The 461,373-nt window shown below is 49.6% G+C and carries 383 protein-coding genes and 5 pseudogenes (1 of these 388 only partly in view); 231 read left to right on the forward strand and 157 right to left on the reverse strand.

Translation table 11 applies throughout. The annotated features are described in order from the left end of the window. Positions 1–272: 272 nt before the first annotated feature. Positions 273–944: a hypothetical protein gene (locus D6M16_RS14485; RefSeq protein WP_162941047.1), complete on the forward strand. Its 672-nt coding sequence runs from the start codon at positions 273–275 to the stop codon at positions 942–944. 568 nt (positions 945–1,512) lie between these two features. Here the strand turns inward: D6M16_RS14485 and D6M16_RS14490 are convergent. After that, complete coding sequence (locus D6M16_RS14490; RefSeq protein ID WP_120512564.1) at positions 1,513–1,971, reverse strand: SMI1/KNR4 family protein; 459 nt, start codon at positions 1,969–1,971, stop codon at positions 1,513–1,515. A 4-nt stretch (positions 1,972–1,975) separates the two neighbouring features. Next, positions 1,976–3,658, reverse strand: coding sequence for an HNH endonuclease (locus D6M16_RS22410; protein ID WP_205576901.1), 1,683 nt, complete (start codon positions 3,656–3,658; stop codon positions 1,976–1,978). Between D6M16_RS22410 and D6M16_RS22285 the strand changes: the two genes are divergently transcribed. Next, entirely contained in the window at positions 3,584–4,234 is a 651-nt protein-coding gene (locus tag D6M16_RS22285; protein WP_162941048.1) for a hypothetical protein, read from the forward strand. The two genes, D6M16_RS22410 and D6M16_RS22285, sit on opposite strands and share 75 nt — an antisense overlap. A gap of 111 nt (positions 4,235–4,345) precedes the next feature. On the opposite strand, the gene D6M16_RS14505 is transcribed toward D6M16_RS22285, so the two are convergent. From D6M16_RS14505 to D6M16_RS14545, 10 genes and pseudogenes are all read right to left on the reverse strand, one after another. Further along, complete coding sequence (locus D6M16_RS14505; protein WP_120512566.1) at positions 4,346–4,588, reverse strand: hypothetical protein; 243 nt, start codon at positions 4,586–4,588, stop codon at positions 4,346–4,348. A gap of 29 nt (positions 4,589–4,617) precedes the next feature. Further along, positions 4,618–4,746, reverse strand: a complete 129-nt coding sequence (locus D6M16_RS22605; RefSeq protein WP_276131405.1) for a hypothetical protein — start codon at positions 4,744–4,746, stop codon at positions 4,618–4,620. Between the two features lie 192 nt (positions 4,747–4,938). Next, positions 4,939–5,193: a hypothetical protein gene (locus tag D6M16_RS14510; RefSeq protein WP_120512567.1), complete on the reverse strand. Its 255-nt coding sequence runs from the start codon at positions 5,191–5,193 to the stop codon at positions 4,939–4,941. A 720-nt stretch (positions 5,194–5,913) separates the two neighbouring features. Continuing rightward, positions 5,914–6,330, reverse strand: coding sequence for an immunity 70 family protein (locus D6M16_RS14515; RefSeq protein ID WP_120512568.1), 417 nt, complete (start codon positions 6,328–6,330; stop codon positions 5,914–5,916). A 991-nt stretch (positions 6,331–7,321) separates the two neighbouring features. Further along, positions 7,322–7,621: a hypothetical protein gene (locus D6M16_RS22290; protein WP_162941049.1), complete on the reverse strand. Its 300-nt coding sequence runs from the start codon at positions 7,619–7,621 to the stop codon at positions 7,322–7,324. Next, a complete protein-coding gene (locus D6M16_RS22700) occupies positions 7,614–7,763 on the reverse strand; it encodes an RES family NAD+ phosphorylase (RefSeq protein ID WP_120513194.1) in 150 nt (49 codons plus the stop codon). Before D6M16_RS22700 ends, D6M16_RS22290 begins: the two co-directional genes overlap by 8 nt. Positions 7,764–7,816: 53 nt before the next feature. Further along, a pseudogene (locus D6M16_RS22640) lies at positions 7,817–8,005 on the reverse strand (IS256 family transposase); the annotation flags it as partial. Positions 8,006–8,204: 199 nt separating this feature from the next. Further along, positions 8,205–8,645, reverse strand: coding sequence for an immunity protein YezG family protein (locus D6M16_RS14535; protein ID WP_120512570.1), 441 nt, complete (start codon positions 8,643–8,645; stop codon positions 8,205–8,207). Further along, positions 8,646–17,645, reverse strand: coding sequence for a two-partner secretion domain-containing protein (locus D6M16_RS14540; RefSeq protein WP_120512571.1), 9,000 nt, complete (start codon positions 17,643–17,645; stop codon positions 8,646–8,648). A 16-nt stretch (positions 17,646–17,661) separates the two neighbouring features. Then, a complete protein-coding gene (locus tag D6M16_RS14545; protein WP_120512572.1) occupies positions 17,662–19,305 on the reverse strand; it encodes a ShlB/FhaC/HecB family hemolysin secretion/activation protein in 1,644 nt (547 codons plus the stop codon). Between the two features lie 27 nt (positions 19,306–19,332). On the opposite strand from D6M16_RS14545, the gene D6M16_RS14550 reads away from it, so the two are divergent. Then, positions 19,333–19,701 carry a hypothetical protein gene (locus tag D6M16_RS14550; RefSeq protein ID WP_162941050.1) on the forward strand — a complete coding sequence of 123 codons (369 nt, stop codon included), beginning with the start codon at positions 19,333–19,335 and terminating at the stop codon, positions 19,699–19,701. Here D6M16_RS14550 and D6M16_RS14555 read toward each other — a convergent pair. The 4 genes from D6M16_RS14555 to D6M16_RS14570 form a co-directional block, all read right to left on the reverse strand. Beyond that, a complete protein-coding gene (locus D6M16_RS14555) occupies positions 19,690–20,883 on the reverse strand; it encodes an acetate/propionate family kinase (RefSeq protein WP_120512574.1) in 1,194 nt (397 codons plus the stop codon). The two genes, D6M16_RS14550 and D6M16_RS14555, sit on opposite strands and share 12 nt — an antisense overlap. 272 nt (positions 20,884–21,155) lie before the next feature. Continuing rightward, complete coding sequence (locus tag D6M16_RS14560) at positions 21,156–21,821, reverse strand: CatB-related O-acetyltransferase (protein WP_420812257.1); 666 nt, start codon at positions 21,819–21,821, stop codon at positions 21,156–21,158. 140 nt (positions 21,822–21,961) lie between these two features. Further along, positions 21,962–23,155 (reverse strand): tetratricopeptide repeat protein, encoded by a 1,194-nt coding sequence (locus tag D6M16_RS14565; RefSeq protein ID WP_120512576.1) that lies wholly within the window; start codon positions 23,153–23,155, stop codon positions 21,962–21,964. A gap of 181 nt (positions 23,156–23,336) precedes the next feature. After that, a complete protein-coding gene (locus tag D6M16_RS14570) occupies positions 23,337–23,762 on the reverse strand; it encodes an organic hydroperoxide resistance protein (RefSeq protein ID WP_120512577.1) in 426 nt (141 codons plus the stop codon). Between the two features lie 126 nt (positions 23,763–23,888). On the opposite strand from D6M16_RS14570, the gene ohrR reads away from it, so the two are divergent. Continuing rightward, complete coding sequence (ohrR, locus tag D6M16_RS14575; RefSeq protein ID WP_120512578.1) at positions 23,889–24,350, forward strand: transcriptional regulator OhrR; 462 nt, start codon at positions 23,889–23,891, stop codon at positions 24,348–24,350. Positions 24,351–24,402: 52 nt separating this feature from the next. On the opposite strand, the gene putP is transcribed toward ohrR, so the two are convergent. From putP to D6M16_RS14595, 4 genes are all read right to left on the reverse strand, one after another. After that, positions 24,403–25,899: a sodium/proline symporter PutP gene (gene putP, locus D6M16_RS14580; protein ID WP_120512579.1), complete on the reverse strand. Its 1,497-nt coding sequence runs from the start codon at positions 25,897–25,899 to the stop codon at positions 24,403–24,405. Between the two features lie 192 nt (positions 25,900–26,091). After that, the gene (locus tag D6M16_RS14585; protein WP_120512580.1) at positions 26,092–26,793 is read right to left on the reverse strand and encodes an aldehyde dehydrogenase family protein; all 702 of its coding nucleotides are present in this window, start codon (positions 26,791–26,793) and stop codon (positions 26,092–26,094) included. A 29-nt stretch (positions 26,794–26,822) separates the two neighbouring features. After that, positions 26,823–29,933 carry a bifunctional proline dehydrogenase/L-glutamate gamma-semialdehyde dehydrogenase PutA gene (gene putA, locus D6M16_RS14590; RefSeq protein ID WP_120512581.1) on the reverse strand — a complete coding sequence of 1,037 codons (3,111 nt, stop codon included), beginning with the start codon at positions 29,931–29,933 and terminating at the stop codon, positions 26,823–26,825. Between the two features lie 372 nt (positions 29,934–30,305). Beyond that, entirely contained in the window at positions 30,306–31,091 is a 786-nt protein-coding gene (locus tag D6M16_RS14595) for an AraC family transcriptional regulator (RefSeq protein ID WP_120512582.1), read from the reverse strand. Positions 31,092–31,822: 731 nt separating this feature from the next. On the opposite strand from D6M16_RS14595, the gene D6M16_RS14605 reads away from it, so the two are divergent. The 3 genes from D6M16_RS14605 (at position 31,823) to D6M16_RS14615 (ending at position 35,328) form a co-directional block, all read left to right on the forward strand. Continuing rightward, a complete protein-coding gene (locus D6M16_RS14605) occupies positions 31,823–32,779 on the forward strand; it encodes an AEC family transporter (protein ID WP_120512584.1) in 957 nt (318 codons plus the stop codon). Positions 32,780–32,864: 85 nt separating this feature from the next. Further along, positions 32,865–34,055, forward strand: a complete 1,191-nt coding sequence (locus tag D6M16_RS14610; protein WP_120512585.1) for a putative manganese transporter — start codon at positions 32,865–32,867, stop codon at positions 34,053–34,055. A 562-nt stretch (positions 34,056–34,617) separates the two neighbouring features. Beyond that, complete coding sequence (locus tag D6M16_RS14615; RefSeq protein ID WP_240435627.1) at positions 34,618–35,328, forward strand: helix-turn-helix transcriptional regulator; 711 nt, start codon at positions 34,618–34,620, stop codon at positions 35,326–35,328. 44 nt (positions 35,329–35,372) lie between these two features. Here D6M16_RS14615 and pdxH read toward each other — a convergent pair whose 3' ends face one another. Next, positions 35,373–36,008 carry a pyridoxamine 5'-phosphate oxidase gene (gene pdxH / locus D6M16_RS14620; RefSeq protein WP_120512587.1) on the reverse strand — a complete coding sequence of 212 codons (636 nt, stop codon included), beginning with the start codon at positions 36,006–36,008 and terminating at the stop codon, positions 35,373–35,375. A gap of 256 nt (positions 36,009–36,264) precedes the next feature. On the opposite strand from pdxH, the gene D6M16_RS14625 reads away from it, so the two are divergent. Next, positions 36,265–38,106 carry a sensor histidine kinase gene (locus D6M16_RS14625; protein WP_120512588.1) on the forward strand — a complete coding sequence of 614 codons (1,842 nt, stop codon included), beginning with the start codon at positions 36,265–36,267 and terminating at the stop codon, positions 38,104–38,106. After that, a complete protein-coding gene (locus D6M16_RS14630) occupies positions 38,078–39,373 on the forward strand; it encodes a sigma-54-dependent transcriptional regulator (protein WP_120512589.1) in 1,296 nt (431 codons plus the stop codon). Before D6M16_RS14625 ends, D6M16_RS14630 begins: the two co-directional genes overlap by 29 nt. A gap of 98 nt (positions 39,374–39,471) precedes the next feature. On the opposite strand, the gene D6M16_RS14635 is transcribed toward D6M16_RS14630, so the two are convergent. From D6M16_RS14635 to D6M16_RS14660, 5 genes are all read right to left on the reverse strand, one after another. Next, positions 39,472–41,142 (reverse strand): DUF342 domain-containing protein, encoded by a 1,671-nt coding sequence (locus D6M16_RS14635; RefSeq protein ID WP_120512590.1) that lies wholly within the window; start codon positions 41,140–41,142, stop codon positions 39,472–39,474. A gap of 301 nt (positions 41,143–41,443) precedes the next feature. After that, a complete protein-coding gene (locus D6M16_RS14645) occupies positions 41,444–41,848 on the reverse strand; it encodes a hypothetical protein (protein ID WP_120512592.1) in 405 nt (134 codons plus the stop codon). Between the two features lie 289 nt (positions 41,849–42,137). After that, on the reverse strand, positions 42,138–44,237 hold the full coding sequence (locus D6M16_RS14650; RefSeq protein WP_120512593.1) for a tRNA(Met) cytidine acetyltransferase TmcA: 2,100 nt from the start codon (positions 44,235–44,237) through the stop codon (positions 42,138–42,140). Between the two features lie 115 nt (positions 44,238–44,352). Further along, the gene (locus D6M16_RS14655) at positions 44,353–45,330 is read right to left on the reverse strand and encodes a ParB/RepB/Spo0J family partition protein (RefSeq protein ID WP_120512594.1); all 978 of its coding nucleotides are present in this window, start codon (positions 45,328–45,330) and stop codon (positions 44,353–44,355) included. 3 nt (positions 45,331–45,333) lie between these two features. Then, positions 45,334–46,551 carry an AAA family ATPase gene (locus D6M16_RS14660; RefSeq protein ID WP_120512595.1) on the reverse strand — a complete coding sequence of 406 codons (1,218 nt, stop codon included), beginning with the start codon at positions 46,549–46,551 and terminating at the stop codon, positions 45,334–45,336. A gap of 1,289 nt (positions 46,552–47,840) precedes the next feature. Between D6M16_RS14660 and D6M16_RS14665 the strand changes: the two genes are divergently transcribed. The 4 genes from D6M16_RS14665 to D6M16_RS14680 all read left to right on the forward strand — a co-directional run bounded on the left by D6M16_RS14665 (position 47,841) and on the right by D6M16_RS14680 (position 55,432). Continuing rightward, positions 47,841–49,844: a replication initiator protein RctB domain-containing protein gene (locus D6M16_RS14665; protein ID WP_120512596.1), complete on the forward strand. Its 2,004-nt coding sequence runs from the start codon at positions 47,841–47,843 to the stop codon at positions 49,842–49,844. Positions 49,845–50,429: 585 nt separating this feature from the next. Further along, entirely contained in the window at positions 50,430–51,518 is a 1,089-nt protein-coding gene (locus D6M16_RS14670; protein WP_120512597.1) for an efflux RND transporter periplasmic adaptor subunit, read from the forward strand. Then, a complete protein-coding gene (locus tag D6M16_RS14675) occupies positions 51,505–54,633 on the forward strand; it encodes an efflux RND transporter permease subunit (RefSeq protein ID WP_120512598.1) in 3,129 nt (1,042 codons plus the stop codon). Before D6M16_RS14670 ends, D6M16_RS14675 begins: the two co-directional genes overlap by 14 nt. Positions 54,634–54,964: 331 nt before the next feature. After that, positions 54,965–55,432, forward strand: a complete 468-nt coding sequence (locus tag D6M16_RS14680) for a fasciclin domain-containing protein (RefSeq protein WP_420812258.1) — start codon at positions 54,965–54,967, stop codon at positions 55,430–55,432. A gap of 205 nt (positions 55,433–55,637) precedes the next feature. Here the strand turns inward: D6M16_RS14680 and D6M16_RS14685 are convergent, their stop codons facing one another. Beyond that, on the reverse strand, positions 55,638–56,681 hold the full coding sequence (locus D6M16_RS14685) for a hypothetical protein (protein WP_120512600.1): 1,044 nt from the start codon (positions 56,679–56,681) through the stop codon (positions 55,638–55,640). A 397-nt stretch (positions 56,682–57,078) separates the two neighbouring features. Here D6M16_RS14685 and D6M16_RS14695 point away from each other — a divergent pair, with 397 nt between their 5' ends. The 3 genes from D6M16_RS14695 (at position 57,079) to D6M16_RS14705 (ending at position 60,577) form a co-directional block, all read left to right on the forward strand. Continuing rightward, entirely contained in the window at positions 57,079–57,576 is a 498-nt protein-coding gene (locus D6M16_RS14695) for a copper resistance protein NlpE (protein WP_120512602.1), read from the forward strand. Positions 57,577–57,897: 321 nt separating this feature from the next. Next, positions 57,898–58,647, forward strand: coding sequence for a PEP-CTERM sorting domain-containing protein (locus D6M16_RS14700; protein ID WP_205576902.1), 750 nt, complete (start codon positions 57,898–57,900; stop codon positions 58,645–58,647). A 328-nt stretch (positions 58,648–58,975) separates the two neighbouring features. Further along, positions 58,976–60,577: a putative bifunctional diguanylate cyclase/phosphodiesterase gene (locus D6M16_RS14705; RefSeq protein ID WP_120512604.1), complete on the forward strand. Its 1,602-nt coding sequence runs from the start codon at positions 58,976–58,978 to the stop codon at positions 60,575–60,577. A gap of 16 nt (positions 60,578–60,593) precedes the next feature. On the opposite strand, the gene D6M16_RS14710 is transcribed toward D6M16_RS14705, so the two are convergent. Then, a complete protein-coding gene (locus tag D6M16_RS14710) occupies positions 60,594–61,382 on the reverse strand; it encodes an AraC family transcriptional regulator (protein ID WP_120513195.1) in 789 nt (262 codons plus the stop codon). A 205-nt stretch (positions 61,383–61,587) separates the two neighbouring features. Between D6M16_RS14710 and D6M16_RS14715 the strand changes: the two genes are divergently transcribed. The 17 genes from D6M16_RS14715 (at position 61,588) to D6M16_RS14795 (ending at position 78,348) form a co-directional block, all read left to right on the forward strand. Further along, positions 61,588–62,130 carry a 3'-5' exonuclease gene (locus tag D6M16_RS14715; RefSeq protein WP_120512605.1) on the forward strand — a complete coding sequence of 181 codons (543 nt, stop codon included), beginning with the start codon at positions 61,588–61,590 and terminating at the stop codon, positions 62,128–62,130. 248 nt (positions 62,131–62,378) lie between these two features. Next, on the forward strand, positions 62,379–64,142 hold the full coding sequence (locus D6M16_RS14720) for a sulfatase-like hydrolase/transferase (protein WP_120512606.1): 1,764 nt from the start codon (positions 62,379–62,381) through the stop codon (positions 64,140–64,142). A 102-nt stretch (positions 64,143–64,244) separates the two neighbouring features. Next, positions 64,245–64,598: a RidA family protein gene (locus tag D6M16_RS14725; RefSeq protein WP_120512607.1), complete on the forward strand. Its 354-nt coding sequence runs from the start codon at positions 64,245–64,247 to the stop codon at positions 64,596–64,598. A 328-nt stretch (positions 64,599–64,926) separates the two neighbouring features. Beyond that, the gene (locus D6M16_RS14730) at positions 64,927–65,892 is read left to right on the forward strand and encodes a LysR family transcriptional regulator (RefSeq protein WP_240435628.1); all 966 of its coding nucleotides are present in this window, start codon (positions 64,927–64,929) and stop codon (positions 65,890–65,892) included. Between the two features lie 242 nt (positions 65,893–66,134). Beyond that, positions 66,135–67,409 carry a GGDEF domain-containing protein gene (locus D6M16_RS14735; RefSeq protein WP_120512608.1) on the forward strand — a complete coding sequence of 425 codons (1,275 nt, stop codon included), beginning with the start codon at positions 66,135–66,137 and terminating at the stop codon, positions 67,407–67,409. A gap of 192 nt (positions 67,410–67,601) precedes the next feature. Then, complete coding sequence (locus tag D6M16_RS14740; RefSeq protein WP_120512609.1) at positions 67,602–67,799, forward strand: Flp family type IVb pilin; 198 nt, start codon at positions 67,602–67,604, stop codon at positions 67,797–67,799. A gap of 11 nt (positions 67,800–67,810) precedes the next feature. Further along, the gene (locus D6M16_RS14745; protein WP_120512610.1) at positions 67,811–68,224 is read left to right on the forward strand and encodes a prepilin peptidase; all 414 of its coding nucleotides are present in this window, start codon (positions 67,811–67,813) and stop codon (positions 68,222–68,224) included. Beyond that, complete coding sequence (locus D6M16_RS14750; protein WP_120512611.1) at positions 68,212–68,691, forward strand: TadE family protein; 480 nt, start codon at positions 68,212–68,214, stop codon at positions 68,689–68,691. The genes D6M16_RS14745 and D6M16_RS14750 overlap by 13 nt, the downstream gene beginning before the upstream one ends. Positions 68,692–68,752: 61 nt before the next feature. Next, the gene (cpaB, locus tag D6M16_RS14755) at positions 68,753–69,805 is read left to right on the forward strand and encodes a Flp pilus assembly protein CpaB (protein ID WP_120512612.1); all 1,053 of its coding nucleotides are present in this window, start codon (positions 68,753–68,755) and stop codon (positions 69,803–69,805) included. A gap of 14 nt (positions 69,806–69,819) precedes the next feature. Continuing rightward, positions 69,820–70,977: a type II and III secretion system protein family protein gene (locus D6M16_RS14760; RefSeq protein WP_120512613.1), complete on the forward strand. Its 1,158-nt coding sequence runs from the start codon at positions 69,820–69,822 to the stop codon at positions 70,975–70,977. Position 70,978: 1 nt separating this feature from the next. Continuing rightward, the gene (locus tag D6M16_RS14765) at positions 70,979–72,082 is read left to right on the forward strand and encodes a CpaE/TadZ family protein (RefSeq protein ID WP_120512614.1); all 1,104 of its coding nucleotides are present in this window, start codon (positions 70,979–70,981) and stop codon (positions 72,080–72,082) included. A gap of 36 nt (positions 72,083–72,118) precedes the next feature. Beyond that, positions 72,119–73,378, forward strand: a complete 1,260-nt coding sequence (locus D6M16_RS14770; RefSeq protein WP_240435629.1) for a TadA family conjugal transfer-associated ATPase — start codon at positions 72,119–72,121, stop codon at positions 73,376–73,378. Beyond that, on the forward strand, positions 73,375–74,256 hold the full coding sequence (locus tag D6M16_RS14775) for a type II secretion system F family protein (protein ID WP_120512615.1): 882 nt from the start codon (positions 73,375–73,377) through the stop codon (positions 74,254–74,256). The genes D6M16_RS14770 and D6M16_RS14775 overlap by 4 nt, the downstream gene beginning before the upstream one ends. A gap of 63 nt (positions 74,257–74,319) precedes the next feature. Continuing rightward, positions 74,320–75,216, forward strand: a complete 897-nt coding sequence (locus D6M16_RS14780) for a type II secretion system F family protein (RefSeq protein ID WP_120512616.1) — start codon at positions 74,320–74,322, stop codon at positions 75,214–75,216. 59 nt (positions 75,217–75,275) lie between these two features. Continuing rightward, positions 75,276–76,031, forward strand: coding sequence for a tetratricopeptide repeat protein (locus D6M16_RS14785; protein ID WP_120512617.1), 756 nt, complete (start codon positions 75,276–75,278; stop codon positions 76,029–76,031). After that, positions 76,031–76,390, forward strand: coding sequence for a DUF3613 domain-containing protein (locus D6M16_RS14790; protein ID WP_120512618.1), 360 nt, complete (start codon positions 76,031–76,033; stop codon positions 76,388–76,390). The genes D6M16_RS14785 and D6M16_RS14790 overlap by 1 nt, the downstream gene beginning before the upstream one ends. 149 nt (positions 76,391–76,539) lie before the next feature. Continuing rightward, positions 76,540–78,348 carry a pilus assembly protein TadG-related protein gene (locus tag D6M16_RS14795; RefSeq protein ID WP_120512619.1) on the forward strand — a complete coding sequence of 603 codons (1,809 nt, stop codon included), beginning with the start codon at positions 76,540–76,542 and terminating at the stop codon, positions 78,346–78,348. Between the two features lie 32 nt (positions 78,349–78,380). On the opposite strand, the gene D6M16_RS14800 is transcribed toward D6M16_RS14795, so the two are convergent. Both D6M16_RS14800 and D6M16_RS14805 read right to left on the reverse strand, forming a co-directional pair. Beyond that, complete coding sequence (locus D6M16_RS14800; RefSeq protein WP_162941052.1) at positions 78,381–79,376, reverse strand: helix-turn-helix transcriptional regulator; 996 nt, start codon at positions 79,374–79,376, stop codon at positions 78,381–78,383. Positions 79,377–79,437: 61 nt separating this feature from the next. Further along, the gene (locus D6M16_RS14805) at positions 79,438–80,487 is read right to left on the reverse strand and encodes an alpha/beta hydrolase family protein (RefSeq protein WP_120512621.1); all 1,050 of its coding nucleotides are present in this window, start codon (positions 80,485–80,487) and stop codon (positions 79,438–79,440) included. Between the two features lie 388 nt (positions 80,488–80,875). Here D6M16_RS14805 and D6M16_RS14810 point away from each other — a divergent pair, with 388 nt between their 5' ends. The 6 genes from D6M16_RS14810 to D6M16_RS14835 all read left to right on the forward strand — a co-directional run bounded on the left by D6M16_RS14810 (position 80,876) and on the right by D6M16_RS14835 (position 89,034). Then, on the forward strand, positions 80,876–82,417 hold the full coding sequence (locus D6M16_RS14810) for a methyl-accepting chemotaxis protein (RefSeq protein ID WP_205576934.1): 1,542 nt from the start codon (positions 80,876–80,878) through the stop codon (positions 82,415–82,417). Between the two features lie 389 nt (positions 82,418–82,806). Next, positions 82,807–84,240 (forward strand): ethanolamine permease, encoded by a 1,434-nt coding sequence (gene eat, locus D6M16_RS14815; RefSeq protein WP_120512623.1) that lies wholly within the window; start codon positions 82,807–82,809, stop codon positions 84,238–84,240. 96 nt (positions 84,241–84,336) lie between these two features. Continuing rightward, the gene (locus D6M16_RS14820; protein WP_120513198.1) at positions 84,337–85,704 is read left to right on the forward strand and encodes a glutamine synthetase family protein; all 1,368 of its coding nucleotides are present in this window, start codon (positions 84,337–84,339) and stop codon (positions 85,702–85,704) included. A gap of 12 nt (positions 85,705–85,716) precedes the next feature. Continuing rightward, positions 85,717–87,108 (forward strand): aldehyde dehydrogenase family protein, encoded by a 1,392-nt coding sequence (locus D6M16_RS14825; RefSeq protein WP_120512624.1) that lies wholly within the window; start codon positions 85,717–85,719, stop codon positions 87,106–87,108. Between the two features lie 22 nt (positions 87,109–87,130). Then, positions 87,131–88,300, forward strand: coding sequence for an iron-containing alcohol dehydrogenase (locus tag D6M16_RS14830; RefSeq protein ID WP_120512625.1), 1,170 nt, complete (start codon positions 87,131–87,133; stop codon positions 88,298–88,300). Between the two features lie 14 nt (positions 88,301–88,314). Then, positions 88,315–89,034, forward strand: a complete 720-nt coding sequence (locus tag D6M16_RS14835) for a glutamine amidotransferase-related protein (protein WP_120512626.1) — start codon at positions 88,315–88,317, stop codon at positions 89,032–89,034. A 64-nt stretch (positions 89,035–89,098) separates the two neighbouring features. Here the strand turns inward: D6M16_RS14835 and D6M16_RS14840 are convergent, their stop codons facing one another. The 4 genes from D6M16_RS14840 to D6M16_RS14855 form a co-directional block, all read right to left on the reverse strand. Continuing rightward, positions 89,099–90,253, reverse strand: a complete 1,155-nt coding sequence (locus D6M16_RS14840) for a multidrug effflux MFS transporter (protein WP_240435630.1) — start codon at positions 90,251–90,253, stop codon at positions 89,099–89,101. Positions 90,254–90,308: 55 nt separating this feature from the next. Beyond that, complete coding sequence (locus D6M16_RS14845) at positions 90,309–91,133, reverse strand: siderophore-interacting protein (RefSeq protein ID WP_120512627.1); 825 nt, start codon at positions 91,131–91,133, stop codon at positions 90,309–90,311. A gap of 26 nt (positions 91,134–91,159) precedes the next feature. Next, positions 91,160–91,762: a recombinase family protein gene (locus tag D6M16_RS14850; RefSeq protein ID WP_120512628.1), complete on the reverse strand. Its 603-nt coding sequence runs from the start codon at positions 91,760–91,762 to the stop codon at positions 91,160–91,162. A gap of 184 nt (positions 91,763–91,946) precedes the next feature. Then, positions 91,947–92,867, reverse strand: coding sequence for a LysR substrate-binding domain-containing protein (locus D6M16_RS14855; RefSeq protein WP_120512629.1), 921 nt, complete (start codon positions 92,865–92,867; stop codon positions 91,947–91,949). A gap of 96 nt (positions 92,868–92,963) precedes the next feature. Here D6M16_RS14855 and D6M16_RS14860 point away from each other — a divergent pair, with 96 nt between their 5' ends. Next, positions 92,964–93,149 (forward strand): hypothetical protein, encoded by a 186-nt coding sequence (locus tag D6M16_RS14860; RefSeq protein WP_120512630.1) that lies wholly within the window; start codon positions 92,964–92,966, stop codon positions 93,147–93,149. Between the two features lie 656 nt (positions 93,150–93,805). Here D6M16_RS14860 and D6M16_RS14865 read toward each other — a convergent pair. After that, complete coding sequence (locus D6M16_RS14865) at positions 93,806–95,245, reverse strand: sucrose-specific PTS transporter subunit IIBC (protein ID WP_120512631.1); 1,440 nt, start codon at positions 95,243–95,245, stop codon at positions 93,806–93,808. A gap of 242 nt (positions 95,246–95,487) precedes the next feature. Here D6M16_RS14865 and D6M16_RS14870 point away from each other — a divergent pair, with 242 nt between their 5' ends. Both D6M16_RS14870 and D6M16_RS14875 read left to right on the forward strand, forming a co-directional pair. Continuing rightward, a complete protein-coding gene (locus D6M16_RS14870) occupies positions 95,488–96,477 on the forward strand; it encodes a LacI family DNA-binding transcriptional regulator (RefSeq protein ID WP_120512632.1) in 990 nt (329 codons plus the stop codon). Positions 96,478–96,621: 144 nt separating this feature from the next. Next, positions 96,622–98,250 carry a glycoside hydrolase family 32 protein gene (locus D6M16_RS14875; protein ID WP_120512633.1) on the forward strand — a complete coding sequence of 543 codons (1,629 nt, stop codon included), beginning with the start codon at positions 96,622–96,624 and terminating at the stop codon, positions 98,248–98,250. Positions 98,251–98,327: 77 nt separating this feature from the next. Here the strand turns inward: D6M16_RS14875 and D6M16_RS14880 are convergent, their stop codons facing one another. After that, positions 98,328–99,248: an aminoimidazole riboside kinase gene (locus D6M16_RS14880; RefSeq protein WP_120512634.1), complete on the reverse strand. Its 921-nt coding sequence runs from the start codon at positions 99,246–99,248 to the stop codon at positions 98,328–98,330. 196 nt (positions 99,249–99,444) lie between these two features. Here D6M16_RS14880 and D6M16_RS14885 point away from each other — a divergent pair, with 196 nt between their 5' ends. Beyond that, positions 99,445–99,915, forward strand: a complete 471-nt coding sequence (locus D6M16_RS14885) for a GNAT family N-acetyltransferase (protein ID WP_120512635.1) — start codon at positions 99,445–99,447, stop codon at positions 99,913–99,915. After that, the gene (locus D6M16_RS14890; protein ID WP_120512636.1) at positions 99,912–100,397 is read left to right on the forward strand and encodes a GNAT family N-acetyltransferase; all 486 of its coding nucleotides are present in this window, start codon (positions 99,912–99,914) and stop codon (positions 100,395–100,397) included. The genes D6M16_RS14885 and D6M16_RS14890 overlap by 4 nt, the downstream gene beginning before the upstream one ends. Before the next feature lie 727 nt (positions 100,398–101,124). Here the strand turns inward: D6M16_RS14890 and D6M16_RS14900 are convergent. The 4 genes from D6M16_RS14900 to D6M16_RS14925 form a co-directional block, all read right to left on the reverse strand. Next, positions 101,125–102,129: a S66 family peptidase gene (locus tag D6M16_RS14900; RefSeq protein ID WP_120512637.1), complete on the reverse strand. Its 1,005-nt coding sequence runs from the start codon at positions 102,127–102,129 to the stop codon at positions 101,125–101,127. A 557-nt stretch (positions 102,130–102,686) separates the two neighbouring features. After that, positions 102,687–103,112: a hypothetical protein gene (locus tag D6M16_RS14915; protein WP_120512640.1), complete on the reverse strand. Its 426-nt coding sequence runs from the start codon at positions 103,110–103,112 to the stop codon at positions 102,687–102,689. A 336-nt stretch (positions 103,113–103,448) separates the two neighbouring features. After that, positions 103,449–104,381, reverse strand: coding sequence for an SEC-C metal-binding domain-containing protein (locus tag D6M16_RS22545; RefSeq protein WP_240435631.1), 933 nt, complete (start codon positions 104,379–104,381; stop codon positions 103,449–103,451). A 96-nt stretch (positions 104,382–104,477) separates the two neighbouring features. Beyond that, positions 104,478–104,888, reverse strand: a complete 411-nt coding sequence (locus D6M16_RS14925; protein ID WP_120512641.1) for a hypothetical protein — start codon at positions 104,886–104,888, stop codon at positions 104,478–104,480. 244 nt (positions 104,889–105,132) lie between these two features. Here D6M16_RS14925 and D6M16_RS14930 point away from each other — a divergent pair, with 244 nt between their 5' ends. Next, positions 105,133–105,558: a hypothetical protein gene (locus D6M16_RS14930; RefSeq protein WP_162941053.1), complete on the forward strand. Its 426-nt coding sequence runs from the start codon at positions 105,133–105,135 to the stop codon at positions 105,556–105,558. A 671-nt stretch (positions 105,559–106,229) separates the two neighbouring features. Here the strand turns inward: D6M16_RS14930 and D6M16_RS14935 are convergent. Then, complete coding sequence (locus D6M16_RS14935; protein ID WP_120512643.1) at positions 106,230–106,868, reverse strand: lytic polysaccharide monooxygenase auxiliary activity family 9 protein; 639 nt, start codon at positions 106,866–106,868, stop codon at positions 106,230–106,232. 347 nt (positions 106,869–107,215) lie between these two features. Here D6M16_RS14935 and D6M16_RS14940 point away from each other — a divergent pair, with 347 nt between their 5' ends. The 4 genes from D6M16_RS14940 to aspA all read left to right on the forward strand — a co-directional run bounded on the left by D6M16_RS14940 (position 107,216) and on the right by aspA (position 113,897). Continuing rightward, on the forward strand, positions 107,216–108,925 hold the full coding sequence (locus D6M16_RS14940; protein WP_205576903.1) for a transporter substrate-binding domain-containing protein: 1,710 nt from the start codon (positions 107,216–107,218) through the stop codon (positions 108,923–108,925). Further along, positions 108,925–110,337: a sigma-54-dependent transcriptional regulator gene (locus tag D6M16_RS14945; protein WP_120512644.1), complete on the forward strand. Its 1,413-nt coding sequence runs from the start codon at positions 108,925–108,927 to the stop codon at positions 110,335–110,337. Before D6M16_RS14940 ends, D6M16_RS14945 begins: the two co-directional genes overlap by 1 nt. Before the next feature lie 344 nt (positions 110,338–110,681). After that, on the forward strand, positions 110,682–111,974 hold the full coding sequence (locus tag D6M16_RS14950) for a dicarboxylate/amino acid:cation symporter (protein WP_120512645.1): 1,293 nt from the start codon (positions 110,682–110,684) through the stop codon (positions 111,972–111,974). A gap of 492 nt (positions 111,975–112,466) precedes the next feature. After that, complete coding sequence (aspA, locus tag D6M16_RS14955) at positions 112,467–113,897, forward strand: aspartate ammonia-lyase (protein ID WP_120512646.1); 1,431 nt, start codon at positions 112,467–112,469, stop codon at positions 113,895–113,897. 116 nt (positions 113,898–114,013) lie between these two features. On the opposite strand, the gene D6M16_RS14960 is transcribed toward aspA, so the two are convergent. Beyond that, positions 114,014–114,919 (reverse strand): LysR substrate-binding domain-containing protein, encoded by a 906-nt coding sequence (locus tag D6M16_RS14960; RefSeq protein ID WP_120512647.1) that lies wholly within the window; start codon positions 114,917–114,919, stop codon positions 114,014–114,016. Between the two features lie 294 nt (positions 114,920–115,213). Here D6M16_RS14960 and D6M16_RS14965 point away from each other — a divergent pair, with 294 nt between their 5' ends. Together D6M16_RS14965 and D6M16_RS14970 are read left to right on the forward strand one after the other, a co-directional pair. Next, positions 115,214–116,140: an alpha/beta hydrolase gene (locus tag D6M16_RS14965; RefSeq protein ID WP_162941054.1), complete on the forward strand. Its 927-nt coding sequence runs from the start codon at positions 115,214–115,216 to the stop codon at positions 116,138–116,140. 139 nt (positions 116,141–116,279) lie between these two features. Continuing rightward, positions 116,280–116,735, forward strand: a complete 456-nt coding sequence (locus tag D6M16_RS14970; protein ID WP_120512649.1) for a GNAT family N-acetyltransferase — start codon at positions 116,280–116,282, stop codon at positions 116,733–116,735. Between the two features lie 47 nt (positions 116,736–116,782). Here D6M16_RS14970 and D6M16_RS14975 read toward each other — a convergent pair whose 3' ends face one another. After that, entirely contained in the window at positions 116,783–117,256 is a 474-nt protein-coding gene (locus D6M16_RS14975) for a peroxiredoxin (RefSeq protein WP_027250722.1), read from the reverse strand. Between the two features lie 315 nt (positions 117,257–117,571). Continuing rightward, entirely contained in the window at positions 117,572–117,808 is a 237-nt protein-coding gene (locus tag D6M16_RS14980; protein WP_120513201.1) for an RNA recognition motif domain-containing protein, read from the reverse strand. Between the two features lie 155 nt (positions 117,809–117,963). On the opposite strand from D6M16_RS14980, the gene D6M16_RS14985 reads away from it, so the two are divergent. Next, positions 117,964–118,182: a VF530 family protein gene (locus D6M16_RS14985; RefSeq protein WP_027250724.1), complete on the forward strand. Its 219-nt coding sequence runs from the start codon at positions 117,964–117,966 to the stop codon at positions 118,180–118,182. Between the two features lie 53 nt (positions 118,183–118,235). On the opposite strand, the gene D6M16_RS14990 is transcribed toward D6M16_RS14985, so the two are convergent. From D6M16_RS14990 to D6M16_RS15015, 6 genes are read right to left on the reverse strand one after another with little or no spacing between them, the layout of a single operon-like run. Next, positions 118,236–119,963, reverse strand: coding sequence for an ABC transporter substrate-binding protein (locus D6M16_RS14990; RefSeq protein WP_120512650.1), 1,728 nt, complete (start codon positions 119,961–119,963; stop codon positions 118,236–118,238). 22 nt (positions 119,964–119,985) lie between these two features. Further along, complete coding sequence (locus D6M16_RS14995) at positions 119,986–120,258, reverse strand: DUF2160 domain-containing protein (RefSeq protein ID WP_120512651.1); 273 nt, start codon at positions 120,256–120,258, stop codon at positions 119,986–119,988. A gap of 24 nt (positions 120,259–120,282) precedes the next feature. Beyond that, on the reverse strand, positions 120,283–121,083 hold the full coding sequence (locus D6M16_RS15000; protein ID WP_046221671.1) for a carbohydrate ABC transporter permease: 801 nt from the start codon (positions 121,081–121,083) through the stop codon (positions 120,283–120,285). Between the two features lie 2 nt (positions 121,084–121,085). Next, entirely contained in the window at positions 121,086–121,955 is an 870-nt protein-coding gene (locus D6M16_RS15005; protein ID WP_120512652.1) for a carbohydrate ABC transporter permease, read from the reverse strand. After that, positions 121,945–123,093: an ABC transporter ATP-binding protein gene (locus D6M16_RS15010; RefSeq protein ID WP_120512653.1), complete on the reverse strand. Its 1,149-nt coding sequence runs from the start codon at positions 123,091–123,093 to the stop codon at positions 121,945–121,947. Before D6M16_RS15010 ends, D6M16_RS15005 begins: the two co-directional genes overlap by 11 nt. Further along, positions 123,093–124,184: an ABC transporter ATP-binding protein gene (locus D6M16_RS15015; protein WP_120512654.1), complete on the reverse strand. Its 1,092-nt coding sequence runs from the start codon at positions 124,182–124,184 to the stop codon at positions 123,093–123,095. Before D6M16_RS15015 ends, D6M16_RS15010 begins: the two co-directional genes overlap by 1 nt. A gap of 252 nt (positions 124,185–124,436) precedes the next feature. On the opposite strand from D6M16_RS15015, the gene D6M16_RS15020 reads away from it, so the two are divergent. The 3 genes from D6M16_RS15020 (at position 124,437) to D6M16_RS15030 (ending at position 127,350) form a co-directional block, all read left to right on the forward strand. Continuing rightward, positions 124,437–126,299, forward strand: coding sequence for a sigma-54-dependent Fis family transcriptional regulator (locus tag D6M16_RS15020; protein WP_120512655.1), 1,863 nt, complete (start codon positions 124,437–124,439; stop codon positions 126,297–126,299). Positions 126,300–126,361: 62 nt separating this feature from the next. After that, positions 126,362–126,715: a MerR family transcriptional regulator gene (locus tag D6M16_RS15025; protein ID WP_120512656.1), complete on the forward strand. Its 354-nt coding sequence runs from the start codon at positions 126,362–126,364 to the stop codon at positions 126,713–126,715. Positions 126,716–126,774: 59 nt separating this feature from the next. Further along, positions 126,775–127,350, forward strand: coding sequence for an NAD(P)H-dependent oxidoreductase (locus D6M16_RS15030; RefSeq protein WP_120512657.1), 576 nt, complete (start codon positions 126,775–126,777; stop codon positions 127,348–127,350). A 26-nt stretch (positions 127,351–127,376) separates the two neighbouring features. Here D6M16_RS15030 and D6M16_RS15035 read toward each other — a convergent pair whose 3' ends face one another. Beyond that, the gene (locus D6M16_RS15035) at positions 127,377–128,279 is read right to left on the reverse strand and encodes a LysR family transcriptional regulator (RefSeq protein ID WP_120512658.1); all 903 of its coding nucleotides are present in this window, start codon (positions 128,277–128,279) and stop codon (positions 127,377–127,379) included. Between the two features lie 111 nt (positions 128,280–128,390). On the opposite strand from D6M16_RS15035, the gene D6M16_RS15040 reads away from it, so the two are divergent. The 3 genes from D6M16_RS15040 to D6M16_RS15050 all read left to right on the forward strand — a co-directional run bounded on the left by D6M16_RS15040 (position 128,391) and on the right by D6M16_RS15050 (position 130,666). Continuing rightward, complete coding sequence (locus D6M16_RS15040; protein ID WP_120513202.1) at positions 128,391–129,032, forward strand: NAD(P)-dependent oxidoreductase; 642 nt, start codon at positions 128,391–128,393, stop codon at positions 129,030–129,032. Positions 129,033–129,182: 150 nt separating this feature from the next. Then, complete coding sequence (locus D6M16_RS15045; protein ID WP_120512659.1) at positions 129,183–129,905, forward strand: SIMPL domain-containing protein; 723 nt, start codon at positions 129,183–129,185, stop codon at positions 129,903–129,905. A 23-nt stretch (positions 129,906–129,928) separates the two neighbouring features. Then, positions 129,929–130,666, forward strand: a complete 738-nt coding sequence (locus D6M16_RS15050; RefSeq protein ID WP_120512660.1) for an SDR family NAD(P)-dependent oxidoreductase — start codon at positions 129,929–129,931, stop codon at positions 130,664–130,666. A 171-nt stretch (positions 130,667–130,837) separates the two neighbouring features. Here the strand turns inward: D6M16_RS15050 and D6M16_RS15055 are convergent, their stop codons facing one another. Further along, a complete protein-coding gene (locus D6M16_RS15055; protein ID WP_120512661.1) occupies positions 130,838–131,725 on the reverse strand; it encodes a LysR substrate-binding domain-containing protein in 888 nt (295 codons plus the stop codon). 105 nt (positions 131,726–131,830) lie between these two features. Between D6M16_RS15055 and D6M16_RS15060 the strand changes: the two genes are divergently transcribed. Continuing rightward, entirely contained in the window at positions 131,831–132,139 is a 309-nt protein-coding gene (locus tag D6M16_RS15060; RefSeq protein ID WP_120512662.1) for a carboxymuconolactone decarboxylase family protein, read from the forward strand. Between the two features lies 1 nt (position 132,140). Then, positions 132,141–132,542 (forward strand): tautomerase family protein, encoded by a 402-nt coding sequence (locus D6M16_RS15065; protein ID WP_120512663.1) that lies wholly within the window; start codon positions 132,141–132,143, stop codon positions 132,540–132,542. A gap of 52 nt (positions 132,543–132,594) precedes the next feature. Here D6M16_RS15065 and D6M16_RS15070 read toward each other — a convergent pair whose 3' ends face one another. Further along, positions 132,595–133,182 (reverse strand): TetR/AcrR family transcriptional regulator, encoded by a 588-nt coding sequence (locus tag D6M16_RS15070; RefSeq protein WP_120512664.1) that lies wholly within the window; start codon positions 133,180–133,182, stop codon positions 132,595–132,597. 106 nt (positions 133,183–133,288) lie between these two features. On the opposite strand from D6M16_RS15070, the gene D6M16_RS15075 reads away from it, so the two are divergent. The 5 genes from D6M16_RS15075 to D6M16_RS15095 all read left to right on the forward strand — a co-directional run bounded on the left by D6M16_RS15075 (position 133,289) and on the right by D6M16_RS15095 (position 138,547). After that, entirely contained in the window at positions 133,289–133,744 is a 456-nt protein-coding gene (locus D6M16_RS15075; RefSeq protein WP_120512665.1) for an HPP family protein, read from the forward strand. Positions 133,745–133,873: 129 nt separating this feature from the next. Further along, entirely contained in the window at positions 133,874–135,211 is a 1,338-nt protein-coding gene (locus D6M16_RS22415) for an iron-containing redox enzyme family protein (protein WP_205576905.1), read from the forward strand. After that, positions 135,211–136,458, forward strand: a complete 1,248-nt coding sequence (locus D6M16_RS15085) for an MFS transporter (RefSeq protein WP_120512666.1) — start codon at positions 135,211–135,213, stop codon at positions 136,456–136,458. The genes D6M16_RS22415 and D6M16_RS15085 overlap by 1 nt, the downstream gene beginning before the upstream one ends. 32 nt (positions 136,459–136,490) lie before the next feature. Continuing rightward, on the forward strand, positions 136,491–137,690 hold the full coding sequence (locus D6M16_RS15090) for a trans-sulfuration enzyme family protein (protein ID WP_120512667.1): 1,200 nt from the start codon (positions 136,491–136,493) through the stop codon (positions 137,688–137,690). Next, positions 137,687–138,547, forward strand: a complete 861-nt coding sequence (locus D6M16_RS15095) for a dienelactone hydrolase family protein (protein ID WP_120512668.1) — start codon at positions 137,687–137,689, stop codon at positions 138,545–138,547. The genes D6M16_RS15090 and D6M16_RS15095 overlap by 4 nt, the downstream gene beginning before the upstream one ends. On the opposite strand, the gene D6M16_RS15100 is transcribed toward D6M16_RS15095, so the two are convergent. Further along, positions 138,528–139,556, reverse strand: coding sequence for a GlxA family transcriptional regulator (locus tag D6M16_RS15100; RefSeq protein ID WP_120512669.1), 1,029 nt, complete (start codon positions 139,554–139,556; stop codon positions 138,528–138,530). The genes D6M16_RS15095 and D6M16_RS15100 overlap by 20 nt on opposite strands. Positions 139,557–139,906: 350 nt before the next feature. On the opposite strand from D6M16_RS15100, the gene D6M16_RS15105 reads away from it, so the two are divergent. Next, complete coding sequence (locus tag D6M16_RS15105) at positions 139,907–140,794, forward strand: DMT family transporter (protein WP_120512670.1); 888 nt, start codon at positions 139,907–139,909, stop codon at positions 140,792–140,794. 672 nt (positions 140,795–141,466) lie between these two features. Here D6M16_RS15105 and D6M16_RS15110 read toward each other — a convergent pair. Both D6M16_RS15110 and D6M16_RS15115 read right to left on the reverse strand, forming a co-directional pair. Next, complete coding sequence (locus D6M16_RS15110) at positions 141,467–142,246, reverse strand: phosphotransferase (protein ID WP_120512671.1); 780 nt, start codon at positions 142,244–142,246, stop codon at positions 141,467–141,469. 4 nt (positions 142,247–142,250) lie between these two features. Next, positions 142,251–142,862, reverse strand: coding sequence for a LysE family translocator (locus D6M16_RS15115; protein WP_120512672.1), 612 nt, complete (start codon positions 142,860–142,862; stop codon positions 142,251–142,253). A gap of 139 nt (positions 142,863–143,001) precedes the next feature. On the opposite strand from D6M16_RS15115, the gene D6M16_RS22550 reads away from it, so the two are divergent. Beyond that, a complete protein-coding gene (locus D6M16_RS22550; RefSeq protein ID WP_240435632.1) occupies positions 143,002–143,235 on the forward strand; it encodes a hypothetical protein in 234 nt (77 codons plus the stop codon). A gap of 40 nt (positions 143,236–143,275) precedes the next feature. On the opposite strand, the gene D6M16_RS22705 is transcribed toward D6M16_RS22550, so the two are convergent. Together D6M16_RS22705 and D6M16_RS15130 are read right to left on the reverse strand one after the other, a co-directional pair. Then, on the reverse strand, positions 143,276–143,347 hold the full coding sequence (locus D6M16_RS22705) for a phosphotransferase-like protein (protein ID WP_120513204.1): 72 nt from the start codon (positions 143,345–143,347) through the stop codon (positions 143,276–143,278). A 33-nt stretch (positions 143,348–143,380) separates the two neighbouring features. Then, the gene (locus D6M16_RS15130; RefSeq protein ID WP_120512674.1) at positions 143,381–143,785 is read right to left on the reverse strand and encodes a GFA family protein; all 405 of its coding nucleotides are present in this window, start codon (positions 143,783–143,785) and stop codon (positions 143,381–143,383) included. Between the two features lie 285 nt (positions 143,786–144,070). On the opposite strand from D6M16_RS15130, the gene D6M16_RS22555 reads away from it, so the two are divergent. Together D6M16_RS22555 and D6M16_RS22710 are read left to right on the forward strand one after the other, a co-directional pair. Next, the gene (locus D6M16_RS22555) at positions 144,071–144,514 is read left to right on the forward strand and encodes a hypothetical protein (protein WP_240435633.1); all 444 of its coding nucleotides are present in this window, start codon (positions 144,071–144,073) and stop codon (positions 144,512–144,514) included. Next, on the forward strand, positions 144,396–144,710 hold the full coding sequence (locus D6M16_RS22710) for an EamA family transporter (protein WP_476704098.1): 315 nt from the start codon (positions 144,396–144,398) through the stop codon (positions 144,708–144,710). The genes D6M16_RS22555 and D6M16_RS22710 overlap by 119 nt, the downstream gene beginning before the upstream one ends. Before the next feature lie 102 nt (positions 144,711–144,812). Here the strand turns inward: D6M16_RS22710 and D6M16_RS15145 are convergent, their stop codons facing one another. The 3 genes from D6M16_RS15145 to hchA form a co-directional block, all read right to left on the reverse strand. Beyond that, positions 144,813–145,814, reverse strand: a complete 1,002-nt coding sequence (locus D6M16_RS15145) for an NAD(P)H-quinone oxidoreductase (protein WP_120512677.1) — start codon at positions 145,812–145,814, stop codon at positions 144,813–144,815. Between the two features lie 182 nt (positions 145,815–145,996). After that, entirely contained in the window at positions 145,997–146,707 is a 711-nt protein-coding gene (locus D6M16_RS15150) for a PA1136 family autoinducer-binding transcriptional regulator (RefSeq protein ID WP_120512678.1), read from the reverse strand. Between the two features lie 5 nt (positions 146,708–146,712). Beyond that, positions 146,713–147,576, reverse strand: coding sequence for a glyoxalase III HchA (hchA, locus tag D6M16_RS15155; protein ID WP_120512679.1), 864 nt, complete (start codon positions 147,574–147,576; stop codon positions 146,713–146,715). Between the two features lie 255 nt (positions 147,577–147,831). Between hchA and D6M16_RS15160 the strand changes: the two genes are divergently transcribed. From D6M16_RS15160 to D6M16_RS15180, 5 genes are all read left to right on the forward strand, one after another. Continuing rightward, positions 147,832–148,335 (forward strand): Mpo1 family 2-hydroxy fatty acid dioxygenase, encoded by a 504-nt coding sequence (locus D6M16_RS15160; RefSeq protein WP_120512680.1) that lies wholly within the window; start codon positions 147,832–147,834, stop codon positions 148,333–148,335. Positions 148,336–148,668: 333 nt separating this feature from the next. Further along, the gene (locus D6M16_RS15165) at positions 148,669–149,364 is read left to right on the forward strand and encodes a GntR family transcriptional regulator (RefSeq protein WP_420812260.1); all 696 of its coding nucleotides are present in this window, start codon (positions 148,669–148,671) and stop codon (positions 149,362–149,364) included. A 54-nt stretch (positions 149,365–149,418) separates the two neighbouring features. After that, positions 149,419–150,288, forward strand: coding sequence for a methylisocitrate lyase (gene prpB / locus D6M16_RS15170; protein WP_120512681.1), 870 nt, complete (start codon positions 149,419–149,421; stop codon positions 150,286–150,288). A gap of 134 nt (positions 150,289–150,422) precedes the next feature. After that, entirely contained in the window at positions 150,423–151,610 is a 1,188-nt protein-coding gene (gene prpC / locus D6M16_RS15175; protein WP_120512682.1) for a bifunctional 2-methylcitrate synthase/citrate synthase, read from the forward strand. 117 nt (positions 151,611–151,727) lie between these two features. After that, entirely contained in the window at positions 151,728–153,179 is a 1,452-nt protein-coding gene (locus D6M16_RS15180) for a bifunctional 2-methylcitrate dehydratase/aconitate hydratase (protein ID WP_120512683.1), read from the forward strand. A 101-nt stretch (positions 153,180–153,280) separates the two neighbouring features. Here D6M16_RS15180 and D6M16_RS15185 read toward each other — a convergent pair whose 3' ends face one another. Then, on the reverse strand, positions 153,281–153,517 hold the full coding sequence (locus tag D6M16_RS15185; RefSeq protein ID WP_120512684.1) for a hypothetical protein: 237 nt from the start codon (positions 153,515–153,517) through the stop codon (positions 153,281–153,283). Between the two features lie 331 nt (positions 153,518–153,848). Here D6M16_RS15185 and menD point away from each other — a divergent pair, with 331 nt between their 5' ends. The 10 genes from menD to D6M16_RS15235 all read left to right on the forward strand — a co-directional run bounded on the left by menD (position 153,849) and on the right by D6M16_RS15235 (position 163,720). After that, positions 153,849–155,615 (forward strand): 2-succinyl-5-enolpyruvyl-6-hydroxy-3-cyclohexene-1-carboxylic-acid synthase, encoded by a 1,767-nt coding sequence (gene menD / locus D6M16_RS15190; RefSeq protein ID WP_120512685.1) that lies wholly within the window; start codon positions 153,849–153,851, stop codon positions 155,613–155,615. Positions 155,616–155,711: 96 nt separating this feature from the next. Beyond that, positions 155,712–156,398, forward strand: coding sequence for an alpha/beta fold hydrolase (locus D6M16_RS15195; RefSeq protein ID WP_240435634.1), 687 nt, complete (start codon positions 155,712–155,714; stop codon positions 156,396–156,398). Between the two features lie 18 nt (positions 156,399–156,416). Beyond that, positions 156,417–157,283, forward strand: coding sequence for a 1,4-dihydroxy-2-naphthoyl-CoA synthase (gene menB, locus D6M16_RS15200; RefSeq protein ID WP_120512686.1), 867 nt, complete (start codon positions 156,417–156,419; stop codon positions 157,281–157,283). A gap of 29 nt (positions 157,284–157,312) precedes the next feature. Further along, complete coding sequence (gene menC / locus D6M16_RS15205; protein ID WP_120512687.1) at positions 157,313–158,302, forward strand: o-succinylbenzoate synthase; 990 nt, start codon at positions 157,313–157,315, stop codon at positions 158,300–158,302. Continuing rightward, positions 158,299–159,780 (forward strand): o-succinylbenzoate--CoA ligase, encoded by a 1,482-nt coding sequence (gene menE / locus D6M16_RS15210; protein ID WP_120513206.1) that lies wholly within the window; start codon positions 158,299–158,301, stop codon positions 159,778–159,780. The genes menC and menE overlap by 4 nt, the downstream gene beginning before the upstream one ends. Positions 159,781–159,945: 165 nt before the next feature. Continuing rightward, positions 159,946–160,542: a class I SAM-dependent methyltransferase gene (locus D6M16_RS15215; RefSeq protein ID WP_120513207.1), complete on the forward strand. Its 597-nt coding sequence runs from the start codon at positions 159,946–159,948 to the stop codon at positions 160,540–160,542. A gap of 93 nt (positions 160,543–160,635) precedes the next feature. Next, positions 160,636–161,178 carry a DinB family protein gene (locus D6M16_RS15220; RefSeq protein WP_120512688.1) on the forward strand — a complete coding sequence of 181 codons (543 nt, stop codon included), beginning with the start codon at positions 160,636–160,638 and terminating at the stop codon, positions 161,176–161,178. A 303-nt stretch (positions 161,179–161,481) separates the two neighbouring features. Beyond that, on the forward strand, positions 161,482–162,012 hold the full coding sequence (locus D6M16_RS15225) for a GNAT family N-acetyltransferase (RefSeq protein ID WP_120512689.1): 531 nt from the start codon (positions 161,482–161,484) through the stop codon (positions 162,010–162,012). Positions 162,013–162,473: 461 nt separating this feature from the next. Continuing rightward, positions 162,474–163,022: a YdeI/OmpD-associated family protein gene (locus D6M16_RS15230; protein ID WP_120512690.1), complete on the forward strand. Its 549-nt coding sequence runs from the start codon at positions 162,474–162,476 to the stop codon at positions 163,020–163,022. 326 nt (positions 163,023–163,348) lie between these two features. Beyond that, the gene (locus tag D6M16_RS15235; RefSeq protein WP_120512691.1) at positions 163,349–163,720 is read left to right on the forward strand and encodes a PRC-barrel domain-containing protein; all 372 of its coding nucleotides are present in this window, start codon (positions 163,349–163,351) and stop codon (positions 163,718–163,720) included. Between the two features lie 447 nt (positions 163,721–164,167). Here the strand turns inward: D6M16_RS15235 and D6M16_RS15240 are convergent, their stop codons facing one another. From D6M16_RS15240 to D6M16_RS15250, 3 genes are all read right to left on the reverse strand, one after another. Beyond that, a complete protein-coding gene (locus tag D6M16_RS15240) occupies positions 164,168–164,578 on the reverse strand; it encodes a VF530 family protein (protein WP_205576936.1) in 411 nt (136 codons plus the stop codon). A 239-nt stretch (positions 164,579–164,817) separates the two neighbouring features. Next, positions 164,818–165,144 (reverse strand): hypothetical protein, encoded by a 327-nt coding sequence (locus tag D6M16_RS15245; RefSeq protein ID WP_120512693.1) that lies wholly within the window; start codon positions 165,142–165,144, stop codon positions 164,818–164,820. Between the two features lies 1 nt (position 165,145). Beyond that, positions 165,146–166,144, reverse strand: a complete 999-nt coding sequence (locus D6M16_RS15250; protein ID WP_120512694.1) for a hypothetical protein — start codon at positions 166,142–166,144, stop codon at positions 165,146–165,148. A gap of 720 nt (positions 166,145–166,864) precedes the next feature. Between D6M16_RS15250 and D6M16_RS15255 the strand changes: the two genes are divergently transcribed. Both D6M16_RS15255 and D6M16_RS15260 read left to right on the forward strand, forming a co-directional pair. After that, positions 166,865–168,424, forward strand: a complete 1,560-nt coding sequence (locus D6M16_RS15255) for an ABC-F family ATP-binding cassette domain-containing protein (protein ID WP_120512695.1) — start codon at positions 166,865–166,867, stop codon at positions 168,422–168,424. Between the two features lie 15 nt (positions 168,425–168,439). Next, positions 168,440–169,585: an MFS transporter gene (locus D6M16_RS15260; protein ID WP_338048223.1), complete on the forward strand. Its 1,146-nt coding sequence runs from the start codon at positions 168,440–168,442 to the stop codon at positions 169,583–169,585. An 81-nt stretch (positions 169,586–169,666) separates the two neighbouring features. Here the strand turns inward: D6M16_RS15260 and D6M16_RS15265 are convergent, their stop codons facing one another. Both D6M16_RS15265 and D6M16_RS15270 read right to left on the reverse strand, forming a co-directional pair. Continuing rightward, positions 169,667–170,689 (reverse strand): zinc-binding alcohol dehydrogenase family protein, encoded by a 1,023-nt coding sequence (locus D6M16_RS15265; RefSeq protein WP_120512697.1) that lies wholly within the window; start codon positions 170,687–170,689, stop codon positions 169,667–169,669. A 10-nt stretch (positions 170,690–170,699) separates the two neighbouring features. Then, positions 170,700–171,806, reverse strand: coding sequence for an alkene reductase (locus tag D6M16_RS15270; RefSeq protein WP_120512698.1), 1,107 nt, complete (start codon positions 171,804–171,806; stop codon positions 170,700–170,702). Positions 171,807–171,951: 145 nt separating this feature from the next. On the opposite strand from D6M16_RS15270, the gene D6M16_RS15275 reads away from it, so the two are divergent. Beyond that, positions 171,952–172,860 (forward strand): LysR family transcriptional regulator, encoded by a 909-nt coding sequence (locus tag D6M16_RS15275; protein ID WP_120512699.1) that lies wholly within the window; start codon positions 171,952–171,954, stop codon positions 172,858–172,860. Positions 172,861–172,913: 53 nt separating this feature from the next. Here D6M16_RS15275 and D6M16_RS15280 read toward each other — a convergent pair whose 3' ends face one another. Continuing rightward, entirely contained in the window at positions 172,914–174,104 is a 1,191-nt protein-coding gene (locus D6M16_RS15280; protein WP_120512700.1) for an MFS transporter, read from the reverse strand. A gap of 510 nt (positions 174,105–174,614) precedes the next feature. Here D6M16_RS15280 and D6M16_RS15285 point away from each other — a divergent pair. Further along, on the forward strand, positions 174,615–175,334 hold the full coding sequence (locus tag D6M16_RS15285) for a Crp/Fnr family transcriptional regulator (protein ID WP_120512701.1): 720 nt from the start codon (positions 174,615–174,617) through the stop codon (positions 175,332–175,334). Between the two features lie 251 nt (positions 175,335–175,585). On the opposite strand, the gene D6M16_RS22295 is transcribed toward D6M16_RS15285, so the two are convergent. Further along, a complete protein-coding gene (locus tag D6M16_RS22295; RefSeq protein ID WP_162941057.1) occupies positions 175,586–175,771 on the reverse strand; it encodes a hypothetical protein in 186 nt (61 codons plus the stop codon). A 362-nt stretch (positions 175,772–176,133) separates the two neighbouring features. Between D6M16_RS22295 and soxR the strand changes: the two genes are divergently transcribed. Together soxR and D6M16_RS15295 are read left to right on the forward strand one after the other, a co-directional pair. Further along, positions 176,134–176,556, forward strand: a complete 423-nt coding sequence (gene soxR, locus D6M16_RS15290; protein WP_120512702.1) for a redox-sensitive transcriptional activator SoxR — start codon at positions 176,134–176,136, stop codon at positions 176,554–176,556. 122 nt (positions 176,557–176,678) lie between these two features. Continuing rightward, positions 176,679–177,032, forward strand: a complete 354-nt coding sequence (locus D6M16_RS15295) for a DMT family protein (RefSeq protein ID WP_120512703.1) — start codon at positions 176,679–176,681, stop codon at positions 177,030–177,032. Between the two features lie 63 nt (positions 177,033–177,095). Here the strand turns inward: D6M16_RS15295 and D6M16_RS15300 are convergent, their stop codons facing one another. After that, positions 177,096–177,998, reverse strand: coding sequence for a LysR family transcriptional regulator (locus D6M16_RS15300; RefSeq protein WP_162941058.1), 903 nt, complete (start codon positions 177,996–177,998; stop codon positions 177,096–177,098). A 105-nt stretch (positions 177,999–178,103) separates the two neighbouring features. On the opposite strand from D6M16_RS15300, the gene D6M16_RS15305 reads away from it, so the two are divergent. Continuing rightward, positions 178,104–179,093: an NADP-dependent oxidoreductase gene (locus D6M16_RS15305; protein ID WP_120512705.1), complete on the forward strand. Its 990-nt coding sequence runs from the start codon at positions 178,104–178,106 to the stop codon at positions 179,091–179,093. Positions 179,094–179,205: 112 nt separating this feature from the next. Here D6M16_RS15305 and D6M16_RS15310 read toward each other — a convergent pair whose 3' ends face one another. Beyond that, positions 179,206–180,141 (reverse strand): LysR family transcriptional regulator, encoded by a 936-nt coding sequence (locus D6M16_RS15310; RefSeq protein WP_120512706.1) that lies wholly within the window; start codon positions 180,139–180,141, stop codon positions 179,206–179,208. Positions 180,142–180,281: 140 nt separating this feature from the next. Between D6M16_RS15310 and D6M16_RS15315 the strand changes: the two genes are divergently transcribed. Both D6M16_RS15315 and D6M16_RS15320 read left to right on the forward strand, forming a co-directional pair. Beyond that, a complete protein-coding gene (locus tag D6M16_RS15315; RefSeq protein WP_120512707.1) occupies positions 180,282–181,406 on the forward strand; it encodes an alanine/ornithine racemase family PLP-dependent enzyme in 1,125 nt (374 codons plus the stop codon). A gap of 89 nt (positions 181,407–181,495) precedes the next feature. Beyond that, complete coding sequence (locus D6M16_RS15320; RefSeq protein ID WP_240435635.1) at positions 181,496–182,869, forward strand: YjiH family protein; 1,374 nt, start codon at positions 181,496–181,498, stop codon at positions 182,867–182,869. Positions 182,870–182,985: 116 nt separating this feature from the next. On the opposite strand, the gene D6M16_RS15325 is transcribed toward D6M16_RS15320, so the two are convergent. Then, positions 182,986–183,510 carry a GNAT family N-acetyltransferase gene (locus tag D6M16_RS15325; protein ID WP_120512708.1) on the reverse strand — a complete coding sequence of 175 codons (525 nt, stop codon included), beginning with the start codon at positions 183,508–183,510 and terminating at the stop codon, positions 182,986–182,988. 280 nt (positions 183,511–183,790) lie between these two features. Between D6M16_RS15325 and D6M16_RS15330 the strand changes: the two genes are divergently transcribed. From D6M16_RS15330 to D6M16_RS15365, 9 genes are all read left to right on the forward strand, one after another. Further along, positions 183,791–184,522 (forward strand): response regulator, encoded by a 732-nt coding sequence (locus D6M16_RS15330; protein WP_120513209.1) that lies wholly within the window; start codon positions 183,791–183,793, stop codon positions 184,520–184,522. Positions 184,523–184,611: 89 nt separating this feature from the next. Continuing rightward, positions 184,612–185,124: a peptide deformylase gene (gene def, locus D6M16_RS15335; RefSeq protein ID WP_120512709.1), complete on the forward strand. Its 513-nt coding sequence runs from the start codon at positions 184,612–184,614 to the stop codon at positions 185,122–185,124. A gap of 33 nt (positions 185,125–185,157) precedes the next feature. Beyond that, entirely contained in the window at positions 185,158–185,550 is a 393-nt protein-coding gene (locus D6M16_RS15340) for a hypothetical protein (RefSeq protein WP_162941059.1), read from the forward strand. Positions 185,551–185,709: 159 nt separating this feature from the next. Continuing rightward, complete coding sequence (locus D6M16_RS15345) at positions 185,710–186,216, forward strand: GNAT family N-acetyltransferase (RefSeq protein WP_205576907.1); 507 nt, start codon at positions 185,710–185,712, stop codon at positions 186,214–186,216. Positions 186,217–186,310: 94 nt separating this feature from the next. Next, positions 186,311–186,433 (forward strand): hypothetical protein, encoded by a 123-nt coding sequence (locus D6M16_RS22610; protein WP_276131417.1) that lies wholly within the window; start codon positions 186,311–186,313, stop codon positions 186,431–186,433. Between the two features lie 292 nt (positions 186,434–186,725). Next, entirely contained in the window at positions 186,726–187,448 is a 723-nt protein-coding gene (locus D6M16_RS15350; protein WP_120512711.1) for an ABC transporter ATP-binding protein, read from the forward strand. A gap of 6 nt (positions 187,449–187,454) precedes the next feature. Beyond that, complete coding sequence (locus tag D6M16_RS15355; protein WP_120512712.1) at positions 187,455–189,815, forward strand: FtsX-like permease family protein; 2,361 nt, start codon at positions 187,455–187,457, stop codon at positions 189,813–189,815. Between the two features lie 3 nt (positions 189,816–189,818). Continuing rightward, complete coding sequence (locus D6M16_RS15360; RefSeq protein WP_120512713.1) at positions 189,819–191,021, forward strand: efflux RND transporter periplasmic adaptor subunit; 1,203 nt, start codon at positions 189,819–189,821, stop codon at positions 191,019–191,021. 244 nt (positions 191,022–191,265) lie between these two features. Further along, entirely contained in the window at positions 191,266–191,694 is a 429-nt protein-coding gene (locus D6M16_RS15365; RefSeq protein ID WP_120512714.1) for an N-acetyltransferase, read from the forward strand. Between the two features lie 43 nt (positions 191,695–191,737). Here the strand turns inward: D6M16_RS15365 and D6M16_RS15370 are convergent, their stop codons facing one another. Together D6M16_RS15370 and D6M16_RS15375 are read right to left on the reverse strand one after the other, a co-directional pair. After that, positions 191,738–192,046 (reverse strand): AzlD family protein, encoded by a 309-nt coding sequence (locus D6M16_RS15370; RefSeq protein WP_120512715.1) that lies wholly within the window; start codon positions 192,044–192,046, stop codon positions 191,738–191,740. Further along, positions 192,036–192,749, reverse strand: coding sequence for an AzlC family ABC transporter permease (locus D6M16_RS15375; protein WP_120512716.1), 714 nt, complete (start codon positions 192,747–192,749; stop codon positions 192,036–192,038). The genes D6M16_RS15370 and D6M16_RS15375 overlap by 11 nt, the downstream gene beginning before the upstream one ends. A 129-nt stretch (positions 192,750–192,878) precedes the next feature. On the opposite strand from D6M16_RS15375, the gene D6M16_RS15380 reads away from it, so the two are divergent. After that, positions 192,879–193,013 (forward strand): LysR family transcriptional regulator, encoded by a 135-nt coding sequence (locus tag D6M16_RS15380; RefSeq protein WP_276131414.1) that lies wholly within the window; start codon positions 192,879–192,881, stop codon positions 193,011–193,013. Between the two features lie 83 nt (positions 193,014–193,096). On the opposite strand, the gene D6M16_RS15385 is transcribed toward D6M16_RS15380, so the two are convergent. The 5 genes from D6M16_RS15385 to D6M16_RS15405 all read right to left on the reverse strand — a co-directional run bounded on the left by D6M16_RS15385 (position 193,097) and on the right by D6M16_RS15405 (position 198,528). Next, on the reverse strand, positions 193,097–193,528 hold the full coding sequence (locus D6M16_RS15385) for a hypothetical protein (RefSeq protein ID WP_205576908.1): 432 nt from the start codon (positions 193,526–193,528) through the stop codon (positions 193,097–193,099). A gap of 274 nt (positions 193,529–193,802) precedes the next feature. Continuing rightward, entirely contained in the window at positions 193,803–194,213 is a 411-nt protein-coding gene (locus tag D6M16_RS15390; protein ID WP_120512717.1) for a hypothetical protein, read from the reverse strand. Between the two features lie 276 nt (positions 194,214–194,489). Next, the gene (locus D6M16_RS15395; protein WP_120512718.1) at positions 194,490–195,674 is read right to left on the reverse strand and encodes an acyltransferase family protein; all 1,185 of its coding nucleotides are present in this window, start codon (positions 195,672–195,674) and stop codon (positions 194,490–194,492) included. A gap of 329 nt (positions 195,675–196,003) precedes the next feature. Then, a complete protein-coding gene (locus D6M16_RS15400; protein WP_240435636.1) occupies positions 196,004–197,071 on the reverse strand; it encodes an extracellular catalytic domain type 2 short-chain-length polyhydroxyalkanoate depolymerase in 1,068 nt (355 codons plus the stop codon). A 224-nt stretch (positions 197,072–197,295) separates the two neighbouring features. Then, the gene (locus D6M16_RS15405; RefSeq protein ID WP_120512719.1) at positions 197,296–198,528 is read right to left on the reverse strand and encodes an MFS transporter; all 1,233 of its coding nucleotides are present in this window, start codon (positions 198,526–198,528) and stop codon (positions 197,296–197,298) included. Between the two features lie 118 nt (positions 198,529–198,646). Here D6M16_RS15405 and D6M16_RS15410 point away from each other — a divergent pair, with 118 nt between their 5' ends. Next, a complete protein-coding gene (locus D6M16_RS15410) occupies positions 198,647–199,543 on the forward strand; it encodes a LysR family transcriptional regulator (protein ID WP_120512720.1) in 897 nt (298 codons plus the stop codon). Between the two features lie 45 nt (positions 199,544–199,588). Here the strand turns inward: D6M16_RS15410 and D6M16_RS15415 are convergent, their stop codons facing one another. Next, on the reverse strand, positions 199,589–200,473 hold the full coding sequence (locus tag D6M16_RS15415) for a LysR family transcriptional regulator (RefSeq protein ID WP_120512721.1): 885 nt from the start codon (positions 200,471–200,473) through the stop codon (positions 199,589–199,591). 116 nt (positions 200,474–200,589) lie between these two features. Between D6M16_RS15415 and D6M16_RS15420 the strand changes: the two genes are divergently transcribed. After that, positions 200,590–201,090: a lactoylglutathione lyase family protein gene (locus tag D6M16_RS15420; RefSeq protein WP_120513212.1), complete on the forward strand. Its 501-nt coding sequence runs from the start codon at positions 200,590–200,592 to the stop codon at positions 201,088–201,090. A gap of 90 nt (positions 201,091–201,180) precedes the next feature. On the opposite strand, the gene D6M16_RS15425 is transcribed toward D6M16_RS15420, so the two are convergent. The 7 genes from D6M16_RS15425 to D6M16_RS15455 all read right to left on the reverse strand — a co-directional run bounded on the left by D6M16_RS15425 (position 201,181) and on the right by D6M16_RS15455 (position 207,468). Then, a complete protein-coding gene (locus D6M16_RS15425; RefSeq protein ID WP_120512722.1) occupies positions 201,181–203,157 on the reverse strand; it encodes a BCCT family transporter in 1,977 nt (658 codons plus the stop codon). Positions 203,158–203,553: 396 nt separating this feature from the next. Then, a complete protein-coding gene (locus D6M16_RS15430) occupies positions 203,554–204,165 on the reverse strand; it encodes a DUF1190 family protein (protein ID WP_120512723.1) in 612 nt (203 codons plus the stop codon). Positions 204,166–204,176: 11 nt separating this feature from the next. After that, positions 204,177–204,593, reverse strand: coding sequence for a DUF350 domain-containing protein (locus D6M16_RS15435; protein ID WP_120512724.1), 417 nt, complete (start codon positions 204,591–204,593; stop codon positions 204,177–204,179). Positions 204,594–204,636: 43 nt separating this feature from the next. Continuing rightward, a complete protein-coding gene (locus D6M16_RS15440) occupies positions 204,637–205,272 on the reverse strand; it encodes a YjfK family protein (protein WP_120512725.1) in 636 nt (211 codons plus the stop codon). A 17-nt stretch (positions 205,273–205,289) separates the two neighbouring features. After that, a complete protein-coding gene (locus D6M16_RS15445) occupies positions 205,290–206,318 on the reverse strand; it encodes a potassium channel family protein (RefSeq protein WP_120512726.1) in 1,029 nt (342 codons plus the stop codon). A 65-nt stretch (positions 206,319–206,383) separates the two neighbouring features. After that, positions 206,384–207,073, reverse strand: a complete 690-nt coding sequence (locus tag D6M16_RS15450; protein ID WP_120512727.1) for a PspA/IM30 family protein — start codon at positions 207,071–207,073, stop codon at positions 206,384–206,386. Next, positions 207,070–207,468, reverse strand: coding sequence for a DUF2170 family protein (locus tag D6M16_RS15455; RefSeq protein ID WP_162941060.1), 399 nt, complete (start codon positions 207,466–207,468; stop codon positions 207,070–207,072). The genes D6M16_RS15450 and D6M16_RS15455 overlap by 4 nt, the downstream gene beginning before the upstream one ends. Before the next feature lie 368 nt (positions 207,469–207,836). Between D6M16_RS15455 and D6M16_RS15460 the strand changes: the two genes are divergently transcribed. Further along, positions 207,837–208,829 (forward strand): hypothetical protein, encoded by a 993-nt coding sequence (locus tag D6M16_RS15460; RefSeq protein WP_120512729.1) that lies wholly within the window; start codon positions 207,837–207,839, stop codon positions 208,827–208,829. A gap of 15 nt (positions 208,830–208,844) precedes the next feature. On the opposite strand, the gene D6M16_RS15465 is transcribed toward D6M16_RS15460, so the two are convergent. Continuing rightward, positions 208,845–209,744, reverse strand: a complete 900-nt coding sequence (locus tag D6M16_RS15465; RefSeq protein WP_120512730.1) for a LysR substrate-binding domain-containing protein — start codon at positions 209,742–209,744, stop codon at positions 208,845–208,847. Between the two features lie 91 nt (positions 209,745–209,835). On the opposite strand from D6M16_RS15465, the gene D6M16_RS15470 reads away from it, so the two are divergent. The 14 genes and pseudogenes from D6M16_RS15470 to D6M16_RS15535 all read left to right on the forward strand — a co-directional run bounded on the left by D6M16_RS15470 (position 209,836) and on the right by D6M16_RS15535 (position 227,620). Then, positions 209,836–210,756 carry a DMT family transporter gene (locus tag D6M16_RS15470; protein ID WP_120512731.1) on the forward strand — a complete coding sequence of 307 codons (921 nt, stop codon included), beginning with the start codon at positions 209,836–209,838 and terminating at the stop codon, positions 210,754–210,756. A gap of 274 nt (positions 210,757–211,030) precedes the next feature. Continuing rightward, positions 211,031–213,703: a nitrate reductase gene (locus D6M16_RS15475; protein WP_120512732.1), complete on the forward strand. Its 2,673-nt coding sequence runs from the start codon at positions 211,031–211,033 to the stop codon at positions 213,701–213,703. Then, positions 213,700–214,551: a uroporphyrinogen-III C-methyltransferase gene (gene cobA, locus D6M16_RS15480; RefSeq protein ID WP_120512733.1), complete on the forward strand. Its 852-nt coding sequence runs from the start codon at positions 213,700–213,702 to the stop codon at positions 214,549–214,551. Before D6M16_RS15475 ends, cobA begins: the two co-directional genes overlap by 4 nt. Before the next feature lie 78 nt (positions 214,552–214,629). Continuing rightward, entirely contained in the window at positions 214,630–215,244 is a 615-nt protein-coding gene (locus tag D6M16_RS15485; protein ID WP_120512734.1) for an ANTAR domain-containing response regulator, read from the forward strand. Between the two features lie 145 nt (positions 215,245–215,389). Further along, complete coding sequence (locus D6M16_RS15490; protein ID WP_240435652.1) at positions 215,390–216,733, forward strand: CmpA/NrtA family ABC transporter substrate-binding protein; 1,344 nt, start codon at positions 215,390–215,392, stop codon at positions 216,731–216,733. A 12-nt stretch (positions 216,734–216,745) separates the two neighbouring features. Continuing rightward, positions 216,746–217,717 carry an ABC transporter permease gene (locus D6M16_RS15495; RefSeq protein ID WP_162941061.1) on the forward strand — a complete coding sequence of 324 codons (972 nt, stop codon included), beginning with the start codon at positions 216,746–216,748 and terminating at the stop codon, positions 217,715–217,717. A gap of 25 nt (positions 217,718–217,742) precedes the next feature. Then, positions 217,743–218,567, forward strand: a complete 825-nt coding sequence (locus D6M16_RS15500) for an ABC transporter ATP-binding protein (protein WP_120512736.1) — start codon at positions 217,743–217,745, stop codon at positions 218,565–218,567. Positions 218,568–218,613: 46 nt separating this feature from the next. Further along, positions 218,614–221,142 (forward strand): nitrite reductase large subunit NirB, encoded by a 2,529-nt coding sequence (nirB, locus tag D6M16_RS15505; protein ID WP_120513214.1) that lies wholly within the window; start codon positions 218,614–218,616, stop codon positions 221,140–221,142. Continuing rightward, a complete protein-coding gene (nirD, locus tag D6M16_RS15510; RefSeq protein ID WP_120512737.1) occupies positions 221,139–221,471 on the forward strand; it encodes a nitrite reductase small subunit NirD in 333 nt (110 codons plus the stop codon). The genes nirB and nirD overlap by 4 nt, the downstream gene beginning before the upstream one ends. A gap of 424 nt (positions 221,472–221,895) precedes the next feature. Then, complete coding sequence (locus D6M16_RS15515; protein WP_120512738.1) at positions 221,896–222,156, forward strand: hypothetical protein; 261 nt, start codon at positions 221,896–221,898, stop codon at positions 222,154–222,156. A 23-nt stretch (positions 222,157–222,179) separates the two neighbouring features. Further along, on the forward strand, positions 222,180–223,814 hold the full coding sequence (locus D6M16_RS15520; protein ID WP_120512739.1) for a methyl-accepting chemotaxis protein: 1,635 nt from the start codon (positions 222,180–222,182) through the stop codon (positions 223,812–223,814). 680 nt (positions 223,815–224,494) lie between these two features. Then, positions 224,495–224,680, forward strand: a pseudogene (locus D6M16_RS15525) (integrase core domain-containing protein); the annotation flags it as partial. Between the two features lie 360 nt (positions 224,681–225,040). Next, on the forward strand, positions 225,041–225,934 hold the full coding sequence (locus tag D6M16_RS15530; RefSeq protein ID WP_120512741.1) for an AbiTii domain-containing protein: 894 nt from the start codon (positions 225,041–225,043) through the stop codon (positions 225,932–225,934). A 96-nt stretch (positions 225,935–226,030) separates the two neighbouring features. Next, a complete protein-coding gene (locus tag D6M16_RS15535) occupies positions 226,031–227,620 on the forward strand; it encodes an LA2681 family HEPN domain-containing protein (protein ID WP_120512742.1) in 1,590 nt (529 codons plus the stop codon). Positions 227,621–227,955: 335 nt separating this feature from the next. Here the strand turns inward: D6M16_RS15535 and D6M16_RS15540 are convergent. Continuing rightward, positions 227,956–228,774 (reverse strand): annotated as a pseudogene (locus tag D6M16_RS15540) (IS110 family RNA-guided transposase); the annotation flags it as partial. Positions 228,775–229,233: 459 nt separating this feature from the next. Between D6M16_RS15540 and D6M16_RS15545 the strand changes: the two are divergent. The 3 genes and pseudogenes from D6M16_RS15545 to D6M16_RS15555 all read left to right on the forward strand — a co-directional run bounded on the left by D6M16_RS15545 (position 229,234) and on the right by D6M16_RS15555 (position 231,950). Beyond that, positions 229,234–229,725, forward strand: a pseudogene (locus tag D6M16_RS15545) (AAC(3)-I family aminoglycoside N-acetyltransferase). 381 nt (positions 229,726–230,106) lie between these two features. After that, a complete protein-coding gene (locus tag D6M16_RS15550; protein ID WP_162941063.1) occupies positions 230,107–230,796 on the forward strand; it encodes a DUF1007 family protein in 690 nt (229 codons plus the stop codon). Positions 230,797–230,879: 83 nt separating this feature from the next. Further along, entirely contained in the window at positions 230,880–231,950 is a 1,071-nt protein-coding gene (locus tag D6M16_RS15555; RefSeq protein ID WP_420812261.1) for a nickel/cobalt transporter, read from the forward strand. Positions 231,951–231,977: 27 nt separating this feature from the next. On the opposite strand, the gene D6M16_RS15560 is transcribed toward D6M16_RS15555, so the two are convergent. Next, positions 231,978–232,862 carry a LysR family transcriptional regulator gene (locus D6M16_RS15560; protein ID WP_120512745.1) on the reverse strand — a complete coding sequence of 295 codons (885 nt, stop codon included), beginning with the start codon at positions 232,860–232,862 and terminating at the stop codon, positions 231,978–231,980. A gap of 184 nt (positions 232,863–233,046) precedes the next feature. Between D6M16_RS15560 and D6M16_RS15565 the strand changes: the two genes are divergently transcribed. After that, positions 233,047–235,026 carry an alkyl/aryl-sulfatase gene (locus D6M16_RS15565; protein ID WP_120512746.1) on the forward strand — a complete coding sequence of 660 codons (1,980 nt, stop codon included), beginning with the start codon at positions 233,047–233,049 and terminating at the stop codon, positions 235,024–235,026. Between the two features lie 179 nt (positions 235,027–235,205). On the opposite strand, the gene D6M16_RS15570 is transcribed toward D6M16_RS15565, so the two are convergent. Next, positions 235,206–235,694, reverse strand: coding sequence for a DUF2938 domain-containing protein (locus tag D6M16_RS15570; RefSeq protein WP_120512747.1), 489 nt, complete (start codon positions 235,692–235,694; stop codon positions 235,206–235,208). Between the two features lie 141 nt (positions 235,695–235,835). Between D6M16_RS15570 and D6M16_RS15575 the strand changes: the two genes are divergently transcribed. From D6M16_RS15575 to D6M16_RS15620, 10 genes are all read left to right on the forward strand, one after another. After that, positions 235,836–236,498, forward strand: a complete 663-nt coding sequence (locus D6M16_RS15575; protein WP_120512748.1) for an ArsR/SmtB family transcription factor — start codon at positions 235,836–235,838, stop codon at positions 236,496–236,498. Positions 236,499–236,708: 210 nt separating this feature from the next. After that, a complete protein-coding gene (locus D6M16_RS15580; protein ID WP_205576909.1) occupies positions 236,709–238,154 on the forward strand; it encodes an MFS transporter in 1,446 nt (481 codons plus the stop codon). Positions 238,155–238,406: 252 nt separating this feature from the next. After that, positions 238,407–241,808, forward strand: coding sequence for a non-ribosomal peptide synthetase (locus D6M16_RS15585; RefSeq protein ID WP_205576910.1), 3,402 nt, complete (start codon positions 238,407–238,409; stop codon positions 241,806–241,808). Beyond that, complete coding sequence (locus D6M16_RS15590; RefSeq protein WP_120512750.1) at positions 241,805–243,451, forward strand: GMC family oxidoreductase; 1,647 nt, start codon at positions 241,805–241,807, stop codon at positions 243,449–243,451. Before D6M16_RS15585 ends, D6M16_RS15590 begins: the two co-directional genes overlap by 4 nt. Then, entirely contained in the window at positions 243,438–244,214 is a 777-nt protein-coding gene (locus D6M16_RS15595; RefSeq protein WP_120512751.1) for a thioesterase II family protein, read from the forward strand. The genes D6M16_RS15590 and D6M16_RS15595 overlap by 14 nt, the downstream gene beginning before the upstream one ends. Continuing rightward, positions 244,211–245,347, forward strand: a complete 1,137-nt coding sequence (locus D6M16_RS15600; protein WP_120512752.1) for an acyl-CoA dehydrogenase family protein — start codon at positions 244,211–244,213, stop codon at positions 245,345–245,347. Before D6M16_RS15595 ends, D6M16_RS15600 begins: the two co-directional genes overlap by 4 nt. Before the next feature lie 10 nt (positions 245,348–245,357). Continuing rightward, positions 245,358–246,239 (forward strand): GNAT family N-acetyltransferase, encoded by an 882-nt coding sequence (locus D6M16_RS15605; protein WP_120512753.1) that lies wholly within the window; start codon positions 245,358–245,360, stop codon positions 246,237–246,239. 2 nt (positions 246,240–246,241) lie between these two features. Next, the gene (locus tag D6M16_RS15610; RefSeq protein WP_205576911.1) at positions 246,242–246,772 is read left to right on the forward strand and encodes a group II truncated hemoglobin; all 531 of its coding nucleotides are present in this window, start codon (positions 246,242–246,244) and stop codon (positions 246,770–246,772) included. 10 nt (positions 246,773–246,782) lie between these two features. Next, positions 246,783–247,607, forward strand: coding sequence for a metallophosphoesterase family protein (locus D6M16_RS15615; RefSeq protein ID WP_120512754.1), 825 nt, complete (start codon positions 246,783–246,785; stop codon positions 247,605–247,607). Between the two features lie 78 nt (positions 247,608–247,685). Next, entirely contained in the window at positions 247,686–248,261 is a 576-nt protein-coding gene (locus tag D6M16_RS15620) for a flavoprotein (protein WP_120512755.1), read from the forward strand. 68 nt (positions 248,262–248,329) lie between these two features. On the opposite strand, the gene D6M16_RS15625 is transcribed toward D6M16_RS15620, so the two are convergent. Further along, positions 248,330–249,268, reverse strand: coding sequence for a LysR substrate-binding domain-containing protein (locus D6M16_RS15625; RefSeq protein WP_240435637.1), 939 nt, complete (start codon positions 249,266–249,268; stop codon positions 248,330–248,332). A 96-nt stretch (positions 249,269–249,364) separates the two neighbouring features. Here D6M16_RS15625 and D6M16_RS15630 point away from each other — a divergent pair, with 96 nt between their 5' ends. After that, a complete protein-coding gene (locus D6M16_RS15630) occupies positions 249,365–249,592 on the forward strand; it encodes a DUF1127 domain-containing protein (RefSeq protein WP_120512756.1) in 228 nt (75 codons plus the stop codon). A 118-nt stretch (positions 249,593–249,710) separates the two neighbouring features. On the opposite strand, the gene tkt (D6M16_RS15635) is transcribed toward D6M16_RS15630, so the two are convergent. The 9 genes from tkt (D6M16_RS15635) to D6M16_RS15680 all read right to left on the reverse strand — a co-directional run bounded on the left by tkt (D6M16_RS15635) (position 249,711) and on the right by D6M16_RS15680 (position 263,302). Then, positions 249,711–251,702 (reverse strand): transketolase, encoded by a 1,992-nt coding sequence (gene tkt / locus D6M16_RS15635; RefSeq protein WP_120512757.1) that lies wholly within the window; start codon positions 251,700–251,702, stop codon positions 249,711–249,713. An 82-nt stretch (positions 251,703–251,784) separates the two neighbouring features. Beyond that, positions 251,785–252,735 (reverse strand): transaldolase, encoded by a 951-nt coding sequence (tal, locus tag D6M16_RS15640; RefSeq protein ID WP_120512758.1) that lies wholly within the window; start codon positions 252,733–252,735, stop codon positions 251,785–251,787. Positions 252,736–253,189: 454 nt separating this feature from the next. Further along, positions 253,190–254,176, reverse strand: coding sequence for a sugar-binding transcriptional regulator (locus D6M16_RS15645; protein WP_120512759.1), 987 nt, complete (start codon positions 254,174–254,176; stop codon positions 253,190–253,192). A 241-nt stretch (positions 254,177–254,417) separates the two neighbouring features. Continuing rightward, positions 254,418–256,406: a transketolase gene (gene tkt / locus D6M16_RS15650; protein ID WP_120512760.1), complete on the reverse strand. Its 1,989-nt coding sequence runs from the start codon at positions 256,404–256,406 to the stop codon at positions 254,418–254,420. Between the two features lie 82 nt (positions 256,407–256,488). Beyond that, positions 256,489–257,439: a transaldolase gene (tal, locus tag D6M16_RS15655; protein ID WP_120512758.1), complete on the reverse strand. Its 951-nt coding sequence runs from the start codon at positions 257,437–257,439 to the stop codon at positions 256,489–256,491. A gap of 276 nt (positions 257,440–257,715) precedes the next feature. Continuing rightward, on the reverse strand, positions 257,716–260,460 hold the full coding sequence (locus tag D6M16_RS15665) for an ATP-binding protein (protein WP_240435638.1): 2,745 nt from the start codon (positions 260,458–260,460) through the stop codon (positions 257,716–257,718). Positions 260,461–260,611: 151 nt separating this feature from the next. Continuing rightward, on the reverse strand, positions 260,612–262,093 hold the full coding sequence (locus D6M16_RS15670) for an IS1 family transposase (protein ID WP_120512762.1): 1,482 nt from the start codon (positions 262,091–262,093) through the stop codon (positions 260,612–260,614). A 293-nt stretch (positions 262,094–262,386) separates the two neighbouring features. Next, entirely contained in the window at positions 262,387–263,097 is a 711-nt protein-coding gene (gene deoD / locus D6M16_RS15675) for a purine-nucleoside phosphorylase (protein WP_027254273.1), read from the reverse strand. A gap of 34 nt (positions 263,098–263,131) precedes the next feature. Further along, positions 263,132–263,302 carry a XapX domain-containing protein gene (locus tag D6M16_RS15680; RefSeq protein ID WP_036760236.1) on the reverse strand — a complete coding sequence of 57 codons (171 nt, stop codon included), beginning with the start codon at positions 263,300–263,302 and terminating at the stop codon, positions 263,132–263,134. Positions 263,303–263,874: 572 nt separating this feature from the next. On the opposite strand from D6M16_RS15680, the gene D6M16_RS15685 reads away from it, so the two are divergent. The 3 genes from D6M16_RS15685 (at position 263,875) to D6M16_RS15695 (ending at position 265,519) form a co-directional block, all read left to right on the forward strand. Then, complete coding sequence (locus D6M16_RS15685) at positions 263,875–264,390, forward strand: outer membrane beta-barrel protein (protein WP_120512763.1); 516 nt, start codon at positions 263,875–263,877, stop codon at positions 264,388–264,390. Between the two features lie 144 nt (positions 264,391–264,534). Next, entirely contained in the window at positions 264,535–265,179 is a 645-nt protein-coding gene (locus tag D6M16_RS15690; RefSeq protein WP_162941065.1) for a hypothetical protein, read from the forward strand. A 133-nt stretch (positions 265,180–265,312) separates the two neighbouring features. Next, on the forward strand, positions 265,313–265,519 hold the full coding sequence (locus tag D6M16_RS15695; protein ID WP_120512765.1) for a DUF3283 family protein: 207 nt from the start codon (positions 265,313–265,315) through the stop codon (positions 265,517–265,519). 12 nt (positions 265,520–265,531) lie between these two features. On the opposite strand, the gene D6M16_RS15700 is transcribed toward D6M16_RS15695, so the two are convergent. Continuing rightward, positions 265,532–266,461, reverse strand: coding sequence for a DMT family transporter (locus D6M16_RS15700; RefSeq protein WP_120512766.1), 930 nt, complete (start codon positions 266,459–266,461; stop codon positions 265,532–265,534). A 181-nt stretch (positions 266,462–266,642) separates the two neighbouring features. On the opposite strand from D6M16_RS15700, the gene D6M16_RS15705 reads away from it, so the two are divergent. The 4 genes from D6M16_RS15705 to D6M16_RS15720 all read left to right on the forward strand — a co-directional run bounded on the left by D6M16_RS15705 (position 266,643) and on the right by D6M16_RS15720 (position 270,097). Beyond that, on the forward strand, positions 266,643–267,092 hold the full coding sequence (locus D6M16_RS15705; protein ID WP_120512767.1) for an Lrp/AsnC family transcriptional regulator: 450 nt from the start codon (positions 266,643–266,645) through the stop codon (positions 267,090–267,092). Positions 267,093–267,353: 261 nt separating this feature from the next. Continuing rightward, positions 267,354–267,722: a diacylglycerol kinase gene (locus D6M16_RS15710; protein ID WP_120512768.1), complete on the forward strand. Its 369-nt coding sequence runs from the start codon at positions 267,354–267,356 to the stop codon at positions 267,720–267,722. Between the two features lie 36 nt (positions 267,723–267,758). Beyond that, a complete protein-coding gene (locus D6M16_RS15715) occupies positions 267,759–269,729 on the forward strand; it encodes an LTA synthase family protein (RefSeq protein WP_120512769.1) in 1,971 nt (656 codons plus the stop codon). 146 nt (positions 269,730–269,875) lie between these two features. Then, on the forward strand, positions 269,876–270,097 hold the full coding sequence (locus D6M16_RS15720; protein ID WP_120512770.1) for a hypothetical protein: 222 nt from the start codon (positions 269,876–269,878) through the stop codon (positions 270,095–270,097). Between the two features lie 4 nt (positions 270,098–270,101). Here the strand turns inward: D6M16_RS15720 and D6M16_RS15725 are convergent, their stop codons facing one another. The 3 genes from D6M16_RS15725 to D6M16_RS15735 form a co-directional block, all read right to left on the reverse strand. After that, complete coding sequence (locus tag D6M16_RS15725; RefSeq protein ID WP_120512771.1) at positions 270,102–270,665, reverse strand: DUF4145 domain-containing protein; 564 nt, start codon at positions 270,663–270,665, stop codon at positions 270,102–270,104. Between the two features lie 123 nt (positions 270,666–270,788). Then, complete coding sequence (locus D6M16_RS15730) at positions 270,789–271,613, reverse strand: helix-turn-helix transcriptional regulator (RefSeq protein WP_120512772.1); 825 nt, start codon at positions 271,611–271,613, stop codon at positions 270,789–270,791. A gap of 109 nt (positions 271,614–271,722) precedes the next feature. Further along, entirely contained in the window at positions 271,723–272,481 is a 759-nt protein-coding gene (locus D6M16_RS15735; protein ID WP_120512773.1) for a DeoR/GlpR family DNA-binding transcription regulator, read from the reverse strand. Between the two features lie 282 nt (positions 272,482–272,763). On the opposite strand from D6M16_RS15735, the gene ltnD reads away from it, so the two are divergent. The 13 genes from ltnD to D6M16_RS15800 all read left to right on the forward strand — a co-directional run bounded on the left by ltnD (position 272,764) and on the right by D6M16_RS15800 (position 287,894). Continuing rightward, on the forward strand, positions 272,764–273,663 hold the full coding sequence (gene ltnD, locus D6M16_RS15740) for an L-threonate dehydrogenase (protein WP_120512774.1): 900 nt from the start codon (positions 272,764–272,766) through the stop codon (positions 273,661–273,663). 2 nt (positions 273,664–273,665) lie between these two features. Then, on the forward strand, positions 273,666–274,925 hold the full coding sequence (gene otnK, locus D6M16_RS15745) for a 3-oxo-tetronate kinase (protein WP_120512775.1): 1,260 nt from the start codon (positions 273,666–273,668) through the stop codon (positions 274,923–274,925). Then, entirely contained in the window at positions 274,918–275,550 is a 633-nt protein-coding gene (gene otnC, locus D6M16_RS15750; RefSeq protein WP_046222448.1) for a 3-oxo-tetronate 4-phosphate decarboxylase, read from the forward strand. The genes otnK and otnC overlap by 8 nt, the downstream gene beginning before the upstream one ends. Then, entirely contained in the window at positions 275,550–276,326 is a 777-nt protein-coding gene (gene otnI / locus D6M16_RS15755; RefSeq protein ID WP_120512776.1) for a 2-oxo-tetronate isomerase, read from the forward strand. The genes otnC and otnI overlap by 1 nt, the downstream gene beginning before the upstream one ends. A gap of 101 nt (positions 276,327–276,427) precedes the next feature. Next, positions 276,428–277,393: a D-erythronate dehydrogenase gene (gene denD, locus D6M16_RS15760; RefSeq protein WP_120512777.1), complete on the forward strand. Its 966-nt coding sequence runs from the start codon at positions 276,428–276,430 to the stop codon at positions 277,391–277,393. Continuing rightward, positions 277,393–278,889, forward strand: a complete 1,497-nt coding sequence (locus tag D6M16_RS15765; RefSeq protein WP_120512778.1) for a GntP family permease — start codon at positions 277,393–277,395, stop codon at positions 278,887–278,889. Before denD ends, D6M16_RS15765 begins: the two co-directional genes overlap by 1 nt. 400 nt (positions 278,890–279,289) lie before the next feature. Beyond that, positions 279,290–279,958, forward strand: coding sequence for a response regulator transcription factor (locus D6M16_RS15770; RefSeq protein ID WP_046222465.1), 669 nt, complete (start codon positions 279,290–279,292; stop codon positions 279,956–279,958). Continuing rightward, complete coding sequence (locus tag D6M16_RS15775; protein WP_120512779.1) at positions 279,955–281,388, forward strand: sensor histidine kinase; 1,434 nt, start codon at positions 279,955–279,957, stop codon at positions 281,386–281,388. Before D6M16_RS15770 ends, D6M16_RS15775 begins: the two co-directional genes overlap by 4 nt. Next, a complete protein-coding gene (locus tag D6M16_RS15780; RefSeq protein ID WP_052730078.1) occupies positions 281,385–282,449 on the forward strand; it encodes an ABC transporter substrate-binding protein in 1,065 nt (354 codons plus the stop codon). Before D6M16_RS15775 ends, D6M16_RS15780 begins: the two co-directional genes overlap by 4 nt. Positions 282,450–282,566: 117 nt before the next feature. Then, complete coding sequence (locus D6M16_RS15785) at positions 282,567–283,634, forward strand: 4-oxalomesaconate tautomerase (RefSeq protein ID WP_120512780.1); 1,068 nt, start codon at positions 282,567–282,569, stop codon at positions 283,632–283,634. A 175-nt stretch (positions 283,635–283,809) separates the two neighbouring features. Then, positions 283,810–284,925 carry a Bug family tripartite tricarboxylate transporter substrate binding protein gene (locus D6M16_RS15790; RefSeq protein WP_120512781.1) on the forward strand — a complete coding sequence of 372 codons (1,116 nt, stop codon included), beginning with the start codon at positions 283,810–283,812 and terminating at the stop codon, positions 284,923–284,925. 130 nt (positions 284,926–285,055) lie between these two features. Next, positions 285,056–287,029: a tripartite tricarboxylate transporter permease gene (locus D6M16_RS15795; RefSeq protein ID WP_120512782.1), complete on the forward strand. Its 1,974-nt coding sequence runs from the start codon at positions 285,056–285,058 to the stop codon at positions 287,027–287,029. Positions 287,030–287,042: 13 nt separating this feature from the next. Further along, on the forward strand, positions 287,043–287,894 hold the full coding sequence (locus D6M16_RS15800) for a universal stress protein (protein WP_120512783.1): 852 nt from the start codon (positions 287,043–287,045) through the stop codon (positions 287,892–287,894). A 216-nt stretch (positions 287,895–288,110) separates the two neighbouring features. On the opposite strand, the gene D6M16_RS15805 is transcribed toward D6M16_RS15800, so the two are convergent. After that, positions 288,111–288,329, reverse strand: coding sequence for a DUF6500 family protein (locus tag D6M16_RS15805; RefSeq protein ID WP_046222439.1), 219 nt, complete (start codon positions 288,327–288,329; stop codon positions 288,111–288,113). 10 nt (positions 288,330–288,339) lie between these two features. Beyond that, positions 288,340–289,218 (reverse strand): AraC family transcriptional regulator, encoded by an 879-nt coding sequence (locus D6M16_RS15810; protein WP_120512784.1) that lies wholly within the window; start codon positions 289,216–289,218, stop codon positions 288,340–288,342. A 95-nt stretch (positions 289,219–289,313) separates the two neighbouring features. Here D6M16_RS15810 and D6M16_RS15815 point away from each other — a divergent pair, with 95 nt between their 5' ends. Both D6M16_RS15815 and D6M16_RS15820 read left to right on the forward strand, forming a co-directional pair. Further along, positions 289,314–290,696 (forward strand): MATE family efflux transporter, encoded by a 1,383-nt coding sequence (locus D6M16_RS15815; RefSeq protein ID WP_120512785.1) that lies wholly within the window; start codon positions 289,314–289,316, stop codon positions 290,694–290,696. Between the two features lie 485 nt (positions 290,697–291,181). After that, positions 291,182–298,942, forward strand: coding sequence for a carboxypeptidase-like regulatory domain-containing protein (locus D6M16_RS15820; protein WP_120512786.1), 7,761 nt, complete (start codon positions 291,182–291,184; stop codon positions 298,940–298,942). A gap of 558 nt (positions 298,943–299,500) precedes the next feature. On the opposite strand, the gene D6M16_RS15825 is transcribed toward D6M16_RS15820, so the two are convergent. Next, the gene (locus D6M16_RS15825) at positions 299,501–301,093 is read right to left on the reverse strand and encodes a sigma 54-interacting transcriptional regulator (protein ID WP_120512787.1); all 1,593 of its coding nucleotides are present in this window, start codon (positions 301,091–301,093) and stop codon (positions 299,501–299,503) included. Beyond that, the gene (gene tssH / locus D6M16_RS15830; protein WP_120512788.1) at positions 301,080–303,755 is read right to left on the reverse strand and encodes a type VI secretion system ATPase TssH; all 2,676 of its coding nucleotides are present in this window, start codon (positions 303,753–303,755) and stop codon (positions 301,080–301,082) included. The genes D6M16_RS15825 and tssH overlap by 14 nt, the downstream gene beginning before the upstream one ends. 534 nt (positions 303,756–304,289) lie before the next feature. Between tssH and D6M16_RS15835 the strand changes: the two genes are divergently transcribed. From D6M16_RS15835 to D6M16_RS15925, 19 genes are all read left to right on the forward strand, one after another. Further along, entirely contained in the window at positions 304,290–304,808 is a 519-nt protein-coding gene (locus D6M16_RS15835) for an Hcp family type VI secretion system effector (protein ID WP_046222587.1), read from the forward strand. A 61-nt stretch (positions 304,809–304,869) separates the two neighbouring features. Then, positions 304,870–306,972 carry a type VI secretion system Vgr family protein gene (locus tag D6M16_RS15840; protein ID WP_120512789.1) on the forward strand — a complete coding sequence of 701 codons (2,103 nt, stop codon included), beginning with the start codon at positions 304,870–304,872 and terminating at the stop codon, positions 306,970–306,972. Further along, positions 306,972–307,454: a hypothetical protein gene (locus tag D6M16_RS15845; protein ID WP_120512790.1), complete on the forward strand. Its 483-nt coding sequence runs from the start codon at positions 306,972–306,974 to the stop codon at positions 307,452–307,454. Before D6M16_RS15840 ends, D6M16_RS15845 begins: the two co-directional genes overlap by 1 nt. Positions 307,455–307,465: 11 nt before the next feature. Next, positions 307,466–308,800: a hypothetical protein gene (locus D6M16_RS15850; RefSeq protein ID WP_162941066.1), complete on the forward strand. Its 1,335-nt coding sequence runs from the start codon at positions 307,466–307,468 to the stop codon at positions 308,798–308,800. Continuing rightward, positions 308,781–309,770, forward strand: a complete 990-nt coding sequence (locus D6M16_RS15855; RefSeq protein WP_120512792.1) for a DUF2169 family type VI secretion system accessory protein — start codon at positions 308,781–308,783, stop codon at positions 309,768–309,770. The genes D6M16_RS15850 and D6M16_RS15855 overlap by 20 nt, the downstream gene beginning before the upstream one ends. Beyond that, on the forward strand, positions 309,767–310,744 hold the full coding sequence (locus D6M16_RS15860) for a hypothetical protein (RefSeq protein WP_120512793.1): 978 nt from the start codon (positions 309,767–309,769) through the stop codon (positions 310,742–310,744). Before D6M16_RS15855 ends, D6M16_RS15860 begins: the two co-directional genes overlap by 4 nt. 473 nt (positions 310,745–311,217) lie before the next feature. Then, positions 311,218–312,561 (forward strand): hypothetical protein, encoded by a 1,344-nt coding sequence (locus D6M16_RS15865; protein ID WP_120512794.1) that lies wholly within the window; start codon positions 311,218–311,220, stop codon positions 312,559–312,561. 9 nt (positions 312,562–312,570) lie between these two features. After that, positions 312,571–313,755 carry a TolB-like translocation protein gene (locus D6M16_RS15870; RefSeq protein ID WP_120512795.1) on the forward strand — a complete coding sequence of 395 codons (1,185 nt, stop codon included), beginning with the start codon at positions 312,571–312,573 and terminating at the stop codon, positions 313,753–313,755. Positions 313,756–313,769: 14 nt separating this feature from the next. Next, a complete protein-coding gene (locus D6M16_RS15875) occupies positions 313,770–318,485 on the forward strand; it encodes an OmpA family protein (protein WP_162941067.1) in 4,716 nt (1,571 codons plus the stop codon). A 168-nt stretch (positions 318,486–318,653) separates the two neighbouring features. Continuing rightward, entirely contained in the window at positions 318,654–319,148 is a 495-nt protein-coding gene (locus tag D6M16_RS15880; protein ID WP_120512797.1) for a GNAT family N-acetyltransferase, read from the forward strand. An 87-nt stretch (positions 319,149–319,235) separates the two neighbouring features. After that, the gene (locus D6M16_RS15885; protein ID WP_420812251.1) at positions 319,236–319,586 is read left to right on the forward strand and encodes a GFA family protein; all 351 of its coding nucleotides are present in this window, start codon (positions 319,236–319,238) and stop codon (positions 319,584–319,586) included. 74 nt (positions 319,587–319,660) lie between these two features. Then, the gene (locus D6M16_RS15890; protein ID WP_120512798.1) at positions 319,661–320,482 is read left to right on the forward strand and encodes an AraC family transcriptional regulator; all 822 of its coding nucleotides are present in this window, start codon (positions 319,661–319,663) and stop codon (positions 320,480–320,482) included. A 106-nt stretch (positions 320,483–320,588) separates the two neighbouring features. Further along, the gene (locus tag D6M16_RS15895) at positions 320,589–321,209 is read left to right on the forward strand and encodes a LysE family translocator (RefSeq protein WP_120512799.1); all 621 of its coding nucleotides are present in this window, start codon (positions 320,589–320,591) and stop codon (positions 321,207–321,209) included. A 122-nt stretch (positions 321,210–321,331) separates the two neighbouring features. Then, complete coding sequence (leuE, locus tag D6M16_RS15900) at positions 321,332–321,970, forward strand: leucine efflux protein LeuE (protein WP_120512800.1); 639 nt, start codon at positions 321,332–321,334, stop codon at positions 321,968–321,970. A gap of 186 nt (positions 321,971–322,156) precedes the next feature. Next, the gene (locus D6M16_RS15905; RefSeq protein WP_120512801.1) at positions 322,157–322,924 is read left to right on the forward strand and encodes a DeoR/GlpR family DNA-binding transcription regulator; all 768 of its coding nucleotides are present in this window, start codon (positions 322,157–322,159) and stop codon (positions 322,922–322,924) included. Position 322,925: 1 nt separating this feature from the next. Continuing rightward, positions 322,926–323,966 (forward strand): oxidoreductase, encoded by a 1,041-nt coding sequence (locus D6M16_RS15910; RefSeq protein ID WP_120512802.1) that lies wholly within the window; start codon positions 322,926–322,928, stop codon positions 323,964–323,966. Then, positions 323,963–324,436 (forward strand): heme-degrading domain-containing protein, encoded by a 474-nt coding sequence (locus D6M16_RS15915; protein ID WP_120512803.1) that lies wholly within the window; start codon positions 323,963–323,965, stop codon positions 324,434–324,436. The genes D6M16_RS15910 and D6M16_RS15915 overlap by 4 nt, the downstream gene beginning before the upstream one ends. Positions 324,437–324,632: 196 nt before the next feature. Then, positions 324,633–325,004 (forward strand): zf-TFIIB domain-containing protein, encoded by a 372-nt coding sequence (locus D6M16_RS15920; RefSeq protein WP_120512804.1) that lies wholly within the window; start codon positions 324,633–324,635, stop codon positions 325,002–325,004. A gap of 256 nt (positions 325,005–325,260) precedes the next feature. Then, positions 325,261–326,379, forward strand: a complete 1,119-nt coding sequence (locus D6M16_RS15925) for a M23 family metallopeptidase (RefSeq protein ID WP_120512805.1) — start codon at positions 325,261–325,263, stop codon at positions 326,377–326,379. Between the two features lie 458 nt (positions 326,380–326,837). Here D6M16_RS15925 and D6M16_RS15935 read toward each other — a convergent pair whose 3' ends face one another. The 6 genes from D6M16_RS15935 to D6M16_RS15955 all read right to left on the reverse strand — a co-directional run bounded on the left by D6M16_RS15935 (position 326,838) and on the right by D6M16_RS15955 (position 334,912). Then, complete coding sequence (locus D6M16_RS15935) at positions 326,838–328,964, reverse strand: type I secretion system permease/ATPase (protein ID WP_120512807.1); 2,127 nt, start codon at positions 328,962–328,964, stop codon at positions 326,838–326,840. Further along, positions 328,961–330,895 carry an EAL domain-containing protein gene (locus D6M16_RS15940; protein ID WP_120512808.1) on the reverse strand — a complete coding sequence of 645 codons (1,935 nt, stop codon included), beginning with the start codon at positions 330,893–330,895 and terminating at the stop codon, positions 328,961–328,963. The genes D6M16_RS15935 and D6M16_RS15940 overlap by 4 nt, the downstream gene beginning before the upstream one ends. A gap of 13 nt (positions 330,896–330,908) precedes the next feature. Beyond that, complete coding sequence (locus tag D6M16_RS22420; RefSeq protein WP_205576938.1) at positions 330,909–331,556, reverse strand: transglutaminase-like cysteine peptidase; 648 nt, start codon at positions 331,554–331,556, stop codon at positions 330,909–330,911. Between the two features lie 63 nt (positions 331,557–331,619). Continuing rightward, on the reverse strand, positions 331,620–332,213 hold the full coding sequence (locus D6M16_RS22425; RefSeq protein ID WP_205576912.1) for an OmpA family protein: 594 nt from the start codon (positions 332,211–332,213) through the stop codon (positions 331,620–331,622). A gap of 16 nt (positions 332,214–332,229) precedes the next feature. Further along, positions 332,230–333,537 (reverse strand): TolC family outer membrane protein, encoded by a 1,308-nt coding sequence (locus D6M16_RS15950; RefSeq protein ID WP_120512809.1) that lies wholly within the window; start codon positions 333,535–333,537, stop codon positions 332,230–332,232. Between the two features lie 4 nt (positions 333,538–333,541). Beyond that, on the reverse strand, positions 333,542–334,912 hold the full coding sequence (locus tag D6M16_RS15955; protein ID WP_120512810.1) for an HlyD family type I secretion periplasmic adaptor subunit: 1,371 nt from the start codon (positions 334,910–334,912) through the stop codon (positions 333,542–333,544). Between the two features lie 322 nt (positions 334,913–335,234). On the opposite strand from D6M16_RS15955, the gene D6M16_RS22300 reads away from it, so the two are divergent. Further along, positions 335,235–349,622 (forward strand): retention module-containing protein, encoded by a 14,388-nt coding sequence (locus D6M16_RS22300; protein ID WP_162941068.1) that lies wholly within the window; start codon positions 335,235–335,237, stop codon positions 349,620–349,622. Between the two features lie 43 nt (positions 349,623–349,665). On the opposite strand, the gene yidD is transcribed toward D6M16_RS22300, so the two are convergent. After that, positions 349,666–349,968, reverse strand: a complete 303-nt coding sequence (gene yidD, locus D6M16_RS22715) for a membrane protein insertion efficiency factor YidD (protein ID WP_120512811.1) — start codon at positions 349,966–349,968, stop codon at positions 349,666–349,668. Between the two features lie 128 nt (positions 349,969–350,096). After that, on the reverse strand, positions 350,097–351,737 hold the full coding sequence (locus tag D6M16_RS15990) for a tetratricopeptide repeat-containing response regulator (RefSeq protein ID WP_120512812.1): 1,641 nt from the start codon (positions 351,735–351,737) through the stop codon (positions 350,097–350,099). Positions 351,738–352,104: 367 nt separating this feature from the next. Here D6M16_RS15990 and D6M16_RS15995 point away from each other — a divergent pair, with 367 nt between their 5' ends. From D6M16_RS15995 to pbpC, 20 genes are all read left to right on the forward strand, one after another. Further along, a complete protein-coding gene (locus tag D6M16_RS15995; RefSeq protein WP_120512813.1) occupies positions 352,105–353,559 on the forward strand; it encodes a DUF4150 domain-containing protein in 1,455 nt (484 codons plus the stop codon). 12 nt (positions 353,560–353,571) lie between these two features. Beyond that, on the forward strand, positions 353,572–355,746 hold the full coding sequence (locus D6M16_RS16000; protein ID WP_120512814.1) for a M23 family metallopeptidase: 2,175 nt from the start codon (positions 353,572–353,574) through the stop codon (positions 355,744–355,746). Between the two features lie 30 nt (positions 355,747–355,776). After that, positions 355,777–356,280 carry a hypothetical protein gene (locus D6M16_RS16005; protein ID WP_120512815.1) on the forward strand — a complete coding sequence of 168 codons (504 nt, stop codon included), beginning with the start codon at positions 355,777–355,779 and terminating at the stop codon, positions 356,278–356,280. Positions 356,281–356,337: 57 nt separating this feature from the next. Further along, positions 356,338–356,670, forward strand: coding sequence for a hypothetical protein (locus D6M16_RS16010; RefSeq protein WP_162941069.1), 333 nt, complete (start codon positions 356,338–356,340; stop codon positions 356,668–356,670). 264 nt (positions 356,671–356,934) lie between these two features. Next, positions 356,935–357,135 carry a hypothetical protein gene (locus D6M16_RS16015; protein ID WP_120512817.1) on the forward strand — a complete coding sequence of 67 codons (201 nt, stop codon included), beginning with the start codon at positions 356,935–356,937 and terminating at the stop codon, positions 357,133–357,135. Positions 357,136–357,495: 360 nt separating this feature from the next. Continuing rightward, positions 357,496–358,143, forward strand: coding sequence for a PA3715 family protein (locus tag D6M16_RS16020; protein ID WP_120512818.1), 648 nt, complete (start codon positions 357,496–357,498; stop codon positions 358,141–358,143). Between the two features lie 145 nt (positions 358,144–358,288). Next, positions 358,289–358,825: a hypothetical protein gene (locus tag D6M16_RS16025; RefSeq protein ID WP_162941070.1), complete on the forward strand. Its 537-nt coding sequence runs from the start codon at positions 358,289–358,291 to the stop codon at positions 358,823–358,825. A 136-nt stretch (positions 358,826–358,961) separates the two neighbouring features. After that, a complete protein-coding gene (locus tag D6M16_RS16030; protein WP_120512820.1) occupies positions 358,962–359,474 on the forward strand; it encodes a hypothetical protein in 513 nt (170 codons plus the stop codon). Positions 359,475–359,585: 111 nt separating this feature from the next. After that, on the forward strand, positions 359,586–360,971 hold the full coding sequence (locus D6M16_RS16035) for a PA3715 family protein (protein ID WP_120512821.1): 1,386 nt from the start codon (positions 359,586–359,588) through the stop codon (positions 360,969–360,971). A 23-nt stretch (positions 360,972–360,994) separates the two neighbouring features. Beyond that, positions 360,995–361,252, forward strand: a complete 258-nt coding sequence (locus D6M16_RS16040) for a hypothetical protein (protein ID WP_162941071.1) — start codon at positions 360,995–360,997, stop codon at positions 361,250–361,252. 4 nt (positions 361,253–361,256) lie between these two features. Then, a complete protein-coding gene (locus tag D6M16_RS16045) occupies positions 361,257–361,736 on the forward strand; it encodes a hypothetical protein (RefSeq protein ID WP_162941072.1) in 480 nt (159 codons plus the stop codon). Beyond that, entirely contained in the window at positions 361,733–362,518 is a 786-nt protein-coding gene (locus tag D6M16_RS16050; RefSeq protein WP_120512824.1) for a PA3715 family protein, read from the forward strand. The genes D6M16_RS16045 and D6M16_RS16050 overlap by 4 nt, the downstream gene beginning before the upstream one ends. Positions 362,519–362,591: 73 nt before the next feature. Continuing rightward, on the forward strand, positions 362,592–363,386 hold the full coding sequence (locus D6M16_RS16055; protein ID WP_162941073.1) for a hypothetical protein: 795 nt from the start codon (positions 362,592–362,594) through the stop codon (positions 363,384–363,386). Between the two features lie 6 nt (positions 363,387–363,392). After that, the gene (locus D6M16_RS16060; protein WP_120512826.1) at positions 363,393–363,941 is read left to right on the forward strand and encodes a hypothetical protein; all 549 of its coding nucleotides are present in this window, start codon (positions 363,393–363,395) and stop codon (positions 363,939–363,941) included. A 127-nt stretch (positions 363,942–364,068) separates the two neighbouring features. Next, positions 364,069–364,647, forward strand: coding sequence for a hypothetical protein (locus D6M16_RS16065; RefSeq protein WP_120512827.1), 579 nt, complete (start codon positions 364,069–364,071; stop codon positions 364,645–364,647). Between the two features lie 190 nt (positions 364,648–364,837). Further along, the gene (locus D6M16_RS16070) at positions 364,838–365,245 is read left to right on the forward strand and encodes a hypothetical protein (protein WP_120512828.1); all 408 of its coding nucleotides are present in this window, start codon (positions 364,838–364,840) and stop codon (positions 365,243–365,245) included. 180 nt (positions 365,246–365,425) lie between these two features. Then, positions 365,426–366,616, forward strand: a complete 1,191-nt coding sequence (locus D6M16_RS16075) for a tetratricopeptide repeat protein (RefSeq protein WP_205576913.1) — start codon at positions 365,426–365,428, stop codon at positions 366,614–366,616. A gap of 57 nt (positions 366,617–366,673) precedes the next feature. Then, positions 366,674–367,732, forward strand: a complete 1,059-nt coding sequence (locus D6M16_RS16080) for a polysaccharide deacetylase family protein (protein ID WP_120512829.1) — start codon at positions 366,674–366,676, stop codon at positions 367,730–367,732. Positions 367,733–367,936: 204 nt separating this feature from the next. Beyond that, entirely contained in the window at positions 367,937–372,487 is a 4,551-nt protein-coding gene (locus D6M16_RS16085) for an alpha-2-macroglobulin family protein (RefSeq protein WP_120512830.1), read from the forward strand. A gap of 28 nt (positions 372,488–372,515) precedes the next feature. Beyond that, the gene (gene pbpC, locus D6M16_RS16090; protein ID WP_120512831.1) at positions 372,516–374,711 is read left to right on the forward strand and encodes a penicillin-binding protein 1C; all 2,196 of its coding nucleotides are present in this window, start codon (positions 372,516–372,518) and stop codon (positions 374,709–374,711) included. Between the two features lie 59 nt (positions 374,712–374,770). Here pbpC and D6M16_RS16095 read toward each other — a convergent pair whose 3' ends face one another. The 4 genes from D6M16_RS16095 to D6M16_RS16110 all read right to left on the reverse strand — a co-directional run bounded on the left by D6M16_RS16095 (position 374,771) and on the right by D6M16_RS16110 (position 379,189). Beyond that, positions 374,771–375,667 carry a glycosyltransferase family A protein gene (locus D6M16_RS16095; protein WP_162941074.1) on the reverse strand — a complete coding sequence of 299 codons (897 nt, stop codon included), beginning with the start codon at positions 375,665–375,667 and terminating at the stop codon, positions 374,771–374,773. A gap of 98 nt (positions 375,668–375,765) precedes the next feature. Then, positions 375,766–377,037, reverse strand: a complete 1,272-nt coding sequence (locus D6M16_RS16100) for an ABC transporter substrate-binding protein (RefSeq protein ID WP_120512833.1) — start codon at positions 377,035–377,037, stop codon at positions 375,766–375,768. Next, the gene (locus D6M16_RS16105) at positions 377,034–378,497 is read right to left on the reverse strand and encodes an ATP-binding protein (RefSeq protein WP_120512834.1); all 1,464 of its coding nucleotides are present in this window, start codon (positions 378,495–378,497) and stop codon (positions 377,034–377,036) included. The genes D6M16_RS16100 and D6M16_RS16105 overlap by 4 nt, the downstream gene beginning before the upstream one ends. Beyond that, entirely contained in the window at positions 378,494–379,189 is a 696-nt protein-coding gene (locus D6M16_RS16110) for a response regulator transcription factor (protein WP_240435640.1), read from the reverse strand. Before D6M16_RS16110 ends, D6M16_RS16105 begins: the two co-directional genes overlap by 4 nt. Before the next feature lie 225 nt (positions 379,190–379,414). Between D6M16_RS16110 and ptsG the strand changes: the two genes are divergently transcribed. After that, on the forward strand, positions 379,415–380,857 hold the full coding sequence (gene ptsG, locus D6M16_RS16115) for a glucose-specific PTS transporter subunit IIBC (protein WP_120512836.1): 1,443 nt from the start codon (positions 379,415–379,417) through the stop codon (positions 380,855–380,857). A gap of 63 nt (positions 380,858–380,920) precedes the next feature. Continuing rightward, the gene (locus tag D6M16_RS16120) at positions 380,921–381,838 is read left to right on the forward strand and encodes a PIG-L family deacetylase (RefSeq protein ID WP_120512837.1); all 918 of its coding nucleotides are present in this window, start codon (positions 380,921–380,923) and stop codon (positions 381,836–381,838) included. Positions 381,839–381,974: 136 nt separating this feature from the next. Here D6M16_RS16120 and D6M16_RS16125 read toward each other — a convergent pair whose 3' ends face one another. Beyond that, complete coding sequence (locus tag D6M16_RS16125; RefSeq protein WP_120512838.1) at positions 381,975–384,290, reverse strand: FdhF/YdeP family oxidoreductase; 2,316 nt, start codon at positions 384,288–384,290, stop codon at positions 381,975–381,977. Between the two features lie 540 nt (positions 384,291–384,830). Here D6M16_RS16125 and D6M16_RS16130 point away from each other — a divergent pair. The 4 genes from D6M16_RS16130 to D6M16_RS16145 all read left to right on the forward strand — a co-directional run bounded on the left by D6M16_RS16130 (position 384,831) and on the right by D6M16_RS16145 (position 388,980). Next, positions 384,831–385,568 carry a response regulator gene (locus D6M16_RS16130; RefSeq protein ID WP_120512839.1) on the forward strand — a complete coding sequence of 246 codons (738 nt, stop codon included), beginning with the start codon at positions 384,831–384,833 and terminating at the stop codon, positions 385,566–385,568. A gap of 19 nt (positions 385,569–385,587) precedes the next feature. Beyond that, positions 385,588–387,027 (forward strand): ATP-binding protein, encoded by a 1,440-nt coding sequence (locus D6M16_RS16135; protein ID WP_120513222.1) that lies wholly within the window; start codon positions 385,588–385,590, stop codon positions 387,025–387,027. A 147-nt stretch (positions 387,028–387,174) separates the two neighbouring features. Then, a complete protein-coding gene (locus D6M16_RS16140; RefSeq protein WP_420812262.1) occupies positions 387,175–388,392 on the forward strand; it encodes an ABC transporter substrate-binding protein in 1,218 nt (405 codons plus the stop codon). 93 nt (positions 388,393–388,485) lie between these two features. Continuing rightward, complete coding sequence (locus D6M16_RS16145) at positions 388,486–388,980, forward strand: SixA phosphatase family protein (protein ID WP_120512840.1); 495 nt, start codon at positions 388,486–388,488, stop codon at positions 388,978–388,980. Between the two features lie 118 nt (positions 388,981–389,098). Here D6M16_RS16145 and D6M16_RS16150 read toward each other — a convergent pair whose 3' ends face one another. The 6 genes from D6M16_RS16150 to D6M16_RS16175 all read right to left on the reverse strand — a co-directional run bounded on the left by D6M16_RS16150 (position 389,099) and on the right by D6M16_RS16175 (position 397,787). Continuing rightward, positions 389,099–390,415 (reverse strand): methyl-accepting chemotaxis protein, encoded by a 1,317-nt coding sequence (locus D6M16_RS16150; protein ID WP_120512841.1) that lies wholly within the window; start codon positions 390,413–390,415, stop codon positions 389,099–389,101. Between the two features lie 528 nt (positions 390,416–390,943). After that, entirely contained in the window at positions 390,944–392,095 is a 1,152-nt protein-coding gene (locus D6M16_RS16155; RefSeq protein ID WP_120512842.1) for a hypothetical protein, read from the reverse strand. Between the two features lie 18 nt (positions 392,096–392,113). Continuing rightward, positions 392,114–392,878: an outer membrane lipoprotein-sorting protein gene (locus tag D6M16_RS16160; protein ID WP_120513224.1), complete on the reverse strand. Its 765-nt coding sequence runs from the start codon at positions 392,876–392,878 to the stop codon at positions 392,114–392,116. Between the two features lie 78 nt (positions 392,879–392,956). Further along, on the reverse strand, positions 392,957–395,311 hold the full coding sequence (locus tag D6M16_RS16165) for an efflux RND transporter permease subunit (RefSeq protein ID WP_240435641.1): 2,355 nt from the start codon (positions 395,309–395,311) through the stop codon (positions 392,957–392,959). 219 nt (positions 395,312–395,530) lie between these two features. Then, positions 395,531–396,319: a TetR/AcrR family transcriptional regulator gene (locus D6M16_RS16170; RefSeq protein ID WP_120512844.1), complete on the reverse strand. Its 789-nt coding sequence runs from the start codon at positions 396,317–396,319 to the stop codon at positions 395,531–395,533. A gap of 316 nt (positions 396,320–396,635) precedes the next feature. Further along, positions 396,636–397,787 (reverse strand): iron-containing alcohol dehydrogenase, encoded by a 1,152-nt coding sequence (locus tag D6M16_RS16175; protein ID WP_120512845.1) that lies wholly within the window; start codon positions 397,785–397,787, stop codon positions 396,636–396,638. 170 nt (positions 397,788–397,957) lie between these two features. Here D6M16_RS16175 and D6M16_RS16180 point away from each other — a divergent pair, with 170 nt between their 5' ends. Beyond that, positions 397,958–398,839: an AraC family transcriptional regulator gene (locus D6M16_RS16180; protein ID WP_120512846.1), complete on the forward strand. Its 882-nt coding sequence runs from the start codon at positions 397,958–397,960 to the stop codon at positions 398,837–398,839. A gap of 12 nt (positions 398,840–398,851) precedes the next feature. Here the strand turns inward: D6M16_RS16180 and murQ are convergent, their stop codons facing one another. After that, positions 398,852–399,760: an N-acetylmuramic acid 6-phosphate etherase gene (gene murQ, locus D6M16_RS16185; RefSeq protein WP_205576914.1), complete on the reverse strand. Its 909-nt coding sequence runs from the start codon at positions 399,758–399,760 to the stop codon at positions 398,852–398,854. A gap of 238 nt (positions 399,761–399,998) precedes the next feature. Between murQ and D6M16_RS16190 the strand changes: the two genes are divergently transcribed. From D6M16_RS16190 to D6M16_RS16205, 4 genes are all read left to right on the forward strand, one after another. Next, positions 399,999–400,367 carry a hypothetical protein gene (locus D6M16_RS16190; RefSeq protein WP_240435642.1) on the forward strand — a complete coding sequence of 123 codons (369 nt, stop codon included), beginning with the start codon at positions 399,999–400,001 and terminating at the stop codon, positions 400,365–400,367. An 88-nt stretch (positions 400,368–400,455) separates the two neighbouring features. Continuing rightward, the gene (locus D6M16_RS16195) at positions 400,456–401,112 is read left to right on the forward strand and encodes a DsbA family oxidoreductase (protein WP_120512848.1); all 657 of its coding nucleotides are present in this window, start codon (positions 400,456–400,458) and stop codon (positions 401,110–401,112) included. Between the two features lie 276 nt (positions 401,113–401,388). Beyond that, the gene (locus D6M16_RS16200) at positions 401,389–402,135 is read left to right on the forward strand and encodes a metallophosphoesterase family protein (RefSeq protein ID WP_120512849.1); all 747 of its coding nucleotides are present in this window, start codon (positions 401,389–401,391) and stop codon (positions 402,133–402,135) included. A gap of 100 nt (positions 402,136–402,235) precedes the next feature. Continuing rightward, positions 402,236–402,718, forward strand: coding sequence for a VOC family protein (locus D6M16_RS16205; RefSeq protein WP_120512850.1), 483 nt, complete (start codon positions 402,236–402,238; stop codon positions 402,716–402,718). An 85-nt stretch (positions 402,719–402,803) separates the two neighbouring features. Here the strand turns inward: D6M16_RS16205 and D6M16_RS16210 are convergent, their stop codons facing one another. Further along, positions 402,804–403,718: a DMT family transporter gene (locus D6M16_RS16210; protein WP_120512851.1), complete on the reverse strand. Its 915-nt coding sequence runs from the start codon at positions 403,716–403,718 to the stop codon at positions 402,804–402,806. Between the two features lie 127 nt (positions 403,719–403,845). Between D6M16_RS16210 and D6M16_RS16215 the strand changes: the two genes are divergently transcribed. After that, positions 403,846–404,766: a LysR substrate-binding domain-containing protein gene (locus D6M16_RS16215; RefSeq protein WP_120512852.1), complete on the forward strand. Its 921-nt coding sequence runs from the start codon at positions 403,846–403,848 to the stop codon at positions 404,764–404,766. Here D6M16_RS16215 and D6M16_RS16220 read toward each other — a convergent pair. From D6M16_RS16220 to D6M16_RS16230, 3 genes are all read right to left on the reverse strand, one after another. Continuing rightward, entirely contained in the window at positions 404,757–406,316 is a 1,560-nt protein-coding gene (locus D6M16_RS16220; protein WP_120512853.1) for a cryptochrome/photolyase family protein, read from the reverse strand. The two genes, D6M16_RS16215 and D6M16_RS16220, sit on opposite strands and share 10 nt — an antisense overlap. Then, positions 406,297–407,607 (reverse strand): DASH family cryptochrome, encoded by a 1,311-nt coding sequence (locus tag D6M16_RS16225; RefSeq protein WP_120512854.1) that lies wholly within the window; start codon positions 407,605–407,607, stop codon positions 406,297–406,299. The genes D6M16_RS16220 and D6M16_RS16225 overlap by 20 nt, the downstream gene beginning before the upstream one ends. Positions 407,608–407,861: 254 nt before the next feature. Next, on the reverse strand, positions 407,862–408,842 hold the full coding sequence (locus D6M16_RS16230) for a LysR family transcriptional regulator (RefSeq protein ID WP_205576915.1): 981 nt from the start codon (positions 408,840–408,842) through the stop codon (positions 407,862–407,864). 102 nt (positions 408,843–408,944) lie between these two features. Between D6M16_RS16230 and D6M16_RS16235 the strand changes: the two genes are divergently transcribed. From D6M16_RS16235 to D6M16_RS16255, 4 genes are all read left to right on the forward strand, one after another. Then, complete coding sequence (locus tag D6M16_RS16235) at positions 408,945–410,189, forward strand: MFS transporter (protein WP_120512856.1); 1,245 nt, start codon at positions 408,945–408,947, stop codon at positions 410,187–410,189. Positions 410,190–410,496: 307 nt separating this feature from the next. Continuing rightward, on the forward strand, positions 410,497–410,709 hold the full coding sequence (gene cspE, locus D6M16_RS16240) for a transcription antiterminator/RNA stability regulator CspE (protein ID WP_120512857.1): 213 nt from the start codon (positions 410,497–410,499) through the stop codon (positions 410,707–410,709). A 957-nt stretch (positions 410,710–411,666) separates the two neighbouring features. Next, positions 411,667–412,128, forward strand: a complete 462-nt coding sequence (locus tag D6M16_RS16250) for a carboxymuconolactone decarboxylase family protein (protein WP_120512859.1) — start codon at positions 411,667–411,669, stop codon at positions 412,126–412,128. 15 nt (positions 412,129–412,143) lie between these two features. Continuing rightward, the gene (locus D6M16_RS16255; RefSeq protein WP_120512860.1) at positions 412,144–412,914 is read left to right on the forward strand and encodes a helix-turn-helix domain-containing protein; all 771 of its coding nucleotides are present in this window, start codon (positions 412,144–412,146) and stop codon (positions 412,912–412,914) included. A gap of 115 nt (positions 412,915–413,029) precedes the next feature. Here the strand turns inward: D6M16_RS16255 and D6M16_RS16260 are convergent, their stop codons facing one another. The 3 genes from D6M16_RS16260 to D6M16_RS16270 form a co-directional block, all read right to left on the reverse strand. Further along, positions 413,030–413,944 (reverse strand): pirin family protein, encoded by a 915-nt coding sequence (locus D6M16_RS16260; RefSeq protein ID WP_120512861.1) that lies wholly within the window; start codon positions 413,942–413,944, stop codon positions 413,030–413,032. Positions 413,945–414,211: 267 nt separating this feature from the next. Beyond that, the gene (locus tag D6M16_RS16265; RefSeq protein ID WP_240435643.1) at positions 414,212–416,641 is read right to left on the reverse strand and encodes a M9 family metallopeptidase; all 2,430 of its coding nucleotides are present in this window, start codon (positions 416,639–416,641) and stop codon (positions 414,212–414,214) included. A gap of 270 nt (positions 416,642–416,911) precedes the next feature. Next, a complete protein-coding gene (locus D6M16_RS16270; RefSeq protein ID WP_120512863.1) occupies positions 416,912–417,229 on the reverse strand; it encodes a hypothetical protein in 318 nt (105 codons plus the stop codon). A 796-nt stretch (positions 417,230–418,025) separates the two neighbouring features. Here D6M16_RS16270 and D6M16_RS16275 point away from each other — a divergent pair. The 10 genes from D6M16_RS16275 to D6M16_RS16320 are packed head-to-tail and all read left to right on the forward strand — an operon-like array spanning position 418,026 to position 430,179. After that, the gene (locus D6M16_RS16275; protein ID WP_120512864.1) at positions 418,026–419,945 is read left to right on the forward strand and encodes a 3-dehydroquinate synthase; all 1,920 of its coding nucleotides are present in this window, start codon (positions 418,026–418,028) and stop codon (positions 419,943–419,945) included. Next, the gene (locus D6M16_RS16280; RefSeq protein WP_120512865.1) at positions 419,945–420,895 is read left to right on the forward strand and encodes a UbiA family prenyltransferase; all 951 of its coding nucleotides are present in this window, start codon (positions 419,945–419,947) and stop codon (positions 420,893–420,895) included. The genes D6M16_RS16275 and D6M16_RS16280 overlap by 1 nt, the downstream gene beginning before the upstream one ends. 17 nt (positions 420,896–420,912) lie before the next feature. Beyond that, the gene (locus tag D6M16_RS16285) at positions 420,913–421,857 is read left to right on the forward strand and encodes an EboA domain-containing protein (RefSeq protein WP_120512866.1); all 945 of its coding nucleotides are present in this window, start codon (positions 420,913–420,915) and stop codon (positions 421,855–421,857) included. Further along, a complete protein-coding gene (locus D6M16_RS16290; protein WP_205576916.1) occupies positions 421,844–422,740 on the forward strand; it encodes a TatD family hydrolase in 897 nt (298 codons plus the stop codon). The genes D6M16_RS16285 and D6M16_RS16290 overlap by 14 nt, the downstream gene beginning before the upstream one ends. Positions 422,741–422,788: 48 nt before the next feature. Then, positions 422,789–423,991, forward strand: coding sequence for a metabolite traffic protein EboE (gene eboE / locus D6M16_RS16295; RefSeq protein ID WP_120512867.1), 1,203 nt, complete (start codon positions 422,789–422,791; stop codon positions 423,989–423,991). Continuing rightward, complete coding sequence (locus D6M16_RS16300; RefSeq protein ID WP_120512868.1) at positions 423,984–425,369, forward strand: alkaline phosphatase family protein; 1,386 nt, start codon at positions 423,984–423,986, stop codon at positions 425,367–425,369. Before eboE ends, D6M16_RS16300 begins: the two co-directional genes overlap by 8 nt. 9 nt (positions 425,370–425,378) lie before the next feature. After that, entirely contained in the window at positions 425,379–427,307 is a 1,929-nt protein-coding gene (locus D6M16_RS16305) for a hypothetical protein (protein WP_162941077.1), read from the forward strand. Between the two features lie 14 nt (positions 427,308–427,321). Continuing rightward, on the forward strand, positions 427,322–428,368 hold the full coding sequence (locus D6M16_RS16310) for a ferritin-like domain-containing protein (RefSeq protein WP_120512870.1): 1,047 nt from the start codon (positions 427,322–427,324) through the stop codon (positions 428,366–428,368). Positions 428,369–428,377: 9 nt separating this feature from the next. Beyond that, positions 428,378–429,169: a VOC family protein gene (locus D6M16_RS16315; protein ID WP_120512871.1), complete on the forward strand. Its 792-nt coding sequence runs from the start codon at positions 428,378–428,380 to the stop codon at positions 429,167–429,169. After that, positions 429,166–430,179 carry a hypothetical protein gene (locus D6M16_RS16320; RefSeq protein ID WP_120512872.1) on the forward strand — a complete coding sequence of 338 codons (1,014 nt, stop codon included), beginning with the start codon at positions 429,166–429,168 and terminating at the stop codon, positions 430,177–430,179. Before D6M16_RS16315 ends, D6M16_RS16320 begins: the two co-directional genes overlap by 4 nt. Before the next feature lie 109 nt (positions 430,180–430,288). On the opposite strand, the gene D6M16_RS16325 is transcribed toward D6M16_RS16320, so the two are convergent. The 4 genes from D6M16_RS16325 to D6M16_RS16340 form a co-directional block, all read right to left on the reverse strand. Beyond that, positions 430,289–431,077: a hypothetical protein gene (locus D6M16_RS16325; protein ID WP_205576917.1), complete on the reverse strand. Its 789-nt coding sequence runs from the start codon at positions 431,075–431,077 to the stop codon at positions 430,289–430,291. Between the two features lie 324 nt (positions 431,078–431,401). After that, positions 431,402–431,740: a PEGA domain-containing protein gene (locus D6M16_RS16330; protein ID WP_120513227.1), complete on the reverse strand. Its 339-nt coding sequence runs from the start codon at positions 431,738–431,740 to the stop codon at positions 431,402–431,404. Between the two features lie 494 nt (positions 431,741–432,234). Then, positions 432,235–433,542 (reverse strand): mechanosensitive ion channel family protein, encoded by a 1,308-nt coding sequence (locus D6M16_RS16335; RefSeq protein ID WP_120512874.1) that lies wholly within the window; start codon positions 433,540–433,542, stop codon positions 432,235–432,237. Positions 433,543–433,949: 407 nt separating this feature from the next. Then, positions 433,950–434,993, reverse strand: coding sequence for a GMP reductase (locus D6M16_RS16340; protein ID WP_120512875.1), 1,044 nt, complete (start codon positions 434,991–434,993; stop codon positions 433,950–433,952). 309 nt (positions 434,994–435,302) lie between these two features. On the opposite strand from D6M16_RS16340, the gene D6M16_RS16345 reads away from it, so the two are divergent. Together D6M16_RS16345 and D6M16_RS16350 are read left to right on the forward strand one after the other, a co-directional pair. After that, positions 435,303–435,782, forward strand: coding sequence for a hypothetical protein (locus D6M16_RS16345; protein ID WP_240435644.1), 480 nt, complete (start codon positions 435,303–435,305; stop codon positions 435,780–435,782). A 151-nt stretch (positions 435,783–435,933) separates the two neighbouring features. Then, on the forward strand, positions 435,934–436,446 hold the full coding sequence (locus D6M16_RS16350) for a hypothetical protein (protein ID WP_120513228.1): 513 nt from the start codon (positions 435,934–435,936) through the stop codon (positions 436,444–436,446). A 7-nt stretch (positions 436,447–436,453) separates the two neighbouring features. Here D6M16_RS16350 and D6M16_RS16355 read toward each other — a convergent pair whose 3' ends face one another. Together D6M16_RS16355 and D6M16_RS16360 are read right to left on the reverse strand one after the other, a co-directional pair. After that, complete coding sequence (locus D6M16_RS16355) at positions 436,454–437,620, reverse strand: cation:proton antiporter (protein ID WP_120512877.1); 1,167 nt, start codon at positions 437,618–437,620, stop codon at positions 436,454–436,456. A gap of 140 nt (positions 437,621–437,760) precedes the next feature. Further along, the gene (locus D6M16_RS16360) at positions 437,761–438,339 is read right to left on the reverse strand and encodes a DUF6942 family protein (RefSeq protein ID WP_120512878.1); all 579 of its coding nucleotides are present in this window, start codon (positions 438,337–438,339) and stop codon (positions 437,761–437,763) included. 136 nt (positions 438,340–438,475) lie between these two features. Here D6M16_RS16360 and D6M16_RS16365 point away from each other — a divergent pair, with 136 nt between their 5' ends. The 3 genes from D6M16_RS16365 (at position 438,476) to D6M16_RS16375 (ending at position 441,228) form a co-directional block, all read left to right on the forward strand. Continuing rightward, positions 438,476–438,829, forward strand: coding sequence for a hypothetical protein (locus tag D6M16_RS16365; protein ID WP_120512879.1), 354 nt, complete (start codon positions 438,476–438,478; stop codon positions 438,827–438,829). A 511-nt stretch (positions 438,830–439,340) separates the two neighbouring features. Next, positions 439,341–439,991, forward strand: a complete 651-nt coding sequence (locus D6M16_RS16370; protein ID WP_120512880.1) for a 2OG-Fe dioxygenase family protein — start codon at positions 439,341–439,343, stop codon at positions 439,989–439,991. Continuing rightward, complete coding sequence (locus tag D6M16_RS16375) at positions 439,981–441,228, forward strand: cysteine desulfurase-like protein (protein ID WP_120512881.1); 1,248 nt, start codon at positions 439,981–439,983, stop codon at positions 441,226–441,228. The genes D6M16_RS16370 and D6M16_RS16375 overlap by 11 nt, the downstream gene beginning before the upstream one ends. A 119-nt stretch (positions 441,229–441,347) precedes the next feature. Here the strand turns inward: D6M16_RS16375 and D6M16_RS16380 are convergent, their stop codons facing one another. After that, positions 441,348–441,800: a DMT family transporter gene (locus D6M16_RS16380; protein WP_120512882.1), complete on the reverse strand. Its 453-nt coding sequence runs from the start codon at positions 441,798–441,800 to the stop codon at positions 441,348–441,350. 34 nt (positions 441,801–441,834) lie between these two features. Continuing rightward, complete coding sequence (locus tag D6M16_RS16385; RefSeq protein WP_120512883.1) at positions 441,835–442,290, reverse strand: DMT family transporter; 456 nt, start codon at positions 442,288–442,290, stop codon at positions 441,835–441,837. A 105-nt stretch (positions 442,291–442,395) separates the two neighbouring features. Here D6M16_RS16385 and D6M16_RS16390 point away from each other — a divergent pair, with 105 nt between their 5' ends. Beyond that, entirely contained in the window at positions 442,396–443,313 is a 918-nt protein-coding gene (locus tag D6M16_RS16390) for a LysR family transcriptional regulator (RefSeq protein ID WP_120512884.1), read from the forward strand. Positions 443,314–443,559: 246 nt separating this feature from the next. Here the strand turns inward: D6M16_RS16390 and D6M16_RS16400 are convergent, their stop codons facing one another. From D6M16_RS16400 to urtA, 6 genes and pseudogenes are all read right to left on the reverse strand, one after another. Next, positions 443,560–444,519, reverse strand: a complete 960-nt coding sequence (locus D6M16_RS16400; RefSeq protein ID WP_120513229.1) for a transposase — start codon at positions 444,517–444,519, stop codon at positions 443,560–443,562. Positions 444,520–444,782: 263 nt separating this feature from the next. Continuing rightward, positions 444,783–445,478 (reverse strand): urea ABC transporter ATP-binding subunit UrtE, encoded by a 696-nt coding sequence (gene urtE, locus D6M16_RS16405; protein WP_120512886.1) that lies wholly within the window; start codon positions 445,476–445,478, stop codon positions 444,783–444,785. Between the two features lie 30 nt (positions 445,479–445,508). After that, positions 445,509–446,393, reverse strand: a complete 885-nt coding sequence (gene urtD / locus D6M16_RS16410; RefSeq protein WP_120512887.1) for an urea ABC transporter ATP-binding protein UrtD — start codon at positions 446,391–446,393, stop codon at positions 445,509–445,511. Further along, positions 446,390–447,475, reverse strand: coding sequence for an urea ABC transporter permease subunit UrtC (urtC, locus tag D6M16_RS16415; protein ID WP_120512888.1), 1,086 nt, complete (start codon positions 447,473–447,475; stop codon positions 446,390–446,392). The genes urtD and urtC overlap by 4 nt, the downstream gene beginning before the upstream one ends. Positions 447,476–447,489: 14 nt before the next feature. Continuing rightward, positions 447,490–448,380: pseudogene (urtB, locus tag D6M16_RS22720) on the reverse strand (urea ABC transporter permease subunit UrtB); the annotation flags it as partial. Between the two features lie 890 nt (positions 448,381–449,270). Further along, positions 449,271–450,557, reverse strand: a complete 1,287-nt coding sequence (gene urtA / locus D6M16_RS16425) for an urea ABC transporter substrate-binding protein (RefSeq protein ID WP_120512890.1) — start codon at positions 450,555–450,557, stop codon at positions 449,271–449,273. 401 nt (positions 450,558–450,958) lie between these two features. Here urtA and D6M16_RS16430 point away from each other — a divergent pair, with 401 nt between their 5' ends. Beyond that, positions 450,959–451,150, forward strand: a complete 192-nt coding sequence (locus D6M16_RS16430; RefSeq protein WP_120512891.1) for a YtxH domain-containing protein — start codon at positions 450,959–450,961, stop codon at positions 451,148–451,150. A gap of 98 nt (positions 451,151–451,248) precedes the next feature. On the opposite strand, the gene sstT is transcribed toward D6M16_RS16430, so the two are convergent. The 7 genes from sstT to D6M16_RS16465 all read right to left on the reverse strand — a co-directional run bounded on the left by sstT (position 451,249) and on the right by D6M16_RS16465 (position 459,994). Then, the gene (sstT, locus tag D6M16_RS16435; protein WP_120512892.1) at positions 451,249–452,490 is read right to left on the reverse strand and encodes a serine/threonine transporter SstT; all 1,242 of its coding nucleotides are present in this window, start codon (positions 452,488–452,490) and stop codon (positions 451,249–451,251) included. 378 nt (positions 452,491–452,868) lie between these two features. Then, the gene (locus tag D6M16_RS16440) at positions 452,869–454,587 is read right to left on the reverse strand and encodes a BatD family protein (protein WP_120512893.1); all 1,719 of its coding nucleotides are present in this window, start codon (positions 454,585–454,587) and stop codon (positions 452,869–452,871) included. 31 nt (positions 454,588–454,618) lie between these two features. Continuing rightward, positions 454,619–456,571, reverse strand: coding sequence for a VWA domain-containing protein (locus D6M16_RS16445; RefSeq protein ID WP_120512894.1), 1,953 nt, complete (start codon positions 456,569–456,571; stop codon positions 454,619–454,621). Further along, positions 456,564–457,526, reverse strand: coding sequence for a vWA domain-containing protein (locus D6M16_RS16450; protein ID WP_120512895.1), 963 nt, complete (start codon positions 457,524–457,526; stop codon positions 456,564–456,566). Before D6M16_RS16450 ends, D6M16_RS16445 begins: the two co-directional genes overlap by 8 nt. Then, complete coding sequence (locus D6M16_RS16455; RefSeq protein ID WP_120512896.1) at positions 457,519–458,043, reverse strand: DUF4381 domain-containing protein; 525 nt, start codon at positions 458,041–458,043, stop codon at positions 457,519–457,521. The genes D6M16_RS16450 and D6M16_RS16455 overlap by 8 nt, the downstream gene beginning before the upstream one ends. 5 nt (positions 458,044–458,048) lie before the next feature. After that, on the reverse strand, positions 458,049–459,032 hold the full coding sequence (locus tag D6M16_RS16460) for a DUF58 domain-containing protein (RefSeq protein WP_120512897.1): 984 nt from the start codon (positions 459,030–459,032) through the stop codon (positions 458,049–458,051). After that, positions 459,029–459,994: an AAA family ATPase gene (locus D6M16_RS16465; RefSeq protein WP_120512898.1), complete on the reverse strand. Its 966-nt coding sequence runs from the start codon at positions 459,992–459,994 to the stop codon at positions 459,029–459,031. Before D6M16_RS16465 ends, D6M16_RS16460 begins: the two co-directional genes overlap by 4 nt. A gap of 780 nt (positions 459,995–460,774) precedes the next feature. Here D6M16_RS16465 and D6M16_RS16470 point away from each other — a divergent pair. Further along, on the forward strand, positions 460,775–461,373 hold the 5' portion of the coding sequence (locus tag D6M16_RS16470) for an SDR family oxidoreductase (protein WP_120512899.1). 142 nt of this gene lie beyond the right edge of the window; 599 of the gene's 741 nt are visible here — the first part of the coding sequence; it begins with the start codon at positions 460,775–460,777; the stop codon falls past the right edge of the window.

The raw sequence follows: 461,373 nt of genomic DNA on the forward strand, positions 1-461,373 counted from the left end.
GCCCGCGACAGATATACTGATTATGACAATGGCCGTGACAGTAAATATGCTTCCCAGAAAAATAGATGGACACAGGAAGACGGTTTACAGGCATCAGGAAGGTGATACTCTAAACCTGTTGCGGGTGAAAAATATAATGGGAAAATAACCGCAGTTTTTCATAAACCTGCCAGAGCAGCATCGGAGAAAATTTAGTTTTCCTGGTTGGCTTTTGAGGGAGAAAATGCCCAGAAAAACTTCTTCCTTTAGTAACTTTCATTGAGAGAATCAAATTGAAAAATAATAGCAAGCACTCCCTAGTTTTGTTCGCTTGGTTTGGGTTGGCTTTTTCCTCTGCCACTCTGGCTTTGGAGGAACCGCTTCATCCGAAAATACAGAAAATTACAGAACAGCAATTTCTGCAGTTTACTCAAGAAGCCCCGGTATATCAGCAGCCAGCACTTGAGATGATCACCAGTTATCAGGAAGCGAAGGAACGGCTGGGGGAGCGGTTTACCTCCAATGACAAGGTGGAAATCAGAAATGATCAGGGAAAAATCTTGTTTCAGCTCATCAATCATCAGGGTGATGACTGCGGTTTTAAAGCTTATTTCCCCGCTGATAATGTTATCGGGCTTGAATGTATTGTTGACGCTGACTATTTCCTGTCACTGAAAACGGGTGAATCTGTGGAAGGAAACCCTGAAAGTGCGGTCTACTCTCCCGATAGGCAATTTAGACTGATTACCCATTACAATGGGCAGGAAATCGGTCGTTTTATTCAGCAGAAAGTGAATAACACTTGGTTTTTTGTTTACGGAAACGACCCTGATGAATATCAAATCCTGTTTTCTGTACAAAACATTACATGGTTGAATAACAAAAAGTTTGTTTTTAAAAGCCAGGATAAGTGGTCAGTTCCCGCAGAACAACCGGAGTATCAGTACTATCTTGGTGCATTTTAGACACAATGTTTAGATTTATCGCTGACCCGTATGTTTTTGTTGAAAACAATGTGTCCGTCAATCGAATAGCTGAGGCTGTTCATAGATCTGTAACTAAGGCTGACACAGAACTATGAACAGCCTCACATAGAACAATAAACAACCTTAACTATCCTCCATTAACTCCAATTACATAATAACTTTTCAATCATTTTTTCAGCCTCTGTAAATGGAGTATATGAACCTTATTTCTTTCTATAAGCCATTATTTTTTGATGAATTCCCCGAATAGGAACTGTTTGGCGCACTCTAGCATGACTAATAGTAGACATCAGTTCATTTTTTTCATTTTCATGTAATACAATTTTTTTCAATAAGCTCCTCCAAATCATCTAGATCTTTACCACAAGAATCATCACCTGCATCATCCATATATTTATTCCTATGGAAAAACTACCGAATTATCATATTTTAGCACTTTACCATCAGAATGAAGATATACATCACCACCTTTTCCAAATTCAAGATATGCTTCTTTTATAGGTTCATGGGTACTCGATCTATCATTAATATTAATTAAAATTCGAGACTAATCAGCATAGAGAGACTCTATAAACAGCTCAAAATTATCAGCAACAGGACAAATAAGCATTTTATTGTTTTCATCAGTAGAATCATGAAGCATTACAATCACAGGCGGATTGTTTGAATTTGGATTTCCTCGGTAATCGAAACAAATATAATCCCCATTTGCAGCACCTCCGATAACAACAATATGCTCATAGCAATATGAGCCCTCTTGCTGGAATTCTTCTATATCTTCGTATTCATTGACAGATTCACCATAACCGAAAAAACTTACATCACGAGAATCCAATTCACCATTACAATTAAAATCAAAACATTCACTTGATGGTCTAAGAGCATTATGTTTCGATATCAAATATTTGTATTCAGATGGAAACTCATAGCCTATTTTATTTTCGAAACGCTCTATTTCGCTGATATCAACAATGCCAGAGTCCCGATAAACACTTATTTTTTTCATATTCTTATCTACCTTTACTTAATGCACTTTGACCAATATGTTTAACAGCATCATGTACTTTGGTGGGAACAAGCTGCATATTTCCTGAATCACCATTATGATGCCAAGTAAATCCAGTTACCTTTCGCTCTAGATTTTGAATATCTTGCAATTGAATATCTGTAAATAGACTAGAATCAATGCGTCCACTATTAATTGCATCTCGCAGGTTTTCAGTAGCTCGTTTCATTTGTGTATTATAACTAACAGAATGATCAATACTGGTAGTGTATTTCGCATGATCATCAAAAATTGGCAAGTCACGCCCATTGTATGGGATATTTGCTACTGATAATTGACCTGTCACGGGATCATTATACTGTACACGAACTGCTTTGCCACCATCAGTACCTCGGATAACCTCAATACCTCTGTTTAAATTGGAGTTTACAGTTTGTATCGGATTCTTCGGATTCGTTGTTGATGTAACGTTATCCGCTCCATACATAGCTTCTAAATCTGCTCTTGTGCTATTCGGGTTATAAGGCCCAGCGTACTCATCACGCGTACCTGCATCAACCTGTCCCTGAATCGAGCTCGAAGTCGATGTATGCTTTGGCAACTTCGGCTGCTTTATCTTGCCGCTTTTACCATCGATAACAGCCGCTGCGACGCCACCTAGCGCCAGAATGACTCCAGCTTGTTCCGGTGTCAGACCTTGTCTTTCCAACCAGGCCATTCTGTCAAAAGTCTGGTGATTGTAAACTAGCTGCTCTGCATCGGATATCCGGTCTTGCTCTGTGTACTGGTATAAATCTTCGTAGGTTTCCCACTTAACTGCCGGATAAGTATCCCCTTGGGTTAAAACCTTGTCGCTGTAATTCGCAAGAACTGCCTGAGCATCCTGATGATTCGCACCTTCATCCTCCAGCGCCCGGTAATACTCATACTCATCACTCCCAAAAGCAAACTCTGCCGAACACTTGATCATCGCGCAGGCGGCGCTCAGCAGTTCCCGTTGTTTCGCCGGATCATCCCCGGCCAGTTTGTTCAGGGCATGCTGCTCTTTTTCATTCGGCAAGCGGAAATCCATCTGTCCGCTTTGCCTGTCGTGGTCAAAACGGCTTTGGTTTTGCGAAATCAGCTCGCTGCCCTGGGTGCCGTTCTGGGTATTCCAGCCGCCAAACTCGCCATGACCGGCATTGCTGTAGTTGAAGCTCAGGTAATCTTCTGTGGCTTCTCCCATCACTTCGGCATACTGCTCGCGGTTCTGTTCGTAAGTCTCACCGTCACCCTGATGCCCGCGCTGCGCGTCTATATGGTGCTGGGTTTCGTGGCCGACTGTGTTAACCGCATCTTCAAGGCGATAGTGTTCACTATCGTTGATGTACAGGGTACCGTTGGCGTAAGCCCCTCTGGTGGCTTGGTCGCCATAGGTTTCAACCACGGCCAGCAGGGCTTCTGCCGGGGTGATGCCCAGTTCATCTGAGATGTATCCCGACAACGCGCCGTAGGCGGCCTGCTTTTGCGCCGGGGTAGCGTGGCTGTCGTTCAGCACAGCGACCAGTGCCGCATTCTCTGGCCCGGTGACAAAGTTTTTGGTGGCGGTGAAGAATTTCTGCTTGTTGTCCTGATGGGCAAAGAAATTCTCTACGCCGTTTTCGGCATCACCCAGCAGGCCGATGCTTTCTTTCTGTGCCGCATCCATGACGGCATCAACAAAGATGCCATTCCGCTTCACATCCTCGGCAATGTTATTGCGGCCTTCTTCCGTCAGCAGGCGGTGGTCGAGGGTGACATCCACATTGCCCTGCTGGCGGTCGGCTTCGAACAGATCCCGGCTGGTAGTACTGGTATCGCGGTTCAGCGCCGTGAGGTCGCTGTCATCGCTCAGGGTGATCTCGCCCTGCCCCAAGGTTGCGAGGGTCTTGTCTTTGCTGTAGGACGAGGTGTTGGTGTACTTCAGGTTGCTGCTGTTATAGGTGGAATCGATCCCCCCTTGCTGCACCCCGACACTGGTGGTGAGGCCTGCCGACTGAACCTGACGGTAGTCGGTGTTATTGAGATCGCTGAAGCTCAGGCTGCCGGTGTTGAGCGTCAGGTTGCCGAGGTCGTTGCCGTTTTCATCGACAGTGGCAATGAGCGCGCCGGTAATGTCGGTGTTCCCGGCGACTTTGATATCCGCCGTACCGCCCGAGGTGAGCGTGGTGAGCTGAGTTTAGGTTTTGAGGGATGCAGGGATGTTGAAGGCTCCGAGAAGTGGACGCATCAGCTACAGAACTAGAATCTGGCGTTATTCCAGTTGAGCATCCGCTTCCCGAACAGAGTCGATCAATATGTGGTTCTGTGACTTACGCTGACACAGAACTATGAACACCCTCACAGCCTCTAACACTCAGTGCACACCTAACTTTCGACAAATCTCATCAAAGCTCATACTGCTACACTTAATGCAGTAGAAATCATCTTCTGATATTTCTACTTCATCGCTATGCCCCTGAAGCTGGCCAGATATGTAACTAAAATAAAACTTATCGCCTTGTTTTCTTACACTCCATCCCGATCCAAAATATTCTTCATCACTAGATGTAGGTGAAGGCGGATACTCAAATTGATTTATATCATAGAACTTACTCATATTAATTTTCTTTATTATTTAAAATTAATTTATTCAACTGGTGGATTATGAGAAAAATCCATAACTGCTTCTGGAACACCACCACTAGTATAACCGCCATGAACCCATTGACCTTTAGCCCCACCTTCATTACCTGATGGCATACGAATTTTTTTCATCTCTTACGGTTTAATAAATACAGCCATTGTGTCTCTATCACCCAGGTAACCCATATCTAAGCCGAGTTTTTTCTATAATTCTCAGATCACCTTTAGACTCAGATAGCACTCTATCAAATTCAGATTTTGGCAGTACAAAACCACCATCAGGCCCAAAATAACCATTTTTCGTCGCGCTATAAACAGATCATATTAACTCCAAAAACATAATAATTTTTCAATCATTTTTTCCTCAGTCGCTGTAAATGGATTATATAAACTATACTTCCTCCTATAATCCATTATTTTTTGATGAATACCTCGAATAGGGACTGTTTGACGAACCCTAGCATCACTTATAATAGACATCAGTTCATTTTTTTCATTTTCATGCAATACAATTCTTTCAATTAACCTTTCCAAATCATCTAGATATTTTCCACAAAAATCATCACCTGAATCACCCATATTCTTATATCTCTATAAAAACCAAAACTGTTATATTCCATGACTTAACCATCAGTTTGAATATTTACAATATCCTCTTGATAAACTTCAGAACATCACCCCTACCCCCAGGCATAATCGAATAATATATGAATATTAGATCCATACAACCATTATAATCAACATATATAATTCACTCCAAACAATAACTAAATTGAAATATCATTTTCATCCATAATTCTCCTGATTTTTTTAGAGAGTTCCTAAATTTCAGATGCATTGAAGTTTGTATAAGTTGATAATGATTCTTTTGGAATGTTCAACAATAATCCATAGCCTGAAGCTAAAAGATATCGCAACTCAGATTCGGAAAGCTCAACCATAATTTTTTTCTCTTCGCTTGGCACTTTTATCGAGCACATTAATACCTCCCATTAGGAACTAAATCACAAGCCGGTTGATTTTTAAAACTATTAGTTTGCTTGGAACTTGCTGTTCCAAAAAACTATCCCATCCTATTCCATTCGGACCGTAATCTAGCCGAAATGCTTTTGCTCCACATACAAACTTTTAAGCTCACAGAAGCCAAGGTCGATAGCATCAATGAAACCTTTTGCTGAAAACGCACTAAGCCGGAATGCTGGAGGCCTCCGAGAAGTGGGCACATTTGGTACAAAACTGGAATCTGACTTTATCCCAGCGGAGTATCCACTTCTCGTGCAGGGTCACCAACAATGCCCATCACATTAATACAATCTCTATCAAACCTCCTTCATCTCGCAATTCTTCAAGACATTCTTTTAGTACACTAATCAGATCACGACCGGTGCTAGTAACAAAATAGTTTGATAAATCCGTTATATCGCTACTAATATTGCTGCCCCAAGGCGGACTAGCATCTAAATTTTCAATATCCCAGATCACCTTATTTAGAGATAGATTACGAAACTCAGAGGTAATCACATCTATTTCTTCTAATGCTTGATTTGCATCACCTTGCTCCAGCCTTCCTTGATAAAGCTTTTTAAGCAAGCATGGAAAGCGTGAGCCCCAACCATTTTTTTCTAGCCTATAGCTAACTGTTGAAAAAAAGGCATGGAACAAATCCTGCCCTCCAATTTCATCCGTAATACTTCCTAACTTTAAACCTACAGTCATGCCATCACCTTATTATATTAATGTCTTCTACTCGTAGAGCTCCATTTGAAATTTCTACCATGCGCGCAATCATTTGATTTAACTGTGTATGTGATACTGTCCATTTCCCAAATAGGGTCGATCATATGTGAATCTGTGACTTACCCTGACACAAAACTATGAACAGCATCAAGAGATGGTTCTTAATCTGGATATTCGAATTTAGTTGTCACAGTTCCGTCTTCGTTGATGAACAACGTAAATGCATTCCAATCTCCCCCAGCATGCGCCTTCATCTTCGCATGAAGCTGAGGGACCAAATCCATAACCGGAAGTGTCAACTCATGCCTCAAAGCTGCCGAAACACTCTCGCCATTTTTTTATAGTAGAAAGTTTCTCCAACGCTCTCACTACCATCCTCATAACCATGATCGTATTCGAACCGACACTTAGCTGACGTGGCATCAACTGGACAACTCCCCTTCACAATTCGGTAAAGCTGTTCGATCAATTTTCGTTGTTCTTCAATTAGATTATCCATTATTTAAAACCTAGTAACCATTTAAGGTAATAAACGGAAATAAAGTCTTATATTCATCTATAAGGTCGGTATATTTATAAACCCTATTAACAGCTAATTATCTACTAATCTGGCAATCATAAATTTCGATATCCCTTGCATATGCAATGCTATATAAAGCCTCTCTATCTCTTCTAAATATGGCCGATAAAGGAAAGATATTACGACACTAAATATAGTGAGCTATTGAACTATCAGAGTAAATAATTGAACCTGGATAACATTCGTTATCTTTAACAACCTAATAATACCATACCTTCAACTCATCCAAGTCAATAGCCTAGTTAAACAAAAATGATAGGACAAACCAATTTTATCACTATTTTCTCTAGTAAACCCTTTCATTAATGCCCCCCTGAATTGCACTGAAGGTCTCACTATTATCTAAAAGACCGTATCGGTTGAATGTTCACAACCAAATCAATCATTCTATCAGGGCATTCTCATTAAAACGGTACGAAGTATTACTTCTCCTTCCTTATAATTTCTTATAATGTCAATGGGTTTATAATATGACAGAGCTGGTACAGGTGAAAAAAGCCACCGTTTAGTATGTTCAATTGGTCCCACCTTATATATAAGAACCTTTTCAATATCACTTGGAACACCTAAGTTAGATAATCCATTTAAATTCGCATCAGCCAGACATAAACTACGCACAAATAACTCCCATGCATGTTCACCCAAATAAGAATTGCATAAATCCATTAAATATTCAGGAATTCTATTCATTTTTTAATATCACTAAATTTGAACCTTGAGGGTTTCGAGCTGACGGTGCTAAAATACCGTCATATCCGTGTTCTCTAACCCACCTTCCAATTGCTTGAAGTTCTGAACGAAGCTCAAACTCACGTTTAGAAAATCTGACAATTTATTCCGAATTTTTAGGAAGTGTAGGAAAATACACAAAACTTTGAACACTACCGAATAGCCGTTGCAACTATTAGCACTTAGCTTTGGTGCATTTTTTCGTAACCAAGGCGCTCGTCTAACTCGACATTAAGCGCAGTTTCAACGGTCACCTTGGTTAACATTTTACGAAATGTCCTCAAGATCAGATTGAGACTTGATGGATTTCTCGGCTTCACGAGCATCAAGTGCTTTCTTGTCCATGTTGTCTATCCTTAAGCCTTTAAGGCTGAAGCTTAGACAATTACACAGAATTCAGGACAGTCACGCTCCAAAAAATTTATTGAACTATCAGTGCACTCTCTCAGTTGTATCAAAAATATCAAGCACCTACCTACCCAGTAACTTTAACCTTAAAACCCTAAGAAAAACTTAAACCCAAGAAACCATTCAAGGTGAAATCTCATTTTCCTTTATACTTTTCTATACATTTTATCCATTCATCTTCGGGAATATAGTACTTCTTCGCTTCTTCTAAAGTTAATTCACTTACACGATTCATTAATAAACCTGGCCAGGAATCATCTTGAGGAATGTAACAAAACTCCACTTTTATCTTTCCTGATTCAGTTAAAATTACTTTAAAGTGAGTCCACACTTCTCTTTCAAATGGAGCTTGTTTTTGTAACTTGCAAGCTAGCTCATAAATATCTTCGCACACTTTATGTGGGTAATTATCAAAACCGAAACGCCCAATAGATAAATCCTTTTGTAGCCACTCAAGACAGAGCTCGTAAGTATCGGGGTAAATCTTACCAATCAAATACATTTCTTGTGCACTTTCAGGCATAATAGACCATAGTATCTCCCCAATTTTCCGATATATTTTTTGATCCTCAGTCATTTATTTACCTTTCGAAGTGTTTGTTAAATTTTTAATCGGTTGCTGAACACCGTCAATTGAGTAATAGACCGAGAAACTATCTGGTCTTTTGCTATCCCCCGAGTACTTAGGTGTTATTTTCACTTTCACTTCACCGCCATTATTTAAAACTTCGCGCCATCTGGTTTCAAGCCTATACCACTCTCCGCCAGAGCCATTAAGTTTAGCATTCATTGGCACTAAGTTAATGCCTTCACCGGGTCCACCAAACATTGATGCAATCAAGTGACCTCCACAGTCACTCGTTTCTCTACAATCGCGACCAGACACTTTTTGCTGATAGTTATTCCTGTCCCACGGCTCAAGCTGCAGTTCAGCCTCAACCTCGTTTACTCGACCATTTGCGTCTGTCTTATAACTATAACCGTTTTCAAATTCATAGCGTGTATTTGGCTCAGGATTATTTGCTAACTTATTCCAGTCGCCTGTTGTTCCTCGCTGAAGACTAACATCGTTGCCCCCAACATCACCAGCATGTCCCTCAACATCCTGCTTCGTCAGCGAGCTGTCCATTTCCGGTGATCCCAAGCGTGTCCCCGAAACATCCAAATCCGTAGTCGGGGCTTTATCCAAATGGGGGGCGGGGGCCGGCAGAGCCAGATCTGGCAGGTCAAAATCCGCATCCACATGCTGGAGGTGCTCCTGCGCTTTACTCAGGAGTTTCTGTGCTTCGTCGACTTTACCCGCCTTCAATGCATCGGCTGCCATTTTCACTAAGTCACCAGCAACAGGAACGAGTCCGACCGTTGCCAGCAAGTAGTCCAGCTTCGTCTCCGCCTCTGCGAACCCTTTGGCATCGCCTACACCAGGCGAAAAGTCTGCCAATACGTTGAACGCTAAGTCGATATTCTCTTGCTGTTCCTGACGCTCCCTGCCCGATGGGTCATTCAACACCACCCGAATGCTTTCTTGCTCCTGCCCAAGGCGAGTGTCGTCCCAGGGTGATGCCCCTTCATCAAACGAATCCAGCGCGGCCTGTGCCTTCGCTATCTGTGCCCGGCAACCAGGGCTGCTCATGTCCTGGCAAGCCGCCTGAAGCTCTGCATCCCGCATGTGGTCAAGCTGATTGGTCTGATTCAGCTGCTGACAAGCCGCAGAGCCTGCACCCTGTTGGTTACAACTGACAAGCAAAGACAGTTTCTTCTGTACTTCTTCCTGATTCAGGTAGTACTCGATACTGCCTGCGGGCAATACCGCTTCATCCGCCAGATAGTTGGAACTGTTACGACTGATGAGCGCTGACTGATTCCCAAGATGGCGGTTGATATCTCCTTCTCTTAGCGTTCCCAGCCCGCTGTTTTCCAATACAAAGGCGTAGTTGTCCGCTGAATATCCGCCCATCAGGCTGGCGTATTCTTCATTCAGCGTTTTATTTCCCCGGCTGTCTAATCCGCCCTGCGCAACCTGACCATGCGTGACTTCATGACCTAACGTTGTCATGTAGTCCTTCGCATTCTTCATGGTTTCGTCACTGATAACGATTTTGCTGGCACCATTACCGTTCATGTAATGTGCCCCGTGCGTCATCCTGGTGATAGCGACAACCAAGGCCGAATCAATATTGACGCCATACACTTCGGCATAGGCGGCGGCATACGCGTTAATTGCAGCCTGCTTCTCTGAAGCTGTTGCTGTATCCAGATTATTTAAGATGACCGCAAACTTGCCCTCTGCCTGCGATGCAACCAGCTTCTGAACATCCAGGTTTTTCTGAACGTTATCAACATGCTCAAAAGTATCATCGAGAGAGACGGACTCTTTGGTGACCACATCAGCAAGCGAGGACAAGCCAAGCTCATTCCGCTTCACATCCTCGGCAATATTATTGCGGCCTTCTTCCGTCAGCAGGCGGTGGTCGAGGGTGACATCCACATTGCCCTGCTGGCGGTCGGCTTCGAACAGATCCCGGCTGGTAGTACTGGTATCGCGGTTCAGCGCCGTGAGGTCGCTGTCATCGCTCAGGGTGATCTCGCCCTGCCCCAAGGTTGCGAGGGTCTTGTCTTTGCTGTAAGACGAGGTGTTGGTGTACTGCAGGTTGCTGCTGTTATAGGTGGAATCGATTCCTCCTTGCTGCACCCCGACACTGGTGGTGAGGCCTGCCGACTGATCCTGACGGTAGTCGGTGTTGTTGAGATCGCTGTAACTCAGGCTGCCGGTGTTGAGCGTCAGGTTGCCGAGATCGTTACCCTCTTCATCGACGGTGGCAATGAGCGCGCCGGTGATATCAGTGTTGCCCGCAACCTTGATCTCGGCCTTGCCGCCGGAGGTGAGTGTGGTGAGCTGGGTTTCCGAGCTGATAACACGGCCGCTGCTGGCGTTCAGGCCGCCATTACTGCCGGTGACATCACCGCCTGCATCGCCTGTGGCTTCATTCCTGCCGCTCAGGCTGACACCGCCGCTGATACCGGCCCCCTGATGGCTTGAGCTGTGGCGATTCTGTACTGAGGCGACATTGAGGTCGCCGCCGATATCCAGGTTCAGTGACTCAGCAGCATCGACATTGGCACCTTGAATATGGGTATCACCACGGGAATTGATGGTGATGTGATTCCCCGACACCCCGCTGTTGACATACGTGGTCGACTGGCTGCGCTGCTCCGACTGATTCAGGCTGGCGTTGAGACTGCCGCCGGTGCTGCTGCCGTGCACCGTCATCGACGCGCTGATGGTCCCGCTTTCCATCTGAGACTGGCTTTGCTGTGTTTGCTCAGCGGCCAGTACATTGACCGTACCGCCCTCCAGCGTCACCCCCTCTTTGGCGGTGAGCGAGCTGCCCTGCACCAGAATCTGCTGATCGGTCTGGGTCCCGGACTTCACAACAATATTCTGGCCCGCGAGCGACGAGCCGCGTGCGGTTGAGCTGCTGCTCTTGCTGTCGGTCTGGGTGACTGACATGTCTAGTTGAAGGCCGGCATTCACGCCCAGAGTAGAGAATGAAGAGTAAGTCGTTGCCCCTTGCTTGTATAACAAGGTGGTTTTCGACGCCAGATCCACTGTCGCCAATGTAATGCTGGCGAGATAGAACGCCTCATCGCTTTTGACATCACTGATGATGCCTTTCAGCTCGGCAATATCCGCCGCGCTTACACCCGGTTCATTGTTCGCCAGTGCCCGTTCCAGCTCAGACAGCGTATTCTCAAGGCTGTCGACTTGTTTCTGGTACTGACGGTAATCTTTTTCTGCCTGCTTGAGCTTGTCCGCAGACTCTTTCAGTGCGATCGCCGCTTTGCCCATTTCCACGGCCTGATGCTGCACCACCAGGCTCAGCTCGGCTTCACCTTGCATGCTGGAAGAGGTGGTCGATTCCGTGTCGAGCACTTCGCGGATCAGCACGTTCTCTGCTGCAGTCAGTTCGATATTGCCCTGACCGTCTTCGTCTGCGTCGGCCAGCACATCTGATCCTTGGATCACAATGTCTTCAGCGGCGTCCATCAGAACCGTGCCTTTCCCCGTAATGGATGAGCCCAGATGCGTTGTCGCCTCTGTCTTGTTTTCCGCTTTTTCGTACTCGGCTTTCGCCAGTGTCACTTTGGCCTGACCGCCGTCAAAATCTGTGGCACCAAACGGATTGACCAGCGATTTCAGGGTGTCACCCAGCCCGACCGACAGGGATTCGGATTCCGACCAGCGGGTGTGGGTTTCCTGCGCCGCCAGCACGTCAATATTGCCGGTATCGGCCGTCAGATTCACATCGGCGTCGGCATCAATACCGGAGCCAATCACGCTCACACTGCCGCCATTGACGTTCACTGTGCCGTCGGAGGTCAGGGTGCTGCCTCTGGCGGTGTTGTGGATTTCACCCTGACGTTCTGAATCCATCGAATACAGGTCGCCGCCGCTGAAGGCGCCGTATTCCTGCTCGAATGTTTCGTGCTGACGACTTTCCTGCCCGGCCGCAATAATGACCTCATCGACGGCGGTGGCAGTAATATCGCCGTCCGCGTCGACATCACTGGCCACCAGCCTGATTGACTGGCCTGAGGTGATATCAATGTTGTCGCTGCTCATCATGCCGCTGGCATCAAGCAGATTGGCGGAATCCACCTCAGATTTGTGCGAACCCGACAGGCCACCAAAGCCTTGTTTGATGGTCTCGTCGCGGCTGTAACTCTGGTACTGCTGCGCGGTGACGGTCACATCACCATCGGCCGAGGCTTCAATGCCCCCGCCCGCGGTAAAGTTAGAACCGACAATGGTGATATCGCTGTCCCCACCCGCGGTCTGAACACTGTCAATCTTCTGGGCTTTGACAATGATTTTGCCGCCCGCCGACACATCGGCACCGACCACAGTTTCGGTCAGCGATTCCTGAATGGCCGTTTCTTTGCGGCCAAAAGATTTCTTATTAGTGGTTTGGTCGTAATGGTATTCGCTGTCGTTGACGGCTTGAAAAGTGATATCGCCCTTCGCCAGCGCAACCACGTCACCTTGCGTGGAAATGTGGCTGCCGGTTGCCGTGATATCGTTGCCGGACTGAATAAACACGCCATCATTGGCCGCCAGCTGCGTCCCCTGATGCTGCCTGATGTGGCTGACCGACTGACTGTTGTGCGTTTCCTCACGGCTGAAGACTTCATTCACCAGGGTATTGAGCGCAACGTCCCACCCAGCGACCATCGCCAGCTCACCCTCTGCATACATTTCCGATGCGGTCACGGCAATATTTTCCCCGGCATCAAAGCTCAGGTTGCCGCCGGAAGATAAACCGGATCCCAGCACAGCCACGTTCAGTTGTTCCTGATCACGGGTTTTGATGACATCGCGCTGGGTTTCCGCGGTCACTATGATATCTTTTTCGGCAGTGAAACTGAGATCGCCACCGGCAGTGACATTGGCAGCGGTATTTTCAATTGAACCACCGGCATTCATGGTAACCGTACCGCGTCCATTAATGCTGGCCGTATCACCCACTCGGGTATCGGTGTATACCACACCGCTGGCCTCATCGGCCGTGGTTACTGCGCCGTTCTGAGTGATGCTGACGCGCTCAACCTCAGTGCGGTTGATGATGTCGCCTTTTTCCGTGCTGAGTGCGATGTTTTCACCGGTGATCTGGCCGCTGATGTTCTGAATATCATTCACGCCATTCATCTCAATATCGCCACCCGCGGTTATGCTGCCGCCCAGGTTGCTGATACTGTCGTCACTGACCAGATGCAGTTTGCCCTGACTGTCCATCTGGCCGCTGTTGACGATATTGCCGGCTTCAACATAGACCTCGCTGCCGCTGATCAACGCGCCGCCGCTGAGGTTGTCCTGCGTCACTTTCGACAGATAGAGCTTGGGTGCCAGCACCTGCTGGCCGTTCACTTTAACCGGTTCCCACCAGACAATATCCTGCGTCAGTCCGGCGACCTGCTCCGGCGTCAGTGCCACCCCGGCCTGCAGATTCAGGCTGTCTTTCTGCTGGCCTGCACTGTCAAGCAGTTGCTGCATCTGCTCGAGATCCGTGCCGACATCATCATTGAGGTAACGCTGGCCCGTTTGCTCGAAAATGGCGGAGGTGATGGTGCGGGTGTCATAAAACGCATCCCCCAGTACCTTGAGATCTTTTTGCGGATCGAAACCGATGCTGTCGAAGAAGTAATCCGATCCCAGAAACTGATCCAGATGGGTCAGCGCCGGATTGGTTTCAATCAGATACTGACTGTCCGGGCCATTGTTATACACAAACAGGCCGTTCGGGCTGGTTGGCAAGCGGAAATCGGGGAAAGCGACAGCATTGGCAGCCGAGGAAATAGCGGTGATGCCTTCTACATCGCCCGCCTCTATTTCGCTGATCTCTGTGTTCTGGGCAGTGTGCTGATTACCGGAAACACTATAGCCACTGCCGTGAGCTTTCTGGGTAGAATTATTAATGTTTTGCGCAACATTCAGGTTTAATGCCCCTTTTGCGCTGATGGTTGAAGCGTATTTTTGTCCTTTCGTGATGGTTTCCCTGACGTCGATTAAATCGACATCGACAGTGAAAACATCAGACCTTTCAGACACATCGCTGATTGAAACACCGTCTTGCTGATAAACATGGTACCTTTCAACCACCTCATTACTGTAAGCCTGATTTATCAATCGATTCGCCTTGATATTGATGGCTTCATTCGATGAAATCAGCGAGACAACGTTTTCGACTGTCCCGGCATCAAGCGTCATCATTCCCTGAGACAACAAACGCCCCGGCTGCCCTGTAACCTGCACCGTATTGACCGATTTGCTGGCATGCTCTTCAAATGTACGGCTGCTTGCAGAATAACTACATAAAGTCGGAATTCCGCCACCTTGCTGACCGACTTGTATGTCACGGCAAGTTTCATCGGCAGTGACCTGCGTAGTGTAATGCGCAGGCGGTGCAGAATAGTTTTCCGTACTGCTATTCACATTGATGGCTTTGACCGTATTTTTAATGAGCGATGAAGTGATCTTCAGATCACCACCCGACTCGATCACCCCCGACTGATTCTGCACTGAGGCTGCCATGGCCCCGCTGGCATCTCCGGCGATCACCATGTTGCCGCCAGTTAAGATGTCGGCCTCGGTATTGATCAGGTGGCCTTTAACATAGAAATAACCCTGATCACCGGCATACATCAGGCCGGTGTTAGTCAGGTTACCAGCCACATTCAAGGTGGTGTCCTGCATCCCCAGTGTCGCGCCCTGATTGGTGAACTGTGTCAGGGTAGCCATCAGGTTGGTCAGTGCTTGTATCGTTCCCTGATTCGTCAGTACACCGGCATTCAGTACGGTGGTATTACCTGAAATCAGGCCGGTGGCCAGATTGGTGAAGGTGCCGGCAACGCTGACGGTCGTCAGTCCCTGAGCCACCAGCTTGCCTTTGTTAGAAAGCTTGCCGCCGGCAGAGATACTGGCATCCCCGCCGGCACTCAGGTTGTGGTTGAAAGTAATATCGCCCGCTGCATCGACATCAAGATCACCATTTGCCGATGCCGCCTGATTCAGCGTCAGGGTATCCACACTGATACTCATATCGCCAAGCGATGTCAGATCACCATCGTTAATCAGGGTGCCCGCGGTCAGTTGGCTATTGGCATCGCTGGATACAATTCCCTTCTGAGCAAACCCGTCAGCCTCAATAAACTGATCCCCCATGGCCTGGATCTGTCCCGTATTAGTCAGCTGACCCGATACGATCAGACGCTGCGCTCCGCCAGCCGCCAGCGTGCCGGCATTATTGATCTGTTCAGCCACAATCTGCTGATCGGCCTGCGATGTCGTCGCACCTGTGCTTTGCTGGTGAAAGCTGCCAGCTGTGATGGATTGTTCGCTGGCAGACTGAATCGCGCCCTGATTAGACAGCTGGCCAGTGACATGCAAAGTTTGCGTGCCAGCCGATACCAGCTTGCCACTATTGTCGATTGTCTCTGCCTGAACAGACATGTCCGTCTGCGCCACCAGTTCACCGGAAGTGCTCTGTGTCAGCGTGTCTGCTTCAGCGTTCAGCTGATTGGCGATGAGCTGGGAGTGGTTTTGGATCGCACCCGCCTGGAGTTCCAGCGTACCGGCATGGGTTGTCCCTGCGCCCTGCAGCGTCAGCGACTGCGGGTTTGCAATCGTCAGTGTCTGCTGAACGGCGATCTGACCCTCATTGGTTAACTGGCTGATCTCCGCCAGACGGGCGTGCTCTGCTGCAATCAGGCTCGATGCATCCAGACTGAGGGTTTGAACCTTGGTATTCAGCTCGCCAGACACCTGTATCCGGCTGTCACTCACGCTGACATCAGCGCCTGTCAAATCCACCCGTCCGTTGTGGCTCTCTGAGCCATCTGCGGCCAAACCGGCAGTTAACGTACTGTTTTGCAATCGGATGGCATCCGCCTGAACCCTGATTGTTTGGCTGACGGTCTCTGAATCCTGAAAATCCACTGCAGCCGCCGAGAACGACGCGCTTTCTGTGGCAGTCACCAGATGGGTCTGAAGAATCTGATCACCGGCCGTTGCCTGAAACTGTGCGGCTGAGTTTTCACTGTTCAGAAACAGATCGCCGGTCGCGACATACTCAATGCTCTTTCCGGCCTGCTGCGTGCCTGTGGTCGTCAACGACTGGTTCGACTGCACCGTAAGTGACTGCTTACTGCTGACATCTCCCAAGGTAATCTGGCCGTCAGCGGAGAGCTGAATATCACCCACAGTACTGAACAGCTTGCCGGTGTTGACGCCGACACCCTGCTCGGTCGCCACCAAAGTGATACGACCGGCATACATGCCACCCAGCGCCGAAGAATCAATCGCCAGTGCAGGTTGATCACTGGTGGCTGACGTAGCGGTGATCTGGTTGGTCTGATAATCAATCTGATTGGGGCCGGTGATCACAGACAAAGTGTTGGCATGGATCTCGGCATTGATTTTTGCCGTGCGGGCCAGAATATCGAAATAGTCCTGAGCGGTGCCATCCAGCCCCTGCCCGGTGACAGTGACATCGCCCTGGCGAATATCAAAGCCGCTCAGCAAGCCGTTCTGAAACTGCGGTACACCTGTGGTTAATGTGGCTCGCGGGGTATTAAGAAAACCACAGCCGTTACAGGTAATGCCATAAGGGTTGGCAACGATGACGTTTGCTTGCTGGCCAAACACTTCGGTATAGCCATTCAACTGGCTGCGGTTGGCCCCGGTGACTTCATTGAGAATGACAGAGGCAGCCTGCCCGTTCAGCTGACTGTTCCCCTGCAAATAACCGCCCAGCTGAGATTGCGCCAGTTTTTCAGTCGAGTTATTGAGGATCAGCCCTTCTTTGCCGACGTTGTATTGCTGGAACTGGTTATGGGATAAACCACTGGCATTGGGGGCGGCAATATTCACCACTGGCACGCCGTTCGCCGCGGCAGAGAGCGTGGTGTGATGCTTGCCGCTGCTATCGACCTGAATGGTTGCCCAGACAGGCTGAGTCGCCAGCATCCAGCACATCACGTAAGTCAGTACTTGTGTAAATTTGTGATTGTGATGACGCATGCCGACCTCGGAAAATTCAGAATCTCAGTGAAAAACGGTAATTCAGGCTGTAATCATCCGCCGACATCCAGGAAGGATGTTCGATGGGCCAGCCCGCTAAAACAGTGCTCTGGTAAACGCCCGACTGCGCTCGCAGCCCTACAGCCCCGCCAGTTAAGTGACCCCGCTCAAAGGGATCGTTGCGGTCGGGATGTATCGCCCCGGTATCGAGCGCAATATTCAGATCCAGTTGCCCCACATCAGGCCGTTGCCCCAGGTGGTAATTCAGGTCGTTGCGCCAGTAGTAGCCGGCATCACCCGACAGCGATTGCCCCTGAAAACCACGCACCGAATATTCGCCGCCTATGCTCAGCCGCTCGCTGCCGGGTAATGACTTGGCGGCAATTTGGGTAAACAGCGTGGTCGAGAACGACCAATCCGGCGACAGGGGATAGGTATAATTCACCGTGACTGTGCCCTTATTAAATTCCTCATCCGGACTGCCGGGCACTGCGCGATAACCGGGAATGGCCAGTCCGCGCTCATATAAGGGCGACATCGTCAGAAATCCGCCCGCCAGCCGCGTGCTGTGTTCGGCGGCAAGGGTCACCGACGCACGTTCATTGCTGCTGCCGTTCAGTAAGGTCTTGTCGATAAAGTTTTTCTCGTGGTCATAACCAAGCACCAGCCGAAGTGAAGACTTACTGATACTGTCGCGGTGAAATAACCATTGGGTATCCAGCGCATGCCTTTGAGTTTCACCGCTGGATGCAAACGAGAAATTCTGGCTGTTTACTGTGGTCAGGTAATCGCTGTAGGCGTACTGGTAGTTCAGGGTCCAGTAACCCAGTGGCACTCCCCATCCCAGCTGCAGGCTCTGGCTGTCCCGGCTATCGACAAATTCAGCACTTTTGGCACCGGACAGGCTCCAGCTCTCGTAGAGTCCCAAAAGATCTTCAGCCACCAGGGTGACGGAGAGTTGCTCCTTGCCTGTGCTATCCTGCCCCGAATTGCTGTAACCCAGCTCACCCCGCCACCATGCGCCCGCTTTGGTGTCGATATTGACCAGACTGAAACCGGGCCGGGTGCCGGGCAACATTTGCACCGTCGCGTTATAGCGGGACAAACGGTTGATTTGATCCAGCGTCTGCTCGACATCCCGCAAATTGACAATACGGCCACTTTCCCCGGGAAAAAGATGCTGCAAACCGGATGACGGCCTGCCGTTTTCCTGCAGGCTTTCCAGCTTGCCTTCCAGCACGTCGACAACTAACTCACCACTCGACAAATTCTGCGGTAACAGCACAGCTCTGGACGTCACATAAGCCTTGTCGATATAGGTATTAGTGACGGTTTTCAGAATATTGTTGATGGCTTCAATGCCGATGCAATCTCCGGCTCTGAAATCAACCGCCGCTAGTAAAATGTCTGTCGCTATGTGCTGATTGCCGCGCAGCGTCAGCTTTTGAATCACAAAGCATTGTGCATCCTGCACCGGCAGGACAGGCGCTGGCGTTGGCAAGGTCTGTAACTGCTCTATCGCCTGCTGGGAAGCCTCAAGCGATTGCAGACGTTTTGCCTGCTCTGTTTCAATATCGCTTTTTACCGCAGGCGAAAGCAGGGCGGCATAAGAAGAGAAAGCGCTCAGTAAGAGACAGATCGAAACAAAACGAATCAGCATAGCACCCACATAAATAACGATATAAATATGCGATCCAGCCTTCAACAAGCCGCTGATGCTAACGAAAAATACAAATCATCTGCCTTTTTACGTCCGTGTATTTGTACCCGCTTCCTTACGCATACAACATCCGACAAGCAATCACAGGACAAGCCAATGCACACGCTGAGAGTCAAGCGCACATATTTATTTAAAAATGTGCACCACCCACGTCAGAAAATCGCTTTCAATAGTGGCGACAATTTATTCAGCGACATTAAATTGACACCTAATAAACAAAGGATAAAAGCTCTGAACAGAAAACATGCAATAACAAATAAACGGAATAAAAAAACGGCCCTGAGCAAAACTCAGGGCCGTTTTTACAAAAGAAAGGCTGTTCAATCAGGCATGTAATAGCGCCATGGATTCTCTGGCGATCACCCATTCTTCATTGGTCGGAATCACCATGGCCATTGGGGTATTGGGTTTCGTAATCACACCTTTTTCGCCGAAACGGGCGCTGGCATTACCGGTGGCATCTTCACGGTAGCCGAAAATTTTCAGGTACTTGAGGACTTCACTGCGCACCGGCAGGGAATTTTCGCCAATGCCGCCAGTAAATACGATGGCATCCAGTTCGTCCAGCGCCACCATGTAAGAGGCAATGTATTTCGCCACCCGGTAAGTAAAGATTTCAAAAGCCAGTTTCGCCCCGGCATGACCGGCTTCCATGGCTTCAACAATGCCGCGGCAGTCGCTGGTTAAACCGGAAACGCCCAGAAAACCCGCTTCTTTGTTCAGGGTTTGCTGCACCTCAGCCTGACTCCAGCCTTTGTTGATCAGGAAATCCACGATACCCGGGTCTAAATCGCCGCAACGAGTGCCCATCATCAGACCGGCTGTTGGGGTAAAACCCATGCTGGTATCAACACTCTGGCCATTGCGCACCGCACAAATCGAGGCGCCGTTGCCTAAATGCACTGTGATCACATTGGTTTTTTCTGCTGGCTTGCCCAACTGCTTAGCCGCTTCCTGGCTGACAAAGAAATGGCTGGTGCCGTGAAAGCCGTAGCGACGGATGCCAAAGTCCTGATAAAGCTTCTCAGGCAACGCATAGCGATACGCTTTGGCAGGCATACTTTGATGAAACGCGGTGTCGAACACGGCGTACTGGGGCAGATAGGGGAAAGCACTGATGGCCGCACGGATGCCAATAACATGCGCCGGGTTATGCAGGGGCGCCAGTTCGCTCAGCGCTTCAATCTCAGCCAGAACCTGGTCATCAATTTTCACGGTTTCGCTGAAGCGCTCGCCGCCATGAACCACTCGGTGCCCGACCGCAATAATGTCCTGCTTCAGGCCCAGTTCATCCAGCAATAACACCAGACGATCAATCGCCTGCTGATGGTGATTACCTGTCGCTTCCAGCGCGAAGCTGGATTTCTCTCCGTCATATTTCCAACTGACGGACGCATCGCTGAGACCAAAGCACTCCCCCAGCCCTGTCAGTCTTGCATCGCCGCTAACGGCATCGATCAAAGCAAATTTAAGCGAAGAGCTTCCGGAATTAATAACGAGTACAAGTGAATGGCGCATGGGGATTCCACCAGAAGATTGTCGGCTGATTTGGCACTTAGTGCCCCCTGACAACAGATGTTGTCGGCACAGATGCTAAGAAATTGATGTGGAGCAACAGATTCATAGCATCTTGTGCTGCACCATAATACTCAATTTTTTTTGAATAATTCAATACAATGTTCAAATTTAATGTAAAAACACAAAATTTTTTTGCAATGAATCAAAAATTTGAGCGATAGTTCAACAAAGAGAAGAGGTATACACCCGCTTAACCGCCGCTGGCGAAGCATTTAGTTTGCTTCAGACGAAGCCAGGAACCTTTGGTACATAGCCTCAACGTCATTACTGCACATTACGTCCATATTGGCTTTCAGCATGGATAATGGCCAGTCCCACCATTTCATTTCCAGCAGCTTTGCCACTTCACTTTCATTAAAGCGTGACTTGACGACTCTGCCAGGGTTGCCGACCACAATACTGTAGGGAGGAACATCTTTGGTGACCACAGCCCGCGCGCCGATCACTGAACCATCGCCTATGTGTACACCCGGCATAATGACGCACTCAGTGCCGATCCAGACATCATTACCAATAACCGTATCACCCGCCCGGGCAAAACCTGTTTTGACTTTGTCACCAAACTCACTGGCCTCAAACGGATAAGAGGATATCCAATCGTGTCTGTGACCCTGATTTCCTGCCAGCATGAAAATGGCGCCAGAAGCGATCGAGCAGAATTTACCTATAATCAGTTTATCCACCTCGCCGAAAATACCGGATTCCCATACCGCTTTTGTGGAGTGATCGCCCATCAGGTAACGTACGCAATGATCCTCAAAATGCTTATCGTGATAATAGCCAGAGTAGTAAGTAAAATCCCCGACGATAATATTCGGGTTAGTCACTTGTTTATTCAGCTCGTAGCCGCCAAGCCAGGAAGGGAAAATCGTCGCCATCATTACCTCTTACTTAAACATGCGCAAAAAAATGCGACTTTTTATGTCAGTATACTGTAACTGTCTGGAAGCAGCCGCGCTATGCTGTCAACCAACTAAGACAACAACACAGCAACGGCTGGAAATGGCAGAAATATCGCTTATGAGGATGACACAGACTCAGCAGCGATCATTTCACCGCCCCAGTCTTTTTTTGCGCTGTTTTGTGCACTGCTTCCCTGTTCGGTTACAGAAGGAACAGGATTCGTTTGCACCACTGAATCAACATCAATGTCTTCATTGATACGGCCCAACGCCGCATCCAATTCAGCATCGGTAGGACGGTACTTAGATCTGTCGTACATTTTGTCCAGCAGATCCATAGTGGAATGAACCGGTACTGGTGGATTGTGCAGAAATTTATAGATCTGCTTGGCGACTTTCTGAACATTCAGAATCGACTCAATCCCCACATGCTGAACGGCCAGATCCCGCTCTTTCTTGGCATCCAGATACCCCGAGGCAAAAGCCACCGAAAACCAGATATACGCCACGGCAGCATCGGTCACATTGGTGACAGGCTGATCATTGTTCAGATGCATTTTACCGGCCAGGTACTGTGCTTCCAGATTCCCGAGCTCGGCCGCTTTTTCCAGCCAGTAGATAGCTCGACGGCGATCTCTCGTCGCACCAACGCCGGTCTGGAAACAATAGGCGACTTTGATACAGCCCATTGCATCGTTATTTACTGCTGACTTTAAACGCCAGAAAAAGGCGCGACGCGGCGAAGGAGTGGGATTCGAATCCACCACGTACCAGTCACCCAGAAACAATTGCGCCGGCACATATTCCATTTCGGCGGCTTTGATCAGGTGGCTGACACCCGAGGCAGTATTAATCGCAGTGCCATAGCCTCGGATCTCATAGCGACCGAGTTCAAACAAAGCTTCGGGTTCATTGTTGTTTGCTTTGACCAGGCACTCCCAATAACGCGACTTGGCTTCGCCGTGAGGATCATCGACATCCTGACGACTTAACCGTGCCAGCGCATTCTGTCCGATTTCATTCCCTAGTTCAGCAGCTTTCTGGTACCAGCTTAATGCCACACGGAGATTGCCAATTTCATTTTCCTTCGCTAACGACAAAATGCTGGGAATATGACCTGACTGCGCCTTTTTGACTTTTTCTTCGTGTTCAACAGCCTTTGCCTGTTCTAATACCTGTCGGTATTTTTCATCCTTGAGTGCCTGCTCTCTGGCAGCCTCACGAACGTCTTTCATCAGTGCAAAATACCGGGAAACCGCCACAATCAGCAATACAATGCCCAGGCAAACGCCTAAACCGAGTTGTGACATAACCCCTCTTAAAACAAATCTGTATTCTTTGTAATAACGGCATTTTGAGATAAATCTAAAGTTAAATTTTCTCTGATTTTGATGCTGGTCAGATCAGGGGGCCTGAAACCGTACAAAAATCCCGGTTTCAGCAGACATTCTGCGAAAACCGGGACAGAAAAAATAACCGCTTCAGTAACGCTTAGTCGAGCGAAATGCCGTTCACGCTCAGGCTGACGTCCACATTTCCGCGTACAGCATTGGAGTATGGACACACCTGATGGGCTGACTTGACCAATTCAATGGCAGCATCATTATCCATTGCCAGTTCAACCGACAAATCAACTGCTAACGCAAAAGCGCCGTTTTCTTTAGCCAGTAACCGAACCTTTGCTTCTGTCGGTGCTTCACGCAAGCCCAGTTTCTGAAGGCCTGCAATGTGCAGCACAGCATTTGAGAAACAGGCCGAGTAACCTGCCGCAAAAAGCTGCTCTGGATTCGTCGCTTCCCCGCTACCACCCAATGCTTTGGGATAGCTCAGTGAAACATCCAGCAAACCATCATCACTTTTCACCTGACCATTGCGACCAGCGCTGGCTTTTGCAGAAGTGGTATAAATTGTTTTCATCAGATTCCCCTTGTCTATTTAAGTTGTGCACAATTTAATTTCACGCAATCTTAGATCGCTTTTCAGGTAGAACGCAAGTATATTGTGCACAATTTAAATTAATCACTTCCAATCAGGACCGTGCTCATGTCCAACGCTCCCGCCATACCTTCCAACGTCACCCTGGATGACATGATCTGTTTTTCGCTCTACAGCGCCTCTAACGCCATGATCCGGGCTTATCGCCCGCTCCTGGATGCGCTAAACCTCACGTATTCACAATACATAGTGATGCTGGTGATGTGGGAAAAGGAATGTCTGAGTGTCAAAGCGTTGGGCGAGAAAGTTCATCTCGATTCAGGCACACTGACACCTCTGCTCAAGCGCCTTGAAGGAAAAGGACTGGTCAGCCGCAGGCGCAGTGAAACAGATGAAAGAGTCCGTGAGATCAGCCTGACAGAGGCAGGCAAAGCCCTTCAGACACAAGCTGCGCAGGTTCCGGCATCACTGCTTTGTCAGGTTGATATGCCACTGGAGTCGCTTAAAGCCCTGAAAGCCAGTTGTGACGCTTTATATACGCAGCTGAGCGCCATAGAATCCAAGGCATAAAAAATGCGCAGCCGGAGCTGCGCATTCAGTTAATCAGGGTTTGAAAAAGAAATTAATCAAACTCTCTCAGATTTTTCTCATACGTATCAAACTGTGCGTGCAGTTCGGACGGTGCACCGCCTGTCATTTTGCTGACCACAATAATGGCAATGGTCGCAAAGACAAATCCGGGAACAATTTCATACATATCGAAGATCCCGCCAGTCAGCTGCTTCCAGATAACTACAGTCAGCGCACCAATAACAATACCCGCCAATGCGCCGTTACGGTTCATGTCTTTCCAGTACAGGCTCAGTAGCAGAGCAGGACCGAATGCAGCACCAAAGCCAGCCCAGGCATAAGACACCAGACCCAGAACTGTACTGTCAGGATTCATTGCCAGCATGAGTGCAATAATCGACAGTGCGATAACCGCAACACGACCGACAATCACGATTTCTTCTGAAGAGGCGTTTTTACGGATCACTTGCTTGTAGAAATCTTCTGCCAGCGCAGAAGACGACACCAGCAACTGGGAGTCAGCCGTACTCATGATCGCCGCCAGAATCGCCGCCAGCAGGATGCCGGCCATCACTGGATGGAAAATCGCATTCACCAGCAGCATGAAGATTTTTTCGCCATCTTCCAGGTTACCGCCCAGCTGGTTATCGGCATACAGAATACCAACCAGACCCACCAGGATCGCACCGGTCATAGACAGAGCAGACCAAATCACAGCGATGCGACGTGCCGTAGTGATATCACGGTTAGAGCGGGTGGCGTTAAAACGCGCCAGGATATGGGGCTGACCAAAGTAACCCAGTCCCCAGGCAGCCAGAGAAATAATACTGATGGCCGTCAGCGGCTCACCTTTTACGTCGTTAAACAAGGTCATCAATTCCGGATTCTTGGCTTCCAGAGACGCCGCCAGATCACCAAAACCACCCTGCATTGCCGCGATAGGTACAATCATCAGTGCCGCTGCCATCAGCAGGCCTTGTACCAGGTCAGTCCAGGATACCGCCAGAAAGCCACCAAACAGGGTGTAAGACACCACGCAGAGCGTACCGACCACAACAGCAATTTTGTAATCCATACCGAAGACAGTTTCAAACAACTTACCGCCTGCCACTAAGCCTGAACTGGTATAGAAGAGGAAAAACAACAAAATGAAGAAGGCTGAAATTGTCTGAATTAACTTAGAGGTATCTTTAAAACGGTTCGACAGATACTCAGGGATGGTGATCGCATTATTCGCGGTAATGGTATAGGTACGCAGGCGTTTGGCACAAATCAGCCAGTTCAGATAAGTACCTAACAGCAGGCCACCGGCCAGCCACAGTGATTCTATACCTGCAGCAAAGGCATAACCCGGCAGTCCGAGTAACAGCCAGCCACTCATGTCCGATGCACCGGCAGACAGTGCTGCTGGCCAAGGACCTAACGAACGGCCACCAAGAAAGTAATCAGATGAGTTTGCAGTACGCTTATAGGCGTAATAACCGATTGCAAGCATAGCAATCAGATACACGATAAACGTGCCTGTGATAGCAAAGCTATTTTCTATCATGTTTGAGTTCCCTCATTATTGTTGCTCCCGTCATTGCAAGAGCTTATTGAATGATGCTGATTTATTCAGCCTCTGTGCTGACTGGGTTCTGCTCCACCTCGTACAACGTACCTGAGAGTCCTTGTTAAAAAACCGCCAATCCATCGATTGACGGTTCAGGTTACGAGTCACTGGTAACAGTCACCATCAACATTAATGTGCTTCTTCGCCACTCCCCAATTCCAACAGCGTCGCGTTTCCGCCCACCGCTGTGATATTGATGGTACGTGTTCTTTCTGTTACGAAACGCAGCGAATAAGTCGGGCTGCCAATCACAGGATAAGATTCAAAATCCGACTCTGCAATTAACTGGCCCAGCAGCCCGTCACGGGCGGCTAAATCACGGGACAGCGACAAAGCTGTCTCGCGCTTTCCTGCAAACACCACGCCGGCTACACCGGCATGACGGACTAACACGTCAAGTTCGTCAGTGCTTACTGACTGTACAACACCTTTAGGCAGTTCAGCCTTTTCCAGTTCAGTAACAATTTGCTGAGCTGATTTCTCGTACCCTTCCGGCAGAGACAAGATCACTGTGTTACCTGTAACCAGCGCAGCCGTCAGTTGGCCGGCAACCGCCACCAGAGGTGCAGAGGCTTCAGCTGTGACCACAAAAATACCGCGGCCGGCGCAATACAGTTCATTGGTTTCACCGGTTGGTCCCGGCATTAATTCCGTTTCTGCCACATGATCGTTGGCATTGCGGCACTGAAACGCCACCATGGCTGCCACATCTGCATCGAGCGTACTGCTCCACTGAGTCAGCCTGGTAATACGTTTTTCATAACCCTGGCTGTTCCAGTTTTCCCAGGCTGCATTGCTCTGATCGACGAGCGCTTGAATACTTGTTGTCATCTTTCTTTCCTTCCCAATTCCGGCAGCCATTACGCAGTAAACACATCTTTAGTGAAGCGATACAGGTAGTGCGGTCCCCCTGCTTTCGGGCCTGTACCAGACAGCCCCTGGCCACCAAATGGCTGAACACCAACTACAGCACCAACCTGATCGCGGTTGATATAGCAGTTACCCACGCGGGCACGGCGCTCGATGTGGCTGTAAGTCCGCTCATTACGGCTGTGTACGCCCATAGTGAGACCGAAACCCGTCTGGTTAATCTGATCTATCACCTGATCCAGCTCATTGGCTTTAAAACGCACAATATGCAGAATCGGGCCGAAGTTTTCATTTTGCAGTACATTGATACCGCGGATTTCAAACGCCGTTGGCAGGACAAAATCGCCATGAGTGCAGTCTGGGCTCAGTGTGGCCTGGGCTACCATTTTGGCCTGATTTTTCAGCGCGCCAATATGGGTCAGCAATTTCTGCTTGGCGGTTTTGTCAATGACAGGGCCAACATCCGTGCTGTGCAGTTCAGGACGACCCACCGACAGTTCGGCCATCGCGCCTTTGATCAGCGTAATAATCCGATCTGCCACATCTTCCTGCACAAACAGGACACGCAGCGCGGAACAGCGCTGACCGGCAGATGCAAATGCCGAGCGGACGACATCGCGCACCACCTGCTCAGGCAGAGCCGTACTGTCGACAATCATGGCATTCTGGCCGCCGGTTTCCGCGATGAAAGGCACAGGATCGCAGTCACGCGCCGCCAGAGTACGGTTGATCCGCTGTGCGGTCTCGGTTGAACCGGTAAAGGCGACACCCGCAATACGTTCATCTGAAGTCAGCACAGAGCCCACTTCCGCGCCACGACCGGGTACAAACTGAATGATACCCGCAGGAACGCCGGCTTCCAGCATCATCTGGATAGCACGGAAAGCAATCAGCGAGGTTTGTTCAGCCGGTTTACACACGACTGTGTTACCCGCAGCCAGTGCCGCCGATACCTGACCCAGGAAAATCGCCAGAGGGAAATTCCACGGACTGATACAGGCAAAGACACCGCGTCCCTGATATGACAAGGTTCGCGACTGGCCATCAAAAGCAACCACTGATTTGCCTTGTGCAAATTCCGTGGCGGCCTGATGGGAGTAGAAGCGCAGGAAATCTACCGCTTCACGGATTTCGTCAATACTGTCCTGAATGGTTTTACCCGCTTCGCGATGACACAGCGCAACCAGCTCACCGGTATTGGCTTCCAGCAAATCAGCCAGGCGCTGCAGGCATGCACCGCGCTCTGCGGCAGGGGTAGCGGACCAGGCAGGAAACGCTTGCGCGGCAACATCAATGGCTTTAGCGACCAGATCGCTTGAGGCAAACGCCACTTCACCAACTGATTCACGACGGTCGTAAGGGGCCGTAACGTGGAAGATGTCGCCTGACTGCACTTCGCCGTTAACTATAGGGCCAGCCGTCCAGTGATGGGTTTTAAATGCCTCGACTGAATCACGGAAAGGCGTCCATTCCGATTCGATCTCAATGTTAATGCCGGCCGAGTTCTTGCGGTCAGCACCAAAAATATCTTTGGGTAACGGAATAAGATGGTTATGCAGCGTCGGGCGCGAGCGCAGCACATCAACCGGATGCTGCACCAGCGAGTCTATCGGACAACGCGCATCCACCAGGCGGTGTACAAAAGAGCTGTTGGCGCCATTTTCCAGCAAGCGGCGTACCAGATACGGTAGCAGGTCTTTGTGGCTGCCAACCGGTGCGTAGATGCGCACATTCACACCATAAATGTCCATGACATGGTTATACAGTGCATCGCCCATCCCATGCAGGCGCTGGAATTCGAAGTCGCGGTGCGTGGCCATCGCCAGAATCGCCGTCACTGTGTGGGCATTATGACTCGCAAACTGCGGGAAAATCAGGCCACGAACATGGGAAGACAGCAGGAAGCGGGCACAGGCCAGATAAGAGGTATCCGTCGCTTCTTTGCGGGTATAAACCGGATAACCGGCATAGCCGCTTTGCTGGCACATTTTCAGTTCGCTGTCCCAGTATGCGCCTTTTACCAGACGCAGCGGGATCACATCGCCCTGCTCTTTACTCAATGCTGCCAGCCAGGCCAGCACAGGCAGAGCACGTTTAGAATAGGCCTGAACGACCAGACCAAAACGGCCCCAGCCTTTCACTTCCTCAGAGCGGTACAGTTTCTCAAACAGTTTCAGCGACAGTTCCAGACGATCGGCTTCTTCGGCATCAATGGTGATACCGACGTTCAGCGCACGGGCGCGCTTGAGTAATTCCAGCACAGTGTCGTACATTTCTGTCAGTACACGGCCTTCATTAGACACATCGTAACGCGGATGCAATGCCGACAGTTTAATGGACACAGTCGGACAAGGTGATTTGGAATGCTTTTTGTTATCCAGGCCCACAGCGTCGATAGCTTCAATGTAATCGTTGAAGTATTTCTTGGCATCGTCCTGAGTCAGTGCCGCTTCGCCCAGCATGTCAAAGGAATAGGTAAAGCCTTTATCACGCTTGGCCTGACCGTTCTTCATCGCTTCGCCGATGGTCCGTCCCAGCACGAACTGGTGACCCATGATTTTCATGGCCTGATGCATCGCCTTGCGGATCACAGGTTCAGACATCTTATTGGTCAGGCGGTTGATCACCCGAGCCGGGCTGCCATCTTCCTTAGATTCCATGCTGACCACTTTGCCGGTCAGCATCAGACCCCAGGTTGACGCGTTCACAAACAGGGAATCAGAGTTTTTCAGGTGAGACTTCCAGTCCGCCACGCTCAGCTTATCGCGGATCAGTGCGTCAGCAGTGGCTGCATCCGGAATACGCATCAGGGCTTCGGCCAGACACATCAGCAGGATGCCTTCTTTGGTGTCCAGGCTGTATTCCAGCAGCAGGGCATCGATCATCTGGATCGCGGTACGATCTGCGCGCACCTGTTCGATCAGGCGTGTCGCCTTGTCGACAGTGAACTGGCGTTCTTGCTCAGAAGGCTCAGCCAGGGGCAACAGTTGTTCCAGCCAGGCAGATTCTTCGACCGAGTATAACGGTGAAATCTGCTGCCATAGTGCATCTAAAGGTTGCTCAATAAAAGATGGCTGAAGGGCATCTGCCGCATTGAACATAGTCATTCCCTCAATATAGTGGACCTGAATAACCATCAACACAGTTTGTCATGTGATTCAGGATAAATGTTACACCAGTGTTACTTTAGCGGGGGATTTTATTTCGTACCTGTCGCTGAGTCTTACCAAAAACTCCGATAATTTATCGAAAAAGTCCGCTTTATAACAAAATCAGACCCAAGTATTTAGCAAAAAATGCTGTTTTCTATTTAATTGATGTAAGAAACAGCAAACAGCCAATCATGACGGCCGATAACCTGATCAATTAACAGGGAAAGTCATAAAAACTGTGGTAGAAAATAGTGAGATAAGCAACTATCGGCTCAGAGGGCTGCCAGCTGTCCGGTGCTGACGGCTGCAGATATCTGTCGCTCAGATCCACTGACGGCGGAATTTAGCGGGCGACACCCCAAAATGGCGGGAAAAGGCCTGGGTGAAATTACTCTGGCTCGAAAAGCCGCACGACTGAGCAATCTGGGCCAGGCTAAGACGCGATTCTTCCATCAGGTGTCGGGTCAGCTCAAGACGCTTTTGCAGCACATACTGGTGCGGCGTCACGCCCGTCTGCTCTTTAAAGACAACATGAAACTGACTTTCGCCGAGAAAAACCAGCCCGGCCAGCTGAGCAACAGTGATCTTGCGCGAAAGATGCTGGTGGATGTAATGATCAATAACATCCATGTTAAGGCGGGGCAGATAGCGCTCGGAGGCCAGCGGCTTAAAATGACGCTGCAACACACACATCAGGGTATCAGTACAGGCTTTACTCAACAGCCAGTCGTCCGGGTTAGCCTGCATTTCTGCTGAGAGTGCACGAATCAGTGTCTGCGCCTGATTATCAAGATGAAAGTAGGAGGATTGTTCGAACAGCCTGTGCATACGTTCAACGCCATAGTCGGGTTCGGCGTCACTGACAGACACATTCAGCACCAGAATCTCATTGTTACCCACACCGGAAAAACCATGTTCAGATTCCGCCGTCACCAGGCACCCCTGCCCCGGACAGACCAGACTGCCGTAACCTTCTATTTCGAACTCAGTTTGCCCGGACAGCGCAATCACCACCTGGTTATAACCATGGTTGTGATGATCCATCTGTTCTGGCAACTTCATGATTTCCGCCGGTTTGAACCCTGACGGATGGGTACTATCCTTCATCTGTTCTCCCTGCGTAAGTGATTACGGCTGGCCATCTGGCGTGAAATATAAAGGCGAATCATAATAGATAAGCCCCGGCAATGAAAAGAGGCTGGCTGATTTCTGTTGATCTTGCGTCTGCTCTCCTTGATCATCTTTCCTCAGATCCAGCCTTATTTCGATCAAAAACAACTCGGAAGCGTGATCAAGACTCAACTTTTTACGGTCGGTGTCATTTCAATTTTATCCCGCTGAATTTTCAGGCACTGCAGCTTCTGGCATCTAACCTGTAAGGCACAAAGGCAAGAAATCTGTCTTCTTCATTAAACTATCTAAAATTCATTTATATATTAATGACTTAAAATAATTCCATTTGAGTATTCATCCGCTGTGGCTGCTTTGCCTCATACCAAACTGACCAACGCATCTGTTTTTGACACCAACCACCTTGATCATACTTCCAGTGTTTTCCATATAGACGGCATCCCGGACGCTCAAATCATCAAGGATCCAGCTTGATCATCTTTCCAGTTGAAATGACAAAGGCCGTTATCTATCCCTGCTTGATCATCTTTCCTGTATAAACAGCCCGCGTATACCGGCTCGACACACACATTTTCCCATCCTTGTGCTGGTTGGCAGAAGAAGAGGATGGAAAGAAAATATGTTACAGATAAATCGGTTAGTTGCTGTTGCCTGAAACTCTTTGTGATAAAACGTAGGGCTGTTTACCCGAGCGGAAAGGACACACAATGGGCGAATTTCTCACGCAGCTTTCATTTTCATTTACCGTCACAGGCCCTATTTTTATCATGCTGGCGTTGGGGATAGCTTTAAAACGCTGGGGAATCATCAATGATGCTTTTACTCAGGCAGGTTCAAGGCTGGTGTTTACTGTTACCCTGCCGACACTATTGTTCCTTAACCTGGTCAATGCCGATGTCCATCAACTGGGTAGCGGAGAGCTTTTTGTCTTTGCCGCGTTAGCTAACATTGCGGTATTCCTCTTATTTGAAGTGATCGCCGGAAAGATGATCAAGGAACCAAGTGAGCGTGGGGTTGTTGTTCAGGGCGCTTTTCGAGCCAATACGGGTATCATCGGCCTGGCTTATGTGGCAAATGCGTACGGCGAGCCAGGCATAGTGGTCGGTGCCCTCTATGTTGCCGTGATCACTGTGCTTTATAACATCATGGCCGTGATCACGCTCAGCCGTTCCAGTGCCGCCAATGCTTCCCTTGATCATCGTTTCGTATTGAAGTCGATCATCACCAATCCTTTGATCATCAGTATCTGCAGCGCCCTTCCTTTTACTTTTCTGGATCTCCACCTGCCAGATGTTGTGATGCAGTCGGGCCGGTACTTTGCCGACATGACACTACCGCTGGCGCTCCTGTGCACCGGTGCCAGCCTGGATCTGCGACAGTTGAAACAGGAATCGGGCAATGCCAACCTCTCAACCAGTGCCCGCTTGATCATCACTCCGTTGCTGATCACCATCGCTGGCTATTGCTACGGTTTCCGTGACACAGAATTGGGCATAATCTTTTTGATGAGTGCGGCTCCTACTGCCGCTGCAAGCTATGTCATGGCGCGTGCAATGGGGGCAAATGCGAGTCTGGCGGCCAATATCATTGCTATGACCACACTGGGTTCTATGTTCACCTGCAGCCTGGGCCTGACGTTGCTAAAAACATTCGGCATTATCTGACTGATGATTCAAAAATAGAATTGATAATCACTCTCAACTGATATTAGATAAGAATAGTTCTTATTTGTAGTTGTTGAGAGTGACCATGACATCTCAGGTTAAATCCGCCCCATTGCAAAAACTGGGTTATCGCTGGCGTCTCGCCAATAAACGTCTTGTGCTTCCCGTCCTGCTGATAGCCATGCTGGCAGCGCCTGCGACTCGTGAACTGACAGTCAGTGTGCTGGCGGATGCGTTCTGGCAAGTCGCCGCCTATGTCGCTATCACTCTCGCACTGTATCATTGGCTGTCACAGAAGCTGAGCCATCAGTCCGCTTTAACCTTAGAGCTAAAAAGCAGCCGGCGATATCAGGTTATTTTTGCTTCTGTCATGGGTGCATTGCCGGGTTGTGGCGGCGCCATCATAGTGATCACGCAATTTGTCCGTGGTCAGATGAGCTTTGGCTCTGTTGTTGCTGTACTGACAGCCACTATGGGGGATGCCGCTTTTCTTTTACTTGCGGCGAAACCGGCAACCGGACTTTTCATTGTTTCGATCGGTTTAATCGTTGGCATGCTTAGTGGATGGCTGGTCGATACGCTTCATAGCGGCGCCTTTTTACAACCCCAGAGTCCCGAAACCACAGTATCTTGTTGTCGCGCAACGTCATCTCGTTTACAGGCCCCCGCAGTTCGCTGGCAGGGCACCTTCTGGCAATGGCTGCTGATTCCCAGTGCCGTTATCGCTGTGATGGGATCGTTTCAGCTCAACACAGATGCGTTTTTTCATTTACCCGAGGGTAGCATCACTGTCATGGGTGCATTGTTTGCGTTGGTCGCCATGCTGCTCTGGTCACTCAGTCGCGATATCCAGGGTTATCGCGATGCCGTTTCTGAAGATCCGAAACCTGACAAAGCCAGCTTGTTTGAGCGTGTGGCGCAGGATACGAATTTTGTCACTACCTGGGTGATTAGCGCTTTCCTCTGTTTTGAAGTCACCATGAAGCTGACAGGCTGGGATATAGCAGAGTCACTTAGCCACTGGAGTGCGACACTGCCATTAGCCGGGGTATTGATCGGTCTTATTCCTGGCTGCGGACCGCAAATTCTCATCACTAGCTTTTATCTTCACGGCGCCGTTCCCATGTCGGCACAATTAGGCAATGCACTAAGCAATGATGGCGATGCGCTCTTTCCCGCCATCGCACTCGCTCCAAAAGCGGCTTTAATCGCTTCTGTGTATTCGAGCCTGCCCGCCTTATTTGTTGCTTATAGTTATTATTATTTTTTTGAGTAGTATCACTGTTTACCTTTGTACTTACTGTTTTATTGCATATTTATGAGTTAAATGCGTAATTATTCGAGATAATACACAAAAAAAATCGACCTCTTGTCGATTTTTTATTATCTTATGCGCACATTTCTTATCGTTTAATAGCACTCAGTATCATATTGAAAACGGTAATCACTCTCAAACCACACCTATCTATCATTGTCAATAGGTGATTTCCCCCCTTAACGAAAAGAGACCGCTTCACTATAGTTGCAACTGTAGGCGGTTGAAGAAACCCTTTCTAAACCGTCTGCAGTATCCTAACCGGATACATCCCAATGAGGTTCTTTGATATACACCCTCTTATCAAAGATGCAAACTTGATTGGATACCTCTTCTACACGTCGTACAGGATTGAACTCTTCGGAGTTAAACTCTTGTCTTTGCCGGCCAGTTTGGCCGGCATTTTTTTCTATTTTATTCCATACTTGTCTAATTTTTCAGTCAGCTAATATTGTAACATTCTGCACTTCCATTAAACTCAGACCTAATCCGCCCACCAAAATAATAAACTCTGGCTTAAAGCGTGAAAGATTCACTCGATCCCAATCTGTTACATATGTTTAATCAGCTTCCTGGATGTTGGGGTTGTAAAGATACAGACTCTGTCTTTGTTTATGCCAATCATGAATATGGCAAGATTATAGGTGTAGAACATCATTTAGACTGTATCGGACGTACTGATTTCGATATGCCATGCCCCACCATTGAGTGTGCCCAAAACTTCAGAGATCAGGACAATCAAGTCATTCTCAGCGAAAAACGCATGCGGGTGCTGGATATTCACCCTTACTCTGATGGTAACTGGCGGGCACACTTGTTCACGAAAATGCCATGGCGTAATGAAGAGGACGAGGTTGTCGGCACCATCTTTTCAGGAATAGAACTGAAAGATACCGCGATTCTGGAAGTCGGTCATTGGATTTGCAGGGCTGCGGGTCTGAATGATCAACACCAAAAATCCTTCAGCCTGGATCTTCACCGTCAAAAGGTTCAGCTCAATACGCGGGAATCTGAAGTCCTGTTCTTATTGCTCTATGGCAAAAAACCACAGTACATTGCGAAAGTGCTCAATGTTTCAGTGAAAACAGTTGAAAATTATGTGATTAAGCTTCGTGAAAAGTTTAATGCGAATTCAAAAAATGAACTGATCGATTTAGCGTTAGATCTCGGTTTTGGCTCACACATTCCTGAAAGCATGCTTACCAGCCAGTTATCCATCATTTTGAAAGAATAACCTTCTATAGCAGGCCACCTTATCGGTGGCCTTTCTTTCTTTATTTACGGCGCTAAGCGGTCAATATGCCAATGCTCATCTTCACGCTCGTACAAGAAACGATCATGCAGGCGATGCTCGCCGCCTTGCCAGAATTCCATTGATGTCACTTTCACCCGATAGCCACCCCAGAAAGTAGGAAAGGGAACTTCACCAGCGGAGAACTTCTTTTTCAATTCCATAAATTTTCCTTCCAGCGCCTGACGTGCGGTTAGCCTGCTGCTTTGCTTGCTGGCCCAGGCTGCAATCTGGCTCTCTTTGGGTCTGGATGAAAAGTACTTCATCACTTCCAGCGTGGTCAGTTTCTCTGCTACCCCGGTAATATGAACTTGGCGTTCCAGCGGATGCCAGGGAAAGTGCAGACTGATTTTATTATTATGCTCGATCTGAGATGCCTTTCGGCTGCCTAGATTGGTATAAAAAACAAAACCTTGCTGATCAAAATGTTTCAGCAATACAATGCGCTGAAAAGGTTGACCCGTTGCATCGACTGTTGCCACCGTCATTGCTGTAGGATCAGTCAGGCCAGCTTCAATAGCCTGCTGCAGCCAGTGATTGAAAAGCTCAATCGGTTGTTCCGGCAGATCGTGGCGGCGTAACCCACCCCGAGTGTACTCGCGACGAATATCAGACAGCTCCATTGTATTCTCCGTTAACTTACTGCCAGGGTTCACCAACACTATGGTTCAGTGACCTCAGGCTTGGACTGGTTAATGCATTAAATTGTCCGTCTTAGTGTGTGGAAAAACAAGCACCTCCTGCAAAGTATGCGGTTTTTATTGAGCGTTAATAACGATACAAGGATCACGATCAATTTGATAAACATAAGCTTTAGGGCCTGACAGCGAAAGATGCTAATTTTGCACATTCCACTTTGACTTAGACAGGGCGCCAATTTTGCCAAAATCACGTACCTTGGGCCTGATTGCCGGACTGGGCATACTGCTTTCTGTCCTTATTGGTTTCCTCACCCAACAGCACTTTACGCGAACGCTTTCAGAACAGATTCGATCTGATATCCGCTTACTCGGCGAGAAACTCGACCAGCGACTTACCCGCTACCAGCAGCTGCCCCAGTTACTGGCTCATGATCCCAGGCTATTAGATTCGCTGCATGCACAGTCAAGTCCACAGCCCGAGCGCGAAGCAAAAATGCTGCAAACCAATCTGTTACTGGCATATTGGGCAAAAACATTAAGTGCAGACACTATTTATTTACTCAATGCCAGGGGCGATACCCTGGCTGCCAGCAACTGGCGGCAAACCGACAGTTTTGTCGGTAACAACTACGCCTACCGCCCCTATTTCAGTGATGCTATCCAGGGTTCGCTCGGGCAGTTTTTTGCTCTTGGCGTCAGCTCGGGTAAACGAGGGTATTTCTTTTCAGCCCCCGTTTTTAATAGTCAAAAGCAGATCGAGGGCGTCATTGTCATCAAAATAGATCTCAATCTGGTCGATGAAATCTGGCAATATCAGGAACTGGAGTATGTGATCAGCGATCCGCAAGGTGTCGTTTTTTACAGCTCAATTGACGCCTGGCTTTACCACAGCCTGGTGCCTTTATCAGCCGAACAGCAACAACAAGTAAGAGAGAGCCGCCAGTACGGCGATGCATCGCTGAGCCCTCTGACTCCGTTTACGACCCTGGCGACACTCAATACCAACCAACAGGCAGAAATGTACCTGCCGCATCGCCAACGCAGCCAATCCTTTTTACTGGCTCACCATGACATGGCCACGGCAGGCTGGGTGATTTACGGTTTCACTCCCAGTATGCATATCTATACCAATGTATTTGAAAGCATACTTCTGTTTATCGCTTTTTACGTGCTGCTGATTCTTGTCATGATTTACTGGTGGCAGACGGTCAGTGCCAAGCAGGCACTATCGGAACTGAACGATACACTGGAGCATCAGGTTGCCGACAGAACCCAGCATTTACATCTGGCAAACCAAGAACTGTGGCATACGATTGAGCAATACGAACTGACTCAGGTGCAACTGAAAGAAACACAAACCGAATTGATCCAGGCCGCCAAGCTCGCCATGCTGGGCGAACTTTCAGCCAGCATCAATCATGAAATTAATCAGCCACTGTCGGCAATGCGCACGTATTGTGAAAACGGCCTGAAACTGCTAAAGAAAGAACGTTATCAGGCGGTAGCCAGTAATCTTGAGCAGGTCATCGATTTAAATGAACGTATTTCCACCATTATTGCTCGCTTCAAGATCTTTGCCCGTAAAGGACAATCACTCAACAGCAGTACCGATGCCGCCCAATCGATTCAAAATGCCATCCAGCTGATGCAGGCACCGCTGACCAGACATCAAGTCGCTCTGCAACTCAATCTCACCGAAAATGTTTTTGTCCGTATTGACGCGGTGCAGTTTGAACAAGTGATAGTTAATCTGCTTCAAAATGCCATTCAGGCACAGGAGCTTGTCGCTGATAAGAAAATTGGTATTAGCCTCCAAGCTGGCCGCCAGCGTGCTGTCATCACCGTTTGGGATAATGGTCCAGGTATGGATGACACGCAAAAACAACGGATATTTACGCCCTTTTTCAGTACCAAGCATGATGGATTAGGACTGGGGCTGACCATATGTCGGCGTATCCTTGATATGTTTTCCGGCAGTTTAACCGTACATAACCACACAGGTGGTGGCGCCGAGTTTCAAATCAGTTTGCCACTGGCAAAGAGGAACAAGCATGAAACCTCCAGTCATCTTTATCGATGATGAAAAAGCAATCCGGGATTCGCTCGGACAAACCCTCGAACTGGAAGATTACCAGGTCCAGTTATTCTCCAGTGCCCGTCAGGCGCTAAGCGTTTTCGACAGTCAATTCCCGGGTGTCATCATCACAGATATTAATATGCCAGGTATGGACGGTATGACGTTTCTGCAACAAGCATTGACGATTGACGCAGAACTGCCGGTAATCATGCTGACGGGGCACGGTGATATTTCTACCGCTGTCGATGCCATGCGGATCGGCGCTTACGATTTTCTGGAAAAGCCATTCTCTACCGAGCATCTGCTCGATGTGGTAAAGCGAGCTTGCGACAAACGGGAACTGGTACTGGAGAACCGGGAACTGAAAAGAGAACTGGCATCACAAAGTAGTCCTGGCCCTCGAATTTTGGGTAACAGCTTAGCTATTAAGCAACTTCGACGAAGCCTGTATCAGTTGCAGGAGGATGATTCGACTGTATTGTTAGAAGGTGAAGAAGGGACAGGCAAACGCCTGGTGGCACAGTTTATCCATGACCACAGTCCAAGGCAGCATCGCCCTTTGATATCGCTCAAGTGTCAGGATCTGAGTGAACAGCAATTTGAAGAGTTGTGCTTCGGACACGCCAGCCATGCCGGTAAATGGTCTGACGCGGCAGGCAGCACACTGTACCTTGAGAATATTGACCGGCTGACTGCTGTATCGCAACAACGATTGCTTTACCAGCTCACGCAAGAAGCCAAGGCGTCAAACCACAACAAGACACGAGTGATCGTCAGCAGCAGCCGTTCTCTTGATACCCTGACCTCACAAGGACAATTTTCAGGCGAGCTTTTCCAGCTTCTGACGCAATGCGCACTGTCATTGCCCCCATTGCGTGAACGCCAGGAAGACATTGAATTATTATTTCAAAACTTTATCCGTACAGCCGCTTCCCGGTATAACATCGAAGCTCCCGTACTCAATGCCGAGCAAAAAAGTAAGCTGCTTGCTTACGACTGGCCAGGAAACGTTCGTGAGTTAAGATCTGTATCAGAAAGGTTAGTACTGCTTGGGAGCCATTTTGACAAACACCAAACACTCGATTTTGATGCCCCTCTTCCCTCATTAAGTGAACGTGTACACCAGTTTGAATTCACGTTAATCAGTGACGCACTACGCCGGCACAATGGTCGCTTGAAGGAAGTACAGTCGGAATTAGCTTTGGCAAGAAAAACCCTGTACGACAAAATGAAAAAGCACGGACTCGATAAACAGGATTTCAAAGAGTAATTGCAAGCGAAGCAAGCCTGATCGCCCCGATTTACAGTGTAAATACAAACCTCCGATATCAACAGCCAGCTCGCTATTTACACTGTAAATCTCACCTGTCATATCTGGCTGCGAGTAGTGCCCAGTGGCTGACACACAATCTTTTGTTGCTCTAAGTGTATCCGGCAAGCCGTTATTTCTCGCTCAGCGGCAAACTCTTTGTCAGCAATACAAATCGAGACGCCAGGATGTATCAAACCACTGACTTCAACCTGAGCTGCAGACAACTGTTCAAGATAGCTTTGCTGCAGAGATTGGTGCTGGCTTTTCATCTCAGCTAACGTCGACATAAACTGCTCTTTACTGTCTGCCAGTTTATTTGCCAGCTCTTGAGAGCGTTTATGTTTCGGTATCTTCGCTAACTTCATCTGCAGCAGAACAATTTGATGCAGTCGCTCTTCCTGATTTTTTATCTCGTTTTTCAAGACATCCATATCAGCCTTGAGATCATCAAACTCACTCAAGAGCTTTATCTGGGTATCAATGCCGGCTTCAGCCCCTAATACTCGGGCACAGACACCTCCCTCGGCGACAATTATCCCCCCCGTCACAGTGCCGTGACGTTGCGCAGGGTCGATCACCCTGACGGCACCTTGTGCCGTGACCATGCAATGGGCCAAATGAAGATGCAGCTCAGTGTCTGTGCCGGATTCAATCTGTGTGTACTGAGCAAATTTGGCCGAGACTTTACCCAGTGCTTGCAGGTAACAGTAGGCCGGTTTGCCATCATGTAGCCGTCCTATCACGCCGTTCGCAACTGTAATATTTCCGCCGGCAGTCAATTCTGCAAGTTCCACCACACCTGTCACTGTAATATTACCGGCAGCTTTGACCTTCATGCCTGAGTTGACATCACCCAGCACCAGTACCGCACCGTTAAAATCAATATGGCCTGTTGTAACATCGACTTTCTCGACAGTTAAGAGGTCATCCACCGCCATACCAGTCAGACCATGCCGCGGTGCCCCTTCTTTATCGGCAATCAGTACATTTTGGTCGGACTCAGAAATCCGGGTTCCTATACCAACATCGAAAGCGATAACTTTTCCGGCGACCGCCTTAACTGTGTTGCCATGGATATCATAACCGGGTTCACCAGATGTGGGTGGGATGCGTCGCATCAAAGGCTGCCCGATTTCAACCGTGATCAGTTTACCCAGATCACGCATATCCACTTTTCCGTGATCGCTGTCCTGAGGGGCTAGAATTCGCTGAGAAGCATCGGGGACTAAAGGTTCAAAGCGGGTATCTGTACCAGCAACGGCTGGCCGGCCAGCTGCAATTTTCAGTGTGAAGGTTTCACCAGGATCGAGCTCCCAGGATTTCTGCAGGAGATATTGCAGACGCTTTTTGCTGACACCACGCACGATACGATGCTGCTTCAGTGTCGCTATCAGCCCCTGTGCTGTTAATCGTTCACCACCGTATGCACCAGTCAGAGTGACATACGCGAACATACAGTCGTCTGAAATAGAGATTTCAAGTTCTACGTCTTTTCGCTCAGCAATGATAAATGCCGACTGCGCAGCGTCAGATGGCGAATTGTTGTAATAGTCGATGGCATCTTGAATCGCATCTTCAAGACGACTAAAGGAATAGTAATCTGACTGTTCCAGTAACGACTCAATATCAGCACGCTGTAGCGACTGACAAGTATTTTCCATTGGTTTGGATACAACCAGACGCAGTTGTGAGCCATCTGGCTCCAACATCAGTACTGAATCCGTCATGGAAGGCTCCTTCTTCCTGGCCTGCAGCCCGTTTGAGTCTAAATCTTACAGAAATTTCAATCGTGTAGACATAGAAGGGAGTCACACTTCGCACAACAAGCAACGACAGGACTTGCAGTTAGGGAACAAGAACGGAAAACGGGGATCCCGTAATAAAAGGGCGCAACAGAATGGTTACGGTAACCTTATTCAACGGCCAACAGCAGAGTTATTGATAGATGATGAAATAACATGAAACATGAAGAAGGAAGCGAGCAGGTATACACCATGCTCGCCCGCAAAAAGCGATTTAAGCAAAAAATTAATCTACCCCTAACCAATTCAAATCATCATCTGTTAGCCAGTCATTTGGATGAAACTGATAAACACAGGGTAGTTGGAGATCGTTATCATCGGATGATTCTGTCGTCAGATAACCATCAAGCATTCTCAGCCCCTGAACTTGCAACTGATAAGACGCAGATAAATCCAACGGCACCATAGCGGCGAAATAGATACAATTCTTACTCAACTTATTCAACCGTACCTTTAACCCCAAATTACCACTTTCAGAAACCGTCTGATCTGGCGTGCTATTGGCTTTTTTCAATAATCGCGCCGCAAATCCGCCAGCAACAAGGCTGAATGTCATATTGGGTTTGGCAATGCGTACACCGGATTCCACCAAGGTTCTCATTGCCTTGCTTTCTACCTTCACTAAACTCATATCCCACCCCTTAACGGCATTCTAATAATTATCCTGCACTTGCCATCAGCAGTACGTTTTTCATGCTCAGGTAGAATAACTCTAGTCTAATTTTGTGGTTTAAGTGGTAATACCTTGAACTTTTTTTGGCAGCACTCATCAGGCAATGTTAGTGACCACTAACTGTGTATGACAGTGGTTAAAAGGTTGTTCAGCGATTCAGGAAGTAGGGTAAAAACCAAATTTGGTCAATATACAGTGATTTACAGTGTAAATACGAGGTGTGACCTATTTACACTGTAAATTGCAATCAATGAGGGATATTTGTCAGCATATTGCCAACAAAGTGACGCAAAAATTGCTCAGCCTGCTTTCTGCCGGTAAAACCAAACTGCACCTGTAATTCTGCCCACGATTGTCGCTGAATCACTTTAGCTAACATCACGTCAATACCAACTTGATCAGTAAGCTCGCCAGACTTCAATCCATGCTGCAGCCAGAGAGACAATTGACCGACAAGCAAGTCGTAACCCAGCCCTCCCTGAGAAAAGTGTATCAACTGACGGTATACCGTGTTCGACACTTGCGGTAATTGCGCATGCCACAAACATCGCGAATATAAAGGCAGAAAAACAGCCATATCGAGCAGCCGAAACTGTTCACAGGCCTGTGCCAGAAAACTGAGCGAGAAAGAATGTGTTGCCGCATCAAACCAGGAACGTGACGCATCGGATAATGGCAGAACAGACAACAGGGAATGGCATCCGCTGGCGCCGTCTTTAACAATACCCAACCGAATCGGAACATAGCCAGCGCTCTGCCAGAAAGGTAATAATTCGCTGCTGGCTGCATAGCTGGTACCCAAAAAGTCGAGTTGATGACGCTCAGCCCATTCTTGAATCTGTCTCAGTAAGGCTGCGCCTATTCCTATCTTGCGCGCATTATCATGAACAGCAATGCGTAAAATACGTCCGCAATGCTGACTGGCCGCCTCTGCCAGACCAAGGTGTGCAGCAACAGATTGCGCCAGCAAATGCCCTCTGGGCCGGCGTTGACCAAGACATATCGACTGGGAAAGTTCTGCAGAGAAGCCACCCTCACGAGAAAGCAACACACAACCGACAATCAGTTCATCCTTTAGAACGACAAAAATGATTAAGTCAGGATCGTCCAGAAGTTGCTTAAGGTCGGCCGGTGAGGTCTGATAATGCGCATTGACCAACAAACCAAACAGCTGAGATAACCTGTCGGGTTGCTCAGTCAGCCATAATGGCGATATCTGCTTATACTGCACCTCCGCGACAGACACAGGTTCAGTCAGAGCGGCTGGCTCGGCATCGAGCAACAAGGTCTCAAAAAGCCAGTGTTCCAGCGGATCGCCTGCAGCCCACCGAATAGGGGATGTCATGGAACAGGCTCGCCATTGCGGGGTCATGGCATCCAGTACAGATTTAAACTTAATGGCAAATCCCCGTCCGGTACCTTCATAGCCATGTATCGTCGAGGCAAAGACCACCCTCGAATAGCTAGACAACATCTTCTGCAACAGCGGGGCAGGGATAGCCGCCGCTTCATCCACAATAAGCAAATCCGCCGAAGGACATTCAGCCAGCAAGTTATCAGGGGCAATAAAACAGAGCTGACTGCCATCGTGTTCGATCTGATAAGACGAATCAGCAGCGAGTCCTAGGGTATTAGCTGCATGCTGGAATACGGTTTGGGCATTGCGCTGACGAGGCGCAGTCACCAGTATCTTGCGAGGCTTTTCCTTCATCAGAATACCTGCAGCAATGCCTAAAGCAGAGGATTTGCCGCGGCCGCGATCAGCTGTGATAACCAATGGGCGACGCCTGTGTCCTGTAACCACCCGTCGGATTGATTCAACGGCATCAAGCTGTTCATCACTCAGGCATCCATAACACCGCTCCGCTATTTCGCAAACGGCAGACGATTCCGCCGGCAACAGAGGCAAACTGATCTTGCCATCCAGACCGGACTTTATCGTCAGTACCCTATGGCTGGAAAGCTGAGATAAAAAGCGCTGCATAAAGGGTGACTGCCAATCGCTGGACCTGTCTTCGGGGCCAGGTAACAGCATCACCATCAGACCGCCGCCGCGTATGGTTCCGGCCAAAGCAGCGATTGCCTCAATCGCTAAGCCCTGGTGCAAATCAACAGTCAGAAAATCACAGTCCTGACCTAACCAGGCCTGCGCTTTTTTGGCCGATACCGAGGACACATTTGGCGGCGCATCCTCACTCAGCCAAAGGCCATCAGAATAATGCGCCTGAGCAAGCTGAGCCACATTGATCCCCCAACTCAGCTCGCTCTCAATGCAGAGCAGGTAACGATGACGGGATTGTTTTGCACGACTGACTAAGTCAGAAATGAAACGAGACAGTTCAGACATACTGGCCTCTGATGCTGCAGCAATAGATAGAAGAAACAGGTCTGTATACTACCAAGCAGAATAAAAAAAGCCACGTCATCAGACGTGGCTTACAGATATCAAAGAGACGGTCAGATTAATTAAGGTAATCGGCCAGGTAAGCCAGTATATGGTCGGCCTGCTGTTCAGAAAGCTTACTCAGTTTGAGCTGGAGTCTGTCACCATCTCTGACGTAGCTTGCTTGTCCGCGCACCAGTTCCACCGCCTGAGGTTTACTGCTCTGCTGTACTTTAGGACGCACCGACTCGCCGAGTTGCTCAATGTGATTGGTGACTTCGCGGGTAATGCGCGTAATTCCCTGTGCATCAACTCGTTGCCAGACTGGTTTATCCTGCTGAGCAAGCTCCTTCACAAAGGCTTTCTGCTGCTCATCATTCAGTGAATAGTAAAGTTTATGCAGCTTAACTATGGTCGGCCGACCTAATTCACCCACACTCGGGTAAGCCATTAACAGTTCCATCGGTAAACTGGCTGCTTTCAATGCGCCGCTGACCAGCGCCTCACTGCACTGGCAAAAGCGGGCCAAGGCTTTTTGATCCGCCACTTTACCGGATGCCAGTAAAGCTTGCATTTCTTTACCGCGCTCAAACAATGACAATGGTTTGTGTGCGTTGGCCACATCGGAAAGAAACTTAGCATGATCGCTGTTGATGCCTTTGGCTACATAAATCAGAAAATCCTGTTTCGACAACAAGCAGGCCATCCGCCGCCGGCTACCGTCCAGTACTTCAATCCGGCCGTCATCCAGCCAGCGACCAACGGCCGGGTATTGCTGACCTCGATCTTTCAGCGTGGTTAGAATATCAGCTAAAGCATGTTCATTCAGAAAAGCCTGCTCACGGGCATTCTGAGCAAACACTTGTGTCTTTTCACCAATCTCACTGGCTTTCACTTTTACCAGTTCAAACGCTACAGTGGTTTCACCGGCGACCGCCAGTTCAATAACTGCTGCTTTATCTTTTGCCGCGCTCTGTGCCTCTGCCACTGTCGTCGCACGACGCTTATCTGCTTTACCAAACAGACGGGCATTCAGATCGTTTGTTTTAATCGCCACCTGTTATTTCTCCTGGTTCAAATTGGCCCAGTGACTATGCATGACACGTTCGAGTTCAAGGCCAACCCGCTGAATCGCGTCCTGGGCAGTCGATAACGTTTTTTTACCGCCTTCAAAATCAGACGTTGTCAGATCGAAAACGGTGCTGTAAGTATCAGCGCAGGTTTCAAAAGCACGGCTGCGGGGCACTGTCGCCATCATAACCTGCTCCTGAAGCAGATAGTTCATTTCGGTTAATACCGAGACCTGTTTTTTATTGTCATCTTCGAACATGGTAGGAATCAATCGGATAAACTCCAGTCCATGCCAGTCTTCCGGGAACATTTCATAAACCGTTGGCAAGTGCTGGAAGAAATTCACCGTAGAGGCCCAGTCAAGACGTTTGGCCGCGCAAGGGATCAGCAGCGCATTTGACGCATACATCGCATTCCACACTAATGGGTCGATATGCGGACCGGTATCAATCATGATGACATCAAATTCATCTTCTATCTGATCGATAACCCGCTCTTTGAGCAGTTGCACAATATCCAGATTCTGATTTACAGCCAAGTCCTGCCAGGCATCCGCATTGAACATAGCGTCTTCAGGGAAGGCCGCAATGGTTTTCAGGTTAGGATACTGGGTTGGCATAACCACATTATTCATCAGAAAGGCTTTATCCGTTGCCTGATCTTCCGGGATATTACCCAGCATAACGTCAACCGCGGAATAAATGTTTTCCTGATCGCCAACACTGATTTGCGGGTTCAGGAACAGACGAAGAGAACCTTGTGGATCCAGGTCGATTAAACAGATGCGATAGCGCTTATCCAAATCCAAAGCCAGACAAGCCGCCAAGTGAACCGCCGTCATGGATTTGCCTGTGCCGCCTTTCTGGTTCTGCACATTCACTACCCAGGGTTTACGCTTGCCGGTTTGGCGCTCATGAAAAGCAGGACGCTCTGCCGCATCCATCAGCATATGTGCTTCATTCAGCGTGATGGAGTAATGATTGGCGTTATTTTTAGTAAATTGATGGCCCGCTTCTTCCATCCGCGCAATCGCTTCATCTAACTTACGACGGGTCAGACCAGAGCGGGTTTCCATGAGTGCTTTTGACATAGAGGGGAAGTGATCATCCCTGCGCTCTTCCAGCACGATTTCAATTCGATCAGCCTGAACCTGTTTTGTCTGCTCTGCTATCTTGAGCAAATTTTCAATTGTTTCTACCCGATTCATCTTGTTCATCACCTACAGAGTATTTGTCAAAATTGTACAACATAAATATACAAAAACAACAAAAAGCTGAACAATTAACTGTGATGAAGCGCTCAAGTAAAAACCATGCCAGATCGGATAAAAGCCGTACGAATTGACATAATCCTTGCAAATTAAGGCGTCATTTCTGGCTGTTATGATTCAGACAACAAGCAATAAATTAAAATGTCACAGTGTCACAAATTTACAATGTAAAGCAAATGAGGTGGCATTTTAGCTGGAAGCCTGAAAAAAGATGGCTAATCTACAGTCGTTGTCATTTCAACCCGCAAATCACCAAAATAAGCTCAATCAATCCGAGCAGAGTTGCCGAAAAAGGCGATAGCATGAGAACAGCAAGAATAATGGAGAAAAAATAAGCATGTTACCTTGATCATGCTTCAGATGATATTTGCCGTTTACGCAACGATGATCAAGGGTAAAGCAGACTAAATAGTAGACTGAAAAAGGGACTCTCAAAGCGAGGAAAGATCGGATCAATGATCAAGATGATGATCCTCTCCTACACCACGTTCATTTCCTGCGGAAGCATAGGGAAGTACCGCTAATTTACGGTGAATGCCCGATATACCTGAATCAAATCGGATTGTTATCCCTACAGCCGGCGGTTATGTCTTGAACCTGCATTACAAACAGCAGGTTGAAATGACAAAACTGACAGCTTGATCATTTTTCCATTACCGGACACATATAAAAGCGCTCTGTTATTACGGTGATTGTCTTTCCGAAATCGATGAAATCGACAGCAACAGGGAAGTAACAGCCATAGAAAACGGATTACGCTAAGTCGAAAGGCTATTACTTGATCATCGTTCTGGGCCCATAAACAGAAAAAAGACCTGAAAAAGAGGGGTGAATAGACAATCCATCGCACTGACTGCTCATCTCCATGGTATAACTCTGTGGATAACCTGTATAAACACATTGATCATCGTTCTGATACTTCGTTGATCATACTTACAGAGCACTAATGATCATGGTTCTGCGCCTTGTTTGATCATGCTTACAGAAACATGATGATCACCACTCCGAAAATACATTGATCATACTTCCGGATCATGCAAAAAAATATCTATTTATAATCAGTGTGTTATAGCTATTTTTTTACACGGATCATAAGATCACACTATCAATTAGATCTTTAAAATCAAAAAGATCATTATTAAAAAGCCTCAATAAAAAAAGCTTTCTTTCTCAGTATTTTTTTATTATTCTTTTCGGAAAGATGGTCAAATTACGGCGAATGGCAAATGAAATCTACGGTTACGCGTGATGAGAAATATGATGAAAAGATCCTGATCTCAGCTCCCCGATCACACAAAGACGGACATTTATTTGCCATTCCTCCTGCTCTTGTCGACTGGTTACCCCAGTATCAACACTTCAAAGGTGTAACCAGAAGCATTATTGAACTGCTGAACCTGATTTCCTTACGTGGACTGTCCAGCCAGGACGGCATAGTATCAACCACTGAGTTGGTAGAAGCCACCGAAGGTCAGCTTACCCGTGCGGCCATACAGCAACGTTTACGTGCCGCTGTAAGCATCGGCTTATTCAACCAGCAACCGGTCCGTTTCGAAGAAGGGCTGGCAGGCAAGACCATGCTGCATCACTTCATTAATCCCGCTCTTTTGGTTTCTCAGTTGGGTACGGCCAGCCTGCAGTCTGCTCAGAGTAAAGAACAGGAAAAACAAAAACGTTCCAAAGCATTAGCCCAGAATCAGGTCAATAAACGATTATTGAATGAATATGGTCTGGGCACGCCGCCTATGATGCCTGACGAAGCCGATCAGATTGTTGTCTCACCCACCAGCTGGGCGGGAATTATTGATCAGGCTCTGGCACCGCCACGCACCAAGAAAAGCTATCAGAAATCTATGGTAGCAATATCTGGCACGCGCGCAATTATTGAAACACGATCATCAAAAGCGATCATGACGGTAGACGACATGATGACGCTGTTCGCGTTGTTTACCCTGACAGTGCAATACCATGATCATCATTTGTCGGATTATGAACTGCAATCCCGGCACATGAGCAATAAAACACCGATTTACATCACAGATATTCTGGCACTGCGCGGTAAGAAAGACAGTGGACCGGCCCGTGATTCGATCCGCGAAAGTATCGACAGGATCGAGTTCACCGATTTTCAGCTGCATGAACTGACTGGCCGCTGGTTAAGCGAGAATATGCCGGAAGGCTTTAAAAGTGATCGTTTTCGTTTTCTGGCCCGGACCATAACGGCATCGGAAGAAGCGCCGCAGGAAGGTGAAGATGGCGAAATCCGCATCAAACCAAATCTGTACATTCTGGTCTGGGAGCCTTCGTTCTTTGAAGAGTTGCTGACCAGGGACTATTTCTTCCTGTTTCCACCGGAGATTCTTCGCCAGCATACTCTGGTTTTCCAGTTATATACCTTCTTCCGCAGCCGGATGTCACGCCGTGGCCATGACAGTATGTTGCTGAGCGAACTGAACCAGAAACTGGCCCGCAATATTGAATGGCGTCGTTTTTCTACCGATCTGATCCGCGAGCTGAAAAAGCTGGCTGAAGGCAAGGTGACTGAGTCCTTGTTTGCGGTCAACCTGTGGGGCTATCACCTGACGATCAGCCCGTCGGAAGGCAAGGCGTCGCGTTATCAGGACTATAACATTGAGATCAAATGTGATGCCGATGAAGTGATCCGCTTCTCCCGGGCCAAGATGCATAATGAAGGGAAGCGATCCATGGCCCCCACCATGCCTAACCCGCTCCGCAATGAGATCCTGCCCCGTCAGGAGCTGGAGCAGCTTTCTGAGATCATTGACGGTGAGTTTGAACCTATTCAGCGTAAAGAAGGGCGGCCAAAGGGGCGCTTGGGTCGACGGGTTAAACTCAGAAAGCATCTGGTCGAGATCAATGCAGATGAATTAACCATTGTCCTGTCGAAGTATACCTCTCAGGAAGCCCTGCAACGCAGTATCACAGCTTTGTCTGCCATGTCCGGTCATCCTGTCAGTGTGATTACCGAAGAGTGCCAGGCCTTTATGGACAAGCTTGACTGGCTGCGTGTCAGTGGCGAGGTGATGCCATACGAAACCCTGAGTAAAACGGTCGAGCTGTTTAACAGTCAGCATGATGAGCGTCACCTGTCGATAGAAAAGCTGATCTCAGGCTTAGCCGTACGCCGTAAGGTCTGTAAGTTAGTGTTTGAAGGCCACATCAATGACCAGGTACTGACGGCCCTGGATGACATTGCCAGCGGCAGATAGGAAGCAATATCAAAGATTTCAGTCAAATCTGAGTCAAATCAATATGTTTTGACATTACGATGACATTAGATGCAGAAAAAAAGCCAAAATAAATCTTGATATAACCTTTGTCCCTTTCGATGAGAAAGGTAACCCCTGGCAAGGATGGCGGGTAAGTTATCTTGTGAGTCTCTCGAAAATGCAATATGTGAGTTTGTTGCGAGCCCGTCCCGGCTCGCTTTTTTTTGTCTGTTTTTCAGGCCACGGAATATGTCATGCCCCTCAGGACAAGGTAGTGCATTGCGCGAAACGCTAAGCGTGCTCACGAACCAGGCCTTGTACTTTTCCTATGTGCTGGAGCCAAGAGAAAGGGTATGACTTTTACCAGCCCTGCCTTGATCAGCTTTCCGCTAAAATAATCGTATTTGTGAGACTAAATCTCTATCAGGGCCGTTTACACTGTAAACCGGCTCAGTCATTTCTCTGCGTCCTACTTCTGCCGCCTCTCATCGCCATTGACAACACGTCAAAAAATCGCTGCTGGCTATACTTAACTGGAATCGACCACATCATTGTTGTTTCGCCTCTGTTCACAGGAGCACTTGGATGAAAGTTACCCTGATTGTCGGCACGGTATTACTGCTGGCCTTGGTTTTTGGCATAGGTTACACAGAATACCAGCGACATGCTCAAACCCAGGTGAAACAGTCACGTCCCGTCCCCAATGTGGTGGTTCAGCCTGTGGTGCGGCAGAACGTAGCCCGTGTTGTTGAAGCTCTGGGCACGGTGAAATCCCGTGAATCTGTACAGATCACCGCAAAAGTGACGGAAAAAGTCGATGGTATCCATTTTGAAGACGGCCAGCAGGTGAGGGTGGGGGAGTTGCTGCTCACATTGACCTCGGGCGAACAACAAGCCAAAGTCCGGGCGGCGCAGGCCAATCTTGAAGAACAAAGACGGGAATACAAGCGCATTGAAGGTCTGGTTCGCCGTAATACGGTGGCCCGTTCTGAGCTGGATAAACTGCGGACAGGAATCGAAGTGGCCAGGGCGATCCTGGCCCAGAATCAGGCTGAGCTGGAAGCCAGAACCATTTTGGCGCCTTTTTCCGGCGTGTTGGGGTTTCGCCAAATCAGCCAGGGAGCGTTAGTGACGCCTGGTATGGTGGTCACCACCCTGGACGCTCTGGATACGGTTAAACTGGATTTTTCTGTGCCTGAACGCTTTCTCGGCCAGATTAATCCTGACGCTCAGGTGGAAGGAAGCGTCGCCGCTTTTCCCGATCAGGTTTTTTTCGGCAGGGTTTCGACGATAAACAGCCGGGTTGATCCACAGACACGGGCTGTCGAGGTGCGGGCCAGGGTCGATAATCCTCAGTTGCTGTTGCGGCCCGGTATGCTGATGACACTGGTGCTAACGTTAGAATCCCGTTCCGGGCTGGTTGTTCCTGAAGAAGCCGTGGTCCCGCGTCAGGCAGAACATTTTTTGATGGTCGTCAACGACGACAACGTGGTTGAACAGCGTCTGGTTGAGCTAGGGTTCCGCAGTCGCGGTGAAGTGGAAATTCTCAGTGGCGTACAGCAAGGCGAGCAAGTGATCACCCGGGGGATGGACAAAGTGCGGCCGGGGCAAACTGTTACCACTCAGTCTGTGGAGCATTTTACTTTCCGGGAGGTCGCCCATGTTTCTGACTGATCTGGCTGTCCGGCGGCCTGTCTTCGGCTCTGTGATCAGTTTGCTCTTGATTACTTTCGGGCTGGTGGCTTATGAAAGGCTGCCGCTGCGCGAATATCCGGATATCGATCCGCCGATAGTCACTATCTCAACCAACTACCGCGGGGCATCGGCGGCCATTGTTGAAAGCCGGATCACCCAGATTGTTGAGGATCGGGTCTCTGGCATTGAGGGGATCCGCAATATCAGCTCCACCAGCAGCGACGGTCGATCTGATGTGACACTGGAGTTTGGTATCGGACGCGATATTGACGCTGCCGCCAATGACGTGCGTGATCGTATTTCCGGTATTCTCAATAATCTGCCTGACGAAGCGGATCCGCCTGAAGTGCAGAAGGCGGAGGGCAACTCTGAAGTGATCATGTGGCTCAATCTGGTTTCAGATCGGATGGATACCCTTGAGCTGACGGATTACGCCAACCGCTATCTGGTGGATCGTTTCTCGGTGCTGGACGGTGTGGCGGCGGTGCGTATCGGTGGCGGTAAAGAATATGCGATGCGAATATGGATAGACAGGCAAAAACTGGCTGCCCGCAGGCTGACGGTGTCTGATGTGGAAAACGCGCTCAGGGCCGATAACGTTGAGCTGCCGGCGGGCTCGATCGAATCGGAAAACCGCCAGTTTTCTATTCGCACGCAGCGCAGTTTTCTTGCTCCTGCGGATTTCTCCCGTCTGGTGATCGGGATTGGTGATGACGGTTATCTGATCCGACTGGCGGATGTGGCAAATGTTGAGCTGGCGGCGGAAGAAGAAAAAATCATGTTTCGCGGCAATACGCAGGACATGATTGGTCTGGGGATTAACCGGCAGTCGACCGCCAATACGCTGGAAGTGGCACAAGCGGTGAACGCACTGGTCGCTCAGCTTAATCCGACCCTGCCTGACGGTATGGAGATCAAAGAATCCTATGACTCCTCTGTGTTTATTCAGGCATCGATCGATGAGGTCTACAAAACCCTCTTCATTGCCCTGATCTTGGTCATTATTACCATTTATCTGTTCCTCGGCAGTGTTCGTGCCATGCTGATCCCGGCACTGACTGTGCCTGTGTCTTTGATCGGAACGTTCATTATTCTCTATGCCCTGGGCTATACCATTAACCTGCTCACTCTGCTGGCGCTGATCCTGGCCATCGGAATAGTTGTCGATGATGCCATTGTAATGCTGGAGAATATTCACCGCCGTATCGAACTTGGGGAATCACCGCTGAAAGCCGCTTTTCTGGGGGCTCGGCAGGTAGGTTTTGCCATTGTTGCGACCACAGTGGTGCTGATTTCCGTATTCCTGCCCATAGGTTTTCTTGAGGGCGATTTGGGCAAATTATTCCGTGAGTTCTCGGTCGCCATGAGTACCGCGGTGATCCTGTCTTCACTGGTCGCACTGACGCTGACGCCCATGATGGGATCAAAAATTATGCAGCAGGTCGAAAGTGAACCCTGGCTGGTACGCAAGGTCAGCGCCGTGCTGGGGGCGGTGACTGATTTTTACCGCGCGTCACTGATGAACTGGCTGCGCCGGCCTTATCTGATCATCGGCATTCTGGTGGTGATGCTGTGTGGCAGCGCCTGGCTGGCGACCCGTATTCCGACGGAATTTGCCCCTAGGGAAGACAGAGGCGCCATGTTTATTCTGATCAACGGCCCTCAGGGCGCCAGTTATGAGTACATGCAGCCCTACATGAATGAGATTGAGCACAGACTGATGCCAATGGTTGAGAGTGGGGAAATTATGCGCTTGCTGGTGCGGGCGCCGCGCGGCTGGGGCCAGCTGGAAGATTTCTCCAACGGTTTTGCCATTGTGGTGCTGGAAGACTGGGATGAGCGACGTAATGCGTTTGTGATCATTCGTGATATTCAACAGCGACTGAGTGATCTCGCCGGGGTGTCGGCATTTGCTGTCATGCGCCAGCCATTCGGGCGCGGTGTTAACAAACCGGTGCAGTTTGTGATTGGTGGCGGCACCTATGAGCAGCTTGCGCAGTGGCGCGATATTATCATGGAGCAGGCCGCGAACAATCCCGGCCTCGAAGGCCTGGACCATGACTACAAAGAAACCAAACCTCTGCTTGGTGTGGACATCAACATAGAGCGGGCAGGGGACTTAGGCGTTTCCGTGACGGAAATAGGTCAGACCCTGGAATCTATGCTGGGCTCACGGGTCGTGACCCGCTATGAATGGCGTGGGGAAGAATATGATGTGCTGATCGAAGGCCAGCCGGAGCGACAGAATACCCCGCAGGATCTCAGCAACCTGTACGTGCGGTCGCGGCATAATGGTGAACTGATCCCGTTATCGAACCTGGTGACTGTGTCTGAGTATGCCGATGCGCCGACCCTGAATCGGTTCAACCGGATCCGCGCCATCACCATAGAGGCTAATCTTGCCGATAATTACACGCTAGGAGAAGCATTGACCTATCTGAACGGACTGGTCAGGCAATATTTACCTGCCGATGCGGTAGTTAATTATAAAGGCCCGTCGCAGGATTTTCAGACCGCCAGCCACTCAATCCTCTTTGTGTTTGCCCTTGCGCTGGCGGTGGTGTTTCTGGTGCTGGCTGCCCAGTTTGAGAGCTACATTCACCCGCTGGTGATCATGCTGACCGTGCCGCTGGCGACCTTCGGGGCCTTGCTGGGGCTGTATTTTACCGGACAGACCCTCAACATCTATTCACAGATCGGGATCATCATGCTGGTGGGCCTGGCAGCGAAAAACGGGATCTTGATCGTCGAGTTTGCCAATCAGTTGCGTGATCAGGGCAAAGCCTACCAGGATGCAGTAATAGATGCGGCCTGTGCCCGCCTGCGTCCGATTCTGATGACAGCCATCACCACGGCTGCCGGTGCGATACCTTTGATTCTGGCGACCGGGGCCGGAGCAGAAACAAGGCTGGTGATCGGGATAGTGGTGTTATGCGGTATCAGTGTAGCCACCTGTTTTACCCTGCTGGTGATCCCTGTGGTATACCATCTGCTGGCCCGCCACACCAACAGCCCGGAATTTGTCACCCGCCAGCTGGAGAAAGAACTGGCGCAAGACAACACTGTGCTGTTGAAAAAGAAACGGCTGGGGTGAGTAAGATTCAATGGTAATGCTATCGGCTATGCCTGCCGTTTCGCAAGGTTACTGCAACTCACTTCTCGCGTTTGTCATTGCGTATTTTTTTCGATTTAGCTAACGCATTATTCATCGTTTTTTCTGGCGAGTTCTTGATGCCTGTTTGTGGCTGCAGCACCGGTGGCTTAAGGAACCTCAGATATTCTTAAAATGGTTACAGTTCATCCATGAGAACTAATGCAGAATATGAACGTTGAGAAGTACCTTACAATCAGACTCAAGTCGTGATCAATAGGAGTTAAAAATGAAAAAGTTCATTCATGCTTTTGTATCTGTATTGATTCTATCGATGGGGTTCAATCATGCCTACGCGGAGCAGGAACAAACACAAGTTGACAAAAACTTAGTCAAGGTTGCAGCGAGTAACGACAATTTCCAAACACTTGTCATGGCAATAAGAGCTGCAGATTTAACCGGGACTTTAGAAGGCAAAGGTCCTTTTACACTTTTAGCCCCGACTGATGAAGCTTTCGAAATGCTACCAGAGGGCACACTTGCCGAATTGCTTAAACCTGAAAATAAAGAAAAGTTACAAAAACTGCTGACTTACCATCTGTTACCCAGTGCTATTTCGTCAGCGGCAGCAAGTCAGTTGAAATTACCAGAAACCGTTGAAGGTCATCCGCTGACGATTGAGCATACCGATGATGGTCTGCGCATTAATGGCGCGAAAGTGATAGAAGCTGATATCCCAGCGACCAACGGTGTTATACATGTCATCGATAAAGTATTAATCCCGCCTGCAGATGCAGAGTAATGTTTTGAATCTGGCCTACTAACAGAATGTGAAGCCCTTACTTTTTTGTTTCAAAGCTTTCAGGACGAAACTAAAAAGACAATCTTCGAAGGCCACATTCAGATGCGCTCTGAGCAAAAGGCGCCTGCCAGTAACGTAAAAAACTCACAATGCCGCCAGAACTTTGCTGCATTGTGAGTTTCAGAGACATCAACAGCGGCGCTACTCAGAGGCCATCCTGACCTGTCCATGACCAGCCGGGATAAAGCACGCCGTTGACTGTGGCATTGTTGCCCGAAATAATTGAATGCGGTTTATCAACCGCTTTCCAGTTGTCCGCCGTTGAGTGTTCTAACTCAAACACCACATTGCCCCACAGGTCATAGGGACCTGTGATTGATGAATTGCGGTAAGCACCAAACAGAGTTTGTCCCCCCATCATTAAATGTGCCACCGAGCTTTGCCGGTTGATGTCCACGGCCGCTTTACTCCAGATCATCAACACATTTATCTGCGTGCCATTGTCGGCCAGAAAATAGCCGTTGCCGGACACTTGTACCGAATTGAACTGGTTGGCCGCGCTGGACTGGGCGGAAGAGGTGTCGCTGACATTGAGGGTATGTAACTGGTTACTTTGTTTAAAATCGGCAAACGAATTGCCCGCCACCCGTATCGCATTACCTGCCATATTGGTCAGGGCCAGGCTGCTGCTTTCACTGACGATAAATTGTTCCAGTGGCGTCTCTGTCGAACTGGCGGCATCCGTGGTGACTTTATCCAGCGTCACACTGCTGTTGGCCTTAGCCAGCACGGCAGGTACATCGATGGGCACTGAAATGTTGATATCTCGCAGTGTGACGGCAGCGGACTGAATGACAATGGCGGCCCCGGCTGGTGGCTGCAGATTCAGCACGATAGCACCGCTGTGGCTATCATCATTGGTAATTTCAATGCCATTCTGGTCAATGAGCAGCGGGCCAAGGCAGTGACCTGAGAGGGTGATGGTCATCTTGTCAGTCAGCCCGGTTTTCTTCTCGAGTATCTTTTTCAGCGCATCGGGATTTCGGTGACAGTTTAGCGAGAGATGCCTGGTTTTCCTGACGCTGAGTCTGCTGTCAGCAGAGTGAGAGAACTGCGTGTCACCCGGCATCGCTTCGGGGGTTATCTGTTTGGCATAAAGACTGGGTGAAAGCATAACGGATGCAGTCAAGGCCGCGCTGAACAGGGAAAAGGCAATACCTTTCACACGCTCTTGTTTTGATATAAACATAAAAATCCTTTTCTGTGAGATGAAACGTTCGTGGTTAATGAGTCTGGTTAATGAATTTGCCTGACAGGTTAAAAAGCTGTCTTTATTCCTGGCGGTGCATATAGTAATGAGTTAGAAAAGGTAAGCTTTTTATATGCAACGATTTTATGATCAGCGCGATACAATTTTGTCGAGCGGGCGGTACAGAGAACGGAGAGTTTGTGGGGGACATGCGGTTATCAGTGGTCTGCCTCGTGCCCGCTGACTGTCAGGATTCACCCATACAAAAAACGGAAAGTCGGGCACTTTTTGGATGTTTATCAGTCCAACACCTCATCAAGGGCCCAGAAGGACTTTTCGCTGATAATGGTTGGCTGAGGTCGGGCCGTATTGAGGTGATTGAGTATCAGGAGAAAGTATGAATACAAAGCGACTCTTGTCTATTGCGATTGGTCTGGCTCTGGCTGGCGCGCTGGCAGGCTGTGATAAACCTGCTTCTGACAGCGAGATGTCATCAAATGCTGCACCTGCTCAGACCCAGGAGTCCGATCAGCAGACGACAGCGTATGTGGACACAGAACACAATGCTCGCAATTCGCTGGACTGGAATGGTACTTATGCCGGTACGATTCCCTGTGCAGACTGTGAAGGCATAGAAACGGTTCTTGTACTGGATCCGCAGGGGACATTTGAACTGACTGAAACCTATCTGGGCAAGGATGGTGAGCAGTTTTCCGATAAGGGAAAATTCAGCTGGAATGACGCTGGGAACACCATCACATTGAGCAATGACAGTGGTGAAGGTATTCAGTTCTTTGTTGGAGAGAACCAGTTGTTTAGACTGGATCGCCAGGGCCAGCGTATTACCGGCAGCCTGGCTGATATGTATGTGCTGACTAAACAACACGGCCAGTAATAACCGCGGCGATGTTGTTTTAACGCGCCTGCTTGGTTTTCGCCGCGGGATCTTTGTCTTACATCGTCCTTCACGTTTCTGTTTCTTCAGACAGTCAGGCAGATAAGCAAACCTGACTGTCTGATTTCCCCGTCAGAGAAATTGACACTCTGTGTCCAGATCTCTCCCTATCCTGTCGGTGTTTTTTACATTGTTATGTTGGCAATGAAAAATTTTGTTTATTTTCATTGCGTTATGTTTTGGCACGTAAGATGCAATAGCTTGTGCGAACACAAAAACACGAACATACATCAACACGGCATAACACAAGTAGGGAGCAAGATGATGAAATCGCTTATAAAGACAGGGGTCGCAGCCCTTGCACTGCTGGGTGGTTCGATGAGTGTGTCGGCGGCACAAATCGACTTCACGGACGGTGCTTATTCAAGCCTGAATGGAAACCAAACCGGCACTGTTGGCGGAATAACGTTTTCTTCGTATCGTTATTATGTCCCAGGATTGTTTCAGGATGGCATTATTACCGGCGATCCATCACTGGTTAATCTGTCACACAGCGGGCAAGGTATCGGTGTCAACAGCATTTCTGACGGCGGCCTGATCGATTCTGCCCTGTTGCTTGGTGACGATAACTTCAAAGTAGATGGTCATGAATTTCTGGTGTTGAGCTTTGATCAGCCTTCTACGGTGCAAGGCTTGTATCTCAACAACCTGAATTTGCTGGAATCGGCAACCGCTTATCTGATCGACGACGGTTATCCGGAATTTGAGTTGAACATCAACACCAATTTACTGGGTATTGACAACTTACTGACCGCACTCACGCCAAACGAGCTGAATTTTTACGGTAATTACTGGGACTTGGATGGTGAAGATAATGTCAGACACATCATCCTGTCGGGTGTTTTGCTGTCAGATTTCTTCCTGGCTGGTATTGATTATATGACGTCCGGCGGACCGGGTAATCCTATTCCGGAGCCAGCCAGTTTGCTGCTGCTGACAACAGGCTTAGGACTGCTGGGCTGGCGGACACGCCGCAAAGGTGCCGGACAGCAAGCGCCGTTGCTGGCGTAAACCGCGTTCAACACTACCTTTTCATATCGGTGAAATGTTTTGATGTACCGGCGATGCATGAAGCTCGCCGGATTTTTTTTGTAAACGACGCAAGGAGTTGCAGCGATATCACGAAATACTCAACAAAGAAGTGCCACATGAAAGGGAAATTTGCCTAAAATGTAAGTGTCATTTTCACGTAAATGTGATCGTGTTAACTAATAAGTTTTGTAGCAGAGCCAGAACATGAAATGGCCGGAATACAACAAAACAACACTATAACAATCACATATTTTCCGGAGTTGGCGAAGGACGTGACGGTGATAATTTGGGACGAGGTAATCCATTTATGAGCCATTCTGCGCAGGGTAGGGCTGGTCGTGAGGCTAGCTTGCAATCGCTATTTCATTCAATGTTCCTGAAGCGAACATTGATCAAACTCGCTGTCTTTGCTGTCATCTGGCTGCTTTTAGCCAGTCAGTTCGAGTTCTTCGAGCACTTTACGCTTTGGGTTGAGCAATACCGTCAATTCGGACTGGGTGCTTTCATTTCGCTCCTGTTCGTTTTGCCTTTCGCTCTCGTGGCACTGAGCTGGCGACGGCTCAGCCAGATGAATATCATGCTGAAAGCCGGTGAGCGGGACAAAGCCGCTATGTACAAACTGGCCATGCATGATGCACTGACCGCACTGCCGAACCGGCTGTATTTTTCACAGCAGCTTGAGACCGCCCTTCAGCATGCCGGCGATAACGATGCCTGTGTTGCCGTGTTAATGATGGACTTAAACAAATTCAAGCAGATCAATGATGCTTACGGCCACATTGTGGGCGATGAACTGCTGGTGGCAACGGCCGGGCGGCTGAAGCATTTGTTGCGCATGCATGACACCATCGCCAGGCTGGGCGGGGATGAATTTGCACTGATCCATGTTGGCGGGCAAGAGCCGGATGAAGCATCGGCCCTGGCTTCCCGAATTATCAAAGCGATGTCCGAACCCTACCATATTCGCGGACAGCAGATTCTGGCAGGTGTGAGCATTGGTATTGCCATGTCTAATCATGATATTGAACCTGTCGATTTGCTGCGGGCCGCAGATACTGCCATGTACCGCGCCAAGATGGACGGCGGCTCGACGTTTTGTTTCTTTGATACCCGGATGGACGAACAGTTAAAACAAAGGCAACTGCTGGAAAGAGACCTACGCAAGGCCATGGCGCAAGATCTGCTCGAACCTTATTATCAACCAGTGTTTGATTTGAAAAACAGCCAGTTGCAGGGATTTGAAGCATTGCTGCGCTGGCGTCATCAGCGCGAAGGCATGGTGTCTTCGCAGGAATTTATGCCGGTTGCTGAAGATGCCGGATTGATTCAGGCGCTGGGGGACTGGGTGCTCAAGCAGGCGTGTATGGCCGCGAGGGATTGGCCAGAAGAAACGAGCATTGCTGTCAATATCTCTGCTCAGCAACTGAAACCGGACACTTTCTGCCAGACCGTACTGGAAGCGTTGCAGGAGTCCGGGCTTGAGCCAGGACGCCTTGAAATAGAACTGACCGCAAAAACCGTACAGCAGGATCCGCCGAAAGTGCGGGCCATGATGCATGATCTGAAACATATAGGTGTCAGCCTGGTTCTGGATGATTTCGGTAATGGTAATGCCTGCTTAACCATACTGCGGGATTTTCCTTTCGATAAAGTTAAAATTGCACGCGCCTGTGTTGGCACCCTGCCGGGTTCTGAGGCCAACAAGGCGCTCATTCAGTCTGTTGTGGGTATGAGTGGGAGTTTGGGGGTTCAGGTGGCCGTGGTCGGAATTGAAGATGAGGTTCAGCTCTCTGTGGTCAAATCACTGGGCTGTCAGTACGGCCAGGGCTTCCTGTTAGGGCATCCGCTCAGCAGGCATGCAGCCGGGCGTTTGCTGGTGGGTTTACCGGATAAAGCAGTGGGCAGCTAAATCGCTGTTTGCGTTACTACTGGGCCCGGATTTGCTTTTGTCTGTACTGTTCCGGTGTGCATTGCGCATGCCGTTTGAACAGGTTAATAAAAGGCGAAGCCTGATGATAACCCAAGGTCAGTGCAATTTCTTTCACAGATAAACCTTTCCTCAATAAATGCAAAGAGTAGATAAATTTTCTCCTTTGCCGCCATTCAATGAAACTCATGCCGAGCGTATCCTGGCAATGGCGAGCCAATGTACGCTCAGAGGTATGCAGCTTTTCAGCCCATGCAGCTAACGTCGTGCCATCGGTAGGATTTTTTTCCAGCGTACGCAGGATAGGTTGCAGGAGTTTGTCTTCAGTGCTGGGCAGAAACTGATCGTGGATACGGGTGTGTCGGAGCTGATCCAGCAAGACGTCGATCAGACGCTTATCTTCTGCTGTTTCTGCTACCTGCAACTGGCGGTCGCGCAGATCATTGATTATCGCTTCAATAATAGGATTGATTTCCAGCAGGCAGGGGAAACTCGGCAACGATTCAGCCAGTGGTTTAATCAGGTTCATTGAGCAGTAATTCATGCTGCGACGCATGTAACTTTCGTGCTCTATGCCGGGTGGTATCCAGATCGCGTACTGTGACGGTGACAAAAAGCGTTTCCCTTCGGCGTTTAGCTCCAGAATACCGCCACTGATTAACTGTAACTGCCCCCAGGGGTGCGTATGTTTGGGCGTGGTGGTATGAGGGAGAAATGCCTGATGGCCGAAAAACACCTCGCCGGGCGGGTTGTTATCGTCAAACAGCGGGCGGTAGACGTTTTTCATTGCGGTATCCTTTGAGAAAAGCTGCCACAAGAGTAATTCCGACGGGCTGTTGTTGGCAAGGGGCTGAAGCGGGTTGCCATCCATGTTATCCTTCGCCGCTTTGTTCAAAGCTAATCGTTCAAAACTCAATAATCATCCGTGTTGGTGAGTGTTTACTTTCAGAACTGATGATTATGAAGTTTGGTATGACGGATAATGGAAAATCATGAATTTTAACCGCATCGTTTGTTTTGATCTTGAAATGTGTTGCTGGAATGAAGACGGTGTCGCCCGAACCGGTGAAATCATTGAAATTGGCGTGGCTGAACTGAACCTTGAAAAGGGCACGATTTCACGCCGGGCGCAATACTATGTTCAGCCGGAAAACGACGAAATATCGCCCTTCTGTACCGAGCTGACGGGCATCAAGCCTGAAGTGGTGGCGCAAAACGGCAAGCCCCTGGCCAGTATTCTGACTGCGCTAGAGCAAAAATTTGGTGGCCGTCATAAAATCTATGCGGCATGGGGGCGGGATGATGCCATCCTGCGAGCCGAGTGCAAAGCGAAAGATCTGAATGTGCCCTTCAGAGAGTATCTGAATCTGGCCACCTTGTTTAAACTGCAGCCGCACGTTAAAAACAAGCGCATCGGGTTACGGGCCGCGATGAGCATGAGCGGACTGGAGTGGGAAGGCCGTCAGCATTCAGGCTATGTTGATGCTTATAATCTGGCCCGGTTAGCACGTGTCATGCTTTACCCGTCTGAATAAGTATTGCCGGCAAGTTAGTTGTTATCTCAATAATGCAGGTCACCGTTTGTGATGAGCGGTTGCCTGCGCATTTTGCCTGTTCTCCTATTTTGCTTCCTTTTTCCATTTCAGTTCCTTTCTCATTTGTCGTGACCTTACGGTCTGGTGATAAAAAAATAGCGCTTTCAGGATTATTTTGATTTCCTGCCCGGACGGGCTTAAATCAAATAAGTACCCGGATATCTTTCTCAGAAAGCAGGGAAGCGCCTATGCCTGTCAGCCACAACCACCAGAGCCATGCAGCAAACGCGGCACGAAACACAGTGCAAAATGCACTGATGACCATGGTGTCTGGCACTGTGGTTGTGGGTGTGATTTTATTTCTGACCCGGGACTTTTTCTCTCAACTGATTTTTCTTAGCCAGTCAGAAAATCCGGTGCGCAATGTGGCGGTTTTTGCTGCGATCTGGCTGTTCACCATCGCATCGCTAAAAGCGGTGTTAACGGCCAGACGAACGGCTGTGCATGTTTTATGGAACCTGTTTCTTACCCTGGTTGTGTTTGCTCATTTATCCCTGCTTTTTATTCTGGCTGATAACCTGACCCTGTTCGATATCAGGCGGATGTGGATTGAGCGTGGCGAGGCAGGGGCAGCGTTGCTTTTTTACTGGTCTGAACTTTTTCTGCCTTTGCTGATTGCAGTGGCATTCTGCCTGTCTTTATTCAGAATCAGAACCTGGCTACTGTCCCGGTTTCGTCCTTCCTCCTCCTGCGTTGCCTTCGGGTTACCCGCGTTTGTCACAGGGATACTGGCTACCCTGGTGGTGATGAAAGGCCCGGTAGCGGTGCAGGGGTTGGCGGGTATTTATACCCTGCCTGGCTTTTTCAGTGTGATTCTCTTTGAGCAGGTGATGGATGAGCAGCCAGACAGACTACCGGTAACGGCCATCGCCCGGCAGCCGCTGGTCAGCAATATCATTGTTGTTGTTGACGAGAGTGTCAGCGGTGATTTCTTCGGGCAGGGTAGCGATTTCTCGCTTGTGCCGGTTTTAAAATCGCACCCGGATGCCGTCGTCAATTATGGTGTCGCGACCTCGGCACATAACTGCAGCAGCTACAGCAATGCGGTGATTCGCTGGGGTGTCGCCCCAGGCGCCTTTGAGCAAGCCTTACACTTGCCTACCATCTGGCAGTACACTCAGGCATCCGGGTATACCAGCACCTATATCGACGCCCAGAAACCGCCGGGTACGCTGACCAACTTCATGACTACTGATGAGCTGAGCTTCATCAATCAGGTAAAACAGCTGAACGTCGAGCAAATTGAAAGGCATCAGGCTTTTATGCGGATTGATTTCGATATTGTTGATCATTTAGTCTCGCTGGTGGCAGATGATAAGCCAGATTTTATCTATATCAATAAACAGGGTGTGCATTTTCCCTATGAGGGGAAATACCCTGCCTCCTCGACCCGATTTCAGCCTGCGATGGCGTTATTTGAACCTATCGGTCACAGTAATCGTCAGGCTCTGATTAATTCCTATAAAAATGCCATTGCCTGGAATGTGAACGGCTTCTTTGAGCGTTTGCTCACCCGCATTGATTTAGACGATACGGTGGTGATTTATACTTCTGATCACGGACAGGATTTACTGGAAGAAGGAAAAGGGCTGTTGACGCATTGTAATCGTAACAGTGGCTCTGCCTATCAAGGGATGGTGCCCCTGATGGTGCTGACAACGCATCAGCAACTGCGGCAACGATTTGAGTCATCACTGGCGGAAAACCGCCATCAATTGTCACATTTCAACATTTTTCCCACTGTGCTTGAAATCCTGGGTTATGAACATGATTTTGTGAAACAGCATTACGGTGATGCTATGTTTTACCCGGTGGAACGGCTCGGGAAGTTCTATACCAGCGAATTATTTATGCCGGTGCATACGCAGCTCGACTATGAGTGGCAAAGTGTGCCGCTGCGAACACCTTCCCGGTTAGTTCCGGGAGCGCTTGCCAGCCAGCATGCTGACTGACATGGATGTTCTGCCTGATGGCAAAAAACAGCATCATTGATTGATTCATCCCGGCAGAAAACTTACATTGTTGGGCTTTTCACGTAAGTCAAAGGAATTAAAATGGATATTCAGCGAATTAACCCAACAAAACGTTGGTCTGATGTCACTGTGTTCAATGGTATTGCTCACTTTGTCGAAGTCCCTGAATCGGATACCAGCGCTGATATTACGGGTCAGGCCGAGCAGGTTTTCGCTCAGGCAGAAGCCATGCTGGCAAGCGTGGGCAGTGATAAGTCCCGTATTTTGTCTGTCACGATTTATATTACCGACTGGGCTAATCTTGCTGCTTTTAATGCAGCCTGGGACGCCTGGCTGCCAGAAGGTGCTGCGCCAAGCCGCGCCTGCGTGAAAGTTGAACTGGCTGATCCGGATTATCTGGTAGAGATTGCTTTTGTTGCCGCTGCCGGAAAATAGAGAATGTATTGCCATCTTTTTTGCTAAAAGATGGCAATTTTTTCCTCATTTGTCGATTTCATTCATTTTCTCTGACACACAGCCTTTCCGACTTCAACACGATTCTGGTTTGTGATTTCCCATAGATTGTCCTGCTATTTGTTTCTTACATATTGTTATCAGACGATTAAAGCTGATAGTTTTGCTAGTTAGGAATATTAACTTGTCAGTTATGCCCGCACGTTATTTTTGGGCGTATTGACGGGGTTGCCTCAGTAGTAACACTCAGCGGCAACCCCGTTCGACGGCCGTTAATCGATTTCTCTGGTGGATGTTTGTTGAATAAAGGATGGCTGCATTGAAAGGATTGGGTTTTGATCTTCGCTCGTTAGAAGTTTTTGTGGCTACCGCGCAGTCTGGCAACATGACAATGGCAGCTAACCAGCTTGGCCTGACACAGTCTTCCGTTTCTCAGACACTCTCTTCGCTTGAACACAACCTGAAAGTGACACTGCTGGACAGAAGCGTTCGTCCTGTTGAACTGACCGTCGCCGGTCGCTATTTTTATGATCAGTCATGCCATTTACTTGCGGAGGCAGAAAAAACACACGGCGTGATGACAAAAAGCAGTTTTCAGAAACTGCATTTGTTACGCATTGCCATGGTCGATTCTCTGGCTACCTCGTTAGGACAGCCTCTGGTTGAGGTGATTAAGCGTCATACAGAAAACTGGACGATCAATACCGGCCGATCTCATATGCATGCCCAGGCGCTGCTTTCACGCAACGTTGATATTATTATCTCTGACGATGCGCTGGAAAATAATGATCACCTCAGCCGTTACCGCCTGTTACGTGAGCCTTTTGTTCTTGTCATACCCAGCAAGTTTGCCAGTCAGTTTCAGGCATTACAGCAGGTTGCAGAAAAGCTCGATTTTGTCCGTTATTCCAATGACTCGCTGATAGGCGTGACGATTGAACGCTATTTACGACGGTTGGATATGAACGTACCAATCAGAATGCAACTGGATAATACTTTTGCCGTGCTATCCAGTGTGGCGGCCGGGCTTGGCTGGACAATAACGACACCGCTTTGTATGTTCCAGTACGGGCTGAACAATGACAAACTCACCTGTCTTCCCCTTCCCCGCGAAGAGCCCTTTTACCGCAATCTTACGCTGGTCTGTCGTCACAATGAGTTGGGTAACCTGCCGCACATTCTGGCTGAAGACAGCCGTCAAATTATTAACGAACGATTTTTTCCTCAGATTCGGGATGCTTTGCCCTGGCTGGATAAAGAACTGTATGCCGGTTAAATAGCTGCTACTGTTTGATTCCAAATAGAATAAGTGTGATTCTCACCCAGCATATAAAACAATTGCCACATTCTATTTTGGTAATTATCAACAGCGTGGACTAGGTTGAACTTATCGATAGCGGTAAAAAAATACTAAAGTGATCTGAGTACCATTACCGGATGACAACCGCTACCGGGAATAAACGGGTCTGATATTTCAGAGGTTATCGCAGCAGACACAAATGGAAGTGTGTACCTATCATGAATTCGGTGGAATTTTTTCTGAGTTCCGTGTTAAACGGCATTGGTAGTCTGTCCGAACTTACATCGGAATGGAGAGAGTTATTTTCGCTTCATGTAAATTTTCCTTTCTTCTGGCTGGTACTGACGGGTTTAGTACTGGTGGCATTGCTGTTGTCTGTGGTCAGTTTGCTGTGGAAACAGCACACCCGTCGTTCTCGTGTTCACCGTGAACTTGCCCGCGCTAATCAAAGAATGAGTCTGGCAACCTCTGTGGCAGGTATTGGTGTCTGGGAATGGGATGTGAATAACGACACCCTGCAATGGAGCCCTTATCTGTATGATCTCTATGGTATTCGTGTCGGCAGCAAACTGGCATTGACTGACTGGATGTCACGCTTGAAAAGTGGTGACGGTGACAAACTGATGCTGCTGAAACAGATAGCGGGTAAAAATAAGCAACAAACTCTGCTTATCGACATGATAGATCCGCTGGACGGGCAGCCCAGAGTACTGGAATTGGTAGTGCAGGGGCTAGTGAATGACGCGTCGCGCCTGATTGGCACCCAACGCGATATTTCAGATGTCATTGAACGGCAGCGCCAGATGGAACAGGCCGCCTTGCAGGACAAACTGACGGGCCTGCCTAACACACGGGCGCTTAACCGGGTGCTCAAGGCCGCTTTTTCAGAGCCGGACGTTGAGAACAAAGTGTTCGGCCTGATGTTTATCGACCTGGACGGTTTTAAGCAGGTCAATGACACGCTGGGCCACGATGTCGGTGATGCTTTACTGCAGCACGCTTCCAAGCGAATGCGTGGATGTCTCAGGATGGAAGATGAAGTCTTTCGTCTGGGCGGCGATGAATTTGTCGTCTGGGTACCACTGGGTGAATACGCGGTGAAGATTAAGAACCCCTCTCAAGACAGTGTCTTAGAATATGATGAGTCTGAGCGTCGTGAGCCTCCTATTCTGACCTGGGGCGATGACGATGAAGAGCTGACGTTCAGAATGGAAACCATCGCTGAAAAATTACTGCACACTCTGACCGTGCCTTTTAATTTTGGTGACAACCAGTGCCGCGTTTCTGCCAGTATCGGCATTGCCCGATACCCTGTGCACGCCAAAGATGCCCAGGCTCTGCTCAAGCGGGCAGACTCTGCCATGTATCAGGCCAAACGTAAGGGAAAACGCCAGTTTGCTCATTATGACCCGGCACCCGAACAGCGCCGCGAAAACGGGCAATCGGACGATATTGCAGGGGAACTGCCAGAAAACAGGCAGGCTATTGGGTAACCATGAGGTGTCATCTTATTGACGGATTGCATGTTATTAAGCCTGTATCAGATAAAAAACACAGTGCTTATGAAAAAAGAGTTCAACGAAGACAATAAATTTTTCACACAAAAATTGTTCAGAATCTAATATTTAAGACAGAGAAAAGAAAATTGATCTAAATCAATGCTTAACCAATATGAGGGATGTTCCATGAAGTATTTAGTATTAGCCTGGATTCACACAGCTGACTTTATTCAGCGCCTGCTTAAAGAAGAAAAAGGGGCGTCTGCCATTGAGTATGTGTTGATTGCGGCTGTGGTTGTTGCGGCGGTTACTGCATTAGGTTTGCCTGATATTATTGAAGGTGCCGGAGAAAAATTATCAAATGCGGTGAGTAGTGCTGGCTAGAGTGACGTTTATTGACTTTACAATCTTTATTCATCTTTGTTGTTTTTATTTGTTCTATTCAGGATCTGAATTCCCGAAGAGTAAGTAATTTTTTAATTATTATACTCCTGGCAATTTCATTGTTATTTATCGTTACAGAGGTAGACATAGAACTGAATGATTGGGAGTTCCATCATTTGTGGTCAATAGCATTGGTCAGCGTCATGATATTCCCATTATTTTATAAAGGTTTATTTGGCGCTGCAGATGTAAAGTTATTAATTGTGATCGCAATGATAAGCCCAGTGAATGTCATACTTGATATTTTTCTCTATTCATTTTTGAGTTTCTTAGTGTATTGGATGTTGTTTGCCCGCGGCCAGAAAGAAGCTCCCTTTGTACCAAGCCTGTTGGCTGGGGTGGTTGTATCGTTATGGATTCTATAGGAAAAAAATTATTCCGGATCAAACGAACAAAGCAGCAGGGCTCTGCTGCTCTGGAAACCGTATTGCTTCTTCCTGTCGTGCTAATGATTTTTTATGCCGTTGCTCAGTACAGCCTTATTTTTGTATCCATTCAGATGCTGAATTATGTTTCAGAAGAAGCACTTCGCAAGAGTGTTTCTTATGTAGATGAGAATTGTTATTACGGCGGCGCTTGTGACAGCACTGAACTCGAGGATCATATTGAGCAATCTGCGGAGTCTTTAATAAAAAGCTATACCGGATCAAATTCAGGTAGAGGTTCCCTCTTTGGACAGAGCCTGGATGATAACCTTTCTATCAATATCGATTCAGATACATTTTGCTGTAAAGTCACCATCATCTATAACTATAAAAACAAACCATTTTTACCGTCATTCGGTTTACCTGTTCCGGACGAATTAAAATCGACGGCAATATTGAATTTATAGAAATGCGCTCACTTAGCATTTCTTAAACTATGCTGCCAGAGAGCAACAGTGAGGGGAAAAAATGCAGGGACGCACGTTAAAAATTGCGGCTGCCGTCTTATTGGTGATGGCGCTCTTAATTGGCTGGTACGGGGTGACCCTGAGTGGCCGCACTGCACCGCAAGCCTCATCGCCGGCGATGTCAGTGACTAAGCCTGCGGTGACTGTCTGGGCTTTTGCGAACGATGTACCTAAACAGGCGGTGCTGACCGAAGACATGCTGGTTGCCACCCAAGTGACCGATGCCACTGCTGAAGACATTCGTGATTATTCTCCTTTTATTGGCAGACAACTGAAATTGTCTGTCGTGAAGGGAACCCGCCTGAAATCTGCTTTGTTGCAGGGGCAGTTACCCCTTGCACAGTCTCTGCCTCAGGGATACCGCGCAATTGCGATTCAAGCCAGTGAACTGACCACAGTCGGCGGACATGTTCAGCCCGGCTACCGGGTGGATGTGATTTATCTGCTTCGCGCCAACAAGGAATCGGGCGACAACAGTACCGCCCGGCGTATTCTGAGTAACGTCGAAGTGCTGGCAGTCGGGGATCTACTGAACTTCGACGGTAAAAAAACGGATAAACAAGTGAACGATAAAGCCAGAACCGTGGTACTGGCCGTACCTGCCACGGATACGCCACAGCTTTTGCTGGCAGAAAATACGGGGCAACTCAGGCTGGCGGTGGTTGGCACTCAAGAGTTGGCGCCGGTTGTTGAATTAGCCGCTGACGCAGAGAGCATGATGGCCTACTCGCCTGTTCCCGGCCAGCCATCCGGCGTCGATAAAACAGCCGGTGTGCTTTCGGTACCTAAAGTCATTGTGACTTCGCAGAAAACAGTCAGCACCTCGCAGGGGGCGCCGGCTGTCATGATGACGGCACCCAGCCATTCAACGGTCAAAGAACCTGAGGACGCCAAGCAAGACGACAGTTATGTCATCTCATTGAAAACATTGGGTGGTTATCGCGAAGCTGACGTGGAAGCGAAAAAACCGACGCCGGTGAAATACCGTTATGTTGCCCCTCGGGTTGAGGTGTATCAGGGCGAGAACCGAACTCTGGTTCGCACCAGTCACTGACAGGGAGAGAGTGAATGCTGCGTTTTGTGAATGGATTATGTGTGTTTCTGGCTCTGAGCCTGAGTGTGTCTGTTGATGCCCGTGATGTTCAAATGGATGTGGGTGAGCAGGTAACTGTGCACTCCGGCAAGCGCATTCAGCGGGCAGCCATTGGCGAACCCTCTGTTGCGGGTGTCAAAGTATTGAGTACCTCTGAGTTATTGGTGACAGGAAAGCAAACAGGCTCAACATCGCTGTTGATCTGGGAGCGAGGTTCAGATGAACCTGTCCGCCATCGGATTTCTGTCAATCCCGGTGGTGTTGCAACATCCAATATTCAGGTGCAGACAGACATTAAAGTGGTCGAAGTCAGCAAAAGTGCGCTCAAAGAAGCAGGATTCTTTTTCGGTAAGCAGGGCTCAGGCGGCACCTTCTGGGGCATTGGGAATGCCAGCGCGATTACGGGGGCGTCCTTTAATGGTTTTCGTGGCAGTTTCTTATCCAGTGGTGATGCGTTCAATCTGGTGATCGGCAATGTTGCGGATCATTTTCTCGGCACAATCAGTGCGCTGGACAGCAACGGCTTTGCTTACACGCTGGCTGAACCCAGCCTGGTGACTATGTCTGGCCACACGGCGACCTTTCTGGCCGGTGGGGAATTTCCGTATCCGAAAAGCACCAGTGATGATGATATCAGCATAGAGTTTAAAGAATTTGGGGTTCGTCTGAACCTGACCCCGACTGTGATGTCGGGCGATCGCATCATGCTCAAAGTTGCACCTGAAGTGAGTGAGCTGAATTATGCGCAGGGCGTCCAGGCCTCCGGTGTGATAGTGCCGGGATTATCGGTTCGGCGTACTGACACCACAGTCCAGCTGGGCAACGGTGAGAGCTTTGTGATCAGTGGACTGGTCAGCCGCAGCACAATTAAAAATGCCAACCGTTTTCCTGGATTGGGCGACATTCCGATTCTTGGCGCTTTTTTTCGCTCAACCCGGTTAGAAGAGAATGACAAAGAACTCATGATGGTTGTTACGCCGCATCTGGTGAAACCCTTTGCCAGCAACGCGCCGCTGCCACCGTTACCGGGCGAAATGTACCGTCAATTCAAACCCAATTTTTTCGAATTAATTTTTCTGGATGCTGAACCCAGAGAACTACCCGTAAAAATGGGCTTTTCAGGGGAGGGGTAAAATGCAGCTCATGGCATATACGGCGGATCATCACGCCAAACTGGATGTGTCGGAGGCGATCCCTGAAGGGTGCACGCTGACATGGATAGAAGATGCGTCTCATCTTAGCTCCAATCTGGCCTGGAAACAGACGCGTATTCTGATATTAGTGGCCTCTGACTGGCCAATGCCGGATATCGACAGCCTGATGGATAATTTTGCTCCCCGGCACGTCATTCTGGTGGATCTGACCCCCGAGGCGCACTGGCATGGTATTCAGCAAAACCAGCTGGTACGTAAACACCTTCACTGGTGCGAGCTGGAAGGACTGACAGATTTGATTCTTCAGCTGACACAGATGACGTCTTTTGGCGCCACGTCGCGTCTGGCGTTGTTGTCGCCTCGTAATGATTGTGATGGTGCCTTGCTGGCCATAGCCGCAGCGTCACAGCTGCAACGAAAGCACAAACAGCCCGTACTGTTATTGGATCTGGGGCGACCTTACAGCGATGTGTCTTCTTATTTGGGTTGCAGTAATCGGATTGATTTTCTGACCTTGCTGGAAAAGAAAGATTACCTCAGTGCGCAGTGGCTGGGTGAGCAAGAGTTGGACGCCGGAGCAGGCATTCATGTTATCGGGATGCCGGATTCGGACAATTACAGTGCTGTGACCATGGAAGCGCTGGTGGAAGTCATGGACCTGCTGGAAGGCATGTACAGCAATATCATTATTAATCTTACCGGTATGCCACCCAGCCCTTTGCTGTTTTTTATGGTCAATCGATGCGATCAGCATTGGCTGCTGGCCGATCAGAAAAACGTCAGTCTGAAAAGCGCCTGTGATCTGGCTGAATTACTTTATCTTCAGGGGATCAGGCCGGGCAGCGTGAATTTAGTTCTGGCTCCTTTCTCTCCTGAAGTGATGCCAGGAAAAGAGATGATCCAGAATCAGCTTCCTATCTTAGTTCGCGGCGATTTGCCGTACACCTTTGCTGTCATTACTGACATCAATGCCAACGCACTGTTTCCGCCCAGCGGCGAGTTCAGGTTGTATATCAAGGCGGTTGAGAAATTGCTCTGGCTGTCGACAGAAAAATCACGCTGGCAGTTTTCTCTGGGCTGGTAAGTATCCTCAGGTGATTTCTCAAATCAAGGAGTCGGTATGGGAAATGAAATGGTGTGGCCAAGCAGGGAATTGGTGATTCAGCAGGAAGAATCGACGCTGGCTCTGAAAGCGGAACTGCACCGCTACATTATTGAGCAGCTCGAAGAAGATGGCCTGATGTTTGAGATGGAACGACAGGAAATGCAGCCGCATGTTCATGATTATGTTCGCCAGTATTTTCAGCAGCATAAGGAAGTGAATCAACATCTGAACATGCAGGATCTGGTCACTGAACTGATGGACGAGATCGTCGGTTTCGGCCCGTTACAGAACCTGCTGGATGATCCAAACATCGACGATATTCTGATTAACGGCCCGAAAAATATCTATGTTGAACGAAGTGGTCAGTTAAGCCGGGTTTCCCTGAGGTTCATGAACGATCAGCATGTATTGCGGGTTATTCGTCGCATGATATCGCCAATCGGCCGGCGAATTGATGAGTCCAACCCTATGGTGGATGCCCGTTTACCCGATGGAAGCCGGATCAATGCGGTGATTCCTCCGCTGTCTATTGACGGTCCTTGTCTGTCTATCCGGAAATTCAAAAAAGAAGGTCTGACGGCAGATACCTTAATTCAGAATGGTGCCATGAGTGTTGCCATGCATCAGTTGCTGAGAAGCTGCGCGAAATCGCGATTTAATATTCTGATCAGCGGGTCAACCGGATCAGGAAAAACCACCTTGCTCAATATTCTCAGCCAGTACATCAATACCGGTGAGCGTATTGTGACCATTGAAGATGCCGCCGAACTGCAGCTCAGGAACGGGCACGTTGTCCGTCTGGAAACCCGTCCGCCTAACTCGGAAGGCCATGGCGAAGTCACCGCCAGAGATTTGCTTAAAAATGCCCTGCGGATGCGGCCAGACCGCATCATTCTGGGCGAAAGCCGGGGGGGGGAAGTGCTGGATATGCTGCAGGCAATGAACACAGGGCACCAGGGATCGATGAGTACGTTGCATGCCAACTCACCGCGTGATGCGCTGGTGCGGCTGGAAATGATGGTCACACTGGCTGGTTTCACTTCCACAGAATCACTGATTAAACAAATAATTGCCACCGCACTGGATATGATTGTGCAGGTTTCACGCCTGCCAAACGGTAAGCGGGTCATTACTCACATTGTTGAAGTCCAAGACGTGGCAGACGATCAGATCCGCATTCAGGAGCTGTATAAATACAACCAGCAGACGGAAGACTTCCTGACCGTGGATGCTATGTCTGCCCACCTGCGTAACAAGCTGGAGGAAGGGCTATGAACAGCGCGATCTTTATCGCGGTGGTCTTGTTGATTGCCAGCTGCGTATTGATGGTCATTGCAACCCGGCGTCCCAAAGCGGTGACCCCCAAAGCTGCGACAGACAAATCCCCAAAACAGCGCACTAACGAGCGGCCTGTACAGCGCAGGGATCGCATGCTGGAAAACTGGCAGAGACTTGGGCTGAGTACATCAACCTTCATGCTGGTGATTTATGGAGTTTGCCTGCTGTGCGGCCCTTTCGTGCTGGCGCGTGTGTCAGGTATCGGTGGGTTGGGCATTGGTCTGCTTGCTTCTGTGGGGCTGATTCTCCTGCTGGGTCAGATTCGGAAAAGTAATAAACGCCGGAAAATTCTTCAGCAACTACCTGGGTTCATCGATCACCTTAATCGCCGTGTACATGTTGGCATGTCGCTCAACAAAGCGGTTGAGAAGGTGCTGCCCGCCATTAATAACCCTTTACACAGTATTGCTCAGCGGGCAGTGCAGCGTACCAGCCTGGGCACAGAACTTTATGACTCTTTCTATAAAGAAGCCAAGATAACGGGTGTACAGGAATTTGCCCTGCTTGGTTCTGTGTTTAAGGTAAATCATCAGTTTGGCGGCAGTGTGACGGCGGCATTGGAGAACTTGGTTGAGCTGCTGCATCAGCAGGAACGCAGTCAGCGGGAACTGAAATCTATGACAGGAGAAACCCGGGTGACGGCCTGGGTGATGGGCGTGGCTCCAACGGCCATGGCTATGTATATGCTGGTGTCTAATCCTCAGCAGTTGTTGTCTATGTGGGCTGATGAGTCCGGCCGGCAGGCGCTGATGCTGGGTATTGGAGCCCAGGTGCTTGGCGCCCTGGTGCTGTGGCGCATGGTTCGGTCGTTATAAACTGGTTTGGCTGGGGTCATATTGCCAGTTTAAGTGAGACAGATGTAAAGGCAGGTAAACATAATGACAGTCACCGCTTATTTGATCATTGCCAGTTTATTGCTCACGGCAGGCGGGGCCGGTCTGATGTACTGGTCAGTCAAAGTACAAAAAGCACGCAGTGTGGAGCAAAACCTTGCCAAATCGCTGGGTAAGACACCGGGTGAGCGTGTGATTCAGACCGGCCAGATGTTGTGGGGCAAAACCAAGCGACGTAATGCCTCATTTCTAAGCGAAATTCTGGAGATGATGCGCAAAGCCGGATACATCTCCAACCGCGAGCAAACACTGGCTGTGTTCAGGATGGCCGCCGTGTGGTGTGCCGTTCAGTTGGTGTTTGCCAGTCAGCTCATTCAGGCCGAGGCATCGGTAAACAATAAAATCAGCCTGGTATTTATCAGTGCTCTGGGTACGGCCTACCTCACCATTCAGTGGCTGAAGAAAAAAGCTGCCAGGCGGACCAGAGTGATTGACGAAGAAATGATCATCGGCCTGCAGGTGATGAAAATTTTGTGGGATGTCGGTCTGTCGCTGGAGAGCCTGTTACGCACTTTGACCCGAGAACTGTCTGAATTGACCCCTGAGCTGAATAAGGAACTGAAACTGGTGCTCAGCAAAATTGAAGCAGGCCAGGAACGTGCTTCGGCATTCAGCGAAGTGGCCAGTGTGAATGATTCCACGGGCATGCAGGATTTATTAACCATGCTGGCACAGGTGTCTGAAACCGGGGGCAATATGTCGGCTTCGCTGAATCAGTTGTCTCAGTTGCTGCAGGACAGACGGCGGACTCAGTTGCAGGAAAAAGTCACCAAGCTGTCGGGAAAAATGTCAGTGGTCATGATGGTGTTTCTGTTTCCGGCTTTGTTTGTCGTGTTAGCCGGACCGGGGTTCATGGCACTCATCAAAGCAATAGGCAGTTGATGCCTTTTGTTTTCAGCCTGTGGCTGTAAAAAAAGAAGAAGAATGACAAGGATGCACATATGAAAAACCCGCTAAGGAACCGATCGTTCAGACATGGCCGTTATTGGGCAGGCGGCTTGCTGGCAATGACGCTGATGGCATGCGCCGGTTCGCCGCAGGAAGAAACGGCCCAGCAAACAGCCAACAAAGCCGTACAGTCTGGTGCTTGTGGTGAAACACTGATCGCCAAAGACGGCATGAAGCTGTCGATGGTGAAACAGCAAATGGATCAAGGCCAGTATTACCTGGCGCTGGCGGCTTTGGATGATCTGGATGAGGATGGCCTGAGCGTGAAAATCATGCGTGCCGATAGTTACCGCAAACTGGGCAAATGGGATGAAGCCTCCGCGTTGTATAAAGAGATGCTGAACACTTGCCTGGCTGGCAGTGCGTATCACGGACTGGGTTTGATCGCTTCGTATCAGGGCAATATGCAGGACGCCATGAAGTGGATGGAAAAAGCGGCCAAAGCCGCCCCGGTTGAAGCCGATGTCCGTAATGATCTTGGCTTTCTGCTGCTGGTTACAGGACAGGATAAAAAAGCCAGAGACGAATTGCTGACCGCGCTTGAACTGAATCCTTCGCATCCGAATGCGGCGAAAAATTTGTGGTTTATTTTACTGAAAACTAACCAGAAACAAGCGGCTGCTACGCTGGCTTCCCGGTTTGAATGGGACTATGCCGATCAGCAGGAAATGATGGATGCCATTACTGCCTTCAGGCCGTTGCAGCTGGATCCTTCTCAATCGGGCAACGATAGGACAGGAGCTTTGTGATGAAAAGGACAGACACCTCTTTGATCATTGTGGTGGCGTTTGCGCTCGCAGCCACTGCTGCACAGGTTATGGCAGAAACCGTGCCGACGCAGGCAGCAGAAACACGTTCAGTGGCTCAACCGGGCAAAATCAGTCCGTATCCTGCCACCACAACAGCACAGTTAAAGCCAGTCATGAAAAGTGAGCGCAAGAACATGACTCAGCTCTGGCTGAATATGCAGACGCGCGGCCAGATGGCAACATCCCAGACCGATACCCTGACGCCGGAAGCTGCGAAGGCAACACAAGAGCGTATGCAGCAAAGCTTCAGCCACCCGATTCCGGACAAATTTATTAAAGATAATTTTGGCGGCAGTTAATGGTGAACGAAACGCCAGATTTCCGCCCATGACTTGTCATGCCCGCGCAGGCGGGCATCCACTTACCGAACATGAGGCTGATCCATCAGCACTGGCGGCACACTGGTCTATCCGTGTTATCACTGAATGTCGTCCTGAGGAGCTAGGATATGTTGAGTCCATCGAGATCGCCTGGTCGTTTTTCTCGCCTATCCCGCCAGCGCGGCGCGGTCGGGATCGGTCTGATTTTACTCATGGTCAGCATGGTGCTGTTCCTGGCGATGGCCGTCGACACCGGCCGTCTGTACATGGAAAAACGCAAGCTCCAGAAACAGGCCGATTTAGCAGCACTCAGCTTAGGGCGAAGTGCCTGCTATATAGACGGAATCAACAATAAAGAAGCCCTGGAGACCCTGGTCAAACAGAATCTGGCAGCCAATGGCTTTGATACCACAGCATCCAACCCCACCATTGAATTTGGTGCCGCGCAGATTTCCGGCAACGAGTGGCAATTCGAACCTGCGAGCACGGCCGTCAAAAGTGCCGGCAGAGTCACCCTCAGTAAAACCGTGCCCGGCAGTTTGATTTCCCAGCTGTATAACCCCAATGATGTCACTTTGAGTGCGTCGGCGGCGGTGTATAAACAGATTTCAGTCGAGTTTGGGGTGGGATCTGGTTTAGTAAATATAGATTTAGATTCTGAAAAGAGAAATCTTGCTAATCTATTGTTGGGAGAAATCCTAGGAGGAAATGTCGACATAGGTTCATATAAAGGTTTAATCGAAACACATGTAAAAATAGGTAGGTTACTATCTGTTATGGAGGATAAAAACCTTTTAGACGTTGAACTTTCTGTTGCTGAACTGGATCAGGTTTTGGATAGCGAAATTGTTATTGCTGATTTTATTAATGCTATGATTGAAGCTGTTGATACTAGTCAATTATTAGCAGCAAGTGCAATCAGCGATTTAGAGGGTATTAGCAATCCAACAACAATGTTAAATGTAAATGAATTAGAATTTAAAATTTCAGATATTCTTCAACTTGCCGCTGGCTCTGATGATGCAATGAATGAAGAAATTCGTCGTGCGGCACTAGTTAGTAATATTGCTATTTATGACTTGGTATCAGGTGCTATTTATGCTGCAAATGGAGCTAATGCTATTGCAATTGATACTTTGAAAATTAATACAGGAGAATCTTTAGGCTTGGGTCTTCTGGGGTTAGAGTTAAATGCTACTATTATTGAGCCCCCAAAATTTAAAGTAGGTGTTCTTCCTGTGCCTGAGAATGGGTCAGCGACGAGTGTTGAAACAGCGCAGATAAGATTAGATATTGGGATCGACTTACCGCTTCCAACAATACCAAATCTCGTGGAAACTAACTTAGCTTTTGGGTTGTCATTAGAAGCAGCTAAAGCTGAAGCGAGATTGCTAGATATGACAGATTGTAATATTGATGGTTATAAAATGAAATTTGGGGTTACACCTACAGTTGCCGCAATAAAACTTGGAGATAAAGGAAATACAAATATACCAGCAAAACTTTCGGCGGGACTCCTTGGAGGAGCGTTGGAGTTGAATATAAATTTAGGCGCAAATATTCCTGTTTCACCACCCGAAGAAAAAACTCTATTAATTGATGCCGAGCATGGAGATATACCAGATGTTTATGGGTTAGAAACACCTATCAATGAGCATCTTGATGGTTTGTTAACTAACCTAAATGTAGTTATAACAACAAGTGTTAAGAGTTTTTTAGATCCCTTGGGATTATTAGATGTTCTAGTTACTCCAGCAATTAATGGTTTGGTTAGTACATTATTGTCAGTTATTGTCGAACCAATACTTAAACCTGTTATTCTTCTGGTAGCTGATCAAGTACTGGTTCCTCTACTTAGTCTCCTCGGCATCCAAGTCGGCACAGCCGATGTATTCGTTACATCAATTGATGTGGATGGCGGTGGTTTGATTCAGTAAGGGCCTGTGTAAGTCATGTTTTATACTACAACTTAGCCATCCTGCATTTGCGCCAACTGAACCGGGATCTGAAAATGAAAACTGGCTGTACCCGTGAAACGGGTATCCATATCCAGCAGTATTTCGATCAGGCTGCCGTGATTGTCGAGGGGATAGCCAAGTAATTCGGCTTGCCGGAACAGGCTCTCAAGGGCATTGAGGTAAGCAATGTCAGAGGCGACGCGAACTTTAGTACATAAATAGTAGCCTTCTGCAATCAGATGGTCGTTTGGCTCTGGCGGTGTTCGCCATTTTCCTGTGACGGATGTGATGTCATGCCAGGGGCGATCCAGCTCCAGCACGGGTGTGGCGCAGAGCATTTTGGCCGTCTGCTGCCCGTGTTGATTGAACAGGCTGTGCCAGTCTCCTCTGTGAACTGTCTGCGTGTAAATCCCTCTTGCCGGAAACCAGATTAATTCACACGGCATAGATGAAGCCAATTGCTGTTCAATGGGCGGTTGTATTACTTCGCAGGTGCGATGCTGGCTGGGATGCGCCAGTTTACTGAGTAAAGCGATGGTTTCGTCTGGCGTGCCCGTTTGTCCTAATGCTTTGATTTGTTTTGCCTGATAACCGGTTTCCCTTTTCAGGGCTTTCGCCAGTGCCTGCGACGAGGAATAGCCGGAAGACAGTGCAATATGGGTAATTGTGCTGTTTCGCGACATCAGCAACTGTGAGATGGCATATTGTAGCCTGATGCGGTGTAAATATTGCCCCGGCGTTTCATTGAACAACTGAGTAAATTGTCGGTGAAAATGAAAGGGCGATATGGCACTTCTGCTGGCAATTTGCTCCCAGGTCAGTCTTTCACTGAGCGTACTGTGCATCAGCTGCAAGGCCATTTCGAAGCGCTTTCGCACATTGTCAGCCAAAGGTGCAAGCAGGGTGCTCTCGGGCACGAGTTCATAGAGTGCCGTTAAGGTATCAAAAGAATCCGGGCTCTGTTTCATGGCTGAAAGGGCGAAGTGAAAGTGGGTGTCACTATGCACCTCGATGCAATAATTTGCAAGGTGTTGACGGGTCCTGATTTGCTCGCGATAGCCTCGCTAACTACTGCTGCAGTGTTACTGGCATGGGTTTATGCGGGCTGTCAGCCCGCAGCAGGCTCAGCCAGGATGAGTGAGCGGTTTGTTGTGTCTGCTGGTTCAGCCAGTGGATCAGCGTCGGAACGGTGTCGGGTGCCAGCGCCGATTCGCCTAGCCAGTGTAGTTTGAGCAGATCCAGTGTATCCATGCTCTGTCTGGGAAAATAGGCTGAATCCAGCAGCCCGTGATTACCGCTTGCGATCAGCCGGGTTGAGACAAAGGGATTTGAAGCGCGCTGCTTTCTTTCAAACTCAAGCCGGGCATCGACATTGAGATCATCTTCTCCCCAGATGAACAGAGCCGGTGTGTGTATCAGCGGGTAATCCTGGCTGGCATCTGACTGCAGATTCTTCAAAACAAAGTGATACCTGTCTTCCGGCATGGCGTGCTCACCCATCGCCTGCAGATAGTCTGTATAGTCGGGCGCTTGAAGCAATAAGGTAATTTCCTCGTCAAACGCCAGGAGGGCTGCCTGAATCTCTGCCTCTGTCGCCCCGGCTTCTGTGTGTTTGATCCGGGTATAGTAACGGCTCTGCTCAATCCAATTTGTCGCAAAGCCAACACCAACCATAAAGCCAAACTGTGCCGGGTGATCGACGGCCAGAGACGGCAGCACCCAACCAGCCTGGCTGAACCCCACTAAACCGGTTTGCCGGGCCGTAAAGCCATAGCGGGATTGTACCCATTGAATGGCATCAAGCACTTCGGCTTGTCTGTCTGCCATCGACTGCTCAAGCCAGTTTCCGGTTGATTGCCCGACGCCAGGTTTATCCCAGCTCATTATCGCGTAACCTTCGGCACGGAGCTGATCCCACAGCAAAGGGTAATATCCGTAAGCGTCATGGGGCATCTCACCGTCACCATGAACGAACAGCAGCACAGCTTTGCCTGTTTTACTCCCTGTTGGTGGCAAATATACCCCGGATAGTTGATGTTCGCCGCTCTGGAAAACAATGTTTTCTTCTGACGAACAGGCAGAAAGAGTCAGGACGAAGAACAGGACAAGCAGTTTCATTCAGTTCACCTTCATCTGCTGGGAACGTGTGTCATATGTCAGCAAGAGTATCGGGGGAGCGGCTAACAAAAACGTGTCCCTGTTTGCTGTTTGCAGATGAAGCTAAATACCTTATGGGCATACGGCGATGTGAAAATGTGCATTCACCTCAAAACAGGCAGATAAAGCGTTAAAAAAATAGATTAACACCCGTCATCTTTGATGAAATCGGGTGCGCATTATGTCTTCTCATTTCTGTCGTCCACTGTTTGTTACATGTTGGATTTTTCAGCACAACAAAAATAAGTTCGTGAGTGTATCTATTTCATTGATATTGATGTTTTTTACAAATCCACACAGTCAGGGTTAACGTTTAATGAAAAAATTTATAGTGATGGTTGTCTGTGCAATGTTTGCCATTGCAGCGATAGCGAGTATTTGGTCGACCTCGTATATTTCTCATCAGGAAATAGACAGTATTATTCTGAAAAAATCGCAGGCTCAGGCAGAGTTACTGGCAAAGAATGTTGAGTATGTGCTCGAGAACTCTCAGCAGCCGGAAAAGGATTTACAGGCACTGGTGTTGTCGCTCAAGCAGCGCAGTGATATCAGTTATGCTGTGGTGATTAATAAAAACATCACGGCCATTGCCCACAGTGATCCGCAAAAGCTGAACAAAGTCTATGACGACAGCTACACAGTGGAAGGGGCTGGACAAGGTAAACCGAAACACTCCAAGTGGTATGCGGATGTTCAGAAAGTGTGGGTATACGACATCATGATGCCTGTGTACGTGAACGGAGCGCTTTATGGCGCGTTTGACGTTGGTATTCCGATTACAGAAGTCGATAACGCCGCCAGTGAAATTGTGATTGCCCAGCTGACCGCCATCATCATTATTTTTGTCATTTGCGCGGTTTTTCTGATGTGGATACTGAACCGTTTGTTCATGCCGCTCACCGGATTGCAGCAGGCGCTGGAAGATATTTCCAAAGGCGATGGCAACCTGACGGTACGGCTGCCGGTAAAAGGCAATGATGAAATCGCCCGTATTTCAGAGGCATTCAATACCTTTGTCAGCAAGATCAACGACATTATCGTTCAGGTGGTTGATACCGGTGTTGGCTTGGGACGCTCTGCTGCGTCGCTGCGTGATCAGTCGGTGCATGCATTGTCGAGAGGGCAGGACCAGAGCGAACAGACGCTGCTGGTGGTGACCTCGATGAATGAAATGATCGCGACAATCAATGAAATCTCCAATAACGCAGCCGGTGCCGCTGAATCGGCAGGTAGCGCGAACAGCCAAACTCAGGCCGGACGCAAGACGCTGCAAGCGGCAACCAACACCATCAATCATCTGGCCGGTGAAATGAATAACATGTCTGCTGTGATTGCAACACTGGCAGACAAAACTCAGTCGATCGGCTCAATATTGGATGTGATTCGCGGCATTTCCGAGCAAACCAATCTGCTGGCACTGAATGCGGCCATTGAGGCAGCCCGTGCCGGTGAAGCTGGCCGTGGATTTGCGGTCGTTGCGGATGAAGTGCGTAATCTGGCTACCAAAACGGCCCAGTCGACCGATGAAATCCAGCGTATGATTGACCAGTTGCAGCATGAAGCCAAGAATGCAGTGTCTGCAATGGAAAGCAGTAAATCCCTGACAGAGGAAGGCACCAAAGCCACGGAAGACGCATTGAGTGCACTGGACGAAATTTCAGGACAGGTGGTTGCGATTCTGGACATGAATACTCAGGTTGCCACGGCCACAGAGCAGCAATCCAGTGTAGCCAATGAAATCAATCTCAACATGGATACAGTGAATCAGGCGGTTCAGGCCGGGCTGGATGCCAGTATGGAACTGGAAAAAACCAGTCAGGATCTGGCGGGTCTGGCAGAGAAACTGGATCGACTGGTTGGCGCTTTCAAGCTGGCAAGACAGGTTCGATAGCCGCTGCTGATAGATAACGGGTTCTTCAGCAAGGGGGCAGGATCTCCCTTGCTGAAGGATATTGTTTAATTCAACTCAAATCTAAGCCTGACAGGCTTCTCTTCAGAGACTTTTTTACTCCCCCGCCTTTTTGATCCTTTTGCCCGCCGCTAGGTCAGCCAGTAGCGTTTGACTTGGTATAAATGACCACAGAAGCCGGTTATTTTCCTTTTAAGATTCATTACATAACGACTTGTCGTCACGCAAAAGCCACTTAGTATTAATAAAACTTATACCTTAGTTTTAACCTGACTGATTCTTGTTGCCGGGGTAGTTATATCGCCAGTAAGTTAACAAATGATTAACAAGATGTGCGATTTAACTTCATTCACTGTTGAAAAGGAAAAGTTATGTCTGGCAGCAAGGATCAAGCCGTCGAAACTCATACCGTTTCTGACGAATACTTACGTAAACGACAACTCAAAAAAGGCGTGGCAGGCTGGGTACTGCTGGCAAGCCTGGGGGTGTCCTATGTGATCTCCGGGGATTTCGCTGGCTGGAACTTTGGCTTAGAGCGGGCCGGGTTTGGCGGCATGTTACTGGCCACCATAGTCATGGGATTGATGTATATGTGCCTGGTGCTGAGCCTGGCCGAAATGTCGTCATCCATTCCCACGGCGGGCGGCGGTTACAGTTTTGCCCGCCGGGCCATGGGCCCGTGGGGAGGCTTTTTAACCGGCACGGCTATCTTGCTGGAATATGCTATTGCCCCTGCCGCGATTGCGATATTCATCGGTGGTTATGTCAATGAGTTAATCGGTATTGACGGCCCGGTAGTCTATGCGGCGTTTTATTGTGTGTTTGTCGGCATTCATTTGTGGGGCGCCGGAGAAGCGCTGCGCATCATGATGGGGATCACCTTGCTGGCAGTGATTGCGATTATTGTCTTTGCGCTGGGTATGCTGCCCTATTTTGACATCAACAACCTTTTCGATATTGCTGTTAATTCTGATGTCGCCGGCGCCAGTGCCTTTTTACCTGAAGGTTACATGGGGATATGGGCGGCACTGCCATTTGCCATGTGGTTATTCCTGGCGGTCGAAGGGGTGCCGCTGGCGGCAGAAGAGGCGACGAATCCGGCTAAAGATATGCCGCGAGGCATTATCGCTTCCATGCTGATTCTGATTGTGTTTGCCGCGTTGGTGTTGATTTTGGTACCTGGCGGTGCCGGGGCCGAAGCCATGAAATCACACAGTGCGCCATTGGTCGGGGCGCTGCAGTCGGTCCACGGCACGGAATCGCTGGCGGCGAAATTCGTTAACCTTGTAGGCCTGTTTGGCTTAATTGCCAGTTTCTTCTCAATTATCTATGCCTATTCGCGCCAGGTGTTTGCGCTGTCACGTGCCGGCTACCTGCCCCGTTTTCTGTCCCTGTCCGGTGAGCGTAAAGTGCCTGTCTGGGCGCTCATTGTCCCCGGTGTGATCGGCTTTCTGTTGTCGCTGTCCGGGGAAGGGGATCTGATGATCACTATGGCGGTATTCGGCGCGACTGTGTCTTATGCCCTGATGAGCCTGTCTCATATTATCCTGCGCCGCAAAGAGCCTGCGCTCGAGCGCCCCTACAAGACACCGGGCGGCACGCTGACATCGGGCATTGCGTTGCTCCTGTCGCTGGTGGCGCTGGCATCCACTTTTGTGGTGAGCCTGCAAGCCGCGCTTTGGTCTGCCCTTTTCTATGCAGTGATGCTGACCTATTTTGCGCTGTACAGCCGTCATCGCATTGTGGCCAATGCGCCGGAAGAAGAGTTTGACCTGATTTCCGGTGCAGAGTCTGAACTCAGTTAATGTCATCTGAGGACGCGCTGGTAGAAGCAGCGCGTCCGTAATCACCCTATGTCCAAACAGGCTCAGGAACGAGTCATCTTGATCAAAGAGGTACACATGGAAGCCAGAGAAGTGAAGACGATTGCCGATGCCATGGCTATTGTTGAAGAGCGCGCACTGACCCACGTGAAAGTCGGCTTGTTTGATAACGACGGCATCATGCGCGGTAAATACATGTCGAAATCCAAGTTCTTTTCATCGCTCGAAAAGGGGTTTGCGTTTTGTGATGTGGTGCTGGGCTGGGATTCTAAAGATCAGCTCTACGACAATACCCGCTATACCGGCTGGCATACCGGTTATCCCGATGCTCCGGTGCGCATTTTGCCGCACACCTGCCGGGAGGTCTACGGCGAAGAGGGCATGCTGCTGTTTATTGCCGAGTTCACCGATGAAGCCGAGAAAGTCTGTCCGCGCGGCACCTTGCGCAAAGTGCTGCAAAAAGCCGGTGACATGGGTTTTGACGTGTTTGCCGCCCTTGAATATGAGTTCTTCGTGTTCAATGAAACGCCGCACTCGGCCAGAGAAAAAGGTTTTCGCAATCTGGAAACCATTACACCGGACTGGTTTGGTTATTCGATGATCCGCAACTCTGTCCATTCTGGTTTGTATGAAGCCATTCTGGGCATGAGTGAGCAGATGGATTTTCCGATTGAAGGCATTCACTCAGAAACCGGCCCCGGGGTGCTGGAAGCCGCCATCGCTGTAGACAGTGCAGAGGCCGCCGCCGACAAAGCGGCCTTGTTCAAAACCTTCATGAAAGTGCTGGCACAGAAAAGGGATCTGCTGGCGACTTTCATGGCGAAATGGTCGGGGGATTATCCCGGCCAGAGCGGGCATATTCATGTGTCGCTGAAAAATAAAGACGGCTCGTCGGCGTTTTACGATCCGACACAAACTCACAATATGAGCAAACTGCAACGGCATTTTCTGGCCGGCCAGCAGCGTTTGATGCCTGAGTTTTTGTGTCTGATTGCGCCGACCATCAACAGCTACACCCGAATGATCCCCGGTTTCTGGGCGCCGACGGATGCCACCTGGGGCGTGGAAAACCGCACCACGGCTCTGCGGGTGATCCCCGGCAGTGAGCAATCCCAGCGAATCGAACACCGCTTAGGGGCGGCCGATGCCAATCCGTATCTGGCACTGGCGGCCGCAGTGGCCTCCGGTCTGTACGGCATTATGCAGGAATGGGAACCGTTCGAGCAGGTGAAGGGCAATGCCTACGAACAGCCACACGCCCCGGAGCTACAATTACCACGTACGCTGTGGGATGCCGCGCAGCGATTTAAGCAGTCAGACGCTGCCCGCACCATGTTCGGTGATGAGTTTGTTGAGCACTTTGCTGCCAGCCGTGAGTGGGAAGAGCGGGAATTCAGAAAACACGTGACTGATTGGGAAATGGATCGGTATTTCGAAATTATTTAAGGAAGATGCGCAATGACTCGAATGCAACAAACGATATCGCCGGTAGACGGCAGTGTGTATGTCACGCGCCCGCTTGCTTCGGATGCTGAGATTCAGCAAGCGCTCAGCCTGGCGAAAAGTGCTCAGAAAAGCTGGGCGAGCGTCGCACTGGCTGAGCGTCAGGCAATCTGCAGCAAAGCGGTTGACTGGTTTGAAGCGAATAAGGCCGAAGTGGGTCTGGAAATCTGCTGGCAGATGGGGCGGCCAATCCGCTATGCGCAGGGCGAAATTGCCGGTCTGGCTGAACGCGCCCGCCATATGATCGAAGAAAGCGATGCCGCGCTGGCGACAATCACTCTGCCCGACAAGCCCGGCTTCAGCCGTTATATTACCCGTGAACCTGTTGGTGTGGTGGCTGTGATCGCTCCTTGGAATTATCCGTACCTGACGGCTATCAACAGCATTGTGCCTGCCTTGCTGGCCGGCAACAGTGTCATCCTCAAACATTCTGCGCAGACGCCTTTGTGCGCTGAACGGCTGAAAGCGGCGTTTGATGCCGCAGGCCTGCCGGAAGGGGTGTTCCAGTATTTGCATCTCACGCACGAGGACACCACCAGACTGATTCAGTCGGACGCGGTGAATCATGTCGCTTTTACCGGCTCAGTACCGGCCGGCGCGCATGTTGAGCAAGCCGCTGCGGGCCGCTTTATCGGAGTCGGACTGGAGCTGGGGGGGAAAGATCCGGCTTACGTGCGCGAGGATGCCGATCTGGATTATGCGGCTGACACTGTGATTGACGGGGCGTTTTTCAACAGCGGCCAGTCGTGCTGTGGTATCGAGCGTATTTATGTTCACGCTTCTGTGTATGACGCTTTTGTCGAAAAAGCGGTTGCCATTGTCAGGCAGTATACGCTGGGCCGGCCGGATGAGCCGGACACGACACTGGGGCCGCTGGTACGGACCCGTGCTGCAGATTTTGTCCGTGGCCAGATTCAGGAAGCAATTGCCCAGGGGGCGGTGGCCCATATTGATGAAAAGGCCTTCCCGCTCAGTCAGGCCGGGTCGCCCTATCTGGCGCCGCAAGTGCTTACCCGGGTGGATCATTCGATGCGGGTGATGCATGAAGAGTCCTTCGGACCGGTTGTCGGCATCATGAAAGTCGACAGCGATGAAGAAGCCGTCAACCTGATGAATGACAGTGATTTTGGCCTGACCGCCAGCATTTTTACCCGTGATATTGAGCAGGGCATTGCGTTAGGGAAGCAGGTAGAAACCGGCACTTTCTTTATTAATCGCTGTGATTACCTCGATCCGGCACTGGCCTGGACCGGGGTGAAACAGTCTGGCCGTGGCTGCACTTTGTCGGCGCTGGGCTTTGCGGCACTGACTCGCCCGAAATCATTTCATATTAAAACACTGGCCTGAACCGGCGGATAAGGAGAGCAAGATGACGCTGAAAGGAAACTGGAATTATCCCACGCCGATCACCGTGGGCGAAGGCTGTTTACAGCAAATCGCACAGGCATGTCAGGGCGCCGGGATCAGTAAGGCATTATTGGTGACGGACCCCGGGCTGGCAGCCCTGCCCATGGTGACGGAAACCGTTGCCTTATGCCGCGAAGCCGGTATGGGCTGTGAGGTATTTAGCCGGATTCAGGGCAATCCGACCGGAGAAAATGTCGAAGACGGTCTGGCTGTGTACCGGCAGGGCGGCTTTGACGGTGTGATTGCTTTTGGTGGCGGTTCCAGTCTGGATGCAGCCAAAGCCATTGCTTTGATGGCGGGACAGTCATTACCACTGTGGGCATTTGAAGATGTGGGTGATAACTGGTTGCAGGCCAATGCCGAGGCCATCGCCCCTGTGGTTGCTATTCCGACCACAGCCGGAACCGGCTCTGAGGTAGGGCGGGCATCGGTGATCACAGATACGGCCAATCACGTCAAAAAGATCATTTTCCATCCCAAAATGTTGCCGGTGCGTGTGCTGCTTGACCCGGTGGTGACTACCGGATTGCCGCCGCATATCACCGCAGCGACCGGCATGGATGCGCTGTCACATAACCTTGAAGCCTATTGCGCCAACGGCTATCACCCGATGGCTGAGGGTATCGCACTGGAAGGCATCCGGCTGATTAAAGCTTATCTGCCGCAAGCGGTTGCCGATGGCAGTAACCTTGAGGCCCGCACCCAAATGCTGGTGGCCTCCAGTATGGGGGCTACCGCCTTTCAGCGTGGCCTGGGAGGCATGCACGCCATTGCCCACACGCTGGGGGCGTTATACGACAAGCACCACGGTTTATTGAATGCCATTTTGATGCCTTATGTACTGGTGGCAAACCGCAGTGCGATTGAAGATAAGCTGACCCATCTGGCCCGCTATCTGGATTTACCTGAGCCGGGTTTTGACAGTTTCCTCAACTGGATTCTGGATTTCCGTGCCGCCCTGACGATCCCCCATACACTGGCGGATATCGATATCACGGTTGAAGACGCGCAGCGCGTGGGCATCATGGCGGTACAGGATCCGTCGGCAGGCGGAAATCCTGTCGCACTGACCGCTGAGCAATACAGCCGGATTTTCGTGGATGCTGTGACGGGTCGATTGCCGCAGCACTGACATCAGGAGGCTCCATGACGGTAAGAATGGGTATTCTGCAGTGTGATGACGTCAGGCAGGATTTGCAGCCAGACCACGGAAATTATCCGGCGATGTTCAATCAACTGCTGCGCGATGCCGGTGACGCGCTGGAACTGGTGTTTTACCGGGCGCTGGACGGTGAGTTGCCGCAAGATGCTGACGAGTGTGATGTCTACATGACCACGGGCAGCCGTCACAGTGTCAATGATGATCTGCCCTGGATCCCCCCGTTGCTGGCCTTTGTGCGGGAACTGCATGCCCGCAGAAAGAAACTGGTGGGTATCTGCTTTGGTCATCAGTTGATTGCAAAAGCACTGGGTGGCGAAGTGATTCAGGCGCCGCAGGGTTGGGGGATAGGTGTGGCGACACATGCGTTGCATGCATTGCCGTCGGGCGTAAAGGAAAGCGCTGCGCTTCCGTCCGATCTGTCTTTGCTGGTGAGTCATCAGGATCAGGTTGTCCGGCTACCGGATGATACGGCTGTGCTGGCCGGGAGTGATTTTTGCCCGTATTACATGCTACAGGTGGGTGAGCATTTTCTCGGCATTCAGGGGCACCCTGAATTCAGCAAAGCCTATTCGCGTGACCTGATGCTGGCAAGAAAGGCGATGTTACCGGCCAATGTGCTGGATACCGGACTGACCTCACTGGACATGCCGGTAGACAGTGAAAGGGTCACTCGCTGGATGCTGGATTTCCTGCGCGTATCGTAACCTTTTTGATTTACTGCGACTGAATACCTGCCCCTGTTAACGCAAAGAGGGGCAGGTTTTTTCTTTACTGACTATCAGGTAGCGGGGTGCTGAATCCGTTACGGATACTCAGGGTAACAATCAGTGCAAATACCCCGACCACACAGCCAAGCTGCCAGGCCTGATGAACCCCAAGCTTAATCAATACAATGCTGATTAAGGCTGAAAACAGCATCTGACCGCCACCGGATAACGCGGCCACCGTGCCAGCTTGTTTACGGTAAGGCAGCATCACCTGCGACTGTGCGCAAGGCATAGCGATCCCATTGCCAAACACCATCAGGAACTGGCCCAGCATCATCATCAATGGTGTCAGCGGTGCCAGGATTAACCAGACAGCCGCAATAAGATGAACGACAGGCGCGAGGTACAGCATGCGCATGGTACCGATTCTGGGCCGCAGCCGGCTGACCAGAAAACCGCCGCCAAATAACCCCGCGGTCGGAAGAAGTGCCCAGAGCGCGTATTCGTCTGAGGTCATGCCAATCTGGACCTGCATAATAAATGGCATCAGCGAGATGGTGGTAACAACCAGACTAAAGTTCAGCCACCCGATACTGGCAAAACTCAGAAAATAGCGTGACGATAGCAGGGAGCGGTAATCAGCGGCGACTTTCTTCACTGAAGGCACTGCTTGTTTGTCGTGCATAGTCTCTTTAAACATCATATACAGTGCAAACCACACCAGGATGATATAGCTTGCCAGCACGACAAAGACCGACAGCCAGCCAAAGTGGTGGTTAATAAAACCGCCAATCACTGGCGCAAAAATCGGCGTAAATGACGCCACCATGGTCAGATAAGACAGCGCCTGCGGCAACTGTTCAGCTGTGTAGGAATCCCGTGTCGACGCGCGGGCCAGCACAGCGCAGCAACCTGCTCCCAGGCCTTGCATCAGGCGACCCGCGACTAAGCCGTAAAAATGGTCACTGGCAAGGATCACCAGAATCAGACCGGCCACCGCAAGCAGGATACCGGCTAACAGTACGCGGCGGCGGCCTAAGGCGTCTGAGACTGGGCCGTAGATGAATTGCGACGGGCCGAAACCGAGTAAGTAGACAGCTATCAGCAGTTGCGCCTGATCAACGGATACCCCAAAGTCATCGGCTATCCAGGGCAGAGAAGGAAACACCAGTCCCATCCCAAACTGACCTATGCTGATGGTCAGGCAGGCCAGCAAAACAGGGCGCCAGGAAAAAGCGGCTGAAACCGCTGTTCCCTCGGCGGCGACGGCATCAGGCTTTGCTATGATAGCTGTCCTGATCGTCGCGTTTGATGACCTTGTGCCCGTCTTCTGTCACTCCGTGTTTCCAGTAACTGCTGATGTAACAGCTTTTGCGATCGAACTGATCCTGCCGGCTGATGTGCTGGCGTATGGCTCGCATATTGCTGAATTCGCAGGCACACCAGATAGCCGGGCTTCCTTCCAGCCAGCGCAGTTGCGTGACTTTCTCCGCCAGTGCGTTGCCTGAGTGTTCCCCCTCCATCACAGTGATTAAGTCAACACCGGCAGGCAGTTGCAGCGCTGGCAGATCCTGCTCGCAGCTGAGTGCCAGTACCACGTAACCCCGGCAATCTGCGGCAAGACGGGCCGTTTTGAGTTGTATGGAAGGCAGTGCCGTCATATCGCCGATGATCAGCACCCAGTCACTGTCCTCTGCCAGGCCCTGAATGATATTCGGTCCGCCGAGGGAAATCTGCTCACCTGGCTGAGCGTGCATGGCCCAGTGGCACGCATAGCCGCCCTGTTCCGGATTGAGCACGTCTTTGTGCTGGCTCTTGCCCTTGTGCTGATGCTTGACAAAATCCAGTGACAAGTTGCCCTGCTCGGCATCAAATTCGCTGATGGTGAAGGTACGCAAAACCGGTTTTTGCCCTTCGGGCAGTGTGCTGAGGTCGGTGCTGCCAGCCGGAGTGAACAGCAGTTTGACATACTGACCGGCGCTGTCGGCGGGAAGAAGACGGATATCCTCGCCGGTCAGAATCACGCGGCGCATGTTAGGGCTGATATCAAAGGCTTGCTGTACAGTGAATGTTTTGGGTTGCAGTCGTTTTTGCATGTCTTAATCTCTGTTTGAATTCGGGGTTACAGATCGTGGCCGTGGTGTTGCATTTTGGCTTTAACGCGTTTGACCGTAGAAAGACTGACACCCGTTTCGTCGGCCACTGTCTGCAGTGTTTTCCCTGCCTGGAGCAGCAGGGCAATCTGGCGGTGCACCTCATGATTGGCACGGCGCCCGCGAAATTTTTCTTTCCACGCGGCTTTGTCCTGGCGCAGTGAATCCCGGCCCGCCTCGGCGGCCCACAGCCGATGCTGGGTGTGGGAATTTGCATAGCCCTTGAGCATCAGCAGTAAGGCATCGGTGACAGGGCAGTTAGGTTTGAAAGTCAGCGGTTGGTTCACCGTGTGCACGATCACGCCTTTGTCCAGTAAGTGCTGAAGGGTCTGGTGGCAGGCATCGAAATGAAAGCCAAGATCCGTTACCCAGCGGACGATCAGCTGATCGCCCGGCTTGAGTATGTCGAACAAGGCGCTGTATTGCGGGCGTTCCTCGGCAGTGACGTTGCCGCGGATCCCAGTCTCCCGGAACAGACGCAAATCGGGCGCATAATCGGTAATTTGCCGGATCAATGCCTCAGGATTGCCCATTTTCGGCGAAAGACGAATATAGCCGTACAGGGTAGACATAGCGACTCCTTCACAAAACTGCTTTTGTTGTGCAAACCGTAATGGTTCATTTGGTGTGGTTCATTTAATGATTATCATAGAGGCTCAAAATGATTCTTGCAACACCAAATGAGCTTTATGAGGGGGAACCGGACGGCAGAAAAGTGAAAGCGGGTCGATGAGAGTAAGTGTATGTGTCAGGCTTTCAAGTCAGTAACGACTGCGGCTGAGACTGGCGCACTTCCTGATATAGCCAGTCGATAAACGCCTGAGTACGGGTCATGCGCGGTGAGGTACGATCATAAAATAAGGTGTAGCGGATACCCGGTACTAAACCTATATCAAAAGGCTTAACCAGCAGGCCATTGTCAATAAAATCACCTGCCAGACTTAGTGTCCCCAAACAAGCACCGTGACCTGCCATCACGGCATTCAGGCCCATTTCAAAGGTGCTGACTTCCATCCATTGCAGGTTGCCTTCGGGTACGTCAACGCCCGCCGTGTTAAACCAGCGTTCCCAGGTTAAATTGCAGGTTTCAGCCCAGTGAATCAGCCAGCAGTTGAGCAGTTGTTCCGGATGGCGGAATGTCATCGAATTGGCCAGTTCAGGTGAACAGAGTGGATACACGGGTTCTTCATACAGGATGCAGGACTGAATGCTGTCACCAAGATGTACCTTGTGGCCCTGCCTGATGGCGAGATCAATATTGCCGTACTTCATGTCTGGCGCATCGGCGGTGGCATCGACACGGATAGAGATATCCGGGTGAATCATGGTGAATTTCCACAAGCGGGGCATCAGCCAGCGGGAAGCAAACGATCGGGAAGTATTGACGGTCAGGATCCCTTCCAGAGGCTCGGCCTGAATGCGGTTCAGCCCGGACAGAATATGATCAAACCCGCGGGAAACATCGGTATACAGGCTGGCGCCCTGTGTGGTCAGTATCATGTTTCGTCCCTGGCGGACAAAGAGTTTGCAGCCCAGGACGTTCTCCAGCTGACGGATTTTCTGACTGACAGCAGCCTGACTGACATACAGTTCTTCGGCGGCTTTGCTGTAACTCTGGCGTCGGGCAGCCACTTCAAAGTAGCGTAATCCGGATAAATGTTGTAGTCGGTTATCCATAATCTCAGCTTATAGTTGGTGTAATGAATCATCGTTCGTGACCGGCGCTCATTATACGCATAATCCCTGCAGGCACTGTGACAGGAGAAGAATAAAATGATCAGAGTAGCACTGCAATGGGAAGTAGAAATTCAGTTGTTTAAGCAGAAAAAGCCCTGGTTATGGGGAAACTGGCAGAAAAAGGCACAAGCGCCGGCAGAATCTCTCACACCGCACATGAAGAAAGATATCGGGCTGGAATCATTGCCTTCTCCACCGAAGGATTATCAGCAGTACTTATAGGTATGTTGGTTTGAGTTGTGATGTCTGAGTGTGAAGGTATGTCGCGCTTGAGTTCTGTGGTTCATTTGGCCTTGTTTGATGCGCGCCAGGTACTCTTTTGAGGTAAAAGAGTACCCAGAAAACCTTTTTGTTCTTTGGTGTTGTCCGGGGCGGTTGTAGGCGCTCCCGGCGCCGACAACCTGAAAATTCGTCCTGAATTTTCCCCTGAGGGATTGGGTTTCTTTTGGTTTTTTTGGGTGTTGTGGCTGGGGGATTATGGAGCGATCGAGGCATGTCGCGCTTGAGTTCGGTGGCTTACTTGGCCTTGTTTGATGCGCGCCAGGTACTCTTTTGAGGTAAAAGAGTACCCAGAAAACCTTTGTTTTCTTTGGTGTTGTTCGGGGCGGTTGTAGGCGCTCCCGGCGCCGACAACCTGAAAATTCGTCCTGAATTTTCCCCTGAGGGATTGGGTTTCTTTTGGTTTTTTAGGGTGTTATGGCTGGGGGATTTTGGAGCGACCGAGGCATGTCGCGCTTGGGTTCTGTGGTTAACTTGGCCTTGTTTGATGCGCGGTAGTGACTCTTTGCTGGAAGGTAGTTGAAGGCACAGACGCTTCGGGAGAGGAAGCGTCTGCCAGTGGCTTGCTCTGGTACTGAAAACCAGGTTTGTGATGAAGATTAAGCCGTTGCGAGAGCGCCCGCTTTGGCTTTTTGACGAATGCCGAGCAGCAGCGTCAGCACAAAGGTGACAGCAAACGAGATCAACATGCCAGCCACGAAGTAACCGATATAGCCAGGGCTGATGGAAATGATGCCGGGCAAACCTGCTGCGCCGAGTGCCTGAGCTTTGACATTGAATAATGTAATCCAGGCGCTTGCTACGGCCGAGCCGATAATCGCCGCGATAAAGGGATAACGCAGTTTCAGATTCACGCCAAACATGGCCGGTTCAGTAATCCCCAGTAGCGCAGTGACACCGGACGGCAGGGCGATGCCTTTGGTTTTGGTCTCTCGGGTTGAGAAGCCAACCGCCAGCGCTGCCGCGCCCTGGGCAATGTTCGACATGGCCGCAATCGGGAAGATAAAGGTGCCGCCTGTGACCGCAATATCGGTCAGCAACTGGGTTTCGATGGCGATAAAGCTATGGTGCATCCCGGTAATAACAAAAGGCGCATAAATAAACCCGAACAAGGCACCGCCTAAAAAGCCTGCGGAATCATAGAGCCAGTTCAGGCCATCGCCCAGCAGAAAGCCAATATCCCGCGTCACCGGACCAACCAGCGTAAAGGTCAGAAACCCGGTAATAAATATCGCCAGCATAGGAGTGAGCAGGTTATCCAGCACGGACGGGACAATTTTCCGTAAGCCGTTTTCAACTTTCGCCAGAATAAATGCCGAGACTAATACCGGCAGGACAGAGCCCTGATAGCCCACTTTTTCAATGCTAAAGCCGAAGATATTCCAGGTCGGCACCGTACCGGACACGCTGGCGCTGCCAAATCCCCAGCCGTTGAGCAAATCAGGATGGACCATCAGCATGCCCAGCGCAGCGCCCAGGAAAGGGTTGCCGCCAAATTTCTTACTGGCCGAAAAGGCAAGCAAAACAGGCAGATACACAAAAGGAGCATTCGCAAAGGTGTTGAGCATATTGGCCAGATCTGCCAGGCCCGGATACGCATCAATCAATGATATCTCATCAAGAAACAGGCCTTTTGCGGTCAGGAGATTAAATACCCCCATCAATAAACCACCGGCCACGATGGCCGGGATAATCGGGACAAAGATGTCAGACAGGCCTTTCACGGCCCGCTGCACGATATTCTGTTTCTGTGCGCCGGTATTGGCGACATCAGCTGTCGACATGTCAGTCATGCCTGTGAGTCTGGCCAGCTCTGCGTACACCTGATTCACAATCCCAGAACCAAAAATGATCTGGTACTGACCGGCCACTTTGAACTGGCCTTTGACGCCATCAAGGGACTCAATGGCTTTTTCATCGACCATGGCATCATCTTTCAGTGCCAGACGAAGACGCGTAGCGCAATGCGCCAGAGCTTGCAGGTTGTCTTTGCCGCCAAGCTGCTTGAGAAGCGCTTTGGCAATTGTTGGGTAATCCATTTCATCCCCCGGTAGGTACTTGGCTGTAATCGTTATGTGCTATCTATGGTGTTTTATATTTTCGGGAACGTTTGCAATTGTCATTTTTCTTGAAGAAATCGGTGTCGTCAAAGCACATTCCGTCTTTATGTGAAGTGGATCTGCTAATTTCGCGGTATAAAATGCCCTGTCTCTATGGTAATCCAATGAATTTCTGGTAGTTTTGCAAACAATCCCAATCAGTTAGAAAAAGGCCAAGGCCGATGGCAAGTTTGCATGACGTGGCGCAGCTGGCTGGCGTCTCAAAATCGACCGTCTCACGCGTGATCAATGATGAGTATGGTGTTAAAAAAGCGACCAGAATCAAGGTCATGAAAGCCGTTGAAGAGGTGGGTTATGTGGTTAATCAGGTCGCCAAAGATCTTAAATCACAGAGAACTCACTTAGTTGGAGTGATTGTTCCGCGGGTCTCATCACATGCCACAGCGCAGGGAGTGGACGGGCTGAGCCAGGTCTTTGACGCTGCGCAAAAGCATGTCCTTTTAGCCAGTTGTCAGCAGAATGCTCAAAAAGAAATTGAATATATTCAACTCTTTAACAAGAAAAGAGTGGAGGGTATTGTTCTTTACGCCACACATATCGATCAGCAACTGGTGCAAGCCATTCATCAGTCCTCTGCCCCGGTTATTCTGGTGGGGCAGGATGGATCGTTGTTTAATATTCCCAGCATCATCCATGATGATCTCCGCGTCGGTTTTGAAGCCGGCAACCGGTTATTGAATGCCGGTTGCCGGCAGATTGGCTTTATTGGCGTTGCGGATTCAGACGTGGCCGTCGACAAAATGCGTTCAGAGGGGTTGCAGCAGGCTCTGCAAATGCGTCAGGCTGAGCCACTGCTGTTTCACAGCCATGGCGAATTTACGATTGAATCCGGTTACAGCCAGATGAAACAGCTGCTCGAGCGCTTCCCCCAAACCGACGGGGTGTTTTGCGCCACCGACAGGATTGCGATTGGTGCTATCAACGCGCTGAGAGACGCCGGGATAACCGCTGGCAAGGAGATCAAAATACTGGGGGTCGGTAACGACGAGCTGAGTTCCGTCTGCGCACCAAGCCTGTCTACATTTAACTATGCTTTTGATAAAGCAGGAGAAAGTGCTGCCAGGGTTTTGCTGGAACTCATCGAAGGAAAGCCTCAGGTGATGAGCAAAGTCGTTTTAACTTTCCAGAACATCGACCGTGAAACCTGCTAGGCCACTTTGATGGCATATCACCCGGCAGTGTCCGGGTTTTGCAGCTGTGAGCGTGGCAAACGCACAGGAATACCCGTTTTTTACTTGTCCGCCAGCCTTGTTTGATGTAATTTTTGCAAACGTTCCCAATTTAGGTTTGCATTTATGTCTCTTCAGTCCTTAGTCGATCTCTGTGGCAGCATGGATAATATCGCCCGGATACTCATAACGGACGATACACTCATTGTTGAAGTGCTGAATGCCGATTTGGTCAGCGAATCCGGGCTGATTGAGCATATCGGGCCGGTACAGGGTAAGTTGCAGGTCACCTTCAGGCGGCCTGAAGATGTCTCTGAACAAGATTTGCTGGCGGTGGGGAATCTCATTGCCGTCAGACAACAGGCAAGGTCTGAGGATTTTGCCCGACCTGTGCCGTGCGAATTTCGTCCTTCATGGCATATTTCTCCGCCTCAGGGACTGCTGAATGACCCCAATGGTTTTATCTTTCATGATGGCCGTTATCATTTGTTTTATCAGTGGTTTCCTTATGCCTGCACCCATAGCGATAAGCACTGGGCGCATCTGACCAGCCTGGATTTAATCAACTGGACCTGGCAGCCTATCGCACTGACTCCCTCTCACTGGTTTGACAGCCATGGCGTCTTTTCGGGCCATGCCATCAGTCACGGCGGGCAACTTATGCTGTTTTATACCGGCAACACCCGTATCGGTGTGCAAAGGGACAGGCAGACCACTCAGTGTCTGGCAACCTCACCCGACGGTGTGAACTTTACCAAGCAAGGTCCGGTTATCAATGCGTTGCCGCCCGGTGTGACACCCCATATCCGCGATCCTAAAGTCATCCGCCATCAGGATCACTGGCTCATGCTGCTGGGCGCGCAAACTGAAAATCTGAAAGGCCGGCTGGCGGTTTATCAGTCCGACGATCTGAAGCAATGGACGTTTGACCGGCTCTATGGCGAGGAGCTGGGCGATTTTGGCTATATGTGGGAGTGCCCGGATTACTTTGAGCTGGGCGATCAGCACTTTGTGGTGCTGGGGCCGCAGGGTATTGCGTCATTTTCAGCACACAATACCGTTCCCCATCATAATGGCATTGCCAAAGCCTGCTGGGACGGGCAAGGCCAGCTCACTCTTGCCGGGTTTCAGCCGCTGGATTACGGCTTCGATTTTTACGCGCCCCAGACCTTGCTGACCCCCGATGGTCGCCGGGTGCTGTGCGGCTGGATGGGATTGCCGGATGAGGTTGATCAGCCAACCGCCGATAACGGCTGGGTGCACCAGTTAACCTGTATGAGAGAACTGACAGTACGCGACGGCAAGTTATGCCAGTGGCCTGTTCGTGAGCAGGAAAAACTGGTGTTAGCAGAGCAGACGATCCAACTCTCTGCAACGCCGCTGGATCTGGCAACCAAAGCGTTTGATCTTTCTTTCAGCCTGCAATGGGGAGATGAATTGCGGCTGTTTCAGAATGAATCGCAACACCTTGTGATTCGGGCTGACAGCCAGCGCCGAGCCTTGATCCTGGATAGATGCCATACCCTGAACCGTGCTCAGGACACGGTTCGCGAACTGCCCCTGGATTCCGATATGGTTCAGCTGCGTATCCTGGCCGACACGTCCTCGGTTGAAATCTTTGTTAACGGCGGCGAAGCCGTGATGAGCGCTCGGATCTTTACCGACACCAGAGCGACCTGCATTTCACTGTCCGGCGAGGCGCGATCAGCACTGCTGCGGACATACCGCCCGGCCAGTGCGCCATTCCCGTCTTAGCACAAAGCAATGAGCTAAGAAAACAGAGAGCCAAGAAAACAGACTGCCTGGTTCACCCCGGCAGTCTGTTTAACTATTTATTCAATATAGGCAAGTAAAGCCTGCCGGGTTGGCAAAGCGGTCATAGCGCCTTTTTGCGTGGTCGCCAGTGCCCCACAGCCGTTTGCCCACCTGACAGCGTCTCGGATGGTTTCCCTGTTTGCCCATGCCGGAGACTGAGCCAGCTTTGCCAGCAGGCCACCGACAAAAGCATCCCCGGCGCCTGTCGTATCCACAGGACTGACCGCCTGACCGGTGATCAGCTCGCGGGTGTTATCAAAAATCACCAGTGCGCCTTTTGCCCCCTGAGTGATCAACACTAAAGGGTGATGGTAAGGCTGAATGGCGGCCAGAGCCTGTTCAAGATTCTCTGTCTGTGTCAGAAACAGCAATTCGTCATCGGAAAACTTGACGACGTCGGCCAGTTCCATTGCCTGCCGGACCACGGGAATGATGGCGTCAGTATCGGACCAGACTTCTTCTCGCAAATTCGGATCAAAACTGACAAATCCGCCGCTGCGTCTGATACGACGCATGGCTTCCAGTGTGCTGCTGCGGCTGGGTTCATTGGCAAGCGCAATAGAACAGACATGAAGCCATTCACCAGCTGAGAATTCAGGCATATCGGAGAGTTGCATGAATTGATCTGCGCTTGGTTTGACCATAAAGGTAAAACTGCGCTCGCCGCTGTCATCCAGATCGACAATCACGGTTGAGGTTCGGTGTGCCTCATCCAGTTTCATGTAGTCGGTATTGACTTGCTCACTGGCCAGAGTCTGCTTCATAAACCGGCCCAGAGGATCGTGTCCCACCCGGCCGAAAAATGCGGCCTGGCCGCCAAGACGGGCGATTGCCACGGCAACATTTGCCGGCGCCCCGCCCGGGCATTTCAGATAGCGGTTGTCGCCGTCTGGTATTAAGTCGACGACTGCATCGCCGGTCACCCATATTTTGCTCATTCTATCTCCCCAAAACAGAAACATTCCTTTGGCAAAGTATGATTGCTGAATCGTTTCAGTTGGTCAATGAAAACATCAGAACCAGCCCGATTACCGGAGATTCTGGCTTCCAGGAACGAAGCGGGACATCAGGATATACAACTGGATGAGTTTGTGGTTAACATGCAGGTGAAAAGGAAGTCTGAGAGATAGAGAGATGGAAGTGATCATTCGTGCTTTAACCCCTGCTGATATCCCCGCATATCGCGACATTCGCCTGGAAAGTCTGCGGTTACATCCAGACTGCTTTGGTGCCAACTATGAGGAGCAGCGTCAGCAGCCAACCATGCATTTTGAGCGCAACATTGCCCGCCAAAGCCCGCACCACACTATGCTGGGGGCGTTTGAGGGGGAAGAACTGATTGGTTTATGCGGTGTGTCCGAACGGGAAAACCGGGCGGTGCTGATCACGCAAATGTATGTGAAAAGCCGATGTCAGGGCGCTGGTGCCGGTGTGGCGCTGATCGAGGCTGCCAAACACACGGCAGCCGAAAAGTATCAGGCTCGCGTAATTGAACTGGATGTTTATCCGCATAATCTGGCGGCAAAGCGGCGTTATGAGCAAGCCGGTTTTCAGGTTACTGACCAGACAGCAGACGAGCTGATAATGACACTGAGGTTGCCATGATTGAGATTCAGCATTTAGATGCAGTACAGATACCTATGTCACTGCTGCTGGAAGCCGATCCTTCTGAAGCCTGTATACAGCGTTATCTGCACCAAGCCTATTGCCTGGCTGCTGTGGTTGATGGTGAACTCGGTGAGTTAGGTGAATCAGTTGCGCAAGGTGAAATCATCGGAGTCTGTGTTGCCAAATTGATCGCAGAAAATACATACGAAGTTTTCAATCTTGCGGTCTATCCGGCGTTCCAGCAGCAGGGCATAGGCTCGCAGTTGTTATCCGCATTATTGTCGCGGCTGAAAGAGCAGGGTGTTCAGTCAGTCTTACTGGGGACCGGTACGTTCGGTTATCAACTGACGTTTTACCAGCGGCTGGGATTTCGGGTCGAGGGTGTCATCAGAGATTTCTTTCTTGATCATTATGATGAGCCAATTTTTGAACAGGGTATTCAGCATAAGGATATGCTGCGGTTGAGGCTGGATTTATAACCGCTTTCAGTGAGTGCGGCGACGAGCTGTGATGTCTGAGTCTGAAGGTATGTCGCGCTTGAGTTCGGTGGTTCACTTGGCTTTGTTTGATGCGCGCCAGTGACTCTTTGCTGGCATTAGAGTCACCAGAAATGCCTTTTGTTCTTTGGTGTTGTCCGGGTCGGTTGTAGGCGCTCCCGGCGCCGACAACCTGAAAATTCGTCCTGAATTTTCCCCCGGGGGAGTGGGTTACGGTGGTTTGTTGCTCGTGATTGAACGGGCATACTTCCTAGTAACTTCGTTATGTCGAAAACGTCATTTACCCAATTCTCGCAGCAGATGGATTATCCAAAGAAATGAACTCGCCGCTGCATCAAGCTTCTGAAGCACTAAAGGAGACCAAACTACTTTCATTTCTTAATGCGTGCTAGCACTTGAGTGCGCGCATCTTCATGAGAAACACCTGATCATGCGGCGTGCACTTTCGATGCTTTCTGACGAATGAAGAACCGCAACCGCGCAGTGTTATCAGTGTGATGGCATCAAAGCCAGTGAACAGACTGAATGTAGAACGGTAGCCCCAAACCTTGCGTTACCAGATGCTGTGGTTGACAACAGGGGAGGCCGTATAGCCCTGTTATGGGGTGAGCAACGCTAAAATCAAACCTACATCCATTGCAGCGTAAAAACGAACCCCAATCTGAACTCAAAATGCCAGATATTGGGAATCACTCTTAAAAAAGCTTTGTTATTTTTCTGATACCCACTGGCTTTCAAGCCCGATAGTTTGGTTATCAAAATCAATTGCAGCCTGTACTCCCAGTGGTGTAACCAGCATTGGATGCGTATGGCAACTGTCAAAACCATAAAGTATTGGGATATTTTTACCGTTTAAGACTTCAAGCAAAACGTCCAGTGGGGTGCGACCTGTCCCTTTGTCATTAAACAGTTCATGTTTACCTAATACAATTGCTCCAACCTTTTCAAACACACCACAAGCCATTAAATGGGCAAAAGAACGTTCGACTGTCTCTATACCTTTCAGAGAATCTTCAATAAGGAGGATATCGCCTGACTCTATTTCTGGCATATACTGGCTACCCCATATACCTGCCATAGTATTGAGATTTCCACCAATTATGCGACCTTTAACCTGGCCGTTACCCAAGAACTTCCATTCATTTGTGTAGGTAGATTTTGGAGAATCTTGAGTTTCCCAATCATGTTTAACGTCCGTCCACGACGAGGGCATAATGTAACGGTATGAGTCAGATTCCGAGCACAAGATTTCCAGAAAGGACTTAAGCGTTTCTTCTACTAAGGGTGGAAACTCACCAAATGATGCGACCAGTGCTGGGCCATAAAATGTTATTAGTCCTGTTCGAGCATATATACCCAATAGTAAAGCCGTTACATCAGAATAGCCGATAATAATCTTGGGATCGTTTCTGAGTGCTTCATAATCGATGTATGGCAACAGAGAATTACTATTGCTACCACCAATTGTAGACATGATACAACGTACATTGGGATCACGGATTAATCGGTTGAGCTCTTCAGCGCGTTCTAGAATTGAGCCTGAGCGATATGAATCGGAACAACCAGTCAAGTGGCCTTCTACTAGCTCAAAGCCTTGAGATTCCAGATAAGACTTTGCTCGTTTGAAACGATTTGGCGCAAAAGCCGTTGCTGGTGATGACGGTGAGAAAAAACCAATTTTATCACCAACTTTTAAAGCGTTTGGGAATATCACTTATCCACATTCTCCATTGTTCAAATAAGCAAAATAATGCCCTTTTAAGGGGGGAGCAACTCAATACAAAAGCTGCTGCACTCCACCTTACGCGCTAAACCTAACGCACAGTAAAAATAGCACACCTCGCGAACCAGTCTTTAAGCGATTGTTAGGTTTATCTCCAGCCCACTACTGACCAAGCATGTATATAAACAATAAAAAAACCAACCAATAAAGGAGCAACCAATGAAATCATATAGCTAAACAGTAAGTAGAAGATTTTCCCTACCGCGCTGACTGTCGCCTTCGTAAGGGCTTGATGCATCGTGATGATACTGTAGCAAGATACGACAAACAGAACTAATAAAGCTATCTGAATATAATAATCACGAAAATTCATTGCGTTTGAAAAACATAACGCTCCTGGAAGAGCACAAACTTGAATCATCAATACCTTAATAAAAGCTTTCAATTCAATTGGAATAACTGTTCTCCTGATACCTACGCCCGTCTAAGGGACTGGAAACGCTACGCGTTGACAGTCCCTCATGAGGTGTTTGTTAGCACACACGTGGTTACATAATGCACTCTTTCGCAGTTTTAGCTTGCGCGACACCTTTTTCGATGATTGCCAATACTTGATCGTTCTTAACTGAAGATACGATTTTATCGAGTAAATTTTCTGCTGTCGCCTCGGAAGAAACATCAACTAAGCAACTGTAAGAGTGAGAAATTTTATCGGTTGCTGCTGCAACCGCTTGATGGTCAGTGAAATCGGTGTTGATCAATGTGTCTATCGACTGAGCGAAATCTTGAGCCTTTTGTGTCGCATCACCAAAAACTTCAAGATTGAGATGATTCAAATCGAGCGAATCTGCCTTCTGCTGCAGACTATCGACTGCTTTGTTCGCTGCTGCTTGAGCCTCATCAATTGCTTTACTCGCATCATCACAACCTACTAAAGCGAGCATTAAAGTTAATGTGATTACTGATTTTTTCATCTTAAGCCTCTGAGTGAAAAAGGGATGTCGATACTAAACTAAGGCTTAGACGCAATGAACAAAAATACCGTAACAGGATGCGACCTATAACTTACTGGCTGTGTGTGCCAACGAATGACATGGACACCTCTTTCATTAGGTTTCGCCACACTTGGTAAATCTGATCCTGTAGCTACCAGTGGCCACGATCAACGACTTCTGGCTAAAGGAAAACCGAAAAAGTAGCCATTATTGCATGCATCAGGAAATGGCTGTCATCCTCAATGCGATACCTCGGGGTGGTTCCGAGGGGAAGAAAAACGGCGTTAATTTAAGGATTGACGCCATAGTTGTTTGTTAGCAAACACTACCACAACACTTTTTGTATTTTTTCCCACTTTGGCATGGGCAAGGTTCATTCCTACCGACTTTCCTTGATATTACTTTAGGGTTTGAGGGAAGTGGGATAGGAAAAGTGGGCTGCTGCCCGATAGTCATATTACCAATGTAAATACTACCACCACCAACACCTATAGCTAAGGAGTTGTTTGATATATCAAAGCCAACTTTACAGCCTGTGATATTCATTGACGCAGACTTCAAGACTTGGCCACTTCTTGTAACGACTTCTAGGTTACTGTTTTCACGACAGCTAATTTTAACACCGCGATGAACCATCTCTAGGCGTTCAACAATTAAACTATGCGGAGCCTCAGTGCGTAAAACTAAGGTAATGTCACCAAGACCTTTTCTAATTGTTATTTTGGATCCTACAACTTCAACATCCCAATTGGATGTTGAAGTAACCCACTCGTTATCTGTTATTTTTAAAACCTCAGCACCATCGCGATCCGCGAGGTAGGCATTGATACGGAATGGTGCACCTTCACACTCTGGCTTTTTGATAGAAAAAATTGACTCGCCATCTATTTGAATAAGTGACTCAACATTTTTACAGGTTAAAGTGCCGATTTTCACTGTTGGCTCAACTAACCCTAAATCAAATGGACCGAATGAGAATCCCTTTTGCTTACAGATTGGGTTTTGCGAACGAACTTCTATTGTTTCTTTTGATAAAATTTTTCTTGAGACCCTATCATGACAACCACCACACAATAAAACTATGTGATCCGGGTTGTGTTCCTTCGCTTCAGCGAAAGTAGGCTCTAAATGCTCATATTGATAAACTGCATTACCACAGTTGACGCAACCGAAACCGCAACGCTGGCGCACTTCTCTTTTTACTGGAGAAGCAATTGTGTCGGTTAGTCCATATTTATTAACTCTCAAATTGTCCTCCTGTGGGTGCTAACGCCCGCATTTGAGGCTGGTTTGAAGCGCAGCGGAAAACCAGTCCGACATCATGCGCTTGTTAAACGTAATCCCCTAACCTTTGTGCTTTTCCATTAGATCTATAAGCGGAGCCAGACCTTCAATCATGGAGCCAGCTTGCTGGGGATTTGACATCATGCTTTGTAAGAACTGGATGCCCAGCTCTTCGCCCATATCTCGTTTCTTAGGGATTACCGTTTCATTGATAATATTGGTCATGGTAGACATGAGCTCGCGCTGCGATTCGGAGACTGTTCTCTCTATTACTGCCGATTTCTTGTCTATTTCTGAAAGGACATCTTTCATTCTTGACTCATATTCGACCATCATATTCTGTGTCTTTTCGAAGTTATTTCTTACCTCTCGCTCTGAGCTTTTCGCTGCTTGAATTGCAACAACAGCCAAGATCAATGAAGCCAAACTAGCTATGAGCGATATCACATCTACAATGGTTAAGTTTTCCACGATATTTCCTTTACGTTTAACATTTTATTCAACGACACCATGTCGCATAACTCTGTCGTATATCTTACTCAATTGTCTGATGCTACCCAATTGATATTATTTGCTTTTTTCCATTTCATGACTTACCCCAAAAATCAGCGACTCATACGCCTGGGAGAAAAGCGACATCGGTCACTTACCCAGTATAAAGAAGCCATAGAATCGTACTCGCTGCATGGATTTCCGCCTGCGCGGGAATGACGGGTTGAAAATGTATATTGATGGCACTCCCAAAGGGAAAAATTCAGGACAAATTTTTAGGTTTTCGGCGCCGGGAGCGCCTACAACCGGCCCGGACAGCGGCAAAGAACAAAAAGGCATTTCTGGTTACTGTTTGTGCCAGCAAAGAGTAACTGGCGCGCTTCAAACAAGGTCAAGTGAACCACCGAACTCAAGCGCGACATACTTACCAGCCACAAAAAACGAACTCGCTGCATGGATTCCCGCCTGTCGCGGAAATGACGGGCTGAAAATGAACATTGATGGCATTCCCACAGGGAAAAATACAGGACGAATTTTTAGGTTGTCGGCGCTGGGAGCGTCTACAACCGGCCCGGACAGTGCCAAAGAACAACAAGGGCTTTCTGGGCACTCTTTATCCCCAAAAAGAGTGTCTGGCGCGCATCAATGAATGCCAAGTAAGCCACCGAACTTAAGCGCGACATACTCACCCAGCCACAAAAAACGAACTCGCTGCATGGATTCCCGTCTGCGCGGGAATGACGGGTTGAAAATGTATATTGATGGTACTCCCACAGGGAAAAATTCAGGACGAATTTTTAGGTTGTCGGCGCCGGGAGCGCCTACAACCGGCCCGGACAGCGGCAAAGAACAAAAAGGCATTTTTGGTTACTGTTTGTGCCAGCAAAGAGTAACTGGCGCGCTTCAAACAAGGCCAAGTGAACCACTGAACTCAAGCGCGACATACTCACTCAGCCACAAAAAACGAACTCGCTGCATGGATTCCCGCCTGTCGCGGGAATAACGGATTGAAAATGTGCATTGATGGCACTCCCACAGGGAAAAATTCAGGACGAATTTTTAGGTTGTTGGCGCCGGGAGCGCCTACAACCGCCCCGGACAGCGGCAAAGAACAAAAAGGCATTTCTGGTTACTGTTTGTGCCAGCAAAGAGTAACTGGCGCGCTTCAAACAAGGCTAAGTGAACCACCGAACTCAAGCGCGACATACCTCCGCTTCACCAGAAACTTCAGCCACGACGCAAGGCGGGAAACATGTTCCCGCCTCGTGATTGCACGTTTACCACAGCGCTTTAACGATTAGAAACGGCCATGACTGACAGTTAAACCCCGAAGTCGAAATCAAAGGTCTGATAAAACGCATTGCCGGTATCGGCAACCAACCAGAGCAAAACGACGACGTGATGACCCTTTTTATTGTCAGGCAGTACCATTTGATGATGGGTTTTTGCCGGGAGTTCATGGTCCCAGTACGGAGCTTCCGGATAGATATTTTCATAAAAGGGTCTGGCTTCTAGCTGAGCACGGGTAATCGTGTAGTCCGGATTCCAGCCATCTTTGGTGATAAATGCCACATACCCGCGGGTTTTATGGGCCATGGTATACACCCACTCAATGTCGACAATTTTATTGGAGGGGACAGGAATCCTGGGCCAGACGGGTTTACCTTCTGCGATCAGCTCTCTGTCGGTAAGGTTGAGTCTCTGACGCTCATCCAGACGGCCACCACTGCAAATTAAGCCATCTGCGGGTGGATGATCGCTGGGTGAATCGGTGGGTTCATACCGGGCAGGGCCGGCGGTGAGATCGGGGAAATTCTTGCCGCCTTCCAGTTCGTTGATATGCCATTCCTGAAGGCCCCACCAGCCTTGTTCTACTGCAATGACACCGCGTGAAGGTGGGTTGACCGCACGGCCGTGCTTTGGCGTGATATGACTGACCTTGGGAGATTTATGAATCATAACTGAACTAGCCTCTTGTTGTTTGTATGGTGTCTTTCAGTTATAGATTGGATTGATTCATATGCATCTGGTTTCTTTTGTTTTTGTGGGGAATTTGAAATCACTCGAAAGTATCGCGAGTGGAGGATCTCACCGGTGGCGGGTTATCAGGCACTGTGCTACCAGGGAGACACTTCTGTCAGGGCGCCACTTTCTTTCCTTGGCTATTGTTGGCAAATCTATAAAATAGCCCCTTCGTTTGTTGGGCGGAATATCACGTTCTGCCTGATGTTGCTAAATTGCTTTCATTGGGACGTTAGGTGAAAGGTGACGTTACGTGAAAGGCAAGGCTGATGAAGGAAGAGTGCATGATCCGGAAGCTGACAGGTTGTCGTGACTTATATGGTGCCTGGATGCGCTGGCTTGTTGTCGGGCTGTCTTTCTTCTGCACCTTTAGTGCGATGGCCGCCCGAGACAGCCATGTCATTATTGTTGGCGCTGATCATAACTACCCGCCTTATGAATTCATCAATGAAGACGGTGAGCCGGATGGCTACAACACCGAGCTGACCCGAGCGATTGCCGAACTGATGGGCATCCATATCGAGATCAGAATGGGGGCATGGGATGATATCCGCCGTCAGTTTGATCAAGGCGAGATTGATATCGTGCAGGGTATGATTCAGTCCAGCGCCCGGCAGGCGAGATACAGTTTTTCGCCGCCCCATGCCATCGTGCATCAGTCGGTGTTTGCCCGAAAGGGCGCCCCTTTCGTGGCCAGTCTTGACGATCTGGCGGGTAAATCTGTGATTGTTCAGCGCAGCGGGGCGATGCACGATTATCTGAGCAACCAGCAGCCGGGGGCAAACCTGGTGCTGGTGGACTCTCATGCCGATGGGTTGCGCATGCTGGCCTCCGGTCAGCATGATTACGCGCTGGTGGCTAACCTGCCGGGCTTGTATACCGGCAAGGCACTGGAGTTGTCGAATATCATTCCGGCAGGAAAACCTTTTGGTGCCCAGCATTACGGTTATGCGGTGCGAAAAGGCCATGAAGACTTACTGGCCCAGTTCAGTGAAGGGCTGGCTATTTTGAAAAATACCGGCCGCCAGCAAGCGATATACGACAAATGGCTTGGCCCGCTGGAAACGCCGGGGATCAGCTGGAAGAAACTGGGCATGGCGGCGGCCACCGTTTCTGCCCTTCTGTTGCTGGTGTTGGGGGGGATCATGATCTGGAATCGGGCACTGAGCCGGGAAGTGGCGCGGCGGACAAAAGCGCAGCAACTCCAGCAACAGCAACTGATTCAGGCGGATAAAATGACCTCGCTGGGTATTCTGGTGTCTGGCATGGCCCATGAAATCAATAATCCCAGTAGTCTGTTGCTGCTGAATTTACCCATTCTCAAAGAGGCGTATCAGGACGCGGAAGACATTCTGGACGCTCATTACCAGCAGTATGGCGATTTCACCTTAGGCGGACTGGCCTACAGCCGGATGCGGGACGAAATTCCCTCTATGCTGGACGATATGCAGGCGGGGACTCAGCGGATCCGCCGGATTGTCGATGACCTGAGGGACTTTGCCCGTCAGGAACCCAGTGCGCTGAATGAAGTGGTTGACCTCAATCAGGTCACGGCGGCGGCCATCCGCTTGGTTGACAGCACGTTATCGGCATCGACCCATCACTTTACGGTTGACTACGGCGATCAGCTGCCGAGTTTTGAAGGCAACGGCCAGCGAATTGAGCAAGTCATTATCAATTTGATCATCAACGCCTGCCAGGCACTGACCTCGCAAACGCAAGGCATCAGGGTGACGACAGATTTTAATCCGGCGGATAATCTGCTTATCCTCAAAATCTGCGATCAGGGGCAGGGCATAGACCCAGAGCACCTTCCGCATCTGAGTGATCCTTTCTTTACTACCAAACGTGAGCAGGGCGGGACGGGATTGGGGCTGTCTATCTCATTCAGCATAGTGAGTGAACATGGCGGCACCTTGAAATATGACTCTAGACTACAACAAGGTACCTGCGTGACACTTTCTCTGCCGGCCTTGAAAGGGACAACTGTTTAATGAATACAAATCGCTATCCTGCATTCGGCGTATTGCTGGTGGATGATGAACCGGCCTTTTTGCGCAGCCTGAGTATCGTGCTGGAGCGGCGGGGCGGCATCAACCATATTGTCCAGTGTCAGGACAGCCGCGATGCCATGGCCATTATCGAGCAGGAAAATATCGGCCTGGTGCTGCTGGACCTGACCATGCCGCACCTGTCCGGCGAAGCGTTGCTGCAGCAGATAAAGACAGAATTTCCTGAGGTCGGCGTCATTATTATCAGCGGGCTGAATCAGGTGGAAACCGCGGTCAACTGTATCCGGCTCGGTGCCTATGATTACTTCGTGAAAACCACAGAGGAAAACCGGCTGATCGAAGGCGTGAAACGGGCCATTTTGCTGCAGGAAATGCGCGAGGAACACAATGCACTGCGACGCCGGTTTCTGACCGACACGCTGGAGCGACCGGAAGCCTTTGGCGATATTATTACCCGGGATAAAGGCATGCGTTCTGTGTTCCAGTATCTTGAATCGGTGGCGCCGAGCAGCCAGCCTGTGATGGTGTGCGGTGAGAGCGGTGTCGGCAAAGAGTTGATCGCCCGCGCGCTGCATACCCTGAGTGAGCGTGCCGGACCGCTGATCAGCGTGAATGTCGCCGGACTGGACGACAATGTGTTTGCCGATACTTTGTTTGGCCACCATCGCGGCGCATTTACCGGCGCCGATACACCCCGTGCCGGTCTGATAGAGCAAGCGGCCGGCGGTACCCTTTTTCTCGATGAAATCGGTGATTTGAGTCAGGCCTCACAGGTCAAACTGCTGCGCCTGATTCAGGAAGGGGAATACTATCCTCTCGGCAGTGACAGGCCGAAACGTCTGAACGCGCGGATTGTGGTGGCCACGCATCAGAACCTGGTGCAAAAGCAACAAAGCGGTGAGTTCCGCAAAGACCTATATTACCGGTTGAAAACCCACCAGGTGGACATTCCGCCTCTGCGCCAGCGTCGTCAGGATATTCCTTTGCTGCTGGAGCACTTTTTACAGGAAGCGGCCGATGAGCTGGGCAAAACCAAGCCGACTATCCCGAAAGAGCTGCCGGTGCTGCTGGCAAACTATGCGTTTCCCGGCAATATTCGCGAGCTGAGGGCTCTGGCGTATGATGCCATGAGTCAACACCGCTCGCGCATGCTATCCATGGAGGTGTTTCGCCGGGTGCTGGATCAGGACAATGACATCAGTGAGATGAGCGCAGGAAATAGCCTGGCTATGTTCGACCCGGATCAGTCCCTGCCGACCCTGCAGGAAATGGGGGATTTACTGATTCAGGAAGCCATGCGCCGGGCGGAGGGTAATCAGTCACTGGCGGCGAAGTTTCTGGGTATTTCTCAACCAGCGCTCAGCAAGCGACTGAAAAAAACGCAGTCGGCATAATCACTGTATCAGGTTTACAGCGTTGAGCTGGCTGAACCCCTATAACCAAAGTAAAGGTTATAACTTTGTAAATAGTCAATAACATTATGTTTTATAAAAGAAAGGTGCAGTTTTGCCACTCGCGCCTATTCTTTTGGTTATACCCCTTCCAGAATGTTTTTATCCTTACCTCAATAATTTTCATTTTTAAAACAATAACATACATTAATCTTATTGTTTGGCATCATGCTTGCATTAATCCTGCTCCTGTATGTATGGGTTCGGCCCATACTGACGTGTAAACAATGACAGCTAAGCAGAAACGGGGATTTACCCGACTTCTGTCAATTGGATAAGGAAATAACATGGAACAAGCTCACGAGAAGCCTACCCCGAAGGGTATGTGGGGCGGACTCGCCTTATGGAAGAAAATTCTGGTCGGTATGATTCTAGGGGTCATCGCGGGCAGTCTGCTCGGCCCGGACGCAGAAATCCTCAAGCCTATCGGCACTTTGTTTATCAATGCCATTAAAATGCTCATCGTGCCTCTGGTGTTCTGCTCTTTGGTGGTCGGCGTTACCTCCATGCAAGATACCCGCAAGATGGGACGCATTGGCGCCAAAGCCATTGTGATTTACCTTTCGACTACCGCCGTGGCCATCAGTATCGGTCTTGGCTTGTCCAGTATTCTGGCACCGGGTGCTGGTCTGGAGATGACGGCTACAGCCGCAGCGGCCGAAGCGAAAGAAGCGCCGACTCTGGTTCAGACACTGCTCAGTTTAATTCCGAACAACCCTATCAGTGCACTGGCAACCGGTAACATTCTGCAAATCATCGTATTCGCACTGGGTCTGGGTGTGGCGCTGAACCTGTGTGGCGAGAAAGGAAAACCGGCGGTTCAGGTCTTCGAAAGTCTGGCTGAGGCCATGTACAAGCTGACGGAGCTGGTGATGAAGCTGGCCCCTTACGGTATCTTCGGTCTGATGGCCTGGGTGGCCGGTAAATACGGTCTGGAGATCCTGCTGCCACTGTTTAAAGTGATTGCGGTGGCTTATATCGGCAGCCTGCTGCACGTGCTGCTGTTTTACCCGGCGGTGATCAAAGTCTTCGGCCGTCTTAACCCTATGCCTTATATCAAAGGTATTGCGACCCCGGCGGCAGTGGCATTTACCACCACCAGCAGTTCAGGCACTTTGCCTGCCAGCATTAAGTGCGCCCGTGAAGAGCTGGGTGTGTCTAAAGGCGTGTCCAGTTTTGTTCTGCCGCTGGGTGCGACCATTAACATGGACGGCACGGCGCTGTATCAGGGTGTGGCGGCGCTGTTTGTGGCACAGGCATTTGGCATTAACCTGGAGTTTGCCGACTATGTGGCCATCGTGATGACTGCAACGCTGGCTTCCATTGGTACCGCTGGTGTACCGGGAGCGGGCTTGATCATGCTGTCGCTGGTACTGACCACAGTTGGCCTGCCGATGGAAGGTCTGGCTATTGTTGCCGGTATAGACCGTATTCTGGATATGGCGCGTACCACTGTGAATGTCTGTGGTGACCTGATGGTTGCTGTGCTGGTTGGCCGTAGCGAAGGCGAGCTGGACACTGACGTCTATAACCGCAGTGCGGATAACACGTCGCTGACGGCAAGCGAAGACATCGCTTAATTGTTACTGAGTTCGCAAAGCCTGAAAGGCCAGCCGCAAAGGTTGGCCTTTTTTTATACAGGCGAACAGGTTTTGTGGACAGAAACTGATGAATAACGCGCAAGAGTTTGTTAATTACACGGGGTAGGCGATGTATTTTCGGTGTGACGGGTAAAACCCAATATTCAGACCAGGATCATATTCCTGCAGTTTGCGTGATCTCGTCACAGTACAGGCTAACACGCTGCTTATACACGCGTTTGTTAGTTTCATGCATCTGTAATGCATAAAGTGCCGGTAATTACGCATTCGGCGCTTATAAGAATAAATAGCCTTTTTTTGCAATCTATTCAGCTATGCATTAATTGCATTGTGGCTTACTTTTATGCATTTCCCTTTGTGACTCAAAACGACGATTGTATGAATCACTTAGCCGCCATAAGAAGCTGAAGATGGCTCGTATAAGCGGCGAAGTGGTATCTCTTTCCTACCCATGAGTTTAAGGTGACCGCTATGCTTGATACTGTCCAGCAAGTACGTATTGAAGAAGATCTGTTAGGCCAGCGTGAAATTCCCGCTTCTGCTTATTACGGCATTCATTCTCTTCGCGCTTATGAGAACTTCAATATTTCTTCAATGCGTATTTCCGACGTGCCAGAGTTTGTTCGCGGCATGGTCTTTACCAAGAAAGCGGCTGCACGTGCCAATATGGAGCTGGGCAGCATTCCGTCGGAAGTGGGCAAGTACATCATTCAAGCCTGCGATCTGATTCTGGAGACAGGTAAATGCATGGATCAGTTCATTTCAGACGTGTATCAGGGCGGTGCCGGTACGTCGGTTAACATGAACACCAATGAAGTGATCGCCAACATTGCGCTGGAGCTGAAAGGCCATGCCAAAGGCGAGTATCACATCATTAACCCTAACGATCATGTGAACAAGAGCCAGTCGACCAACTGTGCTTATCCGACTGGTTTCCGTGTGGCGGTGTACAACAGCATTATCAAGCTGGTGGGATCGATTGAGCACCTGCAGGCGGCGTTCGATGCCAAAAGCGAAGAATTCAGTGATGTGCTGAAGATGGGCCGTACCCAGTTGCAGGACGCCGTGCCTATGACAGTAGGACAAGAATTCCACGCTTTCAGTATCTTGCTGAAAGAAGAAATCAAAAACCTGAAATATTCCGCGGCCTTGCTGTTGGAAGTGAATCTGGGTGCCACCGCGATTGGTACCGGCCTGAATGCCCCGGCCGGTTATCAGGAACTGGCGGTGAAATATCTGGCAGAAGCAACAGGTCTGGACTGTGTACCGGCAGAAGATCTGATTGAAGCGACCTCTGACTGTGGCGCCTATGTGACCGTACACGGCGCACTGAAGCGACTGGCGGTGAAGATGTCGAAGGTCTGTAACGATTTGCGTTTGTTGTCATCAGGTCCGCGTGCGGGTCTTAATGAAATCAATTTACCGGAAATGCAGGCGGGCTCTTCCATCATGCCAGCCAAAGTAAACCCTGTAATTCCGGAAGTGGTGAATCAGGTGTGCTTTAAAGTGATCGGCAACGACACGACTGTGACTTTTGCGGCAGAAGCCGGACAGTTGCAGCTGAACGTGATGGAACCGGTGATTGGCCAGGCTATTTTCGAGTCGATTGAACTGCTGAGCAATGCCTGTATTAACCTGGCAGACAAATGTATCTCGGGTATCAAAGTGAACCGCCAGATCTGTGAAGACTACGTCTTTAACTCTATCGGTATCGTGACTTACCTCAATCCGTATATCGGCCACCACGAAGGCGATATCGTCGGTAAGATTTGTGCTGAAACCGGTCGTAGCGTGAAAGAAGTTGCGATGGAGCGTGGCCTGCTAAGCGAAGAAGAGCTGAACGATATTTTCTCTGCTCAGAACCTGATGCGCCCGACCTACAAAGCCAAACTGTACAGCTAAAAGAATGCCATAACGAAAAGAATCTGAAGAACAATCAATAAAAGGTCTTGAAACCCTACATCCTTTTCCTCCCTTGTTTGCAAGGGAGGTTTTTTTATTTCTGGGGGCAGGGATTGTCAGTCCCTGCTCATCAGGCCATCAATCGGGCTGATTTTACTCAGTGCACTCCAGATGGCTTCGCAGGTGGGGTGAAGCCGGGAGTGATAACGGTAAATGTACAGATCCAGCGGCACGGGTTCCCGCGCGGTGAGTATCTGTAAACGCCCGGCGGCCAGCTCATCTTTAATGGCATAATCCGGTAACCAGCTGATGCCTTTGCCTTGCATCACCAGTGCTTTGATAAAATCTGTCATTGATGAGGTACAGACAGTATTTTGCGTTAACCGCCGGTTGGCACGTTGCAGCGCCCGGCCCATGTAACTTTCCGGGGTATAGTCCAGTGAAGGCACGGCGTCATTGTCAGCGGGATCAAAGAGTGGTTTACCGTGCTCATCGACTGCCGACACGCAATAGAGATAAGAGCGCCCCAGATAGACAGAACGGTAAGGCGCCATCTGCAAACTGTCCTCATAAAAGGAAAACAGAAAATCACATTTACCGTCGATCAGCTGTTTTACCGCGTCATCCACTTCATTGGCTACCACAGAAAGCTGGGTGTTTAAGGTCGGGTTAAACAAACAGGCATGCAGCTTAGGCAGCACACTGATTGCCATGGAATGTGAGGAGCTGATCCGCACGGTATGACGGCCCAGAAATGAGCTGCCAGCCAGCCGGTTCACTTCGTCATCCAACTGCTGAAGAATCGACAGCGCGGTTGTTTTAAACTGCTTGCCTTTCAGCGTCAGTTCGATGGGAGTTTTGCTGCGATCGATTAAATTCAGCCCCAGTTCGGCCTCAAGGGATTTAATCCGGCGGCTGAAAGCCGGCTGCGTCACATTGCGCACAGCGGCAGCATGGGAAAAGTTACGCAGCTCGGCCAGTGTCAGAAAATCCTGTAACCATTTCGTTTCGATATTTTTCATTATTTAAGTGGCTGTTTTATCGAATAATCATTTGTATGAACGGCTCAGAAAGAGCACTTGCCGGATAAGATTACCAAATCCATGATCATTCCTGCCATCTTTATCTGACATCATTGTGTTGCGGTACAGGTATAAACGGGACAGCGATGTTTTTCAGTTGCCTCTCTTAGGGATCATGGCATGACTTGATTTGACGGAATAATGCAAAATTATGTGCACTTAGTTTCATTTTGTCGGGAACAAGATGCCAACAGCGCTATCAAAGAAGAGGATTGGATTACAGGAGATAAACGGATGTTAAAGCCCTTATTGTTTGTGGTGACCGCTGTCTGTTCAGTGGTGCCTTCGCCGGTTTTATCAAGGGTAACGGAAGAGCTCAGACGGAGTGATGGTTCAGACATTACCTATTACCTGAGCGGGCGTGGCAGCGACCGTTTGCTGGTGCTGATTCAGGGCTCGGACTGCAACAGTGTTTTTCATAATAACAATATCAATGGCAATTTTAGCCGGGTTATGGACGATGCTGACATTCTGACCGTAGAAAAATACGGGATTGATAACGGGCTGAGCTGGAATACCGATCCGCAGCGAGCGGACTGTCCCGATGCCTATCTGAAACAGGATTCTCCGTCACAGCGTGTGGCTGATTACCTGACGGTGCTGGATAAACTGGATCAGGATAATCGTTATAGCCAGATTGTCTTGCTGGGGGGCAGTGAAGGGGCTTTGGTGGCGAATCTGCTGGCTGCGAAGAGTGATAAAGTGGCAGGTGTGGTGGCGTTAAATGGCGGTGGGCGTTTTTTCATCGATGATGTGCTCTACAACATGCAATCTCAGATGTCACCGCAGGCATTCAGTGAAGCAGAACAAGGGTTCAGGCAGTTTGCTGAAGCTGTGCTGCAAAGTAACGAGATGGACACGGCTGTCAGTGGGCACGGTTTCAAATGGTGGAAAGCGATGCTTACGGCTGATCAGCAGCAGATACTGCAAACGATTGATGTTCCTGTTCTTTTGATTCAGTCGGAAGAGGATACCAATGTGGATCCGCACGCTTTCGAATCTATGGTCAGGGCGCTGAAGAAAACCGCCCCTCATATTCAGCCCCGTACCTATGCCGGCCTTGATCATGCTTTCAATGATGCGCAGGGTCAGAGTCAGGTTGAACGTGTTCTGGATGATATCAAAGTCTGGATTGGTGGCGGGGCGCAGGCAAAGAATTAACCAGCGCCATGTTTGATTTCTTGTTCACACAGCAAATACGATGATTCTTTATCTATCGATAAAAGCATTGTGCAGATGTGATTGAAAACGCTATAAACAGCAAACCAGTTCAATATCGAAACAGGAAGTTGGATCTCCGATGAAAGTACATTTTTTAGAAGACAGTTGGTCAGACCGTCACGGTGTGGAAGAGCACCAGGACGTCACCTTAGTGCTGGAGGTGTTGCTCCAGTTAAGACCGCAGTACGACAGAGCCGCGTTGCTGGCGCAGATCACCAGGCAGATGGCGCAGGGCTATCAGGTGGTTTATGTGAAGTCGGGCGATCAGGTGATGGGGGTGGCAGGGTTTGTGGTGTCAGATAAGCTGGCCTGGGGCAAAGCCATTTATATTGATGATCTGGTGACGGCTGAGCAACATCGCAGCAAGGGCGTCGGAGAATGTTTGATTGACTGGCTGAAAACGTACGCAAAGGAGCAGGGGTGTAAGCAACTGCATCTGGATTCTGGCGTGCAGCGCTTTGCGGCGCATAAGTTCTATCTGCGCGAAGGGTTTCACATTGCCAGCCACCACTTTTCGATGACAGAGATAAAGTAATGACAAACACAACGGAAGCGTTCGCTTCCGATGTGTTTGATCTGAAATTACAGGCTTGCCAGAATGGTTTCTGCCTTGCTGACTTCAAATTCTTTCGGTGCTTCTACGTTCAGCTGTGTGACCACACCGTTGTCGATGATCATCGCATAGCGTTGTGAGCGCAGGCCGCCAAATTTCGCGGTGTCCATCTCCAGACCCAGCGCTTTGGTGAAGCTGCCGTCACCGTCTGCCAGCATCATAATTTCTGAGGCATTTTGTGCTTCTCCCCAGGCTTGCATCACGAAGGCATCGTTGACTGACACACAAGCAATGATATCCACGCCTTTGGCTTTCAGTTGATCTGCCAGCACCACATAACCTGGCAGGTGAGATTCCGAGCAAGTTGGCGTGAAGGCGCCGGGAACCGCAAACAACACCACTTTCTTGCCTGCAAACAGTTCTGTAACGTCATGGTTAACCATGCCGTCTTTGGTGAGCTCACCCAGGGTAGCGGCTGGCAGAGTCTGGCCTTGTTGAATCATGGTATTTTCCTTTCGTTTTTGGAGTTCAACTCAGTCTAGTCTCAATTGGTGCTTATAAACACTGAGAAATAATAGGGGTATCAGGGAATAATTTGCAGTCTGATCAGAAATATATGCAAAGATGACAGTCATTTAAGGGCTATCTGTTGTGGGGCTGAATGGCACTTGTTGTGAGGATGCAAACAGCATCTTGATTTGAAGGAGCTTGGGGAGATGAATATTTGTATGCGATGTTAAGCGCTGATTTTCATTGCCGGTAAACAGAGAGGAAACAGCCAGAATAATGTGCCTTTTTCTGGCTGTCGGATAACTGATTTAGTCAGCTTTTTTCACCCGGATTTTGCTCTTGGCAAGCAGTGTCTGGTTCAGGCTGGCTATTGCTGCTTTGGCTTGGTCCTGATCCGGCATTTCGACGAAAGCGAAGCCTTTGGAATGGCCGGTTTCCTGATCTAATACCAAAGTGCACTCTGTGACTTTGCCGTGTTCAGAAAACAATTTACGGATGTCTTGTTCAGTGGTTGAACGAGACAGGTTACGAACTAAAAGTTTCATGATGGGTCGTTTTATTTGAAATGACAGCGGCATTCTCTCAGCTTACTGACCAGAGTGAAAGTAATACTTTGGCGCTGAGGCATTGTCGCCATGCCTGATGGCGAAATATTCTGTATACTCATCCCCGTTACCACACTGCCATCGAAGAAAAGCTTATGACCCGCGAACAACCGAATAACCCCCTGCACGGCCTTACCCTGGAAAAAATCTTAACCCAATTGGTTGATCATTATGGGTGGACGATTCTGGCGTGCGAAATCGATATTAACTGTTTTAAAAATGACCCTTCCATTAAATCGTCACTGAAGTTTTTACGCAAAACGGACTGGGCGAGAGCGAAAGTGGAAAAGTTATATATTTCAACGTTCAGTTGATTGCAACGTCAGGGAGGCATCATGCCTCCCTGATGGTTTGTGTTACCTGCTCATCACTGCTGCCAGGATTTCAGCAACTCAGTGTATTTAATGGTCACACCTTTGGGTTTCTCGTTTGCCAGCTTGGCTTTCGGTGCGCCGGGCTGTGCCAGCCAGTAGGCGGCGTCTCTTGGCTTATTGAGTTTAGGGCCACATTCCCCCTGCACATTGGCTCGTTCCAGACGTTCCAGCACGCGATCCTGTGCAGTGGCCAGCCCGTCCAGTGCCTGCTGCGGGGTTTTCTCGCCATTCGCCGCTTCGGCTATGTACTGCCACCAGAGCTGAGCCAGCTTCGGATAGTCAGGCACATTGGTGCCGGTTGGCGTCCACTGAACACGCGCCGGGCTGCGGTAGAACTCGACCAGGCCGCCCAGCTTCGGCGCCGCTTCTGTCATGATGTCTGTGTTGATGTCTGACTCACGAATCGGTGTCAGGCCGACCAGGGTTTTCTTCAGTGATACGGTTTTGGCCACAGTGAACTGGGCATATAACCACGCAGCTTTACGGCGCTCGGGATCGGTGGCTTTCATCAGCGTCCATGAACCGGCATCCTGGTAGCCCAGCTTCATGCCTTCTTCCCAGTACGGCCCTTTGGGTGACGGCGCCATACGCCATTTAGGTGTGCCGTCCGGATTCACCACTTCCAGTCCGGGTTTGGTCATATCGGCCGTGAAGGCGGTGTACCAGAAAATTTGCTGCGCAATATTGCCCTGTGCCGGAACCGGGCCGGCTTCAGAGAAGGTCATACCCTGGGCTTCAGCGGGTGCATATTTGTTCAGCCATTCGACGTATTTGGCGGTGGCATAGACTGCCGCCGGGCCATTGGTCGCACCGCCCCGCACGACACTGGATCCAACCGGACGGCAGCCATCTACCCGGATCCCCCATTCGTCGACAGGTTTACCGTTCGGCAAGCCTTTATCTCCCGCTCCTGCCATGGAGAACCAGGCATCGGTAAAGCGCCAGCCAAGCGACGGATCTTTTTTACCGTAATCCATGTGGCCGTAAACGCGTTTGCCATCAATTTCTTTCACATGTACGGTGAAGAACTCGGCAATGTCTTCATAGGCCGACCAGTTAACCGGCACACCCAAGTCGTAGCCGTAGATCTCTTTGAACTGTTTCTGCAGGTCTTCGCGATCAAACCAGTCGGCGCGAAACCAGTACAGGTTGGCAAATTGCTGATCAGGTAGCTGATACACTTTACCGTCCGGCCCTGTGGTAAAACTCAGGCCGATGAAATCGTCCAGATCCAGCGTGGGTAAGGTGACATCTTTGCCTTCCCCTTTAATGTAATCGCTGATCGGAATCACCTTGCCGTAGCGAACGTGAGTACCAATCAGATCGGAATCATTGATGTAGGCGTCATAAATACTGCGGTTGGACTGCATTTCGGTTTGCAGTTTTTCCACCACATCCCCCTCCTGAATCAAATCATGGGTTACCTTGATGCCGGTGATTTCCTCAAAGGCTTTTGCCAGCACTTTTGATTCGTACTCGTGGGTGGTGATGGTTTCAGAAACCACCTTGATTTCCATGCCACGGAAGGGTTTGGCGGCCTCAGTAAACCAGGCCAGCTCTTTCATCTGGTCTTCTTTACTGAGTGATGATTGGGCAAACTCATCGTCAATCCATTTCTTCGCTGCGTCGCTGTACTGATCAGCGAAGGCTGTCGGTGAAAGCAAGAGTGTGATGATCAACCCTAATGTAGTCGGTTTAGGTACAAAGCGTGTCCGGTTCATGCGTGAACTCCTTAGTTTTGTATTATCCCCAACGCAGCAAAATTGCCAGCCAAAACACAGATAGCGTAAACGGTATCCATATCGACAGGTCAGTAATGCCAAGGAAGAGCAGGTGTATATAGGCACTGCTGAGCAGGCCGATAAACAGTCGATCTCCCCGGGTTGTGCTGATAGGCAAAAAGCCTTTGCGTTCAACACAAGGTTTGAGGATCTCGAAGACGGTCATCGTCAGCAAGATGCCGGCGATAGTGATAAAGAACAGTGCGCTGGGCAGGGTCCAGGCCATCCAATTCATGAGGATCTCCTTTGCGGTATCATGCTAAACACGGCCAAGGGCAAACCCTTTGGCGACATGGTTGCGAACAAACCAAATCACCAGCAATCCGGGAATGATGGTCAGTACACCGGCGGCAGCCAGCACGCCCCAGTCAATGCCGGAGGCACTGACAGTTCGGGTCATGGTGGCGACAATCGGCTTGGCATTGACAGATGTCAGGGTACGGGCAAGCAGCAGTTCGACCCAGCTGAACATGAAACAGAAGAAGGCGGTTACCCCTATGCCTGAACGTATCATTGGCAGAAAAATACGGATGAAAAAGCGCGGAAAGCTGTAGCCGTCAATGTAAGCGGTTTCGTCGATCTCTTTGGGCACGCCCGACATGAAGCCTTCCAGGATCCACACCGCCAGTGGTACGTTGAACAGGCAGTGCGCCAGTGCAACGGCAATGTGGGTGTCGAATAGCCCGACCGACGAATAAAGCTGGAAAAAGGGCAGCAGGAACACCGCAGGCGGCGCCATCCGGTTGGTGAGCAGCCAGAAGAACATGTGCTTGTCGCCAATGAAGCGGTAGCGCGAAAAGGCATAGGCAGCCGGCAGGGCGACCAGCAAAGAAATCACGGTATTCATTGAGACGTAAGTCAGCGAATTGATATAGCCGCTGTACCAGGAAGGATCGGTGAAGATCACTTTGTAATTGGCCAGGGTGAATTCAGTCGGCCAGAAGGTCAGCCCGCCGAGAATCTCTTCATTGGTTTTGAATGACATCATCAGCAGCCAGTAAATCGGCAGCAGCAAAAACAGTATGTACAGCAGCAAAATGAACGTTTTACGCTTGTGCATGATTATCTCTCCTTATCCATGACTGTCATTGAGGTGTAGAACAGCCAGCACACCAGCAGGATGATCAGGAAATAGATAATGGAGAACGCCGCGGCAGGGCCGATATCAAACTGTCCTACTGCCATTTTGGTCAGGGTTTGCGACAAAAAAGTGGTCGAGTTGCCCGGGCCACCGCCGGTCAGTACAAAAGGCTCGGTGTATATCATGAAGCTGTCCATAAAGCGCAGCAGTACGCCGATCAGCAGCACGTTTTTCAGTTTGGGCAATTGAATGTAGCGAAACACCGCCCAGTTGGAGGCCCGGTCTATTTTGGCAGCCTGGTAGTAGACATCAGGAATGGCACGTAAACCGGAATAGCACAGCAGCGCGACCAGTGAGGTCCAGTGCCAGACGTCCATCACCAGCACTGTGACCCAGGCATCGACAGGGTTGGAGGCATAGTTATAATCAACCCCTATGCTGCTCAGAAACCAGCCAAGCAAGCCGATGTCAGCCCGGCCAAATATTTGCCAGATAGTGCCGACCACGTTCCAGGGGATCAGCAGCGGGATCGCGAGCACTATCAGCACCAGTGATGCTTTGATCCCTTTACTTGGCATAGTCAGTGCGATGAGAATGCCGAGCGGAATTTCGATCAGCAGTACGCAGGCCGAATAGATAAACTGGCGCAGCAGCGAATCATGCAAACGTGAATCATTGAGCGTTTCTTTGTACCATTCACTGCCGACGAAATAGGCGGTGTTCTGATCGAAAATATCCTGTATCGAGTAATTCACCACTGTCATCAAGGGAATGATGGCGGAAAAGGCGACCAGCAGAAAAACCGGTAATACCAGCCACCATGCTTTGTTATTGTCGGTTTTATGCTGCATTGTCGCCGTCTCCCTTTCTGCCTGCACCACCGTTTTCACTGTCTTCGCCAACCAGATACTCATCGATATACAGCTTCAGCCACCGGCTGGGAAAATTGATCCAGCCATGCTGCGCCGGCACGTGGGAGCCTTCGGCAAGCCGGATTTTGACCTGGGTATCTTCCAGCATGACAGTGACGATTTTATAGGTGCCAAGATCTTCGGTATGGGTGACAGTAACGGCGAAACCGGCGTCTTTTTGTGTGTCCCGTAAATGAACGAACTCAGGGCGTATTCCGACTTTGATGTTCTCTGACTGGGTGTGAGACAGGGCGAGTTGCTGGCTGGCGCTCAGCGCAATCGGTAATCCTTTGAAAGTAACGTCTGCTGAACCTGCGGTTCTTTGTACCGGCAGTAAATTCATGCCAGGACTGCCGATAAAGTAGCCGACAAAGGTATGGTTAGGCTGCTCGAACAATTCGCGTGGCGTGCCGAACTGGACAATGGCACCGTCGTACATCACGGCAATTTTGTCGGCAAAGGTGGCCGCTTCCAGCTGGTCGTGGGTGACATAGACCATAGTGATATTGAACTGTTCATGGATTTGCTTGAGTTTACGCCTCAGTTTCCATTTCAGGTGCGGGTCTATCACGGTCAGCGGTTCGTCGAACAAAATGGCCGAGACATCATCACGAACCAGCCCTCGTCCCATCGAGACTTTCTGTTTTTCATCGGCATTGAGGTTACGGGCTTTTTTGTCGAGTACAGGCGTCAGCTCCAGAATATCGGCGATTTCCTGTACTTTGCTGCGGATTTTCGCTGCCGGTGTCTTTATGTTGCGCAGCGGAAAGGCCAGGTTATCGAACACCGTCATGGTGTCGTAAATGACGGGAAACTGGAAAACCTGAGCGATATTGCGTTCCTGCGGTTCCAGCCCGTTCACCGTCTGGCCATTAAACTTTACCGCGCCTTCCGAGGGGGTCAGCAGGCCGGAAATAATATTTAGCATGGTGCTTTTTCCGCAGCCGGACGGGCCAAGTAATGCAAAGGCACCGCCGTCCTCCCAGACGTGGTTCATACGGCGTATGGCGTAATCTGCATCGCTGGCAGGATGTGCCATGTAACTGTGCGCTAATGATTCCAGACGAATTTCTGCCATTATTGTTGCTCCCAGCCTGAACGGGCCGCTTGGATCAGTTGCCGCTCCTTTGAAAACACATAAAGCTTATGGGTGGGCACATAAATATTGATACGGCTGTCAACCGCATATTCATGTACACCGGGAAGATGCAGTACCATAGACAGCTCCCGGTTAGAGACATGAAGAAAGGTTTCACTGCCGCTGATTTCGGCCAGTTCGACATCGACGGCCAGCTCAAGATCGTCATCGTTGTTCGGCACTATGGTCAGGTGATTCGGCCGGATACCGAAGACGTAGTGATCGGGCGGCAAATCGCGTAAGTCTTCGTTCAGGGCAAAGTGAACGTGTTCGGAAAATGACACGTTGTCTGCGCTGATTTCCCCTTTGATCAGATTAATCGGCGGTTCGCCGAACAGCTCTGCGCAGATCACACTGGCCGGATTGTGATAAACCACAGGTGTCTGTCCCGACTGAATGATCTCCCCTTCATGCATGAGCACCACATTGCCACCCAGTGCGAGGGCTTCATTGGGCTCAGTGGTGGCGTAAACCGCGATGGTATTGCGGGAGGCAAACAGCTCCCTCATTTCCTGCCTTAACTCTTCACGTAACTTGTAATCGAGATTGACCAGAGGCTCGTCGAACAAAATGATGTCGGCATCTTTCACCAGCGCACGGGCCATGGCCGTACGCTGTTGCTGACCGCCTGATAATTCAAGCGGGTAGCGTTTGAGGAAATCTTCAATATGCAGCATCCTGGCGGTTTGCATGACACGCTCATCAATCTGTGCTTTTGGCAGTTTTTCCAGTTGCAGCGGCGAGGCGATGTTTTCGTAAACCGTGAGATTGGGATAGTTAATGAATTGCTGGTACACCATGGAGATATTTCGTTCACGGACGGGAATGCCAGTCACATCCCGGCCATTGAAAGAGATGTTTCCGGACGTGGGTTTATCCAAACCCGCAATCAGGCGCATCAGGGAGGTTTTTCCAGCCAGCGTGCGGCCCAGTAATACATTAAAAGAGCCAGGTTCAAGCACCAGGCTGGCGGCTTTTATCCAATCGAGCCCGTCTACCGTGCGGGTGATCTTATCCAAAATGAGCGACATGGCTGTTCTGGCTCCCTGTATGTTACTCACTCTCATTAGGCTAAAAATGTGCCACATTTTTTTAACATCTGGTTTTGTTGTTTATCATTATGATTAACAGGGTGTTTTGTCTTTTTTGTCTGGCTCTTCATTCGTTATGAACACTTTGGATATGTTGATTGTTAACATTGTGTGAACAATAGTTAACGTTCAGGAATGCGTGCGGGCTGGCCGCGGCCAGATAGCAATGAAAGCGGAAATCAAAGGTCGGACATGGAAAACAGACTGCAAAGCGATGATCGCCTTGTCTGCGAATCCTGGCAGCGTTGTCGGGATTACGGATTGGAAAGTCACCAGACACCAGACTTTAAGCTCCCCGATCCTTTGCATTGGCAGCGGAAGCGGCAACTGGCAGAGGTGATGGTATCCGTCACCCGTGAGAAGGTGTTGCCTGGTTTTCAGAGCATGCTCACCAACAGCAGCAGCTTAGTTATCCTCACGGATCAGGAGGGATATTTGCTGGAGCGATGGGGTAATCCGTCTTTCATGCAGCAAATGACACCTTCACTATTTGAACCCGGGGCCTGCTGGCAGGAAAAAGCGATAGGGACCAATGCGATTGGCACCGCCTTACACACGCAGCAGATTACAGACATCCGCCGTGATGAGCACTTCCTGCTGCAAAACCGTTTTATGAACGCCTCGGCATCGCCCATTGTTGATCCGCATCGTCAGACAGTGGGGGTGCTTAACATATCCAGCGATGCTTACCTGCCAACGACTCAGGTACACGGCATGGTGAAAGTCATGGCTCAGGCGATTGAAAATCAGCTGATTCTTGCCGCTTACGGCCAGCATTTCTGGCAGTTTGTCTTCAATACCAGCCCGGATAATCTGGACAGCCAATGGGCCGGACTGCTGGTGTTTGATTTTCAGGGACAAATTGTCTCGGCCAACCGCCGGGCTGATTTGTTGCTGGGTAAGCCATTGGCTGGCATCACCATAGACATGGTAGCCGGCATGTCACTGCAGGCACTGATGGCAACGCAGCAGGACACTACACTGACATTCAGCGGATTGACGTCTTTTCCGCTGTTTGCCCGGATAAACGCCCCGGCTGAACCGTCTGCTACTGTACCGTCTGGGGTAGCTTTTCCCCGTAATGCCACCCAGGAAGCACCACAGTGTGAGTCCTCACTGACGGATCTGGATACGGGCGATAAGCAGATGGCAAAGGCCGTTCACCAGGCGATGAGTGTACTCAACAGTGACATTCCCTTATTGATACACGGCGAAACCGGCGCAGGGAAAGAGCGTTTTGTGCGCGCTTTTCATGCTTCCTCGCATCGGGCTGCTTTTGAGATGGTGGCTGTCAATTGTGCTGCCATTCCTTCCGAGCTGGTGGAGTCTGAGCTGTTTGGCTATGTTAAAGGGGCTTTTACCGGAGCCAATCCTAAAGGCAGTATCGGTTTGATTCGTCGTGCCGATAAAGGCACGCTGTTTCTCGATGAAATCGGTGATATGCCGCTGCCGACCCAGGCCAGGCTGCTGCGTGTACTGCAGGAAAAGCGGGTAACGCCTTTAGGAAGCAGTGACAGCTATCCGGTGGATTTTCAACTGGTCTGTGCCACGCATCAGTCGCTGCGCGATGAGATAAAAGCCAGGCAATTCAGAGAAGATTTATATTACCGCATTAATGGTCTGACCGTAGCTCTGCCCGCCCTTCGCGACAGGCAGGATATTGCTCAGGTCGTACTGTCAGTACTTGATGAAGTGGCTGAAGGTGGTCGTCGTGCCACTGTCAGTGATGAAGTCATGCAGTTGTTCAACTCGCACCACTGGCCCGGTAATATTCGTCAGTTGCATAATGTGCTGCGGGTGGCCACTGTGCTGGCGGAGGGCAAAGTGATAGAACCTCAGCATTTACCAGATGATTTTTTCTGGGATCTTAAAGGCATTACCCGAGATGCAGAAATCCTCGAATCCGATCTGCTGGAAGATGACTGGCAGGTTGCTTTACCAAAAGTCTACAAAGCGCTGGGACGCAATGTGAGCAAAACCGCGGAAGCAATGAACGTGAGCCGCAATACGGTTTATAAACGCTTGAAGCAATTGGGCTTGTGGCATGATGGGTGATAAGCATCAGGCCTGTTATTGCAGTATGATTGGGCAATCAGTTTTTAATCAGGGTAGATAACATGTATATCGGCGCGGTATCCAAGCGGACAGGGTTGTCAGTTAAGGCCATCAGATTGTATGAAGATATGGGCCTGATTCGTATCCCGCTTCGTCAGGGCAATTACAGGGTATATTCAGAGACGGACGTTGAGGTACTCCAGCTTATCAAACAAGCCAAGCAATTTGGGGTGACACTGAATCGGCTGAAAGGCGTGATACGTTACCGGAATGGCGACGTGGACTGGGAACGCATTCATGATTTTTTGCTTGATGTCAGGCAGCAACTGATGGCGGAGCAAACCTTGCTGGAGCAGAAAATGCAGAGCGTGGAGTTATGTCTCCGATCTATGGATACCTGTCCGCAAACCGCTTGACTCTGCCCTATAGGGGAGGTCTTACACTCGTGATTGATCTTGGATAACAAGGAAATATCATGAGCAAAAAAATTCTGTTACTGAATGCCAACCCGAAAGCGGAAAGCTTTGCTAAGTCGCTTGCTGATGCGTATGACATTGAAGCAAGGGAGCACGCGAGTGTGCGTCGTCTGAACCTGTCTGAGATGCACTTTAATCCCAGTCTTGACTCGGGTTACGATGCGGTTCAGCCGTTAGAGCCTTGCCTTTCGCATTTCCAGGAATCCCTGCAATGGGCCGAACATATCGTTATTGTGTCACCGGTATGGTGGGGTGGGTTACCGGCCAAATTCAAAGGCCTGATCGACAGAGCGATTCTGCCCGGTTTCGCTTTTCAGTTTGAGGAGAATAATCCCTACCCTGTGCAGCTACTGCAAGGCAAAACAGCCCGGATCATTCTGACTATGGATGCCCCTGCCGAAATGCTGGTTGAACAGGCTGAACCTGTCCTGGCCCAGCTTGACCGTTTCATGCTTCAGTTTTGCGGAGTCAGCCCTGCCGAAACCACTTTGCTGGGTTCGGTGATCTTGTCGACGGAAACACAGCGGCAGTCATGGCTGGAAGACATCCAAGCAATTGGTCGGCAGGGCAGGTAGCCATGCCGTGATAGACCAGATTGAATTTACGCACGGGCCGACATTTTTTCGGTCAGCCATGTGCGGTAAAACTCAACAAAGGTTCTGACTTTCGCCGGAATAAAAGTGCCCGGCGGGAATACGGCGTAAATCCCGCCACGGGGCAATTGCCAGTCGGTGAACAAGGGCACTAATTCCGGATCATTTTCGCCAAAATGGGTCGCAATCACCGACAATCCCGCGTTACTTTTGATCAGGCTGCGCATGGCACTGGTGTTGTCGACCCGAACATGACTTTGCATCTGAACCTGAACCTGTTCGTCTGCTCGGGTGAATGTCCAGGTTAGCGCGCTTGGCAGGGGCGAAAACTCAATCCAGCGATGATGTTTCAGTTCAGCTGGCTGCTGCGGTCTGCCCATTTCCTGCAAATACCCGGCTGAGGCCATCACACGTTGTTCAAACTCGCCCAGTTTCTGCGCCCGAAGGCTGGAATCTTTCAGCCATCCCATCCGAATGGCTAAATCAATGCCATCGCGCACCATATCCGATACCTTATCACCGCCGCGCAGCTCAATGGTGAGCGTTGGATGTACTTTGGTAAAAGCGGCCACAGCGGGAGCCAGCATCAGCGCCATATGATCCACTGGCGCTGTGATCCTCAGAGTGCCGGACAGGGCTTGTGCACTGGTGCTGGCCTCGCTGAGTGTTTCGTCCAGTTTCGTCAGTAATGGCTGGCAGGCCAGATAAAGCTGTTGTCCTGCTTCCGTCAGGGTGACCTGTCGTGTGGTCCGGTTAAACAGCGCAGAACCCAGATGAGCTTCAAGCGCTTTGATATTCAGGCTGATTTTGGTTTTCGTACAGCCCAGTTTCTCGGCCGCAGCCGTAAATGACCCTGCCTCAACGGTGGCAATAAATAAGGGCAGGGTGTTGAGATCAAGTGCGTGGCTCATATTGCTGACTGTTATGAAAGTAATAACAGTGAATTATCCAACGGCGTATTTTTCAAATCAATCTTTCATCGCACAATGTGTCCATCAACGAAAACAATCGAGGACAACATCATGAAAATTGCAATCATTGGCGCAAGTGGTTTTATTGGTTCAGCTCTGCGTGAAGAAGCACTGAGCCGTGGTCATCAGGTGACCGCACTGGTCAGCCGTCCGGAGCGCTTGGCGACACAACCCGGCCTGACGATCCAAAAAGCCGATGTGCAGGATACCAAAGCACTGGCAACGCAGCTGGCGGGTTACGATGCCATACTGAGTGCATTTTCCGGCCACGCCCAAACGGATGTCGCTGGTTACTTTGCTCAGGGTTTCGACAGCATTCTGGCGGCAGCTCAAGCAGCCGATGCCAAGCGTCTGATGGTTGTTGGTGGCGCGGGCTCGCTGGACGTCGCTCCCGGCGTACAACTGATTGATACCCCTGAGTTTCCGGCAGAATACAAAGCCACGGCAGAAGGGGCAAGATACGCACTGAATGCCCTGCGTGCCCAGCAAGGCGTGAACTGGACCATGCTGTCTCCGGCGGCCATGATTGCACCGGGCGAACGGACCGGCCAGTATCAGCTGGGCACAGATCAGTTGCTCACGGACGCGGCAGGTAACAGTCAGATTTCAGTTGAAGACTACGCAAAAGCCATGGTTGATGAGCTGGAATCTCCGGCCTTCATCAACCGCCGCTTCACCCTGGCTTATGCCTGATCCCGCCGTCCCTGCCTTCGGATGGAAAACGCAGCTTCGGCTGCGTTTTTTGATCTTGGTCGCTCACGGTTAATGTTTTCCTCCTATATTTCATTTACATGAGAAAAAACTGGCTGGTACTTGCTGCCAATTTTCAGACAAGGAATCGACATGCAAAAAGAGCAGGACAGAATTGGTTTTGCGGTGCTGGGAGTGTGTATTTTACTCGGGCTGGCGCTGTTGGGATATCTGCTTGGTCATGCTGCGCTGAGCTATAAGCAGCTTGACCGAAGTGTGACGGTGAAAGGGTTATCGGAAAGAGAATACCCGGCCGATATTGTGATATGGCCGATTCAGTACAATGTCGCCAGTAATGATTTAACCGAACTGTATCAGATGTTGGATGGCCAGACATCGCAGATCCGATCTTACCTGCGCGGCAATGGTATCGGCGCCGATGAGATTTCTGTCTCCACACCCGCGATTACAGATAAGTCCGCTCAGCAGTATGGTAATGACGCGCAGGCGCAGTATCGTTACACCGCGATGCAGACGGTCACTGTGTACTCCACTCATATTGATGCGGTACGTAATGTGATGGGATCGCTCTCTGAGTTGGGTAAACAAGGTATTGTTTTTACTGGCGATGCCTATCAGACCCAGACCGAATACATTTTTACCCGTCTGAACGCCATTAAACCTGAGATGATCGAAGAAGCTACCCGAAACGCCCGTGAAGTGGCGCAGAAGTTTGCCTCGGATTCCGACAGCACACTCGGAAAAATCCGCAAAGCGTCGCAGGGACAGTTTTCAATCAGTGTGCGCGATAAAAATAATCCGCATATTAAAAAAATCAGAGTGGTTTCAACCGTCGAATATTATTTGTCGGATTAAGTTATTTGATACAAGGAGGAAAGATGAAAACAGCATTAGTCACCGGCGGTAGTCAGGGAATCGGACTCGAAACGGTATTGCGTTTGGTGGCTGCAGATTATCAGGTCATTACCTGTTCCAGACGGGCATCTGTCTGGCAGCGGCAGGTTGCACAGTATCCGCAACTCAGTTCCGTGGACTACCATACGGTGGATATTGGCGATGACTCGCAGCTGAATCGCTTGTTTGCACATATTCAAGAGACATACGGCAAGCTGGATCTGGCTGTGAATAATGCGTCGCCTGAACTGGCTTCTCGCGGTCAATTTGCTGAAGTTGCCCCATCAGCACTGCGCGATACATTGAAGCAGGATTTCTGGGCTCAGGCCGTGTGTCTGCAGCTGGAGCTTCAACTCATGCAATCCGGGGCTGCGATTGTAAACCTCAGCTCTGTGAATGGATTGCGTCCAACCCCCAACGCTGCGATGTACAGTGCTGCGAAACATGCCATTGAAGGATTAACCCGCTCGGTTGCACTGGAGGCGATTCAGCAGGGAATTCGCATCAATGCTGTTGCGCCCGGTGTCACCTGGACACCCCGTTGGGAGGCCCGGGAAACAGCCGCACCCGGCACCCGGACAGAGGTCTCCGCTGTTGTACCAGTCAAACGCTATGCTGAATCTGCTGAGGTGGTTGAAGCCATCCTGTTTCTTCTGTCCGATAAAGCCAGCTATATCGTGGGGCATACATTGGTCGTGGATGGCGGATTGAGTTTGAGTTGAAGGGAATCTGATTGTTGTTATTTATGAATCAGTAATCAGCAAATTTTATTGCTGATTACTGATTCATTTGGCTATCACTGGAGAACATATCGGGTTGTGATAATTTTTTCTGCATACTGATTGCAGCAAGTCTGGGAACCGCTCAAACCAATAAGTAAAGTCAAAATTTCATCACAACTCGGGAAAATAATATTCTAATTCATGCAGTAGGAGTTCTTTAATGATTCTATATGAATCTGATTTTTCACTTGAAGATTCAAATAAAGACAAGCCAATACCGGGTAAAGGAGGCAAATGTTGATCGATGATAACCAGTGAATCAGGTATACCTGTACTTGTACGGACTGTGATCCCTAATCCTGCTTTTACTGCTCCCCATATGCCGTGTAAACTTCCACCAGAGACTGCAATCTGCCAGGAGATATTTTCTTGGTCAAGTGCTTGAATTGCTGTATCTCGAATGATGCAGGGGGACTCTACTAAAATGAGCGGAAGTGGTTTTCCGGAAATAATGTAACTATCAAAATCAAATGCAGGACTTGCTACCCAGTGCTGAGGTAGTGTTTTGATTAAAGATCGCTCATGAACTTCTTGAGGTGATTCCCAGCATAATGCAAAGTCAATTTTATTCTGAAGTATTTCCTCTTTAAGAATGCTATTTCTGCCTGACTGGGCATAGATCTGAATGTTCGGAAATTTTCTCGAAATTTGACTCAATAATTCAGGGAGAAATTTATCACTAAAATCTTCTTGTACCCCTAAACTGACTTTCCCAAGGATCCTCTTTTGGTGGATGACTTGCAGGGCTTCGTCATTCAGAGACAGTATTTTTTTTCCATAGCTAACTAATAACTCCCCTTGATCCGTTAACTTGAGGTGTCTTCCTTCTTTGCAGAGAAGTTGTATACCACATTGATGTTCCAGTTTTTTTAATTGAGCACTGACAGCAGATGTCGAGCGTGATAATCGCTTGGCTGCAAGGGAAAAGTTACCTAATTCAATACCAGTCACGAACGTTCTTAGTGCTTCAAGATCAAGGGAGTCAGGACGCTTCATCATATTCCTGTTTTTATGGATGATGAGTTCAGAATGTTTTGATTTTATAAGGTTTCATGAAGCGTCACAATCTTCTAATCACAGAGAAGAGCATCGGAGGAGGTATACGTGGCGCAACATTTGAATAAAGATTCACTGGCGAAAATTGCTCCAAAGCTGGCGGAGTTTACTGAAACCACATTATTTGGAGATCTTTGGCAACGGAAAGAGCTTTCGCTCAGAGAAAGAAGCCTGATTACGGTAAGCGCTTTGGTCGCGATGAATAAGTACGCCCAGTTGCAGTGGCATATCCAATTTGCCAAAGAGAATGGATTAACTGACGAAGATATTGTGGAAGTATTTACTCATCTTGCGTTTTATGTTGGTTGGCCGAGTGCTGTCACAGCATTAGAAACGCTGAAAATTGAGGATGAATAAAATGCCATTGACTCGAATTGTTGTTCAGGCAGGGCGTACAGAATCAGAACTGAAAATCATATCGGACACTTTGCATCAAACACTGGTTGATACATTTCATGTGCCTCCAGATGATTGCTTTCAATTGATTGATGAATATCCATCAGACAGACTGGTCGTGAATCAGCATTACTTGACTGGAGAACGATCATCAAAATATACCTTGTTTTCTATCACAGCGGGAAAACCCAGAGACCAAGCGACGAAAGCGAGATTTTATCAGATGCTGTGTGACAGGTTAGTTGAACGCATGAATATGTCGCCGGATGATGTCATGGTTGTTATTCAGTTTACGAATCCAGATGATTGGAGCTTTAGCGGTGGGAAGCTTTTCAGGTTACCCAGTGACACTGAACTTTCCTAAGCTCTCCTTTGAGATCCGTTCACTTTAAGCGTGATAAAATCAGCCACCCGGCTCAAAACCGAGTGACTGATTTTTTGATTAGAGCTAGCAAAACTCCCTCGCACTTCTCTGCCGCATCCAGATCTTTCCCGACAAATGCCGACACAATGGCGCCTTCTTTCAACAGGCAAATGGTATCCAGCAAGACTTCGTCCGGTGCGTGAAGGTGTTGCTGAATCAGCGCCCGGACTTTGCGTTTGTGCTCTCGACAATACTCGGCAATCGCGGTGTTTTCTTCGCTGAATTCTGCCGATGTATTGATAAAAAAACAGCCACGAAAAGGGTTTAATGCCGGAACCCTGTCATGGAACCAGTCGCTCAGACCCCTGAACAGGCAAGTGATCACCTCTTGATCGTTGGTTGCCGGCGCTAATTGCTGTTCCAGCCATGCCATAAAAACCTCGTCGCGCGCTGCCAGTGCCGCGAGTATGAGGTCGTCTTTACTGCTGAAATAACTGTACAGCGTTTTCTTTGCTATCCCAGAGACTTTCAGGACTTCGTTGATACCTACCGCATGGATTCCCTGGCGGTAAAACAGGGTGAGCGCGGTATCTGTCAGCAGTTGTTTTTTGTCTGTTTTCAATGACCTTGTCGTACTCATGCATCCTCCTGATCTGAAAAGCATCTTGACATCAGTAGACTGACTTGTCTACTCTGTTTTTCTTGGTAGACAGATCGGTCTACTTTTTATTGGAAAGGAGTACAACATGAATCAATACGGAATGGCGCTGATGTCAGGACTGGGTGCGGCAGTCGCTATCGGATTTTTGTCGCTGGCAGAGGATCTGACGTCGGCTGGCTTGTGGTTGATGGCCCCTTTTGGGGCGACGGCGGTGTTGGTATTCGGGGTACCGGACAGCCCGTTAGCACAGCCCAGAAATGTCATAGCCGGTCATTTGCTAACGGCATTCATCGGGGTGTTTTTTGTCAGTTTTGTTGGGGTCACGCCCCTCACACTGGCGCTGGCTTCAGGTCTGGCGGTCTCTGCCATGTTGCTGACCAAAACAACCCATCCGCCAGCGGGTGCGAATCCGCTCTTGATCATGCTGACCGGGCAAAGCTGGTCATTTCTGATCACGCCTGTCTTGGTTGGCGCAGTGATCATGGTGCTGGTCGGCCAACTGGTCAATAAGGTTCTCTTGCGGCGGAGAAGGGCAGTTTGACTGTGGTGAAATGTCACTTTTATGGTGAAAAAATGTCTCTTTTTACGCTATGAAACTGATTCAATGGTTAATAGGATTGAGCCAACTCATTAATCATTCGATTGATAACCATACCCACAGGAAATTGTTGTGTCAGATTCTCTTTCTTACGTGCTGATCAATAGCGTTGAACTGTTCTCGGACTATCAGCAACCGCTGATAGAGTTGCTGAAACTCAGCCAGGCTGACGACGCGATTTTAGGTTTTGACGCCAGCTTTGATGAACAGAAAGCAAGCCGGTATTTATCGTCACTGGAAAGAGATATCGCCAGTCAGGTGTTACAGATCCTGATTGGAATGCAAAACGGCACAGTGGTGGTTTGCTGCTTCTTTAAAAAAAGTCACCAACAAACCACCAGGCATATTTGCGATTTACAAAAGGGGATGATTCATCCCCATTGCCGTAGCCAGGGGATATTGGAACAGACACTGGCGGCGATTGCACAATCGTGCATGGCGCAGGGTGTTGAACTGCTCACACTGGATGTACGGGGCGGCTCGAAGGCTCATCGAATCTGGAATAAATGTGGTTTTGAAACTTATGGAATCCTGAATGATTACAGCCGCTATCAGGGGCAGTCATTTGAAGGGTATTTCATGAAACAACGTACTGTCGATCTCTGGAACCGTTTTAAAACATTCTACAAACAAGGAAGTCAAACTATGTCAGTTGGCGCTGAACTTATTCATAAGAAAGATTTTCGCGAATTAATGCGCGAGACATTAGAAAATCACCTGACCTTAGGCCATCCATTGTTTAAATATCTGATGGATGAAAATAACCCTAACCCTGATCTCCTAAAGTTCACCACTTTGCAGGGCTATCAGCTTACCAAGCATTTCCTGACTTATATTGAGCATCTGTTCTTTCACTGCCCTTTGCCAAAACATAAGCGGGCGCTGTTGCATAACATGTATGAAGAAGAAACCGGTCGGTTATCGAATACCAAAAATCATGTTGAGCTGATGCAGGATTTTATCAAGGCACTAGGCATTTCAGATACTGAGCGTGATGCGGCTGTTGCACTGCCTCAGACTCAGGCTCTGATTGATTATCGCCTGATAGCCTGTAAAAACCCGGATATGTACCACATAGGTGCTGCTGCCGTCATGGTCGCCAGTGAAGGGCAGAATCTGGAGAGTGTGGGAGATGAAGCTCGCCACAATATTCTGGGTAAAGTGTATGACCTCAAAGAAGCCGATTTACTGTTTTTCTCGGTTCATCAGGAAGAAGACGTGGGCCATGTTCAGCAAGGTCTGGCTCTGCTGGCTGATCTCTGTGATACACCGAAAAAGCAACAGGAAGCCATCGAAGCAATTAATACCACTTGTGAGCTGTTCTATGGGATGTATCAAGGGGTGTATGAATACTTTGGTTATGACAAGAAAGATCAACAGGTGAAAGCGGAGTCGCTTCAGGAGGCCTGATGGATATATCCCGTAATAAACAGATCATCGCCATCACCGTCGGGGTGCTGGTGACCTTCTGGGCGTCATCGATCAAAGGCAGCTATCAAGTTTATTTTCTCGATTTAGCCAGCATGTGCGGTTTGGGGCGGGGGATCTTCTCGTTAACCAGCGCCTTGTTTGGCTTGTCGATTGGCATACTGTCTCCTGTTGTTGGCTGGATATGCGACCGTATCGGTCCGGCACTGACCATTTTGTCTGGCGCTGTTGTTGCGGTGTTTGTCTATTTGCTGATGGCCGTGGCGTTCAATTTCTGGCTCTTTCTGGTGTTGTTTGGTGTGCTGGCAGCTTATGCATTAACGGCGATGACCTTTGTGCCGCTGGCGCTTTTGGTTGACCGCATTTTTGACAGCCAGAACAAAGGGATGGCGTATGCTGCCATCACCAACGGTACCGCGATTGGTTTTATGGTGTTGTCGCCATTCTGGGTGTGGCTGAATACCTTTGTGATCTGGCAGGACATCAGCCTGATCATATTCGGGGTATTTGCTGTGGTGATCTTACCGGCCTGTATCTGGCTATGCCGTGTTTTTCCGCGCCGGGAATTTGTCTCTGACACAACGGCCGAGAGCCACGAAGACGATTTGAAATGGCATCAACACCTGCGAAAACCACTGTTTTTGTTGCTGGCACTGTCATTCGGTGGTTGTGGTGCCTCAATGGCTTATGTCGATGTGCATTTGGTTCCTATGTTGCAGGAACGTTTTACCGGGGGAGAAGGGGAGGCCACCATAGTTGCCTCATCATTGAGCGTGTTGGGTGCCGCAGAGCTTATCGGCGCGTTTTTGGTCGGGTATTTACTGCGCTTCTCGGCGCCGGCTTTGATGCTGTCTCTGCTTTACGCGGTTCGTGGTGCTTCTATGCTGATAGTGCTCTCTGCAGACAGCTTACTACTGTGCATGATTTTTGCTGTGCTGTTTGGCCTGACCTATATGGGCACCGTGATAGTGACGTCCCTTATGTGTCTTAAAGCCTACGGCGAGAAAGTGAAAGGCAAGATTTTTGGTTGTCTGTTTACCGTTCACCAGGTGTTTGTTTTTGGCACGGTATGGCTGGGTGGCCTGTCTTATGACGCGACGCAAAGTTATTCCTTTATCACACTCGCAGTGACTGGATTGTGCTTTGTTTCTGTCGCCATGGGGCTGGTTTTTTACTTCTCTGATGCCTTTAAAGAGAAACCGCAATCGCAGGTTGTTACACCATCTTAATAGCCGACTCAATGATGAAAGGAATAAAAAGCATGGAGCAATCAACCCGAGCAATACACATGGAGTTTCCTTCACTGGATGACTCTCATGCTGCGGCCATTGCCATGACATCGGCCTATGACTTTACATCGGCGCGGGAAGCCAGTGACAGGTTCAACGGTGTGACAGAAGGGAATATTTACAGCCGTTTTACTAATCCGTCGGTCGAACATTTTGAACGAAAACTGGCCTCGCTGGAAAACGCTGAAGCGGCGGTGGCCTTTGCCTCAGGCATGGCTGCTTACCTGGCACTGGCCATGACGTTCTTGAAGCAGGGCGACCATGTCGTGCTGGCCAGCGGCATCTTCGGCACCACAACTCACCTTTTCCGTCAGTATTTTGGCCAGTTCGGCATCACGGCGACTTGTGTGGATTTGGATGACCAGCATGCCTGGCAAGCTGCTATGTGTGACCGCACCCGCATGATACTGGTTGAGTCACCCACCAATCCACTGCTGAAAGTGGCAGATTTAAGCTGGTTGTCCGCGCTGGCAAAACATAATCATGCCCTGTTGGTGGTGGATAACACTTTGCTGTCGCCGGTTAACCAGCGTCCGTTAAACCACGGAGCTGATCTGGTGCTGCACTCGACCGGTAAATTCATGGACGGGCAGGGCAGAACGGTTGGCGGTGTCATTGCCGGACGTAAAGACGTGATCCAGCCATTGAAAAACTATCTGCGCAGCTCAGGGACTTGCATGAATGCTTTTACGGCTTGGGTGTTGAGTCACGGTCTGGACACGCTGACGGCCAGAATGGCCATGCATGAGCAAAATGCCAGAACGGTCGAAGCCTGGCTGCGTGAGCAATCTTGTGTCAAGCAGGTATTTTCCACCTTCAGTCAAGCGCACCCGCAGGCTGAGGTGATCGCAAGGCAGCAGTCCGGCCACAGCCCGGTGATCAGTTTTGTCGTGGAAGGTGGTCAGGAAGCGGCCTGGCGCTGTATCGATGCCCTGAACTTGGTATCTCGTTGTACCAATATCGGAGATACCAAATCCATGGTGACACACCCGGCATCAACGACTCACTGTCGGTATTCTCAGGAAGAGAAGCTGCAGTATGGCATTTCAGACGGTTTGGTCAGGCTGTGTGTCGGTCTGGAAGCCAGTCAGGATATCATTCAGGATCTGAGGCAGGCTCTGGCTGCTTCTCAGGTAACACATTCACTCAGGGAAGTTGTATCGCTGTCATGATGAATACATTGCGTAACGCTGTTTTGACTGCTTCTATACTGGCAGTCAGCGCCGTCAATGCGGCGCAGAGCCACACGGAAAACACTTTATATAAACACAATTATGTCGCTTTTCAGTCCGGTAAATCTGCCGATAATCCGGTGACTGTTGCCGCACGTTTCACCAAGCCTGCTGGCATAGAGACACCGCTTCCTGCGGTTATCATAGTGCACGGTTCTGGTGGTGTGGATGAACGTGGTGAGCTCTACAGCCAGGTACTGAACAGACAGGGGTTCGCCACATTGGAAATCGACATGTGGGCCGCACGCGGGCTGGAAGGCGGCTTGTCCCGGCCGAAACATGTCAAAGACACCTTACCGGACGTGTACGCAGCAATTGATTATCTGAAATCCCGACAGGATATCAATGCCAGCGAACTGGGTCTGATTGGCTTTTCCTGGGGCGGTGTGGTTGCCATGCTGATGGCGGGTGAACAGGAAACTGGCTCACTGAAAGCGCTGGTAGCCAATTATCCTGTGTGCTGGGCCTATAACAAGGTGCCGGGTTATCCGTTTACCGGCATCGCGGCAGACCGCCACTTGATGATCCTGTCTGGCGAAGAGGACAAGTATGATGGCCCGGATGATTGCAAGTCGCTGGTCAGCCAGTTGCCACCGTCTAACCAGTCACTGGTAAAACTGGTGACGCTGCCCGGCGCCACTCATGCCTTTGAGTTGCCCAGAGCGGAAAGTACCTTCTTTGATCCCTATGCGTTTCGGGGCAAGGGAGGGAATGTCCCGCTCCGTTATAACCCGGAGGCCACCAAACATGCTCTCAAACTGGCGTCGCAGTTTTTTGTTACCCAGTTGAGCGATTGAACAGGTATCTCCCTGTACTTTCGGCCGCCGCGTCCACTTTAGCGGCGGATTCTTTTGGCAGGGTTTTATACTTTTTCTTCCAGGCTGCCCGCAATGAGCTGGCCTGGGGGAAGCCGGATTTAAAGGCCGCCACTTCAATGGTGTCACCATTTTCAATGTAACTCTTGGCTTCTTCCAGCCTGAGTTCGACCAGAAACTCCCTTATCGTCAGACCGGTAGCATTTTTAAATTCTCGCTGCATGTGGCGGGAAGAAACCCGAAAAGCGTCTGCGATATCAGCCAGCGCCAGTTTTTCATGCAGCCGGGTTTGCAGATAATCCTGAATGGAATGCACCAGCGGTGAAATGTGGCTGCGATAGCTGAGTTGTTTAGAGATCTGCGGGTCGTTAGCCATACGACGCCGGTAGACTACCAGTTCCCGTGCCACTTCCATGGCAAACCGGCTGCCGCTGATCTCTTCGATGAGCTGCAGGGCCAGATCGATACCGGCCGTCACACCTGCCGTGGTGTAGACCTGACCATCCTGTACAAAAATCCGCTCCGGTAACACGTTTGCTTTGGGGAAGTGTCGCGATAACGCCTCTGTCAGTTTGTGATGGGTTGTCGACTGACGGTTATCCAGCCAGCCCGATAACCCCAGTAAAAAAGCCCCGGTGCAAATGCCGAGAATCCGGGTGTCGGCACTCGGGGTGTGTCTGAGCCATTCAATGCATCGCTCACTGGCCTGATTTCGGTATATCCCTTCGTGGTATTTCGACGCGCATACAACCACGATGGCATTGTCTGGCAGCACAGAGGGCAAAGGCTGTATGCCGCCGAGAGTGAGCCCCTGATGACTGCTCAGGGTGCTTTGATCACTGATGAAATGCAGATTCAGATCCATGCCATAGCTGATGGCTTCGTGAAAAGCCTGGCAGGGACCGGCCAGATCGAGTAAATGCACGTCAGGGGTCAGCAGGAAGAAGATATCTATCGGAGTATTATTCGGGTTGGCATGTTTCATTGCCATTCAGTCCATTGAGCGTCAGTTCAGGGAACAATGTACCACCCAGCCAGACAGAGTGACTAGTGCAATTGAAGGAATATGGTAGTGTTTAATGATAATTAACTGATTTAATTAAATTTAAGGTCGGGGTGTGGAAACGGGGCAGGCTGCTTAACGGCAGCCGGTATTTAGGATCTTATACCTATGCAGAGAGTGGCGAAACCGTATTACGATTTCAGTTATTACCGATAATGACTGATATGTCTGAATCTAAGGGTAGTGTGTCCGATTAGAGATATGTATTTCTTAGCTGACCTGAGACAATGAAGACATACGTACAGCGTATTTTTCTGTAATCTCAGCGAAGGCAGCGCATGATCTACTTATTTCCCTTATTGACGGTTTCAATTTGGGCAGGGAATGCCATTGTTAACAAACTTTCCTACAGCGTAATCGATCCGGGAGCGATCGCCTTTTACCGCTGGTTTTTTGCCATGCTGGCACTGACACCTTTTGTGATCACTTCTGTTATCCGTCAGTGGTCAAACATCAAACCGCATTTGTCGAAGCTGGCATTGCTGGCGTTTCTGGGCATGGTGCTGAACCAGTCATTGGGGTATTTTGCCGCGCCAACCACCACAGCCACCAATATGGCTTTGATCATGTCACTGGTCCCTCTGATGAGCATGTTTCTGAGTGTGCCGGTCCTGAAACAAAAGCTATCGCCACTGGCCATGGTGGGCGCTGTACTGTCGCTTGGTGGGCTGGTATTGATGCTGAGCCACGGCGATCCATCCCAGTTGCTGTCTCAGGGTATGAGTCAAGGGGATGCTTTACTCCTGCTGGCAGCTTTTGTGTATGCACTCTACTGTGTGCTGATCAAACATTGGGACATGCCGCTGAGTAATTGGCAATCTGTGTATGTTCAGGGCATGTTTGCCGTCCTGTTTCTTTTGCCTATGCTGTTCACCAGCCAGCGGACCGGCATTACCGGTGAGTCGCTGCCGCTGATCCTGTTTGCTGCGATTCCGGCCTCGGTCATTGCCCCCTGGTGCTGGATGAAAGCCATCAAAATGCTGGGCGCAGACAAAACAGCCATGTTCATGAACCTGATGCCGGTGATCACGGCTGTCATTGCGAGTGTTCTGCTGAACGAACAGCTGGAAGCGGTTCATTTGATTGGCGGTAGCATGGTGCTTTGCGGCGTGGCCGTCGCCCAACTGAGGCTGAAAGTCGGTCGGAGCAAGCTGGTGACGGCATAACAGCAAACCAGCCAAAGTCAGTATTTAGAAAAGCAGCGTAAACGCTGCTTTTTTTATGATTGCCATTTGGGGGAATATGCATGTTGCGCTTCAGATTTAGTGTAGTCCTGGTATTTCATTGTAAGCCTGATTGCATAATGACTAAAAACTCGTGCTGAATTTTCCCCTGGTTATGGGGGTTGCTCAATTGGAATTAATACCTGTAATAACGAGACAGAGATTATCTGCTTTATACTACAAGGTTGTTTGTATACTGCTGAGAATGAATGGTTTTATTTGTAATTCTTAGTTTTTATTAGGTTTTGCTAAATATACAGGCTCTGTTTACCCTAATTTACTGAGCTGTTAATTTTACGTTTTCCTGCTGTCGGGTCTGTCCTGGCCGGGATCACGATTTTAATTGTGCTATTCGCCGACCATCTGATCTTCAGCCGGGTTCCGACACTCGCGCGATTCTTTGGGTAATTTTCTTTACCCTCTCCCTTGAATGGTGTCCGGGTTTATTAAATCACTACAAATGTTCCCTCCCCTTGGCAAGGGGAGGGTTAGGGTGGGGTTCGAACAGTGTGCACGGATTTGGCATCTGTGCTCAGTAACCCCCTCCTAGCCTCCCCCTTGAAAAGGGGGAGGGACTGTCCGAGTGTGTAGTTTAGGACAGGCATGATTTTCGGATCATGCAGCTAAATTGAGCCAGTCGGGGACTACCTGCCGAAACCAGCTCAGATATTGTTCCGCAGACGCTTTTTTTCTTTCTGTCAGCAGATTTACCACCTCCACTACAATCCAGGCTTTGGCGAGGATAATCTGTCGGATAAGTTGGTCTTCCGGTATTAACGTCGAATACGCCAGATACCGACGGGCAATAGCTTGATAGTCCTCCACATTTCCCATGCCCTTCACCAAGGGTGCTAAATCGATGGCCGGGCTGCCCCGGCCAAACCGTTCCCAGTCGAACAAAACCAGCTCGCCCTGATCGCGCCGTCCCCAGTTGCCTGCATTACTGTCGCCGGATAAACAGGCGATCGGTAGAAAAAGATCGGCAGATTTTGTTTGAAGCTGACACAACTGCTGTTCGGCAGCGGAAGGCAATTGCAGCTGCATCAAAGCGTGTTCTGTCTGCTGGATTGTCCATTGGTGGGGGTGCACCGGCTGTTGTGCGGGTATGGAGTAATGATGAATGGCCGCCAGCTGGCGAAACGTTTCCTTGTCGGCATTTAAGGCCTCCAGAGACATTGAATGGGGAATATATTCAAGGTGTAACTGGCGTGTGTGTGCATCACAGTGGTACACCTCAGGGGTCTGAATGCCCAAAAGCTGCATTTGCGGGGCAATGTCCTGATAAAAGCGCATCTCGACAGGGCTGACATTATGTTTTTCAATGTACGGGCTGACGTTGCGCGTTCTCAGAAAAACCTGAGCACGGCCCATTTGTGTTAATTCCTGCTCTGTCATGTGATTACGCCAGATGATTCAAAATTTCGCCCATCACAGGCAGGACAGAAACAACCAGCAAGGCGGACATGGTGTAGTTAAACAGGCGGCGATACTTGTCCTGAGTCAGTGTTTTTTTCAGCAGGGACCCAAACATCAGCCAGACGCCAACGCACGGAAAGGAAACCAGCAAAAAGATGAGCGCCAGCATCATATTCTGGCCATAAAAATCCGCTCCCACTGTGGTGAAAGCTGCGATGGCACCTGTCGCGACAACCCAGGCTTTGGCGTTAATCCACTGAAATAGAGCCCCTTTCATGAAACTGAAGGGTTGTGCTTGTGAGCCGGACGATCCGACATTGCCGGAGCGGGCAATCAGCCAGGCCAGATACAGTAAGTAAAGCACGCCCAGGCATTTAATGATGAAATGCAGGCTGGGAAACAGCTCGAATAACTGACCAAATCCGATGCCCACCAAAAGCAGCATGATCGCAAAACCCATACAGATCCCACTCAGCAGCGGCAGGCTTTTTTTCACCCCGAAATTCAGCCCTGAAGTCATCACCATAATATTGTTCGGCCCCGGTGTGACGGAAGATGACACGGCAAAGAGAACCATAGCGTAGAGATAATCCATAATTTATGCGCTCCTGTTGGGCTGAATCGGATATTCGTGGTTTGGGTGATGCTCAGAAAATGAGCACCTTTCTGATATGAAGATGAGTGCAATTCAATTCAAGCGCGGGATGCAAAAATAATCAGAAAATGATCAGGAAATGTTACTGCAGGTCATGCCACCCAGAATCTGCTGTGCGCAGGCCAGAGGGAGAGTTCTTGTCTGTGTTGATCTCAATATCGTACCGGATCCCCTCATCATGGACCCGGCTTGCCTGCTCGATGGCAGATTCTTCCAGACGATCACCCCGTTGTACCAGAAGTTCATTGGTACAGAATACCCCCACGAGCAGGCACTGTTTTCAGGCGGTTTGATTTTTCAGGCATCATCGTAATGAAGGTATCAATTCCCAGGTGTAAATATGGGGCGTCCAATCAGGATTGCAGTTCCCGGGCAATCGCGCTTTTGCCTGAACTGCTGGGTCCGTTGAGAAAGATGATGTCCATTTTTGACTGACGTTTACTCGTGAGCAGCAAGAGTTATTCCGGAAATTCCGGCAGGTGTTTGGTTTGCATACCGGCTTGGTGCCAGGGGGCCTGCTCGTCACAGAAAATCTGACAGTCCGGGGATTTGGATGGCAACTCGTTCAGTGAGCCTGCCGGTACGATCAGGGCTTTGCCGCTCTGGGATAAATAGGGCAGGTTCGCGCCGCATTGGCCGCAAAAGGCATTGGAAAAAGTGCGAGTCGGGTGGTTGTATCGCACGATGGCCTGTTCACCCTGCTCCCATCGGATATTGTGCGGCTGGGTAAAGAGGTTGGAAGCATGGGCTGATCCCGTCAGCTTTTTGCACTGATCGCAGTGACACAAATAAAAATGAGAAAAATCGTCATCCAGTGAAAAGGTGACTGTTCCGCACAGGCAACTGCCGTGTAATTGACGCATTGAACATTCCTTGTTGTTCGCAACCGATTAAACGTTAGATTTAACACTATTGCATATTGTTAAACCTGTAAATGCAAAAATAAGCACCGCAATAAAGCAGGCTGCGACCTGATGGCGTTTTTGTTTAATATTCACGTTGATGCGTAATGCCTTTGATAGTAGCCTGCCCCCAGCCTGCAAAATTGACGTCAGCTGGCTTAATGGAGAGTTGGCATACTGAGTGTGAATTTGTTTCAGTCGGGCCTCTCGCCGGAAGCCGTGGCATTTTATTAATGCGTCGTTACCTTGCTGATCATTGGGGTGTTACTGGCTGTTACCGGACAAACCGCCACTTTGCTTTCTTATGTAAAAACCAAGTGGAAAGCCTTGTCGGTGTGCAGTTTCTTTGGCTTCTTCATGCTGTACTTTTTTGAAACAGCATCTTACGAAACCCTGAATGTTGCTGTGGTGGTCTTCCTGCTGTTCGGTGTCTCTAGCCTGATAACCTTTTTTGCCAACGCACTGTTTGAAAAGCGAAACCTGGTGGCGCAGGAATGGATGTCGGTATTGTTCGCGGTCCTGGCGGGTGGTGTATCTGTTTGTTCCCTTTTCCATGTCAGGCTTTGTGGGTGTGGAAAGCGATGTCTGGTTAATGCTCTTATTGCTGGCGCTGCTGCCTACCATAGGCGGTTTCTGGTGCACGACCAAATCCCTGGCTATTTTGAAAAGCCAGATGGTTCAGCTGGTTGAACTTTCGGAACCCATTTTTGCTTTGATGCTGGGTTTTATTTTATTAGGTCAGCTAGTCTCGCCGATGCAGATGCTGGGCGGAAGCTGTATTTTGGGGGCGATTCTGATCCATGAAGTGAAGCTATCCACGTATAGATTAAACAGCCAGCCTCAGACTGGCTGTTTTGTTTGGAGTCTCGGATTAACTGGTTGTTAGGAAGTCGTCATCTCACCAACCGGATCACATCCCATATTAGCGGGCATTGATAAATTTACATTTACTCATGCAGTGATCGTGGGAGTTGTGCCGGGCAGAATGCTAATTCATCGTAAGAACAATTTTTCCAACATGCTTGCCGGATTCCATCATTGCATGCGCGCGTGCTGCTTCGCGTAACGGGAATGTGCTGTGAATCATGGGATGGCAACGACCTGCATTGAGAATCGGCCAGATATTTTTAAGCAAGTCGTTGGCAATTTCGGCTTTTTCGGCCGCAGTTCGTGCTCGCATAGTTGAACCAGTGACAACCGCTCGCTTCAACGCGAGTTCTTGCAGATCCACTTGTTCTGCATAAGCTCCGCCAAGGAAGCCAATGATTACCAGCCGGCCATCCATTCCTAAGCTCCTTATATTTCGGGAGAAATAGGATGCACCCATTATATCGAGAATGATATCAACGCCACGGCCATCCGTTTGCTTCAAAATGAAATCAGAAAAATCAGTTGTCCGGTAGTTGACTGGCGTAGCGCCAAGCTCTGCGATCACATCGCATTTATCATCTGATCCAGCCGTCGCATATGCCTCTATACCGAATTCGCGGCATAGCATTAACGCGGTTGTGCCGATACCACTTGTTCCCCCATGAATCAGAACACGCTGACCTTGTGTTGCGCCACCGATCTTGAACAAGTTTGCCCAGACGGTGAATAGAGTCTCAGGAAGTGCCGCCGCTTCTATCATTGACATACTGTCTGGCACAGGCAGGGTCTGGCTTTCCGGAACGATGCAATACTCACCATAACCACCGCCATTCGTCAGGGCACAGACTCGGTCACCAATCTTTACGCCCGTGACGCCTTCTCCAATTGATGAAACCGTTCCAGCGACCTCAAGACCAGGAATAGGGGTTACGCCTTCAGGCATAGGGTAATGACCCTGGCGTTGAATGACGTCAGGACGATTAACACCTGCGGCCTCGACGCGAACCAATACTTCCCCAGCCTTCGGCACCGGAATCGTTGTCTCAAGGGGCGTTAAAACCTCTGGCCCGCCAGGCTCAGAGATTTCAATGACAGTCATTTTATTCGCAGTATGTAACATGAACGTAAGTCCTTATGATTTTGTTTTTCGTTGAATTTTCCAACCACACTCTGTCTCATCACTAGCCACTTTTCTGCACGTTGCAGCACGTACCCTCTTCTAGGGGGTGAGCTCAGCTTCAACCACGTCCAGGATCGTATCGATCATTTCAATAGGCATGTGTTGTTTATTGGGTGCGCAGCTCACCCCTTGATGTCACCATTACGAATCGCCATTCTGATGGCTTCAGCAGTGGTTGCCACACCAAAACGAAGACGGGCCCGACGGAGGTGGTTTTCTACCGTGCGTATGGATAGTCCTAGAGTGGCTGCAATGTCAGCTTGTCGTCTGCCGACAGCCGTCCATGCGAGCACTTCGCCTTCACGTTTAGACAGTCTGCGGTTGTCCTCTCCCATCGGCAATTCCATCAACTTACGAGCTGAGAAAAAAGCGGACGTTGCCACTAAAGTTATAGATAGGCGCGCACTTGGAGAGGTATCAATTCTTTCTCCGCCAAGGCTCATGGCACCGTCCAATCCGTGTGGTCCAAAAACCGGTATTTGAAGACCGTGAATACCAGGACCCTGAGGTTTACGAACGATGCGATACCTTTCTCCCTCCTTCTCTGGCACTTTAGTCCAAAAGAAGGGCTCGCCCGCCTCCAAAATGTGTCGTGTCACCGGGCACCGGCGAATGTAGGTAACCGCATCGACAGCTTCGCTATCTCCGAACCAATCACCTTCTACCCAGTAAATACGCTCTACAATTTCATCGAGTGTTGAGGAAGCGGAGTACAGTACAAAACGATCGTAACCGTAGGGTTTGGAGAAAGTGCGAACTGCGTCTTGAATGGCTGTCAGACTTCGACAGCCTTCAATGATTACTGCTGTTCGAATTGCATCAACTGCTGGCATAGATATTACTCTTTGCCAACCTCGTCAAGCAGAGCTTTGGCTGCAAGTTTCCCGAGATTATTCCCGGCGAGTGGGCTATCGCCCGTCAGCATCTTCCGGTCTTGATGCGTCGCACCTGAAATATCCGTATTCACAATGTCGAAGCCAAGCGCTTTCAGCTTTTCTCCGAATTTCCATGTCAAATGACCGGGCATGTAGCCAATGTCCGGAGTCTGGGCGTCGAGATCATCTGGAAATGCACAAATCTTGTAACCAGCAAAGTTTGGGTTGTTGCCAACAGAAAGGAAGGCTGCGGGTCCATGACAGAGTGATATCATGAACTTGTCATTGGCATTAGCCCATTCAAGTACGGCTTTCATCTCTTGGCTTTCAGGCAGACCGATTAACGCACCATGGCCTCCGGGAATGAACACCCCAATATAGTCTGAATCATCGCCAAGCGCTTTTTCGACGACGTCCGCAAGCTTCAGTGGCTCTTTGAAGTGGTGACGATATTTGGCGAACAGTCCCTTTATTTCTTCGTCTTCCGATGGCATAGCCCAGAACTCAAATTTAACCGGGTTGCCAGAAAGCGTAGCAACATCAAAAGAAAAACCGGCTTTGTCCAGATGATACATCGGCAGGAGCGTTTCTACGGGGTGGTTTCCAGTTGAAAACATGGTGCCATTGTCCGTCAGCAAATAGCGTTCATCGGCTCCAACCATCAGGATTTTCCAGCGTCCGCCAGTGTAGGGGGCCGGGTAATTGGCATCGCTCAGATCAGATTTAGGCGAAGTAAACTGGCTAAGCGAATAGGGGGAAGGGAAGAACGCATTGTCCTCCGCTGGATCAGGAGTCGGGCGTTTATTGTCAGATTGCACATTCGTCATGGCTGCCTCCGGTGCTCAATGGAATTGACCATCTAACTATAGAAGGCTGAACCAAACAGTAAATGGGGGATATCCCTCAATATGGCAGCACGATGCCGCAGTCAAAGGATCTGATGAAGCAGATAAATAGCTGCGCCTGCGCCGGTATTGATAATGTTGACTATTATGCGGTATCACAGAGTTTATTTTTTACACTTTGTTAACATTGCAGCCTGTTTTAGAGTCAGTGCTTGGTGACGGTATCAGGACAATGCAATGAAAACGCTGGAAGAGCAATTGACCCAATATGCGCTTTATCATCGTTCAAAACGCAATATACGCACGCACTTTGTCGGTATCCCCTTGATTGTCTTTGCCGTGATCTGCCTGTTTGCCAGAGTGGTGTTGTCATTAGGCGGTATCGAGTTAAATGGTGCCTGTGTTGCTGTGGCATTAAGCCTGCTCTACTACTTGCGCCTCAGTTTGCCGCTGAGCCTGATGATGTCCGTTGTGCTATCCGTGATGATCATGGCGGCTTTGCCGATTGCTGCACTGCCCTTATTGGGCTGGCTGGGCTTCAGCCTGAGTGCGTTCTTTCTGGGTTGGGTGATTCAGTTCATCGGCCACTATTTTGAAGGCAGGAAACCTGCGTTTGTTGATGATCTTGCCGGCCTGATCATTGGTCCCTTGTTCGTTCTGGCCGAAGTGCTTTTTTTGCTCGGATGGTTCAGAAAGCTGGAAAAGCACATTGAACAGCATGCCGGACCCATCAAGCCTTGACCGATTAAGCCTTAGAAATAGATCCAGGGCAGAAGTGCTTCGTCTGTTTTACTCCCCGGTTATTTTGCGGCTTGTTTGTGAAAATGCACTATTGTTATCACAACAGGGTGTTTTAGCTCCTCGTTAACCATGCCCATTTCATTTTCTCTATATACTCTCGTCGATCTCCCTCACATTGTTGACAATACTAACCATCAGACTTACATGATGTTAACAATTGGCTTGTTTTTTATCTGTTATAGGTCTATTTTTGCCGTATTGATTATGTATTGTTGACAATCATCGTTGTTTGGATGGGTGGTGAGAACTGTGAGTATTGATATTGTAGACAATGTGAAAGATCCCACGCTGGCTGTGAGCGGTAAAGCTGACGCTGCAAAAGAGCCGACCAAATCCAACAGTTTGCTGGAAGTGCTGGTAGAGCGCATCGTAACCGGGATTTTTCCAGCCGGCAGCAAGATATCTGAACCTGAACTGGCCCGCCAGTTTGCCGTCAGCCGCGGCCCACTGCGTGAAGCCATGATGCGGGTTGAAGCCTTGGGTTTGGTCGAGCGTATTCCCCATGTCGGAGCCCGGGTTGTCGCACTCAGTCCGCAGAAACTGGCAGAAATTTATGCCGTGCGGGAAGCGCTGGAAGGCATGGCGGCCCGGCAGGCCTGTGAAAACATCACGGATGAAGAAATCGCCGGACTGGAAACCTTATTGCAAACCCATCAGACCCATATTGAGCAGGTCGATGGTGCCTCCTACTTTCACCAGCACGGTGATTTCGATTTCCACTACCGGATCATCAAAGCCAGTCGAAACAGCAAGTTAATCAGCTTGTTGTGCGATGAGTTGTATCACCTGCTGCGTATGTACCGCTATCAGTCACCGCGCTCGCATTCACGTCCGGAACGGGCACTGAACGAGCACACACAGATTCTGGCAGCGATAAAGGAGCGCGACGGTGAACTGGCTGAAATGCTTATGCGCCGCCACATCATGCGCAGCAGAACACTGATCGAAAGCCAGTTAAAAAAAGACTGATACGCAGCAGACTGCGTTTTGCCGGATAATTTTTACAACAACAAGGAGCATGTTATGAAGCCAGGACAGCGTTTCCGTCAGGCTGTTGCAGACAACCACCCGCTGCAGGTGGTGGGTACGATCAATCCATACTGCGCCATGATGGCGAAGCAGGTAGGTCATCAGGCGATTTACCTGTCTGGCGGCGGGATCGCAAATGCCTCTTATGGTCTGCCGGATCTGGGGATCACTACCCTGAATGATGTGACGGAAGACGTGCGCCGGATCACCGCTGCCTGTGATCTGCCGCTGCTGGTGGATATCGATACCGGTTTTGGCGGTGCTTTCAACATTGCCCGCACCATTCGTGAGATGGAGCGGGCCGGTGCCGCCGCGGTTCATATGGAAGATCAGGTGGCGCAGAAGCGCTGCGGGCACCGCCCCAATAAAGCTATTGTCAGTCAGGCCGAAATGGTCGACCGCATCAAAGCGGCCGTTGATGCCCGTCATGATGACAGCTTTGTCATCATGGCCCGTACCGATGCGCTGGCCGTTGAAGGGATGGATGCCGCAATAGAGCGGGCGATTGCCTGTGTTGAAGCCGGAGCCGACATGATTTTTCCGGAAGCCATGAACTCGCTCGAGCAGTACCGCCAGTTTGTTGAGGCAGTAAAAGTGCCCGTGCTGGCAAACATCACGGAATTCGGTGCCACGCCGCTGTTTTCCTGCGAAGAGCTGGCCGGACAGGGTGTCGGCATGGTGCTTTATCCGCTGTCAGCTTTTCGTGCCATGAACAAAGCGGCACTGAACGTCTATCAGCACCTGCTGACAGACGGCCATCAGCGCAACGTGGTTGATCAGATGCAAACCCGCGAAGAGCTTTATGACTATCTTGGCTACCATGAATATGAACAGAAGCTGGATAAGCTGTTCAGTGGCCAGTGACAACATGCACAAATATCCCCTCCCCCTTGAAAAGGGGGAGGGACAGAAAGAATTAATGCAATAGAAAAAGAGAAGGCGTACGAAGTCAGCGCCTCAATCCAATAACGTGACGACAGCAACAAAAGGAGCCTGTAATGACTGCGACACAACCAGTGACAGCGGACAAAGAAAACACGGCAAACAAGGACAGTTCACACAACAAGCCACTGGGCGGGGCAGGTCTGCGCGGTCAGAGTGCCGGCAGCACCGCACTGTGTACCGTGGGTAAAACCGGTACCGGCCTGACATACCGTGGCTATGACATCACGGATCTGGCGCACAACGCCCAGTTCGAAGAGGTGGCTTATCTGCTGCTTAAAGGCAAGCTGCCGACCCAGGCTGAGCTGGATCAGTATAAAGCCACACTGAAAGCCAAGCGCGGCCTTCCCGATGCATTGAAAACCTTGCTGGAAGCCATTCCGGCACAGGCGCACCCGATGGATGTTATGCGCACCGGTTGCTCCATGCTGGGTAATCTGGATCAGGAAACCGATTTCAGCCAGCAGGCAGACAAAACCGACACGTTACTGGCTATGCTGCCTGCGATTATTTGCTACTGGTACCGCTTCAGCCACGACGGGGTACGCATCGATACCGCCAGTTCCGATCAGGACTGTACCGGTGGTTATTTTCTGGAAATGCTGACCGGCAAGGCGCCGTCGGAGCTGCACAAGCAGGTGATGCATTGCTCGCTGATCCTCTATGCCGAGCATGAGTTCAATGCCTCGACCTTCACCGCGCGTGTCTGTGCTTCTACTCTGTCTGATCTGCATTCGTGCATTACGGCGGCGATCGGCAGCCTGCGCGGCCCGCTGCATGGCGGGGCGAATGAAGCGGCGATGGCGATGATCGAACACTGGAAAACCCCGGACGAAGCGGAAAGCCACATCCTCAGCATGCTGGCGAATAAAGACAAAATCATGGGCTTTGGTCATGCGATTTATCGCGATTCAGATCCGCGTAACGCGCTGATCAAAGAATGGGCGCGTAAGTTGTCGGCCGATGCCGGTGACGCCCATTTATACGCGGTGTCTGAGCGGGTGGAAGCTGTGATGAAACGTGAAAAAGGTCTGTTTGCCAATGCGGACTTTTTCCATGCCTCGGCGTATCACTTTATGGGGATTCCCACCAAATTGTTTACGCCGATCTTTGTCATGAGCCGTGTTACCGGCTGGGCTGCGCATGTGTATGAGCAGCGTGAGAATAACCGCATCATCCGGCCGAGTGCAGATTATATCGGCCCGGATCATCAGGACTGGTTGCCGATAGACCAACGCCGCTGATACTCCCTCCCCCTGAAAAGGGGGAGGGATCCACAAAGCTTGCTGTCACGACTGATATTCCCTTTCCTTTGAAAGGGGATAGAAACAATAACGACTCAGAAGTAAAAGGAAAGATGAATGAGCCTCAACGTTGAACTGAATGAACGCCCGCAGCCGGATGAACTGCTGGTAAAAATCGCCGATTATGTCGCCAATACCGAAATTACCTCAGCCGAGGCCTATAACACCGCCCGTAACTGCCTGATGGATACCCTGGGCTGTGGCCTGCTGGCGCTCCGCTTCCCTGAATGCACCAAACACCTGGGCCCGACTGTACCGGGTACGACTGTACGGAACGGCGCTCGTGTACCGGGAACCTCCCACGAACTGGACCCTATCACCGCTGCGTTTAACATTGGCTGCATCATTCGCTGGCTGGATTTTAATGACACCTGGCTGGCCGCAGAATGGGGCCATCCGTCTGATAATCTGGGCGGTATTCTGGCCACGGCCGATTACCTGAGCCGCGTTGCTGTCTCGGAAGGCAAGGCGCCGCTGACCATGCGCGACGTGCTGACGGCCATGATCAAAGCCCATGAAATTCAGGGCGTGCTGGCGCTGGAAAACAGTTATAACCGCGTGGGTCTGGATCATGTACTGCTGGTGCGTGTGGCATCGACGGCTGTGGTGACCAAGATGCTGGGCGGTAACCGCGATCAGATCATTGATGCTGTGTCTCAGGCCTGGGTTGATGGCTGTGCGCTGCGCACCTATCGTCACGCACCGAATGCCGGATCCCGTAAGTCGTGGGCAGCGGGCGATGCCACCTCCCGTGCCGTACGTCTGGCGATGATCACTATGAAAGGCGAAATGGGGCTGCCGTCTGTGCTGACCGCTCCTAAATGGGGCTACTACGATGTGCTGTTCAACGGCCAGCCGTTCAGGCTGAATCAGGATTTTGGCAGCTACGTGATGGAAAATGTGCTGTTCAAGATTTCTTTCCCGGCAGAGTTCCACGCCCAGACAGCGGTAGAGTGCGCAGTGACACTGCATGATCAGGTGAAGGAGCGTCTTGATGACATCGAACGTATCGAAGTAACCACGCACGAATCAGCCATTCGTATTATTTCCAAATCCGGCGATCTGGCCAACCCTGCCGACCGCGATCACTGCCTGCAGTACATGATTGCTGTGCCTCTGATCTACGGTGATCTGATTGCAGAACACTATGAAGATGACTTCCACCGTGGCGACAGCCGCATCGATGTGCTGCGCAGCAAAATGGAAATTATTGAAGACAAGCGTTACAGCGCCGAATATCTGGAGTCAGACAAGCGCTCGATTGCCAATGCTATTCAGATTTTCTTCAACGATGGCACCAGCACGGACAAGGTCTCGGTTGAATACCCGATTGGTCACCGCCGTCGCCGTGAAGAAGGTATTCCTGTGCTGGAGCGTAAGTTCAGACGCAACCTGCTGACTCGCTTCCCGCAGGGCATGAGCGACAAGATTGTGGACCTGTGCAGTGATCAGGCCATGCTGGAAGCTACGCCTGTGAATGAATTCATGGCGCTGTTTGCCATTAACTGATCACAACGGGACATTGCCCATCTGCAACAGAGACCGGCGTATTGAGCGCCGGTTTTTTTGTCTGTTTTTTAATCGCACTGATCACAGGACAAGGTTGCGCATTAGTGAAGGACGGGCTGGGAAATGGCTTTTTTCAATTGTTCAAGTACATACTCAGCAGATACCAGGATCACAAAGGTCACTGTGGGTAACCGAAACGTGCTGTCTGTCACCGGCATTGCCGGAAAAACCTGACTCATCGGCCAGCGTGGCGGAGCCAATGTCTGATGGTTGGTATTACTGGGTCTCGGGCTGCACTCTGTGAGTTCCAGATGCAGTCTGGGTAGTTGCGTCAGCATGCTCACCTCAATCTACAGGCAGGAGTCTTCCTGTTATCCCTCAAAAAAATAAACGCACTGAAAGTAAGGCTAATGGCTCTCTTGCTATTGATATAAGGACGAAAAAGCGAACTTCAAGTCTCTGTACTCAGGTTATTTGTTTATCACGATAAGAAACGAAAACAATATTGATCTGGTGCATCTCAGGTTTATGGCCCCGGCAGTAAAATGCGGGCAAGTTCGGCTGATTTCCTATTCTGCTCGGTGAGGTCAAGGTGTCGTATTTTTGTCAGACGGTCAGTGCGCTTATTGAACGTGTTAACGCCGCAACGCTAGTGTATGAGGTGGCCTGATGACTGCCGAACAGGCTCACCTGAACCGGATCTGGGCACAAACCCTGCTCGAAGAATTGTCACGCCTGGGTGTGACTGAGGTCTGCCTTGCCCCCGGTTCACGCTCGACACCACTGGCACTGGAAGTCGACGCGCATCCGACACTGAATCTGCATACCCATTTTGATGAACGCGGACTGGGCTTTCTTGCGCTCGGTATGGCCAAAGCCAGCGGCCAGCCTGTGGCGGTTATCGTGACATCCGGCACGGCTGTGGCCAATCTTTTACCGGCTGTGGTTGAAGCGGGCCTGACCGGCGAACAACTGGTGCTACTCACCGCCGACCGACCTGCGGACTTGATCGGCTGCGGCGCCAATCAGGCGATCTGTCAGCCGGGAATCTTCTCTTCTCACGTGACGGCCCGCTTGGATCTGCCCAGCCCTTCTGTGTCTGTCTCGTTAAGCTGGCTGCTGACAGCAGTGGATGATCTGCTGCTTAGCCAGCGCCAGCAGGGTGGCCCGGTGCACATTAACTGCCCGTTTCCAGAACCTTTGTATTCGCCAGACCCGCCGGACGAATCGCGCTATTACACAGGTTTGCTTGCTGACTGGCGAAGTGCTGCACAGCCTTATACCTGTGTGTCTGTGCAACCTGCACAGATCTCTGTGCCTGATGAAATTCAGATACTGCGCAGCAAAAAGACAGTCATTATCGCCGGCGACATGCCGGCGAATGACGCTAAGGCGGTGGCTGCACTGGCGGCAGCACTGGAATGTCCGCTGCTGTGCGATCCACAATCCGGGATCGGCAGTGACTGGGCGCATTACGATCTCTGGCTGCAGGTTGACGCGCTGGCCGCGCCCTTGAATGACTGCGATCTGATCATCCAGTTTGGCTCGCGCCTGATTTCCAAACGCCTGACCCAGTGGATAGCGCGGCAGGTCAGTGAAAGACAGAGCGATTACTGGTATGTGTCGGCCGACAGGGCGCGTCACAATCCGGACCACCTGCCGCAACGCCATTTTGTCGCGGGGATTGCCGACTGGGCAGACAAGGCCATGGCTGTGTTAGCAAATACCGCCACGGGAGATGATTGGTCAGGGCAGACACCTCAGCTTCAGTCTTTGCAGCCATGGCGACATGAGCAGCAGGCACTCCGGCAGACGCTGCAGCAGATCCATGCCAGGGTCGGCCGCTATTTAGCGGCCTGTGGCGCAATGTCGGAGCTGGCACTGGCGATGGATCTGAGCCACAGGGGGCAGCAGGCGGCGCTCTTTCTGGGTAACAGCCTGATTGCCAGGCTGGTTGATATGTTTAGCGTGTTTGACGGGCGTACTGTTTACACTAACCGGGGCGCTTCGGGAATTGATGGGCTGGTCGCCACTGCAGCAGGAGTGCAGCGTGCCAGCGGGCAGCCTTTGATGCTGTTACTGGGGGATACCTCGCTGCTGCATGATCTGAATTCGCTGGCGTTACTGACCCACGGCAAAACACCTGTGGTCATTGTGGTCACGAACAACGACGGCGGGGCCATTTTTGACCTGTTGCCTGTACCGCCGGACAGTAAACAGCATCTGTACCAGATGCCGCATGGCTTCCAGTTTGAAGATGCTGCCCGTCAGTTTGGACTGGCGTATTGCAAAACCGGGACACTGTCTGCGTATCAATCGGTTGTGAGCGATCATTTGATTGCCGGGACTGGCGCGCTACTGGTGGAGATCCAGACGCCGCCGGGAGAAGCCGGTGAGCAGCTCGGTCAGTTCATCAGAGATTTACATGCTCTCTAGCCGATATCTTACCCGTAGTGATCAGCCTGAACAGCCGGTGATGGTGTTTCTCCATGGCCTGCTGGGCAGCGGAGCAGACTGGCTTGACTGCGCTCAGTGGCTGCAAGCCTATCCCTGCATCGGGCTGGATTTGCCCGCCATGGCGGCAGCCGCGCTGTTGACTGCCACTCTCTGGATCAGGCGGCAGAAGAGGTCCGCGATACCCTGATCAAGCATCAGCTCGCTGCCCGTCCCCTGGTGTTGGCGGGTTACTCACTGGGCGCGCGTATCGCCATGCACGGCGTGGCCAGCGGCCTGTTTGCGCCGCTGAATATCCGGCTGCTGGCGGTGGAAGGCGGTCACTTTGGCCTGACTTCCAAACAGGACCAAGTCTTGCGCTGGCGACAGGACTGTCGCTGGGCCCGCCGGTTTCGCCGTGAGCCTGTGGATGTGGTACTGACAGACTGGTATCAGCAACCTGTCTTTTCTTCGCTGAATCATGCGCAAAAACAAAGTTTGATTGATTACCGCAGTGATAACCTCGGGGCAAGTGTTGCCGGCATGCTGCTCGCGACATCACTGGCCCGGCAAGCTTACCTGGCGGATGCGATCAAGTCGCAGAAGGTGCCAGTGCATTACTTTTACGGCGAGCACGACAGCAAATTTTTGCGAATGGCGAATGACAACCGGGTGCCGGCAACCTGTATCGCCAATGCCGGGCACAACGCCCACAAAGAGCAACCGCGGGCGTTTGCGATGGCGCTCAGGCGTCAACTGAACCAACACCTTGAAATGACACAGTGATCTGAGAGTGAGAATGATATGGCTATAACCCTGGGTTTGTCTGAAGAGGCACTTTATGCGCCGATCGAATGGGTAAACGGCGGCAGCGGGTATGAAGATATTCAGTACCACACATCAAGCGATGGCATCGCCAGAATCACCATTGCCCGTCCGCAGGTGCACAATGCTTTTCGTCCGCAGACCGTCAGAGAAATGATCCATGCGTTGTCGCAAGCCCGCTACGATGAGTCCGTCGGCGTGATCATTCTCACCGGGCTGGGTGAGGAAGCCTTCTGCTCAGGCGGCGATCAGAAAGTACGCGGTGACTATGGCGGATACCGGGACGATGCCGGCACCCATCATCTGAATGTGCTGGATTTTCAGCGTCAGATCCGCACCTGCCCGAAACCTGTGATCGCATCGGTAGCCGGCTGGGCGGTGGGCGGTGGTCATGTGCTGCATATGATGTGCGATCTGACCATTGCGGCAGAGAACGCCCGGTTCGGCCAGACAGGCCCGAAAGTCGGCTCATTCGATGGCGGCTGGGGAGCCTCTTATATGGCACGCATTGTCGGTCAGAAAAAGGCCCGCGAAATCTGGTTTCTGTGCCGTTTTTACGATGCGCAGGAAGCGCTGGATATGGGACTGGTCAATACGGTCGTGCCGCTGGCTGAGCTGGAAAGGGAAACGGTGAGATGGTGCCGTGAAGTGCTTCAGCACAGCCCAATGGCACTGCGTTGCCTGAAAGCGGCACTGAATGCCGACTGCGACGGACAGGCCGGGCTGCAGGAACTGGCAGGCAACGCCACCATGATGTTCTATATGACCGAAGAAGGTCAGGAAGGCCGCAATGCGTTCAATGAGAAACGTCCGCCGGATTTCAGCAAGTTTCCGCGTAACCCCTAGCGGGCTGACTGGCGTGAGGAGCGGATAACATGACGCGTTCAGCCAGATTGTTTCGCTACAGGCTACCCATAGACAGCGGGATAGTGTTAAGAGGCCAGCAATTAGATGAACGTGTGGGCTATGTTGCTCAATTGCGTGATGGCGCATGCGTGGGCTGCGGAGAAATTGCCCCGCTGGTGGGCTTGAGCGTGGAAAGCAGTGAACAGGCGGAACAACAGGCTATTTCCTTACTGACAAATTGGGTTGGCGCTCAGGATAGTGCTGAGATGGCGCTGTATCCGTCGGTGGCTTTCGGGTTCTCGATGGCACTGATGTGCCTGAGCGGCCAGTTGCCATCGCAGGTGCCTTATCACACTGTGCCTTTGCTGAGTGCCGGGTCAATGGCAGATACGGCAGCAATGGGCGTTTTGGCAGAGTGTCGCCTGGCGAAAGTAAAGGTCGGCCGTGTTGTGCCGGGACAGGAGGCCGAGCAGGTGAACCAGTTGCTGTGTCGCTTTCCTCATCTGAGCTTACGTCTGGATGCGAACCGGGCCTGGTCGCTGTCGCAGGCGCATGATTTTTCCCGTCATCTTGCGCCGGCTCATATTTCGCGGATCGTTTTTATTGAAGAGCCTTGTCAGCGACCGGCGGACAGCCTGACTTTCAGCAGAGGAACAGGTCTCGCACTGGCGTGGGATGAAACTTTACAGCATGCCGCCAGAGCGCCGGATTTCAGACTCAATCGCCTGGCGGGTGCTCAGACGCTTGTCCTGAAACCGACTTTGATCGGTTCGGTGCAGCGCTGTGCGCAATTGATTGGGGACGCACAAGCCGCGGGCATGTCTGTGGTGATAAGCTCAGCGCTTGAATCCAGCCTGGGACTGACGCAGCTCGCACGCCTCTCTCACTGGTTGCAGCCAGAGAGTCTGCCCGGGCTGGATACACTTCATCTGTTCAGTGCGCAGCTTGAAATCCCCTGGCCGGGCAGCACGCTACCGCTCCACTCGTTACAGCAACACATACAGGTATGGCAGTCATGAATCCGCACAGTCTGCATCGGCCTTGCCTCTGGCAGACCAGGGCTCAGACGCGGCCTGACGACATCGCCCTGATCACGGTTGACACTGAATACACCTGGCAAGCGTTGACTGAGCAGATTCACCATCTGGCGCGCGTGCTTGCCGCTCAGGGGGTGAGTGAAGGGGCTGTGGTAACGGTAGTCAGCAAAAACTCGGCGGATGTGGTGATGCTTCATCTGGCTTGCATCCAGCTGGGGGCGATCACGGCCCTGACGATGCCGCAGCCCTGTCAGGTGTTGCAGGACAAACTGCGTGTGCTGTATGGCGAAGGGCAGCGGCAGTTTGTGTGGCTGAGTGAATCTGTTGTCGCCGGTTTGTCTGAACAGGACAGGCAGCGCTTATTCACAGGCTGCCAGATATTGAACCTGCAAGCGCCAGTTGTCGCTTCAACGCCGTGTCTTGCCCGCAATGCAGAACGGCACGATGCAAAACAATGCGATAAAAAACAAATCGTCTCGATTGTCTTTACCTCAGGCTCGTCCGGCGTACCCAAAGCGGTTGCCCATACCCAGGCCCAGCATCTGGCCTCGGCCCGCGGTTTGCTGGCGGTGTTTCCGTTTCAGCAGCACGATTGCTGGCTGCTCAGTCTGCCCCTGTACCATGTTTCCGGTTTGTCGATTCTGTACCGCTGGCTCAGTGCCGGTGCCTGCCTGAAAATCGGCAGCGGTCGGTTGGAAGAAGAGATTGAGGGGGTGACTCATGCGTCGCTGGTGGCCATGCAGCTCAGGCGGCTGCTGGGTCATCGTCAGTCGCTGCGGCTCAGCCATGTGTTACTGGGCGGCAGTGACGTGCCTTTGTCGCTGTGTCAGCAGGCCAGAGACAGCGGCATTGAAACCTGGCTGGGATACGGCATGACAGAAGCCGCGTCGACGGTGACGGCCAAACCGACAGACGACATTGCCAGCGCCGGGCGCGTGCTGCCCAACCGTCAGGTTCAGCTGAAAAACAAGCGGATTTATATCGCAGGCGATACCTTAGCGAGCGGTTACTATCATCAGGGCCAGCTTATCCCGCTGGTGGATGCGCAAGGCTGGTTTGATACCAAAGATGTCGGCCAGTGGGTCGGTGGTGAACTCCGCATCATTGGCCGTGTTGATAATCAGTTTATCTCCGGCGGCGAGAACATCCACTGCGAGGAAATTGAAGCCGTGCTGAACCGCCATCCGGCGATCCGTCAGAGCATGGTCATCCCCGTGGCCTGTGAAATTTACGGCACCCGCCCGATAGCCCTGATCGACAGTGCCTGCGACCCGTCAGCCCTGCAACTGCCCCTTTGGCTGACAGACAAACTCACCCGCTTCAAAATCCCCGATGCGTTTTTCCCCATGCCGCAACAGCCACAAACAGGCATCAAACTATCGCGCCAAGCCATAAAAGCGTGGTTTTCTGACCACCACAGTGAATACCTGGTGATGAACGACCCCGAAAACGGTCAGTGATCGTTGTCGTGTTTCACCAGCATCTGCGCCACTGAACTTTAGGTAGATCATAAAGTGCGACAAAAGCGGAGAGTATAAATTGGGTTGCATAAGGTGTTTGGGTAAGATACCGGGTAGTGGGTCGTGTAATAAAATGTCATGTACTTTCAAGGAAATAATAAGCTTCTGGATGAAAATACTGAGATCTGGCGTCAGTACTACAAAAAGGCATTATCTCGCTCTCATTTAAAACGTACGGAATTTGCGGCTAGTTTAAATGCATCAAACCTCAAAATAGCGACTGACTGTGGTTGTGGTACTGGAAGTGATATCCACTATCTGGAACAGCAAGGTTATCAGGTACATGGCTTTGATATTAATCCTGACTCTGTAGCGATATGCAGAGACCGATTTGGAGCTAAATCTCAGGTGGAAATTTCAGAGTCTTCATTTGAGTCTTTTGACTATCCAAAGGCTGGCCTAGTCATCGCTAATTCTAGTTTGTTTTTTGCTGATCCGAATTTCTTTGAGGCAACTTGGGGCAATATTAAATCGTCGATTGAAATTGGTGGTGTCTTTGCCGGTGACTTTATGGGGACAAGAGACAGCTGGGCTAAAAATCACCGTAGTCCAACAACACCTTTATCTGAATCTGAGGTTAAGGCTTTGTTCTCGGATTTTGAAGTAGTCAGGTACTTCGAATGTGACGAAACGGCAAAGACTTCGTTGGGTAAAATGAAGCACTGGCATTTATATTCAGTGGTCGCTATAAAACGTGCATAGCAAATATGGACAAGCCCGAAATGGCTTTATTAAGGAGTGGCAAAGCCTGAAGAGGGAGTTCATGCTATCCAAAATGTACAAGGAGGAATACAGATGAGCCTGAAAGAACACTTTATATTGCTGGCCGCTTACAACCAAAGCATGAACACAAAGGTCTACGAGGCTGCGAGTCGTTTAGATACAAAAGAGCTGACTAAGGATCGTGGCGCATTTTTTGGCTCTATTTTGGGTACTTTGAATCACATTCTTGTGGGCGATATTATTTGGCTCAAGCGATTTTCCTCGCATCCGTCTTGCAAGTCCTCTTTACGTGAGGTCGCTAATCTTCCAAACCCGAGTAGTTTGGATCAGATACTTTTTGATGATTTACCTGCTTTATCCGAACAAAGAGCTTGGTTAGATTGTCAGATTGTTGGTTGGATAAATAAACTCACTGAAACAGATTTGGATCTTTTGCTTAGTTATCACAACACCAAAGGCGTTTCTGCCAATAAACGGTTTTCAAGTCTGGTTCTTCACCTCTTTAACCATCAGACCCATCATCGTGGGCAGGTCTCTGCTTTACTTTCTCAGGCCGGTGAAGATATTGGGGTCACAGATCTCTTGGCGCTGATTCCTGAGGAAATTCGTGATTAACCGGTTGCTGTTGGTGTAAAGATAATCACTGTAAAAGCGAAATTGATGACGTTGTTTTTCGTCATGAGTCTGCTTAAGAGCTTTACGGTGCGAGACACAACCAGCTCTCATCAGGACGACAACATACTGAAGGCGATGATAGCCACCCATGGTGGTTTGCCTTCCCTAGCTCGGCGTCGGTGACTAAAACAAGATAAACGACGATGGTGCTTAGCATTGAGTTTGTTCACTGGCTTTGATGTTATGCTACTTCTCGGTTGCAGTTCCTCATTCGTTGTAAGCACGTCATAAATAGGATCTCGGATGGAAAGTGAGAGACTTCAATTAGTTCCGCCATCATTGAAATATACTGAATCAATGTTTGCTGTCATTGAGGAGAGCAAAGCAGAGCTTTCTCAGTTTTTACCCTGGGTTTCGGAGTCATTAACGAAGCGTGATCTCGAAGCAAACACCAAAGAGGCTCTTGATCATTTTTCAAACTTTACTGGTGAGTTTTGGTTTAATGTCATTGAAAAAGAAACAGGGCGGTTTATTGGTGCTGTCGGCTTTATTGTCAGGGATAAATCTGTTCCTTATTTTGAAATTGGATATTGGTTATGCACATCTGAAACCGGTAAGGGTTACATAACCGAAGCCGTAAAACTTGTTGAGAAATATGCTTTTAATGACAATGCAGCCCAACGATTAGAAATAAAGATGGCTAGTTCAAACCTGAAAAGCCAGGCTGTTGCAAAGCGTTGCGGCTTCCAGTTTGAGGCTAGTTTAGCTAATGCCAGACGTTTACCTTCAGGAGAGTTAGATAACACAGTGATCTACGCAAAAATGCGCTTATAACACTGAAGGGTACGTGTTCTGCCGCCGATGCTTTATTCGGCTCTTGGTCAAGTCCGCAGCAGCATTATTAAGGCATATCCTGGTTCAGCGCCGAGTTACTTTCCATGGTTCGGTTGGCACAAGCAACTGCCATATCGGTAGGCTGAGCATCATCAACAGGATAGTTAGTCACAATCCCAGGGAAAAATACAGGGATGTATTTTTAGGTTGTAGGCGCAGGGAGCGCCTACAACCGCCCCGGATAACACCAGCGAAATCAAAGGCTTTTCTGGGCACTTTTTGAGCCAGCAAAGAGTGTCTGGCGCGCAACGCAGAATGCTGAGAAGGCGCTGACTTTAAGCGCGACATACAAAGTGATGCAATGGGGGCTGGAGACTAAACTCACTCCCACCAACATACTCGTCTGCTAAAATACTATGTCGTTCAGTCAGGGAAAATTCTCATAGGGAGAGCATCAAATCATGGAAAAAGAAAACAGCCGTGCTGAATTCGACGCGCGTTTGCTTCGCCCCAGAGATCTGGGCGGTGACAGTGAGTGGGCTTTTGTGGTGCTGCCTAAAGAGGCAAGCGCGACGTTGCCAAGGCGTGGGCGTATCACTGTGTCTGGCACCTTAAACGGTAACCGTTTTACTGTTTTGCTCGAACCGGATGGTAAGAAAAGTCATTGGCTGCGTATTGATAAGTCACTGCTTGTGGCTTCTGGGGCCAGCGTGGGTGACACGGCACACTTCGAGATTTTCGCCGGGGATGAACCCGAACCGGACGTGCCGGATGATCTGGCTAACGCACTGGAGGCGGCACCTGAGGCGCGTGCGATTTGGAACGCAACGACGACCATTGCCCGCGTAGATTGGATCCACTGGATTGTTTCTGCCAAGCAGGCCAAGACCCGCACGAAACGCATTCATGACGCATGTGACATGCTTGCTTCGGGGAAGAAGAGAGTATGTTGCTTTGATACGTCCGGTTTCTACAGCAAAGCGTTCAGTGCGCCACAGGCTGAAGAGTAGGCAGGCGCAGAACAAATGCGTTGGCTACGTTAGCTAGCGTACAGAACAAGCTACTGGTCTCTACTAACGTATAAGTGTCACCCTGCATCTTTGAGCCGTCTTTGGAGAAGGGGCAGAACCTGAGTGTGACCATGAATCTAAACACCACTCATCAGCAAGAATCAGGCTAAAAGCAGTTCAAACAAAAAGTAAAGGAAGGAGCGGGAACTTGTCGACAAGGTGAACGATGGCAAAGACCCGAGCAAAAAAGCAAAGTCGGCAAGCGTGACGGCAAAGATGGCGTGGTGTTAGGTAATATTAATAACGATAGTAGGAAGGGGGGCAAAATGGACAATTCAATGACGCAATCCAACAGTGGCTTTACTACCTTAACCTTACTAAGTAGTTCCAGCATTACCGGCGATGATGTCTGTAATATGCAGGATGAAAAGTTGGGTAAAATCCAGGATATTATGCTGGATATGACAGAGGGCAATATTCGCTATGCTGTGCTGTCGGCGGGTGGTTTTTTAGGCATAGGCGATCGCCTGTTTGCCATTCCTTGGAAGGCTTTGACGCTGGACAGAGAAAATAAGCGTTTCATGCTCGACGTCGATATTGAGCGCCTAAAAAACGCGCCTGGTTTTGACAAGGACAAATGGCCGGATATGGCGGACGCCAATTGGAATTCCAGTGTTGAGTCTTATTACACCAGATGATGGCAGCGCTGGATTTGGGGGTAGCGCCTCAGGTCTGGCCTGACTTGTCAGGTGGCATCAACTAACGCTGGGCAAGCCAGCGTTATTTTTTAAGAGATTATTTAAACAGACGAATTAGTCGGTTCTATTCACCAGACAGAAAGATAACTACATGGAAAGGACACGGGTAGCCACTAAGACAAACTGTTGCAGTTTTTAACAAACCGACATTGCCAGCCAGTAAATCCGAAAGGCATCATACCCGCTGCCGTGAATTATTTGGGTCATTATCTATTATCCGCAGTCCGTAGTTGACACCACGATATTCAGGCTCTGACAGCAAGGGATCATCGTCTAATTTTGATGGTAGATGGCACCTGAAAATTGTGTGGAACATATCCCAATAGAAAACACAGGCATCCATGCCTGATGTGTCGCAATTTGATCAATCAAGCCGTAGCTAATTGGTTAACGGCGCGAGTGACGACCCCGCGATGAGCGCTCTTTATGGGCTGATGCGGCTTTGGCTTGCGATTTCAGTATGGATTCAACCGTCAGTTCCATCGGCTCTTTCGGCTGAAGACCGTGCGGGAAAGTACGGGCGCGTGGCGGCAACTCGAACTCTTCGCTTGTTGCGCGAGGCATGCGTTTGAAGCGGTACAGGTAAAAGTTTTCCAGCTTCTCTCTTGCCCAGTCCGTTTTCTTTAAATACTTCACACTGCTGCTAATCGATGGATTGACGTGAAAACAGTTAAAACGCATAGCCGTATCCAGAATATCCCATCCGTAAAAATCGACCAGCTCTTGCAGTAAGGTTTCTAACTTAAGACCGTGTAATGGGTTATTTTTTTGTAATTCAATTCTTTCTTCATCTGTCATCATAACGCGTTCCTGAGTTTCTCACGTGCCTGTGCAGGTTGGGTTGGGTGGTATTCGCTCAACGCTTCAATTTAATATCAGAACGGCACGAATGATTAATCATGTGCCATGAAGGTTTGAGGGCACGGGATTCTAGCAGACTCATCCTTCCATCCCTATTATTATCGCTATTAATAACAGGGATGGATTGATCCTTTTCCAGATCCAGCTCGCAACAAGCCTGTATACGCCACTCGCGTTTACAGCAACGCTTCACCTGTCCCTTTCAGCACTTTTTCAACCACTCGAACCACTTTTGAGGTGGTGTGAATGACATCGGCAATCTTGCTGGGATCGTGTTTGGCCTTTTTGGCCAGCGAGGTCAGGGAGATGAGATCCGTCACCGCACTTTGGGTACGCGTAACCCCTAAATCCGGTAAGGCGAGTGCGTCGCTGAGCTGAGTCAACAGCTTGTTGATGTCTTGCTGTAATTGCAGCGCCTGATCATAATCCAGGGTGATTTCTTTCACCTTGCGCAGCTGATCGATGGCTTCAGCCAGGTAGTGGCCTAATGGTTTGTCCGTCATTTTACCCCTCCTTGCAAACAAGTTGATCTTCTCTGAGCTCAAAGCCGGTTTCGCAGCTACCCAGCAAATTGTTCAGGGATGAATAATGGCGGCCGGTTTCGCTGAGCTCGCCGGCAATGCGGATGAAGGCTTTACCGCTGAACTCGTTGTTAGCAACCAGTCTGGTAATCGCGTGGTGCTTTTCTTTCAGCGTCTGCGTGGCTTTGGCCATTTGCTTGAAAATCAGCGCTGTTGAGGCGATATCCACTGAGCGCTGAGTCAGGCTTTCAATCTGGGCGATGACTGCCTCATGGCTAAGCTTTCCTTGTGTTTTCATGATGTTGAAACGACGAATATCGGTACTGAGCATATCCCGGCGTTCCGACAGCAGGGCGGCATACAGCCTGCCGGATGACAGCCGCTGACTGATGGTGTCACAAATTGTGCTGATGGTCGGGTCAGCCTTGATAATGATGTCTTTGAGGGCTTTTCGTCGCTGAGATTCCGCGACGGTGGCGCCGATTCCAGCAATGGCAGATGACAGAATGTGGAAGGTATCATCGCTGGCATCAAGCAGGGGCGTATCGGTCAGGGCCTGATACTGCTTGTTCGCTGAGATCAGAGAACCACTTAATTTGGCGGCGGCATAGTCAATGTCGCCGCGGTATTTGGCGTCTGCCAGTTCGCTGAGGGCTTGGCTGTAGTCCTGCAGGGAACGGTTCAGTGCGTACAGCGCGAACTGCTGCTGGGTGATATCGGCATACGTTTTTGCCTGTTGAGTCAGCCGGTCTGAGGTAAGCAGGGTGCTGGGGCGTTCCAGCTCCAGTGCCAGCGTATTGGTGGCCCGTTTTGTCTGTAAAGTTTTGGTTTCCTGCATCATCTCGCCCAGCTGGCTGGTGAGCTGATTACTGGCTTGCGCATACAAACCGACATCATTACTGGCATTCTGGCTGCAGGCAGAAATAAAAAGCAGGCCGGCAGAGATGATACTCACTCGGGCAATACTCGCTCGGACAGGCATATGACATTCCAATGACAAGGTGATAACGCATATGCATAACATAAATGCTATTGGTTGAGTATTCCCGCCAATTAGGGTTCGGGCAAAGGGAAATGTGCAGCGGGTAACAGTTTTGCTTTACCTTCCACTTGGGGGAAGCATTAGTCTGTCTGCTTTGAGCTGCATGATTGCCATGTTGGAGGTAACAGTGGGATGTTGTAATCAGCCGCCTGATGGCGGCAGTAATAATATCGGTTTGCTGGTGAAAGCGACACTGGCTCTGGCTGTTGTGATTGCGCTATTGGTCGCGTTTTTGGCTGAGGGGCGTAAAGCGATGCCCTGCTGCAGATGCGCTATATGAGTGGTCTACGGGAATAGATGTGGTTGACTCAGGATTGAAAATTGCGTATTTTGCGACCGAATTATGTTTTTGGACCACTCTGCAATGTTTTACATCCTATTCAAGAATTTTGTCAGGCGACTGTGCTCCGCGCATTAACACGGTGAAGTGTTGCTCGGAGCTGAATGTCTTCTGAATCTTCATCAGATATAGCCGCTATTCCCTGAAAAAAGGGAGGGTTGAGTGTATCTGATGAATGCAGAGAACAGGCCGACGATGACCTTCATCGTCGGCCTTTTAGTTTCTGACCGCGAATCAGTCAGAAACTAGTTTCAAGATTGCTTGAAGCGAGGGGCCGGTATGCCTTGTACCGCCCCTCGTTTTTTTATGGATGTAACACAATGAGCTTACTTACAATTCAAAATCTGACTTACCACATCGGCGACAAAACCCTTTATCAGCAGGCCGATTTCACTCTGTTTCCCGGCGAGCATATCGGGGTGACCGGCAAGAATGGGGTAGGGAAAAGTACCCTGCTGAAATTGCTGCAATCCGAGTTGCTGCCCGACAGCGGCGATATTCTCTGGCAGCCAGCAGTGCAGATCGGTTATCTGGACCAGCATGCAGAATTGGATCCCCGGTTGACGGTACGTGGTTACCTGCAATCGGCATTTGCCGATTTGTACACATTGGAAGCCGAAATGATGGCCATTTACGCCTGCCCGGAGAAAAGCGCCCGCGACAGTTTCCTGACCCGTGCCGCCTCCATTCAGGCCACGCTGGAAAGCCAGTCCTTTTATGTCACTGGCCACAAAATAGAGGCGGTGGCTGAAGGACTGGGGATCACCCAGTTCGGTATGACAACACCGCTCGGCACCCTGAGTGGCGGTCAGCGTCACAAAGTTATGCTGGCTACTCTGCTGCTGGTATCACCGGATGTATTGTTACTGGATGAGCCGACCAACTATCTTGATACCGTACATGTTGACTGGCTGGCAGATTATCTGAATAACTTTAAAGGCGCCTTCATGGTGGTGTCTCACGATAAGGCGTTTTTGAACCGGATTGCGACCGGCATCTGCGATGTCGACAGACAGCAAATCCGCAAATATAAAGGCAATGTTGAGAAAGCGATGGCACAGAAAGCCAGCGACGACGCGGCACACGCCAAGCAGTATCAGGCCCAGAAAAAGCACATTGATAAGCTCGAGCAGTTCATTGCCAAAAACGGCGCCGGTGTGAATGCGAGCATTGCCAATGGGCGCAAGAAACAGCTGGCGCGCATTGAACGTCTGGCAGCACCTGAGCCGGAGAAATCGGTGTCATTTGCGTTCCGGGCTGCGGCTCTGAGTGCCCAGACTGTGCTGGCGGCCACCGAACTGGAAATCGGATACACGCGTGCTTTGCTGCCACCCATGAATCTGTCGCTGCGCCGTGGTGAAAAAGTGGTGATTGCCGGATTTAACGGCATAGGAAAATCGACGTTGCTGAAAACTCTGGTAGGCGAGCTGGCCGTCATGTCCGGCCGGCTGGAATTATCGCAAGGTCTCAGATTGGGGTACTTTGAGCAGGAACTGCACTGGCCGTTTCAGGACGCGACACCTGTAAATCTGGTGAAGTCAGTCTGTCCTGGTCTGGATGATAAAGCGGCCAGGCAGCAGTTAGCGCGCTTTGGTCTGTCGGGCAAGCTGGCCTTGCAGCCAGTCGGCTCGCTCAGCGGGGGAGAGCAGACCAAAGTGAAGTTGTGCCGTCTTGCATTGCAGCCGGTAAACTTACTGGTGCTGGATGAACCAACCACCCATCTGGATGCCACGGTGAAAGCGGCGCTGAAGCAAGCGCTGATCGACTTTAACGGGACTGTCATTTTGGTGTCGCACGAGCGGGATTTTGTCGCCGGCTGGCCGGACCGGGTGATTGATATTCAGTCTGCCGGGGTCATGGCAAAAGCGACTCTGGCCTGAGGTGAGAATAGAATAATGATGAAAATTGTATTGTTTTGCATTGCGTTTCTGGTAGGCGCTGATGAGTTGATGCTAGGGCCGATACTGGCCCCCATCGGCCATGATCTGGGCGTTGCTCCTGAGCGTGTCACCCTGTTTATTACCGCTTACAGCGTGGCCCTGGCATTGATAGCGCCGGTACTGGGGGCGTACTCTGACCGGCATGGACGCCTGGCCGTGATGATTCCCGCATCTGTCCTGTTTGGTCTGGCGTCGATCGCAACAGGGCTTGTGGAGACATTTGAGGCCGGGATAGCAACCCGGGTCGCCACGGGACTGGCCAGTGCCGGAATGTTGCCTGTGGCTTTTGCTCTGGCGGCAGACTCCGCAGGGGAAGATGCCATGAAAAAGATTGCCTGGGTGCAGTCGGGTCTGACACTGGGAATGATTGCCAGCCCGGCGTTAGGCGCTGCCCTGGCCGAAACGGTAAGCTGGCGAGCCGCCTTTGTCGTATTGGGGATCTGTGCCTGGCTTGTTGCTGCAACGCTGTGGTATGTGTCAGGCAGGCAGCCACACCGGGCCGGGCAGATGACTGAGCACAAAGACGCTCAAGTTAAACTCTGGGCGATTCCCGGTGCTGCGGGTGCCTTGCTGGCTATGTGCTTTGGCTTGGGAGGCGGCATCGGGTTGTTTAATCTGGTTGGTCAGCATTTACGGGATACGCAGGGTGTCTCTATGTGGGTCGCAGGCAGTGTGTATGCCGGTCTTGGCGTGATCAGTGTTATCGGTAATATGCTGATGCCACGTTTGACCGGTCGGCTGGAGAGTGGGCGTCAGGTGATGCGAATTGCGCTGGGCGTTTGTGTGGTTGTCAGTGTCTGGTTTTATCTGTCTTCTGCGGAAAATCTGATCGCGGTTATTCCACTGCTGCTGCTCTGGGCTTTGGCCGGCGGAGTTGGCTCTCCGGCGTTGCAAAGCTATATCGCGGAACTGTCAGTGACTCACCGTGGTGTTCTTATGTCGCTGGCCATGACCATGATGCATTTGGGCGTGGCGATCTGGTCTGGTGTTGCCGGTGTCGCGTACAGTGCCGGGCCATACAGTATGGCGCTGCTCGCTATCGCCTTGTTTGGTGCTGCAATCCTGGTCCTGCAACCCGTGAAAGCCAGACTCGGTGAATAAATAAAGTGAGAGTGATCCAGTGATATGATTCCTGCCCTGCTCAATATTTATTGGGCAGGGCAGAGGAGCTGTGTGGCTGGGTTAATTTTCCCAGTCAGACAACACCACTTTTCCAATCATTTTTCCTTGCTCGACCATGGCATGGGCCTTGCGCAGGTTTTCAGCGTTGATCGGTGTCAGGTGTTCCGTCAACGTAGTTTGCAAGGAGTCGGCATCCATCCGCTTGCTGATCTGATTGAGCAGATTACCCTGCTCAGCCATGTCATCGGTTTGATACATGGAGCGGGTAAACATGAATTCCCAGATAAAACCGGCACTTTTGCTTTTCAATGGTTCCATATCCAATGGCACATCACTTTCAACAATGCTGCAAATCATGCCCTGAGGTTTGATGACTTGCGTCATTGTTGCCCAGTGGCCTGCTGTGTCGTTGAGGCAAAAAATATAATCCACAGCCGGGAAACCAAGCTCGGCAAGCTGTGCCGCCATATCCTGCCGGTGGTTGATGGTGTGATCGGCACCCATTTCATAGCACCAGCGCTGCGTGTTTTCCCGTGATGCGGTGGCGATGACAGTCAATCCGGCAATCTGACTGGCCAGTTGAATGGCCACTGAGCCGACACCGCCAGCACCGCCAATTATCAGCAGGCTTTTCTGGTCTTGTGTGACGTCAGGATCGATTTTAAGGCGATCAAACAGACCCTCCCAGGCGGTAATACTGGTCAGCGGAAGGGCGGCCGCTTCCGCCATCGACAGAGACTGCGGCTTATGTCCGACGATACGCTCATCAACCAGCTGGTATTCGCTGTTGCTGCCGGGACGGGTGATATCGCCGGCGTAGAATACCTCGTCTCCGACGGAAAACAGGGTAACGTCATCACCCACAGCGACGACCGTTCCTGCCGCGTCCCAGCCCAGTACACGCGGCTGAGGTTCAATCTTCTCTTTTGGGGCTCTTACTTTGGTATCAACCGGATTGACCGAAACGGCCTCCACTCTCACCAGGATATCTCTGCCTGATACAGCCGGTGCCGAGAGTTCGACATCCATCAGGCTGTCTGGGTTTGTTACAGGCAAGTACTGGGTCAGTGCGACAGCTTTCATTAGGGGCTCCTCAAGCGTGTTGGTTGTAATATGGATAATCGGTGTAGCCGGTTTCATTGCCGCCAAACAGGGTGCTGGGATCGGAAATGACATTCAGCGGTAATTGATGCTGCAAGCGGTAGGGCAGATCCGGATTGGCCAGGAACGGGCGGCCAAAAGCCACCATATCGACCAGGCCGGCCTGCAGTAACTCATCGGCTGCTGCCTGAGTATAGTTACCCGCCACCATGATGCTGCCTTTAAATGCCTCTCTCAACTCAGTCCGGAACTGGGGAGACACCTGAGGTGCGTCATCCCAGTCTGCTTCGGCCAGGTGAATATAGGCAATGCCGAGCTGCTGGAAGTGTTCAGCCACGGCTAAAATGGCTTCTGTCACTGAAGGATCATTCATGCCCCGCTGGGTAATAAAAGGCGCCAGCCGGATCCCGACTTTTTCAGCACCAACCGCTTTGCAGACGGCTTCAACAACCTCGATAGCAAAACGGATACGGTTTGCTAACGAGCCGCCATATTCATCAGAACGCTGGTTGGATGTAGTGCGCAGGAACTGGTCGATTAAATAGCCGTTTGCAGCATGAATTTCCACGCCGTCAAAGCCCGCTTCGATGGCATTGATTGCTGCCTGCCGATAGTCTGCAATGATGGCCTGGATCTCATGGTGTTCCAGCGCCCGGGGGACAGGACAGTCCTGCATTCTGCCTACGCCGTCTTCGCCAACCACCCAGACTTGAGCGTCAGGTGCAATAGCGGAAGGGGCCACAGGCTGGCCGTCGCTGTGGAATGACGGATGTGACATCCGGCCGACATGCCAGAGCTGTGAAAAAATGATGCCGCCACTGGCATGGACGGCCTGCGTGATAAGACGCCAGCCCTGTATTTGTTCGAAGGAATAAATACCGGGTGTGAAAGAATACCCTTTACCCTGCGGTGAAATTTGTGTGGCTTCAGTGATAATCAGACCCGCACTTGCACGCTGGGCATAGTATTCAGCCATCAGATGATTGGGAATATCGCCGGGTTGGGTAGTACGGGAGCGTGTCATTGGGGCCATTGCAATCCGGTTGGGGAGCATAGCAGCACCAAGTTGATGTGGTGTAAACAGCAGTGAATCTGACATCAGAAATCTCCGTGGACCATCGTACATTCACCAGTAGGATGAACGCGTATTGGGGTTCAGTAATAAGACGTTTACAGTGTATTGCTTCGGAAAATATTTATAATTAGCGTAAATACGAAAACATACTTCATAAAAGCTGAATAATATGGCAAAAACAGATGACATGGCGTTGTTTGTTCAGGTGGTGAAATCAGGTGGACTGGCGACCGCAGGGCGTAAGCTTGGGCTGTCACCTGCCAGTATGACCGCCCGGATGAATCAGCTGGAACACAGATATCAAACCCGTTTACTCAACAGAAATACCCGGCATATTTCGATGACGGAAGCGGGCTATCGATTTTACGAGGCTTGTCTGAGAGTAGTAGAAGAAGTTGAAGCAGCAGAAGCGGTATTAACGCAATGTGAGGCGGAACTGTCAGGTTCCCTGCGCATCACCGCGCCATCGGATTTTGGCAGGCAATATGTGGCACCGGCCCTGGCTGCGTTTTCAGAGGCCCATCCTAAGGTTGCACCGCATCTTTATCTGACAGATGGCATGGTAAAACTGGTGGATGAAGGTATAGACATTGCGATCAGGCTGGGTAATCTGCCCGACAGTAACCTGGTGGCTAAGGCGTTAGTACAGAATCGCCGTGTGGTGTGCGCATCGCCGGCTTACCTGGCGAAAGCGGGATGTCCGGAGCATCCCAATGATCTGCTTCATCACCGATGTTTGGTAATGGAGTGGGCAGGACAGGTTATGAATGCGTGGCACTTTGTCACGGATAAGGGTCCCATGACGGTGGAAGTCGAGCCAGCCATGATCTGTACGGACGGGGCTTTAGTGCGTCAATGGGCCGTGGAAGGCTGTGGTATCGCGATGAAGTCCTGGTGGGATGTCAGGCAGGATGTGCTGGACGGTCGGCTAAACTTGCTTTTTGATCATCAGGTCAGAGGGTTGAGCCTCAGTGATACCGAATCGGTCGCTTTACAGCTTGTGTATCCCGGCAGGAAATTTCAGCCCAGACAGGTTATCGCCTTCGCGCAGTTTCTGAACGACTGGATGGAAAAATGAAAAGACTTCCCTGGGTTCGCTACAGGGAAGTCGCCACAGTGATTGTCTTGGCTTCAGGCTATTGAAACCTGAATATGGGAACCTTTCCGGTACAATAACTGCATGATCATGCCAGATAGCATCACAATGGCTCCCATAATGATAAAACCCATTTCAGTGATCTGAAAGTAGCTTAATGCTGCAATCAATACATAGCTCAGGCTCTGACTAAGCGTAGAGAATAATTTCAGCCCACCTTCTATCCGGCCCCGTTCATGCACATTGACTTCATGGTTGAGTTTATTGGTACGGGCGATACGGTTTAGTGCGTTGAAAAAGCCCAGAATCACGGTGAGTGAGACCAGAACGACAGGTGTTAACCAGACGGCCATGCTGATCAGCAGGCTTCCCATTGCGAGTACGGAGTACATCATGGCTTTTTCATGGCTGATGCGGGCCAGCAAACGGGTGACTAACAGACCGGTGAGCAAGGCGCCGATACCATAGCTCAGCGACCAGGACGCAAACCAGCTGCCACTGATGCTTTGCTCAGAGAAATACACAGGCACCAGTTTCGCCAGATAGGTGAGCATAGGGTAGGTCAGGCAGGACAACGCCAGAAACAGATAGAAAGCGGGTTGGCGGGTAAAGATAGTTTTACTCTCTGCCAGCTGTCTGAAAAACGCCTGAGGTTGATGGGACGATAGCTGGCGGCGATAGGGTGTGAGCCAGTAGCTAAGTGCAGCAATGCCAGAGGCCAGCGTTGCCAGCAAGGCGAATTCGTTCATCGACCAGGACGCCAGCAGCACTATGCCCGCCGCTCCGGCACTCAGCGTCGTCAGCTGCATGACCACTTCCTGCTGGCCGGTGACTCTGGCGTAGTCTGCCTTGTCATAATTTTCTTGGGTGAAGGCATTATTAGTGCTCCAGGCGACATCATTGGTCAGCCAGAATATCAGTTGCGCCAGTGCCAGCAACCAAACCGAGTCGGCCTGAAACCGGAAAGCCAGCAGGACAGACAGCGCGGTCAGTGACTGTACAACCTGAATGACGATAAGAATGGCTTTGCGTGAATGCCTGTCAATCAGTGTGGCGGTGAAAGGGGTGGCGATAAATGACAAGGCGGTGCAAGTGAGCGCGACAGCCGCCACAAAGACCCCCATGTCGCCCTGATTCAGCATGACCCAAGGCAGTGCCAGCATGAACATCCCTGAAGAAATGCCATCAAAAAAACGCCCGGTAAGATAAGTTGCAGTGCGAGACATCCGTGTTTCCTTATTCGTTATTGTTAGTGATGGTCAGAGCTTAAAACCTCAAGTAAACTTGAGGTCAAGGGGTGATCATTTATGGCCAATAAATGGCAGCCGTGCTTTTAAAATTAGATGCAAGAAAACCTCAACATCACAGCCACTTTTAAGTATCCACATTGAGGTCTTTTTCATGTTGGGAAAAAACGGCTATATATTATCGGGTATTGTAAAAGTATTATTAATGAGAAAAGTAAGTGGTATCGAGGATATTGATATAAACGTAGGTGCCTATTGGCATTAATCACTTTTCAGTCACTTTCATTAATCTATATTGATGATTGCATATAATTGATTGTTTTATTAATTGTGGCGCTAGCGCAACAGATATAGTCGCTGCGCAATCGAGACGCCTTACAATAGCGAACACTGGCAAAAAAGCTGTTAAAAGCTATCTTTACCTGACGACCCCCCAAAACGCCTTTTTAAAGTAAAATTGCCTATTATGCTTTTAGCTTCGAGGTTTGCATGACAGACTTACCTAGCCCTCTACAAAATCACTTGTTGGCTGCGCTATCCCCCGACGTTCAGGATCGCCTGTTTCCTCATCTTAGACTAGTTACCTTGCCGCTGGGTAAAGTGGTGTATGAATCCGGCTCATCAATGCATTATGCTTATTTTCCTACCGATTCTATTGTGTCGCTGCTTTATGTTATGGAGAATGGCGCATCGGCAGAGATCTCTGTTGTGGGTAATGAAGGTCTGCTTGGTATCGCTTTGTTTATGGGCGGAGAAAGTACTCCAAGCCGGGCCATTGTACAAAGCGAAGGGTCTGCCTATAAGCTTTCTGCGCAACGTCTTAAAGATGAATTTAACCGGCATGGAGAAATGCAGATTCTGATGTTGCGCTATACTCAGTCGCTTATTACCCAAATGGCGCAGACAGCGGTTTGTAACCGACATCATTCCATCCACCAGCAGCTTTGCCGGTGGCTGTTACTTTCCCTGGATCGCTTGCCGAACAATCAATTGACCATGACCCAGGAATTGATTGCCAACATGTTGGGTGTGCGTCGGGAAGGTGTCACTGAAGCGGCAGGTAACCTGCAAAGATTAGGTATAATCAATTACCACCGTGGTCACATCACAGTGTTGGACCGAACTAAACTTGAGAAGCAGTGTTGTGAGTGTTATGCCGTGGTCAAGAAGGAGACAGATCGCCTGTTACCCAGGCCAGCAAAGCAATAAAGTTCAGCCGACTGCGAAAGGAAAAGCGAAGTCGGATTGCATCTGGATTTCGGGTCGCGCATTGGTTATAAAGTTTAATGCCATTCTTGATGTTTGTATTTTATCCAAAGAGTGAATTAAATTCGAAAGGGAAGTTCTGCAAAGAACGATAAAAAGGGAGCCCGTTATTGACGGGATCCCAATATATTAACTTAACAGCTAGCATTAACGATGAAAGTCTAAGTCCGATTTCCTGTTAATACCTACCAACGTTACTTTCTTTCTTGTTGTTCTTTTTGTTGTTGTTGTTGTTGTTGTTGTTGTTGTTGTTGTTCTTTTTGTTGAGCATCATGCTTACCTTGTGCTTTTAGATCATTTTCTCCCTGGTTGCGTTTTGGTTGGGGATCTTGAGGTACATTTTTTTTCTCGGGTTGGTTGGGTTTACGGGTTCTGTCCATGTTAACCTCCGGTTTATCACACTACGCGATATTGCTTCTGGTGATATAATAAGCATGGTCGTAAAAGGTTATCGCGTCTGTATGATGCCGCACTTAGTCCGTTAATAAATGATAAACTCCCTGATCGGTATTTTCATTTCTCAGAAAACCATTATTACGGATTGCCCATGAATCCGATCTAAACGTCTTGTGAGATAAGTTGCAGTGCGAGATATCCTTATTTCTTATTTCTTATTTCTTATTTCTTATTTCTTATTTCTTATTTCTTATTTCTTAATGTTAGTGATGGTCAGAGGGTAAAACCTCAAGTAAACTTGAGGTCAAGGATAAAAATACAGATTATCAGCAGGTAAGGATGGGTGATGGAAATGACAGTCGGGCAGGTCGCTGAACGTGCCAACGTAAAAGTATCGGCGCTGCATTTTTACGAGCAAAAAGGACTGATTCAGAGCTGGCGAAACGCAGGAAATCAGCGCCGCTATGATCGCAGTGTGCTGCGCCGAATTGCGGTGATTAAAACCGCGCAGCAATTGGGCATGTCGCTGGAGGAAATTGGCGAAGCTCTGTCTCACCTGCCGTTGGATCACGCACCAACGCAAGAAGAATGGCAGGCAATGGCGAGTTTGTGGCGGCATCAGCTTGATGAACGCATCGCCAAATTACAAAAACTCAGGGATTCACTGGGAGATTGTATCGGCTGTGGCTGTCTGTCACTGAGCCGGTGTCAGCTTCGCAACCCGGATGATGCGCTGGCCGATGAAGGAAATGGGGCGATGCTGATTTAAAAGCACTTATTAGACAATGGTTTAAGTGGCGATTGGGATGCGTTTAGATTTTCAATGACAAGGTGAAAAGTGCTGATTATAATCCGCGCATTCTCTGACCGGTAAACTGAGCCACTTTCACAATGCAACCTACACTGATTACCATTTCTCTGCTGCTGTGCAGCAATGTCTTTATGACGTTTGCCTGGTACGGACATTTAAAAGATCTGAACAGTAAACCCTGGATCATTGCCGCTTTTCTGAGCTGGGGAATTGCGTTGTTTGAGTATCTGCTGCAGGTGCCGGCCAACCGCATTGGTTTTACTGTGATGAGTGTCGGGCAACTGAAAATTTTGCAGGAAGTGATTACCCTGTCTGTCTTCGTGCCCTTTGCGTTTTATTATCTGAAAGAACCGCTGAAACTGGATTACCTCTGGGCCGGGCTGTGTATGCTGGGTGCGGTTTTCTTTATGTTCCGCAGCAAGCTGGGAGCCTGATCCCAGCGAGTGTTGGCATATCCGTCAAGCCAGAGTCAAACCGCATGATGGGTCTGTTATCAGTTATCTGCTTACAGCCAGTTTTTGGCTGAAAAAATCGACCGCTGCCCTGATTTTTGGTACCTGATAGCGGGGCGTGTAATACAGCAGGTATAGCCCCAGGCGCTCGGTTGACAGGCAGACTGGCGCGGGGAGGTCAACTTTGATCAGCTTGCCTTCGTCCCTGTCTTCCCGGGTTGACCAGTCTGGCAGCAGCGCCATTACTTTTCCTGCCATCATCAGCTCACGAATATAGCGACCGGAATTGGTGACGACATACGGCTCCAGCTCCAGAGGCAGCCATTGCCCTTCTCTGACGATACCCCACTTTAAAATCTGCTTCGGACTCCGGTAGAAAGCCAGATGATGAGCGTGCAGTTCAGTATGATCCGCCGGCAGGCCATAGCGTTCAATGTACTGAGGTGTGACGCACAGATGTGGCGTGTTATCGCATAACCAGCGTGCGTGTATACGCTCATCGGGCAGGTATCCACCACGAATAGCGATATCGGTTTCCGCTTTCGACAAATCGGTTAAGCGGTCAGAGACATCGATATCGAGTTTGATATCAGGGTAAAGCGCCTCAAATTCACTCAGATGCGGCAGTACCTGACTGTCAAAGTAGTGACTCATGCAACTGATAGTCAAAATGCCCGACGGGGTTTGCTGGTAGGAACTCACCAGTTCTTCCGCCTGACGAATTTGCTCAAGAACCTGCTGGCATTGTGTCAGGTAAGCTCTGCCCACTTCAGTCAGATTAATGGCACGGGTGCTGCGTTTGATGAGCTCTGTACCGAGCTGTGCTTCAAGCCAGCTCAGCTGGCGGGAGGCGCTGGATACGGGAAGATGTAATTGCTTTGCGGCGTTAGAAATGCTGCCACACTGTAATGTGGTGACAAACACTTCCATGGCTTTGAGTTTATCCATGTGCATTTTCCCATTTTTAGCAAAAGTGTTTCTTTATTTTGCCGTCTTATTTTCATTTTCAGCAAGAGTTAGAGTGTGCCTCAAGACAACGAAAGGAACAAGATCATGAATTACAGTGCCATTCTTCTGAAAAAACGTCCCGACATCGCTATTACGTCAGATATTTTTGAAAAAGTATCTAAGCCAGTACCGGAAATTGCAGAGGGCGAGTTTCTGGTCAAGCAAACGCACATGTCACTGGACCCGGCGATGCGTGGCTGGATGAGCGCAGATCGTGAAAGCTATATCCCGCCTGTGGAGCTGGGGGAAGTGATGCGCTCAAGCGGTATTGGCGATGTGGTGGCATCCCGCCATCCGGATTTTCCTGTGGGCACCCGTGTGATGGGCATGATGGGCTGGACAGAATACTTTGTCGCAAACGGTGGCTTGTCACCAGTGCCGACATCTGTGCCTCAGGAAGCTTTGCTCTCAGTGGTGGCCTTACCGGGCGTGACGGCATACCACGGTCTGTATGAAGTGCTGAAACCGCAAGCGGGACAGACACTGGTGGTGACAGGCGCTGCTGGCTCTGTGGGATCTATGGTTGGCCAGTTAGCGAAACTGGAAGGTGTCACCGTCGTCGGTGTGGCCGGCAGCGACGAGAAATGCCACTGGCTGACAGAAACGCTGGGCTTTGATGCAGCAATCAACTACCACGACGAGGATTTCGCGGCTAAGCTGGCAACCGCAACCCCCAACGGCATTGACTTGTTCTTTGAAAATACCGGCGGCGTTGCGCAGCAGCACATTTACCAACGCATGAACGCCCATGGCCGTGTGGCTGTCTGCGGCATGATTGCCGACTATAATACCGCGACCCCTCAGCCTGGTCCGAACTGGATGAATATTGTGCGTAAGCGGCTGATGATTCAGGGCTTTACTATGCCGGATCATTTCCATCGGTTTGCGGAATACGGTCAAAAACTGGCAGCGCTGATGATGGACGGCAAACTGCAGTACCGCGCCCATACTCTGCATGGCCTGGACAGTGCCATTGAAGGGATTAACCTGCTGTTCTCCGGTGAGAATAAAGGTAAATTGATCGTCGAGCTGTAACTGCATTCACGGCCGTATCGGTAGATGCGGCCGTGTTGTATGGCAATGATCTGCGATCAGAACTTCATCTGGTCCTTGCCGGGCCAATGGTAGATATTTAGTACTTTTGATTTCACCGTTGCTTCAGACTGTCCACCAAAGCCTGTTCGGCATCATTAAAGCGTGACAAGGGATTGAACAGCAATTGTATATCCGACTCGGGTAAATCATGGTAGGGCGGTAACTGCCATAACTGAGAACGCTCTACATGTGGCTCAGCCAAATGCAACGGGAGAACGCCGATCCCGACTCCGTTAATGATCATCCGGGTCACTTCTTCAACATGGCATGAACTGCCACGTACATGCTGTCCGATTGACGCGAGGGCACGGATGGCGGTCACCGCCCCCATGTGTTCGCCGCCAAGCACGTCTGAAGTAAACGCCACATAGGCCTCACCCCGCAGGTCTTCCAGCTTCAATCCTTCACGCCCGTACAGTGCGTGGCCGGGTCCGCAATAGAGAGCGTACTGCTCGCGCAGCAAAAAGCGGCTCTCCAGCGATTCAGGTACGACGCCATCGCAAACACCAAGAGTGATGGTGCATTTCTCCAACTCCGACAGAATGGTGGCTGTGGTCGAGACCTCACAGGATACAGTCACCTTGGGGTGATCCCTGAAGAAGCGACTCAGAACTTCATCCAGATAATCGCTGACCACATGGCTGATGGTCATGATGCGGATGTGCCCTAGGGTATCCGCCTGGGATTCGCTGACGAATTCGTTCAACCGGGATACAGTGCGGTAAATCGACAAGGCCTCGTCATAGAGTGTTTGACCTGCATGGGTTAACTCGAAGCGGCCCGGTCGCCGCTCGATAAGTTTCCGCTCCAGTGTTGATTCCAGCCGCTTCAGGGCAGCGCTGATGGTTGGCTGTTGCAGGCAGAGTCGGTCCGCAGCCGCGGTGATGCTTTGCTCCTGAACGATCACAATATAGGTACGTAGCAAATTCCAATCCAGACGGGAGGCGAAGCGCTCAAGCTGGTTATAGTGTGCGGATGACTCGTCCATGAGCAGGATCTCCAATGATTCGGTTTTTAGTATGTACATAGACCAAATTTATATCAAACATAGAGTTTAACATTTAGATTAATAGCTGTTTTTCACTTAGCTTTAAACCCTAGTCGTATCTTTATGCCTGGGGAATACACATGAATCCATCCGCCCGCCTTGATATACATTTGCAACAGTTGGCCGATAATGCCCGGACCGTCACCGACTGGTGCCACCAGTCGGGTATCGAGATTGCAGGGGTCGTTAAAGCAGCCTGTGGCGACGTACGTATTGCCCATGCTTTTACCCAAGGTGGTGTCGACATGTTGGCAGACTCCCGCCTGGAGAACATCGACCGGCTGCGGCGTGCAGGATTGCAACAACCCATGTTGTTGCTGCGTTCTCCTTCTCCCAGTCAGGCTTCACAAGTGGTTGAGCAATGCGACCTCAGTCTGAATTCGGAACTGGCCTCGCTGCGTGCATTGTCCGCTACTGCCGAACAACTGGGCAAATGTCACGCGGTCATTCTGATGGTGGAACTGGGGGATCGGCGGGAAGGCATTTTACCTGGGCGGCTGCCGGATATGGTGGACCGGATTCAGGACTTGCCGGGATTGGATCTGGTCGGTATCGGGACCAATCTCGGTTGCATTGGTGGTGTGCGTACCACTGAATACAACCTTGGGCAGTTGGTGCAATGTGCCGAACGGGTCGAGCAACAACTTCAGCGCTCACTGCGCTATATCTCCGGCGGCAATTCGGGCGCACTGCCATTGTTGCTGCAACAGCGGATTCCAGAACGCATCAATCACCTACGTATTGGCTTTACCATCCTGCAGGGAAAAAATCCTTTCACCGATCAACCCCTGTCCGGTTTGAACACCGGACTATTCACCTTAAACGCCGAACTGATTGAGATTCAGACGAAGGCGTCCATGCCCGAGGGAGATATTGTTGTCGACGCCTTCGGCCACGTGCCTCAGTTTGAGGATCGCGGCGACCGGATACGCGGCATCGTCGGTTTTGGACGCCTGGACACCGACCTGGCCACCCTTTTGCCGCGCGACCCCGGTGTTGAAGTACTGGGCGCCTCTTCGGACCACCTGGTATTGGATTTGACTGAGAGCCGGCCCTGGCGCGTTGGCGATTCACTCAGCTTTGATCTCGGCTACGGAGCTTCAGTCCAGGGCATTCTGTCACCCTATGTTCGCAAAACATTTATCCACGATGCTCAGGCTGATAGGGGGCACCGTCATCGAGCTGCCCCCAGGAGTGTCGAATAAAGCACCAGCCCCTGCAAAGGTGAGCACCTACTGTCAAAAAGATATTAAACACAACATTAATAATTACAACAATGAACAGGAGAGCGACCATGAGCACTCAAACCCAAATCCAAACCCAGCCAAACACGGCAGGTTTTATGGATTACGCCAAATTTATATTGCCGTCTCTGCTCGGCATTCTATTGTTTCTCGTGCCGATGCAGTTCGACGGCGAACCAACTGTGCTTATCGCCTGGTTTGCAGGCTTATTGCAGAACGCACTCGGCGATGCTCCTCTGTTCGCGATGATCCTGATCAACCTGTTTGCGGTACTGAGCGTGCTGGGGCAGTTGGGAGCACCACCGACACTGCTTAGGACCGAACTCTACCGCGAGTTGTTTTCCGCCGGTATGTTCTGGACCCTGGTACGCTGTGTCGGTGCTGTGTTCGCAACCATGGTCTATTTCCAATGGGGGCCAGAACTACTGTGGAATGAAAACACCGGTGGTCTGATGCTTAACAATCTGGTTTCGCTGCTGTTGGTGATCTTCCTACTCGCTGCCATTTTTCTGCCGTTGCTGTTAATGTTCGGCCTGCTGGAATTCGTCGGTGCACTGTTCACCCGTTTATTCCGACCTTTGTTTAAGTTGCCCGGACGATCTGCCGTCGACTGCATGACTTCCTGGGTAGGCGATGCGACCATAGGAGTGGTTTTGACCAACCTGCAATACGAAAACGGCCACTACACAAAGCGGGAAGCTGCCGTCATCGCCACCACTTTCTCACTGGTATCGGTCACCTTTTCCATTGTTGTTATTACTTATCTGAACCTTGCTCACATGATTGGTCCCTTCTTCCTGACCTTGCTGGTTGCTGGCCTGACTCTGGCCGTCATCATGCCCCGCATACCGCCACTATCACGGATTGGAGACGAATACTACGAAGGGGCACCAACCATTGATAATGAGGAAATACCTCCCAAGGGAAAATCTGTCTGGTCCTACGGTCTGGAACGCGCCCTCGCGCAGTCGCAAATGGTCACTGGCCCTGGCGTCATACTGAGGCAAAGCGTTCGCAACGTTCTGGAAATGTGGGTGGGGATCATGCCGGTGGTCATGGCGTTTGGTACGTTGGCGATTTTGCTGGCCGAATACACACCACTGTTCCGGTATCTGGGGTTGCCATTTCAACCGATACTGAGTCTGCTGCAGGTACCAGAAGCGGCAGCCGCTGCGCCCGCTATGGTCGTTGGTTTCGCTGACATGTTCCTGCCTGCGGTACTCGGCTCTGGCATCGAGAACGAAATGACCCGCTTTATTATTGCCTGCATTTCGGTTACCCAACTAATCTTTATGTCCGAAGTAGGCACCGTTATCCTGCGTAGCAAGATACCGCTTAATTTTCTGAATCTGGTGGCTATTTTTCTGTTGCGCACCTTGATTTCCCTGCCCATCGTAGTCGGCATTGCGCATCTGTTGTTTTAAGCTCTCTTATCAGCTCTCTCTGAGGTGGAGAGGGCTGGGGTCGCTCTTCTTACACGATTGCTGCAAAACTACCAGTTGGACAGACAGGGTCGTGACAGGCACTGCAAATTCTGCGGTTAGAACGTTAAATGTTCGCGTCGGGGCCAATGGTAGACATACTCGTCGACCACAGTACCGTCCGGTGCCTGCCATGTCTGCGCACAGTACTCTGCACCTCCCATCCGCTGATAGAAACCTATGGCCGGCAGGTTGGACGCCAGCACTTCCAGATACAGGCCGTCTGACTGCGCGTGCTCAGCCATAATCTTTTTGGCCGCCGCGAGAAGCTGTTTGCCAATGCCTTGTCCTTTTATTTCAGGGTTAACATGCAGGTTATCGACCAGTGTGCCCAGTTCAGGGTGCGCATCCAGCTCGATGCAGATAAAACCACACATTTTGCCGTTTTGTTTCGCAACAAGAATGTGCCGTTTACTCATGGGTTGAGTTAAGCGCGAATGCCAGGTCTGAAACCTGTCCTGATGGATATCGTGAGTCAGATATTGTTCTGACAAGTCGTTGCAATACACAGCCTGCCAGTTGCGAACATGCAGTTCGGTAATAGCGGAATGATCATCAAATGTGGCGTAATCAATGGTAAGCATAAGGGACTTTTTCTCTTAACGTACTGCTTTAAAAGTATTATGCATGAATGGCGTATCAGTGGAAGCTGACAGCAAAATTTCACCTGCCACAAGGCCATAAAACCTTATCCGCCTCAAACTTTTGTCGCCTGCACCGTGATTTCATCCGGGTAATGAATAACACTGCTAGCGGCTGAAGCACTTTCAGGGATAAATGCGCGATCAGCGAAGCGTTACATGAAAGCGTTCAGTGAACAATCATAACGATAATGACGTGTACGGACAGAAAGAGAACACCACCATGTCGACAAAGACCATTCTGGTTGTGGATGACGATGTCGAAATCCGCGAGTTATTACAGGAGTATCTGGCGAAATCCGGCTATGAGGTGATAACCGCAGAAGATGGCATTGCCATGAAGCAACAGCTTGAAGTGCATACGCCTGATGTCATCCTGCTGGATGTGATGATGCCGGGGGACGACGGCTTTACATTGTGTCAGTTTGTGCGGAAATCATCGGAAGTGCCGATTATGATGCTGACAGCTGCCTCGGATGAAATGGATCAGATTCTGGGGCTGGAGATCGGCGCCGATGACTATATCGCTAAGCCATTCAGTCCGCGTCAGTTGCTGGCGCGCATTAAGGCACTGTTGCGTCGCACACGCCCAGCGGGCGTGGAGGAGTTGGTACAGCCAACGGCATTGCCACGCACTATCCGGTTTGGACACTGGCGTCTGGAGACCCTGTCTCACAGGTTATATGACCTGCAGACAGAGCAGGACTATGAACTGACGGGCGGGGACTTCAGTTTGCTGATGTTATTTTTATCCCGTCCCAATGAAGTGCTGGACAGGGATACGATCTCCAATGCCACCCGGGGCCGTGAAGCGCTGCCGTTTGAGCGGGGGATTGATGTTCAGCTGAGCCGGTTACGACAGCGACTGGGCGATAGCGGCAAGCATCCCAAGTACATTAAAACCATGCGGGGTAACGGTTATATTTTTACCGCGCCGGTAACCTATGAAAATTGATGAAAACCAGTAAGATAACGCGGATAAACAGCAAATTATCAGAGCATTCAGACTCTGATTCTCATTCAAACTAAGGTAAAAAAAATAATATGGCGCGATTAGACATACTTACCGCCCCGGATCCCCGCTTAAAAGAGCAGGCCATTCCTGTGACTGATATTGCCTCTGTTCAGACGCTGGTGGATGACATGCTGGAGACCCTGTATGCCACCTCTAATGGCATTGGTCTGGCGGCAACTCAGGTCGGTCGCCGAGAAGCTGTGGTGGTGATTGATATCTCAGAGACGAGAGATCAACCTTTGGTACTGATTAATCCGGTAGTGGTGAGCGGCGAAGATAAAGCCATGGGGCAGGAAGGTTGCCTGTCGGTGCCGGATTACTATGCCGATGTTGAACGTTACCAGTCTGTGGTGGTGACAGCGCTGGATCGTCAGGGCAATCCGGTCACCATTGAGCGTGATGATTTTCTGGCCATTGTAATGCAGCACGAAATTGACCATCTGAGCGGAAATCTGTTCATTGATTATCTGTCGCCACTCAAACGACAAATGGCGATGAAGAAAGTCAAAAAAGCCGTAAAGACAATCGCGAAAACAGCGTAGAAGATAATGAATAAAATCATTCGGGTGTGCCTGATGGCGAGTATTCTGACAGGTTGTGCGAATGAACCGCAAGAGGAGCCAGCTTTCCATCATGCTTGGCTGGAACTGGTCGCGGGAAAAATAGAAAAGAATGGCGGTAAAGTCATCTGTGCTAATCCGTTATATCAGAAATGTATGAATATTTCTGAAGGTGCGTGTACCGTTGAAATATCACCTGCTTCGAATTATTGTGCTTCAGATTCAATCAAACGTTATGGGGCTCTGTCTGAAGAAAATATGGAAGATTATTTCGTGAATTACCAGTCTTGCATGATATTTGAACATGCTCGGTTATATGACCTTAACTGGCTGGTACCAATTCGGTGCATGAGTGAAGATGCGAATGATCATTTTGACAGTCGAGCACTTCAGATATTATTTGACTGAGCATCACCAAAGAGAAAGAACGAGCTATATTTCGACCTATCGGGATAGGCATATTTTGCCGTTATCAGTGTTCTGAATCGCCGTTTGCGCTGATGATTCGCTATATAGTATGGCCGTCGGCGCCTGAACTGACGCTATTGCACCAAACTGGGAGGCCATGTGAAACCTGAATTTCGTCCTGTTAATGTTGATGACCATTTTTCGGTTTGCATGGCCTTCAGGCGTGATGCTTTCGTGTGCACGTTTCAGTCTGACCACGGTTTTGGACCCTTTATTCACGGTTATGAAGAAAGAATGCGTGCCCGGCTGGTGGATCCCCGCTGGTATTACATTCATATCTGGGATGATGACCAGATTATCGGCCAGTTAGAATTCAAATGTTTTTCTGATGAAGCCGAAACGGGTTATATCCATCTTATTTATCTCATTCCCGAATACCGTGGTTCCGGTGTCGCCGATATCGCACAGCAGTTCATGGCAGATACACTTCATCAGGCAGGCTGTCAGGCTATGCTGTTAACGGTCAGTCGCACCAACGTCAGAGCGTTACGTCACTACCGTCGCTGGGGATGGCAGCGTGTTGGTGAGGATGGCAGCCTGCGCGGCACAGACATTTACCGCCGCGACATACGGATACATCAGGACGGTGAATGGGTCCTTTGTTAGGGCTGCGGCAATTCAGAAATTCCAGTTTCTGGTTGAGAATAGATCACTATTGCTGTGAGCCGGTTTGGCCGCGAAAGGAAGTGAGTCTAATCATGTGATCAGCGAAACAGCTTATGGTGCAGGCTTTCGCTACCTGATTGCCCGCCGATTCGGCCTGCATACCCGTATCAATATTGCCTTGAGTGACGAAGAAAGCGCTTTTTACTGTAATCCGTGATGGGGGGAGACGGATTATGCGAGTCGATATATTTGAGATTATCCTATTCTGCGTCAATATCCTGTACCTTATCACCCAGAGGGAAAGGGTTTCACCTCTGTTGACTGGCCGGTGGTGTAATCCCGCGTTTTATACGCAATATCATGATGAAACTGTCCTGAATGCTGTGTCATTGCCTATTCTTAAAGCCTGAAATGGTTCACAGATAACCAGCGCCCGGAAGTACTGACTGGTGATATCCCGTCGTCTTTAGGCGGGTTGATTTCAATTCTGGCTGAAGTGATAGCACGATATGGGCAATACATCGGATAGAAGTATCGCATACCAGATAAGCGGCCTGACAAAAACGTATTACACCGGTGAGATTGCGGTCAAGGCATTGCGGGGAGTGGACCTTGATATCCGGCAGGGTGAAATAATGATATTGCTCGGCCCTTCGGGAAGCGGAAAATCAACCTTCCTGAACCTGATAGGCGGGCTTGATACACCGACGGGCGGAAACATTCTTTTCGAGGGGCAGGATCTCTCCGGACAGGATGAGCGGTTTCTCACTGAGTATCGTCGAAATTATGCCGGTTTCGTTTTCCAGTTCTATAACCTGATCCCCAGCCTCAATGCCCGGGAAAATGTCGCCCTGGTTTCGGATATTGTGCCTGATCCCCTGCCGGTAGAAGAAGCGCTGGACATGGTGGGCCTGAAAGCACGTGCCGATCATTTCCCCTCTCAGCTTTCCGGCGGCGAACAACAACGCGTTGCCGTGGCAAGGGCGCTTGTGAAAAAACCTAAGGTGCTTCTGTGCGACGAGCCGACCGGTGCGCTCGACAGTGCGACAGGGATCAAGGTGCTGGATGCGCTGGCCGGGGTGAATGAAAAGCTGGGTACCACGACTATCATTATCACGCACAATGCCGCCATTGCCGCGCTCGGAGACCGGGTTTTACATTTCGCCGATGGCAGGATCGTTAAAGAGGAGCGCAACGAAAAACGGCAAGTCGCTTCGGCACTGACGTGGTAGATAGTGATGCGTGCGCTGGAGAAAAAACTGATCCGTAACCTCTGGCAGATTCGCGGGCAGGTGTTGGCGATAGCCCTTGTCATTGCCTCAGCGGTGGCCATGATCGTGTTGTCCTCCGGAACCTACCGTTCCCTTGAATTAACCCGCAACCTGTATTACGAGCAAAACCGCTTTGCCGACATCTTTGCCACCCTCAAGCGTGCCCCGGATAGTACCATTGCCGACATCGAGCAAATTCCGGATGTGGTCGGCGCAGGGACGGGCATTCGCCAATATGCGCTGCTGAAAATGCCGGGCGTCATTGAACCCGTGAGGGGGTTGTTTGTTTCAATGCCGGCAGGGAAAGTGCTGCTGAACAAACTGGTCCTGCGCGTGGGAAACTGGCCGGCAGCGGACTCGACTGATCAGGTACTGGTTCATGAGGCGTTCGCTGAAGCGCACGACCTGCGTCCGGGAGATAAGATCAATGCAACGATTTATGGCAAGCAGCATCATTTTACGGTTGCTGGTATCGCGTTATCGCCGGAGTTTGTTTATGCACTGGGGCCCGGTGATCTGATCCCGGACAGCAAACGTTTCGGTATTTTCTGGATAAACCGCAGTGCCCTGGCGTCGGCAACGAATATGGACGGTGCGTTTAATGACGTTGCGCTGAAACTGAGTTCCTCCGCAAATCCACAGGAAGTGATTGCCCGGCTCGACCGGATCCTTGCACGTTACGGCGGGACAGGCGCTTACATGCGTAAAGATCAGTTGTCTGATTCCTTCATCGACAGCGAGTTGAAGCAGCTTAAGTCGATAACACGCATCATGCCGCCGATATTTCTGGTGACAGCGATTTTTCTGCTGAATATCGCCATTGGCCGGTTGGTAGAGACAGAGCGTGGGCAGATCGGTTTGCTGAAAGCCATCGGTTACAGTGATACTGCGATTGGTCTTCATTACCTGCAGTCCGCGCTGCTCATTTCCGGTCTTGGTATTGTGATTGGCTGGTTCGCCGGGGCATGGATGGGTCATGGTATGGCACAGCTGTATATTGAATATTTTAAATTTCCCTTGCTTCGCTACCAGATCACGGCTGATGTTTTTCTAGGTGCGGCGGTCATTAGCCTGGCAAGTGCGGGACTGGGAGCAATGACAGCCATTCGTAAGGCGGTCAGGCTGCCTCCGGCTGTTGCCATGGCACCGCCCCTGCCGACGCTTTATCATGCGGGGAAGGGCGAGCACACTGGCCTGTTGTGGAGGTTGACGCCTACCGGTCGCATGCTCATACGGCATCTAGTGCGCTGGCCGTTTCGTTCTGGTCTGACTGTTCTGGGCGTGACGATGGCGATTGCTTTACTGCTCTCGACACTGAATTTTTTTGATTCTATTGATGTCATGCTCGATTCATTTTTCCATCGCAGTAACCGACAGGATATCACCATCAGTTTTACTGAAATCAGACCGGACAGCGCTGCCGCAGATATTCGTCATCTTGACGGTGTACTGAAGGTTGAGTTGCAGCGCAATCTGGCTGTCCGTCTGGTTTCCGGCCATCGTTCGAAACGGACGAGTATTCAGGGGCTTGATCCGGGGGCAGAACTGAGCCATCCGCTGGATATTCACGGACGAAAAATTTATTTGCCTGCGGAAGGTGTGGTGCTGAACGAATGGCTCGCACGGTACTTAAATGTCAGACAGGGCGATATGCTGGGGATTGAGATTCTGGAGGGACGGATGCCGGATCTGTTAGTGCCCGTGGCTGGAATCAGTGAGGAGTATGTTGGGTTATCTGCCTACATGAACCGCACGACGCTCAATCGCTACCTGCTCGACGGACAGGTGGCCAATACAGCTATCGTTACCGTCGATGGGGTAAAACGAAAGCGTTTTTACAGTAACATCAGAGAAATGCCATTTGTCGCAGGCGTAACGTCACTGGAAGCGTCAGCGGTACTGTTTCGCAAGATGATCCAGCAGAATCTGTTTACCATGGTGACATTTTATGTACTGTTTGCATCGGTGCTGGCGTTTGGCGTTGTTTATAATAATGCACGGCTGACCCTGATTGAGCGCTCGCGGGAGTTTTCACTGCTGCGCGTGCTTGGCTTCCATAAAAAAGAAGTGGCCTGGATCCTGGGTGGTGAGGTCGCGCTGCTGACTCTTTCTGCATTGCCTTTGGGTTGTGTTCTTGGATATGGGCTTGTCAGGTTGATGGTGACATTCATGTCGTCTGACCTGTATCGCATCCCGTTTGTGATCGAGGCCTCGACTTACGGCTATGCTGTCATCACGATACTTATCGCCGCGTTCTTCAGCGGGGTGTTAGTTCTGTATCGTCTGGGAGAACTCAACCTTCTCAGTGTTCTCAAGGAAAGGGAATAAAGTATGCTGTTCAGGAAACATCGCTGGACTTTAATCTTGATTTTCCTGCTGATGGCAAGTCTTGTCTTCGCCTTCTGGCCACGCCCGATCACCGTTGAAATTGCCGTTGTAACGCAAGGGCCAATGACAGAAACAGTGGATGACGATGCCATCACTCGTCTGAAAGATGTTTACATCATTACCGCGCCGGTATCTGGTCGTCTGTTGCGGATCGATAAAGATGCCGGTGATGATGTGACTGCCGGGACAGTGCTGGCAGTTATGCAACCTGCTGTACCGCCATTTCTGGACGGCCGGACCCAGCTTGAACATGAGTCTGCCATCCGTGCAGCCGCCGCGTCCCGTGATGTAGCCAAAGCACAGATAAAGAGCGCCTTGGCCCGCCTTGAGTATGCCCGGATTGATTTTAAGCGGGCAGGTAAGCTTGCGGAAAAAGACGCTGTATCGCTTGATCGGCAGGATCAGGCGCGGCAGTTTCTGTATGCAGCGGAGGCAGCGCTGGCTTCGGCAGAATCGGTATTGTTGCAAAGAGAAGCGGAGTACAAGCTGGCGCAAGCCGCGATGCTGCAGCCTGCCGAAGCAGCATTACCCCGGGATGACAAGGTGGAAATTACTGCGCCAGTAAACGGAAAGGTGCTGCGGGTCTTCCAGGAAAGTGAAGCTGTCGTTATCGCTGGCACGGCTTTGATGGAAACAGGAGAACCGGGTAATCTCGAAATTGTCGCGGATCTGTTATCACGCGATGCGGTAAGAATAGCTCCTGGCGACCTGGTTGAAATTGATAACTGGGGCGGAGAAGGCGTATTAAGCGGTATCGTTCGGTTGATCGAACCGGCAGGTACGACGAAAGTGTCTTCTCTCGGCATTGAGGAGCAGCGTGTCAATGTGATCATCGACTTAACGGATCCAAAGCATGCATGGGCAGCGCTGGGACACGGGTTTCAGGTGGATGTACGCATCGCGGTATGGCATGAAGGGCAGGTACTTCGCGTTCCGATTGGCGCTATATTTCGTATTAAACGTGACTGGGCGGTTTTTCGTAACGATGACGGCCGCGCCCGCTTGCAGGTGATTCAGCTCGGCCACATGACGGATCAGTATGCCGAGGTGCTGGAAGGTCTCTCTGCCGGTGATCAGGTGATCGCCTATCCCAGTGACCGTATTCAGGATGGCGTGCTCATCCGGGCAATAGAGCCGGCTCAATGAGTCTCTTGCTGCTGGTTTGCGCTATAGGGTGTCAGCGCATACAGAAGCAACCTTATTGAGCGGACTGATGATGGACCGACGATGATGTTTCTTGTTGACGGGCAATTCTCTCAATGCCCGGGCCATTTGATACTGTCTTTTGCGACTCATACAGTCTTCTTTCCTTCATTCTGAGATCTGTGTTCTGGCATGGCAACCCCGTTAGCTGGGATACTCCAATTAACGCAAACAACATGAAGACACAATGATTAGAGCATTTACAGACACAGATATGGAGCCGGTATTGAGTATCTGGCTTAATGCCTCCCTCAAAGCACACGACTTTATTCCCCCCAATTACTGGCAGTCACAGGTCGATAACATGCGAAGTATGTATTTACCGGCTTCTGAAGTGTACGTCTGGGATGAAAACGGGACGGTGAAAGGCTTTTATGCCCTGTACCAAAACCAGCTGGCGGCCATTTTCGTCAAACCCGATGTGCAGGGCAAAGGCATAGGCAAAGCACTGATCGACCATGCTAAGAAGCGTCGTGCGTCGCTGTCGTTAAATGTCTACAAACGCAATAACGCCAGTTATCAGTTTTATCTCTCCCAGGGCTTTCGTGTTATCGGTGGTAACGTTGATGAACACACAGGAGAAGGCGAGTGGGTGATGGGCTATGAAGCCGTATAGAGGGGCCTCTGAGTGCAGGTGGCACTCAGGACCATCTGAACATCTACATATTTCTCATCAGTGCAGCCATCGCTATGCCGGCAGCGATTGAGAGCAGCGGTTTTTTCAGCACTAGAGTACCCACTGCTGTCACCAGTAGTGCCGCTTGAGCGCCCGTATCTCCCTTAATGAACATGGGCGCTATGATTGCAATGAGCACAGATCCTGACATCGCCGAGATAAACTGCTGAACACGATTGCTGATGGGAATGTAAGACATAATAAAGACACCTCCCCAACGGGTGACTATTGTGACCACCGCCATGATGATAACGAGCAAAAGTGTGCCCATTTCAGATGTATCAAGGCTCATTGCTATCCCCTTTCAGTAATACGCCTATAATGCCGCCTGTCAGTGCGCCAACAATGACATGGCTGTTTTCTGGCAGATACAGGTAAGCGGCAATGGATGATGTGGCCGCCGCAGCCCATATCACATACGTTTTATTGTTTTTGGTTCCTCCCAGTGCCATGGTAAGCAAAAAACACCCCATCACCATGTCGACACCAAAGGCGGATGGATTTTGGATGGCATTGCCGAAATATAAACCGACCCAAGTACCAATAATCCAGAAAAACCAAAGGGCGATGCCGCCGCCGAACAATAAACCCAGCCCTTTGGCGGTCTCATTTTGAGCAAAAGCCCGCATGGACAGCGCCCAGTTTGCATCGGAAGCAAACAGCATGACACCATAGCGGGTGACCGGGTTAAGGGACCGGATATGAGGATACAAGGTAGCTCCGATCAGCAAGTGCCGGGCATTTATGGCAAAGACTGTGATAGCTAACGGGAACACAGGAACCTGAGTACCCCAAAGATCTAAAGCCCCGAACTGCGAAGCCCCGGCAAAGACCAGTGCGCTCATCAGTACAGCGGCTGTTTCATGTAATCCTTCCTGAGATGCGGCTAAACCAAAAGCGGCACCAAAGACTAATACGAACAACGAGATAGGCACTAAGCTGATAAAGCCTTGTTGTACCGCATTCAATTCAAGCTTCAATTCTTGAGTGTGCATTAAAACCATCACTTTGAATATTCAGAGATTATCGAAACAATAAACTGGAATGGGGAAATCTAAAAGCGCATAATTTAAAAATCATCCATTCGAAAATCGAATAAATGAGCTATCGTGACTGACTAACAGATTGACTGGCTAAAGAGCCTGGTGGCTGTGGTTGATGCCGGTTCTCTATCGAATGCAACGACATCCGTTCACCGCTCCCAATTTGCGGTTAGCATAAAGCTGAAAAAGTCAGAAAATGCCATTGGACGGTCATAGCCCGTCAGAGAAAGCCGGATGACGGACGACAGGAATTAGGCATTGGAATGTACTTGCACTGCCTAATTCCCGTTCTGCAGACATTAATTTCCGCTGTTGATCATCATTTCTAACCTATAGTCAGCGACTTCGTTCCGGCGTGCAGCAGATCGCATCATATACACCCGGACTTTGTAATCACCAGACGCAGGCAGTTTACCCTCATACTGGTTCTCACTGACAGAGCCGTTAAACATGACAACTTCGTTTTCACCAGGTGCCAGTATGTTGAAATAGGTGGCGGTGTTCTTGGTTGCCATGCTGACGTTCATATGCTGGCCTTCTTTGGCATTCAACACGTAATCAACGACCTCATAGCCTTTGATGCTCCCTTCTATCACGGCGCCATTAGTGCCTTTCTGAAATTGAACGCGTTCAGTGCGAATATCATCGGCAGTTGCCGCTACCGAGAACATCAGGAATAAGCTGTAGAGTAAGAGATTCAGGAGTTTACTATTCGTAAGGTATGTTTTCATACAATTTTCCTACTTCTTCAAGAAGTCCAATGTCTTGCTGTTTGGGTTAACATTTAAAGGCTAGCATTACCTGACAGATTGCAACAGTATGGCTGGTTGGCTCTAATCTGCCAGTTTGTTTTGTCTTGACGTCCTTCGTTTACACATTCGGTGGCTGAAGTAGTACGGTTGAATAGGTTGTTGGCGCTTTTTGCGCCGACAACCTGACATGTAGGGATTAATTCTTCTATGTGATTGAGATAAGTATTGGGATAGTGAATGTCGAGTTTATAGTCTATTTCTTGCTGTATCTAAAGTATTGCAATATCAGTGTTAATAATACTGCTGCCACTTGTAATAAAATGTATTGGTCTAAAATCCTATCAAAGTCATTCATTTCTTTAATGATGTAATAGACTGAGTAAATAATAATTGAACATATCAGCGAAGTGGTTGATAAAATTATTTTTAAATCTTTTTTTCTCGATGAACGCCATATTTTTTTTGTGATGAATAATGTTAAATACATACCGGAAATAAAGAATGTCGCTCCTGCTGGGCTGTTTTCATTATAATTACTAAAAAATATCTCTGAAAATGATATTGAAATCAATAAGGCGATTGCAGCAACGAGGATGAAAACAAGAAATCCTTGTATTGTAATGAGAGAAAAACTTTTTAATTGGTTAGTGTTGGTATTAGACACTGTGTTTCCTTTGACTAGTTCGGAAGGAGGATAACGATATACTTCTTCATGGAGATTAAAGGAAATTTAGGCGGCTATTGAAAATTATTGTGTTGTCTTAAAGGTATTTATTAGGGCTTTATCACATAATTACCAGGAAAAAGCATTTTCATATTGATATTCTGTAGTCTTACAATAAGTGAAATATCGTGATGTTGAGCGAATAATGAATCGTTTAACATAGCCTGATTAAGTTAACAGTGGCTGAATATCAGCCACTGTAATTGTAATCAGCCGTTATGCTTTAGACACTTCTGGCGGGGTGCGTCTCCCTGCCATTCCCCGCATCCATGTCATCAATGGGCGTTCGAATAAGTAGTAACTGAATGTGGAAACGCAGATCAGCGCAGTGGTAAACAAAAGGATACCGGTCAATACAATACCAGCAGATGTTTGTGCATACCACCATGCGGTCCAGTCTGGGTTGATGTGATGGATAACTCCCACCCCAGCTAATAGCAAGACAGAATGCCACAGGTAAATGGAATAAGAGATATCGCCCAAAAATTGCGTGACTTTATTATCGAGTAAGCTGAGCAACAACGAAGATCGTTTTTCCTGATTGGCTGCAACGAGTACTAAGAGTGCAAACAGTACATATGTGGTCATCGTGACTGTGTAGCTGATGCTGAACTGAAGCACGGTCATCAGCGCAATGATGAGCGCAAACAGTAACCCATCGTGATTTACCCAGCTTTTCGTTCCGGGACCGAATGAGATCCGGGATAACCACAGACCTAATGTGAAGCCGCAAAGGCCACGGAAGAATGCATTCAGTGTTGAAGTGATATCCAATGTGCCATGCATACTAACCATACCGCTTAGTACCAGCATAATCAGGACTGGCAGCCAGGCATTGCTTTTTGCTGATCGCAAAAGCACTGACATTAGCAACGGAAAGACCATATAACACAGCCATTCAATACTCAGTGACCATCCCGCAATGTTCCAGCTTAAAGGCTGGGAAAGAATACCATTTACCAGGAACAAATTGGGTAACAGGGTCTCGGTTCGGTTAAACGGGCCGCTAAAAGGAGGAATTCCCGTGGCACCCCAGGCATCAAATAATGGGCCGGCATAAAAACCGATGTGGTGTACCGATTTGTAATATTCCCAACTAAAGAGTACGACCAGAGTGACAAAGAACAGAGGATAAATACGACTGAAACGCAACCACATAAACCCTCGCCATTTTTTGAAGCTACTGCCTGTGGCGAAAGTTGATTGATAAACATGCATCATGACAAAGCCACTCAAGATAAAAAAGATATCCACCCAGAGATAACCGTTTTCCAAAAAATGAGTGGATTGCGCAATACTGTCCCGCCATTGCGGAAACAAAATTAAACGGGCATGAAAATAGGTAACGATGAGCGCAGCAATACCGCGAATCGGTGTTAATAAAGGGAGTTGACCTTGCATGTCTTTGTCCTGTTTTTATGTTTTCTGTTCTTGCAGAAATAGGCCCCACGGTGGGTTATGAGTTGCCCTGATACTATCCGTGATTATTTTATGGCAAGAATTAATAGGTGTCTTGTTGCATTTATGCAGTAGAGTGTTGGGAGAGAAAAATCGTGATTGTCGTGGCGTATTAAATGTAAGCAATTGAAATATTGAAAGTTAAATACAGTGTCCGTGCATACGCTCCCGCTGCAAAAGCGTATGCATCTGTGTTCTCTTTGTTTACCCTCATTATTTGTGAGCAGCTACCAATGATGGGATATTGATACAGTATTTAATAGTGGTTCGGATCATCCTGCACTGACCAAACGATCTATCATCCTTTTAATCGCCTTCATCTGCGGGGCGTCTTTGGTGTAATAGTTATAAGGTGGGTTATTAAGCGTGCCGTATCCCCAGAAATCCCAGCAGCCACGTGGGTTGTAGGGGATAAAATCAGACTTTTTCACCTGCGGGAAAAGTACGATGATATCGTTGGTATCGGCAATTTCCAGATAACCGGTTTCTCTGATGTAAGTGGTGCCAATAAACGAAATACCCTGGCGACAGCCATGGACAGCGACATGTACTTTACAGGATGCTGAGCGGCAACTGGCGGGAATGTAGACATACGCTGTGTCATCCATGCTGGTGGTGGAACTGCTGATGAATTCAGTCTGATCGAATGCCACTAAGTCTCCATCTGGCGTTGCCACAGGGGGATTCAGCGGACCATAAATGTGTGCCAGAATTCGCATAGCCTGCGGGATATCACAGTTATTGATATAAGGGGACTGTGTGAGATCGCAGGGGGTATCGGCCGGATCGCTGGTGATAAAGGCATGGCCGGCATTGACGCTGCTGTTGTAGCGGATCTGCGAGTCAGGTACCCCCAGTTTCCGGTAAAAGTTCACTGCGGAATCGACCACACCTGTGACGACAGTTTCATCCAGCCTGCCCGAAAAAAGGTAAACCTGATCATTTTTCAGGTGCTGTGTATCGTCTATCCGGCCGTTGTTTGCTGTAACTTTCGCCAGCTCCGCTAAGTATCCGCTGTTGGGAAACAGGCTTGACGAACAGCCATTCAGGCTATTTTCACAGGGGTTCATGCAAGTGGTTGTGGCGTTGATCAGCGGATTCACAAACGGGTTGTTACCCGCGCAATTCCAGGGTCCTCCTGCAACAATCCCTGCCCCGACGAGCGACTCAGAAAAGGCGACATGAAATTGCGCTGCCATGAAGCCACCGGACGACAGACCGGAAATCGAGGTTTGACTGGCTTGCGCATTCAATGGCGGCAGCAGCACGTTTGTTGCGTGCGCTGAAACAGAAAACAGCAATGTAAAGGTCAATAAACGTTGTAACAGAGTGTGCAGCATTCTGAACTCCTGTCTGATGGGTTGACGTCCTGTCGCACACTTTTGCGCGTGTCAGGAAGGAGTATAGGTGCGAATAAGCAATATGTTGCGCAAATGTGAATTTCAGATCTGCATCGAAGGCGGGTGATGTTGAAAGTGGCTGATAACAGCCACTGCCTGGGGTATTGTGGTTTTATCTCTATCGGCTATTCCCGGGAGCCGGTTATTCTCCGAGAGCACACGACTCATCCCGTCTGATTGACGTTATCAAAGCGAATAAATGACTTGCCTTTCCATAGCACTGGCGTGCAGGCAATGAAGGCGAGTGCCACATAAAGCATGGTTGAAAAATCTAACGAGTGATCTGATTGCAAGTTAACGGTCAGGCTACTTAACGCGCCGCCCAGACCAACAGCGCAATGCTGGAGTGAGTTTTGCAAACTGATGATAATCACCCGGTCTTGTGGGGTGAAGGCACTTATTAATTCGGTAATTAACACGAGTGTACGTGTAGAACTGACAATCACAAAAAGGACAAAGGCGAGGGCCGCAAGATTAACATTTTCTGTTTGAAAGCCTATTCCTACCGAGACCGCCATAACCAATGAAAGTAAGCCTATTAACTTTCCAACTGAATAGTCATTCATTTTTGCTCTTGCATAATATTGAATGAAAATAAAAGAGCCCAGACCGCTTACTGTGTAACACAGGCTAAGGAGATTATCAGAGATTTTGAGGTTTATCGTTAACATTACAGGGTATTGCGTTGATACGAAAAAAGTACTGAAAATTGCTGTAAAAATTATGCTGATAGAGAAAAGTGATGTTTTGTAATTACTCAATGAAGCCATTGGCGGTGATTCTTGTATATTAATTATTGGTGTTGTAACTCGAGGCTTGAATGAAGTGAGGAGAACAATCGCAAATAAAAAGGTAACAAAGAATAAAGCCATCCCTAATAATTGAAATCCAAACTGCCAGTTGGTACCCGAGGACGCTAAGATGAGGCTAGGAACACCAAGCGCAAGCGCTAAAGGAAAGGAGCTGACCAATATTGCCGTATTTTTCTTTTTGTTGTTCTTATCAGAAAGTAAAACGACATAGTTCAGATTTAAAACAGCCAACGCTCCGCCAAAAAATCCCGTTAGTATTCGAGCGAAAAGTAAAAGAGTAAAGTCATCCAGTACTGAAGTAAGTAGCGTTACGCTGGTTATACCTGCGAGATAAAAAAAGATTCGCTTTTTTTCACGATTAATATCATATGAGCCTTTGATAATCAGACAAGTAAGCGCCGCTGCCAGAGCGTAAGCAGAAGTAAGATAACCAGCTTGTGATGCTGGAACACCAACTTCCAGTGTCATTAGTGAGCTAAAAGGCACAATAACTAACGCGTCCAGAGCAACCAGAAAATGAACCATAAAACAGATATACAGACTGTAATCGGAGATTCGACGTGATGAAAAATATGAAATGAGCATTGTTAAGCCTTTATGGTTCTGATGATAAACACTTTCATGAAAACCTTATTGTATTAGCCCGGATTGAGTAATAAAGTGCGATATATTGGTTTGATAATCCAACGAATCGGGATAATAAATGATTGAGCAGATCGAGCAGCAATGGTTGAAAAGTTTTCACTGCGTTTATGAGTACAACAGCTTTAAAAAGGCAGCAGAACAGCTTAATTTACCCACATCAAACGTCAGCCGTCATGTCGCTTTACTTGAGGAGAAGCTGAATACCCGGTTACTGGAAAGAACGACGCGACGTATGACCCCAACCGAGGCGGGTGAGCAGCTTTACTCTACGACACAGGTCTTATTAGCGGCGCTGAACGATGCGCTTGAAGAAGTCAATCAGCAGGCTCAAACGGTAGCCGGTTCGCTCAGAATTCTGATGCCGGATATTCCGGTACTCGCAAAGTCAGTCGTCGATTTTTGTGTTGAACATCCTGCAATATCACTATCTTGTGAAACCAGCCTGAGCCCCAAAGAAAGCTTACTGGATGGGTTTGATCTGATCCTGAGCTATCACCGCGGAAAAATTACCGATAGTGGCTGGGTGGCGAAAGAGATAGTCAGGTTGCGAAGCATAGTGGTCGCTGCACCAGATGTGATCAGACAGCATGGCCGTCCTGATAAAGTGGCCGATTTGAACCACTTGCCTTGTATCAGTAGCTTAACGGCGTTAAATGGCACACCTTGGGTTTTCAGACATTCAAACGGTCAGCAGCTTACGCAGAGTGTGAAATCGTCATTTAAAGTCAATAGCGGCAACATGGCAAAGTTTGGTGCGCTGGCAGGTCTTGGCTTCGCGATATTGCCTGAGGAGTCGTGTGTCGATGAAATAAACGCAGGCACATTGCAGCTCATAGAATTAGATGCTGAACCTGAGCCTCTGGTTCTTTACGCTTTTTATGCCGGGCGAAAACATTTGGCAAAAAAGATCACGATTTTCATTGAACACCTGCAAAAACACCTGAGGACTCAGTGAGTGAAACATTGTGAATGCAAAGGGTGTGGGGTATTTCCGGATGATTCAGGAAGATTGCAGTGTCTGACGAATACAGTCGATAAACCAGCTATAACGAGTGGCCAGTTCACGATGGCGTTTCCACACCAGATATAAAGGCTCCCTGATATTGACGCTGCGGTGCAGAATACGCAGATCCTGTGCGTACGGGGACTCCAGAATGGTACTTTCCGGCAGGACGGTAAAACCGACCCCGAGTGAAACCGGAAGCAATATTTGGCTGAGCTGATTAATGTAACCACGCACCGGCAGCGAATCGTGCGGTATGGAAAATGGCAGGTCCAGCAACACACTGTCGAGATACCGGCGGGCGTTGGGGTGATCAATGAACCCGGTTTCTGAGAGCAAAGCTTCCGACAACCCGGATTTACTTTGCGTGGCAGGAAAAACCAGGCACAGGGTTTCTTCACCAATTCGCTCTCGGTGAAAACGCGACTGCGCAGGCGGTTCAGTGACAATGCCCAGTTCGACTTCATCCTGTGTCAATAACTGAAGCACGCGTTGATCCGGCGCAGATTCAACACTGACTCCCAATCCGGGATGGGCAAGCTGGCGCTGAAGAAAAAGCGGGTAAAGCTGGTTGGCCAGCGTACCGGACATAGCAAACCTGCACGGACCAGCTTCCGGGTTATCCTGTAACAGCGCCTGCTGCAGGCGCTTTTCTTCTGCCAGCAAAGCCTGACAGTGCTGATACAGCACTGTGCCTGCATGGGTCAGTTCAAACTTTTTCCCTGTCCGAACCAAAAGTGCCTGTCCCAGTTGCTGCTCCAGTTTTCGGATATGCTGACTGACACCCGGTTGGGTCATATGAAGCCGGGCGGCGGTTTCTGTGAACTGGCCGACGTCGATCAGAGTGGCGAAGGTATGGAGCCATTGCCTGTTGAGTTTCATAGATAACAAATCGTAATGGAAATAAGAATAAATGATAATTTTTAATTCGTATTTTGGCGAATTAAAGTGGAGCACTCAAGAACAGGAGGGTTTCACCCATGAAGACAGACGAACATATGCCTTACCCAAGAACGTTTTCTCATATTGGTATTTCGGTGCCGGATCTCGAAGCGGCCGTGACGTTTTACACCGAGGTGCTCGGTTGGTATCTGATCATGCCACCGACGGAAATTGTGGAGGATGACAGCGCCATCGGTGAAATGTGTACCGATGTGTTTGGTGAGGGCTGGGGACGATTTCGGATCGCGCACCTCTCAACAGGGGATCGCATTGGTGTGGAACTGTTTCAGTTTGATAATCAGCAACAGCCGGAAAACAACTTTGAATACTGGAAAACCGGCGTGTTTCATTTCTGTGTGCAGGACCCGAATGTCGAGGAGCTGGCAGAGCGAATCGTTGCTGCAGGCGGTAAAAAGCGGATGAAAGCGCCACGCTATTATTACCCGGGTGAGAAGCCGTATCGCATGATTTATATGGAAGACCCGTTCGGGAATATTCTGGAAATCTACAGCCACAGTTATGAACTGCATTACGCCAGTGGTGCCTACAGTCAGTAAGCAGATTGTGATTTCATAGTGAGTTGGAATAAAAAAGCCAGCATCGTTTTGCGATGCTGGCTTTTTCAGTCTTCTCAAGAAGCTGAAACCTTATGACAGGACAGGCTCTTCCTGAATGTTTTCCGAGGTGGCCAGATGCAGGAAGTGCATGTGGCGCTCGTACTGGGTTAAGGCATCGGCAATAATCTGCTCCTGGTTGTAACCCATCACATCATATTGCTGGCCGCCTTGCAGCAGGAAGACTTCCGCGCGGTAGTAATCGTCATACGATTCATTGGCATAGGCTGGCAGCGCAAAGTGGCGCAGGCGAATGCCATAGGCAAAATCTTCCACTTCTTCTTTCTCAACCACTAACCGGACCCGAGACTCATCCAGCACCTGCAGCTTGGCTGCCAGACCCTGAACTTTCATTTCTTTGACCAGGTTTGTCAAAGCCGGTATGGCCGTTGAGGTCATGAATTTCTCAGCTTCATCCTGCTTCGGGTGGTTCACCATGGCCGAAATGCGGGACTTCCAGCTTACACTGGCCTGAGTGTATTGCACGCTGGTGTTGTGTGTCTGGATACTGTTTTGCAGCATATAGTCGTTGCGCAGTGCTTTGAACAGGCAGTAACAGAACAGCAGCATCAGAATCATGATCGGGAATGCGCTGGCAATGGTCATGGTTTGCAGGGCAGACAGACCACCGGCAGCCAGCAGCGCCGCGGCCACTACACCTTCAATGACGGCCCAGAAGATACGCTGCCAAACCGGTGGCTCAGCCGCACCGCCTGATGTCAGGGTATCGATAACCAGAGAGCCGGAGTCGGAAGAACTGACGAAGAAAGTGATCACCAGTGCCACACCTATGACGGACAGTACAGTCGACATAGGCATGTGCTCGAAGAACTTAAACAGAGCAACGGGCACATTGTCACTCACCGCCTGACTCAGATAGGTCGCACCGTGGTTCATGATGGCATCAATGGCTGTGTTACCAAAGGCAGTAAACCATAGGAAGCCGAACAGGGATGGGATCAGCAGTACACCCACCAGGAATTCACGGATAGTACGGCCACGTGAAATCCGGGCGATAAACATACCTACGAACGGTGACCAGGATACCCACCAGCCCCAGTACAGCAGTGTCCAGCCGCCGATCCAGTCTTCCTTCGGCTCGTAGGCATAGAGGTTGAAGGTTTTGTTCACTATATCGCTTAAGTAGGCACCAGTGTTTTGCACAAACGACTTCATGATCAATGCTGTTGGGCCAGCAATGATGACAACAGCCAGCAGCAGGACGGCCAGAAACATATTGATGTTTGACAGACGTTTGATACCGCCGTCCAGACCCATGACAACTGAAACAGTGGCAATCAGGGTGATGGCGGCAATCAGGATGACCTGAACTGTGGTGCTTTGTGGCATATCAAACAGATAGTTGAAACCCGCATTGACCTGTACCACACCAAAGCCCAAAGAGGTGGCTACACCAAACAGCGTACCGATCACGGCAAAAATATCGATCACATGACCGATAGGGCCATAGATTTTTTCGCCAAGGATCGGATACAGGGCAGAGCGTGGCAGCAGTGGCAGCTTGTGGCGGTACGCAAAATAGGCCATCGCCAGTGCAACCAGCGCATAGATCCCCCAGGCATGCAGACCCCAGTGGAAGAAAGTAATCTTCATGGCTTCACGCGCTGCTTCCACCGATTGCGGATCACCGACAGGAGGGGATGTGAAGTGCATAACAGGCTCTGCGACGCCAAAGAACATCAGGCCAATGCCCATGCCGGCGGAAAACAGCATCGCCAGCCAGGAGCTGTAGCTGTAATCAGGTTCGGAGTGATCGGGCCCGAGCTTGATATCACCCAGGCGGCTGAACATAACCAGAATGAGGAAAATCAAAAAGATGGCTACAGCCAGGATGTAGATCCAGCTAGCCTGAGTAATGATCCAGCCTTGAATGTTTTTAAAGTAGGCTTCCATGGCTTGCGGCCACATCACACCTATAAAAGAGAGCGCGGCAATGAAGATTGCCGAGGTAAAAAATACCGGTTTATTTAAATCTGACTTAATTTCCATAAATCCTTCAAATCTTACGGTTGCTATGTCCGGTCAGGGGGCGCCATGATAGTGGCAGAGGCCTTAGTGAAAATTGATGAAAATCAATTCAACGGACAGTGAAATAGGCCATGTTATAAGCAAAAATTTGCGCCATGACCTCTTGTTAAGCAGGTATTCCAGATTTTTCTGCTTATGAAAAACGGAGGGATATTATCAATTTTTTGCTTAGTGTTCAAAGTGTGATCTTGGTCTACCTTTAGGTTTTAACTCTAAATAATGCTTTATCTTATTGTTTAATAAGTAAAAACACATCTACTTGAGCGATCAGATAAAAATTCGTGGGCGATTGTTTTGAGCTGTAAGTGTTAATGAAAAAGAGCGCCTGTCGGCGCTCTGGGCAAAAGTCAGGTCAGATTATCCACCCCAGCTCCGGCTGGAAGAACTGCCCCAGCTGGATTTTGCTGCAGCACTGGAGCCAAAGCCACCGCGCGATATGGTGCGGCTGATGGTAGGTTTAGGCTTCATCTGCTCCGGGCCGACTTTGATTTTCGACTTTTTATAGCGGTATGAACCGTAGTCGTAGCCATCAGCTGTGGTCCAGCGGCCGTAATAGCGGCTGCCCGGATAGTAGGAGCTGAACATTGGCTGGCTGTAGTAACCGCGGTTACTGTCCAGCAGCCGGGCAAACATAAAGCCCGCCATTGCAGGCATGAACCAGTTATTTTCAGTCGACTTCATGCAAGAGTTCATGCCGAACTCAGTAGTACACTCCTGCAAGCTTTTGTATTTCGGCGCAGTACGCTCAGCTTCCTTCAGTGCATTCTGGTAGGCAGCTTCACACTGTTGGGAGTAGCCAGGATTGTCATCTTTGCAGTCATTGACCGTATGGTAGATCACGGCATCTTCCTGCGGATCGCTGCAACCTGTCAGCAATCCCGCAGTAATGGCCGCGGTAACAGGCGCAACGGCGAAGGGGCGCCACTGTTTTCGCATGCCGGTAAGATTGACGTCTTTAGTCCGTTTCATGACAGTCCCCCTTAATAGGTCATGCAGGCCGCATTGAGCAGGCCAACCGACACAGAGGTGGCCGCCATCAGCAGACCGGCAGGGATTTCTCCTGCTTCAATGCGCTCGGCAATACGGGGCATGAAACCAATCCGGACAATCACATAGGCAAGCATCTGCGCCAGTAATGCCACGACACCCCAGATAGAAAAGTCAATGAAGTTCACTGAGTTGCTGGCAGCCCCGGAGATCGCCAGCGCGTAACCCAGAATTGAACCGGCCAGAGTAATGGCCGCTGCGGTGTTTTTTTCTTCTTTGACCAGTTTCCATTCGTCATAGGGGGTAATGCGGACAAAGATGATCTTGAACAGCATTAAGAACACGATAGAGATAGCAAAATAAACGACAAATGAGCCTAGCCCGGCGAGTGATTGTGTCAAAAGATCCATGGAAATCCCTGAAATTATAAATGTTTAGTGGTTATTATCTGACTCAGCCAATAAGTTTAAAATCTGTCGGACTGAGGTCAAATCCTGTGCTCAACACCAGACTGCGCTCAGCTCTGTTGTTGAATATTTTCTCTTCAGCAGAGACCAGAAGCACTTCTTTCATCCCGGCTTCTGCGTCTCTCTCGTATAACATGACAAACTGATCGGTAGAGCTGGTCGTCCCGTTCTGCAGCCAGGTTTTTTCTGTCATAGCAACAGGGCGACTGTTTTCCCACACTTGTTGATAAGTGAAGTCTTCCAGATGCCACTGGCCTTTTACTATCCCTTTGTCCAGTAAATGTTGCCATTCACTGTCGGTATCAACAGGTTTGCTGTCATAGAAGTAAAACAGTTTTACCTCGCTGACATCGGCATCACCGGCACCGTGGGCCAGCACCTGCACAAAACCTTCGTCATCGGTGTAATAGCGTATCAGGCGTGTCTGTTCGTCCAGCCAGACTTCCCCGACTGCCTGGATGAGCTGGGTACGCGCTGCCCCTTCAATCATCAGAGACGGTTCGGTAAGACGCAGTTTTAAATCATCCAGCTCAAAGGCACCGCCTAAGCGAAGACCAATGATTTCGGGGGCTGTCGGCTCAGTGGTTGCGGTTTGCTTGCGTTTTTTTAACCAGTCAAACATAGCTACTCCTTGCCGGTTTAAGACGGCCAGTTGAAATCATTGACACGTTCATCGGCGATATAGAAAAGGTTGGCACCGGGCAAAACGTCCAGATCCAGCGGCGGGTTCAATTCCACGCCCTGTCCGCGATCGATCGCTATCAGAGTCGCCTCGTGCTCTTCTTTGAACAGGGTAAACAGGCGACTGATTTGGGTAGGGGAAGCTGTCTCGGGAAAGCGTACCGCATACTGCGTCATGCCGTGATGGGTACTCAGCAGTTCATGGTGAAGTTCGCTGGAGCCGGGATCGACGGCGGCTTTGGCCAGCATTTCAACCGCCACAGACGGAATACATTCGGCTTTGGGGCAATGCGATTTCAGCAGGTCGCTCAGGCCTTCATCGGCGAAGTAGGCGAGCAAATGGGCGTCGGGGTTGCGGCTGGAGCAATACAGAGCTGCTGCCAGTGTCACATCGTCTTGCTCGTTATCTATGATGATACAGCTCGCTGTGCTGACACCGGCTTTATCCATGCCGGTGGTGTCGGTAAAACTGACCACACGCACAAAATCAATTTCACCCGGCAGCGGGTTTTCCATTTCAGGGCGCACGCACAGCACAATATGGCGGCGCTGCCGTTCTTCGTGCTGCAGCATTTTAATCAGGTGCAAGGTTCGCTGGTTATTCCAGCCGAGTACCAGAATATGGTTCTCCACGTTAATTCTCCGTTTTCCGAGCAAGCCACTTTTCCAATAGCCAATAAAGTGCGTAGCCAGGCGACCAATCCCGATGGCGAACAGACCCAGACCGCCAGGGATGACGAACAGGGCGACCACCCACTTTCCGGCTTGTGTTTCCGGAGAATAATCACCGTAGCCGACGGTAGATGCTGTTACGACCAGATAGTAGAAAAAGTGAGTTAATGAGTGTGTAAGCGCCTGCTCACCTGCAAGTTCAAGAAATAGCCAGGACAAGCCGATATAGCACAGAAGCGTGATGAGCAGGTTTCGACCATTGAGTTGATTGAATTGTTGATGGGCCCAGCGGCGGACCAACAACCAGATAGACATGCATTTCTCCTCAATCCTAAGGGCTGATCAGCCACAGAAATGGCCTCAGCCCCCGGAATTACCGCTTATTGACGACCAAGAATGCGTGCCAGTTCATCTTCGGCCGAGGCTTTGCCTCCGCTCTTGATGCCGGCGTCGGCCAGTTTCTTGTCCAGTGCACTGCCTGATTGTTCGGCTGCCATTTCCGCAGACGCTTCCAGCTGAGCGGCTTTTTCCGCCTGACGCTGCTTGATACGCTCCAGCGAGGAGGCCGCGGTATGCATTTTGGCGTTGGCACCGACATGACCGGAGGACACCGCAGACTGCGCTTTTTGCACCGCTTCATTGGCTTTCACAACATCTACTTGCTGCTCTAGCTGACGAAGCTTGTCTTTGGCCTGGGCGATGTTGGTTCTCAGCGTCTGCTCTGATTGAGTGAACTGATCCAGATAGGTCTGTTCTGCCTGCTGTTCATTGCGCAGGTTAGCGACTTTCTGTGCACATTCCAGTGCTAATTCCTGCTGGCCTTTTTCCATCGCGTTAAGGGCATAGGCTTCGTATTCGGTGATTCCCAGATTAAAGCTTTCTACTTTTTGCTGAGACATTTTACGTTTGGCTACTATGCCAACCAGCGCCTCATCAGAGCGGCGCAACTCTGCTTTGGCTTCACGGATTTCCTGATCGAGAATGCGCAGCGCCTGGCTGTCTGCCACGGTTTCTGCGGCTTCGTTGGCACCGCCTCTCATTGCGGTAAATAGTTTTTTCCAGACACTCATGCCGTTTGCTCCTTGAGGAAGTCCTGGTACAAATCAATAAAGGCTTCAACATTACGGAAAAGCGTGGCGACTTCAATCACGACGCTTTCTGCCTTTGACTGGGAAGACAGCGAACCAAAGGCAACGTAGTAGTCATTGCCGTTGATCGCATTGATACCTATGGTCGACAGCGGGAACATTTTATGTGTGCGCAGTATTTCACGGTTCAGTGCATCGGTGTCTTTCACCTGTCCGACGTCAAATAATAAGACTTCAACCAGAATCTGCTCACCTGAAACCGCCAGAAAAGCTTCAATGTTGTCTTCATTACGGATCAGTAACGCCTGACCCTGAACGTCGACCTTCCAGCCGTCATGGTCAGACAGCAGGGGGGCCAGATCGGAAAGTTGCCACATAGTCAGCATCCTTAGATTAAGAGAAAATAAACCTGTCATTCAGTCGCACAAAAGCATTCGACTGTTGCCACCTGATGAAGTTCCTGACTGGTGATGATACAGGACAGGAACATAAAGGTGCCGTTGAGTGCTCTAATATAGGTTAAATGAGCGACTGAGTATGCCCTTCTGCTCATAATTGGATGCCGGTTTTGCCTTTTATCGTGTGATTTTGTGATATGTACCTGAAGAAACAATGTGTTACTTATTCCGGTGAATCTATTGTTATGCTGGTTTAGTGAGAGTAACGGCCATAACGGCAAATAATAGTACCCGTATGGCGGCTATACTTAGCACAATCTCCTGGTGCTGATTGCTGAGTTGCCGCCATGACCAAAAAAAATCTGTTGCTAAGGTTCATACTGCCGCTGTTGCTCGCCATGATCCTGGGTGCCGTTGTACTCAATCTCTACACCTATAATACCCGCCCGGCTGAGTTACATCTCTCTGGCATTGAACTGGCACCGTTTATGGAGGAAAAGTCGGTATTTCTGCTGCCCGAACTGATCATCATGAGTCAGAAAGAGTATAACGCTCTGATTGCTGAGAGAGAGTTGTCGACTGATCAAGACTCCATGTCTGGTGAGTGTCAGCGCTGGTCAGCCATCATGCCGCCATGGTTGTTATGCGGGGATCCCGGTTATCTTCAGCATACGGATCAGATGAAGCAGTTTGCTTCTCCTTCCCGGTTGGTGGTTGAAGGGCTGCTACAGGCGAATGCGCGCCAGAACACGCTGTATATTTACCATATCAAACGCGATCCGGACGCCAAAGGCAGCTTGCTGTCACGGCTGGATATTTATATCCATGATGACGGTGTGCCGCATTACTACCGTTACGATGAGCTGGGAAAGTTATCTAACCTTCCTTTGAGTGATTTACCTCAACCCGTGGCTTATATAGAAGACGAAGTGAATGCCGGGTTGCAGCCTACGCTGCGTTTCAGCTTTACCAACAACGGGGCAAGAGAGGCAAGCCTGAATGCTGTGCGCAGTGAGCGGGTATTTGTCGTCACGGCACCGGCTCAGACGGGGTATCCGGGCGAGAAGGTTCCGCCAAGGCTTGCGCTTCCCGCACAGGGCATGAGCCTGGGGCCGGAGAGTGATGAGACTGTGACTCTGGCCGAGCCTGTCGTTCTTCAGTCAAAGCAGGACAAAGCGCTGGAAATCCCCCTCAATATTTTAGATCTCGGCCAGGGGGACTCTCCCGGCTATGTGCTGGTGCGCTTTTATCTGGATTATTTCGATGGCGCTGAAAATCAGTCAATGCTGTTAGGCAATTTTCTGTTCTCAGATTACCTGTTGCTGGCGGAAGAAGAGTAATCAGAGCCAGTGTTTTTAAGCACTGGCGAGCCGGAATTCATGATGCAGCCAAGCCCGCAGCGTTAATACACTTTCCTGAACAAGCTTTTCTTTCTGGCAGACAAAATAGTAGGACTGATAGGGATTGCGGACCGACGGGCCGATTTCCGTCAGCAGCCCCTGTCTGATTTCATCCCTGACAAACAAGCGGTGAGTGACCAGGATTCCCAATCCCCTCAGCGTGGCCTGTACCGCCTGAATGGAAGCGGTAAAACAAAGGTTGTGATGCTGTGCCGGTACCGGTAGCTGATTGGCCTGGCACCAGGTTTGCCAGTCATTCTCACGCCTTGGATTGGTGACAAAAATGGGGTGATGGGCCGACAGCATGGCGTCTGCGCTCAGAGCACTGTCAGTGTCGATGAGTGACGGCGCGCAAACCAGAATCAACTGATCGTCACCGAGCTTTTCGCAATGATAGCCTTGCCAGTCATCTGAACGGCCGTGGATCAAGGCAACGTCTACGCCCTCCTTGTCGAGATCAAACACATGGGTCAGGGTCGAAATACGAATATCAATCTGAGGCGCTAACGCTTGAAAATCCGGCACTCTGGGAATCCACCAGTGCAGCGCCAGCGAGTTCACCATGTTCAGTGTCAGCCGGTGCGGATTCTGTTGCTGTAAGGCTTCACCGGCCGTCACTATTTGTTCCAGAGCCGGGGCCACTTGCCGGTAGTATTTGCGGCCATTTCGGTTCAGTTCTACCCGGCGGCCAACCCGTTGGAACAACGGCAGACCCAGCTGGTTTTCCAGCGACTTTATTGCCTGACTGACAGCCGAATGGCTGACATGCAGGACTTCAGCGGCGTCCGTCATGCTGCCTGTCTCAGCCACAGCCACAAACGCATAAAGTGATTTCAGAGGAACGAGCTTTTTCATCTGTAAGTTTTTCTAACAGTTTTGGTTAATATTATTCGCTTTTTTATCATTTGTAACCCCGTTAGACTCCTCACCAGCTAAGGAGTACTTAATGACAACAGATTTACGCCCTCTTTTTTTCATGCTGGCTTCCACCTTCAGTTTGTCGGTAAACGGTTTGGTGTCCAAACTGCTCAGTGATCATATCAGCATAGAAATGCTCAGTTTCCTGCGTTTTTCACTGCCGGCCTTATTACTGATGTGGCTGATGTCGCTGACCCAGTGGGCCGTACCAGACAGCAAAAAGCTTTGGCAGTCACTGGGGATTCGTGCGTTCTGTGTCGCTGCCGCTCAGCTGTGTTTCCTTTTTTCGCTGAGCCACTTGAGCCTGGTGGAAACTGTGGTGCTGTTCAGTACCGGGCCACTGTTTATTCCGGTGTTAGAAAAACTGTTATTTCATACCCGGATTCCGCCGATGACGGTCATGAATCTGATGATCACTTTCTTAGGTGTGGTGCTGATGGCCGGTAATGCTGGCGGATTTGCGCTGCGACCGGAGCTGCTCGTCGGGGTAGCCGCAGGGGTATTCAATGCTGGCTCGCAAGTCAGCCTCTACCGGGTCAGTAAAGGGAGCATGTCGGCCTTTGGCTTAAATGCCTGGTGCTTTACGCTCGCCAGCCTGATGTTGCTGCCTCTGGTACTCTTTACCCACAGTACAGACATGCTGGCAACCAGCTGGCAACAGTTAACCGATTTGCAAACACTGCTGTTACCGTCGCTACTGTTACTGGCCGTCTGTATCGTCAATACCCAGGTCTTTCGGGTCAAAGCCTACCGTTTGGTGGAATCCGGTTCTAGCCTTGCTCCGCTTATTCTGACCAATCTGCTGTTTGCGTTTATCTGGCAGATAAGCTTCTTTGAGCAGACGTTGGTGTGGAACAAAGTCGTGGGGGTCAGCCTGATTGTGCTGGCGACGCTGTTCAATACGTTCGGCCCGGTGTGGTTCAGGCAGCGACAGGCCCGGCTCGGGTAAGGCGTTCCCCAACTCAGTGCAGTGGTGCACTAAGATTGGCTGTTTTCATCTGCTCAAAGGCATACTGTGTCACTGTGGTGAACTGTAATCCTATGAAATAAAAAGAGTTAAGCTGTTTGGCGAAAATTGGCACATAAGATGCAACATAACTAGGGTACACGACATTCAACACTTGATACTTTGGTTTTAGGCATTGCTGCCACGTCCTCTCCCGGGGGCGTGGCTTTTTTTATGCCTGTAAACCGGCGCTAAGCGGGACGCGAAGGAGAAGACTATGAGCAACACAGCCGGTCAGGTTGCGGGATGTAATCAAGGTGAAGCAGTGAAATCAGCCTGTCCCTATTGTGGTGTAGGCTGTGGTGTGGCGGTGAAAGGCAGATTTCAGCCCGGCAGCGTAACGAAGCAGCCTGACATCGTCGGTGATGTCTGTCACCCGGCCAATCATGGGGCACTTTGCGTCAAAGGCTCTGCGCTGAAAGAAAGCCTGAACATACCCAATCGCCTGTTGTATCCGCGCCTGGAGGGCAAGGAAGTCAGCTGGCATGCTGCCACTGGGTTTATCGCACAAAAACTCAAGGAGACAGTGGCCAGATACGGCCCGGACAGTGTGGCTATGTATGTCTCCGGTCAGTTGCTGACGGAAGATTACTATGTTGCCAATAAGCTAATGAAAGGCTTTATTGGTACCGCCAATATCGATACCAATTCACGGCTCTGTATGTCCTCGGCGGTGGCGGCGCATAACCGGGCGTTCGGTGAAGATCTGGTACCGGTTCATTATGACGATATCGCAAAAGCGGATCTCATCGTCATCGTTGGTGCCAATACCGCCTGGACGCACCCAGTATTGTTTCGCCGTATTCAGCAGGCCCGTGACGCGAACCCGGATCTGCGTCTGGTCGTGATTGATCCCAGACGAACGACAACGGCGGAGCAGGCTGATCTGCATGTGCCGATCGCGAACGACGGCGATGTATTGCTGTTTAATGGCTTGCTGCGTTATCTGTCTGATCATCATGCGCTGGATAACGAGTTTATCGCGAAGCATTGTGAAGGCTTTGCGTCGCTGAAAGCGGAAATCAGCCGCGATCAATACCGCCTGGCTCGTTGCGCGGAAACGCTGGGGCTGAGCCGGGAACAGCTCAACGCTTTTTTCGCTATGTTCAAAGACTCCCCGAACACCCTGACCCTGTTTTGCCAGGGTATTAACCAATCGGTCAAGGGCACCGACAAAGCCAACGCGATTATTAACTGTCATCTGGCAACCGGACGGATAGGTAAACCGGGCGCCGGACCATTCTCGCTGACCGGGCAACCCAACGCCATGGGTGGCCGCGAAGTCGGAGGACTGGCGAACCAGCTGGCGGTCCACAGAGGCTTTGATCCGCAATCTGTCTCAGCGGTCGGCGATTTCTGGCAGGCGCCGAACATGGCCACTCAACCCGGACTCAAAGCGGTCGAGCTGTTCGAGGCTATCCATCAGGGCAAGATCAAGTTTGTCTGGGTTATTGCGACCAACCCTGTGGTGTCGTTGCCTGACAGCCGCAAAGTGGCTGAAGCTTTGTCGCGTTGTGAGTGTGTTGTCGTGTCAGATATCTCACCGGAGGCAGACACGGCGGCATTTGCTGATGTGTTACTGCCAGCGGCCGGCTGGGGCGAGAAAGATGGCATGGTGACAAACTCTGAAAGGATGATGTCCCGTCAGCGGGCGTTTCTTTCTCCTCCCGGTGAGGCAAAAGCAGATTGGTGGGCTATCTGCGAGGTGGCTAAAAAAATGGGTTTCAACGGGTTTGAATTTGCCACTGTGGCTGACGTATATCGTGAACACGCGGCTTTGAGCCGTATTAACCGGGAATCACCTTATCTGTTTGATATTTCGTCGTTAGCGTCAATGACAGATGCCGAATATGCTGACTGGCAGCCGCAGCGTTGGCCGCTGGGCAGGGAGTCACATCTGTTCAGTGACGGGGTGTTCCCGACAGCCAGCGGCCGCGCCAGTCTGATCACTGTCCGCCATAGTGACACAGAGGCTCAGCCCGGCGTCTGGTGGCTCAATACCGGACGTCAGCGCGACCAATGGCACACCATGACGCGCACCGGTCATATTGCCAGGCTGGCCGAAAGCGAAACGGAGCCGACTGTGTATATTCATCCGCTGTCGGCCAGTCAATATCAGCTCTGTGAAGGACAGCTTGTGTCACTGGGTTATGACGGCAACAGTATGCTGGCTAAGCTGGCGGTCGATGATGGCCTGTCGCCAAACCAGCTCTATATGTCGATGCACTGGGCCGGATCATTTGGTTTTGCCAGCCGGGTCAATCAGGTGGTGGCACCTGAGGTTGATCCTGTATCGGGCCAGCCCGCTTTCAAGTCGGCTGGTGTGACGCTGTCACCAGCTCAGGCGGCCAGTTACGGGATATGGATGGGCGCGCAGCCACCGCCGTTTGAGACAGATTTCCTCAGTGTTCAGACCGGAGACAAGGTCAATACCTGGCGCTTTACCTGTCGCACACCGCTGTCTAAATCCCACCTGTTCGGTATTACACCGCAGGCATTGGTGATTGACGGTACAGGTGACGGCGGCTGGGCGGCTCTGATGACAGCCGACAGCCGATTAACCGCCATGTGTCTGGTCAGCAAGCAGCCGCTTCGGTCTGATACCCAGCCCTATGCCACTTTGTTCGACACGGCGTTTTCGGTCAGTGCTTTTCTGGCATTGGCGATGCAGGGGCAGGCTCCCTCAAAACTGGTGTGCAGTTGTTTCAGGGTCACGGACAGACAGATTATACAAGCCATTGAGCACCATGGGCTGACCAGCCTGCCGGGCTTGCAGGCGCAGCTGAAATGCGGCTCTAACTGCGGGTCTTGCCTTGGCGAAGTGAAGGCGCTGCTCAAACAGACGCAAGTGAACACGGAAGAAGCAGTGACGGAAGGAGAACAGGTATGAGTACAGCAAAGCCAATCACATCGACACACAGCACAGCGACGGTAACCCGGCTTCAGTCAGTGCCGCGATGTCCCTCCGTCAGTCTGGTGGGAGCGGGACCGGGCGATCCTGAACTGCTGACCTTAAAAGCGCTCAGAGCTATCCAGCAGGCCGAAGTGCTGGTGTATGACCGCCTGGTCAGCGATGCGATTCTGGCGATGGCGAACCCGGATGCTGAGCGTATCTATGTGGGTAAGCGCTGCGGTCAGCCCAGCATGAAGCAGGAAGCGATTAATCAGGTACTGATCGAACAGGCCCGGCAAGGCCGCTATGTGGTGCGCCTGAAAGGCGGCGACCCGCTGATTTTCGGCCGTGGCGGAGAAGAAGGGCTGGCACTGGCAGCAGAGGCGATCCCGTTTGATTTCGTGCCTGGGATCACCGCGGCGATTGGGTGCGCAGCATCCACCTCAATACCACTGACGCACAGAGAAATGTCCCGCTCAGTTACCCTGGTCACCGGCCATGTGGTGTCCGGTGCATTACCTGCCTGGGCACAACTGATTGGCGCGGGGCAGACCATCGTCTTTTATATGGGGCTTGAGCAGGCCAGAGAAATTCAAAGCGGCCTGACACTGGGTGGCCTGAGCAGGGACACACCGCTGGCTGTGGTTATTAAAGGCTGCACACCGGATGAGAAAGTCCATGTGTCGTCATTGGGCAAGCTCACCAAACTGGGGCAGGTATTAAAAGGACAGTCGCCTGCATTGCTCATTATCGGCGATGTTGTCGAACTGCGTACCACGCTGAATCAAGCACTTAACTGCAATGACGTCTCAGAGGCTAACCCTAAAGAGGTATTTTACGGCTGATTTTGACTAAGTGGCTGATGGCTTGCTTCTTTATGTATGAATGCGTGTTGAACCATTGTGTACAGGGAAGACAGACCAATGGCCAAGCCAGAAAAGTCAGATCGAAAGCAAGTCGCCGCCAACCATAAAGACACCAGTCAGATACTGGTTTGCAGCGACTGCACCCGGGAACAGGCAAAGCTGACCGGCGAACTGGCAGCCAGATATGACAATGTTATCGGTTGTCGCTTCAGCCAGCTTTCTGCACTGACGGCAGAAACGCAGGACAGTGCACTGGTGATCAGCTGGGCCAGAGCGGATGCAGAGCTGAGGATGCTGGTAGACCATGCAGACGGCCAACGGTGGCCGCTGGTGGTACTGCTCCGGCAGCTTGAGCATCAGGATATTGACAGGCTCCCTGCACCTAATGGCTATGTACTTTTACCGGCGGACTCGGCAACGGCGCTGAGTGTATGGGTAGAAAGGGCATGCCAGGTCAGGGACACCCAAAGTCAGATGGAAAATGCGCTGGCGACGCTGAATCGCCGCCTTGAGGATCGGCGGCTGGTGGAGCAGGCCAAAGGACTGCTGATGAAGCATCAGGGGCTGGATGAGGCACAGGCCTATCGCCTGCTTCGTGAAGCCGCTATGCACAACAGCCAGAGTTTAGGCCAGATAGCGAAAAACCTGCTGCTGAGCCTGAAGCGTATGTGATTCGGCGCTAACGTTACGCGCCACTGAAAAAGTGATCAATACAGCAACGCTGCTGCTCCTTTCGGGGAGGGCGGCGTTTTTTGTTTTTAACACTTTGTTTTTTATCTATGGAAGAGGTTTGGATATGGAATCGATCAATCGATGGATGATAGCCGGCATTGTCAGTGCCAGTCTGATATCACTGCCGGCTCAGGCCCGGATAGGTCCGCCGGAAAAAGATGAGCTGAAGTTCGGCTTTATTAAGCTGACGGATATGGCCCCGCTGGCCGTGGCGTATGAAAACTTCTTCTTTGAAGACGAAGGCCTCTACGTGTCGCTGGAAGCACAGGCCAACTGGAAAGTGCTGCTGGACAGAGTGATTGACGGCGAACTGGATGGTGCCCACATGCTGGCCGGGCAACCGATCGGTGCCACCATAGGCATAGGGACCAAAGCGGAAGTGATCACGGCGTTCAGCATGGATCTCAACGGTAATGCCATCACGGTTGCCAATAATGTCTGGGAAGCGATCAAGCCGAACATAGCGAAAACAGACAACGGCACTCCCCGGCACCCAATCAGTGCCAGTGTGCTCAAACCTGTGATTGCCTCCTATCAGGCGCAAGGTAAGGCGTTCAACATGGGCATGGTGTTTCCTGTCTCAACACACAACTATGAGCTGCGTTACTGGTTAGCCGCCGGGGGAATCCATCCGGGTTATTACGCCCCGCTACAGGGCGATAACAGCGGCCAGCGTCAGGCTGATGTGCTGCTGAGCGTCACCCCACCGCCACAAATGCCCGCGACGCTGGAGGCTGCGACCATTCAGGGGTACAGCGTCGGTGAACCCTGGAATCAGCAGGCCGTATCCAAAGGCATAGGCGTGCCGGTTATCACAGATTACGACATCTGGCGTAACAACCCGGAGAAAGTGTTCGGGGTCAGCAAAGCCTGGGCCGATGCCTATCCCAATACCCATATACGTGTGGTGAAAGCCCTGATCCGCGCCGCTCACTGGCTTGACGAAAAAAACAATGCCAACCGGCAGGAAGCCGTGGCCTTACTCGCCCGCAGCCAGTACGTGGGGGCAGATGCCAGGGTGATTGCCAACAGTATGACGGGCACCTTTGAATACGAGAAAGGCGATATCCGTCCGGCGCCTGATTTCAATGTGTTTTTCCGTTACCACGCCACCTACCCGTATTACAGCGATGCCGTCTGGACCCTGACCCAGATGCGCCGATGGGGGCAGATCCCTGAAGCGAAATCTGATGACTGGTATATGTCGATCGCCAGACAAGTCTACCGCCCGGACATCTACCGTCAGGCCGCCGAAGCCTTAATCGAGGAAGGCAAACTGACAGCGGCAGATTTTCCTGACTTTGACCAGGAAGACGGATTTCGTCCTCCCCAGCAAGGTTTTATCGATCAGATTACTTTTGATGGCCAGCAGCCCAACGCCTACCTCAACAAGTTCGCGATTGGTCTGAAAGGCGACGACACACTGTAAGGAGTACCGCTCATGGCATCGATTCTCACATTACCGGCTATCCCTAAACCGGCCGGGGTGATCCATTTCAGTCGCACACTGGCCTTACCGGCACTGGGACTGCTTGTTTTTCTGGTGATCTGGCATCTGGCGGCCAGTCAGGTGAATACCTCACTGGGCACCTTACCCGGCCCGGCGCAGACCTGGCAGCAATTCACCGGTCTGGTGGACGAACATCAGCGTGAACGCAGCCGCGAAGCCGCCTTTTACGAGCGCCAGGAAAAGCGCAATGCGGCCACGCTGGCGAACAATCCGCAAGCGGAGGTAAAAACCCGTGAGTACACAGGTAAACCGACTTTCTTTGATCAGATTGGCACCAGTTTGCTGACAGTGGCCGCCGGTTTTTTGCTGGCTTCTGCTTTAGCCATACCTGCCGGGATAGTGCTGGGACTGAACAAGAGCCTGTACGCGGCCTTTAACCCTGTGATTCAGCTGTTAAAACCGGTTTCGCCGCTGGCCTGGCTGCCGATAGTCACTATGGTGGTGAGTGCGCTCTATGTCAGCGACGACCCTCTGGTGTCTAAATCGTTTCTCAATTCCCTGTTTACCGTGGCGATGTGCAGTCTGTGGCCAACCTTGATCAATACGGCAGTGGGAGTGACTGCTGTCGATAACGATCTGCTTAACGTCAGCCGGGTTCTCAAGCTGTCGCGCTGGCAGCATGTCAGAACCATAGTGCTGCCGTCTGCCGTGCCCATGATCTTCACTGGCCTGCGCTTGTCGCTCGGTGTGGCATGGATGGTATTGATCGCGGCTGAAATGCTGGCGCAAAACCCGGGGCTGGGCAAGTTCGTCTGGGATGAATTTCAAAACGGCAGCTCAGCATCGCTGGGCAGAATCATGGTGGCCGTCGTGACCATAGGCTTTATTGGTTTGCTGCTCGATCGCGGCATGCTGAGCCTGCAACGACATTTTTCATGGAATAAACAGCTGAGCCTGCGCTGAGTCAGCTGAAGACAAGGAGATAACCATGTCACGCGAATATTTATTGCTCAGTTATCTGGGGATGCGTTTTCCGACGCCAGGCGGTGAGTTTGTGGCGCTGAAAGACGTCAACTTCACCATCAATAAAGGTGAGTTTATTTCTCTGATTGGTCACTCAGGGTGCGGCAAATCTACTGTGCTCAATCTGGTTGCGGGGTTACTTGATGCAACAGACGGTGGGGTGATCCTCGAAGGGCGTGAAATTGACGGGCCGGGACCCGAGCGGGCTGTGGTGTTCCAGAACCATGCCCTGCTGCCCTGGCTGACGGTGTACCAGAACGTCGAACTGGCGGTGAAGCAAGTCTGCAAAGGTAAAGCGTCGGCGGCTATCCGCGATGAGGTGATGCACTACCTGAGACTGGTGCAGATGGATCACGCCCATGATAAACGGCCGGATGAGATTTCCGGCGGGATGAAACAGCGGGTCGGGATTGCCAGAGCGCTGGCCATGCAGCCAAAAGTACTGCTGATGGATGAGCCTTTCGGCGCGCTGGATGCGCTGACCCGTGCACATCTGCAGGATGCTTTGATGGCGATTCAGGCCGAGCTCAATAACACCGTCATCATGATCACCCATGACGTCGATGAGGCGGTGCTGCTGTCAGACCGCATCGTGATGATGAGCAATGGCCCGGCGGCGACGATCGGCGAGGTACTGGATATCGATTTGCCGCGGCCAAGAGACAGGGTCGCGCTGGCCGATGATCCGGTTTACCAGCGCCTGCGACAAAGCGTGCTGCGTTTCCTTTATGAAAAACAACGCAAAGTGGCCCCGATCCCGGATAAGAAAAGTAAGCAGAAAGTGGCCTGATCGGGCGCAGCAGGACATCGCGAATGTGCAGGAGAGTATTATGTTGATGCAAAGAGAAAAATTACTGGTGGTGGGCAATGGCATGGTCGGCCATCACTTGATTGAACAACTGGTGGCGAAAAACGCCCATCAGCGTTATCAGATCATTGTGCTGGGAGAAGAGCGCTTTGTCGCTTACGACAGGGTACATCTGTCATCGCTGTTTTCCGGCAGCGAGCATCAGGATCTGCTGCTCAGCAGTGAGCAGTGGTATCAGGACAATGGCATTGAGTTATTGCTCGGTGAGCAGGTTGTGGCTATCGATCGCGATAAGCAAAGGGTGACACTGGCCAGTGATACCCAACTGGCCTATGACAAGCTGGTGCTGGCAACCGGTTCATTCCCTTTTGTTCCGCCCGTGCAGGGCAGCGATCGGGACAATTGCTTTGTCTACCGTACGTTAGATGATTTGTCGTCGATCAAAACGGCCTGTGCCGGCGCCAAAACCGGTGCGGTGGTGGGCGGTGGCCTGCTGGGGCTGGAAGCGGCAAACGCATTGCGCTTGCTGGGCCTGGAAACCCATGTGGTGGAATTTGCGCCCCGCCTGATGCCGGTGCAGATTGATGATGCAGGCAGTGCGCTGCTGAAAAGCAAAGTGTCCGAGTTAGGAGTGCAGGTTCACACCCAGCGTGCCACCACGGCGATCACCGATGGTGAAACCGCGTATCACAGAATGAATTTCAGTGACCATGAGCCGCTGGAAGTGGATGTGATTGTTTTTTCTGCCGGCATCCGGCCACAGGATACGCTGGCGCGTCAGTGTGGTCTGGAGATTGGCGAGCGCGGCGGCATAGTCATTAACGATGCCTGCCAGACCAGCGACCCTGACATCTACGCCATCGGCGAATGTGCACTGTGGCAGCAGCGAATTTTCGGACTGGTGGCACCAGGCTACAGCATGGCGCGCATTACAGCCGATCAGATTCTTGGCGTTGACAGTCGGTTCAGCGGGGCAGACATGAGCACCAAGCTGAAACTCATGGGCGTTGATGTGTCTGCCATAGGCAACTCGCTGGGCCAGGGCGAAGGTTGTCAGGAGATGGTGCTGCAGGACATGCGCGCCGGTGTTTACAAGAAACTGGTGGTGAATGACGCCGGCGACAAATTGCTGGGGGCAATCCTGATTGGCGATAATCAGGACTATGACGCCCTGTTGCAATGCTACCTCAATGGCATGCCGCTGCCTGCTCATCCGGCTGAGCTGCTGTTCGACTGCTCTTCTTTGCAGGGCAGCAAAGATGCCGGCGCTATCATTTGTTCCTGCCATAATGTGACACGCGGTGATATTGCCGCTGCGGTTCAGGCCGGCACACACGAGCTGACTGAATTAAAAAGCTGTACCAAGGCCGGCACAGGCTGCGGCGGCTGCAGCACCATGGTGAAATCTGTCCTCGATGAAGAACTGGCCGCGCTGGGCATGGAAGTCAATCACCACCTCTGCGAGCACTTCGCTTATACCCGTCAGGAGCTGTTCCATCTGACCCGGGTTGAGCAAATCCGCAGTTTTGACGAACTGATCGCCCGTCATGGTCAGGGGATGGGCTGTGATGTCTGCAAACCCGCCGCCGCCTCTATTTTTGCCTCCCTGTGGAATGAACATGTTCTGGATGCCAGGCATCAGCCGTTACAGGACACCAATGATGCTTTTCTGGCAAACATGCAAAAAGACGGCAGTTATTCAGTTGTGCCGCGTATACCGGCCGGTGAGATCACTCCGGAAAAACTGATTGTGTTAGGGGAAGTGGCCAGAAAATATGATCTGTACACCAAGATCACCGGCGGCCAGCGGGTCGATCTGTTCGGTGCGCAACTGGAACAGTTACCGGATATCTGGCAGGCGCTGATTGACGCTGGTTTTGAAACCGGCCATGCCTACGGAAAGTCATTGAGAACCGTCAAATCCTGTGTGGGATCCACCTGGTGCCGCTACGGTGTGGACGATTCAATGGGGTTGGCCATTATGCTGGAGAACCGTTACAAGGGGCTTCGCTCGCCGCACAAACTCAAGTTTGCCGTGTCCGGCTGTACCCGGGAATGTGCTGAAGCACAGAGTAAAGATATCGGCGTGATTGCAACAGAAAACGGCTGGAACCTGTATGTGTGCGGCAACGGTGGCATGCGGCCGCGCCATGCTGACCTGCTGGTGTCTGATCTCTCTACCGATGAGCTGGTGACCATGATAGACAGAGTGCTGATGTTTTATGTCCGCACGGCCGATAAGCTGCAGCGCACCTCCGTATGGCTGCAAAATCTGGAAGGCGGTCTGGACTACCTGCGCAGTGTGGTGGTCGACGACAGCCTGGGCCTCAACGCCGAGCTGGAAGCGCAAATGAATCATGTGGTGGACACCTACCAGTGCGAGTGGAAAACCACCTTGTCTACGCCTGAAAAACTGGCCCGCTTCCGCCGCTTTGTCAATGAAGGTGACGCCGCTGCAACACCGGATTACCGACGCGAACGTGGTCAGCGTATTCCGGTCCGTATGGTTGACCCTAAGGCCGAGTTAATTAAGCACACAGAACAGGAGGGCGCATGAGCTGGAACAGAGTCTGCGATCTGGATGCCCTGATCGCCAATTCAGGGATGGGCGCAATGGTAGAAGGACAACAACTGGCCCTTTTTTATCTGCCAACCCAGGATCCCGCGGTCTTTGCGTTGGATAACTGGGATCCCATCGGCAAGGCATTTGTGATTGCCAGAGGCATAGTGGGAGATATCAAAGGTGAAGTGTGTGTGGCCTCACCCCTGTACAAGCAGCATTTTAGCCTGCTAACCGGTCAGTGCCTGGAGCAGCCCGACATCAGTCTGCCTGTCTGGCCTGTGAAAATAGAGAAAGGGGAGGTGTGGGTAAACACAGCGTCATAACAGTACCCGGTTAAAAACGACAAACTGCATCGCACTCAGAAAATAAAAAAAGCCGCGCATCATTGGGTGACGCGGCACGAGCCAGTCAGGGTTATACATGACTGGCTTTTTTATTCAATGACTTACACTGTCGAAAAATTGACGACGGTCAATATTCATCATTCCGGGAATTACCAGTCTAATTGCCAGTCAACCTATACCTTTTGTGTGAATTTTGAACGTTATCAAATTTCAGAACAGCGGCTTTCTCAATACTTCTATGCTCATCTATTCATACAGGAAGACTATTAAAAGATTGGTTGGAAATGTGTCTCTATTATACGCTGGCAGGAAATGGCGGCTGATCATTGCGGATGCATTCGGGCTGCATGCTGCACAGTGACGATATTTATTGCTTTGAACCTCATGACAATAAGGAAACCGTATGAATAAGGTATTTCATAAGGCCAGGGATAAGCAGATGCAACAAGCCACTCATAACGGACAAGCAGAACAAGAAACGATTGAGCAACAGCCATCCCATTCGCACATTTTACTGACCACACTTGAAGAGGCTGTGAACCATTTTGTGGCGAGTCAAAGTGAAGAATTGAAACTGAGTCAGGCCAAAATGCGCGAACTGCATAGGCAGCATCCTCTCTGGCCGGAAGAGCAGAGATCGGCTGTGCCACATGAGAGTCAGTGATTCCGGGTAAAGGAGAGGACAGAATGAAAAGCTGGTTTTCCGGTTTAAGTATTGCTGCACGAATATGGATGCTGCTGGTTTTGTTTGCCGTGGGGTTAATGGTGAATACCTATGTGAATGCCAGCAAATCGCGTGAGTTTATGCGAGAAAATTATGAGCGGGGAGTGGTGAATCTGGTCGAGAGTGCTGTCAGCGTGATTGAGTACTACCACGGGCTCAGTCAGGCCGGCACTCTGAGCGAATCTCAGGCCAAGTCAGACGCCATAGCGGCCATTGCCGCGATGCGATTTGATCAGGGCAATTATATTTTTGTGAACGATCGAAACGGGATCCAACTGGCGGGTGTGCCGTCTCTGGTTGGCACCAATACGATGGATCTGGAAGATGCGGAAGGTTTCCGGTTTGTGCGCCAGTTATATGTCGAAGCCAGAAACGGCGGTGGGTTTGTCGATTATGCCTGGCACAGTGGCCAGAGTACCAGTGCCTCTGAGCCTAAAACCAGTTATGTGCTGGAATTCGGCCCGTGGCAATGGCTAATCGGCAGTGGCATGAATATGCAGGCGCTGCAGAAGGATGTACGGAAAGCGGAAATTATTTCCCTGACGAATGTCGGTATCATGCTGGTGGTACTGTCTGTCCTGGTTGCACTGATGATCCGCTCGATTACTGCGCCATTAAAACAAACGGTGGATGCGATGAAAGCGCTGTCCCGGGGTGAAGGTGATTTGACACAGAGGCTGGATGAATCTGGCCGGGATGAACTGGCCACCTTATCGAAGTATTTCAACCAGTTTGTCGCCTCAATCCAGTCTATTTTGCAGCAGATCAATACATCCGGCACTCAGGTGGCGACTGCGGCTAATCAGGTTTCATCGTCGATCCATACTGTCGACCATAATTTGAACCAGCAGCAAAATGATGTTGAGCAACTGGCCACCGCCATGAACGAGATGCTGGCGACGGTAGAAGAGGTCAGCCGCCGCACGGTCGAGGCCAACGACGCCAGTTTGTCGGCGGCCAAAGGGACTAAAAGCGGAAAGCAGATTGTGGACAGAAATGTCGAAGAAGCGAATCAGCTGGCCGACAACATTGCGCAGGCCAGTCAGGTGGTCGAACAATTGGCGACCGACAGCCGTAACGTGGATACCGTACTGGAAGTGATCCGGGGGATTGCTGAGCAGACCAACCTGCTGGCACTGAACGCCGCGATTGAAGCCGCCCGTGCCGGGGAAGCGGGACGCGGCTTTGCCGTGGTTGCCGATGAAGTCAGGACGCTGTCACAGCGCACTCAGGAATCGACGCTGGAAATCCAGAAAATCGTAGAGCAGCTTCAGCACGGCGCAGAAAATGCGGTGAAAGTGATGGCAACAGGGACAGAAAAAGCCACAAATGCTTCGAAGATATCAGCAGAAGCTGGCGTCGCACTCAATAATATTAACGCTGAAGTGCAGACGATCCAGGCGATGAACCAGCATGTCGCCACCGCCACAGAGCAACAAACCCTGACCCTGAACGACATTAACTGCAATGTGGTCAGCCTGAAGGATATGTCTCTGTCGGTGGCGACGGAGTCGAACCAGATGGCGCAAGCCAGCGATGAACTGCTGCATGTGTCGGCGGATCTGATGAAGATGATCAACCGCTTTAAGTTGGCTTAGAGGCCAGCTTTGGATTCTAAGTCTTTTGGATTCCCGCCTTCGCGAGAGTGACGACATAACATCATGATATTAAATTAGAAATTTCCGTCCTTTTTGAACGCCGTGCCAGGCGACAACCTGAACGGTTGAAGGAAGTCATGTCTTGGGGAGGGAATGTGTGACAGGCTTTTGCCTCAGTGTTGGTTTAGAACAGTGCAGTGCTTGTCCGGGCATTTTTTTGTTGCCCGGCAAAGCGGGCAAACCTTTCAGGTTGAGTTAACCCAGACGAGCGTACGTTCAGGTCGTTCGTTTGCGGTGAAGATATTGCACAACAAGGCCGTTGTACTGATTTTTAGCCTGAAATCACACTGTGGTTGATTCAATACAGCAACCCTGAAACCGTGCTCTCATCTTGGAAACGGGATGTTTAGGGGGTCTTGATAGAGCGCTTTGGCGGTAGCATGGTTTGGGGGAATTCTGAGGATTTTGCGGGTATGTCGCGCTTACGTTTGGTGGCAATCTCACCATTTCCGGATGCGCGCCAGGTACTCTTTTGAGGCAAAAAGAGTACCCAGAAATGCCTTGTTGTTCTTTGGTGTTGTCCGGGTCGGTTGTAGGCGCTCCCGGCGCCGACAACCTAAAAATTCGTCCATGAATTTTTCCCCTGGGGGAGTGATTCCTTTTGATGCTGTGAATGCAAAAATCCGTCATTTCGCCGCGAATTATTGAATGCCTATTTGTTCGAGTCACTCGAGCAGGTTTGGGATATGGCTTGGGTATGGATGTGCGATTACAACGAAGAGCGTACCCACGAGAGCTTAGGTCATATTCTTTCGGCTGATTACCGGAGGCAACTGGAAACCTCTAGTTTTGAATTGTCTCGCTAAAGGGGAAGTGGACAATACCCTCTACCTTAAAATTCTGTGTTTTTATACAGTGTTATTTGAGGTTGCCGGATATCAACGCAAATAGTTAAAAAATTTTGCGCGTTTGTACACGTACTCATTTATATAATTCATTTTTATCAATCGGTTATGTGTTTACGAATTGAGATAATAGGTTTGGAAAACGTATATGCGCGTTTTTCCGGATGGTGTATCTAGCAGAAAGCTGATAAGTTCTTAGCATACAGATAGTTAACTGTGCACGTTTTCACTGGTCTAACGAGCAAAACGCGCATGCGCGCTAATAAAATGTTAGGGCATAGCTCCATAGCCACTCTCTGAAATATTGAAGGTACATATATAATGTCGTTGTTAAGAGAAATTCAGGACGCCGCAATAGACTCAAAGACTGAGCTAGCAGTCTTGTTGAGAAAATGTAAGGTTCTTGCTGCGCGCCTTGGAAACCCAGAATTTAAAAAATGGGTAGAAAATGAGTTAAGTGGCTATAACGATATCGATGAGCTTCCGGATTACCGAGTCCTCACAGTAAATTCTAAAGGCCACTTTTCAGGTCCTTTTCAGTCTGGGCTTCGTAACGCTGATATTCCATTAATGTGCATTGAAGAAGATTTCCGTCAACACTTGACCCACTCCTACTTAGCCCAAGGAGTAGCCTCTATGGAGAGCTTGGTGCAAGATGCGAGTGGGGGCACTCTGCAAGAGCCATGGAATCCCGATTTAGTAGCTATTGTTGGGCAAGGGATTTATCAAGGTATGAACTGCATGCAAGCATGGAAAGTCATACCTGTTGCTGGAATTGTTTCTGCGCTAGATGCAGTTAGAAATAGGATTCTGAATTTCGTTCTTGAGATTGAAGCTGAATCTCCTGATGCAGGTGAGGCACCCGTAAATTCCAACCCACTACCTCAGGAAAAGGTTCACCAAATATTTAACACCTATATTTCAGGCAACGTGCAAAACGTGGCAACAGGTAGTAGTGACTTTGAGCAGCATGCTATAAATAATGAAGTGGCACCTGAAGTATTCTCCCAACTACTAAAAGCCTTGGAAGCAGTGCGCGGTGAACCCGCGTATGAAACTGCAAGAAGCAGTGTTGTGGAAATGCAAGAATGCTATGGTGTTGAGGGGTTCAAATCTAAGTATCAAAAGTTCATGTCGGCACTAGCAGATCACATGCAGGTTCTGGGGCCAGTAGTGGCCCCATATCTCCCTGCATTGGCTGCACTTGTGCCCTAACAAAGCCAGGCACAGCGACGTCTTTTCCGTTGCGGCTTCGCCTTCACTACAAAGCCGCGCGTGCTGGCGGCGTTATAAATCTCAATCGGAGATCTCATGGAGATAGAGAGCATAGCTATAGAGTTAAATAGATTGTCAGAGGCTGTAAGTCTTGGACAGTTTGATAAAGCTATGAATGGTGTCGATATTTTGTATCAACAAATCAATAAAGACACTGAAAGAGATGCTCTTTTTTTTACAATAATGTCCAACATTGCCAGTATATTTGTTGATGTTGGCCACATGAAGCCATGTTCTGACTCTGCTCAAAAAGGCTTAGATATTCTTTATGAACATAAGAATGAAATAATCGAACAGATAGGAGAAGATGCTTACTATTACAATTTGAGCAATGCGAAATCAAATTTAATTAGTGAGAAGAATCCATTTAAACATACCTTTTCTACAATCGAACAACTTGTAGAAATAAAAACAGACCTTTGGAAGGCTATCAAGTCATTTGGCGATGCAAATACTGGAAGAATTGAGCCAACCTATGTCGTCAATTTAGGAAACTCGTTAAAGCAGCAATTTCGAATAGCAGAGGCTATTGAATGCTACGATCTAGTCAATAAGTTGAATCTTGATATCCCGCAATCGTGGATCAACAGGTCTGAAACTCTTATTATGCTGAACCAAGTTTCAAACATATTTTCCATACAAATGCTGGAACAGATTAAACGAGGGTATGAGAATGTTCTTTTATCGAAGCAGATTCCTCCCATATGGCTAGATCACTATAAAGAACAGGTTGTTTTTCATAAAAACAAGATTGTCGAGGTATGCAGAGATGCAGGTATTGAACCTGATCCTCATGATTCAGAAAAAACTAAAGATGAGTATGACAAACTAAGTAGTTACAGAAAGTTTTGCTTAGACAACAGCTTGAGTTTATCTGAGCATGGTTTGTATTGCCAATGCGTGGGAAGCTCCAGAGATAACTTAACGATACCTACTGCCGGAGGGATAGTTGGTGATTTTGTTATTCCTATGGAAATGGTTTTAAATCGGTTAAAGTCAGAGTTCTCGTTCTCTCGACATTTGTATTTTGAATACCTTACAGCAGAGGAAGATTATGAGTTGCTGCATGATTCATGTTTTTCAGAGCTTTTTAATGATGAACTGCTAGGTGTAGATGTCGAAAAGCTAAGAACTGCTTTCCGATCATGCTTTGGTATATTGGATAAAATAGGTATTGCAATTTGTGAATTGTTTGACCTTTACCCTCCTAATAGAAAGGTATATTTCCAAAGCTTTTGGCAGCTGGATAGAGGCAATAGGAGGGAGCTTTTTGATCGTAACAAAAGCCCAGGTCTCCTAGCTTTGTATAGCATTGCTACAGATTTAAATGAAAACAAATACGGCGAGTGGTCATTTTTGAAACAACTGAGAAATGACTTAGAACATGAGTTTGTGGTTATTCATAAAAGTGAGACCCCAAGTGATATATATGAGTCTTACGAATTTATGGACAATATAGTATTTATCAAAGAAGATGAATTCTTAGAACATCTAAGGCGCATATTGCAGTTAACTCGATCTGCAATATTTTCGTTTGTCTTCACTGTGCGAGATAAAGCACTAAAAGAAAAGAAGGATGGAGTTTTTTACTTCCCTAACAGCATCCATCGGCAAGATTACCTTTGAAGACCAAGATTTATAACAAGCGCATGTTGTCGGACTGGTTTTCCGCTGCGCTCCAAACCAGCCGCAAATGCGGGCTACATGGACTCTCCCGGTTGTCAACAACAGCGTCAGGTAATGCAAGGTTTGGGACTGCCGCTCTACATTCGGTCTGTTAACTGGCATTCATGTCATGACCCTGATGACACTACGCGGTTGCGGTTCCTCATTCGTTAGACGGCATCGAAAGTGCCCGCCGCGCTATCAGGTTTTCCCGCAAAAGGTCTGAACCTTACACCATCATTAGCTATTGCAATGACCCGGTGAAGCAAGTGACTCCGTTGAAAAAATGTTCCGTTTTAAATCGTTTGGTACTCAGTATCGTTTCTCAGCAGCGACCAAATGATCCGAGCGTTCTTTGCCGCCAGTGCGACAATCGCCCGTTTAAAGCCACGGCGTTCGACCAGACTTTTGCACCACAAGCTGAGTCGGTCAGTTTTATCGCTGAGACTGGCGATCACAGCACGTACACCATGAACCAAGAGTGTCCGCAGATATCGGTCGCCTTTTTTGGTAATTCGTCCGAGCCTTGGCTTACCACCGGTTGGATACTGGGTGGGAACCAACCCGAGCCTGGCGGCGAAATCCCGTCCTTTATCGAACTGTTCACCTCTGCCAATGCTGGCGATGACGGCTGTCGCTGTAATTGGCCCAATGCCTGCCACTTTCATAATTTTCTTGGCTTGGCGGCTGCGAGAAACCAGCATATCGAAGCATTGCTCTTGTTCAGCAATACGCTGATTCAAACTCAGTAAATGCCCAAAGTAATCAGAAATGATTGCTCTGGCGAGATCAGGCAGTAGGTTGTCACCATCTTCAAGCGCTTCAGGGATAGCGGTTTGTAATGCGTGGCGTCCTTTTGGCGCGATAATGCCGAACTCGGCCAGCATGGCGCGAATTTGATTCAGCAATGCCGTTCGTTCATGGACCCAATGATCACGCGCACGATGCAGGAGCAAAATCGCTTGCTGATCGGCCGATTTTATCCGGACGAAGCGCGTTGATGGACGGATGACAGCTGTGCAAATGGCAATGGCGTCATTGAGATCGTTTTTGGCACCCGTTCTGAAAGGTGCCACATACTTCGATGCCATGATCTTTGGCGTATGGCCGAGCTTCGCCAGTTATTGTGCCCTGTAACAAATTTCTACTATTGATTTTAAAACTTAGATGTATTCACAGATCAGGGGAAAAATACATGGATGTATTTTTAGGTTGTCGGCGCCGGGAGCGCCTACAACCGCCCCGGCCAACATCAGAGAAACAAAGGCATTTCTGGTTACTGTTTGTGCCAGCAAAGAGTAACTGGCGCGCGTCAGAAAATGATGAGAGAAGCACCGAACTCAAGCGCGACATATGACCAGCAAGAATTGATGTCCTTTTAAAGTGGTCCGTGGATCAACACCTTGCCTTGATGATCTTCACCGTGGATACTGAAGCTATGTTTGGCTAAATCAATGCCATAAATAGATTGTGACATGGTGGCCTCCGGTAATTTCGTAGTCAGACTTACCAAGTGTGGCAGAGCCTGATGAGGGGGAGTCCATGTCATTCGTTATGCAGATTAGGAGATCGCCATGTCGCTTGTCATTCACCATCTCGCCCCCGACGACATCGGCTTGATGGAAAGTATGTTGGTAATGTTCGGTGAAGCCTTCGGCGATATGGATACTTACACCGGGAATCGCCCACGCGCGAGCTAACTGGGCCGACTGTTGGGCGGTGACTCTTTCATCGCACTGGCAGCTTTGAAGGGCGGGAAGGTGGTAGGTGGTATTGCCGCATATGAGTTAAGAAAATTTGAGCAAGAGCGCAGCGAAGTCTATATCTATGACTTAGCTGTACTAGAAGGCCATCGACAAGAGGGTATCGCGACAGCACTAATCTCAAACCTAAAAGGGGTCTCGGCAAAACGTGGCGCCTATGTGATCTTCGTTCAGGCCGATCAGGGCATCGAAGATGAACCCGCGATCGCGCTTTATACGAAGCTCGGAGTGCGTGAAAATGTCCTCCACTTTGACATCGCAGTCGAAGAAGCGCATAACAAAGCCAAGCACGGCGACCGCTAAAGCGGCGCGTGTTGGCAACGTTAACTCATAGAAATTTTAATCTGAAACTGACGAGTTAGAGTTAAGGCTTTAATTCGGAAATGTCCAAAAACGATTGATTCGTTTGAACGCTCCCAATCCCACGACATCCCCCCGATCTGTTACCTTTCTTCAAAACTTGACTGAAAGATTGTGATGACGTTTTTTCCCGTGCAAGGATCTCGCTTATCGTCGTGGTGATCCGGGCCGTCGAGTCCCATATCAACACAGAAAACGCTGTGCGTCTGGCGTATTGTCTCGCTAAAGGGGAAGTGGACAGTGCCTTTTATGCATCGTCGGCGATATTGTGATTCACATTCGTTATGTTATAACAATTTCTTTATGTCGATCAGCAGTACTCACATGGTTCACATTCACTTAATACGGCAACATTTTGATGGATTCAGGCAAGGTGTCCAGCGGTGCTTCTGGGCATTTGCGCTTTTGGTCGCGCCAACAGTACAGGCGCACCCTCATTCCTTTGCGGATATGAAGACCTACATCCAAGGAAAGGATGGCGTGATCACCGGCTTTAAAATGGAATGGACATTTGATGCGATGACCTCCGCTTATATGCTGGACGGTGAGGATACTTCCCCTGAAAACGAGCAGAGCACCTTCCGTAAGATGGCGGCATCCATGCTGGAAAATATTCAGGGTGAACAGTATTTCACTAATTTTTATGACGGTGAGCAGCTGCTTCACTACAAACCGGCGCATAGCGGGCAACTGACGCGTGACCGGGCAAAACTGGTGCTTAGTTTCGTGCTTCCCCTGTCCAGTCCTCAGCGAATCACACCCGATACATTGCGACTGTTAGTGTTTGAGCCGAGTTTTTATCTCGGGATGACATGGAATAGTGCAGAGGATGTTGTGTTGTCCGATGCGCTTGCCCGTGATTGCCGGGTTGAACTCATTGAGCCGAATCCGACGCCGGAGCAGGTGAGCTATGCCATGTCTCTGCCCGCAGATGCGAATCCGGATAACACCTTGGGGCAGTTGTTTACGCAAACCGTGCAAATGCATTGTGAGCACACTGCAGCCGGAAAATGAATCGATTCATCAAGCAGCCGGATACAGAGCAAGGTGAAATCCTTGAGTCAGTTGAAGAGATAAAGTAAATGGCACAAAGCAAAATAGATCCGCGTCGTTGGTATGTCAGCGCAACGTTTGTATGCGTCATGGCTCTTATCTTTTATCAGTTGTGGTCTGTGTGGCCAACTCTGGTGGTGGAAAGCATTCAGTGGCAGCGGGAAGTCAACGCCCAGCTGGCTGACTTGTTATACGATGCGAAGTCCAATCCGTTGATCGCCGGCGGATCGCTGGCAGGGTTCAGTTTTCTTTACGGCATGTTGCATTCGCTGGGTCCGGGACATGGCAAAGTGATTGTGACAACCTACCTGGCGACACATCCGACAAAGGTGAAAGCCAGTTTGATGCTGACTGCCATTTCAGCATTTTTGCAGGCTCTGGTCGCAGTCGCTCTGGTGAGTGTGCTGGTTTGGGGCTTTCAGGCGTCGATGCGCGTTGTGAATGAGAAGGCTACCGTTTTCGTGTCGTTGAGCTTTACGCTGGTTGTGGTACTGGGCGGCTTGATCTGCTGGAAAGCAATCAGGCAAATATATCATTCAGTACGTGGGGCTCAGCGTCACGCTTCATCCTTGTCCTCTGTGTCATCAGCGTTCTCTTTGGTGCGTTCAGCCGCGCCACAACCGTCCGCGTTAACATCAGCGATTCTTCGCCCGGCTATTCGTGCCACTGCGCCAAGACAAACCGCTCAGGGTCATGATCACCATGCGGACTGCGGATGCGGACACCAGCATGTCGCAGATGCTGAAGCAATCAACCGGGCCTCAACCTGGAGGGAGTATGTCGGTATTGTGGCATCCATTGGGATCCGGCCTTGTACGGGAGCTGTGATGGTCCTTTTGTTTGCCAACCTTGCCGGGCTTTACTGGATGGGTATTGTCAGTGCCATCGTGATGGCCGCAGGGACTGCATTCACAACGTCTGTGATTGCAATCATGACACTAGCAGGGAAACAATTGGTTCAGCGTTATCTGATGACTGGCAACAGTCACAGGAAGGCAGGCTGGCAACTGGCCGGTTATTATCTTCAGTTACTTTGCGGCGTGTTGCTGATGGTGATCGGTGCATTGCTCATGAACGGGCAGGATACCGGTATTTCTCCGATGTTTTCGGTGTGAGTGCAATTGGCCCCGCGCCAAGTGGAATCACTCGGCTGCCGTGAAAATATCAACCAGCGTCTGGTGCAGAAACAGGTGTAAAGGGTTTGAACGATTGACGAGTTGGGTGTAGCTGGACAGCCTGACCTGAAAACGGGATGCGTCTGGTGTCGGGATACGCTTTAAACCGTCCGGTAAATTTTTTAGCGTGGTGAGAATCGCCACGCGCTCATTCTTCATAAACTGATAAGCAAGCTGCGGGCTATCTAGCTGATATTCAAAATCAAAGTGGTGTCCCAAAGCCACGAATTTTTCATAGTACGGCGATTTGTAATCATTCCAGCCACTGCTTCGCAGCATGATAAACGGCCAGTTTCGAACCTCATCGAAATCTGCCGTGCTATGACACTGCGCGATCGCCACGATAAATTCATCCCCGGTAATCTGCCGCTGATATATCTCACCCGAAACCTCAGCATTCCAGTAATGCACGCCCAGTGTAATTTCACCCTGAGCCATGGCTGTAAGCGTGGTCGGATTCCAGCTTGAGAGCACGACCTTACTTTTCGGTAAAGCGCGTTTGAGGCTTTGATAAATTTGCTGGCCATATTTATCCAGCGTGATCAGCGGCAAAGCGATCGTCAGGGTGTCGTGACAGTGTGCCGGATCAAACGACTTCTTCCGGAGTGTTGTCTGAAGGGCAGACAGTGACGATTGCAGCTGTGGTAAAAGGTGCTGCGTATAGGGGGTTGGTTCCAATCCACTTGGCGTCCGTTCAAACAGAGTTTCGTCTAATTGTTCACTCAGGCGGGAAAGTTGTTTGCTGACGGCGCTTTCAGAAATCCCCAGCCGGGCGGATGCCAGCTTCAGGTTTTTCGCTTTGCAGACCATCACTAAGGTTCGCAATAAATTTAAATCAACATGACTTTCCATTCAGTCAAATACGCCTTTCCGACAGTTCAACGAAGAGCCGATAGACTAAACAGACATCATAAGAGCGTCAACAGAACCTCGGCTGAATCCGTGATTTCCTTGCCTGTATTGAATCGGGAAATACGGATGTCCGACCTATTTGAACCAAGACGATTGAAGCCCTGCTGGAAATAAGGAAAGAAAAATGAAGTTAAAAAAGTCTGTTGTTTATTTGTCGATTGCATTGATATCGCAATCAGTCATGGCCTCAATGGAAATTACGCCTGACAGTAAGCCTGCCAGCATTTATACCATCGAAAAAAATGAAGCGGTCAGAGACTACCTGAATTTCGAGAATCGCGATGATTTTAGTGCAGCAAGCAGAGGCTTTATTGCGACCTGGCCTGAGAAAACAATTCGCGACAAAGCAGGAAATGTCGTCTGGGATTTTAATGCCTATCAGTTTGTTAATGCGCAGAAGCAGATCGACACGATCAATCCATCTTTGCACCGCATGGCTCAGCTGAATAACAAGGCGGGCTTATTTCAGGTGAGTGACGGTGTATATCAGATACGCGGATTTGATTTGTCAGTGATGTCTTTTATCCGGGGTGAAAAAGGCTGGATCGTGATCGATCCACTGATCTCTGAAGAAACGGCAAGAGCGGGTCTGAAACTATTGAATCAACATGTTGAGAAATTGCCAGTCACAGCCGTTGTGATCACGCACTCTCACATTGATCATTTTGGTGGTATCTGGGGGGTTACGACCAAAGAAGCTTACGAGGCCGGTCAGGTTGAGGTCGTTGCACCGGAAGGTTTCTATGAGCATGCCATTTCAGAAAACGTGCTTGCGGGTAACCTGATGTCGCGCCGTGCAAGTTTCATGTACGGCAACCTCGCTGCGCCAGGACCGCGGGGTCTGGTCGATGCGGGGTTAGGCAAGACGACGTCGACCGGCGTTCCGGGAATTGTTGAGCCGACATTGCTGATTCAAAAAACCGGTGAAAAGCACACCATTGACGGCATCGAGTTTGATTTCCAGATGGCGAGCGGCTCAGAAGCACCGGCAGAGTTTATGGCGTATATGCCGAAATACAAAACCCTGCTGGCGGCTGAGGTGATGACGCATACCATACATAATATTTCGACTCTGCGTGGCGCACAGACTCGGGACGCCAGCAAGTGGGCGGCCTACATTGATGAAACCATCCAACTGTATGGTGAAAAAGCCGACACCATGATTGCATCGCATCACTGGCCAACCTGGGGCAAAGCGAAGATCAAAGATCAGCTGGAGAAAACCCGCGACATGTATCAGTACGTCCATGATCAGACTCTGCGTTTGGCGAACATGGGCTACACACCCAATGAGATTTCAGCCAGCATCCAGCTACCAGAGTCGCTCGATAAAGAATGGTACAACCGTGGCTACTATGGCACGGTGTCGCATAATGCCCGCGCAACGTACGACTTCTATTTTGGTGCCTGGTGGGATGGCAACCCGGCCAACCTGAATCCGCTGCCGCCGGAAGAAGCCGGAGCGAAATATGTTGAAGCCATGGGCGGGGCTGATAAGGTCATTCAGATTGCTCAAAAAGCGGTGGATCGCGGTGAATATCGCTGGGCGGTGACTTTGCTCAATCACGTGGTCTTTTCGGACCCGTCGAATACCCAAGCCCGGTATCTGGAAGCCGATGCGATGGAGCAGCTGGGATATCAGTCTGAGTCTGGCCCGTGGCGGAATAACTACCTGATTGGTGCAAAAGAGTTACGGGAAGGATTTAAACCTGCACCGACGCCAGATGCCACGGCTATCGCTAAAAACATGCCGGTAAGTTCTGTGCTGGAGTCACTGACCGTTCGGGTGAACCCGGAAAAAGCCGCAGGTAAAACCATCGCTGTGAATCTGAAGGTCACGGGAGATCAGAAGGCGGAATCGGGAGAATACGCGATGTTGCTGTCGAACTCAGTGCTGAAAACGTATCAGGATCGCCAACTGGAACATGCCGATTTAACGCTGATGTTCAGTCAATCGGATCTGGCCGCCTTGCTTACCCGGAAAGCCTCACTTGACGATCTGGTCAAAGCCGGAAAATTCAAGGTGTCAGACCGCGAGACCTTGAATGAGCTGATGGGCGTTTTTGATACCTTCGCCAATGATTTCGGGATTGTCACACCGTAAATGCAACAGTTTGATTCAAATTGAAAAAGCCCCCGAATGTTCGGGGGCTTTTTGCTAATGCAGAAACGGGTACTGAGTCAAAGCGCGATATATTAAGGCCAACAGCAACAAAAAATGCACTCACGGTTTCAAGCCTTGCCTCACAGGGGGAAAACGTTAATACATCCCAGAAAGCGACTTCAATAAACTGACAATATTATCCCCGTCAAATATAACCCCACACCGTATGAGGCGTGAGCCAGCAGGCTGCGTAATCTGGCGGTATTGGGGTGTGGTGTTTTGGATGCAGCAACGCCAGCGCCCATACCCGGTTGCATCAGGAAAAATGGAGCGACTACAGTCAGCACGCCAACAATTAACGCGGGCAGTAAGGTCGGAGAGGCCGCCCATTCCAGTCCCCAGCCCCACAGCAGCACGGCGGCAAAGCAAATACCTATCGCATAGTGTGCCGTCCAGCCAAGCAGAGTTTCACCTGCTACAGGTTCTGCCTTACCAATATTGGCGTGAGCGAATTGCCCTTTAGGAAAGTGCCCGATCCAACGGCCAACCATGGAATAGTTCAGAGAAGGGATCTTAAAACAGACTTTCAGGAACAGTGCCCACAGATCCATGACCAGGGTGGCACCGACACCCAGAGCAATGGCGCGTAGTATGAAATCAGGTTCCATCTTGGTTCTCTCCTTTTTTTGCGCGGACAATCATGCGGTTAACTATAACAATGTCAGCAAATGAGACGGCTGCGGTATCAATCCACTGATAATGCTATATAATTCAATAAATCGATTGAATGATGGGGCAGTTAATCTTCTATGTCAACAATAAACAATCAGTATCATATTTATTCGGAGTTGGCTGACCTTGCCCGACCTTTAGGAAATGCACACCGGCTTATACTGCTGGAACATATTGCCCAAGGGGAAAAGTCCGTTGAAAAGCTGGCAGAACTGGCGGATCTGACAGTGGCAAACACGTCACAGCACTTGCAGCAGCTAAAGCGAAATGGCTATGTCCAGACCCGCCGCGAAGGCAAGCATGTGTTTTATCGCCTTGCGGACGCACCTGTTGTTGAACTCTTGATGGCATTGCGTCAGTTTGCCGAGTTCAACCATTCTGAGATCAGAAAGCTGGTGAAAGGCACTTTGCATCATCAGCAGGATGTGGAGGCCATTTCGCGGGAAGAGTTACTGGTCCGGATGCAGGAAAACAGTGTGACCTTACTGGATGTGCGCCCTGAAGAAGAATTTGAACAAGGGCACTTGCCCGGCGCGATCAATATTCCCCTTGCCGAGTTGGAAGTGCGGCTGTCAGAGTTGCCGAAAGAGCAGGAGATAGTCGCCTATTGCCGTGGCCCGTATTGTTCGTTATCTATCACTGCGGTGAATGCGCTTAAAGAAAAAGGCTTATCTGCCCGCCGTTTAAATGATGGCGTGCCAGAATGGAAAGCAGCCGGGCATAAAATCGACGCGATCTGAGTAAGATCAGCGTTTTTGCGAAGGTTTCACTCAAATACCTATCAGTGTGAAACCTTTCTTTCTGGCTCTCGGATTAGACACTCTGAATATCTGTCTAACGTTGACACATAGGTGATTCGTATCCTATGCTAATCATCATTCAATAATTCAATTGAATAATATTATTAAATTCAAACAATGTTAGTTGGCTATTTACATAAGGATTCCGGGATGACTCTCGAGGAACAACAGGATGAACAGGTGGCACTGGGTACTAAGGTGTCGCCTGCATCTAAACTTGCTTTCCCCCTGCTGGCTGTGGTGCAGGCGACACTGATTTTTACCATTGTTATGATTGGTATCCCTCTGCCGGATATTGGAAGAGAGTTCGGGCTGCAGGCTTCAGATTTGCTTCTGGTCAGTACGGCATATGGGTTGCCTTTCAGCGGATTGTTGTTGTTCGGGGGCCGGTTGACAGACAGATTTGGCGGATTGAAATTATTCACACTAGGCCTGTGTGTTTTTGGACTGGCTTCCGCGATTGCGGCTTTTTCAACCCATTTCAATATGATGGTTGCGATGCGCTTTTTGCAGGGAGTGGGCGCCGCTTTGACAGCACCCGCCGCTGTGGCTGTGTTGCGTACACTGTTTCCAGACCCGATCGCTTTCATGAGAGCAATGGCAACCTGGGGAGGAGTGTCAGTGCTGGGTGGTGGAGTAGGCTTTCTGGCCTCTGGCGTGGTAACGACTTGGGTTTCCTGGCGTTGGATGTTTGTTGTTCCTGTGCTTATCGCCATTATCGGATTAATGGCCGTGAAATGGGTCTTACCGAAAGAAGAGCACGCCCAGGCGGTCAGCCATAAGATTGGGCTTGATCCTATCGGTGCCTTGCTGGCCACACTGGGTATTTCTATTGGTAGCTATGGGCTGATCGCCAGCGGCGAACTGGGTTGGTCAACCCCTGTTGTTCTCGTTCCTGTACTGGTGGGTCTGTGTCTCATCGTCCTGTTTATGGCTGTTGAACGGCGTGTCAGTGATCCGTTACTGCCAAAAGGGTTTATCGGAGAGCCGAACCGTATTGTGGGGCTGGTGGGTATTCTTCTGGCTGCCGCCAGTATGGGGCTGGTCACTTTTTTGTTGTCCTTGTTCCTTCAGATTCAACAAGGCTGGACGCCGCTTGAAACGGCAGGTGCATTTGTACCCTACACCTTAACCTTACTGATTATGAATCAGGCGGCAAGTCGCATTGTCGGGTGGTTGGGGCCATTGAAAGTAACAATCAGTGGTTTAGTGGTTGGCGCTGTCGGGTTAAGTCTGCTCGCGGGCATTCATCAGGAAGTCACCTATGTGTCAGGATTATTGCCGGGCATTGTTATTCTGACGTTGGGTACGTCGCTCATGTTTTCCGGATCAGCTGTGCTGTCTACCATGAATGTCCCTCAGCATCAGGCTGGTTTGGCGGGGGGAGTGATGAATACCTCCATGGAATTAGGTCCCACATTCGGACTGGCTTCTTTGATGGCAATTACTGGCATAGCGTCTGACGTGGTCGGTGGTTATAGTCTGGCGTTTGCTACAGCTGCAGGCGTTTATATAGCGGCCGCCTTGCTGGCCTGGTTGATCACCAGGCATCGATATCAAGCAACGCCACACACAGCGAGTGAGCAATCAGGCTAAGTGTGACGGTGAGCAAAAAAGTGCTTACAGAGCGACATCTTGAGTTGCTGTAAATCTTGTCTTTGATCATATATGTCACAGGAGACTAGAAAACAATCAATTGATCGCTTGACCGAATAATATATCGCCTTCTAGTTTGTAACCTATCTACTTGTTGCATAGTAACGAGTAGATAGGTTTTTGCGTTTTAGATAATAACAATTTTATTAAATGCAAATGATTGAAAGACAAACTAAGGACACATGACCCATTATGAACTGTGATCAAGTTGGCAAACTAACCTTTAAAAAACAGGTAGTTAAAAAACATGGCCGTCTGTCATTCAAGCACCAAGGGCAAGCGTTGCACGAAGCAGCCCGGGAAGATGAATATCTTGACGTCCTGTACCGTGGGCAGTTGCCTTTGCATCAGCCACTGGCCGAACAAATGACTGCTGATCATGAAGCACATGAACAGCCATTAACGGATATTCAGTATGCGTATCTGATTGGGCGAAACACTGGCCTGGAACTCGGAGGATTATCCAGCAGTTACTATCTGGAGCTGGATGTTGACGCTTTGGATGAGGAGCGTTTCAAGTATGCGGTAAATCAGATCATTGGCAGGCATGCCATGCTGAGGGCTGTTGCTGTTTCTGGCGGCAAACAAAAAATTGTGCCGGCTTGCAGCTTGTATTGTATTAAATCAAAAGATATTAGTGCCTGGGAAACTTCAGAGCAGGACACCTATCTCACCACATTGCGCCAAAGCATGGAAAAGCAGCGACTTACGTTGGACGAGGCGCCATCATTTGAAATGCGAATCACCCGTTTAACGGATAAAACATGGCGGCTGCACTGCCATTTCGATCTCATGTTTCTTGATGTGATCAGTGTAAGGTTAGTGCTGAAAGATATCTGGAGTGAATATCAGCTTGAAGGAGATACCACACCGGTGAAGTTACCGGATTTCCTGAACTATGTCGCCGCAGAGCGCATACTTCAGGGGGAGGCACAGGGTCAGAACGACCAGCAATACTGGCTTGAACGTATTAATCATCTTCCCCCAGCGCCTGAACTGCCACTCAATATTTCCCCGCAACAAATTGAACATCCCAATATTCAACGCCTTTCCAGACTGTTACCTACGCAGACCTTAGTGTCATTAAGGCAAGTTGCTGATAAGCATGGCCTTACAGCGGAAGCCTTGCTGCTGGGGTGTTATACCGAGGTTATCCGTCAGTGGTCAAAACGGCAGGATTTCACTCTGACACTGACGCAAATGGGGCGCAGGCCTTACGAAGATGCGATTGACCAAACGGTAGGAAACTTTCTCCAACCCCAATTGCTACCAGTATCCTGTGTCGCGGAAAGTACTTTTTCAGAGCGGATGCTAGAAGTGCAAACCTTGCTTTATCAGGGAAAGTTGCATGCTTCATTTAATGGCATTCAGGTGTTGCGTGAGCTTACCAGCCGTAAACAGGAAAATCGCGCGATCTCAATGCCAGTGGTGTTCAGTAATACTTTGACCCCTGAGTTAGCGGAGTGGGTGCCCGACTGGCGCGGACCCGGTAGCAGGCAGGTGTATGCCAGCAATCAAACCCCGCAGATCTGGCTGGAAAATCAGATCACCCTTGAACAGCAAGGTCTGGGCATTCATTTTAATTATGTGGATGGCTTATTCCCGCCAAATCTGGCGAATGACATGATGGACGCGTATCTGGAACTGTTGAATCAGGCGATTTCAGATGAAGCGCTCTCAGAGCAAACCATCTGGCAGAAAACCGGCGCTGTGGTGAACATACCAGAGTCAGACAAGGCAGAACGGCGCGCAGCGAATGATACTTTTGTTGATATCAATCCCAGACTGCTGCAAGACAGCTTGCTGGATGCGGCGAAAAATCGTCCGGATGCGGTTGCCATAGAGCAGGGGGATAAACGCCTCACTTATGGCGAACTGGTCGCTAAGTCAACGCATCTGGCGGCGAAATTGCGGGAATCTGCGCGTATTGAAGCCGGAGATATCATAGCAGTGTCTTTGCCACAAGGGCCTGATCTGATCGTCGGTATTCTGGGGATATTACAGTCAGGCGGCGCCTATGTATCGATAGATCCTGCCTTACCGCAGCAAAGGCGTCTGCAATTGCTGCACCGATGTCAGGCCAAAGCGGTCGTGACCACCACAGAGATTTACACCAATCCTGAAGAGTATCAGCCTTTTTTAAGAGTAGATCTGGATATCCTGCCGGATGAAGCGCCTTTAGAGACTGTGTCACCTATTCAGAGCGCTGATGATCTGGCCTATGTGATTTTCACTTCCGGTTCAACCGGCGAGCCGAAAGGCGTCATGATCAGCCACAACAATGCCGTCAATACCCTTGATGACATCAATCGCCGCTTCCGGGTGACAGCCGACGATGCCGTCCTGTCTATTGCGCCGGCAGGGTTTGATTTATCGGTTTATGACTATTTCGGGGTGTTGGGGGCAGGCGGCCGTTTGGTGTTCCTGGCCGCAGATGCCCAAAACGATCCCAAAATCTGGTGTGAGACGCTGATTCATCACGGCATCACAATCTGGAATAGCGTACCTGCCCCGGTCAAAGTCATGGTGGATCGGGCCAGTGATCTGCTAGCCAGCAGCAAATTGAGACTGATTTTAATGAGCGGCGACTGGATTCCGGTAGATTTGCCGGATGCGATCCGCAACGCACTGCCGGATGCTCAGGTAATCAGCCTGGGCGGAGCAACGGAAGGCTCCATCTGGTCTATCTGCTATCCCATTGAGCATGTTGAAAAAGACTGGGTCAGCATTCCTTATGGTAAACCTCTGGCGAACCAGCGCTTTCATGTGCTGAACGAGTGGCTGGAAGATTGTCCCAAATGGGGGATCGGTGAGCTGTATATCGCGGGTGAAGGCGTTGCTCAAGGCTACTGGGCCGATCCGGAGAAAACGGCGCAGCGATTTTTTACCCATCCGAAAACCGGTGAACGTTTGTATAAAACAGGGGATTTGGGCCGATATATTCAAAATGGCTTGATAGAGATTCTGGGCAGGGAAGATAACCAGGTAAAAATTAACGGTTACCGGGTTGAGCTGGGTGAAGTGGAGTTTGCTTTGCTGAGTTTGCAAACCGTTAACCATGTTGTGATTGATGCGCCGGCTCATCCTAAATCGGGACAACGGCAGCTGGTCGCCTACCTGGTACTGCATGAGAGCGCTGATTCGTTTGACCATGAAACCGTGAAACAGCGCTGCCGGGAGCAGGTACAAAGCACCTTGCCGCCCTATATGGTACCCACTTACTTCGTTATTCTGCCTTACATGCCACTCACCGCAAACGGCAAGATAGATCGAAAAGCATTGCCGGCGCCCTGGCCTGAAGAGCATGTGCAAACGGCTGACACCCAGCCCGTTTCTGCCACAGAAGACAGGTTGCTCAATTTGTGGCGGGAGCTGTTACAACATGATGATCTGGATGTGAATGCCGGGTTCTTTGATGTTGGCGGCGATTCGCTGATTGCTGTGGCACTGTTAAGCACACTGCGTGAAGAATTCAAGGTCACGGCTGTTCAGGAACAGGATCTGATCGAAGGTCTCTTCATGAATACCAGCATCCGTCAGTTTGCCCAGATCATTGAATCGATGAAACAACTGGATGGAGTCAGCCTGGGATGAGTGCTCTAGCCGAAGAACCACTGGCTCAGAGCCAGTTTGATTTCATCATTGTCGGTGGAGGGTCTGCGGGCTGCGTGCTCGCAGCCCGCCTGTCGGAAGATGGTCACAAACGGGTGTTGTTGCTCGAAGCCGGACCCGAGTCAGACGCCCACCTTGCCAACAGTCCGCTTGCTGATGCATCTCGATTGGTGCTTGAAGGTTACAACTGGTCGTATCAAGCGCAATTAAAAGGCAGCCTTAGCCCGACCAGTGACGTGGTTCGCCATCTCTCTACTGGTCAACAGAAGGATAAATATCCGCCGCCTTTTGATTACCGAGTGGGGAAAGTGCTGGGCGGCTCATCAGCCGTAAATGGTGCCGTTGCACTACGGACTTTTCCTCGTGACTTTGCGCGTTGGGCCGATATGGGGTGTCCACAGTGGTCGTGGCAACATGTTCTGCCCTGGTATCGCCGTCTGGAAACGGATACGGATTTTCCTGGCGATGACTTGCATGGCAATCAGGGACCTATGGTGTTGCGTCGTCCAGGTGCTGACAGCCTGCATCCGTTAGATATGGCTTTCTCTGCCGCCTGCCAGAAGCAAGGTATTCCTTATACCGAGGATCTGAATGCCGGAGAAGCACCCGGTGTCGGCCTTGTACCTTCCAATGTCAAACAGCACGCCCAGCGTTTGGATGCCTATCAGGCTTATCTGGCACCGGTTCAGGACAGGCCGAACTTAACGGTACTGACAGACGTTCTTGTCTCTGCCATCAGGTTCAGCGGGACGGTGGTATCAGGTATTGAAGCCATTTATCAGGGAAGCTGTCACAGCTTTGAAGCCGGTGAAGTGGTACTGGCGGCAGGTGCGATAGGCACCCCTGCTTTGTTACAGCGCTCCGGGATTGGCGATCCGGCGCATCTGAATTCCCTGAATATTCCTGTGCGGGTTGACCGGCCAGCCGTTGGTCGCAATTTGCAGGATCATGCCTCTCTGGTGATCTGGGCGCTTCCCAAAGCCGGTGTCTGTCGTCGCGGTCTGCCGTGGCGCCAGATTGCAGCCCGCATTTGCAGTGGTGCAGGCGAAGAAACCGATGTCCAGATTGGTCTGCTCAACAATGTCGAAAGTCATACTGTACCCAAATTCAGGCACAGGCTTGAGTATCCCATGATCGTTGGCGCGTCTGCCATGCTGATGCAGCCCGCTGCGCGGGGTCAGGTTTTTATCACCAGTCGCGAGGCCGAAGTGCTGCCATCCATACAGCTTCCCTTACGTGAAAATGAGCAGGACGTTCACCGCATGGTCGGTGCTGTACGGCAAATGTGGCGCGCACTGAATGACCCGGAGGTTGCCTGCTTTCTGGATGGTATTCAGTTCTGGTCTGAGGCCATGATTAACAGCGATCGTGTGATGCACAGCGCGGTAAAAAACATGCTCAACCCCGGCTGGCATGCATCCGGAACGGTTCGGATGGGGCCTGAACACAACCCGGATTGCGCGGCGGATCAGAACGGCAGGGTGTACGGGGTTACCGGCCTGACCGTTGCCGATGCTTCACTGTTTCCTGTGATTCCCTCCATGCCGACCAATTTAACCACCATCATGCTGGCAGAGCGTATCTCGCACGCATTGAGAACAGGAGGTCTGGATGTCAGCGAATAAAAATCTGGTTGTGTATGCCTTCCCACATGCCGGCGCCAGTGCCAATGTCTATCGCCCTTTCTGCAAGCTTCATCAGGACAAGGGGACGGCACTTTTACATCCGGTTGAAATGCCCGGACGTGGTGTGCTGGGCCGTGAACCTGAGGTGACATGTCTGCATACGCTGGCTGAGAAACTGGCAGATACCCTCTATAGCGATTTTCGGCAAAAGCAGCAGCAGGGAATTCAGCGCTGGGCGACATTTGGTCACAGCTTTGGCGGTGTGCTCAGTGTGGCAGTCACAGACGTCATGCATAAAAAGTATGGGATCAAGCCTGCGTACAGCATGGTTTCTGGATCCGTGCCGCCCAGTGAGCAAGAGATGGATGATTTGCACTTATGGTCGGACGAATCCCTGCTGCAAAAAATGCGAGAGGATCAGGGAACACCCAATACGGTGCTGAATGAACCGGCGCTTGCCAGGCGCTATGTGGCTCAGTTACGCAGTGACTTTCTGGTGCGCAGTCAGTTTCCTTCGCTCAAGGGTCTGCGAGTCGCGCAGCCCCTGTTGCTGGTGGCCGCATCGGACGATCCGCATGTTACTGAGGAGCAGCTTCAGCAATGGCGGCAGCATACGGTGGATCGGACAAGCATGATCCGGGTGAATGGCGATCATTTTGCGGTTTACCGGCACTGGCCTGTGATTCAGCAGGCAATGGATACCGAGGCCTCGTTAAGGCTGTCGGAAGCAAACAAAATGGACAGTTGGAGTGTGTTTCAGTGAGTACAACCACAGATGAGATAAAGGAATTCCGGCTGTCTTGCCGGGAGTGTTTTGACCATTACGCAAAGCCCCAGCTTGAAAAATGGGAGAAACAGGGCCTGGTTGACCGCGATTTCTGGCAAACCATGGGAGCACATGGCTTGCTGGGTATGGGCGTCAGCCAGAATCTGGGCGGGCAAGATAAATCGGATTATCGCTATGCGCTGGCGCTCACGGAAGAAATGCTGGCGATTGGTATGACAGCGCCAATCGTGATTTCCCATAACGATGTCATTGCCAGTTATATCAATCAGTTTGCTTCTGAAGAGCAGAAACAGCGCTGGTTACCGGACTTGTGCAGTGGCCGGCGAATAGCCGCTATTGCCATCACTGAACCAGGCGGTGGCTCAGATTCGGCCGGGATGCGCACGGAAGCGACAGCAGACGGCGATAACTATGTACTCAATGGCAGTAAAGCGTTTATCACCAATGGCGTGAATGCTGATCTGTTTATCGTCGCGGTGAAGACTGACGCCGGGCCACGGGGGCAGGGAATCAGCCTGATGGTGGTGGAAAAAGGCATGGCTGGCTTTTCTCAGGGTGACGCGCTGAAAAAGCTGGGATGGCATGCCAGCGATACGGCGAATTTAACGTTTGATCAGTGTGTTGTGCCCAAAAGTAACCTGCTTGGGCGCGAAAATCTTGGCAGCTATTACTTTATGACAGGGATGACACGTGAGCGCTTAAGTATCAGTACCGTGGCTGTGGTGAGCGCTGAAATCATGATGGCAGAGACGCTGGCCTACGTGAAACAGCGCAAGGCGTTTGGTCAGCCGATTGGTGCCTTTCAGTACAACCGCTTTTTGCTGGCGCAGTTAGATACCCAAATCAAAGTAACCCGCAGTTATCTCAATGACGCCATTGAGCGCTTTAATACCGGCTCACTCAGCCTGGAAGATGCGGCCCGGCTGAAATGGTGGGCAACAGAAGTGCAGAACAAAGTGGCGGATGAATGTCTGCAACTGCATGGCGGCAGTGCTTATATGAGCGATTCGTCTATCGGTAAATTGTGGGTCAACAGCCGGGTTCAGAAAATTTATGGCGGCACCAGTGAAATCATGCTGGAAGTCGTCAGTAAATCCATGGGGCTTTAGAGAGGAAATGATGGATATTGTCAAAAACAAAACGGAAACATCAAACCGCGTCTGGCATGTAAAACACGCTAATCTGGCGGAATGGCAAGCAGTGATAGCCTGGGCAAAAAATGAAGGCTGGGACATGGGCATTGGTGATGAAAATGCCTTTTTTGAAGTTGATGATCAGGGTTTCTTTATCGGTTATTTGGGTAAAGAGCCTGTCGCTGCGATGTCAGTCGTTAATTATTCGTCCAGCTTCAGTTTCTTCGGGCACTATTTGGTTCCCCCGGCCTACCGTGGGCAAGGTTATGGTCTTAAGGTATGCCAAAGTGCGTTCTCCCACGGTGGGGATCGTTGCATGGGACTGGATGGCATGCCGGCCCAGGTTGATAACTATGCAAAATGGGGGTTTGCAGGGGGCCGGAATAATCTGCGCATGGTGGGCCAGGTACAGCAGGATTACCACTGCCCCGATCATATTGCGTTGGTACAGGCTGCGGATATCGACGATATCATCGCATACGATAAAAGCTGTACGGGTATCGACCGCAGTGCCTTACTGAAACACTGGTTCATCGGTGAAACACGTTACGGTTTCATTTGCAGAACCGGTCAGGAAGTGACTGGCATTGTCGGCGTTCGTCAGTCGCAAGAGGGTTACCGGCTTGGTCCGTTGTTCGCCAATACCCCCGACCTGGTGGAACCTCTGTTCATCGCGGCATTATCTGTTGTACCGCAGGGGAGGCAAGTCACATTAGATGTCCCTGAAAAGGCAGATCCGACCTTGATCAATCTGGCAGAAACCCATGGATTTGAATCTATCTTCCATACCCTTCGCATGTATCGCGGTGAACCACCGAAAGAGCAGGAGCACAAGGTTTGGTGCATTGCGTCATTGGAGCTTGGTTAATCATGAGTGAAAACACGATGACAGAAACCATGGCTGAGAACGTTGAGAAAGCTGAAAAAGGCCAAGCGATGAATACATCAACACCCACATTACTGGAGTGGATGGGGGGACGCGATGCGATCCGCCATTTGCTGCAAGTGTTTTACGCCAAAGTCGAAAAAGATGACTTACTTCAGCCTCTTTTTCAGCATATGCCGCCAGATCACCATGTCCATGTGGCTATGTGGTTTGAAGAAGTTTTTGGCGGCGAGCCTCTGTACACCGATGACAGAGGAGGATTTAAAAATATGATCCGTAAGCACCGGGGACGTTCGATTCAGGCGGAACAGCGAGAACGCTGGGTCTCTTTGATGATGCAAAGTGCGGATGAAATTGAATTACCCAGCGACCCGGAATTTCGTTCCGCGTTTACGGCATACATAGAGTGGGGGTCGCGCAGGGCCATGGCCAATTCGCAACCGGGCGCTAAGCCTTCCAAGCGGGATACTGTGCCCAGATGGGGATGGGGAGAAGCGCCTCCGGGCACACTTTAGGAGACAGGCTATGTTGGTGGCTGTCAGCGATTTGCATGTCTCTCACCCGGAAAACCGACGTGCAGTTGAGGCAATGTGTGCCGGTTATCGCGGGGATTGGCTGATTCTTGGCGGTGATGTGGCTGATGATCTCAACGATTTCGAGTGGGTTATCCGATCAGTAGCTGCGCAGTTTTACCGGGTCATATGGGTACCCGGTAATCATGAGCTCTGGTGTACGCCCAAAGAGCCTATGGCTTTGCCTGGTGAGATGCGGTATCGGCAGCTTATCGAGATTTGCCACCAATATGGCGTCCTGACCCCGGAGGATGACTATCCGGTGTATACCGCTGAGAATGGGCAATCATTTTTGATTGCTCCTCTTTTCACACTGTACGACTACTCTTTTCGCCATCCCTCTGACTTCACGCCACAACAGGGGTTGGAGAGAGCAAGACGGGCGGGTGCGGTGTGCTCAGACGAGTTTTTTCTTAAAACGTATCCCTATCCGGATATCCGAAGCTGGTGTAATGAGCGTGTTCAGTACACAGAAGCCCGGCTGAATGCCGTCTCAGAGCAGCTTCCTATGATATTTGTTAATCATTTTCCTATGCTGCAGACCCTGACTGAATCAGTGCAACCGCAGGAATTTTCAATATGGTGTGGTACACGGCAGGTTGCTGCCTGGTTAAGCCGTTTTCCGGTTTGTCTGGTTGTGTACGGGCATCTTCATATACATGGATCCAATGTGTTAGACGGAATACCGCATGTTGAAGTGTCTTTGGGTTACCCAAAAGACAGGCAAGGCCGTGATGCGTACCGCATGCTGACGGTCCTCGACACGCTTTTGATGTAGTGCTCCGGCTCAGGCCTTGCCGGCTGGTTCATGGCGCTGTGTCAGGGGAAAATTTAGTGACTTATAAGGAAATTCAATATGGAAAAGGTTCTTCAGCAACAAACAGTTAAACCAAAGATACTGATAGGCGCATCAGGTTCTGTGGATATCATGCTGCTGCCAAAATACTTACAGGCCATTAAAGGGGGAATAGACTGTCATTTGACCGTCCTGATGACGCCGACAGCAGAAACATTCATACCGGCATCCAGTATGGCACTGTATTGTGACCGGGTGATCGCGGGTGAGCATCCCCGGGACTGGCCGACAGATAAACCTTCCCGGATTGTTGCCGATCATGATGTGTTGTTTGTGATGCCAGCGACAGCAAACACCCTCGCGACTGCAGCACAGGGTGGTGCAACCAACCGGCTCACCACTGTGATTCTGACGGCAGATTTCCCAGTGTACTTTTTGCCTGTGATGGGCGCTGTAATGTGGAAAAAGCCAGCAGTGCAACGCAATGTCCAGCAACTGCGTGAAGACGGTTATGATGTCGTTGAGCCAGTCTGGCACGAGAACTTTGATGCGTCGCTCAATCGTATGGTTGGCCATCCTTCGTTACCGGCACCTGAAGCTGTGGTTGGCCTGTTACAGGGGGCGCTGGAAAAATAACCGGTATTCAGCCGTGCAGGCAGAGGCAGAGATCCCAAACGCATTTGACGTACATTTGTTTGCTGCCTTCACGCTTCTTTGATGATCAGATCGGCAGGCCGGGTCTGCTTAAATGTTTCTGCCTGCCGGCGAATCCAATCGCTGAATAACCTGACTTTTTCACGTTTAAAGAAACCTTCCGGCGCACACAGGTAATAACTGTAATCGGGTCGAACCGCAATGTTACCGATACGTACCAGGGTGCCATCTTCGACAAATCTGTGAGCCAGGCTGTGCCGGGCCAGTGCGACCCCTTGTACTGCCAACGCTCCTTCAAGCACATAGTTGGCGCCATCGTAAACCAATGAGGTGGAACCGCCTTTAACGCCAACAATCGACATCCATCGCTCCCAGTCCATATCCGGCAGAAGGTCACCTATCAGATGAGCACCCTGTAAGTCCTCAAGGGTAAAAATCTGGTGTTCTTTCTGATAAATAGGGTGGCAGACAGGATAGAGCAAGTCATCCATCAGCCACTGGCTGGTTAAATTCGGATAGTCACCTGCACCGTATCGAATGCAGAGATCTAACGAAGATTGCTCAAAATCCACCAGTTCATTTTTCGACTCGACTAATACAGAGATGTCAGGGTGGGCCGAACGAAATGCTGTCATACGTGGGACCAGCCAATGCACAGAAAATGAAGGCAGGGTCGACAGCGATAAACGCTGGGGTTCCGGGTCATTGTTAATCAGCCAAACGCCATTCTGAATGTGTTTGAAGCCTTTCTGGCTGTGCTCAAATAAAGTCTGCCCTTCCGGAGTCAGCACTACTCGCCGGTGCTGGCGGTAAAACAAGGCGGTACCAAACCAGTCTTCTAATAACCGGATCTGCTGGCTGATAGCAGCCGCAGTGACATGCAGGTGTTCGGCTGCGGCTTTAAAACTGCCGTAATGTGCTGCCTGATAAAAATAATATAAGCCCTGCAGTGGCGGCATGCGGTGTCTGAGTTCATTTGGTAATGACATTAGTTTTCCTTAACTGACTGTCAGGAACTATCGTTTGAGCACTTACAGCATCTGAACGAAGATAAACCTGTACTTTGGTGATAATAGGTGGCTGGCATGGGGATAACAACATATAACTTTGTGTTTACCGGAAGCACAAAAGTCATGGGTATGATTAAGTCTGGCTTTTCTTCCTATCGACGCTGGCGGCAGCGTGAGCGTGACTTGCGTCATTTGAGTGAGTTGCCAGACTACTTGCTGGATGACATAGGGTTGGATCAGAGGATTGTCGAACAGGAACGGCGAAAAGCGTGGACTGATGTCCCGAACAGATGCAGCGAATAGATGCGGAGAGTAGAAACGGAGAATAGATACGATGTCAGCTTTCAGGCGCAGTAACGGAATACATTAATAAACAAAAAGCCAGTCTTTCGACTGGCTTTGGGGGTTTGTCTGCTTGGGCTTATGCCAGCAGCTCTTTCGCTGTGCTGACCACATTTTCAGTGGTGAAGCCGAACAGCTTGAACAGCTCGCCAGCCGGTGCAGATTCACCGAAGCTGGTCATGCCGATGATGCGGCCGTCAAAGCCCACGTACTTGTACCAGAAGTCGGCGATACCGGCTTCGATAGCGATACGGGCCGTCACGTCCGATGGCAGCACAGACTCGCGGTAAGCCGCGTCTTGCTTGTCGAAGGCATCGGTCGATGGCATGGACACCACACGGACCTGCTTGCCTTCGGCACTCAGCTCAGCCGCTGCGTTGACCGCCAGCTCCACTTCAGAACCGGTGGCAATCAGGATCAGCTCAGGCTTGCCTGCGCAGTCTTTCAGGATGTAACCACCCTTGGCGATATCTGCAACCTGTGCATCGTTACGTTCCTGCTGAGCCAGGTTCTGACGCGAGAAGATCAGCGCGGTTGGCGCATCTTTACGCTCGATGGCCAGTTTCCAGGCCACGGCAGATTCAACCTGGTCACACGGACGCCAGGTGCTCATGTTCGGTGTCAGACGCAGAGACGCCATTTGCTCCACCGGCTGGTGCGTCGGACCGTCTTCACCCAGACCGATAGAGTCATGGGTGTAAACCTGGATGTTCTGCACTTTCATCAGCGCAGCCATACGCATGGCGTTACGGGCGTATTCCATGAACATCAGGAAGGTGGCGCCGTAAGGGACGAAACCGCCGTGCAGGGCGATACCGTTGATGATGGCCGTCATGCCGAATTCACGCACACCGTAATGGATGTAGTTACCGGACGCGTCATCCGCCGTCAGCGACTTCGAACCAGACCACATGGTCAGGTTGGAAGGTGCCAGGTCTGCAGAGCCGCCCATGAATTCAGGCAGGATCTTGCCGAACGCTTCCAGCGCGTTCTGAGAGGCTTTACGGGAAGCGATGTTGGCCGGGTTGGCTTGCAGATCTGCGATGATCTGGCTGGTTGCAGCTTCCCACTGTGCTGGCAGTTCACCGTTCACACGGCGTTTGAACTCGGCAGCCAGCTCTGGGTAAGCGGCTTCATAAGCAGCCAGTTTTTCATTCCAGGCGGCTTCTTTCGCTTCGCCCGCTTCTTTGGCATCCCACTCAGCGTAAACGTCGGCAGGGATCTCGAACGGACCGTGCTGCCAGCCCAGGAATTCACGGGCGGCGGCGATTTCATCGTGACCCAGCGGGGCACCGTGGCAGTCGTGAGAGCCGGCTTTGTTCGGCGAACCGAAACCAATGATGGTTTTGGTGCAAATCAGGGTAGGACGTGGATCGGCTTTCGCTGCTTCGATGGCCGCGTTGATAGCGGCCGCATCGTGGCCGTCAACTGCAGGGATCACGTGCCAGCCGTAGGCTTCAAAACGCTTTGGCGTGTCGTCAGAGAACCAGCCTTCCACGTGACCGTCGATGGAGATGCCGTTGTCATCCCAGAAGGCGATCAGCTTGCCCAGACCCAGCGTACCGGCCAGTGAGCAGGCTTCGTGAGAAATCCCTTCCATCAGGCAGCCGTCGCCCAGGAATGTATAGGTGTAGTGGTCAACGATGTCGTGGCCGTCACGGTTAAACTGTGCGGCCAGCGATTTTTCAGCAATCGCCATGCCCACCGCATTGGTGATGCCCTGACCCAGCGGGCCTGTGGTGGTTTCGATGCCCGGCGCGTAGCCGTACTCCGGGTGACCCGGGGTTTTGGAGTGCAGCTGACGGAAGTTTTTCAGATCGTCAATCGCCAGGTCGTAACCGCTCAGGTGCAGCAGGGAGTAAATCAGCATCGAGCCGTGGCCGTTAGACAGCACGAAGCGGTCGCGGTCAGCCCAGTTCGGGTTTTGCGGGTTGTGATTCAGGTGGTCACGCCACAGCACTTCTGCGATGTCTGCCATCCCCATCGGGGCGCCCGGGTGGCCTGAGTTGGCCTGTTGTACACCGTCCATGCTCAGGGCACGGATAGCATTCGCTAATACTTTACGATCCATAATTAGTTCTTCTTACTCAATACAGGTTGGTCATAAAACGAGTGAGAGCAGCGCTGTGCTGCTCTCAGAAATTGTCGCGGGATTACAGGCGCGCTTCGATCATGGTTTCCAGTTTACCCTGGTCGATCGCGAAGTTACGGATACCTTCCGCCAGCTTCTCGATGGCCATTGGGTCCTGGTTGTGATCCCACAGGAACTCCGCGTGCGTCATAGGTGCCGGACGCTCTTCAGACGCCACGTCAGCAGAGAGTTTCTGCACCACGTCGCCTTGTGCTTCAGACAGCTCCTGCAGCAACTGCGGGCTGATGGTCAGGCGGTCACAGCCGGCGAGCTCCAGAATTTCACCCGTGTTACGGAAGCTGGCGCCCATGACCACAGTGTTGTAGCCCAGTGCTTTGTAGTAGTTATAGATAGCTGTTACTGACAGCACGCCCGGATCTTCAGAGGCTTCGAAGTCACGGCCTTCTTTGGCTTTGTACCAGTCCATGATGCGGCCCACGAAGGGGGAGATCAGGTATACACCGGCTTCAGCACAGGCACGGGCCTGAGCGAAAGAGAACAGCAAGGTCAGGTTACAGTTGATGCCTTCTTTTTCCAGGATTTCGGCAGCGCGGATCCCTTCCCAGGTAGAAGCCAGTTTGATCAGGATACGGTCGTTGCTGATGCCGGCATCGTTGTACATTTTGATCAGCTTGCGGGCTTTTGCCACGCTGGCCTGGGTGTCGTATGACAGGCGAGCATCCACTTCTGTGGAGATACGGCCAGGCACCACGTTCAGGATTTCTTTACCGATGTTAACGGCCAGTTTGTCACCGGCGTCTTCGATTTGCTGTGCTTTATCGCTGCTTTGCGCTTTGGCATAAGCAATCGCATCGTCGATGAGCGGAGCGTACTGTTCAATCTCTGCGGCTTTCAGTATCAGGGAAGGGTTGGTGGTGGCATCTTGCGGTTGGTATTTCTTAATCGCTTCGATGTCGCCGGTGTCGGCAACAACAGTAGTAAGTGCGCGCAGCTGTTCCAGTTTGGTGCTCATCTCAGTAAAACCTTTTTGATATGTGGTAAGAAATGACGTTCTTGCTCTGTTGCGGTTCATTCTGCATGAACGAATGTAATGCACGTGAGCAAATGAAGTGCTCATATTTGAGCTTTTTGCCACAAATGTCAAACCCTACGTTGCAGTTGGTCAGGGAGAAAGTTGCCTGATTCGTCACAGAGCCTGATAAGGTGAACTCTGGCCAATGTGCTGAATTCAACACACTTTATCTGTAATGATAAAAAAGAGAAGGTAAAAGTTATTATTTATCAGAAGGATATAGGGTTATGGTTAATGTTTGTGGCTCTTGAACGATCCAATAAGAGGTTAACGACGTGTTGGCTGTATCAGTGAATCAGACCCGAGGTGAACAAAAATAGCATTACCGTAATTTTGTTCACCCTGCAGCAGGTATAAGCAATGACTGGCATAACTCATCTGCTGCCCGCTGTGCTTATGAATCTGACATGTTCAGTAATGCCATCGCACAACTTGCGCTGGTCGCCAGCACATCAATCACACCCGTTCTTAACGCGCCCAGAATTGCCAGTGCCTTTCGGCTTTCACTTGCCATCGCAATCACATTCGGGATACGGCGCAAATCAGACATTTCCAGCCCGACAACCCGGCCCCGCATCAGTGTTCCCGCTTGTTGTCCATCCAGACGGAAGAAGTCAAAGCCACCGATATCGCCGACAATGCCATCATTGAGTCTGGCTTCCACAAACTCTTTTGCCGTAAAACATCCCAACTTCACCATATGGCTGTTTTCGTCCATGTCACCAATGCCGACTAGGGCAAACTCTGCTTTTCGGGCCTGATTGAGGGTTTCACTGACATTGGGATGAGTGATGAATACCTGCTGAGTGACTTCACTGTCGACATAGGCGGGTGCGTATAAGGTTTCGCTGGTGCCACCAAATTTTTTGGCCAGCCGACGGCAGATATGATCCGCATTAATGGTATCGCCGCTGCGGTGGGTTCCGCCGATGGCACATACAAATCGCGCATTGCGATGGGAAACAATACCGGGATGATCAGCGACAGCCGCAACATTCTGTCCCTGACCGACCGCAACAACGACATCGTCTCTCAGATAACCGTCCAGATAGGCCGATACCAGCGTAGAGACTTGCATTCGCTGTTCTTGCGCACTGGGCTGATCCAGTGCAATCAAGGCACGTTTCAGGTTAAACCTGTCCATCAAACGCTGCTCAAGTTGAGCACTGTGGATCGGGTGGAACTTGACGGTAATTTCCACTATCCCTTCTTCCCGCGCTTTTCTGAGCAGTCGGCTGACTTTAGGGCGGCTGATACCGAATTTTTTCGAGATTTCTTCCTGTGTGGCACTTTGCTGGTAATACAAAATGGCAATTTCAGTCAACAGGTCTGTATCTTCCAGCTGATGGTCAAAAGAAGCGGTAGGCGGTGAAGTGGTCATAGCGGTGTTCCATACACAGTTGAGGAATCAGTGTAATGGATTCAAAAGCGCTTAACAAATGTTAGCCGTCATGCACTTTGTTCAGCCTTCTTATTGCCGCATTGAACTGTCGGCTTTTTTTCGCTGGGTTTGCGGAGAGAGATCCGATGATGACCGGGGTGATAAAAAAGGCCTGGCATGAATGCCAGGCCTTTGAATCATTGCACCATCGCCATGATAGTGATGATGGTTTCCGATCGGTTTACAGCAGCTCTTTCGCAGTGCTGACTACATTTTCAGTGGTGAAGCCGAACAGCTTGAACAGCTCGCCAGCTGGTGCAGATTCACCGAAGCTGGTCATGCCGATGATGCGGCCGTCAAAGCCTACGTACTTGTACCAGAAGTCGGCGATACCGGCTTCGATGGCGATACGAGCAGTTACATCAGATGGCAGCACAGACTCGCGGTAAGCCGCGTCTTGCTTGTCGAAGGCATCGGTCGATGGCATGGACACCACACGGACCTGCTTGCCTTCTGCGCTCAGCTCAGCTGCCGCGTTGACCGCCAGCTCCACTTCAGAACCGGTGGCAATCAGGATCAGCTCAGGCTTGCCTGCGCAGTCTTTCAGGATGTAACCACCCTTGGCGATATCTGCAACCTGCGCATCGTTACGTTCCTGCTGAGCCAGGTTCTGACGCGAGAAGATCAGCGCGGTTGGCGCATCTTTACGCTCGATGGCCAGTTTCCAGGCCACGGCAGATTCAACCTGGTCACACGGGCGCCAGGTGCTCATGTTCGGAGTCAGACGCAGAGAAGCCATTTGTTCAACCGGCTGGTGCGTCGGACCGTCTTCACCCAGACCGATAGAGTCATGGGTGTAAACCTGGATGTTCTGCACTTTCATCAGCGCAGCCATACGCATGGCGTTACGGGCGTATTCCATGAACATCAGGAAGGTAGCCCCGTAAGGCACGAAACCGCCGTGCAGGGCGATACCGTTGATGATGGCCGTCATGCCGAATTCACGCACACCGTAATGGATGTAGTTACCGGACGCGTCATCCGCCGTCAGCGACTTCGAACCAGACCACATGGTCAGGTTGGAAGGGGCCAGGTCTGCAGAGCCGCCCATGAATTCAGGCAGGATCTTGCCGAAGGCTTCCAGCGCGTTCTGAGAGGCTTTACGGGAAGCGATGTTGGCCGGGTTGGCTTGCAGATCTGCGATGATCTGGCTGGTTGCTGCTTCCCACTGTGCTGGCAGTTCACCGTTCACACGGCGTTTGAACTCGGCAGCCAGCTCTGGATGCGCGGCTTCATAAGCGGCCAGTTTTTCATTCCAGGCGGCTTCTTTGGCGGCGCCCGCTTCTTTGGCATCCCACTGTGCGTAAACGTCGGCAGGGATCTCGAACGGACCGTGCTGCCAGCCCAGGAATTCACGGGCGGCGGCGATTTCATCGTGACCCAGCGGGGCACCGTGGCAGTCGTGAGAGCCGGCTTTGTTTGGAGAGCCGAAACCAATGATGGTTTTGGTGCAAATCAGGGTAGGACGTGGATCGGCTTTCGCTGCTTCGATGGCCGCGTTGATAGCGGCCGCATCGTGGCCGTCAACTGCAGGGATCACGTGCCAGCCGTAGGCTTCAAAACGCTTTGGCGTGTCGTCAGAGAACCAGCCTTCCACGTGACCGTCGATGGAGATGCCGTTGTCATCCCAGAAGGCGATCAGCTTGCCCAGACCCAGCGTACCGGCCAGTGAGCAGGCTTCGTGAGAAATCCCTTCCATCAGGCAGCCGTCGCCCAGGAATGTATAGGTGTAGTGGTCAACGATGTCGTGGCCGTCACGGTTAAACTGTGCGGCCAGCGATTTTTCAGCAATCGCCATGCCCACCGCATTGGTGATGCCCTGACCCAGCGGGCCTGTGGTGGTTTCGATGCCCGGCGCGTAGCCGTACTCCGGGTGACCCGGGGTTTTGGAGTGCAGCTGACGGAAGTTTTTCAGATCGTCAATCGCCAGGTCGTAACCGCTCAGGTGCAGCAGGGAGTAAATCAGCATCGAGCCGTGGCCGTTAGACAGCACGAAGCGGTCGCGGTCAGCCCAGTTCGGGTTTTGCGGGTTGTGATTCAGGTGGTCACGCCACAGCACTTCTGCGATGTCTGCCATCCCCATCGGGGCGCCCGGGTGGCCTGAGTTGGCCTGTTGTACACCGTCCATGCTCAGGGCACGGATAGCATTCGCTAATACTTTACGATCCATAATTAGTTCTTCTTACTCAATACAGGTTGGTCATAAAACGAGTGAGAGCAGCGCTGTGCTGCTCTCAGAAATTGTCGCGGGATTACAGGCGCGCTTCGATCATGGTTTCCAGTTTACCCTGGTCGATCGCGAAGTTACGGATACCTTCCGCCAGCTTCTCGATGGCCATTGGGTCCTGGTTGTGATCCCACAGGAACTCCGCGTGCGTCATAGGTGCCGGACGCTCTTCAGACGCCACGTCAGCAGAGAGTTTCTGCACCACGTCGCCTTGTGCTTCAGACAGCTCCTGCAGCAACTGCGGGCTGATGGTCAGGCGGTCACAGCCGGCGAGCTCCAGAATTTCACCCGTGTTACGGAAGCTGGCGCCCATGACCACAGTGTTGTAGCCCAGTGCTTTGTAGTAGTTATAGATAGCTGTTACTGACAGCACGCCCGGATCTTCAGAGGCTTCGAAGTCACGGCCTTCTTTGGCTTTGTACCAGTCCATGATGCGGCCCACGAAGGGGGAGATCAGGTATACACCGGCTTCAGCACAGGCACGGGCCTGAGCGAAAGAGAACAGCAGGGTCAGGTTACAGTTGATGCCTTCTTTTTCCAGGATTTCGGCAGCGCGGATCCCTTCCCAGGTAGAAGCCAGTTTGATCAGGATACGGTCGTTGCTGATGCCGGCATCGTTGTACATTTTGATCAGCTTGCGGGCTTTTGCCACGCTGGCCTGGGTGTCGTATGACAGGCGAGCATCCACTTCAGTGGAGATACGGCCAGGCACCACGTTCAGGATTTCTTTACCGATGTTAACGGCCAGTTTGTCACCGGCGTCTTCGATTTGCTGTGCTTTATCGCTGCTTTGCGCTTTGGCATAAGCAATCGCATCGTCGATGAGCGGAGCGTACTGTTCAATCTCTGCGGCTTTCAGTATCAGGGAAGGGTTGGTGGTGGCATCTTGCGGTTGGTATTTCTTAATCGCTTCGATGTCGCCGGTGTCGGCAACAACAGTAGTAAGTGCGCGCAGCTGTTCCAGTTTGGTGCTCATATCTATTGTCCTTTGCTGTGTTTGTACAAACCTTAAGTTTGGTCTGTTGACTGTTCTTTTGAAGCCATGTCCGATGCTCTGAACATATGGATCGAAGCAAAATATTTGATGTCCCGATAATTAAATTTTTCTGTGTCGATGTCAATCGCGAAGCCCAATTCGAACGGTTTTGTCAAACATTCTTTCGGCACCCTCGGCAAGGATACAGCGAACGTTGGAAAGTGCGGCATGGTGATCATTCATACTGATATCCTTGGTTTGATAAACATAAAGGGATTAGCCAATATCGACAGTGTGTTGCTGGCTGCGAATTTCGTGACAAAGTGCTGATAAAGCTTGTGACATCGCATCAAGTTCAGATTCCGAGGGGATCTGCGCAGATTTCAGTTGCTTCTCGATTATCATGGCACTGTGACTGATCCGCTTCGCACAAAGACTGGCGGAGGCCCCTTTAAGGGTATGACTGAGTAACATTGCCTGCTCGAGATCGTTCTCCTTAATGGCCTGACGGATTTTTTGGTCATAATCATGGTGATCATCAGCAAAGATAGTGAGGAAATGCGCAATCATATTTTTATCCTGATCCAGCAGTTCCAGTAACTCTTCCATGTCTATCTGTGTGACTTGGTCCAGGTCGAATGCAGAAAGTGTTGCGGATAGCGGCATCTGATTAAGGGAGTGATCGCCTAAAATAGACGGATCCCGAAAATCAGGCTGTTTGAGCGTATGGCGGCGCAGATAGGCCATGTAGTCAATACGGTGGCGAAAGCGTTGTAGCGCATCCAGTAATTTTCGCTCGTCGAGAGGTTTGGTGATAACACAGTCAACCCCGGCATCCAGCATATTCTTCTGTGTTTCCTCAAAGGCATCTGCGGTGCAAGCGAAGATCGGGACAATGCAGTAAGGTTCCGGCAGGGAACGAATGCGGCGGGTTGATTCCAGACCGTCCATAACCGGCATGTGATTATCCATCAGGATCAAATCGTAGGATTGGCGCTGCATCATTTCTAATGCTTCCAGGCCGTTTTCTGCCGTGTGGGTATGAAATCCCCACTGCTTAAGAAAACTTTCCATAATCAGTATGTTGAGGTGGTTGTCTTCAACAACCAGGACGTGTAATCCGGCAAAAGCTTCTCTGTCGATCTCAATGTCTTCGATCAGCTCTTCCTGAGGGGTGCCAGTATCAAGGCAGAGGTTGACGGTCACAGATGTTCCAATGCCAGGCTCGCTGCTAAGTTCGACATTGCCGCCCATTAATTCTGCCAACTGTTTGACAATACTCAACCCGAGTCCGGTGCCGCCATAGCGCCGGCTGGTAGAGACTTCCGCCTGCGCGAAAGGGTCGAAAACAAGGGCGACACGCTCCGGCGCTATGCCGATGCCGCTATCTTCAGCCACAATCGTCAGTTGCTGTTGCTGCCCTCCTGTGAGCAGCGCCCGCCTCATACGCACTCTGACATGGCCTTTGTCTGTGAATTTAATGGCATTGCTGATCAGGTTAAACAGAATCTGACGGATACGGGATTTGTCGGCATAGAACCAGGTTTCCTGATCAAAGCCACAGTCAATGTTGAAAGCCAGGCCTTTTTCTTTCGCCAGCGAGTAGTAGGTACTTTCAATCGTGCCGACCAGGTCGCTAAAGCAAAAGTGCGTTTTATCCAGTTTTAGCTGGCCTTGCTCAATTTTAGAGAAATCCAGAATATCGTTCAGCAATGACATCATGTGCTTGCCCGAATCGAGCAGGGTGTTGAGATGATGTTCTTGTTCTGCCGTTAATTTGGTTTTCAACAACAATTGCGACAAACCCAGCATTCCGTTCATTGGGGTGCGTATCTCATGGGACAGATTGGCCAGAAATGCCGATTTGGCTCTATCCGCCGATTTGGCTTTCTCCAGCGCCTGATTGAGCCGCTTAGTATCCGCTGAAATCTTATCAGCCCCCTGATTAAGGGCATCATTGAGTAACTGAAACTCATAAGGGCCTTCAAAGGAGGGGTTTGGCTGGTAATCTCCTAAACGGAACTGGGAGGCGAACCGAGTCAGTTTGGCAATCGGGCCGGTAATTCGCTTCGTCAGGCCGATGGCAAGTAAAAGGATGAACACGCTGATCATTGCCAGCGCAAGCAGAAGGAAATGGTGTAATTCATCAATAACACTGATGGCGCTGTCTTGCGAGGTCACAGTGATCAGCGACCAGATCGGCATGCCTTCTGTGTCTTTGATCTGTGAAGGGACCACCGCCGCAATCATCGCTTCGCCATCATCATCGATGTAGTTATTGATTCCGGGTTTGAACGGGAAAAAGGAGGACAGTGAACCTGACCCTGCTATCAGGTTGGCTTTGTAGAATTGTTTGAAATGATGCAGGGAGTGTTCTGTGGTATGGCTGCTCAGCAGCAGTTTGCCATCAATATCGGTCAGATACACATCGTCGCTTGGGGCAACCTCACTCCCTAATTGCTTAAGCTGCTGTTTGATGTCATCCATTTTGTATTCAATCAGCAGAAACCCATCAGGCTGTTGTTTGATTTTTTTTGCCAGAAATACCGTGAGGTCACCATTTTTGATTAAAGGATGGGATATGTAGGTATTATCTCTGGCCAACGCTTTTTCGATATTCTCTAAATCCGGGGCACCAATTTCATGAATAGTAAATCCTTTACCTGAGGTCGCATTAAGATAATAACCGCCGTTTGTGTTGCGAACCTGATGCATTGCTGAAAATGAAGGGTCAGTTTGCCCGAAGTTATGAAAAAACTGCCCAATCTCTTCAGGTGGTCGGGAAAAAATAGGGGAGTGGCTTAATAAATCCAGGTTTTTCAATCGCAGCGTATGTGTCTGATCCAGGCTCTGGGCCACGATATTACTGCGGGCATTAATGCCATCAGCAATTCTGTCCAGCGCGACGTCATTGAGTTTCTTACTGCTGATCCAGCCATAGATGTAAGCAGGAAGAATACCGACTGCGAGCATGCTGACCAACAAAATGGGCTTGATTCGATTGGGGACTATCCGTATCACCACATCACCTCAGAATTTTGTGTAACTTATCAATAAAGATTACGCACTGAAGATTATATGCCAAAGTGTTATTGGTGATTGAAGCTGAGCTAACAAAAATGATTTTTTGCGTGGTGTGTTACGCGATTAAACAGAAAACAAGGCTGCTGAATTAATTAAGTAACTGTTCTAATGTTAACGGCGAAGCCATAATTCCCAATTGCTGGGCAGGTGTTAAGCCATTTCGATCTTGCCGGCACAGGTTATGCCAGGCGCGGTAAATATCCAGCAGAGGAAGTAATCCGCCAGGTCTGGCTTTTCTTCTGGGCTCATCAACCAATTGCGAAAATTGCTGATAAAAACGCTGTTGGTACTCATCCACTGCTCTGTGAGTCGCAAGTTGCAGCCATCTGGCTTCATTATCTTTTTCGCCGCCTAAATGGCAGATACCTTTACCAACCTCACCATGCCGGGTAAATGCCCATCGGTCGCGCCACCAACCCAGCAATACGATGTCGATACGTCCCGCTGCATTGCCCTGCGGCCAGTCCGGGTCTTCTTCTACATAGACAGGTTCAATCGTGCCGGAGCGAATTCTGTTCAGAAACACAGACAGACAAGCTGAACGCAACAGAGGCTCTTGCGGCATGAACAGCATCAGTTGCGTGTCATCACTCACTTGTTCATTGAGTTGTAAAAAATGTGCGTAAACCGCGTACTGAGGCCTGATCAGATTGCCTTTGACCGGAAAATGCTCAATGTACTGGTCACTGCTTGGATCTTCCAAATGCGGTCTTGATAACACCTCACGATATTTTGCATCGACTTTAGCCAGCAAGCCCTGAGGGGCTGTTTGTGCTGCTGCGGGTGCGCTATTTTCCTGTCTGGCAAGGAAGCGGGCATTAGGACTGTAAGGATCATGCAGTGGGTCGGGTGTGCCTGCCTGTTCAGGGTGATAGTTAATGTGCTGGCTGACGACATAGCCGGAATTTGCCTCGCAACTGGCAATCCAGTAAACGCCATTAGCCGCATGTGGCTGAAGCGGGCTGAGTGTGCAAGCTAATGCCAGTTGTGAGCGGTTTTGCAGTAAGCGGGTATCAAAAACTGAGAGTTGCCGACGGCAGCGGCTGGCAATGTGGTTCAGCTGATCGTAAAACGTTTTCGGGTTCATACCAAGCCGCCGGCAGATATCCCGGATGGGGTGGCCGGTAAACAGCAGGGCAAGCAGCTTTTGCTGAATCTGGTGTTTAGGATTAAACCCAGACCACCTGTCGACAAACGTCGCCTGACAATTTTTACAGCGATAACGCTGACGATCACCACTGTAGCCAAAGGCATGATAAAGGTGGCGATGTGTCAGTACGGGCAAACCCAGATTGTCACAGTCGAGATTAGTGCAGGCAGGTAAGCCGTTACTTTGCTGTAATTTCAGGTAACGCCATTCTGCGATGACATTGATATTGCTGATTAGGGGAGGAAAGGCGCCGCATTCTTTGCAAATGAATGCAGGACGGTTTGGATTCGTCCTCTGAATGATATAGTCGTCCGGGTTGCGGGAACCAAAGTTTTGGCAATGCACAGTTTTGCAATGATTCAACTGCCAGTGCCCGCTGGTTGGCGGCAAGGTTGCAGAGTGTTTTTGATTTGTCATCATGCTTGCCACTCTCCTGATGTACGGACTATACCGAAAACATGTCCGGAAAAAGGTGCCGAGTCATTACTGCATACGATGACCCAGCACCCATTAGTTGGCCCAAACTGCCAGGCATAGCATTGTCGCCCGGGTAAACCCGCTTCAAATTGTGTAAGACGCCACATTTTACCAATTTTTGAGCTGCGACAGGCAAATCCCCTGATTGAGCTGACTAATCCTTTACTAAGGCGAAGCATTGGTGCCGGCCTTAAATGCGCAATCCGGCCTGTATATGACAGACCGGATAAGATGCATCAGATAGTGATCGCCGTTTCCAGCGCAACTTGCATCATAGAGTGGAATGATTTCTGACGATCTTCAGAACTCAGGTGCTCGCCACGGGTAATGTGGTCAGACACAGTGAGAATGGTCAGCGCTTTCGCACCCAGCTCAGCGGCAACACCATAGATACCGGCGGCTTCCATGTCGACACCCAGAATATTCAGCTTGTTCATCTTATCGAACAGGTCTGCTTCAGGGCTGTAGAACAGATCGGCAGAGAACACGTTACCGACGCGTACAGGCACATTTTGCTCACGCGCCTGGTTTACCGCTGTTTCCAGCAGGTGGAAATCAGCAATGGCGGCAAAGTCATGGTTGTTGAAGCGGATGCGGTTTACTTTGGAGTCGGTAGACGCACCCATTGCAATCACGATATCCATCAGTTTGATGTCATCGCTTACTGTACCGCAGCTGCCGATACGGATGACGTTCTTTACACCGAAGTCTTTGATCAGTTCGTGAACATAGATAGAGCAGGACGGGATACCCATACCATGGCCCATCACAGACACTTTCTTGCCTTTATAGGTGCCTGTGTATCCAAACATGTTGCGTACATTGCAGACTTCTTTGGCATCTTCCAGATACGTTTCTGCGATCAGTTTCGCACGCAGCGGGTCACCGGGCATCAGTACTGTTTCTGCGAAATCACCAAATTCGGCATTGATATGCGGGGTAGCCATAGCGGACTCCTGACAAGTTATTCGTTTAAAAAAATTACGAGAAGAAACGTTCAACCACTGCTTGGTATGCCATACCACCCAGGTAAACACCCACAATCCCCATGATGCCAGACAGCACTGGCGGCGCAGGTAGTGGCAGTTTTACTGCACTGAAGAAAAGACCGACAACGACTCCTGCAATAGTTGCAAGCAGAATCTCGTTCATGTGTTTACCCTCTGTATGTCGTACTCAAGTGGTACGTCTTATCTGAAGAAACATCAGCACAGCAGTGGCAGACACTCAATGAGAGCCAGTTAGGAACTGTTGCTGAATCAGGGAGCCAGTCTAGTGAAGTTACCAACAGCAACTTTTGACGTTGGTCACATTTTATTGATTGTTCAGCCGTCGATCCAGGGTTATTTACCATATCTGTTGAAAACAGGAAGTTAATCGTTTGCGTTTTATTGTGGTACTAAGTTATTCAACATGATGAATAAAGCCGTGCTTTTTAGTATAAATATTTATATAACAGTGCCTTGTGTGAATTGTTCTTACTTTTTAGGAGTAGGATTGGATTAGTTAATTCACGAAACGGATTAAAATAGATGTAATCGATATCATCGTTTTGCGTGATGATCTCAGGTGTGTGATACAGGAAAGAAAAATGCAGGCAAAGATAAGTATCTGCTTGTTTTTAAGGTGTGTTTAGTTGGCGAAAATAAGGATATAGGCTATTGATTAATTGGGCACAGTCTGCAACGACAGTTTTCACTCTTTTGCTACGAAGGAACGTTAACATGAAGAAATTGATGCTATCAGCGGCGCTTGCATTGTTAAGCCTGCCAGCCAGCGCTGAAATTTTAGGTTTATCTGTCGGGGCCAACGCGGGGGCGTCCCGCCTGGAGTATGACGGCAACTCTGATTATGGTTATGAATACGGTGTCAATGCGTCTTATCAGCTCACCAGTATTTTTAGTGTCAACGCCGGATTAGCCATTGGTAGCGCGGAAGTGGATTCAAGGTTGTCGTCGGCAAAAAATGATATTGACTATACTTCTGTGCCTCTGACACTTCAGGCTGATATTCCACTGCTGGTGGGGAGTGTTTATGCCAGAGCCGGCACGAACTATTACGATGTTGATCGCAAATTATCCGGTGTGACAAACAAAGATGATGGATGGGGATTTGCCGGCGGTGCCGGTTTCGTGTTGGGTATTATACCTTTGCTGGATTTGACACTCGGCTATGAATACCGGGATATGGGAGATGTTGACAGTAACGCTATTCTGTTGAGCGTTGGATTTGGGCTGTAGCCTGGCTCAATGCTATATACAGCGCAAAAACAGTAGTGAGATCAACACCTCTTCTGCCTGCAACCAGTATTGTGTTCTGTTCATGGGGTTGTTTATCCGGTGATCAGCCAGGATAAGCAACGCCCGATTGCGGCGGAGGCATTCATGACCAATTTTGAACGATATGAGAAAACCTGCCGGGCTGTTTTTCTGGCATTGTCGGAATGGGGGCCGGTACAGGATTTCTGGCAAACTTATCAGGTACGGCCGGATTGCCAGGCGTTCGTTTTGCGCGGCCTGTCTCGCTTGTTACCGCTGCGACAGAATGTTTTCAGAGATGCCATTGATCCCTGGCTTGAAAATGCGCAGCAGGCGCTGCAGTCTCAGGGTATGCCAGTTTCCCAATTATTGAACAATGACACTTATCCATTTCCGTGCCGGGTCGATATTCAGGGGAATTTTCTCCCCTGCTGGGTGTGGGGCGAGTCAAAACAACTCTTGGTGATCAGTATCATTGAGCCCAGAACCGGGCGATTTGGTTCGCCGCGAAATGTACCGGCTGAACGTTTAGTCGACAGGTACAGATGGTTTGATGCCCAGGTGATAGACGGAGAGCAGGACTGTATCAGCTTAGGGCAAACCCATTTTCATCAGTTTGTTCAAACAGACAGGAACATCGATGAGCCAAGCGTCATTGATGCGATACGCCACCCTAATCGGCGTACCCTGAATCCTGTCCTCAGTGTGACTTTAATCGCCATGATCGTTGTTGTATTTACTTGGGTGGTAACATCCCACCTTGGTTTTTAACCACAGGGAGACAGAGACTTAGCTTATTGATGTTACCGGGTTAGATAAGCCGCTCTTCACTTTAACGCTGAATTCGTTACTATGTCGCCAGATCGCCAGACCAAGCGTTGACTCTGTAATTGTAAGGAAAACCATGCATAATCTTTCTTTGTTATCGGCTTCCGAGAAAAACCGCATTGAACTCGATAAGCAGGCGGCTTACGCCGTTTGGCAGTTAAAAAACGGCAAAGCCGGGCCTGAAGTATTCTTGAATCAGGCAGAAAGTCTCTCTGATGATGACGAACGTGCTTTCTATGAAAAAGCGGTAGAGAAATACAAAAACCAGATGGGAATTGCCTGACAGCGTCTCAATTTAACGCATGGCTTTTTCCACTCTCTGACTTCTTTTGAAGGGGATTGGCATGACTTCGCTGGCAGTGAGCGCGCCAATCACAATAAACGCCATGGCAATCATTGTTTGTCCGGTGAGTGGTTCGGAAAAGAGTGGGACAGCCATCAGTGCCGCTAAAACCGGGGTAAAAGCACCCAGCGCGGCACTCATTTCAGCCCCCAGCCGGGAAATAGCCAAGGTATAACACAGGCTGGAAACTATCCCCACACCGACTCCCTGAACCAGAAAATGGTACATCACTTCCTGAGCGTCTACCGACATCAAATTAAACGTCATTGTCTGGCTGAGAAAGCCAGCCAGCAGCAGGCCACACCCTGATAGTGCAATCACAGCGGCCCCTTCTATTGCCGACAGGCCAGAGACGCGCATCGCTATGGTAAACCAGGCCCAGCTAAAACTCGCCAGTAACAGAATGGCATAACCCACCAACATACCCGGCTGTCCACCGACCAGTGATTTGGCGACAAAGCACACTACGCCCAATGCGATAAACACTAAACCAGTCCGGCGCATTGGTGAAAGAGGTTCGCGAAAGCAGACAACGGCAATGCCAGATACAAGCAGCGGCAGTATGCCCGGGATTAAGGAAGCGCCATCGGCAACGGGCACATAATGCAAACCGTATCCGGCGATAAACAGATAGGGTAGCCCGGCCCCCCAGCAAATCAGCACTAAGTATCGCTTCGGGGTCTGAAAAATGTGCCTGACTTTATGCCGGCACAGCCAGCCAAACAGCAGGGCTGCGGGAACGAAGCGTATCAGAGCAATATCGGCGATGGTCAGATCTGACTGGCTGGAGGCCCGCAGCGAAATAAAAAAACCTGACCAGATCATTAACGTTACTGTCATGGCTAACAGTCCGGTCAGCAGTGAGGACGTGTTATTTTGCATCAGCGTAATCCTTGCGATTGTAGTGACTTCAGTATCCGCAAAAGCACGCGATAATAGTTGGCAAACTTAACCATTCGTTTATTGTTTGTTGGTTAAATTTTCCAATTTAATTCAGATTAGTGAATTATTTTACTAACTTGGTATTGATGATGAGTAATGAAGCGACAGGGATACGGGTGTGATGGATAAAAAAGATAAGCAGATTCTGGCTGAAATACAGCGCGATGCGCGGCAGAGCACCGCTGAGATAGCCGATAAGGTTGGCCTGTCGGTGTCACCTTGCGCCAGGCGAATCAAGAAGCTGGAATCAGACGGTATTATCGCCGGGTATCAGGCCACCCTGGACAGACAGAAGCTGGGACTGATAATGACGTTTTTTGTTAATGTCAGCCTGAATAATCACAGGGATCAACCGATAGACGAGTTTGAACAGGTAATGTCAGGAATGGCTGAGGTGATCAGCGCGCATGTGATATCCGGAGCACACGATTATCTGTTAGAAGTGGTCGCCAGAGATTTACCCCATTACGAAGCTTTCATCCGCAAACTACAGACCCTGACCATGGTCAAAGATATTCATACAAACCTGGCTATCCGGACGGTCAAAACCGGTCAGCAGCTACCGATTTAACCTCTCTTTTTTGTCACTAATGTCAATTTTTTTGCTCGCGTTTCTTAAGGGTTTCTTAAGAAACGCGAGTCATACTGTATCTTTAATATTGATGTAAAGCGTTTTTCTGAATTGATGATGACAGAAAAGTGCTTAACCTCACAGATTGAAAAATGTGTTCGTCTGTAAGCGGGAGCAACATCATAACTGGGTTTTTGCCGATTGTCGGCAGAGCAATATTTCACTATTTTCGGCCGTCTTAATGACTAAGCAAGGAACACTATGAAACCGGGTAACACTGGATTAGTGCGAATCGTGAAAGCGGCGGGCTATTCGGTACAGGGACTGAAAGCCGCCTGGCAGTACGAAGCGGCTATCAGACAGGAAATTATTCTGCTTGTTGTATTAACAACCATTTCATTTTTCCTGCCTGTCAGTTTTATCGAGCACATCTTGCTCGTTGCCAGTTTATTTCTGGTTGTGATCGTTGAGCTGCTGAATTCGGCAATCGAGGCTGTGGTAGACCGTATTGGCAGTGAATTTCATGAGTTAAGTGGCCGGGCGAAAGACATTGGTTCTGCGGCGGTATTCATTTCTCTGCTGCTGGCCGGAGGCATCTGGCTGGCGATCATCCTGAAGCTGTTTTGGTAAACCTTTGGTGATACCAAATATTTGGATCTCTTTATAATGCAAAAGCTTAAAACTCTAACCGGGGTGATGTTTCCCATCGTCCTGTTTGCTCTGCTGTCGCTCATTTTGCTCAGTGTATCCCGCGTTGTGCTCACATTCTGGCAGATTGATCATATTACCGGTTGGCAAGACTGGTCTTCGATCCTGTTACAAGGCGTCAGAGTGGATGTCTCTACGCTTTGCTGGTTGTTGATCCTTCCTTCACTGTTATTGGCCTTGTTGCCAACCCAAGGTCTTTTGGGGCAGATTTGGTTATTCATTCTCCGGTTATGGCTGGTGGCGGGTTTGTGGGTTCTGGTGTACATGGAACTGGCGACCCCAAGTTTTATTAGCGAATATAATTTGCGCCCGAACCGCCTGTTTCTTGAATACCTGATTTATCCGAAAGAAGTCTTCAGCATGTTGTGGGTCGGCTATAAGCTGGAACTGGCTGTCGGACTGATTGGTTCGGTATTAACCTTGTGCGTTGGCTGGTTACTCAGTGGCTATGCTGTGCGTAATTTGGATGCTCATCGCTGGTACTGGCGTCCTGTGCTGGCCATTTTTGTCGTGGCTCTTGGCGTAATGGGGGCGCGTTCAACCTTCCAGCACCGGCCGTTGAATCCAGCCATGGTGGCATTTTCTACCGATCCGCTGTTGAACGATCTGACTCTGAATTCCTCTTATTCTGTCATTTTTGCTGCCAAGAACATGGCCTCTGAGAAGAACGCGGAAGAGTTTTACGGAACCATGCCGCTGGAGGACATCATTGCAAACGTACGTGCCTCTTCTGGCCGTCCTGAGGCTTTCTTATCAGATGACATTCCAACACTGAATACTAATTTGCCAACCGTTGAAGGTAAGAAAAATCTGGTGATTCTGCTTCAGGAAAGCCTGGGTGCACGTTTTGTCGGCGGCTTAGGTGGTCTGCCGCTCACGCCAAATTTGGATGCCCTGATGCAAGAAGGCTGGAACTTCACTCAGGTATATGCCACAGGAACGCGCTCTGTGCGTGGTATTGAAGCCATGACAACCGGTTTTACACCCACGCCTTCCCGCGCGGTTGTGAAGTTAAGTAAAAGCCAGACTGGGTTTTATACCATCGCCGAGCTGCTGGATCGCCAGGGATACCACACTCAGTTTATCTATGGCGGGGAAAGCCATTTTGACAATATGAAGTCTTTCTTCCTGGGTAATGGCTTTGAGGATATTGTTGATTTGCCTGATTTCGTCAATCCTAAGTTCGTAGGCTCCTGGGGCGCGTCGGATCAGGATTTGTATCAGATGGCAGACAAACAATTTACCAAGCTGCATAAAACCGGCCAGCCATTTTTCAGCCTGGTGTTCACCAGTAGTAACCACTCACCTTACGAATTCCCCGATGGTGAAATTGAGTTATACGAACAACCTGAGCATACCCGAAATAATGCGGTGAAGTATTCCGATAAAGCCTTAGGTGAGTTTTTTGCCAAAGCCAAACAATCTGAATACTGGAAAGACACCGTTTTCATTGTCATTGCCGACCATGATGCCCGTGCCGAAGGCAATGTACCGGTTCCGGTCGACCGCTTTCATATTCCGGCCCTGATACTGGGCGGCGATATTCAGCCCCGTCAGGATGATCGCCTGGCCAGCAATATTGATATGGCGCCTACTTTGCTGTCACTGATCGGTGCTGATAATACTTCCCCTATGATTGGGCATGACATGACTAAAGAGATTGCGCCGGAATATCAGCGGGCAATGATGCAGTTCGACAAGAACTTCGGTTATCTGACCAGAGATAAGCTGGTCGTGCTGCAGCCGGGTAAAGCCCCCATTGGATACCAGTATGATTTTTCCCGGCAGACATTAACGCCTTCGGGTATTTCTGAGCCGGAATCCAAACGTGCGCTGGCGCATGCCTTGTTGGGTGGCAAGCTCTACAGGGAAGGGCGTTATCGTCTGCCACCGCCAGATCAACAGCAAGAGATGGCCTTGAACCACTAAATGACTGAGCCGCCTTTAAACAGGCGGCTTTTTCTTTTTGGTGATGGTATGTCACAAGGGGCAGATTGGACGCTACGGATGAGCATCAAATTGGTGCTACGCTGAAGCATACGGGTTATTTCTGCAATTAAGTGCGGGGTTTATACATGACAGCGGTTTGGATTATTGCCATTATTTTTGGTGCACTTATTGTGCAGCAATACCTTCGCCTTCAGGCGAAACAGAAGGACAGGGAGCGACTTGCCAGCCAGGAAGCGGACGCTTTGAGAGCGGAAATGACCGAACTCAGAGAACGGCTGTCCGTACTGGAAAAGATAGTTACCGACAAAGGCTATCAGATTAAAGAAGACATAGAAAAACTGCCTTAGCAGCTTAAATCACAGCGGACCTCTCCATACTGTACTGGCTCAGGCTATGATCCAGTTTGTCCAGTAACGGTCCGGATCGCATCAAGATCAACTCCGCTTCTTCTGAGTGAACAAATTGCCCCTGAGATGCGGCGTTGCCTAGCTTAACGATATCAAGCAAGGCATCGGCTAGGTGTTGATTGATAACATTTTCTTTTGCCAGCCTGTGCAGCTGCGCAGGCAGAGAATAACGGCTTGAGCGTAGATCGGGCTGATACCGGCGTACGATTTTTTCTATTTCTACCCGCAAGGCGATAAAGGCAAGGGCAGCATCCACACCCTGGTATCCACTGGTTTGCTCGGGGCCATCTATTTCAGCTGCAGCCTGCTCAACTTTTTCCAGCGCGTTTTTCATTTCAACTTTGATCCCCCCTGGCAGCTCCAGCGATTTCAGGTAAGGAAATACCCAGGGCAGAGTCGCTAATACCATAAGTACAATAGTGATGGCATCGACATCTATGGTATCGACAAACACATGGGTATATGCCAGAACCAGAAAGACGAGGGAAAACGCGGATGCAATGATCATAACAGCCTTCCTTGCTGATAAATTTTTCACGATTAGGTGGTTAAAAACACGACAAATTATCGGATAGGGTGAAAAAGGACGTAAATTTGTCAGCGGTGTTCATTAATGTAGCAGGAAAACTCATTATACGTGTTTCATATAGTGACCGGGCGTGATGCCCATTGCACTTTTGAAATGGCGATGAAAATGGCTCTGGTCGTGAAACCCTGCTTCTGCGGCCGCATCCTTAATCGAGAGTCCGCGTTTGAGCATGTGTCTGGCCAGTCTGAGCCTGGCCTGTATCTGATAGGCGTGCGGCGGTAAACCAAATTGGCGTTTGAAGGCCCGCACCAGGCTGAAAGGGGTCATGCAGGCAAGGGCCGCCAGTTCTGTCAGGCTGACTGGCCACTGCGGGTACTCATCCAGAAATTCTTTCACCAGATACAGCGATTGTGCTGAACCTTTGGCAGGTTTGATATTCAGCCGGGAACCGCCATGCTTCAGTACCAGCCGCGTCAGTGTGGTGTAGAGCAGGGTTTCCCTGAGCAGAGTATCTTCAGAATGGTCTAGCGTATTGAACAAGTGACGTAAACTGGCGGCTAATTCATCATCTTTCACCACGGACTGCCGAAAGTAAGGCGCGCCGTATTCGGGCTGTCCTAAATCCTGGCTGATTTGTTCAAAATGCTGAGGTAACGGATACAGGGCGCGATAACTCCAGCCAGTTTCCGTAGCGGAATAGCCAGTGTGAATCTCGTCTGCGTTCACCAGAATAATGGTGTTTTGTGGGGCCAGATGCTCAGCGCCGTTGTGGTAAAAACCTTGGGCACCTTCGCTGATCACGCCGATGCAATAACCTTCGTGAGAGTGGCGGGAGAAAGTTTGTTCAATATAATCAGCATTCAGATATTCCAGGCCATCCAGTTCATCGACATGTCCGTATGTGATCTTCGCTTTCTGCCTGCCCATTATGCTGCCTTTGAAATACCCGGTGTTATCCGGCACTTTATCTTAATTTCCCGCTGGCTGTTTTGTACGAAATTGTCTTTTCGTTATCAGTCTGTGTAGGCAAGGTTTCCTATACTCTGTCCACCGTAATGCCTTTTTCGGCGAAATCATGCAGGCTGCTTTCTGACAGGGCTTGGTCAGTGATAACTTTGTCAAAGCTGCTGATGTCGAGCGCATGGAAAGTCGCGACTTTACCGTACTTTGACGCGTCTGTGACCAGATAATTGGTTTTTGCTGCCGCCACGATAGCCCGTTTCACCGTCACTTTGTCTTCGCTGGGTGTGGATATCCCGCGTTGATTCCAGGATGACGACGAGATGAACGCCATATCCACATTCATTTCCCTTAATAAGGTTACCGCTTTGTCTCCCACACAGGATTGATTGTGGCGATCGACTTTTCCGCCAGTGTGATAAAGCACGCAATCTGAATGCGCCATCAGATACGCGGCGATGGCGAAATCATTGGTGATCACTGTCAGATCATCCCTGTGGTTTAACTGGTGCGCAATTTCCAGCGTCGTGGTTCCCGCATCCAGATAAATCGTACTGTGAGGCTTGATATAGCTGGCCGCATGTTGCCCGATCCTGGCTTTTTCATCCCGTTGCTGGGCGATTTTATCATCGTGGGGCAGCTCGATGTGAATGGACTCTGACAACTGCACGCCACCAGAAACTGACATTACCCGGCCATCGGCCTCCAGCTTGGCAATATCACGGCGTATGGTCATGTGAGACACATCCAGATGTTGTGTCAGCTCACTGATGCTGATGACTTGTTGGTTTCCTAATAAGGCCAGGATGGCTCGTTGACGTTCAGCAGGAATCATAGGGTTTTTTCGCTCACACTGATCAATAACGGCATCAAGTCTAACACGTTAGCACGTTACTGGTGTGAATTTTTGTTAGTCATGGTGAGAATGTGTGAAATATAACATACTGATTTTTATAACATAGGTGCGAAATCACCGATTTGTTCACCCAACAGATCAGATCGGAGGTGTATGTTTGTGTTAATTTTTGTGACGAACTCGGCAGAATGATCCTGAGTCAGCACCTAGAATCACAAACATGAACATTAATTCACAAAATATAACATAAGGGCCTGCACAATGAGTGAAATGCATTCTGTTGCGGTGATCGGACTGGGTTCTATGGGGATGGGTGTGGCGAAGTCCTGTATCCGGGCCGGATTTGATGTGTACGGTATTGATCTGAGCGATGCGGCCCGTCAGGCACTGGCTGCTGCGGGTGCAAAGGGCACGTCTCATCAATGCACCGATTTTGCAGCTCAGCTTGATGCCGTGATTGTGCTGGTGGTCAATGCGAAGCAGGTGAACGCTGTGTTGTTTGATTCGGGTCTGGCTGCAAGGTTAAAAGCCGGTACGCCTGTAATGGTGTGCGCCACTATCTCTGCCGACGATGCAAAAGCTATCGAAGCCGGACTGGCACAGTACGACTTATGTATGCTGGATGCCCCTTTGTCGGGCGGTGCTGCGAAAGCGGCCAGCGGGGAGCTGACAGTGATGGCATCCGGTGAGCCGTGTGTGTTTGACCAGCTGGAACCTGTACTGAATGCTGTTGCGGCCAAGGTTTACAACGTGGGGCCGGAGATTGGGAAAGGCTCGACGGTGAAAATTATTCACCAGTTGCTGGCTGGCGTTCACATTGCGGTGGGAGCCGAAGCCATGGCTATGGCAGCGCGTGCCGGTATTCCGCTGGATCTGATGTACGACGTGGTCACCAACGCGGCTGGCAATTCCTGGATGTTTGAAAACCGCATGAAGCATGTGGTGGAGGGGGATTACACCCCAACCTCAATGGTCGATATTTTTGTCAAAGACCTGGGCTTGGTGGCCGACAGTGCAAAAGCGATGCACTTCCCGCTGCCGCTTGCCAGCACCGCGCTCAATATGTTTACCGAGGCCAGTAATGCCGGCTTTGGTCAGGAAGACGACAGCGCCGTCATTAAGATTTTCTCGGGCATCGAACTGCCGAAAAAGGAGCGTTAATTATGTTACTCGGAGTCATTGCTGACGATTTTACCGGTGCCACTGACATCGCAGGTTTCCTGGTTGCCAACGGCATGAAGACCATTCAGCTCAATGGCGTGCCTGCTGATGCGCTGAGCGCAGACGCCGATGCCGTGGTCATCAGCCTGAAATCCCGCTCCTGCCCTGTCGATCAAGCGGTCACCGATTCTGTGGCGGCATTACGCTGGTTACAAGCTGCCGGTTGTCAGCAGTTTTACTTCAAATACTGCTCAACCTTTGACAGTACAGCCGACGGCAATATCGGGCCGGTTACCGATGCCTTACTGGCGGAACTGAATGAATCTTTTACTGTGATTTGTCCATCGCTTCCGGTCAATGGCCGTACCGTCTGTCACGGCAACCTGTTTGTCAACGGAGAGCTGCTGAGCGAATCCGGTATGCGTCATCACCCGGTGACCCCCATGACGGATGCCAACCTGATGCGACTGATGAATGCCCAGGCGCAGGGTGTGAGTGGACTGGTGGATTATCAGACCATAGATCAAGGCACAAGCGCGGTAGTGGCGGCTTTTGACCAGCTGCGTGCTCAGGGCGTGCAGTACGCTGTGGTTGATACGCTCAACAATCAGCATCTGGTCACTATTGGCGAAGCCTGTAAAAACCTCAAATTGGTGACAGGTGGCTCAGGGCTGGCTGCCGGTATCGCCCGAAACTGGGTGACGGCGCAGTCCGGGCAGGCCGAAGCACTGTCAGCTGGTCATCCGCAAGCCGGTAAAACCGTGGTGCTGTCGGGGTCGTGTTCCGTGATGACCAACAAGCAAGTTGGCCAGTATCAGCGTGTTGCGCCGCACTTTGCTTTGGATGTGAAGGCCTGCCTGACCGATGACAATTACTGCAACGCCGTGTGTGACTGGGTAGTGGATAACCTGGACGGTGAATACGCGCCTATGGTGTTTGCGACCGCCAATCCTGAGATGCTGAAAGTGATACAGGCAGAATACGGTGCGCAGGCATCCAGTCTGGCCGTTGAGCAGTTCTTCAGCCAGCTGGCACACCGGCTGCGTGAACAGGGTGTTCGTAACTTCATTGTTGCTGGCGGTGAAACGTCCGGGGTTGTGACCCAGAGTCTTGGCGTGAAAGGTTTTCACATTGGTCCGCAAATCGCTCCGGGGGTGCCCTGGGTGACAGCGATCGATCAGGATCTGTCGCTGGCACTGAAATCCGGCAATTTTGGTGACGAATCATTTTTTACGACTGCACAAGGATTTTTCCATGACTGAACAAGCGTTAAGAGAAGAAATGGTGACGCTTGCCCGTTCGATGTTTGAGCGGGGCTATGCCACCGGTGGGGCAGGAAATCTGTCTCTTAAACTCCCCGACGGCAATTTTCTGACCACACCAACAGGCTCGTCCTTCGGACGATTGGTGGCTGAGCGTCTGTCGGTAGTGGATATCGACGGTAATCATTTGTCGGGAGATCGCCCTTCAAAAGAGATTGCATTCCATCTGGCGATTTACCGCAACAGCCCGGATTGTAATGCCATTGTGCATTTGCACTCCACTTACCTGACGGCTTTGTCGTGTCTGGAAGGACTGGATCCTGACAATGCGATTAAACCCTTCACACCGTATTACGTGATGCGGGTTGGTCAGCTGCCGGTGATCCCGTATCTGCGTCCGGGCGATCCGCAAATTGCAACGGAACTGGCCAATCGTGCGGCTGACTACCGTGCATTCCTGCTGGCCAATCACGGCCCGGTCATTACCGGTACAGATCTGCGTGATGCGGTTGATAACGCCGAAGAGCTGGAAGAAACCGCTAAACTGGCGCTGATGCTCGATGGCAAAGCCATTCGTTATCTGACCGATGCGGAAGTCAGCGACCTGAAAGGGAGAGGAAAATAATGGCCAGATTTGCAGCCAACCTCACCATGCTGTTCACTGAAGTGCCTTTTACAGACCGCTTCGGTCAGGCCAGCAAAGCCGGATTCAAAGCCGTTGAATTTTTGTTTCCCTATGAATATGAAGCGGAACTGTTGGCAGAACAGCTCAGAACGCATCAGCTTGAGCAGGCACTCTTTAATATGCCGCCGGGCGATTGGGCGGCGGGTGAGCGTGGCATTGCTGCCCTGCCGGACCGCATTGAAGAGTTTGAGCAAAGTGTTGAGATTGCCCTTCATTACGCGCAGGCACTGAGCTGTAAAAAGGTGCATGCCATGGCAGGTATTCTCAGTCCAGACTTCTCGGTTGAAGCACACAGAGAAACCTTTGTCCGTAATTTGCGCTATGCCGCTGATCGCTTTGCCGTACACGGTATCTGCGTGATGATTGAGCCGCTGAACAGCCGTGATGTGCCGGGCTATTTTGTGGCCCATCAGCGTGACGCTGTCGCGCTAATTAAAGCTATCGACCGACCGAATGTGAAACTGCAGTTCGATGTGTATCACGCGCAAATCATGGACGGCGATCTGTCTGTTCTGATCAAAGAGGTCGCGGATTACATCGGCCATGTGCAGATAGCATCTGTGCCAAGCCGTAATGAACCCTACGAGGGTGAAGTGAATTACCCTTTCCTGTTCGGCGAGCTGGACAAGTCGGGTTATCAGGACTGGATCGGGTGTGAGTACAACCCGCGACAAGGCACACTAGAAGGCCTGAGCTGGGTAACACCTTATCTGTAAACGGAGCAATGAATAAACGGACCTGTTTGTAAACGGAAGCCGACATCGACAATTTCGTCAACAGACTTAAGACAAGATAGAAGAGAGCAAGGACATCCCCTATGAAAATAATTATTACAGGCGGGGCAGGCTTTTTAGGAGCCATGCTTACCGACACCCTGCTACAACGTTATGACGACATCGAGCGAATCAAGATAGTGGATCGCATCGCCCCGGATCTGAGTCAGTTCGACAGCCGTGTCAGTGCGGTTGTGGGCGACATTACTCACCCGGCAGATATTGATTCGCTGATTGATGCCGACACCACCCATGTTTTCCATCTGGCGGCGATTGTGTCGAGCCATGCCGAAGAAGATTTCGATCTCGGTATGAAAGTGAATTTGCTGGCCACCCAGCTATTGCTGGAAAAATGCCGTCAGGTGAATCCGGCGATCCGCTTTGTGTTCTCCAGTTCACTGGCGGTGTTTGGTGGCGAGCTGCCGGATCTGATTGAGCCTATGACGGCGACTCAACCTAGCTCTTCTTATGGTACGCAAAAAGCCATCGGTGAGTTGCTGGTTAACGACTACGGCCGTAAAGGTTTTGTCGATGCCATTACTGTGCGCCTGCCGACTATTTGTATTCGCCCGGGTTTGCCGAACAAAGCGGCGTCGTCTTTTGTCAGCGGGATCATCCGTGAACCGCTGAAAGGCGAAACGTCAAACTGCCCGGTTGAGCCAACGCTGCCACTGTGGATTTCCAGCCCGGAAACAGTGATCGATAACATTATCCATGCCAGCCAGTTACCGGCTGACGCCATCAAAGGCTATCGCACCTTTAATCTGCCTGGTATTCAGGTGACGCCTGCAGAGATGATCGTGGCCATGACAGAGACGGTGGGTACAGGGTTTGCTGAGCGTGTGAGCTACGAGGCGGATGCCGCTATTGCCCGTATCGTCGGCAGCTGGCCGAAAGGGTTCAATAATGCGTCGGAACTGACGTTGGGTTTTAAAGCGGATAAGGATTTCCAGTCGGTACTTAAGGCGTATTTAGCTAAGTATCCGGTACGCGAAGAGGAGGCGATCTAATGTTACCCATTTCTGTTATAGGTTTAATTATTGCGGTGTTCGTACTGATTTTTCTGGTGCTGAGAACCCGTGTTCACGTCTTAATCGCGATGCTGGCTGCGGCTTGTATTGCCGGTTTGATTGGCGGGCTGAGTGTGGACGACACCATGTCGGCGATCAGCAAAGGGTTCGGCGGTACGCTGGGCGGTATTGGTATCGTGATTGGTCTGGGTGTCATGATGGGTGCCATTCTCGAAACTTCCGGTGCCGGTGAGTCCATTGCCTATCACTTCATCAAATGGCTGGGCAAGAAGAAAGAGGAGATGGCACTGGCGATTACCGGTTATATTGTCAGTATCCCTGTGTTCGTCGACAGTGCACTGATCATCCTGTATCCGATTGCGAAGTCACTGTCTAAAACCTCTGGCCGTTCCATTCTGACACTGACTGTTGCCCTGGCTGGTGGTCTGGTTGTAGCGCACCACTGTATTCCGCCGACACCTGGTCCGCTGGGCGTTGCCAGTATTTTCGGTGTTGATATCGCCTCTATGCTGGGTCTGGGTCTGGTGATTGCGCTGCCATCTATCTACGGCATTGTGATGTATGCCCGCTGGTTAGAAAAGCACTTCCCGGAATATGCGACACCTGTTTCTCTGCCGCAGGAATCTGATGACCTGAAGAAAGTGCATGACGAGTACATGGCATCCAAAGCCACGAAAAATCTGCCTTCGCTGATGAAATCTATCATGCCGATTGCGGTGCCGATTCTGCTGATTCTGGTGAAATCGCTGGCAAGCCTGCTGGAAAAACAGTTGGGATTTGACGGGTTGTCGGAAAGCGCGCTGGGCGCGGTGATCAACTTTGTCGGCCATCCTGTGATTGCCTTGTCTATCAGTACGCTGCTGGCGGTTTATACCCTGACACCGTATCTGGACAAAGAAACCACGACCCGTAAGCTGGAAGAAGGGATTTCCACCTCAGGGATTATCCTGCTGGTGACTGGTGCAGGTGGTGCGCTGGGCAGCGTACTGCGTGAATCGGGTGCGGGTACTGAAATCGCCAACCAGATTGCGGCACTGTCTATTTCACCCATCATGATCCCGTTCATCATCGCGACTCTGGTACGTGTGATTCAGGGCAGCGGCACTGTGTCTATGATTACGGCAGCCTCTATTTCTGCGCCGGTTCTGGCTGAAATGGAAGGTATTAATATGTTGTTTGCCGCATCTGCCGCGACCATGGGCAGTTTGTTTGCCGGTTACTTCAACGACAGCCTGTTCCACATAGTGAACCGTCTGATGGGTGTGACCGAAGTGCGTAAGCAACTGGTGATCTGGACGGTACCGACGACCATCGCCTGGTCAATCGGCGGCTCGCTGGTGATGATCCTGAACCTGATCTTCGGCAGCCAGGGCAGTGTGTTCGACCCGGTGATGCCACTGTTGTTCCTGGCGGGCTGCATCTACTTCGTAAAGTCGCAAAGTAAACCCGCAGCAGAGGTCGTCGCCAGCAATTAATCCATGATGGTATGAGGTGTGGATTGACGTATCTCTTAGCGTATTACAGCCCCCGGTTCCGGGGGCTTTTTTGTTTGTCCTGCGAAGCTGGCAATGCTCGCCTGTTTGAGATCTTCAGCTTTGCATTCAATAATGACCGATAAAAAGCAGGCAAATAGAAAAAGACATTCATATATCGTGATTGCGATCTATGTTTCGCACATGTTGTAAATGGCTTGTTATGTGTGGCATTTGGATTCACCACTAATCAGGTAATATAAAGTCATAAGGGGTGGAAATTGGGAAGGGTTCATAATGCAAAGTATGGCTGTGAATGCTTCAGATTTAATGTATGTACAAGATACAGATAGTCTTTCCAAGCACTCATCGTGAGTAAAACAGGCAGTTAGACGGTGGTATGATGAGAGTTTTGATTGTAGAAGATGACAGACTGATCAGTGAATCCCTCGAGCAGCGTTTTAAAGACTTAGGCCACGGGGTGGACACCGCCTATGATGGGCAAGTTGCGTATTCGTTGGTAGCACACACACGGTATGATCTCGTGATTCTGGATCTCAATTTGCCTAACCGTTCGGGCGAGGCGATCACGAAAAAAATTCGTCAGCACGGTAATACGCCGATCCTCATATTGACCGCACGTAATGAAGTGTTCGATCGGATTGAATTGCTCGACTTAGGGGCCGATGACTACTTAACAAAGCCTTTTGATTTGGGGGAACTGGAAGCCCGCTGTCGTTCTATTGTGCGCCGTAGTCAAGGTAACGATCAAAACGTGATAGAGATTGGTGATATCACCTTTGATAGCGCGAGTGCCCGTGTGCAAATCCAAGGGCAGGAGATTGATTTAAAAAACCGAGAATATCGTCTACTCGAAGTGTTTGTGAGTCATCCTAATCGTGTTTTAAGTAAAGATGAAATCATCGATCACTTGTATGGCTATGATAATCCTCCCAATCAGAACGCCATTGAAACGTACGTTGGTCGGTTACGTAAGTCGCTCAGTGCAAGTCGTGTCGAAATAAAAACGCTGCGCGGCTTGGGGTATGTTCTCTCTGTGAAACAACCATGATTGCCGTTCCATTTCGGTTTTCGACCAGGTCGCTGCGTTCTCAGCTCTTGGTGTACTCAGCGGGCTTACTTTTGGTCATCGGTCTGCTCGCATTGATGGTTGTAAAGCGTTTTGCGTTTGAAACAGCCCAAAGCACATTTGACCGGCCATTGGCCAATTCTGCGTTGCAACTATTAGAAGAAGTACGGCTTGAAGGTGGGGAGCTGGCTATTGATATGCCTTTTTCTGCGTTTAGCGGACTCGCTGATGCGCCTCGCGACAAGGTGTTTTATCTGATCGCCACCAAACAGCAAGCCTATGTAACCGGTTATCAAGAATTACTGGCCAATGACACGGTACGTCAAAAAATTCAGACATATACCATGCAATTGGAAACGTCACCTGAGTATTTTGATCTTAAGTTTCGAGGCGAATACTTACGTGCTGCACTTGTGGGGCGAGTGATCTACACGCGAAATGGTCCGCAACAAGTGTTGGTGCTGGTGGGGCAGACGGCTGAAGCGCGTACAGAGTGGGAGCACCAACTTTCAGACGTCGCGTTAAAATTGATCACCGCTGTGATTCTTTGCACCATCATTGTCATTGTTCTTTTGATTTATCAGGTGCTTAAGCCGGTAAAATTGCTCAATCAAAAAATGATGAAGCGATCGAACATAGATCTGACACCGATTGATCTGGATGTGCCAGAAGAAGTCAGTCACCTGGTCAAAAGCATCAACATATTCATGGGGCAGTTAGACGAAACGCTGTCTAATCTGAAAAATTTCACCAGCGAAGCGGCGCATCAATTGAAAACCCCATTAGCGGGAATGCGGGTACAAGTTGAGTTACTGCACAGTCGGGAAACGACCGCCGAAACGGAACGTGCTTTGGCCCGAGTGCTGGAGGCGTGTGATGTGCTTGAACGCACTATCGAACAATTACTCAATCAAGCCACCATTAAACATCGATATCGCAGCATCGAACCTCAGACCATTCATATAAACGCATTGGTTGAAAACGTGTGTCGTTCTTTAGCCATACAAGCATTGGCACGAGATATTGAATTAAGCTTGCAACAAGACGCTCAATTTACGATTGTCGGTGATGCTTTTGGTGTCGAGCAAATGCTGTTAAATCTTATCGAGAATGCGATCAAATATTCCCCTGGCGGCAAGTCAGTAGAGGTGGAAGTGGTACGGCGAGGTTCGAAAGCCAGTATCGTGATCCGGGATTTTGGTCCGGGTATCGCAGATAAAGACAAGTCTTTGGTGTTTGAGCGTTTCCACCGGCTTCCTGGCGGTGAACAATCGGGGACTGGGCTGGGTATGAGTATCGCCGCGGATGTCGCTGAGCATTGTCGGGCTCTGCTTTTGCTTAAAGACACCGTCCCGAACGGGCTGACTGTGGAAATTCAATTTCCTTACAAAACATGGCAGGAGGCTGAATGACGCTATTGAAGGGCATCATTGGGGTGTGTTTGCTTTTTGCGAGCACACTGGTGGATGCGAAACCAACCAACAGCCCTCTTGTTACGTTAAGGGTATTTGGCGCTGCATACTTATCGGAAATGAAACCGCTTTTGGATGATTTTTCGATGCGAAACCCGGACATTAATGTGCAGTACCGCTGGATGAGCAGTGAAGAACTCGATAGCTACATTCGCTCCAATGCCGAACCACAGCCTGATATTACGATCAGCTCAGTAATGCATTTGCAATTACGTCTGGTAAACGATGGTTATGCGCTAGAGCATGATCAACTCCTTGCTCAAGAGACATCAGAAAACAGCCCATTTCCAATCTGGAGTCAATGGAGAAACGCTTTGTTTGGATTCAGCTTCGAACCTGCTGTCGTGGTGTTCAATAAAGCGTTTATGCAAGACAAAGAGGTACCCACCAATCGTACTGAGTTACTCGGTTTTATTCGGCAGCACAGCGATGAACTGATGGGGCGCATCGGATTGTTTGACATAAGAAAAGTGGGAGTTGGCTATTTATTGTGGTCCTTTGAACGCCAACAAGCGCGTAATTATGGTCAATTCCTCGAGTTATTTAATTATCACTATGCTCGTACCTTTGACAGTACGCGCAGTATGCTCCGAGCAGTAAGCCTGGGTCAAATTGCCATGTCCTACCAAGTCGTCGGCTCTTATGCCAACAGTTGGTTAAAATTACACGACGATATCGTGGTGGTGCCGATGGAAGATTACACACCGGTTATTATGCGTACCGCATTCATTAACCGCACGACCCAAAACACGGAGCAAGCGAAACAGTTCATCAGTTATCTGCTCTCATCACCGGGTCAATGGGTGATGGCAGAGCAGACCAACATGCCACCTATCCGTTTGGATGTGACGGGAAAGAAGTCCGCCCAATATATGAGAGAAGCGTTTGCAGATCAGTTAAAGCCGCTGCCTCTGGACGTTCGGCTATTGGTGTTTGCTGATAAGAGTAAAAAAGAGATAGTGATCACTGAGTGGGAAAACGCCCTTAAAAATTACGACTAACGCCTAACAACTCCTTCCTCTTCCTGTCAGTAAGTCAGTGATATGACAGGTTCGTTTTGTAGCGTCTTACCACCACTTTCAAGGGTGAAAGTGGGTAAATGGTAAGGAGCTCTCATCATGTTTGATAGTCAATTTATCCCTTGTATGCTGATTCGCGGTGGCACCTCAAAAGGTGTTTATTTTCTTTCCCGCGATCTGCCCGACGAGCCGACGTTGCGAGACCAGATGCTCATCAAAATCATGGGTTCCGGCGATGTTCAACAAATTAACGGTATTGGTGGCGGCACGACACTAACCAGCAAAGTTGGCATTATCTCGCCCTCACCGGCATCGGGGGTCGATCTCGATTATTTGTTTGCCCAGGTAGGCGTTGAAGAACAGGTCGTGGATACCAAACCTTCGTGCGGAAACATTCTGTCTGGCGTGTTGGCGTTTGCGGTAGAAAAAGGCTTGATCCAACTTGATGAAACGAGCACAACCGTACGCGTGAGAAACCTCAATACAGACACCATCATCGAAGTGACCGCAGAAACACCAAACCGAACGTTGCGTTTTGATGGCTCGACATCAATAGATGGCGTGCCGGGAACGGCTTCACCCGTATTACTTAACTTCTTAGACGTTGGCGGAGCAAAAACGGGCAGGTTGTTCCCGACCGGCTACACCACAGAAACCATTCTCGGCTTCACGGTCAGCTGCGTGGACGCCGCCGTTCCCATGGTACACATTGCCGCGCATGAACTGGGCATCAATGGCGATGAATGTAAGCAAGACATCGATAACAACCGCCCGCTTTTGGAAAAAGTTGAAGCCATTCGATTGATTGCCGGAGAGCGCATGGGGCTAGGGGATGTCTCAGGCAGTGTGATCCCAAAAGTGGCGATTCTGTCCGCGCCCAAACAGGGCGGAACTATCACCTCACGCTACCTGGTGCCACACAATTGTCATGCCAGCCATGCCGTTACCGGTGCCATTTGCGTTGGGGCGGCTGCGCTTATTGATAACACCATTGCACATCAATTGGCGAGTCTAACAAATGACAGTGCAGTCTGTATTGAGCATCCGAGTGGCAAAATCGAAGTCAAAATTGCCCTGATACCAGGGGGTGAGGAACCCATAATTGCGCAAGCTGCACTCGTGAGGACAGCGCGCCCGCTCTTTAAAGGAGAAGTTTTTATCGGATAAAGCCTGTTTGCAGCGTTGTTACATCCGCAAACATGCTTACCACGCGATCTCTGTAACACTTTTGTTAATAAAAAGTGACGTGTCAGTTTGGTGACAGTTTTGCGTCTTAGGGTGTGAACATCGCTCTCACGCGATTTGAATTCGATGCTGCCATGACAGAATTGAGGAAAATCCTATGTTACTGAACGATTTTTTTAATAAAGCCAAGTTATGCCTCAGCTGCCCGCTTGTATCCACTGCACTGATGACGATGCCTTTAATGTCGCCTGTTTATGCTCAGTCTGTGAGCTTTGAGGGAGAGCGTATACAAGTGACGGTGCCATATAAAGAAGGCGGAGGTACCGATACTTGGGGGCGATTTTTTGGCCCTTATTTCACTCAGGCGCTTCCGGGCGAGCCGATCGTGATGATCAAAAATATACCTGGCGGAGGGTCGACAAAGGGGGCTAACCAGTTTGCCAGACAAGCGAAAGATGATGGATTGGATGTGCTCGCAAGCTCTGCTTCAACGCATTACACCTATTTGTTGAATGATCGCCGAGTGAGGTACGACTACCACGAGTGGTCGCCAGTATTGGCATCTCCTACAGGTGGCGTGGTTTATGTGTCCAAGGATGTAGGGGTGGCCAATGCACAAGAATTTGTTGATAAGCTGGATACCTTATCATTCAAATACGCGAGCCAGGGGGCGACTTCGATCGATTTGGTGCCATTACTGGCCTTCGATCTCCTCGGTGCTGACGTTCAGGCTGTATTTGGGATGAAAGGCCGTGGAGCCGGGCGTCTCGCGTTTGAGCGTGGGGAGGTGAATTTAGATTCGCAAACCAGTTCGGCCTATTTAAAAAAGGTCGCGCCATTGGTTGAAGAAGGAAAGGCGATACCACTATTCAGTTTTGGTGTGATTGATGATGAAGGCCGCATACAGCGCGATCCTAACTTCCCGGATTTGCCGCATTTCGGCGAAGTGTATGCCATGGCGAAAGGTGACACGACAACCTCTCAGGGCTTTCAGGTTTGGCGATCATTCTTTATCGCTGGATTTGTCGCACAAAAAGTTTTCTTCTTGCCTAAGTCTACGCCAGAAAAGATCAAACAGGCGTGGCGAGAATCCATGAGCAAACTTATCACCCAACCAGAATTTCAAGCCAGAGCCGAGGACGTTCTGGGAAACTACGAGCCTTTAACTGGTGTAAAAGCCGATGCTGCGGTTGAAAGTATTTTGTCACTCGACGACACCAGCAAAGCATGGGTGACCAGTTGGTTGAAAGATAAATACAACACCAGGTTGTAACACGACCGGTCTGTGGCGGGCCCTTGTTCTCGGCAAACAAACCCGCCACCTACTTCTCTCATTTCTACAGACTCTCTGGGCTTCGGGTTGAAACCCAGAGCCGGTTTCAATGATTCACAAGGACTCAAGGATGTTTAGTGATTTACTTGCTGCCTTGCATACCATACTAACGCTTCAGCACATCAGTTATATGATGGGGGGTGTTTTACTTGGGCTTGCGATTGGCATTTTCCCTGGATTGGGAGGGATAGCTGGGCTGTCCTTATTACTGCCATTTTTATATGGCATGGACCCGATTTCTGCGCTGGCGATGTTGATTGGACTTGTCGCCGTGATCCCAACTTCTGACACCTTTACTTCGGTGCTGATGGGGATACCAGGCTCCAGCGGTTCTCAAGCGACCGTACTGGATGGTTTTCCGATGGCGAAAAAAGGGCAAGCTGCGCGTGCACTTTCGGCCGCCTTCACCTCTTCATTGTTTGGCGGTTTGTTCGGTGCCGTAGTACTGACTGGCTTTGTTTTAGTGGCAAGACCGGTGATTTTGGCTTTTGGCTCAGGCGAATTGTTTATGCTGACGTTACTGGGGCTAACCATGGTCGGCTCGTTGGCAGGCAAAAGCCTGGTGAAAGGCTTGTCCGCTTGTGGATTAGGGGTGTTGCTCGGCAGTGTAGGAAGTGCGCCTGCAACCGGCGAATATCGCATGGCGTTTGACAACTTTTATCTGATGGATGGTATTCCTCTCGTTGTGGTGGGCTTAGGAATATTTGCACTGCCTGAAATTATCGATCTATTAAGACAAAACAAGCCGATTTCTAATGCGAGCCGGTTAGGGGCTGGCTGGATGGCTGGAGTTAAAGATTTTATCGCGCATCGCTGGCTTGCGCTGCGGTGCAGTGTGATCGGCTGCATCATAGGAGCACTGCCAGGATTAGGAGGCAGCGTTGTCGATTGGATAGCTTATGGGCATGCGGTTCAGACCACCAAAAATAAGCCCGACTTTGGGCATGGCGATGTGCGGGGCGTTATTGCGCCAGAGTCATCAAACAACGCCAAAGAAGGCGGGGGACTAGTGCCAACCCTGCTGTTTGGGATTCCCGGTTCTGGTGGTATGGCTGTCTTTCTCGGTGGAATGGTCTTGGTCGGCCTTGAACCCGGGCCAGCAATGGTCAGTACCGATTTAGATGTTACTTATACTATCGTTTGGTCACTTGCGTTAGCGAATGTGTTTGGCGCCGCGGCCTGTATGCTTATCTCGCCATGGGTTGCGAAACTTACGACCATTCGCTATGCCTTGCTGGCGCCATTTATGGTGATGGTGATCTGCTTTGCCGCGTTTCAGGCAACACGTGACTTAGGGGATCTAGTGACTTTGCTTGGTATTGGAGTGCTGGGAGTGTTGATGAAACGCTTTGACTGGCCAAGACCGGCTTTCTTAATTGGCTTTGTACTGTCAGCAGGAATGGAAACGTATTTGTATCAAGCCATTCAGTTTGACGGTGTGGCGTTTTTACTCCGTCCCGGTGTCATCATCATTGGCATGATTACCTTGGTATCCCTGGCGTTAATGATTCGTCAGTCTCTTAAAACGAAGCCAGCACAAGACGTATCCTCGCCTTCGGGTCATCGTCGGCCACAGGTAATTTTTGCACTTTTGGTGAACCTCGTTTTTGCCTACGGGATTTACGATGGTTATCAGCAGAGCTTTCTGGGGGGCATTTTCCCCATCGTTGTCGCGAGTGGTATGTGGATACTGTCGGCTGTGGTGATTATTCAATTGTTAACTAGCCCGGACGACGCACCGGTATGCTTCGACAATGAGTACGTGCAAGGGTATGCCTACGACAGCAACACAGCGTCAATGATGCACTATCTTTACTGGCTCGCGGGTTTGATTGTTGGAAGCTATCTGGTGGGTTATGTCATCTCGATTACGATCTTTTTCTGTGCGTTTCTCATGTCAAAAGCCGGGTTAAGTCTTGGACGATCACTGACCCTGACCGCTGCGGCATCGTGCTTTTTGTTGGCGCTTACCCATGTCATGTTGTTGGATTTGCCGCTTGGTATTTTGCAAGATACCGTGCCTTTACCCTGGCCGTTAGGCTAATGAGGAGTGAAAAATGTCAATTAACACAATCATTATGCCTTTTGCTTCGCAGGAAAATGGAGAAATGCGGTTGCAAGGCGCGCTGAGCCTTGCTCAATATTTTGGTGCGCATTTAGACGTGCTTCATGCCCAGATGGGATCGGAGCAGCTAATGCCAACTGAAAAACAGTTAGTGTCCAGAAAGTTTTATGATCAAATCGATAAGATTGTGAGAGATTACATTCACTCTGATATGTCTCAGGCAAAGCAGGTTTTTGAGCAATGGTGTCGCGCTTCCCACATCGTAGAGGGGGAATCCACATCGCCACAGGCGAGCGCCAGCTGGCATGACATTTTTGGTTATCGAGGTGAAATTGTCGCTGAATGGGGAAAAGTGGCTGATCTGATCATCATTCCAAAGTCGCTCAATGGGCAGACAAGCGTCAGCTTTGAATCTGCGATCAGTGATGGCGGTAAACCAGTGATTGTCATGCCGCGTACGCAAACGCACTTTTCGCCAGAAACCGTGATGATCGCTTGGAATGGAGACAAAGCCGCGGCAAATGCAGTAAGCAGCGCACTTCCCCTGTTAAAACGGACAAAGCAGGTGGTGGTTGTCACCAGTGAACGCTCAATCGCGAAAAAACCCACACAGCTTGATTTGGCCTGCTACCTCAACCGGCATCAGGTTGAAGTGGAATGCATAACGTTTGAGCACAGAAATCGTAATACTGGAACGCAATTGCTTGAGATCGCCAATGAGATTCGCGCCGATGTTATTGTGTCTGGCGCATTTGCCCATCAGAAGCTGCATCAAAAAGTATTTGGTGGCGTCACCAAGAAGCTGCTTTTTGAGTCCACCGTACCGTTGTGGATGATGAGCTAAATGATCTGAACACAGTTTGACACCAGGTGCGCTTGTTACCTTTGCTCATATGGCTGGTTAGCCATTCATTTGCCCGCCCAGGAAAAAGGCAAGGCAGTTATCTCCATGCTGCCAATGCTAACCAGCCCCCTCTTATCGGGTGTAATACCAACTCAGCTTTGTTGTCTGCAATCACCGTCCAGGGCGGTATCCGCGACATGAAAGCTGTTTAAATGGTTATCTGCCAGCCTCAACCATGTCTATGATCTTCCTGGCTTTTTCAAAGTGATCCAGTTGATGGGTTTGAATCCACCAGGTTGCAGCTTCCATCAACAGCTCAGGGTCATCGTTTTTATTGGCGAAGAAGGCATAAAAAGACACACCGACGTTGTCGCCCTTCTGATCAATTTTTTTGTGACAGACCTGAATGATTTTTTGTCGCAGTGATTCACGCATTGGATTGTCCTTAAACAGGGTTATTTCTGATGCTCATTAATTTATCGGCCCAAGAGGGCTGCCGGCGAAATTGCCTCGGTGTCATGCCAGACCAGGCCTTGAAGCGGGTGCTGAAATTGGCCGGCAGCGGGTAACCGACAATCTCCCCTACCTGTTGCACAGACCATTCAGACGATAGCAGCAGCCGGGCCGCGTATTCCATCCGCATCCGGGTTAAATGGGCAATGGGACTGCGCCCCAAGTACTGCTGGCACAAGCGATGCAAATGCGGTTCGGAACAGGGGTAGAGCGCAGCCAGCTGCTGAACATCCCACTCTTTATGCAACTGGCGCTGGACGCGGTCAAAGACCCTTTTTAACCGAACCTGATGACGCGGCTGGCTTGTGATGTCCGGTGTGCGGAGCAGCAAGTCAATCTGCTGTACGCTGTGTGCGATAACGGCACCACTTAAATCAATCTGAAGAGATAAGCTTCTGAGCAGTGTCTGAATACAGGCATACATGACTTCGGCCGTTGGTGTCAGAAGGTAACCGATGTCGTCAGTAACCAAAGCCGACCAATCTTGGGTGGTATCCAGAAACAGCCAGGCTATTTGCCAGCCATCCTCTTCAATACCAAACCCGTTCTCAGTGCCCGCAGGCACAATGATCATCGACCCCGGCTCCAGCAGCCAACGGCGTCCTTCGCTTTCCAGCCATCCCTTGCCCCCAACTGTGTACATCAGCATGTGTCTTTGAGGATGTTTCCTGAACACGGAAAACTGCTCACGGCAGTGTGCTATCCCGCATTGCACCAGACCATGTTCTTCCAGAAGCAGCACTTTGGTCTGGTCCAGGAACTCTTGCTGCGTTTTCTCCGAGATCAGAAACCGCTCTTGCTTGTCGTTCATCTTGATAGTCTGGCAAAGGTTTTGGATGAATTGAAAGAATACGGGATTCAGTCAGAGATTTACACTGTGCGCATAATCACCGGGGGAGAATTGTGATGTTGCTTTCAGCTCAGTATATCGATCGCGCGTTTTGGCAGAAATTGCTGGTAATTGGTTTGCCTGTCTCGCTGCAGGCGATGCTGTTTTCATTACTGGGGGTCGTAGACATTTTCATGGTCAGCCAGCTGGGCGAGCAGGCAACAGCGGCCGTTGGTGTGGGCAACCGGATCTTCTTCTTTAATCTGATCATGGTGGTCGGCGCCAGTGGTGCGGTCAATGTACTAGCCTCGCAATACTTTGGTGCCGGCAATATGGAAGGGGTTCGTCGTACGCTGGCCCAGTCATGGATGCTGTCCGGGCTGGTGGTTCTGCCATTTGTTCTGCTGTATCTGCTAATCCCTGAGCCTTTGGTGGCACTGGTCGCGTCCGAGCCGCATTATGTGCAGCTGGCAACGGATTATCTGTGGATCACCGGGCCGAGTATTATCTTTACGGCAATGGTTGTGCCACTGGAATCGGCGTTGCGCTCGATAGGGGATGCGAGACTGCCCACCACCATCAGTATCTTTGCGATAGTCATCAATGCGTTATTGAATGCCTTGCTGATTTTCGGTCTGTGGGGATTGCCTGAACTGGGTGTGCTGGGCGCAGGTATTGGCACAATCATCTCCAGATTGGTGCAAACCGCGCTGCTTTTCTGGGTGGTGGCTCGTCGCTATCCGCATTTGCTGCCTGAACGTTTTCACTGGATTGACGCGGTTAAACGCCATCATTTACGACGCTATTTCAAAGTCGCGATGCCGATGTTTGTTCACGACACCGGCTGGGCAGGCGGGCTGCTTGTCTATAACGTGCTGGTGGGTCAGTTAGGGGTCAGTGAGCTGGCGATTATCTCTTTGCTGTCACCGGTTGAAAGCGTGCTCATCTCAGCATTTCTGGGCTTTGCGGTGGCCGCGTCAATCATTTTAGGTAATGACATAGGCGCAGATAATTACCAAAGGGTGGAAGGTACCGCCTGGTGGTATGTGATCATCAGTTGTAGTTGTGCGTTATTGCTGGCCATAGCCTGCTGGCTGGCGCAGCCAGTGATTGTACTCCTGATAGGACTTAGCCCGGTAGAACAGAAAGATCTGGCCGTGAATGTGACACTGGTGATGGCATTTGGCATGGTGCTGAAAGTCTTTAACATGGTGGGGATAGGCGGCGTGATGCGCAGCGGTGGCGACATCAATTACAGCATCTTTATCGATCTGTTTGCACAGTGGGCGATAGGTATTCCGCTGGCTTATTACACAGGTCTGGTTCTGGTCTGGTCGCTGGACTGGGTACTGGCGGTCATTTTGCTGGAAGAAGTGGTCAAGATAGGGCTGACCACACAGCGTATTCAGTCGAAAAAGTGGATCAATAATTTGGTTCGTGAGCCGGATATTGCCAGATAGGATTAGGTAAATATGAATATTTATTATCAAAGGAATTATTCATTATTTTATTCAAACAGATACGCTGGTTGTTTTATTCCTGCTTAGCTTCGGAAGAGTTAACTTAATTGATCGGCTAACCAAAGTAAGCGTGGTATTTTTCCATAACACCGCCTGCCAATGGCACAGGTAGTGTGTATAGAATGTCAGATATGGTGAATTTACCATCAGTATATTGCACTAAATTAGTTCTCGCTGTACAAGCTTGGTGAACAGCTCACAAATATAGCCATTAATAAGACATTTTATTGGGCTTATGTGCATCTGTAAGTGTCATTTTTGGCGTAATCACATGAAATCCGCCTGATTTAATTACTTATCTGCCTGTCATTCTGACAGTTAAGGCTGTCATTATGATTTCATAACTTGTTGTTTTTACTGGATTGTTTTGAGTCTTGTACTGCTTATAATAATGCGCTATTGACCAATTATTCAGTGTGGCTAACGTGTTCAGACAAATTGTTTTATTGTTGCTTTTTGTACTCCTGTCGGCTTGTGGCAGTGAAGAAACCTATCCTGAGTATCCTAAAGACCGCCAGCAAGGTATTCTCAGCGGCGTAGTATTTGATGCTGCAGTTTCGAATGCAAAAGTAAGCGTTTATGAATATAACAATGGAAAACTGGGGCGTTTATTAGCAGCTACTAATACAAATCCTGATGGTCGATTTTCAATTAGCTTAACAGCTGGCTCTACACCTCTTTATATCGAGGCAAGTGGAGGCGGTTACTTAGATCCCCATTCCAAGAATGTCGTCACTGTGAATGACCGCGGGCCGTTAAAGTTTCGCGCTTACGTGAATTTTGTTGAAGGGCAAAGTCGCAATGTTATGCTGACACCGCTGACCAATATTGCCGCGGGTCTGGCTGAATACAATATTCAGCGTTTAGGTCAACAGACTGCGGCTGCAATTGACTCAGCAAATGCATCGGTGAACAGTCAGTATGGATTTGATGTGTTTGCTGTAGAACCTCTGGATATTTCCATCGGAAACTATAGCGCAGTTGCTACTCAGGGACACCAGTATGGTGCTTTCTTGTTAGCCTATTCTTCTGCAGCTTTTGAACTGCTGGAAAAGTCAGGGGGCAGTGACAAAGAAAAGGTTATCTACAGCTCTTATAATCTGGCAGATTTACAATATCGCGATATACAAGCGACCGGACAATTGGATGGCTGGTCACTGGATGAAGTTTCTGCACTGCCAGTAGCGTTATCTTTTGGATTACAAAAGCTCACTGTCGAATATTATACCAACACATTAGCCCAGCACTTACTTAGGGTCGTGAACAACCCTGAGATCAATGTTTCGTCTACTCCCTCCAGTGATTACACGCCGTTAGTGAACCGCCTGAATAATGCATCAGGCGGCATCTATGCTCCTCGCGCGCCTGTCTCAATTGATGATGATGCGCCAGAGGTTACACGTTTCGGCAATGAAATATTGTCTGGTAGTGGTTTAGTATCAGCGAAAGTCACTGATTTCATTGGTGTTGAATATGCAGAAGTTTATTTACAGGCGAAAACGGCAGAAAATGGCTGGGGCGACCTGGAAAGCTGTAACAGCATTTCTTCTCTGTGCAATGTGGAGTCTGAAGCGTTTGAAAGTGGCGTCCGTGAGACATTAGTCGTCACTAAAATAAAAACGTTTGAACTGGATAAGCTTTCCGCTGAACCAGTTGAAGCGCGTCTGGTACTGAAAGTGGCGGATGTACTGGGAAATGCGAATAATGAGCGTTATGTACCTTTCACCTGGGATAACGTAGCACCAGTCATCAATGTCACCTCACCACATTCGTTTAACCCACTTAATCAGCAGCTTTATACCCTGACGGGAACCATTAAAGATGCAACAACACAGATTGCCAGCGCAACAATTGCTATTAATGCCGGTACGCCTGAAGTACTGACCTGTACGATGCAGTTGGATCCTGATACGCAGGAAGAACTATGTTCATTTTCAAAAGCATTTGATAAAGCGCTGTTTATTGGCGGTCAGACGCTTTTCTTTATCAAAGCGACAGATGCCAGCGGCAATAGCAATGAATTTCAGCACGAAGTTTTCTCTGATACGACTTCACCCACTCAGAATGTCGCTTTCCCTGAAGTGGCGTTGAAGTTTTTGGACTCAGATACCGGAGAATATCAGGACAACCTGACTCAGGAGTATTTTCAGGATCTCTACGGGAAACAGTATCTGAATATGGACTATGCGTATGCTTTGCATGGGTTGCAAAGTAATCACCCGGAAGTCGACTTTGCTGATTTTACGCCGCTTGTGCTGGATCAAAACCAGGTGCCATATTTAACGGTCACTGTCTCCGACAGTACGGGAAGTTCAGAACAGACCAGTTCATCTGCAGAACACCTGCAGGTGATTGTGACATACGAAGCCGGGCAAATCGGGTCACAGGCAACGATCAGAAATGTCGTGAAAAGTACGGAGCTGGGTGGAGCAAAGATACCGCATGAAGTCTATCCGGCACCGGATTCGGAAGGTCGTATCAGCCAGGTGCGCTATTTTATACCATTCGTACGGGAAATCTTCGGTGCTGACTTTACCCGAGTCAGTGAAGACTATGCACAAACCATCACGATTGTGACAGTGGATGGCTCTGGTAATACATCTGTCCCGTATAAGTTCCAGTTTAAATCAACGTTTAACCTGCCAACCATTAAAGTGACCTCGCCGTATATCGGTGCAAAAGCAAACGTCGAGCGTCTGCAGGGATCCGGGCAGTGGGGCTCAGTGGGCTCCTGCACAATGCTGGCAGACCAGTCGAAAGCAGGCGGGGGCACGTTAATTGATTCTGCGAGCTGCCAGTTAAACAGCCAGTTCGCCGGAGAAATACACCGTGTCACTGTGACAGGCGAAGCCGATTTCTATAAGTGGAGTCAAAAGTCACGCACTCCCGTAAATCTGAATGCAGATTACGGTTTGCGCAGCTATGGTATTGTTGGTGGCGCATACGGTAACCGTGAACTGGTGGTGACAGAGTTATCCGTGTTCCAGTCAGGCTTTTTTGATTATTTGTTCAATAAATCGGATAAATCCCAAGGAACTGCACAAGGGATTCTGCACGATGTCGACAGTATGTTTGGCGAGCAGGCGAACCAGTTCTTTGGATTCAACCCGGTTTCCACGTATTACGCGAATGAAGATGATCTGAATATGACCATCCCGAATCCGCCGTCGAACAAATATCTCTACCGTTTCCTGCTGGAAGCCATGAGTGGAATTTCCAGGAGCAGTGCCGTTCAGAACAGCACAAATCTGGCGAAGCTTTATTATTCTGACATCGTCGCAGATGGAAAGCCGGACGGTAAGGGCGCCGCAGGCGTTCAGTTATTCTTTGAAAGTGAACCGCTGAACGAAAGCTATTACCGTGAAAAATTGGGTGAGGAGTTTTATGCGTTTCTTACCGGTGAAGGGAGTGAATATTCAGGTCAGGTAGAAGATAAAGTTGCACTTTATTATGCCAACCGTTTTTCGAAAGCGAATCCGAGTTTACAGGGGCAGCAAATTTTCAGCTCTGACCCAGTGTCTGTTGATCAGACTCCGCCTGCAGTCAGCTTGGATCCACTGGCCAGTAATGCCCTGAAAGAGCAGCAAAAGTGGTATGTCAGTGGTGATCTGAGCACGATTATGACGGTCTCGGATCCTTCCGGTCTCGAGAAGACGACTCAGCCAACCAAAATTGAGTTGCTTTGGGGAACAGATATCAGCACAGATGCCGCGACACCTACCGGGATAACGGCGAATAAAATTGACAATGACACTTACGCGGAAAAACATCAGTTTGGCCTGGATACCATTAATGATTACCCGGGTATTGCCCGTCTCGATCTGTTACTGAGTGCCAGTGATCGCGAAAAGAATAGCTATGGTTACAATGGCGCAGCGAAATACGCGACGATTTTTATCGTTGATAATGATCCGCCTAAATATAGCTTTATTCCGCCTTTTAAAGCTGACGGCTTACCAGACGACACTTATATCAATACGAATTTTAAACAAATTCTTAAATTTGATGTCGATGAGCGGGTTGGTGAAGACCCTGCCAGACGTCGCTTTATTTTCAGAAGTGGCACGAAAGAGCGTGTGGTCACTCCAGAAGAAACCGGGTCAGAAGGCAGAACTGTGACTATGTATCTGTGTCTGGATACTGTTTGTGCGGATGATCTGGCGACACCTGTCCCGGTCCATTTGGATGCAGGCTCCTGGACCTTGATTACAGAAGGTGCCGATAAACTGGGTAACTTCGTGCCGGCTACGGATCCGAATGTCGGGCGTTTTCGTGTCAATGTTGACTACGAGGAGCCGAAAATTCTGGACGCCGATACAGCGTTACTGGGCGGTAACAGTCAGTGGTCGCCCTTGTCTGTCATCGATAACGGGCTGGGCAATGTCAGTGCGCTTGGTGATATCAAAATGCAATTACTGACAGGTACAGGGCTCATCGACCTGGAGCCCTGTGGCGCTGATTGTTCTACAGTCCCGGCATTTGTTCTTGGTGAAAAAGCTAATTCGAAACTGCAGTTAGTGGCGAATAACCTGGAGCATGGCAAACTCTATACCTTATACATCACGGCTCAGGACACAGCATATCCACCGAATGACGGTACTGGTGAGTTTAAATTTAAAGTCGACAAGATGGGGCCGAGTATTTCTACTCCAACCCTTAAAGACGGCACTGCCCCTGATCTGTCAGGCAGTATTATGGGGACTAAATTTAACGCGAATATTGCCAGCATTACCGATGATTCTGGCGTGGAAAATATCAGTCTGTGGCAGGAACTGAGCGATGGAGACATCAAATTGGTTGAGCCGTTTAAACCGGAAGGGCTGACCAATATTAATATTGATCTGCAAAAAGCTAACACAGATCTAATTAACTATGCGGCGAGTCGTCAAATCAAACTGTTTGTGAAAGCGACAGATATCAATGGGTTTGAAGGCCGTTCGAATGCCGTTTCTGCATTTTTTGATAATCAAGGCCCGACAATCACGTTAAATAACTTTGATGAAGCGAATGATTTTGTCGAGCCGGGTTATGTGTTCAGTATCTCAGTTCAGGATGAGGGCACAAATCCGATCAAGCCGGGTTCTGTGGTCTACTGGACATATACAGGCAGCACGCCACCACCTGGCGTGGCGGGTGCACAGCCTAGTAATCCGAGCGAAATTGAAACCAACATGCAGCAGAATTTCACCCTGAAAATCAATGCTGAGGATATTCGTGGCAATCTGCAGGATAACGCGACCTTTGCTATTCAGGTCGATACTACACCACCTGATGCCTCACTGACGGCGCGTTATCAGAGTAATAACCTTGAAATTAGTCCGGCCCAGACGATCACTGAAGTAGGAACCGTCGATCTCTATCTGAATGCGGTCGATCCGGAAAGTGGCATTGATAAGGTGGAAGCAACCCTGTTCCGTGTCGGCACTGAACAGGGCGAAACCATTGTCTTTAGTCCGGTACCGGGCAACGAAACACAACGTAAAGCAACATTGAATACCCAGATTGCCAACGACGGTAAATACAACCTGGTTGTCGATGTCTATAACAAAACCAAGGTCAACCAAGGAAGCCCGCGTCAGAAAACAACCGTAGTACGTCCGCTGACCGTTCAGCGTGAAGGCTACAGCCTGACGGTGCTTAACCCGGCGAACTTTGGAACATTCACCTTCGGTCAGAGTCTGCGTGCTGAATTTGGCATTCAGAATGCAGAAGGTGCCGTCCTGAATAAACTCGAATGTTGGCTGCGCGAAGATTACATCGGTGACGGCGCGCCAGACAACGATACGTCGGGCTACTACAAGGTGTACACCAACACGGCCTCGCCTGTGTGTCAGTTCGACAACATTGACCGTAATATGGCGAATAACCCGGTGCTGATCACCCGAACAACCGCAAGCAATGGTGCTGAAGTTGACCAGATTTTCTCGTTCAACATGGTCGATATCGATGCACCTGTGATCGCGAATAAAGATAACTTCAAATTGATGCAGGGTGATGTAGATACGGTTGGAGGCGTGAAGAAACTAACGGTACGTGTGATTGTAGATGATGTACTATCAGGTATGGATAACAACGCTTCAGTGAAGTTACTAAAAGGCCTCACGGAATACGAACCTACAAATATTCAGCCAAGCAATGGTAATAAAACGATTACCTATGCTTTTACAGGAAATTACAACGATCTCATTCGTAGTAATGATGTTGAACACTTTGTGAAAGTTTCGGGTCTGAAAGATAAAGCCGGAAACATTGTACTAGATACTGATTCAACGATTCAGCTTCAAGTACCAAATGTAAAACCAACTGTTGAAGTGATTGGAATTAAAGAAGGAGACTACATTAATTCGAAAACAGTCAACTTTGCATTGAAGATTGGTATTGGTCAAGAAGCAACGCTTGATAACATTGAAGTTTTCTTAGGCTCAAATCATTTCAAATTAACTTCCCACGCGGATGAAAATTTTGATGGCGGAGCGAAGCCTTGCTTGGATGAACCTGATTTGATGTGTGTGAGTTTCCGTGGAGAAGTGGCACCAGACCATACGGATGACAATGTCGATGTAGTTGTAAAAGTTTCCGATAAGTGGGGTAATTCGACGACACTGAAGGCAATCAGCTTAGGTATTGATCAGACTCCGCCAGTAATTTCTGATGTATACAGTATTGGTTCTGATACGGATGGCAATGTGCTGATGAACTTCGATATTTCAGATGAAGCCAGTGGTCTGAATCGCGTTAAATATCACGTGAAAGACTTGGGTGACACTTTTGTCATTGAGAAATCTTCTGCAGATGATGCTATCCATCAACTGATGTTTGAGTCTGCAAAACTTGGAAATAAGAATAGTTTCAGGGTTTATATTGAAGCGGAAGATAATGTTGGCATGGATGATACGAAAGAATTCACCGTCAATATCCTGAAGCCACAGGCAACTCTGGAACTGCTGGGTGCGCAGAAGAAAGATTCGAATATTGTGCTGGCGAACAATACACAGACGTTCAATATCAGCACAGTGACGGATCCGAATTCACGTGCAGAAGTGAAAGGCTATGTGGTCACACTGGAACCACAGGCTGCGGGTCTGAGCCCAATTACGCTGACTGGAGAATTCAACGGTCTGACAACAGCGACTGAGATTGCAACTCTGACGGAAAGCATGCAAGGTCCGTATCACCTTAAGCTGGCGATTCTGGATAATCTGGGCCGTTCACTGCCAAGCTATACCCTGAAGGGGGAAAGCTCTCCGGTGACCATCTCGCCACTGATTATCGATATGGCAAGCCCGAGTATTCTGAATGTTCAGGCAATGCAAGCCCCTGTCATGCCGACTGTGGATGGCAAATACACCATTCGCTTAACGGCCAACATTCAGGATGCGAACTTGAACAGTACCAAGGTAGTGGCAACATTGAACGGTGGCACGAACCCGTCCGATTACACCAAGCCGGTGGAAGCGAGTGGTGTATACACCTTTGAATTTAAAGCAGCCGTGGGCACACATTATCTGACGATTAAAGCCACTGACTATGCAGGAAATGAAGTCAGCTATACGGCCCCCGATGTTGTTGTGGAGCCATGGAGTGTGCCTGAGGTTACTAGCTTTAAAGCTAATGATGAGGTTATTGGTGGGGCTAAGCGAACGACTCTGGAAATAAAGTTCTCTGAAGAGATTACTGACTTGTCTGTTGACGACTTTATTGCGACTTCATCAGCAGGAGGCGATGGTGGCTATTTTGATAATGTTCGTTATTCGTCATATAACACATGGAAAGTTGATTATATTTCACCTTCAGGTGTAGATGCTGACATAACTATTCAATTGCAAAATGGTAGTTATGTTGCTGAAGATGATCAAATGCCTGGTAAATCTAGTATCACGAATTTAACAGTGGTTGGTTCTCCATTGGTTAAAAGTGTTGAATCTAGTTCGGGTAATACAGTTAAAGTTGGTAATGAAATTTCTGTGAGAATTGTTTTTAATCGACCTATTCCATACTCGGTTGACTATATTTTTACAGGGTTTTCATGGTCAGGTAAAAGCTGGAACCCTAGTAATACTGAGGCAATAGTGACACTTCAGGCTAAACCAAACACAGGTAAATACAATATAGGCATTGGGGGATATGAAGATTCGTATGGAAATACTGGTCCAGATGCAACGATTGAAATTGAAATAATAAATTAATGACTGTTGATGAAAATCACCGCCATCCGGCGGTGATTTTTTATCTCACATACCGAATCTTACTAAACGTCACAAGATGTTTTTGCCGTTCCCGGGCCTCATCAGTGATCTTCACCCATTGAAAACCAAATGTGCGTCTTGGTGTATTGAAGTCATCTGACCATGAATATATACACTATTGCGCATATTGGTTTTACATATTCGAAGAGATGAAAAATGAATAAAAAAACGCTGCTCGCCTCACTGATCATTGCATTTTCTGGTCATGCATATGCTGATAATGATTATTATGAAGCGCCAATTTCAACCGGATAATTCAGTACTGCGTCAGGTTCATCGACTGTTTCATCAGGGGAAGCCAGTACGGCCTATAAGTTATTAATAAAGCTATTTTTACCACAATAAACTGGGCTTTACTGAAGCATCTGACGTGGGTGATAGAAACAGAAATAGGTCAAATGAATTGAACGAATAATGAATGGAGATTATGTTGGCGGGGTAATGCTTTGGTTGGCTACGCAAGTATTCTCCCTCAACACAGAGGGAGAAACGTGAAGGCTAAGGCAAAATCTCATACTTCTTGATTTTATGATTGAGCGTACTCAGAGGGACAGCAAGAGATTCAGCGGCTTTTCGGGTCTGCCAGTTAAAGCGCTCCAGGGTTTTGATAATGACATCCCGCTCGTACTGATTGACCGAATCTTTTAATGAGCCGGCGTCAATCTCGGGTAATTCAACCTCAAAAATCGTTTCTTCGGGGATATCTGCGGGAATAAAGGTATCCGCTTCGCCCAGCTCAAGCGCGTCTACAGTTTCAAAATCCGACAGCAAAACCGCCCGCTCTATGACATTTCTCAGCTCCCGCACATTACCCGGAAAGCTGTACTCCAGCAGTTGCTTGCGGGCTTTTTTGCTCAGCACAGGTTCGCTGTCCAGTTGCATTTTCTGGCTGGTATGGGCAATGAAATGCTCTGCCAGTGGCAGAATGTCATCCTGTCGTTCACGCAGTGGCGGCAGATTAATCGGGAAGACATTCAGCCGGTAAAACAGATCGGCGCGAAATTCTGCTTTCTGGATTTTATCCATCAGATTACAGTGCGTTGCCGCAACCACACGAACATCAATACTGCGTTCTTCACTGGTGCCAATGGCGCGGAATTTACGCTCCTGCAGCACGCGCAGCAGCTTGGCCTGGAGCAGCAGAGGCATATCACCAATTTCATCAAGAAACAGTGTGCCGCCATCGGCCGCTTCAAAGAGCCCGATTTTGTCTTTATCGGCCCCGGTAAAGGCGCCTTTTTTGTGGCCAAACAGCTCCGACTCGAGTAATTGCTCCGGAATAGCCGCACAGTTCTGCGCGATAAAGGGCTTATCTGAGCGATTGGAATTGTCGTGAATATAGCGGGCAATTACTTCCTTGCCAGCGCCGGTTTCACCTCGCAGCAGTACATCAACCGGTAAGGTCAGAATGCGTTGCAGCCGCTCAAGTACCTGACGCATTGGCTCGCTTTCTGCAATTGGCCCATCATAGTTGGGCTTTTTACGGGCTTTCAGTTGCTGATTTTCGCGGTTAAGCGCTGCATTGTCGGCTTCTAAATTGCGCAGGCTGGTGTGGTAAGTATCCAGCAGGGTAGCCTGACGAATACTGGTGCCAGCCAGTTTGGTAAAGACAGACAGCGACTGTTCATCGTCGATCAGACACAAGTCGAACAACACCAGTAATCCAACGGTAAGGTTCTGGTGATCTTTCAGCGGCCAGGCCAGCAGATTCGTACTGTGCAGACCCATGGCGGCTTCATTCTGATAAATCAGATCACAGTTATAGCCGGAATAGGTGTACAGATCGTTGATCAGGACGATCTCACCTGAAGTGATGGCATAACCAAAAGGGTCATTGTCTTTGAGCATATCCAGCTGCATGGGCAGCCAGATATGGTCAATAATGGTTTGCTCATTTTTGTGTACGCTGAGGGGAACTAATGCCTGCCCGGTTTGGTCCAGCACGTACATAATGCCGTGCTTCGCCTGAGTCAGTTGCCGTGCCGCGGCCAGAATGGCGTCCATGGTGGACGCCAGCTGTGTACGGTCTGACAATGTCTGACTGATTGCCAGTAACAGGTTATTGAGTTCTCCAGAATTAACTGAAGGCATACTCGATAGATCCTTGTTCATCAACAGAAACTGTCAGTGTGGTGTGAATACTTTCTTCACCCTGATGCCCCAGCAGTTCATTGGAGAGCTGAGGCAGAAGCTGACGGTTGATCACGGCATCGATATTACGCGCACCGGTTTCGCTCAGTCGGCAATGGCCCAGCACAAAGTCGACCAGATCCTGTTCAAAGGCCAGCGTCAGATCATGATTGGCTTTCAGGCGGGCGCCCAGTTTGCCCAGCTTGTGCTGAATAATGTCGGTCATCGCGTCATCGGCCAGTGGCAGATAAGGGATCACGTTCATGCGGGCCAGCAGTGCCGGCTTGAAATAGCGGTTCAGTGTCGGGCGGATGGCATCAGCAATTTGTGGCGCGGTGATGTCATCGCTTTGCTGAGTCAGCGCTTCGATTTCCTGCGTCGCCAGGTTACTGGTCATCAGAATCAGGGTATTTTTGAAATCAATCGCCCGGCCTTCGCCGTCGTTCAGTGTGCCCTTGTCGAAGACCTGATAAAACAGGTTCATGACTTCCGGATCGGCTTTTTCCACTTCATCCAGCAGCACCACAGAATACGGACGTTGACGGACAGCTTCAGTCAGCATACCGCCTTCACCGTAACCCACATAACCCGGCGGCGAACCGATCAGACGCGAAACGGTGTGCTTTTCCTGAAACTCCGACATGTTGATGGTGGTCATAAAGCGGTCGCCACCGAACAGCTGATCCGCAATGACGCGGGCCGTTTCTGTTTTACCCACACCACTCGGTCCGACCAGCAGGAAGACGCCCATAGGAGCATCCGGATTCATCAATCCGGCTTTGGCGGCGCGGATGCCTTCACTGAGCGAGCTGATCGCAAACGGCTGGCCCTTGATCACGCTTCCGAGTGACTCATCTAATTGCAGCACCGACGAAGACTCGTCTTTTAATACCTTACCGACAGGAACGCCAGTCCAGTCTGCGATGACCTGGCTGATTTCTTCGGGGCCAACTTCAAAGTGAACCAGTACTTGGTCTGTGCGGCAGGCATCGAGCGCTTCCTGACAGCGCAGAATGGCAGCGCGAATCGAGGCTTCATCCATATCTGCTGCGTTGCTATTTTCTGCATTGCTATCTGCTTCCTCTTCAGCAGAAGCGGTTTCTTCGGCTTCGCCAGTGGCGATGTGCAGCTTCTGGCGCAGGCTGATCATTTCATTGATAAGAGATTTTTCCTGATGCCACTGGGCTGTCAGTGCCGTCAGTTCTTCTTTTAAATCAGTGATCTGGTTTTCAATCTGCGGGATAAGGGAAGCGCTTTTCTTATCGCCGGTTTGTTGCAGTTCGTCGCGCTTCAGACCTTCCAGTTCCCGGTTCAGCGAGGCAATTTGCTGTTGCATGCTTTCAACCGGAGCGGGGGTTGCTCGCAGGCTGATATTGACGCGGGCACAAGCGGTATCGAGCACATCAATGGCTTTGTCCGGCAGCTGACGACCTGAGATATAGCGAGAAGACAGCTCGGCCGCACAGGCGATGGCATCATCACGCACATAAATATTGTGGGCTTTTTCATAAGCCGGACGCAGGCCGCGAATGATCAACGCAGCCTCTTTCGGTGAAGGCTCGTCTAGCTTCACCAATTGGAAGCGGCGGGCCAGCGCAGGATCTTTTTCAAAGTATTTTTTGTATTCTGACCAGGTGGTCGCCGCGATAGTTTTCACTTCACCCCGCGCCAGCGCAGGTTTGAGCAGGTTAGCCGCGTCACTGCCGCCGGCCTGATTACCGCCGCCAACCAGTGTATGGGCTTCATCTATGAAAAGAATAATGGGCGTCGGTGAGTTTTTAACTTCATCAAGAACACCATTCAGGCGCTTTTCGAACTCACCTTTTACGCTGGCACCGGCTTGCAACAGACCCATATCCAGGCCGAACAATTCAACACCTTTCAGGATATCCGGCACATCGCCTTCGACAATTTTTAGTGCCAGGCCTTCTACCACAGCGGTTTTGCCGACACCCGGTTCACCGACAGCAATGGGATTATTTTTACGGCGACGGGCGAGAATATCGATGATCTGGCGAATTTCACGGTCGCGACAAAACACAGGGTCGATTTTACCTTCACGGGCTTTTCCGGTGAAATCTATAGTGAATTTGCTTAACGCTGTGCCTTCCTGACGCGGATCACTGCTCTCAGTATTGGCAACCTGCGCTTCAATAGAATCTGCGGTGAACTGATCAAAGTTTCGTTTCAGGGTTTCGCTGTTGATCGGTTCAAACAAGCTTTGAATATCATGCTGGCCGTAACGCATCGGGTTCTTAACCAGTGTAAGCAGTAATGCCCCGGTTCGGATTTGTTGCTGCCCTAAGTCAATGGATGACATCAGCCAGGTTTCCTGCAGCCACTCAATCAGCAGGGCAGAAAAGACAGGTTTACCACTGGCGGATTTGTCACTGCGCTGCAGTGAAGCATTCAGAGACTGGCGAATTAAATTTTCGGAGCAGTCAAAACTTGCCAGAATTAAGTCGAAATCACTGTTTGGACGTTCAAGCAGACTAAGCAGGTAATGCTCAATCGATACTTCCGTTGAACGCTCAGAAACAGCGAGTGCGGCTGCATCTTCAAGTGCGACTTTCGCAATAGGATGCAGACGTTGAATCAGAGAAGCTAAATTTACGTTAATCATAGGCCCATCAAATTCGAATCAGGTAAAGCCCGGATTATAATCAGATTTTAAAAAGCCCGATGGCCGAAGCCAGTGCGATAAGTCGCTGTATTAGTGACTATTTTAATACTTGGTGGCAATTAGCATAGGTGCATTGTATTAAGGGGTTTCACTATGAGCTTTTTAATAGGAAAAAACACAGTAAAGGCAGGCAATTTAACGGATGTCGAAAAATGTGGCAGAGGTTTAAGAATTCACTAAATAAGCGAGAGCTGGCCAGATAAATTGGCGCTTATATAAAAAGAAGAAAGACAGTTAAAAGAAAAATAGGGATGTGAAAATAGTTGCTGCAAATTTCGGGTTTAAAAAACAAAAAATTAGAAAATTTTCCAAAAAGTTGGCAACAAAAATGAGTTTAAAGTTCACCAAAAATCGTAAGCCGTTGTTTTTAAGGTAATTTAAAAGTTGGCACGGTGGTTGCAATATATCAATCATCGCAAAGAACAGCGTTATGTTCTACTTATCGAAATTACTAAAATTTAAGGGAAAGTGATTATGCCAACTCCAGCTTATATGTCTATTCATGGTGAAACTCAGGGCCACATTACTAAAGATGCTTACACTGCAGATTCTGTAGGTAACACTTGGCAGGAAGCGCACGTTGACGAATTTCTGGTTCAGGAACTGGATCATGTTCTGACTGTTCCCCGTGACCCACAAAGCGGTCAGCCAACAGGTCAGCGTGTTCACCGTCCAATTATCGTGACTAAGCAGCAAGACCGTACTTCTCCATTGCTGTTCAACGCCCTGGTAAGTGGTGAGAAGCTGCCAGAAGCTTACATCAACTTCTACCGCACTTCGACGCAAGGCAAGCAAGAGCATTACTACACCATCAAACTGATCGATGCGCTGCTGGTTGATATGCAAACTCGTATGGCTCACTGCCAGGATGCATCAACTTCTGACCGTGTGGTTGAAGAAGTACTGAAACTGACTTACCGCGCCATTGAAGTGACCCACGAAGTTTGTGGTACCGCAGGTAACGACGACTGGCGTACGCCGCGCGAAGCGTAATAACGCCGATTCATGGGGCCGGTTCAGGCCCCTTTTGTCATAGTTGTATCAGGTAAAAGTAATGAGTAATCCGGTTCAATTTTCGTTCTCTATCGAAGAAACAGAACACGAATTCCGTGTTGAAGAATTTAAGATCACCGAGCGTCTGTTTCAACCTTTTGAAATTAACGTCACATTGCTTTCACGTGATGCAGATATTGCTTTTGAGGACGTTATCCGTAAGGCAGGGGTGCTGCAACTTTTTGGTCAGGGAAGCGGTGTGTCCCGTGTTTTCCACGGCACAGTCAGTGAAGTCCGTTTTCTGGGCACTGGTCGCCAGTTCAGCCGCTATGAATTAAAGCTGGTGCCCGATCTCTGGTTTCTGACCCAGCGGCAGGACTGCCGTATTTTTCAGGATCAAACGATCAATGAAATCATCGAAGCGGTGCTGGAAGAAGCCGGCGTCACAGCGGTGCGTATGCTTGCTGATGCAGGCGAGAAGCAGGAGTATATCCTGCAGTACCACGAGACGGATCTGGAATTTATCCATCGTCTGATGTCCCAGCATGGCCTGTGGTATTACTTCGATCATACCCACAGCGGCCATGAACTGGTGATTGTTGATAAGAATGAGCTTGTCAACGCGCTGCCCAGTACTGCCGAAAACGCCACCTTGATTCCCGGCGCGGAGCAAACGCCTATTCTGTATCATGCCGACTCGGGCGGGGTGCCGGATCGCGAGCATATTTTTGAAGCCGATTTTGCCACCCGTGTTCACACCGGGGCGGTTTCACAAAACGACTATAACTACTTAACGCCTAAAACCCGTCTGATGGCGGATGTTCCTGAATCGGATGAAGCCGAGGTTTATACCGATCTGGCCATATACCGTTATCCGGGACGTTACGGTCAGCAACCTCAGGGTAAGTTGCAGTCTGATTACCGCCTGTCGGCCCATAAGATTTCCGGCACTGAGCTGAAAGCGACAACCTGTGTCATGCGTTTGATCCCAGGTTACAGCTTCCAGATGGAACGTCATCCGCGCCAGTCTCTGAACCGTGATTTCATCCTGCTGGAAGTGAAGCACGAAGGCAGCGATCCGCAGGCTCACGCGGAAGAAGCCGGGGATGATCCAACGACTTATCACAATGAAGTGATCGCATTCCCTGCGGATATGACGTACCGGGCTCCAGCCTTACCGTCGCCTGTTGTGGAAGGCCCGCAAACCGCTGTAGTAGTAGGTCCGGCGAACGAAGAAATCTATACCGACAACCTGGGCCGCATCAAGATCCAGTTCCATTGGGATCGACTGGGTGCGTCGGATGAACACTCAAGCTGCTGGGTACGGGTCAGCCAGAGTCTGGCCGGGCCGAACTGGGGCGCTGTTTTCCTGCCGCGTATCGGGCACGAAGTGGTGGTCAGCTTCCTGGAAGGTGATCCGGATCAACCTTTGGTAACCGGGTCGGTTTATAACGGTCTGCATCTACCGCCTTATGATTTGCCGCTCAAGAAAACCCGCACCACCTTGCGTTCTAAAACGCATAAAGGAGAAGGGTACAACGAGATCAGTCTGGATGATGAAACCAATCATGAAGAGTTGTATCTGCGTGCGCAGAAAGACATGTCGGTGAAAGTGCTGAATGACCGTTTTGAAGATATTGGTAACGATGATCTGCTGACAGTCGCACGACATAAAACCAACGAGATTGGTCAGAATCAGCAAGAACTGATCAAAGGAACAAAAACCACTGAAGTCAACGGCACCTTTACAGAGACTGTGGATGGCGACGTCACAGTGACATACAACAGTAATGAAAGCGTGACTGTTGTGAAGAATGCCAAACTGGCTGTGAATGAAAACCGTACCACGACAATCGGCAAGAATGACGAACTGGATATCACGGGTAATCAGACTTTGTCAGTAACCGGAGCGCGACAAAGCCAGGTGACAAAAGACGATAACCTCACTGTTGAGGGGAATTCGACACTTACTGTGACGGGAAATATTACCTCTGATTCGAAGAGTACCACTCAGATCATCAGTAAAGACAAGATCGTACTCAAAGCCGGCCAGTCACAACTGGTGCTCAACAGTGACGGTTCTATCCAGATCACAGGTACGTCTATCTCTATAAACGGTTCAGATAAAGTGGTTGTTCAGGGCGGAAAAGTATCGGTGAACTAATGCAAAAGCAGCAGACACAAAGCCATTTAATGATTGAATCAGAAGCCGGGGAATCCCCGGCTCCTTTACATGCCCGTTTCGGCCATATTCTGGCGATTGAAGGGGACAGTGTTCGTGTCACTTTCGATGGCTGCGATATGCCATCCGGTCTGGCTGCCAGGCTTGGTCGCCAGTTTAACCGGGTTGAGCTTGAGCTGGCTGCACAGAATGCCCTGTCGTGTCGCATTGAATTCATTGGTAATGATCCGAATTTGCCTCTGGTCACGGACATTTTCTTTTCGTTGATTGAACAGCGTGATGAGTTGGTGCTGAAAGCGAAAAATATCCGCATTGAAGCTGAAGAGCAGTTGATTGTTGCCAGTCGCGATGCCAAGACGCAATACGACGGAAAAAACAGCCGGATAACGACGGAAGCCAAATATATCAACAGCCAGGCAGAAAAATCTCAGAAAATTCAGGGTGCAATAATAGCGATTAACTGATGGGCGCCAACATGATGATCAGCCAGATTAAGCCTGAAGTGTCAGGTTTTAGCATTCTTACGGAAGAGGATCTGCAGCAGTTGGCCGCGGCGATGAAGCAGGCGGTTGAGCGCGCTGAAGCCTCAGCACCGGGTATACAGCGTTTTGCACGAGAGAAAGCGGATAGTGCTGCCGAAGCAGTGCGCTTCTTGCTGGCTCAGCGTCATCGTGCACTGGACACCGGGTTGCCTGATAGTGACAGCCGTTATTACCACTTGCTGAACAAGAAACTGGCTCGGTTGATGGCGGTGTTTGTGGCGCTTTTTCGGGTTGAACCTGGTTATGTATACCCGTTGGCCGATACCCATCCTCAAGTGCTGCTGTGGGTGCTGAGCTCAGCAGAGATTGATCGGCTTGAGCCGACTGCGGGGAAATTGTCATTGCTGCTGGCCGACAAACTGCAGGCACAGATGTGGCTGGATACGGTATCTCTGGCGACATCAACACAGCTTATTGAGACCTTGCAGTCCGCGGCCATCAGCCAGATCCCACAGTCGGAACTGGCCATGCGGGCTTTGGTGCGCCGTCATGAACTGAATGCAGAGTTCGCCACAAAGTGTATCCGGGATGGCTCTGCGAAAGTGAGCCGTATGGCCCGGCATCAGCTGGCCTGTTCAGGACACGAAGCCGGCATTAACTGGGTGATTGAACATGGCGATCCAGCTCAATCCTTATTTACCCATTTACTGATCCGCAAAGACAAAGTGGCCTGGCTTCGTGGTGAAATCCTGCCCCAGAAAGACGCTTTTCAGCAGGTGGATGAATACGCCATTTTGAATCGCTTACCTGAATCGTTCACGCTGCCCGATTTCGCGAATGACAAACACGCTTATCTGAAAGCGGCGCTGTCCGGTGATCCTGACTCAGTGATGCCTATGATCGCTCAGCTCAGACAGTCGGAAGATGACAATCAGGCTGAATGTTACTTGCAGGCGTTGATGCTAATTCTGGGCGATCAGCTGCCGGTTAACACCCATGATCTGGGTGTGGTATATGACGCACAACAAGCTGCCGACATTCTTGAACCTTGGTGGAATGACAAACCATTGGCCTTGTCTCCCATGATGAGAATGGGCGGGTCGCTGAGTTATGCCACCAGTATCGATGTGCTGAAAAGCGCGTCTATGCCTGCCTTGTTTCGTACCTGGGTCTGGCGGGATTTATGCCTCAATGGCGGCATTTATGTGCCTTATGATCCAATGAGCTGGCCGGCAAAACAACGGCGGGCCATTCATACACTTTCTAAAAACAGTACTGCATCGGAGCGGTATAACCAGAGGATGCGTGATGCAGCTGTGGGACGTTGAATCTAATTTACCTTATGCCATGAAAGGGCAGTTTGTACGTGATCATAACGGACAGACGGTATGGGTAGTGTGTTTAAAAACCGGCTGGCAGCAGTATGAAGGCCAGTGGCATCCGGTACAGACGCAGCCAGAGATCTATTCAACCCCTGTGTTTGAGGGGGATCCTGGATTCTCAGCCATGGTGGCGGATCAGGACTTTGCCGTCAGTAAAGCCAATACAGACGTGCTGGTGAAAGGACACGCACGAAGTCTCGGTAAGAAACCCGTCACCCGTGTGCAGTGCCGTTTGCTGGTTGAAGAACATATCGATAAAACCCTGACGGTGGTGGGTGAACGTCAATGGATCACCCAAGCCGGTCAGGTGGATGTCACCGTCCCCGCACCATTTATCGAGCGTCCGGTATCTTATGCCCACGCTTTGGGGGGAGACGATCCCCGCAACCGGATTGGCTGTGGGGTTGCGAACAAAACGATGGATTTGCTGACCCAGCCTGTGCCTTCGGTGTTCTATGCAAAACAGGACTGGCAGCCAGATACCGCAAAGGTGCTGCCTGCCGGTTTCGGTCCGCTGGCCGTCTTTGATGCGGCGCGTGCCCGTCTGGCGGGTACGTTTGATGAAAAATGGTCAGAAGAACGTCGACCGCTCTATCCTGTTGATTTTTCAACGGCGTTTTACCAGTCAGCACCGAGTGATCAGCAGACAAAAGGGTTACTGGCAGGTGGCGAACGCATCATAGTGTCTGGTTTCAGTCATGAAGAGACGCTGTACTTTACGTTACCGCGACGCACCTTTGTCGCCGATGCGGCGTTTGGCAGTCAACAGCGTCAGCAAACCATGGCGCTGCATACGTTATCCGTCGATGCCGATGCCTTGCTGATCACGGCTACCTGGTCGGCGGCTTTTCCTTGCCAGGGACAGGAGGCTGACTTAGTCAATACTGTTATTTCTGAACAAAAGGCTGCTGTATGAGTTTATCCACTGCTCGTTACATTCTTTGCGCAGATGCCGTCACCGCGGCGGGTTTCAACCTGGATATTTCTGTTGCCGTGGCGCAGGCAGATTTAGACATGTACGAGACCCGGCCAATATCAGATGAAGACAGCAAAGCGACGGTAGCGCCAATCACCTATCTGGACGCTGAAGAAAACACTGCCGATAAATACTTTGCCATGCTGGCTCTGCTGGTGACCCAACTGGCGGTGAACCTGCCGGGCAGCCTGCCGCCAGTGCCGGTTTATGTGCGTATGCCGCAAACCATCACGCAGCAGCAACTGGATAACTGGTATCAAACCTGGCGTCCTGATAGCGGCTTAGAAAAGGTGCTTGGCCGGGTGGTGCTGAGTCACCACACAGAACATACGCATTTTTCTGATGTGTTAAAAAGCCTGAACGAAGAAGAAGTGGTGATGGCGATTTCTGTGGATTACCCAATATCGGCACTGGATACACTTTCACAGCGTAATTTACTGCAGACCTCCCGGCACCCTTGGGGAGTGATCGCCAGCGAGGGCGCAGCAGGGGCCGTACTGGCATCGCGCAGTATGGTAGAAGCATTGAAATTAACCCCGCAGGCAAGGCTGGACAGCTGGCACTGTGAGCAGGGTGCGGGCGAGCAGCTGATGTCCAGTGCCCTGCGAAAACAAAGTAAAGCCGTGGATGACTTTGGCTTGCTGTTCAGTGATATGACCAACCTGAGATCACAAAATGAAGAGTACGGTTTTGCTATTGGTGCCCGAGGTGAACGGCTGACCAACCCCGAACAGCTTGTGCTCAGTCACAGCCTGTGGGGGTATTTAGGCGAAGCCTCATTGTTTGCCACTCTGGCATTAGCGCTGCACCACTCCGATAGCCAGCGTGTGCGCAGTCTTTTCCTTTTCGGGGCAAATGACAGTCGGGCAATGATGACGTTAACCTTGTCGGAACAGGGCCCGACAGTCACTTAAAACGGTAACTCAATGAGCAGGAACAGAAAATAATTTTTGGCTCAATGCCTCAAAGTGACATTTTTCGGTGAGAGAGGCTATTAAATCAGTTGATTAGGGTTTTCAATCTGATAGGGTTTTCCGCTGTACGTCTTGATGACCGTACCCAGTGTGTTCAAGTACTGAACCGAGAATAAAAAAGAGCCATGCCGGGCTTATTCGTTGTTCTGTTATCGCACCGTCGCCGACAGTACGAATAAGCCCATACTCGCTGCGGAGAGCGTCATCATGATGTGTTGCCACAATGGGCTGATTCAGCAACCCGATACACCTTCTCACAAACAATTAATCAAGGTCCGATGTTTTCATACCCGGACACTATTCCTGGTTCACTCATGTTGGCCGCTGGTAAGCGTTTAGCTTCTCGCTGTTGTTTTCCTTCAAGCCTAACGTGGTTAAGTTTCGCCAAAGCGAAGAAAAACGAGAAAAAGTAAATGAAAAAAGTGAGATATGTAAAGGCGAATTATACGCCGCTGGAAGACATCACCCCGTTGCCCCGCAATGTGGTCAACCAACCCATCGAGCCCGTACCAGAGCACAAACTGGTGGTGGAACTGGCGGGACAGTGGCAGGGAAACCGGGCGTATTTTCAGCTTGCTAAAACCGAGATGCAGGATCAGAAAATAACACGGCCGATAGCTGATGTGAAAACAGGTCACAGAACGCTGGCAACCTTTAAAGCCCTCGAGAATGAAGCTAAAAAACTCTATATGGTCGTGCCGTTACAGGGGCTACCTCAGCCGTTGACTTTCTTACTGGCCGATAATTTGATGCCGGTAGAAAAAGAAGCGGACATGGACGAATGGGAAACGGTATTGATCCCTGTCCGTGCACTGGCCTATCTGGACAGCAGCAAAGACAAAGAAAAAGCCGCGGAATTAAAAGGCGGCTATTTGTATGTCTTCTGGAAAGGTAAACTCTGGCGCGAGCTGCAAGTTACAGAGTTTGGCTATTACAAAGATATTGATAGCGAATATTACCGTGTAAGAGATCAGCAGGAAAGGCAGAAAGAACAGCCTGTCATTGAATACCGCGAAGCGAATGGGTTCGATCTTCCGCAATTCTGGGTACCTTACAAAATTGCCGGTGAAGTTCAGGCCGGTGAGAATAGTGTCAAACTCATGTTTTCACCGAAACAAAAGACATACCAGCAAATAGAAGCACTGGAAAGTGATTCAGCAAAACTGGATGCTGCTGCAACACCACTGGATGAACTGTCTGTGTATTCAAATAGCCAGGCGTTTGAGCCACAGGAACACACTGCCGATATTCAGTCAGTCAAACTCCATCAGGTCACTGAAGACGATATGGCCTGGCTGACTCAGCAGTGCGCCGTATTTGATCAGTATGCATCTTCAAATACACCTGTGGCGTATGTGGACGGTAAAAATGACGGTTTCCTTGTCAAAGTTGAAGTGGGTCTGGCTTCTTCTGTTTTCGGTGAGATTCCGCCGATTTACGCGGTTTTGAAAGATGAAAACAGCGACTGGAAGCAATCGGTGTTAATGGAGGCGAGCGGTGCCCCAGAAGTATCCCGTTGGCGTCAGGCTTTGTTCACGGGCTTACCAAAAGACGGGAGTTTCACGTTATTTATTGCGAATCCAAAAGATCCGCATGGTGCCGAATTCATTTTTACGCAAATGCCGTTTGAAGAACTGGCAAACGATCAAGACGAATGTGAAGAAATTGAACATGCTGAGATGGTAGAAGAGTCCTTCGAAGAAGCAAAGAAAATCGAAGAGCTCAGAAACCTTTGGCTGAACGCAACAAATTTTTAGGATTAAACCATGAAGAAAAAATTACTGGCTTATAGTGTTGGGGCGCTTTGTGTTGGTGTAATCGCCTTCCCAGCTTGGAAAATGATTAAAGAGAAAATAGCTGATCATAAGGCTTATCAGGAGCAGTTGGATTTAATTGTTAGAGGTATTGAGATCGAACGTTGGAAAACAAGGGCCGACATCATTGGATGGAAAATAAACGTAAGTATACCGGATGATATCGAATATGAGGTATGGGATGAAGAGTATGAGATTCCAAGAGTGTTATTCAAGGCCAGAAAGTATGGAGCTCCAGATTTTGATCTTTACTCAATGGGAATAGACGGGAAAGACGTAAAACTCGTTGCAACACGTTCGGATTTTGGTGCGAGCATTCTACCTCTGGGCTACTTTACAGGCCCTAATCGCTCTCCCGATGGAAGGTATATTATTTCAACATCAAATGAAAACGGTTATGGATGCACCCTCTATGATATTGAAAAAAGAAAAGGGCATAATTTTGCATCACGCAGATGTTTTGTTGAATCATGGACTGATGATGGGAAAGTTGCACTTATAAACAACGGAGGTGAAATAGGGTTCTTAACACTTGCATCAGAAGAGTTTAAATATCTTAAAGATATCTATGGTGATGATTTTGACGATGAAAGAAATATGTTATTTTTATTGGAGAATGAGAACAAATCTATTTCAACAATTAAGGATAAAAATGATTTTTTGAATTCATTACCTAGAGAGAAAGATCAATTGATTAATGATATGCCGATTTTAAATAAAACTGAGCGAGTCAATTACCTTTCTGATGAATGTAAACATGGTGGAACATTTGGATTGAATTCTAATCTTTTTACTTGTAGGTATGATAGTAATAAACTTGAGTATAATGTCTATGAATCAAACGTTCCTAAGAAGATAGTAGGAAAAAGCTTAGGTTTTCGAGTGATTAAACTAGGTGAGTGGGGGATGCAAAATGGTGAATTATATAGAATAATCAAAAAACCTAAAGACACACCATTGACTAAAATAAACTATTACTATGATTTTGGTGATGAGTATCAATTTACAGTTTATGATGATTTATATCTTCCATTAAGCGCACAGGAATCATTTGGAGATCTAAATATTTCAGAGTATTTTCCTGAATTGCCTTCAAGAGAAAAGTACGAAGATTCTTGGATTAAACAACTATACTAATAAAGGTTATGTCAATGGCTATAGAAAAAAAGATACAGTCTGGTTTTTATTTAATGGGGCGCCTATATAATAGAAAGGGAGAAATATGTAAAAACGCAAAGTTCAAGCCGTTACCTTTTGAAACGTTAATATTACCAGATTCTGAAACTTTAATAGAAGAAAAAATTAATGGAGAAGGTGACAGCGTACAAACAGTGAACGCAAAGTTTCCTATTGCCTCGACAGATGAAGTTGGGAAATTATCATACTTAAATTCAAATTTTGATAGTAATGAATTGTCAATTGTCTCAATACCCAAGACTGATATAAATTATAGTAAAGATTACACAGTTAAGTTTAAGTTATTTCCGAGTCAATTGGTACCTTTATATAAACTTAATAAAGGGGATAGCTGGCTGAAAGACTTGACAGAAGTTTTAATTAAGTTAAACGAATCTCATTCATTTAGCACAAAGACAAAATTTCTCGATGTTGGCACATCAAAAGATCAGTTGCTTGATAAATATGAAGATGTAGGCAATGAGGTTTACAAGTCCTATAATTCTTGGTATGACTCACTAGAGAATGAAAAATTAAGAATTATTGAAGTGCCGCAATTTTACACTATTGTGATTACTTTTTCTGATGAAAATTTTATTGGAGCCAGAGTGAAATTGAAAGACATTCCTGTAACGATTACAGTTTCAGGTGATGTTGACTCAGATAGTCTAGAACCTGTTTCTGAAATTAAATCAATCGAACATAAAACTCTTGATGGTGGAGTACTAAGTAGTATTACAGCAACATTTTGGATAGAAAGTGAAGTGAACATTGAATCAATATCAAGTGCTTATGCAAGATTTGATATCAGTTTCGAAAAATTCAAAATGAGTGAATTAGAGAGATTAGATGTTAGTCTAAGAAAGGGATATTCTTTAAAAGAAAAAGTTTTCGATTTGCCAATAAAAACTGCACTTGGGAGAAGTGCGCTGATAAATGGTGATCCAATCAGTGTTGAAGAAGCGCTGATAAATCATTCCCCTGAATACTTCACTGAGCTCATCAAAAGGTTAAGTTTTAGTGACGATAAATTGGAGAATAATAAAAATGAAATCAGTAAAAACTATCAAGAGTTTTTAAAGAATGTATTTAATACATCGAAAGGGATTTTTCAAAGTGCTGTAGGAAGCTTTACATCTCAATCTGCTTGGAATGCCAAGTCTAAAGTTGCTTTTTCAACAGTTAGTTTGATTGGTAAAATTAAAGACGGTAAAGATGATGAATTTTTTAACAATGCAATTGCAATTGCGGGAATTGGTGATTCAATAAACACATTTATTGACGCAGCATCTGGTGATGCACTGAAAACTGCCACAGATCCAAGAATAAGAAAGTTTTCTGAAGCGTTTGCAAATGAGCCAGCCACAATAAAGTGGTTAAAAGATCGATTCGGTGATCGGCTTGATGACATAAATGTCATCCCTGTCCCGGAGAAGCTTCAAAAATTTTTAAAGGTTGCAAATGCTAGAGTGACCTCATATTCTGATCTGTTAGCTAAACCGCTGAAAGTAGGTGGTGATGTTATGACAGTTGGCCAGGCGGTTTATAATTTATATGATACGTATGAGAAATTTGAAAAGTCTGACATTAAAGATCAGGAGTTTAATTTAAAATCAGGTTTTTATATTAATAAGATACAATCTCCGACAGCGAACCAAGCAAAGCCAATTGCTTTACTTGATACAGCGCAAGTAAAAGAAAATCAAAAAATATTGGAAGATATTCACGCACAATTACGCCAAATTGGTGGAGATGAAAATTTTATTTCAGTGAATGAGGTATTGGGCGATTTGTCACTGAAATTGGCAAGTACTTGGTTTGAGTTTGATAGAGCCAGTTTGAATACAATCGATCCAAAGGTTAGTACCGGATTAAAAAAACTTGCGAGTTTGATAGAAAATTTACCCGATCCAATACCGATTGAAATCGCTGGCTTTACCTGTGATAGAGGAAGTGAATCTTATAACTTAAATTTATCGATATTGAGGGCTCGCGCGGTAAAAGATGCGATTATTGATTCAATCTCTGATGATAAAAAAAGAATATGGGAAATATTTATTTGGGAAAAAGGGTATGGTGAATCAAAAAACCTATTTCCTAATGACTCAGAAGAAAATCGTAAGAGAAATAGAAGAGTTGAGATAAAACTAAACTTTAATGCAATCTATGATTATCCTGTCAGCAGAGTTGGATTATCTGTACTGGAAAAATCCCGAAAGGAAATGATTAAGTCAGAGTTAGATCTAAATGACGCTTTAAGGGAAACGACGAGTAGTACTGTAGATGCGACGATGCTTGCATTCTCAGCAGCATTTCCGGTTGCGATGGCGACCGCTGGTGTTTTAATCGCAGCCGGACAAGTTGTTTCTACTGTCGCTGATTTTGCATATGAAAAGCTATTCAAGGATGAGAATACCTTTAAAAATGCGATTAAAAATCTTGGTGAAGTTGATGCAACACTTTCACAAAAAATGATTGCTACTAATGTATTTGGTGAAGTCAATATTCCATTCTTGAAAAGTTATCTGAAGAGAGCCTTCGCGCTGAATGGGCTCGTCAGGTTACTCAAGAGATACCAACTGGAAATCCACTTGAATCCAGAACATAAGGAATCGATAGAGAAAAAATTCAATATCAAAGGTTATATTGATAAATTTCTTCTTGCCGATCAATGGGATATAGATAATATATTCGATGAGAGTTTAAATCTGGATGAATACTGGCTGGATGTTGTGAACTATGATGGCGAAATGGTATTTGATACATTTGATGCATTGATTGCAAAAGCAGGATACTACGTCACTTCTCTTGAGAATTTTATTTTTGGTGATGAGAAAAATATTGAGGAAGTGAAACAACTGTCGAGCAGTTATCATAAATATTTCCCAGTTCATTGTATTGGCAGTGAATCAGTTGATAGTCTTGTTGATATGTTTACTGTTAAATTACCAACAGATCTGACGAATGATATATTTAAAGAAGTTGTGATCTCTGCGAGAAAGCCAGGGGATAAAAAGTGGAAGAATTTCAACGACTTTTATCAATTGGAAAGATCATTTAAACTATCTCCTTATGATAACATTCGGATTTTGGTAATTGTTGATCAAAAGAATGAGAAGCTAAGTAAAGCATTAGATGAAGAGCAAATTATTCACTTACCTATAACTGCGAAAGCATCAGCTATTAGTTGGTGGGATAGTGGAGACATTTTTGATACAGTCGCATCAGAGAATACGCAGTATGTCAGAGAGATTTTCGAGAATGAGCTGACAGAACATGAGAAAAAATTAATAGAATTTAAAGACGGTAAGAAAATATTCGGTACATTTATTTATCCAAGTTTTTATTTCGGTGCTTATAAAGTCCAGGGTACACGACCAATAGCCTGGTACAATCATCCGACATTAAAATCTCTCTTTGGGCAAAGTGGAAGTAATTCCTCTGGCGTCGATTTTACTATGAACTACACGTATAGTTTATCGATTCCAGGAAATGATGATGTTGATAAGTTGGTACAGTATCGAGATTTAGATGGTGGTTTTTGGTATGATGAAGAAGACGCATCAGAATTTACATTAAGTCTGAATCCTGAAAGAGAATATAAAATTAACAATAAAACAGTAGTTGGAGATCACTTATTTTATGAAGAGGGGTTTTTAGAGGATAAAAATCCATCTAACGGTAATAAAATTAAATACCCCAAGGTTTTTGATTCACCAAAATTATTCTTCTGGATTAGTCAAAAGGGTGCGAAAAATGCATCAACAGTAAATAGTTATGGAAATGCTTCTTTTTCTTTTCAGCCATTTATCAGTGATGATTTTCTGCGCTATGATGTAGAAAATTTTAATTGGGATTCAGATGTTAAAATACGTACTTTGGTAACAACTCCGAGTGTAGGAACTAAGATTTTTGACGATTATCGTTACTCGGAAAAAAATAAAGTTCCAGTGAGCGCTCAAATAAGCATGACGGGTTCTAGATACGGTGTAAGTAATACTAAAGCTCTCAAGCTAGCTGAATTTAAGGTATTGTTCCGAATTGGAAAAATTGTGAAAAATGAGGGTAAGTATAAATTTATCCCTAATCACTATCAAATTAAGGAAGATATTAAGTTGACAGGCGGCATTATATCTGACTTCGAGAGTCTTGATCAGTCTCAACTACGTCAATGGGTGACAGGCACTTATGAACCTTACAACTTTGGTGCCTTTGATTTAGATAATGATATCGATATTTATGGAATTGATGTTGATCTGAAATATATCAATGTTCTGGGTCAGTCAGTAAATGGACTTAAACCAGTCGTTGGGTATGAAACTGCATTAAGTAATAAAGTTGAGATTTCTATCAATTTGGCAGGTGCAGAAAATTCAGGCTTAGAGAGTTTGAACTCTCCTAAGATGTGGTTGAGAGAAAGTGATTCGTGGAGTCAGGGTATTCCTAAAAGATGGATAAAACCTGGAGATAAAAAATTAGTTGATTTGTCAAAAGAACAATTAATGACGAATAAAAAAATTAACATCTCGCATGAAGCCAAGAAGAATAAGGAAACGAAACTTTTGAATAACAATAAGCTAGAGCCGCATGATTTTAATCAGCATATGATTTGGATAGAATCAGACGAAAGTGATCTTTCAGTCATTAACTCCTCGCGAGAAAAAATGCTAGAGCAATGGTCTGGTGAGTAATCTATAGAGATCTAATTTGCTGTATAGTTTAGCACTGCTTAAGCTATACAGCTTTTTTAATCGTTCTAAAATTTTAGTAAAGACCAGGAAAATAAAATTAAATAAGTTGTAGCATAATCCAAATTAATTGATAATTATGTTTCTATAATCAACACTAACTAATATCCAATGTACATACTCCCCGGCACTTTCACACATATCCCCTCGATCACGGCTATTTTTAATCATTACATTGAGCACACGAACGCCAGATTTGAAACCGAGCCGATGACGCTGGGTAATCGTAATGAGTGGTTTACGCAGTTTCGGTCCGATTCTCCACACCAGCTTTTCGTTGCCCTGGAAAACAATCAGGTGATGGGGTTCGCCTGCAGCCAACCTTACCGGCCTAGCGCCGCTTTTGCAGAAACCGTTGAAGTGAGCATCTATCTTCACCCCGATGCGAAGGGGCAGGGTTTGGGGAGTGCATTAATGAAAACCTTACTTGATGCTTTAGCGACTCAGCCGGTGCACTGTGCCTTATCTGGCATTGCTTTGCCGAACGATGCATCGGTGGCGCTGCATCAGAAATTCGGCTTTCGTGAGGTCGGTGTTTTTCATGACTATGCCAGAAAACAGGGCGAGTACATCAGCTCGCTCTGGATGGAAAAGCGATTTGACTAATCCCGTATTTCAGCCTGCTATACTGATACCGATTGCAAAACAGCGGTAGCGGTCACACTGGCGTGAAAGGAAACCGATGGGAGAAAGATGATGAAATACCAGGGAAGCTGCCACTGCGGCAATGTCGCTTTTGAGGTCGAAGGCGATATTCAGGAAGCACTGGCTTGCAACTGCTCTATCTGTCAGCGAAAAGGTTCGTTATTGTGGTTTGTGCCCCGCAGTGAATTAAAGCTGCTGTCGGCAGAGAGCGCAGCAAGTACTTACACCTTTAACCAGCATGTTATTCAGCACAGGTTTTGCCCGACGTGTGGCATTCATCCTTATGGGGAAGGAACTGACCCGAAGGGTAACGCCATAGCGGCCATCAATATTCGTTGTCTTGACGATATCGATCTCGATGCAATTCCGGTGAAGCATTTTGATGGCCGGTCGTTGTAATCTGATCTTGCTGATGTGATTATGTCGTTTGTTGCGTAAAGGCAAGAGCCGATCATTCAAAGTAGGGGACGACGTTGGGAGCAGGAAACAGGGAATTTTCGACACTTTGGCGGCCAGCGCGATTTTCCGGTATCGAACTGCTGTCCGCCTCGTTTACTCAGTTTGAATTCTCCCGTCACTGGCATGAAGAGCTTGCCATTGGGGTGATAGAAGCTGGCGCAGAAGGGTTATTTTATCGTGGCAGCAATATTGTGGTGCCTCAGCGCCATATTGTCGCTATCAATCCTGCTGAAGTGCATACAGGTTTTGCGGGCAGTGAACACGGATGGCGATACCGGATGTTTTACTTCGCACCTGAGATGATAGAACAGCATTTTGCTGACAGTAAGAAAGCCGTTGATCCTGTCATCGACCACTCTGTGATTAACAATCCGGCACTGTTTGATTTGCTGCTTCAACTGCATGTGGCATTTGAAGCCGCCAGTTTTGATCTGACCAAACACTCTTTACTGACTGTGGCGCTGGAGTCGTTGTTTTCTCAATACGGCAATGCTGGTAGTGATGCTGACAAGATCGGGCATACTCAGAAGCATACGGGCGTTATCCGGGATTACCTGCACGATAACTGGCAGGCTAATGTCACTCTGGATGAGCTGGAAATTGTCAGTGGCCTGACGAAATTTAAACTCATCCGGGCATTCAAATCTCATTACGGACTGACGCCGCACCAGTTTTTGCTTCTTACAAAAGTACAGAAAGCGAAAAAACTGTTATTGGACGGTCACAGTTGTGTCGATACTGCACTGAACTGTGGCTTCTTTGATCAAAGCCATTTCACCCGCAACTTCAAACGCGCTTTTGGCGTGCCTCCCAAGCATTACGCGATACAACCTTAGCAACTGCAATTTCATACAAGAAGCTGCTCTCTGCGACGTTTAACCTGTCTCCAGTTTCCTGATATTTGCTGGAAATACATGTGTTGAATTAAACGGAGATAAACCGATGAGTTTCTTATTATTGTGGTTGGGTGTGATGTTTCCATTAGTGTTCAGTCCGGGGCCGGCCAATATCGTGTTTGCCGCCTCTGGTGCCAGTGTCGGGGTCAGGCGGTCACTGCCATTACTGCTGGGAATAGACACGGTGTTTTTGATTAAGTCTTTACTGATTGGGCTGGGGCTGGGCGCACTCATTCAAGAGTATCCACTCACGTTGCAGTTACTGCAGTGCGCGGGAGCCCTCTATATTATTTATCTGGCCGTCGGTTTTCTGAAAACCAGCCTGCTCGAGCACAACGGGCAGCAAAAGCGCTTAGGATTCTTTGATGGCGTGATCATTCAATTGCTCAACAGCAAAGGCTGGTTGCTGGTCTTGCTTATGTTCTCCCTGTTTTCAGAAAAAGCGTATCAGGAATACGGTGAACAATCGGTGTGGGTGCTAGTGCTGTGGCTGGCCATTCTTAATATCTCCATGCATCTGGTGTGGATCTGGGCCGGCGGCTTGTTAGCCAAACTGGCCGGGGACACTAAGAATCAGAAAGTACAAGGCTATATTTACTTCGCATCCTTGGTGATCGTCGCCATCTGGCTGCTGGTTGATAATCCAATCTGGCAACACTGGGCATAATGTTTTAAAGCCTGCTGCTCAGATTCCCAAACAGGCGATTTTATACTCTGATTGCATACAATATAAAAACGTATATATTGCGGTATATCAGTATGGTCTGAAGTCGTTCAGAGGGAGGGGGAATGTTTGCGGAATACGGGGTGTTGAATTTTTGGGCCTATGTGGTCGGCGCCATCTTTATTGTGCTGCTGCCCGGGCCTAACTCATTGTTTGTATTGAAAACCGGCATGGGACAGGGGATCAGACAAGGCTATCTGGCGGCAACGGGCGTGTTTATCGGCGATGCCGTTTTAATTTTCTGTGCCTATGCCGGTGTTGCCACCCTGATACAGACAACGCCGATTTTGTTTACCCTGGTGCGGTATCTTGGCGCGGTGTATCTGCTATTTCTGGGTGGCAAGATTGTATACAGTGCTTTTCAATCCCGTGAATCGGCAGATATCTCTCCGGCACTACAGGGTAAAAAGGTGTTTCGCAAAGCGTTGATACTCAGCCTGACCAATCCTAAGGCCATTCTGTTTTATGTGTCTTTCTTTGTGCAGTTTATTGATATGAGCTACGCCAGCCCTGGGGTGCCATTTCTGATTCTGGCGGCGGTACTTGAAATCATCAGCCTGATCTTTCTCAGTGTGCTGATTATTGCGGGCGCCTATATCACCCAATTGGTGCGTGCCAGCAAAAGTATGCAGAAGATAGGCAATGCCTTAATGGGCACGTTGTTTATCGGTTTTGCTGCCCGGCTGGCCATGTCGAATGCGTAAGTGCCATTCGTTATAAGCAAGGTTCAGGAAGACAGCTCCTGAACCTTTTACCCCGCTCTTCTCTGAAACATTACACCCAGTACCGCCTGGAATGCGCCGCAGCGCATGACTCGAGACAGTATTTGATTGGCATTTACATTCGTCTCTGTCAGAATGACTTAAAATTACTTAAGTGGTTTTGAGTGCATGACCCAGGAAGAACGCCTTATTCACCTGACTTCGCTGATAGAACAGCAAGGTAAGGTGACCCTCAATGACATCTGCGAGCAATTTACCGTATCGCGCGATTCTGCCCGTCGCGATCTGGTGAAGCTTACTCAGCAGCCGGGTATCCAGCGTATCCGTGGCGGCGCAGTCAGAGCCTCGGTATCGGGCCGTCTTGAACCCTATTCCGGTAAAGTGATCAGTGAAGCCAAGCAACAGCTTGCTCAGTGCGCGGCACAACTAATCGACGCCGATGATCATCTGTTACTCGATACCAGCACGACACTGACATTAATGGCGCGCTACATTCACCGGCCTGCTACTGTCATTACGAACTCCGTCGATATTTTGCAGCAACTTGCGGACAACCCTCATGTTGCCGTGCATTTGCTGGGCGGCAAATTTGATGCTTTCCACCGCGCCGTGTTAGGCCATCAGGCCGAAAAGCAGCTGGCTGACTATAGGGTGAATAAAGCTTTTATCGGCGTCTGTGCTTTATCAGAACATGGCTTGTCGACCAATAATGAACAGGAAGCCTCGCTGAAAAAGGCGATGATGGCGCAGGCGCAGCAAGTGGTTGTGGTGTGCGAGCAGCACAAACTGGGCCAGAATAATTTTCACCATGTCTGCGACCTGGATGGGATTGATGTCCTGATCACCGACCAACCACTTACAAACACTTACGCCGAACGTTTTGACAGCCACGATATTCAAGTGATCGTGGCTTCCACCACACAAGGACAGCTTTGATATGCGATATTCTCCGGTAAAAACAGCCGTCATTGGCTACGGTTTTTCTGCAAAAACCTTTCACCTGCCTTTCATTGAGGCGATGGATGAGCTGGTGCTGACCGCTATCAGCAGCAGCCAGACAGCGGCGGTTACAGCCGATTACCCTGCCGTGACCTGTTTCAGCGATGCCGATTCCCTGCTGACCGACAGTGACGCCGAACTGGTGATCATCACAGCGCCCAACGATGTTCACTTCCGTCTGGCGAAACTGGCGCTGGAAAACGGCAAGCATGTCATCGTCGAAAAGCCTTTTGTCACCAAAGTGGAAGACGGCGAAGCACTGATTGCGTTAGCCGAAGAAAAAGGGTTGGTGCTGAGTGTTTTCCACAACCGCCGCTGGGATGGCGACTTCCTGACAGTGAAAAAGCTGGTGGAAGACGGCAGGCTGGGCGAGGTGAAGTATTTTGAATCACACTTTGACCGTTTTCGCCCCGTCGTGCGTCAGCGCTGGCGTGAAATGGCCGAAGACGGTGGCGGTATTTTGTTTGATCTGGCGCCGCATCTGCTGGATCAGGCCCTGGCACTGTTTGGCAAACCTCAGGCACTGACGGCCCAGTGTATGGCTATGCGGCCGGGAGCGAAAACCATTGATTATTACAACCTGATCCTTCAGTACCCTGAGCACCTGGTTCAGTTGCATTCGAACCTGTACAGCCCGGAGCCGAATTTGCGCTTTAAAGTGCTGGGTTCACTGGGTAAATACGAGAAATATGGTCTGGATCCGCAAGAAGATTACCTGAAAGCCGGCGTAAAACCCGAGCAGCCAGCATGGGCAGCAGAAGACGCTTCCCATTATGGTCAGCTTCATCAGGAAGACGGCTCGCAAATCATTCCTACTGAATTGGGTGGCTATCAGCATTACTTTGCCGGTGTAACAGACGCTATTCGCCTCGGCACACCGAATCCGGTACCGGCACAGGAAGCGTTGCTGAATATTAAGCTGATTCAACTGGCGCTGGAAAGCAGCCGGTTAGGGCAAACCATGAAGGTGGATGCATGAGCCTGACACTGGACGTTTTGGTACAACAGGAAGCAGATTTGCAGCTTGAGCAGTTTAATCACGAGACCGCCTGGGCGCTGGGAACCATGCTAAAAAACCATGCAGAAGTAAAACAGGCCTCCGTCGCGATCGAAGTGTACGCGTTTGGCCAGATTCTGTTTAGCTATGCAATGGCGGGAACGAACCCGGATCATCAGGACTGGATTCGCCGTAAACGCAACAGCGTACTGCGGTTTGGTAAAAGCTCTTTTTACCTTGGACTGTACAACGCCTGTAAGCAGCGTGAGTTTGAGAGCCAGCCCCATATCGATGCGCGTGAATACTGTGCGCATGGCGGGTCTTTTCCGCTGCGCATTCAAGGATGCGGGCTGGTGGGCGCGGTAACAGTATCTGGCTTACCCCAGGAAGAAGATCATCAACTGGTGACGGATGCGTTGCAGCAAATTCTCCAGCCCCGACAGGGAAAGTGACAGTGAAAACCGCTCGCCTGAGCGGTTTTTTTTGGGGTGGTTGCCGGACGAGCATCATACCGTTGACGCTCTAAATCGGTGACATTTCCATGAGAATCACAAAACAGAAGGATATAAAACAAATTGTCTATTATTCAATTGCGGCATGAATGTAGTATGCAGCTGAATTTAAAGACAATAATAAAAGGAGTCTCGAATGCAATGTCCTAAGTGTCATTCGAAGTTTGAGCATATTAATACCCCGCTGGGTGATATTGAGCGCTGTTCCGCTTGCAAAGGTTTATGGCTGGATGCGTATGAAATCGAAAAAATGAAGCCGCTGGCTGATGCCGTCGATATCGGGGATGCCGGGATCGGTAAAACCTTTAACGGTATAGATCAGATCGAATGCCCTGTCTGTCCAAGCAATAAGTTGCTAAGGCTGGTCGACCCGAAACAGCCTCATATCTGGTTTGAGAGCTGCCCGACCTGTAAAGGCCGTTTTTACGATGCCGGAGAGTTCAAGGATCTGGCAAAAATCGATTTGTCGGACTTCTTCAAACGCTTCCTGGTTGAAGAGCGTCTGTAATTGCCATAGAGAGCATGATTAGAAGGACACTGCGAATGGTAAGGCGCTTGTAAGGGCAGCTCCAGTCGCGGTTGTCCAGCCAGAAACGTGGCCGCACTTGCGGTTAATAATCACGCAGAGTCAAATTGTATTGTCTGTCAATTGCACATACTTACATTCAATCTTCTGTTAACTCGCAAACCGACAGATTATTTTTCTGAAGTAAACTCAGCCTGCCAAACTCCACTTTGCATATAAGCAATTGGAGATAATAGTGATGAAAAAATCGATACTGTTCATGGCTTTTCCTTTCATTGCCAGTTCTGTCGCGCTGGCTCATGACCTTTATCCTGCGGTACCCAGTTCACCTGTCGCCCAGCAAATCATTGATCAGGACAGAGACATTCAGTCGCTGGTGTCTGACGAAAACTTTGTGTTCAGACCCTATCAGAACCCGTTTGATGAACAGGCGTTCTTTGACAGTTTTGCCCCGAACTGGACGTCTTTGAAAGAAACTCTGATGCACTGGAGTGGCGCGACGGGTGTTGATCCCAGAGTCATACTGGTCACCACTTTGTTGGCTGAAAACTGGCAACCGGACGCGGAATTTGACCAGGCGCAAGACACTCAGTTAAAAGAAGCGATCAAACGCATTGCTAACCATCTTTCGCAGTATTTTTACCGGTATGAGGCTGATACCGCCATTCCGACCAATACGTCTACTTTGGCTATTCTCAGTACACTCAATGATCCGCAGCGTGCAGCAGAATGGTCGCAGCACTATGTGGCCTGGTTCGGTGAACCGGCGTCAACACGCCAGAGCCGTGCGGAATCTCGTGTCGCCAGCACGCTCGCTCCTCCTGCCGGCTTTATGCAGATGCCCTGGTTTCAGGGGTACAGCTGGGTGCCTAACGGACCGCATGCTCACAGTGGATCAGGCTTTCCGCTTTCTTCAATTGATGTCTCTTACGACTGGCCGGCCTGGGGGGGAACGACGTACAGCGTCACCGCTGCGCATGACGGTTATGCCACTGTGTTATCACGGTGTCAGGTGCGGGTAACCAACCCGAATGGCTGGGCGACCAATTACTACCACATGGACGGTGTTCAGGTATCCAACGGCCAATGGGTCTCCAAAAATACCAAACTGGGTACTTACGCCAATAATCGCTCGACCGCTTTGTGTGAGGGAGGTTCGTCAACCGGGCCGCATCTGCATTTTTCGCTGCTCTATCAGGGGCGTTTTCAGTCGATGCAAGGCACCAGCTTTGGGCCATATCAGGTTCAGACCGGGCGTTACAGCTACGACGATAACTGCAGCTATACCTGGCTGGTGGATCAGCGCAGCAATCAGAAAATCTGCTTCTGGCGCAGGATAGATAATCCGGTCATGTGAATGGGTACGCTCTAATTAACAACTAAAGTCCAGCAGAGATGGCGGGCTTTAGTTGTTAACTATTAACTCACTCAATTTTTCATTACTCTGAAACAGACAGAAAACCGTCGATTGATCTCATGCAGCACGTGAACTTTGAAAATATCCAGGAAATGTATTAAGTCCATTTTGACTGATTCGTTGAATGGTATTGCCAACTCAGTATGCTGAACATAAGCCACTTCCAGTGCATCCCACAATTGATAGTACGATTGCTGAAAATCATCTTGTGTATCAGGGATCAGTGTAACCAGAGATTCAATATGACTCGCGAGACGACATGTACTGATTAATTCCTCTTCAGGTGCATTGTCTAACGTCCTGTATAATAAGATTAATCGTTGTAGGTCATTCATCATTCTCTCAATATGTTGGTGTCCGGCAATTGATCAGTACTCTACCACACACCCAAGCAAATATTACCCAGTTCCCATTTTTCCGTCACTTAAATTGCCTTTCCTCAGTTGTTGAAGTACCTGATCTTTGGGACCGTCAGCGACGAGCTGACCTTGCTCCAGAACTACGATGCGGTCGACGACATCCAGCATGCTGGTTTTATGAGTGAACAGGATCAGGGTTTCGTCATTGTCGAGAGTGTTTAACACGTGTTTGAGTGCCTGTTCGGCTTTGTTATCCATGCTGCTGCTGGGTTCGTCCATAACCAGGACTTTGGGTTCTGTGAGCAGGGCACGGGCAATGGCGATAGCCTGTTTCTGGCCCCCTGAGAGTGCCTGACCGCCTTCGCCGACCTGACGGTCAAGTCCGGCCTCATCCTGCCGGGTAAAGTTGGTGACACCTGCCCGATCTGCGGCTCGTAGAATGGCGTCGTCACTGACTTGCGACCGGCCTAACGCAATGTTGTCGCGGATAGAACCGTAGAAGAGCATCAGATCCTGCGGCACACTGCCGATATTGCGCCGGATATCTGTGGGATGCAGTTGACCGATATCGGTATCGTCAATACTGATTGAACCTGCCGAGGGCTTGTATAGCCCCATGATCAAACGCTCTATGGTGGTTTTGCCGGAACCGACCCGGCCAATAATGGCGACCTTTTCACCCGGTTCTATGGTCAGATCCAAATCTTTGATCGCCATGCGCTGCTGGCCGGGATACTGGAAGCTGACCTGGCTGAACTGAATTCTGCCCTGCAGGGAGGCGCGATGCAGAAATCGCTTTTCAGCTTCTTGCTCAACAGGTAAGGCCATGAGCTGTTCAATGATGGTTTTGGCCGATTTAGCCTGATGGTAGCGGGTGGACAGTAACGCCAGTTGCACCAGAGGCCCGACCGCGCGGCTGCTGAGCATAGAAACGGCGATCAGACCGCCCATGGTTAATTCACCGGCGGCAATCTGATACACGCCAAACACTATCATGCCGACGGTGACGAATTGCTGACAGAAACCGGCGGTATTTTGCACCGAATCGGTCAGCCGCCGCGAGGTAATACTCCAGTTGGCCATGTGGGCAACCGCTTCTTCCCATTTGTACTGGAACTGGCTTTGCGCTTCAAACCGTTTGATGGTGTCCAGACCCGACAGGCTTTCAATCAGGTTAGCGTGTTTCTGCGACGACAGGCGAGAGCCTTCTTCTATGCTTCTTCGCAAGGGGCGCTGGACCAGCAGGCTGTACAGAATCAGAAAGGCCAGGGCAATAATGGGAATAATCACCAAGGGCCCGGCAATCAGCCAGATCACCACCAGAAACAAAATCGCAAAGGGCAGATCAATCAGTGAGGTAATGGTGGCCGAGGTGAAAAACTCCCGGATGGCTTCGAATTCCTGCAGGTGCCGGGCCAGGGCACCGACTGATGGTGGCCGGGCTTCCATCCGCAGGCCCATGACCTTGGCAAAAAGCTTGGCAGATATCAGAATGTCAGATTTTTTGCCCGCCACATCAATGAAATAACTGCGCATTAACTTAAGCACAAAGTCAAAGCCAAAGATCAGCGTGATGCCGCTTGCCAGCACCCAGAGTGAATCAAATGCCTGATTAGGGACAATTTTGTCGTAAACCAGCCGGGTAAACAGCGGGGTGGCAATAGCAAACAAGTTGATCAGAATGGAGGCAATAAATACATCGCGGTAGATATTTCTCGATAACCAGAGCGTTCCCCAGAACCAGTGTCCTTTTGTTGGTTTGAGCAGCTCTGGTGATCGCTCGTCATAGCGAAACCGCTTTTTGAGCAGAAACAGATGGCCGGTATAGCTCTCATTGAATTCTGAAAAAGATATCCAGCGCTCTTCACTGTCAAACTGAGGTGATATAACAGCAAGTTGTTGTTTTTCATGATCGATGCTGGCGACTACGCAGGCGCTGTTGCCCTTGAGCAGCAGTATGGCCGGTAGCAACATGGGTGGCAGTTTTTCTATTGCCAGTTTTTCTTCTTTGGCTTCTAGCCCGGCTTTTTCGGCGGCCCGGGGCAGCAGAAAGGGAGTGAGCTGTCCGTCTGGCAGCGGCAGGTCGGCAATTAACGCATCGGGTGTGTTGGCCACCCCATAGTGGCGGCTGACGACAATCAGGGCGAGCAGTAAAGGATCTGTCATGGAGATGCCCTTAACAGACTGTCGACCACATAACCCTGAAAGCCCGTGACTGAAAGTGCAGCCAGCTTATTCATCTGCGCTTGTGTTTCAACCCGGGTGGCTATGGTCAGAATATTCTGATTATCTGCGGTCCGGGTAACCGCGCGAAGGACATTGGTTTTTATTTCCTGATCTAACTGGCCGGTATAGGCGTAGTCCAGCTTGACATAGTAGGGCTTAAATCGCTGCAGATAGCCTAAAGTACTAAAATGATGGCCGTAGTTATCAATGCCGAAACGGAATCCGTAATGACGAATGATGCTGCAAAGCAGGCTGGAAAATTCATAATGATGAACAAAAGCAGCCTCAGGAATTTCTAACAACAGTTTGCTGCTAATGTGGCGGTGCATTGCCATAAACCCTGCCAGCCAGCGGAGAAAACCTGCGGCACGAATGCTGCTCAGGCTGAGGTTGACGGTTAATGGCACCAATGAGGTATCGTCACGATAGCCTAAGTGTTTTGCCATCTTGCTCAGTACATAACGGTCAAGGCTGGCGCCATCTTCCAGCGTATCCAGTGCATGCAGGAAAAAATGTGCCCGGTAAGCCTGACCCTGATGTTCAACACTGGTAAACACTTCTCTGAATAAAGGCCGGTGTTGATGATCAATGGCTGTTTGAAAACTGAATGCCAGCTTATCTGACTTGATGGCCTGAGTAATCAGCGACTGCCATTGCTGGCGGCCAAAAGTGGGTAAACGGTTATCGTCGCCGATGACACACAGTGGCAGGTCTGTCTGGGCTGATGCCTGGTTGACTGCATTGTCTGCCGCTGCCAGCAAATCAGACACTGTCTGCATTTTTCCTTTCATGACAACAGCTACACTGCTGTTATGTTCAGCGACACCTTCTTGTACCGGATGACATTTCTCTGTGATGTCGAGCATGCGACCGGCAATGTCCGTCAGTTCAGCTCGCGACTGAGCGGGCCCTATAAAGAGAAACTCTGACTGATTGAGCCGGCCCAGGGTTGCCTTGGGGGCAAACAGGGTTGTCAGTTGGCGGGATAGGGCTGACACCAGGCTGTCGCCGGCCCGGAATCCCTGTTGCTGGTAAGTGTCTTTAATGATGTCGGCACGCAACAAGACAATGCCTCCGTGCTCTTTACCCTCAATCAGAGCAGAGAGTTTTGCCATCAGAAAACGGCGGTTTGCCAGCCCGGAAACGGGATCCTGATAAGCCTGAATGCGAAGTCTGTCCGCTTCTTCGGCTTGCTGCCTGAAATGTTGGCGTATCTGCTGGTTCATGTGGTTAAAGGCGTCCACCACATCATGGAGTTCTTTGGTGGCCGGTAAGGGCAGCGGCACCCCGAAGTCATTGCGGGAAATGGCCTGCGCTTTGGTACGAAGCCGGTTAAGCGGTTTGCGGATGATCAGGTTCAGACCCAGCAGCAAAGCCGCCGCGCCCAGACCGAGTATGGCAGACAGCACCAGAAATAAATCAATAGCGTTTTGCCAGAGTTGCTGGTAAGCAATGGCCGGATTGCTGGTTACCGACAGTTCGGCGGTTTGCATCCAGCCACTGGTGAGCGTGACTGAACGGGACTGCGGCTCGATAGGCAGCCAGCGACGGAAAAACTCAGGCACCGCAAAGGTATCCGGCGGGTATTCTCTCAGAATCTGGCTCTGAGGTGTAAAAATGTTCAGGGACACTCTCTGATAAAAACTGCCGTCAAACATGGCATTAATCACAGATTCCGCCCCAATCAAATCCTTCGTTGCCAGATAAGGGGTTAATGCAAGGCCAGCGGCATTCACGGCATTGTCTGTTTCAATGGTTTGCTGATTGATCAGGTAAGTCCGGGTGTTGTGAATCTGAACCGAGAAGACGCTCACCAGCAGCAGCACAAAGACCAGCATTAACCAGAGAATGAGTTGCCTGTAGAGTGTCATGCGTCCCTTCCTTCTATGGCTGATCCAGATTGATGACGGGGCGTGCCAGTGTCTGGGCTTCAAAGCGCTCTCTCAGGTTGGTCCAGCGTTTCAGGCGCGAAGACTTACCGGCGAGCTGTCCTTGTCCTTGTTGTTTCATCAGCCATAACTGGCTGCCGTTAAAGCTGTAAACGGGCTGCAGGTCGCTGCGCTCAGTCGCCGGTTTGATGTCAGGATCCAGGTTATCCAGCAGAACTGGCACATCGCTCGGGGAGGCATAATAGGCCAGTACCATGTGAAACTGATCCCGACTGAGCGACTTGACATAGACAAGGCGAAGTTTCTGATCTTCGATGCCCAGTTCCCGCAACGAAAAATATTTGGCGATAGTAAAGTCCTCACAGTCGCCGCCAGCCGCGCCGAGAAACTCTGAGGGCGTCGCCCAGTAGTCATTTTCTCCCCAGATTTCAATATCATTCAGAAACATAAACTGATTAAAAAAGCGGTTGACCTGCTCCAGCATCTGCCTTTCCTGCTGATAGGAAACGGACGCCAGCAACTGCCGCCAGGCCATCATCCGCTTGCCTGCGCGCTCACCATAAAACGCCGTGACGCGATCAAACGCCGCTTGTTCCTGTTCATTGAAGGCATTCAGCGGGGGCGCAAGTAATAGCCATGTCATCAGCAGCCAATGCGTCACTGGCGTTGCCAGCCGGGAGCTTGAGTGAACCTTAGTGTCATGGTGTTATTGATTCCTTGTTGTGAAGATAGTCCAGCGTTCCAGTACCCCGGCGTCGGCGCCTGTCACGGTTGCCGTCACACGACGGCTGAGGATATTGGTCTGCTCCCGAGTCTGTCCCCGTACCGGTTCATTATCGCCGAAGCCAACCGTTCTGACCCGTTCAGGCGCGATACCCTGATCAACCAGCAGTGAGCGCACATTCGCGGCGCGTCGCTTGGATAAATCCAGATTATATGGCGACGCCCCAACCGGGCTGGCATAGCCTTTTAACTCAATTGCTGTTTCGGGATACGCTTTCAGAAAGGCCGCCATTTTCTGAATCTGGCTGCGGAAACCTGACGGAATGACATCTGAATCGTTAGCAAATAAGATATGCAGCTGATTGGTTCGCTTGCTTTCAACGAGCTGCGGACAACCGTCATTGTTCACTACCGCCGGCAATGGTGTGTCGGCACATCGTTCCCGCGCATTGATCACACCGTCTGAATCCTGATCCAGCAGATCACGCGATTGCTCGGCGACGGGCGGATCCGGCACTGTGGTTGAGCAGGCCGGCAGAACGAGTGTCAGCAAGAAACACATCACTTGTTTTTGCATGTCACCTCCTTACTCGTCAGCGTACTGACTCAGCCCATTCATCCGGAATATCGACCCGCATTTCATCCAGCAATTTGCCCGTGGCATTCAACACTCTGTATCTGGCAAGAATGCCGTCGTAAAAGGCTTGTAAATAGGCTTTACGTGCATCAAACAGCTCATTTTCCGTATTCAGCACATCCAGCAGGGTGCGTTGTCCAATCTGAAACTGTTTCTCATAGGCGATCACGGTGCGGGCCGAGGCATCGACGTGCTTTTGTAAATACTGGGTCTGGCGTTCAGAGAGTTCCAGGGCGCTCCAGGCCAGCCGGGTACTTTCATCCAGCAGGCGGTGGGCTCTGTCACGTATGTCTTTGGATTTATTGATCTGGTACGCTGCCCGGCGGCTTTCAGCCATATCCGTGCCGCCGTTATACAGGTTATAGCGCATCCGTAACCCGGCTTTTAATTCGTCAGTATGACCGGGAGTGCCTTCCAGATCTTCTCCCCATTCCTGAGACGCCTCAATCGAGAAAGTCGGCCAGAAATCACCGCGCTCCTGCTTGTACTGATAATGGGCGGCATCAATATCATTGCTGGCGGTTTTCAGTGTCGGGTTATTTTCCCTTGCTGTCTCGATGGCCCGATCCAGCGAGGGGGGCAGGAAATTGATATCCACTTCCGGCTGTACCAGATTGACCGGCTGTTCACCGACTTCACGGTAAAACTCCGTCACTTTGTCCTGCACATTATTACGAGAAGCAATCAGGTTGGATTCCGCCCGTGCCAGCCGGCCTTCGATCTGCGACAGATCAGCGGTCGATCCAATGCCGGCATCGGTACGTTTTTTGATGTCGGAGTAAATTCGCTGGTGGATTTGATAATTCGATTCCGAGAGAGATTGCACTTCCTGCGCCTGCAGCACATTGAGATACACTTCAGCGACCCGCAGCGCTTTATCCTGTGCATCGGCGAGCAACTGATAGCGCTGTGCTTCTGCTTCGGACTTATTGCGCTGGATATCGTGATAGGTGATCGAACCATCCCAGATTAACTGGCTGATACTGATAGTGGCATCCGACGGATTATAGTCACCCGTGCTGTTGGTGGTGTCATCGTAGTCTTCGTAGCCGATGCCGGCTTCAAGATCGACAGAAGGCAGATATTGCCCTTTCGATGCCCGGATAGATTCATAGCGACTCATGAAATCGTTATAGGCGCTTTTGATTTCCGGGTTGGAAGACAGCGTCTGAGCGACCGCCTGCTCGAGCGATTGTGCCGAGGCCAGCCCGGTGATTAGCGCCAGGGTCAGTGCAGTACATACCTTGGTGTACAGATAGTGCATTGATCTACTCCCTCAGGGCGGAATGGCGGGCTTTCAGTATCGGGTTCAGTAAATACTGCAACACGGTACGTTTGCCGGTGATGATATCGGCCGACGCTGTCATTCCCGGTATAATGGGCAGCTGCTCACCGCTGTTATCCGCTAGATTGTTTTTTTCTGTTCGAATTTTTACCTGATAAAAGCTGTTGCCTTCTTCATCCTGAATCGTATCGGCGCTGATTTGCTCGAGTGTGCCCTCTAAACCACCATAGACAGTGTAATCATAAGCCGAAAATTTAATCATTGCCTTGAGACCTGGGCGTAAGAATCCAATATCCTGTGGCAGCACTTTTGCTTCGATCACCAGGTTATCTTCTGTCGGCACGATGGCGACTATGTCCATGCCGGGCTGAATCACACCGCCTATGGTATTGAAATACAGGGTCTGCACTGTGCCATTGACCGGAGAACGCACCAGGGTACGCTGGACTTTATCTTCTAAACCTACACTGGACTGGTTCAGGGCATCGCGCCTGGCGGTGGCCTGATTGAGATCGGCCTGAATGTCAGAGCGGAATTTGAGCGCGACATCCAGACGTTTGAATTCAGCTTCCCGAATGGCCGCTTCAATCACGGGGATCTGCAGCTCGGTAGAGCGCATGTCTTTGCGGGTATCGTTGAGCTGGCGTTGCAGTTTCAGCAGCTCTATCTCAGGGACGACGCCTTCATCGGCCAGCGGTTTGGTGATTGTGTATTCCCGGCTGGCAAGGTTATAGCCTTGCCGTTGTCCGCTGAGCCTTGAGCGGGCTTCAACCAGTTCCTGCTGCTTTTGCTGAAGTTGTTGTGCGGCAACGGCAAGCTGACTTTCAAGGGTCGACAGGTTATCGCTGTACTCGGCCTGCTGACGGTTGACCAGATCCGGATATTTGCTGAGAAAGGCGTCAGGAAACACCAGCGGTGTGCGGGAGACAGACACGGCTTTGTTTTTCTGATTCACGGTGACATTGTCAAGCAAAGCTTCCAGCCGGATAGCATCGGCCTTTGCGCTGGCAAGCTCCTGCGCCCTTTCATTGAAATCGGACTGAAAACGGGTGTCATCAATCAGTAACAGAGGCTGATTTTTTTGTACCTGTTCGCCTTCTTTTACCATCAGCGCTTTGACGATGCCGCCTTCCAGATTCTGCACGACCTGAAGCTGGGATGAAGGAATGACTTTGCCGTTGCCTGTTGTGACCTGCTCCAGCTGCGCACGGGATGCCCAGATGCCAGCTACGATAAAGAAAATGACAATAACCCAGAGCATGAGTCTGGCGCTGCCCGGTGTGTTGAGCAGCAGAGCGGCAGTTTTATCATCCACAAAATCAAGGTGCTTACGGTTCACTGACGGCGTCTTCATAGTTGTCGGCGCTCTTGCTGAAGCGGTGAAATTGTCTCAATAGCAAGACTGGGAACAATTAACCCGGATTAACACTCAACTTCTCGACTCGACTTCAGTACTTTGGGTATCAGTTCTGATTCAACATCGCTGAAAGAACGAAATTAACCCACTGAATTGCCCGGTAATGACAAGGATAGAACAAGAAAAAGTGATGTGTATCACTTCTATTCTACAATTCTTAATTATCAGATGAGGAACACTGACCCGCCGGTGAGTCAGCGAATGGGAAGAACCCGTTGCTCACGGCAAGGTTATTGCTTCCCTGCGTCAGCGAGAGATTATGGCAGAGTCTGTCTCAAATGGTCTGGCAACCCTGACCGTTGAAAACGGGGTGGTATTCGTTATCAAGCCCGATGGCTCGGTAAAACCGGTCGATTTCGCCTACCAGGTTCAGCCCGATGAACTGGTGGTCGCGAACGGCTATGCCCGCTATATAATGATGCAAAATGGTGAGCCGGTACTGGTCGATCGCCCCTGTCCGACCTGTGTGTTGCTCAATGGTGGCGGTGTTTGGGTGTCAGATATTGCCGATAATGTTCAGTTTGAACAGCCCGGCAGCGAGCAACCACCGCCGGTTGATCTGGATGTTGAACAACTGCAGGCACTGATCCTTGCCGGGGAAGATCCAACGGAAGTGTTTGAGGCGGCCGCCCTGGGCAGCAGCAGTGCCAGTGTCGCTGCCAACAGTGGTTTTGTGGTGATTGATTATGATGGCGACAGCGTTCTTACTGAAACCGGGTTTGATACTGAGTATGAATTTGCTGAGACAGACACCGAGGATGAGACGGATGTTATCTATGCCGCGAGCGGCGGCGCCAGCCTAGCTGTCTCTGTGACTGAAGGGGATTTAGCCCCCGCCACTTATCCAACTGAAACCATAGCAAGCGTCCTGGTGGAAGCCGGCACCTTACCGCTTGATCCCGCGGCATTTACCTTTGATCCCGCAACGCTGAATGTATTGCTGACAGAACTCGCTAACGAAGTTACATCCGGTGGTCAGCCCGTTGTTTTCCGTTTTGATGCTGGCCAGAATGCGATTATTGGTGAGAGTCAGGGACAAACGGTTGTCACGCTTTCTCTGGAAGCGGTAGCCAGTGGCCGTGATGTCACTGTGACGGTGACAACTGTGCTGACAGGCCCGGTTGATCACCTTGATGGCGGCGCGGGCGGCAGGGTGTCGATTGCCGGGGATACCCTGACGATACGGGCCGATGTTCAGGGCGCCGATGTGGCCGGTAATCCACTTGATGCGCCGATCAGTGTGACCGCGACCATTCTGGATGGCGCGGATCCGCAACTGGGTGCCGGTATCACCATTATTGATGAAGCCTCAGAGCTGGGGATTCCGCTTACCGGACAGGTTACGCTGGATGTCGGCAGTGACGCGATTGATACCTTAGTGTTTGATGCTGAGCAGCCATTTCTTGCCAATGTGACCAGTAACGGCAATCCCACCACACTACTGATAAATGGTAATCAACTGACCTTGCTCGATTCGTCGGGTGCCGATGTACTGACCATTACTATTAATACTGACGGCAGTTATACCGTGACACAGTTTCTGGCGGTCGATGAGGCGTCTTTGCTGGATGCTATTTTGCTGATTGGCGTGACAGCGACTGATTTTGACAGTGACAGCAGTCAGGGGGTTATCCTGATCGGGATATTTGATGGCGATACACCTCCCGGCGGAGAGACCATCAGTCTGGCGGTGACTGAGCCGGATTTGGTCCCGGATAACTACCCGGTTTCCAACAGCAGCTCCGTCACAGTTATTGCCGGGGCAGACCGCATGGATCCAACCACACTGGAAGTGGATGCCACGCAGCGTGATGCTCTGTTGGCAGAGCTGGCCGCCGACGTGCGGTCAGGCGATCAGCCACTGATTTTTACTTACAACGCGCAAACCGATGCGATTGAAGGGCGCTTATCCGATGGCACCCTGGCTCTTGAAATCACCTTGTCTGCCGTTCAGGCGCCTAATGGCCTGGATATGACGGTGAGCGCCACACTGACCCAATACCTTCCTTTAATTCATAATCAGAGCGGTAACAGCGATGGGCTGGTTACCGTGTCCGGCGAAGCGATTGTGATTACTGTCCCGCTACAGGCGCGCGACACCGATGGTGATTTCCTGAATGATCCTGTTTTAGTCACCAGTACGATTACCGACGGCCTGCTGCCAGCGTTTGGTGATGACAGTGGCGCGGTTGTGAATGAAACCACCAATGACGGCAATGCCGTTGCCGGTCAGATTGAACTCGACACTGGCAGTGATGATGTTGCGTCTGTGACGATTATTGATAATCAGGCACTGGCTGATGCCATTGGCGCTTTGTCCAGTAACGGCAATCCGGTGAGCTACAGTGTCAGTGACAATCAACTGCAGATACTGGATGAGTCCGGCACTGTTATTCTGACTGCAACCATCAGCATTGACGGCAGCTATGAGGTGATCATCACCGATTCGTTCGATGAGCTGAGCGGCGATGACCAGATTATCTTGCCTGTGGCGGTACTGGCAACGGATGACGACGGCGATACGGCGCAGGGGCAGATCACCCTGACGATTCAGGATGGTGACGATGCCGCAGGCGGAGAAGCGGGCAGCATTACGTTCACCGAACCTGATTCCGATCCGGATAACTATCCGCAGACCGGCACGGATGACATTGTGATATCGGCCGGTGCCGACCGTCTGGTGCCCGATTCGCTGGCGCTGGATCCGGCACAATTGCAGGCTATTCTTGATGACCTGAGCGCGGTACTGACCTCGGATGCTCAGACCATCACTTTCTCGGTCAATCCGGCAACGGGTGTAATGGAAGGCCGCTTGCCTGACAATTCACTGGCGTTAGCAGTCAGCTTTACGACGGCGCAGTCCGGCGATAAAGATCTGGCGGTCAGTATTACTGTCACTCAGCATGTGCCCTTAGATCATATCGACAGTACTGTCACCTCACCTTATGTCACGACCAATGGCGAGACGATTGCATTAACCCTGCCGCTGAACGCCGAGGATACGGACGGCGACAGTTTAGCGACACCGGCAGCTGTTACTGTCACTATTACGGACGGTGATGACCCTGTACTGGGCATCGATCCCGGTCTGCTGATCAACGAAACGACGGATCAGAATTCGCCTGTGATAGGCAGTATTCCGGTGGACGGCGGAAGTGATGCTATCGCTTCTCTGGTCTTTGCTGACGACCAGCCTGCGCTTGATGTTACCAGTGACCTGAATCCTGTCTCTCTGGTCGCCAACGGTAATCAGATTCAACTGGTGGATGATAACGGGACTGTTGTGATGACAGTAACGATATCACCTGACGGGCAATACGAAGTGTTGCTGACAGGCACCCTTGACCAGATTGGCGCTGATCTGGTCAGTATCCCGATGAATGTTGTGCTGACTGACGCCGATGGTGATGAGACCATAGGTGTGATCCGAGTCGATGTGGCTGATGGTCAGGACCCCATTAATCCACGAGATAGTATTGTGGTATTTTTTCCGGAGCCGGAGCTGGACCCCAGTGGTTATCCGACAACGTCCTCGGAAACGACAGAGATCTTTGCCGGGGTTGACAGGCTGTTGCCCGATTCCGTGGCATTTGATGCGGATCAGATAGATGCCCTGATCGCAGAGTTAAATGCAGAACTGAGTTCCGGTGGCGAACCCCTGACATTTGCCGTGAATGCGACGACTGGTGCGTTGGAAGGAAGCTTGGCTGATGGCACTCTGGTGCTCAGCATCTTGCCCAGCGGGGATCAACCCGAAGGTAACCGTAATGTGAACGTGACTGTTGAAGTCACCCAGTTTGCCCCTTTGGATCACCTGTCAGGTGGAAGTGATACCGGGCTGGTGAGAGTCAACGGTGCTGAAATCCGTATCAATGCGCCGATACAGCTTCAGGATGTGGACGGCGACAGCTTACCTGTGCCGGTGAACAGTATCTCAGTCATCATTGACGGTAAGCTGCCGGCCTTTCTTGACGACACTGAAGTCAGCCTCAACGAAACCGACGATCAGGGTGCCACTTTACCCGGCAGCATAGGCATTGATATCGGCAGTGACGCGATTGCCAGCCTGACGTTTTCACCGACCCAGCCGGGTCTGGTGGGCATACAAAGCAATGGCGCCGATGTGACTGTCAATCTGGCCGATGACGACACGTTGCAGGTGATCGACGCTGAAGGCACTGTTATTTTGACGGTCAATATTGACGAGAGCGGTGCGTACGATGTCACCCTGACCGGTACTTTTGACCAGACCGATTCTGATCCGCTGGTGATTCCGCTTAACGTGTTGCTGACCGATGATGACGGAGACACCACGCCGGGTACTATCACAGTCAATATCACCGACGGCGGCGATGCCGCGGGTGGCGAAAGTGTCGCTGTTGCTATAACAGAGCCGGATTCTGATCCCACCTTATACCCGGCAAGCAATAGCCAGGATGTCGTGATTGCCGCAGGTGCCGACCGGTTAGTGCCGGAATCGGTACAAATCGATCCGGCCGACGTGCAGGCATTGATCACTGAACTCAATGCAGAAGTGGGTTCAGGCACAGAACCGCTGACCTTTACTTACGACCCGGCAACGGGTGTGTTACAGGGCGCACTGGCTGATGGCACCGTCGCTGTCAGTATCGTGCTTACAGCCACTCAGGTCGCGAACAGCAATGATGTGTCGCTCAACCTCGCGATCACTCAGAACCTGCCGCTCAATCATAATTTGGCCGGTAACAGCGACGGTTTTGTGTCTGTCAGCGGCGATACAATTGCCATTACTTTCAATGTCCAGGCTGACGATGCAGACGGCGACAGCCTGATCGCACCGGTTGCGGCGACAGTGACAATCAGCGATGGCGATATTCCTGTGCTGTTCGACGAAATAGGGGTAACCGTTAATGAAACCGCCGATAACGGCGTGGTGAACAACGGTGGCAGCATCAGTGTGGATATTGGTTCTGATGCTCTGGCGTCCCTGAATTTTGCGCCTGACCAGCCCGGTTTGTCCGGTATCAACAGCAATGGTCAGCCAGTCACCTTCGCGGTCAATGGCAATGAAATTACGGTCAGCGATGCTGATGGTAACCTCATTCTGACCGTGACCATTGCGGAAGACGGCAGCTACGATACGCTGCTGACCGGCACGCTGGATCAGGATGCCAGCAACAGTATTGATTTGCCGTTAAATCTCATCATTACGGATGAAGACGGTGATACCAATACAGGAACTGTCACCATCACTGTGACCGATGGCGACGATCCTGCCGGGGGTGGCACCATTGCGCTTGCGCTGACTGAACCCGATCTGGCCCCCAGCGGTTACCCGGCCACCAACGCAACCACAGCGGATGTGGTGGCAGGGGAAGACCGGCTTGACCCGTCTACGATTGAAATCGACCCCGCACAGCTTCAGGATGTGATTGATGAGCTTGAAGCCGAGCTGACATCAGGCGGACAAGCGCTGACCTTCACATATAACGCCGCCACGGGTGAGCTGACCGGTGCGTTGTCTGACGGCACGCCTGTCCTGACGATCACCCTGACCGCCGCACAGGCGGCAAACGGCCAGGATGTGACTCTCAGTTTTTCAACCACTCAGCATTTACCGCTGGATCATAATCAGGCGGGCAATAATACCGGGCGGGTCGCGGTTAACGGCACGGATTTAGTGGTCAGTATTCCGGTCCAGTTGGCAGATGCAGACGGTGATCCGCTGCAGCAACCCGTCAATGCGCAAGTCACCATTACCGATGGCGTTTTGCCGTCACTCGGCACAGACAGCGGCACCAACTTTACCGAAACCCTGGCCGAACAGACAGTCAACGGCAGCATACCGCTGGACATCGGTAGCGATGCGATTGCCACGATCGAGTTTGCCGACAGTCAGCCATCGCTGGACGATTTGGTTTCTAACGGGGTTAACACCAGTTATACGGTAACAGGCAATGTCATCGAACTGGTAACAGACACAGACGGCACGCCTGTACTGACGGTCACCGTAAATACCGATGGCACATACACGGTTGTGCAGCACTTACCGCTGGAACAGCTTGATGACGGCGATATTACTGAGCTGGTGCTGCCGCTGATTGCGGTTGATCAGGACGGTGACAGCAGTAATCAGGGCAATCTGATCATTAACATCACCGACGGCCCGGATGCGGAAGGCGGCAACCGCACCCTCAGTATCACTGAAGGCGATTTGGAGACCACAAACCCGGCAGAGGCCTATCCGGTTGATAACGCCACTACCTTTGCGATTGCCGCGGTAACGGATGATCTGGTCGCCAGCACGCTGATGCTCGAAGCCGGCGCGGCAGACACGCTGCAAACTGAACTCTCCGCACTGACCTCAAACGGTGAGGCGTTAACCGCGATTGTTGATGAAACCGTCGATGGCGTTGTCACTATTACCTTGGTGACAACGGGCGGTAATGACCCTGTGTTAACCGTGACATTCACGGCCAGCCAGAATGGCAGCGATGTGGATGTCACCGCGACTGTCGAGCAGTTCAGTCCGTTGGAGCATGTCGATCTCAACGGCGATATCGTGCTGGCCAACGGCAGCGATATTCGCATTGATGTGCCCCTGCAGGTCGCCGACAGTGACGGCGATTTACTGACGACCCCGGATGTGACCCGGATTGCAATCATTGATGGCGATCTGCCTGCTTTTGGCAGCGATTCCGGCGTCAGTCTGAATGAAGGTGATGAGGGTATCGCCTCAGAAAACGGCAATATAGATATCGATACCGGCAGTGACGGTATCGTTGCTGTGTTTTTTGATGCGACGCAGGCAGCACTGGACAATCTGACCAGCAACGGTTTTGAGACAGATTATGTGGTGAATGGCGATACCATTACCGTCACTCGTACTGATGATCCTGCTATCACTGTCCTGACCATTACGATTGATATCGATGGTAATTATGTGGTGAACCAGACCCAGCCGCTCGATCAGTTCGATGCGCCGGATAACAATAACCTGACTCTGACGGTGCTGGCGCAGGACAGAGATGGCGATACCAGCGCGCCGGGCACGATAACCCTCACCATTGCCGATGGAACCAACGCCGACGGCAGTTTTACCGGTGTGACTGACATTGTCTTGACTGAAGGCGATCTCACTCCGGCCGATCCGGCCGATGGTTATCCGGTATCGGGACAGACAGAGTTAACGATCAATCCGGGTGTCGACAGGCTCGACCCGGCTACAGTCACACTGGACGCTGCTACGCTTGCACAGCTGATCAGCGAACTGGGGGCTGAAATCACCGCAGGCGGTCTGCCTGTGACGGCAAACTGGGACAATGCGAGCAAGGTACTGACCCTGAGCGCTGGTGGTGCGATCGTGCTGACCGCGACGCTGGTCGCCACCCAGAATGCTGATGGCGCAGGAGTTGATATCAGTCTGGTGGTTGAACAGCTTGCTCCCCTGGATCATAACGGGACAGACACTTCAGACCTGGTGGTGTCGCAAAATGATCAGATCCAATTCCAGTTACCGGTTCAGGTGCAGGATACCGATGGTGATTTTCTCGATAACCTGGTGCCGGTCAATGTGACGATTCAAGACGGCGATGACCCGGTTGTGACTGCGATTGAAGCGGTCATTGTGACAGAAGCCGATCTGGATGGCGGCAGCGGCGTTCATCCGGGCACCAATCCGGGCGGTGACGGCGAATCTGCTACCGGCCAGATCACGCTGGACTCCGGCTCAGATGAAGTGGCTGAATTTGTTGTTGATGTGGATGCCTTCAATGCCGCCAATAGCGGGCTGACTTCAGGCGGCAACCCTGTGACTCTGGTCTATGATGCCGGGACAGACACCTATCTGGGCCGGGCCAATGGCATCACAGTGTTCATTCTGGACTTCGATGTTGCCTCGGCCAGTTACACCTTTACCCTGACAGGAGCGCTTGATCACCAGCAACCGGATAACGATACCAGCCTGCAGATTGATTTCACCGTTTCCGCCGTCGATCAGGATGATGACCCCAGTGCTGCCGTTACACTGTCTGTGACCGTGAATGATGATCTGCCTGTCACGACCGATGTGACCTTCGATACCTTAGTGGAAGGACAGACAAGCAGCACGCTGGATCTGCTGGCGGTCAGTCAGGAAGGGGCCGATGATGCACAAGTGACGGCCATTATTGACGCAGACGGTAACCGGACCGACTTAGCCAGCGGCACGCCGGATGCCAACGGGTTTGTTGCGATAGATATTTTTGAAGGTGGCCAACTGATTGGCCAGTTATTTGTTCACCCGGAAGGCGACGCGTTTTTTGTGTCGCAGCCCGATATCGATCATGCAGACACCGCCCTGAGCAGCACGCTGACGTTCGAAGTGCTTGATGGCGATAACGATCTGGACACCAGCCTGATCAACCTGATTATCACAGATGACAACCCTGTGCTCACGGTTGATCTTGCACAAGGCGTGGAAGAGCAGGGGCGCAATCCGGACCCGGATGAAAGTCTGGCCGATCCTGCTCTGGGGATTCCTGTCACCATGTCAATCGATCTGGGCGATCAGGACAGAGGCGAAACCATCGGTGAGGTCTTTATTGTTCTGCCGGCCGACCCGCACGGGGATTTTTATCTCGACGGTGTGCTGCTCACCCCAACCGGCGGTCAGGTACAAATTCCGGCCAGTGCCTTTACTGATCCCGACGGGGACGGCGTGTTTGAGCTTGAAGGGGTCACCTTTGTGCCTGACCCCGATTACTCGACGGCTGCCGAGCCTGGCTTCTTGCTGGATTTCACCGTGACCGCCCAGATTGACGTCACAGAAGGCACGCCGCCGGCTCAATTGACCGGCATTTTGTCCGTTGATGTCCAGGGTATTGCCGATGTGCCTGTCTGGGACGGCGCGGCACAGGTGCACTACGGCAACGGGCAGGAAGACGGTGATAACATCAATATCGGTCCGTCATTTAACGCCTTGCTGCAAGATACCGACGGTTCCGAAGAGCTGGTGTATATAGTGCGTATTGTCGAAGGGGAAGGCCAGATAGTCGGCGAAGGGCTGATTGATCAGGGCGACGGGTCTTTCTTAGTCCCGGTCAGCCAGATCAATACTGTGGCGGTCGACCCTGTCGATAACTTCAGTGGCGATATCCGGCTAGAACTGATAGCGCAGAGTACGGAAACCCTGAATCCTCTGGTCGGTTCGGAAACCGCCCAGTCTGTGGTTCAGGAAGTGGTGATCAATGTACTGCCGGTGGCAGATGATGCGCAGCTCAGGGTCACTCGTGTGGAAGGGCTGGAAGATGAACCGATTCCGCTCAGTGATCATATTACCCTGACCGAGCTGGACGATACCGCGGATGACTTTGGCGTTGAAACCCTGTTTGTCCGTATTTCTGGCCTGCCTGATGGCGTTGTATTGCTGCAAAACGGCACACCACTCAGCCCGGATGCCAATGGCGTCTATGAATTTGCTTACACCGATATCGGCGAGATTCAGTTGCAGCCTGTGCCGGAAAGCAATGTCGACTTTTCCTTTATTGTGGAAGGGATTGTGCGTGATCAGGTTGACATCACGCTGGCAGACGGCACCACCACTACGGCAACCGATGAGCGGGTGATCCCGGCTCAGACCATCAATGTCGCGCTGACCGGTGTGGCCGATCAGCCCTTCATTGACACCACAGGTTCCATCTGGACTGAAGTGCCCGGGGAGGATGCGCTTGAGACCACCATAGAGGAAGGCGGTCAGGTTACGGTCGATTTCATGGTGTCGTCGGGAGAAAAACCCAATGCCCCGGATGACGACTCTGAGATTTTGTCGGTTCTGGTGGCCAACATTCCTGAAGGTACGGTGATCTTTGATGCCTCGGGTAATGAACAAACCCTGATTTTTGCCGGGACAGATCCGGATACCGGATTGCCCAGGTATCAGCTGAGCCTGAACGGCAGTGTTACCGCCGGCGATATTGTGATTCAGCCACCACCCAATGCGACCGAAGATGTGGTGCTGGATGTGCGCTATGTGGTGACAGAAAATGATGGGGATCAACTGGTGTATGACACCAATCTGATTATCCATATTGAACCTGTCATCAACAGTGGCAATTACACCCGAACCAGTCAGGGGCTGGAAGATCAAGCGGTCACGATAGACTGGCAGCCCGTGCTGGCGGACAGCAAAGAGTTTGCCACCGGCCTGACAATTCAGAACATTCCGACAGATCCCGGTTACTCACTGCAAATTAATGATGGCGGCAGCATCACGACCCTGACTGTTGACGGCAGTGGCTCAGTGACACTCAGCGCGGCGGAATTTGCGTTGTTGCAGGGCGGGGCTCAGCTGCAGCTCATCGCACCGGAAGACTCAGATCTGGATGTCACCCTGACCACAGTGGTAGACATGCAGGAAGATGATGTCGACTCACCCGCGGTGGCTACTGGGCAGGTCACCGGCACTATTACGCTGGATATTCAGGCGGTTGTCGAACCGGATGCCGGCATTGGGGTACAAATTGGCACGGACGGCAGCGGCAATCCGATTTTTGAGGAAAACGAGATCACCGTCGATGGCGAACTGGACTTAACCGGTGGTCCTGATTCCGTCGGCATCGTCGCGTTTGAAGATTTTGATCCCAGCAGCGACGAAGTGATCACCAATGTGGTGATTACCTTTTTAGATCAGCCCAATAGCGGATTTGTGGTGATCGGCGGTATTAACAACGGGGACGGCAGCTGGGTGGTGCCAGCCGGAGATATTGATCAGATCCGCATTATCGCGCCGCCCAATTTTGTCGGCTCGGCGCAAATTGAAATCGCCGGCGAAGTCCAGGATCTCAGTGATGACGGCGATGCCAGTGCCATTGTCATCGTCTCTGATGTAATCACCGTGAATTTCAGTCAGGGGGATTTTGATAAATTCGCGGGCGACATTGTGGTTGATGATTCTGTTGTGGTGCTGGGCACTGAAGATACTCAGGTCGAATTAGGCGACTACTTGCAGCAGATTGTGCAGGTGGACACTGCATCCGGCGATCAGGGCGACGATGAGTTCTCTCTCGTCATCGATGCCAGTTTACTGCCGCCGGGTGCCTCGATATCCGGGATGGAATTTAATTTCACCACTGGCCAATACCAGATCAAAGCCCCCGTTAATCCCGACGGAACCGTGGATCTGACCGGGGTAACACTCAATCTGCCGCAGGATTTCGCCGGTGATTTCATGCTGGAAGTCCGTTACGTCAACACGGATATTGTCAGTGGTGATACCAATCAGGTGACAGACAGTATCCCCATTCGTATCTCGCCTGTGGTGGATACACCCAGTTCCACTATTTCGGTGGTCGACACCCAGGGATTGGATGCCAACCGCCAACCGGTGTCGGAATCCGGCGAACCGGAAGTCATCGTTTCAGGTACAGCCTATGAAGACGGCCTGATTACGCTGGATCTGGGCGGTGTGGTCGGCGACATCAGCACCACCCAGGAAGAAGGTCTGGAAACCTTTACTCAGGTCATTGTCACTGTGGCCGATCCGGCCACCGGGTCATTAGTGGATGCCGAGGGCAATCTGGTCACCAGTATCACGATTACCGATACCAGCCAGCTCAGTGCGGTCCGGTTTCAGCCTGCAGAGGATTACAGCGGTACTGTGGAATTATTGCTGAACGCCGATGTGCAGGATCTGGCGGTCTTTGATGAAACCCCGGGCGCAGCAACCGAAACGGATACGGCAAACGTCAGTGGCAGTACCAGCTTTGAAATTATTGCGGTGAACGATCAGGTCGAGTTTATCGGTACCGATGTCCCCATCGTGCAGTTTGAAGACTCATCGGAAATTATTCTGGGAGGGATTTCCGGTGCCGCCCTGGATATTGACGGTTCAGAGCAGTTTTTGTCGGTCAAGCTGGAAAATGTGCCTGCAGGTTTTGTTGTCTTAGGAGCAGCAAACAACGGGAATGGCGAATGGTCGTTTCCGGCAGGGGGAGGCAGCAATATCACTGTTGTCCCCCCGAAAGATTTCAGCGGTGTGGTGAATATTGACATTGTGGTCTTCACCAAAGAAGACAGCCTGCCTGATCCGGTTGAATTTCGCGATACGTTCAATCTGGTGATTATCCCGGTGGCAGACGGGGTGGATACTGACATTACAACCACAGCCGCAGGCACGGAAGATCAGAATGTTGAGCTGATCCTGAATATTCAGGCCATCGATGATGAACTCAGCGTGGCAGAGGCTCCGAATGTTAATGAAACCGGTCCTGAAATGCTGCAGATCATCGTATCCAACGTGCCGGATTCCAGCAGCATTGAACTGCCACCGGGTGTACCCGGCAATGTGACGGATAACGGTGACGGCAGCTGGACGGTGCAAGTGGAAAGCGCCTCGCTGGACAGCCTGATATTCGTGCCCGGTGATGCCAACAGCAGCAACTGGAACGGTCAGTTGGCTCTGGATATTCGCGCTGTCGATTTAGATGACGAAGCCACGGATGATCTGGCGGTATTTGAAACCATTACAGTGACACTGGACAGTGTCAACGATGCGCCGGTTAATGAGGTACCTGCCGATCTGCTAACCGTCGATGAAGACACAACTTTGCTGATTAACACCCTGCAGGTGACAGACGTCGATGTCGATGAAGACACCGAAGGGACAATGACAGTCACCCTGTCAGTCACCGACGGCGTACTGGCGATCCCTCCCGGCAGTCCCACAGGCGCGTTAAGTATCAGCGGCGACGGCACAGGCACCTTAGTGCTGGAAGGCTCTATCACGGATATCAATGCCTTGCTGACCAGTGGTATCAATTTCACCCCTGATGCTGAATTCAGTGGTGATGTCACCCTGACGATGACCACCAATGATCAGGGCAATACCGGCATAGGCGGGGCACTGGAAGACACAGACACTGTCACCATCCAGGTACAGGCCATTAACGACGCCCCTGTTTTGCCTGTGATACCGGATCAGACGGTCGACGAAGATACGCCATTGATAATTAACGGTCTGTCGGTGACAGACGTTGATTTTAATGACGCCGGATCAACCGGCGTGATGACGGTAACCCTGAGCGCGACCAATGGCGCCCTGACGGTGACCGTTCCCGGCGGATCTGGCGCAACCGTGACAGACAATGGTACGGAGAATGTCACCCTGGAAGGCAGTCTGGATGAGATCAATGCCATTCTGGCTGCGGGTGTCAGTTATCAGGGCGAGGCCGGTTTCAATGGTGATGACGTCGTGACCGTGACGGTGAATGACAATGGCAATGTGGGCACAGATGGTCCTAAATCGACCTCAACTACCGTCAATATCAGTGTGTCGCCGGTGGCGAACCCGCCAACGTTGACGCTAGCTGTTCCGCAAACGGCAGCCATGCGCGGCGCACTGGGCGCTTTGATACCGCTGCTGGGGCTGGAAGCGGTGGCCGCCGATCCAAATGAAACCCTGACCGTCGAGATTCGTAATCTGGGCGCCGGCCAGCTGGTGGACAGCAGCGGCACCGGTATCGGCACCGATAACGGGGATGGCAGCTGGACAGTGACCCCTGATTTACTCAGCGAGCTGTTTGTAACCGGGCTGCCGGCAGGGACGAGCAATCTGGAGGTAGTGGCCATCTCGGAAGAAACCGACGGCAGTCAGGCAGAATCAGCTCCGGTTGCGATTGAAATTCGTATCGATGATCCGGCAACCACTGGTGGTGAAATTGGTGCTGGTGATGGCGGCGAGCCGAATCTGGTGATCAGTGGTGACGGTGACGACACCCTGTTTGGCGGCGACAGTGATGATATTCTGATCGGCGGATTAGGTGCGGACATTCTGATTGGCGGCGCAGGCGATGATATTCTCTGGGGCGGTGAAGAGGGTGGCTCCGGCGACGGGGTACGCGACCTGTTCAAATGGATAGCGGCGGATTTGGGCAGCGCGGGCAGTGCCGCAACGGATACAGTGAAAGATTTCGAATCCGGTATTGACGGGATTGACCTGACCGAAGCGGTCGATACCTCAGGCAGCACCTCCTTTGTTGATTTGGCTGCGCAGATCCAACTGGCCGACAGTGGCAGTGATACGCTGCTCAATATTCTTGACGGCGGCGCTCTTGTGCAGAGCATAGTGCTGGAAGGCGTCAGTCAGGCCAGTTTACTCGGGGAAGATCCGGCCGGATTAACCGACGGAGAAAAACTGGAAACCCTGTTCAGCAATGGCTCCCTGCTGCTGGATATCAGTTTTGCCACCGCAACCAATGATGTGCTGACGGCACAAACGGCGGGCAGCACCCTGAGCGCACTGGCGGGTGATGATACTCTGATAGCCGGCCCCGGTGATGACATCTTAACCGGCGGGGAAGGCGCCGATAATTTTGTGATCAATACTGCCTCTGTCACTACACCGGCCAACACCGATGTGATTACAGATCTGAATCCCGGTGAAGATGTGCTGACCCTGTCGGATGTGTTGCCGGACGACGGTGCTGATGAGCTCACCCGTCTGCTGGATAACATTGACGCCAGTATTGATGCCAGCGACAGTGTTAACCTCACATTGAACACGGCGGACGGTGAACACAATGTGGTGCTGGAAAATCTGGACCTGGGTGGTCTGGGACTGGATATCAGCTCAAGCGCGACAGACATTGTCACCTCCCTGTTCGACAACAATGTGTTTAACCTGGATCCCTAGAGGTTGATGTAATAAGCAAGCCACTGAAGCGCAGTCATCGCAGTTAACATGACCAACATAAACAAGACGTGGCAATCGGGTCGCACCAATCAATGTCATCCTCTTTGCGCCGGCGCTTGCGACGGGATCTGCTGGCCTGTAATTGTAACGACGCGGCTTTGCATGCTTTGAATTGCTGGGAAATCTCTTTCCCAATTGTTGTCCAGTGGCTGGTTTGCAGAATCGTGATGACTGCCCCTGAACAACTGGGTCCATTGTGAAACGCCGCATACGCACAGCGAAAACCCTTGTGAGGAGAAAGGTACCTTTGGTAACCCTGAATTGCCCGGATAGCTAACACTCGCATATTTACCCCTATTTACCGAAGCGTGTCATCAGACTGTCTTCTGGCATAGGCGGTCATCAGCGGTGAATTGTGAGCTTTCTGCGAATGTTCGGACAGTTCACCGTCACTTTAGGTGTCGATAGCCATGATTACGCCACCCGCATAGTCGCTAACCGGTACAGATCCAGCGCGCGTCGTTTCTGCTGTTCAGTCGGGCGTTTATCATGGCAGTAAAGCCAGTAGCAGGATTTCAGAATCTCATTGACTTCATCATGTTGCAGTCCGGCAGGGGTGGCAAGCGCGGTGAGTTCCAGAATTAAAAAGCACAGCTCATGGTGAAACGGCACAATGAAAAAGGCGCGATAAGCGTGTTTAAGGGCTTTATTGGCAAGGTTCTGTTGCCGGTATGACTGCGCTTTCTTAACCAGAGCGCCCCCCAGTTTCAGCCGTTGGTAAATTTCATCCTGAAAGCCGTTCAGCAGCTCAATCTGGCTGAGCATCAGCCCCTCGTCTTCTGTCTGGCCGCAGATTTGGCGCGCTTTGACCATGGCTGCTTCATACATGTCCGGCATACCGCAAAATCCATACATACGTGCCAGGTTCAGCGCGGTGTAAAAGTCATCCGCTGCTACGCTATCCATGTCAATTTGGCTTGCGATGCTGTAGCAATTCTGGATCTCCCCGCGCATACAGGCGAGTATCGCCAGTCCAACCAGCAGACTGGGATGATTTTCGAGCTGTTTATCTTCTTTCGCGGCTTTCTGATTAAGCTGGACAAGCGCGTTACGGGCTTCATCAATCAGCTTTGTCGCGTGTTTTGCATCACGGGAATAGATGCTGGCCAGCAGCAGTGAGATGGAGGCGTTCACTTCCACCCCGTAACTGTACTGGCTGGTGTCTGTGACTTTGCGTGTGAAACGCTGATAGCCGGTTGCGGCTTTGTTATGGTCCTGCTGGCGAGCGTACAGGTTCGCAATGATCAGCTCCCGGATTGGGTTAGCCGGATTGATTTTATGCAGCATCAGAAAGTGCTGTAAGGCTTGCGGCAGTTCGTCTTGTCTGATCAGGCAGTTAGCCAGTCCCTGACGGGCTTTGGGATGGTGCGGATGTTTTGCCAGAATTTCATGGAAAATCTCCTCTGCCTGCTTGAGTTTGCCTAAACCCTGAAGTGCATTACCAAACCCTATCATGGGCCAGATATGCTGAGTTTCCGCACAGGCCTGTAAATAAAAGGCTTCAGCCTCCTGGTGACGTTGCAACCGCAACAGGCAGTCACCCTGTAAGCGTGTGATGTAGCCTTTATACTTGGGGACGTCCTGAGCCAGCGCCGAGGCAAGATGCAGAGCTTGTTCGTACTGTTTTTCGTCAATGGCGGTGAGCAACACTTTTAATGCCGTTTTTCGCTCCAGTACGTATTCGATCCTCGAAATAAAATCAGAAAACCGAAACGGCTTAATCAGGTAATCGTCGGGCTCCAGTTCCAGAAAATGGGTCACGACCTGCTGGCTGTTATCGCCTGTCACACAGATAAATACGCTGCCGGGTGATAACAGATGGTTATGTTTGATTTCATCGAAAATAAGTCCGCCATCAATATGGTGCTGCATGTTGTAATCACAAAGCACCACATCGTACTGGTTGGTTCGCAGCAGCCGCAGCGCCTTCAGGCTGTCTGTGGTGGTCTGAATGTGTGAGTTGGACACACCGGCATTGGTCAGCATGGAGCGCATCAGCGAGATAGACGTATTGCTATCGTCAATGATTAAAAAAGCGTGATGGCATAACAACATAGGCTTCGCCTTCCCTGACAGAGCTTACTCATAGACAAGATTAGCCCATTGTTGCATATTTGTTCAGAAAATCACGCTACTTAGCCGCCATAACTGCAGAATTAAAATCTGTTTCACCTGGTTCAGCACTGGATAACCGGGCTGTTTCATGGCCATCCTTTGCGCTATGAGCAGCAAAGTAAAAGCCGAGAATAATGACCTGAAAAAGACACGCGAGCCAGCAGGGCAGAAACGGAATCCGGTTCTCACTTCGGGCTAAACCGTTAAATCGACAGGGAAATCCGTCTTAATCACTGAAATTCCAGTGAGAAAGCAATCCGGTCTGGTTGATAAAATAGTCAGATTATTGATGAGATGAGGACGGGTAATGCCGGTAACAGTAAGTGCAGATGGGTTGAGTATTGTTCACCAGGGCTCGGAGGGCGTGGCCAACGCCGATATTCCGGATGTCTGTATGACACAGTGTGGGCCACCCGTAGTGCCGATTCCGTATTCCAATGAAGCCAAATCAGCCGATCTGGTGGAAGGGACAACGACGGTCACCATGGATGGCGGCAACAGTATCGCGATCAAACCCAGTAAGTTCTCGACCAGTACCGGCGATGAAGGCGGAGACAAAAAGGGCATCGTCTCTGGTGTGATTCAGGGGGAAGCGGCTTTTGTCACCGTCTCTGCAACCGTCAAATTCGAAGGCGAAGGGGTTGCCCGCTTGTCCGACATGATGACCATGAACAAAGCCAATACCATGTGTCTGTCGGGTGTCTCCCAAGCCAGCGTCGAAGTACCGCCAGATGAAGCGGCGACCTTTGACGTCACCTTGAGTTGCCGATACCCAACAGGCGCCCCGCTGGCCAATGCGCCGTTTACAGTCACCGATGAAGGCGGTGCAGAGTTGGGCAGTGGTACGCTGGATGCTTCCGGGCAGGCCGTGGTCAGCGGGTTGGAAGAAACCCTGTGTATTTTCAATATTCAGGAATCCCAGGACCCGTATCAGCCCTACAACAACCTGCCGGAGAATGACACCGAAAACCCGTATCCGGATTTATTCAGTTATTGCTCCGCTGTTGCGGGTAATCGCGTGCCGTTCTGGCAGGAACGCAGTGGCGTGCGCAATGACTGGGGTGTGCTGCTGTCGGAAACCTTCTCTGATCCGGATTTTGAATCACTGGTGCGGTTTGAAAGTCAGTTCAGCGCCACGTTTTTCGCCACCGAACATCAGCACAAAGTGTTTGGCGAATGTTTTGTGTCTGCCATGGACTGGATTCAGCGTGATGCAGAGACAGTCGATCACTATGTGCCACTGATTCACAGCCTGGCGCCATTGTGTCATCCGCAGGGGCATATTCTCGATGCCCTGTTCACGCCGGACGAATTTCTGCCGCCGGCCTTTTTGCTGGGCGGTGTACGCTATCACGGCACAGGCAACAGTATCGAATACATCCGCAATATGGATTGGGAGGCTGTCGCTCAGTCGTTCAGTCAGTACATCGACAATTTTGTCGGCGTGATAGCCGATTACCTCACCTTTATTAAACTGCAGGCTGAATACGAGCACCGCACCGTGATTGTGGAAGGGATTGCCCGTTATGAAGATGGCTTAAAAACCCTGAAGCGGCTTCTGCCGGATATTACTGCACAATATTTTTCTTCTTTAAGTGAGAAGCTGATGCAGCTAATTGAAAACGCAGAAGAAAGCATTGTGACAAACACCCAGGTTTCCGGTTACAGTTCCACAGTCGGCCAGGTGACAGCTGTGGTTTTCACAACAGCAAACACCGGACAGGAAAGCCTGATTCCGTTCCTCGATGTGTATTCAGACTAAGGTAACACGAGCATGAAAACCGCATTTCCCATCTGTCAGGTCGACGGTAGCCAGTTCAACGATGTGTCTGCACTGAAGGTGCTGCTGAACGGGCAGACCAGTGGTCGTTACATCATCAGTAAAGGCCGTGGCTGGCACGGCGGCATTCACTTCAATAACCGCATTGCATTCTGGGCACAGCACTTTCAGCCGGTTCAGGCCATGGCCGACGGTGAGCTGGTGGCTTATCGCATGGCGGAAGAATACCCGACCACACAGTATCTGGAGACCACTTCCAGCTACAGTAACAACTTTTGCCTGCTGCGCCATACCTTCCAGAACCCGGATAAAGAAGACGAAAGTTATACTTTCTATTCTCTCTACATGCATTTGCAATCGCAGAAAGAAATCCAGGATTCGATCACAGCGGCAGAGAGTGCGAGTCAGATAACCTATATCCGCTTGAAAAAGAATTGGAACTCTCGGGGTGAGCCGGGAAGTGCAGATTTTGACAAGAAAGTGTTACTGCCTAAAGATTCAATCCTGAAGCTTATTGATCCTTCACGAGCAACAGTAACCAAAAACAAGATTAGAAATACCGAATATGACTTTCTTAAGGTCAAAGTGGTCTGCGTCGGTCAGTATGTTGGTAATAAGGATAAAGTTAAGATTCAGAATGAAGCCGATCAGAAGCTGAATCAGGAGGTCTGGCTGGCCATTAAGCAATACGGTGAAGGCACCAATCCGGAGGAGTTTTGGAATAATTTGGCTGAGCCGTTAACCAAACAAATGCCACCATGGCACACCAAAAATGGCCCGGAAAATAATTTGCCCATCGTCGTTGATGGTAGCGTCCAGGTGCCCGAACTGCCGATTAACATCAAAGCCGGCGAACACCTGGGTTATCTGGGTAAGTATGAGTACCTGAAAAATGCCCAGGGCAATATTGATCAGGAATATCGCGTTCATCTTGAAGTGTTCTCAAACGATCGCCCGCCGGAATATTTCCTGAAAGCGCTGGCTGGTGGACAAGAAGAACATGGTTTTCAGGTTATCGACGGCAGCAGCAGTACCGGCGTCATGGAGCCGGCAAACACCTTCTTCAACGACATTCGCCGCGCAATCGACACAGATAACGACGGCCAGATCTCAGAAAACGAACTGGTTGCCTTCTATCAGGCCGCCACTAACAGACTTGAAAAAGTAATCGCCAAGCACCCGAGTGAGTGGTATTTCAAAGAAGATGATTTAGCTATTAAATACAAAAAACTAATAGAGAAAGGACGTGAAATACAAGAAAACAAGCTGAGGAGCTATTATCAATCTGAAGAAGGATATCAGAATTCACCTTATCCTGAAATGATTGAATCTATATATAGCCAATTTATAAACCACGAGCAGCAGCGGATTGAGAAAATCACGTGGATTCAAAAAATTGATCTCAATGTGTTGAATATTGAATCTAGGGTTTGGCATATTTGGCCGTTATCGATTTCAAATATTAAGGATGGTGAACGTCATTGGCATGAACCAATCTTAAATCCGATGAGTACAAACCATTATCAAAGTGGTGGAAAATGTATTTACTGGGGATTGTTTGGGGACGACATAAGAAAAGAAAAAGCAGGTGCTCATCGAGGTCTTGATATTTTTGCTGAAGTTGGCACCAACGTCTATGCCTGCGTGGATGCAGAGATTCAGCATACAAGGCATTCTAATTCTAACGGAAATTTAATTGTTTTAAGGGTAACGGATAAGAAACTCGTGCAGAGAATATGGAGTGAACGTTTAGATTATAAAGTTCATGAATTATCGGATCGAAGTGAAGGGACTATAGGAAAGGATGTAAATATTGACAATGGATTACGTTTTGCATACATGCATCTCAAATCAATTGGTATCAATCCTGAAACAGGAAAACCTTTGAAAGCAGGTGATAAGGTAAAAAAAGGACAGATAATTGCTAAGTCAGGTGTTTCAGGTACTAAGTCAATTGGTACATGTGCGCCACATTTGCATTTTGAAGTTTCGACAGAGCATAAGTATCGTGATTCTTATACGAAAATTAACCCAGGATATTTTTTAGATTATAAATACTATGATGATCAATCAGAAGCTGATATTAAGCTACAAAAAGAGGTAAGTAAATCGGCATATATTGGACATTATGGAGATAGTGCATTCAAGCCAAGCGGAAATATTGGTTGATGATTGATTTTATGACTATAAGGAAGGGGTATGTTTTATTCAAAGAGGACTAATCCATTGTATTTTATGCTCGTAGTAATTGCTGCTATATATTCGTCATACTCAGAATCTAGTTTAGAAATTAATGGGGTTAAATTCAACTTATATTGTAATGATCTTCATCAAGGAGAATATATTACAGATAAATTTGGAACATATCCAAAATATGAGATGGAGGATGGATATAATGGAACAGTCAGTTTAAGCATAATAGGTGATGGTTTTACAATTACTAAAGATGGAAAACTATCATTATCGGGTGCACTCAACTCAAGCTTGGTGAAGGTGGATAGAAGTTCAGGGTTTATTCTTGGTGAATATGATACACATTATTACATCTTTGATTTTAATGAAAAGTTATCTTTGATAAATTATGTTAAAAAGAATACTGATGAATCAGTAGAAGATGTTTTTTTTGAATGTGAACATCATCATTCAATTGACGAAATAAACGCTATAAATCAGTACTTGAGAGATGTAATAAATTTTAAGTGAACTATATGTATCTACCAGATAGTAAGGGTTTCGACTTGTGCCGTCAGGGAGATTAGCATGAAACTAGTTACTATGTCTGCATTAGTCGCTAATCTAAGTGTAGGCATGCAGGTAAATGAAGATGAATATTCATTTCAATTTCACTGTGATGATAGTTACGAGGTTGGGGGGATTTATCAGTATGACCCAGATGATGAAAGTGAAGATGATGGTTATGGTGGCGTCGTTGGCTTATTGATAAAAGGCGATAATTTAACGATTAAACACAATGGCGGCACAGTTGTTGAAAAACGATTGTCATCTCCAGACGTTGAAGTGAATCGTTACGATGAATTCTCAGTGTATCTTGATGAAGGAAATTATTATTCATTTATTTTAAAAGAAATTTAAGTTGTTCATTACATGATATCGACCGGTGAGAAAAAGGAAGAAAACTACTTAGAATGTAAGAGTTTTTTGACACAATTGAAACAGGCTGAAATCGCTGATCATATAAGAAGCTTTAAAGAGTGAGGTTATTGGTTGTAACGCTGCGATTTATTGGCTAGTTTTCCATTAATTTCATCTGTCAGGCTGCCTGGAACCTACTTTGTAAAAAAAATCTGATTTCGAAGTTGGTCGAGAAAGGTTTATTAAAAGAAGGAATTATTTGCAATGAGAGGATTTTATTTTTTAGTGTTGCTTTTTTCTGTGCAATCTTTTGCAGATGATATAAGTAACTACCGTTATTATAAAAAATGGCAAGCATTTTCCAATGCGAAAGAAATAGGAGCTATTTATATAAAAGTTGATCATCCATGCATCATAGTAGAGAATAAAGAAAAGATACTGTCAGATGTTCCCCAGTCAGCTTAATTTAGAAAATGACTATCCAACAATATATCCAACAGAAATAAATTTCGATGGAGCTAACTTGTTTTTTATGTCGCAGGTCCATGGTCAGAGCAAAAATGTAGCATAGATTTACCTAATGAGGAAATCAAATGCAGTCCGACTGGTAATTGAGATTTTTAATATTGAACTGCTTTAAATCATCAGAGGTTAGTATTCATCTGCTGATTTAAAGTAGTATGTTGGTTTAGTGGTATTACCAGTTGGAGTTAACTGATTTAAGATATGATTATAAAATGCGTATTCATAATTTTCACTATAATTACAAGTTATTACTCATTTGCTAATGACAATAAACATTGTTCGGGTGCAATCGTAAAATTGATGAAAAATGATGCATTTCATTCAAATGATGGGGAGCATCACAAAGATCAGTTAAAAGCGTACTCCTGTAAAAAAACATCCGATAGTGCCTATACAATAGCCTCATATTTACAGCTCAGTGAGAAAGATAATAAATATGATTTATATCATTGGCGAGTTTTGTTAATTAAAGATGAGCAGCGTATTGATTCTTCGTATTCAGGATTCATAGAGGAAGAGACTGAGATTGCAGTCGGTGATGATCCAATTTTATTAGACACTCATGAATATTATCTTGATAATAACGTCAAAGCATTTGGCGTGATATTGAATGTTGGGTATACAGCCCCCTGTTCTACAGGTGGCAGGAATCAGTATTTCAATTTATTTGTTCAAAACCAGAATAATATGAATCGGGTGTTGATTGATTATCCAATGCAAGATTGGTTTATTTTAAAAGGGAATACTTGCTATGAAGATCAAAGAGTCATCAAGCAGATAGTAAATTCATCCGTTGAAGTACAAGAAACAAAAACAAATGGTTTCTTCGATTTACTAGTAAAACGTAGAGAAATAATTGAAAATGAACGGGATGAGGTGCTGGATGAGCAACTGAAAGTCATTCACCGCAATAAGCTACTGAAGTTTGATGGTCATTTTTATCGATGATCCGTTACTGATCATGTCTTGAGAACGTTAGATAATGAAAGTCAGGTTACCAGCTTTATATCTATTGATGCTTCTGTGTTCATTGAGAGCATATGCATATAATTCATTCAGCTTTGATTGTCAGATCGACTATACGCAAGACATTGTGAGTGAACAAGGCCAGTATATTAGACTTGCACCATATCAAACCAAATATGATTTTCAAGAGCTAGGTATTACGGTCGCACCTAAAAATCACCCAGAATATCCAGAAAATTATTTAGTTATCAATGAACCTCTGATTAGAAATTATCATATCGAGGTTGAAGGTGATAATTTTATTATGAAGAGTAATGAAAAAGCACTCATAAATACGAGTCTTAAGAAGCCTTCAGAGGGTATTGTGATCAATGCAATTGTTCAACATTTTTCAGAGTCTTACGTGTTAATTAACTTTTCATTTTATAACCCAAAGACCATGCTAAGACAGCATGATTGGGAAATCATTTTTGATAATTATGATGATATAATTAACACTAACAATGTCACTAGGGGGATGGATTTTGAACATTCATATAGTATTTACGAATGTATGAATGGCCTGGAAGAAACAAATTTTGAAGCCTATCAGAAGTATTGGGGGACACTACTAGAAGCAATACTTCAAAAGAAAATTGAAATAACCCCAGAAAATCCTTATTGATATTCATGTATGGTTACATACAAGGATTCCAGTGTGCATGTGTTTTTTATCAAAAAAGATGCTCTTTGTATCACAGGTTACAATAATAAAATAAAAGTCGAAATTGATATTGTCAGATGTGGAAGTGGAGATATAGATGAATAAGAATGAAATATACCAGAAAACTCTCTATATTATCTTGTCTATTATTTCGTTTTTTTCAGCGGGTACTGAAGCTCGAATTGTAACTGAAGAATTTAGCTATGAACTGGTTTGTCATGATCTTCATCGGGGGGAAATGATCGTTGATTCGGTGATTGGAGCATATCACGAATATGAAATGGATGATGGGTACAGCGGTCAAGTAAAACTAGTTATTTCTGATGACCAAATATTAATTTATAAAGATAATGGGCTGATGATTAATGATGAATTAACTTCCAATGCTGTTGAAATGATAGGGTCATCTAGAATTAAAGTATCAAAAACGGATGATGAATATTTTTCTTTTCATCTAGGTCGTACAGATTTGGTTTTGATACAACATTTAATACAATATGATGAAACATTTAAAGATTTCTTTTTTGAGTGTCCAAACACACCGACGATTGGAAATACAGAAAAATTATTTGAACATATACATAATGTTAAGCTTAATCAATTACCATGATAATGCTTAAAGAGAGTTGTGCTAACAGGAGAGTATATTTCTAAGTTTTCCCTATTCAACAGTGACTTGACTAAAGAATAGATATTATATCGCTTTGAATCGATAGTTTAGATGAGTACAGATAAAATGCAGAAAAATGATATCAAATTGTGTGTAAGAACTATCGTGACATCCTCCTTGCTTATCCTCAGCATGAGCGTCTATGCTGCGTCAGGTTCTGGGTGTCAGGAAAGCGATCTGAGTCTGATTCATGAATATCAGGATGACAACGATAGTGAATTCCGAGGCAATATAGAATCGATCCAGTGTAAAACACATCCGCAGCATGAAGATATTGTGTTTGCTTCATATATCAGGAGTGAGCATAAAACTGAGCGACATCAGAATTATTTGTGGCGTGTGTTACTGCTTGACCGGAGGACCAAGCGAGCACTCGCTAGCTACAAAAATGTCATCGTTGAAGGAGGCGATACACGCATCGATGAGAATAGCATCATGCTGGATACAGCAAGATATTATTTGAACGATGAAGTACGTGCATTAGGAGTGCGTTTACATACAGGGGATAAACCGAGATGCGCAGGTTTTCTGGAGAATGATTTCTTAACTTTGTTTGTCCAGAAAGGAGAGAAACTTGTTCCTGTACTCAAAAACATGCCAACCTATTCTTGGAGATTAGTCGAAGGCGATCATTGCAATGGCTATGAAGGTGTTATTCAAGAGAAAACCGTTCACACCATTTTGCATTTACTGAATACGGAAACGAATGGGTACAGAGACATTCGACTTTCGGATAAAGTAGAGGATTTTACGTTTGATCCCAAAAGAGGGTCAGAAGAAAAAAAGAAACGCGTCAATCATGTGGTTCAGTTCAATGGTGAACGATATGAAACGTCGTCGGGTGGATTTTTATTGAACGAAGTTTCAGAGAGCCAATCTGGTTCAACTCTTTTGGATGAAGCGAACGAAGAATCAGCCGGTGAATATCAACCTCGTGTTAACATTGATGCCCATGGTCTCTATCTTGATCAGAACATGATGAATGAAAATATCATCAAAGCCAGTACTTATGCATATCGGGTTGTAGAAGAGAAAGCAGATGGACATCTGAAAGTTGTAAGATTTACTTTTCTTTCCAGTACCAACCAGGAATGTCTCTTCAACATGAATATCGTGAATGACAGTATCCAGTTGAATGATGCCATTTGTTTGAATTTATTGTACGACAGAGAAAAAGAACAATTGAATCACTATCTGTATCAGTACGAATATAATGGAACGAATCTGAAGGCATTTGATGAACTGCCGTCAGAAGAAATGTTTTCTTCAATGTTTAACCATATTGATCATTCATTTTGGAATGTGCCTGTAATGGACCAATACGGGAGATATAAAAACATGACTAAAAAATGCAAAATAAAAACTGAAGTCAGGAAAAGTGGTTTTGATTCTTTTGATATCAGCAGTGTTTACTGTGATATTGAATCAAAGTTGTGACTTTTATCTTCAATGAGTGCTCTGTGTGTCCCTTGGCAAATGGGAAGCTGATCTCAATTTGTGGTCGTGACCAATTGCAGATGTATCAATATGGTCGCCCAGGTTATGTTGAGCTGGCATTGACACCCATGATTCTTTGTACTCAGAGTTCAATCGGGATGGTGCCGGACGATCGTGAAACCGAAACACTGCTGTCACAATATCGTAGTCTGGTACCGGCCGAATTCGGTTTTGAAACCTGGGTGAATCAAGACCAAGATTTGGATGAGTATAGAGAATAATGAAATGAGTAAATTGATATTTTCAGCAATGCTGCTGTTTTCTCACGTTGCTCAAGCAGGCAGCAGTGACAATCTGTTTGAGTTTGAATTGAGCTGTGATGATTTGCACAGAGGCGAATATATTACCAACGAGTACGGGACCTATCCAGTCTATGAGATGGAAGATGGTTATAGTGGGAAAGTGGAATTAATTGTCTCCGGTGAGGATGCCTCGATTTACAGAAATGATGCATTGGCCGTCGAAAATAAGGTGACTTCCGAATCAGTCACCATGGATCCCTTAGGTTTTCTGAAAATAGCAACTGCAGAATATAACTATTATACATTCAGCTTTATCGATGATGAGGCGCTTTTGGTGAATCACGTGTTTACAGAAGGTGATACCGTGAAGGATGCATTTCTGGAATGCGAGTATGTGCCGGATATCAAGCGGGTGACTGCGCTCTACCAGCACATTCAAGCTTTGAAGGTCAATGAATCATGAAACGATTGAAATTGATGGTGTCTGCCTCCCTCTTTCTTTCGGTGTGGGCGGGTTCGGCACAGGCCGCGCAAACCCAGTTATGCAGTAATGCCATGATGCCGGTATTGACGTCTGATGCCCGCAATCAGAATGATTCTGAGTGGAATGAAGATAATTTCCGCTCGGTTGCTTGTAAGCGCTTACCGGGAGAGCCAGAGATCATGTTGGGGTCATATTTTCAGCGCCGTTTTATGGATCCGCTCGATGACTCATCTCAGTACCTCTGGCGCGTTGTCTTGGTTGATACAACAACGCATAAGGTGGTTTCTGCTTATACCGGTTCAGTTGGCGATGAAGGGGGAATTCGGATTGATAGTGATCAGATCTGGCTGGATACCGCACGTTATTACCTGAACGATGACACCAGAGCCTTCGGGGTTCGGTTAGATATAGGCCATGCTTCCCGGTATGCAGAGGGTGGGGCGTCTGGCTATATGACGCTCTTTGTGCGCGAGCAGGAAAAGTTACAGCCTGTACTGAAAAGTTTGCCGATGAATTACTGGACGAATCAGGAAGGCCATTTTTCAGTGACCGATGAGCCTGTCCCGATTCATCAGGCCAAAGTCTATATCAATATCGGAAATAAAATCTCCCATGGATACCGTGATTTAAAACTGGCGACAAAAGTGAAAGATAAGATGAGCGATCAATATTTTTCAGATGTTTATGAAAAAGCCTGGAGTTTTGAACAGACGCTGAAATTTGACGGAAAAGCCTATCAGGGATTTAAAGCATGGCCGTGATTTGCGGGACAGAAGGCGCACAGGATTGCCTGTTGCCAGTCTTGTTTGATGCCTGTGAATTCGGGGACGAGGGATGATGTTACGTATCTTCTGGCTGGGCATTGTGCTGTTGTCAGCTCCGGCGGCAGCCCTTGATATACACACAGAGAACCGCCGCGACAATGGCGAACCCTATTGTGCGATACAGCTCAGTTCACAGGGGCAAGTGCTTGAAACGCAATTATGGGGAACCTGGTGTGGCGGTGTTCAAACAGAGGCGGTGTATCGTGACAGTGATCAACTGCAAAAACTGACTGTGGTGCATGACCGGGGCAAGTATTCAACCAGCTATTACATCAATACGGCCGGTCCGCTTGCTATTGCTGCACAAGTGTCTTTCACCCGGCATCCATTCCTGCCAGATTTCCGAATGCTTGAACAGCAGGTCTGGCAATCTCTGGCTGTGGAGCTGGACCGGATTCGTTCCTCAGTGGATGTGAATCTTTTATCCATGCTGTACAACTTGCCTTTGGATGTCAGCCGATATTCTCCGGCCCAACTCTTTGACGAGCAAAATTTTTCTTTATTGAATCGTATCGGGCATGTCACCAACGCAGGCTGTCTGGCTGGGGAAACTTATGTCTATCTGTGTGACATCGGGCGTGAGCGTGTGGCTAGCGTTTGTTTCCGTGAGCAAGATCAGGCGTTGATTTACAGGTTTTCTAAAGCGGGCACGCAGGAACTCACAGTGGCAAAAACGTTGACCAGTCCCGGTGCTATCGACTTATCGTTCCAGCGCGGTCGTTACAAGTACCAGATTGATTCGCAGGCGCACCAGCTTCGGGTCAGTCTGCAATCACAATTGCTTTTCGAAGCGGCATGCAGGTAGTTCACCATGAAGCAAATGAAGTCTTTACTTACTGTGCTGAGCTTGATGCTCAGTGCTTCTGTCTGGTCTGAAACCACAGCCGGGAAAAATCCGGTGGCTTTGGTGAGGTCTGTCGAGATTGGTGAGCATGCGGTCAGCGTTCAGTTTGCTGATGGGCGGATGCAATCCATCCCGGTGCCCCACGACATTGAGTATCTGGATTACAGTGCCCGCTTTTTGGATATCAACTTTGACGGGCATCCTGATTTGGTGATTGACGATAACCTGGGAGCCAATCAGTTATCTGAAGTGTTTTTATATCATCCGAAAGCGCGGTTGTTTTCTCAGGAAGCGGACTGGAAAATGAATGGATTACACTTGAACCCGCGGCGAAAGCTGGTGTGCGGTCTGCACCGTATCAGCAATACTCAGTATGAAATTCAGATTCTGACGAAAAATGGCAGCTTCCAACATGTGACATTTGATTATGAGCGAAATGCAGGTACTTCCGAGATGACCCGGCAAAGTTTAAGCCAGGAAGTTTTTGAAGCGCTTAAACAGCGTTGTCTGAATTGAGCTGTGAACAATTTCTCGCATTACTTGATGAAATCCTAAGTGTCTGCATGCTTGTTTTTTACTCCGAATTCTCTACAAAGCATATGTGTTGAAATTCAAGAATGAAAGTGAATAAAGGTTAGTGCTTATGATAGCCATTAAGAAAAAGTATGCCGTTGTATTCATGAGCCTAATTGTAGTTGGTATTTCATCGTTCTTACACGAAGATGACTACGTTGCTGATTTAGGCTTAGGTATGACAGTATCTGGCGATAAATATGTCGATAGTGGTGATTGGGTCTTTAATTGTCACAATGGCGATCTCATCAAAAAGGATGACATACTTTTTCCAGATTTTGATGGCAATGATTTGATGAATCACTTGCTTGCTAAAGGCTATGATTTCAGCCGTAGTTTAAGTAAAAAGTCAGTGATCAATGGCTTCTTCCAGTTATCTGACTGGCAAGGAAGGTTAGAATACAGCACTTCTAAATTGTCGCCATATTCTATAGGAATCAGTGGAAATACATGGACAACAAGGTTTGTGAATGATAATAAAGAAGAATATTTAATCTATGTGATTAATGATAGATTGGATAAGTTGAACGAGATTAACGAATGGTCTTTACTGGTATCAGATTATAGTCCAGAAAAGATTTACCAGAAAGATGAATTAATAAATTTAGCTATAAGTAGCTGTGACAAAGAACAGATCTTAGATAATTGACAATATTCAAGTTAATCGTTAAGAGGGTACAATTTTTTTCTGTAATAACAATCGTGGTGTTTACCAGTGCTTGTTATCCAATAAATATGTTGTATATGGTTTTATATGATGATTTCAAGTTATGCCGTAAGGGAGATTAGCGATTAAACTGGTTATTCTGTCTGCATTAGTCGCTAATCTAAGTTCAAGTATGCAGTTCAATAAAAATGAATATTCATTTCAATTCCACTGTGATGATAGTCACGAGGTTGGGGATGTTTATCCTTACGATCCAGATGATGAAGGTGAAGATGATGGTTATGGCGGGATCGTCGACTTATTGATAAAAGGCGATAATTTAACGGTCAAACACAATGGAGACATAGTTGCTGAAAAACGATTGTCGTCTCCCGACGTTAAAGTGAATCGTTACAATGAATTTTCAGTGTATCTTGATGAAGAAAATTATTATTCATTTCTGTTAAAAGAAATTTCAGTTGTTCATTACATGATATCGACCGGTGAGAAAAGGGAAGAAAACCACTTAGAATGTAAGGAGTTTTTGACGCAAGTGAAACAGGCCGAATTCGCTGATCATATCAGAAGTTTCAAAAAATGAGGTTGTTGCTTTTGACTTTGAAATTCTAGCACCTGTTTTCAATTTAGGAGCGTGACCAAGAGTTTGTCTGTCATCATGTATTAAACAAACCAAAGCTGCCTGTTGATTTATCAAGTAATACCTTAAATATCATCAACGAAATGTCGCCTTTAGGGTTGAAATCAACGGAAGGTAATAATAATGATGTTTCAACGTTCTTGGCTAAAGGTGTCATGTTTTACAGCTTGTATCGGCTTCATCTCTTCAGTGGCAACTGCTGGGGAAGTACAGGTACTCAGCGCCGTCGTGAAAGGCCAGTCAATCCAGGATGCCGACGTGACCTGGCAGCGTGCCGGTGAAAACTCTGTGAGAGTGAAAACCAACGCACAGGGCAAAGCGGATACCGCTCAGCTTGTTGACGACCTGAATACGACCATGCTGATTGAAAAAGAAGGCTATTCGACGCTGGTTGTAAAATGCCCTTGTGAAGGCTTTACCTATGCGTTATCTCCGGAAATGCCGAATCTGGATGGTTTGCGAGTTGTCTTAACCTGGGGCAGTTCACCATCGGATCTGGATTCTCACCTGGTCTTTCCGGGCAACCATGTGTATTTCTCCCAAAAGCAAGGTGATCAGACTCATCTGGATGTTGATGACACCTCATCTTATGGTCCTGAAACTATTACTGTGGTGAAAAAGAAACAGGGCGAGCGATATGTCTATATGGTACGCGACTTTTCAAATGGCAACCGTAATGAGTCGACGGCTTTGTCTGCCAGTAACGCGCGTGTCGATGTATATATCGGTAAAACGCATATCAGAAGTTACAAAGTTCGTAATGATGTCCGTGCCAATAGCTGGGTAGTCTTCGGCATCGATGGAGAGGGTGCCTTCCACGACATCAATCAGTACCTGTCTTTAGTTAAAAACAAGGACATCAACAGCCATCTGGCTGGCGTACTGGCTGCTGACTCCTTTGAATCGCACAGTCTGGTGACAAATGCCATGATCGCTCAGGCAAAACGCCTGAATACGGCTGGCGAAAAAGCCTATCAGGAAAAAGATTATCTGGCTGCCATGTATTACTTTCAGGATGCCATTAACCTCAATCCGGATTTCAGCCAGGCATACAGTAATCTGGGTGTGACTTATCCTAAACTAGACAGACGTGCTGAAGCATTATGGGCCAACCGAAAGGCGATTGAACTGGCTTCCGGTAACCGTGCTGATCGTATTAAAGCCGGGTCTTACTACAATATTGGCCGCATTTATGAAGCTTCTTCTGAGTGGCAAAGTGCTTTGGATAATTTCGAATCGGCATTACGTCTTCGCGAGCATTCTGCATACCAGAGCGGGATTGAACGCATGAAAGAGAAATTACACATTCAATAATGACCTTGCCTTAAAACGCCTGCTTTGACGGGCGTTTTTCTTATTTTGGATGACGTTATGAGATTGACACATTTTGTCCTAGCTCTTAGCTTGTGTGCTTGCTGGGCGCAGGCCGCCGGGCCAGAAAAAGTTGCCACAACAGACAGAGACTTATGGCCTGAAGCAATCCACTCACAAGCGGCTTTTGACAGTGCTTCTGCCGCAGAGATACTGCAGTTTGTTCATGTCATGGCGAAAGTACCTCTGGCAAGCGAAGAGGACATCTCTCGTTTTACCGGTGTGAAGCAGGTGAGTGTTGACTCTGTCGTAACATGGCGTACCAAAACGCAGCAGCGAATGCTGGAAGGGTATCGTTTGGCTTCTCACAATCAGTCAGTGAAGCATTGGGACGATCTGGTCAGGATCGCGGATGAACGCCTGCCGGTTTTTAACAGCCAATGGCGTCAATCCAGTGAGCAGTTTTACCGCTATTACTTGTTTGAGCAGGTCCGTCTGGCGGCACTGTTTCCCCGCATCAGCAGTGAAATTCTGACTCATAATGACAATGAGGTGACAGGGGAGCGCTTTGAAGACGGCGAGTTTCTGCTGACCTACGATGACGGCCCGCACCCCACGCGCACCCAGACACTGATTAATCAGCTGAATTACAGAGGCATCCAGGCATACTTTTTTGTGCTGGGGAGTAAGCTGGTTCCGGCTGAACAAAAGCACTGGTATCAGTCTCAGTGTCTTGGCTCGCACGGTTGGCGACACCATGCACATAAGGTGCTGGATAAATCGAAAGACTCCATTCACAGCACGGATCAGGTCATGGCGCAATTGGCTTCCCTGCCGTCAGACTCCGGCTTCCGCCCGCCTTATGGTATGCGAAGCCTGGCGCTGTCACAGTGGTTACAACGTCAGGGCAAACCTGTTTATCTGTGGACGATTGACAGCCAGGACTGGAATGCCCGTCTGTCATCCCGGCAGGTTGCGGATCGTGTCATGACATTGATGTTGCTATGGCGCAAGGGGATAGTGCTTTTCCATGACATTCACCCTCACGCGACGGTTGTGTTGAATGATCTTGACAGCATGGTACATCAGGCCGGGCTGAAATGGCGGTCGTGTACATAAACAGCGAATGACGCTGGACACTGTGCCAGCGTTTTATCGATCTTCATGACTGATTTCTGCGGATCGGCTTTGTATTTGCGGAGCAGTGGTCGTTTTTATTATTAATCGCAGCATTGTTTATTCAGGTCGCGATAGAATAATGTGCATAGTGAACATAAAAGCAATATTTCACGACTCACGTTGGTAAGGACAGAATAATAATTTATGGTTATATCAATTAATTTAGCGCAATGGCGGCAAGGTTGGCTGTTGTTGTGTCTGTCGCTCTTTTCGTTATTCAGTTATGCGGAAACGAATAACGAAACATCACAGCAAACACCGGATGTGTTATTTGTTGGCAGCGGGCCATTGGTTCCGCAATCCAGTCAGCAATCAATTCCTGTTAATTTTATCAATCTTGATTATGTGGATATCGAGATATTACAGGTGACGGAGCCGGGACAATTGCTGAACAGGCATTATCTTCAGGACAAATTATCCAGTTATGATCTGGACAATATTAAGCATGCCTATAAAAGTGTGTTTTCAGATCGCTATACACTGCCGCCCAGCGAGAAAGACGTCCAGACTCCAGCCCGACTGCCGATCCCGCATTCCCTGGATGCCGGTTGGTACATAGTGGTGATTAAAGCGCCAGGAACGTTTTACCGCGTGAAAGCCAAGCATATGCTGCTTACCGATGTTGGTATTCAGGCCAGAATCAATACCCGACAGGCCGCCTTTAGCCTTGCCAGGCTCTCAACAGGCGATGCGCTGACACAAGGTGTGGTAGAGATTTACCGCAACAACACCTTACTCGACAGCCAGCCTGTTGATCTGCACGGGGTTGCCCGTTTTGATATCCAGACTCAGCGCAAAGATATTGTGATCGCCCGGGTGACAAGCCGCAATGATAACGGAACGGCGAAAGAAGAAATAGCGATTCTGCCATTGCGAGAAGCGCCGCTGGATTTGGCAGACAGTGCCGTTGGCGGACGAAAATATCAGGCGACAGAAGCCTATATCTACAGTAACCGCGATTTGGTAAAACCCGGTGAGAGCCTGCCAGTAAACATTCTGCTGCGTGATAAAGACGGCAAGGCATTATCTTCGCGACCCGTTTCCTTGTCTGTGGTGAACCCCTGGAATGAAGAAATTTTAAAGGAGCAATTACAGCCTCAGGCCGAGGGATATTATTTTCGTCAGCTTGAGACAGAAGCAAATTGGAAAACCGGGCGATACCGTATCGAAGTCCGTTTAGATCCGACCGCGCCAGACCCGATAAGCGAATTGTCATTTCAGTTCGAAGAATTTGTACCTGAGCGTATGGATCTGACATTCCAAAACGCCGCGCCATTTGTGTTCGCGGGCCAGGCGAATAAGGTTGAGCTGAATGGCCGCTATCTTTTTGGCAGCCCGGCGGCTGGTAATACAGTAAAATCGGCGGTGACTTATGCGCCCGTCACTCATATTCCGGGCAAGTTCGACGATTATGCTGTCGGCGTGCCTTTTACGCTGGATGCCAATTATCAGGAACTGAAAGAGGCCGCCCTGTCGGAAGAAGGACGCTTAACCGTCAATCTCCCAACGCCTGATCCGAAACAGATAAAAAGTCCGGTCAAAACCGTGGCCAATTTCAGTTTGCTGGAGTCGGGCGGCGCAGCAGTACAGCGTAAGCTCAGTTACGTGACTTGGAAAAACCAGCCGGTTCCCGGCATTAAACCTGAATTTGTCTCTGTGCCATACAATACTGATGCTTTGTTCAAGCTTGCACTGCTTAGTGCCGATGGACAATCACTGACCAGCGGTGAACTGGAAGTCACCATGGATTATGACCAGGGGCCCTATTACTGGGTTTATGAGGATGGCATTGGCTGGAAGCGCAAAAAACAGGAACGCTGGAAGCGTGTATCGAGCCAGAGAATCAAGGTGGGTCAGCAGCCGGAAAGCTTGGCGTTTTCCACCAAGTGGGGCGACTATCTGCTGACAGTAACGGATGTCTCAACCGGTGTGTCGTCCAGCTACAGTTTTTATGCTGGTTGGTATGAGGGTAATGAACAGCTGAAAGCCAAACCGGATCATCTGGTGATCCAAACGGATAAACCGGCTTATGCCACCGGCGGGCAGGCCACATTCACTGTGACTGCGCCTCTGTCCGGAAGCCTGCTGGTCACACTGGAAGCGGATCAGCTTGTCTGGTCGGAAAGCTATCCGGTTCAGGCAGGCAAGGTTACTGTGACTGTACCTGTTCCGGCATCGCTGGCCCGTCACGATGTCTTTTTGACCACCACACTGACGGGAAGAGACGGACAGACACCCAAGCGCTACTTCGGTATCACACCGCTTAAATTGGATCGCAGCAGCAGAAAACTGAATGTTGCGCTGGATCTGCCCGATTTGATTAAACCCTCAGAAACGCTTTCTGTTCCCGTGACTGTCGACAACATTGATGCCCAGCAGGGCGGCGATACCTGGGTCACTCTGTCTATGGTCGATAAGGGGATCATCAATCTGAGTCGGTTCAAGCCGGTTAATCCGCATGACTATTTCTTTGGTCAGCGCCGGTACAGTGCAGATGTCATCGACATGTATTCCCGTTTATATGATCTGCGGCCCGATCCGTTTGCACAGTCGCGGTTTGGCAGTGATGCCAACGAAGACACAGACAACAAAAATGACGGTCTGGTTGAAAGCAAGTCGATCATTCTGATGACCAGGCCGGTTAAACTGGTAGACGGCAAAGCGGTGGTAGACATGGCCATTCCGGACTACAACGGCGAAGCACAGATTGTGGCGACCGTCTTTAACGGCTCGCAAGTCGGGCAAGCGGTACTGGATAAACCCATCAGCGCCCCTGTGGTGGCTGAACTGAGTGTGCCGCGCTTTCTGGTACCTGGCGACCAATCCAGTGTTACCGTTGATCTTCACAATGTGAGTGGTCACTCTCAGACACTGTCAGTGGCGATTACGGGCTCAGAAACACTGAACTTCAACCAGCAGCCAGCGACTGAACTGGTGCTGAAAGATGGCGAACACTGGAGCCAGAGTTATCGTTTTGGTGTGTCAGATACCACTATCACCGACCGCGCTTCGCTGACGCTGAGTGTGAACAACCAGGAGATATCGATTGATCGCTCATGGGGGATTCCGGTTCGTCCGGTCATGCCCTGGGTGACACAGGCGCAGTCTGTGCTGTTGGATTCAAAAGAGACATACAACGTCAGCGAGCAGCTTTGGTCTGGCCTGGATGTGGTGCGTGGCAGCATGGGGCACGCTTACTTCAGCCGGACACCGGTACTGAATACCGAGGAACATGCACGTGGACTATTCCGGTATCCGTACGGGTGTGCCGAACAAACCACCAGCAAAGCCTGGCCATTTCTGATGGATGATCCAGAACTGCAGCGTTTCAAAGCGCAGGCCCATCAGTCTCGTCATGGCAGTGATGATGACGGAAGCGATGCACCATCGACAGACAAACAGCTGATCGAAAAAGCCGTGCAGCGGCTGAAAACCATGCAGAAAAATAGTGGCGGTTTCTCATTGTGGGACAGCAGCGGGCGGGAAAATCCTTGGCTCAGCGCCTACGTGACCGATTTTCTGCTCGTGGCCGACAAACGTTTCCCGGAGGTGGTACCGGCTTCTATGCTGAGTAAAGCCTCAAATCGCCTCATGGTGTATGTGCGAAATGAATCCGTGACCCGAAATCTGGCCTATGACACAGAATCAGCCAAAGTGGCGCGTGCCTATGCTGCTTACCTGATGAGCAAGCAGGGCAAGCTGAAGTGGAGTGATCTCGACAGCATGAAACTGACGAGCCTGCCGACCCAGCTCAGTTATCTGCATATGGCGGCCAGCTATGCCAACGTCGGTGCCAGTGATGAGGCGGAAGACATGCTCGATGACATCAAGGATTATAACCGCAGGCACAGATACTTCGGCGATTACGGGTCGAACCTGCGTGATGTTGCGAAATCGGTAACTGTACTGCAGGAAATGGGCGGTGATCACTCACTCAAAGACATCGCACTGGAACTGCAGACAAAGTATCTCGAGCGACTGATCGAGCTGGCGAATACATCCTGGATGAGCACGCAGGAACGTGCAGCCCTGGTACAGGCATCTGCCCTGACCAACGCAGCAAACCGCGACCAGATTTTCAATCTGTCTTTCAGCGGTAATGCGGTGAGCCAGACTGGGATGTTCAGTCAGCCATTGGCAAGTGACATGACAATCCAGAATCTGGATGACAAGCCTGTGTATGTCAAAGTGCTGGCAGAAGGCTATCAGACGTTAAATCGCGGGATCGCTAATGAAGCTAACCGGTTTAATACTCTGGATGCCGAGCAGGTAGAGCGCAAACTCTATACCATGAAAGGCGAACCTCTGGCGTCTAACCGTGTGAAAGTGGGGGATCGGGTTGTTGTGGTACTCACTGTCGCATTAAATGAGCGCGTAAATGACGCTTTGTTGGTTGATAAGATCCCGGCCGGTTTTGTGCTGGAAAACCCGGCGCTGAACCAAGGTTTGCCGATTGAACGGGTACTGCCGGCAGGTATTGAGCTCAAGGCTGCCGATCATCAGGAATACCGCAATGATCGTTTTGTGCTGTCCGATGAAATGCGCAAAGGCCAGCAATCCCGTTATGGCTATATTCTGCGTGCCGAAGTGCCGGGCACGTTCGCGGTACCGCCTGTCTTTATTGAGTCAATGTATCGTCCGGAAAAACATCTGGCGTACTGGCAGACGCCGCAAACCATCACGGTGGAAAAGTAACAGTGATGATTCAGGATAATCATTTCAGATGAAACGATTATTGCCCAGTCTGCAAGCCACTCTGCCAGTGAAAATGGCAGGGTGGTTTGTTTTCTTTTGGCTGGCAGTATGTGTACTGAACAATGTGTGGCCTCTGCCTCCACTGTACCCGGATGGCCCCGCGACAGTAGTTGTCAGCAGGGATGGTGAGATACTGCGCTCATTTGGGGACCGACAGGGCGTTCATCGTTACAACGTCACACTAGCTGATGTAGATCCTTTCTATATTCAGGCATTGCTCAATTATGAAGACCGCTGGTTTTACTGGCATCCGGGGGTTAACCCTGTGTCTGTTGTCCGGGCCGCCTGGCAATGGGCGAGCAATGGTTACGTTGTATCTGGCGGCTCTACGCTGACCATGCAAGTGGCCAGACTGATTGACCCGCATGCGCGCTCCATTACCGGCAAGCTGAAACAGCTCTGGCGGGCTTTGCAGCTTGAGTGGTATTACAGTAAAGACGAGATACTCACTTTTTATCTGAATCTGGCGCCTTTTGGCGGCAATATCGCCGGTGTTGAAGCCGCCTCCCGGCGGTATTTCAATACCACAGCCGGTCACCTGACAAAGAACGAAGCCGCTTTGCTGGTGGTCTTGCCGCAAAAACCGTCGCTGTACCGCCCTGACCGATACCCGGACACAGCGCAATCTATGCGCAATAAAGTGTTGGATCGTCTGAACGGCAGCGGGTTGCTGGGTGATAAGGCTACACAGCATTTAAAACAGGAAGCGGTTGACCTGAGGCGACCGGACAACACGAAGCTGGCCCCGTTGCTCAGTCGCATGCTAAGAGAGCAGTATCCGGACAGACACGTTATTCATACGACGCTGGACGGTGTTATTCAGCAGCGGGTCGCCCGCTTACTGCTCAAAGTGAAGCGCCAGTTGCCTGCACATTCCTCCGCGGCAGTAGTAGTGGTGGATAACCAAACAGCCAATGTGCTTGCGTATCAGGGCTCGGTGGACTTTCAGGATAACAGCCGTTTTGCCCATGTTGATATGATTCAGGCGGTCCGTTCGCCAGGCTCTACACTTAAGCCTTTTATCTACGGCATGGCGATAGATCGCGGCATCATTCATACCGAAAGTCTGCTGAGTGATATTCCCACCCGTTTTTCGGATTACAAGCCGCAGAATTTGAATGAGCGGTTTCAGGGCGCCGTCAGTGCGAGTGATGCGCTGAAGCAATCATTAAATGTACCTTTAATTCAGGTGTTTAATGTATTGACGCCAGCTGTCTTTGAACAGGGTTTACGTCAGGCGGGTGTGAAGTTACAACACCAGCAGGCCAACCTGACCGTTGGATTAGGCGGTACGGGGACCAATTTGCTGACGCTGGCCGAAATGTACCGCTCGCTCGCCTCTGAAGGTAAATACAGCGCGTTGAATATGGTGAGCGATCAGCAGGCTGAGCCTGATAAGAGGCTCCTGAGTCCTGAGAGCAGTTGGATGATGTTTAATACGCTGAGTGCGATCAGTGCGCCGGACAGGGTCGTGCCTCGGGTTCGTCGTGAAGTCGCCTGGAAAACAGGTACCAGTTATGGATACCGTGATTTCTGGTCGGTTGGCGTCAGTGCCGATTACACAGTGGCGGTTTGGGTCGGCCGACCGGATTCATCACCTGTTGTCGGTTATCTAGGTGCAACACAGGCCGCGCCCATCATGTTTGATGTGTTTGATCAGTTACCCGGAGACAACAGTCGGATTAACCAGCCGGCCACTGTGAAGCGGCAGCTGATCTGCTGGCCCGGTGGCAGGGCGAAAGCCGTAACAGAAGCTGCCAGCTGCGCGTATCAAAAATATGCCTATACCCGCAATGGCCTGACACCGCCGACGCTGGAAAGTCATGGCGATTTTGTGGTAACGGATAGCTGGCCCGAGGCATTGAGTGTCTGGCAGCAACATATGATGAGTCAGGGATTCCCTGAGCAAACGCCATCTGAGCAGAAGCAGCCTGAAGCGGGCATCAGGATAATGTCTGTAAACAATGGCCAGCATTATTACCTGTCACAGATCAACGCGATTGCACTGAAAAGTAACAAAAAATCGTCTGACGTATTCTGGTATGTCAATCACCAGCCAATTAACGACAATCTGCTCAATCTTACGCATTACCAGGGAGAGGTGACTCTGACAGCCTGTCAGGGGGCACAATGCGACAAGAAAGTCATAGTGGTTCACCACTGAAATCCGGAGTTTACAGAGCGGTTCATAAGCAGGTAGTCGGTAAAATGACAAACCTGTGACTAGCTCAGAGACTTGCGGGTATTATCGGAATCCGGATGTAATCGCATTTTTTCTCTGTCGATCATCCATTTGGAGATCAGGTCAAAAATCAGGTTACTGCTTAGCCAGCGAACCTGATGCAGGGATGCAGACGTACCATGAATGGCAACTGCCGGCATGGCGGAAATGCCTTGCTGTTTGAGAACGCTGACAATACTGAGTTGTTGAAAGTAACGCAGCGAGTAGCGAACCCGGCGTCTGAAATAGAGCTTGTAGTCCTGCCAGCGTAACGGGCTGAGATGTGAATAAATGAATACGGCGTTGATGCAAACGCCAATTCGCTGCTTGGGTAAATCCGTACCGCTGCAAATATTGGTTGCTGAGAGAAATCCCAGCATGCTGTCGTCTCCGATTAACCCGACGGGCAATTTGACGTGATTGTTTGTCAATGTCCGAATAAATAAAGGCGAAAGCAGGTATAAACCACCGGCTAGGTCATGATTCTGCTGCATCCTGTTTTGCATGCGCTTACTGTTTCTTCCCCGATCACAAGGAAAGCCAGTAATGGCATTGTAGTGCGGTTGTGAGGTGTGGCAGTCAACAATATGTTGAAAGGCATTCTGGCCAAAGGTCAGATCGCCATCGGCAAAAACGGCGACTGAATGACCATCATAATATTGGTAAATAAAGGTATTCCAGGCGTTTGATTTGTCACCTATTTCAATCAAAACCGGGTGAATACTGGGATGGGTATCAGCAATACGAGACACAATGTCATAAGTCTGATCGGTGCAGCCGTTTATCATGACAAACAGTTCATACTGATAATTGCCGCAGTTTTGCATAACGCTTTCAATACAGCTGGCAATGCTTTCTTCCAGATTGTATGCAAAAAGGCAAATCTGAACATTGATCATCTTACCATTCCCGGTAACGGTCATCCCTTATTGGAATAACTATATACGGGTTTTTCAACACAGCCCAATTTCAACATAAGAAGCTAAGGGTTGTATTGTTATTCACCACGCGGAATATTCTGCAAGTGAAGAATAAAATCTTCCGGTGCCATTGTTTCGTCATTAAAGAAGCGAAAAATTTCACTCGATGTGGCACGCTGCGCTATTGGACTGACCGCCATAGAATCTACGATGCTGGGAATTAACTGACCAGATTTTGACGCTTTTTCCATGTCGGTTTTGGCATTGACTGAGCAGGTGTTATAGCCCTTCAGGCTGATATCGTTTCGTGCCGGAATCGCACCCTTCAAGGCATTAAACGATTGCTGAAAGTCTGGCGAAGATAATGTCTTGCTAACGATTTTAGCTGTATCGGCATTGGTGCGCGGGCTGTCAAACAGTGCGAAACTGTCCATATTATAAATAAAACCTGTTTGTTTTGATGGGGTTGGGTAGCAACCAATGGCCGAAGGAACAGCGATATTATTGGCGAGCAGATCACCCAGAACCCAGTCTCCTGAGATCTGAAACGCCCGTTCGCCTTCTATAAGTAATTGTGTCCCTTCATCCCAGCGCATATGAGACATACCAGGTTTGACCAACTGACTGATAGCGCGGAAACGCTCCAGAATGTCGTAGGTGGTCTGGCTGTTGAGTGCCTGCGGCTCCATATTGATAAAGGCGCGCCGATAGTAATCTGCTCCGCCATAACCAAAGGCGAGATTTTCAAACAGCAGTGCAACCTGCCACTGGTCTTTACCGAGTGCCAGTGGCTCTACCCCGTTTTGTTTTAACCGGGTAAATACGTCAATCAATGCATCCCAGCTGGTAGGAACGGCTAAACCGTATTTTCTCAGGAGGTTACGATTAATCCACATCCAGTTCAGCCGGTGGACAGTGATGGGGATCGCCACATAGTGTCCCTGATACTGGTTGGTGTTCTGTGCGATCGGCAGCAGGTTTTGCTGCCAGTCCTGGTCAATAGCCACCTGGTCCAGTTTATGAAGAAACCCTAATGCTGCCCAGGACTGAATTGACGGGCCTTCCAGCTGCACTATGTCGGGTGGGGTACCGGCAATTGCCCGGGCCTGAAGGATAGACATTGCTGTGTCGCCACCCCCGCCTTGTATAGGCAGATCTAAAATCGACACGCCGGCATCCTGCAGTGCTTTTGCCGCCAGGTTGAAAGCGGCGACTTCACCTTTGGCTGTCCACCAGTGCAGAAATTCTACTTCCTGCGATGCAGTGCCTGATGATGTCTGGGCTTTTACCTTTGCTCCGGCGCCTGATACAGCGAGCACCAGCAGGCTAATGAAAAAGAAGAACTTCATTCGTCTCTCATCAATTGAATATGAACAATCAGTCCCTGAACAGGGTGGTTTTGCAGGGTGAGATCGCCGCCGTGGCTGCGAGCAATACTGCGGGATATAGTGAGCCCAAGACCGGAACCTAACTCATCTTGCGGATTCACACGGAAATAAGGTTCGAACACTTTTTCGGTCCATTTTTTATCCAGGCCGGGACCGTAATCTCTGAATTTGAGCACAATACTGTCAGTTGTGGATGTCAGCTCGATATCGACTTTTTCGCCGTATTTCACACCATTGTCCACTATGTTATACAGGCAACGCTTTACAGCCAGAGGCTTACCCAGGTAATGAACCGGCTCGGCGGGATATAGCAGAACCTTATCCGTGTTTCTGTTGTAGTAACTGGCACATTGTTCGAGCATCTGGGTAACATCGATCCACTCCGGCTCTTCATGAATGTCTGTGTCCCGAATACATTGCAAGGCACCTTTTAACATCAGATCAAATTCATCGAGTATTTTCTCGAATTTGGCTTTCACTTGTTCATCATCCAGCATTTCAGTGCGCAGCTTCAGGCAAGCCAGGGGCGTTTTCAAGTCGTGGGAAATTGCGCCAAACAGCATTTCCCTGTCGCGGATGTAAGCGCGGACCCGGCGATTCATTTTGTTGAATGCGCGAACAGCAGCACGGGTTTCCTTACTGCCTTCTTCTTCGACTTCCTGTACGTAGAGCTGTCCACTCATTAACGTTGCCGCTTTTGCCAGCCGGCGGATAGGACGAATTTCCAGGCGCAATAACCACACGGTACAAAGTACCAGTAACAGAGAGGAAATACCGAGGAACATCAACTGCTTTTGATCGATAAACTGGGGTGATAATGCAGAGAAGGGGACAGGTAATGTCGCAGCCAGATAGAACCATTCCTGTTCTGACATCTGGACTTGCATGACGACAATAGGTAAATCCATATCGCCCAGCGCCAGGCTGTATCCCGCCCATATTTCTGGCAGGGCATCAAGTTTAATACCGGAGTTAAAAACACGCAGATCCTGACGGCGGCTGAGAGAGATATTAAGCTGTTCAGCATGGGGTATTTTTTTGCTCAGTACATCCTGTGCCGCAGACAGCAGAATATCGGTGCGCGAATTATTGGCCGGAGGCACTACAGGTAATGGGTGCTGATTGATTGATATGAAGAAACGGGTGCCGCCCATTTCACGGATCTGGTTCAGGATAAGGTAACGATAATTAACGGGTAAGGCATGAAAATAGTTGTATGTGTCGGCCGCATTCGACATCAGGCTGACCATGGTCTTCTGCAGGTTTTCAACTTCCTTTTTGGCACTGGACTGATACCAGATTAGCCCGGCAATCAGCTCGGCGATCATAATAATGATCAGCAATGTCGCGCCAATACGAAAAGTAATAGATGAACGAAGCGATTGCAGGGTTGTCAGTCTGGGCAAGGACGGTGTTTTCATACAGTATGTACATCGCTGGCCAGCATATAACCTTTGTTTCTGATCGTCAGAATCAGCGAGCGATCTTCGTCGTGAAGATGTTTTCTCAGGCGGCTGATTTGCACATCAATACCGCGCTCAAATGGGTCTGCGTCTCGCCCCCAGATACAACGCGCGATGTCGTCCCGGCTCAGTAGTTGATGCGGTTTTTCCAGCATCAGGCTGATCAGGTTAAAGTCTGCGCCTGAAAGCGGTACGACTTCGCCATGCGGGCTGATTAGCCGTCGCTTGATCAGATCGCACGTCCAGCCTGAAAACTGCAACTGGTGAGCCACTGTTTCACCCTGCGCTGGCTGAGTACGCCGTAACAAGGCTTTAATGCGGGCGAGCAGCTCCCTCGGACTAAAGGTTTTGGTGATGTAATCATCCGCTCCGATTTCAAGACCTGCAATACGATCAATTTCGTCGGTGACGGCTGTGAGCATGATGATCGGCACATTAGACCGCTGGCGGATTTGCCGGCATAAGGTGAGTCCATCATCGCCGGGCATCATGATATCAAGGATGATCAGATTCGGTTCGCCACGATGGAAATGTTCCCACATTTCTTCACCGTCACTGGCAGTCAATACGTGGAACTCAGATCGTCCCAGATATTCGGTAAGTGCATCGCGGAGTTCCTGATTATCGTCGACGACGAGTATGGTTTTCATTTCCCTGAGGTTTTTCATACCTGACCAAGTTGCATATTTCAATACTGTATCTGATACATCATTTCTTATGGCAAGGCTACCTGTATAGCGCAAATTTCACGCACTGTGCAATCTGCGTATGTAACAGGTTACTTACAAACTCATAGGTTTTTGTAACCTTAAGCACGCTGCTTTTCATTACCTTATGTCTGTACCACTACGAATAACATCAAGAAGGATCGACAAATGATTAGTAGCACCTTTGGGTTATTACAACGGATAGGCAGATCGCTGATGCTGCCTGTTGCTGTCCTGCCTGTCGCGGGTTTATTGCTGGGGATAGGATCAGCTAACTTCTCCTGGATGCCGGGCCTGGTATCAGACATCATGGCGATGTCGGGCGATGCCGTGTTCAGTAATCTGGCTCTGATATTTGCCATTGGCGTGGCGCTGGGTCTGTCGGACAATGACGGCGCTGCGGGTCTGGCAGCAACTGTGGGGTTCGCTATCATGACAGCGACCATGGGCGTGATGGCAAAACTCCATGGCATCGAGCCGGCCACCATCATCGGGATCCCAAGCCTGAACACCGGGGTGTTTGGCGGGATCATGATAGGGGCTGTGGCTGCTTATCTGTTTAATCGTTTTCACAATATCAGACTCCCCGAATACCTTGGTTTTTTTGCCGGCAAACGTTCTGTTCCCATTATCACCGGTATCACAGCCATCTTCCTGGGGATCTTCCTGAGTTATGTCTGGCCGCCAATCGGAAATGCGATTGACAGTTTTTCACACTGGGCGGCCTACCAGAGTCCAACCACGGCATTTGGTCTTTATGGCCTGGTGGAACGTTCGCTGATCCCATTCGGATTGCACCATATCTGGAATGTGCCCTTCTTCTTCGAAGTGGGTGAGTATATAGATCCTGAGACGGGTAAAGTGATTAAGGGCGAAATCCAGCGGTATCTGGCTGGTGACCCGACAGCGGGTAACCTGGCCGGGGGATATCTGTATTCCATGTGGGCTTTGCCTGCGGTTGGTCTGGCGATTTACCACTCGGCACGTCCTGATAAGCGCGCGCTGGTTGGCGGTATCATGGCATCAGCAGCATTAACCTCCTGGCTGACGGGTATCACTGAACCCATGGAATTCGCATTTCTGTTCGCAGCACCGTTACTGTATGTGATTCACTGCATTCTGACCGGCCTGGGTTTTGCGCTGATTACCAGCCTGGATATTCACCACAGTGTGACCTTCGCTCATGGTGCAATCGACTTCCTGATTTACTACCCGCTGTCGCAGAATGCGTGGCTGTTTATTCTCATTGGCCCTGTGTGGGCGCTGATGTACTACACCATTTTCCGTGTGCTGATCGCCAAGCTTAATTTGATGACTCCCGGCCGGGAAAGTGAAGAGTCTGAGGTCAGTAATTTGTCTGAAATCGGCAATGAGCTGGCGAACACTCTGGTTCAGGCACTGGGCGGTAAGGACAACATCAAAAATGTAGATGCATGTATTACCCGACTGCGTGTCAGTGTGCGCGATATTAGTCGTGCTGATATTCCGAAAATTAAACAACTGGGCGCACGTGAAGTGCTGGTGGTAGGAGATAATCTTCAGGCCATCTTTGGAACCCAGTCAGATAACATTAAAACTGAGATTAATGCCGTTCTCGTTGCTGCAAACTGATACAAACCAGGGCGGTTTATTCCGCCCTTTTTATTTTTGTTCGTTGAAGAAAAGGAATAGAAAATGCGTTTCAAAACTACTTCACTGGTGGCTGGATTACTGGCGACAGCAAGCTGTATGGTGCCGGTTGTTCAGGCAGCGCCATTGGATGTCAATCAGGACAATCTGTATTTTCTCAGCCCGCATCCGGATGATATTTTGCTTACTTTTGGCGGTTTGATTAATAAATTGTCCAAAGAAGGGACACTGGCACAAAAAACAAATGTCACCGAGGTGTACTTTTCACTTTCTAACTATACGACCAACCATTTAAATGAGTTGACTAACAAGCGCGTATTTGATGTGTCGACAATGCGTTACAAAGAAGATTTTGAAGCGCACATAAAGATGTTCTCCAAATGGGACCACTTCCGCTACAAGACCGCTGGTTTTTATGATGCGCCATTGCGCAAATATGAAGGTTCTCCAACTGCTGGAGGCGGTCCTGCCGGTACTTTTTCCGATTTCCGTCAGGATGAAGTCGGAATTTATGAGCGCATTGCCGCAGATGTGACGCCTATCCTGAAACAGGATAATTGCGCCGCGTTTGTGCTGTTGGCCAATGGCAGCCACATCGATCATTTCATCGTTCGTGAAGCGGTAATGAAAGCGGCGCATGATCTGGGGGCAGAGGCGAAGTGTCAGATTTATTTTGGTGAAGATCAGCCATACACTGGCTCGAATCCAGATAATGCAATGGACGAGGTGAACAGCATTCAGGCGCGTCTGCCGGCGAATGCCATCACGCCAATGACGTTCTGGATTGATAAACAACAAAAAATTGATTCATTTAAGGAATTTTATCTGAGTCAATATGATCTGGGTTACATCCCGCCTCTGGAAAGCACCGATTACGAAACCATTTATAAGTGGGATAAAACCACATACAGCGCACTGCAGTCACATGCGCATTGCCAGTCGGCGTATTGTAATTTGCAGTAACGGACGTAGTCAGTTCCCCCTGACATATCCGCGCGAAAACAGACCGGGCCGTTGTTATGCGCCCGGTTCATTGATGGCTGAAATTGATGGCTGATTCTGTACTTGGTTTCCGCCATCCAAGTGAGGATATTCAGGATCAATAGGGTGATAAATCTATACGTTCTTCATCGATTTTGCTGGGTGAGAGGACAATGGGGATAGCCTTGGATATCGGGGTATCACTCAGGTCACCGACACTGTCTAATGCCACCAATGGATTGGTTTCCGGGAAATAGGCGGCAATATTGCCGGCGGGAATGTCATAACTCACCAGTTTAAAACCATATACAGTGCGCTTTTCGCCATCGGCTGACAGTGACGTCACATCAACCCTGTCACCCGGCGCCATGCCGAGCGCTTCAATATCAGTGGGGTTGATCATCAGGACTTTGCGCTCGCCGGAGATCCCGCGGTATCTGTCTTCAAAGCCATAAATGGTGGTGTTGTACTGATCGTGAGAGCGAACAGTCTGCAGCACAAAAACAGGATCGTCACTCAGTTCACGCAGATTGGCAGGCAATAAGTGAGTCGGCAGCGGATGCGTTTTAAAGGCGGCTTTTTGAGAGTCGGTATGCCAGATACGCTCTGCCGCACTGTTGCCCAGATAAAATCCACCCGGCTGTTTCAGTTTCTGGTTCATGTCAGTAAAGCCAGGGATCGTTTTGGCAATGAGATCGCGAATTCTGTCATAGTCTTCGATCAGCCAGTCCCAGTCGACCGGATGATTGCCCAGCGTCGCTTTGGCGATACCGGCAATAATTGCCGGTTCTGAACGCATTTCTGCAGTGTCACTTTCCACTACACCGCCGGAGGCATGCACCATGCTGAATGAGTCTTCAACTGTCACTGACTGCGGGCCAGAGTGTTGCAGATCAACATCTGTGCGACCAAAACACGGCAGGATCACACTGTCTTTACCTGTGATTAAATGGCTGCGGTTCAGTTTGGTGGCGATGTTGACCGTGAGATCGCAGTTCGCTAACGCCTGCTGGGTCAGCCGGGTATCCGGGGTGGCAGAAGCAAAGTTGCCACCCAGCCCGATAAAGACTTTGCTCTCGCCCGCCAGCATGGCCTTGATCGCCTGAACCGTGTTATGGCCGTGCGCCACAGGCGGGGTGAAACCAAAGGTTGTTTCTATCGCCTGATTAAAAGCGGGTGTGGGCTTCTCATTGATGCCCATGGTTCTGTCACCCTGCACATTACTGTGGCCGCGCACAGGGCAAAGACCGGCTCCCGGCTTGCCTAACTGTCCGAACAGTAGCTGTAAATTGGCAATTTCCTGAATGGTATTCACTGAGTGTTTGTGTTGTGTGATCCCCATCGCCCAGGTGATGATGACACGCTCAGAATGCCGGTACAGGGTTGCCGCGTACTCCAGATCTTGTTGCGACAGACCAGATTGCTCTGTGATCAGAGACCAGTCAGTGGTTGCCACTTCTGCCAGATAAGCCTCCAGGCCCTGAGTGTGAGCCTGAATGAAATCGTGATCAAAAATGGAGCCTTTGCCCTGTTCAATCGAGCTTTGATCCATGGCGATCAGTGCCTTAACCATGCCGCGTATCACCGCCATGTCACCACCCAGTTTGGGCGTAAAGTAATGGCTGCTGATTGTTGTCGCCCCGCCGGTCAGCATTTCTGCCGGAGACTGTGGGTTGGTAAAGCGCTCTAAGCCGCGCTCTTTCAGGGTATTGAAAGTGACGATAGCAGCACCGCGTCTGGAGGCTTTTCGCAATGTATCTAACATGCGGGGGTGATTGGTGCCCGGGTTTTGTCCGAACACAAATATCGCATCGGCTTTCTCGAAATCATCAATACGCACTGTGCCTTTGCCTATGCCTATTGATTGCTTGAGCGCGACACCGCTTGCTTCGTGGCACATGTTGGAGCAATCCGGAAAGTTGTTGGTACCAAAAGCCCGGACAAAAAGCTGGTACAGAAAAGCGGCTTCGTTGCTGGCGCGGCCAGAAGTGTAGAATTCAGCCTGATTCGGGCTGTCCAACCTTTGCAGGTGCCCGGCAATCAGTGAAAAAGCCTCGTCCCAACTGATCGACTCATAATGATCCGTTTGGGGGTTATAGCGCACCGGATGGCTGAGGCGGCCCTGATATTCAAGGAAATAGTCACTTTGCTGGCGTAACCAGCCGACAGGATACTGGGCAAAGAAATCCGGGGTCACCCGACGGCTGGTTGCCTCCCAGTTCACGGCTTTGGCTCCGTTCTCACAGAAGCGGAAATGCCCCGGTTCTTCGGTTTCACCCCAGGCACAGCCCGGGCAGTCAAAACCCTGATCCTGATTGGTTTTCATCAGATTACGTATGTTACGGGTGATATTTTCACTTTTCACCAGATGGCGTGTGGTGCTTGCGAGTGCACCCCAGCCACCGGCTGAGCCTTTATATTTTTTCACTGTCATGGTGACTGTCTTCCTTGCGTGGCTTGGGCGTTATAGCTTGCCGATATCATGCAATCCCCTCGCTGGCGCTAATGACCCGTCAGAGGCAGCAACCCGATAGAGGCATCAAATCGCTGTCAGGGCTGGTGTCGCGGTGGGTGCGGGTTGTACGCGAACCGTTCAAGCAAATGAGAAAGCGGCGATGGCATCGTCTTGCATGACCGAAAAAGCCGGGTTTGCCCCTGAAGAGACCTGAGTCTCTATAGTATGACGGCTGGGCAGACAAAAATGTAACCTTATCCACAAAATGTGTATGGGTAGCCTGCTGATTTATAAATTTTCAGCCATTTACGTCAGAGGGGCATATTCAGTTGGTACATCGCACTGTGATGAGTCGGTAATATCGATGTCTGTTACTTTAGCGTTACATTGAACCCCAAGCGTTTTGGGCCGGAGTCTGGTATCTTACATTTTTGAGTCGTTTATGTGCAAAGATGCGGCCTTTGCCTGCCATGCGTAGCTGTTTAGCATGTCAGAAATGGCCGCAGTGAGGAAATCAGAATGGTTGCGGACAAGTCAGTACTGGTCGTGGATGATGATCAGGAGATTCGTGAACTGTTGGGCGAATATTTGGGCAAGCAGGGCTTCCGTGTTGTGACAGCAGAAGACGGTGTGGCAATGAAGCGGGAGCTGACCATCAGTGAGCCGGATTTGATATTGCTGGATATTATGTTGCCCGGTGAGGATGGGTTCACCTTGTGCCAGCATGTCCGGAAAACGTCTGCTGTCCCAATTATCATGCTTACTGCCGTATCAGACGAGATGGATCAGATTGTCGGACTCGAGCTCGGCGCAGATGACTATATTGCCAAGCCATTCAGTCCCCGCCAGTTAATGGCGAGAATTAAAGCGCTGCTGCGAAGAGTGCAGCCAACAGAGTCGAACCAGCCGGTGACCCCATCGCTGCCAAAAGCCTTTTTGTTTGATCACTGGCGTCTGGATACGGCCGCGCAGTCACTGCAGGATACTCAGACGCAGCGCACCTATGAAATGACCAACAGTGACTACGCATTGTTGTTACTGTTTCTCAGCCGTCCCAACGAAGTGCTCGACCGGGATACGATTTTCTTTGCAACACGCGGGCGTGATGCCCAGCCGTCTGAGCGCGCGGTCGATGTTCAGCTGAGCCGGTTACGCCAGCGCCTGGGTGACAAAGGGCGCCAGCAGCGGTTAATCAAAACCGTGCGGGGAAACGGCTATCTGTTTAACGCCGACGTTACTTACGAAACGGATAACTGACCGGAAAGCTTAGCCGATGATCAACTGGAAAAAATGGTGGCCAAAATCACTGATGGCCCGCACGTTGTGGTTTACCTTGCTGGCGGTGTTTCTGGCTCAAATGATTGCGACACTGATCTGGTACGGGCAATCTAAGCGTCGGGATCTGGCCGGACTGGAATCGGCGGCCACCAGCATGGCCACCATGTTTGCTTCCACTGTCACTTTTTTTGAATCCCTGCCTTTACAGTACCGGCACATTGTTCTTGATCAGATTCGGAACATGGGTGGCACCCGCTTTTTTGTTTCATTCAATGAAGAAGAAATACGGATCGATCCTATTCCTGGCTCCAGTATGAAAAATACCGCGGTTAAAGCCATACAGGAAGTCTTACATGACAAGCTGCCGCGTCTGGACGTTATCAGGGTGGAGTTCTCTCGCCCTGAAACCCTGCATGTACTGAAAAATGACATTCTGCTGAGCGATTTACCCCGATCCTGGGCGCATTATACGCTTAGCCTGGAGCCGCTGAACCCGCCGATTCTGGTGGTGCAGCTGGAACTGGCGGACAATGAGTGGCTGTATATCGCCGCTTTGCTGCCTGCGCCTTACTCCACGCTGGAAGATGAAATTATTACTAAGCAGCAAGTTCTGTTTCTGCTGTTCATCACCGCCTTACTGCTTTTTTTCACCTATACAATGATCCGGCGCCAGACAAAACCGCTCAAACAGTTAGCGGATGCGGCTAATGCATTGAGCATGGATATTTATCAGCCTCAGCTCAAGGAAGAAGGGGCCAGTGAGCTGGTCACCGCAACCCGGGCATTTAACCGGATGCAGCAACGGCTGCGCCGATATATTGATGACAGGGAACACTTGTTTTCCGCCATTTCCCATGATTTGAAAACCCCGATCACCCGCCTGCGGTTGCGTGCAGAACTGCTGGAAGATGACACTAAAATCGACAAATTCAATAAAGATCTCGATGAACTGGAAATGATGGTCAAAGGCGCCCTGCAGACAGTGCGCGATACCGATTTGCATGAAAATCTGGCTCAGGTAGACGTGGCAGAAGTGATGCGCAGCATTGCCGAAGGGCATAACAGAAGCAGTACTAAAGTGCATCTGCCTGACTCTGTTATTGCGCCGCTTATGGGTAAGCCACTGGCCCTTAAACGCTGTTTAAGCAACATCATTGATAATGGGGTTAAATACGGACACGAAGTCTGGGTGCTGGCCGAAGACACAACAGAGAATCTTGTCATTCGTGTGCAGGACAGGGGCCCGGGAATTCCTGAGGATAAAATGGACAGTGTTTATGAACCCTATGTCCGATTAGCGAAGGATGACGAAGGTCATGGCCTCGGCATGGGGATAACGCGCAACATTTTGCATGCCCATGGCGGAGAAATGTCTATCCGCAATATGGAACAAGGCGGGCTGGAAGTGACCATGATCCTGCCTCGCCTGATGGACTGATGATATTCGCATCTGCTCACTGCAGGTGCGGCGTTAAGTAAGAGAACCTAAATGAACATGAGTTATTCAGCGGGACGGTCTCGGGCGCTGTTGCTGGCAGCAGTGTTAATCACCGCCTCAATATCGCTATTCCTGTCTGCACCGGCCATGAGTGCATCTGATGCAGTTCAGCAGCCAGATCAAGAGGTGGAAGTACTGCACTGGTGGACTGCAAAAGGTGAAATGAAAGCCGCTGAAGTGTTACAGGACAGCCTTGAACAGCAGGGTATTGGCTGGAAGAATTTTGCGATTGCAGGCGGCGGCGGCGAAAGTGCCATGACAGTGCTGAAAAGCCGTGCGGTGTCCGGAAATCCCCCGTCAGCGGCACAGCTTAAAGGCTATGACTTGCAAGAGTGGGGGATGCTGGGCTTTCTGACCTATCTTGATGAAGTGGCAAACATTCAGCGCTGGGATCAGCTATTGCCGCCAGTGATCAGCCAGATCATGAAATATCAGGGGCATTATGTGGCTGTGCCGGTGAATATTCACCGCGTTAACTGGTTGTGGATTAACCCCGAATTGCTGGAGAAAGTCGGTGCGCCTGTGCCGGATTCGCTTGAGTTGTTTTTTGCCGCAGCAGAAAAATTGAAGCAGGCTAATATTGTACCCGTTGCGTTAGGCAGCGATCCCTGGCAGGAAGTGACCCTGTTTGAATCTGTAGCGCTGGCGGTACTGGGCCCTCAGGGTTACCGCCGTGCCTTTGTTGATTTAGATCCGGATATGCTGGCCGGTGATCAGATGGTGGATGTTTTCCGTCAGTTTGAGCATATGCGTCAATACATTGATGTGAAAACCAAGGCAATGGAATGGAGCGATGCCAGTGCCATGCTGGTGGAAGGGAAAGCGGCAATGCAGTTTATGGGAGACTGGGCGAAGGGGGAGTTTTCTGCGTTGGGGAAAACGCCGGGTAAAGACATTCTGTGTGTACCTGCCCCGGGTACTCAGGGCTTCTTTACATACAACATCGACAGTTTTGCTTTTTTTAAGCACAGTGATGAGCGGAGTATCCAGGCACAGGAAACGATGGCGCATACCATTCTGACTCCTGATTTCCAGCGAAAATTCAATCTAGCGAAAGGCTCCATTCCCGTGCGTACCGATGTCGACATGACAGGGTTTGACAGCTGTTCACTGGCCTCCGCGACCGCTTTTCAGTTAAACCAACAGAACAATACGTTAGTCCCCAGTATTTCTCAGGGGCTGGCCAGCACCAGCTATGTGCAAGCGGCAATTTTTGATGTGGTGACTGACTTTTTCCACAGTAAGCAGGCAGATCCGGAAAAAGCCGCAAATCAGCTGGCCAGGGCCGTTAAATCGGCACGTTAAAGTGCTTTCCCAAGCCTGTGTTAAGCCGCTTTGTTTGCGCTAGGATTAGTACAAACAGGACTGGTGCGAAAGACTAACGGGGAGTTTGCGGCTATGAAACTGCTTTATATTGTTCGTCATGCCAAGTCATCCTGGGATGACCCGGAATTGGATGACCATGATCGCCCACTCAATGAGCGGGGTCTGAAAAATGCTGCTGAGATGGCGGGCAGGTTTGCCGCCTGGCAGGCTTTGCCTCAGCGAATTTTATGCAGTACTGCTGAACGGGCATTCCAGACAGCACAATTTTTTGAACAGGCGCTGCATCCGCATCCTACTGAGCTGGCTACCACTGTGGGCTTGTATACCGATTCTGCCCATGAAGTGGTCAGTATTATTCAGTCGGTGCCCGATGAGGTCGAAAGGCTCATGGTGGTTTGCCATAACCCCGCTATTAATGAGCTGGTGGTTCGCCTTGGATTAAAGACAGACAATGTCCCTACCTGCGGTCTGGTGGTTTTTGCTATTGAGGCGGAAAAATGGCAAGCGTTCGGGCCGGAAAATTGCCAGTTGCTGTATTTTGATTTTCCGAAACGCCTGGCACACTGATACGCAGCGCTGACAGGGATTGGCGTTTTCTTTCGGAGAGAAAGTCTTTTAATATCTGTCTAATATCTGTCTCTTGAACATAAAAATGCTCAAGAGACAGGTTATCAGCGGGCAGGGGTTAACTGACTTCTGACATTTTTTGAACGGCCATAACAACATCGTTAATACTGTCTTCAATGTCCTGAATGGATGTGCCGGCTTCTTTGACTTTTTCCATACTGCTTTCTGCGCGAGCAATAATTTCCGCCATGGACGAAACGGCCTGGGTCGTAAATTGACTGTTCTGTTTAACTACATTATCAATTTTCACTGTCGACTCATTGGTGCGGGAAGCTAACTGACGCACTTCATCGGCAACAACGGCAAAGCCGCGTCCCTGATCGCCCGCTCTGGCAGCTTCTATGGCCGCATTGAGCGCCAGCAGATTGGTTTGATCAGCAATGGCGGAAATGGTGTCCACCATGTTAGTGATGGTTTTGGACTGTTCTTCAAGTTGAGATATCACATCTGAGGTTGAATTTAACGCCTCAACCATTTGCGCCATCTGTTCGATAGCCTGGTTGCCTGAATTACTTCCCTCTGCGGATAACTGCCGGGTTTTAACCGATAAATCATAAGCCAGCTGACTGTTTTCCTGGCCGAGAATGACTGTTTGCGTAATGTCTGTGGCAAATTTTATGACTTTATAGAGTTTGCCATTGGTATCAAAAATGGGGTTGTAGGTGGCTTCCAGCCACAGAGGCTGGCCCGATTTGTTCACCCGTTCAAACTTACCGCCCATGAACTGCCCTTGGTTAAGCTGGTACCAGAAATGTTGGTATTCACTGGTTTCAGCATAAGCCGGAGTGACGAACAGTCGATGATGTTTTCCTTTGATCTCATCAAATGTGTAACCGACTGTCGCTAAAAAGTTTTCATTGGCGTGCAAAATATTACCATTGAGATCAAACTCGATAACCGCCATGGAGCGAGAAACTGCCTTCGTCTGGCTGGCAAGTTCATGGTGGTCAGCGACTCTTGCTGAGGTGTCAGAAGCAATTTTAATGACTTTGTAAACAATTCCTTCATTGTCGAAAACCGGACAATAACTGGCTTCCAGCCAAATGTCTTTTCCGGTTTTGGTTAAGCGTTGAAACAGTCCTTTAATCTGCTTGCCCTGGCTTAGCTGAGACCAGAATTGTTGGTATTCCTGGCTTTGCTTGGTTTCATTGGTACAAAACATCCGGTGATGTTTACCCTGAATGTCATTCAGGCTGTACCCCATGGTATTCAGGAAATGCTGGTTGGCACTAATGATTTCTCCTGATGGTGTAAATTCAATAAATGCAAAAGAATCAGTGATTGCCGCTAAAGTATGGGTGGCTTCCTGGAGTTGTTGTTGAAGTGTGTTGTACGCATCTTGAGTTACGTTTTTCTTGTTAGATAACCCGAACATGTCGCAGTCCTTGTCGATATATGCCCTCTAGCAGAATATAGAATAGATAATTATGTTTAAAAGAGATATTTCTCGAGCATCTGAAAAGTTAGTAAAAGCTAAATAGTGCGCTCAATCTTCTGTTGATTTGTGGCTTCAATGACTTATCTGCTACTAACAAGTTCATTTATTGTGAAAAATGTCGTCGGGATTGAAATCAGCGCGGTAAAATCGTCAATTTACCGTTCGTTACAAAGATTCGAAATCTCTGATATTTTCAATTCTTGTGATCCCTCTTCAATTAATACTATTCGTTTAGGCTTTTTAATTTTCCTTAATGATTAGGGTATTGAATGTATTGGCTGTTTTTTTTAATCAGATACATTGTTTTATTCAGGCTGGCGATAAATACCAGGTTGGGTTGCACTAAGAATATTGCTGATGAAAAGTCGATGCGCGGGTTGGGTATTGTCAGCATGGAAGGATTATTGGTTGCCGGAATGCAGAGTTTACCTGTTCCGGCAAGTTTTGAATGGAACCCCAATGGGCTCAGAAATAATATTCCAGCGCCAGTTCGATGAAGTCGTCTTTACGGACAAAATACAGTGGACTGTCAAGCTGACTGGCGTTGAACCACCAGGCGTTAGCCCGCCATTTCCAGTTATTGTTTATCCGCGCGGAAGCTTCGATTCTGCCGGTAGACTCCTGGCTGCTGTCCAGATCCTGATTAATCCCGAATAAAATTTCTGTACCGTCTATGTCATTGAGCGCAAAACGTGTGCCCAGAAACAGGTCATTTTGATTCAGACTCAGTGATCGGGAATCGTACTGGTATTCAGCAATCAGACCAAGATCCCAATAGGTATCGAAGACACCGACCAGCGTGTATTCAAACCCTGTGACCACGGCGGAGTGGTTTTCCAGGCTGTCGCGATAAAGCGCTTCCAGTTTTAATAACCAACTGCCAAAAATACCCTGAACATCTACGCTGGTCTGATCCATCTGGGCGTAGTATGGGGTCAGGCTGGTGCGTCCCGGCAGAAAGTAGGGATCTCTGTTGGTGCCCTGAAAAAAGCTGGCGCCGACATCCCAGTCGCCAAAATAGTGGCTGTAGCGCAATGACCAGTCGATATGTTCCTGTTCTGCCGACGATTCATATAATGCATCATCGTTTACTGGCAGCGGTGTCCGCAGCCGTCCGTCTTTACCGGCGAAAGTACGTTCACGAAAGTAGGGGAGGATGAAGGCATTTACTGTGCCCCAGTCTTTGACTGCGGCGACATTGATCATGGGCTGCCCGAGTTTTTGTTCGCCATCGACAGATTCGACGTTATCGGTCTGGTTGATCACATCGACCAGATGAATGGACTCAGTCACGCCCCAGAACACCTTTCCTACCCCTATTCTGAGTTCATAGTCATCGATCAGCTGCAGATACATGAATTCACGAAGGTCAAAATGGGTACGTTCATCGTCCATGCTGTCCCAGCGGTAGAATGGCTGAATGGTCAGCCGGGCGTCGCCGTCCTGCCACTCTGTGTACCACTCGGGTTCTATTACCACAGAGGTCTGGCTTTTGTCCTGGCCCTCAAGACCAGGGTGCAGAAACTGACGTTGTTCAAGGTTTATCTGGCCGCTGATGCCGGCTGCCTCTACCGAGGCAGCCAGAAGCAGGGGCAATGCAGAAAATCGGTATATCATGCTTGCTCCTGCCTGAGATTATTTAACACGTTTGAGGCTGGCCTTGTTGAAATCGCTTTCATCAAGGCCATTGTTAAACGTCAGTTCATGGGTGGTCAGTACCGTCGACTTGCCGCTCTGGACGTTATTCATCGTCATTGTATGCGCGCGCCAGTATTTGCCCAGGTACTGTTTATAATCGTTAAAAGTCAGTGTCTTCAACAGGCTGTCTTTACGGTCATAGAATTCCACCTTTAAAGGACGAAAATGATCTTTATCCAGCCATACTAACTGCTTGGTGTACCCTGAGTATTCGTCCGTTGGCACTTGCTGGATCTTGAACGCTGCCTGACCTTTGAGGGTTTCATCACCCAGATAGGTGAAGTCGTATTTTTCCAGTTCAAATGAACTTAAATCTTCATAAGCGAACTCGCTGCCCATAAAAGGACCCGATTTATTACGTGACGCAATACGTTTCACTCGTTTAAGCGCCGGAAGATACAGCCATTGGTCATCAGGCTTGGTTGTGTGGGCGAAATTCAGAAAGGCGGTGCCTTGCACATCTCGTGGCTGGTCAAAAATCGTCAGGCCTTTATCACCATCGTCTGCCACTTCCAATGTCTTGATGCGCATTTTTCGGGTGCTGCTCTCTCCTTGTGCGTTGGATAGCAGCATGGTCATTTCTGCCACGCTGTCGCCCCAACCGGTATCACGCAGTTTTCGCTCTTTAGCAATCTCTAGCCCTTGTTCGTTTCCTGCATGACAGACTGCGGGCATGATAGCCATGCCCAGTGAGGCTATCATGCCTATTGACGCTAACCATTGTGTGATCCGGGCTGTTTTATTGTTCATGCGTTTTCTCCTTAAATTGGGGGTAATAAGTTATTGAGCCAATGGTTTCGGGTTAATCGGGTTTTGGCTATTCGGCATGGCTGTATCAGTGTCTGTTTGCTCTGCTGGCTTGCGGTCAAAGAGCATCAACATGCAAGGTAGCAGCAAGAAGTCCACCACCAGGGCAATGAAAATGATGAGGGCACTGAGCTGGCCCATGTCGCTGTTGAGGCGGAAACTGGAACTGGCCAGTACTGAGAAGCCGGCAACCAGCACGACAGTGGTGATCCATAATGCGCGACCAACAGTGCTGAAGGCATAACGAACGGCTTCTTCAGCATTTCGGCCTTCTTTACGTGCGATTTGGTATTTGCTGAGGAAGTGCACGGCGTCATCGACAACGATACCGAGTGTGAGAGTGACCACTATTGACAGGCCCAGATTGATTTCACCAGACAAAAGTGACCAGAGTCCGAATCCGAGAATGGCCGGGGCGATGTTGGGAATGAGACTGATCACGCCCAGTCGCAGTGAACGCAAAGCAAAAATCATCAATACGGAGATTAGTACCAGCGTCACCGGTAATGTTGATAACATGCTGGCCATATTGGTTTCGCCAATATGAGCGAACATCAGGTTGGGGCTGGACGCCATAATGGCGTAACCCGGCGCATTGGCATCAAACCAGTCATTAATGCGAGCTTCCAGGGATACCAGTTCTTTACTGCCGATATTCTTGGTGGTCAGCGTCAGTTTGACGGATGATTTATCCACATTGAGCTGGTTGTTAAGGTCCAGGCCGTAGGGCAGGGACATCTCATACAGCAACAGATATTGTGCGGCCAGTTCTCTGTCGTTCGGCAGGCGATACCAGCTGTCATCATCACCATGCATGTTTTTGTTCAGGCGTTTGTAAACATCACTCAGGCTGGCAACATGGTCGGTTTCCGGCTGTTCCCGCAACCAGTCGGTAAACTGATACAGGATGTTCAGAAAGCCAGGATCCGCGATCCCCTGGGGCTGACCTGAATCAATCGCAATGCTGATGGTGGTCATACCGCTGATATTGTCTGCCATAAAGTCGGCTGCCTGGCGAAATTGGCTGTCTGTGGCGAAGTATTTGACAGGCTCGTCGTTCACCACATTGCGAGGCAGCAGCAGGGTGGCGGCGCTCAGAATGATGACGGATAAAGGCAAGATGATCTTACGGTGGTTAACCACTATGTTGCCTAATTTATCTGTCCAGGTGTGCTGGTCGGTCGTTTTAACGGCCGGGGCACGTAAAGGCAGTACAGACAGCAAAGCCGGCAGCAGGGAGACTGACAGGAAGCAGGCTATCATGATTCCCAGAGCGGCCAGATTACCTAAATCGCGCAGAATCGGGGAATCAGAGGCATTCATCATTAAAAAGCCAAGCGCCGTTGTTACCGAGGTAATCAGTACCGGCATAGCATTGAGCCTGATGCTGTAGCCTATGGCTTCATTTTTGAGCATGCCCCTCTGCATACCTTGCCGCATAGTGGCTATAACATGCACACAGTCAGCAACGGCGAGCGTGAGAACCAGGGTTGGTACATTAACTGTGGCTGTGCTGAGGAACATGCCCGCCCAGCCGGACAAACCCATAGTAGCCGCCACTGAACCGATAATCACAATAAGTGTGGCGAGCACACCAGTTACAGTGCGCAGCATAAGTATCAGAAAAACCAGCACAATCAGTAGCATGGTCGGCACGAGTGTGCTGCTGTCTTTCATCGCCATGTCCATGAAAGTACGGTTCATGGTGACAATGCCGGCCTGATAGAAATCAACCTCAGGAAATTCTGCCCGGTATTTTGCCAGTAAGTTTTGGGAATAATCGGTAACCGTAGTAATTTCTGTCGTTTCGTCAACTTTAGGCATCTGTAAAGTGACGTTAACAACAGCAACATCACCGCTGGATGAAATCAGTGAATCACGGAGTAAAGGCTCTTGTATGGCGACTGATTTCACTTTCGCGATGCGGTTCGCATCTAGCGGATATTCATCTAACAGCAAATCTTCGACCAGCAGATCATCTTCAATGGCTTCTGTGTGCTGATAGTTAGCCAGTGAGTCGACACGGCTTGAAAAAGGAATTTGCCAGCTGTCGTTGGTCAGATCCCGGATCAGAGACAAGGTGTCAGGCGTAAAGACATTGCCGTTTTTGGGGGCAATGACAAAGCTGATGTTGTCTGTTTTACTGAAGGTGTTCTGGATAGTGTTAAAGGCTTGCAACTGAGGGTTATTTCCGTCAAAGAAGATGTTGTAATCCCCCCGGAAATAAAGGTTTTTGGCGCCGATAGTGGCGGCGATCAACAGTGCTGTAATTATCGCCAGGACGATATAAGCACGTTTGATCGGTAAAGCGTAGATACTGTCTTTCATCACAATCTCCATGAGTGACGTTTCGTCAATATTTGGTGCTTTAAAACCAGCGTGTAGGCTGGCCGGGCATGAGTTAGCTGCTTATTCATAGCCAAAGTCAATTATTCAGCTACTTATGAGTGTTAATCTCTCCGTATTCATTGCAAAGAGAAATCAAATTGTGACAAATCGTCAAGCATGGTGTGAAAATAACCCGCCTGAAGCGGGTTCTTACAGTAACTAGCGACCCAGTTGCGAAAGAAGTTCGATCTCTTCTGCAAAAAAGGTCTGTTCAATGTGTTTCCACAGCCTTTTGTAATCCCTTTCGCTAGACAGTGGCTTCCAGTTCATTCCGTCAAGTAACATGTTGACGTTATTCAAAATGGTAAACGGATCCTGTAGGCGATGTATGCAGCGACTATTGGTCGCATTCGTAATCAGTGCATTTGATCCCACAGCCAGTGACCAGTTGGCAAAAACCACTGCATCGGTACTGACGGCCGCCGACATAGCCAGACTGCCTTCTTCCAGAGCACGATTGACGATTGCATCTGCATTATCAACCATTTGCTCCTCAAGTTGGTTCAACATTTCCACGCGTGTATTGGATGCTTTGTCGATAACCCAGGGGGTTTTCGCTGTCAGCAGACAGGTCGACAGTATGGGTTCGAGTCGGGCAAAGATATGGTATGCAACATGGACACCCATCAGAATATCCCGGCTGCTGCCTTCCATGTCTAACACCCGGTTGAACAGAGTCATTTCAACCTTTATAGCGTGGCTGCAAAGTGCCACTATGACGTCTTCTTTACTGCAGAAATGGTTATACACCGTTCCCTTAGAGTAAGGACTGATTGACGCCAGCTTGTCCATGGTGAGGTTAGCAAAGCCTTCTTTGTTAACCAGATCTTTGGCAAGCATAATCAGCTCGTGATCGCGTTCTGCAATCGCTTGCTGTTTTTTGGTTTTGGGTACACGCTCTCCGGAGAAGAGGGCACATCTCTCTTTATTACAGTTCAACCCGAACATAACTTCCGACTTTTAAGTTGTCAGTTGCGTGAATACATTGCAACTCCTTCTGTGAGATGCTGGCACTCCTGTAAGTTTCTGCTTTACAAGAAGCAAACATCCTGTAAACAGTTTAACACGAATACGAAAAGGGTAAATCTCTGTAAAAATGACGATTGGTCAAAATTGACTTATCGTCATAATAGACACTTGTGCACAGAGATCAATACCATTGTTGAAATTATTTATTCAGTCACATGAATAGCATGCGCGGCAGGCAATAAAAAACCGCCAGCGTTGGCGGTTTTGGGTGTGTATCTGTGTTGACTCAAAGAAATTAAAGCGCAGTGCGGAGAATGGCTTTACTGTCGGCAATACCAATTTTGCCGTGTTCACCCAATGCGGTCATGCCATGCTTTTCCAGACCGCTGAGCAGAACGTTAATGTCATTTTCATCCAGCTCGACATCTTTTAGGCGAGTTGGCACCTGCATGGCCTTGAAGAAAGCTTCTGTTTTGGTAATGGCAGCATCAATGCGTTCGTCATCGCTGCCCTCAGTGATGCCAAAAATACGTTCAGCATATTGAAGAAGCTTGGCGGCTTTTTCCTGGCGTCGCTCTTTCATAACCGCCGGAAGCACGATACTCAGAGTACGGGCATGATCAATACCATAGTTGCCAGTCAGTTCATGGCCAATCATGTGTGTGGCCCAGTCTTGCGGAACACCCACACCAATGAGTCCGTTCAGCGCCTGAGTAGCGGACCACATAATATTGGCACGCACAGCCAGATCATCCGGGTTGGTCAGTGCTTTCGGGCCCTCTTCAATCAGGGTTAACAGCAAGCCTTCGGCAAATCTGTCCTGAACTTTGGCATTGACCGGGAAGGTCAGGTATTGCTCCATCACATGAACATACGCATCGACCACACCGTTACTGATCTGACGAGGAGACAGACTCAGCGTGGTTGTCGGGTCTAAAACAGCGAACACTGGCTGGATTTTAGAGGACATATAGCCAATTTTGTCATTACCACGTGAAACGACAGAGGCTTTGTTGCTCTCAGAGCCCGTTGCCGGCAGGGTCAGGATGCAGCCGATTGGCAGAGCATGTTTCACACTGATTCCTTTTGACCACATATCCCAAGGATCTTGTCCTTCATAGCAGGCAGCGGCCGCCACAAATTTAGTGCCGTCAACCACAGAACCACCACCGACAGCAAGCAGGTAGTCGACACCTTCAGCTTTTATCTGTTCGACAGCTTTCATCAGGGTGTCGTATTGCGGGTTAGGTTCAATGCCAGAGAATTCAATCCATTGGTGTTCACTCAGCGCTTTAACGACCTGGTCGTATACACCGTTAGCTTTGATAGAGCCACCGCCGTACAGCACCATTACCTTGCTGCTTTTAGGTATTTCGTTTGTGATTGCAGCAATCTGGCCTTCGCCAAAATGAATGCGGGTAGGGTTGTGATAGCTAAATGGGTTCATCATTGCTCTCCAGGTTTGCCTGTAGGATAGAGTGTGCTGCAAAGTGTAGGTGACAACCCGCTTCGCTGTAATACACAATTCTGCTTAATTCTTGCCTGATTCTGCTTTACACTTTTATTCTAATGACAATTCATCAACAATGGCTCACCCCGATAAGCAGAGTTTCGACTATGAATAATACCCTGAAACTGGCCTCCTCATTGTGTTGTCAACTGGGTCTGGAAGACAGACAAGGTAAGGTAAGTACGGCGCTGAAAGGTGTAAGCCTGTTTAAAATTACCCAATATCATCATGTTACTCCCCAGATGTACCAACAAGGTGTGGTTGTTATTTTTCAGGGCAACAAAATTGGCCATCTGAATGACTATCGGTTTGAGTACGACACAGAACATTGCCTGATTGTGTCAGCGCCGTACCCCATTGCCTGTGAAACCTTTGCTTCAGAACAGGCGCCGTTGATCGGGATTGATATCGGATTCGACCACAGCGTTATTCGCCAGCTGGTTGATGATATGGAAGCGGAACTGGGAGCCGATTATTTTGTCTCTCAACAGCAACATAAAGGTGTGGCAGCCTCGCCGGTCACACCGGAAATTAATGACTGCATGCAGCGATTATTATCCTCGCTCCATACCCCCCTGGACGCAAAATTATTGGGGCCACAGATACTCAGAGAGTTTTTTTACCGTCTGCTGCAAAGTAACCAGCGAACCCTGCTTGCTCAATATGTGAAGCAAGACAGCGCGTTAGCTCGCGTTTCAGGCGTGATAGAACATGTGCAACTGCATTATGCGGATAAATTGGCGGTAGATGATCTCGCCGATATGGCAGGCATGAGCATTTCAGCCTTTCACCGTGCTTTTAAGCAAGTTGTGACAGACCCGCCTTTGCAGTACATAAAAAAAATCCGGCTCAATAACGCCAAGCAACTCATGGTGCAGGATGGCGTGTCCGCCAGTGTGGCAGCAAGCAAAGTAGGCTATGAAAGTGCCGCACAGTTCAGCCGCGAGTTTAAGCGCTATTTCGGGTTACCGCCCAGTAAAGCGGGATAAGGTTGGATACGTTTATTTACCCGCCTGATGTACAGCTTGCCGGGTAAATCCTTGCGAGTTGTCGAGCAGCGCCCGCGCTTCTTCTGCTGTTGATCCGGTCAGAATCATCACAATGGCTGTTTTGCAGTGGCCACCACAGGCAGTCAGTGCAGATTCGGCTTGCTCACGCGTTGCACCGGTTGCTGCGGTAACGATGTTTTTTTGGCGTTCGACCAGCTTGGCATTGGTTGCTTCAACATCCACCATAAGGTTACCGTAAACTTTTCCGGTGCGTATCATGGCGCCAGTTGTCAGCATATTGAGGATCATTTTTTGCGCTGTCCCGGCTTTCATGCGGGATGAGCCGGTTACCACTTCAGGCCCAACGACGGGAGTCATGGCGATATCTGCTAGTCGGGTCATGGCACTGTCCGGATTGCAACTGATGCTGGCAACGGTCGCACCGATCGATTTTGCGTATTTCATCGCGCCGATAACATAAGGCGTGCGGCCACTGGCAGCAATGCCGACTAACACATCCTGGTCAGAAAAATTCAGGGCTTTCAGATCTTCTGCACCGAGCTCGCTATTGTCTTCTGCATTCTCTACGGCACGGAAAATCGCTTCGTGGCCACCTGCAATCAAACCGATAACCTGGGAAGGGTCACTGCCATAAGTGGGTGGGCACTCACTGGCATCCAGAATCCCCAAACGGCCTGATGTACCTGCACCTGAGTAGATTAAGCGGCCACCTCGCTGGAAAGCAGTGGCAATAGCATCGACAGCCTGAGCCACTTGCGGCAATGTCTGCTCAACAGCCAGCGCCACTTGCTTGTCTTCGTCATTGATGACCTTCAGCATGTCAATCGTCGACAGGGTATCTATCGCCTGACTGGCAGGGTTCCGGCTTTCAGTGATCAGTGTGTTTAAATCAATTTTCATCAGGGATGGCCTTAGCGTTCGTTAACTGATGAGAATTGTAGGGAATAACATATTGTGTAGCAAACGGCGCTACCCTAATGGTTCCTTCTTGCCTGCCCTGATTCAAAAACGCGATAAACAGATAAATGATCTGAGTCAGACTGTGTCGGAGCTGATCAGCGTCCTGATTGTCTGAACAAGCATGCTACACTCATATCGACACTGACTTCGTGGAAATGGGTTCGTCGCGGAGGCAAGTATGGTCAGTTTGCTGTGGAAATGGTTTGCGACTCTGATTGTCCCTGCTTTGATATGGGCAAGTTTTGCCCTGCCTGTTCAAGCCGACATTGTTGATGCCCGCTGCGATATATATCCCAAAGGTGCAGATAAACCCTCAGGCCGTTATTTGTGTGTGCTGTCTCAGCATCATGGCTATATCACCATAGATAGAGTCGATGGCGTCTACTATGATTTTCATCCGACGCGGGGAGAGCCGGGGCAATACCGCGATGACCGCAATCAGCCCGTTTACAAAAGAAGCGGACTAGGCACAAAAGGCATGATTTTTGAGATGAGCGACAAGTCCATTTATGTCCTTTGGGATACTTCCGCCTTAGCTGAGCCTTAATTTTAAGATCTCATTTTTAGGGATTATGGGTTGATTTTTTACGCTGTGGTAACCACTATCAGCCAACCTGAATTAAGAGATGCAATGCATGTCAACGCATACCCAATTAACCATTGATATCGTATCTGATGTCGTCTGTCCCTGGTGCTACATTGGCTACAAACGACTGGAGCAGGCTATGGTGGCCTATAAAGATCAGGTACAGTTTACTGTGCGCTGGCATCCTTTCGAACTGAATCCGGCGATGCAGGAAGACGGCCAGCTGCTGAGTGAGCATCTGGCAGAGAAATATCAGATCACACCTGAACAAAGTGAGCAGAACCGGGCCAGGATTATTGCGTTAGGTGAAGAATGCGGTATTCGTTTCCATTTCACGCCACTCTCCCGTATCTACAATACGTTCAAAGCTCACCAGCTGTTGCATTGGGCCGCGAGCTACGGCCGCCAGACAGAGCTTAAACTAGCGCTATTTGAGGCTTATTTCACCGAGCAGGATGATCCGAACGCTTTGCCTGTGCTGCTGGATGCCGCTGAAACGGCAGGCCTGGATCGCGATGAAGCCGAACTGGTACTCAAACAAGGCAATTTTGCCGAAGCCGTCAGAGCTGAAGAACAAATCTGGACCGGGCAGGGGATTACCGCCGTTCCTGCATTTGTTTTTAATGAAAAGTATCTGGTTTCCGGTGCGCAGGATACTGACACCTTGAAGCAGGTTATAGAGACGCTTTTAGCCGAGATGGTTTGAATAACATTACCTGAGTAATGTTAACGACCCGCATGATCTATGACGCATTCAGGTCTGAACGCAATTGGGACAGTAAGTACTGGTTACTGAGCAATATGACATGGAGAATGGATGAAAGGGTTCTGGATTAAGCTGATTCTGACCGTCGTGATATTCGCAGCCTTGTTTGGCTATGTTTTTTACACGGTTCAAAGTGGCGTTCAGTGAGAAGATTATTGATCGGGAGAAAACCAGCAGCCAGTACAGAATTATCTGGATTATCACAAGGAGGGTGAGTTGGAAAAATATGCTGTGTTGTCGGACATTCACAGTAATGTCTTTGCGTTGGAGGCTGTGGTTGCGGATGCGTTCAGTCAGGGGGTTACCCGGCTGGTGAATCTGGGCGACATTCTATACGGTCCGATTGCTCCTCGTGCTACCTTTGATTTCCTGCAGCAGCAAGAGATGCTGACCATTTCTGGCAATCAGGATCGGCAAATTTACCAGTCGACAGCAGCAGAAGTGGCGGCCAATCCCACGCTACAATTTATTCTCAACGATTTAGGGCAGGCCCCGCTGGACTGGATGCAGCAACTGCCATTTGATGCCCGGATATCAGAAGATATCTACGCCTGCCATGGCACGCCGGAAGATGATCTGGTGTACCTGCTGGAAGATATCAGCTCGGGCCATCCGCGGGTCAAAACCGATGCTGAGATAGTAGCGCAGCTCAAAGACATTCATTCCCCCATCATTCTTTGTGGTCATACTCATATTCCCCGTTGTGTCCGGTTGTCGACGGGGCAGACGGTGATCAATCCCGGCAGTGTGGGCCTTCAGGCTTATCTCGATGAACTGCCGTTGCTCCATGCAATGCAAAATTACACCCCTCAAGCGTCGTATGCTGTGTTAACGCGGCAAGAGAATCACCCCTGGGAAATGACTTTTCACCGGGTTGATTACGATGTGCAGGCAGCGGTGCAAGCTGCGACAGCCAACGGACGTAAAGACTGGGCGCAGTTCTTGATGACAGGCAGATGTTAACTCAGTGAGAGTCAGCTCATAACGCCACGTCTTCATCTACACTTGGTCGATACAGAATGCCGTTTTTCTTTGTGTTCCTGTCCAGTTTCCCGGAGGTTTTATGGCATCGTTTCAGCAGGCGAAAATTTCGCCTCACTTGTGGTTTGATAAAGAAGCGGTTGACGCTGCTGAGTTTTATACGCAAGTTTTTGACAACTCAAAAATTGTCAATCTCACCAAGATTGAAGACACCCCTTCAGGCAATGTTGATGTGGTGAACTTTGAATTGTTCGGACAACCGTTTACGGCGATCAGTGCCGGGCCGTTTTTCACTTTCAATGAATCGATCTCATTTGTCATTCATTGCGACGATCAGGCTGAAATCGATCGTTACTGGACGGCTTTAACGCAGGACGGCGGTGAAGAAGGGCAGTGTGGCTGGCTGAAGGATAAATTCGGCTTGTTCTGGCAAATTGTACCGAGATCTATGACTACTATGATGCAAAGTCATGATCCCGTTAAGCTGGCGCGGTTAACACAGTGCTTTCTGACCATGACCAGGCTGGATATTGCTGCACTGGAACGGGCGTTCAATGGTGAGTAAAAGGCCGGATAAAAAAGGTGAACGATAAAAAAAACGACAGGGCGGGCAGGAGTACCCGAACTGTCGCACAACGGATAATGAAGGGTCAGGCTTTGGTTTCTTCTGCAGCCTCTGCAGCGACTGTTGATTCTATGGGTGTGAGCCCTGCGGCTTTTTTGGCTCGCTTTTCTTTCTGTGCCAGCCAGATCAGAGGAGCGATGATCATCATAGTGCCGAGAATCATGGGTAAATCAGGCACTTCATCGAACCACAGCATACCGATGATCACAGCGCCAATCAGCCCGCTGTATTCGGCGCTCGCAATTTTGTTTGATTCCGCCGAGCGGTAAGCCAGTACACAGGCGCCGGCATAAATCATAATGAAAGTGCTTGAGCCCGCCGCAGTGAGCAGCGGAGACCAGTCCCAGGGCTGCCCTTCCCACAGTGCCAGCCCCAGCGCTGCTGGCATACCCGCCAGGTTGGTCAGCATCAGGGTTTGTGCAACCGTCTGGTGTTTCGGCAGCTTACGGACCAGCAGGTTGTTCCAGGCCAGTGTAAAAGCAACAATCAGCGCTGCTATGGCTGCCCAGTTGATTTCAGTCGGGCGAATAATCACCAGCACACCAATGAAACCAATCACCGCTACGCCGACAGAATATTTGGTCAGTTTTTCCTGAAACAACATCATGGCCATAGGCAGCATGATTAGCGGAGCAGCGTAGAAGATGGCATTGGCTGTTGCCAGCGGCAGGCTGGTAATTGAAATGATCATAAATACCATACCCAGCAGCCAGATGTGACCGCGCAAAGCATGCCACTTAAAACCGGCAAAAAAATCGGCTTTTTTGGTGCCGATACAAAAAGGTGCGAGGATGGCGACAGCGGTTAACTGGCGGAAAAAGACAAACTGAAAAATCGCTGTTTCATCACCCAGTGATTTGATCATGGCATCGGAGCACACAGCAATTAAGTTGCCAACAATCAGCAATATCATGGCTAAACCGACAGACATTTGAGGCATGGGCTGCTCCTTCTTTTTTTGAGTTAATGACATGACGACGAGACGACAAACTGTGATCCAAAGCATAAACCAGTGATAGTGATGAAGTATAATGATATAAATTTTTTTGGTATGAGTTTTTTAGATAATGAAGCTGCCTCCCCTTCGCGCTGTTCATTATTTTGAAGCCGTCGCCCGTTTGAACAGTTTTTCCCGTGCGGCGGAATTTCTGAGTGTGACGCAAAGTGCGGTCAGCCATCAGGTCCGTCTTTTAGAAGATTACCTGGGTGAAGAACTGTTCCAGCGCCAGGGACGCCAGTTATCGCTGACACCTATCGGTGAAAAGTATTACGAACAGATCAGCCATGCGCTGGCTGATATCTCAGAAGCCAGCCAGCAGATCAGGGAGGGCGAAGGGGGCAAAATTCGTCTGGCACTTTACAGCTCACTCGCGGTGAAATGGCTGATCCCACGGCTGGAAAACCTGCGTCAGCTGCACCCTGAAATTGAACTCACTTTAAATATGGTGAGTAATGACCCGAATTTCAGTGATGAACTGGCCGATTGCTTTATTACCGTATCGCCACCCAAGCGCAATAATTTCACTTCAGAGCTGCTGTATCATGAAAAGCTGTATCCGGTGTGCAGTCATAAACTCTGGCAGCAAATGCGGGATAAACCGCTGCCGGATGCCCTGTGGGAACATCCCTTGCTGACCACGCGCTCGATTTTTAAAAATGCCAAACACGGCGAAGACTGGCATCGCTGGTGTCAGCTGGGCGGTTTTGAATTACCAGAACAAGCGAGATTTCAGCTGTTCAGCCATATGTTGCTGGCGGCAGAAGCAGCCCGCTATGATCAGGGCATCACATTTCTCAATGATTACCTGATGAATGACATCGACAGGCAACAGCACTTCGTGCGGATCCCCCTGCACGAGTTGCCGACCGGTGACAGTTTTTACTTTGTGTATAAAAAATCCCGTGCCGCGCAAACCGCCATTATCACCTTGGGCCGCTGGCTGAAGCAGCAGTGCGATGAGCTTGACCGAAGAGGCATTCAGAGCTGATCTAAGTGATTGAGGCAGAATTCGGCTCTGCTGAGTATTGCCTGCCGTTCGTTGTCTGTTAAGTTATCCCAGTGGCGATAAATCATACCGATTCTTGGGTTGACTGCCAGGCGCTGTTGGTGTTTATCCATGAATCGCCAATACAAGCTGTTAATGGGGCAGGCATCCGCGCCGGTTTTCTTTTTGACAGAGTATTGGCAGGACTTGCAGTAGTCACTCATCTTGTTGATGTAGTTGCCACTTGCCGCATAGGGTTTAGTGGCAATAATGCCATTATCAGCAAACTGAGACATTCCCCGGGTGTTAGGCATTTCAACCCACTCAATGGCATCCACATAGATCCCCAGATACCAGGCATCGACCTGATCGGGATCGGTTTCAGTGAGCAGACAAAAGTTGCCGGTGACCATCAGTCTCTGTATATGGTGCGCATAGGCGTAGTCCAACGACTGCGATACGGCTGCCCTCAGGCAGGCCATGCCTGTTTTTCCCGTCCAGAAAAAATCCGGTAAATCCCGGTTAGCACTAAGGGTGTTACTGCTGCCGTAGTCGGGCATATTGGCCCAGTAAACCCCCCGCACGTATTCGCGCCAGCCAAGTATCTGGCGTATGAAGCCTTCAACTTGAGCCAGAGATATCCTGCCAGCGGCTTGTTCATAGTGGGTCAGCACTGTCTGAATGACCTGCATCGGATGCAGCATTTTCGTATTAATGGAAAAAGATAACCGAGAATGATAAAGACTCCACTGGTGCTCGGTCTGATCTGTCATGGCATCTTGAAAATAGCCGAAATTCTGAAGTTGGTACTGGCAAAAATGGTCCAGTAACTCAATGGCCTGTCGGCGTGTTACAGGCCAGAGCAGTGAGTCAGAGGCTTTACCAAAATGCGAAATACCGTGTTTTTCCAGCCGGGCCAGGATATCGCTGACCGGGTTGTTGAAACATAAGGGTGCCGGAACAGACGCGAGATCCGTGGCAGTCAGTTTATGCCGGTTTTCTTTGTCGAAGTTCCATTTGCCACCCTCAGGTTTTTCGCCCTGCATCAAGATAGCAAAGCGACGTCTCATCATTCGGTAAAAATGTTCCATTAAGACATGTTTGCCCTGAGCAAAGTGGCGGGGTATCTCGTCAAAGGGCAACAGGAAATGTTCGGTATCCGCTTCTGTGCACGACACACTGGCAGGCAGGCTTAAAGTTCGCAGCTGTTGCAGAAGGCGGTATTCATCAGGACGCTGGTATTCGAACACCTCTATCTGATGATCTGCTATCAGTTTGTCCAGCAATTCTGGCAAGCTTTTGTATCCAGCGGTGTCGTCCAGCGTCAGGTGGCAGACATGAAAACCGGCTTGGCTGAGTGCGCTGGCAAAGGCTTTCATGGCGGCAAAAAATGCACAGATTTTCTGCACATGGTGCCTGGTGTAAGTTGCTTCCTGATGCAGTTCGGCAATCAGGTATAAGGTGTCGTGATCTTTTGACTGAAACCAGGAATGTTTCGCATTGAGCTGATCGCCCAGAATCAGCCTTAAGGTTTTATAATGAGTGGCTGCCATTGTTTAACCAGCGATGAATGAAGTCGCCATCAGGATCGTACATTTTCGTCTGTTTCTCCAGATCAAAATAGCGCCAGCCTCGCGGATCCGCACCCACCCCGGCCAGATACTGCCAATTGCCCCAGTTGGATGCGACATCATAGTCGATTAACTGCTGCTCAAAGTAGGCGGCACCGTAGCGCCAGTCGAGGGCCAGCTCGTGGACAAAACAACTGGCGACCAATTGGCGGCCACGATTAGACATGTAGCCGGTCTGATTAAGCTGCCGCATGCAGGCATCGACAATCGGATAGCCTGTCTTGCCGTTACACCATTGCTGAAAACGGGTCTCATCATGGCGGTTTACTGGTCCCTGATTTTTAATGCCACGATAGTAGAACAACTTTTGGCGGTAGGCATGGGCATACCATTGAAAGTATTCACGCCATAACAGTTCGAAGCGAATCCACTCGGTTGAGTCATTTCTGATGACCTTGTTTTGATAGTCGTCCAGATAGCGCAGCAGTGTGACCGGGGACAGGCACCCCAGAGCCAGCCAGGGAGAAAACTTGGTCGAATTATCCCAGCCATCCAGCGCGTTGCGCGTCTCTTTATAACGGGCAGGTAAATCGCCGGAGAAATAGTGATGAACATGCTCAAAAGCCGCCGTTTCGCCGCCAATAAAGCCGCGGTAGACGGAAGCCCGTTCCTGCCGTTTATCCAGTTGCGTGTTAGCCAGATTAATCGGGTGGAGCGGAGCGGTTTCCGGTAAAGCAGGCGGTGGCGGCAGCTCAAGATCAATCACAGATTCCGGACGGCAATCCAGATTTTCTGTCATCAGACGAAACTGAGTGAAACTGGCTGGCAGTTCATTCAGTGTAAAGGGCAGCAGTGCTTGCGTGAACAGAGTATGGGTTGGAATGGTCAGGAAAGTGACGTCCGGGTATTGAGCCTCAATATAGTCCCAGCTCTGGTTCTCGTAATAGCCCGCCTGTTCACTGCGGCCGATAATCGAGATAGGGTATTGATCCAGCAGCTCGTCTATTGTTGCCTCCAGCGGTGTGTCTCGGATAAGCAAGCCCTGATGTGGGTGTTGTTCGGCGAGCTGGTGATTCAGGTCTGCCAGCGAAGCCAGCAAAAACGCTTGCCGCTGTTTTCCCCATGGCATGCGATGCCCCGGATACGAGACCGGACTTTGTTGCGGCAGGCAGTAGAGACACAGCAGATTATCCACCTGCTCTGCCGTTTGCCGTAACGCCGGGTTATCGTGCAGGCGCAGATCGTAACTGAAGACGAATAATCCCGTTGTCATGGCGTACCTTCTCTGCAAAGGAGTTACCACAAGTGTAGGCTGCAAAACTGTGGTACGAAGGACGGGACGTGATGATTTCTGCTTGTCCCCCTCTCATTACTGAAGAGGGGGAATTGGACGGTATACAGCTATCAGGCTTTACGGGGGGTTGCATGTAACGATCGAAAACCAGGCCGCCGGCAAAATGGGCTCGCTCACTCGTCTCGCTCACTCGTATTGTCCAAAGGGGACATATTTTGCAGGTCAACCGGGCGTTATTCTTCCAGTACCCGCTCTGCTGCTTTGTGAGTTGGCTCTACTAGCACTGGGGTTTCGCCTTCCTGACTTTGCAATATCTCAGCGGCAAGGGTGACACCGTAAAGCAGCTGCCGAATCATTTCCGCAATTTCGACAATCAGTTCGACCATACCTGGCTGTCTGGCCTTTTTTTTGCTGCACATGATATACAGAGACTCGCTCAGCCGCAGGGCGTATTGCGGTAACACCGGCACTAACTGGCTACTGGCCGAATACAGATAGGTAGGTAATACGGCTATGCCCATACCCCTTTCGGCGGCGTGCAGCTTGGTCAGGTTGGTATCAAAATACTGGCTGCGCTCAGGCAGGGAAAATTTACTTTGCTGAGCATAGATGTTCGGCCAGTCTAATTTCCCTTTAGCCTGAATCAGCAAACGGTGCCCATCCAGTTCAGAGAGTGACGCCGGTGTACCATAACGCTTCAGATATTCCCGGCTCGCGACTATCACTTTGTCGACATCTGCCACCCGTTGATAATAAAAGGCCGGTTCGGGCTGAGAGAAATTCAGGGCGATGTCCAGATCGTCATCAAAGAACGCTTTCTCCATACTGGTTTCAATCAGGTTGATAACCAGTTGCGGGTAAGTCTCCATGAGTTGTTCGATGACAGGCAGCACAACCTGATTGCCCAGCGCGACGGAACAGGCCAGGTTAATGGAACCTGCCACAGTCTCTGTCTGGCTGAGTGACATCATGCAGTGGCGCAACCCGTTCAGACTGGTCTGGCACTCTGCCAGCAACTTCATACCTTCGCGGCTTAACTTGAAGTGATGTTTGTTCTCACGAATAAACAGCTCACAGCCGAGTTGCGACTCCAGCTTCTTGATTTGGGCACTGATGGTGGACTGCGAAATGTTCAGCTTATTCGCCGCACGGGAAAAACTGTTGTATTCCGCTACCGCCTGAAAGTAGTGCAACAGGGCAAATGACTTATCCATGTTCATAGTTGTTTATCTATAAATAAATCCGTTTTTATGAATTATCACTGAAAGTGAAGGCAAATTACACTGGCTTTCCTGACATAACTATAGGTAAGCAAAGTGAATCTTGATACCCGATATGCGTTTCATCTGGCGCTGGACATCAGTGCTGCGGGCGTGTTTATGGCCGTTTCTGGCTTGTATTGTCTTGCTGAGGGCATGACGCTACAGCAATTGGGCTGGTTCTTTGCCGCCTTTTATATCGTCATGGTTGTATTGGAAGTGCCGAGTGGTTTTCTGGCTGATCGGTTTGGACATCTGGCCGTTTATCGGTTGGCGAAAGGCTTCGATATGCTGAATTTTGTGTTGCTGGTATTGGCTCCCAGTATTGCCACTGTGATTCTGGCATCGGCAATCGGCGGCATTGGGCGAGCTTTGGGCTCAGGATGTTTAGAGGCATGGTACGTTAATCAGCGCTATAAAGAAGGGCGCAATGAGAGTATCAAAGCGGCACTGTCACGTGCGAATCTGTGGTTGTTATCCGGTCTGGGTATTGGTGCTGCAATAGGCGGCCTATTACCTGCTCTGGTACCAAATACGTTCAGCCAGGCGTATCTGAATGGCAATCCATACAAGGTGGGGTTAATACTGAGCATGGTCATCCACCTCGCAGCTCTGGGGATCAGCTTTCTGACTTTCCATGAAGGCGAAAATGTGCGGTCACTACGGGACCATAACCACGAATCACGGGTGTCTATGGGCGGTAACTTGCTCACGCATTTCTTGGTAAATCCAGTATTGATCAGGCTTCTCGCCTGGCAACTGCTGATGGGGTATGCCCTGGCGAACCACAGTGTGTATTGGCAGCCTGTGTTCGCCATGCTTGAGGGCGGGAACAGCATGCTTGAATGGGTTGGAGTTATCGTGGCTTCTAACTATTTGCTCGCTGCGCTTCTTGGCAGGTTGCTTGGCGTTTCTACTGCTTCTTTTTCAGCCGTAACAATTTTGCCGGGTTATGCAGTTTGTGCAGCGGTGGCGTTGATTGGCATGTCGTTAGTGAGTAACCCCTGGGGCTTTTTATTGGCGAACTGGGTGTTTATCTCCGCGGTGTTTCTGTCTCGCCCTGTCATTGCGGCAGAGCTACATCGGCATGTCGGCTCATCGCACCGGAGCGCGGCTGTCTCTTTACTGTCACTGAGTCTGAATCTTGGTGGGGTGATGACAGGTGGTTTACTGTCATGGCTGACACAAACATTTTCTGTGCCAGTTGCTTGGCAGATCAGCGCCTTAGTGCTGATTGTTTCAGCGTTTAGTTTGAACTTGTCCCAAGCGGCACTAAGCAGGACAGACCGGCCCAGAGAATAAAGCTGATGAGTGTAGCCGGGGAAAGAGTACGCAAAAGACGTGTTTCTTAGGCGGTTAGCAATATTTTTTAGATCAATCTCAAATAAACCTTTACAAAGGGGGAGAGTCGCGTATGATTCATCTTGCTCTGTCGCTCAGATTAATTAATGCAACTTCAAGTCAAAGTAAAACCTCAGAATTTCTTCGTAACTGTCGTTATCCTCAGTGTTTCCCTTAGCTTCATTGTGACATTCAATAATTTAGGCTCTCAGCGCATCGCATGAATGCGGTAAATATTTTGAATTCATCTATATAAAAGGGACAAATTATGTCTAACAAATCAACTGGTCTGGTTAAGTGGTTTAACGAAGAGAAAGGTTTCGGTTTTATTACTCAAGACAACGGTGGTGCTGACGTATTCGTTCACTTCCGTGCAATCGCTTCAGAAGGCTTCAAAACTCTGGCTGAAGGTCAGAAAGTGTCTTTTGACGTAGAGCAGGGCGCTAAAGGCCCTCAAGCTGCTAACGTAGTAGCGATGTAATTTTTTCATTGGCGTAAAAGGCTTCCGCCTTTTACGCCAATGTATCTACAACGAAAATTATGCCTCTCCTGCCTTAAAAGCACGTCAGCTGTAAGCTTCAAAACGCCTTCGTAACACACCATCAAACACCAGCATTTGCTTTGTCATCAAACTGCAAATAAATTCCATTAGCATATTTATCTTAAGCAAGTTTCAGATTGCGTTTTATACGTAATAGTTTTGCTTATTTGAAAGAAAAATAAGGAGATATTATGTCTCGTTCAATTGGTCGTCATCGATTTTGGTTTCATCAAAGTCGCACTAGTAATACACCCGTAACTAAGAGGGTCGCCATTAAGTGATAGTTAATTTTACACTTTATAAAGAAGAAAAATCCTGGAGTTCACGTATTCATCAGTTAAATGATGATGTCCTGCTCCGACATGTACACCTTCAGGGTAAGGTTGCCCAAAGAGACATCGATTTCTCCTACTGTGAAAGGTCTCATTCGGGAAATATTCTGGACAGTGAAAATCAAGTGATTGGTCATTTCAACGTTTTTTCGTCATAACTTCGCCATAACTCCACCAGTCATTCATTTCATGGCTACCGCCGCCAGGCCATGCAGTGAGCGATGACTGAGTCAATTCCTGTGATTTAACTTCACCTAAGCTCATCCCTGTTTTGCCAGACACGCAACAGTCAGAAAGCATCTGATGTAGCCAACGCCATATAATAATGAAAATGCATGTGTGTTGGTCATCTAAACGTTTATGACAACCGTTTAGTCATATTGTATCCAGCGTAGTTTCGGTATTAATCAGCGTGACTGCTTGTTATTCTTCGCTATCAACTGGTCGTTTCGTTCTCATCCTGTGGTGGTGATATGACTGAGCGAATGTGACCTAATGTCGGAAATATTCAATAAATCACACGTCCCGCTGAGTATCTTCATGTTTCATACAGAGGAGATATCACATGACGAAACGAATAAATTACTTCAGTATTGCCCCACAAGCGATAGAGATTCTGATGCAGCAGGAAAACTATTTCCATCAGCAGTTCAGCGAATCGCAAACCATGTCGATGATCATTTGGGAATTGGTGAAACTTCGGGTATCCCAGATAAACCAATGTGCCTTCTGTATCGATATGCACAGCAAAGATGCCCTGAAACTGGGTGAGCAACCGGAACGTATCTGGGGTTTGAACGCCTGGCGCGATATGCCGTTTTACACCGAGCAGGAACACGTCGCTTTGGCATTTGCGGAACATCTCAGCGCATGCAAGTCTGTGGATGATGCAATGTACCAGCAGGTACTGGACACCTTTGGCGAACAGGCTATGGTTGATTTGACGTTAGCCATCAATGCCATCAACAGCTGGAATCGAGTGGTAAAAACCTTTAAGCCCAAAGTAGGGAGTTTTACCGCCGCATAGGGTAGTGACTGTTATATGGATTTCAGGATCTTCAAACCACAAGGTGTGCTCAAAGACCATGTTCAGGGAATATGGTCGCTTTTCGTGCCGCCGGATCAGTTGGTAGAAGAGAAAAAACTGCTGTTCAGTGATGCCGGAAGCGGCATCATGTTTAATCTGGGTGGCGAGGTCTGCTTTGGCAATCACTGTCACCCGGAAGGTGTGATGATCATGCCCAACAGCAAAGAAGCCCAGTATGTGACTCTGCCTCCCGGAACCGTCCTGGCCGGGATCCGCTTTCATCCGGGCATGGGCTACAGTGTACTGGGTAAGCGTTTTGATCATCCGGTTTCGATTGCCGACGAACCGGAGCAGTTACACTTTCTTGCCTCATTGCAACAGCAGCTTGGTCATTGTCGCCGCCATCAGGCGCGTATTGCGACAATGTATCGCTGGATGAAACATCATCTTGATATTGACGATTCTGCCCCCCATGCCATTACTGAGATAGTAAAAGCCGTACAGCCTAACAGCCGGCATCGTCCCGATACGGTAAGTCCCCGGCAAATAGAAAGGCATTTCCAGAAATGGATGGGCATGACGCCAAAATACTATCAGCGGATCCTGCGGGTTAAACAGTCGCTGGAGCTGTTACAGCTCGCGCCTGACATCCGGCTGGCGGATCTGGCCGCTGAGCAAGGGTTTGCCGATCAGGCGCATATGACCCGAGAGTTCAGCCACATCGCTAAAATTACCCCTAAACAATACAGCTTGTTGGTCAAGAAGAAACAGCTGCAGAGCAGATAGCGCTTCTTCCAGCCAGCGTCAGTGTACAGAATGCCAATAGTAAATAACGAAAACAGATGCTTACGTTATCAGCCGTAAACACTTGTCAGAGCCGTCTTCTTGTTACTTATTGTCATCAGTCAGGTAAAGGAATGAATTCCGTCTCGTCGCCGGGGACCAGCGGGAAATCGTGGTTCCGCCAGTCGGTTTTGGCCTGTTCAATGCGCTCTTTACGGCTGGAGACAAAGTTCCATTCAATGAAACGCGGCCCGAGATGCTCACCCCCGATAATAGCGATACGGGATGGCACTTTCGCTTCAATGGTTATTCCTTCCTGCTGCGACACTATGGCCATGCTATGTTGCGGTAAGTCGCCGTCTTTTGCAGTTACATGGCCTTTGGCAATGTAGATAGCGCGTTCCTCGGCCATCGGCAGGATGAAACGCTGTCCCGGCTGGAGATCTGCCTCTACGTACAGCGTTTCTGCGAATGTTTGAACTGGTGATGTAACGCCAAACGCGGTTCCCATCAATACTCTGACAGGGACACCGTCAATGTTGAGGGATGGAATCGTGTCATCCGGGTAGTGATAAAAAGCCGGCTCACATTCTTCATCGGCCAGAGGGAGCGCTAACCAGAGTTGCAGGCCATGCAAAGTATGATCAACTGCGGTAACGTCATAGCGTTCACGCTCAGAATGCACAATCCCTTTGCCTGCGACCATCAGATTGATGTCGCCGGGTTTGATGGGTTGCAGGCTTCCCAGCGAGTCACGATGCAGAATTTCACCCTCAAACAAATAGGTGACGGTCGCTATGCCGATATGCGGATGGGGACGCACGTTAATCCCTTCACCAGCCGGAAAATTCGCCGGACCCATGTGGTCGAAAAAAATCCACGGCCCCACCATCTTCTGCTGTGCGGTCGGCAGTAGCCGGCGAACCGAAAATCCCCCTAAATCTTTATCTTTTGCCGTCAGTATGCGCTCGATGGCTCCGCAACTGTCTGTGCAGTCGCAAGGCTGTTCTGCATCTTTAAACGTATTGCTCATGAATCTCTCCTGCACGTCATTTTGGTTTAAGTATGGAGTAGTGGCAGCCATTCGTGAATAAACATGGTCGCTAACAAACAGGGAGCAAGTGTTGGCAGGAGTAAGAGATGGCGGGTTCAAGGATGATGCACGCAGGGTGTTGACGTCTGAAAGCGTTATCAAAAGGTAAGTTACAAAAAAACAGCGCAGTGTTTGTACTGCGCTGTTTGAGTGATGTCTGAGAGTTAAAACGCGTTTAAGTCTCGAATGTCAGATTTTGCTATCAGATCAGAGTGTAGCTGCGTATACCTCAAGATCGGCGGTTGCTCCTTCATTGGTCAGCAGCAAATGCATGTACCCGGCTTTTTCAGCTGTGATTTCGATGAACGCATGATTGCCTGGGTAAGTCGAAGCTGTCTCGTATTTTTCTGCTGTCGGCCAGTGAGAGCTGGCGGCATAGAGGCTGACATTCGCGTTTTGATTCTGCTCGGTTGGTGTCACCCAAACCCGTAATGTCTGCCCTGCCTCGGGTACATAAAATCCCAGATAACGCTGCGTTGAAATACGCAAAGCCTGAGGGGTGTCTGCTTGCAATACGACAGGCGTTAAATCATCTGCGGGTTGTGAACCGGTGTGCCCGCTATTTTCCTCAGGCTCGACGACATCCGCCGTTGCCTTCAGTTCGACCTGACTGAAAGCTTCACGCCCAGAAATGCTCAGAAAATAACGGCCAGGCTTGATATTGCCATTGGCATCAGGAATGATCGCGAGCTGTTCATTACTGCCGGCGGTGAAGGCAGTGAAATCATAGTCGTAGTAATGGGCAGTACGCTCATAGCTTGCGTACAGATCCGCATCGCCATCACCTGTGATCGCGAAGGTAAGGTTGCGGGTATTGGCCGGGATATCAACATAGAAACGTTGCTCGCTGTAAGCCGCGCCTGACAGCGTGACAGCGCTGTTTAATGGTAGTGATCTCGCCTCATCCTGGCCGGAATCCGGTTCTCCCGGTTGCTCCCCGTCAGTGGTCACTGTCATTAACCAGTTATTGAACTCTTCCGCGTAGCGCGAGCCCAGCGTATTTGCGGTTTCTGTCCACTGCGTGTAATCACCCTGACGAGCGAAAGAGAGCAAAGTGCTGACCTCATTCGGATGGTTTTCCATCAGGAAACGTACGGCCAGATAACCCCAGCGATAGATGCGATCCAGATCGTGGTCGTAGGTGGTGCTCAGTATGTCTGACAAGGAATAGGTTTGTTTGCGAGCCAGTTCAACGGCAGCGTCATAACCTTGTTTGTAATGCATATACTCGGCAAAACCTTCCAGCCACCACACTGTGTGTCCCGGGCTTAACACATCGTTGAAGTCACCGTAGAGATTGAAGCGGCCATCCAGATAATGCACGTATTCATGCTCAAGGTTGAGAATACTGTAACCTTGCGCATATTCATTACGGTAGGCCACAAAACGGGCCTGATTGTCAGGGTTGGCCGGATTGCCTTCCAGATATTGCCCGCCGTTGTTGGTGGTATTGCCAAACAAGAAGTTGGAATAACTGACATAATCGGCATGGGTGTTGAAAACAATCACCTCAACGCTGTCGTTATAGTCAGCGGCTACCGGCTGATACCCGCTGTTTACGACCTGATGGAAGTCGGCTTCTTTATCAGCAAGTATCTTGCAGGCCTCGGCGGCCTGTTCCTGAGTCATTGCCTGAGCGCGTATAATGGCCGGTCCGTCACACTGATGGCGTAGCGGCATGACTCTGGCTTCAAGCTGATTCTTTGCATCTTTGAGCCCCAGTGCTTCTGCTTTTTCAGGCGCAAAGTAATTGATCATTTCTGCAATTCCTACCCACATTTTGTCGCTTTTGCCGCCTAGCGGGTAGCGCTGAAGCAGTGACTCCAGAATGGCGAGTACCTGAGTTCGGGTCGATTCGTGAGGTGTCACCAGCAGACGGCCCATTTCACGGGCGGCATTGGTCACAATGAAATCAGCCTCAGTGCCCAATGCCCATTCACTGTCCAGAATAAACTGATTTAACTGTTCAAGGTACTCAGGGTGTTGTGCCAGATCATCATAGAAACTGTCAACGCTGATATGTCCGCTCATGGCACGGAACAGGTTGTTGAGGGTGTCAACAAATTGTAGATCCTGTGCTTTTTCAGCGGTGAAATGACTCAGCAACTGTAATTGGCCGGCCATGGTCAGAGGTAGCTGACGAATGTTGTCTACCATGGTTGTCATGCTTTTCAACGCCGCGACCTGTTCTTCGCCACTTTGGCTGGCGTAGGGTGAGGCGAGAAAAGTATTAATGGTATTTGCCAGTGACACATCTAATGCATCAGAAAAATCGCCGTACTGTCCTTTATGGGGATAACGAACGTAATAGGCAGCCCGGATGAATTCACCGAGGTTTTCGATGACGCTAGCTTGCTGGGTTTCTCCCTGATAGTTGCTGATATGCTGCATTAACTGCTGTTGTATCTGACGGATGCTGTGCTCGCTGAACAGCGTGTTTAATGTATCAGAAGGCGCAGAAAACCAGGCAATTCTGCATTCGAGATCAGCCTGTTCAATGGTCCTGAGCGGCGAAGGTGAAGATGACAATGCATCTATCTCGCAGGCTGGAGCGGCAGAAGCTGTGTTTGCATATAACGTTGCTGAGATGAGCAGTGCCAGCGCTGAACGCTGATATCCTGAATGAAGGTATTTCATATGGCCAACCATTTGATTTATCAGTATTAAGGTAAGCCGCCTTTTATACCAGCAGGAAATAATTGTGCATTATGTTGAATATTAAACTAAGAGGTCGGTCCACAAATAAACGAAAAAGGAAACAGCTTGATATTGTTGCCAGGCAAATACAAAAAAGCAGAGTGAGAGCCCATTTTTCATTTGCAGTAAGGAGGCGAAGTGGCTGGGCGCAGGGATAAAAAATGGCGCGAATAAACGCGCCAGATCATGAGTTAGAACGGCAGGGGCCGGTTATCGGCTGGATGGGATCAGACGCTGAATCGCAAATGTCTCGCCACCTTGTTCAGAAATATTGATGGTTAGCGTGTGGGCCGCTTCTCTGTGGCTGTAAACAAAAACACGCCCGTCTTCTTTGGTTTTGTAATGGGATTTCTGGTTTGGTACAGAGACATCAACATTGGCCTGCGGTACGCCCTCTTTTTCTACTAACACCCATGCTCCGCCTTTTAAAGGCGTAACTTGTACCGTGAGTGATTCTTTGAAATCGGCGAATGCTGAACCGGAAAAAGCGATGGCGGTTGTGAACAGTACTGCAATAAAGGTTTTCATGGTGTAACTCCGATACTTGATTCAGGTGAAGAAGGATGTTTTAAAGCATGTAGCTATATTAAGTGTGATTTGAGTCACGTTAAACCGTGTTTTTTCTTCCATCTTGTTCAGTTTTTTCGAATAAATGATGAGTGTTGGACATCGGAAAACACTGATTCGGGAGTTGGATAATGCTGTCGCGTAATCGGCGCAGCAATAATGAAGAGCAACAGTAATACCGCTTTGAAGGTGAGGGATTGACGGAGTGTGCCAGGCAGTATGTAAATGCTGATAAGTAGCGTTTGCCGAGAGAGGATTAAATAAACAATAACAGAAAAGTTCTTTTCGCTGCCTTGGGGGTGAATCAGTGTTCTGCATAACAGCCTGCTGATCACCTGTGTCTTTTTCATGTTTAAGCCCAGAAGAAAATGGGATCTTAGAGTAAGTAAAAGTACCGGTTTTTATATTGGGAAATAACTCAATTCATTGATTTGTAATTGTTATTTAATTTTTCGGCTCGATCCTCTCCCTGTAACTGACTTAATTATTTTTTACATCTCTTTTCCGGAGCATATCGCAATATAAACCTTTGGTTGAGTACAAGCCCTGTTCTTCCATTAGCCCTTATTCTGGCAGGGCTATTATTCAACTCAAACAACAATTATTCCTTTATGGAAACTATGTGGTGTGATTCCTGACTCAGCGTTGAGTGACCAGAGTGCCTTTTGCTTACTGTTTACAGGGATATGTGAGTAGGCGAGTGCGAAGTATCCGGTCAGTGATTCACCCACTTTCAGTTGAGCAGGGTTGGTACATTATGGATACATTTCAACGGCCAGGAACAGGCTTGCTGCTTTATTGCGCAAGTGTCATGGCCCTTATCATCGTCAGCTTTTTATTATTTGAACAGGATGCCTTGCAATGGGTGTCATCGGCCATTTCTGAGCTCTCCGGTTACCACGGTTCTGGTTTATTTCTGCTGTTTCTCTTTGTTGTCATTATGCTGGCATTTGACATTATTCTGCCTGTCCCTTCGAGTGTTGTGGCCATGTTTGCTGTGGCCGTATTAGGTCCGCTCCCGGGGGCAGCCTCAGTCTGGCTGGGGCTGACACTGGGGTGTTGTGTTGGATACTGGCTTGGCGACTGCTCTGAAAAATGGATTAGTACACGCTGGCTGTCTGTTAAAGAACGTCAAAAAGCACGGCAATTAGCGGACAAAATGGGCGGCGGTGCGCTCATTATGATGCGGGGTGTACCTGTTCTTGCTGAAACCTCAGTGATCGCGGCTGGCATGGTTCAGTATCCCTTTGCCAAATTCTTACTGTTAACCTCGCTGGCTAATGGCTGGTTAGCCGGTGCTTTTGCGTATGTCAGCCTCTACAGCGCCGAGAGTGATCCTTTCTTTCTGGTGCTCGCTGGCAGTGTGCTGATTCCGGTTATTGGCTGGCTGCTGCAGAAACTTTGGCAAGGTGTGGCTTCTGTGTCTGGTGACGTTTCAACATCAGATATTCAGCAGTCAGCAATAGAAATCCAGACAATCAAAGCCCGTTTCACCGTTCACTATCAGTATCCCGTCTGTTTTACCCATGATGTATTTTCCCCCAGTAACTCCGATCTATTGACGCTCTTGCTCAGGGCCGGGCAGGAAGGCGAGGCTCAAGGCTGCGTTTTGATCGTTGATCAGGGCGTGGTGAATGAAACGCCCGACTGGCTCGAAAGGGCGCAGGTTTACTTTCAGCAACATCACCAATACATACATTTAAAAGGACAGCCATTGGTGGTGGAAGGCGGAGAAGCGATAAAACAGGCGTCGCAAACCGACAAGCTGTATCAGTACCTGCTGAGTCATCAGGTTGACAGACATAATGTGGTGATTGCGGTGGGCGGCGGCGCTGTGCTGGACACTGTGGGTTATGTGTGCGCGACCTTTCATCGCGGGATTAAATTGCTGCGCATGCCAAGTACAGTGCTTGCTCAGAATGACGCGGGCGTTGGGGTGAAAAATGGCGTGAACGGATATGGATCAAAAAATCTGATTGGTACCTTCTGTCCGCCGTTCGCCGTGCTTAATGATTTTTCTCTGTTGAATACCCTGTCACACCGTGATCGCCGTGCGGGGTTGGCGGAAGCGGTGAAAGTGGCCGCCATTCGCAGTGTTGGATTTTTTGACTGGTTGGAAAACAACGCGCATTCACTGAATGCGTTTGAGGATAAGGCCACCCGGTATGCTATCGCGCGGTGTGCCGAGCTGCACATTAACCAGATTACACTTGCCGGCGATCCTTTCGAGGCAGGAAACGCCCGTCCGTTGGATTACGGTCACTGGGCTGCACATAAACTCGAGGCTATGAGTCATTATGAATGTCGTCACGGCGAAGCCGTTGCGATAGGCATGGCGCTGGACGCATATTATGCGACAGAGATCGGTCTGTTGGGTCAGAGTGATCGGCAAAGGCTGATTCAACTGCTGACAGCACTCGGTTTTGCTTTATGGCACCCAGCGCTGGATCAGTATGATGAACTCGGCCAGCCCTTGGTGTTCCGGGGGCTGGAGGATTTCCGGCAGCATCTTGGCGGCCAGCTATGTGTCACGCTTTTGTCGTCTGTCGGGGTGGGAGTCGAAGTGCACGACATTGATTCAGACAGGTTGCTTATCGCCATGCGTGCCCTGAAGCGTGATCATCAGGCTGAAGTTGCCGTGCAAAGTGAATCGCTCACTTGGTCGGAGGTGAGCTAATGCGCCTGCATACCTGGCTGACAGTCGGCCGCGCATCCAATCTGCCCAGCGTTTGGAGCAATGTATTTGCCGCAGCATTGATCGCGCAGGCCAGTTTGAGCAACAAGGCTTTGGACAACAAGGCTCTGAGTACCGGAGCCATGGGCAGCGTAGAATGGATACAGAGCAGTGTGAGCCTGCAGATCATACTCTGGATCGGTTGCTTGTTATCGCTTTCACTGATGTACCTGGGCGGCATGTTTCTTAATGATGCCTTTGATGCCAACTGGGACAGACATAACAATAACGCCAGGCCTATTACTCAGGGCAAGGTATCTGCAGCCGCCGTCTGGCTCTATGGTATCGGGATGCTGGTGCTGGGAATGGGCCTGGCTGGCAGCCTGTATCAGCATGCGGCTCCCGAACAGGCGACCTATGGCTGGGTAGCCGTTGGTTTACTGGCAACATTAATTCTGCTGTATAACCTGGTACACAAGCGGTTCAGACACAGCGCGGTGCTGATGGGCGGATGCCGTTTGAGTGTTTATCTGATTGCTGCGCTCATGCTGGCAGATATTACCCCTGAGCTGTTTCTCACGGCACTGGCGCTGTGTATCTATATCAGTGGAATCACTTATGTCGCCCGCGAAGAACACACAAATAAAGTCTCCCATCTCTGGTCGGTCGGGTTGCTTTTCCTGCCTGTTATTCTGGTCAGTTTTCTTGGTTATAGCTTCCCGTTTTTCTGGCTCTATGCCTGCTGTCTGAGTCTGTATTTGCTTTATACCATGCAGCGTTGCCTGTTTACCTCGAACAGAAATGTGCGGGGTTTTATCGGCGGGTTGCTTGCGGCTGTACCGCTGCTGGATGGCTTAATGCTTGCCAGTATGAATCTGATTCTGCCGAGCTTATTGTGCGTGGCGGTGTTTTTCATCATGCCTGGTTTACAGAAGTGGATACAGGCAACCTGATCGTGTGAGACCAAGTCATGCATTCACGACGTTTTGATACTCCGCTTAGCCCTTTTTCACCCGACGCACTGCAAAGTGAACTGGCGGTTGCCCTGACCTCTGAAGCCAGGACCTGGCTACAGGTTGCCAGAGACAAGATTCTCGGCACCAAATCCGTTGAGGACGCGGTGTCCGCTTTACTGCTCACCAGTGCCATGGCACGCCGAAAACTGGGTAAAGAGGTGCTGCCCTATCAACCCGAAGGCACCGATTGGCGGGTGGATCAGGCTGGCCGTTTACTGCTGTTACTGACGCTGAGAACCAGAGTGCCGGCTTCGGACTGGAGTGATGTGTTGTTCTCTATCTATCGTCAGTTCGATGAAAACGAGAAGATTGTCGTTGTCAGGGCATTGGACTGGTTGTCCAGTCATCATGAACTTAACGGTATTGCGCACGAAACCGCGCGGACCAATGATGTGAACCTGTTTGCCGCACTGGCGCTGAATAATGCATACCCGGTGAAGTATTTCAACGAGCGGGCGTTTCATCAGTTAGTGCTCAAGGCACTGTTTCTTGATTTGAATATTGATTCAGTCAGAGGGCTGCCACTGCGCCAGTCGGCTGAACTGACACAACTTTGTGCAGATCTGGTGCAGGAGAGGCTGCGGGCTGAGCGCCAAGTGCCTGAGTCTGTCTGGCTGGGAATGCGCTTTCGGTATTTGTCTGACAGTGACAAAGATACTTATCTGGGTTTCGTCTTTTCCGAGTCTGATGCTCATCAGTATTACACCTTACTGGCACTGGCCAATAATGGTGCGCAGGACTGCCCGGATTCGTTCTGGCAAAGGCTTTCAGCAAAACATTCCCCCTCGCTTACCAGCGAGCTTCAACAACTGATAGACCATCTTCTGACTGCCTCTCGCTTTGGCCGTACACAATCGCTTTCTTCACTCACCGGGTACTTCAATCATGAAATATTTTGATCCGCATATTCACATGGTCTCGCGCACCACAGACGATTATCAGCGTATGTTCGCGGCCGGTATCGTCGGCGTTATTGAACCGGCATTCTGGCAGGGACAGCCACGGACTTCGGTTGGCAGCTTTATCGATTATTTTGACACCTTGCTGGGCTGGGAAAGGTTCAGAGCCAGCCAGTTTGGTATCCATCATTACTGCACTATGGGACTGAACCCCAAAGAAGCCAACGATCTTGGACTGGCGAAAGAAGTCATGGAAGTGCTGCCACGCTTTCTGGCAAAAGACGGAGTCGTTGCGGTCGGCGAGATCGGCTATGACGATATTACACCTGAAGAAGATCTGTTTATGGCAGAACAAATGCAACTTGCGATGGAATTTGAACTGCCGGTTCTGGTCCACACCCCGCACAGAGACAAAATTGGCGGAACGAAACGCACCATTGCTTTGATCCGTGAAGTGGGCATTCCTGAACACATGGTCATTATCGATCACCTGAATGAACAAACCTTGCCGCTGGTGATGGAAACCGACTGCTGGCGTGGCCACTCCATTTACCCCAATACCAAGATGTCTGAACAACGTATGGTTGCACTGCTCAAAGAGTACGGGCTGGAAAAAATGGTGGTTAACAGTGCGGCAGATTGGGGATGCAGCGATCCACTCAAAGTGCCGAAAACAGGTGCTGCTATGCGACAGGCTGGGTACAGCGATGCGGATATCACCCAAGTGCTGTTTGATAACCCGATAGATTTCTTTGCTCAAAGTGGCCGTATCAGCAAAGAGGAGGTCAGTATTCCCATCAGTGTGGATCAGACAAAACTGTGGGAATCCAATTCGGCACTGCGCGGGCAAACGCCCATTGTAGAAACTGATACAGAAAACTGACGTTCGGTCCCAACAACCCACGCAACACGCACAAGGAGAGGCGCATATATGTGGCGACGGAGTGAATTGACTTACTGCAGCAATCTCCATCCAGGCGAACAATTGGCCGAGGTGGAAGAAAATCTGGCGCGGTATTTTTCCCGTGTGGTCGCCAGGCGCGCTCTGTCAGACATGGCAAGTGGACTTTGGCTCAGTGCTGCTGCAGCCGGTTCACTACAGTTGCCTGAATCGTTAAAAGCGTTCAGAGAAACCCTTGAGCGCCACGGTGTGGTACTGACAAGCCTGAATGGATTTCCTTATGGAAACTTTCATCAGCCCGAGGTGAAAGAGGCGGTGTATCTGCCCGACTGGAGTAACCCTGAGCGGCTGAAATATACCTGTCAGTTAGCGCTGATTCTGGCCAGTTGCCTGCCTCAGTCCGTTTCACTGGGCACGATTTCAACCTTGCCATTAGGCTACCGGCATCAGTGGAATGAGGAAAAGCAGCAAAAGAGTATCGAACAGTTATTACGGCTCAATGCCGAACTGGCTGTGCTGAAGGAGTTGGAGGGCAAGCACATACTGGTGTGTCTGGAGATGGAGCCAGACTGTGTGCTGGAAACCACATCGCAGATGATCGCATTTTTTTCAGCACTCTCAGCTGCCAATGGCGGATATCCAGCGCATTTGGGCGTGTGTTTCGATGTGTGTCATCAGGGCGTGATGTATGAAGATACCTATGATGCATTACGCCGGCTCACTGAAGCTGGCATCTCAATAGGAAAGATCCAGATTTCCAATGCGTTCGAAGTGGATATGCAAAGTCTGCGGGATCCCGTGTCAGATGTGCACGATCTGTTGTCTGAATTTGCAGAAGCGCGCTATCTCCATCAGGTAAAAGCCCGTCGCCCGGATGGGAAAATCATGGCTGTATCGGATTTGTCTGAGGCACTGGCGTCAATGTATATGGCGCAAAGTGAACTTATCGACACAACAAGCTGGCGGGTGCATTTTCATATACCGCTCAGCGTTTCATCCTATACACACCCGGCGATCAAGCCCCTGCACGACACACTCAACAGTGTTTTTCAGTATCTGGCAGATTATCAGAATGTGGCGACGCCCTGCCTGGAAGTCGAAACCTACACCTGGGATGTCCTGCCAGCAGCTCTGCAGCCTCAGAATGACGATGCACTGATTGAGGGGATTGTCGGTGAATTGCACTGGCTGGAACAGCAACTGGCTGACAGAGGGCTGTTAATTCATGACTAAGCCCTTAATCGTGATCAATATTGTCGGGCTCACACCTGCTTTACTTGGTGAGCACACACCTCAGCTGAATGCGCTGGTCAATGATGGCATCATGTTGCCCATGCAAGGAGTGTTTCCTGCGGTGACAGCAACCGCGCAGGCCACTATGCTGACAGGCTTGTTACCTGCAGAGCACGGAATCGTTGGGAACGGCTGGTATTTTCGCGAACTGGCAGAAGTCAAATTCTGGCTGCAGCCTAATCAACTGGTTCAGGGCGAGAAAATCTGGCACAAGATCAAGAGGGACAACCCTGAGCTGCGATGCTCACAGCTGTTCTGGTGGTACAACATGTACGCGGATGTTGATCATGCGATCACGCCGCGTCCGCATTATCCTGCTGATGGCCGGAAAATTCTGGGGTTGTACTCAGAGCCGGCGCAGCTGCACCAGGAAATCGAAGCCAGAGTCGGCACCTTTCCTTTTTTTAATTTCTGGGGGCCAACAGCCGATATCCGATCCAGCCGCTGGATAGTCGATTGCGCCATCCTCGAATTCACTATGAATCACCCGCATCTCCAATTGGTGTATTTACCTCATCTCGACTACAACCTGCAGCGTTTAGGACCGGACTCACCGGAGATTGCCAGGGATCTGGCGATGATCGATCACGAAGCCGGACGTCTTATTGACTTTGCCCGTGAGCAGGGCGCCGATGTCATGGTGGTTTCTGAATACGGCATTACCCAGGTCAGTCAGTCAGTGTCCGTCAATCGCGTATTACGCGAAGCCGGTTTACTGCGTGTTCGGGAGTCACTGGGCTGGGAATTGCTCGATTGCGGCGGCAGCCGCGCTTTTGCCGTTGCGGATCATCAGGTTGCGCATGTGTATATCAAAGATCCGGCAGACCTTTCTGCCGTGAAATCTCTGTTGCAGGCGCAATATGGTATTGAACAGGTGCTTGATAGCCACGATCAGAAAGCTTTTGGCATTGCGCATCCCCGGGCAGGAGAGCTGGTGCTGATCGCCGAGCCAGGTTGCTGGTTCAATTATTATTACTGGCTGGAGGACAGTAAAGCGCCTGATTTTGCCCGCACTGTGGATATTCACCGCAAACCCGGCTACGACCCGGCAGAGCTGTTTGTCGACCCTACGATTCGATTCGTCAAACTGAAAATCGCCGCCCGGTTGCTACAGAAAAAACTCGGGCAGCGCATGCTGATGGACGTCATTCCTCTGGATCCTTCCCTGGTGAGAGGCAGTCACGGGCGGCTGGCCGAACGACCGGAAGAGGGACCGATATTCATTACCAATAATAAGCAGATGTTAGACCGGTTGACTAAGCCGGATTGTCTACCCATGCAGCAAGTCTGTGGTCTGTTGCAACAGCACTTTCAATAGCGAGGCAATATGAGCTACTTAAATAACTTGCGGATGGTGTTTTCCGGCCGGTTTCAGTCGGACGTATCGACCGTCAATAACGATGTGCGCCATTTCGATGTCGACAAGTTCGTCCCTGAGTATCAGGAGTACGGGCCGGGGGCGACCAATGGCTGGTGGAATCCGTGTGGTTCCGGTGCGTTTCGTTTGATCGACTGCAGAGTAACGCAGGTCGGCTATCAGGACGGAACGACCACCAGTGATCCGGCGAAAGATCCTGTTATCGGTATGCTGCTGGGCGGCTCTAATGATCTGGTCAGTGCCAAAATGGTGGATTTGGATCCGCAGATGCAAATGGTCTCTGAAATCTGGGGGCTGAGCATGCGGCTGACGGACGGCAAGACGCCTGGTTTCGTGGCTGGCCGTTTTTTACCTGCGCCATTTCGCGACATTCTGTTCGGCAGGCAGCAGGGAGGCGGTGCCGGCGATCAGGCCGCCACCGCGATTTATCAGTCGGTGCTGGAAGATCTGAGCTGGGTTGATACCAGCCACTCGCCATTTCTTCAGCAACTGAAGACCATGGCAGAGCAGGTGGGAAAACTGTCTGTTCGCATGATGCTGTACAGCTACAACATGGATCATAAGAATCCGGACTTTACCATCGGTCGTGTCAGCGGGGTGATTGGCCCGGCCCTGGATTTTGAGCCGGATACCTTTGTGCTAGGGCGTCGCTTTGCGCCAGCCAACGGTGACAGCACGACACAAAACATTAACTTCTTTAATGCCCAGGTGGATACCGCCAAACGTAACCTTTGCGTTGACCTCAGTAATGCGTTACCGCTGTCGGGCACTGACGGCGCCTTTGTTGATCTCGGCAAGATGCAACTCGTGGTATTAGAGCCCCCTTTTGAGAACATTAAAGAAGGGGATACACAACTGATCTCTGGCAATCAGTTTACTCCGATTGGCGGTGCTATCCCTTATCTGACACCAGACTGGCTCAATGCTGAAGGGGCCTTGTTCAATGTGACTGATATCGACCCGACCCTGCTTCAGAGAATTCAGAGTCAGCCGCTGGCGTTGCTGAGCACCGACAACAATGGCGTGCTGATCCGGGAAACTGCGCAAGGGTTGCTGGTACGGGCCGATCAGGTGGTACATCGGTTAAATCCGGCTGTACCTGTGTCGGTCGATCTGTACGCATCCCGTTATGGCATTCCTGCAGCCGGAGAAAAGATTGCCGTCACGCTCCAACCGCCGGCTAAAGGTATGGGCGGCGGCGGCCCGCAACCGGCAGATGTGCCTATTCCTGTTATTAACATCCCGGCGTCTGCTATTTCTCTTGGTCAGACAGTCGCCACCGACTCACACGGTAAGGCGCATTACGGTTACAGCGTCTCTGCGCCGGGTAATCCGAGAGAGTATATCGACGGCCAGGTGTATTTACTCAGTTACACGCCGGTGAGTGATCCGGGTTATATCCAGCAGATGTTTGATTTCATTGCTAATCTGGTATTCGACAAATTTACTGTGCCCGACAAACCCACCTGGGATGATATCAAGCCCATTATGAGCCAGTACAACAACCTGTACCCGATTATGGGGCGCATGCTGGTCAATCTCAGCAATTACGACTCCATGGTGAGATTCCGTAATCTGCTGGAGCTGGCTTTTTCCCGCGAACAGAACGACCCGAATTATATGCCTGTCACCCGCGATCTTTCCGAGCCTAAGCGACAAATGGTGCTCAAATGGCTTTGCGAGCAGGATGCCAACGGCAATTACCTGCTGCGAAGGGGGCAGAACGACGCGCCTTTACCTATTGAACCTTGTGCCTCTTGTGAAATCAGCTCTCCGCTGGCAACTGCCAGTCTGGAAACGGACTCATCACAAGACATCAAAGGTTCGAAAGAACTGGCCGCAGAGCAATATCGTCGCAACCTCACTCAGCAAGATTAAAGGCGGGTACGAACATGTTGAAACTCAAAAGACAAATCATTGATAAAATTCACGATATTTCCGAGGTAAGTGAACTGCGTGAATATTTGCAAAGCGCGATCGAGCTTGAACACGCCACTGTACCTGTGTATCTGACCGGGCTGTTTTCACTGAAACAGGCGCAGAATGTCGAAGCGGGTAACATTGTCCGCAGTGTGGTGATCGAAGAAATGCTGCACATGAGCATCGCCTGTAATGTACTTAATGCGATTGGCGGTGCGCCGCAAATCAATAAGCCAGATTTTGTGCCGACGTTTCCCGGCCCCCTGCCCATGGGGGTGGGCGAAGACAGAGGATTAATTGCTACCCTGGCACCTTTGACGAAAGAGCAGGTGAAAACCGTGTTCATGGCCATCGAAGAGCCGGAAAATCCCATTGATATCCCAGTAACGAGTATGCTCCAGGCAGATGCCAATTACGCCACGATTGGTGAGTTTTATCAGGCGATCATCGACAAGATTGTGCAACTGGGAGAGAGCATTTTCACGGGCGATTCCAGCCGACAGCTGGCCGACACCAAGTGGTTTCCCGCGGATGAATTATGGGCCGTAACGAATGTGGAAACCGCCTGCCGTGCACTGGCGTTGATTGTTGAACAGGGTGAGGGCAGCAGTAAATCACCGACAGATGAAGAAGGCGAACTGGCGCATTATTACCGCTTTGCCGAAATTTACTATGGTAAGCGCCTGGTCAAAGACGCCAGTTCGCCGGTTGGCTGGTCATTCAGCGGCGAACCTGTGCCATTAAATCCGGAGGATGTGTATAACCTCAGACACAATGCGAAGGCAGCAGACTACCCGGAAGGCAGTGTGGCCCGGCGCTACGCGGATCAAACCAATTACACATACTCTTCTTTGCTTAATTCACTGCATCACACCTTCAATGGTGAACCGCAGCAGCTGGATCATGCCATGGGTCTGATGTATGAACTGCGATTAAGCGTTCAGAAAATGGTCACGATCGATTTAGGCAATGGTGAATTTGCCGCGCCACCATTTCAGTATGTCGCAACCAATGTATGAGGCTGGGATATGACGAATCCGTTTGTTTTTCACGAGATTGTCACGCCAGCCCCCTTCGACCTCAGCCATTTTTATGGCGAGGTCTTTGGCTGGCAGTGTCAGCGTATTGATGATCAGGGAACGCTGTATGCAATCCGCTCTCCCATACCGGGCTGTGCACCGGTGGGTCTGCTGACAAAAACCTCGGACGAGCCGGGGTTTTCGCAGAGTACGCTGTTTTATATTCAGGTTAAGGATATCGATGGATTTTTGCCTAAAGCGCTATCGCTCGGCGCTCAGATCGTGATGCCTGCTACGGCGTCTTCCCTCGGTGAGTGGCAGTACCGTCTGGCAGTCCTGTGCGATCCGCAGGGAAATCACTTTGGTGTAATGGAAGCGGTGATCCGGGCCGGGCAGGTGGCAGCGCTTCCCGATACGCCCTTTGATTTCAATGAAATAGTGACAGCGAATCCTTCGGCGTTGGTTGAGCGTTTTTATCGGCCCTTGTTTGACTGGGCGATTGAGATGACGGGCTCTTCGGAAGCGCCATTTTTTACCATCAGTACCGACCAGAGCGCGACACTGAGCGGCGGCATTGCGAAAATCAGCGATAAGCCCGGTTTTAATTCTTACGCCGGTTTCTATATCAGGGTGGACGATATCGCTCTCAGCTTAGAGAAGATTGCTCAGATGGGCGGTGAAGTGATTATGCCGGAAGTCACAGTGCCTTTAGGTGATGAAACGGTTTCGATTGCGATGTTTGCCGATCCGCAGCGTAATCAACTGGGGTTAATTCGCCGGATGCAGGGAGAGAAGCCATGAGTTTTTCATTTACGGTGAAAAGAAGGGGATTGTTGCTTGGCGGCCGGATTATTGGCACCTTGGCTGCCATCGTCATGAGTAGCGCAGTATATGCTGCCGACAATGATGATGCCCCGGATGTGTACTTCACTATGGGTGTGCATAATAATTTTGGCTGTCAGCCTGCGTCTAACTGCCTGCCACAGCGTCAGGCGGGCGATCCGAGTGACCCTCAGTACCCGGAATACTGGATCAGCGACTGGACCATGTTTCGAGTGTTCCAGAACTATGCTGACAATCCGCCGCCTTACACCAACCCGCCTTCTACACTGAGCCCGCAGGACTATACGGTTTCATACGGTACAACGTATTACGACAGCACATACAAACCAGCAGACGGTGATGGCGAAGGGGCAATGATGGAGCATTACCACAAATACTGTCTCCCCATTTTCCCGATAGAAAATAACGAATATTCCTGCTCGTTTGTGTCTCTCGGAAATAAGGCGTATTTCCTGACCTATCCGGAAGACCGGCCTGCCGGCATGCCGGAATGTTGTCTGTTCTCGCCGCAAAATCATCCGCCGAGACGGGATTTTATCAAGCACTTACCGTATAGCGCGAACCGAAGCGCGCTGCTGAATGGATCAGTACAAGCCTATGCACTGACCCTGCAAGGACCGGAGCCGATATTGTTTGGTTATGCATTCAATAAAGCACTGTCGCCTGACGCAGCGACTGGCGAATGGTACAGACATCCGCAGTCTTTCTATTTCTCGGGGGATTCGCAAACCGCAAAAGCCCCCATTGTCAGTCAGAACTACACCAGCTTCCGTAAACAACGACCTCGGGCAGCAGATACCTGGGATACAGTCGGTCAGATGTGTACAGCACAGCCTTTACCCAAGTGTCAGCTGTTTACGTATCAGGCCCAGCAGGACAACAAAGCACTGCAGGCCGTGCCGGAAAAACGCGGTGCTGGAGTCTGGAGTGACTTGAAAGCACCACGTCTCAGACCATCAGGTGATTGAAGAGGCAGAAAAGGGAATTAACGGGACAGGCACTATTGTGACTCTTTTTTGAGCAAGAGACAATCCGCTTACCAGGACAGACAGTTTGCTTTGTCTGTCCTGGTTCACCTTACAGATCGTTCTGATTCGCCGATGCCCAGCTTTGCTGAAATCCTGCCACCCAGAATCTGACCTCATGCTGAATTTGTGGCAACTGTATTGTGGCCCATTCGTTCATCGAGAATATGTCATAGACAGACTGCAAGCCTTCACGTGAGTTGGGTGTGGCAGTCAGTGCATTGGATTTAGCATCGCACCAAACGGTCATATTCACCGCTACGTCATTAACCGGAATTGCCGCTGTCGTTTTTGGCGCCATCTGGCTGCAATCGCCTTCCCAGTCGAAATAGACAGCCAGGTTGCCTGATTTTGATCGTGTCAGAGAGGTGAGAAAATTTCTCGCCGTCAATTTTTCAGATACCTGCTGAAATGTTTCTTTCAGCTTTGCTTTTACCCTAAAGGCATCATTGGATGTGAGCGTTACGCCCTGAACTAATTCTTCCCGGGTACTCAGAATGCCTAAGCTATAGGTTAAGAAAAACAGAATGTCGCCATCTATCTCGTCATTGCTGAACTGCAATAAATAATCGTTGGATGCCGTCTGAGTGAGATTTTCTGCAATGACAGCAAGGCTTTTTCTTCGTTGAGAGACATTTGAAAAGCTTTGGATGGATAGCGGATAAAAAGAGGTGATGGCCCGGTTTTCAGTGATATTTTCGGCACGAAAATTAAAGTAACTGACCATCCTGCCGTCCACTTCATCTATTTTCGTGTAACCAGCATGTGCGTTACCAGCTTCAGCATGTACGCCAAATACGATAAAAAATGGAAGTGCGAGAAATAAAAATTTAACCATCATTGCTCTCCAAAGATTAGACGGTTCAGGCTATCACAGCTCATTGGGCTGACTGTTATTTCATCAGAATTTAGTGAAGCGGCCCGAAGAATTCATCCTTGTTCTGGTGCCGGAAATTAACGGGACAGACACTTTAGAAGTTAGCAGGAAGAAATTATCAGGACAGACACTTTTGTGTCATAACTCGGAGTAGGGCTGGGCTGAAAAGACTGACGCTGTTGGTGTAACTATCTTTGGTGAAGATATCGTTTCTGATGTTAACAGAGCAATCCTGAATAGGATTGCTCTTGTCTTAGCGGGGAATGATTGTCAATAAGGAGAGATCAATCAGATAGCAGTGGTGACGGCTTCAGCCTGACACTCTGCATCAACCAGGTAGTTGGTTTGATCAAATTCCTGCCATGAACCTGTCGCTGCGCCATCAATCACCAGAATAGACACAAGGCCGTAGTCGATGAAAATACCCAGCAGTGTGGTGGCATCAAAAGATTTAGATACTGGGATCACTGACTCGCAACCGTTTTCTTCCACACGGATTGTGTATTCTTCTTTCTTTTTAAACGACGTCAGAACCTGGCCCTGGCCCATATAGCGCTCATTGACATAAATTTTCGCATTCGGGCTTTTACTGCGAATGCTGACTTCCTGGCTGGTACCGCTAAACATGGCCGCGCAGCCAGTCAGCATGAACAGAGCAATAAATAAAACAGCTTTTTCATTGTTTACCTTGGGTTTGTGAGTTGTTGAAAGGGATACGAAAGAAAAGGGCGTATCAAAAAGATAATTCACCAAAAACTAATCTAAGTGGTTGATGAAAATGTCGGACGGGATAGTACATGAAATACAATAAACCAGAAGTGGTTTTGTGAATAAATCTATTAATATCAGTGCTCTATATGGATTTTCTGTTGTACATATAGCGGGGTGTTTTATTTCGATTTATTGCTTGGCTATTCAAAATGGCAGCTGTGAAAAGTAAAGCGGGTGCCTTTTGATAAAGAGTGGGTTGTTTATAATCTCAGAGCGAAAGAGGATAGAAAGAATAATGCTGAGCATCAATTAAAAAATAAGATGTGACTAATTATTCTTTTTTATAGCATCGCATTAATCAGGTTCAGTCAGGACAGACAGATTCCGTCTGCCCTGACTAATTTGCGTTTTTAATTCATCTTCATCGGTTCAGATATTTGCGCTGAACGCGTATCGGATGTGATCCCCTGTGGGGTGGCAGAGCTTCTGGCATAGTGCCATTCGCGAAAATCACTGCCGGTTGGCGCTTGCGAGACCCGTAATCCGAACTCGGGCAGCACGGCATACAGGTGATCAAAAATATCCGACTGGATCTGCTCGTATTCCACCCAAACAGTGGTATTGGTAAAACAGTAAATCTCCAGCGATATCCCTTCGTGTGAAGGCGGCAGTTGGCGCACCATTAATGTCATGTGTTGATGAATATTAGCATGCTGGCGAAGATAGCGTTCCAGATACGCACGGAAACTGCCAAGGTTCGTTAATCGGCGGCCATTGATACGGCAGCCTAAATCCGACTTCTTTTGCTCGTTGTACTGATTGATCTCAGCCACTTTATGTTTGATATAAGGCTCGAGCAGCTGGGCTTTTTCCAGATAGCGAATCTCGTCGTCGGCCAGAAAGTGCACGCTGGTGGCGTCAATCAGCACGCTGCGCTTAATACGGCGCCCGCCTGACTGCTGCATGCCTTTCCAGTTCTTAAATGAGTCTGAAATCAGCGCGTAGGTCGGAATCGTTGTAATGGTTTTATCCCAGTTCTGCACTTTCACCGTGGTCAGACTGATATCAATCACATCACCGTCGGCACCGTATTTCGGCATTTCCAGCCAGTCGCCAACACTGAGCATTTTATTGGCGGATAACTGGATGCCCGCCACCAGTCCCAGAATTGGATCTTTAAACACCAGCATGATCACCGCGGTCATCGCACCCAGACCACTGAGCAGTATGACCGGAGATTTGCCGATCAAAATCGAGGTACTCATCAGGGCTGCAACCACAAAAAAGATGATTTTCAGACTCTGCGAAATACCTCGCAAGGGCATATTGCGGCCAGCCTGTGTCCGGCCCAACAGCACTTCAATCACACCCAGTACCGCGTAGAGTGTCAGCAAGCTGTACAGCACAATCCACAGCGACGTGAAAGTTTGCAAAATCTCATACACGGCGCTGTCATCAGACAGCCACAACTGCGTTTGCACCGCAATCACAATGCCCTGAATCAGCAGAGCAAACCGGCTGAAGAGTTTCTTACCAAAGACGGCCTGATGCCAGAGCGTTTCGCTGTGCCCGGTAAACCGGTTCAGCCACAGAATCACACCGCGGTGCAGTATGAAATGAATCACGACAGAGATACCGGCGATCAAGCCCAGCGCCTCGCCGAGATCAATCAGTTGTTCAATATTAATATTGTGAGAAGTAAACCATTCAGTAAGCATGAAAAATAGTGCTGCCATAAATCACAAACAGGCCGTCAATGTAGCATGGATAGCGGCTTTTCAACATGAGGCAAAATGTTAAATCTGGGTGGGGAGGGGGATTGTGTGAAGTGCTGATTGAGGAGGTTATCGGTTTAATTAAACAATTCACTTCGTGTGGTGCTACTAAATAATCCCAGTTCGTAATCTCTGTATTGGTTATCTAAATGCGTGTGTTTAACACTCTCGGCCTTAGTCGCAGTTTCGCCACATTAGATTATTGAAATACGAAGGCATAGCTGTTGGAATAATCAAGGCCAGAGGAGAAAGAAAAATTTCTCAGGTGTAGACACTTTGTAGACACTTGGCTATTTGTAGTATAAAAAAGGCCACTTAAAAGCGGCCTTAAATACTTCGAAAAAACCGAGTTATTCTTTCCCGTACACGTTATTTTCCTGCTCACGTACACGGATGAACGTGGTGCGTTTGGTCAGCTCTTTCAGCTTCGCCGCGCCAACGTAGGTGCAGGTTGAGCGCACGCCGCCCATAATATCCTGGATGGTGTTTTCCACCGGGCCACGGTAAGGCAATAGGACGGTTTTTCCTTCAGCGGCACGGTAGTTGGCAACCCCGCCAGAATGCTTGTCCATCGCGCTCTGGCTCGACATCCCGTAAAATTTCATGAATTGCTGGCCGTCTTTTTCAACGATTTCGCCGTTGCTTTCTTCATGGCCGGCCAGCATGCCGCCCAGCATCACGAAATCAGCGCCGCCGCCGAAGGCTTTAGAGACATCGCCGGCACAGGTGCAGCCGCCGTCGCCAATGATCTGTCCACCCAGGCCGTGTGCGGCATCCGCACATTCGATAATGGCAGACAGTTGCGGGTAACCCACACCGGTTTTCACGCGAGTGGTGCACACTGAACCCGGGCCGATACCCACTTTGACGATGTCTGCACCCGCCAGAATCAGCTCTTCCACCATGTCGCCGGTGACGACGTTACCCGCGCTGATGACTTTATCAGGGAATGCTTTACGGACTTTTTCCACGTACTCGACCAGGTGCTCAGAGTAACCGTTCGCGATGTCAATGCAGATAAACATCAGCTCGTCGGTCAGCGCCATAATATCTTTGGTTTTCTGAAAATCAGCATCTGATGTACCGGTAGAGACCATGGCGTGTTTCAGGACATCAGCACTGTTTTCTTTAATGAAACTGGCCCAGTCCTCAACACTATAGTGTTTGTGAATGGCGGTCATGACATTGTGTTTTGCCAGTGCTTTTGCCATGTCAAAGCTGCCGACTGAATCCATATTGGCGGCAATGATGGGAACGCCTGACCATTGACGGCCGCTATGCTTGAATGTAAAATCGCGGGTTAATTCAACTTGAGATCGGCTTTTCAGGGTTGAACGTTTCGGGCGAAACAGTACATCTTTGAATCCCAGTTTCAGGTCTTGTTCGATACGCATGGAAGTTCCTTCTTTATCTTCACTGTGACTATCGGATATTGCTCGTCAGTTATGCGCTATTGGCAGATAGCAATTTTCCTGAAGAGCAGGCACAAAAAAACCGGAGCGTTGGCAGACGCTCCGGTTTTCAGCATTATAGGCGCAGTTATTTTTTCTACAAGCCTGAAAAACGCATTTTTTTTATGATATCCTCCCGAAGATTGCATCCACCCATTTTGCCTCGACGTCACACAGTGTCATGACGGTTTGGTGAATCCTCAAGCATTCAAATCACTTCATAACCAGACGCGGATGACTTCCTGAATCCGAATGTCAAATTTATTATTTTTTTCTTCCAATCTTATTCAATCCTTGGATAATCCTATGAGTCTCGCTGGCTACGTGGATAGATTTACCTTGTTCAATAGAAGAAAAACAAAACAGATATTCCCGCTGGATTTCTACGGTGAAGATGGCAGCTGGCGCTTTATTCTGCGGGCATACTCGTCTGATGAAGTACTGGATGCTATGTATTGGCGTGCATATATTTCTTGTCACCGGAAGGAGTTTGATCTGCTTCATCTGGCGATCGACAAGTTTAACTATAAGTACAACTACTCGGCCTCTGATGTTTCAGAGTTGCATTTGGGAGCCGTAGGCTCTGCAATGCGGGTGAATATGATGGGGCCGATTGTGCCGGTTAAGCATTTGCTGGCTAATATTGCAGAAAAGCTGGCAAACAAGACGAGCGGCACTGAGAAAACCCAGGCCGCAGCACATAACGGGCCTCTTCAGGCTAAGTCATCTTAAGTGCTGAAAGATGGTCTGAATGACGACTGAATATTTAAAAGGAGCGATGGCTCCTTTTTTAATGTCCGATTTTGGTAAAAGCTTGTGGAGACATTATCTTAAGTTCGCTATGTTAGGAAATGAATCTGACAATAATCATGTAGGTGAACGGATGAACTCATGGACGCAGGGCAGATATCTGGCCGTATCGTTGTTGCTGGCGACTCAGTTTGGGCTGGTCAGCAATGTGCACGCCACCACGGATCTGGCATCCATGTCAGAGTTGGTGGGCAAGTGGCAGTGCCTGCCGGATGAGAAGGCATCAGATAAGGAAGAGAGCTGGGTGAATTATGATTTTCATCATGATGGAAAAGTCAGCTCTAAAGAATGGATTCGCTATCAGGATCAGGGCAAAACTGAGCTGGAATTCAACTTATTTGTCGACTATCACCTTGAGTCGCTGGAAGGTGAATACCGTTTAAAACCTTTATCAATGAAACGGGAAATTCTGTCAGACCCCAATCAGGCCAATCCTTTTGGTTATGATGCGCAGCGCGATCTCATGGGTTACCGCATCTTCTTGCAGCCGGTGATGAAAGGTAAAAACGCAGCGCAGTTCGAAATGTGGTATCACATCACTCCCCAGAATCATTTTTCTATGCAGTGCCAGCGGCAGGCCGCCTGACGGGCAATCAGTCTTTACGCAGGTTGCTTACACTTGAAATCGGCGTAGGAAAGCGACTGACGACCCAGTAAGTGGACAGGATGAAAGTCGTGAGTGTTGCAGCTTGAATAAAGAGCATGCCCTGATCTGAAACCAGACCGGCAGTAAGTGCTGAATAGGCAAGTAAGAGGGAAAACTCGCTGGCTTGACTGAGCCGGGCGGACAGTTCCTTAGGTGCTTTTTCGTTTGCCAGTTTTAGCGCAATAATGAAACCTGCTGCTTTTACTGCCACCAGCAGCACTCCAAACAGCCCACCCCAAAGCAGTACGGTACCGCCTTGTGTGATGTCCATTTTTGCACCAACCGCGAAGAAAAATAATATCAGAAAAAATTCCCTCAAGGGTTTCAGGTGCAGGGAAATCGCTTGCGAAACCCGGCTGATGGCTATAGACAGCCCGGCTACAAATGCCCCGATTTCATAGGATAAACCCGCTAAGTGACCCGTTTCCGCCCACAGCAGACACCATGCCAGTGCGGTAACAAAGGTGTATTCCTGAATCACATCAAAACGACGAAACAACGGGAGCACCAGATAGCGGACGCCTAAATACGCCAACAAGCAAAGCAAACCCAGCTTCAGGAGAATCAGTATAAAGGCGCTGATCATAGCATCTGGTTCCCGCACATTCAGGAACAGAATCACAATGATAGCCAGTATGTCCTGTATCAGTAGCACGCTGGTCATGACTTCCCCCACACGCTGATGATGGAGTGTGGTGGTCGGGATCAATTTCAACCCTATGACGGTACTTGAGAACATCAGTGCGGCGGCGGCCACAAGCGAATCACCAAGGGACAGACCGATCATCAAGCTAAATCCCAATGTCACCAGAAAGAAGAGACAACAGGTCCCCAGCGTGATCAGTGCGCTTTCTTTAAAGAGACTCAGCAGCTTGAAAGGTTGCAGGTTCAGGCCCAGAAGAAACAGTAATAGGATGACACCGAACTGGCCGAACTGGATGATTCTGTCGTTATCATTGAGCAACCCCAAGCCACTGGGGCCAAGGGCAATGCCGGCCATAATGTACGCCAGAATGATAGGCTGGCGGGCGTACAGAAAAATCGTGCCTATTAACGCTGAACTGACCACAATGATCCCGAGCTCGAAAATCATGGTCTGTAGTTCATTTAACATGCGGCACCCATACGACAGCGATCAGGCTTGTTAATCCCTTAAAAGCATAGATGCTTTAGTGGGACAGTCACTATTGTGACGGGCTCAATGGATGCGACTTCAGCCATAGTGGTTTAGCGATACCATAACGGGACAGACACTTATGCGTGCCGGGCAAATCCGGCAAGGATGTTCGCCAGTCGATCTATTTTGCTATTGGAGAGCTGGCGATAATCAAAGTAGGGACAGATAACCAGCCTGTGTTCACTGTTGATCGCAAATTCATTATCCAGCCAGATAAGAGGTACTGTCAGTTTTTCCTCGTGAATCAGCTTCTTGGCGTAGGTTCTGCCCATAATGATGTGATAGCGGGGCACGGTATCTGAAGCATCAAGATTGGGCGGATTGAATAACAGCGCTGTTTGGCTGTATTGCCGGAGAAGGAAATCATCTCTGAATGACTGCCAGCTCGGCGCGTTCGTTGAATGGGGAAACACCTTGCTGTCGAGGGCATAAATCAGCTTAGCGTAAACATTGAACACTTTTCGCCACCCGTTGCCACACGCCTGGCCGATAGCATGTATTTCACCTGAAGCAGCAGGTTGCAATTGATTCAAATATTCCATCCCGGGCATAGCTGGACGGTGTTCGATGTAAGCGGCCAGTGAAAAATCGGAACAGCCCAGTCCGATATGATTCTGTGCGCTATCTTCGGTGATATTGTGTGTTTTTTCAGGCATCAGTGTCGATCTTCTTTATATGCGGTATGTTGGATAATTGTAAGCGTGATTTTACTTAATGTTTACTTGCGGTTGACACTGCTTTACCAAGCCATATGTACGCTGTACACATATGTAGAAAAACAGGTAGCGTCATATGAAAACTCTATGGATTGGTATCTTGTGCTTCTCTCTGATTGCACCAGCAACCAGTTTTGCCCATGGTGGCAGAGATCACGGTGGCAGAGACCATGGTTATGATCATGGTTATAAAAAATACTATAAGCATAAACATAAGCACAGACACCATCATCATCGTAAACCGGTAAGACATTATCACCACCATGATGTTGTCGTCATTAAGGAACGCCCTCGCAGGGAATATCACCGTACCAATTTACCCGAACTGGTGACCTTTGCTGTGGTCTCTGGCATTACTTATGCGATTATTGATAACGCATTTTATAAAAAATCTGGTGACAATTACGTTTACACCCCATACCGCCCTTAAGCTGCCACCAGACTGTTCCGTTCATTATCCTCCAGATTTGCATACCTTCTGTCAGAAATGGCAGGAGGTTTTTTTTTTGCACTCTGCGTTTTCGTTTCCTCTGTACATGCAGAAAATATCAATATTTTTGGTGGGATACACATCACAAACGGTATTTTATGCTGGCTTTTTGACGAGTTCACACAAGTGCCACAGCTAGAGTGTCAAACCATTACACAATAAAAATCAATGGGTTATGATTTTCCCTAGCAAGGAACACTGCTTTTGGGTGATGCAAGATTAAAATACCAGTTTGTTAGGCCAGTTATAATCACTTTGTTGGTTGTATATTCTTAATTTTACCCATATGTCGAAGTTTACATCTGCAAGGTCTTGGCATTATCGAATTTTCCTTTACCCTAGCTTGTAACTGAATTGTTAATCTCTTGTTTGCAGTTCGATGCAAATGGGAGAGTGTCCGACGCTGTTGCGGACTGCTAGGGATAAGGCGCTGCTAAGAGGAGCTGATGCAATGAATGTTTCACTGGATCGTACTTTTCAACTCACACAACTGAGCGGACAGGCTATCAATGAGCTTTCCCCTTCGTTTGACCATTTACCCAAAACCGGGCATGCAGATGGCGAGTATCGTCTTCGCCGCTATTCCATTGTGAAAGCGACCGCCAATGGTGTACTGCACATGCCACCCAGAGCTTTTGTCCAATCTGACGACATTAACCATTTTCAGGGTAATGTCAGCCGCACTTTTGAGCCTTTGGAGGACAAGATACTCTTTAGTGCCGGGATGCGTGAAATGTGTGAAGTGTTCAAACGCGCCAATGCCTTATCAGATGATCAGGAAATTGAAATTCATCAGATCCGTATTGCTACGCTGGAAGGCGAGACTCAGGTAGCACCTGAAGGGGTTCATCAGGATGGTTTTAATCACATTGCGGTGATTGGGATTGGGCGTGAAAACATCGAGGGTGGGGAGTTTCTGGTCTACAAGAATAAGAATGAACTGCCTTTTCTGAGTATGGCGCTAGAGCAGGGTGAGGTCGCGATTCTGGCCGACGATCAGCTCTGGCATAACGCGCGGCCCATCAAAGCGGTGAAGAAAGATAAAAAAGGCTATATGGACCTCTTTGTTCTGACAGCCCGGGAGACGCAGTATGCAGTTTGATGTTTCGAGTGTTCGTCAGCAGTTTCCTGCACTGGCTCAACAGATAAATGATGCACCTGTGTATTTCTTTGACGGACCGGGTGGAGCACAGGTGCCTGCCAGTGTTTTACAGGCCATGACGGATTATCTTGGTCGATATAATGCCAATCTGGGCGGTTCGTTTTTCTCCAGTGAGGTGACAGTGTCACTCATGGCAAAGGCGCGTCAGTCTGTTCAGGCATTACTGAATGCGCCGTCGCCCGAGAATATTGTTTTTGGTCCGAATATGACCTCACTGACTTTTCAGCTCAGCCGTGCTATTTCACGTGACTGGAAGCAAGGTGACGAAGTGATTGTGACGTCCCTGGATCATTATTCGAACGTGTCTAGCTGGCAGCAAGCGGCGGATGACAAAGGGGTACTGGTTCGTCAGGTTCGGGTGAATCAAGCCGACTGCACGTTAGACTACGAGCACTTTGAATCTTTGCTGAATAATAAAACGCGGTTGGTGGCCGTCACATACGCGTCGAATACAACTGGCTCGCTGGTGGACATTGCGCGCATTGTTAAAGCTGCGCACAGTGTTGGCGCGCAAGTCTATGTTGATGCAGTGCACTATGCTCCGCACAAGCTGGTAGACGTGCAGGCACTGGGCTGTGATTTTCTGGCGTGTTCAGCTTATAAGTTCTTTGGTCCGCATGTGGGAATTGCTTATGTGGCACCTCAGTGGCTGCAGACGTTGAAGCCGTATAAAGTTGAACCTGCTACAGATCTCGGTCCGGGACGTTTTGAAACGGGAACCCAGAACTTTGAGGGTTTGGCAGGCGTAGTTGCTGCCATTGATTATCTGGCACAGTGGGGCGATCCGCAAGACAGCTTACGCAAGCGTCTGGCAGCCAGTTACACTCAGTACCAGTCTCATGAAGAATCGCTGAGCCAGTATTTTTTGAGCTGGGTCAGGAAGTTCAGCAATGTCACTTTACTGGGAATAGACGATGATAAACGGCTCGCAGAACGTACGCCGACTTTTGCAATACGTATTGATAATGTAATGCCGTCGGATATAGCCTCCCACCTGGGTCAACAGAATATGTGCGTCTGGAACGGTCACTTTTATGCGTTAGGGCTGTGCCAACAACTGGGAGTACTTGAAAGTGGTGGCGTCGTCCGAATTGGTTTCATGCATTACAATACTCAGGCAGAAATTGATCGCCTTTTTGAAGCGTTAGCGCCGTTTTTGAACCCTGTTTCTGAATAATAAATAACAATGATTACTGCAATTAGCAGAATACTGTCACAGGCTTAAGCCATTAAGCTGATCGAATGAAAGCCCACGTTTTTCGTGGGCTTTTTGTTGTTTAGAGCATGCTACACCAGTTAAGCATCAGGGTTGGCCTGGCGCTGCTGGTTAAGATACACACCGAGCAAAATCAATATCATTCCCGCGATAGGCCAGATCATATACAAAAGTGTCTGTCCCTTTAAGAACAACAAAATCAAGGTTAGTAAAACACCCACCAGCATTTGCCCGCTGATCACCAGCAAGCTTGTTCGCATCGCTCCAATTTTGGGCAGCACAAGGCTATTAATCGTCACAAATAGCACACCAATGACTCCCCCTGCATAAGCACTTAATGGTGCATTTTGTGGTAAAGAGAAAGAGCTGTCATGCACAAGCAGCACCAATAATGACAGGAAGATAAAACCTATCAGATGGTTCCAGTAAGAAGAGGTTATTGCTGTTCGGTCAAGTCCTAACCTTCCGTTCAAGATACGGCTCAGGCTAATACAGATACCGTTGAGTACAGCAAGAAAAATGAACAACGTCATGGCTTATCCTCATTAATCGGTGATTTATCAGTAATCAGCTTGGTGTGAAAATGATCAGCATGCTGCCGGATAAAATGCAGCACACCACGACTAAATCTTGCGAAGATAATTTCCTTCTTTTCGAACCCATCAGCCCGAACACATCACTGAGCATCCCGAAAAGTGTCTGTCCCACCAGCATAAAAGCAACAGAGCCCGACAGGCCCAGGGGGCTATTCACCGTAGCTGCAGCCAGAATAACGGTAAATGCGCCGGGTATTCCGCCCAGATAAGCCCACTTAGGGACAGGCTTGGGTGTCGGGCGAGTCCGCTTGCGACGCAAATGACAGACCAACAATATAAAGCCGGCAAAGGTTGCTCCTATGCCATGTGCAATCCAGGAAGCTAAGACTGGAGAACTGTTTGCGGCCAGCTGACTATTAAGCAGAATCATGAGAGACAACATGGCACCAGCTAAAAGGGCAAGCAGTGCAGGGGACAATTTCAGCATGGGTGATCCAATTTGTTGGGTAGTGTGTGACATGAATTCTATATTGTGTCTTTGAGGTTTATAATTGGGTTTAATAGAAAAACACTGTAGAGAAAAAGTATACAAATGCGTGATAACGATGCTTTCAGTGTCATACCTGTTTTCGTCACTGTAGTGGAATGTGGCAGCTTTTCGGCAGCAGCGGAACGGTTGGGGATCACCAAATCTGCAGTCAGTAAACGTATCAATTACCTTGAAGCGAAACTGGGTACGCGGCTGCTGAACAGAACAACCCGCAGTCTGAGCCTGACCGATGCCGGTGAACAGTACTTTGAATCTGCCAGAGCCGCTTACAGGATTGCCCGTGAAGCAGAAGATAAACTCGGCCAGTTACAGGGCAACCCCAGCGGGCTGCTGAAAGTGACTGTCCCGATGACGTTTGGGCGCCTGCATATCAGCCCCTTAATCCCTGAGTTTCTGCAACGATATCCCGATATCCGACTGGAAATAACACTGGATGACAAAATGGTCGATCTTGTCGAAGGGGGCTATGACCTCTCTATTCGTATTGGTCATATACCTGAGTCCAGCCTTGTTGCGCGGCGGTTAGCACCTTGCCGAAGCGTGCTTTGTGCTTCTCCGAATTATTTGAAAATGTACGGAACTCCACAGTCACCAGCGGATTTACAGCATCATAATTGTCTGTATTACAGCTATTTTCGTGGTGGCGCAGAATGGCGATTTAATGGGCCATCTGGTGTTGAGAGTATTCAACCCAAAGGAAATTTTCAGGCCAATAACAGTGAAGTGCTGCGAGATGCTTTAGTGGCCGGTTTGGGTATTTGTCAGATGCCGACTTTTATCGTGGGGCCGGATGTAGCCTCAGGAAAATTGGTTCCGGTTATGTCTGACTATGTTTTACCGCTGCATGCAGTCTATGCCATGTTTCCAGAACGTAAGCACTTACCGGAGAAGGTAAGGGTGTTGATTGACTTTTTGGTGGATAAGTTGGGCGGCGATAAACCACACTGGGATACCTTTTAAAAGGACAGGCACTTTTGGGATCACCTAAATGGGACAGGCAAATTAGCAAGCAACTGCTTGAATTTATAAAGCGAAGGCTATTCTTTTTGATAGGGTTTGGACTAATAACGAGAGTGGAGGCAGATGCAGGGAAAGTGGAGGCTATCCAGCAAACAAGCAATAAGTCAGAAATGAGCAATGATTTGAGATGCAAGAACCTGACCTGAATCTCTTGTTGAAGCTTATAGACGGTTGGCCGATCAATGTTTAATTCATTGATAATTGAATGCCAGAAATACGCTTACGTCCCATTAATGGTAGACAGGCTTTCATTGACGACTTTGTTCCTATCATGCAGCCTTTCTCAAATTGTTTGTATTTGCGAAACCAAGATAAGCTATTCAATCCTAATCGCTTAAGAATTGGCGGCGTGTCGTGAGCAATCTGCCCCGTTTTTCCTTCATGAAAATGCCTGCCTATCCAGTCGAGAAACTCCAGATAATCCGCCAGATGAAGTGGGATTCCTTCTAACCTGTCGCTGCTTTGACTCATAAAAGGATATAGGTAAGTAACGCTGGCCTTCGGCTTGCGTAAGTTATTGAGACGGTATTTGATTGATGTGAAGTCTGATGTCTCCGGTGTTTTGGCGATACCGGCACGAACGGGGTTTAAATCTACATACGCCATAGCAGCGGCCAGTGCTTTATCATCCAGCAGGGCCTGACTTTTGAATCGCCCCTCCCAGAAGTGACCGCTACATCCGTCTTCTTTATTGGCTTCGGTGGCAATAAATTGATTGAGCAACCGCATAAACCAGCTAATGCTGTAGAGGCGCTGACGCCAGCCCTGAATGATGGAACTCACTGCGCTGTATTCAGTCTGAGTGCAAATATCTCCCCGCAGATAACGTTGGATTAAAACGGGAGGGTTGTGAAACGTTAGCCAGCGATCAATGACATTATTGTCAGACAAAGAGTCGGCTTTGGCTTTGTTAATATGCAGCACGAGGTGATAGTGATTACTCATAATGGCGTAAGCGCAGAGGTCGATACAAAACACTTTAGCTAATGCGAATAGCCTGTCTTCAACCCAACTACGGCGGTGCTCGTAACTGACACCGGACTCTTCATCCAGTCCGCAGAGGAAAGCGCGACGTACGCACCGGGAAATGCAGTGGTAGTAGGCCGTAGCTTCAAGGCAAATTTGCTGATGTCTGGCTGTTGTCATGCAAGCGTTCACAAGTAAGTTACTGTATGTATGAACAGTACACAAGAGCGTGTTGGATGAGAAGCAGGATAGTGAAAAATTCGATGCGATACACAGTGTGGTGTAATTGAGGTGGCTGTAACTTTCAGACAACCCGCAGAATCTTTCTTGAAGTGCCTGTCCCTTTAGTTTGTCGTGTGAATAAGCCGTTGTTAATTGTGCCTGTCCCGTTAGGGCTAATGTGTCTGTCCCTTTAAGATTGGCGCTCTTCAGTTCGCTCTGCGTCATACGGTGAGGTACTCCCTGATGTGAGCTTCAGAAAGGCTCGTCATTTCTCCGCTGGCGACGGTTCGCCCTCGATCCAGCAGACAAAAGCGGTTGCCGACTTTACGTGCAAAAGGCAGTTTTTGCTCAACCAGCAGTACCGTCAGGCCGAGCTCGTGGTTCAGCTTTCGGATGATGTCACCTATTTCTTGTACTATGTTGGGTTGGATGCCTTCGGTGGGCTCGTCAAGCAAGAGTAATTTTGGATCCAGGACCAGTGCCCGGGCGATCGCCAGTTGTTGTTGCTGTCCGCCGGATAGATCGCCTCCCCGCCGGTGCAGCATGTCTTTTAACACCGGAAACAAATCGTAGATGTAGGAAGGAATGCGTCTGTCGCCGCGTGGGCGAACCGGCAGGCCAATCTGCAGGTTTTCATGGACCGTCAGAAGAGGGAAGATTTGTCTTCCCTGCGGTACATAGCCCAGGCCGCAGCGCGGGCGGGCTTCAGTTGTCAGCGGTACTAAGTTCTGCCCGTTAAAGGTCATTTGCCCGCTGCGGGCTTTGATTAAGCCCATAATGCATTGCAGCAGCGTGGTTTTACCGACGCCGTTACGGCCCATCAGCACGGTGCACTGGCCTTCGGGGACAGACAGCTCAAGATCCCACAGGGTATGGCTTTCGCCATAAAACTGGTTTAATCCTTGTATTTCTAACATAGTGATTCCTTTTCACGTTCAGTGAGTCATTTACTGACCCAGATACACTTCCCGGACTTTATCGTTGTTTTGAATATCTGCCATGCTACCTTCTGCCAGCACATGTCCCTGATGGAGAACGGTTACCGTGCTGGCGATAGAGCGAACGAAGTCCATATCGTGCTCAACAACCATCACAGAATGCTGTCCGGCCAGTGAGCGCAGCAGTTCGGCGGTTCGGTCCATTTCCTGATGCGTCATACCCGCTACCGGCTCATCAACCAGCAGCAGCTTGGGTTTCTGCATCAGCAGCATGCCAATTTCCAGCCACTGTTTCTGACCGTGAGATAACTTTCCCGACAGCATCCGGCGCTGATCTGTTAATCCAATCAGTGTCAAAACCTGTTCAATGTTGTCCTTTTGTTCGCCAGACAAGTGTGCTCTGAAAGTCTTCCAGACGCCTCTGGGTCCGGTCATGGCCAGTTCAAGGTTGGTCCAGACTGACAGGCATTCAAAGACGGTGGGTTTTTGAAATTTACGGCCAACGCCGGCAGTGGCGATGTCAGCTTCATCCATCTCCAGCAGGTTGAGGTTGGAACCCAGCCAGACCTGGCCGCTGTCAGGGCGAGTTTTTCCGGTAATGATGTCCATCATGGTGGTTTTACCGGCCCCGTTTGGCCCGATGATGCAACGTAGTTCCCCTTCTTTGATATAGAGGTTGAGATCCTTGATGGCCTGAAAACCATCAAAAGAAACGGAAACGCCCTCAACGTACAAAAGTATGTTGTGTCGGGTGTCGATAAGCGGGTGATGCTGAGGTTTCAGGAAGTCGAAGACTTCATGACGACGGGTCAGCGGCTGTAACGGATTGTGCGTCAGGAGTTTGTCCAGACGTGATGAACTTGTGTTCGGGTTAAGCGGGGTGACTGTTGTCATGCGGATACCTCACGGCGTTGCAGCAGGCCGGCAAGGCCTTTGGGCAGAAAAAGCGTGGCGAGAACAAACAGGCTGCCGAGAGCAAAGAGCCAGACTTCCGGGAACTCCACCGTAAACCAGCTTTTGGCATAATTGATCAGTACCGCACCGATGACGGCGCCATACAAAGTGGCGCGACCGCCAAGTGCGACCCACACCACGATTTCAATGGAGTTGAGCGGGGCAAATTCTCCCGGGTTGAGGATGCCAATTTGTGGCACGTACAGCGCACCGGCAATGCCTGCCAGAACAGCAGACAAGACAAAGATCGCCAGTTTGATATGTTCCACTTTATAGCCGATGAAGCGCGTGCGGGCTTCGGCATCACGGATGGTTATCACCACACTGCCTAACCGGCTGGCGATGACTGCGCGGCAAATCAGATAGCCAAGGATCAGGGCCAGCACACTGGCCACAAACAGGGCCATTCGTGTGGTGTCGGCCTGTAAGTCGGCACCAAGCAAGTCTTTAAAATCTGTCAGGCCATTATTGCCGCCAAAGCCCATCTCGTTGCGGAAAAAAGCCAGCATCAGCGCAAAGGTTAGTGCCTGTGTCATGATGGACAGATACACCCCAGACACCCGCGAGCGAAATGCCAGCCAGCCAAAGATATACGCTAATGCCCCTGGGATCAGCACTATCATCAGACAGGTAAACCAGAAACTATCGAACCCGTGCCAGAACCAGGGTAACTCGGTCCAGTTCAGGAAGACCATGAAGTCAGGCAGTTCGGGGTTTGCGTACACCCCTCGATCACCAATCTGGCGCATCAGGTACATGCCCATGGCGTATCCGCCCAAGGCAAAGAAAGCACCATGGCCCAGACTGAGAATGCCCAGGTAACCCCAGACGAGATCGACGGCCAGTGCCAGTAAGGCGTAACACAGGTATTTGCCCAGCAGCGAGACAGTGTAAGTTTCCAAATGAAGCGGATGCCCCTGCGGCACAGCAAGGTTGAGGACAGGCACGATGATCGCGGCAGCAAACAGCAGGGTCAGTAACACCTGTCCTCCGCGGTCCTGTCTGAGTATTGATGTCAGCATAATGAATCCTTTTCTTATCCTTCAGCGGCTCTGCCACGTTGCGGGAACAGGCCACGCGGGCGTTTTTGAATAAACAGAATGATAAAAACCAGCACCAGGATTTTCGCCAGCACGGCACCTGCCCAGGGTTCGAGGATTTTGTTGAAAATGCCCAGGCTCAGGCCGGCGACTAACGTTCCCCACAGGTTGCCGACTCCGCCAAATACCACCACCATGAAGGAGTCTATGATGTAGCTCTGACCCATGTTGGGTCCGACATTGGTCAGTTGGGAAAGCGCGACCCCGGCAATACCGGCAACGCCGGATCCCAGTCCGAACGTCATGGCATCAACCCATTCTGATCTGACCCCCATCGCCCGGGCCATGCCTCTGTTTTGCGATACGGCGCGAACCTGCAGGCCAAGCGAGGTTTTTTTCAGCACCAGCAGCAACAGGGTAAAGACCAGAAGACAAAATCCTATGATGATCAGCCGGTTCCAGGTCAGGCTGAGCATGGGGGTGATTTCCAGCATTCCACTCATGAAATCCGGGGTCGTCACTGAGCGGTTCAGCGGAGAAAAAATACTGCGAACGGCTTGTTGCAGGATCAGGCTGATGCCGAATGTGGCCAGCAGGGTTTCCAAAGGGCGGCCGTACAGAAAACGAATCACGCTGCGTTCAATCGCGACACCAACAAGCCCCGACACCACAAAAGCCGCCGGAATGGCAAGAATCAGCGCCAGTGCAGTATGCTGGGGCATGAGTTGTTGCAGCACATAGGTCGTATACGCGCCCAGCATAATCAGCTCGCCATGGGCCATATTGATCACCCCCATGACACCAAATGTGATGGCCAGGCCAATACCGGCCAGCACCAGCACCGACCCCATGCTCAGCCCGAAATACAGGGTTTCGACACTGTTATAGACACGTTGCCGCTGCTCATATGTGCTGAGTGCGCGCGTCAGTGCGCTGTGAATCTCGGAATCTTTTGCCAGGGTTTCGGCTTGAGCCAGAGCGCGTTGCGCGGCAGGGTGGGCGGCATCTGACAGCGACTGAATCAAGGCCAGCTGGCTGGCTTTGTTGTCGGCGGCGCCGCTGCTCTGCTTATCATTGGCCTGGTTATGAGGGTTCTGGCTGAACTGGCCCAGTCTGGCGATGTCGAGTGCAAGGTTGATGGCCGCTCTGACTGCTGGGCTGGTTTCATGGCTCAGTTGCAGGCGAAGCGCCTCAAGGATGTCCGGTTCGGTATTGCCCGTCAGTGCATTAACAGCCGTTAATCGGACAGACGGATCAGTGCTAGTGATATCGAGCGTTGATAGACGCCGTTGAATCAAGGTGCGCAGCGCATTATTGATGGCCACTTTTTTGTAATCACGCGGGTTATCGAGCGTCACCGGCTTATTGCTGCTCAGCTGCAACGCATTATGATCATCCTGTAACAGTACCAAAGCGTGCGTGTTTTTCTGGTAAGCAATGGCGCGATTGAGCAGGCCATCAAGAATGGTTTTGGTCTGTGGGTGGTGCTGCGTAATCAACCATTCTATGGCTTCGGCTTTGCGCTCGAAGTTACGTTGGGCGAAGCTGTTTTCCACATCGGTGAAGCTGCTGACTGAACTGGCGTAAGCCGTCGAAACGGCTATGGGTAAGCCGATCAACAGTACCAACAGTTGCCTGATATAAGTGATGTAAGCCTGGTGCACATTCAGCAGTCCAGACAGTAACTGTTTGGTCATGAGTGTCGTCCGTGAGTGCAGGAACAGATCCAATCGTCCGGCAATCCGGGCCGGACGATGGGCGAGACGCGGGAGGTGTATTATTCGTTGCTACCCGCACATTTGCCTGAAACAACATTGAAGCTGCCGCAGGACATGGGTTTTTCCCAGCTGGCGAACAAGTCTTTTGAACCAGGCAGAAAATCTGACCAGGCGTCGCCGGCCACTTCGTCTTTGGTTTCCCACACAGTCACGAACTGGCCGTCATCCTGGATCTCGCCAATCAGAACCGGCTTGGTGATGTGGTGATTGGGCATCATGGTGGCATAACCGCCGGTCAGATTCGGGACAGTCACCCCAATGATGGCATCCTGTACTGCATCGGCATCAGTCGTTCCGGCTTTTTCGACAGCTTTCACCCACATGTTGAAGCCCAGATAAGAGGCTTCCATCGGGTCATTGGTGACGCGCTTATCATCTTTGATGAACTTGTGCCATTTTTCGACAAAATCGTTGTTCTGGTCTGTGTCGACACTCATGAAGTAGTTCCAGGCAGCGAGGTGGCCAACCAAGGACGAGGTATCCATACCTGACAACTCTTCTTCACCAACGGAGAAGGCAACAACCGGAATATCAGCCGCTTTGACGCCCTGAGCGGCGAGCTCTTTATAGAAGGGCACGTTGGCATCCCCATTGATGGTGGAGACAACGGCCGTTTTCTTACCGGTCGCGCCAAATTTCTTGATATCAGAGACGATGGATTGCCAGTCTGAATAACCGAACGGCGTGTAGTTGATCATGATGTCGCTGTCGGCGACGCCTTTATCTTTCAGGTAAGCCGCCAGTATCTTATTCGTGGTGCGCGGATAGACATAGTCTGTCCCGGCAAGCACCCAGCGTTTTACGCCCATTTCATTCATCAGATAATCGACGGCCGGGATAGCTTGCTGGTTGGGTGCTGCACCTGTGTAGAATACGTTCTTGGACGATTCTTCTCCCTCATACTGCACCGGATAGAAGAGCAGGCTGTCGAGTTCTTCAAAAACGGGCAGCACAGATTTACGTGAAACAGAAGTCCAGCAGCCGAACACGACATCTACCTTGTCTTTCTCGATCAACTCGCGCGCTTTCTCGGCAAAAAGCGGCCAGTTAGAAGCCGGATCGACCACAACCGGCTCCAGTTTTTTCCCCAGAACGCCGCCTTTTTTATTTTGCTCGTCGATTAGCATCAGTACAGTGTCTTTGAGAGTGGTTTCACTGATCGCCATGGTGCCGGAGAGAGAATGAAGGATGCCGACTTTAATTGTGTCATCGGCTAATGCATTGAAAGATAAAGCCATTGAGGCGGCGAGGGCTGCCCATTTCAGTGTCACTGCTTTTTTATCCATTATGTTTGCTCCTTTTTAGTGTTGTCACAGACAGAAGCAAGGGGCAGGCCAGAAACACGTCTTCCGATAAAAATTAAAAGAGTAAATGAAAAACAATCAGTTACTCTGATTGAAATGCAGGTGTGCAGGGAAAGTAATACAGGGCTGTCTGTTAATGGTGCAGGTTGCTCGATCGATGCACAATATTGAATCAGGAGTCAGGAGTTATAGTTCATGGTCGATTGATCCTGCACCAGTGGCATGAAAGGCACTGACAGTGACCTTAATCAATTGTCAGCTGAAGGTCATACTTGGTCGCTTATATTGGTTTTGGTCTTTTTTTCTGGGAGCGAAGTGGCAAGCTTACGATCTGTGCTGGCGGTATACTGCTTGAGAATAAACAAAATAACAGTGAGATAGCTATGTTGAAATACATTGTCATTGCCCTGGTGGGTCTGGGGATTTATATCGGTGTGACCTATAAAGATCAGATTGAAGATGCGATGAATGCACGCCCGATGGAGGAAGCGCAGGATATGCTTGAGGATGTGGGCGATCAGGCCGAAGAGGCCAAAGATGCTCTTAACAAGCAACTGGAGACATTACAAAACTGATTTGTATCGTATGGCTGTTTAAGTCTTTCATATAAAAATGGCGACCGTTAAGGTCGCCATTTTTATTAGATGCTCAGAAAAAGCGTTTAGCGTTATGCTCAGGCTTTAACTGGATTAGCAGCGGCTTCTTGCGCTTCCGCAGCACGACATGCAGCCGCAGTGAAGATAACGTCAGTTGAACTGTTCAGAGCCGTTTCAGCAGAATCCTGAATTACACCGATGATGAAACCGATAGCAACAACCTGCATCGCGACTTCGTTGGATACACCGAACAGGCTGCAAGCCAGAGGGATAAGCAGCAGAGAGCCACCGGCAACACCGGATGCACCACATGCAGACACAGCAGCCACGACGCTCAACAGCAGGGCAGTACCCAGATCAACCTGAATACCCAGAGTATGCACAGCAGCCAGAGTCAGCACAGTGATAGTAATCGCTGCGCCTGCCATGTTGATGGTAGCGCCCAGAGGAATCGATACTGAGTAAGTATCTTCGTGCAGATCCAGATCTTTACACAGTTGCATGTTCACCGGGATGTTTGCCGCTGAACTACGGGTAAAGAAGGCAGTGATACCACTTTCACGGATACACTTCAGAACCAGAGGGAATGGGTTCTGCTTCGTTTTGTAGTACACGATAGCCGGGTTAACCACAAAGGCAATAATTGCCATTGAACCAAGCAGTACGGCCAGCAGGTGCGCGTAGCTGGTCAATGCAGAGAAGCCTGTTTCAGCGAAGGTTTGTGATACTAAACCGAAGATACCGATAGGTGCCAGACGAATAACAAAACGAACGATCAGTGTGACGCCGTTAGACATATCGTGGAACACTTGTTTGGTTGCATCTGATGCAGAATGCAGAGCAAAGCCCAGACCCACAGCCCATGCCAGGATACCAATGTAGTTTCCGGTCAGCAGCGCGTTGATTGGGTTATCAACAACTTTGAACAGCAGCGTATTCAGTACTTCTGCAATACCTTCAGGAGCGGCCTGATTTGCAGTACCTGCGTCCAGAGTCAAAGTAGTCGGGAAAAGGAAACTCATGGTAACGGCAGTTAAGGCGGCCATCAGCGTACCGAACAGGTACAGCATAATGACTGGCTTCATGTTGGTATGCGCGCCTTTTTTCTGATTTGCAATCGAAGATGCAACCAGAATGAACACCAGCACAGGAGCTACAGCTTTCAGAGCACTGACGAACAGGCTGCCCAGGAAACCGACTTTCAGTGCGGCATCAGTTGAGACAGCGGCTAGGACGATACCTGCCACGATACCAATGAGGATCTGGATAACCAGACTGCCATTGGCAATTTTAGCTAGGAATGGTTGTGGTTGACTCATACTACATCCTGAATGTTTTGAGTTGGTGTGGAAGCGTTTTATGTTGTTTGCGGGAGGTTTTTTAACAGGATAATCGAAGGATTTCCACTACTCTTTTTAGAAACTTTTAGGTTACACATTTTTAACGTTACTGAACGCTGATATTTGTGAGCGGTTTATCACTAAGATTTATCTGCAGATGGCTCAATAGCCCTGCTTTTATTTCGTTAAGATCGGTATTGCCCGAGCCTTGCACTTGGCTACGAATGCTGAGCCAATAAAAATCCCGCCCGGAGGCAGGATTAACTATCACGCTATTTTTCGGTTGCGGCTCATACACCAGTGCCGAAATGGGTAAAACATCTGCACTGAATGCTGATATCTTAACGGGTCAGCCGATCATTTTCGGTCTGCTGCCGGTATCTCCGGCACCAGAGGTTCCAATCTGTTATCCGTCCGCGGCTTTTGGGGTTTTTCTTTTTGGCGTTGCAGCAGAGCCAGCAGGTGGCTCTTGTCCCACGCTTGAGGGGACTGACTGTAATATGCCGCCATCATGGCACTGATCGCCTGATCCAGTTGTTGTCGGTGTTCCGCCGTCAGGTGCGATTTATCCCAGGCATTGTAGCAGGCTTGTACCTGCATGGGCTGGCATGCTTTTACCGCAGCTATCAGCTTGTCCGTTACGCTGCTGCTGGCACTGGCTGAACTGACAGATTCTGGGGACTGCGGAAGTTGTTGTCGGCTCCGCAGCCACATCAGCAGAGTAACAAGCCAGAGAAGCGTGACGACCAGTGTTAGCCAGGGCCACCAGGCAGAGACGCCCTGCAACTGCTGATTAACGGCAGCAGGATTATCAATGTTATTTGGCGGATTACTTAACTCGGGCTGTGAGGCCCCGTCACTGGGCTCATACGTTGGAGGTGTGGTGGCTGGAATACCGGCTGTGGTATCTGGCTGAACCTGTAGCACTTTACCTTCAACCTGACTGATCACTTTTTCCCCTTTATCGGTATTCCACCAGTTCACTTTCAAAGAAGGCAGGGTAATCGTTCCGCTCTGGCGGGGTATGATGACCTGTTTCAGCGTCATGACACTGTAATCATTCTCTTGTTTGTAAACAGGCTTTTCGCTGTATACCCGGACCGAATCAGGGTAGGTCAGGGATAAATCCGGCAGATTGCTTTGTGGGGTGCCTTTCATTTTGAGTGTCAGCGTGCGTGAAACCGGCTCACCCACTTTAATGTGCGGCTCGTCTTTGTTCCATGTCTGCTCCAATTGAAGATCCGCGGTTGGCAGCCACAGCCCTTTGTAGTCATCGGGTTCAGCAAGAACAGTCAACGGCATCGGTTCAGCCTGAATATTGACGGGGATCCGCATGCCAAAACGCCGGCTACTGTCACTTTTGAAGGCCGTGCCAGTGAGTTTGGCTCCCTGAAGGGTGATATTCCCCGGCTTGGTGGCTGTGACTCGGTACTTGCGGTTAATAATGGTATAGCGTCTGCCATTCAGTACGGTATCCGCCTGATGATCATCACCCACCTGAACCACCTCCAGTCCTTCACCCTGAGGAGCGAGTAAACTGGCTTTTTCCATGTGTTCTCCGAGTTTGATTTGTACCATGTAGATTTGGCTTTCACCGACATACAGGCGGTTTTTGTCCATACGTCCGCTGACCTCAATGGCAAGATCGGTCGTGGAAGCGGCAGCATCTGGATGGTCACTGACCTCAATCCGGATAGGATCTGATGTGGAAGCACCAATACGGAAGGCCGGAATGGTGAAGTCACCTTTCGCTTTGGCGGCGAGCGACACTTGCCACTGGGTTTGCCTCGACACTGAACCGTTAATAAAACGGTTCATGGAGCGGGTGCTGGTCGTGCCGACAATGAAGTCATTTTTGAGTGGCGATAAGTCAAGGGCACTGGCGCTGACGTTATCATCTATGCTGACTGTCAGCTCAAAAATCTCATTTACCCCAACTTGGTTGGATGACACCGTGGCCACAACCTGAGCAGCATAAGCCGAGTAAGAGAGCAGGCTGCCAATCAGCAGCACGGCACTTAACCAGAGCTTTGTCCGGCAAAACGCGGAAAGAAAAGTAACATACTTAGAATGCATTGTGAGTCCTTGCTTCTGTGACTGTCTGTGGCTACCAACGATTTTCAGGTGCGTCCGGAGCTGGCTTTTCTCTTGCCTGGAGAATGATCTGAGCCCTGAGCAGTTCGCGGGTGCTGTCTGGTATCTGCTCAAGCTTTTTTAATGTCGGATGACTTGCACTCAGGCCATTGGTCTCATCGCCACTGTCCTCATTATCACCGGCTATTAGCTGATCGCTTTTATCAGCGTTTGGCTGGGCTTGTTCGTCAGTAGGCGCCATAGGTGCCTGTCCTTCACTGTCAGGGGAAATGGCCGGGCTTGGGTCTGAAGCGGCTTGGGCTGGATCGCCAGCGCGTGGTGATTGCTGACTCTCAGCCGAAGGACGGGATGGCTCAGCGGCACCTTCATTATTATGGTCCGACGCAGGCTGGCTTTGTTCATCTTGCCGTGACTGACCTTCTTGCTGTGCGCCGCCAGCAGATGCAGAGGCTGTCTGGTCAGACTGGCCTGTTTGACTGTTTTGCTGGCTCGATTGCTGTTGTCCTGAATCCGATCCTTCACTGTTATCACGGGATGAGTTGCCAGCTTGTTGCCCGGAAGGCGAGGCTTGGCCTTGCTGACCTTGCTGACCTTGCTGACCTTGCTGACCTTGCTGACCTTGCTGGTTAGCTTGTTGCTGCCTGAGCTGCTGCTCGACGATGTCCAGATTGGTTTTTGCATCTGTGTTATCCGGATCTGCACTCAGCAAGTCCTGATAGATATCGCGGGCCTTGTCCAGCTGGCCGGCTTGTGCGTACGCATTGGCCAGGTTATAGCGAGAGGCTGGGTCAGTTAAACCCGAAAGGGATTCGATTGCTCCTTCGTAATCGCCTGCCTGATACTTGGCCGCTCCCTGCCAGGCGGGTGACTGGAACAGATCCGCCGCTGCTTGGTATTCCTGTTGCTGATAGTGTTGATAAGCGTCCTGATCCTGATTGAGCCAGGGTGACGCGATGCTTTTCTCAACCGGCAGGAAAAGGAGCAGTAAACAGGAAAATGCGACGCCTTTGCGGCAGGCGGGCAGAAAGAGCAGGACCAGAGGGATTAACAGCCAGAACCCGGCATTGAGTTTATCCTCAATGGTTTTATCCTGCGCTTGTTCTGACTGCACGGTCAGATGGCTCGTCGCCTTTATAATACCTCGGATATCCTGATCATTACCCCGCCATCTGACCATCACGCCACCATGGTTTGCTGCCAGTGTTTCAAGCCTTCGGGGATGCATCTTGCTCACGACAGTGTTGCCCTGGTTGTCTTGTAACAGCCGGCCGTCCGGCATAGTCACCGGGGCACCTTGCGGGGTAGCGACTGCCAGAATCGACAAGCGGTACTGATTGTCTTCAAGTAACTGGTCCGTTTGCATTGTCTCCTTCTCACTGAGCCCGTCAGTGATCAGAATCAGATCTCCCTGTGGTCGACCGGCCTGCTTAAGCAGATCAATGGCGGCTTTAACACCTGCAGCAGCGTTACTGCCCTGAATAGGAAAAATAGCAGGCGATAATCCAGGGATCAGGTTACTCAATGTTGCACTGTCAGCAGTCAGTGGGCTGATAATGTAACCATCTCCGGCATAGGCTATCAGACCAGTGCTGCCTTCCTGCCAGTGGGGAAGAAGATCCATGGCTTTGTAGCGGGACTGGGTAAGACGATTAGGAGGCAGATCAGTCGCGTACATGGAGTTAGACATATCCATGATAATCACTCTGGCTCCGCTCAGGTTAGAGGCGGGTAACAATTGCTTCTGCCAACTGGGCCCAGCCATTGCAACCACAGCCAAAATCCATCCAACGCTAAGGAGCAAAAGCACTAGCACGCGGCTCCGCTGGGAGGAGTGTTTATTGTCGGGCTGAAGGTGCGCGGCAATCAGCCCGGACTGTGCACGGCGTTGAGCCAGCCAGAACAAGAGGGCAGCTAACGGAATCAATGCCAGTAACCAATAAGGATGCAAGAAAGTAAAATCAGCCATTTCGCCTCCAACTGATTGCCAGCAGGACACTGAAGAGCAACGCGCCTGCCAGCGGGAAGCGAAACAACTCTTCTCTTGGCCGCCAGGTTTGCTGAGCGGTTGATACAGGTTCCAGATCATTGATTGACTGGTAAATGCTGGCTAATTCCTGAGGATTCCTTGCCCTGAAATATTGACCGTCAGTGAGTGCGGCGATTTGGGTCAGCGCATGTTCGTCTAAATCTTGAGAGGGGTTAACCATGCGATCACCAAAAAAGCTGCGCTGCACCATTTCCTCGGCACCTATACCGACTGTGTATATCCTGACCTTGTTTTCAGCGGCCAGCTTTGCCGCCTCCATCGGATTGATAACACCGGAAGTATTTGCACCGTCACTGAGCAGAACAATCACGCGTTGTTCGGCGTCACTGTTGATAAAGCTTTTCGCCGCGATGCCCAGTCCTTCACCAATGGCGGTGCTTTGCCCAATCAGTCCGAGTACAGTTCTGGCTAATTGCTGCTTTACCGTGTTCAGATCGAAGGTCAACGGCGTTTGCAAGTAGGCATGATTGGCGAACAGAACCAAACCCAGCCTGTCGCCCTGGCGTTTGCTGATGAAGTCGGTGACCACCTGTTTTACTGCAGTAAGGCGATCGATAGCGTTACCCTGCTCATCAACCATATCTTCAATTGACATTGAACCGGATAAATCGACAGCCAGTAGCATGTCTCTGTGTTCAGGCTGTATCTGAACGGGATCGCCAAACCAGACAGGCCTGGCGAGTGCAACTAACAAGCTTACCCAGCACAGAACGGCCAGAGCGCTTTGCCAGCGCCGAACCGGTTTCTTGACCAGATTCTCCGGTAACACCGGCAATGTAATGGCGGCCGCGGGCTGAACCGGTCTGGTAAAGCGGTAGATAAACCAAGGAAGCGGAAGCAATACGAGCGCCCACCACCATACAAATTCAAACATGCCTGTCCCCTTTTGCTGTGCCCTCTTTTATCACTGGGATATGTTGAGGGAAACGGGGAGGAAGGGCATGCCTTAACCAGATCTCAGCCTGATGCCGGCAGGCATTACGAATGCCATCCTCAGTTTCTGAGGCGTACAGAGCCTGTGTCCATGCATCATTCAGCGACACAAACCCCCGGTGTTGTTCAGTTAACTGATGGTCTAAAAATGCCATCCAGTGATGGCCACTGAGTCCCGCGACCTGCTCACGTGGAAAGTAGGTGAGCGCAGCCTGCCGAAGTAAAGTGTTGATTTCTGACACCGAGTGGGTGTGTTTAAGTTGTTGTAATGCCTGTTTTTTGCCTGCTTTTATCCCGTGTACGGCCTTGAGATGATTGACGACCAAATACAGTAGGGCAAGCAGGATAATAATAAGTAAAGCACTGGCCCACCATCCCCAGGCCAGGGGCCAGGGATCCGGCATAGCGGGCAAATGGAGTTCGGCCAGCTGTAAGGGATGTGTATGTGTTTGTGCCATAAAAATTACATCTTGTGCTGTACGGAAGGCTCACGCGTTGGATGAGGCGCTTGAGTGCTTCCGATCTGTTTCAATAACGGAATGCCTGCCGAGACAGCATGCAGAGGTATAGCCAGTGATGAAGCCAGCGCTGTCAGGCTCTGCAGATGCCGGGAAAATTGCTGCGCCATTTGCTCCCGGGTTCGCTGGGCCCCAAAGTTAATCCATGCTGACTGCTGGCTGTCGGTGACGAATTCACGGCCACGAAAACCGGTGTCACCCTGCTCAAGGGGATCGAACAGATGTACAAACTGCAATCTGTTATGGCTTCTTAACTGGCTGAGCCGCTTTTTGTCACTGGCCTGTAACGCATAGAAATCACTCAGAATGATAATTTCACTGCCTTTAGGGCATAAGTGGTGCATATGGCGAAGTACATCAGCAAACGTCAACCCGTTATCTGCCGGAGTTTGTGAGTCAGACTGATGCATGTTGATCATAGCATTGATAACCGCTAGGGGGCCTTGCTGGCGAGCTGTCGGTTTGCACTCACTTAATCTGTATCCGTTGTACACCAGTGCACCAATACGATCCTGCTGCTGCACGGCCAGCCAGCTTAGCAGGCTGGCAAAGTGAGCAGCCTGTACCGATTTCAGTAACAGCTGGCTGCCAAAACGCATACTCTGACTGAAATCAATCAGTAACATCACAGGTTGTTCGCGTTCTTCGCTGAACAACTTGGTGTGAGTCTTACCAGTCCGGGCTGTAACACGCCAATCTATAGCACGAATGTCATCACCGGCCTGATAGGGGCGCACTTCGGTAAAATTCATGCCCCGGCCTTTTTGCCGGCTTTGATGCTGTCCATTGAGTTGAGACCACACGCTGCGTGCAGGAGGAAGCCACTTAACGGACTGATTTTTGTACTGTAACAGCTCGGCAAGGCACAGTTCATACCCGTTACTGTGCGGTGGCAGCAAAGGGGGAGTGTTCGCAGCTGCTTTGTTCATGCACTGGTTACCTGTTGGATCAGTGTATGAATGATACTGTCTGGTGTGATGCCTTCAGCTTGTGCTTCATAACTGAGCAGTAATCTGTGTCTTAGCACGGGATAGGCCATACGCTGCACATCGTCCGGCGTGACAAAATCCCGGCCATTTAACCAGGCGTATGCTCGTGCACAGCGGTCGAGCGCCAGCGTTGCCCTCGGACTGACCCCCATCTGCAGCCAGGCTGCCAGCTCATCGCTGTAACGCTTTGGCTCGCGTGTCGCCATGATCAGTCGGATAATGTAATGTTCAATGTCTTCAGCCATATGGATCTGCAGGACTTCTTGGCGGGCACTGAAGATATCAGCCTGACTGATTTGCACGGCGTCAGAAGACTGGTGCGGATGCTCTTCAAGTGCTTCACCGCGGTTGAGTCGTAAAATAGCAAGCTCACTGTCGGCATTCGGATATTCAACATTCAGTTGCAGTAAAAAGCGGTCAAGCTGAGCTTCCGGCAACGGATAAGTGCCTTCCTGTTCAATGGGGTTTTGTGTCGCCATTACCAGAAATAATGCTGGCAGAGGATAAGTATTCCTGCCTGCGGTGATCTGCTTTTCTGCCATTGCTTCAAGCATCGCGGCCTGTACTTTCGCGGGAGCACGGTTGATCTCATCGGCCAGTAACAGCGAGTTAAAGATAGGGCCGGGCTGGAATACGAACTCGCCGGTTTCGGGACGGAAAATATCGGTGCCCGTCAAGTCTGCGGGCAGGAGATCCGGTGTGAACTGGATACGGTGGAAATCGCCTTCAATGCATTCGGCAAGGGTTTTGACCGCGCGTGTTTTGGCAAGCCCCGGAGGGCCTTCTACGAGGATATGTCCGTCTGCTAACAGTGCAATCAGTAATTGTTGCACCATTTCGGCCTGGCCGATGACCTGTTGTTGTAAGTATTGATCGAGTTCTCTGAAGGTCTTTGCAAGCATGTGTTTTTTATCCCTTGGAGCGACTGTTTTTCCTGCACGCCCGAAAGCGTGTTGTATACACCCATAACGTATTAAAAAGAATGACGTTATTGGTGTTCGACTGTGTTCCGTCAGTGAAGTTCACAACAAATATCAAGCAAATGATAAATGTTATTTCTCTTTTTTACATTGCAAGGTGATTTTTGTCACTAATCTGATAGAAAAGTAAAAACTGGACAAAAGAATGAAGTACTTAAATTATTTTTTTTCTGAGGTCTGATGTGTTTTTTTTGTTACGGTAATGCTGCATTTATTAGCCTGCCCACTAAAAATCACTTTATCAAAACTTATTCATGTCCCAGGTTAAAACTGGTGCAACGCTGCACCAATAAAGTGCGATGAATCGAATTTTACGGCAAAAAAATCATTCCTGAAGCGTGAAATCGCTGGATTCATAGCATTTTGTAAACTTGGCATCTCTCATGCATTGAAATATTCCGTTAACAAATCGAACTTATTATGTAATCGATTAATTGTTATTGAGTTGATTCCATATAGGGATTTTATGAATAGCATGAATTCCCTATATTGATATCTATATGTGCATGTGTTCTTATAATGGTTATGCAATGTAAACTTCACACAAGTGACTTGTGGAGTGGATACGCTGCGTAATAGTGGTGCAGGGAACAAGTCTGGTTCAGATGTACAGCAGCAGGTTCTCTTCAGAAAAAGTACAAAAATCAACCATCAGATGAGATGAGTTTTTGTATTGGCAACGGATGGAAAGGAGTCTGGTAAATGACAAAGGTAGCATTAGTAACTGGCGCTAAAGGTGGTATTGGTTCTGCAATTACTCAGGGTTTAGTAGATGCAGGTTATCGTGTTATTGCCACCTATTTCCCAACAGGTGAAGCAAAAGCCAAAGAGTGGTTTGCTGAAAACAATTACTCTGATTCTCAAGTCCGCTTATTCCCTCTGGATGTTACGGATGCTGCATACTGTGAAGAGGCACTGACTACTCTTTTAAAAGAAGAGGGTAAGATTGATGTGCTGGTTAACAATGCAGGGATTACCCGTGACAGTACGTTTAAACGTATGACCGTTCAGCAATGGAAAGAAGTAATGTCCACGAATCTGGACAGCCTGTTTAACGTTACTCATCCTTTGTTTGCTGCAATGTGTGATAACGGGTTTGGCAGAATCATTAATATTTCTTCTGTGAATGGCCTGAAAGGGCAGTTCGGTCAGGCAAACTACTCAGCAGCCAAGGCTGGCATGATTGGTTTCACCAAAGCACTGGCTGCAGAAGGCGCACGTTATGGTGTTACTGTCAACGCGATTGCACCAGGATACACGGGTACACCTATGGTTGAAGCAATTAAGCCAGAAGTGCTGGA

The organism is Photobacterium salinisoli, from assembly GCF_003614885.1.
Classification (GTDB): domain Bacteria; phylum Pseudomonadota; class Gammaproteobacteria; order Enterobacterales; family Vibrionaceae; genus Photobacterium; species Photobacterium salinisoli.

Excerpts from the sequence above, each read along its gene's own strand:
- D6M16_RS16390 (WP_120512884.1), top strand. The coding sequence starts at position 442,396 with ATGCGTGATAACGATGCTTTCAGTGTCATACCTGTTTTCGTCACTGTA.
- D6M16_RS15090 (WP_120512667.1), top strand. The coding sequence starts at position 136,491 with ATGGAGCAATCAACCCGAGCAATACACATGGAGTTTCCTTCACTGGAT.
- D6M16_RS14595 (WP_120512582.1), bottom strand. The coding sequence starts at position 31,091 with ATGAAGGATAGTACCCATCCGTCAGGGTTCAAACCGGCGGAAATCATG.
- D6M16_RS16250 (WP_120512859.1), top strand. The coding sequence starts at position 411,667 with ATGACGAAACGAATAAATTACTTCAGTATTGCCCCACAAGCGATAGAG.
- D6M16_RS16365 (WP_120512879.1), top strand. The coding sequence starts at position 438,476 with ATGAAAACTCTATGGATTGGTATCTTGTGCTTCTCTCTGATTGCACCA.
- D6M16_RS15895 (WP_120512799.1), top strand. The coding sequence starts at position 320,589 with ATGAGTTTCTTATTATTGTGGTTGGGTGTGATGTTTCCATTAGTGTTC.
- D6M16_RS15835 (WP_046222587.1), top strand. The coding sequence starts at position 304,290 with ATGCCAACTCCAGCTTATATGTCTATTCATGGTGAAACTCAGGGCCAC.
- D6M16_RS16465 (WP_120512898.1), bottom strand. The coding sequence starts at position 459,994 with ATGCTTGCAAAGACCTTCAGAGAACTCGATCAATACTTACAACAACAG.
- D6M16_RS16450 (WP_120512895.1), bottom strand. The coding sequence starts at position 457,526 with ATGTTTGAATTTGTATGGTGGTGGGCGCTCGTATTGCTTCCGCTTCCT.
- D6M16_RS16140 (WP_420812262.1), top strand. The coding sequence starts at position 387,175 with ATGAGTGCATCTGATGCAGTTCAGCAGCCAGATCAAGAGGTGGAAGTA.
- D6M16_RS15145 (WP_120512677.1), bottom strand. The coding sequence starts at position 145,814 with ATGTTACATACTGCGAATAAAATGACTGTCATTGAAATCTCTGAGCCT.
- D6M16_RS14705 (WP_120512604.1), top strand. The coding sequence starts at position 58,976 with ATGAGCCATTCTGCGCAGGGTAGGGCTGGTCGTGAGGCTAGCTTGCAA.
- D6M16_RS14660 (WP_120512595.1), bottom strand. The coding sequence starts at position 46,551 with ATGAATCGGGTAGAAACAATTGAAAATTTGCTCAAGATAGCAGAGCAG.
- menD (WP_120512685.1), top strand. The coding sequence starts at position 153,849 with ATGACTGCCGAACAGGCTCACCTGAACCGGATCTGGGCACAAACCCTG.
- D6M16_RS15395 (WP_120512718.1), bottom strand. The coding sequence starts at position 195,674 with ATGCAAGGTCAACTCCCTTTATTAACACCGATTCGCGGTATTGCTGCG.
- D6M16_RS15805 (WP_046222439.1), bottom strand. The coding sequence starts at position 288,329 with ATGCGTGAATCACTGCGACAAAAAATCATTCAGGTCTGTCACAAAAAA.
- D6M16_RS15270 (WP_120512698.1), bottom strand. The coding sequence starts at position 171,806 with ATGTCAGATTCACTGCTGTTTACACCACATCAACTTGGTGCTGCTATG.
- D6M16_RS15715 (WP_120512769.1), top strand. The coding sequence starts at position 267,759 with ATGCAAAAGCTTAAAACTCTAACCGGGGTGATGTTTCCCATCGTCCTG.
- ltnD (WP_120512774.1), top strand. The coding sequence starts at position 272,764 with ATGAGTGAAATGCATTCTGTTGCGGTGATCGGACTGGGTTCTATGGGG.
- D6M16_RS16125 (WP_120512838.1), bottom strand. The coding sequence starts at position 384,290 with ATGACAGTGAAAAAATATAAAGGCTCAGCCGGTGGCTGGGGTGCACTC.
- D6M16_RS15360 (WP_120512713.1), top strand. The coding sequence starts at position 189,819 with ATGCTGTTCAGGAAACATCGCTGGACTTTAATCTTGATTTTCCTGCTG.
- D6M16_RS15405 (WP_120512719.1), bottom strand. The coding sequence starts at position 198,528 with ATGCTCATTTCATATTTTTCATCACGTCGAATCTCCGATTACAGTCTG.
- D6M16_RS16055 (WP_162941073.1), top strand. The coding sequence starts at position 362,592 with ATGATGTTACGTATCTTCTGGCTGGGCATTGTGCTGTTGTCAGCTCCG.
- D6M16_RS15810 (WP_120512784.1), bottom strand. The coding sequence starts at position 289,218 with ATGAACGACAAGCAAGAGCGGTTTCTGATCTCGGAGAAAACGCAGCAA.
- D6M16_RS16290 (WP_205576916.1), top strand. The coding sequence starts at position 421,844 with ATGAAATATTTTGATCCGCATATTCACATGGTCTCGCGCACCACAGAC.
- D6M16_RS15435 (WP_120512724.1), bottom strand. The coding sequence starts at position 204,593 with ATGGATCTTTTGACACAATCACTCGCCGGGCTAGGCTCATTTGTCGTT.
- D6M16_RS15780 (WP_052730078.1), top strand. The coding sequence starts at position 281,385 with ATGACGCTATTGAAGGGCATCATTGGGGTGTGTTTGCTTTTTGCGAGC.
- D6M16_RS15030 (WP_120512657.1), top strand. The coding sequence starts at position 126,775 with ATGAGCAAAAAAATTCTGTTACTGAATGCCAACCCGAAAGCGGAAAGC.
- D6M16_RS14820 (WP_120513198.1), top strand. The coding sequence starts at position 84,337 with ATGGAAGCCAGAGAAGTGAAGACGATTGCCGATGCCATGGCTATTGTT.
- D6M16_RS14570 (WP_120512577.1), bottom strand. The coding sequence starts at position 23,762 with ATGAAAACAATTTATACCACTTCTGCAAAAGCCAGCGCTGGTCGCAAT.
- D6M16_RS14970 (WP_120512649.1), top strand. The coding sequence starts at position 116,280 with ATGAAAGTACATTTTTTAGAAGACAGTTGGTCAGACCGTCACGGTGTG.
- otnC (WP_046222448.1), top strand. The coding sequence starts at position 274,918 with ATGACTGAACAAGCGTTAAGAGAAGAAATGGTGACGCTTGCCCGTTCG.
- cobA (WP_120512733.1), top strand. The coding sequence starts at position 213,700 with ATGAGTACAGCAAAGCCAATCACATCGACACACAGCACAGCGACGGTA.
- D6M16_RS15860 (WP_120512793.1), top strand. The coding sequence starts at position 309,767 with ATGAGTTTATCCACTGCTCGTTACATTCTTTGCGCAGATGCCGTCACC.
- D6M16_RS14765 (WP_120512614.1), top strand. The coding sequence starts at position 70,979 with ATGCAGCTCATGGCATATACGGCGGATCATCACGCCAAACTGGATGTG.
- D6M16_RS14510 (WP_120512567.1), bottom strand. The coding sequence starts at position 5,193 with ATGGGTGATTCAGGTGATGATTTTTGTGGAAAATATCTAGATGATTTG.
- D6M16_RS14835 (WP_120512626.1), top strand. The coding sequence starts at position 88,315 with ATGACGGTAAGAATGGGTATTCTGCAGTGTGATGACGTCAGGCAGGAT.
- D6M16_RS15845 (WP_120512790.1), top strand. The coding sequence starts at position 306,972 with ATGCAAAAGCAGCAGACACAAAGCCATTTAATGATTGAATCAGAAGCC.
- prpB (WP_120512681.1), top strand. The coding sequence starts at position 149,419 with ATGAAGCCAGGACAGCGTTTCCGTCAGGCTGTTGCAGACAACCACCCG.
- D6M16_RS15220 (WP_120512688.1), top strand. The coding sequence starts at position 160,636 with ATGAGCCTGAAAGAACACTTTATATTGCTGGCCGCTTACAACCAAAGC.
- D6M16_RS15310 (WP_120512706.1), bottom strand. The coding sequence starts at position 180,141 with ATGGACGAGTCATCCGCACACTATAACCAGCTTGAGCGCTTCGCCTCC.
- D6M16_RS15720 (WP_120512770.1), top strand. The coding sequence starts at position 269,876 with ATGACAGCGGTTTGGATTATTGCCATTATTTTTGGTGCACTTATTGTG.
- D6M16_RS14940 (WP_205576903.1), top strand. The coding sequence starts at position 107,216 with ATGATCCGGAAGCTGACAGGTTGTCGTGACTTATATGGTGCCTGGATG.
- D6M16_RS14730 (WP_240435628.1), top strand. The coding sequence starts at position 64,927 with ATGGCTGCATTGAAAGGATTGGGTTTTGATCTTCGCTCGTTAGAAGTT.
- D6M16_RS15565 (WP_120512746.1), top strand. The coding sequence starts at position 233,047 with ATGAAGTTAAAAAAGTCTGTTGTTTATTTGTCGATTGCATTGATATCG.
- D6M16_RS15185 (WP_120512684.1), bottom strand. The coding sequence starts at position 153,517 with ATGCTGACGCAACTACCCAGACTGCATCTGGAACTCACAGAGTGCAGC.
- def (WP_120512709.1), top strand. The coding sequence starts at position 184,612 with ATGGCGCGATTAGACATACTTACCGCCCCGGATCCCCGCTTAAAAGAG.
- D6M16_RS15620 (WP_120512755.1), top strand. The coding sequence starts at position 247,686 with ATGGAAAAGGTTCTTCAGCAACAAACAGTTAAACCAAAGATACTGATA.
- D6M16_RS16265 (WP_240435643.1), bottom strand. The coding sequence starts at position 416,641 with ATGAAATACCTTCATTCAGGATATCAGCGTTCAGCGCTGGCACTGCTC.
- D6M16_RS15375 (WP_120512716.1), bottom strand. The coding sequence starts at position 192,749 with ATGCACACTCAAGAATTGAAGCTTGAATTGAATGCGGTACAACAAGGC.
- D6M16_RS16020 (WP_120512818.1), top strand. The coding sequence starts at position 357,496 with ATGAAAAATGATGCATTTCATTCAAATGATGGGGAGCATCACAAAGAT.
- D6M16_RS16375 (WP_120512881.1), top strand. The coding sequence starts at position 439,981 with ATGCAGTTTGATGTTTCGAGTGTTCGTCAGCAGTTTCCTGCACTGGCT.
- D6M16_RS15615 (WP_120512754.1), top strand. The coding sequence starts at position 246,783 with ATGTTGGTGGCTGTCAGCGATTTGCATGTCTCTCACCCGGAAAACCGA.
- D6M16_RS15790 (WP_120512781.1), top strand. The coding sequence starts at position 283,810 with ATGTTACTGAACGATTTTTTTAATAAAGCCAAGTTATGCCTCAGCTGC.
- D6M16_RS16270 (WP_120512863.1), bottom strand. The coding sequence starts at position 417,229 with ATGAAAACCTTTATTGCAGTACTGTTCACAACCGCCATCGCTTTTTCC.
- D6M16_RS22410 (WP_205576901.1), bottom strand. The coding sequence starts at position 3,658 with ATGGATGCGGCACAGAAAGAAAGCATCGGCCTGCTGGGTGATGCCGAA.
- D6M16_RS16320 (WP_120512872.1), top strand. The coding sequence starts at position 429,166 with ATGAGTTTTTCATTTACGGTGAAAAGAAGGGGATTGTTGCTTGGCGGC.
- D6M16_RS14810 (WP_205576934.1), top strand. The coding sequence starts at position 80,876 with ATGTTTGCCATTGCAGCGATAGCGAGTATTTGGTCGACCTCGTATATT.
- D6M16_RS16015 (WP_120512817.1), top strand. The coding sequence starts at position 356,935 with ATGAGAGGATTTTATTTTTTAGTGTTGCTTTTTTCTGTGCAATCTTTT.
- D6M16_RS15530 (WP_120512741.1), top strand. The coding sequence starts at position 225,041 with ATGTCGTTGTTAAGAGAAATTCAGGACGCCGCAATAGACTCAAAGACT.
- D6M16_RS15160 (WP_120512680.1), top strand. The coding sequence starts at position 147,832 with ATGAAAACGCTGGAAGAGCAATTGACCCAATATGCGCTTTATCATCGT.
- D6M16_RS16160 (WP_120513224.1), bottom strand. The coding sequence starts at position 392,878 with ATGATAGCCTCACTGGGCATGGCTATCATGCCCGCAGTCTGTCATGCA.
- D6M16_RS15730 (WP_120512772.1), bottom strand. The coding sequence starts at position 271,613 with ATGGGCAGGCAGAAAGCGAAGATCACATACGGACATGTCGATGAACTG.
- D6M16_RS22290 (WP_162941049.1), bottom strand. The coding sequence starts at position 7,621 with ATGAATAGAATTCCTGAATATTTAATGGATTTATGCAATTCTTATTTG.
- D6M16_RS14560 (WP_420812257.1), bottom strand. The coding sequence starts at position 21,821 with ATGGCGACGATTTTCCCTTCCTGGCTTGGCGGCTACGAGCTGAATAAA.
- D6M16_RS15585 (WP_205576910.1), top strand. The coding sequence starts at position 238,407 with ATGAACTGTGATCAAGTTGGCAAACTAACCTTTAAAAAACAGGTAGTT.
- D6M16_RS15250 (WP_120512694.1), bottom strand. The coding sequence starts at position 166,144 with ATGCCTGTCCGAGCGAGTATTGCCCGAGTGAGTATCATCTCTGCCGGC.
- D6M16_RS15095 (WP_120512668.1), top strand. The coding sequence starts at position 137,687 with ATGATGAATACATTGCGTAACGCTGTTTTGACTGCTTCTATACTGGCA.
- D6M16_RS16130 (WP_120512839.1), top strand. The coding sequence starts at position 384,831 with ATGGTTGCGGACAAGTCAGTACTGGTCGTGGATGATGATCAGGAGATT.
- D6M16_RS14725 (WP_120512607.1), top strand. The coding sequence starts at position 64,245 with ATGGATATTCAGCGAATTAACCCAACAAAACGTTGGTCTGATGTCACT.
- D6M16_RS14860 (WP_120512630.1), top strand. The coding sequence starts at position 92,964 with ATGATCAGAGTAGCACTGCAATGGGAAGTAGAAATTCAGTTGTTTAAG.
- tkt (WP_120512757.1), bottom strand. The coding sequence starts at position 251,702 with ATGGATCGTAAAGTATTAGCGAATGCTATCCGTGCCCTGAGCATGGAC.
- D6M16_RS16175 (WP_120512845.1), bottom strand. The coding sequence starts at position 397,787 with ATGAACCCATTTAGCTATCACAACCCTACCCGCATTCATTTTGGCGAA.
- pbpC (WP_120512831.1), top strand. The coding sequence starts at position 372,516 with ATGAAACGATTATTGCCCAGTCTGCAAGCCACTCTGCCAGTGAAAATG.
- D6M16_RS15795 (WP_120512782.1), top strand. The coding sequence starts at position 285,056 with ATGTTTAGTGATTTACTTGCTGCCTTGCATACCATACTAACGCTTCAG.
- urtE (WP_120512886.1), bottom strand. The coding sequence starts at position 445,478 with ATGTTAGAAATACAAGGATTAAACCAGTTTTATGGCGAAAGCCATACC.
- D6M16_RS22605 (WP_276131405.1), bottom strand. The coding sequence starts at position 4,746 with ATGAAAAAAATTCGTATGCCATCAGGTAATGAAGGTGGGGCTAAAGGT.
- D6M16_RS15920 (WP_120512804.1), top strand. The coding sequence starts at position 324,633 with ATGCAATGTCCTAAGTGTCATTCGAAGTTTGAGCATATTAATACCCCG.
- D6M16_RS15065 (WP_120512663.1), top strand. The coding sequence starts at position 132,141 with ATGCCATTGACTCGAATTGTTGTTCAGGCAGGGCGTACAGAATCAGAA.
- cpaB (WP_120512612.1), top strand. The coding sequence starts at position 68,753 with ATGCAGGGACGCACGTTAAAAATTGCGGCTGCCGTCTTATTGGTGATG.
- D6M16_RS15020 (WP_120512655.1), top strand. The coding sequence starts at position 124,437 with ATGGAAAACAGACTGCAAAGCGATGATCGCCTTGTCTGCGAATCCTGG.
- D6M16_RS14855 (WP_120512629.1), bottom strand. The coding sequence starts at position 92,867 with ATGGATAACCGACTACAACATTTATCCGGATTACGCTACTTTGAAGTG.
- D6M16_RS15050 (WP_120512660.1), top strand. The coding sequence starts at position 129,929 with ATGAAAACAGCATTAGTCACCGGCGGTAGTCAGGGAATCGGACTCGAA.
- D6M16_RS16060 (WP_120512826.1), top strand. The coding sequence starts at position 363,393 with ATGAAGCAAATGAAGTCTTTACTTACTGTGCTGAGCTTGATGCTCAGT.
- D6M16_RS14490 (WP_120512564.1), bottom strand. The coding sequence starts at position 1,971 with ATGAAAAAAATAAGTGTTTATCGGGACTCTGGCATTGTTGATATCAGC.
- D6M16_RS15350 (WP_120512711.1), top strand. The coding sequence starts at position 186,726 with ATGGGCAATACATCGGATAGAAGTATCGCATACCAGATAAGCGGCCTG.
- D6M16_RS16080 (WP_120512829.1), top strand. The coding sequence starts at position 366,674 with ATGAGATTGACACATTTTGTCCTAGCTCTTAGCTTGTGTGCTTGCTGG.
- D6M16_RS15905 (WP_120512801.1), top strand. The coding sequence starts at position 322,157 with ATGACCCAGGAAGAACGCCTTATTCACCTGACTTCGCTGATAGAACAG.
- D6M16_RS15770 (WP_046222465.1), top strand. The coding sequence starts at position 279,290 with ATGAGAGTTTTGATTGTAGAAGATGACAGACTGATCAGTGAATCCCTC.
- menB (WP_120512686.1), top strand. The coding sequence starts at position 156,417 with ATGGCTATAACCCTGGGTTTGTCTGAAGAGGCACTTTATGCGCCGATC.
- D6M16_RS15450 (WP_120512727.1), bottom strand. The coding sequence starts at position 207,073 with ATGAGTGTCTGGAAAAAACTATTTACCGCAATGAGAGGCGGTGCCAAC.
- D6M16_RS16155 (WP_120512842.1), bottom strand. The coding sequence starts at position 392,095 with ATGATATACCGATTTTCTGCATTGCCCCTGCTTCTGGCTGCCTCGGTA.
- D6M16_RS15260 (WP_338048223.1), top strand. The coding sequence starts at position 168,440 with ATGATGAAAATTGTATTGTTTTGCATTGCGTTTCTGGTAGGCGCTGAT.
- D6M16_RS14890 (WP_120512636.1), top strand. The coding sequence starts at position 99,912 with ATGATTGAGATTCAGCATTTAGATGCAGTACAGATACCTATGTCACTG.
- putP (WP_120512579.1), bottom strand. The coding sequence starts at position 25,899 with ATGATAGAAAATAGCTTTGCTATCACAGGCACGTTTATCGTGTATCTG.
- hchA (WP_120512679.1), bottom strand. The coding sequence starts at position 147,576 with ATGACGAATGTGCAATCTGACAATAAACGCCCGACTCCTGATCCAGCG.
- D6M16_RS15560 (WP_120512745.1), bottom strand. The coding sequence starts at position 232,862 with ATGGAAAGTCATGTTGATTTAAATTTATTGCGAACCTTAGTGATGGTC.
- D6M16_RS14555 (WP_120512574.1), bottom strand. The coding sequence starts at position 20,883 with ATGCGCCATTCACTTGTACTCGTTATTAATTCCGGAAGCTCTTCGCTT.
- D6M16_RS15295 (WP_120512703.1), top strand. The coding sequence starts at position 176,679 with ATGCAACCTACACTGATTACCATTTCTCTGCTGCTGTGCAGCAATGTC.
- D6M16_RS16035 (WP_120512821.1), top strand. The coding sequence starts at position 359,586 with ATGAGTACAGATAAAATGCAGAAAAATGATATCAAATTGTGTGTAAGA.
- D6M16_RS15035 (WP_120512658.1), bottom strand. The coding sequence starts at position 128,279 with ATGAGCCACGCACTTGATCTCAACACCCTGCCCTTATTTATTGCCACC.
- D6M16_RS14635 (WP_120512590.1), bottom strand. The coding sequence starts at position 41,142 with ATGACGGATTCAGTACTGATGTTGGAGCCAGATGGCTCACAACTGCGT.
- D6M16_RS14945 (WP_120512644.1), top strand. The coding sequence starts at position 108,925 with ATGAATACAAATCGCTATCCTGCATTCGGCGTATTGCTGGTGGATGAT.
- D6M16_RS16190 (WP_240435642.1), top strand. The coding sequence starts at position 399,999 with ATGGTCAGTTTGCTGTGGAAATGGTTTGCGACTCTGATTGTCCCTGCT.
- D6M16_RS16150 (WP_120512841.1), bottom strand. The coding sequence starts at position 390,415 with ATGTTCGGGTTATCTAACAAGAAAAACGTAACTCAAGATGCGTACAAC.
- soxR (WP_120512702.1), top strand. The coding sequence starts at position 176,134 with ATGGAAATGACAGTCGGGCAGGTCGCTGAACGTGCCAACGTAAAAGTA.
- D6M16_RS15725 (WP_120512771.1), bottom strand. The coding sequence starts at position 270,665 with ATGATCATTGCATCCGCGTTTTCCCTCGTCTTTCTGGTTCTGGCATAT.
- nirB (WP_120513214.1), top strand. The coding sequence starts at position 218,614 with ATGCAAAGAGAAAAATTACTGGTGGTGGGCAATGGCATGGTCGGCCAT.
- D6M16_RS15225 (WP_120512689.1), top strand. The coding sequence starts at position 161,482 with ATGGAAAGTGAGAGACTTCAATTAGTTCCGCCATCATTGAAATATACT.
- D6M16_RS16085 (WP_120512830.1), top strand. The coding sequence starts at position 367,937 with ATGGTTATATCAATTAATTTAGCGCAATGGCGGCAAGGTTGGCTGTTG.
- D6M16_RS15245 (WP_120512693.1), bottom strand. The coding sequence starts at position 165,144 with ATGACGGACAAACCATTAGGCCACTACCTGGCTGAAGCCATCGATCAG.
- D6M16_RS15300 (WP_162941058.1), bottom strand. The coding sequence starts at position 177,998 with ATGGATAAACTCAAAGCCATGGAAGTGTTTGTCACCACATTACAGTGT.
- D6M16_RS14540 (WP_120512571.1), bottom strand. The coding sequence starts at position 17,645 with ATGCGTCATCACAATCACAAATTTACACAAGTACTGACTTACGTGATG.
- D6M16_RS14505 (WP_120512566.1), bottom strand. The coding sequence starts at position 4,588 with ATGAGTAAGTTCTATGATATAAATCAATTTGAGTATCCGCCTTCACCT.
- D6M16_RS14985 (WP_027250724.1), top strand. The coding sequence starts at position 117,964 with ATGACCCGCGAACAACCGAATAACCCCCTGCACGGCCTTACCCTGGAA.
- D6M16_RS15340 (WP_162941059.1), top strand. The coding sequence starts at position 185,158 with ATGGCGAGTATTCTGACAGGTTGTGCGAATGAACCGCAAGAGGAGCCA.
- D6M16_RS15470 (WP_120512731.1), top strand. The coding sequence starts at position 209,836 with ATGACAACAGATTTACGCCCTCTTTTTTTCATGCTGGCTTCCACCTTC.
- D6M16_RS15410 (WP_120512720.1), top strand. The coding sequence starts at position 198,647 with ATGATTGAGCAGATCGAGCAGCAATGGTTGAAAAGTTTTCACTGCGTT.
- D6M16_RS16340 (WP_120512875.1), bottom strand. The coding sequence starts at position 434,993 with ATGCGTATCGAACAAGACCTGAAACTGGGATTCAAAGATGTACTGTTT.
- D6M16_RS15935 (WP_120512807.1), bottom strand. The coding sequence starts at position 328,964 with ATGACAGATCCTTTACTGCTCGCCCTGATTGTCGTCAGCCGCCACTAT.
- D6M16_RS14550 (WP_162941050.1), top strand. The coding sequence starts at position 19,333 with ATGCGATCCAGCCTTCAACAAGCCGCTGATGCTAACGAAAAATACAAA.
- D6M16_RS14990 (WP_120512650.1), bottom strand. The coding sequence starts at position 119,963 with ATGAACCGGACACGCTTTGTACCTAAACCGACTACATTAGGGTTGATC.
- D6M16_RS16315 (WP_120512871.1), top strand. The coding sequence starts at position 428,378 with ATGACGAATCCGTTTGTTTTTCACGAGATTGTCACGCCAGCCCCCTTC.
- D6M16_RS15680 (WP_036760236.1), bottom strand. The coding sequence starts at position 263,302 with ATGAACGAGATTCTGCTTGCAACTATTGCAGGAGTCGTTGTCGGTCTT.
- D6M16_RS16195 (WP_120512848.1), top strand. The coding sequence starts at position 400,456 with ATGTCAACGCATACCCAATTAACCATTGATATCGTATCTGATGTCGTC.
- D6M16_RS16460 (WP_120512897.1), bottom strand. The coding sequence starts at position 459,032 with ATGAACAAAGCAGCTGCGAACACTCCCCCTTTGCTGCCACCGCACAGT.
- D6M16_RS14740 (WP_120512609.1), top strand. The coding sequence starts at position 67,602 with ATGAAGTATTTAGTATTAGCCTGGATTCACACAGCTGACTTTATTCAG.
- D6M16_RS16330 (WP_120513227.1), bottom strand. The coding sequence starts at position 431,740 with ATGTTTAGCGGTACCAGCCAGGAAGTCAGCATTCGCAGTAAAAGCCCG.
- tkt (WP_120512760.1), bottom strand. The coding sequence starts at position 256,406 with ATGGATCGTAAAGTATTAGCGAATGCTATCCGTGCCCTGAGCATGGAC.
- D6M16_RS15130 (WP_120512674.1), bottom strand. The coding sequence starts at position 143,785 with ATGCGTCAATTACACGGCAGTTGCCTGTGCGGAACAGTCACCTTTTCA.
- D6M16_RS15115 (WP_120512672.1), bottom strand. The coding sequence starts at position 142,862 with ATGGATTATCTCTACGCTATGGTTCTCTTTGCCGTGTCATCTTCCGTC.
- D6M16_RS15385 (WP_205576908.1), bottom strand. The coding sequence starts at position 193,528 with ATGAAAACATACCTTACGAATAGTAAACTCCTGAATCTCTTACTCTAC.
- D6M16_RS15705 (WP_120512767.1), top strand. The coding sequence starts at position 266,643 with ATGGATAAAAAAGATAAGCAGATTCTGGCTGAAATACAGCGCGATGCG.
- D6M16_RS16280 (WP_120512865.1), top strand. The coding sequence starts at position 419,945 with ATGCGCCTGCATACCTGGCTGACAGTCGGCCGCGCATCCAATCTGCCC.
- D6M16_RS15955 (WP_120512810.1), bottom strand. The coding sequence starts at position 334,912 with ATGAAGACGCCGTCAGTGAACCGTAAGCACCTTGATTTTGTGGATGAT.
- otnK (WP_120512775.1), top strand. The coding sequence starts at position 273,666 with ATGTTACTCGGAGTCATTGCTGACGATTTTACCGGTGCCACTGACATC.
- D6M16_RS15610 (WP_205576911.1), top strand. The coding sequence starts at position 246,242 with ATGAGTGAAAACACGATGACAGAAACCATGGCTGAGAACGTTGAGAAA.
- D6M16_RS16380 (WP_120512882.1), bottom strand. The coding sequence starts at position 441,800 with ATGACGTTGTTCATTTTTCTTGCTGTACTCAACGGTATCTGTATTAGC.
- D6M16_RS22550 (WP_240435632.1), top strand. The coding sequence starts at position 143,002 with ATGTTACTGCAGGTCATGCCACCCAGAATCTGCTGTGCGCAGGCCAGA.
- D6M16_RS15815 (WP_120512785.1), top strand. The coding sequence starts at position 289,314 with ATGTTGCTTTCAGCTCAGTATATCGATCGCGCGTTTTGGCAGAAATTG.
- D6M16_RS15710 (WP_120512768.1), top strand. The coding sequence starts at position 267,354 with ATGAAACCGGGTAACACTGGATTAGTGCGAATCGTGAAAGCGGCGGGC.
- D6M16_RS16120 (WP_120512837.1), top strand. The coding sequence starts at position 380,921 with ATGCGTTTCAAAACTACTTCACTGGTGGCTGGATTACTGGCGACAGCA.
- D6M16_RS15255 (WP_120512695.1), top strand. The coding sequence starts at position 166,865 with ATGAGCTTACTTACAATTCAAAATCTGACTTACCACATCGGCGACAAA.
- D6M16_RS15950 (WP_120512809.1), bottom strand. The coding sequence starts at position 333,537 with ATGCACTATCTGTACACCAAGGTATGTACTGCACTGACCCTGGCGCTA.
- D6M16_RS16310 (WP_120512870.1), top strand. The coding sequence starts at position 427,322 with ATGTTGAAACTCAAAAGACAAATCATTGATAAAATTCACGATATTTCC.
- D6M16_RS16430 (WP_120512891.1), top strand. The coding sequence starts at position 450,959 with ATGTTGAAATACATTGTCATTGCCCTGGTGGGTCTGGGGATTTATATC.
- D6M16_RS15700 (WP_120512766.1), bottom strand. The coding sequence starts at position 266,461 with ATGCAAAATAACACGTCCTCACTGCTGACCGGACTGTTAGCCATGACA.
- D6M16_RS14650 (WP_120512593.1), bottom strand. The coding sequence starts at position 44,237 with ATGTCTGAACTGTCTCGTTTCATTTCTGACTTAGTCAGTCGTGCAAAA.
- D6M16_RS15100 (WP_120512669.1), bottom strand. The coding sequence starts at position 139,556 with ATGGCAATGAAACATGCCAACCCGAATAATACTCCGATAGATATCTTC.
- D6M16_RS15690 (WP_162941065.1), top strand. The coding sequence starts at position 264,535 with ATGACCAATTTTGAACGATATGAGAAAACCTGCCGGGCTGTTTTTCTG.
- D6M16_RS14915 (WP_120512640.1), bottom strand. The coding sequence starts at position 103,112 with ATGAAAAAATCAGTAATCACATTAACTTTAATGCTCGCTTTAGTAGGT.
- pdxH (WP_120512587.1), bottom strand. The coding sequence starts at position 36,008 with ATGGAGCTGTCTGATATTCGTCGCGAGTACACTCGGGGTGGGTTACGC.
- D6M16_RS14610 (WP_120512585.1), top strand. The coding sequence starts at position 32,865 with ATGACATCTCAGGTTAAATCCGCCCCATTGCAAAAACTGGGTTATCGC.
- D6M16_RS14845 (WP_120512627.1), bottom strand. The coding sequence starts at position 91,133 with ATGCAAAAACGACTGCAACCCAAAACATTCACTGTACAGCAAGCCTTT.
- D6M16_RS16355 (WP_120512877.1), bottom strand. The coding sequence starts at position 437,620 with ATGTTAAATGAACTACAGACCATGATTTTCGAGCTCGGGATCATTGTG.
- D6M16_RS15045 (WP_120512659.1), top strand. The coding sequence starts at position 129,183 with ATGCAAAAAGAGCAGGACAGAATTGGTTTTGCGGTGCTGGGAGTGTGT.
- D6M16_RS15645 (WP_120512759.1), bottom strand. The coding sequence starts at position 254,176 with ATGACCACTTCACCGCCTACCGCTTCTTTTGACCATCAGCTGGAAGAT.
- D6M16_RS16030 (WP_120512820.1), top strand. The coding sequence starts at position 358,962 with ATGAATAAGAATGAAATATACCAGAAAACTCTCTATATTATCTTGTCT.
- D6M16_RS14710 (WP_120513195.1), bottom strand. The coding sequence starts at position 61,382 with ATGAAAAACGTCTACCGCCCGCTGTTTGACGATAACAACCCGCCCGGC.
- D6M16_RS16180 (WP_120512846.1), top strand. The coding sequence starts at position 397,958 with ATGAATAATACCCTGAAACTGGCCTCCTCATTGTGTTGTCAACTGGGT.
- D6M16_RS15320 (WP_240435635.1), top strand. The coding sequence starts at position 181,496 with ATGAGCACTCAAACCCAAATCCAAACCCAGCCAAACACGGCAGGTTTT.
- D6M16_RS22285 (WP_162941048.1), top strand. The coding sequence starts at position 3,584 with ATGGGCAAAGAAATTCTCTACGCCGTTTTCGGCATCACCCAGCAGGCC.
- D6M16_RS14980 (WP_120513201.1), bottom strand. The coding sequence starts at position 117,808 with ATGAAACTTTTAGTTCGTAACCTGTCTCGTTCAACCACTGAACAAGAC.
- D6M16_RS16075 (WP_205576913.1), top strand. The coding sequence starts at position 365,426 with ATGATGTTTCAACGTTCTTGGCTAAAGGTGTCATGTTTTACAGCTTGT.
- D6M16_RS15265 (WP_120512697.1), bottom strand. The coding sequence starts at position 170,689 with ATGAAAGCTGTCGCACTGACCCAGTACTTGCCTGTAACAAACCCAGAC.
- D6M16_RS15460 (WP_120512729.1), top strand. The coding sequence starts at position 207,837 with ATGACCAAAAAAAATCTGTTGCTAAGGTTCATACTGCCGCTGTTGCTC.
- D6M16_RS15400 (WP_240435636.1), bottom strand. The coding sequence starts at position 197,071 with ATGCTGCACACTCTGTTACAACGTTTATTGACCTTTACATTGCTGTTT.
- D6M16_RS14770 (WP_240435629.1), top strand. The coding sequence starts at position 72,119 with ATGGGAAATGAAATGGTGTGGCCAAGCAGGGAATTGGTGATTCAGCAG.
- D6M16_RS16205 (WP_120512850.1), top strand. The coding sequence starts at position 402,236 with ATGGCATCGTTTCAGCAGGCGAAAATTTCGCCTCACTTGTGGTTTGAT.
- D6M16_RS15110 (WP_120512671.1), bottom strand. The coding sequence starts at position 142,246 with ATGACAGAGCAGGAATTAACACAAATGGGCCGTGCTCAGGTTTTTCTG.
- D6M16_RS16370 (WP_120512880.1), top strand. The coding sequence starts at position 439,341 with ATGAATGTTTCACTGGATCGTACTTTTCAACTCACACAACTGAGCGGA.
- D6M16_RS16230 (WP_205576915.1), bottom strand. The coding sequence starts at position 408,842 with ATGGATAAGTCATTTGCCCTGTTGCACTACTTTCAGGCGGTAGCGGAA.
- ptsG (WP_120512836.1), top strand. The coding sequence starts at position 379,415 with ATGATTAGTAGCACCTTTGGGTTATTACAACGGATAGGCAGATCGCTG.
- D6M16_RS15445 (WP_120512726.1), bottom strand. The coding sequence starts at position 206,318 with ATGTCTATCTGGTTGTTGGTCCGCCGCTGGGCCCATCAACAATTCAAT.
- menE (WP_120513206.1), top strand. The coding sequence starts at position 158,299 with ATGAATCCGCACAGTCTGCATCGGCCTTGCCTCTGGCAGACCAGGGCT.
- D6M16_RS15995 (WP_120512813.1), top strand. The coding sequence starts at position 352,105 with ATGCCGGTAACAGTAAGTGCAGATGGGTTGAGTATTGTTCACCAGGGC.
- D6M16_RS15330 (WP_120513209.1), top strand. The coding sequence starts at position 183,791 with ATGTCGACAAAGACCATTCTGGTTGTGGATGACGATGTCGAAATCCGC.
- D6M16_RS14865 (WP_120512631.1), bottom strand. The coding sequence starts at position 95,245 with ATGGATTACCCAACAATTGCCAAAGCGCTTCTCAAGCAGCTTGGCGGC.
- D6M16_RS14780 (WP_120512616.1), top strand. The coding sequence starts at position 74,320 with ATGACAGTCACCGCTTATTTGATCATTGCCAGTTTATTGCTCACGGCA.
- D6M16_RS22420 (WP_205576938.1), bottom strand. The coding sequence starts at position 331,556 with ATGACATGGCTATTACTTGCGCCCCCGCTGAATGCCTTCAATGAACAG.
- D6M16_RS16100 (WP_120512833.1), bottom strand. The coding sequence starts at position 377,037 with ATGAAGTTCTTCTTTTTCATTAGCCTGCTGGTGCTCGCTGTATCAGGC.
- D6M16_RS16170 (WP_120512844.1), bottom strand. The coding sequence starts at position 396,319 with ATGTTCGGGTTGAACTGTAATAAAGAGAGATGTGCCCTCTTCTCCGGA.
- D6M16_RS14760 (WP_120512613.1), top strand. The coding sequence starts at position 69,820 with ATGCTGCGTTTTGTGAATGGATTATGTGTGTTTCTGGCTCTGAGCCTG.
- D6M16_RS15000 (WP_046221671.1), bottom strand. The coding sequence starts at position 121,083 with ATGCACAAGCGTAAAACGTTCATTTTGCTGCTGTACATACTGTTTTTG.
- eboE (WP_120512867.1), top strand. The coding sequence starts at position 422,789 with ATGTGGCGACGGAGTGAATTGACTTACTGCAGCAATCTCCATCCAGGC.
- eat (WP_120512623.1), top strand. The coding sequence starts at position 82,807 with ATGTCTGGCAGCAAGGATCAAGCCGTCGAAACTCATACCGTTTCTGAC.
- D6M16_RS16050 (WP_120512824.1), top strand. The coding sequence starts at position 361,733 with ATGAAACGATTGAAATTGATGGTGTCTGCCTCCCTCTTTCTTTCGGTG.
- D6M16_RS14630 (WP_120512589.1), top strand. The coding sequence starts at position 38,078 with ATGAAACCTCCAGTCATCTTTATCGATGATGAAAAAGCAATCCGGGAT.
- D6M16_RS16215 (WP_120512852.1), top strand. The coding sequence starts at position 403,846 with ATGAAGCTGCCTCCCCTTCGCGCTGTTCATTATTTTGAAGCCGTCGCC.
- D6M16_RS14515 (WP_120512568.1), bottom strand. The coding sequence starts at position 6,330 with ATGACTGTAGGTTTAAAGTTAGGAAGTATTACGGATGAAATTGGAGGG.
- D6M16_RS15015 (WP_120512654.1), bottom strand. The coding sequence starts at position 124,184 with ATGTCGCTCATTTTGGATAAGATCACCCGCACGGTAGACGGGCTCGAT.
- D6M16_RS14880 (WP_120512634.1), bottom strand. The coding sequence starts at position 99,248 with ATGAGCAAAATATGGGTGACCGGCGATGCAGTCGTCGACTTAATACCA.
- D6M16_RS22425 (WP_205576912.1), bottom strand. The coding sequence starts at position 332,213 with ATGCAAAAACAAGTGATGTGTTTCTTGCTGACACTCGTTCTGCCGGCC.
- D6M16_RS14545 (WP_120512572.1), bottom strand. The coding sequence starts at position 19,305 with ATGCTGATTCGTTTTGTTTCGATCTGTCTCTTACTGAGCGCTTTCTCT.
- D6M16_RS15570 (WP_120512747.1), bottom strand. The coding sequence starts at position 235,694 with ATGGAACCTGATTTCATACTACGCGCCATTGCTCTGGGTGTCGGTGCC.
- tal (WP_120512758.1), bottom strand. The coding sequence starts at position 252,735 with ATGAGCACCAAACTGGAACAGCTGCGCGCACTTACTACTGTTGTTGCC.
- D6M16_RS14875 (WP_120512633.1), top strand. The coding sequence starts at position 96,622 with ATGTCTCTTCAGTCCTTAGTCGATCTCTGTGGCAGCATGGATAATATC.
- D6M16_RS14720 (WP_120512606.1), top strand. The coding sequence starts at position 62,379 with ATGCCTGTCAGCCACAACCACCAGAGCCATGCAGCAAACGCGGCACGA.
- D6M16_RS16070 (WP_120512828.1), top strand. The coding sequence starts at position 364,838 with ATGCAGTTCAATAAAAATGAATATTCATTTCAATTCCACTGTGATGAT.
- nirD (WP_120512737.1), top strand. The coding sequence starts at position 221,139 with ATGAGCTGGAACAGAGTCTGCGATCTGGATGCCCTGATCGCCAATTCA.
- sstT (WP_120512892.1), bottom strand. The coding sequence starts at position 452,490 with ATGAGTCAACCACAACCATTCCTAGCTAAAATTGCCAATGGCAGTCTG.
- D6M16_RS14965 (WP_162941054.1), top strand. The coding sequence starts at position 115,214 with ATGTTAAAGCCCTTATTGTTTGTGGTGACCGCTGTCTGTTCAGTGGTG.
- D6M16_RS15870 (WP_120512795.1), top strand. The coding sequence starts at position 312,571 with ATGAAGAAAAAATTACTGGCTTATAGTGTTGGGGCGCTTTGTGTTGGT.
- D6M16_RS15880 (WP_120512797.1), top strand. The coding sequence starts at position 318,654 with ATGTACATACTCCCCGGCACTTTCACACATATCCCCTCGATCACGGCT.
- D6M16_RS14665 (WP_120512596.1), top strand. The coding sequence starts at position 47,841 with ATGAAATCTACGGTTACGCGTGATGAGAAATATGATGAAAAGATCCTG.
- D6M16_RS15085 (WP_120512666.1), top strand. The coding sequence starts at position 135,211 with ATGGATATATCCCGTAATAAACAGATCATCGCCATCACCGTCGGGGTG.
- D6M16_RS16350 (WP_120513228.1), top strand. The coding sequence starts at position 435,934 with ATGAACTCATGGACGCAGGGCAGATATCTGGCCGTATCGTTGTTGCTG.
- D6M16_RS16445 (WP_120512894.1), bottom strand. The coding sequence starts at position 456,571 with ATGGCTGATTTTACTTTCTTGCATCCTTATTGGTTACTGGCATTGATT.
- D6M16_RS16360 (WP_120512878.1), bottom strand. The coding sequence starts at position 438,339 with ATGCCTGAAAAAACACACAATATCACCGAAGATAGCGCACAGAATCAT.
- D6M16_RS16255 (WP_120512860.1), top strand. The coding sequence starts at position 412,144 with ATGGATTTCAGGATCTTCAAACCACAAGGTGTGCTCAAAGACCATGTT.
- D6M16_RS14715 (WP_120512605.1), top strand. The coding sequence starts at position 61,588 with ATGAATTTTAACCGCATCGTTTGTTTTGATCTTGAAATGTGTTGCTGG.
- D6M16_RS15990 (WP_120512812.1), bottom strand. The coding sequence starts at position 351,737 with ATGTTGTTATGCCATCACGCTTTTTTAATCATTGACGATAGCAATACG.
- D6M16_RS16210 (WP_120512851.1), bottom strand. The coding sequence starts at position 403,718 with ATGCCTCAAATGTCTGTCGGTTTAGCCATGATATTGCTGATTGTTGGC.
- otnI (WP_120512776.1), top strand. The coding sequence starts at position 275,550 with ATGGCCAGATTTGCAGCCAACCTCACCATGCTGTTCACTGAAGTGCCT.
- D6M16_RS15275 (WP_120512699.1), top strand. The coding sequence starts at position 171,952 with ATGGCAAAAACAGATGACATGGCGTTGTTTGTTCAGGTGGTGAAATCA.
- D6M16_RS14675 (WP_120512598.1), top strand. The coding sequence starts at position 51,505 with ATGTTTCTGACTGATCTGGCTGTCCGGCGGCCTGTCTTCGGCTCTGTG.
- D6M16_RS15315 (WP_120512707.1), top strand. The coding sequence starts at position 180,282 with ATGAATCCATCCGCCCGCCTTGATATACATTTGCAACAGTTGGCCGAT.
- D6M16_RS16045 (WP_162941072.1), top strand. The coding sequence starts at position 361,257 with ATGAGTAAATTGATATTTTCAGCAATGCTGCTGTTTTCTCACGTTGCT.
- aspA (WP_120512646.1), top strand. The coding sequence starts at position 112,467 with ATGCTTGATACTGTCCAGCAAGTACGTATTGAAGAAGATCTGTTAGGC.
- D6M16_RS15885 (WP_420812251.1), top strand. The coding sequence starts at position 319,236 with ATGATGAAATACCAGGGAAGCTGCCACTGCGGCAATGTCGCTTTTGAG.
- putA (WP_120512581.1), bottom strand. The coding sequence starts at position 29,933 with ATGTTCAATGCGGCAGATGCCCTTCAGCCATCTTTTATTGAGCAACCT.
- D6M16_RS16300 (WP_120512868.1), top strand. The coding sequence starts at position 423,984 with ATGACTAAGCCCTTAATCGTGATCAATATTGTCGGGCTCACACCTGCT.
- leuE (WP_120512800.1), top strand. The coding sequence starts at position 321,332 with ATGTTTGCGGAATACGGGGTGTTGAATTTTTGGGCCTATGTGGTCGGC.
- D6M16_RS14680 (WP_420812258.1), top strand. The coding sequence starts at position 54,965 with ATGGGGTTCAATCATGCCTACGCGGAGCAGGAACAAACACAAGTTGAC.
- D6M16_RS15495 (WP_162941061.1), top strand. The coding sequence starts at position 216,746 with ATGGCATCGATTCTCACATTACCGGCTATCCCTAAACCGGCCGGGGTG.
- D6M16_RS14735 (WP_120512608.1), top strand. The coding sequence starts at position 66,135 with ATGAATTCGGTGGAATTTTTTCTGAGTTCCGTGTTAAACGGCATTGGT.
- D6M16_RS15605 (WP_120512753.1), top strand. The coding sequence starts at position 245,358 with ATGGATATTGTCAAAAACAAAACGGAAACATCAAACCGCGTCTGGCAT.
- D6M16_RS14975 (WP_027250722.1), bottom strand. The coding sequence starts at position 117,256 with ATGATTCAACAAGGCCAGACTCTGCCAGCCGCTACCCTGGGTGAGCTC.
- D6M16_RS15365 (WP_120512714.1), top strand. The coding sequence starts at position 191,266 with ATGATTAGAGCATTTACAGACACAGATATGGAGCCGGTATTGAGTATC.
- D6M16_RS15010 (WP_120512653.1), bottom strand. The coding sequence starts at position 123,093 with ATGGCAGAAATTCGTCTGGAATCATTAGCGCACAGTTACATGGCACAT.
- D6M16_RS14830 (WP_120512625.1), top strand. The coding sequence starts at position 87,131 with ATGACGCTGAAAGGAAACTGGAATTATCCCACGCCGATCACCGTGGGC.
- D6M16_RS14960 (WP_120512647.1), bottom strand. The coding sequence starts at position 114,919 with ATGAAAAATATCGAAACGAAATGGTTACAGGATTTTCTGACACTGGCC.
- D6M16_RS15875 (WP_162941067.1), top strand. The coding sequence starts at position 313,770 with ATGGCTATAGAAAAAAAGATACAGTCTGGTTTTTATTTAATGGGGCGC.
- D6M16_RS14785 (WP_120512617.1), top strand. The coding sequence starts at position 75,276 with ATGAAAAACCCGCTAAGGAACCGATCGTTCAGACATGGCCGTTATTGG.
- D6M16_RS16325 (WP_205576917.1), bottom strand. The coding sequence starts at position 431,077 with ATGATGGTTAAATTTTTATTTCTCGCACTTCCATTTTTTATCGTATTT.
- D6M16_RS14750 (WP_120512611.1), top strand. The coding sequence starts at position 68,212 with ATGGATTCTATAGGAAAAAAATTATTCCGGATCAAACGAACAAAGCAG.
- D6M16_RS15630 (WP_120512756.1), top strand. The coding sequence starts at position 249,365 with ATGGGGATAACAACATATAACTTTGTGTTTACCGGAAGCACAAAAGTC.
- D6M16_RS15475 (WP_120512732.1), top strand. The coding sequence starts at position 211,031 with ATGAGCAACACAGCCGGTCAGGTTGCGGGATGTAATCAAGGTGAAGCA.
- cspE (WP_120512857.1), top strand. The coding sequence starts at position 410,497 with ATGTCTAACAAATCAACTGGTCTGGTTAAGTGGTTTAACGAAGAGAAA.
- D6M16_RS15280 (WP_120512700.1), bottom strand. The coding sequence starts at position 174,104 with ATGTCTCGCACTGCAACTTATCTTACCGGGCGTTTTTTTGATGGCATT.
- D6M16_RS14535 (WP_120512570.1), bottom strand. The coding sequence starts at position 8,645 with ATGACTGAGGATCAAAAAATATATCGGAAAATTGGGGAGATACTATGG.
- ohrR (WP_120512578.1), top strand. The coding sequence starts at position 23,889 with ATGTCCAACGCTCCCGCCATACCTTCCAACGTCACCCTGGATGACATG.
- D6M16_RS15765 (WP_120512778.1), top strand. The coding sequence starts at position 277,393 with ATGTTACCCATTTCTGTTATAGGTTTAATTATTGCGGTGTTCGTACTG.
- D6M16_RS14825 (WP_120512624.1), top strand. The coding sequence starts at position 85,717 with ATGACTCGAATGCAACAAACGATATCGCCGGTAGACGGCAGTGTGTAT.
- D6M16_RS14795 (WP_120512619.1), top strand. The coding sequence starts at position 76,540 with ATGTTGAGTCCATCGAGATCGCCTGGTCGTTTTTCTCGCCTATCCCGC.
- murQ (WP_205576914.1), bottom strand. The coding sequence starts at position 399,760 with ATGAAAATTGATTTAAACACACTGATCACTGAAAGCCGGAACCCTGCC.
- prpC (WP_120512682.1), top strand. The coding sequence starts at position 150,423 with ATGACTGCGACACAACCAGTGACAGCGGACAAAGAAAACACGGCAAAC.
- D6M16_RS15440 (WP_120512725.1), bottom strand. The coding sequence starts at position 205,272 with ATGTTTGACTGGTTAAAAAAACGCAAGCAAACCGCAACCACTGAGCCG.
- D6M16_RS15735 (WP_120512773.1), bottom strand. The coding sequence starts at position 272,481 with ATGATTCCTGCTGAACGTCAACGAGCCATCCTGGCCTTATTAGGAAAC.
- D6M16_RS14700 (WP_205576902.1), top strand. The coding sequence starts at position 57,898 with ATGATGAAATCGCTTATAAAGACAGGGGTCGCAGCCCTTGCACTGCTG.
- menC (WP_120512687.1), top strand. The coding sequence starts at position 157,313 with ATGACGCGTTCAGCCAGATTGTTTCGCTACAGGCTACCCATAGACAGC.
- D6M16_RS22300 (WP_162941068.1), top strand. The coding sequence starts at position 335,235 with ATGGCAGAGTCTGTCTCAAATGGTCTGGCAACCCTGACCGTTGAAAAC.
- D6M16_RS16110 (WP_240435640.1), bottom strand. The coding sequence starts at position 379,189 with ATGAAAACCATACTCGTCGTCGACGATAATCAGGAACTCCGCGATGCA.
- D6M16_RS14565 (WP_120512576.1), bottom strand. The coding sequence starts at position 23,155 with ATGTCACAACTCGGTTTAGGCGTTTGCCTGGGCATTGTATTGCTGATT.
- D6M16_RS16095 (WP_162941074.1), bottom strand. The coding sequence starts at position 375,667 with ATGATCAATGTTCAGATTTGCCTTTTTGCATACAATCTGGAAGAAAGC.
- D6M16_RS14670 (WP_120512597.1), top strand. The coding sequence starts at position 50,430 with ATGAAAGTTACCCTGATTGTCGGCACGGTATTACTGCTGGCCTTGGTT.
- D6M16_RS14950 (WP_120512645.1), top strand. The coding sequence starts at position 110,682 with ATGGAACAAGCTCACGAGAAGCCTACCCCGAAGGGTATGTGGGGCGGA.
- D6M16_RS15695 (WP_120512765.1), top strand. The coding sequence starts at position 265,313 with ATGCATAATCTTTCTTTGTTATCGGCTTCCGAGAAAAACCGCATTGAA.
- D6M16_RS15910 (WP_120512802.1), top strand. The coding sequence starts at position 322,926 with ATGCGATATTCTCCGGTAAAAACAGCCGTCATTGGCTACGGTTTTTCT.
- D6M16_RS15595 (WP_120512751.1), top strand. The coding sequence starts at position 243,438 with ATGTCAGCGAATAAAAATCTGGTTGTGTATGCCTTCCCACATGCCGGC.
- D6M16_RS15005 (WP_120512652.1), bottom strand. The coding sequence starts at position 121,955 with ATGCAGCATAAAACCGACAATAACAAAGCATGGTGGCTGGTATTACCG.
- D6M16_RS15590 (WP_120512750.1), top strand. The coding sequence starts at position 241,805 with ATGAGTGCTCTAGCCGAAGAACCACTGGCTCAGAGCCAGTTTGATTTC.
- urtC (WP_120512888.1), bottom strand. The coding sequence starts at position 447,475 with ATGCTGACATCAATACTCAGACAGGACCGCGGAGGACAGGTGTTACTG.
- D6M16_RS15915 (WP_120512803.1), top strand. The coding sequence starts at position 323,963 with ATGAGCCTGACACTGGACGTTTTGGTACAACAGGAAGCAGATTTGCAG.
- D6M16_RS14995 (WP_120512651.1), bottom strand. The coding sequence starts at position 120,258 with ATGAATTGGATGGCCTGGACCCTGCCCAGCGCACTGTTCTTTATCACT.
- D6M16_RS15370 (WP_120512715.1), bottom strand. The coding sequence starts at position 192,046 with ATGAGCCTTGATACATCTGAAATGGGCACACTTTTGCTCGTTATCATC.
- D6M16_RS15490 (WP_240435652.1), top strand. The coding sequence starts at position 215,390 with ATGATAGCCGGCATTGTCAGTGCCAGTCTGATATCACTGCCGGCTCAG.
- D6M16_RS15840 (WP_120512789.1), top strand. The coding sequence starts at position 304,870 with ATGAGTAATCCGGTTCAATTTTCGTTCTCTATCGAAGAAACAGAACAC.
- D6M16_RS15355 (WP_120512712.1), top strand. The coding sequence starts at position 187,455 with ATGCGTGCGCTGGAGAAAAAACTGATCCGTAACCTCTGGCAGATTCGC.
- D6M16_RS15055 (WP_120512661.1), bottom strand. The coding sequence starts at position 131,725 with ATGATGAAGCGTCCTGACTCCCTTGATCTTGAAGCACTAAGAACGTTC.
- D6M16_RS14685 (WP_120512600.1), bottom strand. The coding sequence starts at position 56,681 with ATGTTTATATCAAAACAAGAGCGTGTGAAAGGTATTGCCTTTTCCCTG.
- D6M16_RS15325 (WP_120512708.1), bottom strand. The coding sequence starts at position 183,510 with ATGCTTACCATTGATTACGCCACATTTGATGATCATTCCGCTATTACC.
- denD (WP_120512777.1), top strand. The coding sequence starts at position 276,428 with ATGAAAATAATTATTACAGGCGGGGCAGGCTTTTTAGGAGCCATGCTT.
- D6M16_RS15500 (WP_120512736.1), top strand. The coding sequence starts at position 217,743 with ATGTCACGCGAATATTTATTGCTCAGTTATCTGGGGATGCGTTTTCCG.
- D6M16_RS15465 (WP_120512730.1), bottom strand. The coding sequence starts at position 209,744 with ATGAAAAAGCTCGTTCCTCTGAAATCACTTTATGCGTTTGTGGCTGTG.
- D6M16_RS15670 (WP_120512762.1), bottom strand. The coding sequence starts at position 262,093 with ATGATGACAAATCAAAAACACTCTGCAACCTTGCCGCCAACCAGCGGG.
- D6M16_RS15180 (WP_120512683.1), top strand. The coding sequence starts at position 151,728 with ATGAGCCTCAACGTTGAACTGAATGAACGCCCGCAGCCGGATGAACTG.
- D6M16_RS14645 (WP_120512592.1), bottom strand. The coding sequence starts at position 41,848 with ATGAGTTTAGTGAAGGTAGAAAGCAAGGCAATGAGAACCTTGGTGGAA.
- D6M16_RS15855 (WP_120512792.1), top strand. The coding sequence starts at position 308,781 with ATGCAGCTGTGGGACGTTGAATCTAATTTACCTTATGCCATGAAAGGG.
- D6M16_RS15775 (WP_120512779.1), top strand. The coding sequence starts at position 279,955 with ATGATTGCCGTTCCATTTCGGTTTTCGACCAGGTCGCTGCGTTCTCAG.
- D6M16_RS16010 (WP_162941069.1), top strand. The coding sequence starts at position 356,338 with ATGAAACTAGTTACTATGTCTGCATTAGTCGCTAATCTAAGTGTAGGC.
- D6M16_RS15415 (WP_120512721.1), bottom strand. The coding sequence starts at position 200,473 with ATGAAACTCAACAGGCAATGGCTCCATACCTTCGCCACTCTGATCGAC.
- tal (WP_120512758.1), bottom strand. The coding sequence starts at position 257,439 with ATGAGCACCAAACTGGAACAGCTGCGCGCACTTACTACTGTTGTTGCC.
- D6M16_RS22295 (WP_162941057.1), bottom strand. The coding sequence starts at position 175,771 with ATGGACAGAACCCGTAAACCCAACCAACCCGAGAAAAAAAATGTACCT.
- yidD (WP_120512811.1), bottom strand. The coding sequence starts at position 349,968 with ATGCGAGTGTTAGCTATCCGGGCAATTCAGGGTTACCAAAGGTACCTT.
- D6M16_RS15455 (WP_162941060.1), bottom strand. The coding sequence starts at position 207,468 with ATGTGGCAACTTTCCGATCTGGCCCCCCTGCTGTCTGACCATGACGGC.
- D6M16_RS16285 (WP_120512866.1), top strand. The coding sequence starts at position 420,913 with ATGCATTCACGACGTTTTGATACTCCGCTTAGCCCTTTTTCACCCGAC.
- D6M16_RS15025 (WP_120512656.1), top strand. The coding sequence starts at position 126,362 with ATGTATATCGGCGCGGTATCCAAGCGGACAGGGTTGTCAGTTAAGGCC.
- D6M16_RS16385 (WP_120512883.1), bottom strand. The coding sequence starts at position 442,290 with ATGCTGAAATTGTCCCCTGCACTGCTTGCCCTTTTAGCTGGTGCCATG.
- D6M16_RS14790 (WP_120512618.1), top strand. The coding sequence starts at position 76,031 with ATGAAAAGGACAGACACCTCTTTGATCATTGTGGTGGCGTTTGCGCTC.
- D6M16_RS15240 (WP_205576936.1), bottom strand. The coding sequence starts at position 164,578 with ATGACAGATGAAGAAAGAATTGAATTACAAAAAAATAACCCATTACAC.
- D6M16_RS16275 (WP_120512864.1), top strand. The coding sequence starts at position 418,026 with ATGGATACATTTCAACGGCCAGGAACAGGCTTGCTGCTTTATTGCGCA.
- D6M16_RS15925 (WP_120512805.1), top strand. The coding sequence starts at position 325,261 with ATGAAAAAATCGATACTGTTCATGGCTTTTCCTTTCATTGCCAGTTCT.
- D6M16_RS15535 (WP_120512742.1), top strand. The coding sequence starts at position 226,031 with ATGGAGATAGAGAGCATAGCTATAGAGTTAAATAGATTGTCAGAGGCT.
- D6M16_RS16400 (WP_120513229.1), bottom strand. The coding sequence starts at position 444,519 with ATGACAACAGCCAGACATCAGCAAATTTGCCTTGAAGCTACGGCCTAC.
- D6M16_RS15625 (WP_240435637.1), bottom strand. The coding sequence starts at position 249,268 with ATGTCATTACCAAATGAACTCAGACACCGCATGCCGCCACTGCAGGGC.
- D6M16_RS16260 (WP_120512861.1), bottom strand. The coding sequence starts at position 413,944 with ATGAGCAATACGTTTAAAGATGCAGAACAGCCTTGCGACTGCACAGAC.
- D6M16_RS15685 (WP_120512763.1), top strand. The coding sequence starts at position 263,875 with ATGAAGAAATTGATGCTATCAGCGGCGCTTGCATTGTTAAGCCTGCCA.
- D6M16_RS16000 (WP_120512814.1), top strand. The coding sequence starts at position 353,572 with ATGAAAACCGCATTTCCCATCTGTCAGGTCGACGGTAGCCAGTTCAAC.
- D6M16_RS16335 (WP_120512874.1), bottom strand. The coding sequence starts at position 433,542 with ATGCTTACTGAATGGTTTACTTCTCACAATATTAATATTGAACAACTG.
- D6M16_RS14935 (WP_120512643.1), bottom strand. The coding sequence starts at position 106,868 with ATGATTCATAAATCTCCCAAGGTCAGTCATATCACGCCAAAGCACGGC.
- D6M16_RS16440 (WP_120512893.1), bottom strand. The coding sequence starts at position 454,587 with ATGCATTCTAAGTATGTTACTTTTCTTTCCGCGTTTTGCCGGACAAAG.
- D6M16_RS15575 (WP_120512748.1), top strand. The coding sequence starts at position 235,836 with ATGTCAACAATAAACAATCAGTATCATATTTATTCGGAGTTGGCTGAC.
- D6M16_RS15515 (WP_120512738.1), top strand. The coding sequence starts at position 221,896 with ATGAATAAGGTATTTCATAAGGCCAGGGATAAGCAGATGCAACAAGCC.
- urtD (WP_120512887.1), bottom strand. The coding sequence starts at position 446,393 with ATGACAACAGTCACCCCGCTTAACCCGAACACAAGTTCATCACGTCTG.
- D6M16_RS14885 (WP_120512635.1), top strand. The coding sequence starts at position 99,445 with ATGGAAGTGATCATTCGTGCTTTAACCCCTGCTGATATCCCCGCATAT.
- D6M16_RS16455 (WP_120512896.1), bottom strand. The coding sequence starts at position 458,043 with ATGGCACAAACACATACACATCCCTTACAGCTGGCCGAACTCCATTTG.
- D6M16_RS15230 (WP_120512690.1), top strand. The coding sequence starts at position 162,474 with ATGGAAAAAGAAAACAGCCGTGCTGAATTCGACGCGCGTTTGCTTCGC.
- D6M16_RS16165 (WP_240435641.1), bottom strand. The coding sequence starts at position 395,311 with ATGAAAGACAGTATCTACGCTTTACCGATCAAACGTGCTTATATCGTC.
- D6M16_RS15550 (WP_162941063.1), top strand. The coding sequence starts at position 230,107 with ATGGTTCACATTCACTTAATACGGCAACATTTTGATGGATTCAGGCAA.
- D6M16_RS15825 (WP_120512787.1), bottom strand. The coding sequence starts at position 301,093 with ATGCCTTCAGTTAATTCTGGAGAACTCAATAACCTGTTACTGGCAATC.
- D6M16_RS15105 (WP_120512670.1), top strand. The coding sequence starts at position 139,907 with ATGATCTACTTATTTCCCTTATTGACGGTTTCAATTTGGGCAGGGAAT.
- D6M16_RS14775 (WP_120512615.1), top strand. The coding sequence starts at position 73,375 with ATGAACAGCGCGATCTTTATCGCGGTGGTCTTGTTGATTGCCAGCTGC.
- D6M16_RS16345 (WP_240435644.1), top strand. The coding sequence starts at position 435,303 with ATGTCAAATTTATTATTTTTTTCTTCCAATCTTATTCAATCCTTGGAT.
- D6M16_RS14605 (WP_120512584.1), top strand. The coding sequence starts at position 31,823 with ATGGGCGAATTTCTCACGCAGCTTTCATTTTCATTTACCGTCACAGGC.
- D6M16_RS15235 (WP_120512691.1), top strand. The coding sequence starts at position 163,349 with ATGGACAATTCAATGACGCAATCCAACAGTGGCTTTACTACCTTAACC.
- D6M16_RS15285 (WP_120512701.1), top strand. The coding sequence starts at position 174,615 with ATGACAGACTTACCTAGCCCTCTACAAAATCACTTGTTGGCTGCGCTA.
- D6M16_RS16305 (WP_162941077.1), top strand. The coding sequence starts at position 425,379 with ATGAGCTACTTAAATAACTTGCGGATGGTGTTTTCCGGCCGGTTTCAG.
- D6M16_RS14850 (WP_120512628.1), bottom strand. The coding sequence starts at position 91,762 with ATGTCTACCCTGTACGGCTATATTCGTCTTTCGCCGAAAATGGGCAAT.
- deoD (WP_027254273.1), bottom strand. The coding sequence starts at position 263,097 with ATGGCTACCCCGCATATCAATGCCGAATTTGGTGATTTCGCAGAAACA.
- D6M16_RS16005 (WP_120512815.1), top strand. The coding sequence starts at position 355,777 with ATGTTTTATTCAAAGAGGACTAATCCATTGTATTTTATGCTCGTAGTA.
- D6M16_RS15800 (WP_120512783.1), top strand. The coding sequence starts at position 287,043 with ATGTCAATTAACACAATCATTATGCCTTTTGCTTCGCAGGAAAATGGA.
- D6M16_RS15520 (WP_120512739.1), top strand. The coding sequence starts at position 222,180 with ATGAAAAGCTGGTTTTCCGGTTTAAGTATTGCTGCACGAATATGGATG.
- D6M16_RS14695 (WP_120512602.1), top strand. The coding sequence starts at position 57,079 with ATGAATACAAAGCGACTCTTGTCTATTGCGATTGGTCTGGCTCTGGCT.
- tssH (WP_120512788.1), bottom strand. The coding sequence starts at position 303,755 with ATGATTAACGTAAATTTAGCTTCTCTGATTCAACGTCTGCATCCTATT.
- D6M16_RS15430 (WP_120512723.1), bottom strand. The coding sequence starts at position 204,165 with ATGAAACGGACTAAAGACGTCAATCTTACCGGCATGCGAAAACAGTGG.
- D6M16_RS16225 (WP_120512854.1), bottom strand. The coding sequence starts at position 407,607 with ATGACAACGGGATTATTCGTCTTCAGTTACGATCTGCGCCTGCACGAT.
- D6M16_RS15940 (WP_120512808.1), bottom strand. The coding sequence starts at position 330,895 with ATGACACTCTACAGGCAACTCATTCTCTGGTTAATGCTGGTCTTTGTG.
- D6M16_RS16145 (WP_120512840.1), top strand. The coding sequence starts at position 388,486 with ATGAAACTGCTTTATATTGTTCGTCATGCCAAGTCATCCTGGGATGAC.
- D6M16_RS15785 (WP_120512780.1), top strand. The coding sequence starts at position 282,567 with ATGTTTGATAGTCAATTTATCCCTTGTATGCTGATTCGCGGTGGCACC.
- D6M16_RS15580 (WP_205576909.1), top strand. The coding sequence starts at position 236,709 with ATGACTCTCGAGGAACAACAGGATGAACAGGTGGCACTGGGTACTAAG.
- D6M16_RS15420 (WP_120513212.1), top strand. The coding sequence starts at position 200,590 with ATGCCTTACCCAAGAACGTTTTCTCATATTGGTATTTCGGTGCCGGAT.
- D6M16_RS15150 (WP_120512678.1), bottom strand. The coding sequence starts at position 146,707 with ATGCCAGCAGTTGATGCAATTCGAACAGCAGTAATCATTGAAGGCTGT.
- D6M16_RS15850 (WP_162941066.1), top strand. The coding sequence starts at position 307,466 with ATGATGATCAGCCAGATTAAGCCTGAAGTGTCAGGTTTTAGCATTCTT.
- D6M16_RS15425 (WP_120512722.1), bottom strand. The coding sequence starts at position 203,157 with ATGGAAATTAAGTCAGATTTAAATAAACCGGTATTTTTTACCTCGGCA.
- D6M16_RS15040 (WP_120513202.1), top strand. The coding sequence starts at position 128,391 with ATGAAAATTGCAATCATTGGCGCAAGTGGTTTTATTGGTTCAGCTCTG.
- D6M16_RS15070 (WP_120512664.1), bottom strand. The coding sequence starts at position 133,182 with ATGAGTACGACAAGGTCATTGAAAACAGACAAAAAACAACTGCTGACA.
- D6M16_RS14805 (WP_120512621.1), bottom strand. The coding sequence starts at position 80,487 with ATGAAACTGCTTGTCCTGTTCTTCGTCCTGACTCTTTCTGCCTGTTCG.
- D6M16_RS15485 (WP_120512734.1), top strand. The coding sequence starts at position 214,630 with ATGGCCAAGCCAGAAAAGTCAGATCGAAAGCAAGTCGCCGCCAACCAT.
- D6M16_RS14870 (WP_120512632.1), top strand. The coding sequence starts at position 95,488 with ATGGCAAGTTTGCATGACGTGGCGCAGCTGGCTGGCGTCTCAAAATCG.
- urtA (WP_120512890.1), bottom strand. The coding sequence starts at position 450,557 with ATGGATAAAAAAGCAGTGACACTGAAATGGGCAGCCCTCGCCGCCTCA.
- D6M16_RS16105 (WP_120512834.1), bottom strand. The coding sequence starts at position 378,497 with ATGAAAACACCGTCCTTGCCCAGACTGACAACCCTGCAATCGCTTCGT.
- D6M16_RS15865 (WP_120512794.1), top strand. The coding sequence starts at position 311,218 with ATGAAAAAAGTGAGATATGTAAAGGCGAATTATACGCCGCTGGAAGAC.
- D6M16_RS14585 (WP_120512580.1), bottom strand. The coding sequence starts at position 26,793 with ATGACAACAAGTATTCAAGCGCTCGTCGATCAGAGCAATGCAGCCTGG.
- D6M16_RS15305 (WP_120512705.1), top strand. The coding sequence starts at position 178,104 with ATGAATTACAGTGCCATTCTTCTGAAAAAACGTCCCGACATCGCTATT.
- D6M16_RS15075 (WP_120512665.1), top strand. The coding sequence starts at position 133,289 with ATGAATCAATACGGAATGGCGCTGATGTCAGGACTGGGTGCGGCAGTC.
- D6M16_RS16220 (WP_120512853.1), bottom strand. The coding sequence starts at position 406,316 with ATGGCAGCCACTCATTATAAAACCTTAAGGCTGATTCTGGGCGATCAG.
- D6M16_RS16065 (WP_120512827.1), top strand. The coding sequence starts at position 364,069 with ATGATAGCCATTAAGAAAAAGTATGCCGTTGTATTCATGAGCCTAATT.